The organism is secondary endosymbiont of Ctenarytaina eucalypti (assembly GCF_000287335.1).
Lineage (GTDB): Bacteria > Pseudomonadota > Gammaproteobacteria > Enterobacterales > Enterobacteriaceae.
In genome coordinates this window covers 1-461373 of sequence record NC_018419.1, presented here as the reverse complement: position 1 = coordinate 461373, position 461373 = coordinate 1, and the positions used below count along the sequence as shown (strand labels likewise).

General features: G+C 43.3%; 220 protein-coding genes, 11 tRNA genes, 1 other RNA gene and 3 pseudogenes (1 of these 235 only partly in view). 127 read left to right on the top strand and 108 right to left on the bottom strand.

All coding sequences use genetic code 11. The annotated features are described in order from the left end of the window. Window positions 1–542, bottom strand: partial view of a phosphoribosylformylglycinamidine cyclo-ligase gene (gene purM / locus A359_RS01200; RefSeq protein ID WP_014887990.1) — the 5' portion only. 496 nt of this gene lie to the left of the window's left edge; only the first 542 of its 1038 coding nucleotides appear in the window; it begins with the start codon at window positions 540–542; its stop codon lies off the left edge, out of view. Window positions 543–1349: 807 nt separating this feature from the next. Between purM and A359_RS04380 the strand changes: the two genes are divergently transcribed. The 7 genes from A359_RS04380 to A359_RS01170 all read left to right on the top strand — a co-directional run bounded on the left by A359_RS04380 (window position 1350) and on the right by A359_RS01170 (window position 11379). Beyond that, window positions 1350–1505: a hypothetical protein gene (locus tag A359_RS04380; RefSeq protein ID WP_014887989.1), complete on the top strand. Its 156-nt coding sequence runs from the start codon at window positions 1350–1352 to the stop codon at window positions 1503–1505. 2986 nt (window positions 1506–4491) lie between these two features. Further along, window positions 4492–4947, top strand: a complete 456-nt coding sequence (gene dksA / locus A359_RS01195; protein WP_014887986.1) for an RNA polymerase-binding protein DksA — start codon at window positions 4492–4494, stop codon at window positions 4945–4947. Window positions 4948–5544: 597 nt separating this feature from the next. Continuing rightward, window positions 5545–6879, top strand: coding sequence for a polynucleotide adenylyltransferase PcnB (gene pcnB / locus A359_RS01190; protein WP_160142738.1), 1335 nt, complete (start codon window positions 5545–5547; stop codon window positions 6877–6879). 58 nt (window positions 6880–6937) lie between these two features. Further along, a complete protein-coding gene (gene folK / locus A359_RS01185; protein WP_044104695.1) occupies window positions 6938–7423 on the top strand; it encodes a 2-amino-4-hydroxy-6-hydroxymethyldihydropteridine diphosphokinase in 486 nt (161 codons plus the stop codon). Between the two features lie 253 nt (window positions 7424–7676). Then, entirely contained in the window at window positions 7677–8468 is a 792-nt protein-coding gene (panB, locus tag A359_RS01180) for a 3-methyl-2-oxobutanoate hydroxymethyltransferase (RefSeq protein WP_014887983.1), read from the top strand. An 11-nt stretch (window positions 8469–8479) separates the two neighbouring features. After that, a complete protein-coding gene (panC, locus tag A359_RS01175) occupies window positions 8480–9343 on the top strand; it encodes a pantoate--beta-alanine ligase (RefSeq protein ID WP_014887982.1) in 864 nt (287 codons plus the stop codon). A 1951-nt stretch (window positions 9344–11294) separates the two neighbouring features. Beyond that, window positions 11295–11379, top strand: a tRNA-Ser gene (locus A359_RS01170). Between the two features lie 529 nt (window positions 11380–11908). Here A359_RS01170 and lipA read toward each other — a convergent pair. The 17 genes from lipA to A359_RS01080 form a co-directional block, all read right to left on the bottom strand. Then, window positions 11909–12874 (bottom strand): lipoyl synthase, encoded by a 966-nt coding sequence (gene lipA, locus A359_RS01165; protein ID WP_014887981.1) that lies wholly within the window; start codon window positions 12872–12874, stop codon window positions 11909–11911. 177 nt (window positions 12875–13051) lie between these two features. Continuing rightward, window positions 13052–13711 carry a lipoyl(octanoyl) transferase LipB gene (gene lipB / locus A359_RS01160; protein ID WP_014887980.1) on the bottom strand — a complete coding sequence of 220 codons (660 nt, stop codon included), beginning with the start codon at window positions 13709–13711 and terminating at the stop codon, window positions 13052–13054. A 14-nt stretch (window positions 13712–13725) separates the two neighbouring features. Beyond that, window positions 13726–13989 (bottom strand): DUF493 family protein YbeD, encoded by a 264-nt coding sequence (gene ybeD, locus A359_RS01155; protein ID WP_014887979.1) that lies wholly within the window; start codon window positions 13987–13989, stop codon window positions 13726–13728. 1437 nt (window positions 13990–15426) lie between these two features. After that, the gene (mrdB, locus tag A359_RS01150; RefSeq protein ID WP_014887978.1) at window positions 15427–16536 is read right to left on the bottom strand and encodes a peptidoglycan glycosyltransferase MrdB; all 1110 of its coding nucleotides are present in this window, start codon (window positions 16534–16536) and stop codon (window positions 15427–15429) included. Between the two features lie 6 nt (window positions 16537–16542). Beyond that, the gene (gene mrdA, locus A359_RS01145) at window positions 16543–18450 is read right to left on the bottom strand and encodes a peptidoglycan DD-transpeptidase MrdA (RefSeq protein WP_044104692.1); all 1908 of its coding nucleotides are present in this window, start codon (window positions 18448–18450) and stop codon (window positions 16543–16545) included. Between the two features lie 2181 nt (window positions 18451–20631). Then, the gene (gene rpoC / locus A359_RS01140) at window positions 20632–24855 is read right to left on the bottom strand and encodes a DNA-directed RNA polymerase subunit beta' (RefSeq protein ID WP_014887975.1); all 4224 of its coding nucleotides are present in this window, start codon (window positions 24853–24855) and stop codon (window positions 20632–20634) included. A gap of 89 nt (window positions 24856–24944) precedes the next feature. Beyond that, window positions 24945–28973: a DNA-directed RNA polymerase subunit beta gene (rpoB, locus tag A359_RS01135; RefSeq protein WP_014887974.1), complete on the bottom strand. Its 4029-nt coding sequence runs from the start codon at window positions 28971–28973 to the stop codon at window positions 24945–24947. Window positions 28974–29163: 190 nt separating this feature from the next. Further along, window positions 29164–29532: a 50S ribosomal protein L7/L12 gene (rplL, locus tag A359_RS01130; protein ID WP_014887973.1), complete on the bottom strand. Its 369-nt coding sequence runs from the start codon at window positions 29530–29532 to the stop codon at window positions 29164–29166. 66 nt (window positions 29533–29598) lie between these two features. Next, window positions 29599–30096 carry a 50S ribosomal protein L10 gene (gene rplJ / locus A359_RS01125; RefSeq protein WP_014887972.1) on the bottom strand — a complete coding sequence of 166 codons (498 nt, stop codon included), beginning with the start codon at window positions 30094–30096 and terminating at the stop codon, window positions 29599–29601. A gap of 306 nt (window positions 30097–30402) precedes the next feature. Then, window positions 30403–31107: a 50S ribosomal protein L1 gene (gene rplA / locus A359_RS01120; RefSeq protein ID WP_014887971.1), complete on the bottom strand. Its 705-nt coding sequence runs from the start codon at window positions 31105–31107 to the stop codon at window positions 30403–30405. Window positions 31108–31110: 3 nt separating this feature from the next. After that, on the bottom strand, window positions 31111–31539 hold the full coding sequence (gene rplK / locus A359_RS01115) for a 50S ribosomal protein L11 (RefSeq protein ID WP_014887970.1): 429 nt from the start codon (window positions 31537–31539) through the stop codon (window positions 31111–31113). Between the two features lie 140 nt (window positions 31540–31679). Continuing rightward, window positions 31680–32225, bottom strand: coding sequence for a transcription termination/antitermination protein NusG (gene nusG, locus A359_RS01110; RefSeq protein ID WP_014887969.1), 546 nt, complete (start codon window positions 32223–32225; stop codon window positions 31680–31682). After that, window positions 32218–32613 carry a preprotein translocase subunit SecE gene (gene secE / locus A359_RS01105; protein ID WP_014887968.1) on the bottom strand — a complete coding sequence of 132 codons (396 nt, stop codon included), beginning with the start codon at window positions 32611–32613 and terminating at the stop codon, window positions 32218–32220. Before secE ends, nusG begins: the two co-directional genes overlap by 8 nt. Before the next feature lie 1579 nt (window positions 32614–34192). Further along, window positions 34193–34265, bottom strand: a tRNA-Thr gene (locus tag A359_RS01100). A gap of 6 nt (window positions 34266–34271) precedes the next feature. Next, window positions 34272–34346, bottom strand: a tRNA-Gly gene (locus A359_RS01095). A gap of 183 nt (window positions 34347–34529) precedes the next feature. Then, window positions 34530–34614 (bottom strand) — tRNA-Tyr (locus A359_RS01085). Between the two features lie 9 nt (window positions 34615–34623). Next, a tRNA-Thr gene (locus tag A359_RS01080) sits at window positions 34624–34696 on the bottom strand. An 805-nt stretch (window positions 34697–35501) separates the two neighbouring features. Here A359_RS01080 and A359_RS04375 point away from each other — a divergent pair. From A359_RS04375 to ydgT, 4 genes are all read left to right on the top strand, one after another. After that, window positions 35502–35663 (top strand): hypothetical protein, encoded by a 162-nt coding sequence (locus A359_RS04375; RefSeq protein ID WP_014887966.1) that lies wholly within the window; start codon window positions 35502–35504, stop codon window positions 35661–35663. A gap of 184 nt (window positions 35664–35847) precedes the next feature. Then, the gene (coaA, locus tag A359_RS01075) at window positions 35848–36798 is read left to right on the top strand and encodes a type I pantothenate kinase (RefSeq protein WP_014887965.1); all 951 of its coding nucleotides are present in this window, start codon (window positions 35848–35850) and stop codon (window positions 36796–36798) included. A 3557-nt stretch (window positions 36799–40355) separates the two neighbouring features. Then, entirely contained in the window at window positions 40356–42167 is a 1812-nt protein-coding gene (gene typA, locus A359_RS01070) for a translational GTPase TypA (protein ID WP_014887964.1), read from the top strand. Window positions 42168–44284: 2117 nt separating this feature from the next. Continuing rightward, window positions 44285–44500 (top strand): transcription modulator YdgT, encoded by a 216-nt coding sequence (gene ydgT, locus A359_RS01065; protein WP_014887962.1) that lies wholly within the window; start codon window positions 44285–44287, stop codon window positions 44498–44500. A 1115-nt stretch (window positions 44501–45615) separates the two neighbouring features. On the opposite strand, the gene A359_RS01060 is transcribed toward ydgT, so the two are convergent. Further along, window positions 45616–46911: a multifunctional CCA addition/repair protein gene (locus A359_RS01060; protein ID WP_014887961.1), complete on the bottom strand. Its 1296-nt coding sequence runs from the start codon at window positions 46909–46911 to the stop codon at window positions 45616–45618. Between the two features lie 1356 nt (window positions 46912–48267). Here A359_RS01060 and hldE point away from each other — a divergent pair. Further along, window positions 48268–49722, top strand: coding sequence for a bifunctional D-glycero-beta-D-manno-heptose-7-phosphate kinase/D-glycero-beta-D-manno-heptose 1-phosphate adenylyltransferase HldE (gene hldE / locus A359_RS01050; protein ID WP_014887959.1), 1455 nt, complete (start codon window positions 48268–48270; stop codon window positions 49720–49722). A 197-nt stretch (window positions 49723–49919) separates the two neighbouring features. Here the strand turns inward: hldE and ubiK are convergent, their stop codons facing one another. Further along, window positions 49920–50240, bottom strand: a complete 321-nt coding sequence (gene ubiK, locus A359_RS01045) for a ubiquinone biosynthesis accessory factor UbiK (RefSeq protein ID WP_014887958.1) — start codon at window positions 50238–50240, stop codon at window positions 49920–49922. Between the two features lie 396 nt (window positions 50241–50636). Here ubiK and ribB point away from each other — a divergent pair, with 396 nt between their 5' ends. The 3 genes from ribB (at window position 50637) to A359_RS01030 (ending at window position 54419) form a co-directional block, all read left to right on the top strand. Beyond that, window positions 50637–51290: a 3,4-dihydroxy-2-butanone-4-phosphate synthase gene (ribB, locus tag A359_RS01040; protein WP_014887957.1), complete on the top strand. Its 654-nt coding sequence runs from the start codon at window positions 50637–50639 to the stop codon at window positions 51288–51290. A gap of 963 nt (window positions 51291–52253) precedes the next feature. After that, window positions 52254–52871, top strand: coding sequence for a riboflavin synthase (locus A359_RS01035; RefSeq protein ID WP_014887956.1), 618 nt, complete (start codon window positions 52254–52256; stop codon window positions 52869–52871). Between the two features lie 1389 nt (window positions 52872–54260). Then, window positions 54261–54419 carry a hypothetical protein gene (locus tag A359_RS01030; RefSeq protein WP_160142713.1) on the top strand — a complete coding sequence of 53 codons (159 nt, stop codon included), beginning with the start codon at window positions 54261–54263 and terminating at the stop codon, window positions 54417–54419. Between the two features lie 586 nt (window positions 54420–55005). Here A359_RS01030 and A359_RS04370 read toward each other — a convergent pair. Next, window positions 55006–55149 (bottom strand): hypothetical protein, encoded by a 144-nt coding sequence (locus tag A359_RS04370; protein ID WP_160142712.1) that lies wholly within the window; start codon window positions 55147–55149, stop codon window positions 55006–55008. A gap of 114 nt (window positions 55150–55263) precedes the next feature. Here A359_RS04370 and prfA point away from each other — a divergent pair, with 114 nt between their 5' ends. From prfA to kdsA, 3 genes are all read left to right on the top strand, one after another. After that, window positions 55264–56352 carry a peptide chain release factor 1 gene (gene prfA / locus A359_RS01025; RefSeq protein ID WP_014887955.1) on the top strand — a complete coding sequence of 363 codons (1089 nt, stop codon included), beginning with the start codon at window positions 55264–55266 and terminating at the stop codon, window positions 56350–56352. Next, window positions 56352–57218 (top strand): peptide chain release factor N(5)-glutamine methyltransferase, encoded by an 867-nt coding sequence (prmC, locus tag A359_RS01020; RefSeq protein WP_014887954.1) that lies wholly within the window; start codon window positions 56352–56354, stop codon window positions 57216–57218. Before prfA ends, prmC begins: the two co-directional genes overlap by 1 nt. Before the next feature lie 1874 nt (window positions 57219–59092). Then, on the top strand, window positions 59093–59947 hold the full coding sequence (kdsA, locus tag A359_RS01015) for a 3-deoxy-8-phosphooctulonate synthase (protein WP_014887952.1): 855 nt from the start codon (window positions 59093–59095) through the stop codon (window positions 59945–59947). Window positions 59948–61896: 1949 nt separating this feature from the next. On the opposite strand, the gene ddlA is transcribed toward kdsA, so the two are convergent. Then, window positions 61897–62994, bottom strand: a complete 1098-nt coding sequence (gene ddlA, locus A359_RS01010; RefSeq protein WP_044104691.1) for a D-alanine--D-alanine ligase — start codon at window positions 62992–62994, stop codon at window positions 61897–61899. A gap of 1873 nt (window positions 62995–64867) precedes the next feature. Between ddlA and rplY the strand changes: the two genes are divergently transcribed. Continuing rightward, entirely contained in the window at window positions 64868–65152 is a 285-nt protein-coding gene (rplY, locus tag A359_RS01005; RefSeq protein WP_014887949.1) for a 50S ribosomal protein L25, read from the top strand. Between the two features lie 1730 nt (window positions 65153–66882). Then, complete coding sequence (gene gpmA / locus A359_RS01000) at window positions 66883–67599, top strand: 2,3-diphosphoglycerate-dependent phosphoglycerate mutase (RefSeq protein WP_014887947.1); 717 nt, start codon at window positions 66883–66885, stop codon at window positions 67597–67599. 1522 nt (window positions 67600–69121) lie between these two features. Here the strand turns inward: gpmA and A359_RS00995 are convergent. Beyond that, window positions 69122–69940, bottom strand: coding sequence for an endonuclease/exonuclease/phosphatase family protein (locus A359_RS00995; protein ID WP_014887945.1), 819 nt, complete (start codon window positions 69938–69940; stop codon window positions 69122–69124). A gap of 2408 nt (window positions 69941–72348) precedes the next feature. Here A359_RS00995 and glyQ point away from each other — a divergent pair. After that, window positions 72349–73257 (top strand): glycine--tRNA ligase subunit alpha, encoded by a 909-nt coding sequence (gene glyQ / locus A359_RS00990; protein WP_044104465.1) that lies wholly within the window; start codon window positions 72349–72351, stop codon window positions 73255–73257. A 16-nt stretch (window positions 73258–73273) separates the two neighbouring features. After that, complete coding sequence (glyS, locus tag A359_RS00985; protein ID WP_014887943.1) at window positions 73274–75343, top strand: glycine--tRNA ligase subunit beta; 2070 nt, start codon at window positions 73274–73276, stop codon at window positions 75341–75343. A gap of 879 nt (window positions 75344–76222) precedes the next feature. On the opposite strand, the gene purT is transcribed toward glyS, so the two are convergent. The 4 genes from purT to A359_RS04545 form a co-directional block, all read right to left on the bottom strand. Further along, complete coding sequence (gene purT / locus A359_RS00980) at window positions 76223–77401, bottom strand: formate-dependent phosphoribosylglycinamide formyltransferase (protein ID WP_014887940.1); 1179 nt, start codon at window positions 77399–77401, stop codon at window positions 76223–76225. A gap of 1678 nt (window positions 77402–79079) precedes the next feature. Continuing rightward, window positions 79080–79586 carry a MutS-related protein gene (locus A359_RS04365; RefSeq protein WP_230197411.1) on the bottom strand — a complete coding sequence of 169 codons (507 nt, stop codon included), beginning with the start codon at window positions 79584–79586 and terminating at the stop codon, window positions 79080–79082. 58 nt (window positions 79587–79644) lie between these two features. After that, window positions 79645–79812 (bottom strand): hypothetical protein, encoded by a 168-nt coding sequence (locus tag A359_RS04360; RefSeq protein WP_160142711.1) that lies wholly within the window; start codon window positions 79810–79812, stop codon window positions 79645–79647. A gap of 188 nt (window positions 79813–80000) precedes the next feature. Then, window positions 80001–80105 carry a hypothetical protein gene (locus A359_RS04545; protein ID WP_083838617.1) on the bottom strand — a complete coding sequence of 35 codons (105 nt, stop codon included), beginning with the start codon at window positions 80103–80105 and terminating at the stop codon, window positions 80001–80003. 2105 nt (window positions 80106–82210) lie between these two features. On the opposite strand from A359_RS04545, the gene sppA reads away from it, so the two are divergent. Continuing rightward, on the top strand, window positions 82211–84100 hold the full coding sequence (sppA, locus tag A359_RS00970; RefSeq protein WP_014887935.1) for a signal peptide peptidase SppA: 1890 nt from the start codon (window positions 82211–82213) through the stop codon (window positions 84098–84100). Between the two features lie 706 nt (window positions 84101–84806). Here sppA and A359_RS00965 read toward each other — a convergent pair. The 3 genes from A359_RS00965 to ribA form a co-directional block, all read right to left on the bottom strand. Beyond that, entirely contained in the window at window positions 84807–85643 is an 837-nt protein-coding gene (locus tag A359_RS00965; protein ID WP_044104688.1) for an SDR family oxidoreductase, read from the bottom strand. Window positions 85644–87091: 1448 nt separating this feature from the next. Beyond that, entirely contained in the window at window positions 87092–88504 is a 1413-nt protein-coding gene (gndA, locus tag A359_RS00960; protein ID WP_014887932.1) for an NADP-dependent phosphogluconate dehydrogenase, read from the bottom strand. Between the two features lie 2918 nt (window positions 88505–91422). After that, window positions 91423–92022 carry a GTP cyclohydrolase II gene (ribA, locus tag A359_RS00955; RefSeq protein WP_014887929.1) on the bottom strand — a complete coding sequence of 200 codons (600 nt, stop codon included), beginning with the start codon at window positions 92020–92022 and terminating at the stop codon, window positions 91423–91425. A 7642-nt stretch (window positions 92023–99664) separates the two neighbouring features. Between ribA and A359_RS04350 the strand changes: the two genes are divergently transcribed. The 6 genes from A359_RS04350 to cysE all read left to right on the top strand — a co-directional run bounded on the left by A359_RS04350 (window position 99665) and on the right by cysE (window position 109191). Continuing rightward, window positions 99665–99838: a hypothetical protein gene (locus A359_RS04350; RefSeq protein ID WP_014887928.1), complete on the top strand. Its 174-nt coding sequence runs from the start codon at window positions 99665–99667 to the stop codon at window positions 99836–99838. A gap of 523 nt (window positions 99839–100361) precedes the next feature. Further along, window positions 100362–101759 carry a sugar porter family MFS transporter gene (locus A359_RS00950; RefSeq protein ID WP_014887927.1) on the top strand — a complete coding sequence of 466 codons (1398 nt, stop codon included), beginning with the start codon at window positions 100362–100364 and terminating at the stop codon, window positions 101757–101759. Between the two features lie 2893 nt (window positions 101760–104652). Beyond that, on the top strand, window positions 104653–105084 hold the full coding sequence (locus A359_RS00945) for a rhodanese-like domain-containing protein (RefSeq protein ID WP_014887925.1): 432 nt from the start codon (window positions 104653–104655) through the stop codon (window positions 105082–105084). 1765 nt (window positions 105085–106849) lie between these two features. Beyond that, entirely contained in the window at window positions 106850–107320 is a 471-nt protein-coding gene (gene secB, locus A359_RS00940; protein ID WP_014887922.1) for a protein-export chaperone SecB, read from the top strand. Continuing rightward, window positions 107320–108339: an NAD(P)H-dependent glycerol-3-phosphate dehydrogenase gene (gene gpsA, locus A359_RS00935; RefSeq protein WP_014887921.1), complete on the top strand. Its 1020-nt coding sequence runs from the start codon at window positions 107320–107322 to the stop codon at window positions 108337–108339. The genes secB and gpsA overlap by 1 nt, the downstream gene beginning before the upstream one ends. 36 nt (window positions 108340–108375) lie before the next feature. After that, on the top strand, window positions 108376–109191 hold the full coding sequence (gene cysE, locus A359_RS00930; protein ID WP_014887920.1) for a serine O-acetyltransferase: 816 nt from the start codon (window positions 108376–108378) through the stop codon (window positions 109189–109191). 1829 nt (window positions 109192–111020) lie between these two features. Here cysE and cpxR read toward each other — a convergent pair. Further along, a complete protein-coding gene (cpxR, locus tag A359_RS00925; protein WP_014887918.1) occupies window positions 111021–111719 on the bottom strand; it encodes an envelope stress response regulator transcription factor CpxR in 699 nt (232 codons plus the stop codon). A gap of 1139 nt (window positions 111720–112858) precedes the next feature. Between cpxR and ispD the strand changes: the two genes are divergently transcribed. The 5 genes from ispD (at window position 112859) to A359_RS00895 (ending at window position 121979) form a co-directional block, all read left to right on the top strand. Next, complete coding sequence (ispD, locus tag A359_RS00920) at window positions 112859–113581, top strand: 2-C-methyl-D-erythritol 4-phosphate cytidylyltransferase (RefSeq protein WP_014887917.1); 723 nt, start codon at window positions 112859–112861, stop codon at window positions 113579–113581. Then, window positions 113582–114049: a 2-C-methyl-D-erythritol 2,4-cyclodiphosphate synthase gene (ispF, locus tag A359_RS00915; RefSeq protein ID WP_014887916.1), complete on the top strand. Its 468-nt coding sequence runs from the start codon at window positions 113582–113584 to the stop codon at window positions 114047–114049. Window positions 114050–115687: 1638 nt separating this feature from the next. Then, on the top strand, window positions 115688–117025 hold the full coding sequence (locus A359_RS00910) for an anaerobic C4-dicarboxylate transporter (protein ID WP_014887915.1): 1338 nt from the start codon (window positions 115688–115690) through the stop codon (window positions 117023–117025). A 1384-nt stretch (window positions 117026–118409) separates the two neighbouring features. After that, window positions 118410–119075 carry a GTP cyclohydrolase I FolE gene (folE, locus tag A359_RS00900; protein WP_014887914.1) on the top strand — a complete coding sequence of 222 codons (666 nt, stop codon included), beginning with the start codon at window positions 118410–118412 and terminating at the stop codon, window positions 119073–119075. A 2262-nt stretch (window positions 119076–121337) separates the two neighbouring features. After that, on the top strand, window positions 121338–121979 hold the full coding sequence (locus A359_RS00895) for an MBL fold metallo-hydrolase (protein ID WP_014887913.1): 642 nt from the start codon (window positions 121338–121340) through the stop codon (window positions 121977–121979). 638 nt (window positions 121980–122617) lie between these two features. On the opposite strand, the gene A359_RS00890 is transcribed toward A359_RS00895, so the two are convergent. Together A359_RS00890 and asnS are read right to left on the bottom strand one after the other, a co-directional pair. Beyond that, complete coding sequence (locus A359_RS00890) at window positions 122618–122812, bottom strand: hypothetical protein (protein ID WP_014887912.1); 195 nt, start codon at window positions 122810–122812, stop codon at window positions 122618–122620. Between the two features lie 1698 nt (window positions 122813–124510). After that, window positions 124511–125911: an asparagine--tRNA ligase gene (asnS, locus tag A359_RS00885; RefSeq protein ID WP_014887911.1), complete on the bottom strand. Its 1401-nt coding sequence runs from the start codon at window positions 125909–125911 to the stop codon at window positions 124511–124513. 1465 nt (window positions 125912–127376) lie between these two features. On the opposite strand from asnS, the gene A359_RS04215 reads away from it, so the two are divergent. After that, a complete protein-coding gene (locus tag A359_RS04215) occupies window positions 127377–127544 on the top strand; it encodes a YoaH family protein (protein WP_014887910.1) in 168 nt (55 codons plus the stop codon). A gap of 968 nt (window positions 127545–128512) precedes the next feature. On the opposite strand, the gene hxpB is transcribed toward A359_RS04215, so the two are convergent. Next, complete coding sequence (gene hxpB, locus A359_RS00880) at window positions 128513–129178, bottom strand: hexitol phosphatase HxpB (protein ID WP_014887907.1); 666 nt, start codon at window positions 129176–129178, stop codon at window positions 128513–128515. A gap of 990 nt (window positions 129179–130168) precedes the next feature. Here hxpB and nth point away from each other — a divergent pair. The 6 genes from nth (at window position 130169) to pyrF (ending at window position 142262) form a co-directional block, all read left to right on the top strand. Continuing rightward, window positions 130169–130807 carry an endonuclease III gene (gene nth, locus A359_RS00870; protein ID WP_044104459.1) on the top strand — a complete coding sequence of 213 codons (639 nt, stop codon included), beginning with the start codon at window positions 130169–130171 and terminating at the stop codon, window positions 130805–130807. 3010 nt (window positions 130808–133817) lie between these two features. After that, complete coding sequence (pdxH, locus tag A359_RS00855; protein ID WP_044104685.1) at window positions 133818–134468, top strand: pyridoxamine 5'-phosphate oxidase; 651 nt, start codon at window positions 133818–133820, stop codon at window positions 134466–134468. Between the two features lie 164 nt (window positions 134469–134632). Beyond that, window positions 134633–135907 (top strand): tyrosine--tRNA ligase, encoded by a 1275-nt coding sequence (gene tyrS / locus A359_RS00850; protein ID WP_014887902.1) that lies wholly within the window; start codon window positions 134633–134635, stop codon window positions 135905–135907. Between the two features lie 1539 nt (window positions 135908–137446). Then, window positions 137447–138022, top strand: a complete 576-nt coding sequence (gene nfuA, locus A359_RS00840; protein WP_014887899.1) for a Fe-S biogenesis protein NfuA — start codon at window positions 137447–137449, stop codon at window positions 138020–138022. A 2541-nt stretch (window positions 138023–140563) separates the two neighbouring features. After that, a complete protein-coding gene (locus A359_RS04520; protein WP_014887898.1) occupies window positions 140564–140686 on the top strand; it encodes a hypothetical protein in 123 nt (40 codons plus the stop codon). 808 nt (window positions 140687–141494) lie between these two features. Beyond that, on the top strand, window positions 141495–142262 hold the full coding sequence (pyrF, locus tag A359_RS00835; RefSeq protein WP_014887896.1) for an orotidine-5'-phosphate decarboxylase: 768 nt from the start codon (window positions 141495–141497) through the stop codon (window positions 142260–142262). 2096 nt (window positions 142263–144358) lie between these two features. On the opposite strand, the gene lgt is transcribed toward pyrF, so the two are convergent. From lgt to fabI, 3 genes are all read right to left on the bottom strand, one after another. Further along, window positions 144359–145213, bottom strand: coding sequence for a prolipoprotein diacylglyceryl transferase (gene lgt, locus A359_RS00830; RefSeq protein WP_014887895.1), 855 nt, complete (start codon window positions 145211–145213; stop codon window positions 144359–144361). A 1973-nt stretch (window positions 145214–147186) separates the two neighbouring features. Then, on the bottom strand, window positions 147187–147711 hold the full coding sequence (rppH, locus tag A359_RS00825) for an RNA pyrophosphohydrolase (protein WP_044104682.1): 525 nt from the start codon (window positions 147709–147711) through the stop codon (window positions 147187–147189). Window positions 147712–149227: 1516 nt separating this feature from the next. Next, complete coding sequence (gene fabI, locus A359_RS00820) at window positions 149228–150016, bottom strand: enoyl-ACP reductase FabI (protein WP_014887892.1); 789 nt, start codon at window positions 150014–150016, stop codon at window positions 149228–149230. Between the two features lie 229 nt (window positions 150017–150245). Here fabI and A359_RS04345 point away from each other — a divergent pair, with 229 nt between their 5' ends. Further along, window positions 150246–150467 (top strand): hypothetical protein, encoded by a 222-nt coding sequence (locus tag A359_RS04345; protein ID WP_014887891.1) that lies wholly within the window; start codon window positions 150246–150248, stop codon window positions 150465–150467. Window positions 150468–155752: 5285 nt separating this feature from the next. On the opposite strand, the gene A359_RS00810 is transcribed toward A359_RS04345, so the two are convergent. Continuing rightward, on the bottom strand, window positions 155753–157843 hold the full coding sequence (locus A359_RS00810) for a S9 family peptidase (protein WP_014887887.1): 2091 nt from the start codon (window positions 157841–157843) through the stop codon (window positions 155753–155755). A gap of 2562 nt (window positions 157844–160405) precedes the next feature. Here A359_RS00810 and murJ point away from each other — a divergent pair. After that, entirely contained in the window at window positions 160406–161944 is a 1539-nt protein-coding gene (murJ, locus tag A359_RS00805; RefSeq protein WP_044104449.1) for a murein biosynthesis integral membrane protein MurJ, read from the top strand. A 905-nt stretch (window positions 161945–162849) separates the two neighbouring features. On the opposite strand, the gene A359_RS00800 is transcribed toward murJ, so the two are convergent. Then, window positions 162850–162926, bottom strand: a tRNA-Val gene (locus A359_RS00800). Between the two features lie 127 nt (window positions 162927–163053). Here A359_RS00800 and A359_RS04490 point away from each other — a divergent pair. Further along, the gene (locus A359_RS04490; RefSeq protein WP_044104448.1) at window positions 163054–163251 is read left to right on the top strand and encodes a hypothetical protein; all 198 of its coding nucleotides are present in this window, start codon (window positions 163054–163056) and stop codon (window positions 163249–163251) included. A 3885-nt stretch (window positions 163252–167136) separates the two neighbouring features. On the opposite strand, the gene slyA is transcribed toward A359_RS04490, so the two are convergent. Continuing rightward, entirely contained in the window at window positions 167137–167571 is a 435-nt protein-coding gene (slyA, locus tag A359_RS00790) for a transcriptional regulator SlyA (RefSeq protein ID WP_014887885.1), read from the bottom strand. Window positions 167572–170403: 2832 nt separating this feature from the next. Between slyA and A359_RS00785 the strand changes: the two genes are divergently transcribed. Next, a complete protein-coding gene (locus A359_RS00785) occupies window positions 170404–170748 on the top strand; it encodes a Grx4 family monothiol glutaredoxin (protein WP_014887884.1) in 345 nt (114 codons plus the stop codon). A gap of 179 nt (window positions 170749–170927) precedes the next feature. Here A359_RS00785 and rnt read toward each other — a convergent pair whose 3' ends face one another. The 8 genes from rnt to gloB form a co-directional block, all read right to left on the bottom strand. Further along, window positions 170928–171632 (bottom strand): ribonuclease T, encoded by a 705-nt coding sequence (rnt, locus tag A359_RS00780; RefSeq protein WP_014887883.1) that lies wholly within the window; start codon window positions 171630–171632, stop codon window positions 170928–170930. A gap of 3996 nt (window positions 171633–175628) precedes the next feature. Further along, complete coding sequence (locus A359_RS00770) at window positions 175629–176630, bottom strand: NAD-dependent epimerase (RefSeq protein ID WP_014887879.1); 1002 nt, start codon at window positions 176628–176630, stop codon at window positions 175629–175631. A 1-nt stretch (window position 176631) separates the two neighbouring features. Beyond that, window positions 176632–177987, bottom strand: coding sequence for a UDP-glucose dehydrogenase family protein (locus tag A359_RS00765; protein WP_014887878.1), 1356 nt, complete (start codon window positions 177985–177987; stop codon window positions 176632–176634). A gap of 49 nt (window positions 177988–178036) precedes the next feature. Continuing rightward, entirely contained in the window at window positions 178037–178927 is an 891-nt protein-coding gene (gene galU / locus A359_RS00760) for a UTP--glucose-1-phosphate uridylyltransferase GalU (RefSeq protein ID WP_407635080.1), read from the bottom strand. A 1180-nt stretch (window positions 178928–180107) separates the two neighbouring features. Continuing rightward, window positions 180108–181838 (bottom strand): arginine--tRNA ligase, encoded by a 1731-nt coding sequence (gene argS / locus A359_RS00755; RefSeq protein ID WP_044104678.1) that lies wholly within the window; start codon window positions 181836–181838, stop codon window positions 180108–180110. Between the two features lie 1585 nt (window positions 181839–183423). Then, on the bottom strand, window positions 183424–184461 hold the full coding sequence (gene pgl / locus A359_RS00750) for a 6-phosphogluconolactonase (protein WP_014887874.1): 1038 nt from the start codon (window positions 184459–184461) through the stop codon (window positions 183424–183426). Between the two features lie 1774 nt (window positions 184462–186235). Next, window positions 186236–187309, bottom strand: coding sequence for a catabolic alanine racemase DadX (gene dadX, locus A359_RS00745; protein ID WP_014887873.1), 1074 nt, complete (start codon window positions 187307–187309; stop codon window positions 186236–186238). Window positions 187310–188238: 929 nt separating this feature from the next. Beyond that, a complete protein-coding gene (gene gloB / locus A359_RS00740) occupies window positions 188239–188991 on the bottom strand; it encodes a hydroxyacylglutathione hydrolase (protein ID WP_014887872.1) in 753 nt (250 codons plus the stop codon). A 48-nt stretch (window positions 188992–189039) separates the two neighbouring features. Here gloB and A359_RS00735 point away from each other — a divergent pair, with 48 nt between their 5' ends. Then, window positions 189040–189753 carry a class I SAM-dependent methyltransferase gene (locus tag A359_RS00735; RefSeq protein ID WP_014887871.1) on the top strand — a complete coding sequence of 238 codons (714 nt, stop codon included), beginning with the start codon at window positions 189040–189042 and terminating at the stop codon, window positions 189751–189753. A 27-nt stretch (window positions 189754–189780) separates the two neighbouring features. Here A359_RS00735 and rnhA read toward each other — a convergent pair whose 3' ends face one another. Beyond that, the gene (gene rnhA / locus A359_RS00730) at window positions 189781–190275 is read right to left on the bottom strand and encodes a ribonuclease HI (protein WP_014887870.1); all 495 of its coding nucleotides are present in this window, start codon (window positions 190273–190275) and stop codon (window positions 189781–189783) included. Window positions 190276–190328: 53 nt separating this feature from the next. On the opposite strand from rnhA, the gene dnaQ reads away from it, so the two are divergent. Beyond that, the gene (gene dnaQ / locus A359_RS00725) at window positions 190329–191087 is read left to right on the top strand and encodes a DNA polymerase III subunit epsilon (protein WP_044104676.1); all 759 of its coding nucleotides are present in this window, start codon (window positions 190329–190331) and stop codon (window positions 191085–191087) included. A gap of 1137 nt (window positions 191088–192224) precedes the next feature. Here the strand turns inward: dnaQ and lpcA are convergent. Next, window positions 192225–192809: a D-sedoheptulose 7-phosphate isomerase gene (gene lpcA, locus A359_RS00720; protein ID WP_014887868.1), complete on the bottom strand. Its 585-nt coding sequence runs from the start codon at window positions 192807–192809 to the stop codon at window positions 192225–192227. 2253 nt (window positions 192810–195062) lie between these two features. On the opposite strand from lpcA, the gene thrS reads away from it, so the two are divergent. The 7 genes from thrS to ihfA all read left to right on the top strand — a co-directional run bounded on the left by thrS (window position 195063) and on the right by ihfA (window position 202555). After that, the gene (gene thrS / locus A359_RS00710; RefSeq protein ID WP_014887866.1) at window positions 195063–196979 is read left to right on the top strand and encodes a threonine--tRNA ligase; all 1917 of its coding nucleotides are present in this window, start codon (window positions 195063–195065) and stop codon (window positions 196977–196979) included. Between the two features lie 15 nt (window positions 196980–196994). Further along, the gene (gene infC / locus A359_RS00705) at window positions 196995–197534 is read left to right on the top strand and encodes a translation initiation factor IF-3 (RefSeq protein ID WP_044104443.1); all 540 of its coding nucleotides are present in this window, start codon (window positions 196995–196997) and stop codon (window positions 197532–197534) included. 85 nt (window positions 197535–197619) lie between these two features. Then, window positions 197620–197817 carry a 50S ribosomal protein L35 gene (gene rpmI / locus A359_RS00700; RefSeq protein WP_014887865.1) on the top strand — a complete coding sequence of 66 codons (198 nt, stop codon included), beginning with the start codon at window positions 197620–197622 and terminating at the stop codon, window positions 197815–197817. Window positions 197818–197860: 43 nt separating this feature from the next. Next, window positions 197861–198217 (top strand): 50S ribosomal protein L20, encoded by a 357-nt coding sequence (gene rplT / locus A359_RS00695; RefSeq protein ID WP_014887864.1) that lies wholly within the window; start codon window positions 197861–197863, stop codon window positions 198215–198217. A 647-nt stretch (window positions 198218–198864) separates the two neighbouring features. Further along, window positions 198865–199848, top strand: coding sequence for a phenylalanine--tRNA ligase subunit alpha (gene pheS, locus A359_RS00690; RefSeq protein ID WP_044104673.1), 984 nt, complete (start codon window positions 198865–198867; stop codon window positions 199846–199848). Between the two features lie 15 nt (window positions 199849–199863). Continuing rightward, on the top strand, window positions 199864–202254 hold the full coding sequence (gene pheT, locus A359_RS00685) for a phenylalanine--tRNA ligase subunit beta (RefSeq protein WP_014887862.1): 2391 nt from the start codon (window positions 199864–199866) through the stop codon (window positions 202252–202254). 4 nt (window positions 202255–202258) lie between these two features. Then, on the top strand, window positions 202259–202555 hold the full coding sequence (gene ihfA / locus A359_RS00680) for an integration host factor subunit alpha (protein WP_014887861.1): 297 nt from the start codon (window positions 202259–202261) through the stop codon (window positions 202553–202555). Between the two features lie 1551 nt (window positions 202556–204106). Here ihfA and cls read toward each other — a convergent pair. Then, a complete protein-coding gene (gene cls, locus A359_RS00675) occupies window positions 204107–205567 on the bottom strand; it encodes a cardiolipin synthase (RefSeq protein WP_014887860.1) in 1461 nt (486 codons plus the stop codon). Between the two features lie 5055 nt (window positions 205568–210622). On the opposite strand from cls, the pseudogene A359_RS00670 reads away from it, so the two are divergent. From A359_RS00670 to queE, 5 genes and pseudogenes are all read left to right on the top strand, one after another. Continuing rightward, a pseudogene (locus A359_RS00670) lies at window positions 210623–211875 on the top strand (HD domain-containing protein); the annotation flags it as partial. A 715-nt stretch (window positions 211876–212590) separates the two neighbouring features. Then, entirely contained in the window at window positions 212591–212785 is a 195-nt protein-coding gene (locus tag A359_RS00660; RefSeq protein WP_044104442.1) for a hypothetical protein, read from the top strand. Window positions 212786–213397: 612 nt separating this feature from the next. Continuing rightward, a complete protein-coding gene (pyrG, locus tag A359_RS00655) occupies window positions 213398–215032 on the top strand; it encodes a glutamine hydrolyzing CTP synthase (protein WP_044104441.1) in 1635 nt (544 codons plus the stop codon). A gap of 79 nt (window positions 215033–215111) precedes the next feature. Beyond that, window positions 215112–216413, top strand: a complete 1302-nt coding sequence (gene eno / locus A359_RS00650) for a phosphopyruvate hydratase (RefSeq protein WP_014887855.1) — start codon at window positions 215112–215114, stop codon at window positions 216411–216413. Window positions 216414–216571: 158 nt separating this feature from the next. Further along, window positions 216572–217243 (top strand): 7-carboxy-7-deazaguanine synthase QueE, encoded by a 672-nt coding sequence (gene queE, locus A359_RS00645; RefSeq protein ID WP_014887854.1) that lies wholly within the window; start codon window positions 216572–216574, stop codon window positions 217241–217243. Window positions 217244–218121: 878 nt separating this feature from the next. Here queE and queD read toward each other — a convergent pair. Beyond that, entirely contained in the window at window positions 218122–218484 is a 363-nt protein-coding gene (gene queD, locus A359_RS00640) for a 6-carboxytetrahydropterin synthase QueD (protein WP_014887853.1), read from the bottom strand. 1518 nt (window positions 218485–220002) lie between these two features. On the opposite strand from queD, the gene cysJ reads away from it, so the two are divergent. The 7 genes from cysJ (at window position 220003) to cysC (ending at window position 229701) form a co-directional block, all read left to right on the top strand. Beyond that, the gene (gene cysJ / locus A359_RS00635; RefSeq protein WP_014887852.1) at window positions 220003–221811 is read left to right on the top strand and encodes an NADPH-dependent assimilatory sulfite reductase flavoprotein subunit; all 1809 of its coding nucleotides are present in this window, start codon (window positions 220003–220005) and stop codon (window positions 221809–221811) included. Continuing rightward, complete coding sequence (cysI, locus tag A359_RS00630) at window positions 221811–223511, top strand: assimilatory sulfite reductase (NADPH) hemoprotein subunit (protein WP_014887851.1); 1701 nt, start codon at window positions 221811–221813, stop codon at window positions 223509–223511. The genes cysJ and cysI overlap by 1 nt, the downstream gene beginning before the upstream one ends. A gap of 11 nt (window positions 223512–223522) precedes the next feature. Continuing rightward, the gene (locus A359_RS00625) at window positions 223523–224257 is read left to right on the top strand and encodes a phosphoadenylyl-sulfate reductase (protein WP_014887850.1); all 735 of its coding nucleotides are present in this window, start codon (window positions 223523–223525) and stop codon (window positions 224255–224257) included. A gap of 1048 nt (window positions 224258–225305) precedes the next feature. Beyond that, on the top strand, window positions 225306–226721 hold the full coding sequence (cysG, locus tag A359_RS00620; protein ID WP_044104440.1) for a siroheme synthase CysG: 1416 nt from the start codon (window positions 225306–225308) through the stop codon (window positions 226719–226721). 11 nt (window positions 226722–226732) lie between these two features. Further along, window positions 226733–227641, top strand: coding sequence for a sulfate adenylyltransferase subunit CysD (gene cysD / locus A359_RS00615; RefSeq protein ID WP_014887848.1), 909 nt, complete (start codon window positions 226733–226735; stop codon window positions 227639–227641). Window positions 227642–227653: 12 nt separating this feature from the next. Further along, the gene (gene cysN, locus A359_RS00610) at window positions 227654–229081 is read left to right on the top strand and encodes a sulfate adenylyltransferase subunit CysN (protein ID WP_014887847.1); all 1428 of its coding nucleotides are present in this window, start codon (window positions 227654–227656) and stop codon (window positions 229079–229081) included. Continuing rightward, window positions 229081–229701 carry an adenylyl-sulfate kinase gene (cysC, locus tag A359_RS00605; RefSeq protein WP_014887846.1) on the top strand — a complete coding sequence of 207 codons (621 nt, stop codon included), beginning with the start codon at window positions 229081–229083 and terminating at the stop codon, window positions 229699–229701. Before cysN ends, cysC begins: the two co-directional genes overlap by 1 nt. Window positions 229702–229935: 234 nt before the next feature. On the opposite strand, the gene corA is transcribed toward cysC, so the two are convergent. From corA to A359_RS04485, 5 genes are all read right to left on the bottom strand, one after another. Beyond that, window positions 229936–230886, bottom strand: coding sequence for a magnesium/cobalt transporter CorA (gene corA, locus A359_RS00600; RefSeq protein WP_014887845.1), 951 nt, complete (start codon window positions 230884–230886; stop codon window positions 229936–229938). A gap of 337 nt (window positions 230887–231223) precedes the next feature. After that, window positions 231224–233377 (bottom strand): DNA helicase II, encoded by a 2154-nt coding sequence (gene uvrD, locus A359_RS00595; protein WP_014887844.1) that lies wholly within the window; start codon window positions 233375–233377, stop codon window positions 231224–231226. Window positions 233378–233635: 258 nt separating this feature from the next. Next, window positions 233636–234352 carry a 5-amino-6-(5-phospho-D-ribitylamino)uracil phosphatase YigB gene (gene yigB, locus A359_RS00590; protein WP_014887843.1) on the bottom strand — a complete coding sequence of 239 codons (717 nt, stop codon included), beginning with the start codon at window positions 234350–234352 and terminating at the stop codon, window positions 233636–233638. Window positions 234353–235864: 1512 nt separating this feature from the next. Continuing rightward, window positions 235865–236689, bottom strand: a complete 825-nt coding sequence (dapF, locus tag A359_RS00585) for a diaminopimelate epimerase (RefSeq protein WP_014887842.1) — start codon at window positions 236687–236689, stop codon at window positions 235865–235867. Between the two features lie 118 nt (window positions 236690–236807). Continuing rightward, window positions 236808–236987 (bottom strand): hypothetical protein, encoded by a 180-nt coding sequence (locus tag A359_RS04485; RefSeq protein WP_014887841.1) that lies wholly within the window; start codon window positions 236985–236987, stop codon window positions 236808–236810. 2003 nt (window positions 236988–238990) lie between these two features. On the opposite strand from A359_RS04485, the gene A359_RS00570 reads away from it, so the two are divergent. The 5 genes from A359_RS00570 to ihfB all read left to right on the top strand — a co-directional run bounded on the left by A359_RS00570 (window position 238991) and on the right by ihfB (window position 249601). Beyond that, on the top strand, window positions 238991–240091 hold the full coding sequence (locus A359_RS00570; RefSeq protein ID WP_014887840.1) for a glycerol dehydrogenase: 1101 nt from the start codon (window positions 238991–238993) through the stop codon (window positions 240089–240091). A gap of 2439 nt (window positions 240092–242530) precedes the next feature. Continuing rightward, a complete protein-coding gene (serC, locus tag A359_RS00565) occupies window positions 242531–243616 on the top strand; it encodes a 3-phosphoserine/phosphohydroxythreonine transaminase (RefSeq protein WP_014887839.1) in 1086 nt (361 codons plus the stop codon). Between the two features lie 3122 nt (window positions 243617–246738). Further along, the gene (gene cmk, locus A359_RS00560) at window positions 246739–247422 is read left to right on the top strand and encodes a (d)CMP kinase (RefSeq protein WP_014887837.1); all 684 of its coding nucleotides are present in this window, start codon (window positions 246739–246741) and stop codon (window positions 247420–247422) included. Window positions 247423–247534: 112 nt separating this feature from the next. Beyond that, on the top strand, window positions 247535–249211 hold the full coding sequence (gene rpsA / locus A359_RS00555) for a 30S ribosomal protein S1 (RefSeq protein WP_014887836.1): 1677 nt from the start codon (window positions 247535–247537) through the stop codon (window positions 249209–249211). Window positions 249212–249298: 87 nt separating this feature from the next. Then, complete coding sequence (gene ihfB / locus A359_RS00550) at window positions 249299–249601, top strand: integration host factor subunit beta (RefSeq protein WP_014887835.1); 303 nt, start codon at window positions 249299–249301, stop codon at window positions 249599–249601. Between the two features lie 1511 nt (window positions 249602–251112). Here ihfB and bamD read toward each other — a convergent pair. Beyond that, window positions 251113–251841 (bottom strand): outer membrane protein assembly factor BamD, encoded by a 729-nt coding sequence (gene bamD / locus A359_RS00545; protein WP_083838623.1) that lies wholly within the window; start codon window positions 251839–251841, stop codon window positions 251113–251115. A gap of 299 nt (window positions 251842–252140) precedes the next feature. Here bamD and rluD point away from each other — a divergent pair, with 299 nt between their 5' ends. Continuing rightward, window positions 252141–253115 (top strand): 23S rRNA pseudouridine(1911/1915/1917) synthase RluD, encoded by a 975-nt coding sequence (gene rluD, locus A359_RS00540; protein ID WP_044104437.1) that lies wholly within the window; start codon window positions 252141–252143, stop codon window positions 253113–253115. Between the two features lie 2316 nt (window positions 253116–255431). On the opposite strand, the gene tilS is transcribed toward rluD, so the two are convergent. From tilS to topA, 3 genes are all read right to left on the bottom strand, one after another. Further along, window positions 255432–256994, bottom strand: coding sequence for a tRNA lysidine(34) synthetase TilS (tilS, locus tag A359_RS00530; RefSeq protein WP_014887832.1), 1563 nt, complete (start codon window positions 256992–256994; stop codon window positions 255432–255434). Between the two features lie 1991 nt (window positions 256995–258985). Further along, the gene (gene cysB, locus A359_RS00525; RefSeq protein WP_014887831.1) at window positions 258986–259960 is read right to left on the bottom strand and encodes an HTH-type transcriptional regulator CysB; all 975 of its coding nucleotides are present in this window, start codon (window positions 259958–259960) and stop codon (window positions 258986–258988) included. Window positions 259961–260155: 195 nt separating this feature from the next. Next, the gene (gene topA, locus A359_RS00520; protein WP_014887830.1) at window positions 260156–262744 is read right to left on the bottom strand and encodes a type I DNA topoisomerase; all 2589 of its coding nucleotides are present in this window, start codon (window positions 262742–262744) and stop codon (window positions 260156–260158) included. A 669-nt stretch (window positions 262745–263413) separates the two neighbouring features. On the opposite strand from topA, the gene A359_RS00515 reads away from it, so the two are divergent. Next, window positions 263414–263674, top strand: a complete 261-nt coding sequence (locus A359_RS00515) for a hypothetical protein (protein ID WP_014887829.1) — start codon at window positions 263414–263416, stop codon at window positions 263672–263674. A 1293-nt stretch (window positions 263675–264967) separates the two neighbouring features. Here A359_RS00515 and gyrA read toward each other — a convergent pair. Continuing rightward, on the bottom strand, window positions 264968–267544 hold the full coding sequence (gene gyrA / locus A359_RS00510; RefSeq protein ID WP_014887828.1) for a DNA topoisomerase (ATP-hydrolyzing) subunit A: 2577 nt from the start codon (window positions 267542–267544) through the stop codon (window positions 264968–264970). A gap of 217 nt (window positions 267545–267761) precedes the next feature. On the opposite strand from gyrA, the gene ubiG reads away from it, so the two are divergent. The 3 genes from ubiG (at window position 267762) to nrdB (ending at window position 272316) form a co-directional block, all read left to right on the top strand. Beyond that, a complete protein-coding gene (gene ubiG, locus A359_RS00505) occupies window positions 267762–268535 on the top strand; it encodes a bifunctional 2-polyprenyl-6-hydroxyphenol methylase/3-demethylubiquinol 3-O-methyltransferase UbiG (protein ID WP_014887827.1) in 774 nt (257 codons plus the stop codon). Window positions 268536–268853: 318 nt separating this feature from the next. Then, window positions 268854–271136 (top strand): class 1a ribonucleoside-diphosphate reductase subunit alpha, encoded by a 2283-nt coding sequence (gene nrdA, locus A359_RS00500; RefSeq protein WP_014887826.1) that lies wholly within the window; start codon window positions 268854–268856, stop codon window positions 271134–271136. Between the two features lie 49 nt (window positions 271137–271185). Beyond that, window positions 271186–272316, top strand: coding sequence for a class Ia ribonucleoside-diphosphate reductase subunit beta (gene nrdB / locus A359_RS00495; RefSeq protein ID WP_014887825.1), 1131 nt, complete (start codon window positions 271186–271188; stop codon window positions 272314–272316). A gap of 1710 nt (window positions 272317–274026) precedes the next feature. On the opposite strand, the gene A359_RS00490 is transcribed toward nrdB, so the two are convergent. The 9 genes and pseudogenes from A359_RS00490 to mnmA form a co-directional block, all read right to left on the bottom strand. Continuing rightward, on the bottom strand, window positions 274027–274353 hold the full coding sequence (locus A359_RS00490; RefSeq protein ID WP_014887824.1) for a TusE/DsrC/DsvC family sulfur relay protein: 327 nt from the start codon (window positions 274351–274353) through the stop codon (window positions 274027–274029). An 848-nt stretch (window positions 274354–275201) separates the two neighbouring features. Then, on the bottom strand, window positions 275202–275519 hold the full coding sequence (locus tag A359_RS04140) for an ATP-binding protein (protein ID WP_014887822.1): 318 nt from the start codon (window positions 275517–275519) through the stop codon (window positions 275202–275204). A 51-nt stretch (window positions 275520–275570) separates the two neighbouring features. Next, window positions 275571–275735, bottom strand: a complete 165-nt coding sequence (locus A359_RS04340; protein WP_160142710.1) for a hypothetical protein — start codon at window positions 275733–275735, stop codon at window positions 275571–275573. Between the two features lie 307 nt (window positions 275736–276042). After that, the gene (locus A359_RS04135; RefSeq protein ID WP_014887821.1) at window positions 276043–276303 is read right to left on the bottom strand and encodes a hypothetical protein; all 261 of its coding nucleotides are present in this window, start codon (window positions 276301–276303) and stop codon (window positions 276043–276045) included. 135 nt (window positions 276304–276438) lie between these two features. Then, window positions 276439–276534, bottom strand: a complete 96-nt coding sequence (locus A359_RS04540; RefSeq protein WP_160142709.1) for a hypothetical protein — start codon at window positions 276532–276534, stop codon at window positions 276439–276441. 105 nt (window positions 276535–276639) lie between these two features. After that, window positions 276640–277268 (bottom strand): annotated as a pseudogene (locus tag A359_RS00480) (response regulator). Between the two features lie 362 nt (window positions 277269–277630). Next, a complete protein-coding gene (gene purB, locus A359_RS00475) occupies window positions 277631–279001 on the bottom strand; it encodes an adenylosuccinate lyase (protein WP_014887818.1) in 1371 nt (456 codons plus the stop codon). Window positions 279002–279022: 21 nt separating this feature from the next. Then, window positions 279023–279652: a high frequency lysogenization protein HflD gene (gene hflD, locus A359_RS00470; protein ID WP_014887817.1), complete on the bottom strand. Its 630-nt coding sequence runs from the start codon at window positions 279650–279652 to the stop codon at window positions 279023–279025. Window positions 279653–279913: 261 nt separating this feature from the next. Next, the gene (gene mnmA, locus A359_RS00465; RefSeq protein ID WP_014887816.1) at window positions 279914–281002 is read right to left on the bottom strand and encodes a tRNA 2-thiouridine(34) synthase MnmA; all 1089 of its coding nucleotides are present in this window, start codon (window positions 281000–281002) and stop codon (window positions 279914–279916) included. A gap of 906 nt (window positions 281003–281908) precedes the next feature. Here mnmA and nfo point away from each other — a divergent pair. Next, window positions 281909–282796 carry a deoxyribonuclease IV gene (nfo, locus tag A359_RS00460; RefSeq protein WP_014887815.1) on the top strand — a complete coding sequence of 296 codons (888 nt, stop codon included), beginning with the start codon at window positions 281909–281911 and terminating at the stop codon, window positions 282794–282796. Between the two features lie 299 nt (window positions 282797–283095). Here nfo and A359_RS00455 read toward each other — a convergent pair. The 3 genes from A359_RS00455 to sufD all read right to left on the bottom strand — a co-directional run bounded on the left by A359_RS00455 (window position 283096) and on the right by sufD (window position 285984). Further along, window positions 283096–283170, bottom strand: a tRNA-Gly gene (locus A359_RS00455). 146 nt (window positions 283171–283316) lie between these two features. Continuing rightward, a complete protein-coding gene (gene orn / locus A359_RS00450) occupies window positions 283317–283862 on the bottom strand; it encodes an oligoribonuclease (protein WP_014887814.1) in 546 nt (181 codons plus the stop codon). 850 nt (window positions 283863–284712) lie between these two features. Then, complete coding sequence (gene sufD / locus A359_RS00445) at window positions 284713–285984, bottom strand: Fe-S cluster assembly protein SufD (RefSeq protein WP_014887813.1); 1272 nt, start codon at window positions 285982–285984, stop codon at window positions 284713–284715. Between the two features lie 2527 nt (window positions 285985–288511). Here sufD and A359_RS04330 point away from each other — a divergent pair. The 3 genes from A359_RS04330 to A359_RS00430 all read left to right on the top strand — a co-directional run bounded on the left by A359_RS04330 (window position 288512) and on the right by A359_RS00430 (window position 291957). After that, on the top strand, window positions 288512–288673 hold the full coding sequence (locus A359_RS04330; protein WP_014887811.1) for a hypothetical protein: 162 nt from the start codon (window positions 288512–288514) through the stop codon (window positions 288671–288673). Window positions 288674–289725: 1052 nt separating this feature from the next. After that, window positions 289726–290538, top strand: coding sequence for a mannosyl-3-phosphoglycerate phosphatase-related protein (locus tag A359_RS00435; RefSeq protein ID WP_014887809.1), 813 nt, complete (start codon window positions 289726–289728; stop codon window positions 290536–290538). A 195-nt stretch (window positions 290539–290733) separates the two neighbouring features. Further along, window positions 290734–291957 carry a glycosyltransferase family protein gene (locus tag A359_RS00430; RefSeq protein WP_014887808.1) on the top strand — a complete coding sequence of 408 codons (1224 nt, stop codon included), beginning with the start codon at window positions 290734–290736 and terminating at the stop codon, window positions 291955–291957. 995 nt (window positions 291958–292952) lie between these two features. On the opposite strand, the gene rplI is transcribed toward A359_RS00430, so the two are convergent. Genes rplI through rpsF form a run of 4 tightly spaced genes read right to left on the bottom strand, consistent with a single transcriptional unit; the run spans window position 292953 to window position 294400 of the window. Next, window positions 292953–293408, bottom strand: coding sequence for a 50S ribosomal protein L9 (gene rplI / locus A359_RS00425; protein WP_014887805.1), 456 nt, complete (start codon window positions 293406–293408; stop codon window positions 292953–292955). Window positions 293409–293446: 38 nt separating this feature from the next. Further along, window positions 293447–293674, bottom strand: coding sequence for a 30S ribosomal protein S18 (gene rpsR / locus A359_RS00420; protein WP_014887804.1), 228 nt, complete (start codon window positions 293672–293674; stop codon window positions 293447–293449). Between the two features lie 6 nt (window positions 293675–293680). Further along, window positions 293681–294001 carry a primosomal replication protein N gene (priB, locus tag A359_RS00415; RefSeq protein ID WP_014887803.1) on the bottom strand — a complete coding sequence of 107 codons (321 nt, stop codon included), beginning with the start codon at window positions 293999–294001 and terminating at the stop codon, window positions 293681–293683. Between the two features lie 3 nt (window positions 294002–294004). Then, on the bottom strand, window positions 294005–294400 hold the full coding sequence (rpsF, locus tag A359_RS00410; RefSeq protein ID WP_014887802.1) for a 30S ribosomal protein S6: 396 nt from the start codon (window positions 294398–294400) through the stop codon (window positions 294005–294007). 1035 nt (window positions 294401–295435) lie between these two features. Between rpsF and hda the strand changes: the two genes are divergently transcribed. Next, window positions 295436–296152, top strand: coding sequence for a DnaA inactivator Hda (gene hda, locus A359_RS00405; protein ID WP_014887800.1), 717 nt, complete (start codon window positions 295436–295438; stop codon window positions 296150–296152). A 1498-nt stretch (window positions 296153–297650) separates the two neighbouring features. After that, window positions 297651–299660, top strand: a complete 2010-nt coding sequence (uvrB, locus tag A359_RS00395) for an excinuclease ABC subunit UvrB (protein WP_014887799.1) — start codon at window positions 297651–297653, stop codon at window positions 299658–299660. A 1468-nt stretch (window positions 299661–301128) separates the two neighbouring features. Here uvrB and tadA read toward each other — a convergent pair. Then, window positions 301129–301653 (bottom strand): tRNA adenosine(34) deaminase TadA, encoded by a 525-nt coding sequence (gene tadA / locus A359_RS00385; RefSeq protein WP_014887797.1) that lies wholly within the window; start codon window positions 301651–301653, stop codon window positions 301129–301131. 2561 nt (window positions 301654–304214) lie between these two features. Between tadA and recJ the strand changes: the two genes are divergently transcribed. Then, window positions 304215–305951: a single-stranded-DNA-specific exonuclease RecJ gene (gene recJ, locus A359_RS00375; protein ID WP_014887794.1), complete on the top strand. Its 1737-nt coding sequence runs from the start codon at window positions 304215–304217 to the stop codon at window positions 305949–305951. Between the two features lie 1188 nt (window positions 305952–307139). Next, window positions 307140–307964: a 2,3,4,5-tetrahydropyridine-2,6-dicarboxylate N-succinyltransferase gene (gene dapD / locus A359_RS00370; protein ID WP_014887793.1), complete on the top strand. Its 825-nt coding sequence runs from the start codon at window positions 307140–307142 to the stop codon at window positions 307962–307964. Window positions 307965–310500: 2536 nt separating this feature from the next. Here the strand turns inward: dapD and A359_RS00365 are convergent. Together A359_RS00365 and A359_RS00360 are read right to left on the bottom strand one after the other, a co-directional pair. Next, a complete protein-coding gene (locus A359_RS00365) occupies window positions 310501–311823 on the bottom strand; it encodes a DEAD/DEAH box helicase (protein WP_014887792.1) in 1323 nt (440 codons plus the stop codon). 1802 nt (window positions 311824–313625) lie between these two features. Next, complete coding sequence (locus A359_RS00360) at window positions 313626–314342, bottom strand: Bax inhibitor-1/YccA family protein (protein WP_014887790.1); 717 nt, start codon at window positions 314340–314342, stop codon at window positions 313626–313628. Window positions 314343–315827: 1485 nt separating this feature from the next. Here A359_RS00360 and purL point away from each other — a divergent pair. Next, window positions 315828–319718, top strand: a complete 3891-nt coding sequence (gene purL / locus A359_RS00355; RefSeq protein WP_014887789.1) for a phosphoribosylformylglycinamidine synthase — start codon at window positions 315828–315830, stop codon at window positions 319716–319718. Window positions 319719–321683: 1965 nt separating this feature from the next. Then, on the top strand, window positions 321684–322688 hold the full coding sequence (locus A359_RS00350; RefSeq protein WP_014887788.1) for an AI-2E family transporter: 1005 nt from the start codon (window positions 321684–321686) through the stop codon (window positions 322686–322688). Between the two features lie 1496 nt (window positions 322689–324184). Here the strand turns inward: A359_RS00350 and bioA are convergent. Beyond that, window positions 324185–325474 (bottom strand): adenosylmethionine--8-amino-7-oxononanoate transaminase, encoded by a 1290-nt coding sequence (bioA, locus tag A359_RS00345; protein ID WP_014887786.1) that lies wholly within the window; start codon window positions 325472–325474, stop codon window positions 324185–324187. A gap of 104 nt (window positions 325475–325578) precedes the next feature. Here bioA and bioB point away from each other — a divergent pair, with 104 nt between their 5' ends. From bioB to birA, 4 genes are all read left to right on the top strand, one after another. Next, window positions 325579–326616: a biotin synthase BioB gene (bioB, locus tag A359_RS00340; protein WP_014887785.1), complete on the top strand. Its 1038-nt coding sequence runs from the start codon at window positions 325579–325581 to the stop codon at window positions 326614–326616. A 642-nt stretch (window positions 326617–327258) separates the two neighbouring features. Continuing rightward, window positions 327259–327954, top strand: a complete 696-nt coding sequence (gene bioD / locus A359_RS00335) for a dethiobiotin synthase (RefSeq protein WP_014887784.1) — start codon at window positions 327259–327261, stop codon at window positions 327952–327954. A gap of 2340 nt (window positions 327955–330294) precedes the next feature. After that, window positions 330295–331332: a UDP-N-acetylmuramate dehydrogenase gene (gene murB, locus A359_RS00330; RefSeq protein WP_014887783.1), complete on the top strand. Its 1038-nt coding sequence runs from the start codon at window positions 330295–330297 to the stop codon at window positions 331330–331332. Then, window positions 331329–332294, top strand: coding sequence for a bifunctional biotin--[acetyl-CoA-carboxylase] ligase/biotin operon repressor BirA (birA, locus tag A359_RS00325; protein ID WP_014887782.1), 966 nt, complete (start codon window positions 331329–331331; stop codon window positions 332292–332294). The genes murB and birA overlap by 4 nt, the downstream gene beginning before the upstream one ends. A 1969-nt stretch (window positions 332295–334263) precedes the next feature. On the opposite strand, the gene A359_RS00320 is transcribed toward birA, so the two are convergent. Together A359_RS00320 and clpB are read right to left on the bottom strand one after the other, a co-directional pair. Then, entirely contained in the window at window positions 334264–335196 is a 933-nt protein-coding gene (locus A359_RS00320) for a cation diffusion facilitator family transporter (protein WP_014887780.1), read from the bottom strand. Window positions 335197–336278: 1082 nt separating this feature from the next. Beyond that, entirely contained in the window at window positions 336279–338852 is a 2574-nt protein-coding gene (clpB, locus tag A359_RS00315; protein WP_014887779.1) for an ATP-dependent chaperone ClpB, read from the bottom strand. Between the two features lie 946 nt (window positions 338853–339798). Between clpB and A359_RS00310 the strand changes: the two genes are divergently transcribed. From A359_RS00310 to trhO, 4 genes are all read left to right on the top strand, one after another. Beyond that, window positions 339799–341004 carry an acetate kinase gene (locus A359_RS00310; protein WP_014887778.1) on the top strand — a complete coding sequence of 402 codons (1206 nt, stop codon included), beginning with the start codon at window positions 339799–339801 and terminating at the stop codon, window positions 341002–341004. Window positions 341005–341069: 65 nt separating this feature from the next. Next, complete coding sequence (gene pta, locus A359_RS00305; protein ID WP_044104666.1) at window positions 341070–343226, top strand: phosphate acetyltransferase; 2157 nt, start codon at window positions 341070–341072, stop codon at window positions 343224–343226. A 1635-nt stretch (window positions 343227–344861) separates the two neighbouring features. Continuing rightward, window positions 344862–344958: signal recognition particle sRNA small type (ffs, locus tag A359_RS04210), an RNA gene on the top strand. A 481-nt stretch (window positions 344959–345439) separates the two neighbouring features. After that, window positions 345440–346432, top strand: coding sequence for an oxygen-dependent tRNA uridine(34) hydroxylase TrhO (gene trhO / locus A359_RS00295; protein WP_014887776.1), 993 nt, complete (start codon window positions 345440–345442; stop codon window positions 346430–346432). A 1767-nt stretch (window positions 346433–348199) separates the two neighbouring features. On the opposite strand, the pseudogene A359_RS04325 reads toward trhO, so the two are convergent. The 5 genes and pseudogenes from A359_RS04325 to trxA form a co-directional block, all read right to left on the bottom strand. Continuing rightward, window positions 348200–349051: pseudogene (locus A359_RS04325) on the bottom strand (succinate--CoA ligase subunit alpha). 1111 nt (window positions 349052–350162) lie between these two features. After that, window positions 350163–351347 carry a dihydrolipoyllysine-residue succinyltransferase gene (sucB, locus tag A359_RS00285; RefSeq protein ID WP_014887771.1) on the bottom strand — a complete coding sequence of 395 codons (1185 nt, stop codon included), beginning with the start codon at window positions 351345–351347 and terminating at the stop codon, window positions 350163–350165. A gap of 16 nt (window positions 351348–351363) precedes the next feature. Next, window positions 351364–354177: a 2-oxoglutarate dehydrogenase E1 component gene (sucA, locus tag A359_RS00280; protein ID WP_014887770.1), complete on the bottom strand. Its 2814-nt coding sequence runs from the start codon at window positions 354175–354177 to the stop codon at window positions 351364–351366. Window positions 354178–355706: 1529 nt separating this feature from the next. Continuing rightward, on the bottom strand, window positions 355707–356966 hold the full coding sequence (gene rho, locus A359_RS00275; RefSeq protein ID WP_014887769.1) for a transcription termination factor Rho: 1260 nt from the start codon (window positions 356964–356966) through the stop codon (window positions 355707–355709). 400 nt (window positions 356967–357366) lie between these two features. Beyond that, on the bottom strand, window positions 357367–357693 hold the full coding sequence (gene trxA, locus A359_RS00265; RefSeq protein ID WP_014887768.1) for a thioredoxin TrxA: 327 nt from the start codon (window positions 357691–357693) through the stop codon (window positions 357367–357369). 2164 nt (window positions 357694–359857) lie between these two features. Here trxA and yqaB point away from each other — a divergent pair. The 3 genes from yqaB to cspE all read left to right on the top strand — a co-directional run bounded on the left by yqaB (window position 359858) and on the right by cspE (window position 364444). Then, complete coding sequence (gene yqaB / locus A359_RS00260; RefSeq protein WP_044104664.1) at window positions 359858–360433, top strand: fructose-1-phosphate/6-phosphogluconate phosphatase; 576 nt, start codon at window positions 359858–359860, stop codon at window positions 360431–360433. 251 nt (window positions 360434–360684) lie between these two features. Then, entirely contained in the window at window positions 360685–362247 is a 1563-nt protein-coding gene (gene gshA, locus A359_RS00255; protein ID WP_014887765.1) for a glutamate--cysteine ligase, read from the top strand. Window positions 362248–364231: 1984 nt separating this feature from the next. Beyond that, a complete protein-coding gene (cspE, locus tag A359_RS00250; protein WP_011410009.1) occupies window positions 364232–364444 on the top strand; it encodes a transcription antiterminator/RNA stability regulator CspE in 213 nt (70 codons plus the stop codon). 446 nt (window positions 364445–364890) lie between these two features. On the opposite strand, the gene argH is transcribed toward cspE, so the two are convergent. Further along, the gene (argH, locus tag A359_RS00245; protein WP_014887764.1) at window positions 364891–366264 is read right to left on the bottom strand and encodes an argininosuccinate lyase; all 1374 of its coding nucleotides are present in this window, start codon (window positions 366262–366264) and stop codon (window positions 364891–364893) included. Between the two features lie 2218 nt (window positions 366265–368482). Between argH and argE the strand changes: the two genes are divergently transcribed. Next, window positions 368483–369631 (top strand): acetylornithine deacetylase, encoded by a 1149-nt coding sequence (argE, locus tag A359_RS00240; RefSeq protein WP_014887763.1) that lies wholly within the window; start codon window positions 368483–368485, stop codon window positions 369629–369631. A gap of 690 nt (window positions 369632–370321) precedes the next feature. Here argE and A359_RS04320 read toward each other — a convergent pair. Continuing rightward, window positions 370322–370477, bottom strand: a complete 156-nt coding sequence (locus A359_RS04320; RefSeq protein ID WP_160142708.1) for a hypothetical protein — start codon at window positions 370475–370477, stop codon at window positions 370322–370324. 89 nt (window positions 370478–370566) lie between these two features. On the opposite strand from A359_RS04320, the gene A359_RS04535 reads away from it, so the two are divergent. From A359_RS04535 to A359_RS00230, 4 genes are all read left to right on the top strand, one after another. Continuing rightward, a complete protein-coding gene (locus A359_RS04535; protein ID WP_071818265.1) occupies window positions 370567–370821 on the top strand; it encodes a phosphoenolpyruvate carboxylase in 255 nt (84 codons plus the stop codon). A gap of 189 nt (window positions 370822–371010) precedes the next feature. Next, the gene (locus A359_RS04530; protein ID WP_407635079.1) at window positions 371011–371214 is read left to right on the top strand and encodes a phosphoenolpyruvate carboxylase; all 204 of its coding nucleotides are present in this window, start codon (window positions 371011–371013) and stop codon (window positions 371212–371214) included. Between the two features lie 740 nt (window positions 371215–371954). Further along, window positions 371955–372089, top strand: coding sequence for a hypothetical protein (locus A359_RS04515; protein WP_268257759.1), 135 nt, complete (start codon window positions 371955–371957; stop codon window positions 372087–372089). Window positions 372090–375037: 2948 nt separating this feature from the next. Further along, window positions 375038–375916: an N-acetylmuramoyl-L-alanine amidase gene (locus A359_RS00230; protein ID WP_044104662.1), complete on the top strand. Its 879-nt coding sequence runs from the start codon at window positions 375038–375040 to the stop codon at window positions 375914–375916. Window positions 375917–376821: 905 nt separating this feature from the next. Here A359_RS00230 and accC read toward each other — a convergent pair. From accC to A359_RS00215, 3 genes are all read right to left on the bottom strand, one after another. Further along, window positions 376822–378162 carry an acetyl-CoA carboxylase biotin carboxylase subunit gene (gene accC, locus A359_RS00225; protein ID WP_014887759.1) on the bottom strand — a complete coding sequence of 447 codons (1341 nt, stop codon included), beginning with the start codon at window positions 378160–378162 and terminating at the stop codon, window positions 376822–376824. Between the two features lie 11 nt (window positions 378163–378173). Continuing rightward, entirely contained in the window at window positions 378174–378626 is a 453-nt protein-coding gene (accB, locus tag A359_RS00220; RefSeq protein WP_014887758.1) for an acetyl-CoA carboxylase biotin carboxyl carrier protein, read from the bottom strand. A 1189-nt stretch (window positions 378627–379815) separates the two neighbouring features. Then, window positions 379816–379905: transfer RNA gene (locus A359_RS00215), tRNA-Ser, on the bottom strand. 524 nt (window positions 379906–380429) lie between these two features. Between A359_RS00215 and A359_RS00210 the strand changes: the two genes are divergently transcribed. Further along, window positions 380430–380505: transfer RNA gene (locus tag A359_RS00210), tRNA-Asn, on the top strand. A 1354-nt stretch (window positions 380506–381859) separates the two neighbouring features. Here A359_RS00210 and hdfR read toward each other — a convergent pair. The 3 genes from hdfR to lptF form a co-directional block, all read right to left on the bottom strand. Beyond that, window positions 381860–382684, bottom strand: coding sequence for an HTH-type transcriptional regulator HdfR (gene hdfR, locus A359_RS00205; RefSeq protein WP_014887754.1), 825 nt, complete (start codon window positions 382682–382684; stop codon window positions 381860–381862). 4486 nt (window positions 382685–387170) lie between these two features. After that, on the bottom strand, window positions 387171–388241 hold the full coding sequence (lptG, locus tag A359_RS00195; RefSeq protein ID WP_014887752.1) for an LPS export ABC transporter permease LptG: 1071 nt from the start codon (window positions 388239–388241) through the stop codon (window positions 387171–387173). Beyond that, entirely contained in the window at window positions 388241–389341 is a 1101-nt protein-coding gene (gene lptF, locus A359_RS00190) for an LPS export ABC transporter permease LptF (RefSeq protein ID WP_014887751.1), read from the bottom strand. The genes lptG and lptF overlap by 1 nt, the downstream gene beginning before the upstream one ends. 278 nt (window positions 389342–389619) lie before the next feature. Here lptF and pepA point away from each other — a divergent pair, with 278 nt between their 5' ends. Continuing rightward, window positions 389620–391194, top strand: coding sequence for a leucyl aminopeptidase (gene pepA, locus A359_RS00185; protein WP_014887750.1), 1575 nt, complete (start codon window positions 389620–389622; stop codon window positions 391192–391194). Window positions 391195–391502: 308 nt separating this feature from the next. Here pepA and trkA read toward each other — a convergent pair whose 3' ends face one another. Continuing rightward, entirely contained in the window at window positions 391503–392879 is a 1377-nt protein-coding gene (trkA, locus tag A359_RS00180) for a Trk system potassium transporter TrkA (protein WP_014887749.1), read from the bottom strand. A 3640-nt stretch (window positions 392880–396519) separates the two neighbouring features. On the opposite strand from trkA, the gene A359_RS00175 reads away from it, so the two are divergent. The 3 genes from A359_RS00175 (at window position 396520) to A359_RS00165 (ending at window position 399353) form a co-directional block, all read left to right on the top strand. Then, window positions 396520–397281 (top strand): YciK family oxidoreductase, encoded by a 762-nt coding sequence (locus tag A359_RS00175; RefSeq protein ID WP_014887747.1) that lies wholly within the window; start codon window positions 396520–396522, stop codon window positions 397279–397281. Window positions 397282–397754: 473 nt separating this feature from the next. Further along, window positions 397755–398645, top strand: a complete 891-nt coding sequence (gene rluB, locus A359_RS00170; RefSeq protein WP_014887746.1) for a 23S rRNA pseudouridine(2605) synthase RluB — start codon at window positions 397755–397757, stop codon at window positions 398643–398645. Between the two features lie 378 nt (window positions 398646–399023). Beyond that, window positions 399024–399353: a DMT family transporter gene (locus tag A359_RS00165; RefSeq protein WP_014887745.1), complete on the top strand. Its 330-nt coding sequence runs from the start codon at window positions 399024–399026 to the stop codon at window positions 399351–399353. A gap of 1390 nt (window positions 399354–400743) precedes the next feature. Here A359_RS00165 and speG read toward each other — a convergent pair. From speG to A359_RS04480, 3 genes are all read right to left on the bottom strand, one after another. Continuing rightward, window positions 400744–401307, bottom strand: a complete 564-nt coding sequence (speG, locus tag A359_RS00160) for a spermidine N1-acetyltransferase (protein WP_014887744.1) — start codon at window positions 401305–401307, stop codon at window positions 400744–400746. A 1077-nt stretch (window positions 401308–402384) separates the two neighbouring features. After that, complete coding sequence (locus A359_RS00155; RefSeq protein WP_014887743.1) at window positions 402385–402714, bottom strand: DMT family transporter; 330 nt, start codon at window positions 402712–402714, stop codon at window positions 402385–402387. Between the two features lie 1596 nt (window positions 402715–404310). Then, window positions 404311–404628, bottom strand: coding sequence for a MutH/Sau3AI family endonuclease (locus tag A359_RS04480; protein WP_014887742.1), 318 nt, complete (start codon window positions 404626–404628; stop codon window positions 404311–404313). 1920 nt (window positions 404629–406548) lie between these two features. Here A359_RS04480 and A359_RS00145 point away from each other — a divergent pair. The 11 genes from A359_RS00145 to pgpA all read left to right on the top strand — a co-directional run bounded on the left by A359_RS00145 (window position 406549) and on the right by pgpA (window position 419278). Continuing rightward, window positions 406549–407121 (top strand): metal-dependent hydrolase, encoded by a 573-nt coding sequence (locus A359_RS00145; protein ID WP_014887741.1) that lies wholly within the window; start codon window positions 406549–406551, stop codon window positions 407119–407121. 934 nt (window positions 407122–408055) lie between these two features. Further along, complete coding sequence (gene tgt, locus A359_RS00140) at window positions 408056–409174, top strand: tRNA guanosine(34) transglycosylase Tgt (protein WP_014887739.1); 1119 nt, start codon at window positions 408056–408058, stop codon at window positions 409172–409174. Between the two features lie 32 nt (window positions 409175–409206). Beyond that, the gene (gene yajC / locus A359_RS00135) at window positions 409207–409539 is read left to right on the top strand and encodes a preprotein translocase subunit YajC (RefSeq protein WP_014887738.1); all 333 of its coding nucleotides are present in this window, start codon (window positions 409207–409209) and stop codon (window positions 409537–409539) included. Between the two features lie 28 nt (window positions 409540–409567). Continuing rightward, window positions 409568–411418: a protein translocase subunit SecD gene (gene secD, locus A359_RS00130; RefSeq protein WP_071818264.1), complete on the top strand. Its 1851-nt coding sequence runs from the start codon at window positions 409568–409570 to the stop codon at window positions 411416–411418. Between the two features lie 68 nt (window positions 411419–411486). Continuing rightward, window positions 411487–412350, top strand: a complete 864-nt coding sequence (gene secF, locus A359_RS00125) for a protein translocase subunit SecF (RefSeq protein WP_044104657.1) — start codon at window positions 411487–411489, stop codon at window positions 412348–412350. Between the two features lie 2410 nt (window positions 412351–414760). Next, window positions 414761–414952 (top strand): hypothetical protein, encoded by a 192-nt coding sequence (locus A359_RS04305; protein WP_160142706.1) that lies wholly within the window; start codon window positions 414761–414763, stop codon window positions 414950–414952. 438 nt (window positions 414953–415390) lie between these two features. Next, a complete protein-coding gene (gene ribD / locus A359_RS00115) occupies window positions 415391–416518 on the top strand; it encodes a bifunctional diaminohydroxyphosphoribosylaminopyrimidine deaminase/5-amino-6-(5-phosphoribosylamino)uracil reductase RibD (RefSeq protein ID WP_014887734.1) in 1128 nt (375 codons plus the stop codon). A gap of 89 nt (window positions 416519–416607) precedes the next feature. Beyond that, window positions 416608–417078: a 6,7-dimethyl-8-ribityllumazine synthase gene (gene ribH / locus A359_RS00110; protein WP_014887733.1), complete on the top strand. Its 471-nt coding sequence runs from the start codon at window positions 416608–416610 to the stop codon at window positions 417076–417078. Window positions 417079–417264: 186 nt separating this feature from the next. Beyond that, window positions 417265–417684, top strand: coding sequence for a transcription antitermination factor NusB (nusB, locus tag A359_RS00105; RefSeq protein WP_014887732.1), 420 nt, complete (start codon window positions 417265–417267; stop codon window positions 417682–417684). Between the two features lie 80 nt (window positions 417685–417764). Then, the gene (gene thiL / locus A359_RS00100; protein ID WP_014887731.1) at window positions 417765–418757 is read left to right on the top strand and encodes a thiamine-phosphate kinase; all 993 of its coding nucleotides are present in this window, start codon (window positions 417765–417767) and stop codon (window positions 418755–418757) included. Next, the gene (gene pgpA / locus A359_RS00095; RefSeq protein WP_014887730.1) at window positions 418757–419278 is read left to right on the top strand and encodes a phosphatidylglycerophosphatase A; all 522 of its coding nucleotides are present in this window, start codon (window positions 418757–418759) and stop codon (window positions 419276–419278) included. The genes thiL and pgpA overlap by 1 nt, the downstream gene beginning before the upstream one ends. A gap of 2863 nt (window positions 419279–422141) precedes the next feature. On the opposite strand, the gene A359_RS00085 is transcribed toward pgpA, so the two are convergent. Further along, window positions 422142–422744 carry a peroxiredoxin C gene (locus tag A359_RS00085; RefSeq protein WP_014887728.1) on the bottom strand — a complete coding sequence of 201 codons (603 nt, stop codon included), beginning with the start codon at window positions 422742–422744 and terminating at the stop codon, window positions 422142–422144. A 5048-nt stretch (window positions 422745–427792) separates the two neighbouring features. Here A359_RS00085 and A359_RS00075 point away from each other — a divergent pair. From A359_RS00075 to mreD, 5 genes are all read left to right on the top strand, one after another. Next, a tRNA-Cys gene (locus A359_RS00075) sits at window positions 427793–427866 on the top strand. A gap of 16 nt (window positions 427867–427882) precedes the next feature. Continuing rightward, window positions 427883–427965, top strand: a tRNA-Leu gene (locus A359_RS00070). A gap of 2940 nt (window positions 427966–430905) precedes the next feature. Continuing rightward, window positions 430906–431949, top strand: coding sequence for a rod shape-determining protein MreB (mreB, locus tag A359_RS00065; protein ID WP_014887726.1), 1044 nt, complete (start codon window positions 430906–430908; stop codon window positions 431947–431949). Window positions 431950–432044: 95 nt separating this feature from the next. After that, complete coding sequence (gene mreC / locus A359_RS00060; protein ID WP_014887725.1) at window positions 432045–432989, top strand: rod shape-determining protein MreC; 945 nt, start codon at window positions 432045–432047, stop codon at window positions 432987–432989. Between the two features lie 72 nt (window positions 432990–433061). After that, complete coding sequence (gene mreD, locus A359_RS00055; protein ID WP_014887724.1) at window positions 433062–433550, top strand: rod shape-determining protein MreD; 489 nt, start codon at window positions 433062–433064, stop codon at window positions 433548–433550. A 1002-nt stretch (window positions 433551–434552) separates the two neighbouring features. Here mreD and A359_RS00050 read toward each other — a convergent pair. After that, a complete protein-coding gene (locus tag A359_RS00050) occupies window positions 434553–434822 on the bottom strand; it encodes a hypothetical protein (RefSeq protein WP_014887722.1) in 270 nt (89 codons plus the stop codon). A gap of 4197 nt (window positions 434823–439019) precedes the next feature. Between A359_RS00050 and smrB the strand changes: the two genes are divergently transcribed. Then, window positions 439020–439550 (top strand): endonuclease SmrB, encoded by a 531-nt coding sequence (gene smrB, locus A359_RS00045; protein WP_014887718.1) that lies wholly within the window; start codon window positions 439020–439022, stop codon window positions 439548–439550. 1744 nt (window positions 439551–441294) lie between these two features. Here smrB and smpB read toward each other — a convergent pair. Then, a complete protein-coding gene (gene smpB / locus A359_RS00040; RefSeq protein WP_014887717.1) occupies window positions 441295–441780 on the bottom strand; it encodes an SsrA-binding protein SmpB in 486 nt (161 codons plus the stop codon). A 2686-nt stretch (window positions 441781–444466) separates the two neighbouring features. On the opposite strand from smpB, the gene A359_RS00035 reads away from it, so the two are divergent. After that, window positions 444467–445135 carry a phosphatase PAP2 family protein gene (locus A359_RS00035; RefSeq protein ID WP_014887715.1) on the top strand — a complete coding sequence of 223 codons (669 nt, stop codon included), beginning with the start codon at window positions 444467–444469 and terminating at the stop codon, window positions 445133–445135. A gap of 428 nt (window positions 445136–445563) precedes the next feature. After that, a complete protein-coding gene (metG, locus tag A359_RS00030) occupies window positions 445564–447606 on the top strand; it encodes a methionine--tRNA ligase (protein ID WP_014887714.1) in 2043 nt (680 codons plus the stop codon). Window positions 447607–450142: 2536 nt separating this feature from the next. Here metG and A359_RS04300 read toward each other — a convergent pair. Then, window positions 450143–450313, bottom strand: a complete 171-nt coding sequence (locus A359_RS04300; RefSeq protein ID WP_160142705.1) for a hypothetical protein — start codon at window positions 450311–450313, stop codon at window positions 450143–450145. Between the two features lie 3023 nt (window positions 450314–453336). On the opposite strand from A359_RS04300, the gene A359_RS00025 reads away from it, so the two are divergent. Beyond that, the gene (locus tag A359_RS00025; protein WP_014887712.1) at window positions 453337–454200 is read left to right on the top strand and encodes a YicC/YloC family endoribonuclease; all 864 of its coding nucleotides are present in this window, start codon (window positions 453337–453339) and stop codon (window positions 454198–454200) included. Window positions 454201–455337: 1137 nt separating this feature from the next. Here A359_RS00025 and gyrB read toward each other — a convergent pair. From gyrB to dnaA, 3 genes are all read right to left on the bottom strand, one after another. Next, the gene (gyrB, locus tag A359_RS00020; protein WP_014887711.1) at window positions 455338–457752 is read right to left on the bottom strand and encodes a DNA topoisomerase (ATP-hydrolyzing) subunit B; all 2415 of its coding nucleotides are present in this window, start codon (window positions 457750–457752) and stop codon (window positions 455338–455340) included. A 1117-nt stretch (window positions 457753–458869) separates the two neighbouring features. Next, window positions 458870–459970 (bottom strand): DNA polymerase III subunit beta, encoded by a 1101-nt coding sequence (gene dnaN, locus A359_RS00015; RefSeq protein WP_014887710.1) that lies wholly within the window; start codon window positions 459968–459970, stop codon window positions 458870–458872. 2 nt (window positions 459971–459972) lie between these two features. Continuing rightward, on the bottom strand, window positions 459973–461373 hold the full coding sequence (gene dnaA, locus A359_RS00010) for a chromosomal replication initiator protein DnaA (RefSeq protein WP_014887709.1): 1401 nt from the start codon (window positions 461371–461373) through the stop codon (window positions 459973–459975).

The window sequence follows — 461373 nt, the reverse complement described above, 5'->3', positions numbered from 1 at the left end:
AGGGTATCGCCGGCTTGAACGTGTTTTCCGTCGATAATATCTGCTTTTTCTACAACACCGACGCAAAAACCAGCGATGTCATAATTTTCAGCGTGATATATGGCCGGCATTTCAGCTGTTTCTCCACCTACGAGAGCGCAGCCGGACTGCCGGCAGCCCTCAGCAATTCCAGTGATTAACGTAACTGCAGTATTGACATCTAGCTTACCAGTGGCATAATAATCAAGGAAAAACAATGGCTCAGCACCACAAACAACCAGGTCGTTAACGCACATTGCCACTAAATCAATTCCGATGGTATTGTGGCGTTTTAAGTCCATAGCTAGACGTAGTTTAGTCCCGACGCCGTCGGTGCTTGATACTAGAATTGGCTTGCGGTATTTCTTCGGCAGTGCGCACATAGCACTAAAGCCACCTAGTTCACCCATCACTTCCGGGCGTGTAGTCTGTTTTACAACACGTCTAATCTGGTCTATCAAGGCTTTTCCGGCTTTGATATTGACACCCGCATCTTTGTAACTAAGAGAGAGTTTTTCGGTCACTGCAGGATCTCCACGGAGATAACTGATTACTTGGAATGGGGAAGCTGCTTATTTTAACAGAAAAAAAAATTTGTTACGAGAGTTGTTACATGCGAGCTAATGTTATTTTTTGACTGATAGTCAAGATTTTATACGTGCGTAGCCAGAGCTGGGAAGTGTAGGATAGGGTAAGAGCGCAATGTACGTAAAATACGATATAACCTAGTTATTAGATAAAGACATAGATTATTCAATAAGAGCTCGTTAAATATTTTAATTTTTTAATGCTGTCTGATGTATGTATTGCATAAGTGAGCCGATCTAAAAAATTTCCGGCTGAGAGGAACGCTATTAGCGCATGCGACCATATTCGATACTTCTAATAGCTTCAACCTGTTAATCATTTTGACTATTAGCGCTACCGAGCTAACCTGCTCATCAATAGTTACGTAGAGTTAGACGACTGATCAGAAGTATTTTTAGTCGAGACATGACTGTTTTCGTTACTGCAGCACATGTATAACTGATTATCATTTTTTACTAATCATTGCTGCCACTTAGATCCTTACCTTCAACCTGGTGGTGACGACCAAAGTCAATGTGTTGAAGAAAGTTAAAGTGTAATACGCCTTGATTCATTCCGCCACAATTATTTAAAAAGATAGTGTCTATAGCAAAGAATAATTTTAAAAGTATTGATTGGCCTACGTACAACACGACTTATTAGTATACAGTTTTCTGACGAAACAGATGGATATGTGAGCTCCGTACTGCATATAGAACGAGAGATAACCTCTCTTAACGCGATGACGTAACAGAGCGCATCGCATGGCCGTAGAGCTACTCTTTCTGCCAGCGTTAATAACGCACACCAACCAGCAAGCAGAGCAGCTCTGGCTGACGCTGATTAGGATGCCCGTTACTTTCATCGTGCTTGGTGTCGGGTTGCTAAATCAACCTCGTGTATGTGTCGCTCGCATGTGAAGGGGCAGGATGTTCTAGAAAACCTTCATTATAAAACAGCATGATGCGCGGTCATACAATGCCTCCTTAGTGCATCAGCAATCTTTACAATATACATTGCCGGCGACGGACAGATATGCATGTTTCTAAAACTAGCCGGAGTACGTAATGGGTTCATTGATGCTGTAAATAGTTAGAGGTGATATTGGAGCATATGCATGTAATGAGCTATAGTGATCGAAAATATAGCTACCGACACTGAGAAAAGTAGAGCACGACGGACTCAGCATCGGCCTTTTTCTGTTGGAAGAGCGGGTACTAAACTTTAAAAGTTAAGCTACGCTGTAGCTTGTTGGGGTAATTAGCTTGCATCAGTTTTAGACTGCCGATCCGATGTGACAACGGGTGGTGTTGTTCGCTGATCTTAGTGTTACGTTGAGTCGACATAAAAATCCCAGGCTTACGTAATCTTTCCGCTGACCTAAGGCTTTTCTAGAACATCCTTACAAGACCCTCTTGGTGTTGTTGCTAATATTCGCCGACAACATTCACGCTGAACATACTGATGTGTGAGCGGCTAATGCCATCTGTCATTCATAGGAAAAGAAGTAGTGATGTGCACAATGCAGAAGATACCTCGACGTTTCTTTGTGCTGTACAAAGACCATTAAGATATGGGCTGAGCTCACTTGCCAAGAAGAGTCTGTCCCTAGCCCAGGGATATTTTGAGTGCCTGGCGTTTGATGGGTACGCTAGCCCTCCGAAAATATTAAAGCTTATTTCCCAGGTGAAGAGGAACAGCCTGCCCGAAAAGAGATCTAGTTAGCGAAAACGAGATGGCTTAACATATAGTAAAGGTAAGGAAGCATTAATTATTGCTGACACATTAGGAACTTTTGCTTTAGTAGTAAAGGTTCCTAATGATAAGAGTGCATTTTACTTTACCTTGAAGTAAAGTAAAAGCATGAGACATGAATCTAGCTCTAGACTGATTAGAGAATGGGGACTGGATTGCCGTCCCTGGATAAAGAGGCGTGCATAACTAAGATTGAGGTGCATAATATATTTTATTAGCATTGTCATATGGCCTAGTTAGGCAGCTAACATCTTTCGGATAGTGGTCTATACCAGTTACTTCTGTGATAATGGGCTAGTTGGGGGTGTTTTTTGGGTATAAAGACGGAAATGATTTATGGTTGCAGTGGAGCAAGTCGTTTCTCATCGGCTTGATAATGCTAGATTAACTAAAAAGATACAATAATAGCAAGATGCTCAGGAAGAGGATGTACGATTCTCCTCGGAAACTTGACATAAACTTATTACGCCCTGACAATCAGGTTGTCATGCACCTTTTATAAGCTCAAGGAAGCATTCTTACCAATATATAGTACATGTTTATAAATGATAGTATGTATTTTATAAATGACGTTTAATTTGAAACAACAACCAAAGTCAAGTAGGAGAGCTTCTTCCTTCCCCGGATATATCATGACTTGTAAGATGACCAGATGAGGCCAATAAAACATCACACAAGGTCATGCACTAGTCATGTAACAATGATGCTAATAATTTCTGTAGAGCCGATATATTTTCTTACAAACAATATGAGATTAGAATACTGTTTTTATGCGAGAAAAATCGGCTCTAAATAGCGATAGAGGTTTTTGTTCTTTACATTCAGATCCTTTTTCGCGTATTTGAAAACTGATAATACGACCCTAGCATCAAGTGCGATGTTATCTGCAATCTGTTGTGGTGTAATTTTCTAGGTCGATCTGAAAAAAAATATTCAGGATATTGTTCAATATCCCTATATGATGCTTTTTTGAAAGCATCATATAGGGATATGCATGATATGTTGGTGTATGGTGTTTTTGAATAGAGTTATAGCAAAACTCACATTAAAAGAGCGATAGGCTTGGGTGCTTGATATGAAATAGTTTTGACATCGAACAGAAATAGCTGCTTTAGAAAACTGGTAGATAACATCACGTTTTACGAATCTTTATTGAAAAAAAACTTTATGCTGTTCGTTTCGTGAAACGATTAATTTCTATATCGTTCTTTCATAAAGCTAGGCGTGATAAAAGAACGATAGATCCAAGAAGTCAAGCATGCTCTACTGCAAATGTATAATAAAAAAATAATACTCTACGACTTAACTAAGGCCTCTTTCGATAGCTTCTTAACATCAAAACGCATAATTAATAAATTAGAGTCGCGATTATTGACCGATACTATGCTAATTCGGTATTGTGCGTGTTGCAGAACGGGCCTACGAGCCCTTTTTTATCGCTCTTGCTTATTTTCGATAGGGTATCCGAAGCTATCTCACTAAGTGTTTTGATGAAGTACTGAAAATAGCATTAAGTAGACATAAACCATGTCTAGTCCCTAAAGTTTTTTCGCTTTTAATACGTCCATCCCGCGACTCTTTCCGCGGAAATGCCATAAATCATTACGACATGGATAGAGCATCCCGTTGTTTTTGTGTATTTATAGCAGAAAATTCTGGCTGTCGCGGAAGTGTCATTTTCTTTATTAATTCTAATTAAATCACTATATTTTATGTAAATGAATTATTTCCTTGCACTGATAAATATGCAATTTATTAATTTACAAAATACAATTAGCATTCATCATGAGTCATCATGCTGAATGCTGGCTAACAGCAAGACAGTGCTTTTCGGGGGGGGCGGGGTCGCTGGCTGCAATGTTCATTATTTATTTCCCCATACCGTTGGGTGATCCTCTAAGTCTGCGTGACCATGATACATGGTAGGTCAAGCTATAGGCGTAGCTAAAGCATTTAACTAGATTAGGCGTTATTCAGTATTCCAGACAGCACTTCTATTGAGTGCAATCACGCAATTAGTAGATCATTTGTCATAAATTCTCTTTTATTCAACAAGGTTGAATAATTGCCAATCTTAGCGTCATCTGCTATTTATATCGACTTATTCCCCCATATTGGGGATCGCTTGTGCGTGTTAAAAGGAGAAGAAACATGCAATCAAGGTATTACCGTAAGACATCCTCCTTAAGCATTCTCGCCATCGCTGGGGTGGAGCCATACCATCAAAAGCTTGGTGAAAAATACATGAATGAAGCACAGTTGCTGCATTTCAAGCGTATTCTTGAGGCCTGGCGTAATCAACTTAGAGATGAAGTAGGGCGTACTGTCTCACACATGCAGGATGAGGCTGCCAATTTTCCAGATCCAGTAGACCGTGCCGCGCAGGAAGAAGAGTTTAGCCTTGAGCTGCGTAACCGTGACCGAGAACGTAAATTGATTAAAAAAATTGAGAAAACTCTCAAGAAAGTAGAAGACAATAATTTTGGCTTCTGTGAATCCTGCAGGGTAGAAATAGGCATTCGTCGTCTAGAAGCTCGACCAACCGCCGATTTGTGCATTGACTGTAAGACTGTCGCCGAAATTCGCGAAAAGCAGATGGCAGGGTAAGTATCATATCGATGCGCTAGGTTGTTACTGACGAAGCATTATGAGACATTGCGATACCTGCGATGGCAACACTGTTATCAGCCTGATAGAGCTCTCTTTGCGCTAGAAAAACGCTTTGTTTCTTTCTGTCGTTCTACTCGTTTTAATGTCAACTACTTTTAGTAGCGTTCAGCAGGTTGTTGTGAGAAATGCCCTTTTTGTAGGAAGGGCGTCGATGCAGGGGCTGCGCATAGGCTATAACGCCGACCCTCCCTGGGCATCTCCCTCTGTCTAAAACTACGACGGTTCTCTGTATTTCAAGATTGCCCGGAAAGCAGCATCACCGCGTACCTAGCGCTGGTGCTCGTGATGCCGGCTCTTCTGATAGCTTGCTAGGGAAAATGGTACTACTGTTACACTAGTAGCCACCAACGTGGCGCGCTATTATGTCTTGAGTGCATGTTAAATTAATTACTGTACAACTAGCTACTTAACGCTGTTTCAGAATCGATCGGTCCTGAAAGGGCTGGTCACTTCCTCAGCACTTAAGCTTGACGAGGTGAGCTATCGTTTGTTGCTTTGTTGCGTTGTTTTTATTTATTACCATTGAGGTGTAATATTTTTACCCGAGCATCTAACGTTTTTCGCAAGGTACGAAATCCTGAACGCGCCGAACCGGCGCCAAAGGCTCAACGCCTATTGACGATCATTCCGAGAAACCAGCACTCCATCTCTCGTAAAGAGATTAGTGCAAATGCTTTAAAGGTACTATACCGCTTGAATAAAGCGGGATACGAAGCCTATTTAGTCGGCGGTGGCGTACGCGATCTACTGCTGGGTAAAAAGCCTAAAGACTTTGATATTACTACCAATGCCACCCCAGAACAGATGCGTAAACTTTTTCGTAACTGTCGCCTGGTTGGCAGGCGATTTCGCCTCGCGCACGTTATGTTCGGGTCTGAAATTATCGAAGTCGCTACGTTTCGTGGTCATCATCAGGTTCTTGAGGCCAAGGGAGAATCGGTGGTTGCCGCTCTTACCGACCATAACGGTATGTTGCTGCGTGATAATATTTTCGGATCCATTGAAGAAGACGCCGAGCGCCGAGACTTCTCTGTGAATAGCTTGTATTACAGCTTGGCTGATTTTACTTTGCGCGATTATACTGGCGGACTCAAAGATTTAAGGGAAGGCACCCTTCGGCTTATTGGCGATCCGGAGACCCGTTACCGAGAGGATCCGGTCCGAATGTTGCGCGCAGTGCGCTTCGCAGCTAAGCTGAAGATGAGCATCAGTCATGAAACCGCGGAACCGATCCCGCGGCTTGCTGCTTTGTTACGCGATATTCCCCCAGCGCGGCTACTTGAAAAAGCACTCAAGCTGTTACAGGCCGGCTACGGTCAAGCTAGCTATCGTCTGCTGAGAGAATACCAGCTTGTCCAGCCGCTTTTCCCGTTGATCAGCCGTAATTTCACTGAGCACGGTAAAAGTTATATGGAGCATATGGTGACCCGTGTACTAGCTAATACAGATCAATGCTTTCACAATAATATGCAAATCAATCCGGCTTTATTATTTGCCGCCATGCTTTGGTATCCTTTGTTAGAGCATGCACGGAAACTTACTCAGGGTAGCGGCCTATCTTATTTTAATGCTTTCGCGGTAGCGATGAGCGATGTTCTCGACGAACAATGCCGTACTCTAGCGATACCCAAACGATTAACCGTACTAATGCGGGATATTTGGCAACTACAGCTGAGGCTATCACGTCGCCAGGGAAAGCACCCTCATAAGCTAACTGAAGATTCTACATTCCAGGCGGCCTATGATTTGCTTATGCTTCGGGCTGAAGTAGAAAATAACGCTGAATTACAGCGGCTGAGCCAATGGTGGGGAGAGGTTCAATTAAGTGCGAACCGCCGCGGGGAAAAATATGCTGACTACGTTTGCTGATGACCAGTTAGTTCTTACTCGTTCGCGCTGCCGGGCGGCCCAATCAGGACAGTGCCTCATAGAGCGTGTCTGGCTGGGGATAGGAAGCAATCTTTCTAGGCCGGTTCAGCAGGTAAGCGCTGCTCTCGAGGCGCTCGACAGCCTGCCGAAAACACGTCTTGTTGACGTTTCCTCTTACTACCGCAGTCGCCCTCTCGGCCCGAAGGATCAGCCCGATTTCTTGAACGCCGTCGTAGCATTAGACACCACCCTCACACCTGACACACTACTAAGTTACACTCAGGCCATTGAATTATGTCAGGGACGTGCCCGGAAAACGTCTCGTTTCGGACCTCGCACACTGGATCTGGATATTTTGCTCTTTGGCGATCGTATTATCGGTACACCCCGTTTAACTGTACCGCATTACGATATGCATAATCGTGAATTCATGCTGTATCCCCTTTTTGAGAGTGAGCCGGAGCTGCTATTACCCGGCGGTGTTGCGTTAACCGAACGATTGCGTCAGGTGCCGCGTAACGGCCTTCGATATTGGGAGAAGTAGTAGCGGTTTGTAAGGTGGCGGGGTAACTAAAATGACAATACTCTGATGCTTCCCTAAGGCATCTCGTGCTTATAGCCTACAGCCCCGCAGAGCCCATTTTCCAGGGCCACTGTATAAGCAAGCGAAGGTCTTATTCACAGACATAAATTTTATGTTCGATAAATGGCTATCTCCCTGGTAACACTTCTATTAAAATGAGCACTATTCATTCAGCTAATAGCAGGTGCCCCCTGCGGTACAGAGGTTGTATACTATGACCACCATTGCTCATTTACGCAACTGGAAGCAACAACAGCGAAAATTTGCTTCAATGACTGCCTACGATGCCGCATTTTCCCGCCTGTTCGCTGAACAGGGCGTCGAGATCATGCTTGTGGGCGATTCATTGGGCATGACAATGCAGGGTCATGTCTCTACGCTGCCAGTTACTGTAGCAGATATCGTTTATCACACACACTGTGTGCGCCGCGGCGCTCCCTCATGCTTTCTGCTTGCGGATCTACCTTTTATGAGCTATGCGACATCGTTTCAAGCTTATGAGAATGCAGCAGCGTTAATGCGTGCGGGTGCTAACATGGTAAAACTGGAGGGAGGCGCATGGCTGACGGACATTGTTAGCAGTCTAACCGAGCGGGCGGTACCTGTTTGCGGACACCTTGGCTTGACACCGCAATCGGTAAATATTTTTGGCGGCTATAAAGTTCAAGGTCGAGATCCTGCAGGTGCGGAGCAACTACTAGCCGATGCGCTTTCGCTGGAGCAGGCTGGTGCACAGCTACTGGTACTTGAGTGCGTGCTGGTAGGACTGGCGGAGCGAGTCACGCAGGCATTGACCATTCCGGTTATTGGAATAGGCTCTGGCCCTGTGACCGATGGACAGATCTTGGTCATGCAGGATGCTCTTGGGATCACCGGCGATAGCGCACCCTCTTTCTCCAGTAATTTTCTCTCGGCGGGTGGGGATATTGCTACTGCTGTGCGTCGCTATGTGCAAGAGGTTGAATCTGGACATTTTCCCGCCGCAGAACACAGCTTTTACTCATAAAGGACACTCGCATGCTGATGATTAAATGGCCCATGATTCTGCGTCAAACAATTCAACAATGGCGTCAAGACCATAAACGCATTGCTCTCATCCCGACCATGGGCAATTTGCATGAAGGACACATGAGGCTTATTAACGCTGCTCGTGCTAGCAAAAATGACAAGGTAGTGGTTAGCGTTTTCGTCAATCCCATGCAGTTTGATCGAGACGAAGACTTAGCAGCCTATCCACGGACGCTACGGGAAGACTGTGAAAAATTGACTTGTTGCGGTGTAGATATGGTCTTTGTCCCGCCGACCTCTGCGATGTATCCTGAAGGTTTTTCTGGTCATACCTTCTTAGAGGTACCGCGCTTCGCTAATATTCTAGAGGGCGAAAGTCGGCCAGGCCATTTTCGCGGTGTGGCTACTATTGTTAGCAAACTATTTAATGTAGTCCAGCCGGACCTGGCCTGCTTTGGTGAAAAAGACTTTCAACAGTTAGCTCTTATTCGTCAATTCGTAAGAGACATGAACTATGATATTGAAATTATTGGTGTACCAACGGTTCGTGATGCCGATGGACTCGCATGTAGTTCGCGTAATAAATATCTAAATCCTGCAGAGCGTCACCTAGCACCGCTGCTTTACCAGGTGCTCATGCAATTAGTTGAGCAGTTAAGAGCCGGGGAAAGGCATACGGATCATCTATTAGCGACCGCGGCTGCGCAATTGCTGCAGCGCGGTATCAGGCCCGATATGCTGGCAATCCGAGATACAGAAACATTGCAGCCATTAAAAATAGACAGCCGAAAGGCTGTGGTATTATTCAGCGCCTGGCTCGGTAATGTGCGACTAATCGATAATGCGCAAGTCGACCTTATTGCATCAAAGTAATTAGGATTAAGATTATAAAGAGAGGATTGATATTCTTACTATAACAATATACGGCGCTTTATCTATGTGCTGTGACACGGAACGCGCCGTACACATTGGTTTTATGAGGGGCGCTATGACGTCAGCGTTAGCGATTTTCTAATGATTTTTTCCAGAGGGGATACACTTAGAGAATGAATTAAAAGGCTTTCGCAGCCACCCGGAAGTGCTTTGATGTTAAAGAACATTATTAAGCAAAAGCGCATGCGCTAGCAGAATGCTTTTATGTGATACGGGTGGTGGTGTCCAGTATTTCTAATAGGTGGATTAGGTAACGCGCACCTTGACGCTTTCCGCGTTCTCACTTGATTGCGAATTATGGTTATCTAAATTTATAAAATACCCCGAGGTTTTTGACAAAGAAAGATGACCGCTTCTGGGAGCGGTCATCTAATTTTTTTTGAGGTATGATTGAGGGTACTTAGATGATCCTTGATCAATCGCGTGATTCTGCTCAATCATATGGAATGGTGAATAGAATGTTTAAGTGTATCCTAAATATAGGTAGCTAGTATCTCTCCCTGTGTTTCCAGGGAGTCTACGACTCAGATGAGGGGGCGTCTTCGGAATCAGGGGCGCTTTTTTTGTGATCAGGAGCACCAGATGATTTTTACCATCTTGATGTATTGAATAAGATAATATGTTCAGTATTTACTAAATCAGCTTCATCTATTTATTGGGACATCATATGGTTTTGATTAAAAATCAAAAGTTTATATCTATCAAATTGTTCTCAATAAAAACTCTCAAATAGCATTGTTCGCTGCTAGTGCTGAATGAGATAGAGATTTATTTACTCGATTTTTAAATTTCTAGAACAGCTACAAATCTGAAAGAGTATTTTTTTTACAGCGTGCGAGCCAACATAGTATATCTCAAAATTAAAACAGATAGCACATGCTGCCATATGTTTATTGAAGAAAGATCGAAACGCTCTGAGATGAGCCCCTAGTGTAGAGATATATATAGTGTGGCACATATCCTATCCCGTAGTTGATGGCGAGATTTATGAAACTATCTATCTATTAATCGATTTCACTGCTACAATGAAGATGCGCAAACTTTGTCTGATTTTACAAAGAAGATAATACAGCTAGGGGGTAGATAACGTTTTTACAATATATATTACTGTTCCAGACTACTCTTCCTGTTGGAAATGAAGAGGGAAGTGAAGTCTATCTAAGTTTATCTAAGTTTTTGAAAAATCACGCTGGTCAGCGTAACAACGTGGCTATTAATCAGCATTTAAGTTGTTGTAATGATCTTTAGAGAAAAACGGTAGCAGAGCAATCGATGCTACCAGATATCTGAAAGCTTATGAAAAAATTTTAGCGTCATTTCTTGAGTCTACGTGACTATAAGATAGCGCTAGTAATGGTCAAGGTGCACTTTATTCAATGATGGAATGAGTGAAACGTCACCGTACATTAAATGTATTTACTGAGATTCATAAACTTTTCGTTGCGCTGAGTAAAAATCGTCCTGAAATTTGGCAGAAACTTGATAAATTGAACAATGTAGTCACTCTGAGCCCGTTACGCCTTTATTGCCAGGCTAAAAAGTGCCTCTGATAACTCTATCTAACCAGATCCGAGTGCATCATGTTCTTCAAGATCAGTTTTATCTGTGCATGTAGCTAATCGCTGACGCATGTATTTACTCTATTAGAGTGAGTGGCGCCTTTCTTGCGCGCCTCGTCCTAAGTAGCAAGCAAGAATCAGGAGTTTTAACTTTGTTTTTCATAGAGCGTCATGTATTAAAATTAACACTATGCGATGAGACAAGGAGCGTTTTAATGTTTGATGTTTGAAATTATCTGCTCTTTAGTGTAAAGCGAAGTGATGTTTACCGTTCACAATAGCGAAACGTGGGGTTTACAACCGGTATAATTTTGTTTGTCTTTATGTTCTTTGGAGGTGTGGCTGAGTGGTTGAAGGCACCGGTCTTGAAAACCGGCGAAGGGTAACCTTTCGTGAGTTCGAATCTCACCTCCTCCGATATTATGGTCAATAATTTACATTATATTATCAAAGCAGTGAAAGCTTTATGTTGTTATAAAGTCTGTGTATTAACTTCCCTACAAGATCTGAGTCTTATTTATGATTTAGTTATCATCACTTCTGAGCATATTGTGATGATAACTAAGTGGTTAAGCACATATGATGACTGCAGAAACACTGCTTATAGCACCGCATTGGTAAACATCTTTAATTATCTTCCTTAAATAGCATTATGACAACAATGATAGGCCTTCTACGCTTTCTAAATTTTAGTAATCTTATGCTCCTCAGCCTGAAAAAGCTCGAGTATCTGTGCTGCTACTGCTGCCTAAGCAAGTAAACAGAGAAATTAATGAGTAGCACAGCGCCCCTCATCTCCTGATAGTCATTTTCGCTATGCTGGTATTTTTGACATGACATTACCTGACCTTTCAGGCTGTTTCAGAAACAGCTCTTGAAACTGCTGTTATGTACACAAGCTAAATACTGAAAATCATTCCACTTTCTGGGAGCTCATCTCCGCCACTTATTTAACTTCGATACCTTTAACTTGCAACTCTGCATAATATGATGAGCGCACGAAGGGCCCAGATGCAACATGGGTAAATCCAATCGACAGCGCTTCTTGCTTCATCTCGAGAAATTCCCGCGGGCTGACATAGCGTTTAACCGGTAAATGATAGCGACTAGGTTGAAGATATTGGCCTAGCGTTAGCATCGTCACACCATGACGATGTATATCTCGCATTACTTCAATAATTTCAGAGTTGGTTTCACCTAGTCCGACCATCAGACCGGATTTAGTTGGTAGATGCGGGTTGGCGGTCTTGAAATTTTCAAGCAACTTAAGCGAATGGTGATAGTTGGCGCCTGGGCGGACCTGGCGATATAGACGTGGCACATTTTCAAGATTGTGATTAAAAACATCAGGCGGCGCGGTAGTTATTATCTCCAGCGCGCGGGTCATACAGCCACGGAAGTCCGGCGCTAAGGTTTCAATATGAATAAGAGGATTTTTATTCCGAATTGCACTAATGCAATTGGCAAAATGCTGGGCACCTCCGTCACGCAAATCATCGCGATCAACGGACGTCACCACGACATAGCGCAGTCCCATATCGACTATGGTTTGCGCTAGTTTTTCTGGCTCACTGGTATCTGGGGGCAACGGGCGCCCGTGTGCTACATCACAGAACGGGCAACGCCGGGTGCAGATTACTCCCAAGATCATAAAAGTGGCGGTGCCACGGTTAAAGCATTCTGTTAAGTTTGGGCAAGAGGCTTCTTCGCAGACCGAATGAAGATTGTTTTTACGCATGACGGACTTGAGTTGATGAATACGACTCAAGTCCGAGGGTAGTTTAATTTTCATCCAGGTTGGTTTGCGCAAGATTTCCTGATGCTCGAATGCGATGGTTGTGATGGGAATTAAAGCCATTTTTTCAGCATCAAGGTATTTTATACCACGCTTTATCTGTATCGGTTTATTCATAGATGCTAGAGCTCCAAGCCAGAATGCGATAGACTAAAGATTGCGTTATCCGCCTGTTACGTAAACATCACACGATTATCAGGGTTAGTATAACTTTTTCTTTAAAAATAGTGAACGAAGAAGATGTCCTGATGAGTTCAATACTGCGCGAATAGTAGCTTTTATACTTTCATAGGCTCACGTATCGTACTGCGTGGGATCCCAGTCCTGTATTGAGCTGCTACGGGCATTCAAAAGGTGAAGAAATTGTGCGAGCAGCACTGGTGCTACATCATCAATACCGTTACCGGGGGCTAGATCACTCACCTGAGTCATTCGCAAGCCGGGATAGCCACAGGGGTTGATGCGAAGAAAAGGCGATAGATCCATATCCACGTTTAACGCGAGCCCATGGAAGGAATAGTGCTTTCGGATACGTAAAGCGAGCGAACATATTTTATCAGCGCTGACGTAGACACCACGTGCTTGGGCGATGGTGTGGGCGGAAATAGAAAAGTGCGCGAGGGTGGATATAACTGTGCTCTCGAGCTGCGTAATCAGGCCTCGAGCTTCCAACTGGAAGCGCCGTAGGTCCAACAGAATATACATCACCTGTTGTCCCGGGCCATGAAAGGTTACCTGCCCTCCACGATCGCTTTGTATGACCGGAATACTACCTGGCTGCAGTAAATGTTCGGCCTTACCAGCCAGTCCTTGGGTAAAAACCTGCGGATGTTGTACTAGCCATATCTCATCGGTACTGCTAGCCTTGCGATCATCTGTGAAGCGGCGCATGGCTCGCACCACTTTTTCATAAGGCTGTAAACCCAGTTGACGAATCACAAAACTCTCTAACATAATGAGCTCCGATCTTATAATACTATACGTACGATATCTATCTTCCCAAGCGCTGAGTACAGCCTCTCTACCTGTTCGATGTGTGTAGCTGTAATGGTAATAGAAAGGGAATGGTAATGACCTTTTCTGCTAGGTGTAATTTTCGGAGCATAATTGCCTGGGGCGTGCTGCTGTACTACTTGTACTACTTGAGAAACTAATTCTACCTGAGCCATACCTATGACTTTATAGGTAAAAAAACATGGAAATTCTAGCAATTCATGCAGTTTGGTTTTCAATAAAAACTCCTGCTAACTGTCATGGAGATGAATCTGTGACGGCGGGAAAAGTCAACCCTCTATACAGAAATGAACAAATATAATTCTGTAATTATAGAGACTAGGGTCCATCTCTGACAAGATGAGGTGAGGTTAAATTAATGTCCCAATATGCATTATTAAATGCATGATACAAAAAATGCTGTGAAAGTTAGCAGGGGCAGGATGTTAAATAGAGGATTATCGATTTAAGAAATTTGCATATCGATAGTGACGCTAATGTATTTAACAAATTTTCTCTAGTGGGAAAAGAATGTTAATGTTGATAGAATTGAGAGGTTTTTGGGAACGAGAGAAGAGCATTATGGCTTGCTATATGTTTCTTTAGTGCGACGCGTCTACTGTTCGTAGAAGGGCATGCGTCAAGTCGGCATATCAAAACTGCACATTGATCCCTGCATATATTACTGGAAGTTAAAGTGCGACTCTGACGCCGCCATGCAGTTTTTACTAGATAGCTCTAGATATTTACGGTGCATTTATGAACAATTTATTCTAACATTATAAGCAGATTGCTTAAAAATGAATTGAGTCAATTATCTGATAAAAATAAAATATTTTTTAAAACAGTTACTAGATACGATAGCTAACGTAATAAAGTAAATTAATTCCTATTTTTGGCAATATAGGCATCAAATCCTATCTTAAAAAGTAGCGCAACCTAATAAAAGATATGATTTTTTCTCTATCCGCGTGATCACAACGCGACAACCATACGGGACTAGATACACCTGCAGGATGTAGTTTCCTGTCCTAGTCAATCGGCTCTTCATGGCAGAGAAGTCAAAGCAGTATTTATATAATAAGCTTTATTTTTTCAGTAAAGTGCTGCGTTCCGTTTTTATGCTTTTTATCATAGATTTTTCGCATCTGCTATTTTGGCTGGTGAGTATTGTTGCAGGTGAATGTTTTTTCATAAGTACTGTACTCGTCAGTCACTGCGCAACGAGCACCTGATCGATCATTACCATATGTAGTCCAGGGTAGATATCAATTTTTTGGGGGCATGTAGAGCATGTACGGATTGAAAATAAGCATTTAAACCTTCGCGCGCTGACATAAGTATTCATTATCCCTGCGAATCTATCCTGCTTCCGGCTAGGTAATGAGCGACTGCTGCGCAGTTGTCATTAGCTACCTAAAGCACGACACCGCAGTTAGGCTTCGGTATCGGTACCTTCATCACCTGGTTTCAGGGAAAAACAATGATCTTTTCAATATAGCATGAGCGGTAACTCGTCCGAATTAGTTAATCAAACCACATCAGTCGTAGTTTTTTCCGACTGTTTAGCGGGGTCGCGCCGCACGTCACTATTCATTTCTATTAAGATTTGTAGGTTGGTGTGAGTTGTTTCAAATTATAGATTTTCTATAGCATAAGCATGACTGAACTTTACTTTATAAGTGCTTAGATAACATTTTTCGATGAGTATGGATCGACATGACTATACCAAACCCTGCCATTAAGACAATCAGAGCCGAGCCTCCATAGCTTACTAGCGGTAAAGGTATGCCAACTACTGGCAAGAGACCACTAACCATGCCGATATTCACGAACACATAAACGAATAAAATTAGCATTAAACCACCAGCCATGACTCGGCTAAAAGTATTCTGTGCCCGTGCTGCTATCACCAACCCACGGATAATGATGGCCAAGTAAAGGGCAAGAAGAATTAAAACGCCTATTAGCCCTAGCTCTTCCCCCAGCACTGCAAAAATAAAGTCTGTGTGGCGTTCAGGCAGGAAATCTAACTGAGACTGAGTACCATGTAGCCAGCCTTTTCCGGACAGGCCACCGGAGCCAATAGCGATTTTCGACTGAATGATATGGTATCCGGCGCCTAGGGGGTCGCTTTCAGGATTAAAGAGCATTATAATCCGTTCCCGCTGGTAATCATGCATCAAAAAGAACCACAGTATGGGGGTAAACGCCGATAGTAGAAAAGCCGCCACAGCGATCAGTGTCCAGCTCATCCCAGAAAGAAAGAGGACGAAAAAACCGGATGCTGTGATCAGAATAGCGGTACCTAGATCAGGCTGCATTGCCACTAATATCGCGGGAACAAAAATCATCACCAGTGCGATAGCGGTATTTTTCAGCGATGGTGGACAGATTTCGCGATTGATAAAGCGCGAAATCATCAACGGCACGGCTATTTTTGCGATTTCCGAAGGTTGAAAGCGGATAAAGCCCAGATCCAACCAACGCTGGGCGCCTTTACTGATTTGTCCAAAGATGTTTACTAAAACAAGTAGCAACACGCAGAAAATATAGAGATAGGGAGCCGAGGCCTCATAGACGCGTGGTGGTACCTGCGCCATCAATAGCATCACTATTAAACCGATAGCAATCTGGAAAATTTTACGTTTCATCATAACGACATCCTGGCCGCTAGCACCCCACACGACTACCGCGCTATAAATTAGTAGAAGGGTGACGAAACTCAAGAGAATGACGTCAATGTGCAGCTTGTTCCACCTGGAACTATGTTGATTCTCAGTCATGATCGATTAATTACTCTCACTTCCTGGTAGTACGGACGTAGCCTCTTCCAGTAAGTGTGTAGAGTTATCCTCCAGGAAAATATGATCTAATATTTGACGGGTAATGGTACCGACTGCCGGGCCGCTACCGCCGTTTTCTAAAATCACCACGACTCCTACTGTGGGCTTATCATAAGGTGCAAAAGCTGTCATCATCTTATGATCGCGTAGACGTTCGGCAATTTTTTGAGCATTATAGGTTTCATGTGCTTTTAGACTATAAACTTGGGCGGTGCCAGACTTTGCTGCCGCTTTGTAAGGTGCGCTGGCGAAACTCTTACTTGCCGTGCCGTTCGGACGGTTGGCTACTCCATACATACCGTCTTTCGCTATCTTCCAGTGAGAGGAGCGGGGATCACCAATTTGCTCATATGTCTGTTGACGATAGTAAACCTGGCGGCCATTTTCTCGCGTACAGTAGAGAAGATGTGGCACGCGCACCGCGCCGTCGTTAATCAGTGTCATTAATGCTTTTGACATTTGCACTGGCGTTGCAGTCCAGTAGCCTTGGCCGATACCAACGGAAATGGTATCGCCCTGGTACCAGGGTGTTTTGAAGCGCGATATTTTCCAGTCACGGGTTGGCATCACGCCTGTTCGCTCCTCACACAGATCAATGCCAGTATATTGACCGTAGCCAAATCTGGTCATCCATTCCGAAAGCCTGTCGATGCCCATGTTATAGGCAATCTGATAGAAGAAGGTATCTGCCGACTCCTCTAGAGCTCGAGTGACGTTCAACCAGCCGTGCCCCCATCGCTTCCAGTCGCGATAGCGTTTTTCCGAACCGGGCAATTGCCACCAGCCCGGATCAAACAGCGAGAAGTTTTTATTTATTATGCCAATGGCGAGAGCGGAGACAGAGATATAGGGTTTTACAGTGGAGGCAGGAGGGTAGGTGCCTTGAGTGGCTCGATTAATTAGCGGGCGGTTTTCGTCTTCGAGTAGCGCGCGGTAATTCTTTTTGGAAATGCCATCGACAAACAGATTCGGATCGTAGCTAGGGTGTGAGACGAGGGCACGAATTCCGCCGTCCCGGGGATCAGTTACGATCATCGCGGCTCGGCTTCCTGTTAGCAGTTTCTCGACATATTGCTGTAAGCGAAGGTCTAGTGTCAGGGTAATATCTTTTCCCGCCTGCGGCGGCTGCTGGTGAAGTTGTCGAATGACCCGGCCGTGATTATTAACCTCAACCTCTTCGTAACCAGCCTTCCCGTGTAACGTGCTTTCATAGTAGCGTTCGATACCTAATTTGCCAATATCTTGGGTGGCAGCATAGTTCTGTAACGTGCTATCTTTCTGTAGACGTTTCACGTCTCGGTCGTTAATTTTCGATACATAGCCGATAACATGGGTCAGCGCGGATCCGTAGGGATAGTAGCGACGCTCATAGCCCTTTATTGCGACGCCAGGGAAGCGATACTGATTGACGGCGAAACGTGCTTGCTGAACGTCGGTTAAGCCAACTTTTAGCGGAAGCGAGGTAAAGCGTCGGGATTGGTTGCACTTTTTTTTAAAATTGGCAATATCGTCATTTGTCAATTCTACTATTGCATGTAGGTCCTTGATGGTTTGGTCTAAATCCGATACTTTTCCCCGTACTAATTCTAGCTGATAAATAGTACGATTCAGCGCCAGCGGTGTACCATTTCGGTCGTAGATAATGCCTCGGCTGGGTGCAATGGGAAGCAGTTTGATGCGGTTTTCGTTGGACCGGGTGCGGTAAGACTCGCAGCAGACGATTTGTAAATGGTAAAGATTGAAGACTAGTATTTTAGTCAGCAGAAAAATTCCTACAACTGCTACTAGGGCGCGGCGCACGAAAAGTGCCGATTCAGCTGAATAGTCTCGGAAGGGGTTACGTTCTATTTTCATGCAGCGTAATTCTTTCACGTTAACTATCCGTACCGCTTACTTATCGGTGATAAAAGTGTTTTTTATTAAACAATAAAGAATCATGCTAGGCTATTATGACTATTAGTTATAATTCTGGTCATATCGAGGTGAATCATTGTGTTATGAAATCTTCCTGTACAATTAGAAGTTACAGAGACCAGTCGGCGTCGTGCGAGGCCCACACACTTGTGATTGACGTTGATCAACATCAGTTATCTAAATGTCCTTGTACAAATGAACATGCAATCCGTAATAGCCTATAGTGACAAAAGTCACGAATCATGAATATTGTGCTTTTTTAAATCATCTGTTGCGTATGTCAACAAAAATTATTTATGAATATTGCGATCGGCTCCCGCTAGTATGAGTAGGTGCACTACTCAGGGCATTGCGTAGGAAATGTTGCATCACGACTCGAAGACGATCAATTACTCTATACAATTGAATCAACATGAGAAACGATACTGGTAAAATTTTAGATTTGTATAGCATAACATAGCACATGCCATATGCGGATGTTATTAGGCGTTCCTGAAAAGCGTTTGAATTGTTAACTGATGTTTTCTGTATCAAGCTCTGTCAGAGCCCATACATCACTGGAACCGCTCTACGATAAATTAGTAAAGATATTTACATGTGTCGCACGCCCCACGCCCAGATAGCTGTGGATGCCCGAATCGATATTGATATGGACTCGGTAATAGGAAAGAGCATCTATTTCATGATTTGCATCATCTTGATAGGGTTTCTATCCGGTTAGGGCCTCCCACTGTTTGAGCACCTTTTTGTAAGTCATTCAGCTAAGCATTCTATACCTTATAGTTGCCATAAAGACTATATTTTATAATGGATGGAGCTGGGGGCAGGATTAAAAGATGACTCAACGTTTTATTTTTGAATAAGCCCTCTACTACTTCCAGTTAAGTAGCGAGTAAGACAATGCTACAGTTAAGTAATCTTGTGCTCATTTTTCAATGTCTGGATACTAATGATATTGCAGTAGCTAGATTCAGTGTTGTATTCAGTAGCTGCGTAATGAGCTAAAGTGCGCGCTTATACTATGAGTTTCTGCCGTGGCAGCTCCTCTTTGCGTTTAATATACTGCTTCTTCGGTCGTTCAATGCTATTGGCGAGGAGGTACCCCGGTCTTTATCTGTATCGCCAATGGTGACCTCATAACTGAGGCCTATAATAGGAACTATATCGACTATTTACGTTCAATCATATTTTTAATTGCCACTATAATGATCTTTAGTTGTACGGGATGCGTTCATTCCGCCTCTCCGGGATATTGCCGGTGCTATGGTAGCAGCGCTAGTGGGGAGTAATATGCACTTCACGTCCTGCCGCGACCCACATTCTTAACCGGGTTACGTTCACTGCGCGACGCATTAATACGTGATTGTTTATCAATTAGAGCATGAAGGGATTTTAAATCTTTCGTGTCGGCGCTATAAATTATCAAGATGTACACTGAGAATTTACACTTGCCTGGGAATAATGATCCGTAGAGGTATGCTAACCCGAGCCTTTTGGAGAGTCGCTAGGATGTCATCATGTCAAGAGGGAGCCATCCTAGAGAAGAGAGCTAAACACAGGCGTTTAATTTATTTTTATTCGCATCTATTGAGTGTTTTTCCTAGGAAGAAAGGAATGTGCGCTTTAGGACATCTCAGGTTGTTTTGTTATTTCATGCTCATGGTAGCATAGATCCATCGCTTGGAGCATAGCATCCGGTGATGCCAGAGATGCTTCACATACTATCAGTTAGGTTTTCACGGTTTTTCTTCTACTTGCATCATAGGTCTGACTCTAACATTAAGATAGCATGGCACCATTTTATAGTTATGACCTGTTGCTATGCTCGTGAAATCAGCATCCCAATTGCCGGACCTATTCTGCCAGGACCCCCTCGCCTCCTTTGAAAGTATTAATGTACTTAACTGAGGGAAAAGTGGCCTAATGCTGGCCTTGCCATGCAGAATATGTACTATGTATCGTAAAAATTTTTGATATTGTCTCTTGAAGAATCAAATAAAAGCTGTTTATAACAAAAAACATGCTACCCTTTGATTTTCAATGAATTTGTATTGAATTTAACGCTCCGTAAGGAGCGTTTTTGGCCTAAATAGAGTAGTGCGAAGATAATGCTAATAACTATCAGTCTTCTACCCTACTGCTCATCCCTGCGTTCAGCAGTTCAGCTAGGTTGGCAGACGCTTCATCGGCGGTAATCTGAGGTGCGATAGGCGCTTCGTTTTTCTGATGATTTCGGGCGCGTTTTTTATGGTACGCGTAACCGGTACCGGCCGGAATTAACCGTCCTACAATGACGTTTTCCTTCAGGCCACGAAGCTCATCGCGTTTCCCGGCTACAGCTGCTTCTGTTAGCACGCGCGTAGTTTCTTGAAATGATGCTGCTGAGATAAACGACTCTGTAGCTAGTGAGGCTTTTGTGATGCCGAGCAGATCGCGCATATAGGTTATTGCTACCTGATCGTTATTTTCTAACTGACGATTAGCTATTTTGATGCGTGAGTATTCCGCTTGTTCACCTTCCAAAAACTCTGAGTTACCGCTGCTAACGATCGTTGCTTTACGCAACATCTGACGCACGATAACTTCGATATGCTTATCGTTGATCTTAACGCCTTGTAGACGATAGACCTCCTGAACCTCATTGACTATATAGCGGGTTACTGCATGCACGCCGCGTAGCCGAAGAATGTCGTGCGGCGATTCCGGTCCGTCAGAAATTACATCGCCGCGCTCTACGCGCTCACCTTCAAATACGTTGAGCTGACGCCATTTCGGGATCATTTCTTCATAAGCGTCGCTGCCATCTACCGGCGAGAGAACCAGCCGCCGCTTCCCTTTAGTGTCTTTACCGAAGGAAACAATGCCGCTGATCTCGGCCAGAATAGCTGGCTCTTTCGGTCGGCGGGCTTCAAACAGATCCGCAACGCGCGGTAGGCCACCGGTAATATCCTTGGTTCCGCTCGTTTCCTGCGGTAAACGGGCAAGTGTATCGCCTCCGGTAATTTTAGCGCCGTCTTCCAGCTGTACGATCGTTTTTCCTGGCAGGAAGTACTGTGCGGGCATATCGCTTCCCGGAAGCAGTACATCATTACCATTAGCATCAACAATCCGCTGAGCTGGACGTAGATCTTTACCGCCTCCTGTACGCTCAGCAGTATCTAATACTACAATAGAGGACAAGCCGGTTAATTCATCTGTCTGGCGTGTAATACTCTGCCCGTCGATCATGTCAGTGAAGCGTACGAAACCGTCGACTTCAGTGATAACCGGCATAGTATGCGGATCCCAATTAGCAACAGTTTCGCCCCCCATGATTTCTGCACCATCACCTTTGGCCATGACTGCGCCATAAGGCACTTTATAGCTTTCTTTGGTACGGCCAAATTCATCAATCAACTTCATTTCAGTATTGCGTGAAGTGATTACCAGCTTTCCACTACAGTTCACTACAAACTTGGCATTGCTGAGACGAATGGTTCCTTTGCTCTTGACCTGAATGCTGGATTCAGCCGCAGCACGGGATGCCGCTCCTCCGATATGGAATGTACGCATAGTCAATTGAGTTCCGGGTTCGCCTATCGACTGTGCAGCGATAACGCCGATGGCTTCTCCTTTATTTACCCTATGACCACGCGCTAAATCGCGGCCATAGCAGTTAGCGCACACACCGAAATCAGTGTCGCAGGTCACGACCGAACGCACCTTGATGCTATCTACGGAGTTTTTTTCTAGAACGTCACACCACTGCTCATTCAATAGGGTATTGCGCTCAACGAGAATATCTTCGCTGCCTGGTTTCAGGATAGCTTCCGCAGTGACGCGGCCGAGCACGCGGTCGCGCAGAGGCTCTTTCACGTCTCCGCCTTCGATAACCGGGGCCATCACAATGCCGGAAAAAGTTAGGCAGTCATCTTCAGTAACCACCAGATCCTGCGCTACGTCGACCAAGCGACGGGTTAGGTAACCGGAGTTAGCTGTTTTCAGTGCGGTGTCCGCCAAACCTTTACGCGCTCCGTGCGTAGAAATAAAATACTGGAGTACGTTTAAACCCTCACGAAAATTTGCAGTAATAGGCGTCTCGATGATGGAACCGTCTGGTTTTGCCATCAAACCACGCATACCGGCTAGTTGGCGAATTTGCGCTGCCGAACCACGGGCGCCAGAGTCAGCCATCATAAAGATGCTGTTAAACGATGCCTGACGTTCTTCTTCGCCATTGCGGTTCATTACCGCTTCGATAGATAGATTATCCATCATGGCCTTAGCGACACGCTCGTTAGCCGCAGCCCAGATATCAATAACCTTATTATAGCGTTCGCCGGCAGTCACTAGACCCGACTGAAATTGCTCTTGTATTTCAGCGACTTCGGCTTCGGCTTCATCAATCACTTCGGCTTTCTTCTCTGGTATCACCATATCGTCGATCCCGACCGAGGATCCGGAACGGGCGGCGTAGGCGAAACCGGTGTACATGATCTGGTCGGCAAAAATTACGGTCGGTTTTAGACCTAGCACCCGATAACAGGTATTAAGCATCTTAGAGATGGCTTTTTTACCTAGTGACTGATTCACCAGTAAGAACGGCAATCCCTTTGGCACGATCATCCATAGGATGGCACGGCCAACCGTGGTATCTACTAAACTGGTATTCTCCGCCCACTCGCCGTTGGCAAGTTGTTCATGCTCCGTAATACGAACTTTAACACGCGCATGTAGCTCGGCTACGCCAGCGCGGTAGATACGCTCGGCTTCTTTCGGACCGGTCAGTACCATACCTTCGCCTTTGCCGTTGACCCGATCTCGGGTCATATAGTAAAGACCTAGCACTACGTCCTGTGACGGTACGATGATGGGCTCGCCATTGGCGGGAGACAGGATGTTGTTGGTGGACATCATCAGCGTGCGCGCTTCTAGCTGAGCCTCTAGTGTTAGTGGAACATGTACCGCCATCTGGTCGCCGTCGAAGTCAGCGTTATATGCTGCACACACTAGAGGGTGCAGTTGAATAGCCTTACCTTCAATTAGTACCGGCTCAAACGCTTGGATGCCCAGACGGTGCAGTGTCGGCGCGCGGTTTAACATTACTGGGTGTTCTCGGATAACCTCATCTAGAATATCCCAGACTACAGCTTCTTCGCGTTCAACCATTTTCTTGGCGGCTTTGATTGTTGTTGCGAGACCCCGCAGTTCTAGCTTGCCGTAAATAAATGGCTTGAACAGCTCCAGCGCCATTTTCTTGGGGAGGCCGCACTGATGAAGGCGCAGGCATGCACCGACGGTAATAACTGAACGTCCAGAGTAATCGACTCGCTTGCCAAGCAAATTCTGTCGGAAACGACCTTGCTTACCTTTAATCATATCCGCTAGCGATTTAAGAGGACGTTTGTTAGAGCCAGTAATGGCTCGACCGCGGCGGCCGTTATCGAGAAGGGCATCAACGGATTCTTGCAGCATGCGTTTTTCGTTTCGCACTATGATATCCGGCGCCGCTAGATCTAGGAGGCGCTTCAATCGGTTATTGCGGTTGATCACTCTTCGATATAGATCGTTCAGATCCGACGTTGCGAAGCGGCCGCCGTCCAGCGGCACCAGTGGTCGCAGATCCGGCGGGAGTACTGGAAGCACGGTTAGAATCATCCACTCTGGCTTATTGCCACTGTGCAGAAAGGCTTCTAGTAGCTTGATGCGCTTAGTCAGCTTTTTTCGCTTGGTTTCGGAATTAGTTGCTGCTAACTCTTCACGCAGTTTCTCGCATTCGTTTTCAAGATCCATCTGTTGTAACAAGACCTGGATCGCCTCTGCGCCCATTTTAGCATCAAATTCATCACCGAACTCTTCAAGAGCGTCTAGATACTGCTCTTCAGTCAGAATCTGAAGGCGCTCAAGGTTGGTCATGCCACTTTCAACGACGACATAGGACTCAAAATATAGCACGCGTTCGATATCGCGTAGCGGCATATCCAGCAGCAATCCAATGCGGGATGGTAGCGATTTCAAAAACCAGATGTGGGCGGTGGGCGATGCTAACTCGATATGCCCCATACGCTCACGACGCACCTTGGTCTGGGTTACTTCAACCCCGCACTTCTCACAAATGACGCCGCGGTGTTTCAATCGCTTATACTTACCGCACAGGCATTCGTAGTCTTTTACCGGTCCGAAAATACGCGCGCAGAAGAGGCCGTCGCGCTCGGGTTTAAAGGTTCGGTAGTTAATGGTTTCCGGCTTTTTTACTTCACCGAAAGACCAGGAACGGATCATGTCTGGCGAGGCCAGCGCAATTTTGATCGCATCAAACTCTTCGTTTTTAGTTTGCGCTTTCAGAAATTTAAGTAAATCTTTCACGGATTGGCTCCTGTCGGAGTTGGACCTATTAGGCGCCTGAAACGCTGCAGTGCCTTATTACCAGTGCGCATTGTGGCTTTGGCGGAAAATCAGTCTTCTTCCAGATCGATATTAATGCCTAGTGAGCGGATTTCTTTCAACAGAACATTGAAAGATTCCGGCATACCGGGTTCCATCATGTGATTACCGTCCACGATGTTTTTATACATCTTGGTGCGACCATTAACGTCATCTGACTTGACGGTAAGCATTTCTTGTAGGGTGTAGGAGGCGCCGTAGGCTTCGAGGGCCCACACCTCCATCTCCCCAAAGCGCTGCCCGCCGAACTGCGCCTTTCCTCCCAGCGGCTGCTGGGTGACTAGGCTGTACGAGCCAGTAGAACGCGCATGCATCTTATCGTCAACTAGATGGTTGAGTTTTAGCATGTACATATAACCTACGGTAACAGGGCGCTCAAACTTTTCACCGGTCCGGCCATCGAACAAAGTGATCTGACCTGAGCTTGGCAGGTCCCCGAGCTGTAGCAATTCCTTGATCTCTTTCTCTTTTGCGCCGTCGAACACTGGAGTGGCAATAGGCATTCCCTTTTTCAGGTTCTCCGCTAGACGTAGCACTTCCTCATCGGAGAAAGTCTTGAGATCAACTTTTTGGCGCACGTCATCACCCAAATTGTAGACTTTTTGCAGGAACTCCCGCAGTGGGGCGACTTCTCCTTCCTGCGTGAGCATAGCATTGATCTTGACGCCAATGCCTTTTGCAGCCATACCTAAATGGGTTTCCAGAATCTGGCCAATGTTCATACGTGAAGGTACTCCCAGTGGGTTCAGCACTATGTCCACCGGGACACCGTTTTCATCGTAAGGCATATCTTCAATTGGGTTGATCTTGGAGATAACCCCTTTATTTCCGTGGCGACCCGCCATTTTGTCGCCTGGCTGAATTTGGCGTTTTACCGCGAGGTACACCTTGACGATTTTTAAAACGCCAGGCGCTAGATCATCTCCCTGAGTGATTTTTCGGCGTTTGGCGTCCAGCTTTTTCTCGAACTCTTGCTTCAGTTCGGCATACTGATCAGATAGCTGTTCAAGTTGATTCTGCTTTTCTTTATCATTCAAGGATAGTTTCAGCCAGAGCGCTTTTTGCAACTGGTCCAGCTTACCTATTTCGATGCCGCCCGAAATCAGTAGATTGCGGATACGGGAAAAGAGACCGGCTTCAAAGATTTTTAGCTCTTCGGTCAGGTCTTTTTTGGCCTGCTTGAGCTGCATTTCCTCGATTTCCAGCGCTCGCTTGTCTTTTTCTACGCCGTCTCGGGTAAATACCTGAACATCAATCACAGTACCTGAAACGCCATTTGGTACACGTAGTGACGAGTCTTTGACGTCTGAAGCTTTTTCACCGAAGATAGCACGCAGGAGTTTCTCTTCCGGCGTCAGCTGAGTTTCGCCTTTCGGTGTCACCTTGCCTACCAAAATATCGCCGTCGGTCACTTCTGCGCCTATATACACGATACCGGACTCATCTAGTTTAGAGAGCGCAGCCTCACCTACGTTTGGGATGTCGGCTGTAATCTCCTCGGCGCCAAGTTTTGTGTCTCGGGACACGCATGCTAGTTCCTGAATATGAATTGTAGTTAAACGATCTTCCTGCACCACGCGTTCGGAGACCAACATGGAATCTTCAAAGTTGTAGCCGTTCCACGGCATGAAAGCAATACGCATGTTCTGACCTAGCGCCAGCTCACCTAGATCAGTAGACGGCCCGTCGGCTAGTACGTCACCGCGCTCAATTGGTTCTCCTAGTGAAACGCAGGGAGTCTGGCTGATGCATGTGTTCTGATTGGATCGGAGATATTTTGTCAGGTTGTAAATATCGATGCCTGCTTCGCCAGGATGCATTTCAGATGTATTAACATTAATGACAATTCGGGAAGCATCCACATACTGTACTGTTCCGCCGCGTTTTGCAACAGCGGTCACGCCTGAGTCAACGGCTACTGCTCGCTCCATGCCGGTGCCGACCAGCGGCTTATCGGTACGCAGTGTGGGGACTGCCTGACGCTGCATGTTCGCTCCCATCAAGGCGCGGTTGGCGTCGTCGTGTTCTAGGAAGGGAATCAGCGAGGCGCCAACCGATACGATTTGTTGGGTGGAGACATCCATATAGTCAACCTGGTCGCGACTATACAGACTGGATTCACCTTTGCTTCGGCAGGTTACCAGATCATCAACGAAACGACCATCTTCACTGAGGTTAGTGTTGGCTTGCGCAATCACGAAGTTTCCTTCCTCAATAGCTGATAGATAATGAATTTCGTCGGTGACGATACTATCTAGAACACGGCGATACGGTGTTTCTAGGAACCCATACTCGTTGGTCCGGGCATACACGGATAATGAGTTGATCAGGCCGATGTTCGGTCCTTCTGGGGTTTCGATAGGGCAGACGCGCCCATAATGAGTCGGATGGACGTCGCGCACTTCAAAGCCGGCGCGCTCGCGTGTCAGACCACCAGGGCCTAGCGCGGAGATACGACGCTTATGAGTAATCTCGGATAGCGGGTTGTTTTGATCCATGAACTGCGACAGCTGGCTTGAACCGAAGAACTCTTTTACTGCTGCTGAAATCGGTTTGGCATTGATCATGTCCTGCGGCATTAGGGTATCCAGATCACCTAAAGAGAGGCGCTCTTTCACTGCCCGTTCTACACGCACCAGGCCAACACGGAACTGGTTTTCCGCCATTTCGCCGACCGAGCGTATGCGGCGGTTTCCTAAGTGGTCAATATCGTCGACTTCCCCTTTACCATTACGGATATCAATTAACTTCTTCATCACGTCAATGATGTCGTTTTTGCTTAGAATACCAGAGCCGCCGATTTCCTCCCGAAGCAGCGAACGGTTAAATTTCATCCGGCCTACCGCGGAAAGATCGTAACGATCGTCCGAGAAGAAGAGCTGCTCAAATAGAGTCTCAGCGGATTCGCGGGTTGGTGGTTCACCGGGACGCATCATACGGTAAATTTCTACCAGTGCGCTCAGGCGATCGTTGGTAGGATCAACGCGAAGCGTCTCAGAGATATAGGCGCCGTGATCTAGGTCGTTAGTGAAGAGCGTTTCAATACGCTTGTAGCCAGCCTCGCTTAACTTAGCTAGTAGGTCTAGCGTCAGCGCCATATTGGCGTGCAAGATGATTTCACCACTTTTTTCATCGATGTAATCGTTTACTACTACCTTACCGATAATGTATTCGATAGGCACTTCGATCTGCGAAACGCCGTCTTGTTCCAGCTGTCGAATATGGCGGGCGGTGATTCGGCGGCCTTTTTCGACATACAAGGTGTTCTGAGCCTTGATATCACACGAGGCTGTTTCACCACGTAGTCGCTCAGGGATCAGTTCCATTGTCAGTTTTTTATGCTGAATTTCGTAAATTACTTTTTCGAAGAACGTATCGAGGATCTGACCGGTGCTGTAATTTAGAGCACGGAGAATAATGGTCGCTGGCAATTTTCGACGTCGGTCGATACGGACGAATAAGTTGTCTTTCGGGTCGAATTCAAAATCTAACCAGGAGCCCCGGTAGGGAATAATACGCGCGTTATACAGCACTTTACCGGAGGAGTGCGTCTTACCTTTGTCGCTGTCAAAAAATACACCGGGGCTGCGGTGCAGTTGGGAAACGATAACACGTTCAGTGCCGTTGATGACAAAGGTACCGTTGTCGGTCATGAGTGGAATTTCACCCATGTAAACTTCCTGTTCTTTAATGTTTTTTACCGTACCTTCCGGTGCTTCGCGCTCATAAACAATCAGGCGTAGCTTCGCACGTAGCGGTGCGGAAAACGTCACCCCACGTATCTGGCACTCTTTGACATCAAAAACAGGTTCACCCAGCCGGTAACTGACATATTGAAGTTCAGAGTTCCCGCTGTAGCTCTGGATGGGGAATATGGAACGGAAAGCTGCTTCCAGCCCGTGCTGACCTTCCGGATCTTGCTCGATAAACTTTTGAAAGGAATCGAGCTGGATGGAGAGGAGATAGGGAACGTCTAAAACCTTCGGACGTTTTCCGAAGTCCTTACGAATGCGTTTTTTTTCGGTATAGGAGTAAACCATAGGGTTCCTTAGTTCACTGACAAGTCGACCTACTCTGTCCGTCCTACTAGGACAGTACATGCAACGCCATCTTTGTGTTTGAATCTGTGCTATACTTACGTGTCTCTATCACGCTTTTAATACCCTAAAGTGCAAAACGGCTGGTGACCCAAAAGTCACCAGCCATCAGCTTTTAACCTGGAAGGTTAACTTATTTAACCTCAACAGAAGCCCCCGCCTCTTCTAGGGATTTCTTCAGCGCGTCAGCATCATCTTTACTTAAACCCTCTTTCAGGGTGGCTGGCGCGGATTCAACCAGGTCTTTCGCTTCTTTTAATCCTAGACCGGTAGCGCCACGCACAACCTTGATGACGGACACTTTGTTCATGCCGATTGCGCTCAACACAACATCAAACTCGGTTTTTTCTTCTACGGCTTCAGCTGGGCCACCAGCGACAACGGTTACGGCGGCAGCGGCTGAAACACCGAATTTTTTTTCCATCATAGATATGAGTTCAACCACGTCTATTATAGACATTTTGGCAACCGCATCCAGAATGTGTTCTTTAGTGATAGACATAACAGGCGTTCCTAGAATTCAGAAAGTATGCATGCATTTACAATCGCTTCAGAATAAAGCTGGCGATTATGCCGCTTCTTTCTGATCGCGCACTGAGACCAGCGTTCGAACCAGTTTTCCCGCAGAAGCTTCTTGCATAACCAACATCAGGCGAGCTATTGCTTCCTTGTAGGTGGGCAGAGTAGCTAGGCGGTCGATCTGTGCCGCTGGGATGATTTCATTTTCAAAGGCTGCTGCTTTAACTTCAAAATTGGCATTGTCTTTGGCAAACGCCTTGAACAAACGAGCAGCGGTCCCAGGATGTTCGTTAGAAAATGCAATTAGGGTCGGACCGACAAAAGTTTTTTGAAGACACTGAAAGGGGGTGTTTTCAACTACGCGACGTATCAGAGTGTTACGAACAACGCACATGTGCACCCCCGCTTCACGAGCTGCTTTACGAAGTTCAGTCATTTTGTCTACCGTTACGCCGCGGGAATCTGCAACAACGGCAGATAGCGCGCCTTTGGCTACTTCGCTGACTGCAGCAATAATCGCTTTTTTGTCTTGAAGATTTAATGCCATTAGCATGTGCTCCTGAATTTAGCCGGGGTACCCCCGGCGCTTACTTTAAATACCTTCACAGTGAAGATATGTCTTGACATTCTGTGAAAAGCATCTAACAAACGGATGTATGTTATCTAGGCTTTTCACGGCCTACACAGGAAAATTCAGCGCTTTGACCAAACTTGCGGTCTTAGACGAAGTTTTGGATAGATCAAGATCTAAATTGAAAAAACTTAACTTTTGCACGAGGTGAAAAGTAAGACGCTCTGTGGAAAACAAGTAAGGCAATTATAGACACATCCAAAGCCCCGCGTAAAGCAATAATTAAGAGGGTGCTATGGACAAACAGCTTTGATCGATTTTTATACCCGCCCCCATAGTGGTGGATAAGCTCACTTGCTTTATGTAAAGCCCCTTGCACTGTGTCGGCTTAGCTTTTTTCAGTGCAACCAGTAGAGCCTCTAGGTTTTCCTTCAATTGGTGAGATTTAAAGTCTACCTTGCCGATAGTTGTATGGATAATGCCGTGTTTATCATTGCGATAGCGAACCTGACCGGCTTTGGCGTTTTTAACAGCTTCTGCGACTCTCTCAGTAACGGTGCCGACTTTTGGGTTTGGCATTAGGCCGCGCGGACCCAGGATCTGGCCAAGTTGCCCTACGATGCGCATCGCGTCTGGAGACGCGATCACAACATCGAAGTTAAAGTTACCTTTTTTGATCTGGTCAGCTAAATCGTCCATGCCCACCAGATCGGCTCCGGCTATTTTCGCAGCGTCAGCGTTATCACCTTGAGTAAACACGGCAACGCGAACACTACGACCTGTCCCATGAGGTAGCACGACAGCACCGCGGACGTTATGATCGGATTTACGCGCATCGATACCCAAATTAACAGCAACATCGATGCTTTCAATGAAATTAGCCCCAGGAAGCTCTTTCAGAAGTGACAAGGCTTCATGAATGTCGTATTGCTTCACAGAATTAACTTTTTCGTGGATGATACGCATCCGCTTAGTCAGTGTAGCCATAGCTTAATCCTCAACTACCAAGCCCATAGAACGGGCAGTGCCTACAATAGAGCGCGACATGGCTGCTACATTCGCGCCACTCATGTCATCCACTTTAGTTACTGCGATTTCAAAGACTTGAGCGTTGGTCACTTTACCGACTTTGACTGTGTTTGGCGTACTAGAGCCGGATGTAATGCCAGCAGCTTTCTTAAGCAGCACGGATGCCGGTGGTGTTTTGGTCACGAAAGTGAAAGAACGATCGGAATAGATGGTAATCACGACTGGAATCGGTAATCCAGCTTCCATGCCTTCGGTTTTGACATTGAAAGCTTTGCAGAATGCCATAATATTAACACCTTGCTGTCCTAGGGCAGGACCTACCGGTGGACTCGGGTTTGCCATGCCTGCAGCAACCTGAAGCTTGACATAGGCTTGTACTTTTTTGGCCATGTTTATTTCCTCTAATTGGGTGCTTTTGCCGGCTAGGCCCCGTAAATTAGGATTTAGGTGTTGCGGGGCAAATGAAAAGAAGAAAAGTCCTGAATTTTAGATTAATTTTCTTTCTCAAGCAAGAAAAAAAAGAAGCTGACTCAACCTTTCTCGACCTGACTGAAATCTAGTTCGACCGGTGTGGCGCGCCCAAAGATCGATACCGATACCTTGAGGCGGCTTTTTTCATAGTCCACATCTTCGACTACGCCATTGAAGTCCGCGAAGGGGCCATCGTTGACGCGCACCAGCTCACCCGGCTCGAAAAGAGTTTTTGGCCTTGGCTTGTCGCCGACCTGCTGCAGGCGGTTCATGATGGCATCTACTTCTTTATCACTAATAGGCGCGGGACGATCTGATGTGCCGCCGATGAAACCCATGACGCGGGGTACACTACGCACTAAATGCCAGCTGGCGTCATTCATTACCATCTGTACCAGAACGTAACCCGGGAAGAATTTTCGTTCGCTTTTGCGCCGCTGTCCGCCGCGAATTTCAACTACTTCTTCTGTTGGCACCATTAATTCACCAAATAGCTCTTCCATATTATGAAGTTTGATGTGTTCGCTGAGGGACTGAGCTACGCGCCCCTCAAAGCTGGAAAACGCCTGCACGACGTACCAGCGTTTTTTTTGAGCTTCAGACATCTGAGAACCTCAGGCCAGTAATAAAGGATACTACCCGGACCAGAATGCCGTCTAGTCCCCACAGTATCAATGACATCACGGCAGTCACCGCGGCGACTATCAAGGTCGTATGTAATGTTTCGGGATGGGTCGGCCAAATGACTTTACGTACTTCAAGACGGGCTTCACGCGCAAATGCAAGCGTGGATTTTCCTTTAGTAGTCATGACGGCCACACTCATCGCCATAGCGATCATCAGTATGACAGCCAGTGATCGTAGGAGTAAACTGTGATCGCGGTAAAAATAGTTACCGACGGTGGCCATGACTAATAGAGTTACGACGACCACCCACTTAACCACTTCCCCTAAGCCGCTCCCGCTGCTTTGGGTTTCGGTATTCGAACTCATAAAAAACCTGTCAAATTAGGATTCAGAAAAAACTTATTAGCCGCGTTAAAGATTGCGGCTACTCATAGCATGATGCTGTGCGTGAAACGCATGACCTCGGCGTTTTAGTCTAAGGAAAAAGAATTTATAATGACCAATAGCAATGATTTAAAATCGCTACTGACATGAATTCTATGTGCATGCATGTTAATACGGCGTCAAATGATGCTCTTTAACCGTAGGTGACGTCAAATAATTATTTGAAAAATGCTGGCATTTTTAGGCTGAATCCCTAACTATCAGGAAGAATGCCGGCGTCAAAAGTATGCCCGCCTTGGTTTTTGATTAAAACATGACCCTCTAATTATACATTGTGTCTTGAGTTTGATTAAACCTGGCTTCCTTGCAGCAATGCCTCCATGCGATCACTAGACAGACCTCCCTCTGGCACTCTACGGAACATTAGAAAACTAGTAATAGGTAATTAATAAGTAGTGTGTTTTTTATTTTTGCTTTCTAAAGTCTTAACTGCCTGAGTCTGCCTAAGAGACGTCGACCGCTACATAGCCAGTCACCGTAGTGCCTTGAGTGAAGCTTGCAAAAATAATTATTAATCGCTAGCAGGAACAGCTTATCGATGGCGCTTGTGTGTTTAGAGCCTAGTGTCTCACTGCTTGAGCCAGTTTCAGGCTTATCTATGTCTAAAGTTTGTCTTCTGCTAAATCTTGCAGACTCCGCCGCGGCTAACTGGTGTTTTATCCGGAGGGCTGTTCTACGGTGAACGCAGTTCATGTCCTAGCGCTGCCACCAGCGCTAGGACCTTTTCCTCATCACCTATCTCATATTTATTGATGAACACGATGATACGCACTATGTCAATTTAAGTACTCTAGCATGGAATGTGTTCCGTGGTTCTTTTGGAACATGAGGGGCTATCTATATAAGGCAACCGGAAGGATTTTTACAGTCCATTTTGAGCTATAAATGGTCATTATGTTTTTCATACAGCTGGGGTGAAGGGGCTTTGCAAGCGCACTTGTCCCGCGCTTGGGTATCGTATTTAAAACATGCGAAGTGTTGATCATGATACCATGGGTCAGGCACTGCCTGTGCGTTGTCTATCTGATGAAAAGCAGCGTTACCGCTATGTGCCCGAGCAAGAATTGTCAGCTGGCAGATGAGGTTACAGGCAAGCTTTAATAACACAATACAACACGAAAGTGAACGTGTTGTATTGTGTTATTAAAGCTTGCCTGTAAACCGTTATTGCTTCCCCAAGACTCGAGTGTCAGAGGGGTATTGTTAGAAAATTAGCCACTTAAAATACTTGTTTAATATTTCCTTAATATAATCTGAGTCAAAAGCGATGCCGGTGTGTCAACAAGAAAACTGAAGAATGGTTGCATTGCTTAACATGTTTAACTCCAGAGCAGATTTGTGGAATTAAAAAGATTTAATGCTGTCGGTGCACTAAAGTGAGCGATTGCTAAAATTGACGATACACAAGTTAGACCAACAGCTGATGGTTAATAACTTGGGCCAGCAGCGCATCAAAATCATCTCTTTTTCAAGAGATTAATCTTGAGATAGTAAGAAGTGTTGCTGACAGGCAGACTCGAACTGCCGACCTCACCCTTACCAAGGGTGTGCTCTGCCAACTGAGCTATATCAGCGCAATTTGGAGCGGGCAGTGGGGATTGAACCCACATCATCAGCTTGGAAGGCTGAGGTAATAGCCATTATACCATGCCCGCATTTTAGAAACCCGTTCTTTAGATTGTATATATAATATGGCTTCCGGGGGGGGGGGTCAGGAAGCATACTGTATATCGCAGTCTTACCGCGGCGAGCTTGGGTGGTTCGAAGCCGAAAGAGAACTCCCTGCTGCTAAATGCGCCTCTGGAGCAGCGCGTATATCGCGTTTTGTATGAGTCTGTTGGTGGTGGGGGAAGGATTCGAACCTTCGAAGTCTTTGACGACAGATTTACAGTCTGCTCCCTTTGGCCGCTCGGGAACCCCACCAGATTATTTTGCCGGCAGAAGGAGTCGAACCCTCGACCTACTGATTACAAGTCAGTTGCTCTACCAACTGAGCTATACCGGCATCATTTGCTGCTCATTTTAGGTATAGCGGGCGAGCGATGCAATAGAAAATTAAATAAATTGAACTTTTGCTTAGACACTATGCAATTTTAAACATAGCTGGAAAATTATTTATTATAGATCCTTAAAGGATCGAAATGTTTTCCTCAGCCAGTGAGCGCTGGTGATGATCTATAGCTATTGTGTTGGGTGTAATTACCCCAACTCAGATACTAATTGTAAGCTACATGGTTCCCCCACAGCATAATTCTAGCCAATATTTTCCCGCTCGCCGCTACGGGATAAGTAACGGTACGTTTCTTTCTGAAAAAAATACCAGAACAGTAAATATATCGCAAACAAAGTCAGCCATTGCTTTTTAAATTATTGTGTTAGAAGTGCTTTGTGAAATTTATCAGAGCCGGTACATAAGGAGTCTGCATGCAATCAAGTAGGATAGAGAAGTGTATGCGACGGGCTATCCGCTGCTAGATGGCTTTTATGCATTACTCGATATTTATCGAGACCCCGATGTTAGATGCCATCTCTCCTATTTTCAACTATCAGCTTCAACATTAAACCTTGCAGTCCCGTGATAGCAGGAGAACGAAAAAACTAAACATTTATTAAATCACCCGCACCCCGTTGGGGGGCGGGGGTGGGGTTTTTGCCTGCAAAGATAATCGGTCGACCGCTTACGATCAAGAGGCGTAGGTGCTGTTCGTCCAGAACAACTGCTCATTTGTTGATGATGTCAGAGCGCTGTGATATTTACGGGTGTTTTTATACCGTGGGTGATTAAATAATTCTACACTAGAGCTGTATCTATGATGCGCAGGTTAGGCGAAGCGATGGCTATGGTCAAAGCACTGATAGCCGGACGACGCTGTTCAAAATTGCTAATAGCATCCCCACGTCGCCTCATAACCGAGGCTATCAGGGCGCGCATATCAGAAGCTATAGCGCACCTTAAGGATACCACGCCATGATCGCATCCCCGGCATGAGAACTCGCGGTTTGTTTAGGATACCTAGTCTGGGTGCGATATCCGACCTTGCGGTAGAAAAAACACTCTACGACAGATATGAAGCTGTTTATAATATAAAGAGTGTTTTCTTTTCGGGCCCGCGCCCGGCGCCCTAAATAGACTGTGGAACGGCTGGTCTCAACGTTATGATGAAAGCTGTGCAATCTTCTTCCACGCCATATCTACAATTTAGCCGCAAACAGTGGGCTGCGTTGCGTAATACTGTTCCACTGACGCTGACTGAATCGGAAATCGTCAAGCTGAAGGGAATAAATGAAGATCTCTCGCTGAAAGAAGTAGCGGAGATTTATCTACCTTTGTCACGTCTTCTCAACTTTTACATTAGTGCTAATATTCGTCGCCAGGCGGCACTCGAGCAGTTTCTCGGGACGGACGGCCAGCGGATTCCTTATATCATTGGCATTGGTGGGAGTGTGGCAGTGGGTAAGAGCACCACGGCTCGCGTTCTTCAAGAATTGCTGAGCCGCTGGCCCGAACACCGTACAGCGGAGCTAGTAACTACCGATGGGTTCTTGCATCCTAACCAGGTGCTAAAGGAATGGGATTTGATGAAAAAAAAAGGTTTTCCGGAGTCTTATGATATCCGAAGCCTAATCAATTTTCTCTCGAAAGTAAAATCGGGCATGCCGCGCGTAACCGCTCCAGTATATTCCCATTTAATCTACGACGTCGTACCCAGTGAAAAAAAAGTTATTTCCCAGCCAGACATTTTAATATTAGAGGGGTTAAATGTTTTGCAAATCGGTAGCGATTATAACCGTGGTCCACACCACGTTTTTGTCTCCGACTTTGTCGATTTTTCTATATATGTCGATGCCCCCGAAGCGTTGCTGAAACGGTGGTATGTCAATCGTTTCCTGAGGTTTCGTCAGGGCGCTTTTTCTAATCCTGACTCGTATTTTCACCACTATGCTAAACTATCTGAAGAAGAAGCGGTGGCTATTGCTAGCCAGCTATGGAGCGAAATTAACGGACGCAATTTGCAGCAAAATATTCTTCCCACGAGAGAACGTGCTAGTTTGATTTTAGGGAAAAGCGCGAATCATGCAGTGGAAGGGGTTCAGCTGCGTAAATAGCGTCGTTAGGTGGGAGAGTTATTTCTAATGACGCGTCTTAAAATGAAGGTGTTAGCGGCAGCTATTTCTGGGTTCAGTATGAATGTTTCCACTGCTATTCAGCACCCGAGGTATGACCTTTCTTCCCTATTCTCCCCATTTTATTAGCCTAATATACCTCTTGGTACTCCAGAGTCTGATGTTCTTTTTTGTCATATTTTTAACCTGCCCCCTGTTACCTCGTCGTCCTACTCAGAAGCATGAAAAGAGATAAAAATATTAATTACTCTAATCTTGGTCGGAGTCAACGGTAAAGCGTAATGCAGTAATTTTTATTCTGAAACGCTCCATAACTCTATGTTATTTATATAATATAGAAATTGACGGTCATGATTATTTCAGCGCACTACATGTATTTCAAAACATACTCTCTATCGAAAATCTAAAGTTTAAAAGTACTTTCAGGTCTACATAAAAAAAGTGGCCTCAAATAGCTCGGTACTCTGACAACATCGATAGATTCTTTAGAGTTATTGCTGCAAGCATGGAAAAGAAAACTTTTTTGGCAGTCGGTGCTGAGAAATTGTCTAGTCAGATAGCGCCATGAATTGAGGTGATAATACTTCAACGGGCGTGCACCCTTTCGCTAAAAGATCGACGAATCTTTATTAGCTCGATGTTGACACTTATCCTTCAGACGGAAAGATGTCGGGAGGTTTCTTTGTTTACTACATGAGTCAAATATTAGGTAAGATTATCCCAAAAAAACCTCAACACGCGTTGACATTACCTATTGAGTCGTGGTGTTCCGTATCGGCCTGTAGATTTGTAGTGTAAGGAGAAAAAAGTACAGCAGCATGATATCGATAAGCATAGCGTATAGGCTAGAGCGCCTATCTAAAAATAGATAGCATGAGAGTACATGACAGTGCTTGTCGATTGATCAAATAGCAGCACTCCTGATGCACTTGGTCTGGGGATTAAATCAAGCAACACGCACCGCTAAATCATGAAAAGATCTACTGACGGCTCTCACAACACATGTTACTGGCATGATGTTGTCTTGAGGAAAAAATCAGGCCGTTTATTTGGCTAAGATGGGGAACTAAAGAATAATATTACCTAGTCTTTAGATATTATGAGCGTAATCCTACCGCTACAATAGCTTGCTGCTCAGCAGCGCATGCTTTCGTGGGGTAAGTAATGATGTCATCACTGATACTTTTTAGCTGTCATTACATAAGGTTAAAAAGACTGTTGGATGGCTATCTCAGTCTTCGAGCATATGATACTCAGGTCGGTGAAGTAAACACCATAGGTACAGCACTAAACAAGGGGGTCAATTCTGAGGCATGAAGAAGACCCTCTACATCAAGTCACAATACTCCTAACTGGCTGCTATAACGTGTTATAGATGCTAATGAGTTCAGCCCATGCTATAAAGTTTTTGCAATAACCAGATTCTAATGGCGATGCTGCAGCCCACCTCTCCCAACATCAGCAGCGAGTTGAGGGTAGCATTTTTCAATACTGTCTGGATCTGAATCTGGTGTGAGGCTCACCGTTGCTAGGCTCAAACTCTAATCCTGTGCCAGCGTGACATTCTCTTATGGTTTTAGCAACATCATCCGATACCACTGTTCGTGAACTTAATAAACATCTTATGCGCAGTGTATCCAAACTCTTGGGAGATGAAGAAGGGATCAGCTAGATTAAAAAATGTTTGTCTGACTTGGGAAGTATTGTAGCAGCTGACTGTAATGTCGCGACACCTAATCTCCTGCAAGCGCGAGATAGCGCTTTTGATCTCAGTAACAAGATGCTCTAGACACGAGACCCCAGGTCGCGACCTGGGGGCATACTGACCCCCTTTGCTATGGCTAAGAGAAGTAGTGATGATCGATATCGGCGCTAGTAATGCCCAGAATGGTCTTGGCCTTCAGCTTCTGCACGGCTCAGTGCCCCGCCATCCACCACGACAGCGTTAGTGCGTGATCGGAAAACCCACCTCCTGGAATTTTTCAGGGTTGCGCTCATCAGTTGGATATGATAAATTAGGATTGCGAAGGTTGTGGGGTTAGGAAAAATGTAGCTGAGTGTTGTACTCGTAGTAAAAAACTATCCTGTCAATTTAGCCTCGTATACTGCTAGATCATTAATCTAATAGGAAAATATTCCTGATTAACGAATTTAAAGATCATCTGAGATTTTAGGCAGGACGCCAGATGTTATTTGGCATTCTCTCTTAGTTATTGAAAAGTTAGTGAAAAGCGATCACTGATATGTAGTTGAAGAATGGTAAATTGTTCGAGTGATTGGGAGAAGCCAAGCCCATCTGAGGCTAAGAAGCCTAAAGGATCTTAGGTCTGGATGAGTCAACTAGGGCGCCAGAAAATACACCTCGATACGGCACGCTCTGAGGTTAAAAACTATTAAAATATAGATAGGAATAGCGCCGTAGACGTTGGTGAGAGGAACAAGCTAACATCGACGGCGGAGTGTTCATAACCCGATAGAAAATGATTCCAGGGGTTAGTAATCTAGTTAAGCAGGAGTGTTTTGATGCTGTAAGCATCCTTAATAACATGGCGGATGTATAGAAATAGGACACGATTTTTTTAGGCAACAGGTTATTAACGTATTGTTTTTTCTTAGCATCATACGGTAGTGCATAGCGGAAGCATGATCGCCAAAAATCCGCTTGTGTGTACCGCCTGAAGATGTTTGACCGCCGTTCCAAGAAGCCGCGATATCGTCGATGGCCACATGCTAACCTAACATCACGGCAACGAATGCACGTCGTTAAATAAAAAACACTTATGCTTGGGTCTACAGTACATCGTGTTGGTGATTCCGGAACATCTCAGAGCGTGTTTTACACGCTGCACGATGAAGCGAAGATCACGATTCTAGCGCTGCATGATTGAAGACTTCAGGAGATAGCATAGGGGATAATGAGCCTCGATTCTCCATGCTCCACAGCAGGCATTGATCATAACTGAAGATGCAGCGGCATCAACACTGCGTCAGATGCTTGGTTGTTTTTCAACTGCTGAACATTTTCCCGTCTTTAACGCGGTCATGCGGATTTTCATCTTCCGAGTCGTGTTGAAGGGGTCATGTGCTGTTCTTTAGCTGTGATATAATTACAACAGCGGTCGGTAGATTGTACGGCATGTGCTTTAAGCATCGTTATGACATGCTGAACGGAGGTTACTATTTCTTCTGCATATGACTTGTTGTCTTCGTGGGACGAAAGCCCATAGATAGTAGGCCCGGCTTGTAAATTTCAATACAGCTATAACTTTGATAATGCAACAACAGAGAGATAAGCTGCCGTTTTTTACTGCACAGGGACTTTGCAAGATTAGGTGGGTTAAGGAATATGAGTGCCCTTTGATAAACAAAGTAGCTGCTATTGATGCATGGAGTGACCCAGAGCAGAAATGGTGGTATAGGAGTAGCATGCGGTAGCATAAAAAATGACCGAATCGCTACGTAAAGACGGATCTTATTTAGTCGTTAATCTAATATGTGTAGAATGACACGCTATTCCAAATGTTTGAGGCATTGTAGTTGTGATCGAAAATCTCCGTAACATCGCCATCATTGCACACGTAGACCATGGTAAAACAACCTTGGTTGACAAATTATTGCAACAATCCGGGACGCTCGGTGACCGACAAGATACAACCGAACGCATCATGGACTGCAACGATTTGGAGAAAGAGCGCGGGATTACTATCCTTGCTAAAAATACTGCTATCAAGTGGCATGAGTACCGTATCAACATAGTCGACACCCCGGGACACGCTGATTTCGGCGGTGAAGTTGAGCGAGTGATGTCGATGGTTGACTCGGTCTTGCTTCTTGTCGATGCCATGGACGGCCCCATGCCCCAAACACGCTTCGTGACGCAAAAAGCATTCGCTTATTGTATGAAGCCTATTGTGGTCATTAATAAAGTTGACCGCCCAGGCGCGCGGCCTGACTGGGCGGTAGATCAGGTTTTCGATCTGTTTGTCAACCTTGGCGCTACCGACGAGCAGCTAGATTTTCCGATCGTCTACGCATCTGCACTTAAGGGTATCGCCGGTCTGGAACATGAACGTATGGCCAGTGATATGAGCCCACTTTTTGAATCTATCGTGAAAAACGTCGAGGCCCCGAAAGTCGACGTCGATGGACCATTCCAGATGCAGATTTCTCAGCTTGATTACAATAGCTATGTTGGGGTTATTGGCGTCGGACGCATCAAGCGCGGCGCTATAAAACCCCACCAAAACGTGACTGTGGTGAGCTGTGAAGGTAAACGCCGCAACGGTAAAGTGGGGAACGTGCTGAGGCACATGGGTCTTCAGCGTATCGACTCTACACTAGCCGAAGCCGGCGATATCATTGCGATCACGGGTCTGGGCGAGCTGAATATTTCTGATACCATTTGTGATCCTAGTCAGGTAGAAGCCCAGCCAGCGTTGACTGTTGAGGAACCAACTGTATCTATGTCATTTGGCGTTAACACGTCGCCGTTCTGTGGCAAAGAAGGAAAGTACGTTACTTCCCGACAGATCTTGGAACGTTTAAAGAAAGAACTGATGTATAACGTAGCGCTGCGCGTAGAAGAAACCGACGATCCGGATACCTTCCGAGTTTCCGGCCGAGGCGAGCTGCACTTGTCGGTTTTGATTGAGCATATGCGTCGGGAAGGGTTCGAGATCGCAGTTTCCCGGCCGAAAGTCATTTTCCGTACCGTTAATGGCAGTAAGCAGGAACCATTTGAGTCGCTAATTCTAGATATTGAAGAACAACATCAGGGTCCGGTCATGGCCGCCATGGGTGCCCGGAAAGGTGAGATACATAACATGCTACCGGACAGTAAAGGCCGCATCCGTTTGGATTACGTGATCCCAAGCCGTGGGCTGATGGGTTTTCGCACTGAGTTCCTAACCATGACCTCGGGAATGGGTCTTTTGTATTCCGCCGTTAGCCACTACCAGGCGGTGCGTCCCGGAGAGATTGGCCGACGCCAGAACGGCGTGCTGATTTCTAACAGCCAGGGCAAGGCAGTGGCTTACGCCCTGTACGGTCTTCAGGATCGCGGACGTTTGTTTTTAGGCCACGGAGCAGAAGTCTATGAAGGTCAAATTATTGGCGTTCACACCCGCCCCAACGATTTGACAGTAAACTGCCTGACTGGTAAGAAGCTGACGAACATGCGTGCATCTGGTAATGATGAAGCTACTACCCTCGTACCAGCGATTCAAATGTCTCTCGAGCAAGCGTTGGAATTCATTGATGATGATGAATTAGTAGAAGTAACGCCGCAATCAATCCGGCTGCGTAAGCGTTATTTAACAGAAAATGCGCGTAAGCGCGCTAATCGCTTATAACAGCGTCGCCTGCAGCTACGATCAAGATCGTTATACTACCTGAACGCCGGTCAACCGGGTTTTGTTAATCCCGTTGCTGTTTTGGGCGCTTCATCAGACCTCTTCTATTGCCTCGGTTTGCTTTTCCACCGCCTGTCTGAATCTGTGCAACAGCGCTTCATGCACAGTAGCGTCTAGAAGTTGCTGGTCTATCTCTCCGTCCCTCTGATCATGCGATCAGAGGGACGCCACCCTCTGTTGGAGGTCATGGCCTGTACCGCGTCGTGTACAGCAGATATGCTAATATCTACGTAAGCACTGAAGATGCTGTTGTAATTAAAAATGATTGAGTTAGTTGATATAGTCATTTATTTGATTTTATAGAAGACAAGGATACTCTACGATCCTTTCCGGGCAAGTAAAATTATTATATATACAATTCAATACAGTGTAAGCTCTTCTCAGCCGATAGCGCGATACTGGAAATGATTACATAGACGTCATGTGTTTATTAAACCAGAGTACGCCTTCACCTGAATACTTCCTCAATGACGAACAGCGGAAATATAAAAATGTTAACCCTGTGATAGTATCGTTTGCTTAGTACAGCGCAAACCTTCTCACTTGTCACATATTGAACAAGGTTGTTTTGAACAGATTGACGTTTTAGGTGATAGGCAGCCCTAACTAAATGCCGTTCAACACATAGTTGATATGGTAATGAAAAAGTTTAAAGTTACTAACCGCCATATTATATAATAAGGCTGCAAGCAAGCTTATTGCCTGACTGTAAAATGCATGAGTCAGCTATTGCTGTATGTTCATAGAGCAGTGATATTAGATGGCATGGTTGATTAGTGTCTCCTCAGAGACAGCCCATTACTATCTCGCTACTGATAGCAGCACCTCTTTAGTTTTGCCTTAACGGCTCAGAAAGCGTTTTTGACTCGATTGTGAAACTTAGTCTGCATCAGTTAAGATGGTCTGATTATTTTTTGCTAAGCAAAAAAGCAAGGACAAACTGTATCAACATACGAAGGTCATTAGGCAATGATACTGCATCAATTTCAGTTGTTGATGGCTCCAGTATAACATGTTGGGGTGAAGGAGCATAAATTATTCAGCATCAGGATCTCGATACATGAAGAGAGAGGAGGAAGCGCTGGCTCATCATACTTACGTAGAATTAGATGACTCTCTAAAGTTTTTTAAACCTAAACATTGTTCTTACAGCCATGTAAGAATCAGTAATAACTACTATTTTTAGGATATCATTACTATAGCTAAGATGCTGATTTTTAGACGTGTCTTTAGACCTATAGTCTAAGATTAATTAGCATGGCGCTTTGCCATGATGGGCACAAGGATCTGTATTGAGCGCTTCAAGAATACATGAAGGTAGTATGAGTAATAATGCATAATTAGTAAGGTCAGTCGATGCATTTATGATATTTGAGTGGGCTTGCTTTATAAAATCCAGAAGAGATGGGATATGCTTGTCTCTGCTTTAGAATCAATCAGTATAGGCAATAGGATAGATTGCCCCCTTTACTAACATCCGGCGTATATTCTTTCATAGTAAGGTTTTCGATCCCTTGCGTCACAGACTGTTTCTGTTCTTTCAGTGCGGTGCTTAGTCAATGGCCTAACCGATTTGTTCACCTCCTATTGTCATTTATATAAGGAATAGCTGGCTCATCTTCTTTATACCGCTAGAGGGCGTGACAGCTTGAAAACGTCTTTATCAGCTGGAAATTGATGGTTTTAAATTTTCTCTTTTACATAGACGCAATATGTTACAGAAGATATATTGCGCCACGATAGGGATTGTTGTAATTTTTATTTATTCAACAATCTCGTATTGTAAATTCATGAACGTGATTATAAATGCATAGCACATTAATTTATTTGATATTGATGCTGTGAGTCGTGATCGTTCTAAATTGTGATGATGGTGTCTGTTATTTCGTTGAGGGTGGGTGAGGAACAGGCGTTGCGCTATTGCACAGCAATATGTTGCTGCATTTATATGCACACATATCTGCTCACGTTTTTTAAATTTTTGGAAGGAAAGTCTGGACAGCCGCGCTACGCGGCATATAGTATTATGCCTTTACCCCCTTCTTTGAAAGCGAAATATGACTCCCCACGATTACTTGCTGAAGTTTCGTAAGGTGAACACATCAGAAAGTCTGGAAAAACTATTTGATCATTTAAATTATTCCCTGACCGATGATACTGAAATCATCAACATGTATCGGGCAGCGGATCATCGCCGCGCTGAATTAGCCGCAGGAGGACGCTTATTTGATCTTGGAAAAGTACCGAAAGCCGTTTGGAGATATGTGGTTTGACGGCGCTTTCCTCTAACCCCCTGCGTTTTATAGACCTCTAGCTTTAGAGATGTCGGTGCCTTGTCTTTGGGGGAGGCTACTAAATAGCATAACCATGCTTATCTTGCTATTTCTTGTCTATGCTGATTGAGACGATCTGTTCTGCGACTAGACGCCGGTCGGTCTCGTCAGTCGCATCACTAGTCGAAAAATATTAGAGTCTAATGTTTCTGAAACCTTCTTTTTTCTTCTCCGGTCCTAGCGATATGCCGGCCTGCTAATTTTGTAAAAACAGGTAGAGGGAGCATTGCTCTGAATGAACAATCGATTCTTCATACCGGTTAGGGATCCAAAAAATGCTCCTGTTCTTATCATATAACAGCGTTGGTAAGACAGCTTACTATCTGTTCCCGATGTGATTACTAGCGCTCAGAGGTTCATATTTCAAACGCTGCCTTGTGCCCCATCGTATAAGGTTCGATAATATCGATATCTCCTGTCGAGGATAAATCAGATATTTAATTGCATTCTCCAAAAAAAGCGTTAGGATAGTAACGTATATCGTTAGCACGGCAGTCAACGTTTCTTAATATAGGACTGCGTCGCACAAAAATGTAAAAAAATCAGTACAAATAATTTAATGCGTTCCGCTGTCGACTACTAGATAGCGTCGAATGTCCGACTCTACGTATTGTCAATACTCCTTTTGCTTTTCTTGAAACGCTGCTGTACTTGAACATTGCAGGTTAGCGCTATCCGTGATGTGTTGGATAATGTCACATTCCATCGATATTTTTATTCTGATAGACAGGGTTTTCGCCTGTTCTGCATTCAAGACTAGCCCGTTCATCGTGGTAGTAGCTATAGAAGTTGAATGGTTGGTTGAGTCGATCAATTCGTGTAATGCATCTCACCGCAAGATGCAAATGCTTCGTTTATTTATTATTAGCATCATGCTGCTAGTGTCCTCTGAGAGGGTAAGCGCCAGGTGAGTTCATCTAAAAAATATTCTTTATTCTTTATTCCGCAAGGCTTGAGGTATCTACGCATGCTGTGAGAGAGATAGCATCTTATATGGTCGCGTGAGAAGCGCAAGAGGTAATAAATGTACACTTTTATTCATTGATAATCCTTGCTTATTTTTCATCAGGCACGCTCTCCAACTTAGCCTCCGGAATACGGGTGTAGTCCGGTATAGTCTTAGTATTACTGCTTTCCCGCTGTCGCTTCCAAGTAATTAAGGCTTTCTCGCGTCGTAGAATGAGCTCCTCCCCGATTTGAGCGTCCCTGAAGCCTGCGCTGATAATACAGCAAGGAGTAACTGAGGCCGTTACATGAAATGCCTCTCGCAGAAACTTCCCTTGTGGATAAGGGTTGTTTTCAAAACCAGCACGTCCTCGAGCGTCTGCTTCGCTGGAAATGATCATTTTCTCTAAACGCTCCGGACGGCGCCAGGCATCAATGGCTCTGAATAATTGGATCAGCATCCTCGGCGTTAGTGTCTCAGCACCGTGCAATACATCATGATATGTAGCTACAATCTTTGCTAGATTATATAGCGCAGTAGGTACTTTCAGGCGTCGGCAGAGTCCTTCCAGTACTTTTACTCCAGCCGGGCCATGGCCCTGATGGCTTGGCCACAATGCTCTCGGAGTCATGGCCTTGCCCATGTCGTGACAAAGCGCAGCGAAGCGTACGGCGATATCTTGCGATAGCCGGGCCGCCATCGATACCGTCATCAAGGTGTGAATTCCGGTATCAATTTCCGGATGCCATTTAGCTGATGCCGGCACGTTAAACAGCGCATTTACTTCAGGGAAGAACATTTTTAATGCGTCGCAATCACGCAATACTTGAAAATAGACTTGGGGATTACGGGTTTCTAGGGCGCGCTCGGTCTCTTTCCAGACCCGCTCACGGGCCAGAAGTAATACTTCATCTTTCATTTGACGCATGAGCGCCATCGTTTCCGGCGCAATACGAAAATGTAGATGGGCAAAGCGTGCAGCAAAACGGGCGACCCGCAGTATTCGTAACGGATCTTCGCTGAAAGCATCGGAGACATGACGCAAGCAGCGTTGATGGATATCGTGCTGCCCCTGATAGGGATCGATCAGATTTCCTAGTTCATCTCGGGCTATGGCGTTGATCGTGAGATCGCGTCGGCGTAAATCCTCTTCCAGCGTGACTTCTGGCGATGAATGACAAATAAATCCGGTATATCCTTGACCAGATTTATGCTCGGTCCGTGCGAGCGCATATTCTTCGCGGCTCTCTGGGTGTAAAAAAACTGGAAAATCTTTTCCAACCTGCTGATAACCTTTCGCTAGCATTTCTTCCTGCGTTGCCCCGATCACCACCCAGTCTTTTTCTTTGATGGGGAGGTTCATAATACCGTCACGAACGGCGCCTCCTACCAGATATTTTTTCACAATGTACTCCTAGTATATCTGGAGTTGCTTTATATTGGCACTATATACATTAAGTGCATCCGTATCGTTCATAAGATTCACTCGTCCCGTTGCAGGTGCAACTCCTTGTGTCCAGTGGTCATCTTTTTTCTACAAAGCGAAGTATAGTACGCAGAAGTAATCGGACAAGACCATCATGAAAAATGAAATACTGTATGATAATGATGAGTAATTTATCGTCAAGCTCCGCTCTTCCTCTCTGTGCCCATTCATTTTCCGCTATTGTACATGACTTCTTAAGAGCCTGATGCTGTTCCATAAGAGCATTGATAACGCTCTCGGCGGTTGCCATTTTTTTCTGCATCTCAGTTTGGCGATGATTTTAAAAAGTATCCGGCGTATTGAGCTATTAGTAAGGACCAGGGCCGTCTGCACCGGCCTGCTGTTGCATCCAACAGATTGGGTGCGATAAACGTAGCTAATGATGTCCACACAGTGCGACTTTTTTGTTGCCCACCTATGCGAAGCGAGCGAGGTAGTTCTACCTGTGAAGAGAAATAGTAGCTTCGAGATCCCAGTTTTTAGAAGAACGATATGATATTGCTTGTCCTGGTCCCTACGGATATAGATAAGTAATTTTTTAGAAAAACAACGACGCTTTTCGGGCACGGGAAAGGTGTATGCCGATCAATAAAGTGCTTTATTTGAAGTAGATGCTATGCGTAGCACCCCTGAAGTCCGAAAACCGGTTAGTATGTTTTCTGCGTTTTATGAATGATGAGCTTCAGGCAGCTTGAACCTAGCAAATAGAGCCTGGTGCGTAGGCGGATCTGGTATAGTTTATATCTGTTCCTGACGCAAGGGGCGGTCTTGACTTATCCCAATGGTCGATGCGGCAGGTTCACAATCCCACTACTCTTTTTAGAGATGTGTAGTGAAATGTATGCGCTATGATGCAGCAATAGTCGCCTGGTTAGCAATCTAGCTTTTCTAATTACTACACGAACGAGCAGATTGTTGCCGATATGAGGTTTTTAGCCGTATTTTAGGGTGGTGTCCACAACACCGACAAGCTTTTACTGATTGCTTCTCGGTATAGAGTGTATGCGGAGGAGTGTGGCATGATGGGGCTATCTAAGGTGATGAGTGTCGCCGTAGTGAGACGACACCGAGTGATACAATGTATCGCTCGGTGCTTCCAATAGCGTAGGTTGCCTGTGAGTGCGTCTTCAGCCGCCACTAATGGTGTTAATAGATGACGTGACGAGTCAGCAGCGTTGCTATAGTAGGGACTGAGAACGTTGGTATGAGGAGTTGAGTTTTTCCCGCATGTGATATTCTCGTATGTTGTAAACTAAATCTCTTTGGAGCAAGTGAATGAAAGAGACCTTGCCTGATTTTCGCCAGGCGGGCGCGCTGGTTGTTGGTGATGTGATGGTAGATCGATATTGGTACGGGCCTAGCAGCCGGATTTCACCAGAAGCACCAGTACCTATTGTGACAGTAGATGCCATGGAGGAGCGTCCCGGAGGCGCTGCTAACGTCGCGATGAATATTGCCGCCCTTGGCTGCCAGTCCCGTTTAATCGGCCTGACTGGCATTGATGACGCTGCACGCACCCTTGGAGAACGTCTTAGTGCAGTCTCTGTAACCTGTGATTTTATCGCTGTTGCCACTCATCCTACGATCATTAAACTGCGGGTGTTATCACGTAATCAGCAGCTGATTCGCCTGGATTTTGAGAAGGGCTTTGAGGATGTTGACGCCACGCCCATCTTGGAGCGCATTCAGGTGGCTTTGCCGCACAGCGGGGTGGTGGTGCTTTCAGATTATGCGAAAGGTGCGTTAGCGCAAGTACGTGAGATTATTGCCCTGGCAAACGCCGTCGGTGTTACTGTTCTAGTTGATCCGAAAGGCACCGACTTCAGTCGCTATCAAGGCGCTACACTGCTGACGCCAAATCTCTCTGAGTTTGAGGCAGTTGCGGGGGAATGCAAAGATGAGTCAACGCTCGTAAGCCGTGGAATGAACATCATCGCCGCGTATCAGCTTACAGCGCTACTAATTACCCGCTCTGAGCAGGGGATGACCTTACTACAACCGGGAAAGGCGCCGTTGCATTTACCGACGCAGGCAAAAGAAGTCTATGATGTGACTGGTGCAGGGGACACGGTTATTGGTGTACTCGCCGCCGCACTCGCAGCTGGTCATGGTCTAGAGGAATCGTGTTTTCTAGCTAATGCTGCTGCAGGTGTGGTTGTTGGAAAATTAGGCACATCTACCGTTAGCCCTACCGAGCTGGAAAACGCCACCCGTGGTGGCGCCGAAATAAACTTTGGTGTCATGACCGAAAGTAAGTTGAAGCAGGCTGTGGCCATGGCTCGTCAGCGCGGTGAAAAGCTTGTGATGACCAATGGTATTTTTGATATTTTGCATGCTGGCCATGTTAGTTACCTTGCTACGGCTCGTAGGTTAGGTGACCGACTCATTGTAGTGGTGAACAGTGATGAGTCAACTAAGCGCCTCAAGGGGGACGCGCGTCCGGTCAATCCTCTAGCGCAGCGTATGACTGTTTTAGCAGCGCTCAAGGCGGTAGACTGGGTCGTACCTTTCAGCGAGGATACTCCGCTACGTCTGATTTCTGACGTACTACCGGATGTGTTAGTCAAAGGGGGCGACTATCTGCCGCATCAGATAGCAGGAAGCAAGGAGGTCTGGGACAATGGGGGTGATGTTCTGGTGCTGAATTTTGAAGAAAACTGCTCAAGCACTACAATAATCAAAGCTATTAAGCGCGGGGGGGGGGTTAAGATGCACGAGCCTAAGCCATAATAAATAATACCATCGAGCTGGGATTTTTACACCATATATTAGCCTCTCTTCCGATGACATCGGCAGGGAGGCGATGCTGTTTATAGTTTGCTAAAGGTGTCTTTAACTGGCGTGGTATTTACGACTATAAATTTTAAGAATATATCTTACTCGAAGCAAATGCTAGTAGTCTTGTCTACATAAATCACTCCCATAAACTAATCCTCCTTTACCGGAGCCTTATTGGCTGATGTCGTGCTGCAAGAAGGCGCTACTAACCTGACTGACTGATTACTATTTGGTGCTGTTTCTAACGCTTTAAGACGACGCTCTAATTCATTAAGTTTCTCACGGGTACACAAGAGCACTTGTGTTTGCAGGTCAAATTCTTCACGGCTTACCAAATGCATTCGATTGCACTGGTGTTGTAGTATCTGACGAATCTTTTTTTCTACGTCGTCACCTAAATCACGGATGCTGTTCGGCAGAGATTTTTTCACCTGCCGAACAATCTGTTCAAGTTTTTTTGGATCAATCATTGTAGAGTTCCTAACTTTTCAGAATCTATTGAGTGTAATGCCTTTTAGCTCTCAGTGGAAATAAAAAAATGTATTGAAATTATTCGGTTGCTAATTGCCTTGGCGGTCGGTTAGCGCTATAATTCCTCTGCCTTTCAGGGCAGAGGGTATATCCCCATCGCCGGTAACTCTAATATAAGTATTGTAAAGGATGCCCACGAGCGCTGAGATTGCGGGCGATCTTAGGTGAGTAGAGCCGGTATAATTCCGGTACCGATGGTAATAGTTCAGGCGAAAGAAAGTAACGCAGCTTAATCGGGCTATGACACGCTATTTTTATTTTTTAGCCCTTTCGAGGTCACTCTTAAGTCTGCCCTGATTCTGGTAATTTATATCAATGATGAGGTTTTGTTTACCATGAATCAGACGCTTCTTTCCGAATTCGGTTCTCCACTTCAACGCTTGAAAAAAGCGCTAGAGGCGTTGCGAAAAGGCCAGGGAGTGCTGGTGTTAGACGATGAAGATCGTGAAAATGAAGGCGATATGATATTCGCTGCGGAAAATATGACTGTTGAGCAGATGGCATTAGCCATCCGATACGGCAGCGGTATCGTTTGCCTGTGCTTGACTGACGAACACCGACAGAGGTTAGCACTGCCTATGATGGTTGAACATAACAGCAGTCATTATCGGACAGCGTTTACCGTCACGATAGAAGCCGCGGTAGGCGTCAGCACCGGGGTATCTGCCGCCGATCGTTTGACAACGATTCTAGCTGCTATTAAAGATAACGCTAAACCAACTGATCTTAATCGTCCCGGGCATGTTTTTCCACTGTGTGCGCAGCGGGGAGGTGTACTAGTCCGCGCTGGGCATACTGAAGCGGCTGTGGATTTAACTGCTCTCGCTGGCATGAAGCCGGCTGGCGTGCTATGCGAAGTGACTAATGACGATGGTACGATGGCACGGGCGCCAGAAATCGTAGCCTTTGCAAGGCACTACGGAATGCCGCCTCTTACTATTGAAGATCTCGTGCACTATCGTCGCGCACTGGCGTGCGAAGTCAGCTGAAGATTCTGGGGCATAACGAGAAGCTGCTCTGGTACTGGAATATCAGCATGAGTATTTGCCACAGTATATAAAACGATCTTGCCTATTGGCAAAAAAATAACTGTATAGCCTAGACGCCGGGTTTGTAGATCCCAGCATATCAATAGCCGGTCCGTAGATTTTATTAAAGCAATACACTTTATGCTTGGAGTGTATTGAATCGATAAGTCTCTATTTTTCGATAACAGTTCCTTCAGCTTTACAGAGTTTTGTCAAGAAGCATCCCAGGTCAAGTAGCATAATATTAAAAAATAGATTATCGCATTTTTTGCCATGCGGTACTACAAAACGTGAAACATGAAATTATTTTCCTAATTTACCATATTAGTATCACGTTTATATCGATTCTACGAGATGCAATATAGCAAACTCACCGAAAATTACGGTAGCGTCGGCTGACGGTCCTAAAGATATACGTTACTGAGCTGATGCTCTACAGCAGAAAAGCATACAACCCTTTATCATGCTCTAGCTAAAGATACTTTCAGCTTTCTTTATATTATGAATCTTACCCTATGGTTAGAAATGAGCATCTAAGTATTCGGGCAGACAGGAAAGTCTAGTCGGTAAGGACTAGTGCTTACTAGGCCAACAAATTCAATAATGGTTTAAAATATTTCCGTGAAGCGCTTCAGAGTCAAGATAGCTCTGATGAGCATGTACGTACAGCTACAGTACTAGTCATGAAGGTTAACATTATGACTCTATAAGAGATGTTAAATATTGTGCGCATCAAGTAAAAATAACGCTGTTAGCGCTCAACTTATTATCAATGCTAGTGTATTTCAGAAAGATTTTGCATAGTGGCATCGGTTAACAAAATTTATATAATAAGATATCAATCTCTAACAACGCGCATCTTATGTAAGAAAATGACAGCCGAGTTATTTAGGTGTCTAGATGTAGCTAGATGAGGAAAAGCCCATGTTTACGGGGATCGTTCAGGGCACCGCGCCTATTATTGCAATTGAAGCAAAAAAAAACCTTTGCACGCATTACGTCCGCTTACCAACGTCGCTGCTGCTAAATTTAGATATCGGCGCTTCGATAGCTCATAATGGCTGTTGTCTGACAGTTACGAACATCGCTGATGATGTGGTGAGCTTTGATCTGATGCAAGTGACGCTCCAACTGACCAATTTGGGTGCGATAAAGGTCGGAGATGAGGTCAACCTAGAGCGGCCAGCCAGTCTAAAAACGGAAATTGGCGGTCATATGATGTCCGGGCATATTATTGGCACTGCAGAATTGAGCAAAATTGTTACCTCAGAGAACAACCGCCAGATTTGGTTTTCCCTACCGAATAGGGCACTAATGAAATATATCTTGCATAAAGGCTATATCGGCGTTGATGGCATTAGCCTGACAGTAAGCGAAGTTGCAGATGACCGTTTTTGCGTACATTTAATACCTGAAACATTGCGGAGAACGACACTCGGCAAGAAACGACTTGGCGCCAGTGTTAATATCGAAATTGACTCGCAGACACAGGCAATTATCGATACAGTAGAGCGGGTTTTGTCAGCTCGCCATCGCGCGTGATGGCACTTACCATACATATCATTTCGCATTATTTAATACAGAGTAGCTTGAAGTAAGTATTTTTAATCTGATTATCTGTTGTCAATAAATAGCTGTTATAAAGAAAATTTCTTATCAGTCAGTGACCCATTAATAACAATATCCTCAGGGAGATCGGATCTCTGAAAGCGCTGACGGAATAGATGGGGTAAGCAGCTATTACCGCGGAACCTTGATAGAGAAAGTTCTTCTTGGCCGTCGTGCTAGCCGTCTACCTTTGCTACTTGGATAGGGCTAGGAATAACCATCCTGATAACGACGTGGGTGTGTGCTTGAGAAAAAAATTTTATAAGACTTTGTTGAGCTACTCTTGACCTTGATGGTGTAGCTACTAAAATTCTTAGGCTATATTTTGCGCAAAAATAGCGATCAGAGAGTATATAAAAGCAGAAAAGACAGTGTCTGTTAGCACGACAGTGCTCAACTAAGCACATGCATAATTGATAGCAGGAGACTGCACGTTTTTTTGAAATAACATGCAAAATCCAAATGTATGCTATTAAAAAATAAAAAAATAATTAACTCAACATTTGGTTCTAGAGAGCAAGAAATATGAAATTTTCCATCTTGATTGATCGAAAAATAGTACTACTGCTGCAGCAAAGCTATCGGATGTAATCAAGCGGATAGTCTAGAAAATTAGGAACTGCTTCTCTTATAATGCTGAGTATACACATGACGATTATTATCCTCTCTTAATAATGATAAGAAATTCGATAACCCAGTCTTTGGAAGACGCAAAATTTCCTCGTCCGTCACATTAGCATAACTCTGCGGTTACAAGTCGCTTCTGTGTAGTAGTGATGATACCTAAAAGCCAGAAGTGGTCAGAAGCTCTTGCTATCTGAAGCAATCATGTTTCATTTTACAAGACTTTTTCGTTCCTCATCTAAATCTAAGTGCTTATAATGTGTAGTCAGTAAGGGGATGCTAAAAAAATTTAACCCCCTAATAAGATTACGCTTTGAGGAATGCTTTAAGCGTCTCTATTGCGTTGCAATAGCTTTTCTAGGGGCTAACGCATCACCAAATACTTATATATTTTACAAATTTTAGATTAAATTAAATGTTGCCATGTTCTCAATAGGGTATCTTCTCTTCTTTTTACGTTACGTAGAACATTTCTAGCGACTGAGAATCTGAATGTATGACCTAGCTCATGCTCTATATAGATAAGAAACATCCGAGGTGGCTTTGCGCGACATAGACAGAATTGACCTCTAAGAGCTTTAACTACATTCTGCGTAGCTTGCTTACACAAGCCGGTTGTAATGGGTGGTTCTATTTTCTAAACTGCAACTGTACTAAGAAAATGTGCTTAAATTTTACACAAAAGAGCTTTTTTGTGAAGTGTTGCTACGTTCGTGGTGTGACTACCAGAAGGCTAAGCTTGACGCAGTCTATCAGAGTCTTTTCTTCGATTGCAGCGATGCAGAAGTCAAACGTGTAATACCTGTTGACATCGGTCCGGATTCGCTACCACTCGGCGCGCTGAAAATCCTCGGATAGGTTGTTAAAAAGACTTTCTCTGCGTCCCGTTACAGACAGAGCCTGTCGACGGCTATAGCTCTATTTTTTTCAGAAACATCTCTCTGTTACCGAGAGAGAGCACGCCAAAACCAAAATTGTTTCATACGCGGTGTTAGGGGTCTCTGTAGCCTGCACTAAAGTGCACGACAGTCGCGGAAGATCTTTGAATTTCTTCCTGAGAAAGATAATCATGCGTTCGATGGGCGCCGACGTCATAAGACTAGTAGGATATGAGCCCCTCCCTTAATACAACCGATATTATTGTCACCTCAACTGCCATTTCACTGCTGATGATCCGATAGGGAATGGAAAAACCAGCACTAAACAACCTTGTTATCAACCCATTTTCTAGTATATATTCCTATAATATGTCATTTTGAACTAAAGGTTTTGAAGCTACCCAAGGGCTTGTCCGTATACAACAAACAATCTATGGGCTATGATTACATGGACATCCCTTATTTTAAAGATATTGCGAGACTGTCCGAAACTATTCCCTAGCAGAATGTTTTAGATGTCATTAGTTGGTTTCGTATCTAGGCTCAGGAGTGGAAGCGGTCTCTGCTTACCGCACCCGGCCGCTGGAGAGGATATATAGCTTCGGTCGGGGATTGTGAAAACCTCCGTATGCTCGGCTTTGCGGCGCAGCTCTGATCCAGAACAGACAGTAAATTACATAGCGCACAAGCTGACCAATCATCTGCTGCATGTGTCTACAGCATCATTAAATCATACTTCCCGCAAAGACGCTACCGAGCAATGAGATATTGAGCGAGTAAGTCTTTGACTACTTCTACTGAAAAATAAGGTAACTACATCACACATGAATGCCTCTATAGTCGCGAAATTAGAGGCGCTAAAAGAGCGCCATGAAGAAGTAGAAATGCTGCTCGGCGATCCCAAAATCATTGCTGATCAGGGACGGTTTCGCTCCCTATCGAAGGAGCACACACAGCTATTTGCTTTGACAAACTGTTTTCAGCGTTGGCGCCAGGTGCAAGAAGATATTAACGCTCTGGGGAAGCTGTTAGAGGATCCGGAAATATGCGATATGGCGGAAGAAGAGCTTCAAGCTGCACGTGCCAGCAGTATCTTCCTGGCGCAGCAGCTTCAGGTGTTGCTACTGCCGCAAGATACTGACGATGCACACGGTTGCTTCCTAGAAGTGCGAGCCGGAACGGGAGGAAATGAAGCAGCTCTATTCGCGGGCGATCTTCTACGTATGTACAGCCGTTTTGCCGAGACCCGCCATTGGAAGGTAGAAATCATCAGCTCCAGCGGATGCGAGCACGGAGGGTTCAAAGAGGTCATAGCCAAGCTATCTCATCAAGGCGCGTACGGCATGTTAAAATTTGAATCCGGCGGCCATCGTGTGCAACGGGTACCAGAAACTGAATCCCAGGGCCGAATTCATACCTCTGCTTGTACTGTAGCGGTGATGCCGGAGATCCCGCCGGCGGAACTGCCGGAAATCAACGCTGTCGATCTGCGCATTGATACTTTTCGCTCTTCCGGAGCCGGCGGTCAGCACGTCAACACAACTGATTCTGCTGTCCGCATTACCCATCTACCCTCTGGCCTGGTAGTAGAATGCCAGGATGAACGCTCTCAACATAAGAACAAAGCTAAAGCTTTAGAGGTGCTAGGTGCTCGTTTGCGTGCTGCTGAAGTCCAGCGCCGGCAGAAAGATCAGTGTTTTACGCGTCGTAATCTTCTAGGTAGCGGCGATCGATCCGATCGCATCCGCACCTACCATTTCCCGCAGGGGCGGGTAACCGATCATCGTATCGGCTTGACCCTTTACCGCCTCGAGGAAGTGATTGATGGTAGACTCAATCTGCTTATTAAACCTATCATGCAGGAGCATTATGCCTCTCATCTCACTGCGTTGTCCCAGACGATGCGCCCCTAATGACCTGGCAGAAATGGATGACACAGGCTGTAGCCCGACTTCGCTTGGCGTTAAGTCCCTGCCCCACGCGCGATGCCGAAATCTTGCTGCTGCAGGTGACCGGGGAGACGCGCACTCGGCTGCTGGCCTTCAGTGAAACCCCTCTACCGGACACACAGCATGATGCACTTGAGATCCTTCTCACCCGCCGAGAGCGAGGTGAGCCCATCGCCTACCTTATTGGTGAATGGGACTTTTGGTCTCTTCGGTTGCGTATATCCACCGATACCTTGATTCCACGAGCGGACACGGAATGTTTGATTCAGTGTGCGCTAGACCTGTCGCTTCCCCCTTGCACCGAGGTACTAGATTTGGGAACCGGCAGCGGTGCAATCTCCCTTGCGCTAGCCTCGGAGCGGCCATCGTGGAGGATCACTGGAGTCGATTGTTCACGAGGCGCCGTGGCACTCGCTCGTGATAACGCCGTTAGCCTGGGACTAGATCATGTGCAGTTTCATGAAAGTGATTGGTTTAAAGCATTAACAATGAAACGTTTTAATCTCATTATCAGTAATCCACCCTACATTCAGGCAGACGATCCTCACCTCTTGCAGGGCGATGCTCGATTTGAGCCACGCAGTGCTTTGGTGGGGGGGGAGGATGGCCTGAAGGATTTAGCAGAGATTTGCTGTGGAGCAGGGCAGCATTTATTGCCTGGTGGTTGGTTGCTACTAGAGCATGGGTGGAGTCAGGGAGTGGCAGTGCGTGGCCTTCTGGGCGCTTCTGGCTTTGGTCGGACTATAACCCTACGTGATTACGGTGGCAATGAGCGTGTGAGCTTCGGACAGCTATTACCAGAGTCAACGCGAGATCTTAAAAGAGCATAGCGAGGCGTACTACACAAGCTAAAAAGAAATAATCGATGATTGAGGTCTCGAGGTTGCTCCGATAGTAGTTTAACCAGCGTTGCGCTATCCCGGGTTGGCCCCTATTTCCCCAGGATTGTTTGCTTTTCTATGCATGTGTTCTGTTTTTCTTGGCAGTTTTTACACGGTGGATCTTATTCAGAAGACCCCGATAAATTACGATTACCGATTTTTAATATAACTAGGATTTCTCTAAATGGCTGCATTTGCTGCATGCTTGCATCTATGCAGCTTGATTGCACTATTTGATGGAATCATGCCTTCAACTAAACAGTATGACGAAAAACATACAGCCTCATATTCCGGCCGAACCTAGCTCAGGATGCCTCACGAGCCTCTCTGAGCGAAAGGATTTGACGGTATTTAGAAAATCGCAGTACTAGCAGCTGCTGTGTTGACATATTGTACAGATAACGCAGTCTTGTGCTTTTGGTTAAGGAAACTGAGTACTGCGGAAGACATTAAAAAGAAGAGCATAGGATTAGAGAAAGAAAAGTACCCGATACCGGCTTGTTATAAAAAATAGAGCGTATAAGGAGTTAACGTCTACTCGGGCTCTTGAGGTAGGCTGAAGAGAGTGTTATTCATTTGACGAATTATAGCTAGACAGGCTCAGATGATTACTCCTAATGTATTAACCACCGGAAAAGGGCATGTCAGCTAGTGAGCGTTTGTGAAAACCTACATTATTTTCAGGTATAATGCTAGCATTCAGACGCTAATGTGTAGCTGGGGGTTATGCGAATAACATAATAAGGCAGTTAATATTTCGCATTCGCCCTCAGTCGAATGCGCATCTTTCTGTTCTCCTTGACAAGAGCAGAACGAAAGAAAGATGTATCGTCAGGGAGGTTAACGACCACTTGCTAGATTTTTCTGTTAGGTTTCATGGTCAGAGCCGTAAAAATTTATGGATAATGGCAGTGCTAATGTGTGATACGTTGGAAAAATAATGATTTCATCGTATCGCACCGCTTAGTCCTCAATGAGACTTATAGTCTCTTTTGGATTTATCGACTCCCCTCTCGCAAACAGAAGGTGCTTATATACCAAAAATCTTACGAGTCGTGCTACATTCATGACCAAGGGTAAAATTTCACCAGGTTTTGAGGTTTTGATAATAATCTTCATTACCTTTTCTTACTTGCTAGGGTAAAGTCGTCTAGAGTGCTTAGTGGAAGCTTAATAAGTGTCAATATCAAGCCAAAGATGCCATCTGAAGATTTTCAAGACAAGACTGCATATCCATTGTATTATAATAGGTGTATTCGATGACCCTAGCTAAGTAGAAAAATGATCGGCTAAATCGCAGGAGAAAAATTCTCTATGAGGAGAGCAAAAAATCGCTGACTAACCCAATGATACTGTAAGCGAGCCAGCCAAAATTTACTGCTCTTTGCAAGAGGAGCAGTGCGTAGCTTTAAGCTTTTTTCTACTATAAAGAGAGTGTATAGAAAGGGAATTTCAACGCACACCTCACACATAAATATTTTATTTATTGAACAACTGACGTGTTGTATTGAAAAGCAATCTAATGAAAGAAGCATATATTGATTTGGTCTTACCTGTCCGACCAGCTCTGCTTACGCATTCGCTAGCAAAGCGTTAAAAACGTTTCTACTATTTTTGCTTGAATCATGTCAAGCAAGCGTTTTTTCACCCTTGCGAGCTCCGTGATCAAAATGACGAAGAACAGAAGCACTAGATAACATATTTAGCTAGATATTTCAGGTTTTAATCCACTACATTTATAAAAACCTTTAGCCGGAATTTACCGTTGATGCCGGCTTCCTTGCTTTTAGGTTGCGTGTGAATTGCAATGAAGAAGGTAAGATATGAAACAATTAATGGTGAAGATTGGTGATATTCAGGTAAGGAATGATCTCCCTTTTGTGCTTTTTGGCGGCATGAACGTACTAGAATCACGGGATCTAGCGATGCGCATTTGCGAGCACTACGTCATGGTGACAGAAAAACTGGGCATCCCCTACGTGTTTAAGGCCTCCTTTGATAAAGCTAATCGATCGTCTCTTCATTCCTATCGGGGGCCGGGCCTAGAGAAAGGTATGAAGATTTTCGCAGAGCTTAAGGCGAGCTTTGGCGTGCATCTGATAACCGATGTGCACGAAGCCGGGCAGGCGAAAAGCGTGGCAGAAGTAGTAGATGTTCTTCAGCTACCAGCTTTTTTGGCGCGCCAGACTGATCTGGTAAAGGCCATGGCCTTTACTGATGCGGTAGTGAACATTAAAAAACCGCAGTTTATTAGCCCTGAGCAGGTCGGTAATATCGTAGAGAAGTTTCGTGATGCAGGTAACCACAAGTTAATTGTATGCGATCGTGGTAGTAATTTTGGCTATGATAACCTAGTTGTGGACATGTTAGGTTTTAACGTGATGAAGCAGGTCTCGGGTGGTTGTCCAGTCATTTTTGACGTTACGCATGCGCTTCAGACCCGCAATCCGTTTAGCGCAGTTTCGGGCGGACGTCGCGCGCAAGTAACCGAACTCGCACGCGCTGGTATGGCAGTCGGCATCGCAGGGTTGTTTATTGAGGCGCACCCGGACTCGGCGCACGCTAAATGTGATGGCCCCTCGGCCTTGCCGCTGGCTAAGCTAGAGCCTTTCTTGCGTCAGATGCAGGCTATTGATGAATTAGTAAAATCACTGCCTGCTCTCGACACTGGCTACTAATACTTTTTAGAACAGATCATTTTTTCCTAGAGCCTTTTCTTTGGAATTTGACTGCCTTGTGCTTGATCGAGGCAGCTATTAGCAGATTGCCGCTTCGCGAACTGCTTTTCAATATGATGCGAGCAGAGGGGCTGATTATGCGACCTTCATTATCTTTGCCCGAGTAATTCGTGTACTAAGGTTAGTAAAAACGTTGATGAAAGAAAAGCGGGCAGACTAAACGGGCTAGCCTGACGTCTGGATAGAAAGCATTACTGCACGATACTGCAGGCATTGCCTCGTATTAAAAAAATGAAAAACAACTAACAATATGTAGTTATTGGCCCATGCTCTAGTTTAGAAGGCATCACGCAAAGCGCACTGTGTACGGTGACATGATTTAAACCAAAAGCAGTGTTAAAGAGGATGTCTGAAAGAAAGTAAAATTTCGTTTATCACAGGATAAACTCCCTGTATTTTTACAATAGCCTATTATGCGAAAGAAGAATTTTAAAATCACCCAGTAGATTACTGAAACATCCTCAATTTAATCTAATCTTTGAAGATATACATAGGATTAATCATAAATTATTTCCGTAGATAAAACAATATTATCTTAAATGGCGTGGCTTCCTGATTGTTTACTGACATCAGACCTTCACTGAAGTACTGCGAATAATGATACGAGGATTTCGCTGCCCTTGGAGGGTGGAAGAGAACCTTGATGACTGGATTTATAAACTTACAGGATCTATAGCGAAGATGCTTGAATGAGCTTTCTCTCAATATAACGACCAAAGACAACGAAACATCGGTTGACAACACTGACGATATACGCTGCTATCATTTTTCTATTACATAAAAATAAGCTTGCTTATCTCGTTACGACAAAGATAAAAAATTTTTTAATATTAAACTCATGACAATCACTTAAAGATTGCACATAACGATCTAAGTAACATCCCTTTGTTCTCTTAAAGATGCAGTAGGTTAGAGTGCATCACTTGCTGGCTGATCGGCCCTCTTCTCTTTGAAGATACTTATTACTGATTCGTTCGTTAAAACTCTAATGCATTCACAATATTCGATTTTTCTTGTTATAAAGGTTATACGGCTCACGGAGACAACATGAAAATTTCTATTTATTCAACAAATATATGAATAAGACAATCATGAAATGATATACGACTCATTATTGATAGTATTAACTTTCAGCTACAACCGTCAGACAATGACTCATTCAAAAATAGTATATACTATTTCGGCATCTTTTATTACGTGGCGCTAGGCGATTAACAATAGTATGTAGGGCATAGTTGCCACCTGTTATTATCAGGGCATCCTCCCTGTGATTGATCTATCACAGGGAGGAGAGCTATACGTACAATGTACCCCGACAAAACGTCATATATTAGTATGATCTGATAGGGATTACCCACAGCGGCTGTTATATCTACCATCAACCTGAGAGATCCTGCCTTACATTTTCCTTCCGGTGAAAAAATGTTTATTCGTCGTTACAAGTGTCAGGCCTGGTTCGACGCTCAGGTAGAGTACCGGACTGCTCCGAGAAAGGGATAGCTTTTGGGATTTCACTACCTCAAGCCATGCACTGTAAAACTACATAGCGCCATGGCATAATAGCACCATGTGATCTAGACATCATCAATCCCAGCCTTTTCTAGGTCGGTATTGCTTGAAGCTGACACTAGCCTGCCGTCACAGCCCTCATACAGGAGGGCGTGAGCATTGATTAGACTTCACTATCTTCCGACGATCATGGCCGGCTATCTAAGTAGCTGCTAAAGCGCGGATTGCAGGCTCGCGATGAGGAAAAGCTAGAATGATGCTATTAGAGCCTTCGCTTTCGTGAAGCATGAGATATAACGTAGGCACCTTCTAGTACTGATTAAATCTGTAAGGTTTATAATTTTGAGGGTGGTTTTAAAAAAAATAATACTTAGGATTTTTTATCCTAACCTCGCCTCATGAGCACGCGATAGAGCTAGTGTGAGTAGACGGTCTACTAGTGCGCAATAATCTAAACCACTAGCTGCCCATAGTTTTGGGTACATGCTTAATGAGGTAAAGCCCGGGAGAGTATTTACTTCATTAAGCAGGATCTCGCCCTGATCAGTCAAAAAGAAATCTACCCGCGCCATAATACTGCAGCTTAAGGCTAGATAGGCCTGACGAGCTGTCTTCCGGATAGCAGCATCGACCGATGCTGTCAGCGGCGCCGGAATAATCAGTCCTGGTTGATCGCTCTTGAAATATTTGATGTTATAGGTATAAAACGCGTCATTAGAACAGATCTCGCCGCAGACGCTCACCTCGGGCGAATCATTACCTAAAACAGCAGTTTCGATTTCCCGTCCGATTATCGCCTGTTCAACGAGAATTTTGGCATCATAATAGAAAGCGAGCGCTATGGCTTCGTCGAAGGCGGTGCGATTATTGACTCTGCTAACCCCTACAGAGGATCCCTGGTTGGCGGGCTTAATAAAGATTGGCAGGCCCAATTGGCTAACGATCGCGTCAAAATTTCGTATCGCACCTCCCTGGCGGAACAGTGTTACGGAAGGGGTAACCGGCACCCCGGCGTCGCGCAAGACGCGTTTAGTCATATCCTTGTCCATACATACAGCCGATCCGAGAACGTCCGCCCCAACATAAGGAATACTTAGCACTCTTAGAAGCCCCTGCACTGATCCGTCTTCACCGTAGGTGCCGTGTAGGACTGAGAAAGCAACATCAATGAACGGCAATGCCTGACCGTTAGCGGCATTAATCAGTTGCGGGTGCTGCTGACCGGGCACTACGCCCAGATAACTCTGGGCCGGAGATAGACAGATGGTTGCAGGATTCTCGGGGTTGATCAAGTAGTCTTTCTCCCTGCATAACGTCCAGCGCCCGTATTTATCTACCCCGATAAGGGTCAGATCGTATTTTTTCCGGTTGATAGCGCGAATGACATTAATCGACGAGCGCAACGACACTTCATGTTCGGCGGATTGGCCGCCGAATAGCACTGCGACCCGTAGTTTACGGCGTTCCTTTTGTTGCATGACAGTCTCGTTAATTAAAGGAATACTAATAGCGTATGCGCCAGTTCTCGGTATGTACATTCTCAGAATTTTATCACTCCCTAAAACAGTTAGGGTATATTTAAAACTGACAAAAATATGGTAAGCATTCATCTGCCCTGTGCTTAGGTGTATACGGTGGAAGAGGATTCAGGCGTCATATAAAAAAGTCTGACGTGAATATCCAGTTTTAAGAATTGTTACGTGGTCCTGCCAGATGCACTTAGTATCGCAGTATGCAATGCTCCTTAAATTACTTAATTTTTGAGATAGAACTGAAGAATGCTCTTAGTAACTCAACTAGATTTAAGGTCATTATTATGACTAAGGACGTTATGCCAATAACATGCCGGGCTTTCTAGTTAAAAGACCGTGATGCATATCTTATGATATCAGTGAATCATAGAGTATTTGATGCTCTTTTTTATGCTTTTCATCTCATGGAGAAAAAATAGCTTCCCAAAAATGTTTCATATACTTATGCATCAAAAGCGTTTTTCTGCTTTAGCTGCTAGCTAAGTTGTACGTATTACGACGCTATTGTATTATATAGAGTATTTTATTGCGCTATGACGTTTTAGTAGAATAAATTTATTAACTCTATAATAACGCTTTTCATAAGTTATAATCTAATTATTTTATGTTTCATAGCGCAATGAGCTTACTCGTTTAGTAGCATCAAATCTGTTGATACAAAATCAACCTCAGATATTAATTTATATCTGCGTTATTACGCCCAGTAGTCTTGGGCTTGTTAATATACCCGCCGTAGTCAGGGGGTAATCGGCCACTGTTCTTCCTAAATAGAGTATCATGACAGCAAGAGGCGTATCGTCAGCCCCGTCAGCTGTCCCCGGACTAATTTTCCGTTGGGTTGTTGTATAAAAGCTGGCAGGACTGATACGCACATGCGTATTTCTCTGCAATTAATAAGCATATATGATTGTACGTGCCGCGATCTTGTTTACTGCTAGCTATTAAGTGATGTCCTACTGGCTGTTTTAGACCGGATGCTGCCGGTCTGTTGTGTGATCACACGGCAAAATTTTAAGTTTAGATAGTCAAGGGTTATATGAATTATATCACCGAGAATTAATGTTTTGGTGCTGATAGGAGCGGTATTTTTTTATTTCCTAAACAAAGCCGCCAGCCTAGGTATCTTAGCAGGAGCTCCATCTGTTTCACGCATTAAGTTCACTCAAATCCCTATGCTGTCAGGGCCGCGTTCTACTTGTGTGTCTTGTTGTGTTTAAGGTAGGTAACAACTAGAAATTATTTTCCAAAGAGAGTTATTTCTTAAATACATGTCATGTATTGACATAGTGATGACTTAAATGTCAATGTATTAAAAAATAAATTATAATCATTTCATTATCATTCACTCTAAAATAGTATCCCCGATACATAGTATAATGCTTTGTTATTCAACATATTCATGCAAATGATATCGATCATACTATGGCGTATGTTAAAACAGATTAGAGTATCATCAAGCGTAAATGAAGCAATATCATTGGCACGGCTCTTTTAACAGCGAGCGGCTATTTCTTGCTTTCCGTAGCAAGGCGATGTACCTCTTCTACGCATAGGGGAATGCTGAAGATATCTAGATAATAGGTAAATAATGCGCGTTAAATGTTGGTATTACTGTCCTGCGTAGTTAATGTTTTCAAGTGCATGGCATAAAATTCGCTGATCAAGGGGAGCGTCACGGCTCTTATCATCTAGACGCTGCAGAAAACTTTACCTTGCATCGGCCATGCAAGTAATATAGCATTCGGTTATTCGCCGATATGTCTACTTAGACTGTAGCTAAGTAACTTATACCAGGATTTATTCTGGTTTTGAGAAAATCATGTTAACTATCAATGCTAAAATCCGAAAAGACCAGGGCAAAGGCGCAAGCCGCCGTCTACGTCTCAAAAATAAATTTCCGGCTATCGTTTACGGTGGCGCTGAGGCACCGATTGCTATTGAACTGGATCATGATATTATTTTGCACACCCAGACCAAAAAAGATTTTTATAGAGACGTGTTGGCCTTAGTAATCGACGGAAAAGCAAGAAAGGTAGAAGTACAGGCTGTGCAGCGCCATCCATTTAAACCGAAACTGACCCATATCGACTTCGTTCGCGTTTAAGGCGAAAAAGGTATTAAGAATATACATATTTACATTGTAATAATATTTTTACATTTTCATTGAATCCATTAGGAATGGGATCCTATAACAGGGATCGACCAATATATTAGTTAGGTGACGCATGAATTCTTTTAGGCATTTGCATAAAGGGTGCTTCGGTGTAAGTTACGGAAAACATTGTTATTGCTTGTCGCCCACATGTGCATTATGCTCAAGTAGATCTAGCGACTAACATAAAAGGGGTGTGATTTAGAAAGAGCTATTTTCAGTTAGTGATCATCCAAGAGCATTGCCTTTCGTAAACAAGTATCAGTTATTGAGGCTAGCGCTTAGGTACTAGTTTTGACGACCTGGTAGTGAAGATTATATATACGTCATGCGCACCGTTAGCCGCGGTTTTCTCAATTGTCAGTGTGTTACTTTGTGCTCAAAAAAATATCATAGCCTTTGCGTCAATGTGGTAGTATTTTAGTGCATCAATAGCTCTTTTGGTGACTCCAATGAGAGGATATCATTTCACTTAGACTATAATTTGCCTTCATTTAAAAACTTTCAGGTAAGCATTATATTCATAACTTATCGGGTGTTGTCACTGATTGTGAGGTAGTCTATATGCTGAGATGCAAAGTCTTTACTAACGTCTCTCAGCGAGAAGCTCCTGTATCTTATTTGCGTCTGCAATATTCCCCGTTTTAACATTACGTCCACACATCTCGGTAACGCACTAAGAGAAATATGCTACAGACTCATGGCATCATTAGCACTGTAGTTATGGCCGCTCTATCAGGCGAGCAGAAAAGAAAAGAACATTGCATCTTCTGATGCAGAAAAAGAAGAAACTTGTTGACTCAGGTCGGTTAGAGAATCGCGTTTTTTCAAGATCCTGTCGTAGGATGAGAAGGTGGTAATTGTAACCTTTTCTTTATTATCCAGTCCATTTTTTAAATAAACTACGTGGAATGCGGCAGTAATGATCAGAAGCTCTATATTTTCAAAAAAAGAAGAATACTTATACATCTGCTAGCACGGCGTCGAAAAATGGAGGGTAATAAGACCTTAGTCGGATTACGCCATAAACTGCATGCATGGCATATGCAATCATCTTGACTGATTGACCCAAGAAGAGTGTCAATGCAATACAAACATTTCCGGATGCGCTAAAAATAGCCTACTGTGAAATTAGGAAGGTGTCAGCTGACGGATTTTAGGATGCACATGATGAATATAATGCGCTATTGAGGCAAAAAATAGAGTTGTTTATTCCGACGTGATAAGATGTAATATTTTGCACCGCTGCTGAATATACCCGTAATCATGAGGGTAAAATTAGCATCCGGGCGTCACCTTGAATGCCTGGTTAATGGCAAGAAAGCTAATCATAATCAAAGTTCACTTTCTGAAACAGTTCTTCGTAGACTTGACACATTACTTGATAATTATCTAAGTCTAAATGACTATTAGGATTCGATAAGAAAATTGGTAAATACATAGTCAAAGTGCTTATTTAAATATTTTTTATAGGGAGATGATTAAATAAAGAAATGACGAACGCTGCCTTCATCGCATGACAGTAGGTCTCATCGCATTCAATTTGCACGAATATATAGTGTATGTTAAATAAGTCCTAAGTGATTCCTGCTGCTATTTCCTGTCAGTTTTCGCTGAATATTCTCAGGCTATGTAATACGCAGTGTTATCATAACAATCTGAAGACTTTGAGGGGTAGCATAATGGCTGTAACAAAATTAGTTCTGATTCGTCACGGGGAAAGCCAGTGGAATAACGAAAACCGTTTCACCGGGTGGACCGATATTGACCTGTCTGAAAAGGGTCGAATAGAAGCAAAGCAGGCCGGACAATTACTGAAAAAAGAAGGCTATATGTTTGATTTTGCATATACTTCAGTACTAAAGCGGGCCATTCACACCTTATGGATTATCCTAGATGAGCTGGATCAGGTCTGGTTACCGGTGGAAAAGTCTTGGCGTCTAAATGAGCGCCACTACGGCGCACTACAGGGCCTCAACAAAACTGAAATCGCGGAAATATACGGTGATGAACAGGTCAAACAGTGGCGTCGCGGTTTTTCGACCATGCCACCAGCACTGACCAGAGATGACCCGCGTTTCCCGGGATGCGATGCGCGCTATGCTAACTTGACCTTTGCCGAGCTGCCTACCACCGAAAGTTTGGCGTTAACTATTGATCGCGTCATGCCTGACTGGCAAGAAAAGATTCTTCCTCGCATGCAGAACGGTGAAAGAGTTATAATAAGCACTCATGGCAACTCCATGCGTGCTATGGGCGGATTCCTAAACAATTTTAGCGAAGAGGAGATTCTAGAACTGAATATACCGACTGGTGTACCGCTAGTCTATGAATTTGATGAAAACATGAAACCTATTACGCACTACTACCTCGGTAATGCTGAGGAGAATTTTCTCTAAAAGCGCTTTAGGTTCTAATAAGATGCCGCTTTGATACATTCCTTCATGAAACCAGAAGGAGCGCTTGTTTATTTTTCAGGTGGCTGGGTGAGTATCTGTCTTTTTAGATAAGTAAACATGCTTTCAGTCTCTACTGACAATGCATGTAATCGGTTGGAAGGCTCTAAGCATACACTAGGTATTTAGCTGAGGCGAGCCGGTTCCCTACCACTCTCTAATATTGGACCATGACCCCGAGAATAAAAATGTGACCAACAGGTAGGTGATGCTAGAGAGCTATGGCTATCGTCAGTTTTTAAAACTGTTTTTGCTCCTACTATAGGTAGCCATCTATCCTCTTGCGTCCCGGGAGAATCTTGCTTTCAAGGAAAGCAGGTGCTCATCACTAGCAGGTAGGGTGAGGCCGCTACGCAAGATACGATGATCGGCAGGATTGAGGTTTAGACGATGCAGATATTCTTCGCCATGCCTAATGTCATTTGGTTAAGCGCTTTCACTACTCCCATGATCGCACCTTTTGCCTACGTAAGGCTAGTTATCAGGACCAAGATGACTAGCCAAAGTATTGTAGAGTAGAATAGATCCGTATCTCAGATCAGCAATTGACCCATGATCACGTGCGTTTAGTTTTTTAGGTTATGCGACTTTACTGATAATATTGATTATCTATTATTTAGTGACGTTTATAGCGTGGATTGGCTAATATTATGCACGTTGGCCGCGGCTAGATCATCGGCCTTATTGTTGTTTTGATAGAGAGCTACGTTAGTCATGTGTAGCGTAATAGCCGAAAGCCACTGCGAGCCTGATGGTGCGAGGGGCTTTTCTTATCATATTCGTCATAGATTATACCGCAGCAAGTACTATTATGTAGTTCATTAGAAAAGAGAATTGCATCTAAGCAGACTATCTACGGCTAGATAGTCTTGTCACCATACATTATTCTCCCCCTTTTTAGGGGCGGAATTCTCTTTTATTAAAAAATTTTAGGCTACTGCTATTTATGCATTAAAGATAATGCACCATGTGTTAACGTTTTTATGATAATAGATGCCTTCTGTGATTGCTATACTGCGTATAGAATCATTTAATGGATTTAGGATGAAATATGTTCACTTTAATGCTCAGCGCAATAAAGGCACTGCAACTCACACGTAGATTTTTAGGGCGCATGAAAACGATATGCCATCAAATAACAGTCACTGCCTATGTCAACCGCATGGCAAAATAGAATCATGCTTTATAATGCAACAAACCTCATCACGCAGATCATTAGTTAAATAATGCCTTAGATGAGAGCACGTGTGCCGCTAGGGAGTCAGCTAAGCACTTTTCATCGCAAAACACAGTTCTCGAAACTTTCAGATTTGTATAGATCACTGCATTTTAGTCGCGTCTCATAGGCAACGTCGTATTCCTTATGAGCAGGAATAACGGCAAGTTCGGTGGGGAAAGTAGATGTTATGCATTGTTCATAACGCTCTATTAAGAGCCTAGACTACCTCCTGAGACCGAGAAGTTTTCACCGCCAGCGTTCGTTCGCGCTGCTGATCTGAGTGGGCTCGAATTCGACCATCAAGGGATTATGGTCTGAAGCCTTAGTTGCCAGCACCGATGCCTCGCGGACACTGATGTTTCGGTAAAATACAAAATCAAGTGGTCGTCTAAATGCCCTAGTGCGCTGGTCGTTGACAAACCTTACCTCGACCAACCCCATCTTGTCAGCGAATCGGTAGAGCGTTAGCATACGCTGCCTGCTCCAAGTATTGAAATCCCCCGCCATGATTACCGCACCGCTGTGGTGACGAATCTGTGTACCAATAGCGTCTAGCTGTTTACTGTATACATCCAGGCCTAGGGTGAAATTCACCGCGTGGATATTGACCACCATCAGAAGTTGCCTATTATAAAACGGATATACGGTGACCAGGGCCGATTTAGCTAATCTCAAAAGAGGCTCGCGTTCACGCAGTGGACAGCAATAGACCGAATGAGCCGCGGATAAGGTCATGACCCCTGACGGATGTTGTGGGAACAGAAATGCAGGAACCTGGTCTGCCGCTAGATAATGTGAGGTGGCGAATCGGACAAGCTCAGGCGTGGTTTGTGCTTCCTGTAGCAGGAGTAACTGAACATTCTTGCTTAATCCTTGCAACACCGATAGCCAATTAGCACACTGCTGTTTACATATATTCCATACCATCACTCGTAAAAAGCGCGATTCTAGTAAAAGTTTTCCCTCCGGCAGCAGTTGACCTAATGGGTTCGAAGAGAGAGGTGGAAAGATACGCTTGACAGGCTGACCTGCGACATACCTGAGAGCATATGTTTGTTTTTTCAAGGTTTACCGCCTATTGAAGTAATAATTATGCGTGTGGCGGTGTGCGAGCTGCTTTTTTATATTGTAGTCCATAGACGCCTGACTATTATAGGCTTTATCTCTCTTAAGCTGGCAGACACTATGTGGCGCATGACAGCTTCAGGGATTTGTCGAATAAAATAGATTTTGTCACGAGCTTGCGACGATTAGGACTTTGTATTGCGCGATGCGGACCGTATTCGACACCCCTAACCATATGAGGTGATTTAGCGCTTGATTTATTGTCATCGTCTTGCTGCTGATTGGTGCATCTACGTCACGTAGCTTCAGATAGAGCTATATAGCAGTATTTTAAACCGCAACTTGTCGCGCTTCAGTTCATAAGTCGTTGCTGATAGCTTAATGCATTTTCTAGGTATTATGAGTGCTTTTCAGATCTAAACGTTTCACCCGCCAGTGATTATGCTAATCATTAGGGGCTAGATGATAATATTTCGTGGTTCGCAGCGGAAGAAGTAGCAGCCGTGTTGCCTGCCTCAATAGCAGATTATGGCAGCAACCTGCATCGTCAGTGCCGTCATTTAAAACTTACCTGATGCTAGAATGTAGTTGCTTTAGAAGCTTCGGCAGAGTCTGTGCCTCAAGGTGATTTTATGTGATCACTCTTCAAAGATTATTTCCGGTGTCGCGCGATCGACTACTAGATGGGTAATGGATTGGCTTTGTATTTTTTGATGGCTATATATTAAAGTGTCTATTTTTCTTCACCAAATATTTTCAATCTCAGGAGATCAATGATTTGATAGGTGCTTTTCACAGGGTATTAACTTTTGTATGCTGATGGTAACTGTTTTTTGTGCGTGATGAGAGAAGAATATTCTATATATATTAAGCCGGAAACATCATAGTTTACACATCAACTTAATGCAGTCAGATAATATTACTAGCGCAACGCTCAGAACCTGTTAAATTATTAGGACCGTGTTTTCAGGTTCATTTTAACTAGAACAGTGCTCGGTTAGACTATGAAGAGACGTTTGGGTTGTTATGCGGTAATAGCTGATTTATCTATACTTTTAGATCATCGCGCTACTTAAATCGTTTTTCCCTCTAAAAGGGAGTAAGTGTGAATATTTTTTCAGAGAACCATTGCTTGAAATGCATATCGTGATCTGAGCATAATGAGCACTATAAAGTTTAATATGTTTACTATAGTTAACATAAGAGGTTAATATCAATTAATCCACATACTTTGATCGGTTGATTCAATAATAGAGGCCGTGCCACTGAGCATAAGTAGTATTAGCAGGTGCTAACACGGAACCGGTCAGTGCGCCCAGAAGCGGGTTTACATTAGTAGTATGCTGTACTCGGTACGGCGCCTGCACATATAATTATCGCAATACATAACAAGCGTTGAGGTGATTTCGATTGCCGGTATGTGATGAAGTAGCACAACATCTATTTCACTATGTTCGCGCGCAAGCGGTTGTATGTATTGCTGCATACTAGTGCATCGTAGGGCGCAAAAACTCTAGGGCATGCAGTTCTCTTGAAGTCCTCATCAAGACGCCGCATAATCAATCATGTAGATTACATTTTTGCAACATTACAACACGTTCTATTGCCGTCCCTATCAAGAGTTAAGTATCAACTTCATTAGAAATCTAAATACTACTTTTCACCGTAGGGATCAGACGTCTTGGGTAATATCGCTAATGTGACAATAGCAGTATCATTTTCGGTTAATGACTGCCATGAGAGAGAATGCTATATGTATTTACTTCGATCGCATGAATTCATAGGGGAAGGATGAGATGACAGGCTTAACAGTTAAGATTCTGCAAAATTAAGATGAAAAGGGGGTGATGATACAATCGAGAAGTGCGACATTTCAGTTATCATGCTTTTAATGACCCCCCGTGCCTTCAGAATACTACGCACGTACTGTAGGAGACCTTCAGGCTGTTGTTATGCAACACCTGTTAAAATGTAAATAAAGAGCGCAATCCCTATCTAACCAATCAGGGGTATGATTATGGGTGGGAAGAACGATCTATCACATACCAAAAGCAGACTCGATTTCCAATATTCTTGAAGAATAAAAAAGATGTGTGCTGCTATTGCTTGCACGTTATAGCCTTTAGCCTCTCCCGAGGTGATTGATATCATATAGGTGATACGAAAGATTACTTTGCTTACGAATTATTGGCTGATCAGCGGTTGATTCGGGTAATGTTCGGGTCGTATGTAAGATTGCATGCGACTATCTTGTCCTTCAGTAAAGAGATAAGCTGAAAACTCTTTTTTCATTCAATCTTCGGTACGCATGCAAAATTATTGCTGTGATGCCGTCTATATATCTAAACATCAGAGGGTATAATAACGCCCTCTTAATTACATTCACTTTAAAGACCTGCGAATTCTACATGCCAAAGTTTGATCCCAAGAGCTTTCAGAGCCTAATACTAACGCTCCAGCATTACTGGGCGCGTCAGGGCTGTACTATTGTTCAGCCAATGGACATGGAAGTTGGCGCTGGCACTTCACATCCTATGACCTACCTTCGGGCGCTTGGTCCGGAGCCCGTAGCGGCCGCCTATGTACAGCCTACACGCCGCCCTACCGATGGCCGGTACGGGCAAAACCCCAATCGATTGCAACATTATTACCAATTTCAGGTCATACTTAAACCTTCTCCAGAGAATATCCAGGACTTATATCTCGACTCACTAAGAGAAGTTAGTCTAGATCTAACCATTCATGATATCCGTTTCGTGGAAGATAACTGGGAAAACCCCACATTAGGAGCCTGGGGGCTCGGTTGGGAAGTCTGGCTTAATGGTATGGAGGTGACCCAGTTCACCTATTTTCAGCAAGTAGGTGGGTTAAAGTGCCGTCCGATTATGGGGGAAATTACCTACGGACTTGAGCGTTTAGGTATGTATCTTCAGGGAGTAGACAGCGTATATCATCTGGCTTGGAGCGATGGTCCACTAGGCCTAACAACCTATGGAGACGTGTTTCACCAAAATGAGGTTGAGCAATCTAAATATAATTTTGAATATGCTAACGTGGCTTTTCTTTTCACCTGTTTTGAGGAGTACGAAAAAGAGGCGAAAAACCTGCTTTCTCTGGACAATCCACTACCGATACCTGCATATGAGCGTATCCTTAAGGCAACACACACCTTTAATTTGCTAAACGCCCGTAAGGCGATTTCGGTCACCGAGCGCCAGCACTATATTCTTCGGATTCGCACCTTGACAAAAGCCGTCGCGGAAGCCTACTACGCTTCACGCGAAGCGATTGGATTCCCGCTGTGTAAGGCGCATTAGATAATAAGAGGTAGCCATGACGCAACACACGTTTCTGGTGGAAATCGGCACTGAAGAGCTTCCTCCAAAGTCGTTACGCGCTTTGGCAGAGGGATTCGCTGCCAACATAAGCCTTGCGCTTCATGCTGCTAGTATTCTTCATGGCAAAGTGAGCTGGTTTGCTTCTCCACGTCGGCTCGCAGTCAAAGTCGCTGAACTCGCCGGCAATCAGGAAGATGATTGCTTTGAGAGGCGTGGGCCTGCCATTTCCAAAGCGTTCGATTCTAATCTTAAGCCTACTAAGGAGGCCGAGGGATGGGCGCGCAGCTGCGGCATTAAGGTGAGTCAAGCGGAATATCTTACTACCGCAAAAGGAGAGTGGCTGCTTTACCGGAGACAAGTAAATGGGCAGCCCGTTCAGGGCCTACTATGCGATATGGTCATTAGCGCGCTGGGTAAACTGACCAGTTCACAAATGATGAGCTGGGGCGACAATAATACCCAGTTCATTCGGCCTGTACACACTGTAACCATGTTGCTGGATGATGCCCTTATACCGGGCATCGTGCTTGGCATTAAGGCCGATCGCATGCTACGTGGCCACCCCTTTATGGGAGAGCGGGAAATCATCCTAGAGCACGCAGACCAGTACCCACAGCTTCTACTAAAACATGGTCGGGTCATGGCTAGCTATTTTCAGCGTAAAGAAATTATTCGTCGAGATGTAGATGCGGCAGCTAAACGATTGGGTGGCTGGGCCGATCTAAGCGATAGTCTTCTGGAAGAGGTCACGTCCCTAGTAGAATGGCCGGTGGTGCTTACCGGTTGTTTTGAAGAAAAATTCCTAGCTGTGTCAACAGAGGCGCTGGTCTGCACCATGAAAGGTGACCAAAAATACTTCCCCGTGTATGATGCTAAGGGCAATCTACTGCCACACTTTATCTTCGTAGCCAATATCGATTCGAAAGATCCACAGCAGATTATCTCAGGCAATGAAAAAGTCATGCGCCCGCGTTTGGCGGATGCCGAGTTCTTCTTTAATACCGATCGCAAACAGAGGCTAGAAGATCGGCTGCCAGCCCTGGAGACAATGCTGTTCCAAAAGCAGCTGGGGACACTGCGTGAGAAGAGCGATCGAATCGCAGCCTTGGCAGCCTGGATAGCTGTACGAATTGGAGCTAATGCGCCACAGGCGGCGCGTGCAGGGCTATTATCCAAATGTGACTTAATGACTAATATGGTATTTGAATTTACCGACATCCAGGGTGTAATGGGTATGCATTACGCCATCCATGATGGCGAGCCGGAAGCGGTGGCCTTAGCGCAAAAAGAGCAATATCAACCGCGTTTTTCGGGCGATAGCCTCCCTACGACGTTGGTGTCCTGCGCGGTGGCCAGTGCCGACAAGATGGATACGCTCGCCGGTATTTTCGGTATTAATCAGCATCCTAGAGGGGCTCAAGATCCTTTCGCCCTACGCCGCGCAGCGCTAGGCGTCCTACGTATTTTCGTGGAAAAACAATTACCCATTGACCTGAAGACTTTGACGGAAGAGGCAGTACGACTGTATGGCGACAAGATTCTCAATCACTGCGTGGTAGAGAATGTAATTGACTTCATGCTTGGTCGGTGCTGCGCCTGGTATGAGGAGAAGGGATACAGAGGCGATGCCATTCAGGCTGTCTTAGTGCGTCGTCCTACCTGCCCGGTAGATTTTGATGCACGGATACGCGCAGTAAGCTATTTCCTCACACTTAGCAATGCTGCGGGCCTAGCAGCGGCTAACAAGCGGGTATCAAATATTTTAGCTAAATCGAATAATTCGCCCCAGGATAACTTTCAGGAATCATTGCTTAAAGACCCGGCGGAGATTCGGCTAGCAAGCTATGTTGTGGCCCTAGGCAAAAAACTAAAGCCGATGCTAGAGGCCGGTCACTATCAGGAAGCTTTGGTGGCGCTCTCAGAGTTGCGGGGGCCGGTTGATGCTTTTTTTGATAGTGTCATGGTGATGACAGATGATCATCGGCTTCGAGTAAACCGTTTGAACTTGCTGTCACAGTTGCAAGCACTATTCTTGCAGGTGGCAGATATCTCTCTGCTGAGATAGGTTTTTTATTTCCGGAGATACTGCACGTTTGGTAGCACCGTACTTATATTTTTGGTTATTGCAACACTGTGCCGTGATTAGATGTCCCTGAAGGCTAGTCTCTCATGCACTTCTAGTATGAACGCTTAAGCATAAAATGCTTTTCTTCTGAGGAGTGCTGTTTTGATGAGATCTGACGCGATGGGTTATTTCACTCCGTATTAATGTTGTTATTTGAATGTGCAGCGTCTGTTATTGCTAGATGCAAAAGGCATAGTCCGCGGATGGATAGACATTATATACGTTTAAAAATTAAGAGCACAATGCTATGAAGGCAATATCTAACTAAAAAAATCGGACGGGAAACTCAGTCGATAGAGAAGTATTCTCTATCTATTTAGCACAATCCCTAAAGCATTTATCTTTTCTGTCATGGAGTCGATCTGCTTGAGGGGGTCTTTTCTTAAGAGACTGATTAGTAATTGTAAACTATGGCGCTGTTATAGAGGTAGTTGTGTAAGTAACTATTTCATCGACGCTGCTGCTTAAAGGCTGTCATGTTATTTAATAAAGTCTCTTTTTGACGATGATCTGGAAGCAGGAGAGGTGATGGCGATAAATAAAGCAACCGAAAACCACAATGAGGACCAATCTAACGCTATGAGAGGGATGTATTATTGCGGTTCACAGCACCTACATAGCGCCACAATAGCTCTATTAACGCTCTATAATGTCAAAATTTTTATTTGTTCTCTTCGAAAAAAACAAGTGTGAGGGAGAGATATGTTATTTTTTCAGTATTCAACCGTAACAGTAGCGCTATCTGAGCCCTCAGGCTTATTTTTCGAGCATTTCAACCCCCCCTCTCCTCCTTTTTCGCGCCCCCCTCTTTTTTTGGCATCAACCGATCACTTTTACGGCGCTGGCGGCAGCTTTTGCTACTTGTGTGGCCTTTTCTACCGTAGAGGCCATTGCAAGGGCTACACCCAGCCGGCGCTTTCCTTTGAGACTGGGTTTGGAAAATAAACGAATTTGCTGGCCATCCTCTAGGGCGTTCTCCAGGCCACTAAATCGGATGTTGTCACTTTCCAGTGAGGGCAAGATCACCGCTGATGCCGCTGGGCCATATTGGCGTATTTTGCCTATCGGGAGCTCCAGAAAGGCGCGAACATGCAGCGCAAATTCTGATAAGTCCTGTGAAATAGAGGTGACCATGCCGGTGTCATGAGGGCGGGGCGACACTTCGCTAAAAATAACCTCATCGCCGATAATAAAGAGCTCCACACCGAACAAACCATATCCTCCAAGTGCCGTTACAACCTCGGCGGCGATCCCCTGCGCGCGCGATAGCGCTAGTTTGCTCATTTTCTGTGGTTGCCACGATTCCCGGTAGTCACCATCATCTTGCCGATGACCGATAGGTGCGCAGAAATGAATACCATCCACGGCCCTGATGGTTAGCAGGGTGATTTCAAAATCAAATGATACCAGCTCTTCTATGATCACCTTACCGCCACCGGCGCGACCGCTGAGCTGCGCATGGTGCCAACTAGCATCTATTTGGGCCGGTGCGCGTACAAGGCTTTGTCCTTTACCCGAGGAGCTCATAATGTTCTTGATGATGCAGGGGTAGCCAATCTCTGATATCGCCCTATCTAATGCCGACCGATCGGCGGCAAAGCGATAGCGCGAGGTGGAGAAGGCGAGCTGTTCTGCTGCAAGCCGGCGTATACCTTCACGGTTCATGGTTAGCAACGTTGCTTTGGCGCAGGGTACGACACGATATCCCTCTTGCTCAAGAGTGAATAGCGTGTCAGTGGCGATAGCCTCGATTTCCGGCACAATGAAATGCGGTCGTTCTTGTTCGATCACGGCGCGTAGCGCCGTGCTATCTAGCATGTTAATCACGTGATTTCGATGCGCGACGTGCATCGCCGGGGCACTAGCATAGCGATCAACGGCGATCACTTCTACTCCTAAACGCTGGCATTCGATGGCGACTTCTTTACCTAATTCACCTGACCCGAGTAACATGACACGTGTTGCTCCCGGGCTCAGTGCGGTGCCGATGGTGATCATTTTTTTTACTCGAAATCATAAAAATTGCGCAGAGTATAAACGAAAACGTTTTTCTGTGCATCCACGAGAGACCTCTGGTCTGCGGGGTAAGCGCTTTCCTAACGGCATTTTAATTAAAAATATTTGCTTTGTCGGCTTAATAAACGAAGTAATTTTTACAGCATATCCTAAACTTTATTGAGGAAATCGAGATGCGCAGAAAGCATGAGCTTAGCTCACCATGTACATTGCACAAGATAGCCTCTATGATAAAGCTATAGTTTAGCATTACTCACTACCTTGTTGACAACAAGCCACTTAAGTAGTGAGTTTCGTTAAAAGTTTGACTGTATTAGTCAGTGCTTGTTAGTGCGAAGTAAAAAGCTTTTTAGACATCTTAGGCGGGCCATGTTTCTATGCGGACAGTCAAATGAACAGGGCGGTGATAATAATCATCAAATGATAGAGAATTGTGCTGCTTTATTATGAAGTTATAGTAGAAACCTGTATTTTCTCGGCTAACTATTTTGTTTGAAGTCTAACTTCATGAGTTTACGTTTTAGAGAGCAAGCAGTTTACTGACACGACAGAAAGACATGTGTCAGTTGAATAGATCAGCATTCATGATATAATCTGTTTTTCCGGTAAAAGCCTTCAAAGGCTGGTTAACTCGATCCTTAAACTTATAGAGCGCTTGCTAAGATATTCGGAGTAATATTTAAACAGTAATCGAGAAAAGACATTTGATATCAGCATCAAATTTTTAGCCCGTGATGATATCCCGCATTGAGTCCTTGACACCGCCCTCCTGAAAGCGTTTGTGTAGGATGATAGACAGCGTGACGACAGAATCCTTTCGAACAGCCTCGAGTAGGGTGAATGGTAATGGAGTGGTGCACAGCGCTACAGATGAGGGTGTTGTTCTGACTTGTTAATAGTACACAGCAGAATCGCTGCTGCTAAACGTTATAAAGTACACGCATCCAAACATCTATCACGTATCAAATGACAGCAGTAACGAAACACGTTGGTAGCATGCCGCTCTCTTTTGAAAGAGATAATCAAGCAACCTATCTCCGCAGCATCGAATAGCCCAATATTAAGCTATACAGCCCAGTATGAGCGCAGCTATGCGATTGAAAATCAGCGTTATGGTGGCAGACATGATAGATAGAAAAAAGAAAGCAGTTTATTACTATCGCCTCAGTAGTTGATAGGGGATTTTCTATTTCTTACAGACGAAACTTGTAGCATTTTATCTGAGTCTATGCATATCATTATTCGTAGTGAGTGAGTTGATGATCATGTGTACATTCCCTCATCGGATGACATTATTCAGCATGCCACGCATCTTTCTTTCGGGGTCATGCAATACTCGGACTTGCTGAGAGTGCAATCGTCATGAATGCTTTATACATTGAAAACATTCGGCTATCAGTATCTCCTAGGGTTATTCAGGATCAGTCATCACTAGTCAAAACCAAGACATCACAGCACTCTCCCAGAGAAACATATTGCGAAATACTCTGTTTGTTCTTGGAAGCGTTGCTTCTCTAGACCAGCATAAGGGTCATTCATGACTGCCTTGAGGGTGAGTGAGTTGTTTTATGGAGCTGCTATCCGATCATTTTCTTCATCTGGTATACCCATCATTCCAGGCGCCTGGCGAGGTAAAAGATTATCAGGGCCTAGAGATTTTTTAACGTGTCGATTGTATGCGAAACAATCTGTTTTCCGGCTCCGACATCAAGAGCTTTGCGTATGTCGCGTTGCCCGTAGTAGCTGCGTCTGGTGATAAGGTTTCTGAGTCTCCAAGATTCTCCTCCGCACGCTTAATAACCGATCGTGGCGGCGAGAAAGCGTGGTTACCGATAGGCCATAAAATTCTTTTCGGCAGACCCTGTTGCACGCTATGCATAAAGTAGATAGTGTCATTATACTCGACTGCATCTAGATGCACATTGACTATGCCCTTGAGTTTCGCCGGAAGGGTGTAAATCACGAAAGGGTGTCTAGCGAACAATGTCACAGATTTGATGCGGTAAGCTAGATTTTCTGCGCAAGTCCAGGCTAACGATAGCTTACCGTAGGTTGAGGTGCTGAGTCCGATCTGATCTATCAAGACTAGACTCTGATGTGTAGCATTATGCAAAATGTTAGGGGTCTCGGTCATCTCGGGCATAAAAGTAGACTGGCCAGACGCCAGATCATCGGTAGCGCTGATGCGGGTAAATATGCGATCTACTGGTCCTATAACAGCCTACTCAGCCGGTAAAAAACTGCCGATACACGACAGAAGCACAATGAGGGTGGTTTGGCACATTATAGGTGCTCTTGGCACCCACATCAAAACCGGTGATGATTAGCATACGATGTGCATCTGATAATAGGAGTGGATTAGCGATAAATGGTTCACTGAAAATCTGCTCCACGACAGGGCGTCTGCCTCCGGTGATATAGATTTTAGGTTCGTTATCTATTGTAGGGTAAATATAGTTCAGTGTTGCAGTGCGCTCCGAGAGATTGCAGAGCACATCTATCTCTGCTAGAACCTCTGCACTTTCTTGCAGTGCTGCTGAATGGGATGGCGGGAGATTAAGTAATTCATCGTATAGTCCTTTTACAAAGCTAATGCTTTCCCCTTTGAGACTAAAACCTTATCTTCATATTTCTTTAGATCGGGCATGAAGTAGCGCTCTTCGTTTTTCAGCGTTTGCCGCCGCATGTAATGAATGGGGAAAGATGTCTCCGAACCTGGCTGATTTGAATAAAATAACCCTGGATGTTGTTAAAGCGAACTCTAAGTGCATCTATTTTCGTTTTGTCTCGCTCGCATCGTTACAGACAGTCTAAATAACGAGTCGCGCCTTGTTGCTAGATTTCGTTATTCGTCCAGCGAGGCATAGTCTCCCTTAGCTATGACGTCGTCATTGCGCACTAGAGCCGGTGGCGAATCAAGAATAGCCCGTACTAGTTGCATAGATTCTCAATTTGCTAATACGCTCTAGTAATAGAGGTAAGGAGCAAAATCTGACTGACGGTGTAGGAGTTTGTGAATAGCTGGTAGCTGTGCAAAGGCATGTCGCATGCGCTCTAGATCCCTCCTACCTGAGGCAGTAGTAACTGTGTTAGAAATTGTCACCACCTGACTTTTTAGTCTACGAACACTTTGCTGAAGGTGTCTGAGGGTAATAATGTACCCCCCTCCAGGTAGGTATGTGAAGCCAGCATTTTATTATAAACTCTAGATTACGCCGTGTCGTAGCATTCATTACGATAGGTTCTTGCTGATTCTCGAGAGTAATAGAGCGAATATGAGGCAACGCGCCTAGCCAGATGTACCCGTGCAACACCACAGCCACTTAAGTCTTGTGTGCTGAATTGTAATAAGAGCTGCTATCGGGGCCGTATCACAATCGACCTCCCACAGCGGACGGCGCGTCGGAAGAAACGTTGGTATTCGACAGGCTCTATCTTCATTCAGTGTTTTGGGATACGGCCGCTATACCGGATTAGTGCGCTATCATTCCGCAGCAATAGCCTCGCAGTCTTTCTCCTCCGAGACCAGAAAGCGGCCTTAGATGATATCAAGTAGGGGTAGCATAACCAAAACCCCTCGTCACCCTCCAGAGAGCGGCTGACAGATTATCCCCTGTCGGGTTTGTTCAGCAGCGCTTCTTCGCTCAGGGTAAAGGGGGTATAACGGTACGTACTACACGCAGCATCAGTAGCCCTTTTGTAGCCATTAGAATCGCCTATTATTTGTTCACGGAGCGCGAGAGATTGTTTAATGTTACAAGCGTGGCTAGATAATTATCTACTGCATGACAGGACGCAGTAGACGCGGGTGTCTTTTCGCCTGTGCTGGCTCTTTCAGGCGCTGCGGGTTGATAATCGCCTACTGAATTTTTCAGATATCATTAACGAGTGCTTGGCTGCTGGTTTAAAATCTCTTGCTTACGTTCATCATATTAGAATGTGCTTTCATAAATATATTGCATGCTTTTGGGTCATTGACCGGCTTAATTTCTATACTTGTACGTTATGAAATTAGATCCTGTAAGTACACTATATTCTGAATATAATCAGAATTATATGCTAAAGATTTACAGAAGAACAGCATATTTATACATTATTCATTACAGTCTTGTATGTGGTCCAGAAGACGACTAAAGCATAAGGGTAGCGTTGTCTGAGAGCGTTGATGATACACGATGTTGTCTTCATGCTGTAATGAAGGAAGATAAAGAAGTTTGATTATCCGCTCTATTGCAAGGACTGTAATGTCGGGCAGATCCATGCTTAATCGTAACTATTCACTTGAAAATAATTGGGGAAACAGGTAATAATGCCTAGGCAACGACAGCACAATATTCAAAAATTTATTTTGGGCGACACGACTAGCTCCCGTTTTAAAAGACTTCCTGTGAGGTCACGCCGTAATCTCTCTGATGAGCATGTGGAGTGAGGTGAGACAATAATCATGGCTCAGAGCTGTACTGAATGACACTGCATGCATATTTAAAATTAGCGGCATCATTTTATAATAAACCCGTTTACAAGAGCAAGAATCATAAATTATTATTTATTCAACAAAAATAACTTCGTTCGTAACGTAGAGCATGCATTTTCTGCCACTAAAGCCCCCTGATCTTTAGTAACCCGGTATCGTTTTTGAGTCTAACGATAAAAGAAAACGTCCTCTGTTTTGCGTTCTTGATGTAAGGGCTGGAACACGTTACGAGAAAGTTTATTAAAAGGATTGGTTAGAGCACAACCAAACAAGTTTTATATTATAATGTTGTGCATCGCTGTTTTACTGGAGATCTCATGCACACACTGTGGGGAATTATTTCCAGCCCGATCAAATATGGTTGGCGCTTGATGACTTTTATCCGCGAGTTTATGCTGAACACATTGGTCATACTAGTCATCATTTTCGTGGTCGGACTCTCTTTGCAAGCGCGAAACACTACTCCGGGCAAGGGCGCATTGGTGGTAGATTTGACAGGTACCGTAGTGGATAAGCCTGCAATGAATAATAAATTTCGCCAGCTTAGCCGAAAATTTCTCAATACTTCCAGCAATCCTCTGCAGGAACAGTCGCTATTTGACGTAGTAAATATTCTGCGTCAGGCGAAAAACGATACCGCTATTACCGGCCTGATACTCTCCCTGAAAGATTTCAACTGGGCCGATCAGGCATCACTGCACTACATCGGTAAGGTGCTGCACGAATTTCGTGAAAGTGGCAAACCTATCTATGCCGTTGGCGACACTTACACCCAAGAGCAATATTTTCTTGCTAGCTATGCCGATAAGATCTACCTCACGCCCCAGGGCTTGGTAGATATACGCGGTATCGCTACGAACACAATCTATTACAAAACCTTCCTCGAAAAGTTAAAAATCCATAGCCATATTTTCCGCGTTGGTACTTATAAGTCTGCAGTAGAGCCGTTTCTACGCGACAATATGTCAGAGGACGCTCGCGAAGCCGATAGTCGCTGGATAGGTCAGCTTTGGCAAAATTATCTAGCAACAGCGGCATCCAATCGGAAAATTACCCCGAAAAAATTTTTCCCGTGTACCCAGCAGTTACTAGACGGCCGCCGCGCTGCGCAGGGCAATCATGCGCAGTTCGCACTGAATAATAAATGGGTCGATGAGCTAGCCTCCCGTTCAGTCATTGAGGACACGCTAGCTAAGGTGTTTGGCGTGAATAAGTACGACAAACTCTTTAACGGAATTAGTATGTATGATTATCAGCCTGTGATGCCGCTACAACAGGGCGGGAAAATTGCCGTCATTTTTGCTAATGGCGTGATTATCGACGGCGCAGAAAAAACGGGGGCGGTAGGAGGAGACACCATCGCCGATCAGATCCGGGATGCAAGGTTAAATCCTGACATCAAAGCGATTGTCTTCCGGGTTAATAGCCCCGGCGGTAGCGTCACCGCATCCGAAGTGATCCGCTCCGAGCTTTCCGCCACGCGTGCAGCAGGAAAACCCGTGGTTGTTTCCATGGGCGGAGTGGCGGCCTCGGGTGGTTATTGGGTATCTACCCCCGCGAATTACATTATAGCTAGCGAAAGTACTTTAACAGGATCGATTGGTATCTTTGGTCTCATTCATACTGTAGAGAGCTCTCTAGACAGCATTGGGCTTCACACCGATGGCGTGTCCACGTCGCCGCTTGCTGATGTGTCAATAACTAAAACACTGCCGTCTGAATTCTCGCAAATTATGCAGATGAACGTTGAAAATGGGTACAGCAGCTTTATTAATTTGGTTGCCGAATCTCGCAATAAGACACCTGAAGAGGTCGATAAGATCGGGCAAGGTCATGTTTGGATTGGTAGCGATGCTGCAAAAAATGGACTGGTAGATCAGTTAGGGGACTTCGACGATGCGGTACGTAAAGCTGCCGAACTAGCGCAGCTTCAGGAGTATCAGATACACTGGTATCGGGCCGAGCCTGGTCTGCTGGACTTGCTCCTTACTCAGGCCAGCGCATCGGTATATGCTGTAATGCCAATCTTGATGCAGTCCTGGCTTCCCGCCCCAGTTAGTCAAGTTGTAGACCGGCTGAAGATAGATTCCGGGCTGGGGGTGAACTGGAATGATCCTCAAAACCGCTACGCTTTCTGTGTATCTTGCGCACAAATGATGAACTCACGAGGCTGTGTCGGCGGTTACTCTGGATACATCGCTGCTTAGTGGTATCTACACAATAACCTCTTGTTTTTAAATTCGGCCCGCTCTTCTTTTATGAGCTCTATTAGTAAAAAGTGTTATACGAAAACATTTCAGATCTCATCTCATAGAGCTGAGATCTTTCTATAACGCGCAATCAAGAAATGAGACCTCATGAGAACATTATACATGTGAGTATGGGCATGTTATCTGCAAAAACTTAGACGTGTTAAAGAAATACGGAATCAGTTTATGCTAAGATCATATCTTTTTTTACTTGCTTTCTAAGAAAAAACCTAGAACTTTTCGCGGAAAGAAAAGCAAAAATATAACAAGAATTTAAAAAATTGCCAGTGAAGGCAGCGGTTTTTTGATGTTTTTAGCGCACAGAGGGAATGTGGTGCTGGGCCATATCTACTAAGTAATAAAATAGGCAAGACCTGCACGTCGTTAGGGTTTTTTTCTAGCTCTGCAGCCAAAAAAGATCTGAATGATTAATTTTTAATCTGTCAGAAAAACAAGTAATATGAGAGCTGCTTTTTTAAGAGCAGCCCTAGGTATTGATTGTAAATTTTTTCCATGACCGGTGAGATAGTGAAGTTAAGATCAATATGGTAAACTAAGTAAATTATAGCCGATAATTTTTTCATTGCTTTGATCAAGCTATGCGTTGAAAATGATACCCAACCATAGATGAAAATTTTTTGAATATCATTGAACGTATTTTAGATTAAGCTATTGGCATAATGACGGGGTCGGGATAGCGATATTTGAACCCTAGCTCTTTACAAATCCGGCTGCCGTCTATAATTTTCCCCCCTCTTGCTCCGTCGTTTTCCGTCAGATAGACGGGGGGGGACGACATACCTAATACGCGCGCCATGGCGGGGTAATAATCACGTTTGACTGGATGTCTAGGCGCGCATAAATTGTAGCGATAGCCGCCTTGAGGCAGTTGGAGCAAAAGTGTAATCGCGTTAATCACATCGGTGACATGTACTAGATTCACACCATGCCCCCCGTCTGAAAGGCTTTTCTGTCCAGCGAGGAAACGCCCTGGATGGCGGCCAGGCCCCACGAGCCCCGATAGTCTCAGAATATCTACCGACGTATTCGGTAATTGATATAGCCAGTTTTCGAGCTCGACTAGGCAGATTCCAGCCGGCGAGCAGGGCGAGGTCGGAGTGCCTTCATGCTTTACGCCGTGATTCTCGCCATAAACGGCGGTCGAGCTAGTAAAAATAATGCGAGGGATCGCGGCAGATAGTGCTCTTTTTACGACATGCTGGACCGCTAGGAAATAATTTTCTGCCCCTGCCAACGTACGGGATGCGGGTAAGGTGATGACCAGGGCATCGACCTGAAAAAGCGAAGCTAGTTCGTCTGCATCTCCCTCCGGGAATGGGGTTAAATTCAGTTTATAACATGTAATTCCGCTGATACGCGCCGCTTTAATACCCTCTGGTCGCGTTTTGCTGCCCACTACCTTATAACAACCTTGGGCCAGTAGAGATGCCGCTAATGGCATGCCTAGCCAGCCCAATCCAATAATTGCTACTCTCTTCATCATGCATCCCCTCCTTTTCTTCGCCTACTTTTGATATGCTGAATACGTTTCGGCCGTGCAAGAGGCGGATGTGAATATAAATAATCTTGCACTCTGCATCTGAAGAATGCCTGTTTTATTAGGACTTTACTGTGATCATAATGCACAATAGTTTCTATCGAATCTAGAATAAGGGATTAAACCCAGCCCTGTTAAAGCAACTTTATATTATTTTGGTAATATACCGCTTCGAGCGTCTCACCAACACGACTTCGGTATGGATTTTCCAGATCTCGTGACCGTATAAACGCTATTTTGCACAATCCTTAAGATTCTACTCTCTCCCGTTAGCGCCTTTCAGATGCCTTAAATATACCACTGTAAGATATGACGAACATCGGCTAGAGCTTATCCTATTTTGCCTCGGTACGTCGGTGTCGTAAAGTGGGGAAGATGCTGTCATGTATTGCGATTGCCTATACTAGGCGCTACCAGGCAATGCTTGATTTTTTTCAACATCCTTCTGCTAAGCTCTCTCCCTTCTCCTTTAAGGATGCTACGATTAGCGATAGTAATTATTACTTTTACGACGTGTTATTCTATGCATGCTAATGTTTATTTCTTCTGCTCATGCGCTGAGCGAAGTATAGTGCCTGGAGATTACCTACTACTCGTTCAGTATTAAAATGAGGCCAGGGCACCCTTACTGCGCTCTTAACATAGGGAAGATACACGAGTTATATCATCAGTGTTATTATGGCCTAAGTCTTTGAGTGGTGAAGGAGCTGGCCACTTCTCTTAATAAAAGAATAGTCATCCACGGATTATTAGCTGACTCATGGATTTATCTAATATGAGAACAGCCTTGGATGAGTGTCTTGTGGTAGCTCAGCCAATGAGAGAAATAAAATTTTTACTTTCCATAGCGGTTGTAGATGCCAATGCATGTAATACGTGATCCAATAGGTTGACTGAATTTTTAATTTTTTAATACATTTAAAATCATCAAGGAATCACGTAAGAAGATTTTTATTAGATACGCTGAACACTATCTGCATCAAGTAACATGTACCCCTCTATAAAGATACTAGTTACGCATTCTAAATGTATGTCCAAAAAGATTATTCGGAAAAGAGCAGAATATGTAAGCATGTTGGCGACAACATTTATTTTGGCGAAGGCTGGAACGCGGTTACCGTTGATAATCATTCGACATCCATCGCATGCATGACGCATACTAATAAAATAAAGTCATCAGTCCTTTCCAGGACTGAATGCACAAAAGGTTGAGTATTTTAAAAATTATATATAGTTACAACAAAATCGACCCTTGATGTATTTAATGATATTAACCTTCACGGCCGTTGCTGAAGCAACGTTTAGTGTGGCTCTGGGACAAAATCCCTACTGCGAAAGGTGTTATCTTTATATCTCTTTCAGGCTTGATCCCTTTGTAGCGCTGGGCGCTCTTATTCCACTAGCCATTCCGTGTGGAATAGACCTTCTTGATCTATACGCTTATAGGTATGAGCGCCAAAATAGTCACGCTGTGCTTGAATCAGGTTGGCAGGCAAGACCGCGGAACGATAGCTATCATAGTAAGCGATGGCGGCGGAGAAGGTCGGCATGGGTATGCCATGCTGAATCGCATAGGTTACGACATCGCGAAGCGCTTGTTGATACTCATTGGCGATTTTTTTAAAGTACGGATCTAGCAATAAATTAACGAGTGCCGGATCCCTGGCATAGGCATCGGTAATGTTTTGCAAGAACTGTGCCCGTATAATGCAGCCGGCACGAAAAATTTTCGCAATTTCACCACACCTCAGATCCCACTGGTTTTCATCCGAAGCGGCTTTCAGCTGGGAGAAACCTTGCGCATAAGAAACTATTTTCCCCAAATAAAGCGCACGACGCACTTTTTCAATAAAATCTGCTTTAGCGCCAGCATTGAATGCTGTAGTTTTCGGACCAGTAAGCATCTTTGACGCTGCTAGGCGTTGCTGTTTTAGGGATGATAGGTAACGAGCAAACACTGATTCAGTGATAAGACTCAGCGGCTCTCCTAAATCCAGCGAACTTTGGCTGGTCCATTTTCCGGTCCCTTTGTTCTCTGCCTCATCAAGAATAAAGTCTAGAAGAAACTGCCCTCTTGTGTCTTTTTTAGAAAAAATATTTTTTGTTATACTGATTAAATAACTGCTCAGCTCGCCTTGATTCCATTCACTAAAAGTGCTCGCTAGTTTCTCATTACTCAGACCGAGAGCATTCTTCAGCAATGAATACACTTCAGCAATCAGCTGCATATCGCCGTATTCGATACCGTTATGCACCATTTTTACATAGTGGCCAGCACCATCAGGACCGATATATGCTACACAGGCTTCGCCATCAGCGCGCGCAGCAATGTTTTCTAGGATAGGGGCTACGAGATCATAGGCGTGTTTCTTGCCACCTGGCATAATTGAAGGCCCTTTCAGCGCCCCCTCTTCACCTCCGGATACGCCGGCTCCGATAAAGTTAACTCCCTCTGACAATAGCTGACGGCTGCGGCGAATAGTGTCTTTATAAAAAGCATTGCCGCCATCGATAAGGATATCGCCTTGCTCTAAAAACGGCTTCAAAAGTGAAATGGTTGTATCGGTGCCTGCGCCGGCCTTGACCATCAAAAGAATACGCCGAGGCTTCTCAATAGAATTAATAAATTTTTCGACGTTGTAATAAGGGAACAGATTTTTCCCCGGATTTTCAGCGATCACTTCATCGGTTTTGTAGCGAGAACGGTTAAACAGCGATACGCTGTAACCGCGGCTTTCAATATTAAGAGCCAGGTTGCGCCCCATCACCGCCATACCGACGACGCCTATTTGTTGTGTGGACATTAAAAAAAGTAGCTCCTATAGTGAAAATCATCCCCTGCCGCCGCTAGGCGGCAGTATCTCTATATCTGTATTATATGTTAACCCAAGAAGAGGACTTTCTGGTAGTATTTGGTGCGATAAGCAGGATAACTTTTACCATAGCCCGCTAGCTCATGAGAGATGTTAACATATCTACTGCTTTTTTCGTTGGACTCAGTAAGATCTTCAAAGATTTTCGCCCTGCTTACCATAAGCGCCGTCTATGCTTAACACGTAGGATTCCTTCCAGGACCATATTTTTTATAAAACAGGCATTTCCGACGGCGGCGGTCTTGGGCGGCCTGCTGAAATGCAGATTGATTGATAAAGGTTATACCCGTATCGACTTAATAGATCATCAGGGACCGTTACCATCTCCACCTCCCAGAGGGGTGTCTTAAGCGTCTTAGATCATTGATGAGATGGAAATAATACCTACTTCATACTTTTGTTGAAAAATGATCTCGTTTGTGATGAGTTGGTTTTTAGAAGATGTGTGTCACGTTACGTAGAGGATTGCCTGAAATTTTTTCAACTGAAACGTGCTCGTTGTATGCAGTGGTGGCCAGTGATGCCCTTCTTTTTTCTAGTATTCATCGTTGCTGCTCAAATAATGATGTACAACCGCCTCACCACAGGCATATTATAGATCTGAGCAATATTGCACACCTTTGTGCGCCGGGATGATAGGTTGTTGTGATTATCTTCTAGAAGAGATCATCATACCAGCAGTCTGTATAGTAAGGCTTTTCAGCGGTCTCTGACTAGTCTGTCCACGTCAGTATGCGTCATCACATCTGGCAGCACCTATATGCTAGCGCTAGCTATATGCGAGAGGCCAGCATAGAGATGCTAGCATGGCATGCATCACGCTATACACTGCTAGATGGCTCTGACAGTTTACTTCTTCTCTTGGCTTTAATTATTCCCGCTCTTCCTACGGACCATTTATGCCTTCTGTACCAATACCTGGTGCCCGGTCTTGTTCAATGGTTAGATAGAGCAGTTCACTCAGTATTATCTTGAAAATGACACCATGAACTGAGACTGTACAAAGATGGCAGAATGCACCGAGATAAAAAAATTATTTTAGCATGTTAGCGACAGTTCTATAAGTATAACACAGAGTCAACACAGCTCTCTGTAATGCTCTTTTCAAAGCAGGAAAAAAGTTACATCATCAGAACCGTAGTTCTATCTTGTCTTAATATAGCACAAAGTGGTCTGGCAGATTTATCCATAAAGCATTGTTTCTGGTCGTTATAGCGACATATTACGTATCTGTGTCTTATGTCAAAGACGATCTATGCTTGAGCGTCTTTTAAGTAAGAGTAGTTAGTGCCCGGAAAGATTTTTCTATAGAGATGATGTTTTCACATGCATGTAGAGAGCGTAGACAACATGTGGGGCTGAATATATTGCCATTAGTTGCATTTCCTGGTATTTTTGAGTTAATCATGAATTAGTCATCTACTTCTATCTACAGGAAAGCCGAGTGTCTTCCGGTACATTTTTCTATTCTCGTTATTCTTCCATATCTAGACGCCAGATGGCCCTGAAAACGTTGACTATAGGAGGGCGCTGAATTGCATGATACACAATCATATCATTCAGCTATGCAACGTTATTAGAAAGCGTACCGTCTACTCATGCTCGCTTTTATCATACGCTTCCATTAAATTATTATATACTGAAGAGATCGATAGTTTCGTTGAACTGAGTGCTCAGCGCTTCGTAATTGAAAAAATTAAATGATAGATACGTAAGAGTAATTTTTTTCTTATGCTACATTTTGCCTTACAGTCGATGCAATAAACTTATTAATAATTCTTAATTAAATGTAATTATACCGTGAGATGACTTACGGTATCGTCTTTTTAGAATGTCTATTTTGGCCTCATGGATGTGTATAATAAGTAACAGCCTATAGCCTATAAAGTATCATCAGTCGAATGTACATACCCAAAGAAAATATTTTGCTCGTAAAAAATCATTTTTTCAAAATTAGACATCATGAGTCACAGCAGTCTTGAAAGTCACATGAAGCCACACTAGGATCACCAAGACTGTATCCAGGTTAATGTCTTTTTGAAAAAAAGAATCTGAGACTTTTTACCCTGAACACATCTTATTTTTTGAACGATTTAGAATGGTTATGACTCCATACCTTATGGAATCAATAGGTAGCTTTGCCTGGATTTTGTTGAATAAAAATATTATATACTATGAAACATTATTGATTTGCGTTGAATGCTTCAAAAGACACACATCCGCTTTGACCTGTTTCAGGGAGCGGTATAACGGAGATGAAAAGTGTTTTCTATGGAATCTTCATTAAAAAAAGCACGATTCTTGATTATTTTAAAAAGCGTTCTAAGCTCTAAAGAATGGCGTCTTTGAGAAGCACGTAGATTATTATCAGCGCTACCTTTGGGCAGAATGCGCAAATTCCCAGGTTAAAAGACCTCTGAGCGCTTATCTGAGTGTACTTGACTATGGTGTAAAGGTATATTATGTGAGTCCATGATCATGGTGCAAGGGCTGAAGCAGATGAAGCTGTTAGGAATGCTGGACACGGGCTGTATCGTGCTATATCAGCGTAGATAATGGCTCGTGCTTCTTCAACACCAACAGATGAATAAGATAAAAATCTTATATGGATTACAATGTAGCAAGGTTTTCATCAAAAAGACTACTGTTCTTTTAGATTATAGTGACGCACCAAAATCAAATTAACTCTACAACATCATGCAAAAAAGACATTTCAATGCTCTATTCATATACGAGAGTAGCCGGAAAATCAGATTGCCCGCTAACGCGAACTTGCTGGAGATGTGTCACTTTTTCTGCCGTGTGCACCTTATATTGAGCCCTGCTCCAGAAGCGTAGGTAGCGCCTACTTACTCAGCAGGAGCGTTGAGTAAATGACCCATTTTAGTGGCCTTTGTATCCAGATAGCGGGCATTTTTTGGGTTTCTCCCAACAATAAGCGGCACTCTTTCGCTGATATTAATCCCCGCCTCAGTTAGAATTTCCACCTTTTTTGGGTTATTAGTCAACAAACGTACTTGCTGCACGTGCAGTAATTTAAACATGTCAGCGCAAAGGGTGAAATCCCTTTCATCGGCGGCAAAACCTAGCTGATGGTTGGCTTCTACCGTATCGGCGCCTAAATCCTGAAGAGCATAGGCGCGAATTTTATTTAATAATCCAATGTTGCGTCCTTCTTGTCGGTGGTAGAGTAAGATGCCGCATCCCTCCTCGGCGATATGGCTCATTGCCGCCTCTAGCTGAAACCCGCAATCACAGCGCAGGCTGAAAAGAGCATCACCGGTAAGGCATTCGGAATGAATTCGTGATAATACCGCCGCCGGACCGATAATATTGCCATAGACCAGCGCTAGATGATCATGCCCGGTAGCGATTTCCTCGAAGCCCACCATCAGAAAATCCCCCCAAGGTGTCGGCAGTTTGGCTCCTGTCACACGTTTAAGCTGCATGTTACTCTCCAAAACCCAATGATGACGCGCATCCTACTGCTTGCCGCGTTGTTTGACCAGCTTCTGCAAAAGGATGTACGATGTTCAAAATTTTCTGGCGTTATTTTGCCATACATTTACCCCATGACGGGATTTGTTGCGGTTAATTGGCGACACAGTACTCAAACAGTACTCTGTTATCCATTATTTGCTGCATGTTGTATTAAGATTATCTGTTGAATTTCAATCCCGCTGGTCGAAGAAGAGGAAAAAGAAGTTCAATAGTTAAAAGCAAAAAAATATCTACTCTTATCTTCTTCTCCTAATAATCTGACGGTTTCTACTCTAGCCTTTCACTTTTCAATGGCGTATGAAGAGGGGTGATTAGCTCCTGCAGGGGTAATATTGGCTGAGGTAAATTATCAGGTTGCTTGATTTGATATTTTCTGATGATTGCGTATCCTTTTTAAACTCAGAGCTAGACATGTTAGTGATTGTATCCCATACACCGCGTATCAGTTAGAGTGTGCATTTTTTCATAAAAGAGTAGACACAGGAGAAGAGACTATGGTTGGTTTGGTTGGATAAGCATTTTCTTCTTGAGAATCTAGTCTTTGAGTTTAGGGTTAATTAAGGCGTGCGTTGCGAGATTCGCGAAGATACTGAAACAAGAGAAAAGAATTTGGCCCTTTTTGCAATGAGATGAGCGTGCTGAAGGGGCTTTACATATACTTGATACTTCTCTAGCCATATAGTGCTTACTGCGACTTTCGCATTTATTAGGATTATTGAAAAAATGAGGATCTATCACCAGGAAGTCGTTAGCAAGGTTCTTGTTATATGACGCGAAGAGTGTTTGTAATACCTAGCAAGAGGTAATCTATTTTTCCGACTTAACCATTGACAGCATTTCGCCTATCTGTAGTGTCATAGACATGTAAAATCATATAAGCATATAGAAGTGTTTGAAACAGAAATAGGAGATTGTCAGTTAGTATGAGCTTATGATGTACTTTCTCTCGGTATAATGTGTGCAGACTTAAGGAATTTATTGAATTATAGAGGTTCATGCTATGTTCATATAAAATTATAGTAGTAGATACTGATCATATCAAGCGTGCCGTTTCGCATGAAGTTTAAATTCATGACTGTACTTTTCAGAGATGAATCGCTTGACGGATCTGAAAGTAGAAAATATTTTTTTTCAAAAACTCTTGAGAAGGTCCTATTTGCTAAATTTAGCAAGGCGAAATTCCATAAAAGACAGGAGTTGCAGTAAACAATATAAGCCAGAAAGTACTTTTCTATTCAGAAGAGCTCTCATGCCTGATCAGCCATAAGACCAAGGTATGTATTTTTTGGTGACCTTAAAAACGAGACTCATGTATATGCTCTACGGAGCAGCGGGCCTTGCCCGCTTCTTAGCTACTGCATCTCCATTTAACCACGATTCGTCAAGAGAGCTAACACTACCTGAATCTCTATCTAAACAGAGGAGACAGTGCATCATGCGGGATCATAAATAACCAGCGTGCATTATGCATCGGTTATTTCCTTGCTTATTGCCTCTAAGAGCGATTCTAATAGATACATCAGTATTTTAAGTTCCCTCAATGCTGTGTGCATGGGCCCCTGATGCAGAACATCAGGGTGATTGAAGTAAATCAATAGCTCAACGATCCTCGTAGAAATTGAGGATTGAGGCTGTTCAGCTCAGTAGGAATTTTAACCAAACAAGGTTTTTCTACTGTGCTGAGTCATATCACAGGTCTGAAATTATTGGTAGAAAATATACCTAAAAGCCTCCCGAACGTCAGTGGAAGTCTTGAGGCTAACAGCGCGATCATTCAGATAGGAATGTATAGCATTAAAGACACTTTCGGTCCGACTAATACTTAAAGACTGCATCATTTGGTTATGCTAAAGCATCTTGCTATTTTTTTCTAACGTGTGAGTCAGGGTATCAGGGAGATATTATATTGCTTAATCGTAAGACTTATCGGGCGCGCGATTGCTCGGTACCAGATAGTACAGACAGAAGGAGTTTCGCGTGTGCAATCCGATCGCCGGGTACTCAATCTAATACGTATCGAGGTAATCTATAGCTTTAGACATCATAATCCCGCTGGTAACAGCATAAAGATGTAAGAAAGTGTCGGTGAAGCACCTTCCCATATTATTCCAGGCCTGTCATCGGCATTATCTCCGCAATGTATTACTTTCTGTTGAAAGCTGGGCAAGATAGCGTTATGTATGGGGGCGGTTTGATGCAGTATACGGCACGAGAGTATCCTGGTACGCAAGAAAAAAGATAGTCAAAATAAAAGATCATATGGATGCAACCTTCTACCTTGCATTAACTACAGAGCGAGTCGGTAACAAGTTAGTGCCGTGCGAAAGAGAAGAGGTTAGTTGGATTAGTCGGCGCCTCAAGGTTTAGGACGAAAGATCGTAGATACCCTACTGTATGACCGAGTTCGTCGGGGCATAAAGGCGATAGTACGCCTTTTGACGTTGTGTTGATTTTAGCGCTAAGCAAACGCAGACTCTACGGTTGCTTAGGAAGGTTGTGCAGCTTACCTCTGATAGAAGACGATACTAGCTTTTGTACCAGTAATGTTTTCAATCTTGAGGTCAACATCCAAGTTAATATCGATAACTGGATAATGCGGCGAATAATAATCACGGAGATGCTTGGCGGTCAGCTCTTGCTCATAGTAAACTCTTTCTTTTAAGTCTAAACTGCTTTCACGAGGTCTATGTTTGTTTGCAAAAGGTTGCTAGAAAAAATTCTAGAACAAGCACGACAAGATGTACAAAGAAAAGCACTTTTGATTGAACTAATATGCAAGATAGTCGGGTGACTAGTCCCTGGTGCGGAATTTTTTTCTAAGGTGATTGATTGATTTTTCCTCTACTGTAATTACCCTGAAAGATAAGTGAATTTTTTAAGGCCAGTAGCCCTTTCCATGAATATGGGATCTCGTAAAAATATGCTTGTATCCACTATAAAGTTTTCTAGAAATACGATTAAACTATCTATACTCAAAACTAATACCCATCATACATTCAAGATAAAATAGGTTATGTTTTACCCGAATTATAATGCGGCAGTAAGGTTGAAGATCTGTGTATATGCAGAGGTATACTAAAAAATATGGCGCCAAAATTACACTCTAGATAGAGAAGACACGCAGTCTATAATGAAACGATAAGACATGAAACGACTAGAGCGCATGACTTTTTAAAAGCGACTATGGTAATAAACTGTACTATTTCTGATGTAGTCCGAGTTAGCTCAGCGGAATGCATGAGCATGACATCTTCAATTTTCGCATCTCCGACGCCGGCGTGCTGTTATGTTATGGGTATTGCTGGTAGATGTAATTTACAGGGGATGCGATACTTCAACTATCGCCATAAATCGTGCCGGCTGACGCCGCAGAGCAGTGTTGCTAGAAGGAAGACCACTGTTTAAAAAACAAGATATATATGCGTCTCTATTCCGCATGATTTATGTTTGAATAAGTCGATGCTGCCTATTCTAGGTCTAGTTTCGTGCAGTCTTCGCATTCTAGCGATCTTTTTTTACTGACTTTATTGGCACTAGCAACTACCAGTCAACATGGGCGTGCGGCCAACCTCTATTCGTGTATAGGTGCAAATTTTTTGAAGATCATGGGGTGTATAGTTAGCTCCTATCTAGGGGTATTGTAGCGCGACGATGAATGTATTCGATATTCTTAACAGCTTCATCGGGTAGCGCATGTTAATTATTACGCTGTTGTTGCCTGATGGCTCATCAAACGTCATATAGGCTTTGGGGATAACCTGAAAGTGTTTTTAACTGCAACATGAATATTGCGTACTCCGAAGCGGAGTGATCAGCGGTTTTATTTACTTCCTAAATATTAGTTAAGTACATTAACGATAATAGTTATTGTCTTCAGACAAGGGTTACTAAATTTTGCAATGTAATGGCTGTCGCGTATTCGCTAAAGCCTGTGCATTAGGAAGCGATGCTACCCGATCTGTCGGTTGAGATTATACGACTCAGCACACTTGAGAATATCAGTAGGCGCTTACGCAATATCCTTTATTTTTTCGACATTATGCTGCTAGATGTGTTTTTTTGATAAAAAAGTAATGCTAATGATAGAAATCATTCCGCCACTCATATCATATTTTTGAGTTTTTATACTGATATTCACTATCGTCCTTCGTTTTTTTTGCGAAAAGCATAGCCCGCATCTATGAGCAACAGTTAGTTTTTGTGCATCATGAGGAATACTGCTGGTAATTTATGATGGTTTAGTACAATGTCCTCATCATATCAGGTTACTGTTGTATCAAGAGGTTTGACTTCATCATTGTTAATGAAAAAAATTACGCAGTTCATTAAAATGAAAGCAAAAATATTTTTTTAATAAAACTGCGCATGCAGAAATAACGGATTCATCTATGGGCGTATGCGCGCTGGCATAACATCATTATATTTAAGGGCTTGATTGAAATTAAATTATCGATGAATAAAGATTTCATTTTAATTATTTCTTTTTCAGAGACGAATCATTGCAGATTATTTGATGGGTTAGGCTGTTCTCATTACTAGATGAAGTGTTAGGCACGCTCTATGTTTATCGGCTGATACTGTGGAACTTTGGACCCGCCTTAGCGAAAGACTTTACAACCATTTTTATAAACCAGGTTAGAAATCCGCCCCATGCATGCATGGTTTAGTAATAATGATTACTATATTTTCCGCTTCTTTGCTCGAAGAAAGTATTTGAAAAGTTCAGATTCCAGACAAATCGGTTTAAAATACAGTGAACTCAACCTGCTAAGCAAGTGCTGCAACACATTTTATATGATAAGCATGATAGAAGCAGTCACATTGGTACAGTATGCTGTACGCACGAAATATGCAGAAAGAAGACCCTGTGCTTATGAACTTATGATAGGCGCTTAGAGTAAAACAGTCATGGCACCATCCTGAAAATTTTTAGTGTAGAAGAATGAACGAACGAGTCGACAAAGAAAGGGCATGGTGTAACCAGTCATGCTATTAGTAACTAATACAAAAGATAAAAGATCTTCATTCATTTCTTGCGCAGTAGTGCCGCTGCTCTACGGATTCTTTCCGGATCTGGTACAGACAACCGCACGGGAAAATCAGGGGGAGTAGAGTTCTTGGAGGTTTCTGATGATTCTTATTAGTGTCATCTTGCTCTATTTAAAAAAATAAGCCTGATTTTTCGATTGCAACTGAGTAAAAATATTCGCTTTCCTATATTATCCTCCTGTAACTACGCGGTTGAAAAACAGCATCTGATCTGGAGGATGCATCACTGCGAGTAAAGTGACATTGCTTAACCGGAGTACGGTGTTAGGAAATGCCTAATACCACCACATGCCGCATAAGGATTAGTTAGCAGTTAACTCGTCAAGGACTTGTATATATTTAACAAATTTTTCTACAACGTACACGAATGCAGTCATGCCTGAGTATGAAATGGCATGCTGCAGATGACACGGATGTTGCGCTCATGCTGTATAGTAAAACAGTAAAAATTGCTATCATTTAGCAAACCTATATTACTGGCACTAGCGAAGTGCTAAAGCTATCCCTGATATTTCTCTGATATTGCTTACCTCATTGCGGAGGTAGTGTGGCTGTTTAGGGGGTTAATGGTTAATGGTATTTATACATGATGCCAGAGCATCATGATGCCGTACCTCTTCTTAACGCGGGCGGATTACATGCGCCTGGCTTTCCTCTTCCTCACTTGAGATTGACTGCTGTAAATTCGGGCTCAACTTTCGCGGTGTCATCTCCTCTGTTAATGCCGGCGTACATTGTCTCTTGGTACTCTTAGGCGTGACGAACTTATCTTAATGCTATGTTAGATAAGAACTTATAAGGGACTTGAAACTCGTCTCAATCCCAGGAAAGACGATGGAAGGGTAGCATACATACTATTCTGGTTATCGGCAGTTGAGTTACGAGGGCTGTAAACTAACGTGAGCGTCATCCTTTCTCATTCTAGGCAATTGATTCCAGCAATTCGAAACAGTTTGTTTCATAATAGACAGATACACTAAGATTCTACTAGCCACCTGTGTCAGTAGGGGTACCTGCGGTGAGCATTTATTAAAAACTATATAGCCCACGATGCGCATACGTTGTATCAACGAGTGATGCGAGCATAAGGCCTGACTGAACATCACTCTACCCGTCGGGTTTATCACAAAAACTATTGTTGAATTATATATCGTGGTGTGTAGGCCCATGCTTATAGCATTTCTGGGGGGGGGTCTCTGGAATACTCTGGTAATCGACGCCAGCTCCGCGGTGCCGAGGCTTTTTCTATCCGATATAATGTAAGACGTTTATTTAGCAGATCGAGGAAAAACATTGCAGTGTTAGGCTAAACGCAGACTAAAACTATCTGATTGGCATAAACATATTGCAGCATCATGGTGATGAAAGAGAAGACTGGGCCTCAAAGAGGCCATATGAGACCATTATCTTTGGAGGAAACTGAGGTTGGTACTTCCTGATGCCCTGATGGTGTTTCTAGAACAAGACAGAATGATAACGCTATCAATCTCTAAAAAACCGTAGTTTTTAATATGAACATGATATCAAGACGGGATAGCTTCGGACACGGAAAGGAGAGGGTTCGCGATGTTCCTTAGGCGCAAGGTAACCCAGTTTCACGCCCCGATATTAACCTTGCTCTAGGTATGTATTTAATAGCGGATGAACGCGTTTTTTCTTGACGTTATGGCAGTGTAATCATGATCTCATAAATGTAATGAGATACATCTTTTACTAATACCGAAGCATTACAAGAGCATATAAGACATAATGCCTGGTCTCTGTATTTTTCAGAGACCAGGCTTGCTGAAATTGAAAAAAATTCGCTATAGTCAGGCTGCAGAGCATGCCATTGGGTATTTTCTGCTGTGAGCATACAGCTAGTGTGATGTACCAAAACCCCATTTAGAACACTCAAAAGTCGCGTTAGTACCGGTCACTACGCCCTCAACTAGCGTAATCATGCTGTTAAGAGCTCCGAGAGTGCACTAAAGCTGCATCAGAATCGCATTCCTGGTGGTGATGAGAAGGGGTATGTACAGGGAATAATAGACTCTAATCTCAAAAAACTCTTTTCAAGATAATTTATAAAAGCATTTAGAAAATTTTTATTTCGTCCAGTAGATAACGTTGCATGTTGCATAGCACTTCCCTCTAAACCTAAAACAATGTAAACGCCAAAACTCTTATTGGGTGAAGAGATACGACATTACTTAACCTTATGATTTCAAAAAAAGATTAGATATTGCAGGCGGGATGAGTATATTTAAAAAATGTATTTATTATTATGAATAATGAAATAAATGAATTTTTTAATGCACGATGATGGTCTGGAATCTCATAAAGCAACTATAGGATCGAGGCAAGAAGAATTTTTCCTACTCTTTTTCACGAGTCCAGCCGATCTTGGTGCCCGTTCACCGGTAAATAGTTTATACCGGCAACGACTCAGCGGGGTACGACAGTCTGATTACAATTCAGTACAATCATCATAACTTAATTACCTGATGCCGAGAACAACAGAAAGCACTCCACGTTCACAAGTAGGTTAAGGAAGGTAAAATGATGAGCATTACTATTGATCATGCAAATGATACCATGCTCTATCTTAATATTCATTACCAAAGCCGATTCCTAAATCTATTAAAGTTCTCTGCTGTGGTGTTAAAAAAAGCGGAATGTCATGCACAATTCTCCTATGAGAAGATTTCTTCGCCAGGATACGCTGAAAGTTGATATTTAAGATTAACAAGTGGCATGCGATACAAATAGAGCTAAAAGACTGGAGGAAAAAGTGTTAGTTTTTTTAAATATCAAAGATGACCCTATGTAGGGTATAGAATAAAACGATGAAGGCCGAGAAATATTAAAGTAAGCACGCTAGATTTAGCTTTAGGTAATAATTAATCAAAATATGACTCAGTGTCAAAGATTCAGGCAATGAAAGTCACGTCAATGTTTTTGTATCCAAATCCTCAGTCAGTATTATATGTTGAAGAATATAGATACATTGCCACTCACCGCTATTACATATATGCCTTGAGCCCTAAAATTAGCACGGTATCCAGCTGCTCTCTGATGACAACAGAGCCCGCATAGGCGGATGTTAACGGGATAACCCTACTTACTGTGACGTATGTTTTCAAAAAAAGAAACATTGGGAGTTAACTAATTATATAGTCATGAACTGTATCATAATTTTCAGTATATATTTACACAAGATTTGTAATTTTTGATTTATGTAGTACATGGGGGGATTATGACTACTGCTATACATGGCTCTGGTAGATGCCATGTTCGTTTTACTTTTTTCGTTTGTTTTATAGTAGCATTAGCCGGGCTGCTATTTGGACTAGATATTGGTGTTATTGCTGGCGCGTTGCCTTTTTTATCCCAGGATTTGCATATCAACAACCAACAACAGGAATGGGTCGTTAGTTCCATGATGCTTGGCGCGGCGGCAGGTGCGCTCGCCGCTGGCTGGATGTCTGCTAGGTTAGGACGGAAATTTAGTTTACTAACCGCTGCTGTGCTGTTTATTGCAGGCTCACTTTTTTCGGCGTGCTCGCCGAACGTAGCATCATTGATTGTTGCTCGTATTCTACTGGGGTTAGCAGTAGGGATGTCGTCTTATACCGCCCCCATTTATTTGTCAGAAATCGCACCCGAAAAGATCCGCGGCTCCATGATTTCCATGTATCAGTTGATGATCGCTCTTGGAATCCTAACGGCTTATCTCTCTGACACTGCTTTTAGCTATAGTGGCTCCTGGCGCTGGATGTTGGGTATCATTACGATTCCCGCGGTTGTGTTATTTATCGGCGTACTGTTTCTGCCAGGCAGTCCACGCTGGCTAGCGGCGAGGGGCCGCTACCAGGAAGCGCAAAAAGTTTTAAATATGCTGCGTAGTTCTAGCGTGCTAGCATCCAAAGAACTAGAAGAAATTTGCAAAAGTCTAAAAACTAAACAAAGTGGTTGGTCACTGTTCAAAGAAAACAGTAATTTCCGCCGAGTAGTTTTTCTTGGGGGCCTGCTTCAGGTTATGCAGCAGTTCACCGGAATGAATGTCATAATGTACTATGCGCCCAAAATTTTTGGGATTGCCGGCTTTACCAGTACTAGTAATCAGATGTGGGGAACGGTGATTGTTGGATTAGTGAACGTTTTAGCAACGTTTATCGCTATTGGTTTAGTGGATCGATGGGGGCGTAAACCGACCCTAATACTCGGCTTCCTTGTTATGGCATTAGGAATGTTTGCACTGGGCACTTTTCTACATCTAGGTGCGCTGACAGAATTTCAAAGATATTTTGTCATTGTCATGCTGATGCTATTTATTGTCGGATTCGCGATGAGTGCTGGCCCGCTTATTTGGGTGCTATGTGCTGAAATTCAGCCTCTGAAAGGTCGAGACTTCGGTATGACCGTCTCCACTTCTACTAATTGGATCGCCAATATTATAGTCGGCGCGAGCTTCCTAACTATGTTAGAGAAGCTAGGAAGCGCTAACACCTTTTTGATGTATGGTGCGATGAATATCATCTTTATCGTATTGACAATTATGTTGATTCCGGAAACTAAAAATGTTTCTCTTGAGCATATCGAGCGTAATTTAATGACCGGAAAGCCGCTACGTGAACTTGGAAAACGGGACTAGCCATCCGCCGGTTTTTAGCATGCGCTGAGGTTGCGTCCCGCGACGTCAGCTTTTTTATTCGCTTGGAGGGCCTGCAACTACGCATACTGTTTTATTAACTACGCCTTAATGACTTATACGTGACATGCTTTTATTCCCAGAGAGCGATTGTTGCATACGTTAAGAATTTTTAATGCCTTTTCGAGCAATTATGCCGTAAGGTACGTGTATACGTCATTTCTTTAAGAACGTTAGCGGATTAAGAACTTTAACTATTGTATAGGCTGATCTAAGCTAACGTTGCATAACGCTTATCTAGCCTGAAATACCAGCACTGAGATGAGTTTTTAAGAGTGAAGATAACCGGTTTTAGTCAGTGATCGCTTCTGGAGAAGTGATTGCATGTTTTATATATCATGAGTTTTGTTCAGGGGGTAAATTTTGAGCTATTGGGTGAAACTGACAGTATGAGGCATAATGCAATCTTAAGCACTCTGCCACCGTCGGCGGTATAGGCAGTTTAATGTTCTTTGAAAATAGCGTATTATTAAGCGAATCTTTATTTGAAGCTCTTTTAGTAACTGCCGATCACTGCTGTCTCTAGTGGAGGGGCTTTATAATATCCTGTAGATCATTCATATTCGTGGTTCTAGGTCTAGTATAACACTATAAAAAATAACTTAATCTATCCCGCTGTCCGCCGCTAGATGATGTTTAATCCTGAGGCTAGATTTTCTCGAAAAGATACTGTAGTATCTTTGATACTGATTTAAAAAGATCGTACGTCAAATGCTATCAAGAACTTCCGAGATCATTACTCTGCGTTTTGGCGTGTTGATGCTAAAATCAACCATCTTCTCTCCCCTACTGAACCAAGTAGGATCTATCAGTTTTACTGACGTTTCTATAATTTTAAGATCCTCCTAGTCAAAGCAATCTCTCACTGTAAAGCCCTCAACGACATGAAAACCATGTGTTATATTCAGAACCTCGGTGATCTTCTGATCTTCTTATATCAGCAGTCATTAGCGCTGTTTAAGAGAGGCGTTCTCTATCCATGAATCAAATAGCAAAATAATTTATTCATACTAATCAGAGAACGATAGTTCCTGAGGTGCTTTTTATAAGCAAGCTAGCTTTGGGTTGTACAATTTTTCTTATCTATATGGAAGATTAAGTCAAACGCGTTTCATAAGTTAATATAATCATATTCTTCAGTTTTAATATATTTAGTAAACTTCCTTCAAGGCTCAAAATGACATCACCGGATACGTGATCAAGCGGGATCGCTTACTGAAACGATTATCATTTTTTATATAATATAGCCGAATGGTTCTCTAAGTTTTCGTAAGGCAGGCATCTTGCGTGCGCAAGATGCCTGACGTCAGTAGCCTAGGGAAGGAAACTGGTGACAGCGCTTCATAAGATTAAACTTTTAGAAACCTTAAAGAGCGTCCGTATCGCCTCATGCCTACGGCGTCTCGGATCCGTAGCTCTCATGCATTTTGATTGATTAAATAATTTTTGTTGATTACTTATATCAATCTTCGACAAGCTCTTGCTCTAACTAGCGCAATGGGATGGATAGATTTTCTTGCTTGGCAGCTTGCAACATAAAGCAACGTTGTATCCTGATTTACCACCGTTACCTACTAGACGATAGTTTTTTCTGCTTGGTCCTAAGTCGTTAATGTTGACTAAAGTGTTGTATTTATAAACATACAGGCTGATATAGTCACAGACGTGGTTAACCACGAGTCTCAATTACCGCCCCTACAAACCCGTAGGCTATATCAGATAGTGCCCCCTGGCCCGCTGAGAGGCTGCATTGCGCCTTGTTTTCTTCTGAGACCCCTGAAGGCGCGTAGGGCACGGCCTCGGTCTGGTCAAAATCTCATCCTGCTGTCTGGGTTCTCTGGACCAACAGCGGATAAGTGACTAGCGTTTTTTCATACGCGCTCGGGTTTATAGGTAATAGCTCGGTATAAATCTTGGCTTCACCCTATTTACGGCAGATAGTATCACGCAGGCATGCCTCGTATCCGCGTGCCTTCGCCAAGCGCTTCTTATCTTCGGCAATAGACGAATGCAGGAAAAGCAGCGTTGTTTTGATGTGCTACCCAGGCGTTTTTTAATATTTTCCTGTGCTGTTATTGCTTCAGGACCTACTCGTGCTGTTGTTTTTTATGCTACTGTGAGTTTTTTTCTGATAAATCGATCGGGTTGTATTAGATAACGCATAGTGTGCGAACGAGCTTCGTTAAGATATTGATAATAAATTAGGGTGTGTTTACAGCGCATACTGGCCTCTTTCTTGAAGAGAAAGTGCAGGGCCGACATGTCGCTTCTGGCGAACAGTTTTGATCAACTGCTGCGACAGCAACTTCTATTCCATGTCATGACGGCCCTACAACTGACGGATGGCATTTGTTAAACAATTGATATGGCGTTTTACCGTGTTTATCGCGACATATATTTAGTAGAGCGCGCGACGAATAGGTGACAAATTGCTCTTGATGCTTGAGTGAGTCACGCAAAGAGGAATGCTGTTTTTATGGTCTTAAACGCGTTTTACTTTAGAACACGTAGCCGCTTGCACCTCTTTAAAATGCTGTTTATTATCCCTAGTATGATCAATCACTGGTAAGAAAAAAAGCGAAGGTGAGCATGGAATGTGAATATCTTAACTGGGGGTTCCCTCATGGTAGGAATGATTGCATGTTGAAAAAGCCTCCTGGCAGTTTTTAACTGTTTTCGCTTTAGCATCCGCTACGTCGAAGAAGTTTGCAAAAAGATACCTATTGTTATTAGTGACTGATCGATGCTTCAGTATATTCACTGAATTTACCCAGCAGGATAGGTATAATAAGGGGTTATAACATATGGGATGCTTTAATCGGAGTTTCGGTACTGTATGCAAGACATTATGCAATTCGTTGGAAACCATTCCATCCTCAGTTTAATTTGGGTTATACTTTTTGGTGCCGTAATTTTTACGACTATCCAACATTGGTTCTCTAAGGTAGACGATATCACCTGTGCTTCCGCTGTCCGTTTAATCAACGCAGAAGATGCGGTGATGATTGATGTGAGAAATCGAGATGATTATTGTAAGGGGCATATTACTAATAGTCTAAATATCAGTGCAGATGATATCAAGTTCGGCAATCTAGGAGCGTTAGAAAAAGCAAAAGGAAGACCCGTTATTGTCGTTTCTTCCAGCGGTTTCACCGTGCGTGATCCAGCGAAGAATCTTATTAAAGCCGGCTTTGAACGGGTGTATGTGCTAAAAGGAGGTATATCCGGCTGGAATAGGGAACACTTACCCCTGATCCGGGGCAGATAACTCTTTTTCTCTTCAAGAGTCAGCGCATCGAATCTATCGCCTTGATGCTTTTAGGTTGGCGAAGTAATTAATTCTTTAATATAAAATTAGCACTTTTGAATGATATCGCATCATCTCGTGCTACGAGAAATGTTAGAGCCTTATTAAAAGCATCGAAACATTAGGTAATAATCGATGTAGATTATTATGTTGCTTTCAATGCATGTTTTTTATGCATAAGACAAATTTTAATATTAGCAACTAGATTCCTGATAACAAGACCCTGACGCAGTACGGGCTCTCTAATGGCATAAGCAGCATAGTTACTTATTGCTGCGTGTAAAGATAATACTGCTTTTTGATGGAATCATTGCTTCATTTTTACTACGATGAGGTGCATCACTTGGTGGTCATGATGCAATAAGTGTTTGGCCATGCTCTTAGGAATTAAGAGGGGGTCATTGATACAATATATAAATTTATTAGAGCTACTGCTAAGAGCCCCTAGGCTATTCCTTGCTCATTGAATGCGAAAAGATAGTGAATATTGGCCTAAAAAATTCACACCTAGTGACACCATGTACTGCATGGTGGGGCGGTTACCCGGAACGTGCTTGGTGAAAAAGAATAGAAAGTCCGATAGCATGGTGTCGGAAACAATAGGGTATGGTTTAAGTTGCTGCCTAACAGCAGCGAACGTGATAAAGCAAATTTTCTATATCAATTTTTCACACATTAGCACCACAGATGTCTCGGCTCTGCCGGATTTAATAAAGCAACCCAGGAGTAGAGTAGTAGATGTATCTACTAACGGAGATTACCCCCGACACGTTAATCTTAAGCAGCGCTACTGAGGAAGACAATCAAGCCGCTTATCTCACGTTGGGGCACAAGATTGTCCGGCTTCATGCCATGCGCTTAATGATGTCGTTGAAAATAAATTCATGAGAGGCAGCAATGATACCCGGGACAAAAACGGGGCATCACCGTCGACTTACTAGATCTAAGAGTTATGTTTTTATTGTAAACACTTCTCAATGGTACGCTAATCCTGCGTGGCTATACTGCGCAGGTAGGGCGAGACAATGGTTACAGTACTAAATTAGCTTAAGCCGGTTAGGAAAACCATATACCGTCTGCATTGCTTAATAATAGTCTTGCTCACTCCTAACTTGTCAATCAACTCTATATGTATTCAATAACGCTAAAGTTTTAGTATCACATCCTTAGTATCTCGGGTCTGCTGTGTCTTATCAGAGCTAAATGCATGATGTTACGTTGCAGAGATTAAACGGTATGCTGAATTGACATCACAAAATCTGTTTATGCAGTCAATCTAATAAAATAACAAAATCACTTCTCATGATACATGCTACATCTGAGATGGTAGGGATGTTCTACTAAACCTTTAGCGCAAGACGGCATGACTTTGTATGATACAACCTAGTATTTAAGAAGGTAAGACTATGACGAATATTGACACTTATACTACAGCAGCTAGCCCGCCTTTATTGTTATCGCGTTTCAGTGCTCTGCGCCCGTTAACACGTGCTTTGTCAGGGCGCGAGGATCGATGGCGGCTTGCATCGTTGGGGAGAAAAGTTTGCGTGAAATAGTAGCACTAGGGGTGAAGATTTTCATTAATAGCACGCCTTTCCGCATGCTGAGATCATCTATATTGTGCGCTGAACGCGATACGAGCGACAAGTCTGGAACTAATGTTTAAGTAAATAAAACCGAACGGGGCTGGCACTCTTACTCGGTACTTCCACCACAGGGTTTTTCAATGTCGGAACAAAATAATACCGAGATGGCTTTTCAGATTCAGCGTATTTACATCAAAGATGTTTCGTTTGAAACACTGAATACGCCAAAAATTTTTCAGCAGGAGTGGCAGCCTAAAATCAACATGGATCTAGATATTTCGTCTAGTAGGTTGACAGACGAGACTTATGAAGTCGTGCTTCGGATGACCGTGACGGCAACTCTGGGAGACGATAACGCGTTTTTATGCGAAGTGCAGCAGGCAGGTATATTTACCATCTCCGGAATTGACAGCCGGCAGATGGCGCACTGCCTTGGAGCATACTGTCCACATCTTTTATTTCCCTACGCCAGCGAATGTATCACTAACCAGGTGTCGCGAGGTACCTTTCCGCAACTGAATTTGATGCCAGTCAACTTTGATGCGCTCTTCATGAGCCATATGCGGCAGAAGCAAGATAGCGAAGGTAGCCAGCTAGCTCAGGACGCCTGATGATGTGCAGCGATGCTTCAATGATTGTTATCGGTGCCGGCTCTTACGGTACGGCCCTGGCTATCACTTTAGCTCGCAACGGTCATGAGGTTGTTCTCTGGGGGCATGAGCCTGCCCATATCCATACCTTGAAGGTGGCGCGCTTCAATCAGGCGTTTTTGCCCGACGTGCCTTTCCCTCCGACACTACGTCTGGAAGCATCACTTTTGACCGCTATGTCCGCCAGCCGTAATGTGATGATTGTTGTCCCGAGTCACGTTTTCGGTAGCGTGCTTAGACAACTAAAACCACATTTACGAAAAGATGCTCGTATTGCCTGGGCCACCAAAGGACTGGAGGTTGAAACCGGACGGCTTTTGCATGAAGTGGCTCGGGAGGTGTTGGGTGACGAGACGCCTCTAGCTGTTGTGTCAGGACCAACATTTGCGCGTGAATTAGCGGCAGGTTTACCCACTGCTATCGCCTTGGCCGCCACTGACGCCGCGTTCAGCGCTGATTTACAGCGGCTGTTACACTGCGGTAAACGTTTTCGGGTGTATAATAATCCAGATCTCATCGGCGTTCAGCTCGGTGGTGCTGTGAAGAATGTTATTGCTATCGGTGCCGGTATTTCCGACGGCATTGGTTTTGGAGCCAACGCGCGTACGGCATTGATCACCCGCGGTCTAGCAGAAATGTCACGCCTCGGTGTGGCGATGGGGGCTGAGTCCAGCACCTTTATGGGTATGGCCGGATTGGGGGATTTGGTCCTTACTTGCACAGACAGTCAGTCTCGTAATCGACGTTTTGGCATGTTGCTTGGGCAGGGAACCAATGTCAAGGACGCACAAAAAAAGATGAAACAAGTAGTAGAGGGCTACCGAAATACTAAGGAAGTAGTCGTGCTTTCCGGTCGTTATGAGGTCGAGATGCCCATTACCGAGCAGATTTATCAGGTGCTGTATCAAAACAAAAATGCGCATCGGGCCGCGCTGTCACTGCTTGGTCGTGCACAGAACGATGAAAAGGCCGGAGGCTAAGTCCAGTCACTCAGAGCTAAAGAAAAGGCGGGCGATATGTCGACAGAAGAATTAGAACTTGTATGGAATAGCATTAAAGCTGAAGCGCGATTGCTGGCCAATTATGAACCCATGCTAGCCAGTTTTTTCCACGCAACCCTGCTAAAACACGAAAATTTGGGTAATGCACTAAGCTATATTCTGGCTCATAAACTTAGTGATACTATCATGCCTGCCATCGCTATCCGTGAAGTAGTAGAAGAGGCCTATAGAAGCGATCCTGGCATGATTTTCTCCGCAGCGCGTGATATTCACGCAGTCCGCTTTCATGACCCCGTGGTGGACAAATATTCTACCCCGCTGCTGTACCTTAAGGGAGTCCACGCCTTGCAGGCTTATCGGATTAGCCATTGGCTATGGTATCAAAACCGGCAAGAGCTCGCTATTTATTTTCAGAATCAGATTTCCGTTTCTTTTGGTGTCGATATACATCCTGCGGCGCGGATTGGTTGCGGCATCATGCTAGACCATGCCACCGGCATCGTTATTGGCGAAACTGCAGTAGTGGAGGATGATGTTTCTATTCTGCAATCTGTGACACTCGGCGCTACAGGAAAGATCAGCGGCGATCGGCATCCTAAGATCCGCGAAGGGGTGATGATCGGCGCTGGAGCCACTATTATCGGTAATATTGAGGTAGGGCGGAGGGCTAAAATCGGCGCTGGCTCGGTCGTCTTGCGCTCAGTGCCTGCCTATAGCACGGCGGCGGGTGTGCCGGCACGGGTAGTGGATAGGCCGCGCAACGCCCGGTCATCGGAGGAGCTAGACCAGTCTTTTATTACTCCGGGTTTTGAATGTGGCGCCGGCATCTGACTAAATTAATTGCCGCAGGCTGGTGTCAAAGTATAGTCAAACCTAGCAGTTTAGTGCAACTGGCATCTTGACTTTTACACCATAACTACAATCGCCTGAGACAAGTAGATTTTATGTCCATTAGACTGCATTACAAAGCAGATGTTTAATGTCATAGGCGTTAATAAACGGTTCCAATGACTCCTTCCAGCCAAAATTAAAAAGAGTATTAAGCTCTGTAGGCTGACCCCTCTTGAGCTTTCTGGAAAATAAAATAAATTCATAAAAATCAGTTTACATTATTTCATAAAACTCGAAGATGGTGTTTATGAGTTAGTAAGGTAGTGTAATCTCGCTATGAAAAATCTCGTCCAATAGATGATAACACACCCCCTTTGCTGCATCGGCGCTGATTTATCAAGGTTTAAGTATCAAGGGTTCAATCAGATTAACATAGCAAGGGGTTGACAAACACAGAGATAGTGTTTCTAGTATTTGACAGCATGTCTCGATGCGTATAGCGTAATCTTTATTACGACATGCTCTGTAGCAGTGTTTAAGAATACCACTTAGAGAATTCGCTTTTTCTATTATTGCATGTGACAAGCTTGGCACGTGTTTTAGCATCAGGGGTAGGGATGCAGTGCTTCTGTATGTAACAAGGCATGGTAGAGCATTAGTCGCTGCCCTCCTAACGGACTTTTCACTACCTGAAGCTATCCGCGGCGCTGATGCCTGGGCTATCATCCTCTAGAATAATAGTCATGCCTTGCTGAGTTGGTGCTAAAACTGAGCGATATCCGCTGGTACGAATATCGTAGGGCTTTGCGAACGGAATGCTCTAACGCACTGTTCAGTGCAGCAGGATTCTCCATTCATGTTTAATTACCCGGTCGGGATGTGATATTTAAGCTTTTCCATTTACTCTGCTTCAAGCTGCGGATCACGAAACACATTCGACCATAAATCATTACCCTTTAAAAATTCTAGCGAGAGTTCCTTTTTATACTAATTTTAAGACAGAACCAGGAGAGAATGAATCATTGAATCGAGCCAATGCACCTTGGCCTCAAGACGTACGCACTTATATACTCCGATATGCCGCTGTCGCATGAGTGCCGTAGCCAGCTGTAGTCGGGTTAAGGCGTACGGAGAGCGCATGAGAAACCTTCCATGTTACTCGTTGCTGCACTGTATCCATAGACCCTAGTATACAGACCGTCTGATTGAAACTGAAGCAAATCGCTAACCATGTCTTGCCCCCAGATTAATTCCAGGGGTGCTGCCGTAGACTTCCACGCTGCCTCATCAGCCGCATTCTTCAATTTACGCGCTAGTTTGTTAGGGTTAAAGCCAACTAGAATAGAGGAGCGCTACTGATAAGCATGGCCACGGTTAGTCATAATAGTAAGGCGAGATCGAAGAACAGAGTCATACAGCAGGATGCAGCGCTACTGGAAGGTCGACTTTGATATAATAGATAATTATTTTTTTCTTAGAATGTTCTGACTGTCCTGATTGACAGATGAAATGGGGGTGATTGGCGTCTTATTGCGCCGGATGCCCGATAGCTGCTCTTCGTTAGTGAGCGGAAAGAAACGCTGGCAGGGACGTACTACCATGTATCGATGGTAGTAGGAAAGAACCTATTATAGCACATCCACTCGTTAGATAGATTTGGTCATCATCCCTATCTCAAGATGCTGTGGCAGTAGCATTGCCTGCTGCTCGATATCTAGTAATGACGTTATTTGAAGCAGGTCAAGGCTTGTTACTATAAGGACAAGGATGAGCGCGAAGGCGAGGGGAAAATCATGATATACCAAAGATAATTGAGGTCAATCTATTGATTATATATCAGATACCATTAAATAGCCTCGTCCACGCACTGTTTTAAACCAGTCATGCCCGTCTTTTCTTGCCGGTAGCTTACGTCGTAAATTAGAAACGTGCATATCAATAGCGCGGTCAAATGGTGTTAAACGCCTTCCTAGCGCCTCCTGGCTTAAATACTCACGTGATACTACCTGACCCACCTGCCGTGCTAGTAAATATAGCAAAGTAAATTCGGTGCCAGTCAATTCTAGCGACGTACAGTCGAAGCAGGCTTCCTGCCGGCCTGGGCTCAGGCGAAGACTATCCACCGAAAGGTGCGGTGTGCGGGTCGCGCTAGCCTCCCGATGTCCCGTCAAGTGCGGCCGGTGTCGTATTGCCCGAATTTTCGCGATTAGTTCGCGTTCGTTGAGCGGTTTTAGCAAATAATCATCGGCTCCTAGCTCCACGCCCAGAATGTGATTCAGTTGGTTGCCGTAGGTAGTCAGCATAATCACCGGAGTCTGGTGCTTTTGGCGTAGCTCTTGTAGGGCGTCCATGCCATTCTTCTGTGGTGGCATTATATCAAGAAGCAGTAAGTCAACGGAATTGTTAAACTGGCTTAAAGCTATTTCTCTGTTACGGGATATATAAACGTTAAAACCTTTGATTTCTAACATTTTCTGCAAAAATACCGTTAGTTCGCGGTCATCGTCAACTACAAGAATTGTATGCATTGTATTCACCTTCTGATGCAAAAGCGATCATTAATCGCTTTAAATCTATGACATGACGTAGAGATATGCCGTCTTATGGATATCTTCAGCAGCGTGCGTACACGACTTACCATGATATTAGATAACAAGATATATGCCGATGGTAAAATATATCAACATATCTTCTTGTTCATCTCAGATTCTTTGTAATTTGTTAATCATATAGCTGCTAAAAAAATGACTTATGAGTAAATTTCTCATCAGGCTGATATAGTTCAGGGCGCAACCAAATGTATAACTTGCTTCCTTTGAAACAGCAATAGATTGCAGAGTAATAACATCTTTATCGGATCAAGGATTGAAATCTGCAGATGGCAGATAGGATTTAAACGCCTAATCAGCGTCAAGAGTGAGTAGGCTGTTTTGAATATATAGAGATTGATGCCCTTTTAATATACATGTTAACAGAGAATGTAGTTATATCTAAAATTTCTATTTTATCAGGAAGTCTGACGTTATAATGCTATTCATTAGCCATCTATTAATTTACTGCATGCGACAGAAAAAATATGTTTTTTCAAAAAAGTGCTGCTTAGAGGTAAAGTATATTCGGTCGTTCTATTCATCTGGCTTTCGAGTCTTGTGGATGTGCAGACGGTCTTCCCTTATCTTTTTTATAGCACAATCCGCTATGCGGCCTGTCTGTTTAACAAGCTTCAAGCTTATGAGGCTTCCCTAAACCGTCGCGTATGTAGTAATTACCCTTGGTGTGTCCCGCCTCGCCTGTAGTCACGTTAAAAGTTATAGAATGATTATCTCTTTATGCACAGGAGGGGGAGGATAAGACAGGTGGGGATGATATTATTAGCATTGCTTGGTTGCGTAAAGCGTTTATGATAGTTGTGTAAAAAATGGTGCACAGATTTGCGCTGTGTCGCAAGCTATAGAGCACTATTATAAGGTAATAACGCGGAATCCAAAATGTGCAATGATCAGCTTTGCGGCGCAACTCATGCTTTATGCAGCAGTAGTCAGAGAGCTATTGCAGAACGAACATGCAACGAGTTTAGCATAATAAAAGAGGGTGAGACTTTCTTTTGCCTGGTCCAAAAGCAGGCCAAACACTAGCCTGAAGCGCTCGTGCCGCAAGATAAGCAATCATGACTTTATCAGGAGGAGGGGCTATCCTTGATGTTATCGCTATACTCCCAGCAGCCGGAATCGGTAGCCGCATGAAGACCACCTTACCTAAACAATATCTAACCATAGGCGAAAAGACCCTGCTTGAGCATTCTATAGACATTCTGTTAAGCCAGCCCCGCATTCATGAGGTAATTGTGGCGATAAGCCCTGTAGATTGCTGGTATCACCAATTACCGGTAGCTGCCGATCCGCGGGTGCACGTAGTTACTGGCGGCGGGTCGCGCGCTGACTCAGTCATGGCCGCACTGCGTTGTGTGCGTTCAGAGTCCTGGGTGTTAGTGCATGACGCCGTACGTCCCTGCCTACATAAAGATGACTTGTGTCGCCTATTAGCGATTACGGCACACACCGACGTAGGCGGGATATTAGCATCTCCAGTGCATGACACAATGAAACGCGCCCGCCCTGGCACAGACCTTATCTCGAGCACCGTCGAACGTGATAATTTATGGCATGCGCTAACACCGCAATTATTCGCGCGCCAACTGCTGCAAAACTGCTTGGAGCGTGCTCTCGCGGAAGGCGTGCCAGTGACCGATGATGCTTCGGCGCTGGAGTATTGCGGACACTCACCGCTATTCGTACCTGGGCGTGCAGACAACATCAAAGTGACAAGACCAGAAGATTTGACGCTAGTCCGCTTCTTGTATTCCCGACGGGCTAATATGGAGAGATTATAAATGCGTATCGGACACGGTTTCGATGTACACAAGTTTGGGGGCGTAGGCCCGATTATCCTCGGTGGTGTTCCTATTCCTTATCGACAAGGTCTTCTAGCGCATTCGGATGGTGACGTAGCACTGCACGCGGCGACCGACGCCCTTCTTGGGGCTGCTGGACTCGGTGATATCGGAAAACTATTTTCTGATGTTGATCCTGTATATCAAGGGGCAGACAGCCGTGCGCTATTACGTATTGCCTGGAAAAGAATTGTGGCTAAGGGATATCGTGTGGGCAACTTAGATATCACCCTTATAGCACAAGCGCCGAAGATGGCACCACATATTCCGAAAATGCGCTTGCATATCGCCTACGATCTGGGCTGCCAGATGGATGCAATCAACGTTAAAGCGACGACTACTGAATGGCTCGGTTTTACTGGCCGCGGAGAAGGTATCGCCTGCGAGGCGCTGGTGCTGCTCTGCTAGTCAGACCAGAATGACATTCTGCACTAGACTAGTATCGATTTCAGTGGTAATTCACACAATCCTACTGTCATGAGCATCATTCAATCCTAGCCTTCGGCTGTTGATCCGGGATAGCAAGTTATTTTTTAGCGGTATTCTGAAGGGGCAATGTGCTGATGCATGTTCGTAAAACTGGCTGAAACCAGCTTATCAGTAATGTTCGCTCAATGTCATGAAGGATTTAGATACTATGCGATGCTCTGACTATTTTTCGCTACCGCATGTAAGAGTTTTAGTTCAATATAGCAGCATGTTTGACGCTTGTACTGCTTGCAGGGAACAGGTTATCTAATGCGAATAATATTCGGAATTTCTAAAATCATAACTCCTTTTCAATCAATGGTTTTTATCGTGAGCTACATGTTTTAAATTTACTTCATGACCACTAAAAAAGGCTTTCAAGTAACTATTTTCTCTGAAAGAAGAGATCAATCATAGCGATATTGTTACATAGAAAAACTATTTTAAACGGCGGTTCTTACTACGTTTCTGCCCAGAAATGGCTATAACCATGCTGCCGATGGTGTCATGGGTGAGGGGCTATACCCCCTCAGAGATCTACGGGTATACGTTGACGGAATTTTTAAACTTACAAACCGCTGATAAGATGCTTTAACTATTCTAGACTATAGCACCAGGTAAAGAAAGTAACGATCAGGATAAAAATCCTAACATATAGTGAGCTCATGCATGAGGCAATGCATAGCATTGACCCAAAAGTTTTTGGTCGTCCAGAAAAGAACGTTAGGCTATAGGGTATCAACAAACATCAAGTGTGTCGGAAGCAGCAGGTTAATAGTGGTAGAGTAGCATATACAATTATCTTTACCAATGTATCGCATAGCATGACTACTGCGGCACGGTCTCTGTTAGACTTGAGAACGAAAAGTCATGAAAAAATTGGCAAGCGTAGTTTGACGCCAAATGATAGACGTTCGTATCATAATAGCCTAGTGAGATCAATAGACATCGCCCCTCCCACGGGGAAAACTGTACAGTGTACTGCCTGGATGTAATGCGCTTCATTATTCACTTAGAAATTACCACATCCTTAGTAGTCATGCAATCTATAAAAAGATGCTAGGCTATTATTTTTCCTTATGGGTGAGCATGATTGCTGTCCGGTGTAAAGCGGTTATCGGGGTTGATATGAGTGTTTGTATCTACTCACTGTACACCTTGGTGATTGCAACTCTGTTAGGAGTTATGCTAAATGTCGTGCACAAGACCTAACAATATCTTGCCAGCGGACAATCTTCATAAAAGCTATTTTTTTAACAAAGTGTTATCAATAAATGAGTTCACTTGATCGACAGCATACTCTCTTGGCATGTAACAAGGGCGGTTTAGTGATTCTTAATAGTATCATGTTAACTATCACAGTATCGATATAGACCAACATTTTGCCGAGTGTGAGGCCATTCACTACAATCGCCTGTAGCGCTTCAGGATTGAGGCCATGTACCTACTTTATAAAAAAATCAACACCCCTGTCCGTACGCCTAACATCGATCCTGGGTAGCGAGTGAGTTACTTTAAGCTACCATGATAGCGATAGACGCCTGCGTGATGGATGCGTAAAAATAAAACGAGGGAACTATGGAATTTATTATTCAGTTTACTATTGTTGTCAGTTGCCTGTTATTTGGTGCCCAAAAAGGCGGCATCGGTTTAGGACTCGCCGGCGGTTGCGGTATGCTAGTGCTTGTCGGGGCATTCAACTTACAGCCCGGTCAACCGCCGGTAGATGTGATATTAGTTATCATCTCGGTCGTAGCAGCTTCAGCGACTCTACAGGCTTCCGGTGGATTAAATGTCTTGCTGCAACTTGCGGAAAAACTGCTTCGCCAACATCCCAAATATATCTCACTTCTCGCGCCGTTGGTTACCTGCCTGCTAACCATGCTCTGCGGCACTGGGCACATGGTCTATACTCTTCTCCCTATCATTTACGATGTAGCAATAAAAAACAATATTCGCCCGGAGCGCCCTCTAGCAGCTAGCTCTGTTGGCTCGCAAATGGGTATCATTGCGAGCCCTGTCTCTGTTGCTACTGTCTCACTATCAGCAATGCTAGCATCCTCCGGTGGAGTGTCGGTGGATTTTATCACGCTACTTTCGATAACAATACCCGCTACATTGTGCGGAATTTTGGCCATCGCGCTATTTAGCTGCTTTCGCGGTAAGAATTTATCGGATGATGACGTCTTTCTTGCTTTTATAGATAAGAAAGTTAATCAAGATTACGTTTACGGCACGGCAGCAACACTCTTAAGTGTTAAGCTGCCGCGTAGTAGCCGGCTGGCTATGGGGATTTTTATAACTTTCATCTTGGTGATAGCCCTGCTGGGGGTTTTCCCTGATCTGCGCTCGAACGCCGAAGGCACGCCGCTATCGATGGCGATGATCATACAGATGTGCATGCTATGCGGTGGTGCGTTCATTTTGCTTTTTACCGACACCACCCCCTCAGATATAGCCAAAAGTGACGTATTCCGCTCTGGTATGGTAGCCATCGTCGCCGTCTATGGCGTGGCCTGGATGGCCGATACATTCTTCAGCCATCACTTGACGAAGATCGAGGACGCTTTGGCTGGAGTGGTCTCCGACCACCATCCGTGGGCCTATGTCTTTGTACTATTGCTGTTATCACAATTCGTTAACTCCCAGGCGGCGGCCCTAGCGGCCTTAGTGCCCATCGCCCTGGCGGTTGGCGTTCCGCCATCGCTGATTGCTGCAACGGCCCCGGCTTGTTATGGTTATTACATCTTACCTACTTACCCTAGTGATTTGGCGGCCGTCGAGTTAGACCGCACCGGAACGACGCGTATCGGACGCTGGGTGATTAATCATAGCTTTCTACCTGTTGGACTGACTGGTGTTGGGGTGTCCTGCAGTGTGGGCTGGCTGCTTGCTCACCTGTACGATCTAATGTAGCGGCAGTCGTAAGCGATTGAAAAAAGACATCGTAAGGCTTCTGGTGATTTGATATAGGTAAGCGCTGAAGGAGAGCTTACATTTAACTATCCCTTCAGAGAAATGCATAAGACTATAATAGTGTTTAGAAAAGAAATTAAACCTTGCAATATAATGTTGGTCTCATTGACTCAATTATAGGGCATGAGTCGTTGACTGTTAGTGGATCTTTTTTCAGGCGATGCCAATAATTATTGCTGTTGCTAGCGGGTCATAGCTAGTGCGGCGTGTTGAAACCACTGTATCGCTTTATCTATAATCTTATCTATGGAGCGTAGATTGAGATGAGTATCTAGATGTTTTTTGAACCGCAAGAAAACCATTTAGTTAGCCAAAGCCTATGATAGCTTTCTGCACTTCTGAGGATAATACTAATCCTGCAATGCTGATGCATCACTTTTCAGTAACTCTCATGAGTTGCTGAAAAGCAGATAATATTGCGCACCACGGCTGAGGTGCGGGGACAAGTTTTTTAAAAAAAGATTTTGTAGTCAAGAGCACATCAAAAGCAAGATGTGCTAATGCCACTCGTTTCTTATTTGGTAGGTCTACTTTACCAAAGCCGCTAAGCATCGAAGTATTCATTTTAGGATTATGCAATAAATCGCAATAGATGCTCTTACCAAGATTAACTACTATACGTCAGCTTACGACATCCTCTACGTTTTATATCGCTATCAAAAATTTTGACCCGACATTCTTGTTCGCCAAAAAATTTAAGGCCGATTCCGCCAATGACTCAATGGGCAATTTTAGGATATTTTAACATTCTTATGTTTAGGTGAACTGTCTTGTCTCAACTGCTGAATAAAGCTGAATTCAAACATATTAACAATAGCTCGAGAAGTGTAAAACATAAATCCATGGATCACTCATAGACCCTCCTGAGGACGCTTTGAACATTTCTTGTATCATGATTTACTGTGGTAATAGTTATTAGCATTGGAGAGGAGCATGTGTCGTCTTGTATGTCTAAGAGAAGTGTTTTGCTATTCAGTAACGTCTTGCTTATACATTAACACCGTTAGAGAGCAGCTTTTTTTAAAAGCCTGCTTGTAAGTCACTGAGTGAGTAAATAAAAACTTTTTTCTTAAAGGCCATGTATTGTAAGCTATGTATTGACCTAAGCTAATAATCGGCAGAATCGTCCCGGTGTGCAATAAAGCTGATCTATTCTGGCCTTTGCCAGAATATTAGCGTAGCTTCAGCTATTGCAGAAGTGATTTTTCTTCATACAAGCATCATGAAAGACGTTCACTGGATTATCCCTCTCTACTCCACTAGAGAGTTGTTCATTCTACGGTTAAACCCGTGGTAATGAATTATTTTTTGGAGAAGAATAACTATGGTAATACTGACAAAAGAGGCCTTGCAAGTCCGCGAGGCTCTGATGATTTGTGGACTCGAAACTCCACTTCGGGGAGAAGTACAAGACAAGGCGGTGCGTAAACGTCTAATTGCAGAGCATATGCAAGCGATCATGACGCTACTCAACCTTGACTGGACCGATGATAGTCTGGCAAAAACCCCTAATCGCATCGCCAAGATGTACGTAGAAGAACTTTTCGCCGGCCTGGATTATGTTAATTTTCCTAAAATTACATTTATCAAAAACAAGATGAATGTAGATGAAATGGTTACGGTGCATGACATTACTTTAACGAGCACCTGCGAGCATCACTTTTTGATGATCGATGGCAAAGCAACAGTATCTTATATTCCTAAAAACTTTGTGATCGGGCTGTCGAAGATCAATCGTATCGTACAATTTTTTTCCCAACGACCGCAATTGCAGGAGCGGTTGACGCAGCAGATTTTGCTCACGCTACAGACGCTTCTTGGCATCAATAGCGTGGCAGTTTCCATTGATGCCGTGCACTATTGCGTCAAAGCGCAAGGGATCCGCCATGGCGACAGCACAACCACTACCACATCGCTGGGCGGACTCTTTAAATCTAGTAACAATATTCGCCAGGAATTTTTGCGTGCGGCCACTCGTCACAAGGGCTAATCAGTTGTTATCTACATTAGATTGTGTAAATTACATGGCATATTCGAAAGGTGGAGATCTCCTGCGAGAACAACATGACCACTGGGTAGTGCTAACCCCAAGAGCAGTAAACGTCAGTCGCTCTTAGAAGCTAGAAAGCGGGCAGTCGCAAGCCGCTCTTCTATAATGATATTTATGGAGAATCGTGAGCGTATTTTATCGAGAGAGATCAAAATTTACTAAAAGCAGCAACGTCGTGAACGATTGCAATGCTGGCGAGCTCGGGGGGGGGGGTTAAGATAGCATGTCAGGAGCGGCAGGTTTTTTAGCAAGAAGATTTACTTATTAACATACCATATTCTATCGATTTATTAAACCGATTGCCTCTTGTAAGAGCGCAAGATATCAAAAGACGTTATAAACAAATCACCATTTAGGGAATGATAAACATATTGCATGAATCGTGCATACCAAAAATACCTAATTTTTTATTCCGCATCAACGCTATATAGTCTAATGATGTATATTAATTACTGTCACTAAACTGATCCACAATTTTGATTGTAATAAAATAAACTCAGATTAATACCTAATGCAGGCTTTAAACTAAGAAGATGCTTGCGCACGAGTCAATGCATGTCTAGAATTACCTACTAGCCTGCTGGAGAACATGACTACTATTCAGAGATCTTGAGTTGTATCTGTGTTCTTATGCGCATAGTATGTAGTACTCGGCTACATAATATTATGAATTCTCATTGATACGATCATGCACTTAATAATCTTCTTTAACAACGCTTAATGCCTATAGAATGTATAGCATAACTGCTTTTTACGATTCCGCTAAACCGGTTGTTTTTAGACTTACGTTATCAAATCTTGTAGAGGCTGCGCATGAGTGTTTCTACGATACAATACATTGGCAAAGATTCGTGCACTCTTCTTTCCTCCCCCTGACGGAGAGCAACAGGTTATGGGTACTGTTAATCTATCGACAGCAGATGCGTTACTTTTTTCTTCTCATGCAAGACTTTAAGTACGGTTCTCTCAATGACTCAATGCATAATTTGACTAAATCTTAAGGGCGTGATTCTGATAGCAATCGGTTGTACCTCGTACCAAGAAAAGAATAGTTTAAGGATGCTGATGGTGAATCTTGAAATTTCAACACATGACTTTAGGTTACGCTACAAAGCTCTTGAAGGAAAGGTTCAATAGGAATTGCATTATCATCAGCGTAGTGCTCTCTCTACTCTCTAAGTAGCAGAGTATTGCCATTATGCTCTAACCAAAAACAGGTTGCTCTTGCAATGTAGACAAGATTAGCTTTTTTATTATATACTCTGAGAATCAATAAATATGATTTAAAATTTTTCCCGACGTCAGTGAGGGAACGCTTTTAATCACTCCTTCTGCTATAGATGCTATTTTTTAAATGAAGATAGTTATCTGAGATTATCATGATAAAAAGTGCTTTAGTTTACAAAATGTTCATTTTACCTTATAGGGACTAATTACTGCACTGCAATAACAGAAATGAATATTTAGTGAACAAGCCAAACGCAGTCACACATTGGTATCTTACCAACGGTACATCATACCTAGGAATGGATATGATATTCTCACCGGCGCTTTACTAGCTGAAATTACGGTATTCCATTCAGTTAAAAATCTTTTAGTTGGTGCTTCAAGTGGTTATGACTATTACGGGCAGGGAGGTGAGAAAATAGTGTAAAATTGAAAGAGTGTCAGCGGACTACAGGGATGTGTAATACTGTGCGCTTCGCATCATAATCAGCTCTACTCGCATCTTGACTAGTCAGAAATACTGCGTTTTCAAATTAGAATTTGAGAACGACTGTCAAATGTAACTCAATTGATAAAATTATTTTTCCGTGATTTTTTGTTAATTACAGCTCTGACAATCAAACCTCAGCTTATTAGAGTCACATAGTCTCTAAAGAGTAGCCTTGAAATGCAGAAATTTAGGATGGTTAATGTTCGCTTACCAGGGTACATAGAACTATCATGCACTTTTAAATAAAAAGCAATCCTATGGACGTAAAGCGCTGATATCATGGATTGTGAAAAGCCCATATTGTGCTATTAAGGGAAGGTCCGCTAAAAATCGCTCATAACGTGACGTATAGGAAGTACTGTAGATGACAATTTTTCTATTCTTAACATTTCTCGACCCTAAAACCTAGTTATACGATAAAATTCTCATCAATAGGAAAGCTTTTTCAGTGTACAATGGGGGTAAAATATTATATAGGATACAACGTGAAATATCACATTATTCCAGTAACAGCTTTCAGCCAGAATTGTTCTTTGATTTGGTGCAAGCAGACCGGTGAAGCTGCCTTAGTCGATCCTGGCGGTGAAGCGGAACGAGTGCGTCAAGAAGTGGCGGCGCAGGGCGTGATGGTAAAGAAAATATGGCTAACTCACGCTCATCTAGATCATGTTGGTGCCGCCAGGGAGCTGGCGCTTTTTTATCACGTTCCGATCCTCGGTCCGCATCGAGCAGATGCACCGCTTCTGACGAGCTTACCAGCACAGTGTCAAATGTTTGGCGTAAAATGCATTCCGTCCTTCATGCCTGATTATTGGCTAAAAAGGGGTGTCACACTTACCCTCGGACAGTTATCGTTCAGCGTACTACATTGCCCAGGCCATTCTCCAGGACATGTAGTGTTCTGGAATAAAGCAGCGAAGTTTATTCTCATGGGGGATGTGTTATTTCATGGCATGATTGGCCGTACTGACCTGCCGGGCGGTGATAAAGCGACACTAATTCATTCTATTCAGAATAAGTTGATGCCGTTGTCGGATGAGATTGCTTTTCTGCCGGGCCACGGACCCATGTCATTTTTGGGTCACGAGCGCCGCAATAATCCTTGTTTGCAGGCGTTATCGACTTAGTTCTTGATGCTTCTCACGCTGTAACATGCAGAGGCATCAGATTATTTCTTTCATAATATTGCTAGAGGAATTCCTGTTCTGAGATAAATTAGCTAGCAGTTACAGCATTGCTAAAAGAGCTTCGCGCAACGGCGCCCTGTTATTTAGCCTTATCCAAGGCACTTGGATTTAGCACGCATTAATTACATCAATCCTTGATTAGCAAAATAGGTTTAGTACCCGTTCCTGATTGAATTAGCTAAAGCAGACCATTCCCTGGTGTCATCTAAAAAAGCTGCAGTGCTGCAGAACGTGGCGCTCTATTAGAAGCCTATAGACAAACAATTTTCGCATACGCTAGATTTATTATCTCATATAACTCAACTCTTTCTCCCAACCAGAAGCATAGGATTTTGTCCTTGCTATTGTGTCAACGATGGCATCGTCTTCCTGGATCGCTTGGAGTGCATTATGGCTTTTAAGTAGCAGACGGCATAATCAGTAATTACCCTATGGGGTATTGCGTATAATGAAGGAGCTGACAATTGTATTATACGCAATACCTTGATACGGCAATGTTAAACCAAGAGCGTCTGATTCTTTTCAAAAAAATGTGTAATCCTGCCACACCCTCCTCTAGGCCAAGCTCAAAACCCTAATCAATGCAGTCGAAGAGAAGTAGCGAGCACCTGGCGGTTAGAGCAGCGGGAGCGCCCTACTTGAAGCAACCGCTGCTCGGACGTACGTACGCCCCTAGTATGCGAAAAAAAATCTGCGGATATATGCTGCACATTTTTTCCGGCCGGGGTTAGGGCGTGTACGTACTGACTAGTATAAAAAATCGTAATCTGCATACCTCATAAACCTCTACTATAGTTAATATGCTAATAGTTTTTATCAGATTCATTCTCCAGAAATAGCGCGTTTTCTGATTTACACTGCTTAGCAGTAGCGTATTGCCGGTGTTATCCCTATCAATGCGAATACTAAAATTGATTATACTTAAGCTCTGATCATAGAGAAAGAGACCCCTCTGCCTGTGAATTAGATCTGTTGCAGTGACCAGAATATCTTTCAAACAGAAGAAAAAAGTCAAAAGGGCATGGTCTGCAAAAAGCCTACTAAACTAGTAATAGCATTGCTTATTTTTCAATAGTACGTTGCATGTTATTCAAGGGAATGCAAGTAGGGTTTTATCTTTACTTTCTTAGATTGTTCAGAAAGGGTAAAAATGGCACTGCTGTGTCGATATATTAAAAATGACGAACATAGAAAGGTATGAACCGATGAAAGAGCTTAGAAGTAATGTCATTGCGTACACGAATCGTTTATTTTAAATAGCATTAACTAACCGAGATTTTGGTTTGAGTCAAGGGCTCTAAAGTGTTGGAAATCATTCTCTCGCCTCAATGTATTCGTGTGCATAATCTCGCCTTTATAGGACAGCTCTAGTGTTAGCTACCAGCTCGTATACTGAGAACATAGTCTGCAAGCAGCGGGGCAATCTGAACATTAAGCAGGATAAGTGCGGTTTATATGTGCCATCCGGAAAGACAGAGATAACTACGATGGTATCACATGCGCTGTAGTGCTTGTCTATCGGGTCTAGTGACTGCTGGTAAACACGATAAAAAGGTTATTGATATCTGGGTTTCGGCTAACTCGTGTATCGTTCAGGCAATGATAAATAGTCTATCCTTCGAAGCGGCTCAGAATAGGCTATCAGACGATCTGCAAGATGCATATAGATATTTAACTTTTTCTTTAGGGTTGGATCAGGATCCACTAACTCTATTTTTAAACTCATGCAGCCACCGATCGTTAAGATCAGCGCACTATTTTCTCTCATCACGCGAGAAAAGAGATTAGCTGTTAGTGCAAAAACATCAAGACAGGGTGCCGGTATTTCTGAAGTCCTTTATAGTACTAGCCTGAACATCGTTTCTGAAAGAGAAAGTTAAAACTAGAAAATGGTCTCAAGAACATTAACATGGGGTTAGGTAAAATACAGTAATGGATAGAACAATAAATGAAATGTGCTTCATGGCAGTTTATTATACAGCATTTTCTCTTAAATAGAGCCTCTTCTGTATTTGATAAAGCTGATTCATTTAAAAAGCGGTCCATCAGTGTCGGCTTATGGTAATTATAATAAAAGATAGCATGATGATGCTTGGTTGGTAAAAACTATAAAGTATATGACCCCCTTAGAGGCAGCCTTTGGTATTCGTGCACTGCATATTTTTATCGTAAAAAATTTACGAAAATCAGGTTCTTAGAAAGAACAAGAATGCCTATAAAAAAGAAAGTAAATTACTACCGATTTTATTGGCTGAGACTGCTATAGTTGTGGTTAAAAATCTTACCGGTAATCTCACAGCCTGCATGACGCTGATGTTTCGGTGGGGCGTCATGGCTGTTAATTTTAAAGAGCATCATCGGATCATCATATTATGAATTTTGCAAACTGTGCGAAGCGCAGCAGAATATCACTTCTATAAAAGACTTAGAGAAATCCTTCTTGATACAATCAAACCTATCAAGCCAAAAAATTAAAAAGCGGCATTACCTGGACTGCGCGGGAAGGGTATCACATCACGAACATTTTGTATGCCTGTAACATAAACTATTAATCTCTCCAAGCCTAATCCAAACCCTGCATGTGGAACGGTTCCATAGCGACGCAAATCACGATACCACCAGTAATCTTCTTTTTCTAAACGCATTTCTTCCAAGCGCTTATCCAGTTTGCCCAACCGCTCTTCACGCTGCGATCCGCCAATGATTTCACCGATACCAGGTGCTAGGATATCCATAGCCGCGACCGTTTTACCATCCTCATTCATACGCATGTAAAAAGGCTTTATATCCTTAGGATAATTTTTTACTACTACGGGTGATTTGAAGTGTATGTCTGATAAATAGCGTTCATGTTCCGAAGATAAATCAAGGCCCCAGGAAGCTGGATGTTGAAAATTTTTTCCACATGTTCTCAGAACGTTTACCGCTTCAGTATAGTCAACTTTCGCGAAATCTGCAATAATAAAGTCGTTTAAACGATGTATTGCGTTTTTGTCAATCTTTTCAGCGAAAAACCGCATATCGTCATCCCGCTCGTTTAATACCGCTTGAAATAGATATTTCAACATAGCTTCTGCTAGGCTAGCCGCATCATCTAAGGTGGCAAGCGCAACTTCCGGCTCAACCATCCAAAATTCGGCGAGATGACGGCTGGTATTAGAATTTTCCGCTCGGAATGTCGGGCCAAATGTGTAGATTTTTGACAAAGCACAAGCGTAACTTTCAGCGTTCAACTGGCCAGAAACGGTTAAGAAAGTTTCTTGACCAAAAAAGTCTTCATGATAATTGATTTTGCCATCCGCCGTGCGTGGCAGATGCTCTAAATCTAGGGTAGAAACGCGAAACATTTCGCCTACGCCTTCGGTATCAAAGGCGGTAATTAACGGCGTTGACACCCAGAAAAAGCCCTGCTCATTCATAAAACGATGAATAGCTTGCGCGAGGGTGTGACGGACTCTAGTTACGGCACCAATCAAGTTGCTACGGGGTCGAAGATGGGCAACTTCTCGAAGATATTCCAGGCTATGTCGCTTGGCGGCCATAGGATAGGTATCTGGATCCTCGACCCAGCCGAGGACTTTAGCAATTTGAGCCTGTATTTCGTAACGTTGACCACTTCCTAAAGATTCTACGACCCGGCCAGTTATCCATACAGAACAGCCTGTAGTCAGGCGTAGAATCTCTTGATTATAATTAGGCAGCGTATCGTTAATAACAACCTGTAAGGGATCGAAGCAAGAGCCGTCATAGACCGCAAGAAAAGAGATGCCAGCTTTGGAGTCTCGACGAGTACGCACCCAACCTTGTACAGTGACTTCACTATTAGCCGGCATCCGCCCTTTTAGTACATCTACCACAGGCACTACGCTCATACCACGCTCTCTGACTTATTTAAAAAAAAGAAAAACCGCTCTTGCGGCAATGGAAGGAAAGCATATTACTTTGATCCCGCAACACACCATAAGGGAAAATACATATTTTTGGAAGAGATAATGCTTGCAGTGCTTAAGGGTCGATGGGTGAAGCGTTAAAGGAATGCAAGGCGTTCCTCTTAGATTTTCTTGATAAAAGAAGGAGGTAAAAAACTTTAGTTTGATATGGGACTATACTCAGTATTTTTGAGCAGAATCTGGTATGGCACGACCTAGTTTTATGCAAATACATTTGCATTTATAATGCTGGAATTGCTATAATATTTTTTCAATAGAAAAAAGGTTTTACTTTTCTGGCAATCGTCAAGAAGGAAAAATATAACTATCCAGCAGCACTTTAAAAACAGTTATTTCAGCTACTAATTTTCCGCTGATCACTTTTTATTGTTCTAGCCAAGGAAGTTTTAAAAACATTACCATTTTAGTAATCATTGACTTACCTCACTGCATGCAGCGAAATAAAAAATCATTGAGTCTCTGCAGCAGCCGAGTTATCTGGCGGGTTGACTGAATCAACTTTTGCCAACCCCTAAGAAAAAAAAGGGGGTAAAACTTGTTTGATTACTATCGAGTAGGGTAATGTCCTGCACTGTGAATGAGTTAGCTATTCCTGCATGAATAACACTAGTTGCAAAATATAGATTTTATAACATCATCCCCGTAGATCGATTGATGCTTACAGGTACACTCATGCAACTAGATTTTATGAGAAAGTAATTTCAATCCAGAGTATTAGATATTGCTAATAGAATCTATATTGAGCGCACTAAATGCCTTTATTGTTCAACATGCCCCTGTGTGACTGTAATGAAAAGGACAGCTAATCGCATAGCAAGCGCTACAGTATCTATTGGGTTTTATACACTGCGAGGATTTTTTCATAGTCGTCGCATGTTAGGGTAAATAGATCTTTCATCGCATGATCCTGATCAATGTTTATTCAATCGATACATGCTGCTATTAGGGTATTCAGATGTATTCTAGGGTATACACTGTGTGTAGTATCTATGGAAGCTGATCAATCAGCTCATTAGCCAAGTTCTGTTGCGCTGTTAATATTTCTCTATGTTATCAAGAAACAGATGACTAGAATAGCGCATGTCGTTCAGGAGGATCAGGGCTACTACCGTAGGATAAAAGGCATGACTAAAAGATAAACGCAATAGATAGAAATGTTCATCTATCGGAACTATTCTGCTACTGCAGTAAGATGGCCGTGGTAAGACGTTTTATTTTTATTGAATCAACATTGCATCTTTTACTGTCCGCTTCCTATAAAACAACTTATGCGCGTTTTTTATGACAAAAAGAAATCATTTTAGTACGCATCCTGATGATTATGGAGGGAATGACGTCTTGATGATATAATTGAAATATTCGTTTTCATGAAAGGAAAATTATTCGTATGTATTCATTAACCCATAAACAACAGCAAGAGGCCGTTGAGCGCATTCAAGCCTTAATAGGGAACGGTATTAGCAGCCGCGAGGCCATTGATTTAGTCTCGAGTGAATTACGCGCTAACTACACACCAGCGCAAGAGTCTCCTCATTCTGGAAGAGCGAGGAGATAACCTAGAGTCATGAATCCGTGCTCTTCTCTCAAGAGTCGATTGCCTAGAATACCTACCTCATGATACCTTATCAAAAACTACACCCTCCTCTTTGAACAAGCAATTTTCATTACTAAAAAATTTCACCGTCCTTTTTATTTTCGGTTCACTGAAACGATGGATCTCTACAATGTGCAAAAAGTTTTTTAATAAAGATTTTTTATATATTGCAGTATACATTCAGTCTTGCACTCTACGCGCTAATAATAAATTTTAGCACATTACCTTTAGGCTAGCGCAAAATGCTCAGCGTAACAACTCACCGTGTCATTCATAACATAATTCTTAAAGTGTTTTTGCGTCAAAAAATTGAGAGTCCGCTAACTGGCCTTGAATAAGTATCGTACGACGCAAGCGTTAGCTGGCAATGAGAAAACGCGACAGCTGAAAATTAGCTTTACTGATGTATTTGATAGGCGTATTTCTGAGATGATGAATCATTTTGCTTCGATAAAGCACATGCATTGGGAAATTCTTCAATGGAATGTTGATATGCTTTACAATACATTCTAATCCTCAAAAAATTATTAGATTATCCGCAATTGTTTATGTTCTACAATGAGGTATTTTCTCTTTACCGAACTTCCAAATCATTATCGGGGTCTATATGCCTGTGATACATTAGTAGGTCAGGAGATACAGTTGCCTTGTGAGGAATGCTGAATATTCTAAGTATCGCACAATAATAGCTTTTTGAACAAGGAGCTGCTCTCAAATTCTCGTATATTTAGACACGATCGTAAAATTATTGCGTTAGAGATCATCAGAACAACGCAATAAAGAAATATAGAGAATGTTTTTAGAAAATTACATAGCAAAATAACATTACTCTCTGTTGTTTACCAACTTCATCTGAGATACTCTTTATAAGAGTAGAAAAGAGTACCAAATTAGCGTTGTCTATTGAAAAAATATTAGCAGCGGCGCAATTAGAGAAGGTGCGCGGCTTCTAAGGCTAGCAGTGAAGGTAATCTAACTTGCGCAAGACTCCAGCTAGGGCTGTGGCGCAGTCTGGCATCCGGAACGACTATCGAGCGCATACGCGCTGCTAGCGCAGCTATCATGCCATTGATAGAATCCTCCAGGGTCGAGCAGCGCATTGGATCGACGTCGAGACCGGCGGCAGCGCGTAGATAGACTTCTGGGTGCGGCTTGCTGTACAGCAACTTTTCCGCCGAAGCGATGAACTGAAAAGAGTCGTTCAAAGAAAAAATTTCTAACACTCGTTCCAGTATAAACATTGGCGATGCTGACGCCAGCCCGATTTTCAACCCGCACTCTCTGGTTAGAGACAGAGCTTGTTTTACGCCCGGTAGCAGTGGTCTCTGCTGCTCGATCATGCCCAATGCGCGTTCAGTGATGCGTTTTTTTACCCAAGAGAGCGAGAAACCTTCCCAGGGCGAAGCTTCATACCATAGATTAATGACCTCATCGATTCTTAATCCGAGCGTATCGGGTAGGGTGGTAAATAGGGAGAAAGGTTTTCCTAATTCAGCGAATACCGCTAGCTTTGCTTGGTGCCATAGTGGCTCGGAGTCGATAATGAGGCCATCCATATCAAAGATAACCGCTTGTTGTTTAAGAGGCATTGCCATAACGAAACAGTTCCTGTAGTTAACGGGCAGCAAACGAGCCAGAATCACGGCTCGATCAATAGCGACAGCATAAAAGATGCGTTAAGAAAACCGCAAAGTAAACAAAAATAAAGTTTTAATCACCTGTTACTAACTTAGCATGAATAATAGTCGAAGATCTCAATATAGCATTACATTCTCTTGTCATGTATGATTTCTTTTTTTAAAATAGTTTGTGAGGAAGCGGTTTGATATAAATGATGAAGCTATATGATTGGTAATCAAGCGAAAGATTCAGAAGAAAAAGATATCAGATCTTTACTTTCTTCAGTAATAAATCTAGGTCTATTTTTCAGAAGAATCTAGCATACATAAATTGCCTGTACCTTATGGTAATGCCTATAACAATGAACCCAGGGCTTCTGCATGTCAATATCTTGCATATTATCGCTACAGTGAATCAATGACTCCTTGGAACCTACAATCATGCATCTACACCTCACGGCCAAACCGTAAACCGCATAAAGCCAGTATCTTCTACGAACACTGCATAGAGCAGAACACCTTTTATTCTCTATTTTTTAATAGAGACATGTTGTCGTTAAAATATCTATAAGTTGATATTACAGATAACGTAACTATAATTCAGCAGTAAATGAGGGGCATGTCTACTGAGCACAGTGCTGCATCATGTTATTCTCTTAAAAATCTTGAGCAGCTTTTTGAGCATCTCAGATCGATCTTGATAGTATCTCAGTATTTGAAAATTCTTGCTAATAAAAAATCGCTATTTAAGTATGCATTTCAATGTTTTAGAGGCTGATACGCCCGTGCTGCATCATGGAGGTATGCTGCACCGAAATGCGATTTCTCTCGCACTCTCACCGCCCGTCACCTTGATCAACTATGCCGTATATTCTCGAGATAATACTTTTTCCGATCAACGCATTGCAATCAATGATGCGAAGGCAGTTAGACTGGTATCACCACAACAATGATAGTCTTTATTCGATGAATCAAACTAAGCGTCATGATATTCTTTCTCGCTTTCAAACGAAAGATTCGACTCCCACTACCGAGTTGGAGTACCGCTCGTCTTTCGAGCTCTTAATTGCAGTACTTCTATCGGCACAGGCTAAGGATGATAGCGTTAATAAAGCTACTCGCTTATTATTTCTAGAAGCTAATACACCTCAGGCTATGCTCTCTCTGAAGGCGGAAGGTGTCAAAAAGTACATTAAATCGATAGGACTATTTAACAGAAAAGCGGAAAATATCATAAAAATCTGTCGACTGCTGCTCGAGCAACATCAGGGAGAAGTGCCGGAGAGTCGGGAAGCTCTGGAGGCGTTGCCCGGTGTTGGGAGGAAAACCGCAAATGTCGTGCTAAATACAGTTTTTGGCCGGCCGACAATCGCCGTGGATACACATGTTTTTCGTGTTGCCAACCGTACCCGTTTTGCAGTCGGCAAAAACGTAGCGGCCGTAGAGAAAATGCTTTTGGAAGTTGTACCGAAACCGTTTAAAGTTGCATGTCACCACTGGTTGGTTCTCCATGGGCGCTATACCTGCATCGCTCGAAAACCACGCTGCAGCTCTTGCCTGATTGAAGAGCTATGTGAGTACGACCAAAAATATTATTCAAAATAACGTATCATTTCGGCGCTGGAGGGTTTAGTGCGTAACCAACGACAGTTTCAGCTGGTGATGGGGGCATTGCAGGATGCATGATGAGGCCGTCGCGTTAAGAAAAGCTGTTGAGGCTACTGCTCTCGGTCGTACTTCATTCTAAAGTTAAGGATAATGTTTAAACGGTTGTTTAGTTCTCCTTATAAAGTGCAGACTGCCGTTGTCTGTTTAAAATAGCTGACATCCTATCACTGCATGGTCATATGCGTTTTATCATGCATGTTGAGTTAAGGTAGATCGATTTACTATCATTATAAATATATTGAATAAAAACGCATCATTGTTTCCTCAGTGAAGAAGGTGAACGTTAGATCATCAAATCATGAAATCAGAACTGAGGTGATAAGCATTCTCTACTTACGTCAAGTAATGTAATAATATTATTTTCTAGTATTCAATAGAAACGAATAATGTCGCCATGATGATTACCCACGATAATGTTTGTACAGCAACAGCTGAAAAAACGAGGTTCTCGTGTCAACGAGACACCCCTTAGACAGCTTCGGGTAGCTCATTATCAACGAGCTAAACAATCTAGATCATTGTGTTTTTTCTATCATGCTATTATGGGAGTGCTTCTGCTATTATAGCCCGGCAAGTCTGCTTAGGGCTTACCTCGCAGATAGCTAAGCCTGTCTGCATCGGTTGTTATTATGTTTATCTCTCAATCGTCTAGATAAGTTAAACCCTGATAGGAAGAAAATTAATCACATCATAGAAAATCACGGTCTTCTATGATGTGAGTTGAGTAAAACATGCTTTTCATCTCAGGGCGCTGAGTGTTTTTCATCGGGTCTAACTTTGTTCCGTTACTTTCGGGAGCATTATCGATTAACTATACTGATTGTATAAAATCTTTTTTTATTGACACAACCTTTTTTAACAAACGCATTATTGTTCTTGGCAGATTAGTGCGAAACTCTGTTTAGAGGCGCATGAGAACCGAGTTGTGTCATGATTGCCTCTTCTATCGCAGAGGCAGCAAGATTGCTACAAAAAGCTGCTTATTTCAACCTGAACTAGTCTTCCTTATTTACCATCTGCTATGTAAGGCAGCGATCTCTATTTAGGCAACCCCCGTACTAAGCACGACGTGCTTATTAGTATCTTCTTCTGCCTCTCCAAGCTGGGAGAGCCCTTGTGTATTAGCGTATTACCACTGAAGAATGGCGTTTTATTAATCTGAGTCGCGCTGTTTATCCCACATTGGCTGCGTGTTGCTGATAATGCGCGGTTAAACATTATGGATAAGAGCCGGAGCATTCAAAAAGTCTTAAAATAAGCCCCCTTACTAGCAATGATTTCAGGCACCCTAATAACAGCCCGGATACAATCAAAATTCTGCTGATCTTAGCCGATGACCGTTGATGCTTACTTAGGGAGATCCCCGTCTATCGATGTTGTAGAAGCCCGCTATCATTCATGGTTGCTTGCTTTTCCGGTATCTTTGATGCCATTTCTGAAAACGCGTTCCGATAACACAGACTGTATGATATTGATTTACTTATTATGGTTGTCTATACGACGCAAGCTATGGAAAGCTACTCATATCCAGAAGAGGTTTGGCAACGGTAGCGAAGGTAGTCACGCAGAATTGTATAACTTTGATCATAGCCTCTATGCGCCTGAGCGGTGTCCTGCAAGCAATGATCAATGGGTTCGCTGTACACTGATTGGCAGTATAGTTTAAAATGAAAAACCATATTATTCCGTACAGGGCTCTAAGCATGTGTTGATGTAGAGAGAGGTACCTGCACAACCTGGGGTGAGCGTAGTAGTGACACCATGCGTCTATGCCAAAGCTGGATAGACGTTCGAATCATATGAAATGCTCGACCAAAGGTCGAGTCATCACCAAAGTCTATACAAGGCACATGTTCACTTTATTTCACATCCTCATCGTTCTCTGAGCACGCAGCTGGAGCATCATGAAAATTGAATGATGCTTGCTCACAGTAGATTTGGTAAACCATGCTAGATTTTAGGCTCTGCGTTGAAGAGAGAGTAGTATGTTCATTGATAAAATGCTTTCTCATGCTCTCTATGGAAACGAAAGTTTAAAGTTACTGAGCGGCTCAATTAGCAGTCGACCCCGCAAGCAGTGTTGTGTCTTAAAACTATACATGGACGAGTCAGTGATGCTGTATGGTTAAAAGCATACTTCTCTGTAGACGCCTTAGATCACTACTTTTTACACATATAAAGCTAATCATCTAACCCTATCTGGGTAAATAATATTAAAAAGTTTTAGCCTATGAGTGTAAAAATTGATTAAAAAGCAGAATTTTTACAGTAGTGATAATAACTCGAAAAATACAATATGTGATTACTTACTACAATGGCGTATTCTCCTTTTTAAAAGACTTCTAAATGGTGATCTACAGCCGTATGACTATGATGCGCAGGCAAAGGAAGCGATAGTATTTTCACAGCACGTAACCGGATGACGCTCTGAAGAATTTCAAATATTTTCGTGCCATATCGCAATTTTTCTTCTATTAGCTAACTCTCATGCTTCGTGATTTTTTAATCCAGCTTCCTCCGTATATGGTCGAGGCGCTCGTATGGATATCTTCGCGATTCTATGTAACTCATCACAATAGAACTAGATGATATGACACTTGATAGTGAGGTTGTCTCTTTCGCGCCCCTTTCACTCTCTAGTGATCCGGATTTTCGATATGAGAGAATGTGCATTCTGACATTATTAATCTGGCACTATGCCGCAGACTATGGCGTTAACTCACGTTTGTGAGTGTGAATGAATTTTCTTTTCTCCGGTGCTAACAGTTAATTTTCCTGTCAGTAGTCTCCGCCTCCCCTCTAGCCAGAGGGGAGGCAGCCTTTGATCGCGTGAAGAACCATCAATCCTTGATACTTTTGTCATCTAGAATAATGCTATTCTGAAATGATTGAGATTTTCATCGTCACGATGCAGAATAATGCTTTTAAGTATTGGTTTCGGCAAACCATGACTGAACATTCAATCAATATTACCGCCATGCGTAGAGAATATACCCAATCTGGACTGCGGAGAGCCGATTTAACGGAGGAACCCATGGATTTGTTCGAGCGGTGGCTTAATCAAGCCTGCGCTGCTCTTCTTCCTGACGCAACCGCCATGAGCGCAAGTACTGTAGACACGAGAGGGCAGCCGTTTCAGCGGCTAGTATTGCTTAAAAATTTTGATCGCCAGAGTATGCTATTTTACACTAATCTTCACAGCAGAAAAGCTACTCATTTATCTAATAACCCTCGCATTAGCCTACACTTCCCTTGGAACGCGCTAGAGCGTCAGGTGTTAGTTCTTGGACGAGCCGAGCAACTCTCGGTCGTCAATGTTCTGAAGTACTTTAACAGCCGACCCCGAGATAGCCAGATATGTGCCTGGGTCTCTAGACAATCCAGCCTAATCTCATCTCGCAGCGCATTAGAAAGTCAATTCTTAGAGCTGAAACAAAAATTTATCCAGAATGATGTTCCGCTCCCGAGTTTCTGGGGCGGGTATCGAGTCACTATCGATGCCATGGAATTCTGGCAGGGCCGTGAACACCGCTTACACGACCGGTTTATATATCGACGTGAAGGCAGCGGTTGGAAAACCGATCGATTAGCGCCATAGCTGCATCAGTCAGCACTCACACCTAAATCTCCGGCCTTTAACTAGATCGTATTGACGATCATTACGATATCATTTTTAATGATATGGGTAGGATGATAGATAGCTAAAACCGGCGTCAGCCACGGGATCTTTTGTTTGCGGTATTCTTGATCATGGAGCGTTTCATGGAAAGCACTAACCTCATAAAAAACTTGCAGGAGCGAGGCTTGATTGCCCAGGTTACTGAAGAAAAGGTGCTAGCTGAGCGGTTGTCGTCAGGGACAATCGTATTGTATTGCGGTTTTGATCCTACCGCCGACAGCTTGCACTTAGGACATCTCGTCCCCTTGCTGTGCTTGAAACGCTTTCAACTGGCCGGGCACCGTCCGGTGTTGCTGGTTGGAGGTGCTACCGGGCTGATAGGTGATCCTAGCTTTAAAGCAAACGAGCGAAAGCTCAATACTATGGAAATCGTCCAGGACTGGGCAGGAAAAATTAGATCTCAACTATCGCTGTTTCTCGATTTTAACTGCGGAGCGAATAGCGCTATCGTCACTAACAACTATGACTGGTTTGGGTCGATGAACGTATTGACCTGTCTTCGCGATATAGGTAAGCATTTTTCCGTTAATCAGATGATCAATAAAGAAGCGGTAAAGCAGCGATTGCATCGTGATGATAGCGGTATTTCCTTTACTGAGTTTTCCTATAATTTGCTACAGGCCTATGATTTTGCGCACCTACACAAACAGTATGGCGTGGAACTGCAGATTGGCGGCTCTGACCAGTGGGGGAATATCACTTCTGGTATCGATTTGACGCGTAGACTGCATCAGAATAGAGTGTATGGTCTGACGTTACCGCTGATAACTAAATCTGATGGAACTAAATTTAGCAAGACTGAGGGAGGTGCAGTGTCGTTAGATCCGCACAAGACCAGCCCTTATCAGTTCTATCAGTTTTGGATCAATACCGCCGACAGTGATGTTTACCACTTCTTAAAATTATTTACCTTCTTGTTGCTGTCTGATATTGAGCTGCTAGCACAAGAAGATCGCGTCAGTGAGAAGACCCCCCGTGCCCAGCATGTGCTGGCCTCAGAGGTAACTCGCATGGTCCATGGCGAAAAAGGATTAGCAGCGGCTAAGCGTATTACCGCTAGCCTATTTACTGGCACAGTATCGGGCCTTAGCGAAAAGGATTTTGCTCAATTATCCCAAGATGGCATTCCGACGGTCTCCCTTGAGCGTGGTGCAGATTTACAGCAGGCCCTGGTAATGGCTAACCTGGCACCGTCGCGCAGTCAGGCCCGTACCATGATCGCTTCCAGCTCAGTGGAGGTGAACAGCAAAAAACAGACAGCGCCCGAGTATGTATTTAACGATACTGATAAACTGTATAAACAGTACACCCTGTTACGGCGTGGTAAAAAACACTTCTGTATGATCGCTTGGAAATAGTAAAATTTCTGGAAGAGCGATTGAATTTCTTGCCTCTCTTGAGGCTTCTAAGATCGCAGGTATTTAGGAAATTTTTTAATGAAGCGTCTTCTTTTTATCTCAGGCCATGCCTCATCAATAGAGTTGATGCTGTTGAGCGGTGATCCTCTTGTCCGTTTTAACGTAAAATCATAAAATAAACAATCATCAGTAAATAGTATTACTCTAGATAATACATGTTATCTACTATAACTTTATATTCGTAAAAACTTATGACCGGCTATGAAATCCTTGTTGAGAAACAGAAGAGTAAGGTATTCGCTGACTCAGCATACAGCCTGTTTTTAATCAATAGTCTCCGTGACAAAAAAGATTTACAAACACCAAGCGCTCGAATTATAAACCGCCCATGTAGCGCCAAGGTTTTCTGAAAGCACAAACAGAGAAGTCAGGTATTGATGACAAGGGATCGGAAAAATTTAGCTTAGAGCGTTAAGCCAACCGCTTAACTACTCAGATACTTCCCTCGGCATTGTTCTAAAGATGCAGCAGGTGTTCTATTCCTCGCTGAGGGTGTTTCACGCCTATGTTGAATCGATTTTGTAACTCATACCCCGCATCAAAAATATCTTTACTCCGCCTATCTTGTCTCACACAGTGAATACAGACAGAACACATGATCACATAGGCGTCAACACGTTCTGTAATTGATTCAATTACTTATTGATAGAATTGGCACTGAAGTTTTTTCTGCAGTCGAATAGAAAGTCAGTTGATATGTCATTAAAGATCTGAGTATGATTAGATTTGCATCTAAAGTCGAGAGTAGAATCTATAAAATTATGTCTGATGCTTTATCGCATGGTAGCACTACTGAACTACCGGCTCTGCCGGTGGCATACTTTTTCTCTTGCGCAAGTGAATTATACTGCTTTCTGCTTATCCTATCTGTGCTAGAGGCGCAATTTTTCCTAGATTTAGAGTATAAAAGCTATTATGCGGTAGAAAAGAGCTTCAAGCGGTACTGATGGTACTTGATAATCAACAAAAAGATTATCAGTTATGCAATCGAGTTTACATGACTGCAAACATTCATGCTCTAGTTTCAGACACGTTAGGGTGGGCGTTTCGCTTGCTTGACCATAAAAATATAGTCACACACGGCGTTGACAATTAGTCAAGCGCTGCACCGCATAAATTCTGTTAGACAGCCTTCACAGCACCCCATCTCATAACTGCTCTATTAGTGAGGGGTCTAATTTTTCAAACTGCTGATTTTTTTAAAATATCTAAATAGCGAAACGCTAGCATTACTTTAGGGACTGATTTACTCTCGCATTAACGCTTACTTCCTTGCGCATAGAGCATGGAAGTGATCTGGAAATATTTTATGTTACTCCGGTGAATTACCATAAGAGCAATAACCACCTGTGACATAAGTTGTTTTCTTTTTCGTGATCATGTGCCTGCGTGTGGGCTATCTAATGTTTGTCGAGCCTTGTAGTCTTGAGCTGTGGATGTATAATGTAAAACTAAGTTAATCGAATTCTGGTAAAAATTATGATCTCTATTACTGATGCTGCTCAAAAGCATTTTGCAAAATTGCTATTTCATCAGGCATCTGTGACTTATATACGCGTGTTTGTTATCAATCCCGGCACGCCTACTGCAGAATGCGGCGTTTCGTACTGTGCGCCCAGCACGGTAGATGCTACTGATACTGAGCTAAGATTCGATAAAATCTTGGTCTATGTCGATGCGCTCTCCTCGCCTTACTTACAAGATGCTGAAATTGATTTCGTGACGGATAAGATCGGATCTCAGTTAACACTAAAAGCCCCTCACGCTAAAATGCGAAAAGTGAGCGAAAACGCACCGCTTATCGAGCGTGTTCAGTATCTTCTTCAATCCCAGATCAATCCGCCGCTAGCGCGGCATGGTGGACAAGTAACGCTAATAGAAATCACGGATAATATGCTAGCTATCCTCCAGTTCAGCGGCGGCTGTAACGGCTGTTCAATGGTGGATTACACGCTTAAAGAGGGGATCGAAAAAGCGCTTCTGAAGCACTTTCCTGAGCTAGAGGGCGTACGTGATTTGACGGACCATCAGCGCGGGCATCACTCCTACTATTAATGAGAGTAAAACCTAATATGTGGACGGTTTTCTTGAATGAAAACAAGCTTCCAACCCCCCTAGCTGCTAAAAAATCTTTTTTGTACGATGAAAAGCCTTAAGAGTGTTATTTATTAGTAGCGTAATCCAGGTGAGATTTTTCACTCTGAAATTGTTTTTACGCTCCCTATTTATATCATTTTTATGCAGTCTCGGGCGATAGCTAAGGTGTATTTTAAAATAAAGCCTGCTTTATTTCTATTTGCAAGCCACTATTGCTGATTAGCTGTAGATTCGTAGGAATCAATTTATCAGTTTACACATTCAGTCAAGGGATCCCTGTAATGCCCTGCGCGAAATGTAATAAACGTACCCATAACGTACAGAGATTAATTGAACATTAAAGCCTCATGATATGCAGTTATAAATTTTTTAGTAAATATGCCAGCTTGTTTAAGCGTGGCATGTACTATGCAGTCAAATGTTATGATTATATGTTTCAGAGATCAGGTATTGCATATAATCTACATTATAATATTAGTTTACGAAAAAAATAGTTTTTGATTGAAATACATATCCTGTACTGATCTAATAGATCCCAGACATTGCTGTTTTCAATAAATCTTTAGAAACTTTAAGTTACGCCTGCATTTAAAATCAGCAATATATTTGCTGAGCGTCTTCATTTCGCGAAGAAAACTATAATATTTTCGTACATAGTTGACATTGGTAGTGCTGGGTTTTTGATTTCGATCGAAAAACGACAATATCATCCCCCCTATTGAATTCACTGTTATGTCAGTATATAACATTGATCTCACACGTAGCTATTCAACCTTGCTGACAAAAAAGTTTTGGGAAATCATGGGATTTATTCACGACATGCATGTCAAAAAATAATTTTCATGGAAAAGAAAATGCTTAAGGTTACCACCTAGGCTACCTATAATGAGCCTTTCAACAAGCAAAGCACTTTAAGAGTTTAAATAAATGGCTCGGTCAGCTATTACTACATCAGCGGATAATACCGCGCTTCGGTGAGATAGCCAAAGATGCTTCGATTCTTAAAAAGAGCCTCTCAACCACGGTGCTGTAATGAAAAGAGAATATATGGTTTTTCATTGAAAGCTGTATCGCTATTCGTAAACTCGATTTATAAAATTATGATAGCCTTGCCTGCAAATGCAGCAAGTAATCAGAGTTTTTCAAAAAATGCAGCGTATGCTGTTAGCTCGATGCTAGCGCTGGATATACCGAGAAAATATGTTAGCACCTTCGTTATATAGAAACCAAGAAAAGACATTTTCTATCAGTTGTAAAACGTTAACATGAAGTCAAATTACTGTTTCGATCATTGATCGCAATACCTTTGAAATGTTTAGTAAAAGAGTAAAAAGTTATCTTTTTTGCCTGTTCGGAAAGCGGCGTTATTTATCGAGAGCATGTATTATATTTAATAACGCAAAATTACTTGACAATCATGGTGGATTAGGATAAAATAATTAAGAATAAAATGCGTACAATGAATCTCGCTTTCAGCGTCTCAGAGGGTAGTTATGGTACTTAGAAGAAAACACGTATGGTATTTCACTCATTCTATTTTTAGATAAGATCATCTAAGAATTTAAAATATCTCTAGATGACTATCTACTACGTTTTAATGATTGCGATATAGAAGTAAATAGGGCAAGATCAATTTAATTAAAAACACATTAATGGGATAACATTTTTAGGAATGTCAACGACATTCTATATCGCATAGCGGTATTTTTACCAGCAGCTAACTTTTCATGCGTCCTAGTTTATTTCAAAAATCTTAGTTTTTTCTTAACATAGCAGAGCATCATTAATAAATCTGATGCACGACCTGTAGGGCGTCAGATGTATTTTCTTTTATGATTGGAGATCATCACTTGATCGTGTTAGATCGGTAAAGAATTATAAGATAAAACTTATATGATTTACAGGACGGTATGTGAATTACCGCTCCGATAATGACCCGCAACTATTTTGTGGCTTATCATCAATATTCCTTAGCGGCCTCGCGCACCTCACTGGTTTCTGACAGCTTTTTCATTTTCTACGTCATTTTCAATTTGTTTTGGCTATACATGCAAGTAGCGATAATGCATGCCTAAGTGTCACGTGTGATGTATTGAAGAGAGGACTGTTTCACAGTGCAGTTCATATTTTTTGTTTATACCCGCCCCAGCCTTTTGGCCTAAGAAATAACATATTATGTTAGAACCGACTGCGCCTATATACCACCCGTAGCTGCGGCTTTCGGGTGGTATATAGGCGCAGAAGCTTACAGCAAGATCCTCAGCATTCAGCAAGTCATTTGTTGAAGAAGTATCTGGATTATATTAGTGCTTTTCAAATCATAAGGATGAGCTATTATAACTATTTCTTGATGCGTTGTAAGAAGATGGGAGCCTAGCTAAAAGGCACCTAATGCTAGAGAGTGTATTCCGCTCCCGCGGATCAGTCGATTCTGCTATCCGCATTCATTAGTCTCTTCTAGAGAACACCACATAAACCATTGAGAAGAGTTTGTTAGCAATGCAGCAGCGTGTTCGTGACTACGTGAATGAAGAGATGTTTAATCAGTTAGCGAGCGAGAACAAGTTTCGGATTGTCGCCTTACGCCTGATATTGCAGATTTATCAAATGACTATCGAATAATCGAAAACGATAAACGTCTCGGAAATGTTAGTAACTCCCTGTCAAAGGGAACCGGTAAAAACTGACCTATTTTACTATGGGTGAGCCGTCAGTCTATGTCTAGTGCAGTCGGGAAATTGACACGGATCTTGGATTAGGATAGGGCCATGGTCATCGAAAGGTTCCTCATTCTATAAAACTGTTATCGGTGCTAGAGTAGCCTGGCGCTTAGGCTGATTTCATTAAACGCTGGGTAGAAAAGCATACCCGCTCGATCACGGAGTTACTGTTGACGGATATTCTGGAGAGTGAGCAGGGACAGGAAGCGGCGCGGGGTTACATTAATGAGAAATTTTTCGCGAACATTCGACGATACTCATACTTCACCTCCGTATACCTTTCCATTTAAGAGATACTGAAGATAGTCTTTCCAAGGACAGTTGGCAGACGCCGTGCGATATGGTCAAGGCAAAGATCCATACCAAACCCGTTATCGATGTCAAAAATGCGGTTTCACCTGGCATAACTTTTACTGACGATGCCCATCGTATACATGCTGGGGTTTGGTCAAAATGATACGCGGTCTAAGTAGGCAGTAATCTTGTCTCTTCTGTGCGCATATAGATTTTTTTTACCGCACCAGGCGTGATATGGAGATGCTGGCATGCGATTAGAAATACTGATCCTTTCCCTCTCTTCGCGTTAGATAATCACCTAACGCGAAGAGAGGGCGCTTTATGGTGCTCATGCTATGTTTTATCGACGCGGGAAGGTACAATAAAGAAAACGTTAACAGATCTGATGCCTATGGCCGCCATCGAGAGATTTTATGACGAGTACGATTTTATCTTCCTCTGACGCTATTTTATTATCTCCGAAAGGGGCAGGTTCGCCTGTGATTGTGGCGTTAGATTATGCCGATGTATCGCAGACGCTAGCGTTTGTCGATAAAGTGGAGCCGAAGCAATGCCGGTTAAAAGTTGGCAAAGCACTATTTACCCAGGCAGGGCCGAGGCTAGTAGACGACTTGCAGCAGCGCGGATTTGAAGTTTTTCTGGACCTAAAATTTTACGATATTCCCAATACGGTGGGCAAAGCGGTTAACGCAGCAGCAGCCCTAGGGGTATGGATGATCAATGTACACGCTAGCGGCGGCAAGCGCATGATGCTAGCAGCACGGGAAGCGCTGGTACCATTTGGAGCTAACGCCTCCGCTCTTATTGCCGTGACAGTGCTCACTAGCATGAATGATGAGGATCTAAGATCAATAGGAATTACCGATAGCGCTTCGGATTACGCTGTGCGACTCGCTATACTGGCTAAAGAATGCGGCTTAGATGGGGTAGTCTGTTCTGCAAGAGACGCAGCACGATTGCACATCGCCTGCGGTGATGCGTTTCAGCTTGTGACGCCGGGAATACGCTCCGCAGGTAGTGACTCAGACGATCAGCGAAGGGTGATGACGCCACTTCAGGCACAGCTGGCGGGGGTAGATTATATGGTAATTGGTCGGCCTATTACCCAATCAGCTGACCCCTCTTCCGCTCTGGAGGCTATCCTAAAGGAGTTACATATCGGGACGGCACATGGCGCATAAACACTGTCTCCTTTATTTTCTCGATTTCAGGCTACATAAAACCTTCCACATCGCTGACTACAATATCGTCAATGGGCGATATTGTAGTACTTTTTCATGATCAGGCTAGTGGTACCGTAGGGCCATTGGTGTGCCAAATAAACGTAATTGCTTCTTGTGTTGGGGCGAGAAACCACGCGCTGCACGGTGTGTGGTAGCGAGCTACAAAGAGATTTGGTTCTGTAATGGGCACAGTGGAAGGGGGTTAAGGACAATCTAAGGCGATACATGAGACCTTTTAAAAATTATCAGTGGAAGCGAGAGGTTTAAACAGTCAATCTTCAGTCTTCATTGCTTAATCGAGAGTCTTGTTCGCTCGATTAAGTGTAGGTCCTACCGATTCAGTTGCGATAAACTCATTGGCGGAGTTGATTTGTAATCAACTTCATAGCCGTCTTTGCCATCACCTATGTCGGTGATAATAGTGCTCCGCTGAACTCTAATTAGAACTCAATCTATCGGTCGTGTAGCGATAAGGATAGAGTTGTTAGCTTCATTTTTCCTCATCTCGAATACATTTAAAATATTTTACATTATTATTACTTCCCGTATTTTACTAAATTTTTTGAAAAATATCGTTTCTGATGTGTACAGAGTAGAGCATGTTTAATGACATCATCTGGTTGAGGGATTGGATTATGAGACCCAGTTTAGCTTTGCATCATAGTTATAAAGAGTGATGAGAAGTGCTAAAAAGTGTTTTGACTGTAATGCCTTTTCAGCAATACAGCGATAATGATCATTTATTTCCTTTTGTTAACTATCAATAAAGTGAATCAGTAACTGGTTTCAACTCTTTGGTTAAGCTTATGCGATAGCTTTTTACTTTTCTTCAACAGAGCATTATGAGAGTAATGCATATCGTAAGCGCCGTAAGACGTTGTTTCTGTGCTGTTCTGATGAGTATAATGAGAGTTAAAAGCCGGAAGGTGCCTGTGCGTTAGTGATGCCGCTGCTTACTGATCAATCAGTATAGATCATGTGATGTGTCGTGCTCTTTAGTTCCGGATTACGCTTACATACTACTCTGCTTTTTAATACCTATTTGATGACGCGTTGATCGTGCTTTATTAAAACTTTAAGGCTAGTTGCATTCATACTTTAATGAACGCTTTCATCGCATGCAAATGTTGTGATTTTGAGAAAAATTGTTTTTGTTTGTCGCATGCGTGCAGAAGTATTTAGGCTACTTAGCAGTAGCTATATCATTTCAACATCGCATCTCTCTGTACACGCCATCATCGAAAGGTTAAGTGCTTGACTCAGTATTAGCGCTATATTTGATAGTTTTAGCTGCATAGGATGATACTCACCTTAGTCATTAAGGAGAAGTGTTTTTCTTGGATGCAAGAATAACCGATAGGTCATCTATGTTGTTACAACATAGCTCCACTTGGGTGTTTTTATAAGAAAGTTACTTTTTAGTTAAAAACTTTTTTACCATATAGACTATTAGTTGCAATAACTTTACTGACTCGTGCTCATTTTTAACTAAATAGTGCGTTTGTCAAATCAAGCCCGTATTTTATTAGCGATAACACCATGCGCTATCGTTAGTGACATAATTTTGTGAAATAGTGAATAGCAAAAAAACCAGGAAAACTTTTAGTCAGAGTGATCGTGCTTTAATCGAAAATGATGAGATGGTAGGTATCGGGATCTTTCCTGAACCGAGGCATCACTTTTGCCAAACCTGCATAGCTCAAAGATAGACCTGCAAGGCAGTTTTCCCAAGAGCGTTACTTTCCGGCTGGACGCTTACCCTCAAGCGCTACTTTTATTTTCCGGCTCTATTTTAGCAGAGTGCGCGCTGCCAAACATCAAGAAGCTTGGAATCACCGTAACGTGATTTATAGCAGTGCATCTATATTCAACTAAAATAAGCAGAATTTGGTTCTTTGCAAAGGAAACCCTCATACACCTTATACAGGCATGTGATGACCTAATCACTACAGAGTCTTTTACGATATCGTAGCCATCTGTTTGCGAAGCACTATTTGAACATACCAGAGATATGGCATTTAAATACTGTTTTTTATCAATTAAAAAATCTGTTTCTATAGACGGTGGTTATAGGACCAAGTGATTATCATAGCCCCGGCTAGAATCATCGGTAGTGATAACATCTGCCCCATGCTAATGATACCTCCAAACAGGCCTAAGTGAGCATCAGGCTGGCGGAAAAATTCTACTAGAATACGAAAAAAGCCATAGCAAAGAAGAAACAACCCGGAGACGCTGCCGCTAGGCCGTGGTTTACGGACAAAAAGATTGAGAATAATAAAAAGCACTATGCCTTCAAGGAGCATTTCGTAGATCTGAGATGGATGACGGGGCAGCATACCGTAGTGCTCGAATAACGTTCGCCACTCTGGGTTGCCTGGCAGCTGAGCTAAATCTTCTTTTCGTGAGCCTGGGAAAAGCATTGCCCAAGGAGCGTCGGTGGTGACTCTACCCCAGAGCTCACCGTTGATAAAATTTCCTACACGTCCAGCGCCCAGACCAAACGGCGCTAACGGTGAGATAAAATCAGCGATTTGGAAAAAGGGGCGTTGGGTGCTATGGGCGAACGATAGCATCACCACGATAACGCCTATCAATCCGCCGTGAAATGACATACCACCGTCCCATAACTTAAATAAGTATAGCGGATTATCAAGAAAAAACGATAAGTTGTAAAATACAACATAACCGATACGACCACCGAACAAAACCCCTAAAAAACTTGCATATAGTAGATTTTCAACCTCTCTTCGACCGCCAATTTTTTGGCTATACGCGCACCGCACGGCGCGCTTCATGGCAAAGATGAAGCCAACTAGATACATCAGCCCGTACCAGTGCACAGAAAAAGGACCCAGGGAAAAGATCCGAGGGTCAATTACAGGTAAAGCCAGATAATGACTCGTCATGCATCACCACAATTTTGGTGTTTTTATTACGCAGATGCTAGATGCATCAACGCTCGCCTTAGTTGTTGAATAAAAAAAATTATTTTATTCTACTATGAAGCTTTAGTAACAATGCTTTTACATCTCATTTATACCATTGTTATAGAGTCTAACTACAAGATTGTACGTTGTAGAGATCTGCAGATTCACTGAACCGACTGCATTAAAGATTTTATTCAACATATGCGCGTTTCTATAGACACCATGCTGACCATTGCAAAAGCGAAAATAATTTATTTTAGCATACTTCTACCTTAATAAAGAGGAGAATAGTTTTAATAATCGCTTTTTGGTGTAACAGGGCCCTATTGTAAGTTAGCCTTCAATCAAGCTAGCTAGTTTGCACAAAATAACTAGAAATACTATCATGATACTAATGAGTAAATTGAATAGCGCATATTCTACCAGACAACACTCTTTTACTGCGTGGCTACCGCGCTAGATGAAGCCCGCGCACTTTTTAAGCCAACCCACGCTAGTGATTAGCCATAATAAAATGCTAAATAGGTCGGTAACGACACGATACTGGATGGAGAAACCCTAGAAATCGGGAGCCAGTTAAGGGTAATATGAAGGTGTCACCAGTCCAGTTCTGTGGGTATTTTCTTTCATAGAGGTATATGTGATAGCTGTTGATTACTGACGATTACTAGGGTATGTAGCGTTACCAATTGATCTTGTTACAGTTGCAATATTTTTCAATCTTGCCCGATTCGAATTTTTTTCTATGGAAATCTGCATTACACAACCAAAACCAATTTAGTGAGGTAAAGAATAATGTTTTTTATACGCCTCTGCAAGGCGCCCGGCATGTTCTATGCTCGTTCTGTTTTTGAGAATTAACTGAAGAGGTGCGCCGCTTATCAGCGTTGGGGCGTTTTCTGCATCCGCTGCTTCGAGTAGCGGCATGTTACGCACCTCTCTCTGACTAGGTTCGAGTGCTACTATCGCACAATCCGCTCTCTAATACTGAGCAGTAGAGCATGCACTACGTTATTTTTTATTGCTCAGTAAGCGGTGCTGGAACAAGCTCATCTGGATTTGGTTGTCTATGACCGCGGCTCATCTTTGCCTGTCGCAGGAACCGTTGGTGGAAGTTAAGAAAAGCTTCGGGTATCATATCTAAGTCTTATAGTGTATTCTCCTGAAGCATTGCATTCAGGCGCGCCTATTCTAGCGCAAAGATGAAAACAGTCCGTTAGAAGCGCAGGGGGTTATTTAATAAAATTGTACACACCATAATCAATTCGGAACAGCCGTCGCTGGCCGAACGCGTGTCAATCGCGTGTGCGCAGGGTCGCGATCTAAGTTGAAATCTGACAAACCCCGGTCAAGGCAAGATGAATTGATCCCCTCCCCATCTGGTCCTGGAGCGCGCTTATGCACCGCGTAGCGGCCAGTACGCAGGTGCGTTCTAGCGGCACTGTCTTGGCGGTTTACTGCACCAAGCTTAGAATAGAACGTTAGCCATTTTCATGTTTATCATGACCATAAATAATACGTCGGTTTTTTTAAAATTTCTAATACTCATGCCAATAAAGGAGTAATGCGTGGCGTAGTTGACGGAAATGCATAATTCGCACTAAGAAAATTAATAAAACGTAATTTTTACCACTAGAATGTATTTGATACTAGGAGGGGCGATAGGTATCTAGAAGATTAATTGGCCTCGTTATGACTACGACTAACCTGTGAACTTTTTAATTAAATAGAAGCATGATTTTTCTATTAGGTTTAGCTCACTCCTGTATCGCCATTGGGTTATATCAGTGACGATCGTTATCGGCCACATAGATCGCATAGACTGCGGCGTTCATGTTTTGAGATGTTTTATAAGGCAGCATGTCAAGTGACAGTAGCACAGTCAGTTCGGATGTGGCCTATTGAAAGATTTTCCGAACAGAGGAAAGAATAAGATGTCTAGATAACTGTCTTTACCATCTGTTTGCGGTTGCGGAATATTGCGAAGTGGTTTTTTCTGGCCCCATTATAACGCCAGAAAATTCTTTCATAACGCGTTGGTACACGTCTCGTTTAAAGGCAATGACTTGACGTACTGGGTACCAAAAGCTAACCCAACGCCAATTGTCAAATTCTGGGGTCCCCTCGCGTTGCGGATGCATATTGATATCCGTATCTGGAGCTATAAGCTGTAGTAGAAACCATTTTTGCTTCTGACCAATACACAGAGGCTTGCTGTTCCATCGCACGAGCCGTACAGGAAGTTTATAATAGAGCCAGCTACGGGTCGCCGCCAGGATACGCACATCTTTTATCCTCAAACCGACTTCCTCAAAGAGCTCACGGTACATTGCCTGTTCCGTGGTTTCACCAGTGTTGATCCCCCCTTGGGGGAACTGCCAGGAATGCTGTTTGTATCTCCTCGCCCATAGCACTTTTCCCTCGAGATTACAGATTACAATACCAACGTTCAGACGGTAGCCATTATCATCGATCACGAAACGACCTCGATTAAATAGAATGTAAGATGATGGAATTGTTTCATACTTACTCTGAACGGTAAACCACTGCAGGGAACTAATCGTTTTCTTATTGCAATAATCTAGGATGTGAATCATCAGTGCTGTAGTTGATAGCCGCCCTTTAACACATAGCTTCTACAGAAAAGAAGATTTTAAATCTTCAACACAACTACTAACATTTTTTAAAAAACAAGATTCTTTTGATGAGACAGTTACTATCAGGCTGCTTCTTCTGTTATGCGACTGCTAGTAGCTATACATCATGACGTCATTCAGCTATGCAATGTATGAGAATTTCTATCGCTTCGGTTATTTATACATGAGAGTAATGTAGACACAGAAGACTACCTAAAAGCGTTTCAGCTGAGCGGGGGTAACACCTATGTGAGTGCCGTTAATGATCTTCTGTCTTTATACAGTATGATGACTATTGAGTAGACGTAACTGTTAGACACTGCTACTCGGGTTTGACAGTAAGTATGTTTTATTCACCCCATGTAGAGTATGTAGGTTATTGGTACTTTTGTGTGATCAATCACAATAGCGAATGGTATGTGTTTCCCTTCCCGCTTCCAGATGAATTGTATACCTCGCGCTGCGTTTATCGACACCTTGCTGAAGGTATTTTTATGCCTTTGACACAACAAACTTTCAAGAGAGAGTCATTAATGACTAAATGAAGCTATTTAGTCGCGTGTTTATTTTTTATGCGGATATTCACTTTCTTGGATACTGTCTTAGAAAAGCAGAGTCAGGACATCATAGATGCAGTAATATCGGTTAAAAAAATTACATATCTCTGTAATGCTTTGAGTGCGAGACCAAACATATATCGCATAATCTGTACTATATCGTAATAATATTACTCATGAGTGGTACATGAGTCCGTTACTCTCTGCAAGAAAGTGGCGGCTTTTTATCTAGCAACCCTGGAACGATGCATCAATACTGATGACTAAAACCCTCTCTTTTTAAAAGACTCATTTAACCCCCTCATAATAGAACAGCATCATCTCTAATTATTCAACAATTTCAAGCTGTCTAAAAACAGTATTTTTATTTCATGCATATTTTCAAATCAAGAAAAATCTCGGCCATGATTCACTTGGCTTGCTTCATTCCTGGGATGTGCTAGGTCCGATTTTATCGGAGAGCAACCAAGACAACGCATGTCCGATCGTAAACCAAGTTGCTTGGATAGCAATAGCAAAAAAACAGTGCTCACTATAAAATTAGTGCTTGGTTGTTTGCAACAGCTGTTATGTAGACTCGCTGATTCTGTTATAAAAATGATGAAGCTTTTCTAAGATGCTCAGAATTTTTACATAACACGCGATAACGGGGATTTAATATTAGCGTCTGAGCCGAAGTAATTATGCCTAAAAAGAAAGCAAGCTTCTTCTCAAACTGAGAAGAAGCAAGCGATTAACATGCGGCGAAGACGTATACATAGCCGGAAGCGAGGAGCTAAACGCCTAGTTTTCTGAGGAGATTATTCAAGGTTGAGCTCATGCATTGCAGAAATATTAAAGCCCCCGTCCACGTGTATAACTTCACCGGTAATACCCGCTGACAGATCGGAGCACAGGAAAGCAGCGGCATTGCCGATGTCTTCAATAGTTACTACTCGTCGAATTGGCGAGATCGATTCGCAGTAAGATAACATCTTTTTGAAATTTTTAATGCCAGCAGCGGCCAGCGTTTTGATAGGGCCTGCAGAAATCGCGTTTACCCGGACGCCCTGTGGTCCCATAGAGTTAGCCATATAGCGGGCATTGGCTTCTAAGGAGGCTTTGGCCAAACCCATGACATTATAATTGGGAATGACACGTTCAGCTCCTAGATAGGTTAGTGTCAGTAGGGCTGAGTTAAGATTAAGCATTGGCTGGCAAGCCTTTGCCAGAGCTGCGAAGCTATAAGCACTAATATCATGAGCGACGGCGAAACCTTCTCGGGTTATGGCGTTCAGGTAGTTTCCATTTAATTGCCCACTAGGAGCATAAGCAATGGCATGCACGAAACCGTCAAACATTGGCCAAAACGTGGATAAATTGGCGAACAGGGTTGCGATGCTGCTATCTTCCGCAACGTTGCACGGCAGAACGATGCTGGATTGAAAATCCAAGGCAATCCTTTCAACCCGTGATTTCAATTTTTCATGCTGATAAGTGAATGAAATCTCTGCACTTTCTCGATGCAGAGCCTGAGCGATACCGTATGCAATTGAACGCTTGCTGGCAACGCCAGTTACCAGAATGCGCTTACCCGAAAGAAAGCCCATCTCATTAATCCTTTTGATCATTATTACATGTGATTAAGCGCTTTTTGGTTAATCTGACAAAAGGGCGCCTGATTTTAAAAATCCATGGTACATTCTAGCATGAACTTTTTCCCTAGTGTAGCTGCTCTCATCGTTTTCTAGGCGCATACTTAAGGATATTTACCAGCGTCTTATAAAGACTAGGTGATTAAAGCGTAGTGCTGTTGCTCCGAGAGCGTTATTTTCTGTCATGGCCGCCCCGCAGTTTAGGCGTATTTATCCCAGACCTAGTAAGTCGTGTATCGGTAACGCACGGTTATTGTTATCGGCGTCTATCTCCGATCAGCGCGCTGTTTTGCATTACAACGATCCAATCCTACACGACGTGCGTCATTATCCTGAAATCATGCGTTACATCAATACACGAGCTACTTTTCGCCTATCGTTCGAGCATAAGATGTATGATTTTTGAATACAGCGATATAGTCAGCGACACTAGTCCCGCGATTGGCACACTAACCCTTAGCGGAAAATTAGCGTGTGCAAGAAGTCCATGCCTTATTTCTGCTCAAGAGTGAGGCAATTGTGAGAGTTATTAGGATGATCCTGCTGCAGGCCCCCGGACAGGAGCTGTATTTTATCGAGGGTTGGTTGCTTTTTCCTCCCACCCAGAGGTAGTGTGTAGGCTTAAGCGGTAAGTCCAGTGGTTAGTTGATACACTGTCGCGGTTGATGCTTTTACAGGCATCCTAGAAAATGGTATAGACGTGCCTACTACGGTAGTAGGCATAGCCAAAATACAGAGGGCGATCATTAATCAAGATTTCTCTAGTCGGAGCTCAACTCTGCCAACTGGCATTATAAATAACGTTGATTTATTAGAGGTGTTTTAGAAAACATTGCTAGCCCCTGATCTTCAAGAACAGCACATCGGATATTATTTACTGCCGTTACTTAACAGTGCCAGATAAAGCCTATAGAGTAGAGGCGTGCTTTACTCAGCATAAAAGCCGAAATTTTTATCCTTCGTTCTCCTAGAGCTTCAGAGGATAATGCCAATCGAAAAATTACGCTCAACTTTTGACAGCGGTAGGACTCATCTAAAAGCTTGTAGAAGAGCATCTGGTTGTTAGCCGGTATCAAGCGAATGACGTCAAAAAAGTCCGAAAAAATTGACGCCTCCCCACATGGGGAAGGAGGGAATTGGTAATACGCGGATTACACCGGCTTACCTTCGACCGCGTGATCTTAATACAAGACGTTAATACGAGCATGCTATTGTCTGATAATGTTCGGGTTATGGTCTATCAGCATGATTCTTCCAGTACACGATATAGATTATTTTGCATTGATCTCCTATCAGTAAGTTCCATTCCTGGAGCAGCATGTGGTCCCCTAGATTTAGGCACTAGCTCGTTCACGCATATCCAACATAGCTATCAAAGAAGGCGCAGAAAAATACTCATATCAGCTAACGGCTGATATGAGGGTGCTAGATGGCACGGAATGTTCGGCATCAACCCTAATCTGTCCTCGCCAAAAAACATAGTTTTCCTAGTGACATGTAATAAGAATTACAGGTTGGTTGCTCTATGCGTAGCAATAAAGACCATTAAATCTTCAGTAGAATATGTTTCAATTAGGGGTTGAGAAATGACAAGACTAACATGCCTGCCAGAGGTGTTAGTAATATAAACTGTAAGGTATGCAGCCCGTCATGCATCGCCTCTGAGTGCAGCCTATTGGATTACTTTTGCCCGGCGTGGAAACGCGCCGGTGATCGTCCTTACCATGAACCGAACCGCGGCTTTGATTAACGGTGCGAGGTATTAAAGATATGTGCTCGCAGGGCTACACGCAGGGATAGTATTTCATAGACAAAAACTGCTACTGCTACAGGTAGGAGAAAACAGCATACTCAAAAGGTACTAAAGGATCAGTAGCACAAACTCCTAGAGGCCAAGTATCGACATAACTTCATAGCAATAGGTACACGACATCTAGGCCAAATAGGGTTTATAGAAATAATGTGACTAATAAAAAACCATAGCCTGTGCAAGCTAAAAGCTATCACGGCATTTACTCCTTTAGATTATCTAGTACGATCCATCGCAGAAAGTGTAGGTGCAACGTAGCAACTGAGAATTAGACTACGAGCACCGAAGCGATAGGGGTGTGGCATCATAACGATGAGAGAAGTTGCATCAGCAACTAGTGCGGCAATGAGTTTCACTTCGGATTGCTCTGAATGCGTGTAGTTTTTTACGATAAAACTATGGCGTTAAATCACGATACAGGAAGGGGAACCGTCTGAATTGTTACTTTTCATGCAGCAGTCAGAGAGGGTCATATCTTCACCTGTCGCCTCTTAGATTCGCCTTCTAAAACAGCTTCTACCGAGAGCAGAATGCATCATACACCGACTTGTTTTAGAGTAGCATCTATTAGTGTAAGTGTATTCACCGGAATAGTATTATAAAATTGCAAAGCCGTCTGTATAAGTGGACGTAGCCATAATAACTGTTTTTATAACTCTCACTGAAACTCATAAGCGTTTCGGCATTATATGCCTTTACCCATGCATGCTTATGAAAGCCCTAAAAGGTACGCAATGCTAGGCACTACTGATGTTTCAGCGCGATTCTTGCAGATAGAGTGTATTAGCGATAGACTATTAATTTCTAGTGCTTCAACACTCCTCTGCAGCATATGATCCAGGAAATGCGTGTGTTCTATTAAAGATCTATTTAAGTCCGATACTGATCTCGAGGTTTAGTGTTGTCATCCTTCAGGCGGGGTCGTTATAAAGAATAACCTACTGACTGGGAGAGGATAGAGCAAAAATCGCATCTAGCAGATAAATATCGAGATCGCCGTTTGATTTCATCGGAACTGAAATGAAGACCCTATTCTTTATAGGCCTTATTTCGTACTAAAGATCATCATGCTCGGTATGATATATACATTTCCGGAAGGGTAGCCATGCCATGCGCTCAGCATAAACGAGCTGTGAGGCTATGGCCCTGGTAGTAGGCGCGTCACTTCTTTCGATGGCAGCGCTCGCTGAGCGCCGGCGTTCACTGACTGTCTTTTGTAGCTTTTTCTACCTGCTGCGAAGCCGCTAACATTCGACTGCATACTTATGCTTGATAGCATAAGGCTTTAGAAAATTAAAAGAACTTCTACGCCGATATGTCTGGCATGTTTTTCTACATCAACAAAACATTGTAAACATTATATGCAACGCACGCACCATTACTTGACCCTACTAGAATTTTTAGTAGGGTCAAGGCTGGTCAACTCTAGCAGAGCCTGTGTATCAGTGGTACCGAGATACGATCACGCGACTGAAATAAGTGTATGTATTGCACTATCTCCTGCTAAATCAAGATAAGGAAGTACTTTGCGCTTTGATACTCTAATGCCGGAATTGTTATGCTCCTACAGCAAAAATGCAAGGCTGCCGTCATTCATGACCAAAGTAATAACTACATTGCGTATTACGGTGTTGATGTGTTTATGTTGACATCCACTGTTTTTTCTCAAGTGCTTAGAAAAGATGATACTAAGCATATTTTTCCTTCGCTTTATGAGTTTAAAAATCAAAGTCAACACATTTTTTAAAGACGCAGAGACAGCCACAGGCTAAAGACTGGTTTACTTCTCAGCTCGGAGTAAATAACTCTTTCTGATCAGAAAAATAGGTATCCCTCTACACCCAAAAGACCTTTGATTAATCGAGGAAGCAATCGCTCAGTTATTTATCTATCTTTGTTAAAGACCTGAGCTGCCTCAAGACCGTGTTCTGCGTGGCCCGTGAGTAAAGGAAAACTTTTGTTTTCTTATAAAAATGCTCTACTAGAATTTATTTCGTGAGATGAAAACAGACGATGAAAAATGTTTTTTCAAGGCAGTCGTTCACTGACCTATTGCGCTGTTGATAGTACGGGGCTTAAAGTTTATGATAAAAAATCATCAGGAATATCCTCCGGTGTCATGTCATAAAATTCAGAGTAAGCGTAAACTACATCAGGTAGTAGATAGCGATTAGTATATATGTCAATGGTATTATGCTTTATGGAGAAAGAAAACATCATTTAATCCCCGAACTATTGCAGGCCAGCGAAATCTTGTACAATGAAAAAACAATATTCATATGCCTAAAAGTTCTTTAGCTAAGCGGTTGCATCAGAGTCAATAACGTAGCATTAGCATATTTACTAGATTCATCAACTTATATAGCGCCATGAGTTGATGCTGTTGAAATTTTATTACTGAAATGCTTTTCATCTCAGGTGTATTTTTTCTTATGTAATTTACCGTCATGCTGTTATCTTCTAGAGATCAATAAACTTGTTTTGCTCTATGATAGAATGGCGCTTGCTATCTCTATTACATGCAAGACAGCAACGTGAAAAGCATGCCGTATGTGTTTCTTTCCCGCGAATTTTGCATCTCTGCTCGCGTTTAGTCTGCTATTTCCTCAATGCGGCCCGCTAAGTTACCCGATTGATAGTCTAGAACCGGCGCCTTATTGATTAACAGCGCCGGGTTTTACAAGCTCTATTATTTTCTTTTCCCTGTAAAAACAGTACGATTTGTATTGCTAACGAGTAATAATTATAAATTACTAAATTTAGTCTTCCTTGTCTTACACCAAGAGGTCCTTATGAGTAAGGGTATGAATCGTAAAAAAGATAGTAAAAAGAAACCGTTAAAAACACCAGAAGAAAAGCGAGCGGAAAAGCGCAATAAAAAGGCGATAGCCGATATTGTATGATGCGTGTTTGCTTTCTCCGCCACTAAAACCCGCCTATGCCGCGGGTTTTTTATTTTTCTGTAAGATAGCGCAATCATGAACAGTTTTTAGAAAAACCCATAATGACCTTAAACATGCTTGAGCATGGGCCCTGTTGCCCGGACTCAACCTCTATAGACACTACTTGGTTAGACTGCCGCAACGCGATCATCCGCAATATCATCAATGATCTTGTTAATCCAAAATTGCCATTTTCCTAGATGCATTGCCTATCCCGAGAGGCAATGACAAAGATCTTTTCGTATTCATCTTGCAATGCAAGCGGCATGAGTAGCTTTTGGCAATAATAAAGTAAATACTCTTCTGCTATGAATTTTTATTGGATCATGCTGATGTTTGTAAGTAACACTATGTTTTTATAATCTCTATGTGCAACATGAAACGTTGAAGCGCTCACTGTATTTATTCAGCCGATAGGGTATCATGTTTTTTTAACAAAATTATATCGGTTGATAGGAGGGTAACGACTATTCTCGCATCTATCATACCTCTAGAGAAAGCTTGCAATGTGATAGGACTTAACCGTGCGAAGAAAATCTGTGCAGTTAAAGTAACAAGTAAAGTGTATCTCAGTATCAAGTAGAGCAATCAATCTACCTGGTATGTGCTATGTCTTTCACTTCGGCTACAGGTAGAATCTGTAGCTGCACGAGGTTTGCTACTATGCCTGCATCAGTACTGTGCTATTTATGAAAACCTCTTAGGATGTCGAGACCCTTAAAAAATGTTAGCGATGATGAGTGAGGCTGAGTGAGGCTGAGTGATGTTTTATCCCGAAATTCGGTGATTTCTGGTGCCAGATAAAGTACTAGATCTGAGGGTCAAGACTCTATGTGTCTACACTAGCTTTAGCATTAACTTGGACGATGTGTCTGCTAAACTACATTAAGTTATCTTAGCCTAGGATCATCAACAAGGGGGAAAGAGACTCGCCGTTGACTAGGCAGCGGCTTGATTATCCCTCCCCCCCGTTGGGAAGGGGGAGGTACTGCCTTGCACTAGCGCCAGAATAAAGGCATATATCAGCGATACTTCCTCGTAGCCTTTGAAGCGACCTGATTTTCCGCCGTGGCCGGAATGCATGTCAGTATATAATAATAACATATGATCGTCGGTTTTGAATTCACGTAATTTGGCGACCCACTTTGCTGGCTCCCAATATTGCACCTGTGAATCATGCAGGCCCGTAGTGACCAATAGATGGGGGTAATTCTGCGCCCGAACTTGGTCATAAGGGCTATATTGCAACATATAACGATAGGAGATTTCATCTTTCGGGTTTCCCCATTCCTCGTATTCGCTAGTAGTCAGAGGTATAGATTCATCGAGCATGGTGGTGATTACATCCACAAAAGGTACCTGTGCCACCACACCCTTAAAAAGATCCGGAGCGAGGTTTATAACTGCGCCCATCAACAGTCCACCAGCGCTGCCGCCCATCGCAAATACTTTGTCGGGCGCTCCATAGCCTTGACGTAAGAGTTCTCGGCTGCTGTCAATAAAATCATTGAATGTATTCATTTTATTGAGTAATTTTCCATCTTCGTGCCACGCTGGACCTAGCTCTCCACCTCCGCGTATGTGTATCAACGCAAAGACGAATCCACGGTCCAGTAAACTCAGCCGGCTAGAGCTGAAATCCGGATCCATGCTGCTGCCGTAGGAACCGTAGCCGTAAACTAGCAGAGGATTACTCCCAGGCTTGAATAAATCCTTTCGGTACACCAGCGATACGGGAACCTGTACGCCATCTCGGGAGGCGACCCAGAGACGTTCGTTGCTGTACAATTCTTCTTGAAAGTTTTTTATCTTCTGTTGCTTTAGCAGTTTACGTTCTCCGGTGTCCAGATTAATCTCAAATAATGTTGTTGGTTTGGTCATGGAGGAGTAACCGTAACGCATCTTCACACTTTTTGGATCTGGGTTATAGGCTAACCAAGTCATATATGCGGGATCATCAAATGTGATGTTCTTTTCTTCGCCAGTTAACCAACTAATTTGCCGGAGTGTGGTTAGTCCTAAATGGCGTTCCTCTATTACCAGCCACTTGTGAAACAGCAAGAAGCTCTCTAGCACCACTTCTTTTAGTGCTGGGACTAATACCTGCCACATGCTTTCCTCACCGGACTGTCCTCGATACAGCGCGAAGTTTTTACCTTCGCGATTAGATCGAATATAGAAGCAGCCTTGATAATGATCTAGTGAATATTCATGATCGCGCCTCCTCAGTAAAAATCTCTTCGGTTTTGATTTTGGATCGTCAGCATCTATCAGCAGGGTTTCACCAGATGTGGCGCTGCTGAGGACGATTAGAATATAGCGCTGCGAGGTGGTCTTATGTACGTTAACATAAAAAGTATCATCTTTTTCTTCATAAATAAGCTCATCTTCTGTATTCGTCGTGCCCACTATATGGCGCCATACTTGATATGGAAGTAACGTTTTTGGATGCTTGTGGACGTAATACAGCACCCGGGAGTCGTTAGCCCATTCGAAACTAGAAGACGTGTATTCAATGACTTCCGGAAACCATGCATCACGCACTACATCCTTAAATCGTAACTCATAGAGGCACCTGGATAAAAAATCTTCAGCGACAGCCATGATACGATTATCAGGACTGATATCTAGTCGGCTCATCGTATAAAATTCGCCTTTTGTAGCGCGCTGATTGCCATCTAGCAAAACCTCCCAGGACTCTTTTGGATTTGCCGATGCCGGCTGACGCATGTAGATAGCGTGTTCGTTACCTTCTTCATAACGACTTTGATAGCGATAATTACGCCAGACGTAGTAAGCAGAATGATCCTGTTGAGGAATGCGCTCCACCATTTCTGTGAATAGTTGCTTCCGCAACGTTTCATTTTTAGCCATCATCATGGTACCGTAAGCATTTTCCTTCTGAAGATAACTGAGCACTTCCTGGTCTTGACGCTGATCATCGCGTAGCCAGTAATAATTATCTGTGCGGGCATCGCCGTGTACTGTTAACGTAACAAGTCGTTTTTCAGCTTTGGGTGGCAAGGTCATACGACAATTCCTTTTCTCTTATAAAAATAGAGCAGCATGAATGCGGTGCGATTGTGTATATTAAATTTATGATAATGTTTGACGTTTGTAACTCAAATGGGCCGTTTTAGGCGATACTAATACTATTATTAGTAATGCAATATACAGTCTGAAGGACCTCATAATACGCATTGCTTATTAGTCATTCGTCAGAAGCTCTAATTTATCGACGATACCTGTTCAGGTTGCAAGAGCTGACTCATCTATATACCGTTCGCTCATCGCGATGATGAATAGAAAAGTCTACAGTGCGCATGGTAATAAATTTCTTCACGCTATGCAAAAAATAAATCTGCACCTAAATTGTGGTAACCGAGTGAACTCTGGTTGCTTATGGCGGAGTAGAGGAATTATCTTAGGGAGGGGTAGCTTTTTTATAATCCACATTCTTGCGGAGTGCGTGTATTTAGATTTTATGACCCATGTTAGCCATTACAACTTTGATTGAGATGAAAGGAATAAAAAACCCTATATTTTTTATTAGAAAATTCATATTAGCCATACGATTCTGCTTTCCCTGCAACTTATTCGCGAAGCATAATCGCTTATTTAGACTTAGGCCATAGGGAGAGCTACAGCTAACCAAAGAGCTGTCTATGATCAGACTATATTTACCAGTCTAGATGAAGAAGGTATACTACGGGCTGATGTTTCCAACTCCGGAAAAGGTTAACCGTGGTTTTGTATCACGCCCCGCAAAAGTTATTATCGTATAATCTTAGAGGAAGCGGGGGCGCTGCTAGTCAGAAAAATTGCAGTGTGCTTTAAGTTATTTCAATACGCCAAACAATATATTGTCGCCTTAGCCTGAGTGAGGTGTCATGCCGGCTCTACGGCGCCGAGCTAAAAAATATCGCAAATACATCTCATATAACAGTCACATAGATGCATCTCTGCATCATAGCTTTATTAAATCTAATAGGATTACATGACTCGTCAAATCCTATCACAACCATTATTCTCCGCTCTGGACGGCATTAGTTACCTGCTGAATAGGCCCCGATGATAGTGAAGAGTTTTTAGAATTACGATTATTCCACTTAGCGTCCATTGATGTATGATAAATACGTGAACTCAGATGATCGTCTAGCAGTGCTTTGAACTAGCACGTTCTGATTATCTCCGGCGATCGATGGAGATAACTTACTTAAGTTTAGATATTATTCACTGCTATTCAAAAATTGACTATCAAACAAGGTGAATGTAAACAGATCAAGCTGTTCCAGACTGAAGAGCCGCGTCGTCAGAATCAGAGGCTGCGCTGTCTTCACTAACAGCCTGCTCTGTTTTATAAACTGCTTGCCAAATCTCTCTTGTTATGCCTTTTTTAAAGGAGGGTAAAATCTGTTGTTATCTCGTTGTTAAAAACGGCGAGGAGGAATTGTCTCCGGGCAACATAGAGCACTATGCAACCCTTAACGTCTCAAGTTTTTCTCGGCCATACGCAACGGTCTGAAAACATTCCACTAACGAGTATAGAAAAGATACATAAGGACGCAAGCGTAGAAAAAACTTTTTTAAACCTGGGGTTTGTTGAAAAAATTAAAATTTTAGGGAATCTTTTGGTTACCTGACTAGGGTTCTTTCGATTAATTTTTTCTGTGGATAAGCTAAATTTTAAAAGCACTGACCGCTCACTTATCACGACTCCCTCAAGAAGCGAGAGGTTATTATAGCATGCGTAGATTCCTCAGTTATTACTATATAAACAGACAAGAGATTTTGCCAGCGGTGTAGACAATCAGATTGCGACTCAGGTTAGAGCGTCAGAGCAATGCTTGTGATGCAAGGGGTTTTTAAATTTTTGTTAAGCATTTGACATGAATATGTTGACTAGAGTTTTACTCTAATAGAGTTGTTCCTAAGCGCTTACACTATCCTGTGCTCCGTAAGTAAGTGAAGAGAGTTCAGATCAGTATAAAAGGTCAAGATGTGATGATATTACTTATTAGGTGACTGATACACTGCTGCTTAAAAGTTTTAGGTAAAGGATAAATAGAAAATCCTTGAGCATGCATCTAGAGACGAAGATGATGGTGCACGTTATCTTGCACGAGTCTATAAGCGTGTAATATGTGCCATAATCTCTTCTGATACGCTACATGGCCGCACCACTGATTCACATGCCCTACCAGACTTAATAAAGCATAACTTCACCAAAAAAATCCAAAATATGTCGTCTTATAAGCGCTTATGATGACACGTTACTCCCATGATTCTGTATCGGTTAAGGAAGAGAATAAAGCCACTGATCCTACTGCGGGGCGTACAAGCGTTACCAGCTGAAGGTACGTGCATAAATACACGGCGTATTTTTTCATAAAAAGACTGCATATCTTACTTAGTTCAGTGAAGAGATGTCTCTCTAACATGGATTATGATGAGGTTGTATCTGATAAAAAATACACCTGAGATTGCAAGAATAAGAGAATAAAACGTAACAGAAGAATAGGATTCTGCATTGTTATTAACAAAACGCACTTATCTGGTAGAAGACCAGGGATATAATAGATAAATAAAACCATGAATTTATTAAAAGTTTTGGGAAAAGTCAGCTCCATGACACTTTTGTCCCGTGTATTGGGATTTATGCGCGACGTTATCCTTGCGCAGGTATTTGGCGTAGGCATAGCGAGCGATGCCTTTTTTGTAGCCTTTAAAATTCCCAACCTACTTCGGCGTATCTTCGCCGAAGGCGCATTTTCGCAGGCGTTTGTGCCTATTTTAGCGGAATATAAGAACCAGCATAACGATAAGGAAACTCGAGCGTTTATCTCTCATATCGCCGGATTTCTCACGCTGATGCTCTCAATGGTTACCGTTTTTGGTATCGTCATGGCGCCTTGGATCATTATGATTACCGCTCCGGGGTTTGCAGATGCACCGGAGAAATTCGCTCTAACGACTTCGCTGTTACATCTTATTTTCCCATATGTTTTATTCATTTCACTCACGTCTCTAGTGAGCGCGATACTTAACACCTGGAACCAGTTCTTAGTGCCAGCGTTTTCGCCAACATTACTTAACATCAGCATGATCGGGTTCGCACTTCTGGCTTCACCGTTTTTTCATCCACCAGTCATCGCGATAGCCTGGGCCGTGCTCGCCGGCGGCATTCTCCAATTAGTATGTCAACTACCGAATTTGAAAAAAATTGGTATGCTGGTGCTACCTAGAGTACAACTTTGCAACGCTGGCGTATGGTCCGTACTAAATAAAATGGGACCAGCTATCCTCGGTGTATCTGTAGGTCAGGTTTCACTGATTATCAACACCATCTTTGCCTCCTTTCTCTCAGCCGGGTCCGTCTCATGGATGTATTACGCCGACCGCCTAATGGAGTTACCCGCAGGGGTCCTAGGCGGTGCGTTAGGAACCATTTTATTACCTTCGCTATCGCGTAATGTTACCTGCGGAAAGCGCGATGAATACTGCCTCCTGCTAGATTGGGGCTTACGCTTAGGACTGATGCTGGCGCTGCCTAGCTCGGTAGCGCTTTGCATCATGGCGCACCCTCTGACAATTGCATTGTTTCAGTACGGCCAGTTTTCTCATTTTGATGCCTTGATGACAGCGCGTGCGCTGATAGCCTACTCCGTGGGTTTAGTGGGTCTGATCTTGGTCAAGGTCCTCGCTACCGGTTTTTACTCACGCCAAGACATCACAACGCCGGCACGTATAGCAATGATTACCCTAGTGATGACACAACTCATGAACTTGACCTTTATCGGCGCTCTGCAACACGCCGGGCTCTCGCTTTCGATTGGCCTGGCTGCCTTACTCAATGCTGGCATGTTATACTGGCAACTTCGCCGACAAAAAATATTTCAGCCGCAACCGGACTGGCTCGGCTTTTTCTGCCGTTTGATTCTAGCGGTGATAACTATGGCCGCAGCATTAGTGGGGATCTTATCGTTAATGCCGAACTGGGAAGAGGGCCACATGCCTTGCCGGCTGCTGCGCCTGATAAGCGTAGTAGGGGGAGGAGCTATCGTCTATTTCTCAATGCTGTGGGTACTAGGATGCCGGCTACATCACTTTTCTCGCTCGCCGAAGTCTTAGAAATCCTGCTTGCAAGAAAAAATACAGCTTATAGTAGGCGAGATGTTTTAACTACTGCGAACCTTTGTTGAAAAAAGTATATTTACGCTTTAACTATTCTCTCATCATCCCTGAAATTCTAATAATAAAAGGTGGTTTGTATCCTGTCGCACAGGGGTGATGTAGGGATGCGTTAACGCATGTTATAAACTTATGGCGCCGCTACTATATTTCTAAGACTATGCTCTTCTCGTCCAGAGAACACTCTAAGTGAACGGGGGGGAATAAAAAAGGAACATGCAGTGAAAATGTCGATGGGGTCCGCTGAGAACACAGCCTAGCAAGGCTTTGTTAAACGAGTATGGAAATTTAAGCTAGAGTATAGCGTAAGTACTCGCATCACTGGATAAATCACTCCGACATAGAAAAATATTTATGCTTATTGATGACATAGTAGTACTGCGTATACGTGTCTCTGGTGGTTCAATAACGAGAAGTGGCTTTGTAATCAGGGAGGGGTCGGTTGATTACTATTACGATATACATGGCGATTATGATCTGCTGTTGATACCATTAATACAGCCGATGATACCTTCAGGGCATGGAGACATAATATTGGCGAGAATTACACTACGGATGAAACCCTGCAATTAAAAATTAGTACTTGAGAAGAAGTTATGATAACTATAACTGATACTTAGGAGTTATTAGCATCTACTTCATCTACCTAATTAAGATGCTTAGGTGGGGTGAGACGATGGTTATAGCTATAGGGTTGAAAGGGTATTCAGATTCTGAGAACCTCCAGAACCTCCGGGTTTCCTGGGTGTTAGTTTATACGCAGGAACTGTTATAATATTGATTTCTTCAATTAAAACAGTAAGGTGATGAAAATAAGAGAGACATTTAAATGGGGAGAAAAGATTTGGTGCACCCGGGTGGATTCGAACCACCGACCCCCACCATGTCAAGGTGGTGCTCTAACCAACTGAGCTACGGACGCAAACATAACATTTACTAATGCATCAAACTCTCGATAATTATTATGCTTATAGCGTACTCTTTCGCTAATTTTTTCTAGCGGATATTTGTCTTGCTTTGCTTAACGATAAATCGTTAGCGATGATATCGTGCTTGATCACGTTTTTCAAGAGGGAAGCTCGCTTTGCTTTCCTTCCCCAGCGCTGTTTAAGCATCAAGGAATACTAGGAAATGCTCATGAGTCTCGACTGTGGGTGTTGGTGAGGAATGCTGCCGCTGAGTCCGCCGCCTTCCGAAAAACCGGAGAAGGCATTGTGCGTATACAGCTTGTGCCATGCATTGCATGATCAAAACAGCGACAGGCATCAGGCTGATAATAAACTTAATCTAGAAACTGCTAGGTTTCATATCTGAGTAGTGCTAATCTGCTAGAGATCGAATGCAATCATTCCATAAGGGGAACCAAGAAGTCAATACGCGTAAAACATGAGAAACCAGCTTTATCTGGTATCGCGATATTACGCAGTAAGACACCATCTAATCACTTGGCGGGCATCAGAAGTATATCTCTATATCACAGTGCAATGACTTGACGCCGAAGGGTGATCAATAAGGCAGAAAGTCCTAGGCTGAAATTATTTTCATGATCAGCTTCGACTGCTCTATTCTGCCCGTCTGCTAAATATTTCCAGCCTTAGAGCAACGTCGATATCGTTTGTTGTTACGATGCTAATAGACAGCGGTAGAAAACACATGCAAGACGAAAGTCAGCGTGACTAAAGATCTATCTACTACCATAATACAGAAATAATTGATTTATAAGCATTACTAATGTAAGGAGATAAGCTCGCCGCATGCAAGACGGCGTCCACTGCAGATTCTGTGTGTAAAGTCACTTTAGCGACAGCGAAGTGGATTTTTACTCCACCTATCGAGCAAAAAAAACACAAAAACATGGGCATCTGGCACTTGTAGGCGATAAACAGGATAGATGTGATCTTATTTAACTCTCTGGTCGAGAGGGCTGTTCTCTGCCGACCATAGGGTTGAGCTATGTGACGCTCATCGTCAACATTAGTCGCAAGTTTTGACAAAGAATATGACCGGCCTTTAGATGGCGGTTCCCGCCGATGTAGATGCAAATAACTGGGATGGCGAAAGCTAGCGCAATATACGGTTCTGTAGCATAATATTCAGAAAAGTACTTTTTTAAGTAAGGTATCCAGTGTATTAACGAAAAAGCTAACGGATCCAAACGACTCAATGCCTTTAATACTAAAGTATAATATATAATGAAATTTATATCTTAAGCATATGACGCGATATCCGTGGTTTTGTGATTAAAGTTGTATTGTATCAGCGTTTTACATTCCGTACATGAGGGGAAAGCAGAGTGATATGCTGTCATACGACACTTGCATTATAGTAGAGTAGAAAACTTTTTGCATCGTGGATATACTGTTTATTATGATTTTGCAATCATTGATTACAAGTGTTGTCTTTAAAATCTAAAGTTTTAGCGAGCGTGTCGTCAATAAAAAACTTGTGCGGTGATTTATATTGTCTTTGGCATTATTAACCGCGTCATCGATGAGCGCGCGTGAATCATTGCTCCGCCTCCTCGACCTGCCTGCCGGTAATAGTTGTGGGGACCCACATTGTTATTCTGAAGTCTTTTAAAGCGAAACATCATTGGTTTCTTCTGGCGTGGGTAGGCTGATAGCCTAGTTGTTTTTTTTAGTTGGGGTTACCTGCTAATTAGATTCTCATGTTCAATTAAACAGCTGCGTTCATAATATGTTGCTGCTTAATATTGCACAGGCGAATTGCATAAAAGTACACATGATCTTTTTTAACAACACATCATGAAATTACATGATATTATAATCGTCTTCAGCAACCGCGGCACTAATGATAGGGAATAGGGTCTCTATTATATCAGACCCGACAGAGCCCCTATATCACCGTTATTTCTGTATCGTCAATTACCAAAGATCATTTCATGTATCGCATGACTTTTTTAAGTAATTGCAATATTCGGCAATTATTACCCTGGATAAATCTTATTATTTCAACAACTTACTTCTATTAAAAACTATATATTACAATCTTTTTTCGTTTTCTGATAGCAACGCTCTCAAACAGAAAAGAAGAGTGACGGTATTGTGGGTTCAGTAGTCATCTATTTCTGCATGAACAAAAAACAGTTCTCTTAGAGAGCGTGACCTACCCTTATATCTACTCAGATAAGGTCATGACTAGGGTTTGAATAATGCACTGAGTTGTTTCCTCTCTGAGAGGCCGCAGAGGGATGAGTTGACTTAATTCAACATCTCATGGATCCGCTACCAAGATGCCTGGGCGTATTCTGTACGCAGTCAGTGAGCAAAACTCCAGGATTAGCAGATCAATCTCAAGATGCACTAAAAGTACTTATGTAGTCATTGATAGCACTAACCTAAAGGGTTTTGTGGTGAAAGCGAATGAATAGTCTAGATGCAGCGTGCCGAACATACAGAGTAAAGCATATGCGCTACGTGCAGTAGATAAAAGCCAGACAGGAATAATATTTAGAAGTTGATTACAGACTACTGCCTGTGATGCAGTAGTTCTAACGGGTATGATATAATAGAGACCTTAGTCGCTCAGAAATGCCAAAGTTGTTAATAGCGATTGTAATATAGGTTACTTTCATGGTGCGCGATTTTCCAAATCATAAGGTGTCATATTGCACCCCGATAGCCAGGCGTAAAATATTGATTTACTTATACTATAATCGTATCTCCTCGGTGAAAACGAGCTTCTGAGAAGAAGTGAATGATCATTAAAAAGGGGAAATAAGTTATTGATAGCTTTCACTGGTTGAAATGAGCTATATCCTGATTCCAAAAATTTTAGGTAGTTATTTTAGTCTCTCTGACCATGGTCCGCACTTGGGTTGAGGTGAAAGTCGTAGTCAAGGTTTTTTACCGGATGACGCCTTATGAGAATAATGCTAGAGACCGTTCATTCTGCTAAACAATAGGGCCTCGAGCAGCTAAGTCGCTACACACTCCCGTGGAATGAAAAAGGATGTAAAAATATTACAATTAGTACGATCTATTAGTAAGTCAGTAATCTCAGGATATCTTGAGGTTGTTATGCCGACATTTATTCTCTTTTCTTTCGGAAAAATCAAGAACTATTCACGCCTTCCAGAAAGCATTTTTTCTCCTCCCATATAGTAAAAACCCACTGACAGATCTATACTGTCAGCTCAGGAGCACTGGTTAAGGGTTTGTTGTCTATACAGCAACTACACTGAGCCCGTCATTAGCAAAATATTTATTTTTCAATCAAGTTTTTGTAGTGTAAGAACGCAGTTACCTAAAATAGGCAAGTGTTGTTACGTTTAGTAATATTTAGTTTTTATATTACTTAATATTATATTTGTGTATTACAGGGTGCTCGGATGTTCTAAAAGCTCATTTAGCTTTAACTCTGTATTCTTTTTTATCCTTGGGGCTTCCCCGCAGAATGTTAGAGTTACTAAGTTTTTGATGATGAAACGTTTAATCATGATATTTCTTCCGGCATGACGCTGTCAGTTTGCGCTCATAACAGCAAGCTGATAGGCGATTTTTACTATATTTCTGAGGTGGTTTTAAAAAAATAAATACCTTTCTTAAACCTCAGCTAAGCACATAATGTTTTTTCAAAACCGCTCATTTGACCTTTTAGCAATGCATTGATTTACCGGGATGCAAGACTACAGTCGGTTGTTGTTAAAAAAATAAAAAAATCGTAGCAGTGCATCATGATGCTGTATGTATGATAGCGTACTGGTTTAGAGTCAAACAGGCTTAAAAATTGACGCACAGTATACCCCATACTAAGATGAAACACTGCAGGTTGCAAGAGGCTATAAATCTAATATCATTAGAGCTCCAAGTAACGCCTACTTGGCGGATTATTAGTGCATAATAGGCAGAGTATGGCTGGGAAAAGTATTGAGGTATGATAAATTAACTACAGGCGCTGGAGCTGCGAGTACGGGAAAATGGTGATCATACTTTAATCGTAGTGCAGCGAAGAGGCCGATCTGCACTTAGCAACGAGATGTCGTGAAGATAAGCAAAAAGCCAAATGATGACCTTGTCAACGCGCCATTGCTTTTCTACGTACGCTGAGGAAAAAACTGGCTATGAAGCTGTTTTTCGCGCACCACAATAAGCGACCGCTAGGTAACCCCATCAACACTTGTTATATAGTGCCAGAATGTTTTTTTCCAGCTTGGCAATCATGTCGCTCAACACCTGAAGCTCGGGTTCGCTAATACCCTTAAGGATTGCATCTCGAGTGCTGTCGATAACATCGTTAACTTCTTTAATAATAGGCGCAGCAGATGCAGTTAGTTTAATCCGTTTCGCTCGACGATCATTAGTACAGGTATGCCGAGTAATGAGTTTTTTTTCTTCGAGCTGATCTAACGTCCGTACCAAGGATGGTTGTTCGATACCGATAGCTTTGGCCAGTTGAATCTGAGACTGCTCAGGAGGTAACTGGTAGATATTATGTAAAGTGATCCAATGCGTCTGTGTAAGTTCCAAAGGTTTTAAGCGATGGTCAATTAAGGCACGCCATACTCGAACAAGGCGCGCTAAATCAGCTCCTAATGGCGATTCCAAGTCTCTCTCCTTATAATCAAGAGCTAATTCATGTTGCTCTCAGATGCCTCGTATATCCTAATATGCAGATAAAAAAATTACAAATATATGTAACGATAACCTAAAAATGATGTAGAGTTCGATGTAATCAGCATCTTATGCCTTAATAAACATTAAACGTCCTATTTAGACTAATTCCTATTGTGATGTAAATACTGACGTAGGCTTTTTATACCTTTCAAAGGAATCCGGGAAACCTGCATTCGTTTTGAAGAAAAAAACTAGTTTGTTGATCACTGTAATATAATGGTTCTTAGTGATGTGTTTTAGGCTTGATCTAACTTAGATGAAGTTATGCAACACTAACATTCGATGTATGAAATTAATATACTGCAAGTGATGTATATGAATAAATAATTAATTTTTAATAATGTTAAAATACTATATGTTTATAATTTTAGCTAAATGTGTTAGTTAAATCTGATATTGTTTCCACACCCGTTATATTGTGACTTTTTAAGTAAGCGCTCTTCCAGATCGGCTCATTTCGTTCGACTATAAAAATGCTTGATACCATCACGAGCCGAAAGTAATTTATACATTGTTTTCTGCAGATGAAAAACATCACTGTGTGCGTTAACACATGAGAGATTATTAAATAATCTTTTATTCACGTTCTAATTTTGAAAGACACTTCTACAAAAAGTTTTTGATGTAAGTGCGTAAGTATCAGCGATACTAGCTTGTTAATTAAATATATTATCGCATATGATATGATTGATTAAGTATAAGAAAACCTCATAAACAAGTCACGTTTTAAGCATGAAAATGACTATATGTCATTAACGTACATTGACATTTTTGATCGTCTAGAATTTGTGATAAAATTTAGGAAAAACCTAATCTATTTCTAATAAGAAATCATGGAAGTAGTGACGTATGTTTCTTGGATCCGTTGAAGGTACTAACGAATATCATTGAGTTTTTTTGCTAGCAAAATCGCTTTTTTCTATGATTCAATTAATTTTAATATCCCAAAAGCGTAATGCGGTTAAGTATCTTGACTCTTTCTATTGCTCTACCTACCTGAATATTATAATCAGACCGAATGAGATGACCGCTCAGGAGTGCTGTAAACCGGACAGCCTCACCCTTGCGGTCAGTGACCGAGGGTGAGGCCTAAAGATTTTTTTTGGGTCTTATGATTCCGGATCAAATACTGATTTAATTGCAGGGTTAGCCTCGTCTTATGAGCTGATCTAATATTATCCCTACCGAGAAAGTATAAACTAATTCACAATAATATTTAACAGAGCATTATTATGCTAATGTTCTTCGTAAGAAACGTTATTAAACGACACTTACATTTTTCTGTGGGATGACTGTATCATATTCAAACGATTTTCTTTATTAGACATTGCTATATGCGATCATTTGGCAGAGATTTTTTTATGAGCCACCCTGTCTGCTAAGAGGTGATACTAAGACCATGATGTTCACTTATCTACACCATTCTGGTAAACCGTTTATTTTTCTTCAGCAAAACCTTTCAGTCCAATATTATTAATGAATAAACACATAATTTCATTATGCCTTAACGTGTTTATTCTTGTTCCGACTCTCATTGCTTAGCACGGCAAGCAATGAGAGTCGGGGTCTGGTCACATCTATATAAGCTTAAATATTAAGCGACTGAATTCCTTTAAAGCGATCAGAGCTAGTCAAATTAACCGCCTCATGATCAGCATCATGGTACTCTCGCGAGATCTGAGTTAACAGATATCGGCTAGACCGTATAAGAGCATTCATTGCTTTTTATGTAAAAATGGTTAACTCATCTATCCATGCTCTCAGAGCACTCAACTACTTAACAGGCTAGTTGTGTATTGCTTAGTTCATAATCAAAACCTGTTAGGTTGCTATGGAGATCATTTCTTAAAAGAAGTTAACTAAACTTGCGAAATGATTATTTGCACTTTAGATTTGTTCAAAAAAATGGAAACGTTAACATTTAATAAAATCATGCAGCTAGTTCTTAAAAGCACTAGCTTAAAAGAGTTCAAAGTAAACGAAAATAAAAAGTCTGCCAGCAGCAGTGTAGAGCAACGTACAGTAGGGAGTCAGAGCTACTGAGCAGAAAACAAGACGCGGTATAAAATGATTTCTTTAGATTTATCACAAAAGCGCACTATGTAGATAGCGGTTCTTCCGAATTTGATACCATAAATCTATAAGACAATAAGGAAAGTCTTAGATTTCGGAACTCACGATACACCTTACTAGCATGCCGTTTTGTTGAGGCAGCAATAAAGCCAATTATCACGCCGCAGCAGAGTGTCAAATATTAGTTGATCGTATTAGCGGAGGTTAACTATTCGCCTCAAAATCAGCATCTGGGCACAGTCATGAGAGGAATGGCAAGTCCCCGGGTTTCTTTCTGACTCTCATGTTTACCGCCTGAAACAGCCTTATACGGACTCAACACACTGACGTGTGTTCATCGAAATCGACGTTAATTAGATTATCCTACCTCTAGGTAGGGCTATAAAAATGCTCAAAATACTTTTTTAGTAAATCTCTTAGGTGTGCTAAGGATCGTTTACATTTCGGGAGAATAGTGCTGTTGGTAGTTAAGGACTCGTCAAAAATGCTTTTCAACAAACTCTATTAAGATCTTACAGGATAACGATGCAATCGGTTTAAGCCAAGATCATTCAATGATACTATATCTTGCACGCTGTAGTGAAAGGGAAAGTATTTAAATGCTTTTTCTATAATCGTTACAATGAAAAATAATGTTAGACTCGATGAATAATAACGAAACGCCTTCTAGTGACTTAAGGAACCGATAAAATGCTAAAGACTATCGAAAAAATTCAGCAACAGATCACCGAGAATCCGATTTTACTGTACATGAAAGGCTCCCCAAAATTACCGGGATGTGGTTTTTCCGCGCAGGCTGTACAGGTGCTTTCTGCGTGCGGTGAGCGTTTTGCTTATGTGGATGTACTAACTAATCCTAACATTCGTGCCGAATTGCCAACATTCGCTCACTGGCCAACCTTCCCGCAGTTATGGGTGCGTGGCGAGCTGATCGGCGGATGTGATATTATCGTTGATATGTACCATCGCGGGGAATTACTGACTCTGATTAAAGAAGCGATAGTAAAATACAATTCTCAAGAGAATCATTCATAGTATGAGCAATTTTTTATTCTATGCAGGGAGAATAAGACATTATACACCAACTAAGGTGTATGCTAGCTTAGCTTTTTTCAGAGGAAATTACCGCGTGGTTTGACATAAAAGCGTTATCGTTGCCGCGCATGTCTATCGATGACGGGATCCACACAGCTCGCTTATCAGCATGAGTAGGGTTACATTTTGAGAGCTGCGTTAGAGTGATCCTGATCAGCGATAGAATCATTTTTTATGTCACGCGTTAGGGGTGTAGATACCGGCCAGCCTCCCAGGCGTTTCCAGCTGTTGACTAATTCACAAAATAAACTAGCCGTACGTGCGGTATCGTATAGTGCTGAATGTGCTTGATTCCTGTCAAAGGGGATGCCGGTCGCAGCACAGGCTTTAGCTAACACGGTCTGTCCCAGTACGAGGCCACTTAGTGCCGCAGTATCAAAGGTAGTGAAGGGATGAAAAGGGTTGCATTTTAGACTAGCACGCTCGGTTGCGGCCATCAGAAAGACGTGATCAAAAGCAGCATTGTGAGCGACGATAATGGCGCGGTTGCAGTCCTGATCTTTAATTCCTTTACGTACGAGTTTAAATATTTCATGCAAAGCTTTATGTTCAGTCACTGCACTGCGTAGTGGGTTGTACGGATCAATACCGTTAAAGGCCAGCGATTCGGGATTAAGCAGGGCGCCGGGAAAGGGCGCTACATGGAAATGTAGCGTGTTGTCAGCATTCAACCAGCCATCGTTATCCATTTTCAGGGTTACAGCGGCGATTTCTAACAACGCATCGGTTCTTGGATTGAAACCCGAGGTTTCTATATCAATCACAACGGGATAAAATCCCCGGAAGCGCGCCCGAAGAGTGTTAAGATCCTTTATTACAGCCATGCTTATTCTTATTTTTAGCTAAGTTAGCCGCTATTATGGCAAATTTTAGTGGGTCTTGCATGGTGAGTTATACCTGTGAAGCGGGATAAAAGAGCTATAATCCTGCGAGTCTCTTCTGTGGTCTCTCCTCCCTAATGACCTATACTTTGACCGTGCTGCTATAATATTAACTTTCTATTCGCCAGCGCATTAATGCAGGCGATGATTATGCTTAATAGTTTTTTTACTCCCAACAGTCTTTATTAAATTAATAACCGTTTTGAAGAAGCGGTTCCGCACGAAATGGGATTGCATTGTTTTTGAACGTCTCGTTTTCTCATTTCTTGCATACTATAGTCATCCAGATAAAAATAATCACCCAGAAAGTGTTTTTCGCCGGACAATAAGTCCGCGACTTACTGCAGATCCATAATAGCTTACTTTCTCTTTTCAGGTATAGTTACTTCTGCAAAAATGGGTTTAGGCTTCAATAAAGCCACTATATACACAAAGACCTATAAGGGGGGTACAGCGCGGCCGAATGCTGCTGCAATTTGCGAATGATCCCTATCTTAACTGCCATGGCGTGCGTCCTATAGTGCATTTCCAGTGCTGTTCCCCGACACGGAAAGCAGATCTTGAGAAATGCAGGTATGATGCAGGATCATCAAACAATGCTATTAATACTCCCATGAAAACTGTTAGGGTGCTGTTTTTTCAGAACTCGCTATTTATAAACAATCTGAAGCATAACAAGACCTTCTGCTCCTATCAGTTCTAAGAAGAGCAGCAGGATGGGATAATGTAGGTCAGCTAGCTTGAAGCAAACATGACACTGAGATGATGCAATGATTAGGGAGCGGTATAGTGTTGTTCGAAAAAAATACACCAGGTAACTCCTGCCACCGCAATTAGCGCAGCGCCGTCATAGAAAAAATGCGCAGTTATCATCGGTACATATAGTGGATCAGCACAACAATACTGTGCGCCCGGGAGCCAGACTTTATCTAGAAAGTAAAAGGAAAACTTCAAAATGATCATCACCAGTCGTGTGCTTTTTCGTAAGCTAGAGGCGTTGTGTCATAAATGATTGATAGAAAACCACGAGGTTATTACGGACGTCATGGAAAGATATTTTCAGACCGATGCTACTGACAACAACTACGTTATCTAGTACGCCATATCCGCAGCATGTAGAAGAATAAGTAAGGATCTAAGACTATGTTCTTACTTTGATATTAATATATAATCAGGTGCTTTAGTCGGATAAGCGCCAAAACATTCGCTTCATCGCAGTCGCCGGGCGAGACAAGATGTCTTCAGTAGGGAAATTGAACATAATCCTACCGTCGAGTTTTTCTCCCTCTGTATTAAAAAACCTTATGCGTTCTATATATGCTCAATGATACAAAATCATGCTGTTATTTTAATACATTGTTAGTAGATTATGCTGATCATCTTTCTTGTTCCCTTTTATTATGGGGTCTTGCTTCATAATGGTATGTTCAGGCTATGCAGAAATTTACTCAGTCAAGAGTATAAATATACATATTTAACAAATATATGCCTTTTCTCAAGCATGTGATTACACTCATACGCAGGAGTAGGTTATATTCTGAACCTTGGTGCAGTAAGAAAAGCGTCTGAGTTTCTTCTGTTGTAAGGTTATATTACTACTAACATATATTAACAGTGCCGTCAGCCTAAATTGCCAATATATTTGGGTGGTTTTCGTTATTGCCTTTAGTAGATTTTTTTACAGCAGTTGCCCTTCTGTGCGGTAAGTCAGCCTAAATAATTTTAGGTAATGTATTGTCTATTGCTGGATAGCGTTTACGCTGTTCTTTGCATCTTTCGACATATGCAACCGGACTACCCCCCAGTCTCCTGAACGAAAAATTTTCAGAGCGATGCAATCCATGACCTCACGGGCCCTTTCATGAACATGCTGATCATTTAATACTGATGTCAGTTGTCTTTTTTCGAATGCCCAAGAAAAGAAAAGAATAGTGTTGACATTTAAAAAGCAGCGTTATAAATAGAGCGATGCAGTCAACAAAAACCTCTCAAATCCTTAGTAAACAGCCCAAGACTATACGATTATTAGCGGGTTACTGGAATACCACTGACGGACTGGTAAAGTAGGTGGTGACGCTATCGCAAAGAAGTATTATCTATGTCATGAATAAAAGACTGAGTCATTCATTTATAATCTGAGAGAATTAGATTGCTTGATAGCGGTATTGGAGGTGGGCGAGATAGCACTTTTAATCCTTTTTCCATATGAAATATCTTTTAAATACATCGTTTTGAGATGAGATAATAGTAACCTTAATTTAAATTTTTTAAAAACTCTTTAATGCTGCTGAAATTTCATATTTGAATGACAGTAATTACACCTAGAAAAAGAAGTAGTATTTTACAAGCGCTCGATAGCTTTAATCACCCTTCGGTGCAGCAGACGTCTAGGTAGTCTAGTCATCTTCTCCTAAGTGACTGTGGCGCGAAGTTAATTGAGGAAGATAATAATCTGCTAAAGCGTCTAACCTTATTGCTTTTGAAGCAGTTCCGAATATATCGTTCGCGCAATGTAACAACAGCTCTCCTCGTGGCCAACCCCTTGTACAGTCTTTGTTTTTCAAAACACTCTTCAATAATAAGAAACATTTTATTTATCAACCTCATGCATACTTAATGCGTATGCTTGATTCTGGCGAGGTTATGAAATAGAACCACGACGGCGATGGAGCGGGTTGTCTTAGGGCCCCGGAGGCTAATTATTGATTTCCGCCGAAGTATAGGTTGCTTAGACAATCTGTTGGAGTGATATGTAGCTAACCTCTAGAAGGCTTTTTGTGCTATTCAAGCAGTCCTCTGTATTCATTATATCAAGTTGCTTTAATTGGTTCTTGCTTTACGTGCTGACCTGTATTCCATCGTATTATGAACGATTGAGCAATTGTGTCATAAGACTTACTTTACTGCCCGGCGAACATCAGGTAACATCATCGGGATCCCACGTAAGACAGGAAAGGCTGCTCTCAGCCGCACGTATCAGCGCTTCAATTAGAGAAGAAGAATGCTTACTTAGACCAGCCTTGAGTACCGTTGCACATAAATATCAGCTCATGCGCCATACTATGCTTAGTAGAAAAAATAAATTCTGGCGTCTACTGGTTGTTGTTTGCTGCAATTTCCATCCCTTTATTATACATAACCCTGGTGCTTACAGTGATATATTTTGCAACAGTAACCGAACGGTCTCTGGAGGTCCAGATTGTCGGAAGCCGTTCGGCGTTATCTTATTGTTGTGTCATCAGGAGAAAAGGCGCTAGCAGTTTTGCTGCCGCATCCTTACCGAAAATAAAAACAAGCGTTGACTGAAGCGTTCAGGATGAAGGCTACTAGCATCATTCTCTATCGAGAAATAAAATAATGCCGCCTATTCCGGTTTAGAATAACTCTGAGTCACCCTATGTGTCCGCAAGTGCATGATGCGCAGGTGGCGCAATGATGTTAATTATGACAGTCATTCAGAGAATGATGGCATGAGGCATATTGCTTCGCAGTTGCATTGTGTTAGCATAGCCCTTTTCGCAATATGCACGTTATACACTTTATGATATTTATCAATAGCCAAGTCAGCGCCCTAATAACAGACCCATAAGCTATACTGAATAAAGAGTTGATCATGAACTCATAAAATCACTGTCTAGTTGGAAACGTTCCATGCACTAGAGTAGGGCTTACATTAAAATGACTGCAGTCATGTATAAATCACTCAAAAGTTAAACGTATATAACACAGCTAAGGCATAGTTGAGTTTTCCGAAGACTAAACTGCACCTTGGGTATTTAATAAAGAATGACCGATTGAACATGGGGAGAAGGTTTATTAAATACACCTCACACATAAAATTCTATATCAGCTTCATATAGGGCTAATGATTTTAACAATAGGTCTTTTGAAATAACCATACCTGCCTTGTAGATAGGCGTTAGAGAAATACGATAAGCGTTAGTAATACTCACGATACCATGCAACGAACTGTTTTACTCCCTCCGAAAGCGGAGTCTGTGGTTTGAAACCGATAGCGCGATAGAGCGCTAGTGCATCCGCGCTAGTTTCTAGTATATCTCCTGGCTGCAGTGGCAGTAGATTTTTCTCTGCTTGGATACCAAGGGCATCTTCAAGTGCCTGAATATAGTCTATCAGCTTGACCGGTTGACTATTGCCAATATTGTAGACACGATATGGTGAAGAACTCGATGCCGGTGAGCCAGTTTCCGCTGTCCAGGAGGCATCCTGGACCGGAATCAGGTCCTGTAGACGTATGACAGCTTCGACAATGTCGTCAATATAGGTAAAGTCACGTAACATGACCCCGTTGTTATAAACGTCTATACGCTCGCCGCGAAGCATCGCATGAGTGAATTTGAACAACGCCATATCCGGGCGACCCCACGGGCCGTAGACAGTAAAAAATCGCATACCTGTTGTTGGCAACTGATACAGGTGCGCATAGGTGTGCGCCATAAGCTCATTGGCTTTTTTAGTGGCTGCATATAGCGATATTGGATGGTCTACCGCGTCAGATGTTGAAAATGGCAGCTTGCGGTTAAGACCATAGACCGAACTGGAGGACGCGTACAACAGATGCCCTACCTGCGTATGTCGGCAACCCTCAAGAATATTAAGATGTCCGATCAGGTTGGCATCGCCGTAGGCCAGGGGATTGTCCAGAGAATATCGCACGCCGACTTGACCAGCAAGGTGGATTACCCTTTCGAATCCTTCATCGGTAAATAGGCTGGCTATGGCACGGCGGTCTACCAAATCAATCTTATGAAAAATAAAGGCTTCATAGGCTTGCAGCCTTGCGAGACGCGCTTGCTTTAATGATACATCATAATACGCGCTCAGGTTGTCAAGACCACTCACCTGATGACCATCAGCGAGAAGACGCTTGCTGACATGATAACCAATAAAACCGGCGGCCCCGGTGACTAAAAATTTCATTCTAATTTCTTAGGCATGCATGAGGCGCAATCGCCGCGCCGCGGCCAATGCCATAATAGACAAAGCCACGACTGGCCAGGCGTTCCGGATCATATAAGTTACGACCATCAAAGATAACCGGTTGTTTTAGTGCCGCCTTAATGACATCAAAATCCGGTGCACGGAAGTTTTGCCATTCAGTACAAATGATCAGCGCATCAGCACCACATAGCACAGCTTCTTTAGTGGCCATCAACTGCAGATCGTCTCGGTGGCCGTAGATGCGATGCGTTTCATTCATCGCTTCTGGATCGAAAGCCTGAATAGTCGCGCAAGCCTGCCATAACGATTCCATCAACACGCGGCTTGATGCTTCGCGCATATCGTCGGTATTGGGTTTGAACGACAGCCCCCATAATGCAAAGGTTTTATCGCTCAGATTGTCGCCAAAATGGCGTCGAATAAAAGCCGGTAGTTTATCTTTCTGGCAATCATTCACGTCCTCTACAGCCTGAAGTAGCTTAGGCTGGTAACCAATGTTTTTGGCTGTCCGAATAAGTGCTTGTACGTCTTTTGGGAAGCAAGATCCACCGTAGCCGCAGCCGGGGTAAATAAAACTATAACCGATGCGTGAGTCCGATCCGATGCCCTGGCGTACTTTCTCCACATCTGCACCTAGTAATTCTGCTAGATTAGCGATTTCATTCATAAAGCTAATTTTAGTTGCCAGCATACAGTTGGCGGCGTATTTTGTCAGCTCGGCGCTACGGATATCCATCAGGATCATCCGGTCATGGTTGCGATTGAAGGGCGCGTACAGCTCATGCAATAATGCCACAACTTCTGCATTGTCTGTCCCGACCACAATGCGTTCAGGACGCATACAATCGTTCACCGCAGCCCCTTCTTTTAAAAACTCAGGGTTTGATACGATATCGAACGTCAGCGTACTGTTTCGATTTCTCAGCGTTTTCTGTATCACCGAACGTACAATATCTGCAGTACCCACCGGTACAGTAGATTTATTTAGAATCACTTTATGATGGTTCATGTACTTGGCGATATGGCGAACTACCTCGGTCACGTATTTTAAATCTGCAGAACCATCTGCCTCAGGTGGCGTGCCTACTGCGATACACTGGAGAACGCTATAATTGACACCCGCTTTCGCATCTGTAGTGAATTGCAGCCGACCGGCTTTATAATTCTGCTGTACTAGCGGCGTCAGCCCTGGCTCGAAAATAGGCATCACGCCTTTTTTTAGATTTTTAACTTTATGTGCATCTACGTCGACGCATAACACGACGTGCCCCGCTTCAGCTAAAACCGCCGCCTGCACCAAGCCGACATAGCCGATACCAAAAACAGTTACTTTCATGTTGGCAGATCCTGTCAGTGTTAATGTGTAGCGAAAAAACCGCAGCGCGTTATTCTTTGATAGAAACTTTTAACCAAGTTTTAAATTCTTTACCAAATATTTTATGACGAAGACCATACTCAACGAACGTTTTCATATAGCCCAACTTATTGCCGCAATCATGGCTGAGACCTATCAGGCGGTACGCTTCAACGGCTTCTGTTTCTATTAGCATCGCAATAGCATCCGTCAGTTGAATTTCATTTCCGGAACCAGGCTGTGTTTTTTTCAGTAGCGCCCAAATATCGACAGACAGCACATAACGACCAACTACCGATAAATTAGATGGCGCTTGTCCAGCTGCTGGCTTTTCGACGACGCCAATCATCTTTACGCTCTCACCCGGCTTGAGGTTCTTCCCGTGGCAATCCACTACGCCATAGCTGCTGACATCATTCACTGCCTCAACTAAAATTTGACTGCGACCGGTATCTTCAAATCGTTTTAGCATCCCCGCTAAATTTTCAGTCTGCAAGTTGGACTCATATTCATCGATAATCACGTCGGGCAAGATCACCGCAACCGGCTCATTTCGCACTAGCGGGTGTGCGCATAAGACCGCATGCCCTAGACCCTGGGAGAGGCCCTGACGCACTTGCATAATGGTTACATGAGGCGGACAAATTGCTTGAATCTCCTCTAATAGTTGACGTTTAACGCGCTTTTCCAGCATCGCTTCTAGTTCGAAACTAGTATCAAAATGATTTTCAATAGAATTTTTAGACGAGTGAGTTACCAGTATGATCTCATTGAGACCAGCTGCGATACATTCATTAACCACGTACTGAATCAGAGGCTTATCTACCAGAGGCAGCATTTCCTTCGGGATTGCTTTTGTTGCCGGCAACATGCGTGTACCCAATCCTGCCACCGGGATAACTGCTTTTTTCACTTTTTTCATAATAGCAGATATGACACCCCTCTCTTGTTAAGAAAAATCTTCTCTATATAATATCTTCAAATGTTGATGATATCAGTTATATCAGTATAAGCCTGTAGAAGAATGGGAGGTGAAATATAAAATACGACCATAATTTAATAGTGAGGAAATAATTGTTGCAGAAAATAGATTTTTTACTATTAGCGTAGTGCGCTGGTGCATTTTCTTAATGTAACACCAGCTGTGTAAAAATTCTATTTTTAAGTAATGACCATCTCACCTTACGCGCTATATTTCGCAACCAGTCTCTGTAGTAAAGAAAACCTTTACACTCATCAACGATTTAATAAACAGTGCCTCAAACGGCGAAATTATTTTTCAGTATAGATGTATGAGTCAGTTATTCATGCGTCTATAGAGTAGACCTCTCTTAGACGACGCGCTTAATCAGTACAGTTATCCAGATGTGCCATCTCATTGGTTTTGAAGGTCGCGAGGAAAGACATGCTATATCAGCATAACAATATCCAAATAAAATGACATGACCCCCTTGAGTTATTGATGGTCATGGTCTTAATATGTGCCGTGAAATAGATATAAAAGAGAAGTCTCGTAAGACATGCTCTTGAACAATCCATAGTAACTCGTAAGAGTTATCTAGAAGATCTCTATGCAACACATGACGGGATCTGTGTGAATTAATCGCACAACAGTACGCTCAATGCTCAATCTCTGCTAGATTTGATAAAGCACGATAACAAAACCCCCGGAAGGGACTTGATTGGCGGGGTGTGTGATACAGCACATAACGGGCATAATTTGCGCTATTAAGGAAGAAAATAGAGCAGCTAATGCCTCTGTGGAGGAGTGGTAATATTCATTAATTTTTGATATTATCTTCCTCATCTTCAGCCGAAGATGAGTATCTGAGAAGCAGTCATGGTATCTGGAAAAAGATATGAGTTATCACGAGAGCAGATTAGTGCTAGAATAGCGCTATGATGCTTCAGAATAGCGCTGAATGATCATTTAATTCTATAGGCATAATAAGCTGGTAGATGAGACAATGGCAATGATTAAAGAGCTTAACCAGATTACCGAATGAGCCATAAGTCAGGTATCCCTTACAACACGTAGAAAGGGCGTCTCTAACGCTAGAATCTCTGTCGATGGTTCTATGAACACGGCATCACGCCCCCGCTTACATCTGGGTAACCGTCTCAATACCTAAAAGATCTAGTCCTTTCTTCAAAGTGCGGGCTGTGAGCAGGGATAGTTTAAGACGGCTTTCACGTGTCTCCTCGTTCTGTACATGAAGAATTGGACAGTGTTCATAGAAAGTAGAAAACAGTACCGCTAGATCATAAAGATAGGCGCATAGCACATGGGGAGTGCCGTCACGCCCCACTGCCCCAACAGCTTCTTCAAACTGCAAGAGACGCACAGCAAGCTGGGTTTCTTTTTCGGAAAATAACCGTATATCACCGGTAAGCTGCTGTTCGTCCTGACCGCTACGCTTGAATATTGAGGTAACGCGGGTATAAGCGTACTGAATGTAGGGCGCAGTATTACCCTCAAAACTTAAGATACTATCCCAGTCGAACACGTAATCGGTGGTGCGATTTTTCGATAAATCAGCGTACTTCACAGCCCCAATGCTGACTACTTGTGCTAGTCTATCCAACTCAGCGTCAGTCATGGAGGGATTTTTAGTAGATATCAGGCGCCGCGCACGTTCCAGAGCTTCATCTAGAAGTGCCGTGAGCTTGATTGCGCCACCAGATCGGGTTTTAAAAGGCCTTCCATCCTTGCCTAACATCATGCCTAACATATGATGCTCAAGCGGTACCGATGCAGGTACGTAGCCAGCTTTGTACACGATGGTCCAGGCCTGCATCAAATGTTGATGCTGGCGTGAATCAATATAGTAGATGATGCGATCGGCTTTCAGCGTTTCATAGCGATATTTGGCACAGGCGATATCGGTAGTAGTGTAGAGGTAAGCGCCATCTTTTTTTTGAATAATGACCCCCATGGGTTCTCCATGTTTATTCTTAAATTCTTCCAGGAAGACTACGCTAGCGCCTTCACTTTCGACTGCCAGTCCTTTTGCCTTCAGATCCGCAACGATATCAGGTAGCATATCGTTATACAGGCTCTCTCCCATTACGTCTTCGTTCTTAAGTTGCACTTTGAGCCGGTCATAAATTTTCTGATTCTGCGCTATGGTAACATCTACTAGCTTTCGCCATATTCGACGGCAATAGGCATCGCCTCTCTGGAGCTTTACCACATAGCTGCGAGCTCGCTCAGCAAAATCGGGGTCCGCATCATAGTGCTGTTTGGCCGAGCGATAAAAGCTTTCAAGACTAGGGAGTGGCATTGCTGCTTCTCCGTGATCCTGTACTTGTTCGAGATAAGCAATCAGCATCCCGAATTGTGTCCCCCAATCCCCCACGTGATTAATCTTTATCACGTTATGACCTAAAAACATCAGCGTGCGTACTGTGGCATCGCCTATGATGGTCGAACGCAGATGGCCAACATGCATTTCTTTAGCAATATTTGGCGCCGAATAATCTACGGCAATAGTTTGCCTCTTGACACTTTCAATGCCTAAACGCGGCGAGGATAGAGCCTTAGCGAGACGGTAGGCTAGCCAGTTCGGCTCAAGAAAGATATTGATAAATCCGGGACCGGCAATGACAAATTTACGTGCGATGCCTTTTAAATGAACTAATTCTATGACCTTTTTGGCTAACGTGCGGGCAGGTAAGTCTAGACGCTTGGCGATCGCCATAATACCATTCACCTGATAATGACCAAACTCTGGCTTTACCGCATGCCGCACTTGTGCTTTGCAGTTAGCACTTGCTCCCGCAGTCACCAGCGCCAGTTGAATTTTTTTAGAAAGAAATGTATGGATGTTCACCGGAATACCTTTATTCCATAAAAGAGAGGATGTTATTGAGGCGATAGTCCCTAGACAACATTCAAGGACGAGCATAACTAAGGCGTCCCGGTAATTTAGCTTAAATAGTTCTCTAAACTATACCATATATCAGCGCCGGAAGTTATTTGATTTGAATGGTATAGATGAAAGCGCAGAGCATGCAAGGTAATAGATATTCAGCATAGCGGGGCGGGATGATGAAAACGTTAAAAAAAGTAACTGCGTTCTTTTCACAAGATATTGTATTGATTGCAATTTTTTTAATTTTGACTTAGATTAATTGATAACACTGAAGGGTTTTAAGAAACAACTATGCTAAAGCTTGATGTCATCCTAGCGCGGTTTAGTGAAATCTACGGCGTTCTATGTAAGAGTCATGTCATGTCATGCTTCAGCTGTTATCGATATCAGCGGTGCTTGGAAAATATTCCAGATTTTTTTCTTACTATAGCGATAACTAACGTAGTTTATGCTATAATCTCTTAAGATTGCAATCTAGAATTTGAGATTCGGGGCGGATGTTTCGCTAGTATTCGTTAAGGATTTAAATACTATTTCGATCCATGAAACATTTAAACATATTACAGATTTTGACGTGTTAGTCAACAGTAAAGCTATTATCATGCGATAAAAATAGAACGTAGAATTCCTTAGCGTGTAATTCGGTTAAGCCCCCTTAAAGATTGCAATTGCCCAACCTTACCTGTACATGATCGTCACCTAGACTGATATCAATGAGGATGCGGCAGTGTTGTAAACCGGGAATTGGCCTTTTTAAACAATCAGCACCAGTCATAACGCACTGTCCCCAGGTAGGTGAATTATGCACTTCTTCTCGCATGCTGATTCTCAATTGTGTGCTTTCTTTTTTAGGATAAAAAGGAATTAATGTAGCGTTACTGCAGCGCTTACAGGGCAGTTTACAATCCTGATGGAACTATAACCAAGAGGCTTCGCGTATGCTGTCCTAGTCAGTAAAAAATACTTCCTAATCAGGATAAACATGTCAACACGCAGTAAAAAAATAATTTACTGATTTAATATCAGAGTTCTATCTTGCGAAATTGCTTTCGTATTAATTAGATGACCCTTTCCGAAAGGAAAGATATTAATCTTAGCTAGAGTTATGCATCTTTGCGATTTATATCTCAACTTGAGCACTGATGCATATTCTGAGTCAGGTTTTATAAAGCAACCTTAGCTAGTAGTCATTGAAGTCTCCAGAGCCTATCGCTCGGTTAGGCGGGCTCTGGAGACAATGATCAAGATGCTCTATGAGAATAGACTGTTAGGAATGCTGAAGAACGCCTTTCATAGTATAAAATAGTTTCACCAGCCTACACCGCTTTAAAAATCTATTTTTAAAAAAAATAGTTATTTACGAGTTGAAAAGGATAGATCACGTTCATGAAATTCGCTATATTCTTAGCATATCATGTTTAATTAACTACTTCCGGTAATAACTAGACTAGTTTCTGGCGATTATCGCTTATTATAGCGTATTGCATTCTGCATCACTTGGAGGTCGAGTGAAACCAGCGCTTTCTGAGACAGAAGATCCCCGCTAGTCTCGAGAGGAAGAATCCGGATAAAAGGCGAGTTCTTGTTGTTTCGCCAAAATAGAAACCCACATCGGCCCTTTCCCTACCATATAGCGCGCCAGCGGCGTGAGCCCTCCATGTCTTCTATCGATAGCGTACACTGCGATATGGTGCGACTTCTGGCCTGCAGCCACCAAAAATCTCCCCTGGCTATCGATATTAAAACCGCGCGGCTGAGTTTCCGTTTCCTGAGCGCCTAACAAAGTTAGTGCGCTGCCGTTCTCTGAAATTTCAAATCGGCTGATGACGCTAGAAATGCGATCACAACAGTACAGCCAGCGGCCGTCGGGAGTAATGTGAATATCCGCCGCCCAGCGTGTGTCGCTGATGCTGCGAGCCAGCATGTCCGCCGTCTGCACAATACGTGGATTTGAATTGATGGCGTTAATAGCAATGACATTAACGGTTCCGCTGAGTTCGTTGATTACATAGGCGTAATTACCGCTGGGGTGGAACGTCATATGACGCGGCCCTGTACCCGGGGTGCTTTCTAGCGCAGCGGGATTGAAAGGGGATAAATAGCCGGACTCGCTAATCATATAAAGCCTAATGCGATCTTCATGCAAGCAAGGCACCCACAGCCACTGATTAGTGGTATCAACATTAGCGGAATGACAACTAGTTAATCCTTGTATCGTTTGCTGTGGAGCGTTGACGACGCCTTGTGTATTGATGGGGCTAACGCTGAGACAGTTGCCGGTATAGGAAACACAATAAAGCATTGTGCCCTGAAAATTGGTCGTTAGTTGCGTCGGACTGCCTGGTAACGGCGCCATGCCGGCTTTGGTCAGTAATGCTTGCTCATCGATGCGGTAGCTGATCACGCCGAAATCCGGTCGTACACCAATATATAGATGCGTGTTCGCTGGATGTATCGCCATCGGCTGTCCCTGCCCGGGGGTATCCATCACTTGCAACAAAGTTAGTGCCCCATGGCAGTCCATATGCCAAACGTGTATCTGCTGACTTTCTGGGCTAGCAACGTAAACAATGTGCTGCATGTTTTCTCCTTGTTTCGATGACTTCGATCATTGCTCTCATTTGTCTTTTATCATTACCATGTGGTTTTTAATCTAATTAAGGTTAATTCACTGATGAGTAAATTAAAAATAAGTATCTACATTTTTAGCGCGCCTTTTATCTACCGATAATATCACTCTACTGACGTCTGGCGAGCTTACAGAAAAGTTGTTGAGTAAATAGATTGTATGATATCGATTCAGTGAATAAATTGATCTCTGCAACGTAAACGCATGAGGTCAATCTGTAGAAGAAAATGATACCGCTATGATGGCAAGTGTTTTCTGCACAGCCTTCATAAAAGAATTTTACTCTTCTATGTGGTGCAATACAGGAAGAATGTGATCGCAATGCTGATCTAAGTTAATTTTTCAGAACCTCTTGTTTATTGAAAAAAGCAACTGTTCAGTTATGACTCTCACACCCCATGATAGTGTATTTCAACTATACAATCTCTATGGAGAAGAAAAAAGTTTAAAGATACCAACGAGCCAATTTATAGCTCGCGCCCTAAGCAATGCGATACTCTAACAGAGTAGATCAATGCCTCCCTTGTCTCCATCCGATAGCGGAGGGTCTTTTCTTAAACAGCCAGGCCGATGCCTGATGATGTTTTGAGAACGCGAGAACAGATAGGCAATATCAGGATACACCGCCTCATACGCGGTAAAATTTTTTATTAAATCCTGAATAGGATTGCATTTGCATCTTGTGGTGAAGGAAGATAACAAGTCGGGTCGTATGGTGTCGGGAAGCGAAAATTATATCATAGACATGATCTTATCGTAGTGTGTCGCTAGGGAAAAAGTTATTTTTACCCAATATATTATATAGTAATTTTGGTAATATATTAGTTATGTGAGATTTGATAAAAAATCTGCTAAAATCTTGGAAGCATCGATTAATAACGCTACCGATAAACCTTTACTGCGACTAGGGCTGATTTCTTCAATGAAAAGTAAAATCAAGTTACTTACTCCACTGCTATAGCAGAAAAATATTAACTAACCTTCCCCACGGTTAAAAGTCATCAGCTGCGTGCTATAAGTAAGAATGATACCTAGGAACAAAACAGTAAGTGACGACCGAAGCTTAGTAACTGATATAGCAAAATTCCGAGTCTTGAGTAAATTACTAAGCATTACCTTCTTCTGCTTTTAGCGCAGAAGAAGGTAATGCTGCTCATAGCAGGAATGCTATTTACATAGGAGATTTTGGTACATGATAGTAAAACAGTGCAGAGGTAAATCGGTGCACTGAGAATACAGCATCAGTCCTGTTGATGAACAGAGTCAGCATCCTGTGCAGTTCTTTTTGAAAGACTGTATATCTATTTTATCATTAGCACTCTTCTTCTTTTTCTATCTGATTAGCGAATTAATAATCTCTTTTTGGAAGAAAAGAGTTTTTTATTAATGCAGAAGACATAGCTAACGGATTGATGCTGCTGTCACGGCTTCGTTCTATTTGAGAGTTGTGTTATACGTAGGCTAATGAAAAAAAATGAAACCGTAGACTGCTTGAAAGAAACGATGTTATGAAATGAACATAGCAACATGAGCCAAGGATCATCTGCTTTTATATGTTCAACCACGGTGTGTTTTTTTATTAAGTTATTTTAAAAATGAGCAATAATGCATGAAGAGACTATTGCATAGTATATTTCCATATTGCTACCGTAACTTACGCGTCATTTACAACCACCACAGGTGTATCCCGAACAGCTCGTCTTCTCAACTATTTCATCTCTATGGGTTAGTAGCGGAGCCGCACTGCTACCCGCGGTGCAATCGCGCTCATAAGTTCATAGCTGAGAGTTCCGGCAGCGCTAGCTACCTCATCGATCTTGATGTTATGTCCCCACAGTTCGACCTTAGACCCAATGCGCGCCAGCGGACAAGGCTGCAAATCTACCATGAGCATATCCATAGAGACTGTGCCTAAAGTGCGTGTTCTAAAGCCGTCAACGAAAATCGGTGTTCCCGTAGGCGCATGTCGCGGATACCCATCCGCGTAACCGCAGGCGACGCCACCGATGCGCTGAGATTTGCTTATCTGGTGCCGGCCGCCGTAACCGATGCGCCCTCCTGACGGCACAGCCTGCACAGCAATAAGTTCGCTTTGCAATGTCATAACTGGCTTCAGACCGCTGGTAGAGATGTCTTGCCAGTCACCGCTGGGGGAGGCTCCATAGAGCATAATGCCCGGTCGAATCCATTGCCCATGGGTTTCTGGATACCACAACGTGGCGGCAGAGTTGGCTAAGCAGCGCGGACCCACCAGCCCCGCGCCTGCGCGTGTTACCACGGCCATTTGTGCCTCGACCCCTTCTGGCATATCGGCATAAGCAAAATGAGTCATTAAGGTTAGCGTCGCCACCTGTTTGAGCTTACTCAGAGCTTGCCAGGCATCAGGTAACGCTCGATCGCTGAAACCCAATCGATTCATGCCGCTGTTTAGTTTGAGGTAAATGTTTAGCGGTGCATGCGGGGTTATGCTCCGTAGAGCGTCGATCTGCCAGTCGTTATGCACGACGGTGGTCAAACGATAACGATCGATGTCTTTTAAATCAGCTGGCTTAAAAAAGCCTTCTAGAAGAAGAATAGGACCGAGCCAGCCGATATTCCGTAGCAGGATTGCCTCATTAAGATCTAGTAGCGCAAAACCGTCCGTCTTTTGCAATCCTCGCCAAACAGCATGCAGGCCATGGCCATAGCCATTAGCTTTCACCACTGACCATACGCGCGCACACCGCGCATGACGTCGAACAATACTTAAATTTGATGCCAGCGCAGCTAAATCCACCGTAGCAATAATTGGACGTGGCATAACAACTACTCTTGAGCTTCGATTTTTGTTGAAGAAATAAAACTGTGTGAAAAGTTCGCTAACGGCAAAGCTCTTGTGCTGCTATGAGAATGTTATTTTGCATTCTTAATATTCCAATCCCGTGCAGTACTGAGGGCGCTGCCGTATTCCTGCCCTTCACGGCATTCTCATACGTATTCAAACTCAAATAATCACCAAGAAGTATTTTAAACGGAATCTAGCGCTTTTATTCATGTCAGTACCACCGTGAGATGCCTGCCGGATTTTTTCAGGAGATTGACATGCTTTGATTTGGCAAAAACTCTTCATTAGTCACACTGTTGTGCTATAAACTGAGACACATAATATCATTTTTCACGCTTAGTTACAAATGGCACTGATGCCTTGCTCTGCGCTTATTGGTACTCTCGTACGGGACAGATCCCCGTCTTCTTCATATTATACTTGACCCCGGCGCTATCAATGCTGCAAGAAATATTTGTAATCCCTATTAACGTTACTTTGCTAATGCGTACCATACCTAACCGCGTGCTGAACAGCATGTAGTCTACATCTCGCAGCATCATTACGTGTAAGTTTTAAAATCGAGCCAACAATACTATTGCAGCCCTCTGCGAAAAGCTACATGCATTTCATTATAAAAACCGTAGTGATAGCTTTATCTGAGCAGAAAAGTAGTTGGTTTTCCTCAAAAACCTTTCTCTATCCACACAGCAATAGCTGACGTATACATTTATCATGCGTATAGAGTCGCGGGACTCTGGGACCTAACTGCGAGTACATTAATCGTTGCTTTTAAAAGACAGATTGCTTATAGATGTAATTTTTTGAATTCATGTCATGCATTTAACGAGCGATCATCAAAAATTTCGATATTTTCAATAAAAGATTCTTTTACCACACGTAGACTACAGTGTGCATGTCTTAGGTTAAAAATGATCCTTCTTATTGCGTAATAAGGAAAAAACACTCCATTCAGCGCCGAAAATGGGATAAATATTGAGTGCCTTCTGTAAGCGAAGGTCATGACAACGTAAGAAAAGATTTATTCTACGCTCTACATACAGCGTTGTAGGCAGACTTGGCTGTTTTTTTAGACGTAATTTTTTAATATGCTGTTTATAACCTCTAATAACCCCATCTTGGGGTAAGATGCTGGCCGCAAAATCTAAATTACTTAAAGTATACTCATGAGCAGCGCAAATGAATGTGTCGGGAGGGAGCTGATTAATCTTCTGAAGAGACTCGTACATCTGCTTAGGATGTCCCTCGAGCAACCGCCCGCAACCTGCTGAAAAAACCGTATCACCACAAAAAAACCAGGGTGCGCTGTAAAATCCAATATGTCCGAGTGTATGACCGGGCAAGCGCATTACCCTAAAAGTATGATCCAATAATATTACGACATCGCCTTCATCAACAATATGTGTAGCACCTTTGTCATAAGTTTCCTTCGGGCCATAGATTGGCAATGTGAAATGCCGAAGTATCTCGACGACCCCTGCCACATGGTCGGGGTGATGATGGGTTAATAAAATAGCAACTGGAGTCAGGTGGCGATTATCCAGCGCTTGTAATACAGGATCTGCTTCACCTGGGTCGATAACCAGGCATTGGCTATCGTGATTATGTAACAGCCAAATGTAATTATCCGACAAGGCTGGAATGCTGACAAGATTCATTTTTAACCTCGTTATTTATCTAAAAGATTTTAACTAAGACTCACAAACATGAAAGCAGCGCAAAGTAAAAAGAGTATTGTAAGGCTTACCTCATGGGACGATATGCCCTACGGGGCTTACTATCGCCAGGCACTGGGGCAGGAGTTAAAAGCGTGGTGGCCTAAGCTTTTCGGATTGTATTTACTCAAGATCGGCGCTTTAAGCGCCGATCTTGATACTAGAGATTGCGCTATTTTTCATCAGATTAATGTGGGTCTTGAAGGTAAGTGTTTGCACGTTATTGCCGAGCCTCACCGATTGCCATTCTCCAACAAGTCGACAGATGCTTGTTTGCTGGCCCATACCTTATCCTATACCGGGCACCCCCGTCAGATCTTACGAGAAGTCGATCGAGTTCTGCTTGATGATGGCTGGCTTGTGATAACGACATTCAACCCCGTGAGCTTGCTAGGGCTAGGTAAAATATGTCCGATTCTTTTTCGTCGCCATCCCTACAGGAGTCGTATGTATACGCAAATACGGCTGCTGGATTGGCTGGGGGTGCTAAATTTTGAGATATTACACTGCATGCGTCTACAGGTTTTGCCATGGCGACAGCATGGGGGGCACCTACTCAGCATGTGTTTTCCCGTTATTGGTTGCCTGAGTCTGATCATCGCGCGTAAACGGACATTTCCCCTCAGTTTGATGCCGATGCAAAAACAATCTACACACGGATTGCAACAGCCGATAAATGCAAGCACCTGCAGTTACCCGCAGTGATATGTCCGGAAGCAGAGTGATGCTGATTCATCTTGAGGGATCGCAGAACATACTCGCGTTAAGCGAATACCCTCCATCTTCTAAAGCTAGCCGACGACTAATAGCGGTTCGCGCCAACACGTCGCAGCGTTCGTTTTCCGGATGCCCCGCATGGCCCTTGACCCAGGTCCATTTCAGATTATGAGGGTGAGTGGCTGCGTCTAGACGCTTCCATAAATCAACATTTTTTACTGGCTTTTTATCAACGGTTGTCCATCTCCTCTGTCTCCATTGATGAATCCATTTTGTAATGCCTTGGCGGAGATACTGGCTATCGGTGCTAATCACGACCTCACAGGAGTCATGCAGTGCCTCTAGTGCCACAATAGCCGCCATCAACTCCATTCGGTTGTTAGTCGTCAGGCGATAACCAGCACTGAAGGTTTGTTCATGCTGCTTATAACGCAATATAGCGCCATATCCGCCGGGGCCGGGATTGCCTAGGCAGGAACCGTCAGTAAAAATTTTAACTTTTTTGAACATCTTTGCTATAATTAGTTTATGTTAAAATCCCAAGTCTGACATAAAAAATCATGATGAGCACTGAAATTACGCGACAGATTATCCTGGATACTGAAACTACCGGCATGAGCAAGGTGGGGCCCCACTACGCAGGACACCGGATTATAGAAATTGGTGCGGTCGAGGTTATGAATCGTCGCCTGACTGGTCGGAACTTTCACGTCTACCTGAAGCCGGATCGGCTGGTAGCCCCTGAAGCATTTCATGTACATGGCATCAGTAATGCATTCCTTTCGGATAAGCCGACATTTTCTGACATAGCAGATGAATTTTTGCAGTTTATTTGTGGAGCCGAACTTGTCATTCATAACGCCCCCTTTGATATCGGATTTATAGACTATGAGTTTTCGATGCTGCATCGCGGCATCTCTAAAACTTGCACCTTTTGTAAGGTGACGGATAGCCTGCTGCTAGCACGCAAACTGTTCCCTGGTAAGCGTAATAGTCTGGACGCGCTATGCGTCCGCTATCTCGTAGATAATAGCAAGCGTACCCGCCACGGTGCTTTATATGATGCTGAAATACTGGCGAACGTTTTTTTGCTTATGACCGGTGGCCAGACCGCAATGCATTTTTCGATGGCAGATGAAGATGAGCAAAGCAAAGGGGGCGGGGGCGTGCAAATCCATCGGGTACCACGAGGTCAGAAATTTTTGAAGATTATTTATGCTAGCGATGAAGAAATTTTTTCCCATGAACAGCAATTAGATCTACTAAAGGAAAAAAGTGGCAGCTGTTTGTGGCGGGAACAAAAAACTGCTCAAAGCGAGTAAAATACTTTGTTATAGGTGACAAAGAACTCAGGAATCTGCCTGTATCATAAAATAATTTTTCAGCACATGCAGGTTATTGATGACGCTCTGCTTTGACTGTATTCTGAAATATTTTTTTCGATGCAATATGCAAGTGCAGTACGCTGATTCATTCGTGCATCATGTTTGATTTTTAGGGAGAAGCCTTGATTGCCAGTGCTTGAAGATAGATAATTTATTAAAGCCCTGCGATTTCAAAGGGCAGGGTTAGGTTTTTATTATTCAAAATAACTAATGCCATTTTTTAGCAGTAGTGCTGATTACATAGTTAGTTATTTATAGCACGCTTAATTTATAGCTTGTGCTATAGGTTGAAGACGTGGTGCTAGAAAAATCAACGTATAGTGCAATCGCTCTCTCGCAGCGAATAAAGCGACACATGAAACTATCTAGTTCTGATTTATCGAACCACAGTGCTATTTATGTATTAACTCTTCTCAATGTGATGAAATGGGCCTGACCTAAAAATCAGATCAGTGTCGGCTAATGGTGCTGTCGATAAAAATTACTATTCAATACTCTCTTTCAGACGACCATAAAATTCTCTGATACCACCGCAGCTGGTGTCCTAAGATTAGCCATCTCTGAGACTATACTTCCAACGAAACTGGGGCGCATCAAGGTGCAAGCAGCGGTAACAAGATACCTAGCAATAGACCGTAGTGGTAACTGTGGGTATCCGACATTGAACTAGCGGAGAGAAGCAGTTATATGCTTATTTAGAATGCTGCTGGTCCTTATTTGAGTCTGCCTGAGTATCTTTTCTAAGTGCCAGGGTAAAAAAGACTTCATTAGATTACGCTGCTACAAACGTCTTACGGTCTCTGCATCACCTAAAAAGCAACACGTATGGTTGTGTAGATGTATAAATTTTTATTTATTCAATAGCATTATTCTGGTGATTAAATGATTGCGCGGGAGATGGAGGCTGATAGCATTCCCTTCTAAGCAAGATTAAGCATCAAAGACATGTATCGCTAAATACATGCATGGATTACTTTTGTTACATTAAAACGTAAAAATATTTTTTACAGTAGCGTTTATACTGAGTGCTGTTATGTATATGTCCTCCTACCTGTACCCCTTCTGATATGAGGTTTACCGAAGCGTCGTCATTTCCTTCTCGATGAGCAGGACTAGAATATGAATGGCCTTGATATGCATTTCCTGAATTCGATCGGCATACCCGACATGGGGCACGCAGATTTCTACATCCGCGCTACCAGCTATTTTTCCCCCACCTCTTCCCGTAAGGCAGATAACCCGCATCTTTTTTCCGCGCGCCGATTGAATAGCCCGGATAATATTTTCTGAGTTACCAGAAGTGGAAATGCCAACCAAAAGATCGCATGAATTTCCCACTGCTTCAATATAACGCGAGAAGACCTGCTCATAACCAAAATCGTTGCTCGCGCAAGATAGATAGCCGGGGTCAGAAATAGCGATCGCGGGATAGCCTGGACGATTTTCTCGATAACGTCCGGTTAATTCTTCTGCAAAGTGCATCGCATCGCAGTGTGAACCACCGTTGCCGCACGAAAACACTTTTCCACCGGCTTTAAAAATATCGGCAATCAGTTTAGCTGCCGCTTCAATAGATTGAATATGATGCTCATCACTAAGAAAATTTTGTAAAGTTTGCAGGGCTTCGTTAAGTTCGCTGCGGATTAGATCCTTATACATGTGTCGTCCCTCAATCAATACTGGCGATATTGATGAAATATTCCACCTAAAGTCTATCAGCATCCTGTCAAAGTGACTGAGGTTTATTGATTGGTGATACTCAAAGACACAATTACAGTACACCACTACTACTCTTGATGCTATCTTTTATTAGTTGTACGCAAAATGATGAAGTGTGAGTTCTGTGTATACTAGATCAGAAAGAGAGTGGTTTAATCAATAAACTTTATGCCGGTAGCACTGAGTGCGCTGAGTTGTCTCTGTAAAATAGAAGCATAGAATGAGACCTCATAATATGAGGGCGTCCTCGAGATTAAAAAAATTTTACTCGATGTTAGATGGCAGAGCAGCATCTACCGCCAGATGTTAAAAAACAGCAAGTATCGGCAAGCATCTAACAATATTTAGCACAACACCTTTTCCCATGACTCATACATACAATCTTTTTTAATAGTCTTTTTGCACTCAGCGAGTGATAGAGACTCGCACTCATTGACCACACTTCATTTTTTATGAAAGCCGCTTGTTTTATAAAAATAAACATTTTCCTGCTGAATAGCAAAACATCTCTAAATATTCGACTGATCTATGCGTGAGCGATGATGTGCATGATCAGATGTGGTCTATTTTTTTATGACTGAGATTATTATAGAATCTCAATCTAATTCAGAAAATTATCGTAATCGATTATTTCAACGACTAATGAGAGAATAAGAAAATTCGCCTAAAAATAGCGGATTTAATAAATGGGTATAGTTTTGAATAGAAAATTTATGACTTTCAGATAATATTAAAGAATGACTTTTTCGCACCATGCGGCTATTATTGAGTACACTGTTTAAGTGTCGGGCGTATCCTCGTAATTCCATTTTTGATATCATGAAATAAATGTATTATAAAGGTTTTACTGACAAACAGCCTGTAGGTATCTCTCATGTGTTTAGGAGTTCAGTTCAGAAACCCAGAAAGCGTTTATAGAAACGCATAACAAACTTTAAACAGTTGATGAAAATTAGCCAAGCCTATTTGGCCGATGTCTGTTATTTAAAACAGGGCATAGCATTAGCAAATTACTGAATACCTAACTTTTATTTAAAAATCCCAAATTCATAAACATTACTCGCAGCCGTGTTTGTTGAACAGGCTGGGCGCTGAACCAAAACAAGCTAAAAGATATTTCGATTTAGTAGAATCATAGTGTCAAGAGTCTTATTACTCGATTTTTTCTCACCATTGAGGATAGTGATATCGAATCAGGCAAAAAGTAAAATCCTGCTTGTAGAGGGAAGGTATCAATGAGAGGTTAGTAAAAGAGTGAGCGTATATAATAAATATCGAGGTTGATTATCTTTTGATATATATAGCCGGAATATGCACTTATGAAAAAATTGTGGAACGTAATAATTGTATTCTCGAGTGCGGAAATTTTTACTTCTTCGCATGCAAGAATTTTCCAAGAGGAAAACAACACTGATCCTGAGATACTATTACTAGAGCTAACCTGCTCTTTTTTTGATTTAGTAGAGGCTGGTTGTACGCTGTGGAGATTCAGACGGTTGACTAAACTAATGGTTTAGATTTTATTATGTTTAATAAATGTTGTTAAAATTAGAAAAGATGCATTAAAGTATCATGCCCTCGAATAAGGGCCGTATCAATTTCAGAAAATATAGATCGAAACTTATGCTATTTACCTCAATAAAAATTAAATAATATCAAGTTTAGATGGTTTATTTTTAACATCCTATAACATCATCTTGTAATTTTAAGAAAAAAATTGACGTTCATTGCATATCCTAAGACCTTGAAGTCTATTAGAATTGCGAGGATGAATATTCAGCTAAAAGGAATGGTAGTATGTTAGATTGAATTTTTCCTCTTTTTTTATCTATGCAAAGCATGTATTGGCGATTTCTTGCATTTTGCAACAAAAAATTAACGCCTCTAGATGATGGGCTCACTGTGATTCTGTGCCTGTATGTTTTTGATGATTTAAAGCGTGCAATTATGTTTATTAAAGAAGAACGATATTTTATGCACGGAATCTATAGAATAAAAAAGATTTTTTTTTTAGGGGTGTTAAGATATTATAAATTATATTTTATGTAGTAAAACAGGGTACTGATGTACAGCTGCTAGTGCACATATTGTGCAATGTTCAGCAACATAGCATTTTGTCTTTTGAAGTTTCATATTTTTCTATTTGTTAGTGATCTTGTCTACCGATCAAGGCTGCAAATTAAGGAAAAACGCATGCCCGTTATAACTCTCCCTGACGGCAGTCAGCGTCAGTTTTTACATCCTGTCACTTCTCTTGATGTTGCACGCGCCATTGGTCCTCGATTAGCCAAAGCGTGCATCGCAGCCCGCGTTAACGAGAAACTGGTGGATGCTGTCGATCTCATCGAGCACGATGCTAAGCTTTTCATAATTACAGCTAAAGATCAGGTGGGGCTAGAAATTATCCGCCACTCGTGCGCGCATTTGCTGGGGCACGCCATCAAACAATTATGGCCGAATGCAAAAATGGCAATCGGTCCTGTTATTGACCAAGGCTTTTATTATGACGTCGAGCTCGATCATGTCCTGACCCAGTCTGATCTCGACCAGCTAAACAAGCGGATGCAGGAACTGGCTCAAAAAGATTATCCCATAATTAAAGAAAACGTTAGCTGGCAACAGGCTCGTGATGAATTTTTCGCGCGGGGCGAGGATTATAAAGTAGCTATTCTCGATGAAAATATTAGCAGATATGAACGCCCCGGGTTGTATCATCATGAAGAATACGTGGATATGTGCCGCGGACCGCATGTGCCAAATATACGCTTCTGTCATCACTTCACTTTGCAAAAAACGTCTGGGGCCTACTGGCGTGGCGACAGCAAAAATAAAATGCTACAGCGTATTTACGGCACAGCTTGGGGTGATCAGAAACAGCTAAATATTTATTTGCGGTATTTAGCAGAGTCCGTGAAGCGAGATCACCGTAAGATCGGGAAACAGCTTGATCTCTATCATATGCAAGCAGAAGCGCCGGGCATGGTGTTTTGGCATCATGATGGCTGGACTCTGTTCCGCGAGCTAGAAGCTTTTATAAGAATGAAGCTGCGAGATTATCAGTACCAGGAAGTGAAGGGAGCGTTTATGATGGACCGCATGCTTTGGGACAAGACCGGGCACTGGGAGAATTACGCCGAGCATATGTTTACCACATCGTCCGAAAGTCGGGAATATTGCATTAAACCCATGAACTGCCCGGGGCACGTGCAGATTTTTAATCAGGGGCTAAAATCTTACCGTGATCTGCCGCTGCGTATGGCGGAATTCGGGAGCTGCCATCGCAATGAGCCATCCGGTTCGTTGCATGGGCTGATGCGTGTGCGAAGTTTTACTCAGGACGATGCCCATATCTTCTGTACCGAAGAGCAGGTGCGCGATGAAGTAAACAATTGCATCAAAATGGTGTACGATGTATATGCTACGTTTGGCTTTGAAAGAATCTTGATCAAATTGTCTACCCGTCCTGCAAAGCGCATCGGTAGCGATCAAGTTTGGGACCGGGCAGAGCAGGATTTGGCCTCCGTACTAACGGAAAATGGTATTGCCTTTGAATACCATTCAGGAGAAGGGGTTTTTTATGGTCCGAAAATTGAGTTTACGCTTTTAGATTGCCTAAATCGCGCTTGGCAATGCGGCACGGTGCAGCTAGACTTTTCACTCCCTGCACGCTTAAACGCCTTCTATGTGGGAAGAAATAACGAACGGCTAGTCCCAGTCATAATTCATCGAGCTATTTTAGGATCAATGGAACGATTTATTGGGATAATAACAGAAGAGTATGCGGGTTTCTATCCTACCTGGCTAGCGCCGACGCAGGTGGTAATAATGAACATCACCGATAAGCAGTCTGAATATGTTGCAAAAATAACGGAAAAGCTGTCAGCGGTAGGTATCCGAGTAAAGGCAGACTTGAGAAATGAAAAAATAGGCTTTAAAATCCGCCAACACACTTTACTTCGTGTGCCTTATATCTTGGTCTGCGGAGATAAGGAGATGACACAAGGTAGGGTTGCCGTGCGCACGCGTCGCGGTAAAAATTTAGGTAGCATCTATGTTAACGAGCTTATTGAAAAGCTGCAGCACGAAATCCGCTGCCGTAGTATTAATTAACTGGAGGGATAAAGTATTAAAGGCGGAAAACGAGTGCAGACAGCACGTCCCAATCGTATTAACCGAGAAATTCGCGCTGCAGAGGTTCGTCTAACGGATATCGACGGCGAGCAGCTTGGTATTTTCAGCCTAAGTGAAGCGCTTGAAAAAGCTGAGGAAGAGCGCGTTGATTTAGTCGAAATCAGCCCCAATGCTGAACCGCCGGTTTGCCGAATCATGGATTACGGCAAGTTCCTCTATGAGAGGAGTAAATTAACTAAAGAACAGAAGAAGAAGCAGAAAGTTATTCAAGTTAAAGAAATCAAATTTCGTCCTGGCACCGATGAAAGCGACTATCAAGTAAAACTACGCAATCTAGTGCGATTTCTGGGAGATGGTGATAAAGCCAAAATCACCCTACGGTTTCGTGGTCGTGAAATGGCGCACCAGCAGATCGGAATCGAAGTGCTGAACCGTGTTTGTCAAGATCTCAGTGAAGTGGCGGTAGTAGAATCTGCCCCTTCAAAAATTGAAGGTCGTCAGATGACCATTGTTCTCGCACCTAAGAAGAAATAGTAAAGTTTTAAAATTAAGGCGCTCTCTAGCGGCGCCTTCTCTTATGTGTTGCATATTATTAATAATAAGTGGTAGAGATAGACTCATGCCAAAACTAAAGACAATACGTGGTGCTGCAAAGCGCTTTAAGAAAACGGCTTCAGGCGGTTTCAAGCGAAAGCATGCTAATATCCGTCATATTCTGACTAAAAAATCTACTAAGCGTAAGCGTCACCTCCGCCTAAAATCTATGGTTTCTAAAGGGGATCTAAGGTTTGTCGTGCGTTCCCTACCGTATGCGTAAGCGTTATTTTAATAGATTTCAATAAGACTTTAGGAGAAAGAATGTGGCTCGTATAAAACGAGGTTTGGTTGCACGTGCACGTCACAAAAAAATCTTAAAACAAGCAAAAGGTTACTACGGTGCACGTTCACGCGTTTACCGGGTAGCCTGTCAGGCGGTTATTAAAGCAGGTCAATATGCTTATCGTGACCGTCGTCAAAAGAAACGTCAGTTTCGTCAGCTCTGGATCGCGCGTATCAATGCTGCTGCCCGGCAGAACGGTATTTCTTATAGTAATTTTATCAATGGCCTCAAAAAAGCCTCTATTGAGATAGACCGTAAAATACTTTCGGATATCAGCGTGTTAGAAAAATCCGCTTTCTCCGCTCTAGCAGATAAAGCGAAACATGCCCTATCGTAAGTTAGGTGCAGTAATAAAAACCGTGCCATTTCCTTTTAGGCCGAAAGAAAACGATTTAAAAACATATCAAACGCTAACAAAGTTCTGCAAGCATGAATGCTTGCTGGTTTCGTTTGTTTTTTTAATTTAGCAAGGCTTGTTTAAAGAAGAACATTGTCTACTATAGGTGCAGTGAACAAATCAAGTACTGATTAACGTAAGCTGAGCACTCTTAAAAAACAGAGTTTCATGCTGTTCTGCGACTTATTTGGGGTTAGATAATCCTTGCTGTCTCACGTCTATCATTTTTTCATGAGGTCTAATTGCTATACCTTAAAATTCTGAACGTTAGTTGATTCACGTAACCTTCAGCACAAAAAGCTACTTATTCAACCATTTATAAAAAAAAACAATAGACACGAGACAGCAAGGATTATCTACTTAAATATATTTAAAAGCAGCATGATTTTTAATCATTCAATAATGCTTACCCCGCTTGGACAGGCGGGGTAGGCCACGACACGAAAATAGCGCTAGTAACCCTCTTGAGGGGAAAAATGCTGTATTGTTTTCTAGCGGCAGCGCTACGCGCTGTGGGTGAGCCAGGCGACCTCGCTCCTTTTTTGATGCTGAAGCTCATCTATTATAGCAGGATGAAGAGGAAAGCAATGCCACATCTCGCAGCGTTGGTTGTGCGGATAAAAGCAGCCATCGAAAATTCCCAAGATATAAACGCTTTAGAGGCCGTGCGTGTCGAATATTTAGGCAAAAAAGGGTATTTTTGCCGGCACATGACAGCGCTTCGGGCTCTATCGCCAGATTCTAGGCCGGCAGCAGGCGCTATACTTAACCAAGCCAAGGCAGAGGTACAGCAGGCGCTGGCTAAACGCAAGTCTGTGCTAGAACACTCTTCCCTAGGAGCACGACTAGCGACCCAGACATTGGACGTCTCGCTACCTGGGCGACGCCTTGAAAATGGAGGACTTCACCCGGTATCGCAGACTATTACGCGCATTGCGCGGTATTTCAGAAAACTAGGGTTTTCAGTGGTTACCGGCCCCGAGATCGAAGATGATTATCACAATTTTGACGCCTTGAATATTCCGGCTCACCATCCTGCACGCGACGATCACGATACCTTCTGGTTCGACGCAACCCGATTATTACGTACGCAGACTTCTTGCGTACAGATTCGTACCATGAAGACTCAGCAGCCACCGATACGTATTCTTTCTCCGGGACGGGTGTACCGCAATGATTACGACCAAACTCATACGCCGATGTTTCATCAGATAGAGGGGCTAATTATCGATACCGATATTAGTTTCAGTAACCTGAAGGGCACCTTGCATGATTTTCTACGTGATTTCTTTGAAGAAAATCTACATGTGCGTTTTCGCCCATCTTATTTCCCATTTACAGAGCCCTCCGCTGAAGTAGACTGCAGGAGAAACAACGGTCGCTGGATGGAAGTGCTGGGATGCGGCATGATCCATCCGAATGTGCTAAGCAATATCGGTATTGATCCGGAAATCTACTCTGGCTTCGCCTTCGGTATGGGCATGGAGAGGTTGACGATGCTAAGTTACGATATCAGGGATATACGCGCATTCTTTGAAAACGATCTGCGTTTTCTTAAACAATTTAAATAAAGGCAAGATAAAGATATGAAATTCAGTGAGCTATGGCTCCGTGAATGGGTCAATCCACCCATAGATAGCGACGCGCTGGTAGCACAAATGACAATGAACGGCTTAACAGTAGATAGCGTGGCGCCGGTCGCGGGTCGTTTTACCGGCGTTGTCATTGGTCATGTAATTGAATGCCAGGCACATCCTAATGCCTACACATCGTGGGTGACGAAGGTGGATATTGGCCTTGAGCGATGCTTGGATATCGTTTGCAATGCGCACAATTGTCGTCCCGAGATGCGGGTTGCAGTAGCTACAATCAGCTCCCTTCTGCCAGGCACTTACAACAGCAAGACAGCAAGATTGTGCAGCGAGTTGTCTGACGGCATTTTGTGCTCTTTTTCTGACCTAGGAATTTCTGGCGACGACCATTCGGGTATCATCGAGCTGCCTACTGATGCTCCTATCGGCCAAGATATCCGCTCTTATCTTCAGCTTGACGATCATACGATCAACATCAGCGTTACGCCTAACCGGGCCGATTGCCTAGGATTGCTAGGTATTGCCCGCGATGTAGCGGTTCGTAACCGCATGACGCTAGTGCAGCCAGTGATCGAGACGGTTATGCCGGTTATCGGCGATTCACTTCCAATTCGCATTGAGGCAGGTGATGCCTGTCCACACTATATGTGCCGGGTAATAAATAGTATCAACGTTAGTGCAAAAACGCCGCTGTGGATGAAGGAAAAACTACGACGCTGCGGTCTACGATCGGTAGGCTCGGTGGTGGATATCACCAAATACGTGCTTTTGGAGCTAGGACAGCCAATGCACGCCTTCGACCGGCATCGTATCGAGGCCGGGATCGTGGTACGTTATGCTACGCCGGATGAGCCTCTAACCTTGCTAGACGGCAGTAAGGTCAAGCTCTCGTCTGATACGCTAGTGATTGCTGACCGTGGGAAAGCATTGGCTATAGCAGGAATCTTTGGCGGGGCGGCTTCCGGTATTAGCCCGACTACCCGAGACGTTGTACTAGAATGCGCCTTTTTCCAGCCATGGGCCATTACTGGCCGTGCCCGCCGTTACGGATTGAACACTGATGCGGCGCACCGCTATGAGCGCGGAGTGGATCCAGAGCTGCAGTCGCGCGCTATGGAGCGGGCAACGACGCTGTTGCTATCAATTTGCGGCGGTCAGCCGGGACCGATTACTAATGCGGTCTCCAAAATTGACTCAGGACACCCCACTACCATCCAACTTAGACGAAAAAAATTGAAACGTCTGATGGGTCATATTATCCCAGACGAGGACGTAAGCGATATCCTTACCCGTCTTGGCTTCCAGATCAGCGGTACCGAGGACGGATGGCAAGCCCTAGCACCGAGCTGGCGTTTTGATATGGCTATTGAAGAAGATTTGATTGGGGAAGTCGCTCGAGTATACGGTTACGATGCAATTCCAAATGTACCTGTGCGCGCTGATCTTATAATTCCGCTTTATCGCGAATCGGCGCTTCCGCTGTCACGAGTTAAAACGTTGCTGGTCGATCGCGGTTATCAGGAAGCCATTACTTATAGCTTTGTCGACCCTACAAAACAAGCACTACTACATCCTCAACAAGAGCCTCTAGTGCTCATTAGTCCGATTTCACGGGATATGTCCGCTATGCGTTTGTCATTATGGACCGGCCTGCTTAATGCAGTAGTCTATAATCAGAAGCGTCAGCAGCATCACATTCGCTTATTTGAAAGTGGATTGCGTTTTATGTCTGATAGTATGGCTGATCTAAAAATTAGTCAGGATCTAATGCTAGCCGGGGTTATTGCTGGCCCTCGGTTCAATGAACACTGGGATCAAGTGCGCGACTCAGTAGATTTTTATGATGTTAAGGGAGATCTTGAGGCAATACTTGAGCTTACCGGAAAATTAGACGATATTGAATTTAGAGCACATAAGCATCCCGCTCTACATCCTGGCCAGAGTGCCGCGATTTATCTTGAACATGAAATAATTGGATTTGTTGGTATGATTCATCCCGATATTGAGGAAAAACTAAGTGTCAATGGCCGTGCGCTAGTGTTTGAGCTTCTCTGGGAGAAGATTTCGAAGCGAAATATACCTAAAGCGAATGCAATTTCTAGGTTCCCCGCTAACCGCCGCGACATTTCTGTAATTGTAGCTGATGACTGCCCCGCAGCAGATATTATCGCGGAGTGTAAGAAGATTTCTTCAAATCATTTGGTTGGCGTAAACTTATTTGACGTGTACTGGGGGAGAGGCGTATCGAAAGGCTTTAAGAGCCTAGCCATCAGTCTCATTTTGCAGGATACCACTCGTACACTGGAAGAAGAAGAGATTGCTGCAACCGTTGCAAGCTGCATAACGGCACTAAAGCAGCGATTCCACGCATCCTTGAGGGATTGAACGTATGGCGCTTACTAAAGCTGAAATATCCGCATACCTATTTGCAAAGCTCGGGCTTAGCAAACGGGATGCTCGAGAAATAGTAGAACTTTTTTTTGAAGAGATGCGAAAGGCGTTAGAAAATGGCGAGCGGGTAAAATTATCATGCTTCGGTAATTTTGATTTGCGTGATAAGAATCAGCGGCCCGGTCGTAATCCAAAAACGGGAGAAGAGATTCCGATCACTGCTCGTCGGGTGGTTACTTTCCGCCCCGGTCAGAAATTGAAAAACCGTGTCGAATATGCTTCTCTGAAAGACTAAACCGGGTGTAACGAGAGGGTTCTTGCCAGTAATCTGCTCACTACACCGCTGTGTTTTACAATGCCTGCGAACATGCCGCCGTCTCGAGGGTATGAACTTTAATTTTTTATAGATAAATAGGGTGCTAAGGGCTACAAATTGACAGATCCTGATATGTTTTCAGCGAGCCGGTCAGGCATAGTACCCACTATCTTTTTTTGTTGAATAAATAAAAATTTAAGGGAAGCTCTCTGATAAGGTCACTATAATTATTATCCGGTTATGCGCTTTGGTGATAGCTAAGTACTGCTTGTATGTGCCTGTCTACGTATGATTTTCGCGCAGACTCTAAGAACCGCTTTAAAATATTCGAATGCTGATTTTTAAACGCAAGGCCATGCGAAATAGTATAACTAATACTGCTCACGCCGACGGTATTAGGTTAAAATTCTTTATTTCTTGATTACGACAAGCATCGTAATCGTAATGTCTATCGTGATGTTTTAACAGATCTTCAAATTAGCCAAGATACTTGCATCTTCTGCGGAGAACCAGACGATAAAAAAGCGTAAGTTATGCCTGTATTTGTCGATATGTGCTTGCAGAATAGTCTTTCCATGACTCTTCATCAGAGTCTTTAGTACCAGTTTTCTTAATCATACAATCCTTCATTTTACGGCGTGTTGACATTTTAATTTTAATATTAGATTTCTTTTTTCTTGGCGAGAAAGCATAGCTCTTGCATGTTACTGTGAGTGCTAGAAGTTTAAAAATTGTGTCAACAACTCGCTGTTAATCGCTCAGGGTAATTCTGAATACCTATTTTATTATTTTCATTTTTTTGATCCTAAGATTTAAGTAGATAAGTAGTCGCCTCCGAGAGCTGAGGGAGGCGTACTCAAAACATGCATGACTAGGTAACGCATTCGTCTCATCTATACTGTCAGAAAACTGTATTGCTTGACGATCTTTTTTCAGTGATATTAAGTTGTGATGTGTAAACTTGTGTGTTGCTATAGGGCGAATGCATTGCATGAATAATGTGCGCTAAACCGATGATAAAGAAAAATTTTGATTGATACAACCAAGTTCCGATTGACTTCATGCACAGCTTTACTGCTGCATAAACATTCTCTACTGGAGCGAATAAGGCAGAACTACCAAAAACTAGAAGCAATCTAAGCTACTTTCACTAAAAGCATATAGTCTTTGTATTTCACTAATTCCCTTAAAGGGTGTAATATAAAATCAATAGAACTAATGTAAAATAGATGCATATATGAATGCGACACGACCGTTATTTTTTATTACCAAAGATACATAGAGAGCAACAGAGTGCTGATTGTACTATATTCTAGGTAATCGCTTATCTTCAGTAAAAATATACCAGCGTATTAAAAATATAATCTCACTCAAATAAGCTGACTGATAGCAAACGGCTTAGTCATCAAAGCATTTTTAAAAACATACAAGAACACCTGAAAAATAGAATGACATAGGCTATCTATAATGATCAGCCACTCTGCATCAGAGGGCTAAATAATTATTTAAAACGCCAGGAAGGATTTAGCATTAAAGCAGGGGGCTGAGAAAGTAGAATAGCCGTTCAACAATGCGCTGCCAGTAAGGACGCTTCGACCAGACCCCGCTCTCAAGCAGCTGCGATCGAGCAACATAATCCCTCTGAACGCGTGCTAAATCCCTACTGAAATTGTAATCATCTATAACTAGCGTTATCTCAAAATTCAGCCACAGGCTGCGCATATCCAAATTTACGGTTCCCACTAAACTTAATTGACTATCAACCAAAACACTCTTGGTATGCAGTAATCCACCCTCAAACTGATGAATTAACACGCCAGCTTCTAGAAGTTCAGCGAAGAAGGCCCTGCTGGCCCAGCCCACAAGCATAGAATCGTTATTGCGAGGAATGATAATATGCACATCAACGCCGCGCTGTGCCGCGGTACAAATAGCGTGTAGTAAATCATCGCTAGGAACTAGATAAGGCGTGGTCATCACTAATTGCTCGCGTGCTGCGTATATGGAAATGAGTAAAGCTTGATGGATAACCCCTTCGGGAAAACCGGGTCCCGAAGCAATCACTTGAATGGTATGTCCGGAGGATTGCTCAAACGGCATAATATTGACGTCGGGTGGAGGTGGCAGAATGCGTTCACCGGTTTCTATTTCCCAATCGCAGGAGAAGATGATGCCCATGACCGTGGCCACTGGCCCTTCCATGCGCGCCATGATATCGATCCATTGGCCAACGCCGGCGTTTTGTTTAAAAAAGCGCGGATCTACCATGTTCATGCTGCCGCTGTAGGCGATATAATTATCAATTAGAACCATTTTTCGATGCTGGCGCAAATCCATGCGGCGTAGAAATATACGCAGAACACTGACGTGCAGCGCTTCTACAATATGCACTCCGGCAGCGCGCATCACTGCAGGGTAGGTGCTGCGAAAAAACGCTACACTACCGGCTGAATCAAGCATTAAACGGCAGCGTACGCTGCGTTGTGCTGCGGCCATTAAAGCTTGGGCTACCTGGTCCACCTGACCCCCGACTTGCCAAATGTAGAATACCATCTCAATATTATTTTCTGCTAGACTGATATCGTGAATTATCGCCCGTAGCGCAGCATCGGTGCTGGTTAAGAGTTGTATTTGATTTGCTTTTAAGCCACTTATGTGCTGACGATGCTTACAAAGTTGGAATAAAGAGCGCGCTACATCACTGTTTTCACTAGAAAACATGCGGCGATAACCTTTTAAATCTTCAATCCATCGGGTAGTAGAAGGCCAAAGCGCTTTCCTACATTCAGCTCGGCGTTTACCTAAATTGAGTTCACCGCATAAAAGATAAGTAATAATCCCCACTAGCGGAAGAATATAAATTACCAGAAGCCAAGCCATAGCTGAAGGCACGGTGCGACGTTTCATCATAACCCGAAGGGTAACGGCGGCAATTAACAGCCAATAGCCAAAAAGCAATAGCCAGTTGATGACGGTATAAAAAGTTGTCATGGGGCTGAAAATCCTGTTCACAAAACGTTACTTTCAGTGTACGCATAAGGTGACAAAAGAGGCAATGCTTTTACTGAACGCCCGATCCGCCGAAAAACCTGAGTCAGCTGGCCGGGTCTCCGCGCCGCGACGGACACTTTGAACAATAAAATCGGCCGTATACCCCGTGAAGATGTGAGAAATAAAATTCTTATTTTCTTTCCCTAAGACATGATTTTCGGTGTTAATACCTAATATTGCGGATGAGATCGACGTAGAGGCGTCCGTATTTTTTGGTATGCGGCTTGTCGCAACCGCGTCGACGCACCTAGAGACAAAGTTAGCATGACTTTAAGAGCACGTCGTTTCCTCATCATCTCTTACTTTATGATGCGATCTTGCAGCGAACTATTAATGCACGAAAAGAATAAAAGAAAATCTATTTATTCAATCACTGCCTCAATAGCACATCATAACAGTAACGTGTCTCGTAAGTAATTTTAGATATTGCGTACCGCATGATTTTGTCAGGGTCTTGATTAAATACAGATAAAATTATATATAAATTTTGCCTTGCTCAGTAAATCGGCATAAAGCATTGCATGTGTCGCATTGTTTACTACAAGACATCCCGTATCCCCTGCTCGTACTTTTTACAGCCTTCTGCAAGACTGCATAGGCGCTTTAACAAAATATTCACCACCTAAGAGTCAAGGACTGCATAGATTATTGCACCGGTCGTTAATTTATGCATTACACAAGTAACTATTTTGATTTACGTTTGAAAAACGAAGCATTTGAAGATACTGACGAAGAGTGCTATCAGTGTAAAAAGCAAGTCAATGAAGGACTTTCAAGCTCGTAGTAAGAAGAAAAATACCTGTTCATCATTAGCGCTGTAGTGATGATTTCATTTCAGGAGAAAAGTAATCAGTTCGCTATTTAATAACAGTTATCGCTGACCACGCAGCACAATCTTTCACGCATCTATTCTTACAAGAGGGGCGGTAAGCTGATTAGGGATCGCTGTGTCACTAAGTCACTTGATCATTGAACGTTTTTACTTTATTAAAAAGATCATATGTTTAAATCAATCTAATGAGTTGCTATCATAATGAGCGATCGATGAATATGGTATTCATTCAATATTGCATGTTATCCCCCTGCCAGTTCTACAGTTACTTTGTAAGAGATATCATGTTTCTCATGATGTAGATGATGAAGCACTGTGTGGTCAGGCTAGTATACAATGCGCGTCATATGACTATAAAATGTATTATTGGCAGCAAAAGCGAGAGTAAAGACCAGAGCGACAGGGCATTAAGTAGATAAAGTGGCCGATCGTGATCGTAAGGTAGTACCGGATTCGGTGTTGCTGGATAGATCTGTTTAGAAAAACAACCGATTAGACTGGTAGTCGGTAATCGCGATCCTTCATTGCTAATTCTCAGGTCGGTAAACGCCGCGCTGTGCATACGGCACGTAGCGGTGCTTAACCCATTAAGTCTGAGACGCGTAGGATATAAATATCTGGCATCTAGAGATACATAAAGATAACGTCTACGGAGCTTTTGAGCTGCCTAGCAAAATAGCTTTGGTCGCTATTGAAAATATAAGCGTGAGTGATCTATTCTTGAGGAAACATTATCATCTTAAACAAGGAGGCCGACCTTAGACTTGTCATCCGACCGGTCAGTTAGTGGCGATTCAGACAGTGGCGGCAGACGCTAAATAGCCATTTGGTTAATTAAATAGATATCCACATGCTTTTCTAACAATCCTCGTATACACGATCCATGCATCCCCCAGATGATAAAGTGGGCATGGCCCGATAGCCTGCAGAAATGCACAGAGTATATCAGACGGTAGGGGCATCTTGGTCAATGTTTTGCCGATACGCAGAAGGTCTATCGTAGATAGTACTCTTAGGTATAGCGATGAACCGGAGGCGAAAAATAAAAAAAATAGATTCCTGCACCGTATAGCGCCGAACATTAATCACCTAGGCCATGACATCTGCAAATCTGTGCATAGTTACAAGCAAAAAATCTCTACCGCCGTGTCGGCGGTTCATGCCGGGGTCCCAGGCCCTTGCTGAAAAACTACGAGAAGATACGATTGCTAGCGCGTCTTCGATACCGATTCTAAATTGCACGTCTGCATATTGATGCCTGATTGCCCCTCGTGTCTCTGGTGTCGGACGCGACTTATGATATATCTATCTAGGATAGATATATCATAATGCTCCAGATTTCGCTATTAAGCGCAGTGTGCGGCACGCAGGAGATGTAACTTAGAACTTCTAATTTGATACACACCATGTTCCATGTCTGTTGTTTCTAAAGATTCCTTCGGGTAAAATAGCGCACCATAAGCTAAAGAAGACCACGTAGACCTGAGATTGCGTGATTGATATTTTTCTGCAAACCTGATCAGGCATAACTAGATATAACCATAACGCAATCATGCCTCTACTAACTCTCGTTCGTTCGGCGAACATGTGCGCTTATTACCCGGCACTCTCACTAGCACGGACTGGATGTGATCGAGAGTACTAATTATATTGCGAATATGATCAATGCGATCGCGCATAAGTTGGTAGTCAAAAAAACCGACCGTGGTGCTAAAAAAGCAACAGTAGGATCAAACGAAAGCCTTTATTACTGCCAATCTATTACGTCGATATCTAATGTGGTGAAGGGTATATGCAAGTAATTTAATCGAGCCGCCGGCTGCATCTTAAACCTACTTCGCGTCTAGCAGATCGCACGTTCCATCACAAGGCGCTGCACATAAGAAGCAGCTCTTCATTAGCGCAACAACATTGTCCCATTCACCGAATGGGTGCAGCGTATTTTTATTTTAAAACCTGATGCTGATGCTTCATACGCTAGAAAAAACCAGCTGCTTGCTAATGTTAGTAGCGACATCTGCTTATTGATTCTGAAACTTATTATGGCGATGGGAAATACAAATGTCCTAAGTCTAAGTATTAAGGCAATAAAAATCCTCGGTGCCAGGAAGACCATTAACATCATCAGCATACGTTAACTATATTTGGTCAGCTCAGTTTAATATAGTAGAAGAGCGTCATTCTAATTTTGCAAAGGATTTTTTGGTACTCTAGGCTACAATCCTGCTCTGTAAACGGCAGAGCAACAACCCGATTTAGGGTCTCGGTGCTCTTTGATCAGCTGAGTACGTTCAGCTAAAGGCTATCACTTTACCGAGAAGCAGTCCTCTTTATTCCTGGGCTTGCTGGTGAGAAATCCGGACAAATTCTGCTGATTGACGATCAAGCTTTAAACGCAGCTATTCCGAATCACGCTACCGCGTGAATAGACGTACCTAATAGGGTCTTTTCTTTTCCACTACTATGATGGCAAGTGTGGTGGCTTACAGCCGCCGATTAGGTTGCTGCGTTAGCTTACTAAAGTGGAGATTAATCGGCTAGTTGTCCTCTTTTTTGTCTCAAAAATCACGTAGCCTTTTAAGGGAAAACGTCGGATCCATAACCCATGGTTAAAGGTAACATAGGTTCCGCGCTCAATCTATTTTATTTAGCACTCGACAGCCTACTGATGTAGTATAATTTATTAGTAGGTATCAGCGAATGATGTAGTCGATTGTTATCCCCAACAGATGTTGAGTTCAATACTTGATCGGCCTATCGAGCCCCGTTTTGATATATGCATTCAATGCAGGCTGCAGCTTATCTGAAGGAACGCCGAACTAGGATCAGCTAATAACATTCATTGGCTGACGGCACGGTACCATCTGCAAGAGAGGACGTCGATGGGCCCCTCGACGTTAGAGCTACGAGGTTGTACTACCACATCAGGCCAGAATATGATTTGACCTATAAAGCGACATATGGAATATAGATTTGTTGAATAATAAAAAACTCTGCTTTTATACTATAAAGTATAGCAGTAAAATGCTGGTAAATACGAGTGAATTACTTTTCATGAGGCCGAACGTTATGATGTCAAGTTACAGAGATCAATGTATACAATAAACCGATAATATATATTATACAGTCTTCAATAATGCCATGCTATCATTAGCATCGATTGGACAAATCGATATTTTAGGTAACTATTATTCTCGCTTACTACATTTCTTTCAATACATAGTTTCTATGACATAGCAATACTTGAAAATCACAGATGAAACCAGGGTATAACAAGGCCTGCAGTAGTGTCGTTCTCTGAAATAATGCATAAAGTCATAAGCTACTTTCTGCATAACGGAGAGACCTGCACTTAGATGACGACCTGATACTGTTCTATTCAGATAAGGTGAATCGCCAAGGTTCTGATGATTAACTGGGCGTTTCTTTTTTTCGAAAGTTTAGCTGCATGTTATCGAAAAACGTAGACATGGTAAGGATATGCTCCATCTATCAGTAAATAACGCAATATATAAGATTATATTTTCTGATTTATCGCACAGCAGCACCACTAATACACCGGCTCTTTCGTCTTTAATAAAGAAAACACGCCTGTATATCAAGGAAGCATCGCTTAATAGCACTGCCGATATACGTTACTGAAATAACGCTCTGTTTAGGAAAACAATACAGCTGCCGATCCCAGCGTGGTGTAGGGATAGTTAATAATGCGCCTGTTTATGCTATGAAAATAACTATGCGATTAATTATTAGCGTCTAAGTGGTCTTGGGATACCTAAACAAGCAAGCAGTACGTCACTAACCCATAGTGCCTAAAACAGGTTTCTTTTAGTTTAAAAGAGCTGCGTGTGGTCATCTAAGTTTGAGTGACCATAATTCTGCCAGTCGGCAAGGCGATAGTAATGGTTAAAGAGCTTAACTAGATATGACTATTAGGAATACCGCACACTGCTGCATGACGTTACAATAGTCCTGCTGTCGGCCAAAAAATTAGAAGCTCTATTTTCTTCAACAAAGACGAAAGAAATAGCCCGATATTATCGGCGAGAGGCTATACCCAAACACGCCTAACGATACTGGACGTGTTTGGGTATAGAGGCCATCTTGAGTAACTGGCCTTATTGATCAAGCGTTCCGGGATCTCTGCAAGATAGGGAGTGGGTATGGTTGCGGTAAGAAGTGCACATTTAAATCCGTCTGGTGACTTTGCCGTGGACGAGTGGGTAGCCGGGCTGGGATTAGCCAACCCACACTTCAGTGAACAGCTAGCCGCTACTTGGCGCTACTGTGAGCAGCGGTGCCTGGGCCATGTAAATGCCCCCCTTCTATTATGGCGCAGCATTGAAATGGTAGAAATTCTATCTATGCTCAGTATGGACAACGACAGCCTATGTGCGGCACTATTATTCCCGATGGCGGATGCTGGGGTGGTAGAAGAGGCAATATTGAGGGGAACATTCGGGAAAAGCATTACCAACTTGGTACACGGAGTGCGTAATATAGAAGCTATTCGGAAGTTGAAGGCGAACCATAATGATCTCATTGCGCCGGAGCAGGGGAGTGAGATGCACCGCATGCTGCTAGCGATCGTTGAGGATTTCCGCTGCGTAGTGATCAAGCTTGCGGAACGTATCGCCCACTTACGCGAGTTGAGAAATGCTCCGAAAGATGAACAAGTGCTAGCAGCAAAAGAAGGCGCCAGTATTTATGCGCCTCTTGCCAACCGGCTCGGTATCGGCCAGTTGAAGTGGGAGCTAGAAGATTTCTGCTTTCGCTATCTGCATCCCTATGAATACAAGAGTATAGCCGAATTGTTACACGAGCGGCGTATCGACCGTGAACAGTATATTGAAGAGTTCGTTGATGCTTTACGTCAATCCATGCAGGAAGAAGGTCTGAAAGCAGATATCTATGGCCGCCCGAAACATATCTATAGCATCTGGAGGAAAATGCAGAACAAGACGCTGGCATTCAGCGAGCTGTTCGACGTGCGCGCGGTGAGGGTGGTGGTAGAGCGCCTACAGGACTGCTATGTCGCCCTCAGAATTATACATGCACTTTATGATCACTTGCCGGACGAGTTCGATGACTATGTGGCCAACCCCAAACCCAATGGCTATCAATCGATTCATACAGTAATATTTGCCTCACGCGAAAAACCGCTAGAAATCCAGATTCGCGCGCACCAGATGCATGCGGATGCCGAACGGGGGATAGCTGCACATTGGAAGTATAAAGAGGGCCGCACTGCCCTGACCGGCGGCCGATCCAGTCATGAGGAGCATATCTCCTGGTTGCGTCAGATACTGACCTAGCAGGCAGCAATAAAAGACTCCAGAAAATACTTTCATCGGTTCGTAGGGCAGGGTTTTAAAACCGGGTCTATATATTTACAACGATAGTTAACATTGTAGAGTGGCTGTCTAAAGGCATAGTTTGAAAAGACCCGTCGCGATATGGATTACCCCGCGTCAGCACTAAAATTAATAGCCGTCTCGTTCTCTGAGAGCATCGGCTTTCGCATAGTCGATCAGGTTGAAACACTTTCCACCCGAGGCGCGACTAGCTTAAGCACAGGTTAGTTCATATCAACTCCAGACGAAGTCACTTTAAAAAACATCATAGATTTTTCAATCAGGTACGGAATAAACATTACCTCCAGGCTTCCAACTTTTGAAAAGGTCTTAAAGCGTCTGAGCATTAGCGTCTGCGAAATAAAAAAATTTTTTGTGAGCAAACTAAAAATATCAATACGATCAATGCACTTCTGGCATTTATAGATGACGCTGTCGTACGTATTAACCAAATCATCGCTGACCCATAGCGTAAGCCGAATTTCCTGGTGATCAAGAAAAAAGCTGTCGCGGAGCCTTCTACGTGATTTGACTGGCATTTAAACTGACGGGCATACTAAGATCACAGGGGATTGCCGGCACCAGCAAGATGACAACATAGTGAGGCACTATTTTCATGAATGAAGAGCGAGATCTGTCGTGTATAGGCTCTCAGCATGTCATTGTTGCATAATAAGGAATCATATTCTTCACTTATGAGGTGTTCCTAGCACGGGCTGCTTATCTCTGTCGTGTCATCTTTTCATGACGTCTCGCCTCATAACGCTTTGGCGAAAAATGCAATCGATTCACTCAACCGATAGCGTAAAATTCATTAATGCAATACAGCTATTCAGCCTTGCGCTGGTTAATCTTAGTGTGAAGTTTGAAGCATCTACAGGCGCCGGATCGGCGCGCAACACCCACCGATCACCTCTGTCTGATATCCCCCTCACACAACTAGTTATGATGAAAACCTCAAAAATTGAGTAGCTCTGTATATCGCTCTAGACCGCTATTGCATCAACAACTAGGTTCTACTAAAAGTAGCTAAGGAGATCGATCTATGTACGTATTAGTACATGCATAGTCGGAGATGCATTTAGTCAAGCGTGCATGGAAAGTGCACGCTTGACTATTCGCCCAAGTATGTTACCCGGGCCTTTTGATCAGGCGGCGTCAAGGCTCTGCAATAGATGAATCTAAATTAGTCGCACCGCTTAAAGCAGGTGGAAGCAATTCGCAGCGGCCAAAGACTTGCTTCACTTAGATGAGAGAGCCTAGAGATACTAAAAGACTCCTGGTAGAAGGTAAGGAAAAGTGAAAAAATGCATGAATATGCGTAGCTGTGATCCGGACAGTGATGGTGCCATAAAAATAGGGGTTCTGTAGCAATCCATGCATTATAGTGGTTGAGTCACTAGGTGCAAGGCTGTAGTGGTTTTTTTTATTAACTTATTACTGAATACCTTGCCCAGCGCTTACCTAGAGGGTAGCGATATGCGGACTGTAAGAAAACTAATATTTTTGCTGACATGTGGATTTCGAGTATACTACTCACCCGTCTTGGTTATTCAGTCTTTACACCTATTTCTCAGGTCTAGCATGACAACAAACTATATTTTTATAACCGGCGGGGTCGTCTCTTCTTTAGGTAAAGGCATCGCTGCAGCCTCCCTAGCAGCGATTCTTGAAGCCCGGACCCTTAATGTTACCATCATGAAGCTTGATCCCTATATCAATGTGGATCCAGGCACCATAAGCCCTATACAGCATGGCGAGGTTTTTGTGACAGAAGACGGTGCCGAAACAGATCTGGATTTAGGGCACTATGAGCGTTTTATCCGAACTAAAATGTCACGCCGTAATAATTTCACCACTGGCCTTATCTATTCCGAGGTGCTGCGAAAAGAGCGTCGCGGCGATTATCTGGGCGCCACAATTCAAGTGATACCACACATCACGAACGCCATTAAAGAGCGTATTATGGAATGTAGCGCAGGCTATGATGTGGTTCTTGTAGAAATCGGCGGTACAGTGGGGGATATCGAATCGTTACCGTTTCTGGAAGCCATTCGCCAAATGGCGGTGGAAGTCGGACGCGCACAGACCCTCTACATACATTTAACCCTAGTGCCTTATATAGCGGCAGCAGGAGAAATGAAAACCAAGCCGACCCAGCGTTCGGTGAAAGAGTTGCTCTCTATCGGTATACAGCCTGATATTTTAATATGCCGTTCCGATCGGTTAGTGCCTAATAATGAGAGGGGCAAAATCGCTTTGTTCTGTAACGTGCCAAAAAAAGCAGTGATTTCTCTTCAAGACGTTGATTCAATTTATAAAATTCCATCGCTATTAAAATCGCAAGGACTAGACGATTATATTTATCAACGGTTTGGCTTGAACTCCCCAGAGGCAGATCTGTCAGAGTGGGAGAAAGTTATTTACCAGCAGGCTAATCCGATCGGTGAAGTACGCATCGGTATGGTCGGTAAATATATCAAGTCACCGGATGCCTATAAGTCAGTGATAGAGGCCCTGAAACACGCAGGACTGAAAAATCGCCTGAAAGTTAATATCCGTTTAATCGATTCTCAAGATGTCGAAACCCGCGGCATCGAAATGTTGAAAGATTTAGAGGCTATTCTTATCCCCGGTGGCTTCGGCTATCGTGGAGTCGAAGGTACAATCCAAACCGTAAAATACGCTCGAGAGAAAAAAATCCCGTACTTAGGAATCTGTTTGGGCATGCAGGTAGCATTAATCGAATTCGCGCGTTATGTAGCGGGGATGCAGGATGCCAACTCCACCGAATTTGTTCCAGACTGTAAATATCCTGTGGTGGCAATGATCGCTGAATGGCGCGATCAGGTTAAAAATTTGGGAAAGCCCGTCGCGAAAGACGCGATGGGGGGTACAATGCGTTTGGGTAACCAAGCCTGCTATCTAGTAGCCGGTAGCCGAGCGCAGGAATTGTACGGCGCAACAACTATAATAGAACGACACCGACATCGCTATGAAGTGAATAACGTGTTATTGAAATACATTGAGGCCGCTGGGCTACGCGTCGCTGGTTGGTCGGAAGACTATAAGCTAGTAGAAATGATCGAATATCCGGATCATCCGTGGTTTATTGCTAGCCAGTTTCACCCAGAGTTCACCTCGACTCCCCGTGATTGTCATCCGTTATTTTCGGGCTTCGTTAAAGCTGCAGGCGACTATCAAAAAAGCCAGAAATAACAACAGAGGGGCTCGAGTAGAATCGGCGCTGCACCATTCCTAACGGAATGATGCTGTAAATTTTATCGAGGAAATGCGAATGTCCAAAATTGTAAAAGTCATTGGCCGTGAAATTATTGATTCTCGCGGACACCCGACCGTAGAAGCAGAGGTACATCTGGCGGGCGGTTTCGTTGGTCTGGCTGCGTCACCGTCTGGCGCGTCCACCGGCTCTCGCGAGGCGCTGGAGCTGCGTGATGGTGACACATTCCGCTTTCTTGGCAAGGGTGTAACCAAAGCGGTAGACGCAGTCAACGGTACTATCGCTCAGGCTCTAACCTGTAAAGAGGCAACAGATCAGTCCGCTCTAGATGCAACTATGATCGACTTGGACGGCACTGAAAATAAATCTAAGCTTGGCGCTAACGCCATTCTAGCAGTCTCACTCGCAGCTGCAAAGGCAGCGGCGGCATCCAAAGGCATGCCTTTATATGAGCATATTGCTGAGCTGAACGGCACTCCAGGGCAATTCTCCATGCCCCTGCCAATGATGAACATAATCAACGGAGGTGCACACGCAGATAATAACGTCGACATCCAAGAATTTATGATCCAACCAGTCGGCGCAAAAACCTTTAAAGAAGCAGTGCGTATGGGTTCTGAAGTCTTTCATCATCTGGCCAGAGTTCTGAAAAAAAAGGGAATGAACACTGCTGTTGGTGACGAGGGAGGCTATGCGCCGAACCTAGAATCCAACGCTGCGGCGCTGGAAGTAATCAAGGAAGCAGTTGAGAAAGCGGGGTATGTTCTGGGCAAGGACATCACCCTGGCGCTGGACTGTGCAGCGTCTACATTCTTTGAAGAATCTACGGGCACTTATAAGCTACAGAGAGAAGGAAAGATTTTTACTGCGGAGGAGTTTACCCATTATCTAGAAGATCTCACTAAAAAGTATCCAATCATTTCAATTGAAGATGGCCTGAACGAATCTGACTGGGCCGGTTTTTCTTATCAGACTAAAGTGTTGGGGAAAAATATACAACTGGTAGGAGACGATCTATTTGTTACAAATACTAAGATTCTAAAAAGAGGCATCGAGCAAGGAATTACTAACTCTATCCTAATCAAACTCAACCAGATTGGCTCGCTCACCGAAACACTGGCGGCGATCAAAATGGCCAAGGATGCTGCTTATACCTCCATCATATCCCACCGTTCCGGCGAAACCGAAGATGTGAGCATCGCCGACCTCGCGGTCGGGACATCCGCTGGACAGATTAAAACTGGTTCGATGAGCCGTTCTGACCGAGTAGCGAAATATAACCAGTTAATGCGTATCGAAGCAGCCCTGGGTGAGCGTGCACCATTCAATGGTTTGCGTGAAGTGCAAGGACAAATGTAATTACAGTATCACCCCGCGGCCATAACGCTGTAGGGGTGAAAGTCTTGTTTCTTGTTTCGAGGTGCTTTTGTTACTAACAGAAAGGAAAGTGTCATTGTTTCTATTAGAGATTTGCCAACAACAGAAATCTTCTCATCATCATTTTTCAAGGGAAATCTATGCAATACCCTCTTAATGAAATTTTTCAGACCCTTCAGGGGGAGGGATACTTTACTGGAGTGCCAGCAATTTTTATTCGATTGCAAGGGTGTCCTGTGCAGTGTAGTTGGTGCGACACAAAACATACCTGGCAGCAGGATGTGACTGATCAAGTCACACTGAGGGAAGCGCCCCTGAAAAAAAAAGACAACAGCACCTGGGCTAACCTAACAGCTGAAGAAATGATCACGATAATCTTTCAGCAAGGTTGGACAGCTCAGCACGTTGTAATAACTGGTGGTGAGCCCTGCTTGCATGATCTGATGCCCCTGACTTACGCCCTAGAACAGCAGGGTTTCAGCTGCCAGATTGAAACTAGCGGTACCCAATACATTCACTGTACGCCAAAAACCTGGGTAACGGTATCGCCAAAAATAGATATGCGCAAAGGCCTGCCAGTGCTGCTTCAAGCGATAAACCGCAGCGATGAAATTAAGCATCTTGTAGCGCGTCAGCGTGATATTGAAGAGCTAGATGAGCTTTTAAAGACCCTAAACGATGCAAAACAGCCAGTGATTTCACTACAGCCTATTAGTCAAAAAGAGGCGGCTAACCGATTGTGTATCGAGACCTGTATTTCACGCAATTGGCGATTATCTATACAAACACACAAGTATCTTAACATCAAATAGTAGATTAAGATGCTACAATGACTTTAATATAAAAACTGTACACTGATCATAGAATAAGTAAACACTCACCTAATATACTACAATCCCCTTTAACTCGAAGTTAATCAGCGAGCTTCTCTAGACTCAACAACACTAAAAAATGATACCAATGGTACTTTTCTTGATCCAGAAAACGACACTATATTAGATATCAAATGACAGCTCAAGGGATGTAATCTTAATAAAATTATCCAGGCGCTCAATGAGCGCACTCACCACATGACTCTTGGTATAGTAAAAAATCATTCTAGATACAGAAACATCTCACATACATTCGGACATAGGATCAATGTCTTGCTTGAAGACAGTAGCGTGCATGCTGCCGAAGCAGCGCAATGATTAATATTTCAACCAGACAATGGTTGCGTGAGACGGCCTGAGAAAACAGGAGTTATTGACTGAATACGCGATCATACGCTTTTGTTGTGACGTCAAGTAGTCACTTTGGGTAATCAAAAGTCTATTCTTAGAATACTTATGTAAGTGATTTGAATATATGCTTTATAAAGCGCAATGTATATAGGTCATGATTAACGTAAGTGCAGCCCTCAAGCAGCGCAATTTTCTAACCGTATAAATGCAGCAGATATCTCTTCCTGTACTAATAGGGGGAGGTTGCTTTTGAACGCCAGGTTCACTACTAAGCTAGTAGTCAGACCAAACTATCATTACCATGCTGGTGGTGAATCAGAGATAGACCATGTCACGAAAAACCTGTCATGAGTTGATTCTTAATCTTATAAAGCTCGTGCTTAGATAGCTACGCCATGCTTTACACAGCACAGTCAGCAAAGACACTTGAAGATCACTATAAAAATGAGCTTGCGACACGAGTCTTTTTACTGGCCACGGTAAATACAGCCTGCAGTACAAGTTTCTTTAATCGTCACGGCGCTTAATATTGGTAGATTTGGTTTAAGCTGCCCCCAAACCCATTGCGCCAATACTTCGCTGGTAGGATTTTTTAGGCCAGGGATATCATTAAGATAATGATGGTCGAGTTGATTGAGGACTGGGTTGAAGGCAGCTTTCAAGTCGGCAAAATCCATAATCCAGCCGGTATTGGGGTCTACCTCGCCAGTCACCTCAAGGCGTATTAAAAAGGAATGTCCGTGCAGCTGGCTACACTTATGTCCTGGGGGGGCATGAGGCAACCGGTGGGCAGATTCAAAAATGAAATCTTTATATAACGTGGCTATCACTATCTTTTCTCATTGTACTACATTCACGGCAGAGACACTATGAGTGCATGATAATTTTATGTATCTCCTCCTCGGAATTTCTCGAGGTAATATACTTTTCCCTTGGTTGCCCGATTACCCACTACTAGGTGGCGGATGTCTAAGGTTAAGTAAATGTTACTTCTATATTTTATCAGATCATCTCGGTAATTGTAAGTATTATTTAATCTTTATTAAGCAATTAAGTTATCTGATGAATAGGGTCTTATAAGGATAATTGCGCAGCAATGAGGGGAGTGTCTCTCAGCATATTATGCATTAGAGTCCGGTGAGCGCTATTATTTTTCTGCATGGTCTCCCCATTCTTTTGGTATGGTTAGAAAGGCTCTAATGACCTGCATAAGCCTGCCGCGACCCGTGAGTATGAGTGATAGACTAATCTAGTCCTTTAAGTTTCATTAATAATAACCTGATCCTTGTGCTCAATTATCTCTTTACTCTGAGCCTATTAATGAGTTAAGACGGTGCTTCCGCTGCAGCAGGGGCGGCTATCATTAATGTTGTCGGCCGAAGCCCGTTTGTAGTCTAGTTCGTGTGCTTTATCTAATTTGGTAGAGCCGGTTAATAAGTGATGCTAGTATTACTATACATCAGAAAAAATAATGCATTTGATGTATCTTTTTGGTCCTTGCCAGATAGCGCGAAAGCCTTTCTTTACATTTTTTTAACACCTTTATTTCCGAGCTTGTTATGGTTCTTTACTACAAGCTTCAGGTTTAGTCTAGGACCCATAACGCAATTAGTTATTTTTGCCCCGTGTTCACGTTTTTCATGGTATTCTGTACCCGTCTTTACTCTGTATGACTGAGTAAAGCAGAGTCTATTAATCTAAAGTAGCAGCTTTATAAAGTTAAAATCGAGTCAATGTCGCCCGGTAAAGTCTGGGGTGAAAGAGCCAAATATCCCATGCACGAGTACTATCTTAATGATAGGTTTATTTGAATAGCACAGCAGTCGTCCATGTTATTCAGGCAAGATATGTTCTATCCGCGCAACAATAGTTAAGTCATATATACTCTATTTGACTAGATTCTGGCGTGGCCTAACGGCTTGCTAGGAACTAGATTAGTGAATAATTGCAAACTCTCTCTTGTCCCTAGAGACTATCGATATGAAATAAATACATTTTGCTGAACCAATAGTTGCCTATATTCCGATCTGTTTAATAGAATTATTCTGTGTAACTGTTGTGTGTAGGAAGGCGATGCAATAAGCCTGGTAAAAGCACTTACCCGGATCATGCTGTGAAAAGAACATACAGAAAACCATTTGCATCGCATCACAATAGGTTTTGCTGCAGGCCTGCTTTTCAAAAAGTCTTATTAAGCACCGGGTCTCTTATTTATGCCTTATGATGTTTAGTTATTTATTATTCACATCACATCCTTTATTGTCGACCGTCAACTAGTTAACCTTAAAACTCCCGCTAATCTTTAATTGCCCGGCCTCATATGCCTGCACAAGGAAATTCTTATCTCCATGACGAAACAGGTCCCCTCTACAGCACTGCCGCTAAGCGCGAAGCAGCTTGATCAGTTTCAGAAAGCGGCCGGTGATCTTTCGCCCCTACAGTTAGCCTGGATTTCTGGTTATTTTTGGGGGCAGGTAGCCGATAGTCATCCCCCCCGTGCCGGAGTGCTACCTCCAGAGATCATCTCTGCCGTGAGGCCCATTACGTTGCTTAGTGCCTCACAAACCGGTAACGCGCGGCAGCTTGCTGAGGAACTCCGTGATGATTTGATCGCCGCACAGCTTGCTGTGGTCCTGATTAAGGCAGGCGACTATAAGTTCAAGCACATGTCACAGGAAAAAGTACTACTAGTAGTAACTTCTACGCAAGGAGATGGGGATCCTCCGGAAGAAGCGATCGCGCTCTATAAATATCTATTTTCTAAAAAAGCACCGGCGATGACAGATACGCACTTTGCGGTGTTCGGCCTCGGCGACCGCTCCTATCAACACTTTGCTAAAACCGGCAAAGATTTCGACAGCAGGCTCGCTGAGTTAGGGGCACAGCGTCTACACGATAGGGTAGACGCTGATGTAAACTACCAGTTGCAGGCTGAGGCCTGGCGTACTGCAATCGTAGAACGGCTAAAGGCGTGGGTAGAGCTCTCTAGGCCAGTTCAACAAAAAGTGTCTGTCGGTTCTAATAGCAATAATATTGATGTTAGCTCTTACACCAAAAACGCGCCTCTTAGCGCGCATTTATTGCTGAATCAAAAAATCACCAGCCGGGAATCTCTGAAAGATGTGCGCCATCTAGAAATTGATCTGGCTGATTCAGGGCTGCATTATCAGCCTGGTGATGCGCTGGGGGTATGGTATGAAAACGATCCCGCGTTAATCAATGAATTGTTAGAGCTGCTGTTGCTGAAGGGCGACGAACCAGTTGACATAGCGGGGAAGACCCTATGCCTTAGCGAAGCTCTGAAAAAACATTACGAGCTGACGCACAACACCCCAGCTCTAGTAGAGGGCTATACTAACCTAGTAGGAGGGGGCTTGCTTTCGTCGGTTGTGCAAGACCAGGCGAAATTACAACATTTTGCCTTAGCCACTCCAATTGTCGATATGGTGCGATACGCGTCTATTGCGCTGCGCGCTGAGCAGCTTCTAAAACTTCTTCGCCCTCTTACACCGCGCCTGTATTCGATATCTTCGTCGCAGGCTGACGTTGGGGAAGAAGTGCATATTACGGTTGGTGTCGTGCGGTATGAAATTAATGGTCGTGGTCGCAGCGGCGGCGCCAGCAGCTTTCTGGCTGATAGATTAAGGGAGGAAGATGAGTTGCGTGTATTTATTGAGCACAATGATAACTTTCGTCTTCCGAGCGATCCCGATACGCCAATTATTATGATAGGACCAGGTACGGGGGTCGCTCCGTTCCGGGCATTTTTGCAACAACGCGCAGCCGACGGCGCCCCTGGAAAAAATTGGCTTTTTTTCGGTAATCCGCATTTCATTGATGATTTTCTCTATCAGGTAGAATGGCAGCGCTATGTGAAAGAAGGACTATTAAGTAACATCGATCTTGCCTGGTCGCGTGATCAAGCCCAAAAAATTTATGTACAAGATAGAATTCGAGAGAAGGGTGCCGAAGTGTGGCACTGGATCCAGCAGAACGCGCATATTTATGTCTGTGGTGATGCTCGTCACATGGCCCGTGATGTAGAGCAGGCACTTTTGGCCGTGGTGGCTAAGCACGGCAACATGCATGTTGAGCAGGCGGATGAATTCTTAAGTGAGCTGCGCATTGAGCGCCGTTATCAGCGGGATGTATATTGATGAGCGAACAACAAAAAAAAGTCACACTATCCGACAACGAACGGTTAAAAAGCGAAAGCAATTTTCTACGAGGTACCATCACACAAGATCTACAAGACGGGCTGACCGGAGGCTTCACTGGAGATAATTTTCAGCTAATCCGCTTTCATGGTATGTACCAACAAGACGATCGCGACCGACGCGCTGAGCGTGCTGAGGCAAAAATGGAGCCCCTGATTAATATCATGCTGCGTTGTCGCCTACCGGGCGGTGTAATCACCCCAAAGCAGTGGTTGGGAATTGATGCATTTGCCGCCGAAAACACTATCTACGGTAGTATCCGTCTGACAACCCGGCAAACATTTCAGTTTCACGGAGTGCTTAAGCAACAGTTAAAAGGAATGCATCAACTGCTGCACCGCCTGGGACTAGACTCTATCGCGACCGCCGGAGACGTCAACCGTAACGTACTCTGCACCTCTAATCCCATTGAGTCCGTTCTACATCGGCAAGCCTGGGAATGGGCGAAAAAAATCTCCGAACATCTTTTGCCCAGAACACGTGCATATGCAGAGATCTGGCTAGAGGGTAAACAAAGCGAAACCACCGAAAATGAACCCATCCTAGGGCCGACGTATCTGCCACGTAAATTTAAAACTACAGTGGTCGTTCCCCCACTGAACGATGTAGATCTTCACGCCAACGATCTTAACTTTGTAGCTATCAGCCATAAAGGGCAACTGGTGGGGTTCAACGTGTTAGTCGGTGGCGGTTTGGCAATGACTTTCGGTGACAAGAGCACGTATCCACGCAAGGCTAGCGAATTTGGTTTTATCACTCTAAAAGATACATTGAAAATCACCGAAGCGGTCGTAACCACCCAGCGTGACTGGGGTAACCGCGCTAATCGTAAGAACGCTAAGACCAAATACACACTAGAGCATGTAGGTGTCAGCGCGTTTCGGAAGGAAGTAGAAAGCCGCTCGGGTATTCAATTCACCCCCACCCGCTCTTATGCCTTTACCGAACGCGGCGATCGATTCGGTTGGACTAAGGGGATCGATAATCAATGGCACCTGACGCTCTTTATAGAAAATGGCCGTATCCTTGATTACTCGGATCGCACACTTAAAACTGGCTTGGCGGAAATCGCTGGCATCCATAAAGGAGATTTCCGCCTAACCTCTAACCAAAACTTGATTATTGCTGGCGTTCATAGAACGGATAAAGCGGTGATTGAAACGCTAGCTCGGCGCCACGGATTAATTAACGATACTATCACTTTGCAGCGAAAAGCCTCTATGGCCTGCGTAGCGTTTCCTACCTGTCCCCTAGCGATGGCCGAAGCTGAGCGCTTCCTTCCTGCATTCGTTAGTAGGGTAGAAGATATCATGTCAGCTCACGGGCTGGAAGATGACGCAATCATACTCCGCGTAACTGGCTGTCCAAACGGCTGCGGACGTGCCATGTTAGCGGAAATCGGGCTGGTAGGTAAAGCTATCGGCCGCTATAACATATATTTAGGTGGTGATCGTATCGGCACTCGAATACCGCGCATGTATCGTGAAAATATTACCGAAAACGAAATATTAAGCATCATCGATGACACTGCAGGCCGTTGGGCGCGTGAGCGCCGGCCGAAGGAATCTTACGGAGATTATGTTGTGCGGGCTGGGATAGTCAGCGCGGTGGTAGATTCAGCTCGCGATTTTTACGATTAACTGGAGGGGGTATGAGAGATTGGGAGCTGAGCGAGTTAAATTCGCTAGACAAAGACAAACGAGCGTCAGTGCTGTCGGCTGTAAATAAGAAGCTGGAAAGCCAAACTGCAGAACAACGAGTCACTTGGGCGCTGGAGCATCTTCCGGATCAAGCGATAATGTCATCGAGCTTTGGTATTCAGGCAGCAGTGAGTTTGCATTTGATGACTCGCTATCTTCCAGACATTCCGGTGATTCTGATCGACACGGGCTATCTGTTTCCAGAAACCTACCGCTTTATTGATGAGCTAACCGAGATGCTGGGGTTGAATTTGCAAATATTTCGTGCCTTCACCTCCCCTGCCTGGCAGGAGGCGCGTTACGGAAAACTTTGGGAACAGGGTCTCGAGGGTATTACTCGATATAACCACATCAACAAGGTAGAGCCGATGCGCCGTGCGCTCGCAACCCTTCGTGCGGGCACCTGGTTTGCAGGGTTGCGTCGTGGACAGGCTGGTAGTCGTGCCCGGTTACCAGTGCTCGTAATCCAGCATGGGCTGTTCAAGCTGCTGCCCCTGATTGATTGGAATGACCGAGATGTGCATCACTATCTAACCCGCCACGCCCTACGCTATCATCCGCTATGGGAGCAGGGCTATTTGTCAGTGGGCGATACTCACACGACGCGCAAGTGGCAGCCGGGGATGAGCGAGGAGGAGACGCGCTTTTTCGGGCTGAAACGCGAATGCGGCCTACATGAAGAATGAAAGTACACTGCGCACCACTGGGTTACTTTGCTAGAGTTGCTTGAAGACGCGGTGAGTTTTTCCGAGGCTTGAATTTACAGTGATACCCCGCTGGGATCGAAAGCAGGACCTAGAAATTCATACTTAACCCTCGGCAAGGCTCAGTGTTCAGCTGAACAGCGGGAGCATATCCTCGACAACAGGTGCTTTTGACAAAAATGGTGATGCTGAAACTAAGGTTGAGTGATCCAAATAGATCTTACATTCGATCACTAGCGTCCTTAAATTCACTACTGGCCCCGTTTTCTTGTTGCTCCTTTTAGATCTTAGACGCCGCTGCCCTGCCGCAGCAATGCGTAACCCCGACGGTTAGCAGACACTGAATTATTGTACAAAGAAAGCTTAAAATCACTTATAACTCGCAGTATTAATAAATCATCAGACGGCCAACACAAACTTGAGGCTCCGAACGACATACCACGCGCTTTCATATCAAGGTCAAGAGAAGCAATGACCAGGACGCGTCCTGTGCGGCGATTCTTAATAAAACGCTCATTCAGCGTATGGCGTACGCGTGTGTCCGTTGCGAAATAGCTATTATTAAGGTCTTAATAATCTGCGTGGGTTATTTTGAACACCTGAGAGATAATATTACCCCCTATTTTATGTATTTCTTGTAGGATTCTTAATCCTTAGCTGGGCCTATAGAGTCGGCGAAGATATGACAATAGCTTATATAATTGACGCTTTTTCGTATTGCATGTGAGGGTAGAATGTAGGTAGACAGGATGCAGCAACGGGGAATGGTTCTAACTAAAAGTTACCCCTCCTGATTAGGGGCAACGGATGATGAAAAGTCTTATTTTACGAGAACGCTCTCAATATGCAACCGTGTAAGTTTCAATTATACTATATGTAAAGTCAGCAAAAGAACATCCCCTCTGTCTCTGACAGGCTGACGAGTGCTGTTATTCCATAAAGATAAATGAAATTCCAATTAAGAATTTCATATGATATCAATTTTTATCGTAATATAATAATATTTCTAAACAAGAATATACAGGTTGCTGTGGACTATTTACCGCTATTTGCCGATCTCAAGCGACGTCCAGTACTAGTGGTTGGCGGTGGGGATGTTGCCACACGAAAAATTCAGCTGTTAATGCGCGCTGGTGCGCAGATTAGAGTTGCGGCCAGAGTGCTATGTCCAGCGCTGACAGAAATTCATCATGCCGGCAGCCTTGCCTGGTTAGGCGAATCGTTTGAACCAGCTATGTTAGACGACGTCTTCCTGGTAATCGCCGCAACTGATGACGTTATACTAAACGCTCAAGTCTCACGGTGTGCCGAACGGCGCCATTTACTAGCCAACGTAGTAGACGACCAGACGTATTGCTCATTCATCTTTCCTTCGATTGTCGATCGTAACCCTATTATAGTGGCTATTTCTTCCGGGGGCACGGCCCCGGTGCTCTCGCGCATGCTGCGCGAGAAACTGGAATCGATACTCCCGAGCTTTCTCGGTCCCATGGCGGCCATAGCTGGGATCTGGCGCGGCAGGGTAAAAGAACGGATCTGCAGCATGGCTGGCCGCCGACGATTTTGGGAAAAAACACTGCATGGCCGCTTTGCTAGTCTAGTGGCACAAAGACGCTTAGACCAGGCTGAAACAGCGCTGAAACACGCCCTCTACACCAATCAGAAGGATGTAGGCGAGGTGGCGTTAGTCGGTGCTGGACCCGGAGATAGCGGGCTATTAACGCTGCGCGGCCTGCAGCTAATGCAGCAGGCCGATGTAGTACTTTATGACTACTTGGTCAGCCAGGAAGTGCTTGAGCTAGTACGGCGCGATGCAGATAGGATCTGCGTCGGCAAACGTGCCGGTCAACAATCAATGCCGCAGCAGGAAATAAATCGCCTCCTAGTAAGGCTTGCGCAGCAGGGTAAAAAAGTAGTGCGGCTCAAAGCGGGCGATCCTTTTATTTTCGGTCGCGGTGGCGAAGAGCTCCAAGCAATAGTGGCGGCGAGCATACCTTTTCAGGTGGTGCCCGGTATCACTGCGGCCGTGGGTGCTACCGCCTATGCCGGCATTCCGCTGACCCACCGAGAACACGCTCAAAGTATTACTTTTATCACCGGGCATCTTCGAGCCGGTGCCGATTCCCTGGATTGGCAGGCGCTAGCACGTGGGCGTCAAACGCTTGCAATCTATATGGGAGTGGTGAAGGCCGCAGAAATCAGCAATCAGCTCATTCGCCACGGACGATCAGAAAAAACCCCCGTAGCAGTGATAAGTCGCGGAACCCGAAGCGACCAGTACGTTCAAACGGGGACCTTAGCTGCACTAGAGGAACTGGCGCAAAAGGCCCCGCTCCCGACAGTGCTAGTCATAGGCGAAGTCGTTGCCCTTCATCATGAAATCAATTGGTTTGGTCAGCAACAGCTGACAGCGCAAAAGCGCGCGCCCGTTGTCAATCTGGCGTAAGGATGTCATTTATGGATCAACAACGTTTTACACATCTACGACAGCTAGAAGCTGAGAGTATTCTGATTATCCGGGAGGTGGCTGCTGAATTTAGTAATCCCGTGATGATGTACTCCATCGGTAAAGATTCATCCGTGATGCTGCATTTAGCCAGAAAAGCCTTTTATCCAGGAAAACTACCGTTTCCGCTGCTGCATGTAGATACAGGCTGGAAATTTCGTGAAATGTATGCATTTCGAGATCACACTGCTAAAAGCTACGGGTTCGAGCTGCTTGTTCATAAAAACCCAGCAGGACTAGCAATGGGCATCAACCCCTTCCTGCATGGAAGTGCCAAGCATACCGACATCATGAAGACCGAGGGCCTGAAGCAGGCGCTATATCAGTATAAATTCGATGCTGCCTTTGGGGGCGCCAGGCGCGATGAGGAGCGATCTCGCGCTAAAGAGCGCGTTTACTCTTTCCGTGACCGCTCTAGCCGCTGGGATCCAAAAAACCAGCGGCCAGAGCTATGGCACATTTATAACGGTCAAATCAACAAGGGCGAGAGTATTCGTGTTTTCCCGCTTTCTAACTGGACTGAGCTCGACGTCTGGCAATATATTTTTCTAGAAAAAATAGAAATCGTACCCCTATATCTTGCCAAGAAGCGGCCGGTGCTTGAGCGAGACGACATGCTGATTACAGTAGACGATGACCGAATTGACCTACAGCCGGGTGAAGTGATCGAACAACGCATGGTACGGTTTCGCACGCTCGGTTGCTGGCCGCTAACCAGCGCTATAGCGTCGAGTGCTCAGACTTTGCTTGAGGTTATCGAGGAAATGCTAGTGTCAACTAGCAGTGAGCGCCACGGCCGACTGATCGATCGCGATCAATCCGGATCGATGGAAATGAAAAAGCGTCAGGGTTATTTTTAAGGAGCCATCGACATGAACAAGGCTATAGCTCAGCAGATTACCCTACAGGGTGGAGTAGAAGCTTATCTACACGCCCAACAGCAAAAAAGCCTGCTACGTTTTTTGACCTGCGGCAGTGTTGATGACGGCAAAAGCACCTTGATTGGCCGCTTGCTACATGATACTCGACAAATCTACGAGGATCAGCTATTGACTCTGTATACCGATAGCAAGCGTCTTGGCACCCAAGGTGACAAACTAGATCTAGCGCTATTAGTAGACGGTCTACAGGCTGAACGCGAGCAGGGCATTACTATCGATGTCGCTTATAGGTATTTTTCAACTGAAAAGCGTAAATTTATCATTGCCGACACGCCAGGCCATGAACAATACACCCGCAATATGGCTACTGGCGCCTCGACATGTGACTTAGCCATCTTGCTGATCGATGCGCGCAAAGGGATGCTGAACCAAACACGACGCCACAGCTTCATCAGCACCCTGCTGGGCATCCGTCATTTAGTGGTAGCAGTGAACAAGATGGATCTCGTGAAGTTTAACCAACAGGTATTTGAGAACATACGTCAGGATTATCTGCGCTTCGCAGAACAGTTACCGGGTGATTTAAACATCCAGTTTCTTCCTCTTTCCGCGTTAGAAGGTGATAATGTCGCCTCAAAAACTACGCGAATGCCTTGGTATTTAGGCCCCACTCTCTTGAATATCTTAGAAACCGTAGAGGTGGTTGACCTTAACGAGCTGCAACCTATGCGCTTCCCTGTGCAGTACGTAAATCGTCCAAATCTAGATTTTCGCGGATACGCCGGAACCTTAGCGGCTGGTGTATTGCGAGTGGGTCAGGCGCTTAAAGTTCTACCGTCCGGCGCGACCTCCACCATTAACCGCATTGTTACGTTTGATCGCGATTTGCCTGAGGCTTGGGCTGGTGAAGCGATTACGCTAGTCTTGTCAGATGAGCTAGACATTAGCCGTGGTGATCTGTTGGTAGATGCGAGCGAGACGCTACTGCCCGTGCAAAACGCGAAGGTAGATGTAGTATGGATGACTGAACAACCGCTCTTGTCGGGACAGAGATTCAATATAAAAATTGCCGGTAAAAAAACTTGCGCGCAGGTATTGAATATTGAGTATCAGTTTGATGTTAATACATTAACCGAACACATAACGGATACGTTGCCGTTGAATGGCATTGGACTGGTGGAGTTAGCGTTTGATGAACCGATGATCCTTGAGAAGTACAACGATAATCCAATTATCGGTGGTATGATTTTCATTGACAGGTTAAGCAATGTCACTGTTGGCGCTGGCATGGTCCGGAAGACGCTGAAAGACGCCTGCCTTAAACATGGAAATTACAGTGCATTTGAACGTGACCTGAATGCTCTAGTGCGTCGTTATTTCCCCCACTGGGGGGCAACCGGTCTATTAGGAGATAAATGATGGCCGATAATGCTGTGCTTCCGCATAATGACAATGTGGTCTGGCACACTCACCCAGTGACTCGCCAGGATCGCGAGTTATTGCATAAGCATCAAGGCGCAGTGGTCTGGTTTACTGGTCTCTCTGGTTCAGGAAAATCTACGCTCGCAGGCTTGCTAGAGAAAGAGCTGTATCAGCGAGGCGTAAGCACGTATCTGTTAGACGGTGACAACGTTCGACAGGGCTTTTGCCGAGATCTTGGCTTCAGCGATGAGGACCGACGCGAAAATATTCGCCGGGTCGGCGAGGTGGCGCGCTTGATGGTAGACGCAGGTCTTATGGTACTGACAGCGTTTATTTCCCCACACCGAAACGAACGGCAGCTAGTACGTGACATGCTGCCTGTGAACCGATTTATAGAAGTCTTTCTTGATACGCCTTTAAAAATTTGCCAGGAACGCGATCCCAAAGGGCTGTATCAAAAAGCACATAGCAGCGAGCTGCTTAACTTTACCGGAATCGACGCCGTTTATGAGACGCCTCAGCGTCCGGATTTGCATCTTGATGGCAAAGAGTTACTGTCAAATTTAACCGGTTGTTTATTAGGTTTCTTGAATGAGCGCTTTATGCTCGATCCCTGAATTCTATTTCAGCGTAAAGACAATTTTTACTGAAAATTATTAGCAAGATATAGTTGTCATTATGCCAATCCTAGCATCTTATGCATGCTATAAATAATCCTCCTCACATCAGAGAGAAAAGATCTCTCTCTTGATACATTCGCCCTCTTGCCATATATCTACGCTCTAGAATTGAAGTAAAAGTGGGTCTCAAAGAAAAACTTTCGGCTTTGGTTTTTTATTGCAGATCACAATCTATAACCAGTTTTTACGTTTAAAATACAAATACGGCGCCACCCCAGCTAAAATCATAAACATAATGGCACTAGGGTAGCCTAAAGACCATTTCAGCTCCGGCATAAACTCGAAATTCATTCCATAGCTTGAGGCAACTAGAGTTGGGGGCAAAAAGACGACCGACACCACTGAAAATATTTTAATAATTCGGTTTTGTTCGATATTGATAAATCCCATCGCCGCTTGCATCAGAAAATTTACCTTCTGGAAAAGTGATTCATTATGGGGCAGCAGTGACTCAATATCACGTAGAATCTCGCGGGCCTGCTCTAACTGTCCTGAAGGGAGTCGTGCTTTACGCACCAGAAAATTTAACGCACGCTGGGTATCCATCAGGCATAAGCGAACCTTCCATCCTACATCCTCCAGCTCAGACAAGGTAGAGAGTGCGTTGTCATACTCATCACCCTGGTGGCCATCCATAATGACTAGGCTCAGAGCTTCAAGATCACTATAGATGTTCTCGATTTCATCTGCTAGCTGTTCAATTTTAGTCTCGAACAAATCTAGCAAAAGCTCATAGGCGTTACCATCAAGGAGCGTTTGGCTGCGAGTTCGCATCCGGTACAGTCGAAACGCAGGCAATTCTCGCTCGCGCAGGGTATACAGCCGGCCTGCGCGGATCGTAAACGCTACAGTGGCGTTGCCAGCGTGATCTTCCGTGTCAGCATAAAAGAAAAAAGAATGTATATGTAGCCCGTCCTGGTCCTCAAAAAAACGGGCAGACGCTTCGATGTCTTCCAACTCTAGGCGTGTCGCGAGACTCTGGCCCAGCTCCTGGTGTACCCGTTCACGCTCATCTTTTCCGGGTTCAATTAAATCAACCCATACCGCTGCGGTTAGAGTACCGATCTCATCGGTATCAAGACGCGATAAACGATGATGTTCCAGTTTAAATGCATTCAGCATACGCCCTCGTTTCTTTTATAGCCACAAACGGGAAACGCATTAGATCACAGAAATAGGCGGTGAGGAGTCACTGTCGAGTTTCAGACCGTTAAAGATCTAAATCTTGCATGACGCTAGTTGCAGGTAGCTAACCACCACTGAGACAGCCGGCGCTGGAGGCAGCCTGAGTAGATGTACCTGATACACAGATTATCGAGCCAGTATTTACTGGGGGTATCCAAGGCGTTATTTACTCTTTGAAAGAGTACAGACATGTTACGCTGAGAAGAAAAAGACTGTCAATACGTGAGAAAAGCCCTTTTTCTATTTTATATAAAAAAGCGTGGGGTAGGCTATGTTAAAAAGTTTCTAAGCGAGCGTAAGCGAGCACCAGCCATTTAATCCCATAACTTGAAAAGGCTATCTGAAGCCGTCTATGCGCGCCTCTACCTTCTGCATTTAAAATAGTACCTTCACCGAATTTTGGATGACGCACTCGCTGACCAAGAGGGAAACCGCCATCATTCCCCCTCAGATGCACAGCTAGAGGCTGTTGGCTAACCGGCCCGGTTACTCTTGCGCGAAGACACACTTCTTCCACGCAGGCTTTCGGTAGTTCACTGACAAAACGCGACGGCCTATGGTGGGCTTCTTTTCCGTACAACCTTCGTCTCTCTGCATAAGTAATAGTCAGCTTTTTCATTGCTCGGGTAATGCCAACGTACGCCAAGCGGCGTTCTTCTTCTAGGCGTCCGTCTTCAGATAACGATCTTTGGCTAGGAAAAATGCCTTCTTCCATCCCGATAATGAATACGTAGGAAAACTCTAGCCCTTTGGAAGCATGTAGCGTCATTAATTGAACTGCGTCCTGATAGGCAATGTGATGGTCCTCGCCAGACTCCAGAGCTGTGTGAGCAAGGAACCTCTGCAATGGTGATATATCCTGATCTGCATCATGGTCGTTAAATTGACGGGCGGCGTTGACAAGCTCTTCCAGATTTTCAATGCGCCCCTGACCTTTTTCGCCCTCTTCATGTGCGTACATATTCCAAAGACCGGACTTTTTTATCACCTGATCAGTTTGCAGGCATAGCGGAAGGTCCGCGGTCTCTTCCTCCAGCACATCTACAAGCTCTAAAAACCGCCGTAGTGCGGCGGCAGATCTTCCAGACAACAGCCGTTCGGCAAGCAGCGCCCGGCTGGACTGCCAAAGCGTCAGCTGCCTGGTAGAAGCGATCTGACGCACCACCGCGAGGGCCCGATCACCAAGGTGACGTGAAGGCGTATTAACCACCCGTTCATATGCTGCGTCGTCATTTCGGTTAGTCATGAGTCGTAAATAAGCGAGCGCATCCTTGATTTCCTGCCGCTCAAAAAAGCGCATGCCGCCATAAATACGATAAGGCACTCCCGCTTGCAAGAGAGCATCTTCCACTACACGTGACTGGGCGTTGCTACGATAGAGAATAGCGCAGTCATTGAGGCTCCTGCCATACTCTTTTTCTACTTTAATACGGTTTACGACAAAACGGGCCTCCTCCACTTCATTAAAGGCGCAGTAAAGAGTAATTGGCTCCCCTTCTACGCTTTTGGTCCATAGCTTTTTGCCTAACCGGATGCCGTTGTGCGCGATTAGGGCATTAGCGGCCTGCAGGATATTGTTAGTGGAACGGTAATTTTGCTCTAGACGAATGATCTTCGACTCGGGAAAATCATCTAGAAAACGCTGGATATTTTCCACCTGAGCACCGCGCCAGCCGTAAATCGATTGGTCATCATCACCCACGATCATAACATTACTAGATAGCATGCGTATCCAGGCATATTGCATTGGGTTCGTATCCTGAAATTCATCCACCAGAATATTGGTAAACCGCTCGTGGTAATGGCGTAGAATATGCGGCTTGTTCATCCAAAGTTCACAAGCGCGGAGAAGAAGCTCAGAAAAATCAACCAACCCAGAGCGGTCACAAGCGTCCTGATAGGTTTGATAAATACGTTGCCAGGTCGCCTCCGCTGGATAGCGATAACTTTCCACATGCTGTGGGCGCACGCCATTATTTTTTTTCCCACCGATATACCGCATCGCTTGACGCGGAGTCCACTGCTTCTCACTAAGCTGCATCGTACGGATGAGACGCTTTAACAAACGCAGCTGGTCCTCGCTGTCAAGGATTTGAAAATCTGAAGGCAGGTTAACCTCTTGATAATGTGCACGCAGTAGACGGTGGGCTAACCCATGGAAGGTGCCTATCCACATTCCGTTTTGGTTGGTTCCAAGGAGATGTTCGATACGGTAGCGCATTTCCGTCGCTGCTTTATTGGTGAAGGTCACTCCCATTACCGAATGGGGAGAGTGGTGTTTAACTAATAGCAACCAGGCAATGCGGTGCACTAGGACCCGGGTTTTACCACTACCCGCCCCTGCTAGCACGAGTAAATTACCTCGCGGCGCCGTTACGGCTTCCCGTTGTTTTTCGTTTAAGATGTTGAGAAAATCACAAACGTCCATAGGTGGCCTTGAATATAAAATTGGGTATTACTGTCCTAGGTCGACAAACACACTGGACATTGACACACCCCGATTCATGTGTTGAATAAATATATTAATTACTGTTTTTCACAAACAGTGATTAATAACTTTAACTTAACATCATTAAGTAATGCCGAATGAGGTAATGACAATTCTCAAAGAGCAGTATTCTTTACTAAACCTCATCGTAAAAGAGCACTATCCTCCATGATTCAAAAATTAAAAATTTAGTGTTAATTAAAACAAAGCTGTTAGGGATGCTAGTCGTGAAATTTCTAGATGCGGTAACAGCCGCGCATCAGCAGCAGAAGCAAAATTACAGCTGCGATCATTGATCCAGCATGCCTGCATTCCGCAACGAATGGCTCCGGTGACGTCCGCCTCCAAATCATCGCCCACATGCAGAATATTGCAGGGAGGTACATTTAATTTTATTGCCGCTAGCTGATACATGTCTTGATAGGGCTTGGCTCGGCCATCCGGGCCAGCACGAAAAATATAGCGAAAATAGCCCATTAGTCCGCAAGCCTCAGGGGAAGCGTTTCCATTAGTTATAACTACTAGCGGCCATCGGGTGCTTAATTTCTCTAGAGTGCTGTGGGTTTCCACTGGCACGTTTATTTGGCTACGCCAGTGCATAATGACCTCCATAGCAGAATTGGCTCCGATGCGCGCCTCTGACTCGCTAAGCCCCGCCTTACGCATTGCCAGTTCGATAGAGCGCCATCGCCAATAACTGACGTCGTGGTAAATCTCTGGCTCACGCTGGCGAAGTTCACAGCGCAATCGCTCATAATCGTACTGCCCTAGCCCGCTTAGAGCGGGATGGTAATGCTGCAGAAACCGCACGCACTCGAATTCAGTGCGCGAAATAACAGGCCGATTATCGTAAAGCGTATCATCAAGATCAAAGCTTAACGCGCGCAACTCTCGCAAAGAACGATAGAAATGCATGAGGTTTTCCCCGGTTAGCTAGTGGGTTCGCGACCTCGTCAGACGATACCCAAGACTAAAAAATAAGGTGAGTATAGGTCTGGGTCATTCTGTATCTAGTATGCCCAAGTAGCGCTGACAGTGAACGCTAGTTAGCACTTTATTCCAGCATATGGACAGTGAAAAAGTGACTTAGCATACCCGAATTAGCATAATTATTGATTTTTTCTGCATGCCCTATGTACAAAGATGTTTCTGTACGTTACCTACAATCATCGGCACTCTGTTTTGGCGGATCAACGCCACATCATGCTAAATGCGCATAATGATTACATAGTCCCAGTTAGGTTACGGCGGTAGAATCTGGGGTCGTTGACGTTTTTTATTGGCCATTTTGCCGTTCACACATTGCAATCACGGAGAGAAACGTGACTGAATTTAGACCCATTTATTTTTCTCGACGCCGTGGGAAATGATATATGATGATTCCACACCTCATGAGCCCGCGTAGCTTAGTGCTCGTATATGATCGATATCTAGAAGTAGGTTAACTTTATCGATGCATGTCTTCTTGAGAAGATGCAGGTCGTAGCGTGGCGAGGGGAAAGCGTACGCCATGTTTTTTTCTCAGCGGGAAGATGCTCATTGATCATCCTAGAAAAAATCTAACACGAGACTCTCGACCACCACTCTTTCGGCTCAACCTTGGCTAACTAAAAAGAGAGACTTACTGCGCTCGAGTTTCTGGGATCTACTTCGTCCAAGTTCTCCCCTTATTCTCATAAAGCAGACCCACTGCTGCGCCACCCGAACAGATTGCAGCAAGGGATCTATTTTCAGCCATAGCGGAGATCGCATGTCGGTCTAGTTTATTTTGACCAAGCGTCCTATTAGAACAGAACAAGCTTTTGTAAATACTATAATAACACGGTATTCTTTCCATACTGAGTAGTTAACATTAGCACAGCCTAGTCATGCATCATGCCGGCGTGGTGAGACGGTGAAAGAAGCCTCCACTATAAACTGAAGGGGCAGAAATGCTAAGCTGTTTACAGATTTTTGATAGCATGATCATTGTGATCCATTTTCTCTATTAGCACCAGTACACGCCCTGACAGATCACTTTGCTACTTTTAGTCACTAAAGTAGCATGTAGATATGCTTTTATTTGCAGTCGTCAACTGATGTGCCTAGCGCTTGATCTGATTTATAGGCTCCCGTACGTACACCGCCTTGCAATGCCTATAGATTGGCATTGCAGTTATAAGTAGCTGAGCGGTGTACGGATACAGTATACTCGTTTTTCATCAATCAGCACGAGATCATCTTCTAACTGCGGGATATCGGTACTCTGGTGCCAATTTGTTAGTGCAATAAAGCAGCGTATCGGAAAGCAGGATCTAGCAAGGCTACCTGCTTTCTAGAGTTTATGATCCTAGCAGCGTGGAGAGCATCATCCCGGTATGCCAATAGATATTAGATCACCTCTTGATGATCAAGTCTTTTTGCTATCCTCCTGTGTGAAACCGTGCGTCATAAATAAATTAATCCCTCATAGATATGAGTTGCGGGGCCAGTCATATATAAAAAATGACCGGGCCCTCGCCAGTTAACATCAAGCTGGCCGCCAGGTAGCTCTACGCGCACCTGCTCTTCTAATTTACCCTGCATGATGCCTACCGCGACTGCAGCGCAAGCACCGCTTCCGCATGCTTGGGTTTCACCTGCACCACGCTCATAAACTCTTAGGCGGATATGCTCACGGTTTAACACTTGCATGAATCCAATATTAACCCTGTTCAGAAAGCGCTCGTGACGCTCTATCTTCGGTCCTAGCCTTAGAACTGGCGCGCTCTCCACTCTGTTTACGGTAATCACGCAGTGGGGGTTCCCTATGGACACCACACCACACGGCACTCTCTGTCCCGCCACGCGTATGATATAAGTGCTCTCAGCTTTAGCCGCGCGAAATGGCACTTGCTTTGGGTTGAAATTTGGCTCTCCCATATTGACTTGTACCAGATTGTTTTCCGTGATAGTCAAGACCATTCTCCCCGCCTGGGTGCTCACGAGGATGTTGCGCTTATTAGTCAGATGCTTCAGGCGCACGAAATAGGCAAAACAACACGCGCCATTACCACATTGGGTCACTTCGCTACCGTCAGCGTTGAAAATTCGATAATGGAAATCCAGTTCCGGATTATAGGGCGGTTCCACCATTAATAATTGATCAAAACCGACACCGTAATGCCGGTGCGAGAGACGGCGGATCATGTCAGGTGAAAAAGAAACATTTTTCGTTAAGGAATCCACGACCATGAAGTCGTTACCCAGGCTATGCATTTTTGAGAACCGCATATCCCACCCCTTTTTGAGTAACTAATAGCCTAACATAGCCCGTCTTTTGGTAGAAAGCGACCGAGTCTTGATTGCATTCATTGACGCTCGCAAGTAGTGCTACTGAAATCATTCCTGGTCAAAGTCGATACTTTTGGATTACTAAGTCAACGACTTCGTGAGCGTTGGCTTCTACTGTTACTGTTTGCTTTTGATCAGTATTGTCCCACTTTTGGACAATAAAAGGGGGTTTTAAACCACATCCATACAGCCCCATCAGGATTAATCCCAGTGCGGCATGATGAAATACGTTTTTCATTTGACTCATCACCTACGTGTCGTCTGTTCTAAGCATCTTATAATCGCAGGTGACATATAAAAGGCAAGGGCAATTGTAACTAACAAAAAATTTATACATCTGAGTTTGACCAAAATGGACATATGTGAATAAATAGATTATATGCTATCGGTGTTGTGTACTAATGGCTGTCTTCACCTTATAAGTATTAAGATTAGATCGCATGAGCAAAAGGGACATCCCGGATTACAATTATCTCCTATGAACACCTCATAGTAAAATACCATTGTTCTCTTTTATGTTAGAGAGGCCGAAATCATCTTATTTATTGATATTTTACTTGTTATTCCCTTGGTTTAGGATAATTCGGATGCTGTTTTTGCAATAAAGCTGTACTGGCTTTAGTGAAAATTGTCTTGTGAACTGGTTTATTGAGTACATTAAAATTTGTAATAATTTCGCCAAGGATCAGCTGGTTTTTAGACGATGCAGCTACTGTTATGTTTTTTAAAAGTGTCATTCAGTAAGCGCTTTGACGGATCGCGAGCATACCTATGACATCTGCACAATAGAGCAATATAGATTTTAATTAAATAAAGCCTGATTCGGGGGTGATAACTAGATCGATGATATATAGGTTATGTAAGCGAATGCTCTCTATCACACGGCAAAGTTTGAAAGCACTTAGTGATGTACGTAACAAGCCGTCAAGTAGCATGATTATCTGATAGTGATGCATGGCTGAATCAGCCAGCTCTGTATAGATAGACAAAGCTCTCTTGACAAAAGAAGCATTTGCCACTCTACTTACAGTAGTAACATCACGACGTTCCTGATCATGTAAGGTTGCTGCACGCGCTAGCTAAGAGGCCAATAGGATGCGTTAACGTAATGTATTAACGCATTTTGCTACCGATAAGGTACCTAAAAATTTATTGCTCAGCAAGCAAGCAATAGCGGTAAAGATCAGCATAAAAACGTCAACACGCGGTTAAATTATTAATCTCGTTCTTGATAGTACCGGCCTAAAATTTTTTAGTGAAGGCGCATAGCCTTTCCAGGAAGGCGAAAGCTGATAAATACAGAGTGTGGGTACATTACATCTCACCTCGGATAGCACGCTATATAAAATGATCTGCGCCGATTTATGGCGCAGCATTCCCCATCACCTAAGGGCTCTACTAAAAGTTGATAAAGAAGAGCCTATCTACAAAATAGGGTAAGTGTTGGCTAAGAGCTATTAGGCTACTTGCGCATGCTTAATCAATTAATTGATCCTTTTAACATATAATGAGGCAATGAGCCCTGATGAGAAACCGGTACACCCGAGCGCCTCAGCATGTTCTGCTACAACTTTATATCAGAACAGCATGATTCTCTGTTAATAAAAGCATGACGCATGTTGCTCGCACGATTCTCTGCCAAGAAAGAAACTAAAACCCGGCCTACCCCCATAGAAGGTAGAAAATAATATTGGCAACACTGATATTGTAAGCATAACTTCGCTAATATCAAAAAAGCATCTCAGTAACAGTAACCAGAACTAGACAATATGTTTACAATCGATTCCTCTAACCAAAACAGTTATGTAGCGGGAAATAACCTTATGGCGAGTCATCCGAAAACCATGCGATTCAAATAAGCTGAGGTGATGTCGATAGTCCAAGTACCTCGCTCGATTATAGTGCCAGGTATGCCTAAGAGTATCAGCATCACCTAAAAAAGGATTACTCTTGAGGTGCAAGCGTCATGCATGATATAGCCGAGTGTATAGTCTCCAACTCCGAACTGCCAGAGCAATGCAGTGTGGCCTGAATAATATCAACAGCTCATTATGCTTTTAGCCTCATCGTCAGTCGATAGTAAGCATCCTCGTGGATCGCACTCCTTTTATTTAAAATAGTTTTAGGTGTGGCTCAGCCACGCACTATCCAGCCGCCTGAACTACAATCGTAGAAGCGGTCCACTCTGGAGACCGTCGGTAGAAGCCGGCATAGTGCATGTTTAATGATCGAGGTACATCTATGAGAAACTTTATTTTTTCGTCACCAGGAAAATATGTCCAAGGCAGCGGCGCCTTGGATGAATTGGGCCATTACCTGTCTGCCTTGGGCACCAATGCTTTTCTTGTCGCAGATGATGTAGTATGGGGCATTATCGGCGATCGGGTGAAAGTTGCATTAAAAAAATCTAGTCTTGCTTATCATTATCAGCGTTTTAACGGTGAAGCATCAGGTAAAGAAATTCTCCGGCTAGCGGTACTGGCTCGTGAATTGCAGACCTCTGTGGTAGTCGGGCTCGGCGGCGGTAAAACTCTGGATACCGCCAAAGCAGTAGCAGATGAATTAAAACACTCCGTAGCTATTGTACCTACGGTTGCTTCGACCGATGCTCCGTGTAGCGCGCTATCTGTCATCTATAGCGACTACGGCGTTTTCGATAGCTATCGCTTTTACAACAAGAGCCCGGAATTAGTTCTGGTTGATACTGCTGTTTGCGCCCAGGCACCAGTACGACTATTCGCTTCGGGAATCGCCGATGGCCTTGCCACCTACGTAGAGGCACAGGCAGTAAAGCGTACGAATGCCCTTTCGATGGTGGGCGGAAAACCGACTATTGCCGGTATAGCAATAGCAGCTGCCTGCGAAGAGACTTTGCTCACCTATGGATATAGCGCTTATCAGGCGGTCGCCAAGCGAAAGGTCACTCCAGCTGTCGAGGCAGTAGTAGAAGCCAATACCCTCCTGTCTGGATTAGGATTTGAAAACGGCGGGCTGGCTGGCGCCCACGCGATCCATAACGGTTTTGCTGCTATTCATGGGGGTATTCATGATTTGACCCATGGTGAAAAAGTCGCCTATGGCACCCTGAGCCACATGGTGCTAGAGCAACGATCAGATGAAGAAATTGCCCGATACATCCGCTTTTACCGCCAAATTGTCATGCCAACCACTCTTAAAGATCTCCACTTAGAAAATGAACCCTATGAAAACCTAGTGAAAGTAGGTGCCCTGGCTTGTAGAAAAGCGGACACTCTTGGTAATCTAAATGCTTACATCAGCGCTGAAGAGGTGGCACAGGCGATCATTGCTGTTGATGCATTCAGCCGAACCCTTGCCGATTGAGAGGTGCCAATAACCGTCAAAGAAGCCGAATTAGGTAAAATAAAACGTCTTGTGTTAACTTTACTGGTCAGTGCCGTTGCGGTCTTTATTCTCAATTTTTCTCTTCTGGTGAATTTCTAGGGAGAGAGTCTAAAGTTTTTTCTGAGATTGCTATATTAAGCATGCCGGTACAGTGCTTTTTAGTAAATGGCTCATCTTTTTAAATCACAAGTATTTTGGACGAATTAGTAACTGGCTAGGATATATTGACACCATGGGGATGTTCCTGCTATTTTTTAATAGCTGAAGCGAGTTAAGCGCTGCAAGCGTTATCATTTCTTCATAGCTGTAGAGATAAAAAGCGCGTAGCCTCACATAACTGCTTGAAAGGTTTTTGAACTACAATAGGGTAATTGCAGGCAGTAAACGCGCTGGTCATAAACTATAACATATTCTCTTTATATGGCTAAAAGCTGAAAATCACCAACTCATGCACTTGCCAGCCTGCATGCATGCATGCATGCAGGCTGGCTGGCTGGCTGGTAAGCGTAGGTACTGACAATCTTAATAGAGGAGTTAGTTATTGTTGTGTATGGGAGAGATAAAGTAGCTATCTCTAGACGACGTGATAGCCCTCTCTTTTACTCAGAGAGAGCCAAACACCGCTGTCGTTGCTGATGAGAAGACTCTTTAGCCTAACGCCGAAAACGTTAGGCTAAAGAGTAGACTGGATTTTGAAAATCACAGTACGCTTACTAAGATACCCGAGTAATTTTTTAGCAGAACTCGCATTAAAAAAGTTTTCAGTAAAATAGAACGCTTCATAGATACTAACATTATCGATGTAATTATGGAACGCGTCAGTCTGCTAGTAGCAGGGTGTAGAAAAATGTAACGTATACCGTAAGCTGTTGTATCTAGTCTTATGGAAAACGCGAAAAATAAACATATCTGCGCTGATCTTAGTATAGTAGAACTATTGATGCACAGGCTCTTCTAAATTTTCGAAAAACTCATTACAACCAGCATGTCCGGGTAGATAGCCGCCCACCGCCAGTGATTACGCAAAAGATCACTTGCATAATGATCTGTTGAGGCAGAACATAAGCCTCCTTCACGTCGCAGCGTAATAGGCGGTATATTGGCAAAACCGTACTCTTCTCATCAAGGAGGAGGTGAGTTATATAAAGTATCGGGCAGTAAATTATCATCTCTTCTCACTGAAGAGCAACAGTTCCCTGCCCCTTTAAAACACTCCTAGGTATTCCTATAGCTTTATTTATCTATGATGCTAAGCAGAAGGTAAGGTGATGCACATATCAACAGAGTTAAACTGGATTGCTATGCTTTTAGAAAAAACCGAACGCTGTGCGCCGTACAGAACTACAACCCCGCCAGCAACAAAATCCTAAAAGACTCTAGTTTGTTGAAAAAGCTAAATCTCTGCACCCACTTTCCCATAACGCTTACTCCATACACCGTATTTCTCAATATACAGCATCGGGACGCGCTATAATTTCTTTACCAAAAATATTCAGACCGCTGTTATCAACTGTTACATAAACCCTGTTAGCATGTATTGACGTTTTTATGTTGTCATTAGCTGCTGTCGTTACTTGACTAAGCACAAACTATTCAAAGTGTCTTGGAGACAGGGCGATAAATTTGACAATCAATCTTACGCATTCCTGTCATGCTCTAAGTCCAAGACTAAAAACTTTTTCATTATGATCACCGATAATCCATAGCCCTGTCTAATCAGACATAGTGTGTATTCAGGCTGTCAAATCGAAGCTTTCTCTCTCCATGCAAAAAGAGTTAACTGCTCTATATGATGCTGCTAGAAAAGTGTGGTGCTAGTGCACTTTATTTTATCAGTCGGGTGGATGGGTGAGTGTTAACTGTTCAAGCGCCCTAATAGCAGCTAGGGCCTATATCGAAAGGAATGTAAGGTTTTATACGAAAGATGATCTTACAGTATCGATTGGTTTAACAAAGTTAACTTGCGCAGTTTTATTACTTTATGCGATTTTCATCATCGATTACACTGCACCATAAGGCAAGTGCTGGTGATTATTGTTCAATCCTAGAGAGTTATGCTATTCGACGATGAATTTTCAGAAGAAGGCACCAAAAAGGTTAGAAGTACTCCGGCTAATAAGCATCTCTATCAAAAACTTTTCTATATCCTTTTTCAGCTCATACCCGTCTGGTTACATTGCATGCAAAATTTGATGCTTTCTGTTTATTTTACTAATTGATTGCTAAAGCGTATAATCATGAAGTGAAATCTCATGAAAAAACAGACCTTAGATTCAGAGTCTTGTCTACTACCATTGTATTACAGAAGATGCATAAGACGCTCTTGTGCAACAGAGCTCGCTTTTTATTTATGTCATTTTAACATTGAGCGATAATAGGTTATCTAGCGGTAGTTCTAGAGCATTGGAGTGAGGGGACATGAATCAGGTATTTAATTTTAGTGCTGGCCCGGCTATGCTGCCGATAGAAGTCTTGAAAACAGCACAGCAAGAGTTATGTAATTGGAATGGCCTGGGTACGTCGGTGATGGAGGTCAGTCATCGCAGTAAAGAATTTCTCAAAGTAGCGCAATCTTCCGAACAAGACCTACGCGAGCTACTCGCCATCCCTGAAAATTATAAAGTTCTTTTTTGCCAGGGCGGCGCCCGTATGCAATTCGCCGCAGTTCCTATGAATCTTCTAGGGGGTGCCTCCCACGCCGATTATATCGATGGTGGCTATTGGGCTCACCGCGCACTACAAGAAGCACGAAAATATTGTGCTTTAAAAATCATCGACGTTAGCATTAAAATCCATGGAAGGCAAGGTATTAAACCGATGAAAGACTGGGAGTTGTCACCTGACAGCGCATATGTGCACTATTGCCCAAATGAAACTATTGACGGACTTGCCATTAATGAAACGCCGGATTTCGGCGACCGGGTAGTAGTTGCGGACTGTTCCTCCACGCTTCTATCACGTCCGTTAGAGGTGAGCCGCTTTGGAGTAATCTATGCTAGCGCGCAGAAAAATATTGGGCCGGCCGGGCTGACACTGGTCATCGTGCGTGAGGATTTACTCGGGCGCGCAGCTACAATGCTACCTTCCGCTCTCAATTATAGCGTGCTGGCCCAAAATCATTCTATGTTCAACACACCACCGACATTCGCCTGGTATCTTTCGGGTCTAGTTTTTAAATGGCTAAAAGCGCAGGGCGGGCTAGCAGAAATACATAAACGTAATCAGCTCAAGGCATCACTGTTATATCGCACTATTGACGAGAGCGCGTTCTATCACAATACTGTCGCATCGGAGAATCGCTCGTGCATGAACGTGCCATTTCGATTGCTGGACAGCAATCTTGATGAGCTCTTTTTGCAAGAATCCCAGGCCGCGGGGCTGCATGCTTTGAATGGGCACCGAGTCGCAGGAGGGATGCGCGCATCACTGTATAATGCCATGCCTCTGTCAGGCTTGCAGGCGCTGGTCAACTTTATGTTGGGGTTTATACGCCGACACGCGTAGCCGTCGCTGACTGCAGTCGGACCCGGGGTCTAGCTCGTAATGTTATCTTCGTCTAGAGTTTTTCTTACATATAGAATCTTAGCCTTAATTTCACTTCGCCCTTCTAGAATAGCATTCTTCTACCGAGACTGCTGTTCAAGAATGACCTTCTTGTTTCTTTGGTCACGTATTACTTATTTACTACAACCTGCGTCGTGACGCACTTAAAATTTTTTTATTGAAGAAGCATATATAAATTGACTGCACTTTGATTATATTTATCAGTTTACTATAAAAAATTTTTATGTTCTCTTCAATTGTGGTAACATGCCAAATGAAGCTGTGAATGATAGTTATTTGATAACAACCGTCTAATCCTAGATTTATAAGCCATACTTCCAAACGTTCTATCCCCACGTGCCTTGTCAGTTCGCTCAATCAGATATACACTAAAATATAATTAATATTGTAAAGAAATTATGATGTAGGAATAGTGCGGGAGTCTTACTAAAGTAAGCCTAAATGCTGTTCTGGTACATTTCAAACAGTTTACTACATCAGGCTACAGACAGTGGTACGGACAAAATGTCATTTGTTATACGTTGTGTAACATATGAAATATGCTCTTAGGTGCACGTATTTTTGAAAACACTAAAATTTAGCTGTGTGCACTCTCAGCGGAGGTATCGTGACATGATTTAGGCAATGTGAGGCATGGTTAACAACATAGTCATCCGGCTATGGTCTATGACGCGATAGTGTTCTGCATCTTTCTCATTATCAGCGTAACTTTAAATCAACAACCATTAGTCCGTTGCGTTGGAAAAGACGGTTTTCGCCCACTCAGTTTCTTCGAGAACCTGTCTTTTAGGGATCATTCCTTCAGCTTAAATGACTATGATGTCAATACATTAAAACCTGAGTTAACTATTAGCACAGTGCACAAGAGTTATTATAAAAACGTCCCCCCTATCTAGAGATAGCAAATATTTAATATTACGAAGTAACCAGTAACACTCACGCTCTAAAATAGCCTGATGTTCAGAACGCATAAATCGATGCACTAGCTATTGGTGAACGACCAAAAATTTTTGCATTATAACAAAGCGTACTGTTTTATTAAAAGATTTTAATAGAAAATGCCTATCTTCTCAGAAGTGCCGTTTTCTGATGAGATTGAAGGTCATGCTGGTACTTGAGGAGACTAACGGGGTTATTGCACTGACAGTATAAGATTCTTGATTTTAATACATCAGGATGGGTAGAAAAACTCCGTCTTAAACCTCCTACCTCTCGGGTAACTGCTTAGATTAAGATATCACTACGCTATAAGTGATCAGCTAAAAATACAGCGTGTTGCGAGGGGAAAAGCAGATACAGCATTTAGTTGACTTGCTGTTTAACGTATAATAGAACGTGCTAATTAGCTCGAAAAAGTCCTCGATGAGCAAGCAAGCTTGTATACTCAATATTAGAATAACAATAGAAACAGAAAATGATATTATACATCAGTGATGGATAGCAAGAACCTAAAATTTTTTAGCGCAGGAGAATCTGCAAGCCAGAAGCATGGAGAAGGCAGAATATTGTAGGTATTAATCAATATCTGGCAGTGCATAGTAAGATAGAAAATTATTTATGCTGCTTTATCGCACAGTAATACAGCCGATAGCCCCGTCCTTCCAGATTTAATAGAGAAAATCTGTGAAAGCAGCCGGCAGGCGGCGGGTTCCAGCTATGTGATATACGTTAATGACATGCCTCACATGCCACTATTTTACAGAAGAAAAAAGCACTTATTCCGCTAGAGGGAAAGCAAAACATTTTCTCACTTCATGAAATAAAAGTCATTATATGAATTAAGATCAATACCTTAAAATCAACAATGATCACTAGAAATAACATGAATACCATCAGCGGGCTTTCGCTGGCGAGACCCGGTGAGGCGGTTCAAAAGATTTCTGAGTCGTCATTTGATTATGTATAACTATAATGAGAAGCAGGGTCATCGATCGCAATGGTAAAAGCAGTTGAGCACATTGCGCTGCTAGGAATGCTTAGAAACGCACAACGGCATTCCTTGGTAGCAGACCAAGGTTTAGCTAATACCCTCATTATTGTAACATTGTGTGTATTAAAAACAGCTTATTAGCACCGCGGTGATCGGCTGATCTGAGTGGGGCAATAGTTGATTATAGTATCAAAGAGCGGTTATCTATTTCTATCGCGGGATGGCTTAGCTATTTTTTATATCCACAACTGTAAAAAATATCGCAGTGCTTGAGAGTCACATGCATAGTAAGGGACCATGTGATAATGATAAACTTTTCTTCTCCTTAAATGCATGTAATAAAAAACAGAAATATTGATAGCAACACCACGAAACACCCTAATCTACAATTACGGTAAGATGTCTCTACTTGATAGTACCATCAGTCTAACGTTAATTAGACCTTGATTGCAGACTTGAGTATCGAGGTGAGGCATAATGCTTTTTAGGTGTTTAACCGACCCGATAACAGAGCATGCCGTGCGTCTAGAAATTATCTAAGGTTTAGGCGCCTTCAGGGAGGTTATATTTTTATCAGTGGCAAGAAAATCCTCGGCTCTCGGGTGCACCATCAGCATGAGAGTTATTGGTTACTACAGTGTACCCATGGTACTATGCGCCTCGCCATATCCCTCGAGCGGAGGATGAGCGCGACTGTTCACCAGGGCAACAATGACGTTGCACGCAGACATAAATCTTATCCTTGACACACTGCTTAGCATCCCTAATACCGCACTCGTCGCCAGCGGAAACACTACTGTGCTGAGTGCGATTACCAGACCGAAATGTCAAAGAGACGTGTCGGTTGACGCTCAAAAGCAACCAAGCAGCATATAGTGGGCACAACCTCTCTTAAGTAGGGATAAAATGATCTCCCTGAATATAGAGGTAAGCAGTCTTAGGCCCTAATGTATCAAGAAATTTGTCTAATTTTTCCCGACAGATAGTTTCAAGAGCACGATCATAGTCGCACGAAGCGTTAAAATAGTAAGTAAGAGCAAGGTTTAGATGTCATTAACGGTATAGTAATTCACTTTCAAGCCTCATATGTTCCTGAGGATTTTACACTCATTGGCTTATAAAGGAGAAGGCAATGATGCTTATAGCCCCGGTCATCAGTATTGACGGGCCAAGTGGCGCAGGAAAGGGAACGCTCTGTAAAGCATTGGTACAAGCGTTAAAATGGCATTTACTAGATTCTGGCATGATCTACAGAAGCATGGCACTGACAGCCCTGTATAAGCAGGTCGCTATTGACAGCGAAGAGGCATTAGTGCCACTTGCTGATCAGATCGATGTTCGCTTCAATGTAACACACGGTCAGATGACAGTGCTGCTCGAGGGGGAAGAAGTCAGCGAGGCTATCCGTCACGAGGCTGTCGGAAGTGCCGCATCGCATATTGCCACATTTCCTCGTGTACGTGAAGCCCTACTGCAGCGTCAGCGTGCGTTTCGCGCTTCGCCCGGGCTCATCGCCGATGGCCGTGACATGGGAACTGTGGTGTTTCCCGATGCACTGGTAAAGATCTTTCTTGACGCGTCGTCGGAAGAAAGAGCGCGTAGACGCATGTGGCAGTTGCACAAACAAGGCGTTAGCGTTAACATTTTACACCTTTTGTCCGAAATCAAGGAACGTGACGATCGTGATCGCAATCGGACCGTAGCACCACTGCTACCGGCAGATGACGCGCTAATGCTCGACTCCACCCGAATGACGATCGATGAAGTGATAGTTAACGCGTTGGCTCACATCCGGAAGATTCTGGCGCTATCTTAACGATCTTGATTTTAAATTACGCCGCAATGAGAAAAGCTGCGAGGCGCGCACAACAACCCCATCAAGCAGGTTGCTGGATGGCCGTTCATCAAAAATCTGAAGATTATCAAATATGACAGAATCTTTTGCTCAACTCTTTGAAGAGTCTTTGAAAGAAATCGAAACCCGTCCGGGCTCCATCGTTCACGGTACTGTTGTTTCCATCGCGAAAGACGTAGTGCTGGTTGACGCCGGCCTAAAATCTGAATCCGCCATTCCTGTCGAGCAGTTCCGTAATGCCCAGGGCGAGCTGGAAATCGAAGTGGGTGATCAGGTTGATGTCGCCCTAGATGCAGTCGAGGATGGTTTCGGTGAAACACTGCTGTCCCGTGAAAAAGCCAAGCGTTACGAAGCATGGCTAATACTCGAAAAATCGTATGAAGAATCTGCCACGGTGATCGGCATTATAAATGGAAAAGTCAAAGGCGGCTTTACCATAGAACTAAAAGGTATTCGTGCGTTCCTGCCGGGCTCTCTGGTTGACGTTCGTCCTGTTCGGGATACCCTACATCTAGAAGGCAAAGAGCTTGAGTTTAAAGTCATCAAGCTAGATCAGAAACGCAATAACGTTGTTGTTTCCCGTCGTGCCGTCATAGAATCTGAAAACAGCGCCGAACGCGATCAGCTCCTGGAAAACCTACAGGAAGGCATGAAAGTCCAGGGGATCGTGAAAAATCTGACAGACTACGGGGCCTTTGTTGATTTAGGAGGCGTTGATGGCTTATTACACATTACTGACATGGCCTGGAAGCGAGTGAAGCATCCGAGCGAAATCGTAACCGTTGGCGACGAAATCACCGTTAAAGTACTTAAATTCGATCGTGAGCGTACCCGCGTTTCACTTGGCTTGAAGCAGTTAGGAGAAGATCCGTGGATAGCTATCGCGAAACGTTACCCAGAAGGTGCTCACCTGACCGGTCGCGTGACCAATCTGACCGACTACGGCTGCTTCGTTGAAATCGAAGAGGGTGTGGAGGGATTAGTGCACGTTTCAGAAATGGACTGGACTAACAAAAACATCCATCCGTCCAAAGTGGTTAACGTGAGTGATGTGGTGGAAGTGATGGTGCTGGACATCGACGAAGAGCGTCGTCGTATCTCCCTCGGACTGAAGCAATGCAAAGCAAATCCGTGGCAGCAGTTTGCTAACACTCATCACAAAGGTGATCGTGTTGAGGGGAAAATCAAATCGATTACCGACTTTGGTATCTTTATCGGCCTGGATGGTGGTATCGACGGCCTCGTGCATCTTTCTGACATTTCTTGGCATCTAGTCGGCGAAGAAGCTGTACGTGCATACAAGAAGGGTGATGAAATTGAGGCGGTAGTTCTACAGGTTGATGCTGATCGCGAGCGTATCTCTCTGGGTGTGAAGCAGATGGCTGAAGATCCATTCAACACCTATCTTGCTTTAAACAAGAAAGGATCCATGGTTACTGGTAAGGTCACAGCAGTAGATCCAAAAGGCGTTACAGTTGAATTAGCAGGCGGCGTAGAAGGTTATCTTCGAGCCTCTGAAACTTCTCGTGACCGGATGGAAGATGCTACGATGATCCTGAACGTCGGTGATGATGTAGAGGCCAAATTCACCGGGGTCGATCGAAAAAACCGTGTTGTAAGTCTATCCGTTCGTGCAAAAAACGACGCAGACGAGAAAGAAACCATTAGTACCGTTAACAATAAGCAGGAAGAAAGTAATTTTGTCAATGCAATGGCTGAAGCATTTAAAGCAGCAACCAAAAGCGAGTAATAATGGGAGAAGTAAGTCTACTCCTAGACGTTATTATAGGTTGTAACGCGGCTCTTGAAGAGCGCCGCGTAAACTGGGAGGATTTTTATGACCAAGTCCGAACTTATAGAAAGGCTAGCGGGCCATCAGGCTCATATCCAGGCAAAAGTAGTTGAGGATGCAGTAAAGGAGATACTAGAGCATATGGCGATGACGCTTGCAGCTGGTGAGCGCATCGAAATCCGCGGTTTTGGTAGTTTTTCTCTTCACTACCGAGCCCCGCGCTTTGGCCGAAATCCAAAAACTGGTGATAAGGTAACGCTTGAAGGTAAATATGTTCCTCACTTTAAGCCCGGTAAAGAGTTGCGCGATCGCGCCAACGTCTACAACTCACTTTTGCAAACTGAGTAGCGAAGACTATTGCAAATTTGCAATAGTATCTTGAGGGGTTTTTTAATAAGGCCTTTAGCGATCATCCATACTGTTAATAGATGGAAGAAAAGTGAGCCGAGCCGATATTTTTTAAATATTAATCACCTTTAATATATTAAAGACTATGCTTTAAAAGTCACCAGCGCTCATAAAACAACTGCTCTGGAAACTTCACATCGTCCTAATTTAAGAGATTTTTAAAATCAGAACTTTTGACGTCTGTAGGCTAAGCGGGTTTATTGTAAAGTCATGAGGGTGCTGTTAGGAATGCTGAGGATGTTTGTGCTCTTGTGCGCGGTGCCACAACTATCGTCATCGTCTCTTCTTCCATCTATGCATCATAGGGACACAGTCACTCATATAGTCACCGAGAGGTGTGTTAATACGGCATATAGTTTGTCTTGGTGAATAAGATTTTTTTTGTAATATTTTATACTTTTTTGCTGATAGGGATAAAAGATTACTGTTACAGCTATGTGTATCGGTAAACACCATCAGCTACCGCTCTCCAGCTTTTTCTCGGAGGGTTTTCCTATAAACCACATCTGGAGGGCCTCGATATCTTACTAGCACTCATGTTCAACGCCCCGGAGGGAGAGTTTCATGCACTAACAACTTGCAAGGATCGTGCCATTCAAATGACTCAAGAAGTAATTTCATGAAATGTTGAGGTCTTTATACTAAACTTCAACAGCTGTTCTAGCTTGCAGAGAAAAGAGCAGTTGGCGTATCTTAGCATGAGCTTCATTAGTGTTATGATCGAGCTTATGTATCAAGAGTTGTGCTCGAAAGGTCAAATACTGATGCGATATCACTCTGTTTGAGGAAATCCTCATGAAGTAAAATAGCCTTACTAGCTGCTAACTCGTTATGTGCTTGTATAGTACAATACAGCAGAAATATAGATAAGTAACCGTCATCATTTAATCCCAGTGATGTCTTATGATATCTCGTTTTGAACCAAACTTTTATCTATTACCTTAAAATGCACTGCATACCTGAAATGCGGCACCTTTAAATTTATCAGCATTCATAGAATGACTTGTGTGTAAAAGACCCTCGCTGATTATGCACACCCATACCTGCAGGAGCTAAATTGCTACGTTCGCTAAGAAAAATATATTTTCAGGAGCACCGCCCGAGAAAATCTAGGCGCACACCATAGGTCATGACCCTATTTAAAACGCCTGAAAAATGCTGCAAGCCTAGCGTTAGTTGACACGACTGACTTACTTATTGAAATTATGTGATCATGTTAAATCTCAATGCATTATAGGAAAAAGAGGAGAGGCGCTGCCGGGAATAGAAAACCCAACAGAAACGCTACTATTGCAGAGTAATATTTCACCGGATCCGCTGACTAACATCCCTGTTTCTGAAGAAAAAATTGACTCTTACGCTGTTTCAGTTAATACAAAAGAAGCAGCTTAGTTGTATTAACCATACAGACATTATAGCTGAATACAACATAGTCTTAATCATGCTTTGGGTTACCGTGGTAACGGGTTTAACGCGATGATTTTCATTACCTTTTCCGCTTCGTTGTTTAACTGCAAGTAATGATAAGCTCTTTCCAGATAGGGCAGCGCCTGACGCGTCGCTCGCGTATCCGGAAAGTCATGCAGCATCCGCTCAACCCGGTTGGCCACCGCAACATAGGCGCCGCGTTTGTTGTAGTATTGAACTATTGCCAGTTCATGTTTTGCCAGGCGGTTTTTGATATAAACCAAACGTTTATTGGCGTCCATAAGATACTGACTATTCGGATAAGACCGCATCAGTTGTGTGAAGTCACGAAATCCAACGTACACATTCTCTGGGCTACGATCGGCAAGATCTCCACCGAATATTATCTGTGATGCACTATCATTCCGCGTCATATTAGTCAAGCCACGCATGTAGAAGACGTAGTCAGCATTTGGATGCATCGGATTCAGCTGAAGAAACCGATTGATAAAAATATGTGCGCGTGGAAAGTTAGCAGATTTATAGTAAGCATAAATCAAATCAAGCTGGACCTGCTGTGTGTAAGGACTGAAGGGATAGTGGTTATCTAATAATTCTAACTCCTTAATGGCATCGGTATAGTTACCCTCCTGCAGCCTTCGATTTGCGGAGGCATAGAGCTGGGAGGAGCGGTAATCTGAAACAAAATCTTTTTTGCTAGAACAACCGCTTAGTACTAGAGTCAGTGTGATTGCTGCTACGAGATATCGCATACGCATGAAAACTTTTTTTCTTACCCCCATGATTTTTAAATAAAGAAATTTTATGCTTTTCGTTCACTGAGATCATTAATCGATACAATATAAAACCATGCAATTATACCTCATTAGAAATGAGGAAAACTCTAGACGAGGATTCTATCCCACTAGTAGGATTCTAAAGTAGAAAATAAAGGTATCCTAAGAGAGTTACTCAGGATAAATATCTTCTTATTCGTTGTATGAAATACGCTATAATAAAATATTTAAACAGCATAGCTGTGAAAAAAACAATCTTAATGAAGAAATCTTATATGCTGCAGCATCAAAGGCTCACCGGAGTGGTACATAAATCACACATCGGTCAACGTTTAGATTTTACTTTAGCTAAAATGTTTCCTGATTATTCAAGAACGTGCATCAAAACCTGGATTCGTTCCGGTCTAGTAATAATAAATGGGAGGGTTAGTGTAATACCAAAAGAAAAAATACTTGGTGGCGAAACAGTGGAGATGCAGGTCACTCTTAAAGAAGAGCCCTGTTGGAAAGCGCAAAATATTCCATTAGCTATTATTTATGAAGATGAGGATATCCTTGTCATAAATAAACCGTGTAATTTAGTCGTTCACACTGGCTGCGGCAATCCTGATGGCACTATATTAAATGCGCTCTTACACTATTTCCCTCCTATTGCAGATGTACCACGAGCTGGTATAGTCCATCGCCTAGACAAAGGCACCACAGGTTTAATGGTGGTAGCCAAAACCTTGCAGGCACAAATGCACCTCGTGGAATCACTACAAGCGCGGGCTATTACTCGCGAATATGAAGCTATCGCTATCGGCACCATGACCGCAGGCGGTAGTGTAAGGCAGTCGATTGCACGTCATGCCACCAAGCGGACACATATGGCCATACGCCCGATGGGTAAACCAGCAGTGACTCATTACCGCATCGTAGAGCACTTTCGATCCCATACCCACCTACGCCTGCGTCTGGAAACTGGCCGTACCCATCAAATCCGCGTACATATGGCGCATATCAATCATCCACTAGTGGGCGACCCCCTTTACGGAGGCAGGCCGAAACCGCCGAAAGGCGCGAGTGCAGCTTTTAAAGATCAACTGCATCTTTTTTATCATCAGGCCCTACATGCCATTTTTCTGTCTCTCTTCCATCCAATTACTTCGATTGAAATGAGATGGCATGCTCCGTTGCCGAAGGATATGGCGGCGCTGATAGCCGCCTTAAAAGAGGATGCTGCACTTTTTAAAGTACCCGTGAGCTGACTGAAACTACGGATCCGTCCGGCTCAATCAGGCCCAATTCACCTTACCCTCTTTCACGGAATAAAGAAGGCGGAGTGAGAAAATCGTGCTACCGGTCGCTTCACCTTCAGTCTCATTTTGGGGATGAAACCCTAGCCTGCGCCAGAACATCTGCCTTACTTGTGCGGGCACGCTCGCACATTTTTGCCTCTGGTTGGCGACCTCGGGCAGTATGCAGTTAATCCGCTGTACTAGATAGAACACATTCTAGTAATATTTCAGCCGCGACATGCGGCCTGCTAGCATCGAAGGCGTCAGTGATTGGCCCGAAAAATTTAAAGTCAGCAAGAAGGTGGTCTGAGACGCCGCGGTCATTCGTTACATGTACCGTAGGTGCTTGCAGTGTTTGATTTGCAAGATATACAAGATTCAGCTAATCTCTGTGAACTGATGTCCTGGAATCATTTTCTTATATAACATATTGAGGTGAGGGATAGTGTAATATGATCTCTTGCCAAAATATCACATCTTACCTCCTATATAGTCATTGTTAACTACATGGTGCCGCCATAATAGAGAAGAGAGTCAATATCAGGCGAAGCGTTATGACGAAAGAAGCAGATTAATTCTTTTATCAAGATACGCACATGATAGTTATATATAGCATAATTTTCACACACTGGTCATCTAATTTTCCGGTGGTTTTTATCAAATCCGAAAACGCGCGCACCAAGGCTACTGCTGTGCGCTTAATAGACAAAGATGATAAAATTTATCGGTTTATCCGCTGTTAGATAAAGCTAACCCGATACTCCGCATGTTGCTACATCATACGTCTGACCTGACATGCTTCGTTATCAAAAAAGAAAAAGCTTATCGGGCATGTATGACTGAATAGCTAAGGCATCTCGTATTGACATTTTTATGCTAATACAAAACATCTTATCTTTATTTCTAAGAAACGTCCATCTCGGTATTTTATCTAAAGACTATAAGTGTATTTGTGAGTTCACAAAGCTCTATCAAGCGCTTAGTAAGATGCTAAATGCTAATTTCATCATCACCGTGGTGCTGATCTTCTCTCACCAGAGAGCTTAACTGGTTACGTTGTTCACAAGACGTGCCCTTTTCTGATAAAGGGTACTCTGTCTATACAGAACAGTTGATTTATTTAGCTATTCTATATAGACAGAACACCTCGCTGCTTGCAGGATTTTTTACAAGCACGAGACTGAGGTAACTATACACTTTTTCTTTTCCATAGAGACTATGTATTGCAATGCGGATGGTCGTCTAAGGACATGCTGATCAAAACTTTTGATAGACTCAAAAAAGACGTTGTGTAAAACTCGTGATAGTTATCATAGGTTTTAGCTGGCTGAAGGCGAGATCAGAAAAAGCTTTGCTGCTACAATATAATATCGTAAGCATCTGATGATTCATGAGCGCATAAAGTTATATATAACCTCTCATGTACTTTAGATGATTAGTTATCACATAAGCTTGTCCCAAAAAGAATCAGGAGAGCATACCGGATGCAATCCACGGTCATTCGCACGTTGACAAGATAGTTTAGGGCGAAACTTACTCTTCAGTTTGATCAAAAAATGATTACCTGCATGTGCATGCTATTAACAGAAAACGATTTATCTATAAAAAAGTTTTGAGTATATTTGTCAAGATCACATCCAAAAAAAGACCATACTCACAGCGCTCTAGCGTAAAAAGCATGGCATGATTTGTTCAGATATGAGGGTATTGTTAGTATATATTAAATATGTGTATATATTTTACTACTTTTCTAAAACGGCTTTCTATAACTTTATCGCATTGTCTTTCAGGAAAGATAGATCTCTGTAGTTATAACGCCTGAAGGAGTACTCGTTATTTAACGTACGAATATTATCTTTTTATACTGTAGCGTGTCCATGTCAAAGGATAAAATGCAATGTTTTTCATATCATAAAATGGAGTTTTGCGATTATCGCGATGCATGACGAATATCATCCAATGAACTCTTATGATTGCGATAATCTCAATCTCACTCGTGCTGGTTATTAGATATTAACCCTTACCTGCAGTAAGGATATCAGTGATTAGCACAGCGCATGCAAGATACGATCGATCAAGCACTTTCATGCCTGGTGATACAAGAGGTGAAAGCTACACAGGCTCTTTTTTCTGGACTTAATTGAACGCTTTAGTGGTCCGGAGTTAGATACGCTAATCATCGAAGACGAGAATCTATCCCTCATGCTTATTGAGGTTGCTCAACTAGTCCATTGCTCTCCAAATTTTTTGTTATACTCAGTGATAAACATTTACATCCCGAGATGATTACCCTGATGCGCGGCATGGTTGTTCATTTCTCTCCCGCTGTTGCTCACACCAAAAAATATGCCATTGCGCCTCGGATGCCCGCGCAGCACCTGAACGAGTAACGAATACCCCAAGTGCTGCGATGAGCTGATTATTATAAAACAGCAGTGGTGTGCGGGCCCGCTTCCAAGGAGGAATATCCAGTTCTTGCCATATTTTTTTCAATTCTCTTCCCCGCTGCCGTCCGATGATATAGAGCAAACCGCGTACGGGGCCAAAGCGCACCTCTACCCGTTCGTCTGGTAGAGGTGCGCGAACAATCACTACCTTGCATGCCGCTATCATGCCGTCAGTGGCTATCGTACTGCTTATGGCAACGTTGTCGTTTATAGGAGGAATTGCCTCATGGCTGTTCAGACGCACTCCCAATGAGTCATCGCACTTTGGTAACAAAATAATAGGTTTGCATATCGAAACTTTATTGGTATGCATTAAGCGCCTAAGAAGCATTCCCAGCCCTCCCGGCAATTTCAGCTCCTCGTTTTCGGTCAACCAGTGCAATATAGTTACTCCATCAGAAATCTGAGGTAAGATGGGGATTACATAAAGACGATCGCGAAAGCGTCGCACCTGCTGGTAGTCGAGCTGCATTTTCGCAACCGAATCGCGGCGGCTGAGCGCAACCTCTTCCCAAAGACATGTTAATTTATGCCTTGAGGGCATTCTAACGTCGCGGCTAGCCAACCAGCGGCGTAAAATAGCTGCACGACGGAGATCACTCATTGTTATTAGCGCTCTCAAGCGCAGCGACCCGTCCGGGTGGATAAGCTCTTTGAGCGTCTTCGCTAGCACTTCGTCCAACAGCCGTTCCTGTTCTGCGCAAAGACGTGCACTTCGCGCCGCTGCTGAAGAGAATTTCGGCCAGCGGTGCCGTAGGTTTGGAAGGATTTGATGGCGAAGAAAATTTCGGTCAAATCGTAGATTTGTGTTGCTATCGTCCTCAATCCATCGCAATCCGCGCGCTCTAGCATACCGCTCTAGATCCACTCGAGCGCACTCCAGAAGGGGCCGAACTAGGCGTTGACCGCAAAATGACGCATCCTCCGCAATCCCCGCTAGTCCGGCAGGGCCACTGCCTCGTTTCAGCGCAAGCAATAGCGTTTCTGCCTGATCGTCTTGATGCTGGGCCGTAAGCAACGCCTCATTATCCGCTAGCGTTAATGCTAGCGCCCGATACCGGGCGCCGCGTGCGGCAGCCTCGATACCATCAGGCTTCATGTCAACAGTTGTCACACGCGCTATAGTAAATTTTACGTCACGCCGCCGGCATTCATGTGCGCAGTGAGCGGCCCAATAATCAGCGTAGCGATTTAGTCCATGATGGATATGAACTGCCCGAATCGACAATGCGTCTTTTCTATTCAGGGTTTTTTCATTTTCACGTAGGGCAGAAAGGATATCTAACAATACTGTGGAATCCAGTCCACCACTAAATGCTAGCAGTAATGCGCGATAAGGTGCTAAACGGGCTGCGACACGGTCGCTTAGCACTTGGAACTGCCAACCGATATTAAGCTTCATGCAGTCTCCAGAGACAATCGATGGGGGGTTCTAGACGCAAAAAAGCGCCTGCTGCCTGTGGTCAACGCATAAATACGCACCGTTGCTCACGCCACTTCTTGATCCCTAATACCTGACCATCAACGCATCGATATCGACTTTTAAAAATCTAGATAACACAATCCCTAGATTTCTAACCACTTGCTCTTAATTCGGCTCGCGCTTGTGCTGGAAAAAGGAATTATATTCAGTCGGTTCAGTACAACACTGTCGCTCTACAACGTACAGTTATACAATTAGACCGAATAATGGCATCGTATAATATAGTGGTGCTTTTAATGCATGCTCCATGAGTAAGCCTATTATTACGTTATACGGACCCTATTAAAAATTACTCGAAGCATAATTTAGTTAAGTGTTTTTAACTAATGCCATCAACTAACCTTCTTCCGCATCATGGTCATGTAGAATCAGGTAACTATACAGAACTATTGTCAGTCGAAGATAAAGATGTTTACTAGTGCATTACCGATAAATAATTTACTTTCTTCTTAAAGCTAGTATCGTTGCTACGAAGATTCTCATTTCCAGCCAGGTGGTCACGCTTATAGCGTGGGGATAATGAAGTATTTCACACGTTTTTTGGTGGTTAATCTGCTCTTTCATTGCCCCTTAAATAGCACATCATAGACTAACACGTCTATCAGAAGTGCCATCAGGTGATACTGCCCTAATTATCAATGAGTGTGCTATATGCACTCCGGTATAGCGAGTACATTAGTACAGATAGTTTCATGCACCATACTATCTTTTAGTAAAGGGCACATTTTTTATAATTTCTGTGCGCCAGTATAAAACTGACTAGCGTTATTAAATGCATCTAATTGTGAAGTTATGATGACTGTAGCTCACCTCATGCATGATAATCAATAGCTTCTTATGTGAAGAATGTTTTTAATAATCAACTTCCGTACGTAAAACAAGTCCCTTAAGCACATTAATTATCTGACAGCATGGAGACATTATTTATTCGCGCTTCAATAGACGCAGTATTCCCTCTGAGAGGACGTTACCGAGTGCCCATCTTTTCAGCTGCAGTCATGAAATAGTGTAATTATAAAATATGTACTTGTTTTTCCTCTTAATAACGTTCAAGAGCTTTATTGACGCAATATGTACACTGATCAAGTAAGCCCTACGAGGCCTGGCCTGGTCTTTGCAAAACAAGAGAAAAAAGGCATTGAAGAAATTCATAAAACATCAGCAAGCGCTGAAAGCACCTGTTACGTCATTGAGCAATAGCACGGCTACGTCAATGTTTAGTGAAGAAAATTAGGAATCATATTTTTATAGTGTTGTCAAGTGAAGAGTAAGATTTAAATGCTATCTTTCAGTGACCGAACGATAGATAAAATGATTGATACTGACGTGCAGAGCAGCATTGCTACTTCACAACCTCGACTAGGGTTGCAATAGTGAGCATCAAAGAAGCACCAGGTATAATGTTCGATCAAAGGTGATAATGCGCTTTACTATACTATTCTTCTGTGCTGATAAAGAACAAAAATTTGCTAATCCTGTAATGATAGGAGATGCATAATTAAGCTATCTTTACATATTATCAACCTCATCATTCGGTTGGAAACCAACATCTCAGCAGTGGTTATGATAGCTAGAAAAACGAATGAGGTTATTCAGCCTCACGAACTGGTCACAACAGTAATCTGCTTCTGATTTACAACCGCATCCAAGATAGTTATAGCAGTTTCCGTGAAGATAATAAAAAATAAATATATTGATCTTTATGATTAAAAAAATTCACTTAATTACGTTGTGCGGCATACTGAAAAGCGTTTATGTAGCGTAATGGGGGCTGTTTTTCTCTCTAACACGTTAAAACTTAGATTTATTTAACAAATACGTATCCTCGTAAAGTTGAGGTGATAAGAATGTTTACTAATACCGCATAGCAGACCGCATGTGATTATGTGATTTAATAAGAGGAGTCACGGTTACTTGACAGGTAACCTGATGTCCTTAAACATCGCTTCGATGTCTCTATTGGAGCGCAGAGAGATCGCCATATCTACAACATCGCGGGTTAAGTGTGGAGCAAAACGATAAATAAAATAATACATATAACTGCGGAGGAAGGTGCTACGGCGAAATCCAATCTTCGTAGTACTTTGCGCAAAGAGATCGGCCGCGTTTATTTTAACCAGATCCGAATCCACCTGGATATTCACCGCCATGTTGGCAATAACACCAACGCCTAGCCCCATGCGCACGTAAGTTTTAATAACATCGGCATCGGTGGCGGTGAATATTATGCGTGGCACCAGGCCAGCACGATGAAAAGCAGTATCTAACTCGGAACGTCCGGTAAAACCAAAGGTATAGGTCACCAAAGGGTATGCCGCAAGCTCATCAATAGTGAGCAATTTATTACCTGCAAGAGGATGCTCGGGCAGAACCAGGATAGCTCGATTCCAATGATAGCAAGGTAGCATCACCAGATCGTCATAAAGATGCAGCGCCTCAGTAGCAATAGCAAAATCCGCCCCCCCTTTAGAGAGGGCTTCAGAAATTTGAGTCGGTGAGCCCTGATGCATATGTAGTGAAACTCGCGGGTAGCGCTCTATAAATCCCTTGATCACATCTGGCAGAGCATAACGTGCCTGTGTATGGGTGGTCGCCACATACAGAGATCCTTGATCGGGATAAGTATGCTCCCCCGCTACCGCCTTGATAGCCTCGACCTTAGAAAGGACATCGCGCGCAATGCGAATGATCTCTTTTCCTGCCGGGGTGACCTGGGACAAATGCTTGCCGCTTCGGGTGAAGATTTGTACGCCGAGCTCCTCTTCTAGCATCCTTACCTGCTTGCTGATACCGGGCTGAGATGTGTATAGCCCCTCGGCAGTAGAAGAGATATTCAGGTTGTGGTTTACCACTTCCACAATATAACGAAGTTGCTGCAATTTCATTTTGCTGTCCTGATGAATCCCTTGAACCTGACGCAAGGCGAAAAGTCACCGTGTAGGCGACTCACCAGGTCCCGCGAAAGCGTTTAAAAGCACTGGTTATGCTGACTATTATCTAATCATCAAGCAAGACTGAATATTGCTTAATGATGTGTTAAAAATGTTACCTGCGACTGTGCCTTGGTGCAAGCAACCATATTACTTTTTAGTTACCTGCCATTGGCCATCAACATAGAACGCTGTCCAGCAGGTGACCTTTCCTTTCTTTTGCGAAGAGATATATTGTTGCTTGGTTTTACGGCTAAAACGCACCAGGGTACTATTTCCTTCGGCATCTGCGATCGGTGCATCAGCTAAATAATATAATTTTTCCGGTAAGCGGGCGCGAAACCGTGCTAACTCCGCCACCAGAGGCGCTCGAGTCTCTCTAGATTCCGGGAACGTATTGGCGGCTAAAAAAACTCCCGCCGAGCCGTCACGCAGCACAAAATAGGCGTCCGACTTCTCACAATGTAGCTCAGGTAGAGGCACTGGCGCCACCTTTGGTGGCGCCACATCACCGTTGCGCAGGATTTTTCGGGTGTTCTTGCAGTGATCGTTGGTACAGGCCATGTATTTTCCAAAACGCCCTAGTTTCAGCTGCATATCAGCGCTACATTGTTCACATGTTATGACTAGGCCATCATATCCCTTGATCCGAAACTTTCCCTGTTCGATGCAGTAGCCATCGCACAGTGGATTGTTGCCGCAAACATGGAGTTTTCGCTCACCGTCGATAACATACCTATCCATTGCGGCACTGCATTTTCTGCAGTGATGTCTTGTGCGCAATGCATCGCGTGCCGCATCATCGCGCTCAAACACGTTCAAGTTTGCTACTTCGGGGATCAGATTAATGGTGTTTTTACAGCGGTCTCTCGAGGACAGGGCGTAGCCTGAACAACCCAGGAATACACCGGTACTTGCGGTACGGATCCCCATTTTTCGACTGCATAATAAGCAGTCAATGCTCGTCATCACCATGTGATTTGGTCGCATGCCTCCGTCTTCTGGATCTTTTTCAGCATTTTCCAGCTGTTGGCTAAATTTGCTGAAAAAGATGTCAAGTACGCTTTTCCACTCCTGCTGATTGGCTGCCACCCGATCTAGGGTATCCTCCATTTTAGCAGTGAAATCGTAATTCATTAGATCGCGGAAGTTCTCTTCTAAACGATCAGTCACGATTTCTCCCATTTTTTCTGCGTACAAATAGTGATTCTCCGCATGGACATAGCCGCGCTCCTGAATGGTAGAAATGATTGAAGCATAGGTTGACGGCCGACCGATGCCGCGTTTTTCCATCTCTTTCACCAACGAGGCTTCACTATAGCGGGCGGGCGGCTGAGTGAAATGCTGGCTGGGTAGCAGTTTGCTAAGTGTAAGCATCTCTCCTACCTCTACTGTTGGTAGGGTCGGGTCTTCGGAACTTTTTCGCAACGTTGACATCACTTTACTCCAACCATCAAAACGCAACGTACGTCCGCGAGCGCGCAATTGAAACTCACCAGCCCTCACGACTAGCATTCTGGCATCGTATTTCGCCGGTGTCATTTGACAGGCAACAAATTGAAGCCATATTAGCTGATACAATTTCCGTGCATCAGCTTTCATGTCTTTTAATTCTTCCGCTAAGGCATAAACATTGGAAGGGCGAATCGCCTCATGTGCTTCTTTCGCATTGTTTTTAATAAAGTATTTATTGGGTTGCTTGGGCAAATAAAGCTTTCCGAATGACGATTTGATATAAGCACGCACCATATTAAGCGCTTCTTGACTCAAATTAGTAGAATCAGTTCGCATATAAGTAATATGCCCGGCTTCATAAAGCCGTTGCGCCAAGATCATAGTTTTCTTGACCCCACAGCCCATGCGGGTGCTAGAAGCCTGCTGCAGCGTTGAGGTGGTAAAAGGGGGAGGTGGGTTGCTGATGCTCAGTTTATTGTCACAATGGCTGATCACATAAGATGCATTTTTAAGCCTGTCTAGGGCTGACTGAATTTGCTGCTTATTGACTGGTTTGAAGAGCTTTTCCTCCTGATGAGTGACTTTTAGTGCTAAGGGTTGCCTCTGCTTTGTCTGCAGAGAAGCATGTAATTCCCAATACTCTTCCGGCATAAACATTTTAATTTCCCGTTCACGCTCTACGACCAGTCTGACCACGACCGATTGAACTCTACCAGCCGATAAGCCGCGAGCGATTTTTTTCCAGAGCAATGGGGAGACCATATATCCTACAACGCGGTCCATAAACCGCCGTGCTTGTTGAGCGTTGACACGGTCAATGTTCAGCTCTCTAGGCCGTTCAAAGGCCTGGGCTATCGCGTTGCGGGTAATTTCATTAAATACCACACGGCTAAAACGTTTATTATCTCCACCGATAACTTCACGTAAATGCCAGGCAATTGCTTCTCCTTCTCGGTCAAGGTCCGTTGCAAGGTAGATATGATCAGCTGTTTCCGCCAGTGCTTTTATTTCAGTCATCACTTTCTCTTTTCCTGGTAAGATCTCGTACTTAGCTTTCCACCCGTGGTAAGGATCGATCCCCATTCGGTTCACTAACGCCTGATTAGAGTCTGGTGTGTTTTTCCCCTTTTTACTGGCATCCACAATTTTTTGACTTGCTGAACCGCTGGTTGGTAAATCCCGAACGTGCCCGACGCTTGACTTGACCACGTAGTTTTTGCCTAAATATTTATTAATTGTTTTGGCTTTCGCCGGCGATTCAACGATAACGAGAGCTTTACCCATTTTGACCTTTATTTGAGTGACGTCTTCTGAAATTAAAAAATTTACGCGATACTGCGGCTGATTATACTTTTATACTCTGTCAGCGCCCGCTAAAAATCAACCTGTTTTTGGCGGGCGCTTCTAATAGAAGCGCAGTTGCTTAATGTTTTCCTTTAAATCTACTTATATTTCTCATACACATCCGCCATCGTTGCTTATTGTTGTCGTGCAGTCGATACAATGATCATTGTAAATAGTCATATACCCTTAAATGCTTTTGTTATACATTGTTTTTATTTTAAATTTTTTACTAGCTAGACTTTTCGTGAGAGTAGAGCAATGCAGGTTATTCTAGAATTTTTCTGCTAATTCTTTTTTAATTACCCATAACTACGTCAGAGAAAGAGAACCTTATAAATCGGATATAGATTAGGGGTATAAAAATCTATATTCAATTTTTATAACAATCTTAATGATCTATGGTGTTTATATATCTTCAGCCAAAATAATGCCCTATCTTTTTTTATCAAGCCTAACAAGCATCAATGTTTATCTATAATGTTTCGCATAAAACTTTTATTGATATTACGCACATAAAGAAAATAACTTTAGAGTGCAGAAATAGATTATTTGCATTTTTCTTTGACGTAATTTTTTAATTCATTAAAACAATATTCAGGTGAAGGCCTAATGCTCGTGCGACATATCGCTGCAGCAGGAGCTATTCATGATCGCATGAACTATAGTGTCATGCGTTTCCAGTGGGGGCGCGTTGATCTCAAAATCGAGATAAAACGTATTCAAGGAAAGTTTATATATGCTATTAAGCACCTGATATTAAATGATGCTTGCATCTTACTGCATCGAATACACTATAACGGCGAAGATAGCATCAACTACGCTTTTTTAATGTATCATGATAGTAATATCACCGATCAACAGGCGCTATAGCATGACTAGTGCCCTATGCTATCTTTGACGATTCTAAATACTATTAGAACCTTTTATGTTATTTCACTAAAAATATTCAGTCCAGTGCCATTAATCACTACATAAATAATGTCACACGTATTGACGTTTTATGCGACTATTAAAAATCTTTTCTCGAGTGTTGCGCACACACTAGCCTGAACATCTTACCGACTGACGTATAATTTAAAAAATCGCCTGAACGTATTCCTTCTGCTAATACCCCAATCTGAGTTATATAATCTTCTTCTTCGACAGCTACAGCGAGTGCTTTTCCTGTAGATGTAGACAGTATCTACATCATTTCTCTATTCTCTTAGAGAAAAGTAGTGGTGTGAGGGCTATCTTGTGATTAGCCTAGTCGTTTACGGTACGTTTTTGCTTAAGTAAAGCGATTATTTTTTGAATAAAGGGAATAGTCTTTTCTACTTATTAGTGAAATTTTCAATTTATTTAAAATATTTCTTAAACGACACTCATGATATTTAAACTGCAGAAATTAGTTTCTTATCTTCCCTAACTTTCAGAAATAGCACGCTACTGGTTAACGAAACGACTTAGTGGTTACCTAAGTTTATGAGACCATTATTCACGATAAGATTAGGTTGTTAGGTCTTTTGCACACCGAAAATATGGGAGAGAGAACGCGCTGTCAAGGCGGCCATACCGCATTTTTCATTGATGCAAAAAAACCTCCCTCATGACCGGATGACCTAGCATTGCATGACGCAAAGCGCCCTAAGGGGCGCCTTCTATTATGTTCTGAGTAGTGTTTTGCCGAGAAGTCTTTTGGCTCAGCGGCGCTGGTGTTCTTCAATCGTTTATGAGATCAGCAGATAAGTAATAGACCTATCTTGCTGATATAAAATGATCGCTTAAATTTCCTAGGAAATCGCTAGAAAAAAACAAGCAAACCGTAGCATGGCTCCGTTAGTGTGCTGAAGGTATATTCCCGGAATGTCGTTTCCAGAAAATTTAGCTATTAGACTTGCGGTTTAAGTCTATTTCCTGCCCGCTTTCTCAGCTGAGAAAGGAATTTGACATTTCTGAAGGCTCTAATTCTTTACCTACTCGTCTTTATTGTCGTATGTTGCTCAAAGAAGCACTGCATTGCTGCTATTGCTTTAGAACAAAAAAGAAGCATGTCTAGAAGACCGCGCTGCCTCTATAGAATGAGAGATGACTACCCACATTCTTGTTAGAACGATTCTGATAGTGATACGACATAAAATCAAAGATTGCAAAATCGCATCAGTCATATAAAGACAATCAACTTCAAACACCGCATACGGGATGGACTACGGAATCTAGATCCTCATCATCTAAAGGTTCGACAACACGCTGCAGCCCTACCACGCTCTCATCTTTTGGGGCGCGGATCAATGTCACTCCTTGGGTATTACGACCGACGATACTCACCTCAGAGACCCGCATGCGCACCAGCGTACCCGCATCAGTTATCATCATAATCTGATCACAATCATTTACCTGCACTGCACCCACTACTCCTCCATTACGCTTGCTCACCTTGATTGATATAACACCCTGTGTCGCGCGAGATCTTGTCGGATACTCTACCTCTGCAGTGCGCTTTCCATAGCCGTGCTGCGTGACCGTTAGCAGCGAACCGTTGCCATGCGGCACGATGAGAGAGACTACCCGATCGCCTTTTGCTAGGCTTATCCCCCGAACGCCGGTCGCAGTCCTGCCCATGCTACGCACTTGATTTTCTGGAAACCGCACTACTTTACCGTAAGCGGAAAATAGCATGACTTCGTTGCTGCCGTTGGTCAGATCAACCCCTATCAGCTCATCTCCATCGTTAAGCTTAACAGCGATAATCCCAGCGCTACGCCGTCGGCTGAACTCAATCAGAGAGGTTTTCTTCACAGTACCACTAGCGGTCGCCATAAAGACGTGGCATCCGTCTTCATATTCACTCACTGGCAAAATAGCAGTGATGCGTTCGTTCGACTCCAGTGGCAATAGGTTAACGATTGGACGGCCGCGAGAGCCACGGCTTGCTTCCGGTAACTGATAGACCTTCATCCAATACATCCGTCCTCGGCTGGAGAATAGTAAAATGGTCTGGTGGCTGTTTGCTACTAGTAGGCGAGAGATGAAGTCCTCTTCCTTGATACTGGCTGCTGATTTTCCTTTACCTCCACGACGTTGCGCTTCATATTCCGTAAGGGGCTGGTACTTGACGTATCCCTGGTGAGACAACGTCACAACCACATCTTCCTGGTTAATGAGATCCTCGATATTAATCTCTGAAGTATTGGCCGTGATCTCAGTACGTCGAGCATCATGATACTCCTCTTTAATGGTCTGTAGCTCTGCGCGAATCACTGCCATCAGTCGGTCTGGACTATGTAGGATGCGGACAAGTTCAGTTATCTCAGTTAAAAGCACTTGATATTCATCAAGCAGCTTTTTCTGTTCTAGGGAGGTTAGTTTTTGCAGCCGAAGGTCCAAAATTGCCAGTACCTGCTGCTCAGTCAGATAATATTGACCATCGCGTACGCCATACTGCGGTCCCAACCACTCTGGACGCGCCGCCGTGTTACCATCAGGCTCCAGTATGGCAGAGACGCTGCCCAGCACCCATGAACTCGACATAAGTTCGGCCTTCGCGTCTAAGGGCCTTGGTGCCTTGCGAATTAAATAAATAATCTGGTCGATATTTACGAGTGCGACCGCCAATGCTTCTAGCATATGAGCCCGATCACGAGCCTGTCGCAACTCAAAAACAGTACGGCGAGTCACCACTTCTCGTCGGTGATGCACAAAAGCGGATAAAATCTTCTTCAGTGGCAAAACCTTTGGCTGCCCATGATGCAAAGCTACCATATTAATACCGAATGATACCTGCAACTGTGTTAAAGAGTACAAATTATTCAGTACCACTGCCCCTATGGCATCACGTTTGATCTCAATGACAATCCGCATGCCATCCTTATCGGACTCATCGCGTAGCCCATTGATGCCCTCAACGCGTCTTTCTTTTACTAGTTCAGCAATTTTCTCAACTAGGCGCGCTTTATTCACTTGATAAGGGATTTCACGCACGATAATCGTTTCGCGGGCGCTCTTATCGCTTACTTCCACATCTGCACGCGCACGGATGTAAAGTTTTCCACGTCCAGTCCTGTAAGCATCTTCGATGCCATGCCGACCATGAATGATAGCCGCGGTGGGAAAATCCGGCCCGGGGATGTGCTTCATGAGGTCTTCGATGCTAATATTCTCATCATCGATATAGGCTAAGCAGCCGTCGATCACTTCCGCAAGATTGTGCGGCGGAATGTTAGTGGCCATCCCGACAGCGATACCGGAAGAGCCATTAACTAGTAAGTTGGGGATCCTGGTGGGCATGACATCAGGAATTTTCTCGGTACCATCATAGTTCAATACGCAATCAACGGTCTCTTTTTCCAGATCCATTAGTAATTCATGGGCAATCTTTGCCATGCGGACTTCAGTATAACGCATAGCCGCAGCAGCGTCGCCGTCAACTGAACCGAAGTTGCCTTGGCCATCCACCAACATATAACGCAACGAGAATGGTTGCGCCATACGGACAATGGTGTCATAGACAGCGACATCCCCATGGGGGTGATATTTACCGATAACGTCGCCAACTAGACGCGCTGATTTTTTATAAGGTTTATTCCAGTCATTACCGAGCACGCTCATCGCGAACAGAACGCGACGGTGTACGGGTTTGAGTCCGTCCCGCACATCCGGCAATGCACGTCCAACGATGACGGACATGGCATAATCCAGATAAGAACGCTTTAGCTCTTCTTCGATATTGACCGGTGTAATTTCTCTGCGAAGGTCGCTCATGGAGCCGCCATCCCTTAAATAAAGCTTCTACCCGGATTTAAAGGTATTAAAGTATACCATTTTTTCTATAAAAGGGCCTGCTCACTATTGCAGGTGTATAAGAATTATTTCATATCAACCGCAGTGACGTCGATAACACCGGCCTCGCGAGAATTCCAGCGCCCAGAAAGTCCGTGTTCACATATATTTAAACGATAACATGTATCAGGAGTATTATATGGTCCCTGAAGTAAGTAAGACAGTGCAACATAATGCCCCTCCCACTCAGGAAAACGTCGATCCGGACGAAATCGCTACATTCGACGCCATAGCCTCCCATTGGTGGGATTGTGACGGCGCATTTAAATCGCTACACCGCATCAATCCGCTACGCTTAAATTATATTCTTGAACGCGCTGGAGGGCTGTTTGGGAAAAGCGTGTTAGACCTCGGATGTGGGGGGGGGATTTTAGCGGAAAGTATGGCCCGAGAAGGGGCGGAAGTGACCGCACTGGATATTAGCGCAGCACCGCTTGCAGTTGCCCGCCTACACGCACTGACGGGTTGTTTGGCCATAGATTATCGCGAGGAGACGGTAGAAACGCACGCTGATTCACATGCCTGTGCATATGATGTAGTGACCTGCATGGAAATGCTAGAGCATGTGCCAGATCCGGAGTCGGTCGTCCGCTCTTGCGCAGGACTAGTGAAGCCGGGCGGAGAGGTGTTTTTTTCAACCATCAACCGAACCCCGAAGGCTTGGCTCATAGCTATTGTTAGTGCCGAATATGTACTGCGTATGGTTCCGAAGGGCACGCATAATATCAATAGATTCATTAAACCTGCCGAGCTGCTAAGTTGGGTGGATGAAACGCTTCTGAGCGAGAGGCATATTATTGGTGTGCATTACAATTTACTGTGGGATCATTTTTATTTGGGCAGCAATGTAGATGTGAATTATATGTTGCATACGCACCGAAAAGAGTCATACGTTTCAGCGCTTCGCCAATAAATGACTGTTTTCCGGTATTCCGCATCGCGAAAAAAATTAATCAAACAGGAAAATATAGCATATTGAGACCATTTTATGGTGCGAACTTGACAACGATACGGTGCAAGTAAAATCATAGCTTACCTACTTTCTGAGAGTTTCTCCTCAACGTTATCCAAAAAAGTTGAGAAGTTACTTACTTGCATTGCAATAGCTTTGTCACTACCTTGTTACAAAATAATGACAAGACTCCATACTATTGAGTTTCCTCCTAGAAAAGCGTTATTGCCCGCCCGCCAGCAAGGCGTTTCTGGGTTATAAAGACAGGTATAAAGCCGAATGAATCAGATTATCCTAGTCACCAAGCGCGACGGACGTAAAGAAGAGATTAACCTCGATAAAATCCACCGAGTCATCGACTGGGCAGCAGAAGGGCTAGAAAATGTTTCCGTTTCCCAGGTAGAATTGCGTTCCCATATCCAATTCTACGAGGGCATCAAAACCTCTGATATTCAGGAAACCATCATCAAAGCCGCGGCGGACCTGATTTCGCACGAGGCGCCTGACTACCAGTATCTCGCAGCTCGGTTGGCAGTATTCCATTTACGAAAAAAAGCCTACGGCTGTTTTGAACCTCCGAGACTCTATGATCACGTATCACGGCTGGTCAGCATGGGGAAATATGATAAACATTTGCTCACAGATTATAGTGCTGATGACTTTGATCAGATGGACGCGGTGATTGATCACTGGCGTGACATGAAGTTCTCCTATGCCGCTGTCAAACAGCTTGAAGGAAAGTATCTGGCGCAAAACCGTGTAACTGGTAAGATATATGAGAGTGCTCAATTTCTCTATATGTTAGTAGCCGCCTGCCTGTTTTCTAGCTACCCGCGCACAACGCGCCTTGACTACGTCAAAAGGTTTTATGAAGCGGTTTCGACATTTAAAATTTCCCTACCGACGCCGATTATGTCGGGCGTACGTACGCCGACCCGTCAATTCAGTTCTTGCGTTCTCATCGAATGCGGCGATAACCTAGATTCTATTAACGCCACCTCCAACGCGATCGTAAAATACGTTTCCCAGCGCGCGGGAATTGGTATTAACGCTGGCCGTATTCGTGCGATGGGTAGCTCGATCCGCGGCGGAGAGGCTTTCCATACCGGATGTATTCCATTTTATAAACATTTTCAGACCGCCGTCAAATCCTGCTCGCAAGGCGGAGTGCGTGGCGGCGCAGCCACCCTGTTCTTCCCCCTCTGGCATCTGGAGGTGCGAAGCTTATTGGTGCTAAAAAACAACCGTGGCGTGGAAGCCAATCGGGTTCGCCATATCGATTACGGGGTACAAATTAATAAACTGATGTACCAGCGACTAGTCAAGAGTCAAGACATCACTTTATTTAGCCCTTCCGACGTACCGGGACTGTATAACGCATTCTTCTCCGATCAGGAGAAATTTGAGCGGCTGTATACTCAGTATGAACAAGACACAAACATACGCCAGCACCGCATCAAGGCAGTAGAATTATTCTCACTGATGATGCAAGAACGCGCTTCCACTGGACGCATCTATGTACAGAATGTAGATCATTGCAATACCCATAGCCCATTTGACGCAGCGGTAGCACCGATTCGACAATCTAACCTATGCCTGGAAATAACTCTTCCCACCAACCCCCTAAAACATCTTACCGACGACAACGGTGAAGTCGCCCTGTGCACTCTTTCAGCCTTCAACCTAGGAGAGATTAATCACTTAGATGACTTAAAAGAGTTAGCGACGCTTGTTGTTCGCGCCTTAGATGCGCTGCTAGACTATCAAGACTATCCGATCCCAGCAGCCAAGCGCAGCGCCAGAGGACGTCGTACCCTCGGTGTGGGGGTGATCAACTTTGCTTATTATCTTGCTAAGCATGGCGTACGCTATTCAGACGGTAGCGCTAACAGCCTTACCCATCGCACTTTTGAGGCCATTCAGTACTATTTGCTGAAAGCTTCCAATGACTTAGCCCACGAGCGCGGTGCTTGCCCATGGTTTCATCAAACCACTTATGCACAGGGTATTTTACCTATCGGAACCTACAAAAAAGCTGTCGATAGCATTGTTAATGAACCGCTGCACTACGACTGGGAAGCGCTGAGAGCAAACATATTGCAGCACGGCTTGCGTAACTCTACCCTATCGGCAGTGATGCCGTCGGAAACCTCATCGCAGATTGCCAACGCTACTAATGGCATCGAGCCACCACGCGGCTTGGTAAGTATTAAAGCCTCTAAAGACGGCATTCTTCGCCAGGTCGTACCTGATTCCATCCGTTTACAAGAGGCCTATGAGCTGCTCTGGGAGATGCCTAGCAACGACGGGTATCTTCACTTAGTGGGAGTAATGCAGAAATTCGTCGATCAGGCTATATCTGCTAACACTAATTACGATCCGTCCCGTTTTCCGGCCGGAAAAGTGCCAATGAAGCAACTATTAAAGGATTTGCTAACGGCGTACAAATTCGGGATAAAAACGCTATATTACCAAAATACCCGCGACGGTGCGGAAGACGCCCAGGAAGACATGCAGTCGGCGCATCCGAATAATTGCGAAAGCGGCGCCTGCAAGATTTGAATATGAACGCGGGTGGTAACGATACTGCCTGTATGTAACGGGAGCTTTTATGGTCTATACTTCGTTTTCACAAGTGCAAAATAACCAGCTGCTGGAGCCAATGTTTTTCGGTCAATCAGTTAACGTTGTCCGCTTCGACCAGCAGAAATACGATATTTTTGAGAAGCTGATTGAGAAACAACTCTCGTTCTTTTGGCGCCCAGAAGAAGTAGATGTGTCGCGCGATCGCATCGACTATCAAGCGCTACCAGAGCACGAAAAACATATTTTTATTAGCAATCTTAAGTACCAGACGCTACTAGATTCGATCCAAGGCCGCAGTCCTAATGTAGCGCTTCTTCCGCTGATTTCAATACCGGAACTGGAAACTTGGGTGGAAACTTGGGCATTTTCAGAAACCATCCATTCACGCTCTTATACCCACATTATACGCAACATTGTTAACGATCCATCGCTCGTGTTCGACGATATCGTCTCCAATGAAGAGATCCTAAAACGCGCGAAGGATATTTCTGGTTACTACGATGGTCTTATAGAGATGACCAGCTATTATCACCTGCTAGGAGAGGGCACTCATCAAGTCAACGGTAAAGCTCTAGTAGTAAATCTTCATGAGCTGAAGAAAAAGCTCTATCTTTGTCTTATGAGCGTCAATGCGCTGGAGGCAATCCGGTTCTATGTTAGTTTCGCCTGCTCGTTCGCCTTTGCCGAACGTGAACTGATGGAGGGAAACGCCAAAATTATTCGTCTGATCGCCCGAGATGAAGCACTGCATCTGACCGGTACTCAGCATATGCTAAACCTAATGCGTTCAGGTGAGGACGATCCTGAAATGACTGAGATTGCGCGCGAATGCCAGCAGGACAGTGATGCTCTTTTCCTGTTAGCGGCGCAACAGGAAAAAGATTGGGCAAACTATCTATTCCGAGATGGGTCGATGATCGGCCTGAACAGAGAAATCCTGTGTCAATATGTGGAATATATTACCAATACCCGCATGAAGGCAGTAGGTTTGTCTCTTCCCTTTAACACCCGCTCCAATCCAATTCCCTGGATTAACTCCTGGCTGGTCTCGGATAACGTCCAGGTAGCGCCGCAGGAGGTAGAGGTAAGCTCTTATCTAGTAGGGCAGATTGACGCCGAAATTAACAGCGACGATCTGATTGACTGCCAGCTATGACTAAAACATCTATCACCTGCCTTCAGCAAAACTACTCATCGTATGTTCCTTGCATAAAAACATAGCTCCGTCGCTTACTGCTAGAGTTGACGAAGCTAAAAAAAAGGGGGTTATATTGAACTTCAGTTCACTCGAGATACTTCGGAGCCTGAGTGCTGTTCCCTACTGATTGGAAAAATGAAATGTCATAAAAAGATGAATAGCATTTGTCAGTATAGGGGTCACTCTTCTCTACTCTAGTCCAGCACGCGACGATTTGAGGCTAAAGTTATAGTCGTCTATCTGAGAGACAAGCGAGCATCCTTTTTCCAACCCATTCTCGATAAACCTTTGCCGAGCGGAAAAAATGTATGCGTTATGAAATGAGATTTTCTTCATACTGAGATGACATAAGATGAAAATACCGTATCAGGGCATGAAGAACATAGATGACCCAAGATGAAAAGTAGATAGCGTTGAAAAATAGCCTTAACGTAAAAACGATTTTTTTCGCAGGAGTTATATGCTTAACGTTGCCAGGCATTAGCGTATTGTGCAGCCAAACTGTTCTCCTCTGCCGCTACTAAAAACACTAGCGTCGTTAACGGTACAACTGATCGAGCATAATAGGTTCGAGTCTGTATATTAGACGTTAGAAGTGCGTTTAGATTCGAATTATTTAGCAGAGAAAGTGGCATAAGAACCGCGGATCGAGGTGATAAATAGTGTCATAGTAAATCTTTAGATAATATTGACCAAGAAAGAAAAAATTACTTAGTTTGAAGAAAAACACGCCTGATTAATTTTTGGCGATCATTGATTAAAAGCGGACATTATGATCAGATGCGTGATACGCATAAACATTAGCCTACTCGGCAGTAACTGATCGCGGTAAAAGTACTAGATATGCAAAGAGATAAAAAATCCGCTACATCAGATCACTTACGAATGAGTAGTTTACGGTAGGTGGCTGCACTACCTACTCTGAGTAGACGTTACCTACTTAGTACCACATAACCCGTCGTTTATGTATCTCATATCGTCGATGTTTTTTCCGGTGCTAGTGTCATCTGGCGTCTCTTAACCTTAATAGAAACGTCTTTGTGTCTGGATACGCATCAGCCGTTTCTTTAAGTATAACCTGGAAAATGCATGCCCATTACTTACACGGAGACTGACAGCTTGTTTCGGTATAGTACTAAAAGTACCAAAAAGATGCTGATATTCTTTTAGGAGTTATTAAAAGCACTGACGCACACAAGAATGCATTCGAAAAAGCACTAACCGGTTCTAAAACTCGGCTCAGTTACTACCGGTCTTTGGATAACATCGCGGATAGAAGTAGATCACTTTCTTTCGCGCTACACTGCGCAGTGTAGTTAAATAATAGATGGTTATTAGTCAACTAAGGAAGGTCTATTTCTCCAACTAAATCCAGAATGAAACATTCCTATGCATAATGAACGTGAGAGAAATCGATTTACCATGGCACTAATCCATCTCTAATGAGATTAATTTTTTCAAAATATTGCTTTTCAAAAAAACACACCGTTCTTGTAGAACAAGCGGGTGAGGATGTTAAGATTGTGACCATATACACGGAATATATCAAGGACAAAAGGTGCTAGAAATAGCGAATGAACGGCATCTCTTTTTTTCAGATTGTGTAGGCAGAATCGCCCCTTACGCAAGATAAGCAGTTATTCTTTGCTATGTGATACCAAGGAAACTCTAAAGGCATTTTATGGGTTTTGGCAAGCCAGCGATTTTTGTTACTTGGCTTGCCGCTCCATTTGAAAACAAATAAAAAAGATAACGGCTATTTCCTTTTTCTGCACCATAAGTCTGCGACAAGGCCTTTATCAGCAACCGGACGGCTGGGGACGTGTTATATTGTAAATAGAACGCGCGCACGAAATGAATAACCTCCCAGTGGTCTTCGCTAAGAGTTATCCCTTCGATACGGGCAATTTCCACTGCCAACGCCTCAGTCCAATCCTGAAGGCAGATTAGATATCCCTGTGCATCGGTTTTAATTTCTATGCCATTAAACTCCATCGATAGCCTCCTAGATTAAAAATAATTTAATGTTGAGAGAGAGTAGCAAATCTAACACTCAGCAACACTTCCATAACCAAGTAATTTATTGAATAAAAAAGCACTTTTAACAATAGCCCTGCTAGCAAGGCTATTGTTACGCGATGCAGGTAATGTACAGGATTCCTAACAGAATGTTCTACATATGACACGAATGCCCTAATTTTCATTTTTCAAAACCCACAAAACGAACTGATTCGGCTCCCATACCAACAACTTTAAGGCTACTGCTAGCTTGAGTGAACATATGGATATTCTGCGAGCAGTTTAGTAAACCCACGGAGATCTGCAAGGTGACATAATGTCATGCGCCCTGACAAGCAACGGTCATGCGCTAGATGCGGATACATCTTCCACTAACATGAATAATACAACAGCTATTGCACTGCATGTTGACATGTTTATGGTTATATTAACCGTCGCTATTAACCTTTTGAGGGAAGAACGGTTTGTGCATTCTTAGCAGTCATCTCATGCGATGCATAACAGAGCGTTGATACCCTTGTATCGCCCTTAGCAATAGATTGTAAATCTATTGCGTTATCTAAGACCAAAATAGTGTCTATTCCATGTAGCACCGGCTGATTTTTCTCTTCATGCTATCTAGCATGTGACACTTCTTACAAGTGGTGTTATAAATAATCCGGTCATTAATTTTAAACTTCTGCTATAGAAATGATTTATTGCTACGCATTCCAGCAAGCTAAGCGCTAGATGACTGCAACTGTCTTGTTATTCAATCAATCCATCGCTATATGTACCCCTTAATCATCTTATTAACATTCACTAAGGTTATGAGTAAAACGTTATTATGTTGGATCATAATAGCAGTGATAGAAAAAGAGCTGAGCTAGATGGCATGTGCCCTTATTCAGAAAATCACTTTCGTACTGCTCAATAATTTCTGTCGCTAGAGAAAGTCCGAGTCCTTGTCCTGGACAAAACGTATCGGCGCGCTGTTTGCGCTGGAAAATGAGGGTCCGTTTGGAGGCCGGAATGCATGGGCCATCATCTTCAATCATAATATGTAGTGCGATTTTTTTTCTGCAGGCGCTAACTTCGATATATTTCAGACAATATTTGTAGGCATTATCTAAAATGTTACCCATGACTTCGTATAAGGTCATTTTTCTCGCCGATAAATTTTAATTTAGGAGCAATATGCCACGAAAGAGCACCTATTTTACGTTGATAAACTTCGCTAAGCACAAAGCACAGTCTATTGAGCAGTAGCGCGGAACGAAATGTAGCTCGCGGCTTAACACGCCATGCTCTGAGCGTACGGTAGCGCGGTGTAGGTAATAGTTTAGTTGCCGGAAAATACAGCTGATTTGTTTCAACATAGTCAATTCTGCTATTTCGATATTTTTCACAATCAGCGCGGAGGGAGCGCAAAGTAGCCGTCAGTACCGCCAAAGGCGTTTTGAGACTATGGGTTCAATCAGGAAAGACTAGAGCTGTACTTGTGGGGGCGCTGGCGTTCGTTATGACGTAGAAGATTTAGACGACGCACCAGAATATTCAACTCACGTGGCAGGTTTTCATCCAGCAGTGCCCTTTCTGCGACCTCCAGCTGGTGTACCTGCCCTGATCAGGGCTTCAACGGGGCACGCAGGCTCCAGTGCGCTCCCGGCCATAATAGCGGCAGCATCAGCGATAGATTAACCAGCAGTACATGCCTGAGCCATACCACACATTACGTTCATCGCATATGGTATCGACGAAGACACGAGTCATCGTCAGCATGTGGTCGATAGGAAGACAGCAGGTGATTGCCGCAGCATTTATTGAAATGTTGTCGTCATTGTTATCAAATGCTTTCGAACTAACCGGTGCACTGGGTTTTTCATTTACTACCGTGCTGCTGGGAACTGTAGCAGCACTACGCTTCAAGTAGTCGGTTTTGTTCATCTCGTCCTTCCGTAGACGAAACTCTAGCACGGTTATGTAAGTCTAATACCAGACGATATTCTTATTTTCATCATTACGCAGATTCGGCATGGAAAAGCTCAGGCTCGGTTATACAGCCCTACAGCCGCACGCCCGTCAACTTGATGAGATTGAAAAAAGATTGTTTTCGTCCGGAAGAAGACGCAATGACACGCTATCAAGCCTGATGCTGTAACGAATAATGACCCCCATGCCATAGCATAGTGAGAGTGCAAGAAAATATACAGGCTGTAAGCTATCACAACTCTAAACCGTAGAGATATCGGTTTTTTCGAAACAAAAATACGGTCATAAAACCTAGTGAACATCAAAACGGTAGCCCCGACCGCGAACTGTGCTGATCGCCGCATGTAGGTAATTGGCCCATATTTTTTCGTAGACAAACTATTAATACATCAATGGCATGACTCTCTCGCAATTCAGCATCAAGATAAAGTTGCAGCATCAACAAACACTTGCTGACAACTTTTCCGGTATTGCGTATCAATGTTTTAATAATCATTACCGCTCGGCGTGAAAGGTCAGTAAGTACTGGCGGTAGCTTTATGATCTTTGACGCCAGACCGGTATTGCGCCGCATTAATGCCTGCATGCGTGCTAGTAGCTATTCTAAATGAAATGGCTTTTGTAATATAATCGTCCGCACCAGATTCAAGTAACGTTACTTTATCCCACTAGCCTTCATGGGCGGTGAGCAGCAGCAGAGGAGTATTCACCTGATGGCTACGCCATCGGCGTATGAGATCGAGTCCGTCTTCATCTGGTGGCCCTAGATCGACAATAGCAATACCAGGCGTATGCTCATTTAGAAAGTAGTCCGCCTCTTGTGCGGTTTCAGCAGCATCTACCTGGTGGTTAATCTCACGCATCTGTACCGTTAGATGATGACGAAGAAAAGGATTGTCTTCTATTACCAGAAGTGGCATTACAGCTCCTACATAAGCTCACCTTTAACTGATCTGGTGCCGCAATCAGGGCGTGTTAAGCAATTCGCTCCTCCAGGCGGGTGTGGGAATATCTTCCCTTGGCTTTGTTAAATCAAGAAAAATCATATGATTTTTCTTATGTAGTGTGAGATAAAATCCTTTTTATCTTGGGTGCGCTATTTTCGAATAAAATATAATCACATGATTCTAAGCTGTAAACATTAACTTATCACGCTGCACTAGGGGCATAAAATGCCTTCACTAAAAGATATCTTTTTTTGGGAAAAGAATCCTAGATAACTATTATACTCCTCACATAAAGAAAGACGCTCACTTTTGAATTCAAATTTCTATTTCATAATCTATTGCAATTTATCAACCATATCCACTGCAAGACCGATATAGTTATCTGGCGTCAGACTTTTCAGTCGTACTTTTGCCTCATCCGGCAGGGTTAAGCTATCGATAAAGGCTTTTATAACTTCTGCATTAACCCGTTTACTGCGCGTGAGCTCTTTTAGCTGCTCATAAGGTTTCTCAATGCCGTAGCGGCGCATGACAGTCTGTATTGGTTCAGCCAAGATTTCCCAATTGTTTTCGAGCTCCAGCAGTAAGTGGGCCTGATTAACCTCGAGCTTGCTCATCCCTTTAAGCGTAGACTGATAAGCGATCAAAGCATAAGCAATACCGACGCCTAAATTACGTAGTACAGTGGAGTCGCTCAAATCTCTCTGCCATCGGGAGACCGGCAATTTTTCCGCCAAGTGACTCATTACTGCATTCGCTAGACCTAAATTCCCTTCCGAATTCTCAAATTCGATAGGGTTTATCTTGTGTGGCATCGTCGAAGAGCCAATTTCTCCCATCATCGTACGCTGTGTAAAATAATTAAGGGCGATATAGCCCCAGATATCACGATTAAAATCAATCACGATAGTATTAAACCGCACTATGCAGTTAAACATTTCAGCAATATAATCATGTGGTTCAATTTGGGTAGTATAAGGGTTCCAGCGGATACCTAGCCCTGTGACAAATTCCTCGCTAAGGCGATGCCAATCCACCTCTGGATAGGCAACCATGTGAGCATTGTAATTGCCAACCGCGCCGTTAATTTTCCCTAGAATCTCTACCCGCTCAAGCTGACGATACTGGCGAGTCATACGATAGACGAAATTTGCCATCTCTTTGCCAAGCGTTGAGGGCGTTGCTGGCTGGCCGTGGGTGCGTGAAAGCAAGGGAATATGGCGATATAGTTTCGCAAGCGTGGAGAGACTGTCAATGATTTGGCGCCAGGCAGGCAGCAGGATAGCATCGCGAGCTGCGGAGAGCATTAGTGCATGAGCAAGATTATTTATATCTTCGGAAGTACAGGCAAAATGAATAAATTCTCTCACCGCGAACAGTGCTGGCTCCTTAGAGATGTTTTCCTTCAGAAAATACTCCAGTGCTTTTACGTCATGATTGGTGGTACGCTCAATGGTTTTGATTCTCTCAGCGTCTGTTACACTGAAATTTGAAACAATTGCGTTGAGGTAACCTTTTGCGTTGTTGTCAAAAGGCGGCACCTCTTTGATCTCATCACAGCTAGCTAGCGTTTGTAGCCAGCTTACTTCTACCTGTGTTCGGAATTTCAGTAAACCGAATTCACTGAAAATAGCACGTAGAACGCTGACTGTATCGCTATAACGGCCGTCGATGGGTGAAACAGCGGTTAAAGAAGATAGTTCCATCGGATTGCGTCTCCTAAAAAATTAAGCATAGGAAAGTATCTGTTTAGCTTCTGTAAATAATCGGTTTCTGCCGAACATTAACTGTAGCCGGCGGCCTCCAACCTGCTGCCATAAGACAGCGGACCGGAGGCCGGCCAACAGCACGGCACGCAACTTGGCTTGCATCTGGGTATTTTGCAATACTGCGGGGACTCCGGTGATCTGGATGCGTGGCCCCAAAGGACTGATAATATCCACATAGATGCTAGCCATGGCGCTGATCAGCGTATCTGACAGTAAATCAAAATGGCTGAGCTGGCGACGCAGTCCGTCTATCCGGTCACTTAACCTCTCCTGAGCATCATGATTGCTCTTCAGCTTGCGCTCAAGCATCATAATGCCTAAAGTATACCGCGTTAGCTCAGCACCGAGTCCTTCTAGGGCTGATGCATTGAGTAGGGCTTGCAGCGTTTCTAAACCCACGTGTAGATGAACGGGGTTATCGCCGTAGACCGCGCGTACCGACGTTGGATTAAGATCCAACAAGCTTTGAAGTGACACGCGTAAAGTTTGCTCATCGTGTTGACTTTGTTGGGCGAGCTGCTGAACAATTCGCGCGCTTTGGCAAATCCCAGCCAGCGCCAGAGTAATATCAACATAATTCTTGGCCAAGATGACTCCTGTATCCATTTTTAAAATTGAACAGCACCATCTCTGGTTCTGGCTCAATGGCACAGTAGATGCACTAAGACATCTATGATGTGGGGCTATACAAACATCTTCCAACAGGGCTGTAAAGGCGCGTAGGAGACGTTTACCTACATTTATCGACGTTTTTTGACGAAGGACTCCCCAAGAAATAGCAACTCGGGGGCCTAAGCGACTCCCACGAGAGGGCCAGCTTCAGAAAGACAAATCGGTGTGGCGATATGCCTATTGAATGATCCCGCCGCCCAAGCAGCGTTCTGCTAAATAAAAGACCGCCGACTGGCCAGGCGTCACCGCAGCCACCGGCGATTCGAACACCACCTGACAACGACCGGACGGTAGAGGCGTTACTAGACAGTTAATGTCTGACTGACGGTAGCGAGTTTTCACCTTACAGTCACGCTTTTCTGTAAGCGGTTCCCGATCGATCCAGTGCAACTGATCCGCGATAAAGCTAGCAGACATCAGTCGCGAATGGTTGTGACCCTGGGCGACAATTAACCGGTTATTTACAGTGTCTTTTTCAACCACATACCAGGGGTCTCCGCTGCTATTTCGGATCCCGCCAATGCCCAAACCTTTTCGCTGACCTAAAGTATAGTACATCAAGCCCTGATGACAGCCTACTTTCCGTCCGTCAACCGAAATCATCTCGCCAGGCTGTCTTGGCAGGTAGCGGCCAAGAAAATCGCGGAATTTCCTCTTCCCGATAAAACAGATACCTGTAGAGTCTTTTTTCTCCGCCGTCGAGAGCCCAAGCTCGGCGGCGAAACGCCGTACTTTGGGTTTTACCAACCCCCCCAGCGGGAACAGGCAGCGGGAAAGTTGGGCATGGCCTAACGTATAGAGAAAATAGCTCTGGTCTTTGTTATCATCTAGACCGCGCAATAGCCGGCTTTTACCAGCTACGTCAGCACGGCGAACGTAATGACCGGTAGCGATAAAATCGCCACCGAGATTCTCAATAGCAAATTCCAAAAAAGCTTTAAACTTAATTTCCTTATTGCATAAAATATCTGGATTAGGCGTCCGGCCAGACTGGTATTCAACGAGAAAGTGCGTAAACACGTTATCCCAATATTCAGCAGAAAAATTAATAGTATGCAGTGTGATATCGAGAGCGCCACACACCTCCCTGGCAGTCACTAGATCGCGTTCCGCTGCACAATATTCTTCATGGTCATCTTCTTCCCAGTTTTTCATGAAGAGGCCTTCCACTTGATAGCCTTGCTTCTGAAGTAGCCAGGCCGAGACGGAGGAGTCAACTCCTCCAGAGATGGCGACAATTACTTTTTTTTTACTGTTTTCTGACATAGAGCTCTCATGATCGGAATGACTACCACGTTGCGCAGTAAAGCAAAAAATATTTTTCACGCTGCGATGCCGTCATGCTACTATCACCTACAGGCATCAATATAGTCGCAATCTTAGCTTCTTGCTGTTGTTAGTTTCAAGCAGCACATTGAAACTATTATTGACTTATTTCACGACATGTATGACAAAAAATAGTCTCTTTAGAACAGCTAAAGGTGAACATTACCAACTGGTTCAGTGAAAAAGCCGTCACGTAGCGAGGTGCTTTCACAATATAGACTTCATTAGTCAGTGATAACTGCAAGGGGCTAGGGAACGCGATTCTTAGGCTAGTTAATGCGCCACATTACAATGCAGATCTTGCAATCATCACCAGGTTTTCCCCCTTATTATGCAAAACGGGTGTCTTATTTTGCTTTGAGAGCTTTTCCAGGATTTTAAAACGCATAAACCTGTAGATAAGATGTTCGGAGATGCTATTCGAGAGATACGTGCTCTATGCGTCCGGCCAATATCACACTTCTATGCTTTATACTTGTCAGAGTATCTCACGGATCAAAGGCCTTCTGCTAAGTAAAATACTTACTAAATTCAATTTTTTACTATCAAGATAATGTGTCGACATGACGCTCATGAGATAAGCTAACAACTGCCTAGGATTTTGATGTATTTAATTAAACGGGCGATAAGATAAATCTGATGGCGCGCCTGCAAAAAGTGATTCATGAAGAGATAAGAAATAACCTTTACTTCTTTAAGATAAAAATCTTCCAAAAGGAAATGCGCTATTTTATCACACTCTTGTAGAGTGCATGAACAAGGCTAGACGCTAGGATAGCTAACTACCAGAGTGAATTGTATATTCCACTATTTCCTTCTTAAATCAATGTTATCTTGAGTGCAGCCATGATGAGCGAGAATAAGTTTATCGGCGCCCACGTTAGTATAGCTGGAGGCGTCAATCATGCGGTGAAGCGGGCCTACGATCTTAAAGCGACAGCATTTGCGCTTTTCACCAAGAACCCGAGGCAATGGCAAGCAGCGGCGCTCACAATTGAGACGATCGATAATTTCCGCGCCGCCTGCGATCAGTATGGTTACTCTTCCCGCCAGATCCTTCCTCATGATAGCTACCTGATTAACCTAGGTCACCCCACACGCGCGGGTATTGAAAAGTCAAGAAAGGCCTTCATTGAAGAAATGCATCGCTGTGAGCAGCTAGGCCTCAGTCTACTTAATTTTCATCCAGGCAGCCATTTACAATTGATCAAGGAAGAAAAATGTCTATCCCGCATTGCCGATTCAATCAATATAGCATTGGAGCAAACCCAATCCGTCACGGCAATTATCGAAAATACTGCTGGTCAAGGCAGCAATCTAGGATTTCGTTTTGAACAGCTCGCCGCGATCATTGATCGCGTGCACGATAAAACCCGTATCGGTGTCTGCATCGATACCTGCCACGCATTTGCGTCCGGCTATGATCTACGCATCGAATCAACCTGTGCTGACACCTTTAAAGCATTTGCTGATATTGTCGGGTTCCAGTATTTGCGAGGGATGCATCTTAATGATGCTAAATCCGACTGCGGTAGCCGAGTCGATCGCCATCATAGCCTTGCTGAGGGGAAGATAGGCACAACACTTTTTTCCTGGCTGATGGCTGATGAACGCTTTAATGGTATTCCGATGATTCTAGAAACCATTAATCCTAATATATGGTCTAAGGAAATCGTCTGGCTGAAGACATTAGCTTTCAGCACAAAAACTGCCTCCAAGCCGAGTTTTTGTTGAATTATTAAACTAATCCACTATACAGTTTTCATGAAAATACTTTTCTTTTCTGGTGCAGTACTCGGTGAGTTTACTAAACTGAAATAATACACGCTACTTATTCAAGATCAAGACTCATAGTAGGTAAGGATGTCGACGAGACGCTTTGGATGACGACTAACTTACTAGCCATGGTGAAAGATAGAATGTATGTAGTCCTTCATACAACATTTGCCAATAATTATCGCGGTACTAAAATGTAGATAACTAAGTTAAAAAAACTTATGTAGAGATGAAAAGTAATAGAATGAAAAAAACATTGGAGCGGGAAACGAGGCTCGAACTCGCGACCCCAACCTTGGCAAGGTTGTGCTCTACCACTGAGCTATTCCCGCTTCGCGCAACATCAAACGTTTTAAGACTAAAGAGATGATATTATACAGGAACGACACACCGCTGCAACCCCTTTAGCGACAAGATTTATGGTTACCCTCCCGCTTCAGCGAGAATAAGTACACTTGTGCTTTTTACCACACAGCACCTACAAACGGATAAAATATTCACGATAGTAGGTTAATTCCGCTACCGACTCTCGAATATCGTTTAACGCCTGATGGGTATTTTTTTTCTTTATTCCGGATAAGATATCTGGCTTCCAGCGACGAGCCAGTTCTTTAAGAGTACTGACATCCAAATAACGGTAATAAAAATAGGCTTCTAGCGCAGGCATATAACGAAATAAAAAGCGGCGATCCTGGCCAATGCTATTACCGCAAATTGGCGACTTACCGAGAGGAACCCATTTACTCAAAAAGGCAAGTGTCTGCTCCACGGCCGCATCTTCATCGAGCGAACTTTTCCGGACTCGGTCTATCAACCCAGTGGTGGTGTGGGTATGCACATTCCAGGCATCCATCAGTGCCAGATGGGCGTCCGATTGATGTATTGCTAGCACTGGACCTTCCGCAAGAATAGTCAAATGGACGTCGGTCACAAGAGTCGCAATTTCGATAATACGATCGCGCTCAGGATCCAGGCCAGTCATTTCTAAATCAATCCAAATTAAGTTGTTATCATTTACTGGCATGTTATTCTCATCAAAAGAGATTTGAGGGGTAATCTAGTAGATCTTACCGTATATAATAGTAAGCGTTTTCGTCGCCAAAGGTTATTGATCTTTTCCTCAGCAATGAACCGTGGAGAAACGTGAGCTGTTGAAAGATTAAAAGAACCTATAAGTATTGTTGAATAACATCGCGTATGCATTTTTATTCGACAACTATGGTCAGCCCGAGTCTACCACATCTCATGAATCTAACTGAATGACTGTATCTTATTGAAGATCAAGTGCTGACATAAAACAATAGAATAAAATATGTTTGTGCAACATTAAGACAGACTATGGCTCTATATACTATAACTATCTATTCTGAAAAAGAAAATATAGCCCCCCTCTTCCACGTGACCTGTATAGAAGTATCATTTTTACGCTCCCTTAAAGAATCGCTACATACTTGAACATCCGCATCTAAGTCAGCGGTGATGATGCTTGAAAAAAAGACACTAGCTTAGAAATAGCGTTTATTATCCAATATGGACATGTGCTTTCGTTCAAAAAAACTACCTGGTTTTCATCTGAGTCTGCGTTATAAACGATGCGCACACACGTGGATATGATAACACTAATCACAGTCCCGCATTCGCTATTTTATGCAGATAAGCATGTTTATTGCTATCGATTCCGTACATCTTTTGATCTCTATAACTTTAAATCATGCATTTAAATCTCACAAGTCAACCTGCACATTTGAGACAAAAGCATGTTCTAATAAAATAGAAAAAAATGTTACATTATTCAACACAGTACTAACATGCTAAAATAGAAAACGCAGACATGACCGGATCTATGCAATCGCTCATATAGCCAAAACAGTATTTTATAAAATATGAGATATACGCTCCAGCACCGTGTCGCGAATAACATCCTGGTCAATCGCCTCCGTCACTTCCGAAGCGAAAGCATAAATGATCATCTTCTGGGCGGCATCGCGAGTGATACCGCGGGAACGCAGATAAAACATTTGCTCCTGCTGGATCTGGCCGACGGTAGCAGCATGGCTGCATTTGACATCATCAGCATAAATTTCTAGCTGGGGTTTGCTATTAACTTCTGCTTGATGGTCAAGGAGAAGATTGTTATTAGTCATTCGACTGTCAGTCTTTACGGCATGCTTGGCCACCTTAATTAATCCATTAAATACGCCCTTTCCATGGTCACGAGCGATTACCTTGTGTAATTGACGACTAATGCAATAACCTTTGTTATGCTCGAGATAGGTTCGGATATCACTAATATCCCGCTCGGAAGGCAGCAGAAGACTGTTGATCGCCAGATCAGACCCTTCGCCGTTTAGCTGCGCGCTAGTTTGATGTCGGGTCAATCCTGCACCGAGAATAAAGGCACTACTATGTACAACTGCGTCGCGACCTAAGGTGATATCGTTATGGCTGAAGTGGTAACTAGCGCGACTTTCAAAAGCCAGCTTGACATGACTTAATTTCGCACTATCACCAACCGTTATTGACGTGCGAGCCCCGCTAAAATGGCCTTGGTTATTAATACTGACAAAATGTTCAATCACTTTACCCTGCGCACCAATACCGATATCGAGATGGTGACGATAGTGCAACATATGTAACGCTTTTTTATCCTTGCTACCCTGACTAATTTGTAGCAAATACAACGGGCGTTTTGACACTTTTCTAGCCGGCAGTCGAATGCGGGTAGTTTGTTTACTAAGACTTTCAGTTAAATGTAAAAACACCTCTGGCTGAATCGGGGGGGGCAATAACAACCTAGCGGCACCCTCCTCCACCTTCACGTCCCACGCGCCCGTATTGCTGTCGCTCAGCGCCTCCGAGAAACAACCATCGACAAATACCAGACGACAGGCGTCTAGCTTTAGGCTTAAAGCGTCACGGTCAGCGGGGGCTAACGCACAAGTGGTGGCGGGGGTAAAATAATGACCCAATAGCCCCTCAAGAGGGGTATATTTCCAGTGCTCATGTTGTCGGGTAGGGAGCCCTAAACGCCTTACTGCCTTCCAATGGATAGAGGCTTCGGTAGAGAGATCAGCATTTTGATCGTAAAATAATTTTTGCCACTGCGCTAACACATGGGCATTGCTGTTCTTTGTTAAGCCCGTCATACTCTTATTCCTCAAGCGTTTGAACTAGGAAAAATCACTGGCTTGCACAATACTGCTTTGATGCGGCACATGAAGGTAATTCATTTGAATGTAACCCAGCAGAACGCAGTGCTGGGACGTAACGACAATACAACAACCTTTACCATCGCGCAGGGAATGCCCGCCGTGGGAGAGTATGCTTAGCATGTCATGCCTCACACTCAGTCTGTTTCGTCCAGCATAAAACATTCGGTCCGGCGCCAATAACTATATAATATTATTATGTTGTTTTTCTCACTTGAAATGAGCCATGTTAACTATTCGCGTCAGAAGGTCGGCTGGTGTTTGCGTCTATTTAATCTTGCAGTTGATGCCAGGATTATCATTCACTCGTCTTAGCTATAACTTGTCACTATACTAACATACCGCATTGAAGTCTGATTGCAGGCAGCAATCGTTGCTGATGTCCGGACTCTGTAAAAAATACTGCTAGGCTATGAATACTCCTTTTCTTTCGTATCCTTTCAGTGATAGCGCCAAAACATGAAAGTTTTTTAAAAGACCCTGCGGGATATAATGTTATAGTTTTCAACCCCGGGAAACATTACTCACAGAGAACCTCCGTTTCCCAGCATCGTTCGACCCATGGATGACATGCGCCTCTTCGGACTTAGCTTTTAGCTCTTCAGAATAGCGTTATCTTCAATCCTGATTTTCAGGGCATGAAGCGATAATATTTTTATCTTTCTTTGATCCAGGCTGTTATAGCATTTGAAGAGAAAATGCAGTAGTGTGTTTTTTAAAACATGATGCCATGCCACTATGAAGTGTTAGTAACAAATAGCTGTCATCTCAGGTGTATAATTATCATAAGAGGGTCTCTAATATCATGATTATAGATCATAGAAATCACAGTCTTTAGTGTGCTGGATACATAAAATATTTTACTCAACAACACTTATAGCCTGATTGCAGCCGACGTTGTCTGCAAGGTTTATAAATACTGATGTTTGCACCTCACCCACATGTCACAAAGAAGCTGGTTAGCACACTTTTTTAAAACATCATTAACGCGATTGTTAGAAAGCACATTATCACCGCTCTGCTTTATGGAAAATAACTAACATGTACATGTATGATAAGTAAGCTACTAGAAAAGCTATTGCGACACAATGTGAGCAATGTAAGGCGTGCCTAATGCTATCTTCCGATGAATAACCTTGAATATTGTTATCCCGAGAGCCACTCATGGTACATTATACACATGCAATCTCATCATCAGCGAAAAGTTTTCGCACTAGCCTAGCTCGCCTTATCCAATGACAGAAAGCAATTATCTACAGTATTTCTCAGGTGGGATACGTGCTCCTCAGAGACTGATTGTCACTCTTGACATGATGTGAGTAGTATGAAATTAGCTAATATTACGCAGTGCTTACTTAGGCTTAATCTCTTTGATGCTCTTGCTCAATCGAGCATCATCACAACAACATATACCCTAAACGCCTCCAGTCGATTTTTGCTTCATTTTTTAGTTATAGTATGTCTTATTCAATCTAGTCCAGCCTCGTTATTAGCGATAGTTTGGTACAGTAAATTACCAAATATCATCTCATCCTCTCCTCGCTTCCTACTGCTACATGCTGCTTGAAACTGTGCTCTGTGTTTTTTGACATTATTTTGACATGACTATCTAGGTCTTTTTTCACTAAAATATTTAAGATTAATGCGTTATCAATGTATATTATATAGGTTATGTCAGGGCCTGTTGACGTGAATATGACAATATATAGTGTCTCTTGCCTCGTTTTTAGGAAAATAGTGGAGAAACCTTGACACCGGATTCATAAAAAGTATCAAGCAAGTACGCACACCCCCGTAACCTCCTCAGCAAGGCTACGAATATTTATTGCATAATTAGTATCGTGATTATGGGGCCTCATTCTGATATAAAAAGATTTTCAGGCTAAGTAGTATAAAAGACTCCATACTCTGTCTATATAGCACATTTAGCAATCGCTGCCTTATCCTTCTACGCTATAAGCGTATTGTTTTTCTAAAGACTTTACTGTCAGTCGGAACGTGAATGAGCGTAATTGTTACTGTGCCATAAAGATGCTGTATTAAAATACAAGACAGAAATCTCAGGCATTGACAAAAATAACTTTTTATTTATTCAAGCACTTCTGCTGTAACAGCGTTGGCCGCAGTAAAAAACCGATTTTCGCTTATGCGTTTACTGAAACTACATCCTCTGCATGGGTTATCGTACTATTTTTTCAACACCTATCAGAAAAGTGAGAAGGTCATGCGCGCTACCTTTGCACATCAAGTAACGCACTTATTACATAACGTTCCGCACATTGGTAGCGGTTAGTATAGGATTCAGCAGCCTGTGATAGTTGTATTTTTCGATGCCCGAGTGATAGTTTCTGCGAACAAATTGTAAATCGGGATATTCTTTCTGATCTTACTTACTTTAGTTGTTGACCAGCATACTCGCACTGATCCCTTTGGTTCATTTGAGTGCAGGGAATGCCCAGCTATAATGTTGGGAGGGAAGAAAAAACCCTGGGCATCTGGTGATAACGTTAAGCACACCACCCTCGCTCTCGCTCTCGCTGCTCAATTAGTGGTGCGCGTTATCATGTATCACAGCGCTGATCTTGCGGAAAAACAACTACCCGAAGTATTTCTACACAACAGCTAGCTAGCGGATGGTGTAGCTATCCTGCACTGGCAACGGCTAGACCTCATAACTGACATAGCCATTTAGATCGCCGACAAGAATAATACGTTAAAATGCATTTTTTGCTGCATTTAATGTAAAAAAATCAACCACTCTATCATAAAGAAAACAAACTAAAGTACATCACATCACTCAACCCGTCGGAGTTGGCGGGTTGAGTGATAAAAAGAAGCTATCGTTAACCGAGACAACGCGCATCTAGATGTTGCTTCCTCTACGATTGTTATGCAGCAATTTTCTAAAAAAATATAATTATTTCAAGATATTACATCTTATGACTTGCTTTTACTTAGGTAAAATAGAGCTATTATCATAGCTGATAATGTTTATTACATAAATAAACCTTTTGATGAATAATCTTGTTATATCAATTTTGCAACAATTTGGCTCGCTTTTTTAACAATAGAAGATCATGCCGTTTGATTTTGACTTTTTCGTAGTAAATCTTTTCCATCTTGGATTCATCGTGTTCTTATGAGGTCTTACAGCATCATGTTTAATTAGAGTGATAAATCACTTTGCGCAGCCAGTCACTGCCAAACATTTAGATCTTTTAAACAAGGTGTCTGAAATATAGGTATTGCACCTAAAAAAAGAAAGATGATTATTATCATGACTCACGGGTTCAGCCAGATTTGTGCGGGTTAAGCATAGCTCTGGATCGCAATATGAGTCTACCCGCTATCTCTTCGTACTCAGGCGCAGAAATAGCAACGGTCAAAGCCCTTAATCTAAAAGCGCTATTGTTAGATGCTACTCACCTCCAGGATCAGACAACTGTAGCCTTACCATCAGTCAACTCGTCAAAGACGCTATTTTATTCAACAAATATAGCGCTTTACGATGCATTAGATGAGGTCTGATAAATTAGAAACATTCTTTTAATGTCAGGATGAGCTGTATCTGTGTAATAACCATTAAAATGACCATCATTCAATAAACCATCGTATATACTTAATGGGGTTGAGAAACATTCCGGTGGTTGCCACGATTGATACTAAACGGAGAATAGCATGCCAAGATTCACGGATCCCTTATTAGTGATTACTGATCTAGATGGTTCTTTGCTAGACCACTATACATATCAATGGCAGACCGCCGCGCCCTGGCTGGCGAAATTAAAAGAAAACGACATACCGGTTGTTCTCTGTTCAAGTAAAACTACGGCTGAAATCGTTACTTTGCAAACACAATTGGGTTTGGTAGGAGCGCCTTTTATTGCTGAAAACGGTGCTGCTCTAAAGCTTGATTCGCGGTGGAAAAACGCACAATTATCGACCACTAGATATACCGGTAAGGATTACATTAGTCTCCGTACGATCATGACGCATTTACGCAAAGTAAACGGCTACAAATTTTTTGGCTTTGGCGACATGACGAACTATGAGGTTGCAAAATGGACCGGGCTTAGCGTGGAAGAAGCACAGTTGGCAAAAAATCGCGAAGCATCGGAGGCTTTTATTTGGCAGGATACCAGATCTAGACTCACCGAGTTTATTTCCGCACTGAAAAAAGAGGATTTGGCCCTCACCGAGGGCGGCAGATGCTACCATGTTATGTCGCGAGGCTACGATAAAGGTGTTGCAGTCCGCTGGATTCTTAAACAATACCGCCAGAAGGGAGACCGGAACTGGAAAACCCTTGGGCTAGGAGACGGTCCTAATGACCAACCTATGCTTGCTGCTGTGAATTATGCCGTGATTATCCGAGGCTACGGTAAAATGCCTCTGATGCTATCGAAATCACCGTCATCAGTTTATTATACTCAAGACTACGGACCGAAAGGTTGGGTAGAAGGTTTAAACTATTTTATTACTGAAACATGATAAAAATCATATCCATAATAAGAATTATACCTATAACGATGATTAGTTGAATAAATAGATCATATCCTGTCTTTACAAATCACTACCTTCTCTCTGCAAGGTACAATGTTCAAGTGAATCTGAGTCATCAAAATCCATTCTTGAAGAACGACGCATAAAAGAAAAAGAGAACACACAACTATTAGGAGTTATCTAATGAGTGATTTTTACCAAAATGGAATTATTGCAAATTTTCATAATCTCTCTGACCGAACAGTAGAGGCATTGGAGACTGAACTTATAGGATTTTCCCGTAAGCGAAAGATGGGGCTTATCCTACCTTCTCTTTTTTCCGAACTAGAGGGAACGGCGCTAACTTCTATCATAGACGCATTAGCGCGCGTTCCTTATCTGGAAGAGATTGTTATAGGTCTCGATCGTGCCGACCGAGATCAGTTCCTGCACGCGAGGGAGTTTTTTTCCCGACTACCGCAGCACCATCGTATTTTATGGCATGATGGGCCTCGGTTAAAAGCCATCGATGTTGAATTAGGCAAGAAAGGATTGTCTCCCACCAAAGCAGGCAAGGGCCGCAACGTCTGGTTTTGTGCTGGCTATACACTAGCCTCGGATCGCACGTTGGCAGTTGCCCTGCACGATTGCGATATCGTTACCTATGAGCGCGGGATGCTAGCGCGTTTACTCTATCCGGTCGTGCATCCCCGCTTCAGCTATGAATTTTGTAAAGGTTTTTATGCTCGGGTTGCCAATGGCAAGATGAACGGACGTGTGGTCCGACTATTGGTCGGACCACTTTTGCGCTCCCTGGAACATGTATTTGGGCAATCAGACTATCTGGATTACCTGAACAGCTTTCGCTATCTGTTATCTGGCGAGTTTGCAATGCGTACTCGGGTCATGCATGATATGAAGATTCCAGGTGATTGGGGTTTAGAAATCGGTCTTCTTTCGGAAATCTACCGAAATTATTCACCAAATCATATTTGTCAAGTTGAAATTGCTGATCATTACGATCATAAACATCAGCCACTAGCGGAAGAAGATGGTTCTGGCGGGCTGAACCGGATGAGTAACGATATAATACAATCTCTTTATCGTAAACTGGCTACGATGGGCGTGAATCTCACCAGCGATTCTTTTCGGGTGCTGAAAGCAACGTATTATCGTAACGCTTTAGATATTCTAGATTTTTATCATCATGATGCTATAATGAATGGATTGACTTTCGATCAACATAGCGAAGAAGCAGCGGTGGAATTATTTATGCAGTGCATCTTAGACGCCGGCCAGGCATTTATAGAGCGGCCTAATGATAAACCTTTTATCCCAAGCTGGAGCCGCGTACAATCCGCCTTTCCAGATATTATGCAACATATTTATGATGCGGTTGAAGAGGACAATAAAGGACATGATGTCTAATAATAAAAACCACTACACCAACTGAGAGCTCTTCTCGTTTATTCATTTTGGATACCCGAAGGCAATTCAGGCTACCCGGATCAAGATCTCGTCGTGAAATCTACCTGCAATCCCATTAAGCCGTAAATCTTTTTCCTATACAGACAGATTGCTTAAATGAATAACTTTCATGCCATCAGCGTACTGCATCATGTGTGCCCCTGCAATAAAACTATTTTGCAGGATACCATCAGCACTCGCTGTTTCGAGATAACAAGCTTACATAGAAAAACTTTTTATTTGTTAACGTGTCCGGATAGGTTTTCAACAATCTATTACGCTTCTGTAGTTAATTTCTGTTCTGAATAAACAGCTTACATCATCTTTGTGCAATAACGTGAGTGCTCTTTATAACCTCACATCATTAGGCTAACTGTTAATAAGATATTGGTCACATTTAAATTATAATCATTGTATACGAAAATTTCAAAAATTTTAGTAAAATGTTGGATCATACAAAACATGTAATTCAGGAGAAATATAAAACCGGTGATCCTTACCGCGGTAACATGCCATATTAACCTAATATATGAAATATACATGATCCTAGGCCTGCTAATCAGCCTATGAGAGACAATCGTGCTAAATAAAATTTAGGTATAATAAATAGAATAAAAGCAGTAGCGGATCAGGGGGTCTTGCTCACTGAGTAAAGGAATCAATAATATGCCTGCTCTAAAAATTTCTAGATACTCACCTGAGTCTGTATAACGATGATAAAGCAGCAGGAAAGACGATAAAATCGTCTGATTGTTTTTCGAATTGACTGAGCATAGTCTACCTATTAGGGCATGTCGCACCGATAGCGTACCTGACGTTACGCTTATCAGCGTAAGATCAGGGATCGGCGAAATCTGCGGATTTTTGAGAGCAGACATCTACCGAGCAATAAATGTCTTTTCTAAAACGAAAATGCTACAGACTTCGAGGGGTTTACCCGAAGCATTATTTAGCGATTATACTTCGGGTAGGATGAGAACATTCAAAGTAGCAAAAACATCGCTGTGTACTTGGATGCTAACATCGTGGTTACCCGTCGTACGCAGAACACCGTTCTGCAACCGCACTTCGCTTTTAGCGACATTCATCCCAGTAGCAATGCTTAGGGCTTCAGCGATATCGCGAGCACCAATAGAGCCAAATAGCTTGCCTTTTTCACCTGATTTAGACGTGATAGTGATGCTGCCTAGTGTATTTATCTTTTCAGCGCGTGCTTTGGCTTTAGCCTGAACGTCCGCCATTTTAGCTTTAAGCTCAGCATGTCGTGCTTGAAAATATGCTACATTTTTCTTCGTGGCTGGAACGGCTTTTCCTTTCGGCACAAGGTAGTTACGAGCATAGCCCGCCTTAACGTTAACTTGATCACCAAAACCGCCTAGGTTAGTCACCTTATCTAGCAAAATAACTTGCATTACCTGATCCTATCAAAGACTGAGAAAACAATGACTTATCACTGATGACTATCAGTGTACGGCAAGAGGGAAATGTAGCGTGCTAGCTTAATCGCTTGAGACAGCTGACGTTGGTATTTGGCACGAGTGCCGGTAATCCGACTCGGGACAATTTTACCACTTTCGGTAATATAGTTTTTCAGCGTAGGAATGTCTTTGTAGTCGATCTTAACAACGCTTTCTGCGGTGAAGCGGCAGAACTTGCGACGACGGAAATAACGTGCCATAATGGACTAGTCTCCAGAATCTATAAAATCAATCTTCTCGGCATGCAGAACTATTTTGCTGAGGCCATTACGCCCTTTTTCGCAACTGATAAAGCCTTTTACGGTGATCTGCGCGCCGATTATTATACTGCTACTTATACTGAGATTATGCGCCCCACTGATCACCACAGACAGTCGGCACCATGCCTGGCGTGAAAAACATACTTCCTGCTGAATAGAACGGTGTTCAAGCAAAAAAAAACAATGTGGTATTCCTGATGGGCTGACTTTACGAATCGGCACCTTATACACTTTACCCGAAAGAATCAAACGGTTTTCCGTGCTCATGAATTACTCTTCAGTATCCCCAGGTTCAGAATCTTCGTTGTTTTCATTACTAAAATCCTCACGCCGTTCGCGGCGTTCGTCCTTAGCTCTGACCATGGGGGAGGCCTCGGTCACAGCATGCTTAAGACGCATGATCATGCTGCGAATCACTGCGTCATTGAATCGAAAAACTGTTACCAGCTCCTCTATTGCCGCTTGGGTTACTTCAACATTAAGCAAAACATAGTGCGCCTTGTGTAGTTTATTAATTGGATAAGCAAGTTGCCGGCGACCCCAATCCTCTAGACGATGGATCTGACCTGCAGCGCTTCTAATAATAGCGCTGTAGCGTTCAATCATGCCGGGAACTTGTTCGCTTTGGTCGGGATGAACCATAAAAACAATTTCGTAATGACGCATAAAAAAGCTCCTTATGGATTATGCAGCCTCTTTTTAGGATCAAGTGAAGCCCATAGAAGCAAGGAACATGATGAGTTTTGCTCTAAATTTATACTTTCATTATACCCATTTATCTTGATAAACACAAGAATTATGGCGGACTATTGCTAGATTACGCGACTGTTAGTTAGCATGTGCATATGGTGTCTGGCCTATGATCCTCGGGATGCAGCATCAATATAATTTGCTGAATAATTTAGAGTTATCCTGTTCTTCTATAAACCTTTACTAGACACTCTTTGGAATATTGCGTCTATCATTTTCTCATTACCTCTAATACCATCATATTACGTTTTAGAGATGACTTAACTGAGTGAGCAAGAAATATCATACGACCGATTTATGCAACAAAAATACAATAACAGCAGAAAAACGCCATCCTTGATGGGGTATCGTTATCACCAATCAGATCTAATGCGATACTTGGCGTATGTGATGAGTATCGACCTCCATTATCTTCCTGCTTACAGTGTATTCATGCATCCAAACGAAGGAAGATGAGCAATGGTAAATGAAATAGTGAAACAACCAGCATTATACTTCATGCAAGCAATCTTAAGAGACCATACACCAGTGCTGCCATGATATATTATCGCAACTGGCCTGCAGAATTTTTTTCACACGATTCATGACAACTACCGCGCGCCGCAAGATGCAACTTAAAGTTCATTGCGTATTACAGAATGGTATGGTGCGTTATGATTCAATTAATCTAGTTGACCGCAGAAAACACGAAAATACACAACCTAATTCCAATACTCATGATGCCGATTATCAGCGTTAGTGGAGATAAAATACACCTAAGCACGACCGAGTGAAAAGAGTGCACTTTCCAACAGTTATTGGTCTTGAGCTTAGCCCCTTCTATTATGCTGTCTAGAAAGGTTGCTACCAAGAAGCGGTTTTTGAGGCACATCAAGGTAGTCACTCCTTAGTGATAGCACCGTTTTCACGATACAACAAATTTATGATAAACTAGAAAGCATATTTGCTCTCATGCGAGAGGTACCTCTGAACACGTCGTCGCAGCTTTCTTTGCCGCTTTATTTACCAGATGACGAGACCTTCGCTAGCTTTTATCCCGGTCAAAATGGCGCACTGCTGGCGGCCTTGCAGGATATGCTATCCCGAGAACGCGTCAGTTACCTTTATTTTTGGTCACGGAAGGGAGGAGGGCGTAGCCATTTATTACATGCTGCCTGTGCGAAGCTATCAGCGCATGCCCAGGCGGTAGGCTACGTGCCTTTGGATAAACGCACCTGGTTTGTCCCAGAGGTGTTAGATGGCATGGAGCAATTAGCACTAGTAACCATCGATAATATCCAGTGCATCGTCGGTGATCCGCCCTGGGAAATGGCAATTTTTAATCTCTATAATCGCATTCAGGAAACCCGTCGAACTCGGCTGATCATTAGCGGCAATTGCCCGCCTCGTCAACTAAAGCTCAGCCTACCTGATTTAGCCTCTCGCTTAGATTGGGGACAGATTTATCGGCTTCAGCCGCTCTCCGATGAAGAGAAGAGTGCCGCCCTGCAGCTGAGAGCAAAGCTCCGTGGCTTTGAATTGCCGGAAGACGTCAGACGCTTCTTGCTGAAACGAATTGAAAGAGACATGCGCACGCTCTCGGCAACGTTAAATCAACTGGATAATGCCTCCATCCAAGCACAACGCAAACTGACTATCCCGTTCGTTAAAGTGATTTTAAACCTCTAAAACACCACCGCTCTTGCATGTTGGAGACGTAGTCTCCCTCGACCTGACGACCTAGGCCAGCAGACTATTACTACGCTGCTAATGACGCACTGGGCGTGTTACTTTGCGCTCAGGATTTTATTAAAGAGCTTCTCATTGAATTAACTGTGACACTGACAGAGTGGATGCTAAGATGCCCAGACTTAGTCTGCTCTCAGTAAGCGAGAGCGGATAGGTAATCTCAGTATAAAATGTCAATATACGAAAAATTAACTATTTGGTTCTTGAGATTAACGGGCCAAATTTTTTTGGTGAAGAAAACAGACGGTCCGTCGGAAGTAGTCGTGAAAACAGCATCAATCGTAATTATCATCTTGTAGTACATGACGATATGTATCAAATACATCCGTGCCAATGTATAGCATTGCGCTACTATAGTGATGAAATATCCTGATAGGTGTTTGATATAAAGAAACCTTAACCTAAAGTTAAGGAGGAGTCGCCTAAGGCGCTTAAGATGCATGTATCAATCATGATACTCTCTTGAGCTAAGCAATAACAGCAATCTATTTCGCCGCAAGCAGGGTGTCAATATAAAGCTATATTCGAACTATGAAAGTCACTACTCGCTGGAAATTATCCTCTAAAAGACACGCCCCGCTTGGAGCAAGAAAGCACCTGGCACTCTACGCACCCAATGACCGGAAACAGGCATATTCCGGTTCACGAGATTGCTTGTTACTCTTATACAAACTAACCTATTCCGCAGGGATAGGTATAAGCTAAGTCTTAAGCATGGGGGATTCTCTTTCCTAGTAGGCCAGCTATCCTTAGATCTCTCTATAATTAACGCTGAAGATATTGCAACGCTGACTAGCAGCACGAGAACCTATTAAGCCAGTAGTGGCCGTCAAAACATCATCGGGATAGGAGAGGCACTCTGACAGAGTCGTTAGAGATTTATAGGCATAACATGCCTAATAAATGTTTATTATCTTTCTTACACGCGCTGTAACACACTGGCATGCAACTTCTCACCGAGACAATAGCAATAAGCCTCTATTATTGTTAATAACTGCATGTATTAGTGTTAGAGAAAATATAGATACGAGAGGTGCGGCGTCAAGGTGTTTCAATGTGCTGTTAATGTATCTTCCATGCTTTTTATTGGTATAATTATAGAACATGAGAAAATAAAAAATAAGCATAATTTTTCTTATAAAAAATTCTAGCTACCACTATGTATGTAAAATAAGGCAAGAGTCTTAGCGTGATTGACGGCACTTCCATTGCACTACTGGATATCTTTTTGACTTTCCCGCGCCCGCGGTTTAATCACGTTCTCTCGAACGTCTTGATAACTTTGAGCTCATTAGGCAATACAGTTCTATTATACGATTCTTTCTTATGACTCATGCTTTAGGTAGTTATTAGCCACTGGCTAAAGTAGCACAATTTTCCCGTACTTTTTCGGATATTCTATTCTACCACTCACGCTTTCATCAGGTAAGTATAGCAGATGAGTAAAGCATTTAAACTAGTTACATCGTTTAAACCGTCAGGTGATCAGCCAGAAGCGATTTTCCGCCTGAAAACCGGCGTAAAGAATGGTTTAGCCAATCAGATTCTGCTAGGCGTGACAGGATCAGGGAAAACCTTCACCGTGGCGAACGTGATCGCCGATCTGAATCGTCCTTCTATGGTTTTGGCGCCCAACAAAACGTTAGCGGCACAGCTATACGGCGAACTTAAATCCCTTTTCCCCGATAACGCGGTAGAGTATTTCGTTTCCTATTATGACTATTATCAGCCAGAAGCCTACGTTCCAAGCTCTGATACTTTTATCGAGAAAGATACATCGATTAATGAACATATTGAGCAAATGCGGCTATCCGCGACGAAAGCGCTCCTGGAGCGCCGCGATGTTATCGTAGTGGCATCAGTATCCGCAATCTATGGTCTTGGGGACCCTGATGCTTATCTAAGAATGGTGCTACACTTAACACACGGTATGCTTATCTCTCAGCGTAGTCTCGTTAAGCGGCTATCTGATCTACAGTATACGCGCAACGATCAAGCGTTTCATCGCGGCAGCTTCCGGGTACGTGGCGAAGTTATTGATATTTTTCCTGCTGAGTCTGACGGCCTTGCAGTACGCGTTGAGCTTTTTGATGATGAAGTAGAGCGCTTGTCGCTTTTTGATCAGTGTACAGGTTGCGTCGATCAGGAAGTGCGGCGTTACACTATCTACCCGAAAACCCACTACGTCACTCCGCGCAAGCGGTTAGCACAAGCGATAGAAGATATTAAATTAGAAATGGCTGAACAGTGCCGGATGTTGCTGGCCCACGGCCAGCAACTAGAAGAGCAGCGCTTGTCCCAACGTACCGCCTTTGATATCGAAATGCTAAGCGAGCTAGGATATTGCTCAGGGATCGAGAACTACTCGCGCCACCTATCCGGACGTAGACCAGGTGAACCCCCGCCGACTCTATTCGACTATCTCTCAGCTGATGGCTTGCTTGTGATAGACGAATCGCATGTAACTATTCCTCAAATCGGTGGAATGTACCGAGGTGACCGTGCACGTAAAGAAACTCTGGTAGAGCACGGTTTCCGTCTTCCTTCATCACTAGATAATCGACCGATGACGTTTGAAGAATTCACTGCACGAGCGCCGCAAACCATTTACGTATCTGCTACACCCGGCCCCTATGAACTAAAAATATGCGGCAACGCAGTGATTGACCAACTCATTCGACCGACCGGTCTCTTAGAGCCACGCATTGAAGTTCGCCAGGTCACCACCCAGTTAGAGGATCTCTTGTCAGAAATCCGTCAAAGGGTAAAAAATAATGAACGAGTACTTGTGACTACACTGACCAAGGGCATGGCCGAGGATCTAACCGAATATCTTGCAGAAAACGGCGAACGGGTGCGCTATCTGCATTCAGATATTGAAACTATAGAGAGAGTAGAAATCATCCGTGATTTACGTCTCGGCACATTTGACGTATTAGTAGGCATCAACCTATTACGCGAAGGGCTGGATATACCCGAGGTCTCGCTAGTAGCAATTCTAGACGCCGACAAGGAGGGTTTTTTGCGCTCCGAGCGTGCTCTCATCCAAACAATCGGCCGAGCGGCACGTAATCTTAACGGGAAGGCTATACTCTATGCCGATAAAATAACGCGGTCTATGGCGCGAGCGATTGAAGAAACCGAGCGACGGCGGGAGAAGCAACATGCTTATAATCTGGTGCATGGGATTGAGCCTCGGGGGATGAGTAGAACAATCGTTGACATCATAGAGCTTAGACGAGCGCCAGCGCACTCTAAAAAGAAAAAAAACAAAGCGATTGCAGTAGTACCTCAATATTACAATACAACAACGAAAGCGCTGTCAAAGGAAATTCGTTCACTAGAAGTCCGCATGCAGCAACATGCAAAGAATCTAGAATTTGAAGAGGCTGCCACCCTACGCGATCAAATTCAAATCCTGCGTGAGCAAGATATCGAAATCTTTTAACAGAGTTATCAGAATGGGTGGAAATTTCTTTTAACCTGGGAGCCTTGTGCGACAAGAGTGATGTGCAATCTATTTTACCCCCCCAGCAGAGCTATTATTGTGTAATCTGAACGGCCAGACGCAGATCTCATACCACTCAACGTTTGTTGACCACCTTCGACCAGACTGTCGATTCTGATTCGAAATCATAACTTATAACCGGCATCATTAATAAGATGACTTATTAATTCATTGATAAAAATGAATTAATAAGTCATCTTATTATGTGTTGACGTTTTTCTGATGCTTCTGAGCTTTCTTTACTTGCTTGCTGAGAAAACACAGGGGGCTAGGCTTGTCTGCGTCAAACAGCGCTCGACCACGCTCTCAAAGAGAAGTCTTTTTTAGGTGCAGAAAAAGCTGACTCATTCAATGAGAATCTGAGAACGAAATAGTTCTTGAAGCCATGTTAATAAGCAATGCGCTTATGCGGAGCCAGTGATTACTAAAGAATTTCTATTTACTTTAACATATTCAGGCTTAAGATGTAGTTTACGATCATGACGTTCTGTCAAGAAAGAAAAAATAGAACCGCTAACTCTACCGCTCCTGACTGCACAAGATCGGCTCAGTCCATCCGATGCGCGTCACCCTACGATTTCAAGTTAGTATCTGGAAAGCAGTTTTAATTCCTAAAAACAGAAGGTTATAATCATCCGGTGACTAACTGAGAGGAAAATAGACATATGCGGTTTAACAGACTATTGGGTAGTGATCTGAGCCTACCTGACGCCAATGCGCAGGCAAGAGAGGAGATCAAAATGGTGAAAGCACGTAACTATATACGCTATAAGGGACCCTCAATCCAGCTCGTATCTCTAAACAATAGTCCTCCTCATAGAGCTCATCTCATCCTCACCTCCCCTACACTACAATATTCTAGAAGAACGACAAGATTTGGCTCCTCCGAAGAACCCATAAAATGGGCTACTCAAGGCATTAGATACAGTTACCCTGAGAGGTGGACCAAGGATAACACTAGGATAGATTTCATGGTCTGACCGTGAAGCTGAAGAGGCTGACAGTAGTGTAAAGACCTCAATATTAAAAACAATTTGATACGGTTACTCCCGCGGAAAATCTGACGAATAACGACGTGAAACCATCTATTTTTATAGGCTTAGATTGGTCATCTCTTTTCAAGATTACGATGAAAATCAAAAGCATGTATGGCTCATACCCCGTTTTTTATAATTCTTGTGAGGTAATTACGCTAGCATACTTGCAGCCTCCCGAGCATAGGACAACATCATTGTCACCGATCCTTAACGCAGCGATGTATTGTGTGTGGGGCATATTCTTATGCTATCAGCACAGAACCCCTATAGAATAGGGCTTTCCCCTCATAGTAAATGTGCTTTACTAGGGACTAAAGATTATACCAGACCGTAAAAACGAGATGTGTAGCTAGTTAAAATATTCTGTTACTCTATTTACGTATAGTAGTACGTTGAACGGAAGCATTTTTACCCCCGGGTAGTGCCGTGCTCTTTTGCGCTCGGCGATGGCGAAAGAACACGCGGAGCTGAGCTGAGCACGCTTGAGACAGTAGGCCGCTAGTGAGCATCATGTGATGGTTCATTCCCGGATGGCCAAGCACATCCAGCAGCGAGCCCGCTGCACCGGTTTTTGCGTCATAGGCACCAAAAACTAAACGGCGGATACGAGAGTGAATCATTGCGCCAGCGCACATTACGCAGGGTTCTAGCGTCACGTACATCACCGTATTCAGCAAGCGATAATTTCCTATCTTGCGCCCCGCATGGCGCAACGCAATGATTTCCGCATGAGCAGTAGGATCATGATGGCCAATAGAACGATTCCAGCCTTCGCCGAGAATATTCTCGTTTAAAACTAATACCGCCCCGACCGGGACTTCGCCTTCAGCCTCCGCGTAAGATGACAGCGTCAGAGCATGACGCATCCAAAATTCATCTCTGCAATGCTCTCTCATGAGCCTCTCCCATGCTGCTGATAACTGCGGTGGATTATACTTGGCATGCTGTAGGTAAGAAAGGACGACTCACTCTAGTTAGAATGTAAGCTTTTATTTTACATAAACTAAAAAATTTTTTCTTATTAATTAAAGAAATCAATTTTTTGGTAATGATTACTTTCTTGGCTCAGTATATGTATTGCGAGATAGGATTTCTGTTAAGAAAAAAGTTGAAAGTTACTCAATAGCTGTCTGAAAATAAGGCCTTTAAGTAGCAAGCTTTTCTATCAGCATGAATATATAAATAGATGAATAAATTTTTTACCAAAAAAGAAGACGACTTTTTAAAAAAGTAGGTTATTTTCTACCTAAATTTACCTTAAGAGCGTGGTGGTGATGATGAAAGTACTTGTTAGCTTTTCGCTCAGGGTGTGATGGAATGTCATCATCTCGAGCATTAAACTTATGGAGTGACCGTTCAATATACTCCCGAACTATTCTCTTCTTAGTAAGGATCTTAACGGTGAATAAGCGGCACATACATCTCAACATGCGGCAAAAATATTTTATTCAGTGGATCCCAAAAGCAGTAAAGTATTTAATGAAGATAAATGAAACGCTCATCTGGGTTGATATTGAAAAATGCAACAATAGAGGGTTAGAAATCCCTAAGAGTTGCCGTGCTTTATATGCCATGATTTTCTTCAGCTTGATCGCATAGGTGTAATACTACTGACACGGCAGGTTATATTGGATTAGATAAAGAAAAACCTAAGAGAACATCCTAGCAAGATCAATTGATGGCACTGATGAAAAAATTTTTTATCATAATGCTGATGGTAAAGAAAAAAATTACACATCTGATGCCGTCGTGCCAGAGAGGCAGTGTTATCCTGCTGAAAAATACGCGCATAAGCTCGCAATCGAGATTAAGAATTTAAAAAACAGGATGACCCCCTGCGAAAAAGCATCGGTGTTCATTAATACTCCGTAGCTACCATGGCCGTATCCCGGTTCAAAATAGTTCTAGATAATCATCTTAGTCTGCACGACTCCGATGTAAAGTTAGGCAATGCGATGGCAAGAGTTTAATAGTTTCACCAGATTATATTATCAGAAAAAAACGAACACCGTTATTATACCTTCACAATAGCGCCGCTGGCGGTTAACTGGTCATTCACTATAGTTTGTTCAAGAACACTGAAAAAATATAACAATAATATTTATATTATTAAATATAAAAAAATAACAAGCTATAGCATCTCTCAACAGAGTTGATTAATTTAATATAATACTTTTAATTATCAAACACGCCATGTATGCTCACTAGATACGTTTCTGTACTGTAAATTAAGATGATTTTACCAAATCATAAAAGTACGAGAATCTGTGATTAACTAGCCGCTCTGTTTCTCCGCATCTCTCTACAGTCCCCAATGGGAATACTCGGAATAAAACTATTTAACCACTGCAGTATAAGGCAGGGAGATTTTTTAAATCATGTAAGTCTCCCGCTGTCAATCTGAAGATATTTTGGATGCTCTTGATGCTCTCTCGGTGTAACAGGTGCTTTCATCATGAAACGCAGGAACCGTCGTCCTTCATCTGCATATTGTAAAAACCTCATGGCATCAAGTGAACTAAATTTAAACGTCTATCGGGGATCATGTCGTTTACCCATACAATGTAAGAGTCAGTTAGGTATTAACCCGATCCACGATCACATCATTTGAGTCATTTCTTGATATTCTTTAACTAAAAACCTATCCGGAACAACATGCGACTGTCTAATATTATCCTGACTTTCAGGGGTCGAGTACTATCTATAGCATGAGCTACTCAACTGTCTAAACACGAGTAGCCGGGAGAGACGGGTCCTCACTCTAGAACTCCTAGATACTAGTTATTGCGTCAGTAGTGCCACTAGGCTTCTTAATGCTCCTTGCTGTTTTGCAGTATCTGTACCGGAAAAGCCTTGATGCAATCATCCTATCCCTAGCATATCGTCAACAAAAGACTGCCTCAGCATCTACTTTACTATCTCGAGACAGAGAAAGTCGGGGCTTAACTGGTGACGCTAACCATTACAAATGGCATCAACTTACACGATATGGACATACTCTAGATACCCTTATGCCAGAGGTTTTCAGCGATACGGAATCGTGTGTCTTATCACCACCGAGACATGCATCTATGCGGGGTATGGTGCAAGCGCTGAATGAAGAGGGTAGACATCAGCAGCTATAGTTACATTAAATGAAGCAGAATTTGACCAGAAAGAGTACCATGTCCAAGACGTACGTATAACTTTGACCTACAGTTAGAGTACAGACATTCTATTCCCTAGAGATTTTTTTTAAAAACACGCCTTATTATATATTTTGCTATAATGTTAAAAAGTATACATCTTTTCAGGCATTATTAGAGAGCAATCTGCCCCCCACTTTTTCTCTCAAGCGTAACTTTATGGCGTTAGATCTCATAAAAACGGTACACTTAAAATAAAACCCCTCTTCTACTAAACCTGTATAGAAGAAATATATGAATTTTGATTATTTAACAAATCTACTATTGTTCTCATGACGACACCTGTGCTCCGCCGACGCCCGCTCGGCAAAATTGATGTTCTGAGGGAATCGGAGATCCCTCCCCTGCTGAAACGCTTGTATCTGCAACGTGGCGTTTGCGCACTTGGTGAGCTGGAGCGTGGCGTGCGTGGCTTACTACCTTACCATCAATTAACAGGTATCGAGCAGGCGACAGATCTTCTGGTCGGTGCCCTAGTAAACCAATGCAGGATAATGGTGATCGGGGATTTCGACGCGGACGGTGCAACTAGTACGGCGCTGACGGTACTGGCGCTACGAAAAATGGGCGCGAGAAAAGTCGATTTCTTGGTACCGAATCGTTTTAAAGACGGCTACGGCCTGAGCCCCGAAATTGTAGAGCAGGCCGCTGCACGCGGCGCACAGTTTATCGTAACTGTAGATAATGGGATTTCTTCCCATGAAGGCGTAGTTCGAGCCCATCATAAAGGGATCCGAGTGCTGATCACCGATCACCACCTACCTAGTGATACGCTGCCAACTGCCGATGCTATCCTGAATCCTAATTTACACGGATGCACCTTCGCCTCCAAATCTCTATCAGGCGTAGGCGTAGCATTTTATCTAATGCTGTCGCTTCGAGCGCGTCTTAACGACGGCATCTGGTTTACGCAACGAGGCATTGCAGCCCCCAAACTAGCGGAGTTGCTAGATTTAGTCGCGCTAGGTACAGTAGTAGATGTAGTACCAATGGACGCCAACAACCGTATTCTGGTACATCAGGGGTTAAATCGCATCCGCGCAGGCCAGTGTCGTCCTGGGATCCAAGCACTAGCCGAATTAACTAACGGTGATCTCACGCAGCTTCGTGCCAGCGATCTGGCCTTTAGAATTGGGCCGCGTTTAAACGCCGCCGGTCGGCTGACGGATATGTCGGTCGGAGTTTTGCTGTTGTTAACAGATGAGATCTCACAGGCTCGCATTCTGGCAACCAAGCTAAATGCCCTTAATAAAGCTCGGCGCCAAATCGAACAGGGCATGGAAGCTGAAGCTTTGGCGCTCTGTCAGGCGATGTCGTGCGACGAGAATACGATGCCCTGTGGTTTAGCTATCTACCATGCACAGTGGCATCAGGGTGTGGTGGGTATATTAGCGTCGCGGATTAAAGAACGTTTTCAGAGGCCGGTTATCGCCTTTGCGCCTGCCGGGGATGGCATATTAAAGGGATCTGGACGATCAATTCCCGGATTGCATATGCGTGACTTGCTGGAACGACTCAACACATTACATCCCAATTTAATGCTGCAATTCGGCGGCCATGGGATGGCCGCCGGCTTAATGCTGAAACAGACACAATTTGACCGATTCCAAGAGGACTTCTCTACTCTTGTAGAGGAGTGGATAGATCCAGCCATGCTCGAAGGAGTGATTTGGTCAGATGGCGAGCTGTCTGGTCCGGAACTTTCGGTGCGCACGGCGGAACTTCTGCGAGAAGGCGGCCCATGGGGACAAACCTTTCCTGAGCCTCTATTTGATGGGCGGTTTCGCGTGATACATCAGAAGCTGATGGGGGATAAACATCTTAAGCTGCTTCTGGAACCGTTGGCCGGCGGCCCTATACTCGATGGCGTCGCTTTCAACATCGACTCGCATCTTTGGCCAAACCCTAAGGTAAATACCCTAGAGTTGGCCTATCGTCTCGAAGTAAATAATTTTTTCGGTAATCGCCGCTTACAACTATTCATAGAGCATATCTGGCCGTTATCATAGACTGCATCAACGAAAATAAATTAGATCATATCTACTTTCAAAGTAGATATGATCTAATTGTTTACTGCTTAGTTGAATTCAATAGAGCCTGTTACTAATAAAGTGTTTTGAACTAAAAGTACTTTTATTTTTGTTAATCAGCGCGACAGTAATAGTCGTATTTTTTATAAGCCCATGTTGTCATTTATACACTGCTGATTTTAAAACGTATAGTTATTATTATAGTGATGTTTATCTAATACCTTCCATTGGAGTCCGCATCAACCCCACCCCTTGCTCTCTTCCTTAAAAGAGCACTATGAAAGAAATGTGTCTCTAAAACTTTATCAGCCAATCCTGCTCGGCGTTTCCAGTAACTACCCCTTATGCAATCAGGCACGGTCAGTAAATCAGTGGCGCTCCTACCAAATCTGCCGCCTGCCAGATTGTGGTTATGCCTTACTATGCGCGTTTTAACATCATCCTGAGCACTTTTCTATATTGCATGTACTTAAAAAATTAAGACCCAGCACCCTCCAGTACAACACGTCAGAAGGCATTTCACCTCATCTTAATGTTTTATGTTGACATCAACTGCGTTCTTTTTATTTTCACTCAGTTAAGATTAACGTAAACATGCTAGAATCTGCTTGATTAGTTTAAAGCTTAAGTATTCTGGAAGACCATGCTCCACACTCAGAGAAAGCCTAAACACTCATTTCGCCATCAGCACCGTGTGGTAATGACTCTGATCTGAGCAGTTCATAGATCGGCAACGCCCATCAAGAGACTCGATTCTATTTATGCCACACGGGGCGTCATACATCGATGCTGTGAGAACATAGCCCCAATTGGGCACTGTTTTTCAGTAAGCCAAGGAGTACTTTTAAAATTTTTCGTACACATACACGTCATATGTTATAATGAAGCCAGTGATCCATTCCAATGCACACTTAAAATTTCGATTGGTTCACTCAAGACCGTTCGGCACTATGATACTCAAATAGGTAAGACATTTCCCTGCTGAGACCTCGGGACAGAATATACGTTTAAAACGCCCAACAATATTCGCATTGCTTACCGACCGATGCGGCTAGGATGGCATGCATTAAAATTTAAATTTTTTTCAATAACAACTTTAAGTATTAAACCTTTAATAAAAGTTAGGACATGCATATCCTGTCAGGATAACGAAAAGGATACAGCAGGATGGAGTCATTACAAAAAATTATTGAAACCGCTTTTGAAAAACGCACCGAAATCACGCCCGTAAACGTTGATTGCACTAGCCGAGACGCCATTCATCAAGTGATCGCTTCACTTGACAGTGGCGCGCTGCGCGTAGCGGAAAAAATCAATGGCGAATGGATTACACATCAATGGCTAAAAAAAGCCGTGCTACTTTCGTTTCGTATCGCTGAGAATCAGCTCATCGATGGCGGCGAAACACGTTTTTTCGATAAAGTGCCTATGAAGTTCTCAGGCTGGGATAGCGAGCGCTTCCAGCAGGCAGGATTCCGCATCGTACCGCCAGCTAGCGTTCGCCTGGGTGCCTATATCTCCCGAAATACAGTACTAATGCCCTCCTATGTTAATATTGGAGCTTATGTGGATGCAGGCACTATGATAGATACGTGGGCCACCGTCGGGTCTTGCGCGCAAATCGGCAAAAATGTTCATCTCTCCGGAGGCGTCGGTATTGGCGGCGTGTTAGAACCGCTGCAGGTCAACCCAACCATCATTGAAGATAACTGTTTTATCGGCGCCCGCTCAGAAATCGTCGAAGGGGTAATAGTACAAAAAGGCGCGGTCATTTCCATGGGCGTATTTATCGGCCAGAGCACAAAAATTCTAGATCGTGAAACCGGCGAAGTGCATTACGGCGCGGTACCAGCTGGTTCAGTAGTTGTTTCTGGTAACATACCTTCCAAAGACAGACGCTACAGCCTTTATTGCGCAGTCATTGTAAAAAAAGTTGATGCAATTACCCGCAATAAAGTAGGTATCAATGAGTTATTACGCACTATCGACTAATATTATTCAATACTGCAGTATTCTCGCTATGTTATTACAGTACACAAGACGGCGCGAAACCGCTATAAGCTTATTTTTTATTGTTGAGCAATTTAAAATTTATTAAGAGTCAGGCGCTAGCAAGGTTATTTTTATAGTATGCAAACGGTATTCTTGGGCATTCCTTACAGCGTTATTTGCTTAAGTGCTTTTTCCTTTCCATAAGCTCCTATTCTATAGCATAGGCATAGATGCTTACGTGATGGTGATTTTAAATAAATGTAACCGTTTCAGCTGGTTATAAAATATCAGCTACTGTCATTATTTGAGGTATCATTGTTGCAGCTTAAAGACTCATTTTTAAAGCTGGTTAATAGTCATGATTATTAAGCTAGCTACGGTCCGGTACCCGGATCGGATACGAATAAGCTGTTGCTTTTCTTCTGCAAGATTGCATCATGAAAGTAAATTGCATTTTAATAGTAGTTAGCTATCATATTACTAATTTTACGATGAATGTGCTTTATTAAAAAGACCAGAATTTTTACATTAGTGGTACTTTCTGGTGATAAATCAGCATATATCATTTAATCTGTATTGCTATGCATTTCTAAATAAAGCAACAGGCTCTACTGTGCCTTATTTAATATCACGCTACTGAAAATGTTATGCTCTTTCAGTATACTGTGCAGACTGGCATCATTCATCACTAAATGCGTCTTTTATCCCATCTTGAGGTTTTATGCTAATTTTAATTATTGTGCCTTATTCTTGATCTAAGATCAGTACAGGGTGTATTAGTAGATACTTCACTAATTAAAAAATTAAGTAACCATGGTCTCTGAACCTTTCTGAACCTCTCCAAAAGAACCGATATATCTTTTATATCATCAAAATGATAGTGAAGACGTGATGTCTACATAAAATAGCGATCTCTTACCCCATCTAAGAGACACTTTGTCCGGCTATGCCATAATAGTGTAACTATTTATGCATGTTATCACAGAATCTTATTTTCTGATAGCCTGGTTATAAATAGTCTAGTGAACACTTTTAAAAATAGCACTATGTGCTGAAATTTACAATTGCGCTCATCTGATAATAACCAAAATGTTTTATTCTAAAAAGTTTATTACTAAGAAAATGATGATGAGATGGGCCTTTGGTTTTTTGAGAGGCACTGAAAGATCCCAGTTAACTCAATATTTAAATTGATCAAGCTTCTTCTGATATTCCTAAATATTTTTAGGGTCTAATGCAGGCTGAGAAAATACACATTGCAGATTCCACGTTGGATCGTATCATTTAGCGTCTAAAAGCAACCATTCATTCTAAATAAACATAAAAAAGCAGCCCAAGTACAGCATGAAAGAAGCAGTCATATCTTTATGCTCATAGAACACTGGCCGCAGAGTGTAGTAATAGCAGTTATTGCGCACCTGTTCATGCATAACTTTTCACCATCATAAAGATCAGGTTCATATTCGAACGGCTAACATGATAAAGAGTAGAAATGGGCATTAATCCCATCAATCAAACCTTCATTAACCGATCAGTGCTACATCACTGGCTCCCTCGAAAATAATCAACATGATCTACCTCATAAGATAATTATTGTGGATAGTGATCCAGAAGAAAGAAGTCTTGATGCTGTTGATGCTGTTATACCCCAGAAAATCCTACCGTCAATCTTGTACGGATTTAGGACCTAAGAGTTGTTAATCACTTCACATGCTACTATTATTGATTGCTTGAGCTTTTTCTCAGAAGCCATATAGCTGCATAACAATAGTCCCTATATTAAATTAAGGTTATCGAGGAAAACTGAGCTAAAAGAGTTCACGTGATATCACGTTAGTCAGTAAAGTGCTTTCTAACAATTACATTATAAGTTAGATATCAAAAGGTTATATTCTCCTTGAGACAAGAAACACACGTTACTAAAATTTGATAGTGGGGTAGTATGATGCTCTGCGAGAAGATAAACATCTTTTTAATAAACGCTTCTAAAGCGGTAAGAAAGCGCTTTATAAAATATGTTATAAGTGAATTTAAGAGTGCACTATTCATTAATAGAAAAATTAGAGTCGTTATTGTTGAGAAAAAGTGTCTTATCATTTAGCAAGTCATGCGAAGGAAGGTAGCGGCTGGCTTTTTGAATACCTTATGTTTGTAAAATTAGTTACGATATCTAACCAGAGGCGCATAAACACACAGCATCTTTGAGCGTCGATATCATGGGCACGAACGGTGCTCTGAAATCTTCTAGGCGGTTCGTTGCTGACCTGCAGTAAAATCTATCTCAAACCAATAATTCGGTCATGATTCTTGACAATTAGTCATCTTAAGCAATGTTCTTTATAAATAGAAAAAAAGAAGAAATGAGGTTATCACCACATGCACTAGCTGCAACACGCAAAGGTCGGAAAGAGGTACACGTAATAATCACCGTACTTAACTACATAACGCTTTGAGAAGTTTCGCATTCCAGATTGGCATTTATCTTACCTCGGTATTAAATTCTAAGAATAGTGATAGACGGTGAACAAGCGTTAGTTTATCGACTTGATTGCTTACCGCGGCGTCTTCCGACATTGCCAGAAGAGCTACCGGTTCGTCGAGGTTGAGTGCTATGCCTACTACGAGGAGCAAGTCTCGCTATAGTTCGTGGAATCTCTAATGGGCTCGACGAAGGAGAGCCCACTTTTCTCTTCTGGCTGGGCGCAGATAGACTGATATTTTCTGGATCGTAACCCGGTAATGCGATACGTGGAATTGACTTTTTCAGAAAACATTCAATCTCACGCAGCAAACTTAGCTCCTCCACACACACTAAAGATAAAGCTTTTCCGGTAGCCGATGCCCGACCAGTACGTCCAATACGATGAACATAATCTTCTGCTACCTGCGGTAATTCATAGTTAACTACATATGGCAAAAGATCGATATCGAGACCACGGGCTGCAATGTCGGTGGCCACTAAGACGCGAATGCCGCCCTGTTTAAAAGCTGCAAGAGCTCTCGTACGCGCTCCCTGGCTCTTATTTCCGTGAATGGCGGCGGCGTCGATACCGTTCTTGTTTAGCTGTACAGCGAGATGATTGGCACCGTGCTTGGTACGAGTAAAGACTAGTACCTGCTGCCAGTTGTTACGACCAATGATATAGGATAGCAGCTCACACTTTCGCTTTTTATCTACCATATGCACAAACTGGGTTATTTGTTTGGATGTAGTATTATGGTGCGCTACCTTAACTGATGCCGGATCATCTAGTAAGCTTTTAGCTAACGTTTTGATCTCGTCAGAGAAAGTCGCGGAAAACATAAGACTCTGCCGCTTTATTGGCAGCAGCTGCATCACCCGCCGAATATCATGAATAAAGCCCATATCTAGCATACGGTCGGCCTCATCTAGGACTAGGATTTTTACATGGGAAAGAGCAACGGCACGCTGATTTGCCAAATCTAAAAGACGCCCCGGGGTCGCTACTAGCACGTCCACGCCGTCACGCAACTTCATTATCTGTGGATTAATACTAACCCCGCCAAACACCACTAAAGAGCGCAGCGCAAGATGAGTACTGTACTCGGTAATATTTTCTCCGATCTGTGCCGCAAGCTCCCGGGTCGGTGTCAGAATAAGAGCCCGTACACCTAAGCATTGTTTACCTACAGGCGGCGGGCGCTGATCAAGCAATTGTAAGATCGGCAAGGTAAAGGCAGCGGTTTTTCCAGTGCCAGTTTGAGCACTGGCCATAATGTCTCGGCCTTGTAGTGCATAAGGGATAGCTTGCTGCTGAATTGGCGTCGGTTCGAGATAGCCTTTGTCCGCTAATGCGCGTAAAATCTTGGTACTTAGGCCAAGTGAATCAAATAGCATAAACTAAAAAACTCCAAATCGGCCCCGACGACGCTAGCGGAAACTGCGCGCATGGGGATAATGCACATGGAAGGCACTGCCATACCATTTGCAAAATAAAAATAATGAAAGTATATTAGCACAATCCCTAAGCGTTAAGAACGAGTATCTGGCACAAATAACTGGCTTTCTTGCCCCGTGCACCTGTTAAAGCTACACGGGGCAAGAAAGCTTAGTATCTCTACATATCAAAAAATAACGTGAATAAAAACGGCCGAACCTAATGAGGCGGGAAAGCATGAAATTCAAGATATCGCATGACCCCTTGAGGTGCTCATATAATCAAGCAACGCTATACCATGAAAACAAACATGATGGTATTTTTTATTAAGAACCTTGCAGGATACTAGTAAAGTTATTAAGGAATGATTATATACACGATCCGTATCTTGGATTATCAATGCCGTTAACTAGAACACGTTCGAACGTTGCCTCTTGGGTTATTTTAAAAATTTTTTTCTGATCCGGAAATCTCACGGCTCTTCTCCAAAATTTTACCGACTAAATTATCTATGTCGGTGCCGGTGTAATAAGTCTCTCACACATTCTCACTCTAGGGCAGCTTCCGGTTTCTGGTGGAGTAACTTGCTTCAGCATCCCCTGGATGCGGGAGAGCGTTGTTGAAAAAAAGTTCTTCTTGACAGGCTAACCTTGAGATAAGCGCATAATGCTCGTTCAGTGCGTTCTTCCTTTACCACTATCCAATTCGCGATGATCTTATCGAATTCTTTGCAATCCAGGAAAATATTGCTTTTTAAGATGAGACGCATTCTGCCCTCACGTAGGCAGAGAGGCGTAGTGCTGTCTTTTCTAGGCCACTGAGGGCGCGGTTAGCGTTAATACTTACTTTCTCCTCTTACCCGCGCGAATACTACTGCTTGACTACCGTATCCAGCAGGTCGCCGCTGACAGTAATAAGTTTTACTCAGAATCAGTTAGAAGAAACAGTTGCAATCACTGTAATAACATTATCCACAAAATCGATAGCGTCGTAGAGCACTTTATACTTTAAATCTATTCCTAGATCATTGAAACGATCATTAGAAGATAGCAGCAAGTTAGCATGCACGAACAGCAGCGCCTCTGGGGATACCTGATCTTAAACGGCCCATAAACCCGTGATATCTAGTATATCAATATAAATTACTTGAACACACCAATAGATGAAGACGTCCTAATCAGGCCAAGCGGTCCTCTGGCTGATTTTTTCCTTGGATACAACAGGATAACTTACATTGGCGCTAGTGCAAACGCGGAATCTGCGAACTTTATTAGTGCCAGTAAGAATGATCGCCTCACCTGCCCTTTTTCAAAGGGTGCCTATGCTTAAAAGACAAAGCTATGGTTTTAGGTTGCTTACATGACCATCTCCGTAACTTATCAGGGATGTTGTCAGTGCATACCCTACACAGACGTGCGCATGGAATGAGACTGAATTCCCCGCTAATTGCTAATAAAATAAGCCACATCTCTCTGCATTTCTAGATGCAAGGCCCCTCGGTAACAACTGTCAAGGGATGGGTTGAGCGTTGCTAAAAACACCACTCACTATAGCAATCAAATAGATGGTGTGCCGTTTATCGGCTAGTTACGTTTTATTCGTGCACAACTAGGCTCAAAAAGTTAGCGTACTCAATGAGAACCTCCACGAAAAAATCCAAACAGCTGAGAAAAATCTCAGAGCAGCTACTAGTTTATGTATATAACTCCCCGGAGTATAAAATCGACCTTGTATATGGAGAATAATAAATAACATTAATGAATTAAGATGAGCGTCGGTGCCCAAAAATACGCAGAAGCACTAAGAAAAGATTGATAAAATCTAAATAAAGACTCAGCGCACCGACGATAGAGCATTTTCGGAACTGCTCTTTGTTTTCCAAAGAGAGTTCTGCGCCCATGTTTTTCAGTTTCTTAGTATCATAGGCGGTCAATCCCACAAATACTAATACACCGACATACGTCACCGCCCACATCAACGCAGAGCTTTTAATCCAAACATTCACGAGCGATGCGAGCAAAATACCGATGAGAGCCATCAACAGCAGGTTGCCAACAGTGCTTAGATCCCGCTGAGTAGTATAACCGTAAAGTGTCATGGCGCCAAACATACCGGCGGTGACCAAAAATGTGCTTGCGATCGAAGACGCCGTGTAGACGATGAAAACGCTAGCAAGCACCAGCCCAGTGAGAGAGGAGTAAAGCATAAAAAGCGATGTCGCCACCGATCCACTAATGTGGCCAATCATGCTAGAAATAACAAATACCAGCACCAACTGAGCAATCATCAAACTAAAAAAAATTAACTGGCTTGAGCAAATAAATTGCATCAGCTCCGGTGTACGCGAAGCGTACCAAGCAACGAAGGCGGTTAACAGTAGTCCACAAGTCATCCAGCCATAGACTTGAGCCATAAACGGCTGCACCGTGCTATTAACACGTTCTACGATGGAACCTTGGGGGCGAGAAAATCGGTCCATAACTATCACCTGTGAGTCAGTAAACATTTTAAGTGGTACGCGAACAGCAAAAGTCTAGGCTGAGCGGACAACTAGATTTGAATAACCATATCATAAAAGCGCGGGAACCGAGAGTATTGCCTGCAATTACGGTATACTGCGCTAAAAACACCAGTCTCATGTCGTCTGTCCCACTAGACTAGTAGGCTCCCTACCAACATGCAGCTCTGTCAATGAAGCGATAAACTGCTAACGGCGAGCGGGCTCTCGTGTTAAGAACGGCACTCGAGTTTTGGCAGCTCTCTCATATTTAAACTTGCAGAAGAGCTTCTATCTTATCGCCGAGGATGAGCTCTAAAAAATCTTTTCAACAAAAACATGGGGTCTGAGTGAGTAGGTTCTGGTGATACCCTCCTATCTTTTTTAGAAATCACTGCCTATTACGAATAAGCTGATCTTACACTGCTTGGCACAGTTCATAGTATCACACTGAAAATATTGTGCACCCCTGATAGATAAGTGCCTTCACTTTGATGCATAAGTCTTAATTGCTCAACATGAGGTTGAAACATATTTAGTCTATTGCAAAAGCCGGCAGCCGACTTTTTTTGGCTGTTCTGGCGGAGACGACATTAACTTCGGTACAACCGAAGAACACATTCCATAATCAGCATCTAGGCGCTGAAATAATTTACATAAATCGAGTGATTAACCGCATTCTCTAAGAGAATGTTTCTCTATCTTTGCAGGAAATAGCTGACAGTTTGTATTTCTACGTACACTCTCAGAAATACAGCACGGCTGCAAAGCCTTACTATCTATAAGAGAATTAGTGATTGTAAGCTTTTCTTTGCTTTATGTAGAGATTATTTTTTTTCATGTGCATGTAGTGAGTTACATGCAGGGATGACTCTCAATGTCTATGTATTCGCAACCACCTCTCAGAAATTATAATAATACCATATATAAAAAAATTAGTTATCATTTACACTTACTAGATAACACTCATACGCCTCAGTGCGCAATACTTCTGAGGAGTCATCCGAAAGTATGCGACTATGAGGAAAGGTAGGCTCATGGATGGCAATCATAAAAGTGCACAACCAAGTTATGCGTTTAGGAATACCGAACTACTATTGAATCGAATAACAGTAAATGTTACTAGCAATCAACCCGTCACACACTCTAGTGTGTTGCAGTGCACCTATTCACGTTATTCAGTTTTAATAAAAAATGGCTATCATTTCCTCTGTTCGGTTTACTGATGATATCTCACTGCATGATGTTACCTTGTAGCGAATAATTAAGTCACAGACCCGAACCATACAATGCTATTGATTCAATCAATCGGTTCATCAGGGGATCGGGATAAACGCGTAACTGCAAAAAAGACTTCGTCCGTAGCTGACAGGCTTTATAATACACTTTTCCTATTATTGTTGCAGCCCATGAATGACTACGGCACGCACTATGCTCAGTGGCTTAAAGACAAGAGACCTATCTAATATGGAAATATTCCGCGGTTTGCCCGCTCTGTCAGAATTTCGCATTAATCAACTCCTGGTCTACTGTCAGGACTGCGCCCATCTTCTGCTTGAGAATATTTATGCCGAATACATCTATTTTGTCGATCTTAGATCGGTGCTCAAAGAAGTCGAGGCAAGCAAGCTACAGCAGCTGTTAAAGTATGATTCTTCTATTGCCGAACAGAAGCCGCGGGGGCGTCTATTACTGGTGACGCCAAGACCCGGCACGCGGTCTCCCTGGTCATCGAAAGCGACGGATATTGTTCATAACTGCGGGCTGCCTCAGGTTGCGCGTCTAGAGCGGGGATTAGCCTATTATATTCAGGCACCTAAGTTGAGTGAGACGCAGTGGCAGCAGCTCACTTCTCTGTTACACGATCGTATGATCGAAACAGTATTTTCCTCTCTAGATGAAGCGCAGACCTTATTTTCTCAGCATCCACCGGCTCCGCTGGCGCTAGTAGATGTGATCGGAGAAGGACGCGGTGCGATAGAGGTGGCTAATGTCTCTCTAGGTCTAGCACTCGCTCAGAACGAGATCGATTACCTCTTCGAAATCTTCACCCACTTAGGGCGCAACCCCAGCGATGTCGAGCTGTATATGTTTGCGCAGACCAACTCTGAGCATTGCCGGCACAAAATTTTCAATGCTCATTGGACTATTGACGGCCACTATCAAGCCAAATCGCTGTTTAATATGATTAAAAATACCTTCGAGCGGACTCCTGAGTTTGTGTTGTCTGCCTATGAAGATAATGCCGCGGTGATGGAGGGATCTTCAGTGGGTCGTTTCTTTCCCAATGTATTAACAGGTCGGTATGATTTCCATCAAGATGTAGCACATATTTTAATGAAAGTCGAGACCCACAACCATCCAACCGCTATCTCTCCCTGGCCTGGTGCATCTACTGGAGTTGGCGGCGAAATCCGCGATGAAGGCGCTACCGGCCGCGGTGCTAAGCCGAAAGCTGGTCTGGTCGGTTTTTCAGTCTCGAATTTACGAATCCCTGGCTTCGAGCAACCGTGGGAAGAAGACTTCGGGCGTTCAGTGCGCATCGCTAGCGCACTAGATATCATAACCGAAGGAGCGCTTGGGGGTGCCGCGTTTAATAATGAATTAGGCCGCCCGGTACTAGCCGGCTATTTTCGCACCTATGAGGAGCGGGTCGATAGTCATAATGGAGTGGAGTTGCGAGGTTATCATAAGCCCATCATGCTAACCGGTGGCATCGGAAATATAAGCCCATCACATGTAAAAAAAGAGACAATTAGAGTAGGCACCAAGCTAATTGTTCTGGGAGGTCCGGGCCTGAAAATAGGCCTAGGAGGCAGTGCCGCTTCTTCGATGACCTGTGGGAAGTCAGACGCTGAATTTGATTTTGCTTCCGTACAACGTGCAAACCCAGAAATGGAACGCCGCTGCCAGGAAGTAATCGACTGCTGTTGGCAGCGGGCTGGGAGCAATCCAATTCTCTTTATCCATGATGTGGGTGCAGGTGGCTTGTCTAACGCGATTCCGGAGCTACTAAGCGCCGCAAATCGCGGTGGCTTTTTTCAATTACGCGACATTCTCAATGACGACGCGAGCATGAGCCCGCTGGAGGTGTGGTGCAATGAGTCCCAGGAGCGTTACGTTCTAGCAGTGGCTCCAGAGCAGCTAGCCGACTTTGATACCATCTGCCGACGTGAACGCGCACCCTATACGGTCATCGGGGAAGCGACCAAAGCGTTGCATCTGACCCTAGAAGATGACTACTTTGGTGACCGACCGATTAATCTGCCGTTACATATCATGCTCGGAAAGATGCCAAACATGCCGCGTGAAGCTACCACTCTGCAGGCTTGTGGGAGGCCCCTGAACCGCGATGGCATGACAATTTCTACAGCTATCCGCCGCGTTCTGCATTTACCGGTGGTGGCTGACAAAACGTTTCTGATTACCATTGGGGATCGCAGCGTAACTGGCATGGTGGCGCGCGATCAAATGGTTGGTCCATGGCAAGTACCAGTGGCGGACTGTGCTCTTACTACAGCCAGCCTTGACAGCTATTATGGCGAGGTCATGTCCATTGGCGAACGGGCGCCGGTCGCCCTATTGAATTTTTCTGCTTCCGCCCGTTTAGCAGTAGGAGAGGCCCTGACCAACCTAGCGGCGACGTACATAGGCGATATCAGAAGGGTAAAGCTCTCCGCCAACTGGATGGCCGCCTCGGGTCATCCTGGTGAAGATGCCGGCCTGTATCAGGCCGTGAAAGCGTTAGGAGAGCAGCTTTGCCCAGCCCTAGGGCTGACAATCGTTGTGGGTAAAGATTCGATGTCCATGAAAACATGCTGGCAGGAGGGAGTGGAAAGGAAGGAAATGACCTCCCCGCTGTCGCTAGTTATCAGCGCATTTGCCCGCGTAGAAGATGTTCGTGCAACCGTGACACCGCAATTAGAGACCGCTCGTGACAATGCCCTGATGCTCATTGATCTAGGCGCCGGGCATCAGGCGCTAGGCGGCACTGCCCTTGCGCAGGTGTATCGTCAGCTGGGGGACGAAACTGCTGACGTGCGCGCTGTGGGGCAACTAGCCAACTTTTTTAGCGTCATGCAAGAACTAATAAAAAAAGGGACTCTGTTAGCCTACCACGACCGCTCCGACGGAGGTTTACTAGTTACTCTAGCGGAAATGGCATTTGCTGGCCACTGTGGCATTGATGTCGATATTAGTATGTTGGGCGATGATTCATTAGCCGCTTTGTTTAATGAGGAGCTGGGGGGGGTAATCCAGGTTGCCGCGGCCGACCAGGACATAGTGACGGCCCTATTTCGCGAGCAAGGCCTAGAAGATTGTGTGTATTATCTTGGTACAGCACAGCCCGGTGATCGGTTTATTCTAAGCTCCGGGAAGCGCATTCTCTACAGAGAAAGCCGGACTACCCTCAGAACCTGGTGGGCGGAAACCAGCTGGCAGATTCAACGGAGGCGCGATAATCCTGAAAGTGCTGATCAGGAACATGCTGCCCGCCAGGACGATAACGATCCGGGAATAACAGTAGTCCTTAGTTTTGATCCTATCGATGATATTGCCGCGCCTTTGATCGCTAAGGGTGTGCGCCCAAAAGTCGCAGTGCTTCGGGAACAAGGCGTGAACTCCCAGGTAGAGATGGCAGCGGCTTTCCACCGTGCGGGATTTGAGGCTATCGATATCCATATGAGCGATCTACTCACCGGAGAAGCAAGGTTAGACAAGGTACATGCGCTCGTGGCCTGCGGTGGCTTCTCCTATGGCGATGTCTTGGGTGCGGGTGAAGGTTGGGCGAAATCAATTTTGTTCAATTCGCGAGTGCGTGATGAATTCCAGGCGTTCTTTCATAGATCCCAAACCTTAGCACTAGGGGTATGTAACGGGTGTCAAATGATGTACAATCTCCGCGAGTTGATTCCAGGTTCAGAGTTGTGGCTCCGCTTTGTCCGCAATAAATCCGAGCGTTTTGAAGGAAGGTTCACCCTGGTAGAGATTACTCAAAGCCCGTCCCTACTATTGCAGGGCATGGTCGGCTCCCGTCTGCCTATTGCCGTCTCCCACGGTGAAGGTCGCATTGAGGTAATGGACTTACTGCATTTGGCTGCGCTTGAGCATGCAAGGCTGGTGCCGCTACGCTATGTAGATAACTACGGTCAGATAACGGAAAACTATCCTGCAAATCCTAATGGCTCCCTGCATGGCATCACCGCGCTAACCAACACTAGTGGGCGGGTTACATTAATCATGCCGCACCCTGAACGGCTATTCCGTAGCGTCAGTCACTCCTGGCACCCTTCGGGGTGGGGTGAGGACGGACCTTGGATGCGCCTGTTTCGAAATGCACGAAAGCAGCTTGGCTAGGTTTATTGAGGTCATTCGTGCCGGCACGGTCCTCCGGCCGTACTATTTACCTGTCAAGTAACGCCTCTTTCGCTATCTTGCCCAGCAAGCGACTATTTACTTTTCATTTTACCGCTTTCCTCTCTATAGGTCACCTCTTGGTATCATCAACAAGCGATATAAACAATCACCTCAGTAGAAATTGAAAAAAATATTAAGAGAGCACCGCTACATGTACACCTAATCATAGTGTGCTATTACCATGATGACTCACTAAATGATAAGAAATTTTTTCTGAAAATAGTTACTAGATAGTTTTATCAGTCACGCGCATAACACCGATCTAGTAATAAATCTGATTAAGCAACCTTTTCCAGGCCCAAGATATGATTGAAGAGATTTCTCTGACAGATATCACCAGATCAGGGACTTATTAGCTGAATTTTAATTCAACGCATTCATTGCCTCGGGTCACTGGATGCATTTTCAACATAGAATCTATCGCAAAGAAAAAATTAAAATCAAAAAGTAGCAGACCGACAACCACTAAATCAACACAGTTCTTTGACAGTATGTATATATACATGCTCTTTACCGATATGTAGAGCAAAAGCTTTGCTTATAATGAGGGAGGCCATCGCCTGTCTACTCAGTTAGGGGCACTAATAGGGCTAATGATCTAGTTGGTTTTTGGTCTTTTCTGCGAGATGTTACGGGGATTTTGACGTGATTGTTAAACTTATTAGGCACTGCCGTTGCGAAGCAGCGAAGACTGTTCTTTGTACAATACAGGATCTAAGGCAGTTTGTGTCAGCATAAAAACGTCAACTTGCCGTGTGTAATTGCTCATGTAATTATTACATCACATGCCTTCAAGTGTGTGCAAAAGGGAACGCAATAGTTCAGCAGAATCGTATCGACAAGCCACGAGCATTCCGTTAGTGACTATCTGGAGTTAGACAGAAAAGCGGATGCAATGGTTTATAGCACGGACGTACGATAAATACCCATACTCTCTCGCTTATTTATATATAAAATCAGCCTCCAGGACAATCAGGGAGTCGTCAGCTATCATCGATGATGATATCCGTTACTTTAATAAAGCTCTGTTGAATAAAAAATACCATCTGCTGTTCTCGCCACTAAGGCGGCAATGCTAGCTAGCCTTAGATTATATAGAGAACCCCGAGGTTGAAAACCGCATCTTAGCGGTAGTAAGGATGACCGGGACAAAAAAAGACGATCACTGTCAGTTTACTCGTTAAAACTCCCTCTTTTGCTACATAATCCCTTTGGGTGAGCATGCGGATCTATGTCAACATGATGCGCAGAAGGTAAGACGATCTCGATGCTTCATGATCTTAACTAGATTACAATGTAAGAAATGTAACGATCCGCTCGAATTACATAATAAAAGCTTTGCTAACGACACACTAAGAACACGCTATATCTTTTTCAACAAAGCCATATAGATGTCCTAATAAGACAATTAGGCATTTTCTCATACCTATTTTAGACGAAAAAGCGCATGATTAAAACAGAAAAAACATTATCGTTGACCAAGCTAGGCGCAATACGTATTCATATCAATGCTATTATTGGTTGCATATTCGATGAGGCGCTCCTGGAAGACACAGTATGATCATCTCTGCTCTCGATATATTCAAGCAAGTACCTTGGCGTCCCGGATGCATGTCTTGTTTACTTTTTTGCATTAGCGCGCCACCCATAAGAATAGCTACTATCTTCCTCAGATGTGACTAATAATCTCATTACCGGGCCTGCCCCCGCACAGGGGTAACATTTTGTGACCAGGGATGTCATGTGAAGACGAGTTAAGACGGGGTAATATATTTTCCCCACCAACCGGCGCAAGAGGCTGACAATGCGATGTGGGCTGTCAGTGCTATGATAAACATCTATGCCATGTGCTGTTCGCAAAAAAAAAGAACTGACCCGTAAAGCCAGTAATAAAAGGAAAGAAGAATGAGCGTAAGTGAGAAAAAGCTGATAGCGACCTCTTACCTGTTAATGTTTCTTTTTATCACTCTAATCATCCCCCTACATTTGTTTCCCTGCTTTATTGCTGGTTTTCTGGCATATGAGGTAATCATTTCTCTCACCCCGTGGTTTGAAGGCTTGGTCGGCAGTAGTCGTGCTCGCTGGGTAGTAGTGACGCTCATTGCCGGTTTTGTCGTACTGTTTATGACCCTAGGGATTGTCAGTTTAATCAGCTTTCTCACCTCAGACATGCAACCCGGCATCGACATTACTGCCGAAACCAACCGAATCTTTTCCGATATACAGAACCGCATTCCCGATTATTTTCCCTCATTATTACTTCCTGAAAGTGCGGAAGAACTGAAAGATCATCTATTCTCTCTGGTTGAATCTAATTTGAGCATGATCCGAAATATAAGCCACTCTTTCTTGCATGGGATGATGACTATTTTTATCGGATTAATTATCGGTGCGGTGATTTCGCTCAATAAGCCCTCCGGCCATAACACCTACTTTACGCAGCAGCTACTAGAGCGCCTACATTGTCTTTCTCAAGCCTTCCATTATATAGTCTTTGCCCAGATTAAAGTATCACTAGTCAATACTCTCCTGACGTCTATCATGATTCTAGTACTGTTCCCTCTCTTTAACGTACATCTACCTTTAGGTAAAACGCTGATTATAGCTACTTTTATCTTCGGTCTCATACCGATCATCGGCAATCTTATTTCCAACTTTATGATTATCATATCGGCGCTCTCTATATCCTTAAGCGTGAGTGGCCTAATGTTGCTGTACCTAATTTTAATTCACAAGCTGGAATACTTCCTCAATGCCGAGATCGTTGGCAACCGTATTAATGCAAAATCCTGGGAGTTAATGCTAGCAATGCTTATTTTCGAAGCGGCGTTTGGTCTGGAAGGGCTAGTGGTGGCTCCGATTTATTACGCTTATCTAAAAACTGAGCTACGTGCAAAGTCACTGATCTGACCACTCATGTCTTGAGTGATGTCTTGCCCGGGTCTTACTCGTTCAGCCTCTTTTCCATTAGGATAATGCTCAAGCAAGAGCATCGACTATGGGCCTAAAAGAGGGAGAGTGTAGTGTAATGAAAGTACAGTGCCAGTTGAACGACCCGAGGTCCGCTGACCCACTGTGTTGAATGATAAGAGTTTATGGCTGGATGAACGCTAGATGATGCTTGTTAAACGATACAGATCATGTTGATTATGCCTAAAGGAATATCCTTCTCTTTAGCGCGTTGATGCACGGCCATCGTCTTACTTAATCCGGCGAGTCATAATCCCTGAAGCCCAAATACCTAACGAGCGGAATGTTGAACCGGAAACAGGTTAGTGCAGCTATGCGTGCGTACAAAGGATAACCTTCTTGACTCTTTTCAGTTATTATGAGCCCCACTTAGATGCTGATTGACAACTGTATCGGTAAGCTGGCCTGCATCGAGCTCAACAATGTTATTTTGTTCTTTAATAAAAATATATAAAATCTAGGGCTATCATAAGCGCCGGTAGCCTCGCGTTCCCTTACTTTCCCTGGCAGGGCCGCGTTATGACATTTAAAATAAACTATTTATTCACGGTACTTCTATACCGTCAATCAAGCGCTGGATCATTGCGTGTGTTTCGTTGTTCACTAGGAGATCGCGCTTACGCTTTACTCTCACGTGTGTTGATATGATCCTAATGAGGAATCTATGTTTCTGAAATAAAAACTTTCGGGATGTGCAGTTCATGACCACATAGAGTATTGCTCTATGCATTGATGTTTGCATTCACTGTATTGCAGCATCAGAGAATTATTCTGTGCTATTATTAAGCCGTAAGAAGAGAAGACATATTATTTTTACTTACTATGCTCTCGGAAATTTTAACTATATGATATTACTTTTTAATATGCAATGAGGTCACTGACCCAGACAGCATAGACTGGTACTCAACACGTTTTTTTGATAGTTATATGCCGTGCTTTTCGCGCTGGATCCGAAAAAATAGCCCGAGTATTTTATCAGCAGTCACATAAGTGCAAGATTAATCCCAAGTACCTCACTTCAGGCCTGAAGTGAATAACCAGCAACCTAATGTAAGTCTGCCTCTAAATAAAAAAATAGTAAAAACCAGCCTCTAAAAAGTGCTTTTTACCTATTGAGCATTAGGCGACTTATTATTTATACTATTAATAACCCTGGCACTCAAGAGTTTTTTAATTTATCTATTAGATAATTTTTTAGCATCAGAAAATTATATTGTTCACCCGGCGGCGTGAATGTCGGACACTATCAGTCTTGCTTTTTGATCGCTATTCCTGCTCATGCCGAGCCAGTGCTGGCGGATGCCTCTTACCGCATCATGCGTTTCTGTAATAGAGATAGACGACAATATCAAAGATATTGGATACTACCTGACAGTAATTTAAAAAATAACATTTATATATTTTCTAATCGCCCCCTTGGGCATCGCCATGCCGTATTAGGAGAGAAAATGCGCGGGCTGTGTCAACGCGTCAACTATAGCATCAATCAGCTGCGCAAGCGCTGGCGGTGAAATGATGTAAGGTGGCATTAAGTAAATTAGCTTACCGAAAGGACGGATCCACACGCCTCGCTCGACAAACCACCTCTGAAGGGGTGCTAGATTGACCGGCTGTTTCGTTTCTACTACGCCAATAGCACCAAGCACCCGGACATCGTATACTCGGGGGTGGTCGGCGAGCGGCATGAGTCCAGCGCTAAGCTGGGCGGCGATCGCCGCTACGCGCTGGCGCCAGCTTTCATCCTGCAGCAGCGAAAGGCTAGCATTAGCCGCGGCGCAGGCTAGAGGGTTGCCCATAAACGTTGGGCCATGCATAAAGCAGCCAGCATCGCCGTCGCTTATTGTTTCCGCGACGTGACGGCGCGTCAATGTAGCGGAGAGACTCAGGGCGCCGCTGGTCAAGGCTTTACCTAAACAAAGAATATCCGGCGTGATACCAGCATGATTGCAGGCAAACCATTCCCCGGTGCGGCCGAAACCAGTTGCTATTTCATCGGCAATCAGCAATACGCCATAGTAATCGCATAGCGCGCGCGTTCGGCGAAGATATTCAGGGTGATAAAAGCGCATGCCGCCAGCACCCTGAACAATAGGCTCTAAAATTATTGCCGCTAACGTGCTGTTATGAGCAGCTAACAACGTAGTTAGTGACCTATCGTCACCTTCGTTCCATATCTCGCCAAAGCGGCGCTGAGGAGCATCAACAAACCGGTGAGGCGGCAGGTATCCTTGGTACAGGCTGTGCATAGAGTTATCGGGATCGCAGGCCGACATCGCGCCAAAGGTATCCCCGTGATAGCCTCGACGCAGGGCGAGCAACTCTCTTCGTTTTTCCCCACGTGCCTGCCAGTATTGTAAAGCCATTTTTATCGCTACTTCTACGGCCACCGAACCGGAATCTGCTAGGAAGACGCATTCCAAGCCCTCCGGGGTGAGCGCTACTAACCGCCGACACAATTCCACGGCGGGGGGGTGAGTGATGCCGCCAAACATCACATGAGACATGCGGCTGATTTGGTCGTTCATCGCCTGATTTATCACCGGATGATTGTAGCCGTGGATCGCTGCCCACCAGGAGGACATGCCATCTACTAGTCGGCGTCCATCGCTTAAGGTTAACTCGCAACCAGAGGCAGAAACGACAGGATAGGTGGGTAGTGGATGCCTCATAGAAGTATAGGGATGCCAGATATGGCGGCTATCGAAGGCAAGGTCATCGGCCTGCATCTGAATATCCTGTAAACTAAAATTAAAATATCTAGTTGACAGTGTATCGACAAACGCTACACTAATCTCATCTATTTTACTTCAAGATTTTCTGGATAACCATTATGTCAACCTTTAAACGCTGGACACTCTCTCAGGCTAGGGCACTGTTTGATAGACCGTTTATGGATTTACTGTTTGAGGCCCAGCAGGTACATCGCCACCACTTCACTCCCGGTGAAGTACAAGTCAGCACGCTTCTCTCTATTAAAACCGGCGCTTGTCCCGAAGATTGTAAATATTGTCCACAAAGTGCGCGCTACACCACAGGACTTGGAAGCGAACGCCTGATACAACTACAGCAAGTTCTTGACGCCGCCCGAAAAGCACGGGACGCTGGTTCTACTCGCTTTTGTATGGGGGCAGCCTGGAAAAATCCACATGACCGAGATATTCCCCTTCTTGAAAAGATGGTGCAGGGCGTGAAGGCGCTAGGGCTTGAAACCTGCATGACGCTTGGCATGCTCAATGATCAGCAGGCACAGCGCCTAGCGTCTGCAGGATTAGATTTTTATAACCATAATCTGGATACCTCTCCAGAATTTTACGATAACATTGTAACAACACGTAGCTATCAAGACAGACTTGATACCTTGAGCAAAGTCCGGCAGGCTGGCATCAAGGTCTGCTCTGGAGGGATTGTGGGACTCGGTGAAGAAGTATCAGATCGCGCGGCATTGCTAGTGCAGTTAGCTAATTTGCCAACGCCGCCGGAAAGCGTTCCTATCAATATGCTCGTGAAAGTACAAGGCACTCCTTTTGCTCACAACAAGGATGTAGATCCCTTTGATTTCATAAGCACAATCGCTGTCGCGAGAATCATGATGCCGCGTTCACACGTACGCCTATCAGCGGGGCGGGAGAAAATGAATGAACAAACTCAGGCGCTTTGCTTCATGGCTGGCGCCAACTCAATCTTTTACGGTTGTAAATTGCTAACGACGCCTAATCCTAACGAGGATCTGGATATGGCGCTGTTTCGAAAGTTAGGCATTAACATCGAGCATCGTCCTACTTTTGAAAGCGACTTAAAGCAGGAGGGTCAGCTAACCGAACAACTTCTGGAAATAAATTCGCCAAAATACTACAACGCGGCAAGCTGATATCTCTCTATGCATGAATGAGAGGCATCAACCATGCGCCGATATCTTGAGAGACAACCTGCTATAACTTGCATAGGTAAAGTGTATTAGCAGCGTTTATGAGCCCCCATAATGACGCATGAAGCCTGATCCCGAACAAGCCATGCTACCTTTCTCAAGACAGCCATGCATCATAGACCAGCATAGTATGTTTTTTGAACATAACGTCCGGGCGCTCTACGACCTCTCTCAAAGATCTCGATCGTCGCTTTTGTCAGTATAAATATGTTAGTTAATCCCCATCTAAAAGAGAACCTAGAATTTTACTAGACGTCATCTGCTAGATGATTTCGCATACTGTATCTCTCTTTTAGTTCGCAAACCATTGAACACATACATCATAGAATCTATTAGAGAATAGTATGTTCCTGGCACCCTCTTTACGTCAAGGAAGAGAGCACCTGTAATATTTCGTTGAGTGTTAGATTACCCAACGCACACGAAAGCCTGCTAAATCGATACGCCGCCGTTTTAGCCTACGCCTGCTCCCCGGAGCATATAGCCCTTACCCCACCCCACTACTGGCTAACTAATCTACTCAGGAGAACCAAAAAAAGGGGCTGACGCTCAGCGGTTATTGCGTAGTATATGGAGTGCCTGACCATGACTAGAAGTTTTTTTATTACAGGAACCGACACTGCTGTTGGTAAAACCCTGGCTGCCTGCGCGCTACTGCAGGCAGCAGCGAGGGCAGGATACCGCGCTGCCGGGTACAAACCAGTAGCTTCCGGGTGTGAAATTACTCCAGAAGGACCCCGTAACTGCGATGCGCTAGCGCTGATGGCGAACGGAAACATGCTGCTAGCATATAATCAGGTAAACCCTCTCGCTTTTATTGAGGCAACCTCGCCCCATCTCGCCAGCCAAGACGAGGGCCGGAGTATCACTATAGCCGATCTATCAGCGGGACTGCGCGTGCTAGAAACTGCTGCAGATTGGCTGGTTATAGAAGGAGCGGGGGGGTGGTTCACCCCGCTAGGAAAAAATCTGTCTTACGCCGACTGGGTCATCTCTGAGAAACTTCCGGTTATTCTGGTCGTTGGCATCAAGATTGGCTGCATCAATCATGCGCTACTTAACGCACGAGCAGTTCACCAGGCAGGGCTTCCTCTGGTAGGATGGATTGCCAGCCACTTATCAGCGGCTACCCATCGTTCAGAGGATTATCTAACAGCGCTACGAGACCGGCTGCAGGAGCCGCTACTAGGAGAAATCCCATGGCTTAGCGCCAGGGGCAATAAACCGCTTCTGGCGCACTATCTCGATTTTTCACTACTAGAGGCCTACCATAAAGATTGAATAGACCGGTGTTAGGAGCAGAAAAGAAGTTCAGGCGATTGCTCCATGACCCTCCATGACCCTCCATGAAGCTCATCGGTAGTTCTCGCTTGCGAGCAACAGGTAGTGTTAGGATATTATAAATATTTTCAACGTAGAAAATTAGCTCTCCAGATGGTTTTTAAGAAGCGCGTTATCCTTATTTATTCAGAGAAATCCGGGCTCGAATGCAAGCTGCATCTTTCCAGAATATATCATCAATCCTATACTTCCGGCAGTACATGTAAAAAAACCGCTCTCGCATAGCCTAAGAGAAAGGAAAAAAATCGCAGATTATATCTAGATTAGGAAGTGTACCTCTCAACGTAACTCAGAAAGAGGTCCGTCCCCTTCAAGGCAACATGCATCATGTCACGCCGCTACGCGACGTACGCGCAGCGGCGTGACAATCTATCATGCAGATATCCCAGTATCTTTATCTCACTCAGTGCAGATTTAGCTACTTACTTTAGAGAACTAACAATACAGTTGATCATTAATAATTTTTTACCTCCGCCTACCCCCAAAGAGGGAATTGTACAGATTTTTTGAATACATGAGAATTTTCGCGAGGAAATACCGAAAGTAAACAGATTTCGAGACGATACGTATACTGTTAGCTACGTCCTAGCAGTTTAATTCGGTTTCGCGATTGTGAAAACCATTATAAACCTCCCTATTTTGAGTAGGCTTCATAAGCACACAGACTCACATAAGCACCTAAACATGCTCTAAACAGGAGCATGTCGGGGAAGAGGGCCACAAAGATAGTAGATCCATCAGCGCCAAGTTTCTTTTAGTTATCGTTACTACCATGCCCTGTGCCTGAAGAAGCAGGGAAAGGGTATGGTCCATCCTATCAATCTGATTATTAAATAATACTGTACCCTACTGCACGACTTCTCTTATCGGTCGTCGTCTGCTTTTACTCCAGAAAGTATTATGAAAGTAAGGTGTATCGTAACCGCTAGCAGGCATCCGATTTGCTGAGCGTTCAGTAACGCTCTGTTTTATCAAAACCGGGAGAGTTTATAGAGTCGTGCTACTGCGATATGATGATACATCTGGTACAGATCTCATGTTATGCGTTGCGCCATTCACCTCAGATGCCACTCTTACACGCCCAGTTCTGTTTTTCAACACCATAACTACCGTTTTTTTATTCTCTTTGAGACAATACTTTAAAGTAGTCCTGTTCATGAGTAGATTCGCTTATGAACTGTCTTAGCTCATGCCTCTCATCTTAGGTATATTATTTTCGTATCAAATATAACTGCATAATTTGACTGCTCACAGCTCAAAGCATGCACAAAAGCAATAGTAGACGACAATCGTTTTCTTTAGATAAGCTGCGTTGAGCATCTGATATTACGGAAGCATGTGCATAGCACTTCATAGGAGTCCATAGCGCAAGGGAAGATAAAATTAACCTTCCTCATGATCTATTCTTAAAATCATAAATGTTCAGAATAGATCTAATTTACAAATGAAAAGTAAGAGCATTTTTTGTCAAAATTAGACTTAACTACGCATGAACTCTGCTGAACTAAAAGAATGTGTATGGAAACAGGAAAGCTCTATACTTAAAATATCCTATAATGAAAAGCACATTACAAAATTGTATTTAGATTCATCTCTGACTAAGACTCCGGGATCTTTAATAGAAGCAAATGGCATTCGCAGTATTAGATAAACTTGAAGCACAAGTCTAGCAGGAAATTGATACTATCAGGCTTCTAAAAATTGAAATCGAGGCACTAAAAGAAAAGAACACTAACCTAAGCCAGGCACTTGAACGGGCTTAGAACAATAGTGAGTCACGGCTGCACTAAAACGAGAAGCTTCAGCAGGAACAGCATGTATGGCAAGAGAGTTTTCGCGCTCATGTTTTGATCTCACATCAACCTTTTATTAAAAAATCGAGAGTATCCCAAAGCACATGATCTCGAGATAACATAAGACGTCCGATCATCCATAAAAGAGATCCCTACAGCCGTTAATGTTCTTCCAGAGCTAGCGCTCTTTAGAAATGATGATTGGGTCTTTTTAGGACTTTATGTAATGCAGGAAGCACATGCTATCGGTGCCGGCACCGATGCCCTAAACGGATTTCTCTCTTCAAGATATAATTCTTGAGGTGGAAACAATAAAAACACGGTATCGCCGAGACGAAAAGCATTTCGTAATAACAATGTATAAAAGAGCGGCGTGATTCTCTATCATCCAGTAAACCTTCCCGACGGGATTGTGTAATGTCATTCGCAGCCTTACTGCTAGATCGAGTAGAATAACGGCCACTAAACGATGACAACAGGTCAAGTGATGATAACTTACAGTGTAGCGTTAAAATCTCTGCACAGCTTTGCAATTGATGCGTTGGCGCGCCGCGTAATCGTAGCCCGTACGGAAACCGAGTTGTTCACGTTTTGGCGGCAGGCCTCGGAGGAGGCTACATGCGTCCTCCTGCTTGGCAGCGGTAGCAATGTGCTCTTTCTAGAGAACTATTCTGGCACCGTGCTCCTCAACCGGATTACGGGGGTCAAAATCAAAGAAGACTCTGAAGCCTGGCATCTACATGTGGGCGCAGGAGAGGTATGGCATGATCTAGTCAATACTTGCCTCGAAAAGCGCATGCCAGGTCTAGAGAATCTAGCGTTGATCCCGGGCTGTGTTGGCTCTGCGCCCATACAAAACATTGGAGCCTATGGCGTTGAGCTAAAAAAATTCTGTGAATATGTCGATGTGTTGCAGTTAGAAACCGGCGCCAGATGCCGTTTGAGCGGGGCTGAATGTGAATTCGGCTACCGCGATAGTATTTTTAAACATAATCTACGCGAACGGCATGCTATTGTTGCGGTGGGCCTCAAGCTCATTAAAGCCTGGCGGCCAGTTTTACACTATGGCGAGCTAAGCCGCCTAAATGCTGGACAGGCTATCCCCCGGCAGATTTATGATGCAGTGTGCGCAATGCGCCGCACTAAATTACCTGATCCATCGCAACAAGGTAATGCTGGTAGTTTCTTCAAAAATCCGGTTATTACTGCCTCGGCAGCAGAAAACTTTCTCCGCCGCCACCCAGACGCCCCGCATTATCCCCAAGTTGGTGGAAGAGTAAAGCTAGCAGCCGGTTGGCTAATCGATCGGTGTGGGTTTAAGGGCTATCGCCTCGGCGGCGCCGCCTTGCATGATAAACAAGCGCTCGTGTTAATAAATGCGGGTCAGGCTACCGGTGAGGATATCGCCGCGCTAGCACGGCATATTCGACTACAAGTTGCAGACCGGTTTTCCGTCTGGCTAGAGCCCGAAGTGCGCTTCATTGGCGCTAATGGCGAAGTGGATGCTCTGGGCGTGATCGCATGAAAGACGTACGCATCCCACTTAAGCTGATCGGTTTACTAGCTGATGGAGAGCTGCATTCTGGCCAACAATTTGGCGCGGCGTTGGGCATGAGCCGTGCTGCCATCAATAAACACATTCAAACAGTACGCGACTGGGGCGTGGATATCTTTACGGTACCTGGTAAAGGGTACCGGTTACATGCGCCTCTGCAGTTATTAGATGGCGCCGCCATCCGCGCGCGCTTACGGTCAGGTCGGTTGGCGGTCCTACCAATTATTGACTCTATCAATCAGTATTTAATCGAGCATATCGGCACCTTAGAGCCCGGAGATGCTTGCGTGGCAGAATATCAAGCACGGGGACGCGGTAGAAGGGGTAGGCAGTGGATATCTCCGTTCGGCAATAATCTTTCTTTGTCCCTCTATTGGCGTCTTGAGCAAGGGCCGGCAGCTGCTGGCGGACTCAGTCTGATGGTTGGTATCGTCATGGCAGAAGCCCTTCAACGTCTGGGTGCTGCAGGGGTAAGAGTGAAATGGCCAAACGATCTTTATCTTAAAGATCGCAAACTAGCGGGGATCCTCGTCGAGATTACCGGTAATGCCGGCGATGCTGCCCATATTGTGATCGGTGCAGGTATTAATTTAGCAATGCGCAAGCCTGCTGCAGGGATTATCGATCAGGATTGGATAAATCTTCAAGAAGCGGGTATCGCCATCGATCGAAATGCGCTAGTCGCTGAACTGACTGATACGTTGCGTCAAGCACTGCAGCAGTTTGAGGGTGATGGGTTCGCGCCCTTTGTAGGTCGCTGGAAAGCGTTGGATAACTTCTTTGACCGGCCAGTGAAATTGCTTATTGGTAATCGTGAAATTAGAGGCATTTCGCGTGGAATCGACTCACAAGGCGCTCTGTTATTGGAGCAAAACGGAGAACGCCATGCGTATTTAGGAGGCGAAATATCACTACGCGGTCTATCATCATAGCATCGCAATAGAGGAAATAGTAGATTCCCTATGCAATAACGGAGTCCGCATCATGTCCGCAGCAATGCCACGCCTATTTTGTTTCTATGCCGACGAGCCCAGAGCTAGATTAATTCGATCTCATCATACTGCCGAGCATCATCATGCCTAACGCAGTCAAATCATCGCTATAAAGAATTGTGTCATAAAGAAAAGTAGGATTACTGCTATTTCTAATTATTGTTCATCAACCCCCTATCGAGCAGACCCACTTTCTCATTTTCAAACGTGCCTCCAAAAATACACCTATCCGCCATGAAGATGTTTTGCTTTGATATGGTAGGCGTTCATTTACTGAAGATGAAGACGAAGACGAAGACGATCATAAACTCGATATTATTAGCGATAGCCCCGTGTCCCTGTAGGCCGTAAAATACGCATCGATGAGGCCTACCGCAAGCGTTGACAACGTCTTTCTCAGTGCATGGGAATCAAGAGCATAGAGAGATGTATTGAAATCGCATACATTAGGGTTTATATGACAAATTACTAGCAGGGTAGGTTCTTGCTATGGGGATAATAAAATGACTATTCGCTGCATTCCTTCGCATCATGCAGTCCAGTGCTGGAATCTATAACCTATCTCTTCCCGCTATCATTTATACAGAGTTACCAATAACCTCTCAGAAATATTTTGGAACTGGAATAGGGTGCTTTCAGATAATTTAAGACAATGAAGAATCCCTTTTATCTGTTTCCAGGCGTAATCGCTGTCGCTCAGAGGCTGATTGCAACTGAATAGTTACTGCGTTAATAGTGTTTATGCGCGGATCGTCTAATTCGCTGATGTTTTCATTCTATATTTTATCATAATGACAACCTGTATGGAAGGTATCAGAAGCGACTACTGACTGGTTTTTAGTGGATCTGCAGCATCAAATGCAGGTAGTGGTTGAAAAATCGAAATATTCGGCAAGTGTTGTGTGAAATGATCATACTCGTTGCAAACAATTATTTTTATTGAAAAAATCCAGTCTCAAAGAACCAACTCTCCAGCGTACTAACAGCCTCTCTGAAATCGCTGATTGCGTGCAGTAATAGATGAATATATCAGAAATTTCTACACCAAGAAAACAGCAGAATTTTTCACTGCGTCATAGATCACATGACTGCTCATGCGAGGCTAATAACCCAGGTGTCAATACGTTTAAAACTGATGTTAATACTTTTTGCTAATTGCTTAGAAGGGCTTTGTTAAATTACTGTTGACAATCAGGTCATGGCTGATCATATGCAAAGACAGTTCTGTGCATATCAGTCAGAATAGATTATGCATATTAGCATGTAAACATCAATATACGATAGAATGAACCTTCTAGTCATTAATACTAATAGCTTTAAAGTTTTGGTGAAAGACTATTGACTCTCTGGCTGCTGGGAGTCGAAAAACAATAAAGCGTAAGCATCACCTACTATTAGAGAGCTCGATGTGTGATGGCTGCTTTTCAGATTAATCATACACTCGCTCTGGGGATGCACTGACTCTGAAGGATTTAATAAAAAATTCACTAGAAAATTAGCCCAGCCTTAGCTGACGGCACATATATTCAGGATGAATATCCTGACGCACTTTTGAAGAAAAAGATTACGTATGTTATCATCATTCAATTAGTTTTCTCATGCTTTGTCTAGTCCTCCGCTCTATACTCCTAATCTTGAACTTGCACACTCATTTCCGAGTCACCCCTTAGTCTGAATGACTATAATAAGCTCATAGGGGAGGCGGGGGTAGCAATAAACATTATAATTAATCGGATGAGACTTTTAAAAAGCGCTGAACCATATCCGTATCACTTAATCACCGGTCTGGTCTGAGATAGACGTCACATATTCTTCTTAATTCAATAAGCGAAATAGGCAGCCGGGGTTTTTTAGTTAGTATTTTTCTACTGGTGAAGGAACATCGGCCTTGGAATAGCTTTCTCCTGTGCTATTTTATGAGATCGTCAAGACGATCATCCGTAATCCCGGCCGGCTCAAGATGAGCTGAAACCTCTGCTGCAGTAAACAAGGTCTTAACCACTATTTCCGCATGGTTACAAATAGCGTGCCCTCTGTCCACAGTTAACTGCCCATGTACTTCCACATGAAGCTCGACAAATATACGATCTCCGCCGTTGCGGGTGCGCAAGTCATGAACTGCTTCAACACCCGGACAGCTCAGCACGGCAGAAGTGATGCGCTTACGATCGGCGCTATCAAGTTCACGGTCGAGCAATTGGAAAAGCGTTGAGCCAATCATGCTACATGCATACCATACCATATAGAAGGAAATTGCTAGTGCAACGCTGGCGTCTGCCCTTACCCAACCAACCTGGTACTCAAGCATCAGGGCAAAAAGTACCGCGATATTTACTGCAACATCAGTGATGTAGTGCATACGATCAGCAGCAATCGCCGTTGATTTGGTATGTTTCACCACCAGTGTTTGCATTGTCACTAGAAAACTAGCGCAGAGCGTACTGACGACGATCACCATGATGCCGAGCTTTTTTATAGGAAGCCCTTGTGGGGTGATGAGACGGCCACCAGACTCTATTCCAAGCGCAACTCCCGCCGCCACTAACAGCATTGCCTGCACAAATGCAGCTATAGCTTCTGCTTTACCATGGCCAAAACGATGTCCTCTATCCGCAGGCCGCTGAGCGTAACATACGCCCGTCAGGGTCACCAGTGCAGCGAATACATCGACTAAACCATCCGCCGATGAGGCCAGTAATGCAATGGAACCCGTTTCCCGCCATGCCCAAATTTTTAGGCACACTAACGTTAGCGCGATGCCAAGTGAAATAAGGGATGCAAGACGCGTCAGGTTTTTTTTAGGAACCTTAGCAAAAGCATAATGCTTTATCCAAGTAATCATTTTTGCCCTATGCGCAGCTTTGAATACATTTCAAGCGAAAACATTATTAGCTGTGCTGAGTACATGCATTCTAACAAGTGGTTACTATCAGCAAAGCCGTAGTGTACGATGGCTTTTTAGCCTATTTATACAAGCCGATTAAGCAGCAAGATTCTCTAACAATCTTCATGACGGAGTCAGCCTACCTCTCTTATATGGAGATAGAAAACACTGCTCTTAGACGGTGAGTCGGCCCGCTTGCTGACTCAGATCAAACCATCTAAGTGGAGCGTTAATAATGAAACAGCCATTTATCCGTTCGCTAGGGGGCTGATAGGGCTACGTTGAGGCAATTTTTAAACTTATGACAGAAAAAATGCTAGGATAAATATCCTATCTTTTTCTCTTCAGTCTAGACTGATAGACTATCTCAGCAATACAACCTCAAAACGCGATGCATATATCTATAAAGTCATTGATAGAAAAGGCGTTAAATTTTTTTGATGAAGGAGGATAGATAGTCCAGAAGATAGGCGTCAAAAAATGCAGAAGGATTCATTAGAACCATCTGGCTATGAACAACGCGATATATAAATTATTTGGTCAATTTGTTGTAAAGCAGTACCACCAATGCAGCAACTATACCGGATTTGATAAATCACATTCACCAGAAAATTACAACCGCCTATCTCGCTGCTTGAGCATGCTGCATCTTCGATATTCTTATAACTATTAGCGTAAAAGCGCGATTAAAAAAACAGCAGGTTAACAGCCATTACTGCTTGGATAAAACATCCCTATACTGGTTTAGAATAATTCTAACCGATTATCTGACGCTGTGTAGTTATAATGCGAACATAGAGAAGACTTTTTAAGTAATCAAATCACTTAACAGTCTAACGCTATTAGAGGTAAAATCCTGCCTAGATCATGTAGGAATAACTTTATAATCAGCTCGTTGATAACACACACTTTTACTTATTCAACAAAGGCTTGCATAAGGCATCGTCAAGATGATTCCGAACAGTTGATGCAAAATGCAAGTCTCACGGCAGCGTCACGCCGTGACATCTAACCGGAGCATCAACTCTGCAGACTATACATTATTGTCTAGCTACGATATGTTCATCTAGCACCTGCAGATGCACTGGCTTACCCGGTAACAACTGACCCGACAGGATCTGCTGGGATAATGGGTTTTCAATTGCTTGCTGAATAGTCCGTTTTAGCGGCCGCGCACCATAGACGGGATCGAAGCCGGATTGTTCAAGCAGTGCTAACACTTCTTCACTGATAGTAGTTTTATATCCACGCTCTTCTAGACGCTGGTAAAGACGCTGCAACTGAATTTGCACAATATCGCTGATATCCTCTCGACTCAGAGGATGAAAGACAACGATCTCATCTACACGATTAAGAAACTCCGGCCGGAAATGATGGCTGACAACATCTAGCACGATCCGCTTCATTTCCTGATAGCTCATCTGCCCGAAGCGCTCTTGAATGAGCTCCGAGCCCAGATTGGAGGTCATAATAACGACGGTATTTCGAAAATCCACTGTACGTCCTTGACTATCCGTTAAACGTCCGTCATCTAATACCTGCAGTAAAATATTAAATACATCCGGATGCGCTTTTTCAATCTCATCCAGCAGAATAACTGAATAAGGACGACGTCGGACAGTTTCAGTCAGATAGCCTCCTTCCTCATAGCCGACGTAGCCTGGAGGGGCACCAACCAATCTCGATACCGAATGTTTTTCCATAAACTCAGACATATCAATACGCAGCATAGCGTCATAGCTATCGAACAAGAAGGTAGTAAGTGCTTTGCATAGCTCTGTTTTACCGACTCCGGTCGGCCCCAGAAACATAAAAGAACCGATCGGCCGGTTAGGATCCGCAAGGCCCGCACGACTGCGGCGAATGGCGTTAGACACAGCCTCCACGGCTTCATGCTGACCAATAACCCACTGATGTAAGTCTTGCTCCATGCGCAGCAGCTTTTCCCGCTCACTTTCTAGCATCCGCGATACGGGAATACCCGTCCAACGTGCCACTACTTCGGCTATCTCGATATCGGTTACCCGGTTACGCAGTAAGCAGAACCCTTCCTCCTTAAATGTTGCCGCTGCTTCCAGTTTTTTTTCTAGCTCGGGGATTGTGCCGTACTGCAATTCAGACATCCGCGCCAGGTCGCAGGCTCGTCGCGCCTGCTCAATCGAAATCTTTGCCTGTTCCAGTGTAGCCTTCAAATACTGCGTTCCCGATAAAGACGCTTTTTCGGCCTTCCATTTTTCTTCAAGAGCAGAATAATCACTCTCTTTTTTCGCTAACTCATCATGCAAAAGCGCGAGCCGTTTAATGCTAGCCTCATCCGATTCTTTCTTTAGCGCCTGTTGCTCTAGCTTCAGTTGCATGATGCGACGCTCGAGACGATCTAGCTCTTCCGGCTTAGAATCTATTTGTATACGAATACTAGACGCAGCCTCATCGATAAGGTCAATTGCCTTATCTGGCAGCTGTCTATCTGCGATATAACGATGGGACAGCGTCGCAGCCGCAACAATGGCTGGGTCGGTTATCTGCACATTGTGATGCAGCTCATAACGTTCTTTCAATCCGCGCAGGATAGCGATGGTGTTTTCTACGTTAGGCTCAACAACAAAGACCTTCTGGAAACGTCGTTCCAGCGCAGCGTCTTTCTCGATAAATTTTCGGTATTCATCAAGTGTTGTAGCCCCTATGCAATGCAGCTCACCGCGCGCTAATGCTGGTTTGAGCATGTTGCAGGCGTCTATAGTACCCTCGGCGTTGCCAGCGCCAATCATAGTATGCAATTCATCGATAAACAATGTGACATTGCCTTCCTCCTTTAACAAATCATTCAATACACTTTTAAGTCGCTCTTCAAATTCACCGCGGTATTTAGCGCCCGCCACGAGTGATCCCATGTCCAAGGATAACACTCGGTTTTTTTTCAAGCCTTCTGGAACCTCCCCATTGACAATACGCTGCGCCAAACCCTCCACGATCGCGGTTTTACCCACCCCTGGTTCGCCGATGAGAACAGGATTATTCTTGGTGCGCCGCTGAAGCACCTGAATAGTACGACGAATTTCTTCGTCGCGACCAATGACAGGGTCAAGTTTGCCTTGCGCAGCACGTGCAGTCAGGTCAACAGTGAACTTTTTAAGAGCTAGACGTCGATCTTCCAAACCCTGCTCATTTCCTTGCTCACCAGCGAGCACGTTTTCAATAGCCCGATCGATCACCGCACTAGTGGTTCCGGCCGACTTTAAAAGCTCAGCTAGCGTGCCTCTTGATTTCAACAAGGCTAGAAGAAAAAGCTCAGATGAGATGAAAGGCTCGGCACGTTTTTTCGCCAGCTTGTCGCACTGGTTTAGCAGGTGCAGGAGGGCTTGCGAAGGCTGTATGTCGACTCCGGTTACCTTGCATTGAGGCAGACGATCGCAGGCATGCTCCACCGCACTAATAAACGCCAGAACATTGACGCCAGCCGCTTCTAGAAGCGGCTGCCAGATGTAGGATTCTTTCTTCAGTAATGCTGCGATCACGTGTAAAGGTTCTATGACTTGATTACCGCGCCTACGTGCTATAGACTGCGACTCAGCGAGAGCAAGCTGGAATTTATTGGTAAGACGCTCCAGAGGCATACATTCTCCTACGATTAATAAAATTTGTAACTCTAAAGCTTAGATAAGGTTGTATATTTAAAATTCAATAGACATTTCGCCCATAATAATCAGCAGACTACTAAACCAGATCGTTTAGAGAATTTTAGTAAAAAGATCATATACGCGATAAATTATATTGTTGACGAATATCCCGTCTTTAATTCTTGCCGGCTAAAAAGCCCACTGCAAGATGCAGACATTGCGTGGTGTTTGTCATACCGTACAGAAATGAGATCATTTTAATAACCTCGTTTTTTAAGAGAATCTTAATTACCTAAACTTAGGTGATTACAAGCAATGTCTTGAATCAGACACAGGCATTGAAGCCAATTGTGGTGGGTTGAGCATAGCATACTATCTGGCTCTAATTATTATTATCCCCCTAAAAATGATGATTTGTCACCGCGCAGCTACGCTAATACTAGTGCAGGCCCAGACTATATGCGAACTCGGCCGAAAAAAAAATCAACAACTTGCTTCTCTGCCTCAAAAGAGAACCATAATCCTCACATATCCTACTCATCACACACTCGATTATATTCGACACCATAAATTTTATATAGAAAGCTATCCGAAAAGACGAGGTCTGTCGCCATTTCAGATCTCAAACATAAGAGGAATGATTTAATTTTCAAAATACACGCACCTATTTATAGTTGATAATATTGTAATATATTTGTTTTTATCATCATCTCTTGTTATCCTATAGTAGATTCAGGTGCTTAGCATATCCTCCCGAAGATTTTCAGGTCGACCGCGACAGCAGAGAAGTTCATGCACTCGAACCGGATAAACACATTACCGACATCATAACGGTGCAACCACCGTAAATATGATATTTATCATTAATGTCAGTGACAAAATAGGCTACGATCAAGCCTTTTTTATGAATTATTAACTAGGCATAATTAGATAGGCACTTCCTATGTCAAGTAAGCTAGTACTTGTTCTGAATTGTGGCAGTTCATCTTTGAAATTTGCCATTATTGATGCCAACAACGGCGATGAACATCTCTTTGGTCTCGCCGAGTGCTTCAACCTTCCAGAAGCCCGCATCAAATGGAAGATGGATGGCACAACTCAAGAACGAGCGTTGGGTGCAGGTCACGCACACACTGAAGCCCTGCACTGTATAGTTGATACGATTTTAGCAAAAAAACCAGAACTTGAAGCGCAGTTAACGGCCATCGGTCATCGCATTGTACATGGCGGTGAACAGTTTACTCAATCAGTTATTATTAATGATAGCGTATTAAAAGGTATAGAGGATTCCATTCCGTTTGCGCCCCTGCATAATCCAGCGCATCTTCTCGGCATCCGAGAAGCTATGAAAAAATTTCCAGCGCTGAAAAAAAAGAACGTAGCAGTTTTTGATACCGCATTTCATCAGACCATGCCAGAAGAATCATATCTTTATGCTCTACCATACTATTTATATCAAACACACGCTATCCGCCGCTATGGTGCCCACGGCACTAGCCACTTTTATGTTAGCCGTGCAGCGGCGAACTTCCTTAACAAGCCCGTTGACCAACTGAATGTGATTACCTGCCATTTAGGTAACGGGGGATCTATTGCCGCTATCCGCAACGGCGAATGCGTGGATACGTCCATGGGGCTAACGCCCCTAGAGGGTCTAGTAATGGGCACCCGAAGCGGCGATATAGACCCGGCTATTGTCTTTCATTTACACGATGCGTTAGGTCTATCCATCTCCAGAATTAACACCTTATTGAGTCATGAGTCGGGACTACTAGGGTTAACCGGCGGCGTGACTAGTGACTGCCGCTATCTTGAAGAAAACTACTACAAGAAAGTAGATGCCCGACGTGCCATGGATGTCTATTGCCACCGGCTGGCTAAATACATCGGGTCCTATAGTGCGCTGATGGAGGGACGGCTGGATGCGGTTATCTTTTCTGGCGGTATCGGGGAAAATTCAGCAATGGTACGTGATCTATCGCTGAAAAAACTGGCGCTACTTAGCTTTGAAGTAGATCATGAACGTAACCTAGCAGCGCGTAGTGGCCAAGCAGGCCTGATCACGACCGAGGCTAGCCGCCCGGCCTTCGTCATACCAACGCACGAGGAGTTGGTCATCGCCCAAAGCGCAGCGCGTCTAACTGAGTAATGATGTTCTCACTGCAGGTGACGTGGTTTTTAAGTGAACCGGTAACTGTTAAAAGAGGTTTAGTTGTGTTGCGTACAATCATGTTGATCCCTGCCGGCACCAACGTCGGTCTGACTAGTGTCAGCCTTGGCGTAATCCGCGCCATGGAGCAAAAAGGCATACGTCTACACGTATTCAAACCCATCACACAGGAGGAGGAGACTGCTCTATGCAGTGAGGGCGTCCGAAACACTACCACCTGTGTTATTCGCACAATTCCCACTATTCCATCCATCACATCACCGGACATGACTCATGTAGAATCTCTTCTCGCCTCCAATCAGCAACACGTGCTCATGGAAGACATCATTGCACGATACCATGACAACATCCAAGCAGCGGACGTGGTGCTGGTGGAGGGTCTAGTGCCTACTAGAACACAGCATTTTATCACATCGCTGAACTATGAAATCGCTTGCACCTTGAACGCGGAAATAGTTTTCGTACTATCGCTTGATAACGATGCGCCAGACCAATTAAAAGAACGCATCGAACTAATGCGATCAAGCTTCGGAGGCAGCCACAACAAAAACATCACTGGTGTCATCCTCAATAAATTAAACGCCCCAATAGGAGAGTACGCTCGTACCTGGCCATACCTATCGGATATTTCCGAGAATTCTAGTCAGCCCATCTTCAGTGACGTTAAACCTAGTTTGATATTTAAAAAAAGCCCGCTTCCGGTATTGGGGTGCATCCCATGGAATGTTGAGCTCACCTCCCCCCGCGCCATCGACATAGCACGCCATCTAGGCGCTACTATCATTTATGCAGGCAATATGCAGAATAGACGCGTAACATCGGTCACCTTTTGCGCACAAAGCCTACCGAATATGTTAGGGTATTTCCACCCCAGTGCACTGCTAGTGACCTCAGCTGACCGCCCAGACGTTATAGTCGCCGCCTGCCTCGCGGTCATGAACGGTTTAGAAATCGGTGCGATTTTACTAACCGGCGGCTACGACCTCGATCCGCGCATTCAGAAGTTATGCGCATGCGTCTTCGAGACCGGCCTGCCACTTTTCAGTGTACAGAAAAATACTTGGCAGACATCGCTAAGCCTACAGAACCTCAGACTGGGGATAGCGGCCGATGACCAGAGCCTAGTGGAAAAACTAAAAAATTATGTCGCGGGATATATCGATAATACATGGACATCATCCATGTTAGCCAGATCCAAGCATCCTCACCGACTTTCGCCGGCAGCGTTCCGATATCGGTTGATTGCACTGGCCCGCCAGGCTCGTAAACGCATAGTGCTCCCCGAAGGCTCCGAACCGCGCACCGTAAAGGCCGCCTCCATTTGCGCTGAGCGTGGCATCGCTCACTGTGTGCTGTTGGGAAGCCCAGATGATATTCATCGCATGGCAGTGTTACAAAATGTTAAACTTGGCAACGGTATAGAAATTATCAATCCAGACATGGAGCGAGAGAAATATGTCGCCCGACTTCTTGAGCTACGAAAAAGCAAAGGCATGACTGCAGTGATAGCCAGAGCACAGCTGAGAGATAACGTAGTGCTAGGCACTCTGATGCTGGAACGGGGTGAAGTAGACGGCCTGCTGTCAGGAGCGGTGCATACCACCGCTAATACCATCCGACCAGCCTTGCAGTTCATCAAGACCGCACCCGGAAATTTGATAGTATCGTCGGTATTCTTTATGCTCCTACCGGAGCAAGTACTGGTGTATGGCGACTGCGCTATCAATCCAAATCCAACCTCAGAGCAATTAGCAGAAATTGCTATTCAGTCAGCAGACTCCGCTGCAGCCTTCGGTATTGAGCCGCGAGTAGCGATGATCTCTTACGCGACGGGGAATTCCGGCACCGGAACCGACGTCGAGAAAGTACGTGAAGCAACGTGCCGGGCACAGAAAAGACGCCCAGACCTACTGATTGACGGTCCTCTACAGTATGATACTGCTATTATACCCGAAGTGGCGCTATTGAAAGCACCTAACTCAGCCGTAGCGGGTCAAGCGACGGTATTTATCTTCCCGGATCTGAATACAGGCAATACCACCTATAAAGCAGTACAGCGTTCTGCGGGCCTGATATCTATCGGGCCGATGTTGCAGGGGATGCGCAAACCAGTCAACGATCTCTCGCGCGGCGCTCTAGTAGAGGATATCGTGTACACAATCGCGCTGACCGCCATTCAGTCAAAACAGGCGGAAAGCTAACACCTAGCTTTTATATGACATTACACTGGCCTACACCGCTCGGTCTAGGCTTGTTATCACCTGCGCTAATTAGACAACGCAGGGCTACGACGCTCCCAGAAGCATGTATACTGTGCGTGTATACGCCATCCATAACATGACATGCTGCTGTAATCGTTGTCCGCCTATCGCTTGAGGTCCTGATAAGATACCAAGTGGTTCCTCTTTACACTCTTCTTCTACGCAAGAGAATTTCACCAAAGTTCTATGTGTTTATTTCGGCTCATCCATAACAACAACGCTATAGGGTTAGTTAAAGCAGATTGTTGCAGCGCATGGTAAATTACCCTGGGGTGTTATATAGGTAATGCAGCCTCTTCATCGCGCCATGCGTTCCTGCAGATCGTATAAACCATAATAGGTAAGAGAGATAACAAAAGACTATATCCTGAAAAAAATAATGCTTCCTATAACATTACTCTTGTTAGTGAAATCACAGATCCGCAATGTTTTAATTCTCCTCCAGCCCCTAAAGAAGCCCGGCATCTAGATCGATCCGGATAACAGTGATTGTAGGCAGCAGACCCCTGAGCTAACCTATCGTACAGAGCATAATGCATAAGATTATATCTGGTCTCAGGATGCTTGAGAAAATATACATTCACGGTAATCATTGCCTCATATTAGTGCATTGATTGAAAACAATCGCCTCTATGAAAAAAAATCTAAGATCATATCAGTAGCGATTAACTATAACCGTCTTAAACAGACCCGTGCTGTGACGTAATCAATAGAGAAATCATCTCTAGCGATCGTTGCCATACACACAGCGCAGCTTCGCTCTACATGGCCCTGTAAAATGTTTTACTACTCTTTACTGAGGGCTTTACAGGTATGCCTTCATGCGATTTTTAAACTCATCGAGCGACTCCTAAGGTGTCCTGACTATTCTTTTCTCAGTCAGCAAGCAATCTACAATCTATATCAGCACATCATTTCAGGAAAATTACCAAATGACCTGGGCAGTCCTCGATAACAAACTCAAAGTATTTTTATGAAGAAGTAGCGAATGTTTACCAAGAAGATGTCCGAATACATGAAGTTATGCGGCTGGCATCTTAGCCTGGAGAGGCTCTTCTACAGACCGTGTCGGATATGATCAAGCGTATGTGCCAAAAAATTAAACACCCCCCAGCTACAACACGCACAATACACTGCGGTTTTCTGATACTCTTTTTTGAAAGAAGATCAAGCCGATGCGTAACACTGCGGTAAGGTAAGCGGTATTTTAGCGAGCTTACGCTCTCAGTGTAATAGACGGTTATAAACCAAGCTCTGAGAGACAGGTATGATCGCTAGGGAAAACGGGTTGTCTGCCATGCCAGCCTTTGGGGACTGCAACAGCGAATCCAGGTCGGGTAATATCTGTAGTGAAAAAGAAATAAGGGCTGCATTTACGCTGTAAAGCGTACCTCAGAGTCTCTACATCAACTAAAAATAACTGTTAGGGCAAAGCCAGTCATCAAAAATGACAAAACATTCAAAAAAGAAATTACTAGAAATAATATAACAATGAAATCATACTTACTTGCTATTACCCAAATATTAAGTAATAATTAAAATCTCAAGTTTAAAACATACCCTCAATGGAGGCAACGTAAGCGCTCTCGCGATACTATCTTGTGAACTCGGTCAGGTCCGGAAGGAAGCAGCCGCAGCAAGCGACGTGTGCGCCGGGATGTCGCGTGCGGGGCCTCCACCCAACATAGGCCTGCCTGCGCTTGCTTGCTCTCCTAGAACTACTAGCGCCTTGCTGGAAAGAAAGCTCTTTAGGGGGAGAAAAAATCTGATGATCAGCCCAGGATTAGGTGCGTAATATTCGCCCATATTATAAGCATAACTGAACTCCATATCTGCAGATGATTGCCTGAGAAACCAGAGATGATACTATAGAAAATAGAACGTTTTCATCATCTCTCGCTCGCTGAAACAACCTGGTTTTGATTTAAACAACAATTCTCAGTTCTCATCTCATGCTTTCTGACTACAATGTTTTCATAATCGAAGCAATGCAATTAGTACAGCGCTGAATCGGGTTCAAATGCCTGGGCGGGGGGGGATTTCCTCAACTACATAGGTTCGTGCCGCGACTAGCAGTCATCTGCACAGTAAGGTGAAAGATATTGCTGACTTGGCCACAACTAATTATTCTACCACCGAGAGTCAGTTAGAACATGCCAGTATTACATAATCAGGTCTCTAATCGAGAATTGCGGGCACGTATGCTATCTGAAACAGAGCCACGCACGACTGTCTCTTTTTACCGATATTTTGTCCTACATGACCCACATGGCTTCCGTGATAATCTTTATCGTGCTTTCACAGAGCTAAACGTGTTCTGCCGCGTTTATATCGCTGCAGAAGGTATTAACGCTCAAATTAGCGTACCTCAGGGCCTCTTTAGCGATTTTTGCGAGGTATTGCGCACCGCGCATCCGCAGCTAGATAACGTGCGATTAAATGTCGCCTTAGACAACAAAAGAAAATCTTTCTGGATGCTACGCATGAAAGTGCGAGAACGTATCGTTGCCGATGGTATTGAGGATCCCACATTTAACCCAGAGAACGTTGGAGTTTACTTGAAAGCGGAAGACGTTAATGCGATGGCAGATGATCCGGATGCTATATTTGTGGATATGCGAAACCATTATGAGTATGAGGTGGGACATTTCGATAATGCCATTCAGGTTCCATCCAATACCTTCCGTGAACAACTGCCGATGGTCCTAGATATGCTACGCAATGAGAAAGATAAAAAAATTGTTATGTACTGCACCGGCGGGATCCGCTGTGAAAAAGCTAGCGCGTGGATGTTACATAACGGCTTCAAAAAAGTGTATCACGTAGAAGGCGGGATTATTGAATACGCTCGCCGCTCGCGAGCTAAGGGCCTTCCAATGAGATTTTCTGGTAAGAATTTTGTATTTGACGAACGTCTGGGGGAGCGTATTACGTCAGAGATTATTGCTCATTGCCACCAATGCGGCGTACCCTGCGACAGACATACTAATTGCCGCAATCAGTATTGCCATTTGTTATTTATACAGTGCTTCGTTTGTATTGAGAAATATACGGGCTGCTGTAGCCTAACCTGCCGGGACAAGCTATCGCTGCCGCTTCCAGAACAGCGTTCTCGCCGTGCTGCGCGGGGAGACAGACGGGGATAGAGAAAGCTATTCAATAAACCTCTCGGATTCCGGAAAAGCGCTAACTGACGGATGATGAGGCCTTGCAGACAAGATCCTAGAGCGTTTATGAGGGGTCCGCAATGCTTCGGTAGATGCTGTTGCTCGCAGTATGAATTCTACAGAAAAGCATGAATTTCTTCGAATGCACGAGATGGTATACTCTCATAATCGAAGTCTTTTATGACGACCACTGAACATTACTTCCCCGGTACTCTCTTAGCCTACAATACAACGCAAGACGCTCTCATGGAACTTTCTACTACTCTAAGCTTGCAATCATAGATTTGCATCAATCAATGTTGCATCACACCTAGCCAAAGAAATACTCAGTCTTAGAAAGACCCGTCATCGGGGCGATAGCTACGAACAAAAACGCTAACCGTCTTCTGCAAAGGCGTAGAAGGTAATACTCAAAAACTACACGGCACCGCGTATCTTCAGGGTAGCGAAAATATTTTTCGAAAAAAAAGCGTACCAATAGGGAGTCATTCTATGCTAACCTGAGGAGGTGATTACAGATCAAGGAAGAGTAGCCTAGTAACACGCCTATGCGTGCGATTATCACCTATTTTAGATAAAACATACGCAGTAACACATTTTTTTTATGAAACGTTAGAACGTATTCAAGAATAGTACAGTAGAGAAAGTATTTTCCTGACGATTAAGATATATATTAACGAATGCTACCACTGATGAGATGTCGTGGGGTATACAAGCGTGTTCCTGACGGGAACTTATTGCCAAGGCAGGGCCCTTCAAGCTGAAAGGGAGGGAAGATGAAAAACTATAAGACGTCTTGCGCAAGAGAAAACCATTCTGACCCAAGGCCAAAGTATGATTCTATTAACAGATACGCGACATGCCATATGCGCAACAAGCATCTTCAGTTATGTATCTAGACCTACTCACTCTGTTAGAGGGAGCTTATACTCGGTCTTCAGGCATACCAAGAACCGCTGAGGCAAGGATCTAGTTTCTTTTTTTCAAAGGTATGATCATTACACTCTCTAGTGACGAGAGTAATGTGTATCGTTAGCGGCCTCAACTGAAGCTGCCCAAATTTTCAGCACAGTAGTTAAGTGAGATTCAGCATAGCACTCTTCATGCAGAGTGCTACTATGTAAGTAATTTGAGACAGAGCCTTTCATGCGTCACGCTCTCTAATGTCATATAGCACCTGACATCATACTCTGTTTTTTTAAAATCATGGCATAAAACTGGCTATATTCCTTTATCAAAAAAAAATTTAAAAGCGGTGAGATTAATGACTAAATATCGCGTATTGACCTGGTTATAAAATTTGTTAAATGATGAAGTATCATGCCGTTCTATGATAAACGGTACCTAACTCGCTTCCTACCAGAATAATCATTCAACACCTGTCGGAGATACGCCCAGTAGTAATTTAAACATCAATTTAACTAATTACCCTCATGTCTGTATGTCACGCTCACATACCATGTTAATCATTAACACCGAAGTAAACGCACCCTGATTAGAAGAATGGCGAGAGCTACGCCGGCAAACAAACCTATCGCCTCTCCATGTATGTAGAAATCGTTGATGCATCCATCTATATTCTCAGAAAATTGAGCTGCTGAGGAGTGTTTGTGTAAATAATTATCTTATTGATTTGCAGTCATTTATTTTCTATAGCACCTATTTACTGAAATAAATTTAGTCGGCTAAGATATTGATGAACAATCACTTCGATTTTTCAATCTATCCTGGGGTAAGGCCTCTTTTTTACAAAAGGCACTTTATCAATTGATGAAGCGTGGCAAGGCCACGTAAAGTTTTTTCGCCTGCTGTTTCTAGCAAGGCGAATTTGTGCTCGCTGTTCCTTTTCTGAACAGCAATAATCAAATCGGCATGGGCCATACGGTTCCCCTTGAAGACCGTTACGACGGCAATATAGCCGACCACAGGTTTAGTAACTTAATGAAGTATATAATTAAAAGCCTTTTCTTCCGTACTGCCACCGCTTTTACCTATCCGGATAATGGCTTCCGTCTGTATATCATCTTCAAAAAAACTGCAGAATGTCAATGCAGCTTGAGTCCATCATTAGATCGCTGATTCTAATCAAGAAGATAGGCTGACCGAGACCGGTTTCGGTAGTTTTCTTAACGGCTTCATAGGTCAGCGTGCCGAAATAGGCAACTATCCCCACCCGATTAGATGGATGAATATACCCCGGCATAATTCCGATGATATATTCTCCCAAGGTGGTCATGCCCGAGCAGTTGAGCCGTATCATGCATTCCCTGCATTGTGCAAGCTGAATCTGTAATTTTATCATATCTAGCGCTAAGATTCCTTAGCCTGATGCCTGGATCATCCGCCTCAAAAATTTAATCGTTGTAAAACAGCGATGATACGCAAATAATAGATGCGATGGTGGCAGTTTTGTCAACGGACTCACGCATGGTATTAAAAACCGGCAAACTCAGAGGTTCGGTCAAAAGTTTCCCCAAGCGTAATACCGCCAAGTATTTTGGTACCATAGGCCAGCGCTTGTTTAAAATGAAACACGCTGTATCTTTGGATAAACAACTGGACAATAACTGTGATATTTTTATTAATTAATATAGACATTACTGCCCCTCCGTCTCTGGAACAACTTGCTGAACTGTGCTAATCAGACCTGCAGGGGCGATAATCTTACGACCGATCTCTACTTAAACATTTAACCCTCAGTATTGTATTCTTGCGTACTAGACTTCCTCCTAGGGGGGGGAGACTAATGTTTACCTTAGATGCGGCGGCAATGAAGCCCGATGCAATCAGATCGCAGCAAACGATAGCATCAAAAAATTGAGTAGCAGCGCCTTCACTTGCCTCTTTGACAGGATGAACTTGCGCGCGCCTCGGTCATGCATGCTTGGGTGACACCGCCACCAATATCAAGAAAGTTATGAACTCCCTACCGTGCAGTTTGACAACGTCCGTCGGCCCTGTCCGCTAGGATAGGGCCGACGCAGTATACAACCGATGTTGCGCCACATCCCTACATAGCCCCCTATCTCCCCCTAAGTAGCATGTACTATTGAGGTTTATCTTCCTGACTGTGATTGCGCATCTAGAGCAGTTCCGGATCGCGGAATTAGGTATGTCTATCGGCACTCAACTGAACGTCAAGGCAAACAAGATCGCCTTCTAAAGAAGTATCGCTATCCCCATAGATTGTTTATTTAACTGACTGTTCTGCTGCACTATTCAAATCTAATTTAAACACTATCATCTAGCGGCCCTGATGAAGATTGTGGACCAATTAACGGGCTCAGTACCACGCTGTATTCATCAATTTCGGCATTTCTTCAGACACCTTTTTCAAGGATCATACCTCCTTCGGCTGATGTCATAAACACCGCGCACCATTGTAACGCGATCAACAACACCCTCCCATATATGGCTCTTTAGCACTGTTGATAAGTGCCTCAACTAACTCTTCTAAACCGGAGGCGATTTTTAAAGCGGACTCTTCTGCTTCGCGCGGCGTATTGCAGAGCTATCCGAGAGGGATCCGTAATCCGTAGCGCGCGCAGAGCGGTTTTCCTGCCATTGATGTACACGTATAATCCTTTCTTCTCCTACATCTAAGAAGTGTCGGCGTGCCGGCATTGCAGCGTCGTCTTTCTACACTTAAGCCACGGGCCTCGGCGGTGAGAAGAGGCTTTATATATCCAGCGAACAATCATATGATTTGCTACACGTCAAGCAATAGTCGAATCGGGTCTTCCAGCACATCCTTCACCGTCACTAAAAAGCTTATGGATTCTTTACCGTCGATCAGCCTGTGGTCATAAGAGAGCGCTAGATACATCATAGGCAAAATAACGACCTTACCTCCTACGGCCATTGGCCGATCCTTGATGACATGCATGCCCAGAATTGCGCTTTGAGGCGGATTGATGATGGGTGTCGATATCAATGAGCCGAACGTCCCGCCATTAGTAACTGTAAAGCTACCACCGGTCAATTCCTCGACTGTTAGTGTGCCGTTGCGACCCTTAAGAGCGAATTGTTTAATTTTTTTCTCAATACCCGCCATCCCTAGCATGTCGATATCTTTTAGCACTGGCGTGACCAAACCTCGCGGGGTGGACACCGCGATACTGATATCAAAATAATGTCGGTAAACCACATCTTCGCCATCAATGGAAGCATTGACTTCCGGAAAGCGTTTTAATGCCTCTAATACCGCCTTAATATAAAATGACATGTATCCAAGACGGATGCCGTGGCGTTTTTCAAATGCTTCACCGTACTGCTGACGTAGAGCCATCACCGGCTGCATATTCACCTCATTGAAGGTAGTCAGCATGGCGGTGCTATTTTTCGCTTCAACTAAACGTTGGGATACGCGATGACGCAGGCGGGTCATCGGAACGCGTTTTTCGCGACGATTGCCGATTGGCGCCGGGGCGCTCTGCTCCCTGACGACCTCTTTTTCAACGTCTTCGTGGGTGAGATCGTCATTTATGCCGCTGTTTTTTATGACCTCGGCATTCAAATCATGATCGGCGATGAGCTGGGAAATGGTCAGGCATGACGTGTCATGGCTCGCTGCTTCCAGAATTTTCTGGTGGCCCTGAACCATAGCGGTTTTTTGGGTATAGAGCTGTTCGGTCTGAGCCTGGCCTGTACTATCTCTCCTGCGAAGACGCCCCAGCACTTGCCTGGAGGTAACAGTCGAACCTGCATCTTCTAACACTTCTTCCAGAATACCAGCTTCCGGTGACAGCACTTCTAGCACCACCTTATCGGTTTCAAGCTCGACCAGCACCTCATCACGCTGGACGGGTTCACCGGGGGTTTTATTCCAATTAACAACGGTAGCATCCGAAATCGATTCAAGCAGGTCAGGCACCAGAATATCTACGTTACTCATGCTCTATCCTTAGCTGTTAATTAACATTCAGAGCGTCGTTCACCAGATTTTTCTGCTGAATCTGGTGAACGGAAATATACCCCGCCGCCGGCGTCGCTGAAGCAGGGCGACCAGCATAGGTTAGGGTAGCCCCTTTGGATATTACTTGGCGGAAATGGTGCTGGCTGCAATACCAGGCGCCCTGATTCTTATGCTCTTCCTGGCACCATACGAAGTCCTGAATATGCGCGTAGGGTATTAGCGCCTCCCGAACAGCCTGCACCGGGAACGGATAGAGTTGCTCAACTCGCAAGATTGCTACATCTTTCTGCCTATTTTTTCTTCTTTTATTTAATAAATCATAATAGACTTTTCCGGAGCACATCACGACACGCTTGACGCCCGGTAAGTTAAGGTCGTCGACCTCACTAATGATTAAATGAAAACTACCATTAGCCAGTTCATCTAATGAGGAGACTGCCAGAGGATGACGAAGAAGCGACTTGGGTGACATAACAATCAGCGGGCGACGCATATTTTTCAATGCCTGACGCCGCAACATATGATAAAATTGCGCAGGCGTCGACGGAATGCATACCTGCATATTTCTCCCCGAGCATAGCTGTAGATAGCGCTCCAATCGAGCAGAGGAATGCTCCGGTCCGTGCCCTTCATAGCCGTGTGGCAGCAACATCACCAAACCACACATCTGTCCCCATTTCGCCTCACCAGAACTAATAAATTGATCGATCACTACCTGCGCGCTGTTGGCAAAATCACCGAACTGCGCTTCCCAAATTACTAGGGCGCGCGGAGACGCAGTAGCGTAACCATATTCAAACGCCAAAACTGCCTCTTCCGATAGCACTGAGTTCCAGATGTGGAAACTGCCCTGGCCCTTTCGGACATGATCCAGAGGGGTATAACTCGAGCCGTTTTTCTGATGATATACTACGGCATGCCGGTGGAAAAACGTACCACGAATGGTATCCTGCCCTGATAAGCGCACCGGAATCCCCTCATCCAGCAGCGTGGCATAGGCTAGTGTTTCGGCCCCGCCCCAATCGAAAGGCTTTGTACCCATCGCCATAGAAGCCCGGTTCTGGTATAACTTTTTAACTTTCGGATGCAGGTGAACGCTGTGTGGCACCTTGCTAATACGCTGGGAGAGCGCCTGCAAATGTTTGCTATCTATCTGGATAGGGCACCCTTCATCCCGAGCGTGGTTGTGATTGTAGCGCGACCAGGCGGTGAGGGAACGCTTCTTCATCTGGCGCCACTCTTGCACTACACAGTCGCCGCAATCTAATGCGGAACGGAACACATGAATCATTTCACTAGCGTCCGCAAGAGTAATGATCCCCTCGCGCTCCAGGCGCGCAGCGTAAATTGTTCGAGGTGTAGGATGTTTGTTTATCTTCTGGTACATCAGCGGCTGAGTAGCACTTGGTTTATCGGCTTCATGATGGCCGTGGCGGCGATAGCACACTAAATCAATCATCACATCACGCTTAAAAGTATTACGGAAATGTAGCGCTACCCGGGTGACAAACACTACTGCTTCTGGATCATCAGCGTTCACGTGGAAAATCGGTGCTTCTACCATTTTACCGATATCGGTACAATATTGGGTAGAACGCGCGTCGTACCGATTAGAAGTGGTAAAACCAATCTGGTTATTGATAATGATGCGCACTGTCCCACCTACATCGTAGCCGCGTGCCTTGGACATATTTAAAGTTTCCTGCACGACCCCCTGGCCGCTGATAGCCACGTCGCCATGCAGTGTGATTGGCAGCACCATGTTACTCCTCCCCTCCCTTAGCCGGTCGATGCGCGCCCGTACCGATCCCATTATTACAGGGCTTACTATTTCCAAATGCGAAGGGTTAAATGCCATCACCACGTTCACCATCCCGCCTTCAGTTAACAGATCGGAGGAAAATCCCTGGTGATATTTAACATCACCGGCCCTTAAGTGTCCGGTGTACTTAGCAGAGAACTCGTCGACAAGATCCTGTGGCTTTTTTCCTAATACATTCACCAACACGTTCAGGCGGCCGCGATGCGCCATACCTAGTACAATTTCTCGCGTTCCGTTACTGCCGGCATAACGCACGATCTCTTTGAGCAAGGGAATCAGCGCATCGCCGCCCTCTAAAGAGAAACGCTTAGCGGCAGGGAACTTGGCACCTAAATAACGTTCAATCTCTTCTGCTGCGGTCAGCTCGGAAAGAAAACGCCTTTTCTCTTCGCCACTGAAGCTTGGCTGGCCTACTACTGATTCCATGTGCCGCTGAATCAAGCGTTGCTCGTCGAGATTGGTAAGGTGCATATATTCTGTGCCGATGACGCCGCAATAGGTCTTTTTCAGCGCCCCATACAACTCCCCTAATTGCATAGTTGTGCGGCCAATGGCAAATGAACCAACGTTAAATCTTTTCTGAAAGTCTGCTTCGGTGAGATCATGGAAAGCGGGATGCAAATCAGGAACGATAGCTTTTTGCCATAATTTTAAAGGATCTAGAGTAGCGTTCTGATGCCCGCGCAAGCGGAAAGCGGTGATAAGCTGTAGAACTTGCATCTGCTTTGAGTTGATATCTGAATAATTGACCAAGGAGGTGTGGCGTGCTGAGTTCTGGGCAAAGCAGCGGCAATATTCCCGTATTTTGGAATGGAGCTGATCGGGATTGACGCCCGTGCCCGATAGCTCTTTAAAAATTTCATGCCAGCTCGCATCAACAGCGGCGGGGTGAAGCAAAAAATTTTCATATAGCTGCTCTAGGTAGGACTGGTTTGCACCCGATAGATAGGAGGAGTCCAACCAGGCCTTTATTACGCTATTCTGCATTATGCTTCCTTACGCTTATGAAGCTTCAGTGTGCGCCTTAATTCATCTTTGATCGGATAACATAAATCCGCCACTTAGTCGGCACATGAACCTTTCGAAACTCTTTCGTATCAAAAAAATTTTGTAGAACAGTTAATTAGAATCTGCTAGCTTTTTTTCAAAAGACCGTCTGATACTAATGCCTTGCCTATAACTCACAAAAACATCCCGCATCCCTTTTAGAGATGATACTCCAACAACATGCTCGTGATGTGACCTTTTACCTTAGTAGAGTTTCAATTTTCTTTTAGCATACGCTGACATTACTCATCACTCTGAAATCGAAAACATCAACAATCGCATCATACGAGAGACTACAGTTTGTAAGAGTATTTGCTATCCCTCTGATTAAAATTTATTGAAACACATTATGCTATTCATACATGAACCTTTATTACAAAAGGTTTCTCCGAATTCAGTAAAGTTTTAGACAATGATTTTCTCAGCCCAAGCTATCTATTTCGATACATGATCTCCATGGACAGGAGAAAGTTGAAAGTTATCTTCTGCACTCACTTCCCACAAGGAGCTCAAGAAGCGCCCCGCTCTAGAAGTATGAATAGATAAGTCAGTCATTATGCTAAATCAGCAGAGAGCGATAATGTTTAACCGAAATCCCAGCAACTTATGACTCTGCTCAAGCTATTATCACGGCCATTATGATCAAATCGGAATTTTCTTTTTGCTCCGGGCAGTGCATAGAGGCGTTGACTCGCTCTTGATGACGTCTAGAGCTGCCGCTACTAGGAATCTTAGATTCGCCTGAGCGAAGTACAGTAAGCGAGAAAAACAATCTCTCTCAGCATAAGAACCTCAACACGTCGTGTGAATAATTCATATGGGCTTGTATAGCGCTTGCCTGAAGGATTTTAATGACGGAATATAAACTCACACCACCATGTGTACGGTGTTAACAAACACGAAGTTTATCATCATCATAATGTAGCAGCAGATAGCGCAATACATGCAATTATCTATGCTGCGCTCTCACATAGCATCACTAAAAAGATTCAAGATCTACCGAATTTAATAAAACTAACGTACTGAAATAAGCCATTATTGTCTGATATACCGACGCAGAAAAGTCTGGGCATATGAACCGCGTTATAATATGCGTCATAGTACGCTGCTAAAAGCAGAATCTGACCGGCATGAGTGACATCTAGAAAAACAGTAGATTATCTCTAGAACCAACTAGATTTAACAAAAATCGCTCTATTCACAATACTCTTTTGAGTGTTCATCTGATGAACAGCCAAGCGAAATAGACAATGCTGCCAATTAATCATGAGAGGAGGGTGCTTTTCATCACCATACTAGACTATCATGCATGCCGTACACGGCCCGCAGGGCGTAAAAATAGTCCTGCAGTGTAGGCAAACTCACCCCCTCCTTCATAAAATGATCGTCTATGCATTTTGATTACGAGAAGGCTTCAAAAGAAAGAGGAGGCGTAGCTCATGTAACGCTACTCGACGAACGTTTATGACTCATGAACGCTTCATCATCTCAAAAAAATCATCATTAGTTTTGGTCATAGCTAACTTATTCATCAGGAACTCCATCGCATCAATTTCACCCATTGGGTGAATAATTTTACGTAGAATCCACATTTTTTGCAGCTCTTCTTGGTTGGTAAGCAGCTCTTCTTTACGGGTACCGGAACGGTTGTAATCGATGGCCGGGAAAACGCGTTTTTCGGCGATTTTACGAGATAGGTGAAGTTCCATATTTCCCGTGCCCTTAAACTCTTCGTAAATTACTTCATCCATTTTCGAACCGGTATCAATAAGTGCAGTGGCAATGATGGTCAGGCTACCGCCTTCTTCCATATTACGTGCGGCGCCAAAGAAACGTTTCGGACGATGTAGAGCGTTAGCGTCGACACCACCGGTCAATACCTTGCCGGAAGCGGGTACGACGGTGTTATAGGCGCGGGCTAGGCGCGTGATAGAATCCAACAAAACAATAACATCTTTCTTATGTTCAACTAGGCGTTTAGCTTTTTCTATTACCATCTCAGCGACCTGCACGTGGCGAGACGCCGGCTCATCGAAAGTTGAGGCAATGACTTCACCTTTTACCAAACGCTGCATCTCCGTCACTTCTTCCGGACGTTCATCGATCAGCAATACCATCAGTACGCAGTCGGGATGATTATAGGCGATGCTTTGGGCAATATTTTGCAGCAGCATCGTTTTACCGGCTTTTGGCGGTGCCACGATCAGCCCGCGCTGACCGCGCCCAATAGGCGAGGCCAGATCCAGAACGCGCGCGGTCAAGTCTTCGGTTGATCCGTTTCCGCGCTCCATCCGCAAGCGTGAATTAGCGTGCAGAGGCGTGAGGTTTTCAAATAGAATCTTGTTGCGAGCGTTTTCCGGTTTATCGTAGTTAACTTCATTGACTTTCAGTAGAGCAAAATAGCGTTCACCCTCTTTCGGTGGACGGATCTTGCCGGAAATCGTATCGCCGGTACGCAGATTAAAGCGGCGGATCTGGCTAGGAGAGACATAAATATCATCAGGACCGGCAAGGTAGGAACTATCGCTTGAGCGGAGAAAGCCGAATCCATCTTGTAAAATTTCCAGAACACCATCGCCGAAGATATCCTCGCCACTCTTTGCATGCTGCTTAAGGATGGCGAAGATGATATCTTGTTTTCGCATGCGAGCCAGGTTTTCCTGTCCCATACTCTCGCCGAGGGTTACTAGCTCTGAAACCGGCGTGTTTTTTAATTCAGTAAGATTCATAATAATGGGTTCTTAAGCTCGGGGGTGTATCTCTTGAACTGATATTGTGGATGGTATGGCAGCGTAAAAACGTGCCTGTCTATGGCATTGAATCCCGGTAACACCCGGTTGGGTGTTATGCAAATAAATTGATAAAAATATGAATAATAAGAAGATTGAGACTAAGAGTACCTAACAACGAATTGATGTAATCCCTATGGCCTGTGACCTACATTAGTCATATTTAATGCTTTCTTACAACAGGTTTCGGGTCAAGAGTAAAGCTGAGATTAAACAAACAGGTAAGATCAAAAATTGCAGTGGAGATGAACCAATCATAGTTCTTGATGGGCGTTTGGCAGTCAATATAAGAAATGCTTATAAACGGCAAGCGCCCATAGAGGAAGAGGTGCAATACCGCTTATAGATTTGCGTTAAGGAACTCTTTCAACTGTCCCTTGGACAGGGCCCCGACCTTAGTCGCTATTACTTTACCATCACGGAACAATAATAGAGTTGGAATACTTCGGACACCATATTGCGGTGCAGTGACCGGATTCTCCTCGATGTTCAATGTAGCGATAGTTAGTTTACCAGCGAACTCATCAGCAACTTCTGCCAAAATAGGTGACATCATTTTACAAGGACCACACCATTCGGCCCAAAAATCGACTAAAAAAACACTTTTAGCCTGTAGCACGTCTTTTTCAAAGCTTTTATCACTAAGATGAATCATGTTATCGCTCATACTTGTACTCCACCGAATCATAGTTACCTGCCGTTACAGGCATGACCAACAAGAGATGAACTTTATGCACTGACCTAATATAATAGTTAAGTTCTATATATCTTTAATTATTAAATAACAAGGTCTCACCGCAGGCGATCTCATTTCATTATGAGATATAATTATAGCATAATATACTGGAAAGAGTAATATTTTCACTGAACTGATAGCATAACATGTATCGCCTGAATTAATTTTCAATCAATCGAGAAGTGTTCCTAGTGCGCCGTGCATTAATCCGTACATTAAGAGATAAATGTTAAAATATTTGAAATTTTATGTCTATGTAATAACTAACGTGTTTTATAGGTAGACGTACAAAGAGATTGCGGGTTAGGCATAAAGCCTATAGCGGAACAACACTTGGCTTTTTAATAGTTACACCTCAATATATCTTGAACAAGTCCGACGGCAGGGCGTCAACAAATGCATTAACCTTTCACTCTGATTATAACACCTGCGTATGCGCTAACAGCAAGCTGCTGATACTGTCAAGTCATTAGCTGGGTCAAACTATAGTCTAAAAAAATGAGACGCGCCGCTAGGAGCGCTGTGATTAGGATAAACAGATAAAAGTATTAGAAGTATAGGGTTGTGCGTTCCTGAATCCTATGAAGCAAGCCGATTTTTGATCCTAAACAGCACTGCGCTAAATTGCGCACCACAAGAAAGGAGAAAGTAACACAGCATAATTTAGCATACGTTATGCTTGCTTCTATTAAAAATAAGGGTAAGTAATCAATCAGCTTATCTATAATACTATGTACATTTCAACTAATAACCTCTGTGATAAAACATAATTTTAAAATCACCACTTGTTATTTATAAAAAACTTTTGTAAGCGGCATGATGCTCTTAAGGACCGTTAGTCAGATCATTGCTGTACATCGATATGGCCACCCTTCTTTTCCTGGTCTTTGTTGCATCACTTGACTTTATGAAAAGTGAGTGGCTCGTAAGTTTGTTGTAAAGCTATGTGACTTGATGTGACATCTTTCTAATGGCGTCTTCCGGCGCAGCCCCTGCCTGACCATTATACGAAAAAACCTCGTTCCCGTGCCTAAATCATTACGCAGGCTCAGATTAGCATCTAGAAGTGTTGCGAAAAGAACATAACTTTTGTTCAGCAGTGAGGACCAGTAAGGTACCAGACTTCTTTCTGTTTCTACGGCTGACTAGTTTTCTGCGCTAATCGTAGTTTATTATTAGATCGATATTATCGACATCAGATGATGTTGACCTAGATTCTCCGCTATGGTACGGGATCAAATCCGGTAAGGACATGTCTCTCAGTAGTGCTTCTATCAAAAAATCATGAAAAATCACTTCAGGTGTCTTGCGCTGCACCACTAGATCACTCGGACTATAAAACTTTACGTTTCCGATACCATACATACTACTAATCGACCTATACTTCTTCGCCAACAACTACAAGCCTAGTTTGATTAACCGGTAGATAAATTTTGTCACAACATATTGATATTTTTATACTAATATTTACTCTGCACCCTCTTTCTAAACAAAAGAGGCCCCACTAACGGAATGGCCTCATAAGTTTAAGTCAAGCCTGCGCCTACGCTGTACAGCCTTCAAAAAAAGATTAAATAGCCGCTTTATTATCAGCAGCCTAGTGATGGTGCCATCTACCTCGCGCGGCACTCATCTACGCCTTCTATCAGTAGCTTGCCCTTTTCATACAGCAACAACTTATTGGTCTATACATTCTCTCGGAGCACCGCGCCGCTTGCGGGACTTATTCTCAGTAGACGTAGTCCGCTATTATAAAATTTTTTTATTATAGAGACTTGAAACTGAAACAATATGTAGTAAACCGAGGTGATTATTTCCTGATTTTTTCAACAATAGCACTGAGCGCGGTAAGGATATGTGAGAAACCGATAGATCTAAGATCACAGAGATTTTCTACTAAAATATTCATACACAAGAAAAGTATGATTATCTATTATGTAATGAAGCCGCCCTGAATTTGCTGTGCCTAGGTAATCGGCTGTTATGATACGCCATATCAAACTGCAAGACACATGCCGGGCTAAATAGAATTAGCGACAATCTTAGGAAAGTGCGATACAGTAAAAAAATACTTCACATCTGAAGGTAAGTAATGATATACGATCAGTATCAGGGGTTGATTTTTGATATGGATGGGACGCTAGTTAATACGGCACCTACACACCGTAAAGCCTGGAAACAAGCTCTGGCTCCTTACGGAATGCAGTTCGACGAGGCAGCTGTGGTCTTATTAAGCGGAGCGCCAACCTGGTATATTGCAAAAATGATCATTGAAAGTCATCAAATAGACATGGATCCCTATCAGTTATCTCGTGAAAAAAATACCGCGCTGTATAATATTTTCTTTGACGATATAACTACGCTACCCTTGATCGAGGTTGTCAAACACTACCATGGTCATCGTTTAATGGCGGTCGGCACCGGAAGTGAGCATGCCGTGGCAAAGGCTCTATTGCATTATCTCGGGCTCCTAAAATATTTCAATGCCATTGTCGGCGCAGATAATGTTACTTATCATAAACCCGATCCGCAAACCTTCCTGCGATGCGCAGAGCTAATCGGTGTCCAACCCGAAACCTGTGTGGTTTTTGAGGACGCTGACCTTGGTATCATGGCAGCAAAAGCTGCAAACATGGCGGTTGTTGATGTTCGGAAGATGCTCGTTGCATAACGAGTTTCATTGTTATCTTTTGAGTCAACTTATTTCTCTCTGTAAGACATGCTTGTGTAATTAGGCCTTATGAGAAATAACATACCTGAGTTAAAAATATGTTTTACTAAATATTTATAGAAAAAACATGGTGTTCTATTACTCAATAAAGCCGTTCAAGACTTAAGAGTCTATCTAAAACCGCTAATAGCCTTGAATGAGCAGGAACCCGATATTTAAACCTAAAAAACTATCCGCTGCGGGAGGTCAATTTGATCCCGGATGTATCAATCGCTCTTTCCTGGCTCACAGCCAATCCTCAAGTACTTACGGGTATTCGTCGTGGCATTGAGCGTGAAGCGTTGCGTGTCAATGTTAATGGCAGCTTAGCGAAGACACCGCACCCCGAATCGCTCGGATCGGCGTTGACTCATCAGTGGATCACTACCGATTTTGCCGAAGCACTACTAGAGTGTATTACGCCGGTCGACGACGATATCCTACATATGCTTATAGTGTTGCGTGATATCCATCGCCATGTCATTCTCCATCTAGGAGAGGAACGCCTATGGCCTATGAGCATGCCGTGTTTCATTGACAGCGCTCAACCAATCGAATTAGCGCAATACGGCAGTTCTAATATCGGACGCATGAAAACACTTTACCGCGAGGGATTAAAGAATCGCTATAGCGCTCTGATGCAGATGATATCTGGCGTGCATTATAATTTCTCTTTACCGATGGTTTTTTGGCAGGCCTATGCCAATATTAGCAACGAGGCGAATGGAAAAGAGGTTATTTCGGCTGGCTACCTAAAACTTATCCGTAACTATTATCGATTCGGCTGGATTATTCCATATATTTTTGGCGCCTCACCGGGTATCTGTCCATCTTTCCTCACAAACCGCCTAACCGATCTACCGTTTGAACATTCACCTTCTGGGCTGCTGTATCTTCCCTATGCCACCTCATTACGCTTGAGCGATTTAGGCTACACCAATCAATCGCCAAGTCAGCTAGGTATTACCTTCAACCATTTGACCGAGTATGTCCGAAGTCTAAAACAAGCGATTAATAAGCCTTCCGACCACTATCAAGACCTAGGATTGCAACGGAATGGCCGTTATCTCCAGCTAAATACAAATGTGTTACAAATAGAAAATGAGTTATATGCACCAATACGGCCCAAGCGAGTGACGCGTGAGGAAGAGTCCCCGTCTGACGCACTGATGCGCGGCGGCATTGAGTATGTGGAAGTGCGTTCTTTAGATATAAACCCTTTTTCGCCAGTGGGCATTGATGAGGAGCAGGCGCGATTTCTAGATCTTTTCCTAATTTGGTGTACGCTAGCTGAATCGAGGGATATGAGCGAGGAGGAGTTACTCTGTACTCGAAACAACTGGAATCGGGTTATCCTCGAAGGGAGAAAACCTGGCCTAATGCTCGATCTTTACTGCAATGGTACAGAGCAGTCACTAACTAATCTAGGAAAATGGCTATTTAGCGATCTGCGGCGTGTAGCCGAAGCCCTCGACAGAAATCAGGGCGATACGCACTACCAAAAGGTATGCGATAACCTAGTAACGGTTTTTGATTATCCCGAGCGTACGCTATCCGCCCGTTTTCTTGATAAATTGATCGAGCATGGCATTAGTAGATTAGGCACCCTGTTGGCCAACGAGTATCGCCAAACACTGAGGTATGAACGACTAGAGGTGCTGAGGGAAAGCAATCTTGATAATGAACGGAGGCGCTCCTGGCAGCAGCAGCATATCTTAGAGGCGGCGGATAAACTAATGTTCGATGAGTTTTTAGCAAAAAAAAACAGAAGATGAAAAAAGAAAAGGAGATAGCATCCCTATAATTCCGAAAAAAATTCCAATCCCTACTTTACAGTAGGGGGCATTTTTTTGTCGCAATAGTCAACTCTGCCTCTCCGTAAGTTTATGCATTGGAAATGCATCTAGTGTTTTTCAGGATGACCGAATGTTTTTTAAAAAATAAAGTTTATGAGTTATTAGATGTTAGATAGGCTCTTCTCAAGTGCTGTAGAAGTTTGACCAGGATCATCCTCTCAGCTAACGACGAATCTTAGTCACACAAACGGAAGATAATCTATTATAATCTTTATAACCTGGAAGATGATATCTTGTCAGTACAGTGCTGTCTGTAATAATCTCTTCTCTTTGTGCAGGGTCTTAATCTTTTTCTCATCTGGTGATTGCAACTGTGTTTTAACACTGACTGCGTGGGGCCCATCTTGAAACACCTCTTAACAGGAAAGAAAATAGGTATAGCATTGCTGCTTTGATGCGATCAATAAAAACATTGATAGTTTAATATATCCCGATAACCACTATAAAACGGCATTTTTTGATACAAAACTAGAAGTTTTTACATGCTGCTTGAGAAAACACCTGAAAGTGTAGTACGTATTCAGGAATAACTACATCAATCACTAAAGCGCATGTTCACGTTTTTATGCTATGATTAACTATCTTGACTGACTATGCTGAGAAAGGATCGTGTCCTCGTGATCGTCTAAAAACGTTTTTTATATACAGCTCAATAGCTGACTTATTGAGCTGTATATAAGAGAATTGCACGAAGTGAAAACCTTGTTATCAGTGTGACAGTTAATGATGTTCATCATGTTAAAATATTTCTGTGGTATGGCGCTATGTGTTGACATAAGTATAGTGCCCTGATAAGGGAATTACCTAAAATTTCGATTTTTCAATAAAGCTGATCGGACATCGCAATGCCTTGCAGAAAGTTATCTGCGCTATTCTGTCGAGAATAAGATTCTCGTTATAAAAACATTCGCGCACGATAACCCCCTCTCTTTTTACCTCGTTCCGGATCTCACTACCGGGATAGTGATCTTATAGCGGCTAGCGAGCACTTTTTAGAAGCACTCTTCAGAATCATGCCTGCATTACACAAAGCCATGGCTCATAAGTCCAGGCGCCCACAATTCTAATAACCTAATGCCTCTATCTCCGAGCTCATTGATGATAATGAGCAACGTGAACAAAATGAATACAGCCTGTTGGTGATATGCCGTCAAAGCACTCATCTTTGAAAGATAATTATTCATTGTATTCTTTTTATGATCTTTCGGGCATAGCGCGTGCAATGATTTTGATTCATTTCTGACCACGCAACGGCTACAATGCTTCCACGCTTCGCTATCGACTACGAGAAAAATTTTTGTCTTCTTATGTTATGGTGATTTTACCTGATCAAGAACTACGTTATGCATGAATATGCCATGATCTCATGCTGCGGGAAGTAGTTAGAGAAAATCATTATTATATCGATAATAAAGCTTTTCATGAGATCTAACTGGATCACACGCATGGATTGGTTAAATAAACTATTTTAATGTAGTTAGTCTAGTCCGGAGCTTGATTTTATAATCTAGAATAATGCAGTTAGACTTCATAAAACATTATATCCTCAAGGTAAGAAGCTGCTACTACTCAAATCTCATACCAGAAAGAGGCTTTTCTATTGCTCAATGATTCGATGGTGCAATACGGTGCACATAATTAAACTGTTTATTTTCACTCGTTATATTATGTTTCTTTATAATAACGCTTGCGTCTCTGACGAGAGTATGAGTTAATTGTCAAATGAGTTTGTGGTACAGACTTATTTATGTAAGCAATTTTAGTAAAGTGGTTCAGTAAAAAGCGATAGTTCACCATCACTTCTTCAACGAATTTCCTTCTTAAATACATGCCCATAAGTACATGCTGGCAAACAGACCCTCTATCGCCAAAGGCGGTTTTTATCTTAATGAAGGAAATACAAATGTCTAATAAAGTAACTGGTTTGGTAAAATGGTTTGACGCAGGAAAAGGGTTTGGATTTATCACTCCAGCTGATGGCAGCAAAGATGTCTTTGTTCATTTTTCTGCCATTCAGAGCAATGATTTCAAAACCTTAGACGAAGGTCAGCGTGTAGAATTCACCATTGAGCAAGGCCAGAAAGGCCCATCTGCTGCTAATGTGGTTGCCCTGTAAACTCTCTACTGAGTTCAAAATAATGTTTTCAGCGGAGTGTGAAAGCCCCATTTTTTACAAAAAATAAGCTATTTTTAAAAAAAGATGAGAGCCCCCGAGCTGAATTGGGGGCTTTTTATCACCGATGGATTGGCAAAACGGATAGGTGAATTTATGGTCATTAACCATGAAGACGATTTAAAGCTTTTTCTGTAATAGTTACAAGAACCTGATAGTGTATTGAAGTAGTATGACTCATAAATAATTATTTAGCGTCATTTGACTTGATTTTTAAACTTATATAACTGATATGCCTATACTATAGCTACGCTATTCTTATTGCAGAGACAGAGAAAGAAGAATAGCGCATTTTAGAAAAGTTCCCATGAGGAAAATTCACGCGCCACCCTTTCAGCACTTGATAATGGAGAAAAAACAGACTAGTCGCCCAGCGCCCCAGCAATCATTCACAGAAGACGCTGTTTCGCCTCGGCAAGAGCTACTGCGATTTGTTCTGGTGAAGTTCCTCCCTTTGCATTTCGCTTCGCTAAGCAAGAGGAAAGTCTTAGGATCGGATAAACATCATCGCCTATAACCGAGCTAAAAGCTTGTAGTTGCAAAAGGGAAAGCGCCTCGAGAGCCTTTCCCTCTCGAATAGCGTAAACTACAACTTCACCGATAATGTGGTGCGCTTCCCGAAAGGGAATGCCCTTCCTCACCAAATAATCCGCCAGTTCAGTCGCATTAGAATAACCCTGCCTCGCTGCCTCACGGCAGCGAGGCGATTTTAGTTGGATGCCGTCGAGTACCAGACAAGCCATCTGTAGGCAGGCCATCCACGTATCCAGTGCATCGAACAAACCTGCCTTATCTTCTTGCATGTCCTTGTTATAGGCCAGTGGCAGCCCCTTTAGCGTCATCATCATGCTGGTCAGCGCGCCTTGCACACGACCACATTTTCCGCGAATCAGCTCTAGAGCATCGGGGTTTTTCTTTTGCGGCATGAGAGACGACCCAGAGGTTACGCAATCGGACAACTCAATAAAGCCTGCCTCGCCGGTGTTAAAGAAGATAAGATCTTCAGAAAAACGGGAAAGATGCACCATACCAATCGCTGCATTCGACAGCAATTCCAGCACATGATCACGATCAGAAACACTATCCAGGCTATTGCGGGTGGCACACGAGAAGCCCATCCATCCAGCCAATCGATCCCGATCGATTGCGTAGGCTGTACCGGCTAACGCACCGGAGCCGAGCGGGCTAACATCTAGCCGTGTTAATGCATCCCGTAAACGGCTGTCATCTCGGGAGAGCATTTCACTATAGGCCAGACACCAATGAGCAAAGGTGACTGGTTGCGCGCGCTGTAAGTGGGTATATCCTGGCATCACTACGTCCTGATTGGCTTCAGCAGTGAGGACCAGCGCCTGCTGCAATTGCCGTATAGCGGCCAGTAGCTCGACGACTGTCGCTTTGCACCATAGCTTAATATCGGTTGCGACCTGATCATTGCGACTGCGCCCCGTATGCAGTTTCTTCGCTACTTCGCCCACCTTTTCAATTAAGCGCTGCTCCACCCAACTGTGAATATCTTCCGCATCACTGTTGAGAATAGCCTCTGGGGTAGCCCGTACTTCTTCTAGCGTGACGTTTAGGGCCTCTTCTAGCTGCTTTTGCTCTTTTTCAGTTAATATTCCGACAGTAACGAGGGCACGGGACCAGGCCAATGATCCTACAATATCCTGCTCAGCCAAACGATAATCAAACCGTACTGAGTTGTTGAAAGATTTAAAGCGTTGATCCGACGCCTGAGTAAAACGTCCACCCCAAAGTGCCATAACCTATATCTCTCCTTTAAAACTGTTGCTGACGAGCACCGCTGCGTGCGCTGAATAATGTGCACATACGACCTCATACATCGCTAGATGGGACACTTTAAACTAGACGAGCTCTTAAGATCCCGACAGCACTAATCCCCTCCGATAAATTATGGAGGTCCTGTTGGAGGCGTTGTTAAATAATACTGGGGGCTGAGAAAATCGTGATACGCGCTATCTTTAGAATCTCTAAGAGGCAGCCTTGCCCTAACAGTTAACGTGTTTTCTTGCCCGGGTTAACAATCCACTATCCGTAGTATATAGTGAGCATATTCGTAATCATCAAAATTCCATTTTGTGCAGTCACCTAAAATCTCTTTTACTAATGGGCCGATTGATGCGTTAAAGCGGATCTGTTGCGTTTTAAAAAAATAATGTTTTTCTACTATACGGTATTTATTAGGAAATACTTTTCATTTTTGAAGCTGTATCTCATGATTCCTAAATACATCTCTTTCAGTCAAAGAGATCAATTGTTTTAGTTAAATTACACCATAAATTGATCAATTTACAGAGAGCCGATTAAATCATTTATTCGGTGTATAGATGTCGCAGACTATAATATTGCGCAGACTAATGCGGAACTTGGTAACTGCTACAACAAGGCAATACATTTTACTGTCTGTTACTTTCTAATAATACATCTTACAGGCTAAGAATCAATAGATTTATTATATTAGCCTTTCTTATTGATTACATCATATGGGTATAACATCCAAACAAAATATATGTGCACCAAAAATACCCTGCACGATTGAGAGAAGAATGCTCGGTGGTGCTTCCTAAGGAGATCAGAGCCTCGCCATAGATTTCATGCTCAATATCGTGTAACGGGTCACTACGAAACAGCAAATAGTAAAGCATGGCAATTAGAGATTGCCATGCTTTACTATTTGCTGTTTCGTCTGGTCTGCTAAAAACTTGATCCGGCTATCGCGGTACGCATCACGCTAAACCAGAGACTAAAATATATAGCAGCTAAAATACCTTCTAGCTATACCGCCCCTACTGGCTCCGTGAAAATCACACGCATACCTAGAAGACCAGCTTGAGCTGGATGAACAGTGATAAGTTAACATAAAGTTGTGCTCACTTTCTCCGTGTCATGCGTTTTTTAAAGAACTCTACCTAACACTCTTGGTTAAGCTTGTTAATTATATCTAATAAGAGAATCTTCATAAAGTTAGGCCTTAAACAAGAACCTTCTCAAGAAGGAAGCAATTTCTAGATAAATTTTTTATGTAAAATACAATCTAAATTTTTAATTCTTAAATACATCTATATGACTTAGAAAAGACTATTTATTGGTTTTGACTTTTAATTTTCACTAAAACTGTATTGATGAGCGCTAAACATCCTACCTTATTTTTTAGTGATTCGAACTCCAAATATGACACGATAGGAATAAAGCAAAGCACTATTGCTCTCATCCTTTCACTGGCGCGTCAGAGCTTCAGCGGCCGGTACAGCTAATCAGAATATAGATAATCATAGATATAAAAATTCAGTTTAAGATCTTTTTGATGCAACAAGAGGCCGAAAACTACATCAAATGACACCGGCTTAGAGTAACTATAGATTATAGTATGCTAAGATATAACCGTCTTTATTTGCGATTAGGAAAGATAACACATCTTTGTGTTTTCTCCTCCCCATGAGTTTATGTCTAATATCGTCTTTAGCAGCAGATCAAGCATATTATTATAACTATAGCTGAGGCTGAGATAAACAGATTCCCTAGACTTTTGCTGCGCAGCAATACTCATCAGCACTAGATTGATTGCGGATTATCTGCTAGGAAAAGCACATACCCTGTGTTCATGTAATTGCGAGTGAGGAAAATACTTATAATTCAGCATAAATTTTATTTGCCTCTTTAACCTTATAACGGCAATGTTATTGAGTAATAAAGCATTATAGAAAACGTATCATTTTTTAAAAAAACTTACAATGCTCAATCAATTCATTGAGATAACAGCATAAAATGTGTTTATTACACACGATTAAACATAATATAGCCAAAAAATTAGTAGGTTAGGTAGCAATCCGCCGCTCACAGGCAAGGTCAAGCGTAGTAGTCTAACGGGAGTTTGTTTACATCACGTTCAACATGAGTGAAATTTTATTAAAAAGCACTCACAGTCACTATAGTGACTATCTTCAAAAAAAGGCCAACACCATGATAATAAAAATTCCCCCTTTTATTGATATTTATCGGTCACTTATTGCCACGCCGTCCATCAGCGCTACTGATGCGGCTCTAGACCAGAGTAATGAAGCATTAATTACTTTGCTATCGGGCTGGTTCTGTGATCTGGGGTTTCGAGTTGAAGTGCAGGCAGTGCCAGGGACGCGTAACAAGTATAACATGCTAGCAAGTATAGGCAGCGGGCCAGGGGGGTTATTATTAACGGGCCACAGCGATACGGTACCGTTCGATGATGGCCGCTGGACGCGTGATCCTTTTTTACTAACCGAGCACGACACGAAACTTTATGGCCTAGGTACCGCGGATATGAAAGGGTTCTTAGCATTCGTGCTCGACAGCATTCGGGATATCGAGAGTTTTACCCTTCAAAAACCGCTTTACGTATTGGCGACGGCAGATGAAGAAACCTCAATGGCTGGGGCTCGTTATTTCGCTTGCCATAGTCAATTAAGACCTGATTGCGCTATTGTCGGTGAACCTACCTCGCTAAGGCCGGTACGCGCGCACAAAGGCCATTTATCCAGCGCGGTTACCGTCATGGGACAATCCGGGCACTCAAGTGATCCTAGCCGGGGCGTAAACGCTATCGAAGTAATGCATGAGGCCATCGCTCACCTCAAGCTTTTGCGCAATACGCTACAGACTCGCTATCACCATAACGCCTTCGTTATTCCTTACCCCACCATAAATTTTGGTCATATTCACGGTGGGGATGCTGTAAACCGCATCTGCGGCTGCTGTGAATTGCATATAGATGTTCGTCCACTCCCAGGCCTAGAGCTAGTAGATCTGGAAGAGCTCATAATTGAGGCGTTAGCTCCTGTCAGTAAACGCTGGCCAGGCCGTATTGCGGTGTCATCGCTGCATCCACCAATCCCTAGCTACGAATGCCCAGTGGATTCTGCTCTGGTAACAATCGTGGAAAAACTAGTCGGGGTAAAAACCGAAGCGGTCAACTATTGCACCGAGGCTCCATTTATTCAGGAGTCATGTCCTACCCTGATTCTCGGTCCTGGCTCCATCATGCAGGCACATCAACCTGATGAATTTATCGATACAGCGTTCATTAAACCCACCCGTGCATTAATAAGAAAAATTGTTCAGTATTTTTGTCATTGACACATTAATAATACACTTTCCAGATCTGCATACTTATACGTGAAACACCTTCCGCCAAGAAGACGCCGCCTGACGATGATGTAGCTAGTATTTTGATATGCAAAAAGGATTCGTTTTCTGTCGTGGCATTTTTGAAATGATCAGCGTCTCGGTCATTAATTTCATCTAAAATGATAGAGTAATATGCATTATTCAATTTTTACTACGTTTACATCGCTTCGCGTCTTATTTATTTACATCACTTTCAACCTGCCAAGACACTAAATCATGGTAAGACATTCACGCCATCGCCGAAATGGTTTTATCGAGTCAAATGAAGTTCCATATAAAAGCAGCATCTTCGAAAATGACACGCAAAGTCAGCATGCTTGGAATGCTTTTCGGCGAAATGATTACAGATGCTATGGGAGAAAAATCCTGGAAAAGTCGCAGATCTTCGCAAACTATCTACATTCTCCCTGGTCGGTAATTACAAGCATTGACAGCAGTTACTTTACGCTCCACAAAATCTTTCCAATGATGCGCTACTGTTAGTCGCGAGCGCCTTTAGCTAATTTGTTAGTTTAGCCAATACCGCTGAGGCAGCCTCCTTTCGATTCAATTGGTACGTACGGCATGCCCCAGCATATTCTAATGCACATTCTGGTCCAAGGTACACGCTTGCTGAGATCACGTGTCGTATGCTGTTACTTAACCGCTGGAGAACGATTGATCTTTTTTCGCTATATACAGTGGGCGCTGGCGGCGGGTAGAAACAAGATCCTGATGACCAACTACTCTAGCGGCTGCACAAATAGCTACTAAGCGTCCAGGACTCGCTGCGGATCCGCCTGCATGATACAACATTTCCCGCCAATAGCAGCTTTACTGAAAACTAACAATCAACTTTAGAAACCACTTTTGCTCGTTATCGGTCTCTACGGGCTTGCAGTATAATGATCATTACCAGCGGTCAGCTTGAAAATACATTTCAACGAATAAAATGCTGCGGTATTCAACTAGTATGCATAGATGTTTGTCAGGAAATCAACGGTCATACTGCAACCTTGAGGGAACCGACCCATCATGTAGGGTTTGTAGATTATTTAAGTTGCCTGAAATACCGACAAACAAGAATTCTTCATACGAAAGCGTCACTCTTACCGATCGCTTCTAACAGGAAGCTAGCGGCTAGGTTCAGAGGCTGCTAAAGTTCTCAATGCTTCTCGAGTGATTACTCAAGCGCAAAAGAGTTTGTGACTTCCTAATTTGATTTTAATGATTAGGCGTCCATAAGCAGTTTTGGCAGTTGATTTTTTTTCTGCAAAAAACAGGAGCAGGAGTAGGCCGTGCGTATGCATTGTCATTAGCCGCTCTATTTTCAACTCTAAATACCGTAAATGATTTTGATTAGATCCATGACTGAGCTGCGCAATATCGATTATTATCGCGGTATAATTAAACATAGGAAGATAATGATTAGCTTTTCTGATTGCACTAACGATGCCTGCATGATAGCCCCATCCTGGAAACAATACGGCTTGCGGGGTGGATTAATGAAAACCTACGATACGATAGGCATTAAGTCTGACGGTATTTCATAGACACGGTGAGGCGTGCCAGAAGCCTTTTTTTGCTCTTAACAGAGCAAAATGCGATGATGCCCTTGAAATATGGATTTCCTCCAGTAGCTATCAGTAATCTAGCGCTTTACACCGGCACCATGATAGGGGCTGATTTACTACCGACACTGGGGCCGCTGTAAGTGTAGCGCGTGTGCTGATAAAGGATTGGTCAAGGGGTCTCCCTGCGATATGTATTTGCCGCTATGTGTGCGAAAGCACGGATTTCGTCCCGTATTTTCGCTTGACGATGCTTGGGCTAGGGCTCAGGCGCAATTACTACTCGGCTCTCGACCGCTCAACTGCCGGCCATTCACAAACGTCTAAAACCTTAACGCCATTGCCTGGATCTGCGATTGCAGACAACACCACTTGATTCTGCTGGCCTGGTTAGGCGACGAGGTTGTGCTGCAAAAAAAGTGGAGCCCGACAAACAAAAGAAATGAACACTTATGTGCTGTGACTATTTATTTTTCTCCAAAGAGTTCATTATGTTGGGAATAATCTTCGCGACAAGTGATTTATGATTAGGCATATTACGATCAGCGACTAAGCGAGGAATGATTTTAGCCGATAGGTAAAAAGCTACGTCAACAGTTAGAGAGCGACCTTAACATAGTGCTAAAATTTCTAATGACTCTTATCTTATGATTTCTTTTCCGTGACCTCCGAATCGATCGCATTCAGGAATATTTATACCGATCCGCTAAATGTACTATAAGATGAGTTTCCGTATCTTTCGCGAAAGTAGAAACCATAAGCAGCATAGTGTAGAACTGGTGCTTATAGTCACCATTTCCGGGATGCCTGAGGGAATGGGTAACGCTAATGTACGCAATGACCACGCACAATTTTAGACGGCGAGAGCCGCTGACAACCTTAGTGGAAGGTTGTTGGGTGATTGAATTTGATGCAATCAGCTCATTTAGGTGCTTGTTTTTAAATATCAAAAATCTTGCTCTCAACTGTCATAATAATATAGCGTTCCGGAGATCGAAAGCAGCGTCTACTAAACATGCATAGAAAAGCAGAGGATTTTCTCCTTGTATTAAAAAATAACATACCCAAGAAGACGGTGTTGTATTGGTTGCACACAACAAGTATAAAAAGCAATTATTACAAGATATCGCCTGCATCTTCATCCCCAAAAAACGTGTAGAACACATCTCAACAAGCGGGTATTAGTGATGATTACTCAGCTCGATGAGCGCCAAAAAGTTACCTGCTCCTTGGCTGAACGCATTAGAATATGCCAGATAGCATCAATGCATTTCATCGGATGCATGCAATGCATGTACTATATTACAACATATAGAACTCTTACAAACAAAAATATCTCTCTTAGAGAGTGCGTGAAAAGACGGTTAATTCCATACTGGCAGGGTAGTACAAGCATAATGCGAAAGGATTTATTGAAAGTAGATAAAGTTTTTGACGAATGCACGCCGATAGCAACGCTATTATTACTTGATTCAAAGCGCGGTGGCATTGCCTAATGGGGAAATGTATTAAAATGCTTGAGCTATTTCCATGAACTCGTTTATCTGAACAAGATAGCTACTTAGATCCATATGACTATTTCTAACAATATTAGGAACTAGGAATATAGAAAATGCAGTTAGTGAGTGTTCTGATCTGCCTCTATGGTCATCTTTTTTGTTCTATAATTTTTACCGCCCGTTTAGTTGCTGCTTTTTAACTGCACCGAAATAATTTTATGCATTGAGATCATCTCTTAGAGATCTCTCTTGCTCCATGCTCTGATTTTTGCATAACAGTCACCGAAGTTTTTATACATTTTTGCTACAAACCTATCAGGTAAGGACTCTTCATAAGATAACTATGATATTATCATATATAAATTTTACTGACATCTACTATTTTTTGCTCGCTGCTTAAGAAGCGAATATTCTATTCTTCTTGAGCCAACACATTCTCACAAACCTCTTTCTAAAAAAATTTAGACTCCTAATGCTTTATTAGAAGGGATTGTAAACAAAAAATATTTTCTGCTTTCAGTGCACTGCACCCACTTAATCTTTATAAAGTGACATCATGAATCTAGATTGCATGATAAAGTTAAATACTCGAAAATCTAGGTTTCGCATTTATCGCGAGAAGACTGCGTGAAGAATCAAGAGGTCATGCTGTGCTGCTATCGAGCGTTCATAGGGCCCTCTGATCGTCTAGGGCGTAATGTTTTATAATAAGGTTTAGCACTTAGATGCAATCTATTGAAAAAAGAGAATTTATCACTAATCATTCACTCATCTCGCTACATTTAATGCAATCTTTAATCTCTATAAAAAAAATGGTTTAACATTACGCAGGCACTCACTGATGCCAAAACTCTAAATCAGAATGGTTTTCTGAAAAAATAAAGAGATTATTCGGACATGTGCGCATAGGAAGAGAAGAATGATATTGAATAGCATTCTCGAATACCGGCTCTTTAGATAAAGCTATCTATCACCTATCATCCTTATGACACAAAGAGTGTGTGACCTTCTTCTGAAGGCATTAAAGAACCCCCCTTCATTTAATTTTTAAATTTTTAGAACATATGCACATATACCCGGACTATTTTTCACTTAAAAAGTCAGTAAGGAGAATCAATGCCGGCATCAAAGAGCAACAGGCAGTGAAATAACTTATTATTATCTTTGATAACATAGGATTGAAATTTTTTTTTGAAAAAGAATTGCATCGCCCCCCAAGAAGGTATCGATATACGTACAGGAGAGGCCTCAGCACTAGCTGGTAGTAGATAACGCCATACACATGAAAGTATCAGTGATATTTTTTACAGCATGATTAATACTACATCGGTCTTCGCGGATTTGATAAAACTCACTAAAAATCTGCGCAGCCTCAGCTGACAGCGCTAAAAATATGCGTTGCTATCTTTAGCGTGTCATGAGAGAAAAAATTTTATGATTTCCTATCGCTGCCTCATCCTATGAGGATGAAAAAGCAGTTGAAGATCAGAGTCTGAGCAACAGCCAGTATGCCTGAAAACGCTAGAAGGTTATTAACAGAAAACTCAAGCTTACACTGATCATGTAAACTTCAAAAAATCTCTGGGTGACTATCTCAATTAACGCAACCATGAGGCCGGAAGGAGATGAGGCGAGGATGGGAAAGAGTTATAGCGCTTCATCGTATGATATATTGAGACACACCTATCAGCATTCACATCGCGGATAAGTGGCGAGTTTTGCGACTCACCAATCAACAATACTAATATTCTAATAAAGTTCTACCCCATTAACATAACCTATAAAAAGGATTGGTAACATCCATTACATTCAATATCTATTGTATATAGATCGATGCACAAACCGTTCATCGGCTCTTATTGGACTCGACTAATCATGTAAGTCAGTGAAACTGATATAGCCAAGAAATAAGAGAGACAAGAATTCATTGAATGTGCATTCGCACATTCAAAATATTACTCATAAAGCTACTTTGTAAAAATGAGGATCATCTGTCGCTGTTAAAAATTATGTTATCGGTTTAGATAACTTATTTCTCTCTATAATCGATTATTATGAAGTTAGATCTCATGAAAAACTGCGCACGCCAAAGACGATCAGCATGTTCTAATAAAACTTGATAAAAATATAATTCTTATGAAGAATGCAACAGAGCCATAATTCCTGACAAGAACATTCGAAGGCATCGGATGCACTGCCGATATCAACACAGTTTAGTCGGAAGTCAAATCTGCCAATCATTAGTGAAGATTTTTTGATTGATGCTGTTACTAGAATGTTTTTTGTTGACACCATATAAAATATATATGAAAAAAACAATATTGCTTTTTGGAATGCTGGGCTTAACCGGGTGTGCCGGACCTCGATACGCGGAACAATCGGCGACGACCTTAATTGATCACGGTGATTATACAGTAGATACATCTTATCCCTCCCAATCACAAAATGAACGCGTCCGATTTCTTATATTTCATTATACCGCTGTTGATGATAATGAATCCCTTCGGCTACTTACGCAGGGCAGCGTAAGCGCGCATTATCTTGTTCCTACCAATCACACCGAAATTCGCGGTAAGCCTGTGATTTTACAGTTAGTCCCGGAAAACAAGCGGGCCTGGCACGCAGGCGTCAGCAGCTGGGCTGGGCGCAATAATATTAACGATACGTCTATTGGCATTGAAATTGTTAATGACGGTTTTCATGAGGGACCCACTGGAAAACAGTGGATTACCTATCATAAAAAACAAACAGCGTTAGCAGCCGCACTGGCAAGAGATATTATTGCCCGTTACCACATTAAGCCACAGAACGTGCTGGCGCATAGCGATATTGCACCCTTGAGGAAAAGTGATCCTGGCCCCAGGTTTCCATGGTACGAATTGGCAAAGCGTGGCGTAGGGGCGTGGCCAGATGACGCCACTCTGAAAAAGCATTTACAAAGAAAACATCGCTGCTCTTCCGGCAGTGTTGCCCTGATCCAACAGGCGCTGGGCACCTACGGTTACACGATCCCACAAACGGGCACGTTGGATCAAGAGACACTACGCGTCATCAGCGCCTTTCAGATGCATTTTCGCCCCAGCAACTGTACGGGAGCTGCGGATAAGGAAACCGAGGCGATTGCTAAGGCGCTAGTAGAAAAATACTGCCATTCAACAGGTTTATTAAATGATATAAGCACTTAATTTATTTAAACGTAAATTATCATCAATCAAGGGCATGCTATATTGAATGAAGAAAGTTTATTACGCCTCTTTGGTAACCGATTAATCTATACAATTAAGAATATAGCATGAGGTATCATGAACTCAAACTTTTCACTTATGGAGTAGACCTCTAAGATATAAAGAATATATCTCGCTTCGGCAAATGCCGAAAAATCATCAATAACAGCATAACACTATTAACACGTGCTGACATCGTCTATCTAATTATTGATAGCAGATCATTATTAAAAGCTTTTTAGAGCCCAATAGAAAGTCCTGTTATATCGTATCAAAAAAATACAGAGAAAAATTTTTTATCTCGCACTGCGTTGCACTACATCTGTAATTATCTTTATCGATTTATTCCATAACAGTAGAAATCATGCATACACTGATCTGAATTTGATACAACACAAACTCAGGGACAATCCGGAGAGCGTCGGTTCATAGCATTTACGAGCGATTTTAGATATCTTTTACTTAGACGCTCCTCCTTTAAAAAAGACAAGACAATCTGTCCTAACAAAAACGCGCATCCTGTCGTACTATATATACACGTCTCCGATCGGTTGATGCGATCGTCTGAAGGACGGGAGTTGTCCCTAAATCAAGGGAGAGGTTGATGACCAAAGGATACTGCCTGAACTTGCTACAGCACTGAATATAAAATACTTCTAGGCAATCATCCTAGCCTGCCTGATTAGTGATACGCAGGAAGTGGCGCAGGAATCTTCAAAACACTTAATTGGATGAGGCTGTTAAAATACCTCATACTATTCGCACGGCATGGCAATAACGCCACTGGAAGTTAATGATTGAGAGACTCTAGTTTTTTCAAAAATGCGCGCGGTCTAGAAAGACTTTTATGGAGTGCCATAAGTCTCTTATAAGTCGAATTTTTTTTCCAGATAATGAATGCTGGTTCCGCCTTGCTGGAAACGATCATCATGCATGATCTTTAATTGCAAATCGATATTAGTTTTAATACCGTCGATAATGAGCTCCACAAGTGCATTTTTCATTCGGGCGATTGCCACCTCTCGGTTTTCCCCAAAACATATCAGCTTCCCGACCATAGAATCGTAGAATGGAGGCACCGAATACCCGGCGTAAAGATGCGATTCCCAGCGTACGCCCAAGCCACCCGGCGCGTGGAGTCGGGTGATTTTCCCTGAGCTTGGCAAGAAACTGATCGGATCTTCGGCATTGATACGGCATTCTACTGCATGCCCAAACACCTTTACATCTTCCTGTTGAAAAGATAGGGGTTCTCCAGAGGCAATACGTAGCTGTTCTTTGATTAGATCTACGCCGGTTATCATTTCAGTAACCGGGTGTTCGACTTGAATACGAGTATTCATCTCTATAAAAAAGAATTCGCCGTTTTCATACAGAAACTCAAAGGTGCCCGCGCCTCGATAGCCGATTTCAATACAAGCTTTGACGCAGCGCTCACCGATCAAGCGACGCAATGCTTCGGTAATTCCTACAGCCGGCGCCTCTTCTACCACTTTCTGATGACGTCGCTGCATGGAACAGTCGCGCTCCGCTAGGTAAAGTACGTTACCTTGACCATCAGCCAGAAGTTGAATTTCAATATGGCGTGGATTCTCAAGGTACTTTTCCATATAGACCGTATCATTGTTGAACGCGGCTTTCGCTTCCGTGCGAGTGACGAAAATAGAAGAACTTAGCTCTTTATCGCCACGCACCACACGCATCCCTCGCCCGCCGCCACCGCCGGTAGCCTTAATAATCACCGCATAACCGATACGGTTGGCGATAGCCCGATTTTCATTCATATCGGCCCCTAGGGGGCCGTCAGAACCGGGAATGCAGGGGATGCCAGCTTTTTTCATCGTGTTAATAGCCGCAACTTTATCGCCCATCAACCTAATGGTGTCCGCGCACGGCCCGATAAAGATGAAACCTGAACGCTCAACCTGCTCGGCAAAATCTGCGTTCTCCGACAGAAATCCATAGCCAGGGTGAATAGCCCTCGCGCCAGTAATCTCCGCTGCGGATATTATGGCGGGAATATTCAGGTAACTTTTTACTGATGCCGGCGGGCCGATACATATCGTCTCATCGGCTAATAGCACATGTTTCAGGTCACGGTCCGCAGTAGAATACACCGCTACGGTTTTTATGCCAAGTTCTTTGCACGCACGCAGAATCCGCAATGCAATTTCACCGCGGTTTGCAATGACTATTTTATCTAACATGTGGCGCCTCGTTATTCGATGACGACTAACGCCTCGTCGAATTCAACCGGTTGACCGTTGTACAGCAAGATAGCTTTTACTACACCTTCTTTATCTGATTCAATCTGGTTCATCATTTTCATCGCTTCCACGATACACAAGGTGTCACCAACATTAACCTTTTGACCGACCTCAACGAAAGGTTTTGCATCCGGGCTAGGAGTCCGATAGAAGATGCCCACCATCGGCGAGCGCACAAGGTGACCTCTCATAGTCTCCGGCACGGCGTTATCTACCTCTGCGACGGGAAGAGCTGGAGACTGCTGCTGTACGGCAGGGATATAAGCCTTTTGCATCATCGGGCAGGCCGCGCTCGCCGTAACACGACTGATACGCACTGATTCTGCACCTTCAGAAATTTCTAGCTCAGAAAGATCCGATTTTTCAACTAGCTCAATCAGTTTCTTGATCTTACGAATATCCATGAAAGGCTTCCATACTCTAATGCATTGGATGTAAATAGTCGTTTTTATTACCACTTGTCAAGCACGGTGCCGCTCATCTTCATCGAGACCGCATATCACGCTAACCGTAATATCGAAGAGAGCATAATCATACCCACAACTTCCCTCATGCGCATGTTAGAGCACTGCACCTTTGCGCACGAGATGTATAGTGATAACGGCACATTGCGGAGTGCTGCGCCGGCATGAGTCAATGTTACAGCTTAAATAACGATACGATCAATGAATGCATGTGTGACTTTAGACTGAATATGGCAGGGGGTACCCCTTATCTGTCGGCTCTCTTGCTCAGGTCCGCTATAATATCAGCGAGCATAATCTGCCTATATTTTCTTGATTCGGAGGTGCCGAGAAAATTCAAGCACTTTTTATTTCGCAGTGCACTGTAAAACTTAATGAGCATGCATGTAATGATGTATTTTCAACTTACGTTGCTCGGTAGAAAATAATTAACGGTAAACGATTGATCATCTTTTTGCTGATGTTGCGATTATACAATCGTGAGCTTCCATGGAATTAGGTCACGACGCATATTTGCGAAGAGTTTTCTGAGAATTATTCTAATAAAAAGAGGTTATAACCTTAATTCAATTAACCCTTTCTTTTCTCAAAAAGAAGAAGATATAGTTCATTCTTAAAGCTCATAATATGAGGGCATAATTTCTTTTCAAGAAAATTTGGTTGATTTTAATCAAAACTTTATTTAAAGAATAACATCATGAAAAAAAATCACTGAATAGCATATCGCTATTCATCACTATTCTCGAATCTAAATCATAACTTCAAGTTAGCGTGTTTTTTTTAACGCATTGTGTGCTTAATAATACATTATGTGCTCAATATAGTAAAAATCGCTCTACACAACTCTTCATAGCATAATAAATGAAAATAAACAAGATAAGACGTTCGGAACGGATAGGATCTTTTCCTGCTATGATGTGCAGGCGAGAAGTATAGTCTGATTATCAGTAGTTTATGAAGAAATAAACAATTTTTAATGGCGAAAAGATCAAGGCGCAAGTTTCAGTGTATAAAACAGTCAAAGTCCAGACAATCGATAAACGGTTTACTCTCAAAAAACATTCAACTGCATGAGAAGTATTATGTAAGCACCGGTTGCTGTTCTGCTTCTGTGTAAATTATTAAAATATGGCGGAGAGACAGGGATTTGAACCCTGGAAGGGATTTCTCCCTTAACGGTTTTCGAGACCGCCCCGTTCAGCCTCTCCGGCATCTCTCCTTTATTTTAATATTGACATCATGCCTTTTTTAAAGAATTTTAATAGTACTCAATCCCTCATGTGATGCAACTAATTGACTACTTAAGCAACATGCTATTCTCATAAGAATAGCAAAAAAAGCACGCATGCCATATAGCTTTCTTGCTACGTAGGGCTAGCAAGCGGTGTCGATTCCTCTGCTTCACCTTCCTTGAGAACGCTTGAACAATAAAATACTGTTCTTTGAACAATTAGCTAATCTTTAAGGCTTCTTTATCCGCTTTTACCATTAGCATCTCCCTCTTGGAATTCATGACTATAGCGTATAGCACAAAAAATGTGTGCATTTTGACCTTTTCCCTGGATACAGGTCGAGCCAGATCGTAACATGAGCGACAGCGTAAAGTCATCTAGCATCGCTTCCTTTTATCTGGAGATGACAATCATTCATTCAGCTACAGCTTTGCATAATTCCGCTACTGCATACCATTATTCGTTGACATACCCCACACATCAGACTATAATTTTTTCTCATTATAGCCATTCCTCTGTAGTTCAGTCGGTAGAACGGCGGACTGTTAATCCGTATGTCACTGGTTCGAGTCCAGTCAGAGGAGCCAAAAATTATAAAAAGCACCGCTCAGCACATCTAAAATAGAACTTTGCTCTAGCTGATTTCTAACAGTTGCTTCAGATCAAAATATAGTCCTCTACATCGACTTTCTAAACCATCAAGCGTTATACTTATATACCTGCTCTTATGAATCTCAGAAAAGACAAACTGCTTTATCTCACCCATGCCGCTGTCGCATGAGATCTCATCTTGACAATCCTGCTCTGTCTAGATCTGAATCTACGCACTACATTGATAGCATGCAGCTCTTGTATTCAAAAAATGCATTTACACGTTAGTCATGAGACTACTTTCAGCGTTGAAGCTGTATCTTTACTAGTTTATGCTTCTCAAGCTAGACGTATTTGTTGATCTCAGGTTTCTTCTCGAGAAAGAAAATGCTCTTCTCTCTGCTAATAAATACTCCAGGTATAGAAATAGTAACGCTATCATCTAGCGTAAGGCTATTCTTCTTTTTTTGTTGAATAAATAAATTTGCTAGAGGGTACGATAGCTAGCAGAGCTATTTTTCACGATTAAAGAAGGTGTTCGAAATATCTAATTGCATCATCTGATTTCTCTCTACTGACCATTATACTCAGCTCTTTTGATTATGCACATCATAGTCATGCGAAATGCTATAACCATGCATATTTGCTTTAAATTAGAATATAAACGTGTTAAGAACATAAATTTTTTATAAAAACCTTCTTTCCCTGGTAATCACGACTGTTTCTTCGGTACTTATTTTTAAACGTTTTGATGCGCTCACAGTGCATAGTCACGCGTATCATTAATCGTTGTCAGTCATCGCCTTCCTGATTGCTGGTGCGTTATAGTTTATTAAAAACATAACGCCTAGGCAGACATCTATCTGCTGTACAATCAATCGACACAGATAACTGTATATGTCGCCCCATTTACTGCCAAAGCTAACTAAGATTATTTTCTGCATTTTTCGATACTCGCTGCCAAATTTTAACGTTTTAAAGTTAAAGCTGCATGGATTTTCTCGCTTACGAAAGTAACGATTAGAGATATTTCTTATGCAACGCCTCTGCACCGCGTTTTACGCTCGCCATCAACGTGAGTCATCAACGGCCATTATAGACTCTAAGTTTTAGCATTGTTCTAGATGAGAGGTATTTTTTATTGTTTCAAAGCGCAATCCAAACGTATATTACTTTTAACGAAATATGTAGCTCCTGAAAAAGCATCATAAACAGGTAGTAATTTATCGCGATCTGTCTGCAAAAAAAGTTACATGCATGTCTCGCAGGCACGCCCTAGTAAGACGGACGCAATGGCCCACTAGACAGTAGTACCGAGCAGCATTTTCCGGCTACATAAGCAGAAAGTTATCATAGCACAACAGTTTTGAGCAATTCTCGAATCATCGGACGCTGATCGCTGCTTTGCAACCATACCGCATACAACGGGCGCATGATTGTTAGCACATCGCTTACGGGCCTTAAATCGGGAAACCTAGAGGCCCAATGACTGGGTAAAAACGCGCAGGCGGTCGTAACTTGCAATAGCTGTCGAGTTAATTGAGCTGAGGTAGTAGTGACGAGCGGCGCATGCTGATTAAGTTGTAGACGATTTTCGTGGGTATGAAAATCAGCCCCCCATTCAAGCTGTATATAAGGCCGCCTGTTTTTTACCGGTTCGTTGCTATTCATATTGGCGAATAACGTCAGGGAAAAACAACCTAGCTGCTGGCTAGTTAACTCCTCCATTTTCGGCGCTTCGGTAGTGATCAATAAATCTAGCTGACGTTCGTGTAGCTCTTTTATTAGCCCCTGTCGCAGAGCAACGCGCGCCTCCAGCTGAAGATCTGGCCACTGTTTATAAAGATTTCTCAGCCAATCTACTAACCACGCTTCCCATAGAGATGCGCTAGCACCAATTGAAAGCGTATTATGCTGCAGAGAACGGATCACTTCCTGCTTGGCGACATGCCAGGTCATCATTAGATTTTCGGCATAAGGCAATAAACGTTCGCCTGCTGCGGTTAGGCGAATGTTATTTCTATGACGAGTAAACACGCTCACTCCTAGTTGGTTTTCTAGCTGGCGTATACGAAAGCTGACCGCTGATTGTGTTAGATAGAGAGCTTCCGCTGCTCGCCCGAAATGTCGGGTGCGGCTGACCTCTAAGAATGTTTTCAGTAATTCAGTATCCACGTCACTCTCCAAAATAATTACTTCGTAATGATTAAAGTATTTCGTTCTATAGCAAGTCAACCCTAACTAACGCTCCGCGCCATTACACATCATGGCTTTTTTTAGAGAAGGAATGAGCAACATGCCAGGCAGTTTTACTTCTAATCGTTATTTTTATAACAACATCATCCTCGCGGCTTCTTCTGATATCGTCATTTCACTATGCGGAAAGCAAAATTATTAGAGCGTCGCAGTCATGTGTACAATAAGCTAAACAGCGGAAAATGGGAGCCCGTAACTGATGACGCAGAGCAGATTTTTGCAGTGTGCTACCGCACACTTTAACCCTACCATGTACATGAGAAAGTTTAGTTCAAATACATACAGCATATTTTCTGACCAAAATGTTTTAATATTCTTCCCGGAAGGAAAGCACAGAAAAGTGCAGTAGAAGAGAATACTGACACCTAAAAGCAATACATGTAGAAACTACGACCCCCTTTGCTCTAACTACGATGCCTACCGAACCTACAACTCATTCATCATGCAGTCGAGGATCCCTCTCATTACTTAGCTGTAGAACATCTCCACTTCAAGAGAGACCATTTTCAGGCAAGGCTGATACTTTTGGAGAAAGATAAAAGGGAGCGTATTCTTCAGAGAAGGGAGCAATCTTAGCACCTCACCTCCGGTTAATAATTTTACGCAGCCTTATATAAGTAGCCGGCTGTCCTTTGACCCAAGAAACCGCCAGTTATTAGCCCGTAAGTAATCTCAACGCTCTCTTTCTCTTTTCTAATACTCAGATTTTCTACTCTGCGAATCACTTGAAATTGCGTGCTAATAATTATTTTATAGAGGAAAAATAATTCCTCATCTCACTGCTGAGAAAAGAAATCATTTATTTTTATTTAACGGGGCTTTGTAATGTGCGGGTATCTTGTCATTGCTATGACAAAACGCAACCCAGACATGCTTAAAAGATGGCTTGATCAAAGCCATCGCCAATAGCATTAGGGGTGCTACTATGCGATCAATCTGCAGAAATCAGTGTATGTAAGAATATACAACCCCAGACAGTCTTTTGCTGATAGTCTAGATTTCTCGATCACCGACACAGCTAGGATATACATCCCTCTTTACTAGCAAGAGTCAAACAAGTCCTATCCTAAGGCGCACGTACGTAATGTCGCTGCCTGTTGAGGTTTTGATACTTACATGCGCTGCCCGCTTACCCTAGGTGCATGAAGAGTAGTTCAGTAAACGCATCCGTAGCTCCAGAAGTTTAACAATCGAGTCCGTGCAGACACCTACACAATCTCAGCGAACAACTGAGAAATCTGTTTATCACTCATGGGTTTTTATGATAACGATATTTGAAACTGATTATTCAGTAAATAACTAATGCATTTTGAAATTTTATTCACTATATAAAACATATAGTTACATCACTCAAGTTATTATTATTCAATTATCACTAAAATTTTTGATTTATTTAATAACGACTCGTTTTTGCCATGCAAAGGCAATAGCGAAAGTGACGACGTTTAACCGGTGTGGGTTCTTATAAATATCTTTATATCGCCCACATCATGTCGCAATATCCTTACTCCGCATGACGACGTCATGGACTTTTATTGATTTAAGAAATTTTTTGAGTAAATATAGTTTTTTATTCCTCTTAATACGATAGATATATTTTTCTTATACATCACTACATGAGTACAAGGGGGTTTATAAAACACCTTAGCATGAAACATATAAATACTATCCGTGCCATGAACTAAAGCTGATTTTCTTATGAGATCATCAGTATAAAGCAGCCATGTTCAGTTATCTTTTACCTCAAAGAAGGCTATAGTGTTTCTACTATAAAACTATACAATAGGACATGAGTCTGACTTTAAGCAGGAGTCTCTTTATAGCCTGCTCTAAGCAGCCATGATGCAGTGCATCAGAACAGCATGCAAGCTGCTCTCACATGCCTGCGCAGTATCGCGTCCATCTAAATCATGCATTTTTATATCAATGATTCATCATTGTTTTGCTAATTACTTTCCTCGATAGCGATAAATAGGCTAGAGCTCTTCACGCACAGATTACCCTTCTAGCATTGACGGCTTAATATTGAATAAACATTATATAACTCCATCTACAGGGATTAGGAGACGACGCAAGGTAATCCCACTGCTTCAGGATTAATAAAAAAACTTGATGTGAAGATGACTGCAGGAAAAGTCCTGGGTCATGGGGTTGTCTATGACCCCTTAAAGAGGAGCATCCAGCACAATTAATTATTCACAACTTAGCTTTGCTAAGTACAATATGGCTATCCTCGCAAAGGGGCAGCGGAAAACACCTGTCAAATCAACTCTTCTTCGCCTATAGAAGGCGTTGCGTTTGGCCTGAGTAGTTGCACGTTTACGAAAAAGTTTAAAGGGGTTATAAAATTTCAAAAAAAATACTAGCTTTGCAGCATTATTTTTCAATCAGCATAACATAATTTTGGCTTATAAGCGATTTAAGAATTGCTAAGGGATATTAAACGCATCATACAGTCCCACAGATCGCGCTTAAACGGGTTGCTAATTTTCTAAACCTTGATATCAGGGCATTGTTTGTTCTGCCCTAGATACGCAATATAACTCAATATATTACGTCACCAGAATTCCATAGCGCAATTCTTCGTATACTATACCGTATGCTCATGCTATGCTTCTACTTCAGTCCGGAACAGCAGGGTGATTAGCTCCTACTTTAGGCTGTTATTCTGGGTAGAAATGAGTAGAAAGACACCCTGTTCACTAATTGTTTCGCTAAAGTTTATTGAGAGGGCTCTTGCGTAAAGCTACTTATAAATATCTGCATTTTTTCAACAATAATTTAGGGATCTGACCGTCATAAGCCAGATCTCAGCACGCAAAAAGCGATAGTTAAACGCTTCCCTGATATTGAGAAAGAACAACGCAGTATGCCTAGGGAATATAAAATGTGCTTATTAGCCTCATAGCGGACATTGTTGTCTCTAACGCACGAGAAAGCACATCTGATGAATGTTGTCTATGCCGTAACACTACCTTTGCGAGTAATCCCAGTATTAATTGATAGTCAAAGTGCTCATGAAAGTACTAGCGCAAGACTCTTGAGTATGAAAACTCAAGCTATATGCGATAGATGAGGCCCTAACAATCTAAGATTGCAAAGATTTTAACTCGGTTCATCTCTCATGGAACCACCTATGGTAGGTGCGTTATAAAATGACTACTAAATTATAGAGTACTTGTAGTATCAGCAGCTCGTGCCGTAAGCTACTAAGAACATCCTCTTCTCTAGGCGCCGTCATCAACCTGGTAACAGCTTTAATAAATTCACTGCGCGAAGAAGACATTAGTGTGTGCTACATGAGCTAAATTGAGAACACTTTTCATGGCCTTTACTTAAGCATATGGCGTACATATGGGCCACTATAAACGGCATTTACATACCCTGTACATATAAAGTTTTTCTATCAAACCGGCATAGTTCCCGGACCTCTTCAGGGGCTGTGGTACTTTCCCCGCATAGCGCCATATAGTCACCACAGGGGTATACGTAAAAACAGTTTTGTTATATCTTCCTGCTGAGCTCTATTGTGAGCGATAGTATACTTTTCGTTCCGTAGGCAAGGTACAGATTATTCCTGAAATTAGAAAGGACAACACGTGTATCACCGCACCTCTGGAAAAACTACATGTGAAACGGATTACATCCAGCAGCGAAAGTAAACGAACGATTAGATGGCGCTATTTTAGACACTGCATTCGCATATAGCAAGGTATCTGTATCATCAGCTATGGGCATACAGAAATCCTGGCTACTACTCGCCACTCCGCCTACAGCTCCTGAGCATCCTTTTTTGCGAGGCGCATGATTGATCTTCATCAGCATCTCTTGTGTTAAGGATGCCATAAGCGGATTTGAAGTTGCGCGAAACTTGAAGGTATCAACTATTAGAACACCCGGCAATAGATGCCGACTTAAAGCTTGCATAAGGTCGCGGGAACGACTGGAACGCTTTACGTTGACCCTCTCTACTTTGTTTCAGCTGCGATAAAAATAATAAAAACAAAAATGTCCTTAAACGACGAGAGCGGAAGACTGATTATAGTGCGAAATACGCTTTCAAGCTCTTAATTGTCAAGCGTTACGGTGTTCTATTGCTCCTGGCGCACCAGAGAGGTCGGTTGAGCTACGCTAAATTTGTTGAATAAAATAGAAGTATCTGATTCCATGATAGAATAAAGGAGTAAATGCTGATCATTTTTAGCGTGCTCTGTTTTTCGCCAAAGAAAGGAATCAGCTAATTGAACCGAAGATATAACATCTTTTTATTGAAAAAAGCTTTTCTGAGCAGCGTCACGATACCTAAAAAAGGGGGATATCTTCCCAGAAGATTTTTTCTTCAGCGAAGATGTTAACGACTCAAATTACATATAGCTCTTCAAAAAACCCCGGATTAATTACTAAATCAATGATGTTTTAACAGTATAAGAATGCTTATGATAAGAAACGTTATACTGGGTAGTAATGCCCCGAATACTGGCGGTATGTTGTAGACCAAACTTAACGACCCAAATAGTTGATCTAGAATATAAAAACAGAAACCGAAACCGATCCCCCTGAGAACCCTCACACCCATAGATACACAGCGTAGCGGGCCAAAAATAAAAGACAGTGCCATAAACATCATCACCGCCACTGAGAATGGTGAAAAAATCTTGCTCCACATCTTTAGCTGGTAACGGTTAACTTCCTGGCCACTCTTCTTAAGATAATTGACATAATCATAGAGCCCTGAAATGGATAACGCATTCGGGTCAAGCGCGACAACCGCTAGTTTCTCAGGTGTCAAGTTCGTTTTCCATTCGCCGCTCAGGCTTTTCCGACCGATGATCTGTTTTTGATTGGTTAAATCAGACTCCTCTACCTGAGACAACGCCCAGCGGCCGTTACTGAACGTAGCTCTTGCAGCATAGCGCAATGACTTTAGCCGCTGGGTATTATCAAAGCGATAAATATTAATGCCGGCTAGCTCATGACTTTTAACTACCCTCTCAATAAAAACAAAATCATGACCGTCTTTCGCCCAAAGCCCGTTTTGAATTGAGAACATAGACCCACCGTAAATCGTCTGGGTACGGTAGCTATAGGCTATTTTCTCTCCTGCAGGTGCTACCCATTCACTTATGGCCATAGTAAAAAGCACCAGTGGAATAGCGGTTTTCATCACTGAGCATCCCAGCTGGACTCGGCTGAAACCAGATGCCTGCATCACTACCAATTCACTACCGTTAGCCAGAGAACCCAGCCCTAGCAAACTGCCGAGCAAAGTCGCCATCGGAAAAAAGTTCTCGATATCCTTTGGTGCACTCAAGAGAGTAAACATGGCCGCACCTAGCACCGAGTAGCCCCCCCGACCTACTTTTCGCAGTTGCTCGACAAATTTAATGATGCCTGAAAGCGAAACCAGTATGAACAGGGTCATCATGATTGTATTGAAAATCGTTTTACCAATATAGCGATCTAATACGCCAAGCATTAGGCTACACCTCTTGCATGTAATAGCCCACGAAGACTTCGTGCCGGTACGCTGTCCCATATATTGAGCATAAATGCCAGCACCAGGTAGGCCCCATTAATTACCCACATCCACAACATCGGGTCAAGCTTACCCATGGCTCCGTTAGTACGTAGTGAGGTTTGCAGTAGGAAAAAAATAAGATGCAGGAACATTGCGGGCAGCATACGGATAAACCGGTCCTGCCGTGGGTTGACAACCGACATCGGCACCACTGTCATCGACATAATTAACACCGACACTACCAGCGTGAGACGCCAGTGCAACTCGGCACGCAACGAGGGCTCTGTCGAGTGCCAAAGCTGCCTCAACGTCATTTGCTCTGCACAAATATTGTGCACTGCCACAACCCGATGACCAAGCACTGCCTGATATTGCCTAAATTCAGTAATACGAAAATTACGAAGCAGGGCGGTCCCCTCATAGCGCGTCCCCTGATATAGCATCATGACTTGAGATCCGTCCGCCCTCTGGATTATATGGCCGCGGGCCGCGATGAAGACGGAAGCGTGTGCATGACTGTTCGGCTTAAGTTGGGCTAGAAACACATTTTCAACTCCTGCATCTTTAACAGTACCGACGAACAGAACTGCATTACCATTCTCCGCTGGTTGGAATTTTCCCTCAACGAGGGCGGCCATGCTAGGGTTGGCCTTGGCTTGTGACATAACCCGCTCCTGATAGCGCGACGACCAGGGTGACAGCCATATTACATTCACTGCTGCGACTATCGAGGTCATCAAACTCAGCCACAATGCAGCACGGATCAAGATGCTTTTACCCAGACCACAGGCATGCATAACTGTAATTTCGCTTGCAGTGTACATACGGCTCAGCGTCATTAATAACCCCAAGAAAAGACTCAGGGGAAGGATCAATTGTGCCATTTCCGGGACGCCTGAGCTGAGCAAAGATAAAATCAATTTTATCGGAATACGCCCATCCACCGCCGCACCTAAAATTTTTACCAGCTTTTGACAGAAAAAAATCAACAACAGGATGCATAGTATAGCAAGCTGACTTTTAAATGTCTCACGAACCAGATATCTAGTGATGATCACGCTTATTTCGCCTGTGAAAACTTGTCTTTTAGCAGGAATATCGATATTTTAATCGCTCACACATCATAGATGTATATCAGATCGCCACCGTTTATCTGTTAGATCGCATATAAAAACGTGCAGCATTCAGGGGACTGATAAAACGCACTACTTTTCAAAAAAAGAGCATCTTGTCGTCATTCAGAATAACACATCGCATGCATACAAAAGCAGGATATGATTGGAAGCTCTATTTTATCCCGCAAAATCGTCTTTGTCTTTAAGAATCAGGAGAATACATGGAGTTTAGTATAAAAATCGGTAGCCCGGAAAAACAATGCAGTGCCTGCATGGTTGTCGGGGTTTTTGAACCACGCCGTCTATCCCCGAGCGCCGAACAGCTCGATATAATCAGCGATGGCTATATCAGTTCCCTGCTACTCCGTGGTGAACTGGAAGGTAGATTCGGGCAAACGCTACTGCTGCATCATGTCCCGAATGTCTTTTCCGAACGTATATTGCTTATCGGCTGCGGTAAAGAACCCCAGCTAGATGAACGCCAGTATAAGAAGGTGATCAAAAAAACAATCAATGTGCTCAATGATACCGGCTCCATAGAGGCCCTCTATTTTTTGACTGAGCTCCACGTCAATGGGCGTAATACCTACTGGAAAGTACGTCAGGCAGTGGAAACAACGCAAGAAACGCTGTATACCTTCAATCAGCTAAAAAGTAATAACACCGAGTCGCTTCGACCCCTGAAAAAAATAGTGTTCAATGTACCTACACGCCGGGCATTGACTAGCGGCGCATGTGCAATTGTGCATAGTCTAGCGATCGCCGACGGCATTAAAACTGCTAAAGATTTAGGCAATATGCCGCCAAATATTTGCAATGCTGCTTATCTCGCCTCACTGGCCCGTCAGTTAGCTGACGGCCAGAGTAAAAATACTACAACGCGAGTCATAGGCGAACAGCAGATGAAAGAGCTGGGTATGAACGCCTATCTAGCAGTAGGGCAGGGATCTATCAATGAATCGCTCATGTCCGTTATTGAGTATAGAAACAGCCCTAACCCTGAAGCGAGGCCAATTGTGCTAGTGGGTAAAGGACTAACCTTCGACGCCGGTGGTATTTCCATCAAGCCCGCGGATAGGATGGATGAAATGAAATACGACATGTGCGGCGCCGCGACGGTATACGCTGTAATGTCTATCGTAGCGGCGCTTAAACTGCCGTTGAATCTCGTCGGAGTGTTAGCCGGGTGCGAAAATATGATCAGCAGTCGTGCATTGCGGCCAGGCGATGTGTTAACCACACTTTCCGGCCAAACAGTGGAAGTATTAAACACTGACGCTGAGGGCCGATTGGTTCTTTGTGACGTTCTTACCTATATCGAGCGTTTTAATCCGGAGATAGTCATCGATATCGCAACGTTGACTGGCGCCTGCGTTATTGCACTCGGAGATCATGTAACGGGGCTGATGTCGAATCATACGCCACTAGTTCATGAGCTTATCGATGCCGGTGAAAAAGCGAGCGACCGAGCTTGGCGTTTACCATTGGGGGATGAGTTTCAAGAACAGCTGGAGTCTAATGTCGCTGATATGGCGAACATTGGCGGGCGATCTGGCGGTGCAATTACTGCGGGATGCTTCCTGTCACGTTTCACGAAAAAATATCATTGGGCGCACCTGGACATCGCCGGCACTGCCTGGAGTTCCGGTAAAGCTAAGGGTTCTACAGGACGTCCGGTGGCGATGCTTGCTCAATTTTTAATTAACCGTACTGCACCTCAACAACATGCTTTAGTCGAATTTGCAGAAAAAAATGTTCCTTTTCCTGAAGGAAATACGCCACCCTCCTTGCGGTAGTCTACTTACTTTACCGCGGATGCCGTCTTTTTTAAAAATTATTAAAACAGCATTTTCTAATAATTAAATCAACGCACTTTCATGTAGATTAGCATATTCCCTTTAGGGAAAAGAAAACGCGATGAGTTAGCTCTTTCTGTATGTAAAGGAAGCCTTCCCTGTTGACGACGTCCTTGTCTACATGCTTGCTGAAAAAGCATTTTATTCAAAAAATTTGATGATTGTTGTATTATATAATTCTTTATGAGTATCAGCGGCTCTTCATCACGGCCCTGTTTTAGGAAAATGGGTCGCCTAAATATGGCCGATTAAAGAGAAAGATTAATAGGTTGAAATAATTTTTCTACATCGACGATACATTTTTTATCAGTCAGGATCATAATCACATGATCGCCTGGTTCAATACGGTGATGACGATTCGCAATGATGACCTCATTGTTACGTACAATCGCTCCTATAATAGTGCCAGGAGGTAGATTTATAGCACCGATGTCGCGGCTCACCACCCCCGAGTTCCTCTGATCTCCGTGAGCGATCGCTTCAATGGCTTCGGCATCTCCTCGCCTCAGCGAGGAAACTGTAACAATGTCAGCATTGCGTACATACCTTAACAGCGCTGAGATCGTTGCCTGCTGCGGAGAAATAGCTATATCGATTACGCTTCCTTGAACGAGATCCAAATAGGCACGTCGTTGGATAAGCGCCACTACCTTTTTCGCACCCATGCGCTTTGCTAGCATAGCAGACATGATATTAGCTTCGTCGTCGTTCGTAATGGCGATAAAGACGTCGATCTGTTCAATATGCTCCTGTGAGAGCAGCTCTTGATCTGAGGCATCACCATAAAATACAATAGTATATTTTAGCTGTGCCGCTAACTCTGAGGCTCGTTCTCGATCGCGCTCTATCAGCTTTACGCTATAATCTTTTTCTAACCGATAAGCCAGTCTAGCACCGATATGGCCTCCGCCAACAATCATGATGCGTTTATAGGGCTTTTCTAGCATCTGCATTTCACTGATCACCATGTGAATATGTTGCGAGGCAACCATAAAGAACACTTCATCGCCTGCCTCTATAATCGTTTCTCCTTTCGGATCAATGGGCTGATCCTGGCGAAAAATTGCTACGACGCGTGTTTCGATATGCGGTATATGCTCACGCAGAGACGAAAGAGCATTACCAACCAGTGGCCCGTTATAATAAACCTTAACGGCAACTAAGCTGACTTTACCTTCAGCAAAATGCACCACCTGTAGCGCCCCCGGATACTCAATTAGTTGATATATACTGTCAGTGACTAAAGTCTCCGGGGAAATTAAATGATTGACAGGTACTGCTTCCGGCGAAAACAGCTGCTCTGACTCGCAGTCATAATCATGGGAGCGGATTCGTGCAATGCGATTTGGCGTTTTGAAAATCGTATAGGCTATCTGGCAAGCAATCATATTGGTTTCATCGGAGTTAGTAACTGCTACTAGCATATCAGCATTCTCTGCACCAGCTGCACGTAGGACCCTTGGATAAGAACCGTATCCTTGAATAACGCGCAGATCGAACTTGTCCTGCAAGTGGCGTAGCGGATCTAGATTAGTATCCACGATAGTAATATCATTCTTCTCATCGACTAGGTTTTCCGCTAACGTGCCGCCGACCTGCCCTGCACCAAGGATTATAATTTTCATAAATGACCTCTTGTTTTCATCCGAGCACTTAGTTAGTGGGCGTATGTGCTCTTTAGTGTATATAAAGGCACATTTTTTGAATAAAGCAGCATATGTGACACGTCAGAAGTTAGTGGATTGATTGTGATACAATGCCAATCATTGTTAATATTATCTAAAACAATGCGTCTGGTGTGGCGGTGTTACAATCAGTCATCAGCTTCGCTCTGATCAGCTCATTATGACCACCTATGCGATGATGACCATCTACTAGTGTTGTAAACCAGCACATACAAGTTGCATCCAATCTCTGCTAGTGCTATAATTTTTTTCTTGGCAGGCATAATTCTACTACCATCTAAAGTCTGATTTTCAATCCCATGGTTATGGTTAACGGACGACTCTCGCTAATACTATTTATCAGCGCGGTAGCAGGCTGGGCGGTGTGATTTTTGCTATCATTTAGAATCTGTGGGCGGTAACGTGTATCTTACGCTCTGTCACTCGACGCCTCCGGACTTTTCTAGTCAGTTTTCTGCATATCCAATCCAAAAGAGGCATGCATTACTAGGAGCGCTACTGTAAAATACATCGGCCAGATCTTTTGATATATTGTGCAATCAGATCTCAGATAAAGCTAACGCTGTACGATGCGTTTATCGGTAGCCACCTGCCGACATTAATTCCAACGTCCTTCTCCGAAAAAATTTAATAGATTCTGTCTTCAATGATTAATTATTCGGCTCACCGCTCTTAACATGCTGATTGGTTATCAGGACTATCTTCTCTCGCTTAGTGTATATAAAGAACAGTCTTATCATCTTAACAGCATGTTTAAAACTTCATGCATCGAGTCACTACAGCCACCCTACAATGCGCGCAGCGAAAAGACCGTATACTGCTCTCATGATCTGCACTATAGTGCCGACCTTATATGAGTTGCACCATAGTATGATTGCCGTTCAAAAAGGTTTTTATCTATTTTATCAAAAGCTTATGCATCTTCACGTCGTTCTATAAAAATGAGCCGTTTGAGAGTCTGTGTCTAATGAAGCGAGTTGGTCATATTTAAATTTCGCTTTGCTATATAGGCTTGTTTGAATAGATCAATGTTACGCTTTCGGATCAGTACACCGATTTGCTCTTTTCAGGGTTACATCATGCAGTGACACCCCATCAGAAAACGCTACGACAGAGCTGACACTGATTGTTTACTAACATAACATATTAGAATAGGACGCTACCTAATATAGCCAGAAATGCTGCTGTGGAGCGCCTGTGCTAAAGTGAATTTAGTAAGCTGATAATATGATCGCCTCAAGTGTCGATTTTTCAATTAATCCAAGGAAAAGCTCAACCGGAAGTAACATGACACATGGATGCATGAATAAAATGTACCGTAAAACGCTTGTTGAGGAAGATAGAATTCTGGTTAATATTTTTGCAAAACATGGTGTTTAGTATAGGCACTAACTAAAAAAAGAGTCAGTATGACATATGAAGTAATTTTTACTGCCTTGATTCACCTACTCAACTAGCTTTTTTTAAAACTAATAATCCGAAGCGGATCAGATTCTGGCACTTACGATGCACATTACTGTCGCAGGCTTCTGTTAGGAAAGGGCATTAATCTCTTGATCTTTTCCGAGGAAACACGCTACATAATTGATGTAGTCTACGCTATAAGCGCAACAACGGGATTGCAAATCATCCACTGATCCGTAGTAATGAATACTTAAAAAAATTACTTCCGTTTTTCACTAGAACTGACGGACTGAAATTGCTATATTCTAGTGCACAAGATTTCTGGATGGTTATTTTAAGCCTACTTGACGATAATAAGAAAGTAGAAAAAAGTAGTCATGCTCAGGGGATGTAACTAGATGAGGTAATTAGGAGTACCGAAAATGCTTGGTATCACGTAAAATAGCCCTGCCGGGAACACATTCGTTACAAACTATAGTTGATTCCATAAAGCCGGTTTTATATTGTAGACATCGATCTATTAACTAAAGTGATAAAATAAAGTATTATTATTCTCAACACCTAACGTGTGTGAGCTTCGCTGGCCATAACTTCCTGCTCATTTATCGCATCTTACGCATGTCATTTGCATGACTCGATATTAATCGAGAAAATGATATTTTTTGATCGAAAACCATAAGTTTCGCATCAAGTATAACCTCTACTAGCTGCCTAAAGCTACGCCTTCTTTGAGCGTCGCGAATAGCGCAGAAAGCAGTGCTCTAAAGATAAAAATAACGCTATCGATAAAACTCGGATTATGAAGTTTTAAAAATCCGGCTACAACGCATTCTGATTACCTTATAACACGAAAGTGACTCAAGCAGTAAATCCTCGCTGGCACCGATAGCAGGGTATTCACCCCTCCAAAATGCTGTTCCCAAACACAATGCCAATATTCAAAACAGAGCAGAAATGATGCCCCTCTAACGCGAGGAGGCTGTGTTAAAAAATCTCTTAAATAACTAACAGATATTATTTCACTACCGCTAGAACTGCTCTCGTCTAAAAACACTTTTTCTATAAACAACGTTAGTTTGTCGCTTGTAGTCGCCCGAGGTATTCAGCTCCATAGTCATATTGTTACGCCGCAATCAGCAACTAAAATGGAGCCTGGCGACTTTATCAAGAGCGCCTAGAATGGTAAGATCTTGATAACGCAGCCTTTTACACATGATATCATGAAATTTTCATTTTTTTTCTGGCACTGAATTAACAGATAAAGCATATACGGAACACCTTATTCCAACAGCTTCTGCAGCTGAAATACTCTGATGCTGCGATGGCGTAAAAGAGTATATAATATAACTACTAACCCAGGTAGCACTAATCCAGCTAGTGCTGCTGACCTCAGAATCAGTTCTTCACCAGATTGAATTATAGATGAAAAACAGTAATTTCGCCTTCCGACGAGCTTACTTCCCAAACATCCGGCCCTCTGGTAAAGTTCAGCATGCACAGATACGCGTGTGATTCCGCATCATTCCGATTTTTCACCAAAAGTCTGCTCTATTTAGTGAACGCCTTATCCTATTTTTGTGCAGTCTATGCAACATGCTTTTGTGACTCTCCCCAAGAGAACTCGCTGAATATCACACCGTCTTACACAATACTTTTCTTCAATACTCGACTGGCATTTGCCTTTTACACCAATGCATCCGCACACAACAGTCGAATGTCAACGGCAACGCCGCGCTGATGATTAATGATACGATGAGGCTTTTTGGCGAAACATGGTCCTTATAAAAATAGATTCCAGAACACTCTTTACTCATTAAAAGCAATTAATAACTTTAGCTAGCTAAAGCCCCGTGCTACGTCTTCTAAAAATTAACATCTTACCAATCAGCCCGACAATGCTTCAGTTCCAGGCTGACGCGGTAAGACTAGCCGTCAGCCACTAGACCGGCGTAGGGCACCAAGGCACATGCCTCCCCATCGCAGGGGCGCAAACTTTAGGCAACAAGCAGCAAGCTTGGGACCAGATCCACCATGCATCAACCTACGTGGGCCTATGCTGAGGCCTCGTGTTAATTGCAATACTCTGCTGGCTCAGGCATAAAAAGAGATACAGTATCTCTATAAAAATTATAAGCATCACAATCAATGGGCATCTTGCCTACCTAAGAGGTGGAATATGTATTATCAACCCAAAAATAATTTACTGGATCACAAACGCATTCTCATTACCGGCGCCAGTGAAGGCATTGGTCGCCAGGCAGCCCTCACCTATGCTCACCATGGTGCATCGGTACTTTTGCTTGGCCGAACCGAGCATAAACTTAATATCGTGCAAAACCTCATCGCTGAGGCTGGCGGACGTAAGGCTCGAGTGCTAGTATTCGATTTAGCCAACACCCAGCTAGCCCCCTATCAGGGGTTAGCTCAGATCCTTGCCGATGAATGTTTATATCTAGATGGTTTATTGAACAATGCAGGAATTTTGGGTGAAATTGCGCCAATGGCTAAGCAAGATGCCACCCTCTGGTCCGAAGTAATAGCGGTTAATATCAACGGTACCTTTATGTTAACACAAGCATTGCTACCTCTTCTGCTTAACGCCAGCAGCCCATCACTTATTTTTAGCACTTCTAGCGTAGGCCGGAAAGGACGAGCAACCTGGGGAGCGTATGCAGTATCTAAATTCGCTACCGAAGGTATGATGCAAATTTTCGCAGAAGAGTATACCGCCGCTACTCTTCGGGTGAACGCAATCAATCCTGGTAGAACCCGTACTAATATGCGCGCTAAGGCGTTTCCGATGGAAGCGCCAGATCAGCTAAAAAATCCGGCTGATATCATGGCTATCTATCTTTACCTAATGGGTGACGACAGCCGGCATAAAACGGGCGTGAGCTTTAATGCACAGAGTGATGTGAAACAGAGAGGTATGACCTGACATTTATTTACTGCGTAGAGATAGTCTTTTATAATAGAATATTCCCATATGGCGCTTTAATAAAAATAGCATGCTTTCGTGACAAGTAAAAATGGCCTCCTACAATCTAACGAAATAATTTTAATGTATGTGTTTAAAAAACACTAGTCATCTAAATCTCTTTTACTAAAAAACGCTGATAGTTGCATTAATTGCAATAATCACAGCACTTACCCGGATTAGACTACGAGACATGCCAAAGACAATTCGCAGCGCATCAAGTAGCGCTGATAGTCGCTAGATCATCACAGACTCTAATATATGCAACATGTATAATTTTTTTTCGTTTTAGAGATTAACGGGTTCACTAAGCCGACTACTTATGATCTATATATCAAAAAAATAATACGATGATGCAATCTTCATCATTGCAGTTCTTATTTTTAAAATAAGACATCTAGCGGATGTCTGTAAACGCGTCATTTGAGGTTTTTATGAGCGAAAAGCTGCAAAAAGTCCTAGCTCGTGCTGGAAAAGGTTCTAGACGAGCAATCGAAACCCTTATTGCAGAGGGCCGCGTAAGCGTAGACGGTAACGTTTCTATCCTAGGGGATCGAGTAAAGGTTATAGGCACTACTCAGATTGGGGTAGATGGTCGTATTATTAGCATACCATTGGCGTCAGACGACTCATGTCGCGTGTTGGCCTATTATAAGCCGGAAGGCGAACTCTGCTGTGCGCTCCGAGATTCCAAGAGAAGACCAACGGTCTTTGAGCGCTTGCCGCGTCTTAAAAGTGCTCGTTGGGTGGCTGTCGGCCGCCTTGATATTAACACATCGGGGCTATTGTTATTTACAACAGATGGAGAACTAGCATATCGCTTGATGCGTCCAAGCTTTGCCATTGAACGGGAATATGCTGTACGTGTTTTCGGCCTAGTTGATGAGGAAAAACTGCGCCAACTGATCCGAGGCATACCCCTTAAAGACGGTCAGGCAGCCTTTCGTAGTCTGAAGTTCAAAGGGGGCGAAGGCCGTAACCAGTGGTACCATGTAACACTGACGGAAGGGAGAAATCGAGAGGTGAGACGCTTATGGGCGGCAGCCGGCGCCCAGGTCAGTAGGCTGATCCGTGTGCGTTACGGTTCAGTCATCCTACCAAGGGGCATGTCCCGCGGTTGCTGGACCGAACTTTCATTAGAAAATACAAATGCTCTACGCGAAAAAGTACAGTTACCGCTTACATCGTTCAGCAAGCGTCTGGTACAGCAGGATAATCTACGAACGAAGACCGTGAAAGCCCAACGAACGGTTAATAGCATCCAAAAAAGAACGCAATCCCGACGAGGTCAGCGTATCCATAAAATCAATCATGACCTCAGATAAGAGCGCTAAGAATAGCGCGTGTTGAGAAGCAACAGTTCCTAATGTGGACTCTAAAACAGCCTGATGAAGTCAATAAATTTTCAACTGTTGCTTTAGGGAGGAAATGAATTTATGTGGTCTGCAATTACTCAGGCAGTTCTTATGAAAATAATACACCCGAGAGGATACGCATGTTCACTAAAACGACACAGAAAACAACTTAACGCTTAAGCATTCAAGTAATCTTAATCAAAAAACACTCGTATTTACAAAAAATTAATATAGCATGAATCTTTAGCATTATTCCTATTACTTGCGCAATAGACACCTATTAAGGTGTTTCGTCCAAGAGAGAAAAGTGTTAGTCTTAAATTTCAATTACTCTAGTTAGAGTCATCCATGACTTATCTCTATTTGTTTCTTGCTATAATAACGGAAGTGATTGCAACTTCCTTTATCAAAGCTTCCGCAGGGTTTAGCAAACTAACCCCGTCTCTCTTAGTAATCATCAGTTATGTCATCTCGTTTACGCTATTATCCATTGTTCTTAAAACCTTACCTATTGGTATTGCTTATGCCAGTTGGTCCGGTTTAGGGACTTTTTTTGTCACCATCCTAAGCTATTTCTTGTATGGGCAAGCATTGGATCCCGTAGCAATGTTTGGTATTGCAATGATAATCTCCGGTGTTTTAATCATTCATTTATTTTCCAAAACCGCCGGGCATTGATTATTATAATCATGACTGAATTAGATAACAAAAAGTGCATGATGAGTGGGCAGCTGCTAGGGCTTGCATTCTGTAATCTGAACAGTTTTCAGCACTTCTAATAGCATTAGCCTAATATGGTTCAACGCTTAAGTTCCTCCCCACTCACCTCTACCTCTACCTCTACCTAAGCATCATAGTAAGAAAAGATCAGATCACTACCCAGACATGTTTTGAACCTCCAGGACAAAACGTACCACTCAACCAACACCGGTCATCTCATGCTGCTTGTTCTGAGATATGATTGCTTCCCCGCCAAGATGTTGATTATTAATAACCAAGATCCACTGATCAGTATTGCTGGTGAAAGATGAGACATCCCCTGCATCCGCGGCATTACAATTTGATAAATCAGCATAGAGCATTGCATGTATTCTTTCATGTTTTTGAACACCGCTATATTTTAGGCAATCACTAGCTGATCTCACTATTATATCTGTTCATAATATAGTCTCTATACAAAAATATCTTCATGTCACTCACTCACTGCTTACAAATAGGCTCTCAAGCAGAGGGGGGTTATCTAGAAAGATGAGTGAATGATGAAGCATAAGAGCTTATAAGAGAAAAATCTTCCGTCGGTCGACTATAACCGATCGCTCTACCTTTCAAATCCAATGATCACGGCGCTGCTGATCATGAAACAGCAAGCATTGGCTAGCTCCCCGCCACAATGTGACCGAAATTTTTTACGCGTTTTCTAAAATCCTATCGAGCGCGTCGTAAGATAAGTGGGATAAGCCATTCGCGGCAAAAGGCCATAGACATATAGTCGCACATCAAGACGCGGTGACGTTACTTCTTAAATCAAAGAAGAGCGGGCACTACCCTGAGATTTTTTAGTCTCCTTGCGTAGCGCTGCTACACACAACACGCTATCTTAAAATGTAGTGTTAGGCGTCAGCACCCTCCAGAAATTGCTGACGCGAAAAATAAAGCAGCTTACCCTACCGTAAAGAAGTGTATAATCTTGGGAAAGCCACATACTATGAATGTAGATAAACCTTTAACGCTCAGCAGCTACATGGCAGTAATGATGCCCAAGAAAAGCAAATAAGCGCTTGCTACCGGGATTGATAACTCACATTGCTAGGTTTTGCTTCTCAATATATCTGAGTGCTTATTTGACCCTACATCAATATGCTGCGCAGAAGCGGGGAAGTGAAGTGACAAGAGTTATGACATATAACCAGATCAGGGCGCTCGGCAAGCACCCAAAGTATTAGTAGCTGCTCCAAAACAGCTCTTCCAGGACCGTTTCCAGATATGTTGCTTAACTCAAAACCACCGAATAGAAAATCTGGCTCTAAAAATAGAGCTCATCCCTACGTATAAGGTACCTAGGCGCCGTTCAAAGCTTTTTTTCAATTTTCGTTGCACGGGCATTCTGATATTCATGTTGAAATAAGCACATCCTCAGCGCATTGTGATAATGTCCGTTAATGAAAAATTCTTGCAGCAACACCCCTTCCTGCTTGAAGCCCAATTTTTTATAGATATGAATAGCTTTGGTATTTTCTTCATCAACGATTAAATACAATTTATACAGATTGAGCACCATAAATCCGAAATTTAGCGCTAAATAAGTAGCTACGCTAGCATAACCTTTTCCCTGGTGCTCAGGTGCCACCAGAATAGAAAACTCAGCTCTCCGATGAATATAATCGATATTGACCAACTCGACTAGCCCCACACTAATGCTCTGCTTGTCAATAATAAACCGTCGCTCGCTGATGTTATGGATGTTTTTTTGATAAAGATCCTTTAACTCCACATAAGCTTCGTGTGGCTCTTCAAACCAGTAGCGCATCATCATCTCATTATTATTAAGCTGATGAATAAAATGCAGATCCTCTCGTTCTAATGGGCGTAGCTTGATATAATTATTTTCTGAAACTTGACGCAGTTTGTTCATAAACGCACTCTCCAATACTTAACTTAAGACATCATCAGGCGTTCCTGATGAGAATTTCTTGATACTGTTAAAGATGGCATATATAATGTAATTGTTTCCTTATTTATTTTTTCTAATATTGAAAATAGTTTCACGCACCAGGTGTTTGATGTGTACGCATCCGTTCACACTACACCAAGCTATTTTCTTGATGTGTGTTTATTTACAACATAAATAGATCTGTATTGAAAACAGCAATCATGACTTTCTATAATAAAGTCCGAATGGCACTATTTTACTTTTCAGAGCATTATGTGTCGAGCCAGCCAATAGCATAAAATGTATTTATCAAAAAACTTTTGTATGAGCTATATCATAGACGACTTGATAAAAGCACTGAATAAGCTGTATATAATATATTCACTATTACTTAATCAGATTTTAGGTTCGATCTTTTCCTGGAAATGCAAATGAGATGCCTCTCTTTTTTATGCAAGCATCAGTGTTGTATTATTGTCGTGAATTATATTTTGCCTTGTATTGAAGCAAGGTTGATCTTGTTTGCAATAGATACAGGGCGCAGCACTAGCTAATCTTAGTTGAAGCATGTTTCCTATCAGCGTAGTGCGTTGCTTTATCTTTCTAATCTAGACGTAGAAAATGAACCCTAACAAGAAAGCGATAAGAATGAGATGTAGACTACAGTGCTGCTAATATTTTTATAGAAGAAGAGTGATTTTTTCTAGAATTTCGGAAATACTACTAATAGCGATGTGTTAATATATTCAAATAATACTGAGCCTGTTGTTACATAAGCGCGCAACCTGCTTGAGTCAGGTTTCTTTTATTTTCATATCCAGTCCCGTTGGTTTATATTTGGCTATTTGCCCTTCTCCCCAGGGGAAAAGAGATAGTACGTTTTCAAAAAAACTTTACAGATTCAACGCTTAACCCTTCTATAAGCAAGAAGATGATCTTAGACTGTATAAAAATTAACTTGAGCAAGGTCTTATGGAATTTACTTTTTATCCAGAGTAAATTTTTATAAATTTAAATTATATTTAATCAATATCTCTTAGGAAAAATATGATCAGGAAATCAATGACCGGCTGTTTTAGAGAATACATTAATCATCAAAACGCCGGCGATAATCATCGTCATACCACACATTGCCACGGTATCGAGCTTTTGTTTATACAGGAAATAACTCAGAATAGCGACAAAAAACGTTCCCAAACCGGACCAACTTGCATAAGAAATGCCGACAGGTAAGGTGTTAAGAACAAGCGCTAATAACGTAAAAGAGATAGTGTAACCAATAATCACCAACAGAGAAGGCACTAGCTTCCTAAAGCCTTCTGACGCCTTGATGGAGGAAGTAGCAATAACTTCGGCGATGATAGCAATCAACAAATAGAGATAAACCATAGATCACTCTGAAAACAGTAATAAAAGTTAAAAAATAACACGTTTGACGCTTTGACGAAAGGCCCGTACAATCTATTTTTTTAGAGGACAAGAAGCTTTCATAGCCAATAACTCTATTGTTTTAAAGAAGGATTTTAGGATGCCTACACTTATTCTTGATAATAAAGATTATATACCGCTCATCCTACGTCTATTGACGCTTCTCTAAAACAAAAAAATATCTATAGTAAAAAAATACAATCATCATTCTCTCCTTTTTATCCAAAAAAATAACGTTTTTGATGAATTTTCCGCTAGCAAGCGTATGGCTATACCGTCTAAAAGCTGATGGGCATCCCCACAGCACCATACCGTTAAAACCTGTGACTCTTATCGTTGCCTCGGCTATCTAAGGATCATAATCACGCACCCTTACATTACAACTTGAAAGTTTTTTAAATAGCGACCTGGCTTGTTTTATCTAGGCAGCTATGATGGAGCCTACGTTCTTTTCTAGAGCTTTATTACCACTACTCATGTGCCCATTCTGATCTGCGTTATCACACTTACAAGATGTGGATAAAAATATAAATACTCATTCTGTGGAGCAGTAAACATATGCATGTTCTGCCTTTATGAGAATTTATTAAGTGATAAAAATCATGTTATTTTAGTATAAGTCTTACGTATGACATGCTACTCGTCTCCGGTATACCATTTTCTTATTAGCTCTAGATGAATGACCTTTATTACTATATTTCATGCATCTACATTTCTACTAATGATTCGCTCATCTCACTGCATGAATATTAATACATGGTTTTTATAACAATAAAAAATTTTAATTTACTCACGATCTGCCGAAACAATAAGGCGCTCAAGTGCCGCATACTGTAAAAATAGAAATCCATATGGCAGCTCTTTCTGCATGCGAAGAGAAAGGTTCACTAGCACAGCAGCACCGCTAATGTAGACTTGAAGCAGCAACACAGACGGGCAAGGTAGGCAGCGTTGCTTGACAGCACTTTCGATATACGTGAGTGACGTGTTCTTCTTTTAAAGAACAAATACATCTGCTTTTCGGCAAGGCCGGCTTCGAAAGATTGACTAGCAGATAACTATAGGCATCGTCAACATGGTTGAACATTAACATCTGAGCAAGAGCAATAATACTTGGCTAAACGCAATACGTACTCAAGCGAGTACCTACTGGCTAAAATATCCCCTTTCTGATTTAGAGGATTTAGATTTCTATTCCATTATCTGCGGCTGCATGACCTATGAAATAAAAATTTATTTATTTAGACAGTGACACTAAACATCAACAGTCATCAGACCTAGTTAAGTGGTAAGGAGACCAAAAGAAAAAGTAATTATCATAAGAAATGGAGTGATAAAAGATCAGCGGTAAATTTTTAGGTAAAAACCTCGGTGAAGAGTTAAAGTCGGCTGACCAAATTGACCTATAGCAGGGGTCAAGACCCTACTTTTATTAGGCCCCCTTGCCCGAAGCCATAGCGCCTCGCTCGATATAGCAGATGGTCATGAGTTCCACTTGACCGAAAATGATAAGGTTTATCAGTTCTTTCTAGTCGAGTCGTAGCTATCGTTCCTCCTCTACGTCTGGGGTCCGGTAAGAGCACTCGCCCTCAGATTATAACTCACGTAGCTAATTTTCCAGATAACGCCATGATTCTTAATCAGCGGCGTGACACAGACGAAAGTATTGTCTAATGGCTGTGCATCGCTATCCACAGGAATGGTTTTCATTTTTACACTAATTTCGGTATAATCCTGCTTAGGTTTAGAGACCGCCTTAGCGCCCAGGTAGCGTTCAAGAGGACTCCTCTCTACCCTTTTCGCGCTGAAGATTAGAAAGAATAGGCAGATAAAAACAAGCAGATAGCTCTCTGAGAGTATAAACTCGCTAGGCATGGGCTCTCGGCAAAGCAGTTCCGTTTCATCTTACGATGGTCTAACCGGAAGAAGCGACAGTATTATGCTATTCATGTCGTAGTACTAAAATGCGCCTGGGTGCATCAACATATTTGATACTATGGGCGCAGTAGGCCGCTTAATCCCGTGGCCTAAAGACCATGCAGTCAGAACTTAGAAGTGTATGGTGCCCCTTACATAGATTTATTGAATAAATAAAAAAATTCTAATGACAAAGCCAGGACTCATCAATTTTGGCTGCTGCGGAGACTTATAGACGTTCCCATAATGTGTAATCTAGTGAATAGTTTAAGTCATGATCACCATCATAACCGCTTGTGCATCAAGAGTTACACAGACTCTCTGTTATAACCCGGTAGCTTTTTAATCCTCAACAAGACCGTTCAGCTAGTCAGTACTAATGATAGCCTGCTTGCGTTTTTTAGATCTCCTAATGGCGCATAACTGCCGATCATCAGGTCTGTTAAAAACCCAGATTGTACAATGTCGGGGCAATCAGCACACTGATTGATCACAACAATCCAACGTTATTGCGCTAGACCTCAGAAGAATAGTGAACAACCGAGACTATAATCATTTTCTACGAAAACTTCATAGAAAAACAGACTTTTACTGTGTCTTATTAAAAAGATTATATCAATGACCGCATCGGTCGTAACAAGGGGTATTAGTTTTTTTAATGCTAATCTTTAATGTCTATACTCATCTGATCAGAAAAAATAGGTTACGCATCTTGGCAGCGCCTCCATAAGTTTAAAAATCGCGGCTATCGGGTCCTCCGTTAAAAGTCTAAACCAGTAAATTAATGAGGTCCTGGTCGTGATCGTTGCATAATAGTAAAAAGTCGCTTACACAGACCAGAGGTATTTCCCTGTAAATGAGACACACTGCTACCTTACCCATGCGACACTTTCAGAGTCGTATGCTTCTTCAAAATATGATAGTCAATAAACTCCTGGATGATTGTAAACTTTGTCTTTGTTATTAAAAAAATATAATGCACACTCGTAGTGTCTATCGTAGCCAATTAGCGACTGATACTTTAAATTTATTACATGCAAGACGCTTCCGTATATCTAGTACACGAAGACAAATCAAGAAATCAAGGTAACTCCAGGATCATTTAAGTCTTCTAGTGCTGAAAATAATAGGCATCTCACCTAAAAAGCAGCTTATCCAGGGTGAAGCGTCACGATTGCTGATTTATTCTAATATTTCAAGATACTCTATAATGTCATAAGAGGTGTTATAATGAGCAGATTTCTGAATGAAAATAAAACGTTTAATTAAAAAAATTTTCTACAAGAAAAGGCAATACAGAAGCCATGGGTGCATGAGCGAAGAAAAATAGTCTTAAACAACGGGCAAGTTACTGTTCTTCTCAGCCAAGATCATCACCATAATTTTCATGACAATCAGACTATTTGACTTTTGCTGAAGGCTTTACAGGGGTTCGGTGGCCTAACTTTTTAACTTACTGGGCCGCCCCTACGGTAGTAGGGCTGCTGTTATCTTAGCAAGCAAAGAAAAACCTGGAATATCAAAAACAATACATTGACGCTCACTCAAAACCCTTTTTCTAATTAATCACACCGGCCTTAGGATTGTTGGTGAAAAAATAGGTAGTCCAGATAGAATAGACTTGAAAACGCAGAGCATAGCATCAGCCCGCACTTAAGAGATGCTCAAGCACACACAGCCCGAGCGTTAGATTTTCGGGTGATTGCATGAAACTAACGCTTTTTCTGGCAAGCATCATTGGCCTGTGTTAATGGAAGTTCCTGGCAGGCAACCTCAGGCCAGATTACGTCATCAGGATATGTTCTGGCGAACTATTTCCGACTTGCAAGGATGCTTTTATGCTAAAATCATGACTATCTATATAGCGACCTGCCCAAAATGACTGCAGAAGGACATTTAATTTTTGCTTTAGCTAGCACTATTTTAGCCAAAAAACTCGCACTGACGTCTGAGCTGTCTCAAGGCGATTGGTGGCATGTTATTGCTGGTGGATTGCTGACCTGTCTATTGCCGGATATCGACCACCCTAAGTCGATGCTGGGGCGGCGATTAACCTGGCTCTCTACACCTATCGCCCGCCTGTTCGGGCATCGCGGCTTCACGCATAGCCTACTGGCGATCATCGCTAGCATCATTTTTTGCACCAACCTACCGCCCCCCGCACACGCTGTGATTCCTCTAGATGCGTTTCATGCCATGATTATTGGTTACTTAAGCCATATCGCGGCGGATATGCTGACCCCGGCCGGTGTGCCTCTACTCTGGCCCTGCAAGTGGCGGTTTCGCGTACCGCTCTTCAGCCCAAAAAAAGGGAAAAAGTATGAACGTCTTCTGTGTATTGCTGCTCTGATTTTCGCCCTACAGCACCCGGCAGTGCGGGGACTCGAACAGTGTCTCGCGGTTCTCGAGCCCATTCAGATGCTCTGGCAGCGCCTACGCACAAACCGATAACTACGTATAAGTCTATCTCATGAGTATCATCAAAAGGTTGTGTGAAGAGAGCCTATATCATCGGAACAGCTAATCGTCACGTCAGAGAAACCAGTAATAACTAGACATACGTATTGCTTTTAACATAGACACCTCTTCTCTGAAGAGGTAGCATAAAGACTATTTATGCAACGCAGTTTTTAGGCATGTGAAACATCAGGTAATATAACCAGGGATAAACGGATACAGGTGTAACAAAAATTTCATTAAGCGTATTATGTTACGGGCTGTATTAAACGAACAGACTATATTTTTCGATGTGCTGAAGTGAACGATCTTTGCTACGCAAAAACATTTATCTAACTCTTGTTAGCAATTAGCGCACCAAACAGGGATCGTCTGCGAACGTTTATAGAACAGCATCATTTTTTATGATTCACACAAGACATGGACTTGCATAAGGTTTTTTATCCGGGATTAAGTCATTGTAGCTAGTAAGCACCGGGCGATGCCTGACTGTATTTATAAGTCTATTTAACTGCTCAAGTGCGACTGATCAACTATATGTTTATGTTTATAGCATAAAAGAATGAGTAATATTCTCAACCCGCGCCGTAGCTAGATAAGGGGCCTTGTCCTATTTCTCCACAGAGGATGATAACAGTCACTTTTACATAAGCTCCATCAGCCAACACCATGATATCTCTCCGTCGGGTTTGCTTGCTCAAAGATCAGTGTAAACTTTTCAGCACTAGTGTTGCTGTAAACACAGGCGGTATAGGTTATTTTTAATATTCATGCCCGCACCATGCTTTACGTTACTAGAACATGGTGCGGGCATGAATAAGCATGATAGAAGGAAACGGTCGCTGCCTAGCTTGTTTAACGGCTTTTAAAATTGCTATAATATTCACCTTTTCAAAACATCGCACTATTTTTTGCTCTTGGAGAATGTGTGAAGTATCAGTTGTTAAAAACCGATTGCCAGGCGCGCCGCGGGCGGCTGGTCTTTCAACGGGGCGTCGTGGAAACACCAGCATTTATGCCGGTGGGCACTTATGGCACAGTAAAAAGCATGACGCCTGAAGAATTGAAAGACACCGGCACGCAGATTCTGCTCGGCAATTCTTTTCACCTTTGGTTACGTCCGGGCCAAGAGGTAATCAAACTGCACGGTGATTTGCACGACTTTATGCAGTGGCACGGCCCCATACTAACGGATTCTGGTGGATTCCAGGTCTTTAGTCTTGGAGAAACTCGAACAATTAACGAATCAGGAGTAAATTTCTGCAATTATATTAACGGCGCTGAAATTTTCCTAAGCCCGGAAAAATCGATGGAGATCCAGTACCATCTGGGTGCGGATATCGTCATGATTTTTGACGAATGCATGCCTTATCCTTCCAGCTGGGAAGACGTCAAGCGCTCTATGGAAATGTCTTTACGCTGGGCAACCCGTAGTCGCCAGCATTTTAATGCGCTTGAAAATCCCAACGCGCTTTTCGGTATTATTCAGGGTGGTATTTACGAAGACTTACGAGATATATCAATCAAAAGACTAGTAGACATTGGTTTTGATGGTTACGCTATTGGGGGCCTTTCGGTGGGTGAACCTAAAGCCGATATGCACCGTATTTTATCGTATCTATGCCCGAAAATGCCTACGGATAAGCCACGCTATTTGATGGGCGTAGGTAACCCTGAAGATGTAGTAAGAGGCGTTCAGTGCGGCGTTGATATGTTCGACTGTGTCCTGCCAACCCGAAATGCTCGCAACGGTTATCTTTTTGTCGCTAATGGCGTGGTGAAAATCCGTAACGCTCAGTATAAAAATGATATCCAACCGATAGATACAACATGTGATTGCTACACCTGCCGTCATTATAGCCGTGCGTACTTGCATCATCTTGACCATTGCAAAGAAATATTAGGCGCTCGTTTAAATACTATTCACAACCTACGTTATTATCAGATTTTGATGGCGGGTTTACGTCAGGCCATCAATGCCGGAACCTTAGAAGGATTTGTAGATGAGTTCTATTGCCGAACAAGTAATCCCCGGCTCAATTTGTAGTCTTCGAGTTAGATAAAAACAAGGAAATTTCAATGAGTGTGTTCTTTTCTGACGCTGTTGCTGCCTCCTATGCTCACTCCCAGTCAAGCCCTTACTCTCTGGTAGGTATGCTCGTTATTTTTGGTCTCATCTTTTATTTAATTATCCTTCGTCCACAGCAAAAACGCGCTAAGATGCATCAAGCACTGATCCGTGCCATTTCAAAAGGCGATGAAGTACTGACGACCGGCGGGCTGTTGGGGCGTGTGGTAAAAGTCACGGATAATAGCTATATTTCGATCGCGCTCAACGATAACAATGAAGTGGTTATCAAACGCGATTTTATAGCTGCAGTTTTGCCAAAAGGCACGATGAAAGCGCTGTAATAAAAGACGGTCCTAAAGGGGTGCTGCTGTGTTAAACTGTTATCCTCTGTGGAAGTATATGATGCTATCGCTCGCGCTCGTTCTCAGCCTTGTTTATGCCCTGCCTAACTTGTATGGTGAGGATCCTGCCGTACAGATCTCAGGCGCCCGAGATGTCCCGTCCCTAAGTGAAACAACGCTGAAAGAAATCCGCGCAATATTAGAACAAGAACATATCTTTAGTAAAGCCACTGTCCTCGACCGTGGTTCTATTCTTTGCCGTTTTTCTAACGTGAGTGCGCAACTACACGCCAGAGACGCTTTGATAAAAGCCCTTGGTGAAAATTATCTCGTAGCGCTGCATCTAGCACCGGCTACACCCCTATGGTTATCTAGAATAGGGGCGAGACCGATAAAGCTGGGGTTAGATTTACGTGGTGGTGTTTACTTCTTGATCGAAGTTGATATGGACACCGTGCTCCATAAGCTCCAGAAGAAGACTATAGATACTTTACTGTTCGATTTACACGGCAAGGGTATTCCCTATCTAGCAGTGCATCAAATCGAGAATTACGGCAGTACAATCCGCTTCTGTGATGCCGATACTCGTGATAAGGCAATAGACTGGTTAACACAGCAGCACCATAATATCGTTATTAGAAGCATCAAAGACAACGCATTAGGTGTTAAGCCGGCGAACAATCTCCTGCAACAAGCCCGTGAGTCCGCGGTGAAACATAACATTACCATACTGCGTAATCGTATCAATCAACTTGGCATCGACGAGCCTTTGGTCCACCGCCAGGGCTCCGGGCGCATTGTAGTCGAAATGCCTGGTCTGCAGGATATGGCACTCGCCAAGAGAGTTTTAGGGGCGACGGGCACGCTCGAATTCCGACTAGTCAACACCTTCGCACATCAGTCCCCCGTTTCCAGCCTTGTACCGGGGGATTCGGAGCTTAAAAGTACCCAAGACGGCCAGCCCGTAATATTGTATAAACAGGTTATTTTAACTGGTGAGCACATCACTGATGCTACCTCCAACACGGATGAATACAACCTTCCGCAAGTAAATATTTCCCTGGACCGCAGCGGAGGCAGGATCATGTCCAACTTTACCAAGGAGAATATTGGTAATCTGATAGCTACCTTGTTTGTAGAGTATAAAGATTGCGGACAGAAAGACGATGACGGTCGTACAATTCTAGAGCAGCAGGAAAAAGTTATTAATATCGCTACCATCCAATCCCGGATCAGTAATAGCTTCCGCATTACCGGCATAAAAAATCCTAACGAGGCGCGCCAGCTATCCCTTTTACTACGTGCAGGCGCATTGAGTGCGCCGATTCAGATTATCGAAGAACGCACTATCGGCCCGACCGTAGGTCGTCAGAATATTAGCCAGGGATTAGCTGCCTGTTTTTGGGGGCTACTGGCCTCAATTCTCTTTATGATCATCTGGTATCGAAAATTTGGTCTTATAGCCACCACAGCGATTATCGCCAATCTTGTACTGATCATCGGGATCATGTCTATTATTCCAGGTACAACACTGACAATGCCGGGTATAGCTAGTATTGTATTGACGCTAGCAGTAGCTGTAGACGCTAATGTACTGATCAATGAAAGAATTAAAGAAGAACTTCGCAACGGTCGTACAGTACAGAAGGCGATTCATGAGGGCTATCGGGGCGCTTTTTCAAGCATAGTGGATGCTAATATTACAACCCTGATTACTGCCATCATACTGTACGCTGTAGTAGCCTCGGGACCGATCAAGGCCTTCGCTATTACCAGCAGCATCGGGGTTGCTACTTCAATGCTTACAGCAATCATTGGTACTCGTGCCATGGCTAACCTACTTTACGGCGCTAAACGTATTGATAATCTGTCTATCTAGGAGCGGCCGTGTCTCAGAAAAAAAGCAATCTCGCAATATTGCGTAACGACTATAAAGTCTATGACTTTATGCGTTGGGATTACCTGGCTTTCTCTCTATCTACCATCTTACTTATCCTTTCTATCACCATAATGGCCGCAAAAGGCTTTAACTGGGGTCTGGATTTCACGGGTGGCACGTTAATTGAACTGAACATGGGAACAGCAACTGAGGTTGAGCAGATACGTGATGCCCTTAAAGATGCGGGGCTACAGGATTCGTTGGTACAGCATGGCGGTAGCAATCGCGATGTTATAGTTCGTATGTCCACGGTGCAAGATAGCGTGAGACAGGATCGAACTGAAAAAGCTCTTAAGGCGATTAATCAGGCAACCGGCCAGAATGCTTCCATAAAGCGGATTGAGTTTATCGGACCGAGCGTCGGAGAGGAGATGGTTCAGGATGGCGGAATAGCATTACTAGTGGCGTCGCTTTCTATTCTCCTTTATGTTGGCTTCCGTTTTGAATGGCGCCTAGCAACCGGAGCGGTCTTGGCGCTGATTCATGACGTGGTAATTACGCTTGGGATTCTTTCTCTGCTCTATATCGAGATTGATCTAACAATTATTGTTTCGCTGATGTCGGTAATTGGCTACTCGCTAAATGACAGTTTAGTAGTCTCAGACCGTATTCGTGAGAATTTCCTTAAAAACCAAAACGGCAACGCCTACGAAATTTTTAACATCTCGCTGACACAAGTATTAAATCGGACCATAATAACCTCGGCCACAACGCTGATGGTGGTATTGATGCTATGGATTTTTGGCGGTAAAATGTTGCGCGGCTTCTCAACAACGCTATTGATTGGCATATTTATCGGCACTGTTAGTTCTATATATGTGGCGTCAGCATTAGCGCTTAAGCTTGGCATGAAGCGTGAGCATTTATTTTAGCAGAGCATGGAATAAAAAAAGGGGGGATCAGGTATCATCAAAATTTTAAGAAACACTTAACGATGACTGATGCCTTTTATTTGTGTGCCTCATAATTTTTGTGTGGTATCCCCATTACCTACCGATTTTCAGCCTGTCCGGCTGCAGAACATGAAGTATGATACGGCCTCCGCCTGTGAACGCTCGGCGAACATCTGAAAAGTAAATGCAGCGCCTGCGGTACTTACCTCCGTGAAGTAGAGATGGATAATGAATAAAATAATTACTTATTTATATACGCATGTTCTTTTTATCAACCATTTTTTGGTTTTCTCGTTATGCCCCGCGCGTCATTAAACATGCTGACATCGCTTGCAATAATAGTCACTCTTCAATTTTAGTTCGTCTTGCCATTATCGTTTTTAAAAAAGCATTTTTAATGAGTATGCCGCTGGTATAAATATTACTACAAAATAGAAACTATCTAGGACACGTATAATAGAACAATCTAGTTCAAGATTTGAATTATTGACATCGCCTACCACACCGGTGCAGCATACTCATGCAGACTGAGATAACTACCTGTCACTGTTTTAAAGCAAAACGCAGCCCCCTTCCATTCTTTTCGCGCCAGCCATCACGCACTTATCTCAAACATCATCACTACAGTGGAGCGGATAATTTTTAACCGGCTTTCTTACACTCATGCTATAAACCTAAAAAATATCTTTACTTACCCTAGAAAAACAAGAGACTTTATTTTCTTCCCTCAGCCTAGGTGATGCAGTAAAGTCTTTTTTTAGCGCCGTCAGTCGACAGTCTCCGGGTTTTACTATCCTCTTGCTTTTTTTAAATTCAGAAGAGCAAGTGAAGTGGTGACGCTACCACATGAGCAATCAATGCAGATAAGTGAATGTGTTGCACTCTCTGCTTTTAGATATAACTAATACGACGCTATATATTTTTGACATAACGCTATTGGGAATAGTATATTCTTTCACCAAAAATTTACGGTCGCTACTATATCAATCATTCAATAAGCAATTTTAGCAAGTATCAGCATGCTATGCTGACGTTTATTTTTTTGCGGCTTGTAAAACAAAAAAGTGTAGCGTTTTAGCGGTTATTCCGTAAGTTTTAACATCAACTTAACAAATTACTATTACGTCATAAGCGCAAAGGAAAAAAGCCATTGCCTCATAAAGACTCTTGTTATTGTACTCTCTAATAAGATATATGATGCGCCCAGGCTATGAAGCGCCTTGTCGCTATTTATTCAGCCGGGAATGATGCATGTCTCTTTATGATTCGTAGAGAACCGGGCTGCTAGTCTGTCTTCTTCTTCATATATGCATCCCCTTATATCATGACCATTCCTGAAATTTTAGAGCATAGTTGCTTGTGCTAGCTCCTTTCTTCAAAGGCCGTTATGAAGAGAGAGGCGCTCTGCAGTCGTGTGCTAATGCTAGAGCAGCATCAAGTCACGCTTAATGACGTTATAATGATTATTGTTTAGAACATCAAATACCAGCCATGCGCTGCCGACGAGAGGACATAATTGAGTCAATAATAATCAAGACTCTTGGAATGGCCCGGATAAAACACGTCTCAGGTGGCTAATCTTCACTTTGCTACGTTTATCGCAGCTATAAAAATACTCTTCCTCAAGTTCAGTGAGGCGATTAAACAACTACAAGACTAGCATCTCTGTATGAATATATAATGTTGCGTATAATTCCCTATCTTCTTATATCATATCGCATAGCATCTAAATTTGGAACTCTTCTCTGTCACAGAAAAACCTAATATGTTCGATAGAATTTTTAACGCCTTATGGATTGACGCCTTCATTCTAAAATCACGTTATTTTGCATATATTGAGAGGCTTTTTAAAAAAATAGATTTTTTATTTACTACTTCAGCTAATGATATTAATTTTAATTAAATAGCTTTTATGGAAAAAAAATTACCGTTATGAACGAATGCACTTAAAAGAGCGCTCTCACGCAGAATAATGCTCTGATGGTATAAAGAGAGCAATCAGTCATTTTTCTATATGGATGTAAAAACTGCGCTGACAGCGACTACTCAAGTAGTGCTCGAATTAGAGCAATCCTGCAGTCCTAATGATCAAATAGATTTTTGACCTTTCTCTAGCACAATAACCAGGGCCACTTTAACCCCATTTTTAAACTTACATGGATGCTGCTAAGCTACCTGAATTATTCTTTTCTTACGATGGATGCACAACTTCGTGAATCGAAGCATGACAACGTCAACACCAGGTCAAATATTCTATTGCCTCATTGGATAGCATAAGGTCATAATATTTTTATCTCGCAGAGCATAAAGAGCACAGAAGTATGCGTTCAAAACCACAGAGTGTGGCATAGATTTATCTAACAGAAGGCATCGCAAGATCAAGATATGAATGCATTTATCTGTACCAATTAATTGCAGAGCAGTAGCGTTAGTGACTAGGCTTATGCTGGATTTTAGAAATCACACCCCAGAACATCCGACAGCGCCCTGCCGTGGCGGGGCGCTGTTTGGTCAACACCATCACTACGAGTATAATGACGCGGGAAAGCATCGGCCTCCGAGCGATGATAATAGTATCTAAAATAAGACAGCGGGTTATTAGTATCGCTCATGGATTAACAAAACCATCCGCACAGCTCAAAGAACGGTTAAATGATCATCCGCATCTACGTGACTATGATCAGCAAGAAGGCAAGGCGATACTACTGGTGACATCTCTTAACTAGATGAGGCAGATAAGCAGTCTTTGTTGAAAAATGCATGTTATACTACCAATACAGTACATTGCCCAATCTCCTTAACATGCACTCATACAGAGAGATACCTTAGCGGAAAACACTACCGCCAAAGACGATAGGAATGCTTTACAAAAACCTCATAACCACACTAGTTATTTTCTGTAATTCAATACATCCCGTTAAAAATACCGAAAACTGTCTGCATATTGTCATGGCTTGATTTTTTAACAAAGCCATGTCAGGACACTGTTCGACACCCTTAACACCCTAAGGACTATTTTATGAAGAATGATGAGGTTTTTCTCTCGCGAACCTTTGATCTAGCGCGCCGTGGGCGCTTTAATACTGCACCCAACCCTAATGTAGGCTGCGTTATCGTCCTCGATGGACGCATTGTCGGCGAAGGTTACCATCAGCGCGCTGGGGAGGCGCATGCCGAAGTGTATGCACTACACATGGCAGGAGAAACAGCGCGTGGTGCTACCGTCTATGTTTCCCTTGAGCCTTGTAGCCATCACGGGCGTACGCGGCCTTGCGTCGACGCACTGATAGATGCTGGCGTAGTCAGAGTCGTAGCCGCGATGCTAGATCCCAACCCAAAAGTAGCAGGCCGTGGCTTCTGCAGGCTCAAAAATGCGGGCATTGAAGTGCGACATAGCTTAATGCTTTCAGAAGCAGAAGCGGTAAATCCAGGGTTTCTCAAACGCATGCGCACCGGCCTTCCTTGGATCAGGCTCAAGCTTGCAGCGTCTCTTGACGGCCGAACTGCGATGGCATCCGGTGAGAGCAAATGGATTACATCTCCTGAAGCACGGCAAGATGTACAACGCTGGCGCGCCGAAAGCGACGCGATTCTTTCCACAGCTGCCACCGTCATCGCAGACGATCCGGCCCTGACAGTGCGGTGGCAGTCACTGCCGAAGACTGTACAGGACCTCTGCCCCAAAACACAGCTGCATCAGCCAGTGCGGGTCATCATTGATAGCGCAAATCGTATAACCCCCTCTCACCGCATCGCTCAAGAGCAAGGGCGAACATGGCTTGCGCGCCTTTCTCCCGATGATCGACTTTGGCCGGCGTCTGTCGAACAGCTTCAACTTCAGTCGTGTAAAAAGACGGGTCGTTCGCGTCTTGATTTGCTATCGCTAATGATGCAGCTAGGCCGCCGTCAGATTAACAACGCCTGGGTAGAAGCGGGCGCTGATTTATCCGGCGCGCTCCTGAGTGCCGGATTAGTTGATGAATTGATCTTATACCAGTCCCCGCAACTTCTTGGCTCCGATGCCCGTCCGCTGTTTCTTCTTCCGGGGATGAAAAAACTTTTCGAAACGCCAAGGTTTACTCTACTTGATGTTCGACGAATAGGGCCAGATATCCGCATGCGTTTGAAACCCCTCAAGAGATCTTAATTATCCCGCGTAACACACAAAGTATTATGTTACCATTGCACTAAATCAGAGCATCAGTGAGCTATTGTTTATTTTATATAAGGATAATTATGAATGTTATTGAAGGTGCTCTTGCAGCTCCAAATGCAAGCATCGCTATTGCTATTGCGCGGTTCAACCACTTCATCAATGACAGCCTACTTGATGGCGCCATCGATGCCCTGCAACGCATTGGGCAGGTTAAAGACGAAAACATTACTGTCATCTGGGTCCCGGGTGCTTACGAATTACCATTAGCGGTCAGCGCGCTGGCCGATAGCAAGCAATATGACGCTGCTGTAGCTCTTGGCACAGTTATCCGTGGTGGCACCGCACATTTTGAATTTATCGCCGGTGAATGTAGCGCAGGACTGTCTTTAGTCGCGGCGCGTACCACTATGCCAGTAGCCTTTGGAGTGCTGACCACCGAAAGTCTTGAACAAGCTATCGAACGTGCTGGCGCCAAGGCTGGCAACAAGGGATCGGAGGCTGCACTAGCAGCATTAGAAATGTTCAACGTATTACAAGCAATCAAAGCATAATGGTTTGGTTAAATAAACACATTTTACGCTACCGGCGTAATAAGGGGCCTGATCAATTTAAATACAAGCATGTAGTGAGATCACACTAGAGAACGGCACATCCCCAGAAGAAAGACATTTTCTACTACACGTTGATAGTTATTTTATTCAACAAATATAAGCGTAATTCACAGCAAGGAGAATGTAGTGAAACTAACTGCTCGGCGCCGTGCTCGTGAATGTTCCCTGCAGGCGCTGTACTCATGGCAATTATCAGATAATAACATCACTGATATCGGCGTCCGGTTTCTGGAAGAGCAGGATACATCGGATGTAGATGTCGCTTATTTTCGCGAGCTATATGCGGGGGCTGCGATGCATGCCAAAGAACTGGATAAAATAATGGCTCCCTATCTTTCCCGTCAGTTAGAACAGCTAGGCTACGTAGAGCTCGCCGTCTTACGAATTGCACTATTTGAGCTAAGCCAGCGGCACGATGTGCCGTACAAGGTGGCTATAAACGAAGCTATCGAGCTAGCCAAAACATTTGGAGCAGAAGCTAGTCATAAATTTATTAATGGCGTTCTGGACAAAGTGGCCCCAGAGGTTCGTCCTAGTAGAAAATAGCGCTATCTACTAGCTAATCGAGCTCTTCCTATCCCTCGTTATGCTGCGCGCGCCGACACTAACAAAACTTTGGAAAGAGTATGGCATGTAGTGAGTTTAGTCTCATCGACCGCTATTTCAATCGCATACAAAACACACGCCGAGATGTCGTGGCAGGCATTGGCGATGACTGTGCGCTTTTATCGATAGCTGAGAAAAAATGGCTTGCAGTCAGTACAGATACTTTGGTGGAAGGTACGCATTTTCTAACAGACATCAGCCCTTCTAATTTAGGCTATAAGTCACTGGCCGTTAACCTAAGCGACTTAGCTTCCATGGGAGCAGATCCAGCCTGGATGTCGCTAGCTTTGACCTTACCCGCGATAGATGAAGGTTGGGTATCCGCTTTTAGCGAAAGTCTATTCCAGCAGTTAGATTACTACAATATGCAGCTAATTGGCGGCGACACTACCCGCGGGCCTTTGAGCCTGACGGTGACCCTCCAAGGATTCATCCCCGAAGGACGTGCATTAACCCGCGCAGGGGCCTGTATCGGCGACTGGATCTATGTAACCGGCACCCTAGGAGATAGCGCCGCTGGCCTTGCTATACTTCAAAATCGCCTACACGTGAAAGATACTCAGGATAGTCAATATTTTTTGTCCCGCCATTTTCGCCCGCAGCCTCGCATTTTACAAGGATTGGCATTGCGTGGTATTGCTAGTGCCGCCATTGATGTCTCAGATGGTATGATCATGGATTTGTGCCACATTCTTGCGCGCAGCAACTGCGGCGCCCGTATTAACCTAGAGGATATTCCTACTTCTGCAGCGCTTCGGCGCAACACCACGCCCGATCAGGCGCGGGACTTAGCGCTCCATGGCGGAGAAGATTACGAGCTCTGTTTTACAGTGCCAAACATCAAGTGCGGTACCCTAGATGTCGCGCTTAGCCATATCAATGCACCCTTTACCCGCATCGGCCAGATCTGCCCTAGAAGTATGGGGGTTCAATTTATTCACCATCAGAAGATAATCGAGTATAACTGGCATGGATATGACCATTTTATACAAACTTATCATAGTGAATCATAATGAATGTTATTAATGTTAAAAAAAGGATTAATCTTTATAACCCCTGTCATTTTCTGGCAACAGGCTTCGGCAGTGGCATGTTCCCCTGGATGCCAGGAACTATAGGCTCGCTTGTGGCCATTCCGTCGTGGTATCTTCTAGTGCTGCTGCCGTGGCACTTATATTTTCTTGCTGTTCTGTTCAGCTTTTTTCTAGGCGTGTACTTTTGTCACCAGACAGCACAAGATATGCGTATCCACGACCATTGCTGTATTGTTTGGGATGAATTTGTCGGTCTCTGGATCACCCTTATAGCCTTACCGGTAAACGACTGGCGTTGGGTGCTATCAGGATTTTTTCTGTTCCGTCTACTAGACACCTGGAAACCTTGGCCGATTTGCTGGTTCGATCGAAAGGTATATGGCGGCATAGGCATTATGCTCGACGATGTGATAGCAGGCGGCATAGCTGCCATCCTCCTCTACTCGATCGGCTATTTATTAAATAACAGGGGAGCATTTTTTACTAGCGTCATCTTTTAAAAAAATACTTATCGTTTTGAGTTGATGATGTGTTATCACATATCACTGTATGAGTATACATTTTTCAAATGCAGTCTCTCTTTGTGCGATCGGCGGACGATGCAGCTATATTAGCTATCGCGCCGCTCAAGGGTGCGATAAAAGTATTTTTTTAGATCGGCGATTTTTTCTCTCTAGCCTGACTACATCTCTTCCTGTTTTAGACGCTAGTGCAAACTTAGTATTAGAGAAGAGCTAGATTCCCATGAAAACTGCAATACGCCGGATGATGATCTAAACTATGGACATGATCGATGATAAAAAAACAAAAATGCAATCATTCGTCCTGCTGACCTAAGGGCAGTCCACCTCACCCAAGGCCTTATGGGGCGAATCCGAGACGAGCCTCTGGTGCGGGTTCACTAGATTACTTTAGTGTAGCTGCCCCTATATCACATCACGTTTTCTGCGCGGGGATATCAACCACAAGTTAATTCATTACATTAGGCGCTTCACAGCATATTATTCGACTGTAATGCATGCTTTCGGAATCTCTACTCTATATAGTTTTTCAGTGCTATACAGCCACTTCTTTACCTAGTAGGCTTTCGCCGTGCAATCTTACGGATTACTGGGGCTCTGCATCCAAGATTCTTGAGTCGCTACCCAGCACTAGATTTACTAATGGCTTTCACTTTTGGTAATGCGTTTCCTAGAAAATCTGTATCTGTTCAGATTGCCAGCTCGACCTCAATGAAGCGTCATCAGTCAAAATGTGAATAGGGTTTTGTTGAATACATGAATATTTTACAGTCGGTTCAGTAAGCAAAATTCTCTCTACAACGAATTTTTTGAAACATGGTTATATTCAGTTATTATTAGCTCAGCTTACTACATGCATGTTATTAAAGAGTCTTCATCAAACAGACAACGTTGAAGGTTACCAGTTGGTTTGGCTATAACAAAATCCTAAAGCAGAATGCTCCTATGCAATATAGAGGAATAATGTACTCATTACTATATCATCAGAGCATATGACTCTTAGATAACGCCTATCCCTTTTCTAGTCAGAAAAGGGGATTACCACAGCGCTCATAATAGAGGAGGATTTGAGGGATTAACTGAAAGCTTTACAAAAATGCCTTGTTTCGCTTTATAAGCATATGACCTAAAGCTAGATAAGGTTACTGCACTAAAATGCGCTTAGCAACTGATAGAAATAATGCATTTCAACTTAAAATGTCAACATGACAGTGAAGCACTCATGGAGTCATTGACAATAGCGCTAACTTTAACTTTTATGGTGAAAGAAGATAGAATATCTCGGCAGAAAATATCAAAAATGCAGCACATGCTACTGGCTCCTTCTAGCACTAAATTGTGCGACCAGTTAGATTATGTTTTCTACTTTACGGCACAGAGCAACGCCACTGATGCATAGGCTCTGACGGATATGATAAGAGAAAAACGCACCGCACAATCAGGAAAGTAGTGCCTTGTGAGGCTTTAATATGGCTGACTCTTATGTTCCCCCCCCTCTTTAAGGATAGAGATAATAAAGCAGCTGAAGCCTCTGTAGACAGATACAAGATTATCTAGCGCTCAACATACGATGAGTATAATTGTACGGTTGAATAGGAATATCGGGGGCAATGTTTCTTGAGCGAATCAGGGTGTGTGATGCATGTTTTGTGCACTAGTTGAGCTATTCTTGTGCAAAGTCGAAGCTTTTCTTCTGCATTCTTCATGACATTATTGATTAATCCCTCTTAGCATGCTTATCCCGTCACCTATTTGCACATAACCTAGCTGCATATGATAGTTATATCAACTTAGAATCAGCCTTTAAAAGCATTTGAAAATGGGATACAAGACATTGAATCCAGGAAACACCGGTTAACCATAAAGCACTTTCTGTTCCCGAGCATTATTACCGTTTCTCAGATACCGTTTGCAAATACGTAATGACTCTTATAGCATGTTTTGATTAATATTTTACCCGCAGAACGTGGATCGTTAGCTTTATTGTCTACTTTATAACAGAATCATAGACGTCACCTCTATCGGCAGGATAATCATGCACCATGAGTCGTCTATATTAGTAAGTTACCTTATGGAACCCGTCAAAGCCTATGTAAAAGTAGTACTGCTTTTGGGTACATTAATATACCTAATGCGCTGTGTCGGCACATTGAGTGCCAGATCGAGCTAGCAGCATACTTTACGTTTTACAGAAATATATTACCATGGCAGACACATATATTAGCACTAGTTTGAAGTATTGAGACTTATATAAACTATCTTTAGTTTCTTACTGTACTAAGCATCCTGCATGCTTCTTATCCGAAGACCTATAGGATTACACATCACATCCCTGTATTCCTTATATCGCTCCTCTCAGCGAGAGACTGAACTACTCTTGCGTTATCAGCACCAGGTTCATGGTTTGATATAAGCAGATCAGTAGGTAGTGAGCATGCAATGCAAAAAAGATTTTTTCTATCATGAAGTCATCGCTTACTCACGCATCTGTTATACTTACAAGGTGCTGTGGTACTGAGGTCTATCCGTTAAGAGATGAGATAGTCACTGTAAAATTTACTTTTCTATAGAACTTATTATCGCAAAAAAGTAGCGAGCTGAGCTAATCATTAATAAAAATGTTGATTTAATCAATAAAATCATTGGGGCGATTAATCGACTCAATGAGCTAATCCCAAAACCGCTGGTTATTTAAAAACCTTGGCGTAGGTGATAGCAGAAGATGCTTGATTCGGATGGTTACCCGACCATCCGAAGAGGTGAAAAAGCACCGGTCACGCATGCTTACCGGTGCTAAGATAAGCGCTTAAGTTTACTAGTGCCGCACTTTAGCGCAAGCTTCTTAAAGTCTAGTTAGATGCTCCGATAGATATTTCGCTACACCTTCGGGTGAGGCACGCATGCCTTCCTGCCCCTTTTCCCACTGTGCTGGGCAGACCTCCCCATGCGTTTCATGGAATTGCAGGGCGTCGACCATACGTATCATTTCATCGATATTGCGACCCAGCATGAGATCATTAACTACCTCATGACGGATAAACCCATCTTTATCGATCAGAAAGGAACCGCGTAGGGCCAAACCAACATCAGGATGTTCTATACCATAAGCTTTCATGATTTCACGTTTAGTATCCGCTACTATCGGATACTTCACCGGTCCGATACCACCTTTTTCAGTAGGCATGTTCCGCCAGGCGTTGTGTACAAACTCGGAGTCACAAGATACCCCGATAATTTTTACTCCCCGCTTCTGAAATTCTGCGTAGCGTTTATCAAAAGCAATTAATTCAGAGGGGCAGACGAAGGTAAAATCCATGGGCCAGAAAAAAATGACCGCTGTTTTACCCTGGATATGAGATTTAAGATTAAAATTATTAATGATTTTACCCGTACCGAGCACCGCTGAGGCAGTAAAATCGGGGGCTTGACGAGTGACAAGAATCATATCTACTCCTGTAGTATAGCAATTTACATTGATAAAATTTGAACAGATATAGTATAAGGTCATCCCTGAGGGAAAAAAGTCAAACAGACCGCTTGTTTCCTTTCTCCTGATTAAAAGGTATTGTTTATTATCCTCTATGAAGTCTAAAAAAGACTATGGAAAATATTGATCTGATCTAGCATCTTTTTAGAAACGCTGGTAGCAGTCAATATAAGTATTGTACAATACATCAGCTCTCAGTGCTGCATCTGTAGCCTGTTCCTAAAAACGCCTTTATTTTACTTTCGTTATCAAGACGTTTCACAAAATTATTTCATTAAACATTCACCCTTAAGATAATCATTAGGATGTTGACTTTAATAGATTTAAAAAAGTATCTTGACAATAACGCAAAAGTTTAAAATGATTCTTTAACTATCTGACTGTCTGAAGCAAGATATTCGGCAGTGTAGTTCTATGAAAGCCGGAATAGAGTAATTCAGTGATCTGCTATATCCGGTGCAATTATTTCTTGCTACGATTAATAGAAGAGGCCTGCGGGTATTCGATAAACTATACCAGTGCGCTAGAAAAACGTTCTGTAAAACGCAGAGTATGGCTTCAGTGCTACCTGGAAGTATGTAGCGCAATGCCGATCTTTTCCGACCGCTATAACTGCATAAGCTGGTTCTTAGTGCATAAACGCAGATACTAATACACCCCCAACTCACTAAAGGTGATAGCATAAAAACACCTTTTATTTACGAAAGCGTGCAACAACGCCCCTGATGAATGAGCCTTTAAATCGGATCAATTACTCTTCACTAAAAATCAATCTAGCACCGAATGAGAGCGCTTCCTATATACATCACACGATTACTATCGTAATGAGATGCTAGAGAGGCACAGATACAAAGACGTACCGCCGCCTTTTAAGGCGCTTTATTGGCTAACGCGATACAATAAGGGAAAGCACGCTTCGATTGATTAGCACCGCTTCGGTAGCGATCACACCTAAAATACAGAAAAGATTATCAACTGCACTAACTATCAGAAACAGGTCTTCTCTAGTTAAAACTTCTCTTCATAGTCGTCTAAGTCTACCTCATGAGACTCCACAGATAGGCGATGAGGTGCTTTCTCTGATTCAAGCGGTGAACGCACACGATGAGGCTATGCAAAATGCCTAAAGATTATCTTTAGTACTGAAGCATAACATGCCTAGGGAAAAACACATCACACATTCGGGTATATTTAATCAAGTCACGTTTTGTTCAAATTCATGGGTTCCTAGCGTGTAGCGCCTCAACGATTACAATAGTTGAAAATCTGTGCAAACATATGCGCATCTTCTGCCCTAGTGTGTGTCTCTGTAAAAGTCTTTATCCAACTCTGAGGATTGTCTAGCTCTTTAATGTAACACTGGCATTATTTTAGTCTGAAAAATAGCTCCGCTTCAGGTATTATTTATTCCATGATTTTTTCGTAGGGTACCATACGAGTAACGTGCGCCGAAGCAACATCAGATAGCACCTTTTGATGTTTCGGTGGGTGTTCTGTTAAAAATCTTGTAGAACCGGGCATCAGCGATACTGATATGCGAGAATTTAAATATATAATATCATATATCGCGCTATCTGAAAGCCACTTGTTTCTTTTCATGCAAAAATAGATAACTTATACATTTATACTTTCAAGATACTTTTCCTTTCAGGACCTTCTTATAAGTAAGAAGATTAGTAATTTTAATCTGTAACTGTTTCATAAAAACTCTATATTGAAAAGAACGCAGTGAGTTATGCCCATGATTACTTAAATATTATATTTATTCAACATATCTATCTTTTATGCTGAAGTTAATAGAAAACATTTTTATGCTCTATATTATGCAACACAGTCTCCTACCAAAAAAATGTCGGTACTGACTCAGGCTACTTATACTAGGCTGCAGCATTTTCCTTAAAGCAAACAGCAGACATCTGACGCAAGCTATCAAGTAGCATCAAAGTACGGCAAAGAAGATGCATTATAGATCTGTCGTTAGCCTACTCCTCAATAGGAGGTTCCGATGCGAAATGACTCAGCGGAAATGAAATCCTTGATGGTATAAAAGCATACCGCAAGGAAGCTTTTTATATTGCTCATCCTCCTTCAGTGGTCTCTCGTGAGAATGCGATCTTGCGCTGAATTATGGGGTATATTAGCATCACCTAGAGGCATCAAGCAGCAACATCTACCCCCCCCGGGGGCCCTGATGTTATCATGAGACCTCGCGTGATTCTGAGGATCTTTAGGTTCATGTATTAACGTATAATCGGTCACGGACTTATCAAACCAATTGAAAAGTTTAGTCAGCATTGCCGCGGCTCGCTCCTGACATGTTAATACATAATTCCGATAGTACAGCAAGTGCTCTGAAAGCATAAAGAAATGCATCAGATATCTTCTGAATTCACAGAGAGTCCTTATCCAGAAACATGCGAGGACTACTACTTACTACTGCAGTAATAACATCACCTAGCCGCTCATAATGCGGCGGGTCTTTTTACCTTTTGTCAAGAGCTTTCCTCGGCAAAATATATTCACTCGATTTTTAAACTAATACTGCCGAAGCTAAGCGAGCTGAATAAAGCTTTTCTTGCAAAAAAAGAAAGGCCCTAGTCTTCGCATCAAAACATCGACATCCGATGTAATAATGTGTGTAACCCAGCAATAGAACCGGTCTTTAGGTTTTTGGTCAATAAAATAGAGCGTTCGACAGTACGGCGCCAAAAATACAGCGTATGGCATCACCCCCCAGCAGGGAGCAGAAGCCCCGCGCCTTACATAAACAACATACTCTCTACCGATTTTCCATACAAGAGTATTACATATGCATCGACTCAAACGCATGTTATCAATCATAGCACCCGAAAAGCATGGAAAGGTCGAATGATAGCCACTTTGATATGCCTAGTGTCGTTATGGTTGATTAAGAAAGGCCATCAAGCTCTGCTTTTATCTTATTGCTGAATAAGGGTGGTATTTTCCAGCCTTATATTATGAGCATAGCTACGTGGTTAAATGAGCATCTGATCGGAAGTGAAAGATACCTCTAAGGATAGCTAGTGTATCATGAGCATCTTAGTAACTTAAACCCTTTTCGTATTGGGATTTAAAAATTTCGGGGTAATCATCCGAAGGCGTATGACGATGTTCCCCCCATCCAGGTGAGAAATTTCCCCGCTCATAGCACTGCAGAAGATTAGACTATTCATGATGCCAAACACCGGTTGACTAGCGCCATAATAACTCTACTAATAGCAAACATGTCACAAACTCTACTATTTCAACACCGCTATAAATCGCAACAACTCTATACTTCACCTCATATGCTAGCGAGCAAAATAGGCATGCTTAATTATATAGAACCTCAGGTAAAAAACGGAGAATGGAAGCGGGTTACTGCAAACTACTGAGGTAGTAGCACTGCAACTTAGTCTGCTTAATGAAACCGCGCATGCATCTTGGTTATCTTTTTCTAAAGAGACAGAGTGTTAGTAGTGCTTTATTTCAAACCGAAATCATGAGCTTATATATAAAAAATCATAAAGATCTTCAGATAATATCAATGACCTCACAGAGACCCGGGATTGAAGTGCGCTGCATGAGTGCTAAAACATCTGAGAAGCTGCTCTGCGTTATTAAAAAAGAATGACTGACTCTCACCTGACACTCAGATATCAGTTATCAGGTAGACGTTTCGTTCCCCTCTATGGCATAAAGATCTTTACATATAAACTTTATAATAGCATGTAGTTCCTCGATTTTTTAGTAAAAACAGCATCATCAAGCAAGTATTTGAGGTTTTAAAAAACAGCAATCACGATTAGAGCGTTCTTGCCCATCTAAAAATCATTTGCATGAAATATTTCAGTGCGTAGCATGATACCATCTCACCTCTGTGTAAGAAAATTGCTGGAAGGGTGCTCAGCACCCGGACGAAGAAAATCAGTCATCTGCTATCACATCGTATATTAAGTCACAGGTAAAGAAGGTTAAGCTTGATAAAAGTGTTATCACTAGGGCATGAGTTGCTGAAATGACAGAAAAGGGTTTAATCACCATACAGTAGTAGATGGAAAGAGCCATCAAAAGATCCATCCTGATCATGTGATCTATAAAATAGCAGTACGTCTGCTAAATAGTCGCTACTGTATTTGATAAAGAGGCTGCACTGGCAACAAGACAAGTAGCATCTTAAGAATACTTACAACACGCATGACTCTTAAATATGTCTTACTGCAGAAGACGCCCAAACCGCCTATATCCCGTCATGACCGGATGCCTCACATTAGGAAGCTCCTACTATGAGCGTAAACATATAGCTTCAAATCAAAACCTCAACAAAGTTTTTTTTGAATACTAAAAGTGCTATAATGACAATTAGATTTAGTGAAGCATGTTGATGCTCTTCAGTGTTTTTACGCATGAGTTCTAACGTTATGATGAATCTTTTGTGTCTAAATGAAAACCATGAAAAATAGTATAGCATTTATTTTGTTCAACAACATCTCTCTCCGACAGCAATAAGACCCGGAAACAATTGAGCTCTTCTAGACACGCACTAACAAGATGTGGCCTGGTTTCGATTTAAGACACCTACGCCTGGTTATCAGGGGTCTGCATCAACATGACACACAGGTAAGTAATACGATAGAAAGAGTCAAAAGCGTTTAAAAAATTACTCTGTTAGGTAAATGCCACAACATCATCTGCATCCCGCAATCATAACCCTGGGTGGCGTATAAGTCGGCACACCCTCATGATGCATTCAATAAAACTTTTTTCTAATATTTATCTGAGAGACGGAAAAGACAGCATATGATTGCCATGCTAGGCTTACTGTGATGTAATCACGACATGTCATGTAAAAAGCGTGTTATCGCTGCTCAGCCAATCGACATTGATTATTACTATAAAATGTGATGAAAATTTTCTATATAATGCTTTAGTTGAATGGCGAGCATGCGGTCAATGGTCGAGACATATCTCATCTATACGGCGATACGCGGCAATCGAAAAAACTGGGCGCGTTGGCAGAGTGGTTATGCAGCGGACTGCAAATCCGTCTACCTCGGTTCAACTCCGGGACGCGCCTCCATTTTTACTTTCTCAACGCCCGGGTGGTGAAATCGGTAGACACAAGGGACTTAAAATCCCTCGGCCCTTGGCCGTACGAGTTCAAGTCTCGTCCCGGGCATTACCCAGATTTAATATATAATTTATGTAATTTTTTATATTAGCAACCTCCGTGAGAACAGTTTTACCCTTGAAATCGACCACTCACAATAAAATCACGATAACCCGCTAATCAGTAAGCAATAGCAAAATCACTATTTTTCGCATTCGTGTATGCTTCTTGTTATTTGTTTCTCTCAAATGTAACTATTCTCTCCGACTGGAAGTACAAGCTCTCGCGAAAGAATGGGTTAGGCATTCCATGCTTGTTCTATACATCACCCTCACTCTGTCAGAAATGACTTTCGAGCTATTCACCTCCTACACAGGAGATAAGGATTGCAGCAATAGGGATGTTTAGATAAATATCAGCTGCACTCATCCCCTAAAAGGGCTATAGCTATTTTAATAACGACGCTCTAGGAAAATAAAGAATTTACTGCTACTGAGAGAAGGCCACTTAAAAAAATTTAAGCAATACGCTCCTCTTCAAGAATAAAGCAATCTGTGAGTTATTAACGATGCAGACGCTATGAGCTATTCTTAATAGATTGATCGGTTTTAGGGCTTTGACTATTACCATCCCCTTAATCACCTAGGCACTATAGCTATATAGATGAAAATGACTACCGAGAAATTTTTTGAATAGAAAAAAGCCGTTTCGGCCAGCGAGTACCACTGGATGCCCTAGTATTTTTTCTAGCGATTATAGCTTCCGCTCACAAGGCTGATTCTTCACGTGCGTGGTTACGCTGATAGCATTTTTCTAACCAATATTCAACCTGATGACAGAAGTCGGATGATTTGTTGTCTCTGAGTTCTCTGGAGGGAGCACATCTATCACCTGTGCGGGAATTAGGATCAAGCCTCCATATCAGATATGGCAATCTCTGGAGGAACCACTATGTGCAAGTACAGTCTACCGGTTAACATTTAAAAAGCAGACTTCCCCGTAATTGATAAATTGGGATTAGCGTACCCGAATGTCGGGTGAAAGGCGCCAAAGATAGCAAACAACAAGATGATCGATAGATAATCACGCGCTTCTCTTAGCGGGCGGTGTAAAAACACTACATGGTGTAGACCACTTCACAATAACAGCCCTCGAAGAGACTATATCTGATAACCGCGAGCAGCTTTAAGCCTTATCATTCCGTACAAGCATTGTGTTCTTTTTGATATTATGCGGGATGGTATTTATACCTTGAGCCTCTTCCAGATTTTTACCGGTAAGAAGTCATCGTGTGTTGAATGCTGCTTTATGAGTGCTATACATAAACTGTAGTGTTTCTTATCTCTCTTCTTTGCCACTTAAAAACTATTAGTTTTTTCATATAAGGGAGCATAGGCTTGCTCTTAATTACACCATTTTCATTACTCGTCCTGCGATGCCCACAATGTACAAGGGGGTCAAGCAATCTGACATAAAAAGTATTGTTGACCTTCTTGTTTGAGCACGCTGTTAAGAATGAGCCTATATTTTCCGCATACCGTCTTTGAGTGGGCTTCAGTACCAAAATGTTGATATTCGGATGACGCGAGTTTATTATATCAACAGATTATATACTATCCGCGTAGTCAGTGGAGAGGATCTTGCAGCGCTTTATTGACTAACGTGAAATATAGAATCATCACTGATAAAATTCACTATAATCATTTTAAAAAGAACCTCTATGGCACAGAAACAGCCTAAAATCGCATACTACATTACCTACAACACGCCCTTCAATTGACGAAGATCTCTAAAAAAATAACTAAATGAGTTGGATATTTAGTAAATAAAAAAACATAGGGCTTTCTCAGTGCAATTGAGCGCTTTTCTGCTCAGAAACCGCCATCATTAGATGCCGCATAGCGCGGCATGTACAATTTTATCTGTACCGATTTCTTATACAGAAGTATAACTAGTGTACTGGCTTTAACGAGTATCATCAAATACAACCACCGAAGAAACCGAGACACATTATCGGGCGATGCCGAAAAATACAGCACTGTCATCATAATCTCTTAAGGAAGAAAATCACTCTCATTATCCCTCAGCATTGGGATCATAGTTATTGGCCAAGTCCCCGCACCTTAACCTATATACCACTATAAGCGCGTAAAGGCACGGTTAAACGCGACCCCCTGAACGCCCGTAAAGACACCTGAAAAGCAGATGATAACTCTTATAGCGCCCCTCTAACTAAAGAGAGCTTATGGTCAGTTAACGCACTTCTAGATGCCCATTAATGTCTATATGGCAATAATGTGCTGGTAAGCAAGGTGAGGGATCTCAAGAATCAAAGATCTGAATTGTTTTACACTTTGATACATTTCATACAACATGTATCATATCACCACGGAACTAGTGGTGGCTGGGTAGTCATAGACTCTATATTTTTCAGCAATATCTCTCGAAGACGTACGGTCATGGAGTTAGATCTCATAAAAAATAGCGCGCTCGAAATGATAACCATCATCTACTAAAGATTCATAGTACAACTCATGAGTCTTTATTCATCAACAATACCCCCGGCTTGTGCAGGCAGTAACATAATAATTTTTTTCGTATCATGTCTTCGCGATCGGCGAAAAGGGGTTGGCTTTCCATTACGGTACGGTATGGTGCTGCTGAAAATATTCACGGTTTCATTTAAGGAAAGTAAAAATGTCCCTGTGCAATTCACGTACAATATATCTTAACAACCGTAAAATTTAGTATGCCCTAAAAATACATGAGTGGGTTACTTTACCAGATACTCAACTGGCTGTTTGTCATCTTAAGCCTCAAGAAATATTAATAATCTTTCATTTAACCCGACTACAATCCACAGATAAATGTTCTTTAATTGCTCAGGATGTTAAGAGCACTGCATTCTTCATGGCAGTCAAGCGTTTTTACGCCTTGTCGCTACCACTCGTGGTTGATAGAGTAGGTGAATGTCATTTCACCCCCAACTTGTAGGATGATTCTTCATTTATGTTTAAAAAATTTCGCGGGATGTTTTCCAATGACTTATCTATCGACCTGGGTACCGCGAATACCCTTATTTATGTAAAAGGACAAGGCATTGTCCTGAACGAACCTTCCGTTGTAGCCATTCGTCACGACCGTGCAGGTTCGCCGAAAAGCGTTGCAGCCGTCGGCCATGAAGCAAAACAGATGCTAGGCCGTACTCCCGGAAATATCGCAGCTATCCGGCCGATGAAAGATGGCGTCATCGCTGATTTCTTCATCACTGAGAAAATGCTGCAGCACTTCATTAAACAAGTGCACAGCAACAGCTTTATGCGCCCTAGCCCACGCGTGCTGGTATGCGTGCCCGTGGGGGCGACTCAGGTCGAGCGCCGAGCAATTCGTGAGTCCACGCAAGGCGCTGGCGCACGTGAAGTCTTTCTGATCGAAGAACCAATGTCTGCCGCGATCGGTGCTGGCTTGCCGGTCTCCGAGGCTACTGGCTCGATGGTAGTAGATATCGGCGGCGGCACCACCGAAGTTGCGGTGATTTCCCTGAATGGCGTTGTGTACTCTTCTTCCGTGCGCATTGGGGGCGATCGCTTTGATGAAGCGATTATTAACTATGTACGCCGAAATTACGGCTCGCTGATTGGCGATGCCACGGCTGAACGGATCAAGCACGGGATCGGTTCCGCTTACCCGGACGATGAGGTGCATGAAATTGAAGTACGCGGCCGTAATCTCGCCGAAGGCGTTCCCCGGGGTTTCACCCTGAACTCGAACGAGATCCTAGAAGCACTGCAGGAACCGTTAACTGGTATCGTCAGTGCGGTGATGGTAGCGCTAGAACAATGCCCTCCAGAACTGGCGTCGGATATCTCCGAACGTGGCATGGTGCTAACCGGCGGCGGTGCGCTATTGCGTAATCTCGATCGCCTGCTAATGGAGGAAACCGGGATTCCCGTGGTGGCGGCGGAAGATCCGCTAACCTGCGTCGCCCGAGGAGGAGGAAAAGCGTTGGAAATGATAGATATGCACGGAGGTGATTTATTTAGCGAGGAATAGCCTATCGCAAAAAAGAGCCCCGTCTGGGTAAATACTACTAGGCATCATCCCTCCAAAACGTTTCCACCTTTTTTGTTGAGGAAATCCAATAGTTTATGAAGCCCATATTCAGCAAAGACCCCTCTCTTCAACTGCGACTTTTTCTAGCCATGATGGCTGCTATCGCTGCCATCATGGCTGATAGTTGGCTGGAGAGGTTTGTTAAAATTCGAACTTACATGGATACAGCTGTCAGTCCTTTCTATTTTCTGGCAAATGGATCGCGCCAAATGTTGGATAATCTATCGCAGATACTGGCAAACCGAGCCCAGCTAGCACTCGAAAACCGAGCGCTGCGCCAGAAGTTGCTATTAAAGAACAGCGAGCAGCAACTATTAGGCCAGTACAGGGAAGAAAATGCCCGACTACGGGAGCTGCTTGGTTCACCCCTGCGTCAGGATGAACAAAAAATGATCACTCAGGTGATCTTTACTAGCAGCAATCCCTATAGCGATCAAGTCGTGATCGATAAAGGCCTTAATCATGGTGTGTATGTTGGGCAGCCAATTATCAGCGACAAAGGGCTAGTCGGTCAAGTGATCGCTACTAGTCAGCTCACGAGCCGGGTAATGCTGATATGCGATGCGTCTCACGCTCTGCCGACACAAGTGCTGCGCAACGATATACGTGTGATCGTCGCCGGTCATGGCTGCAACGAGGATTTACAGCTGGAACATTTGCCACGTCATACTGATATCCGCATCGGCGATATGCTGGTAACCTCTGGCCTGGGGGGGCGCTTCCCAGAAGGATATCCGGTGGCGGTGGTCTCATCGGTAACAATCGATACTCATCGCGCCTATACCGTCATCCGCGCACGGCCCACGGCCAGCCTCCAACGTCTGCGCTATTTGCTCTTGTTGTGGGGTGGCGGTGAGGCAGCCCTTCGGCGAGACGAGATTACTGGCTTGTACACCACGAGCGGCTTATCGCCAGAAAGCCAGCAAGATACCGTAAATCCCAGCGTATCTTTTTTACAGCGATACCCAGGAAACCGCTGATGGCGCTAGTCAGATCGCTCATGGGAAAGACCAAAAAAAGACAATTCCTTGTTTAGTGGCTTGGGGGAGAGAATGAACCGGCATCAGCGCTACGGCATCTGGATTATTTGGCTCTCCTTCCTAATCTCGATCGTTCTTCAAATCATGCCTTGGCCTTTTCAGCTCCACCTTTTTCATCCCTCTTGGCTGAATTTAGTGCTCATTTACTGGGCAATGGCGCTGCCGCATCGGGTTAATATAGGCACTAGTTTTATTCTAGGGTTGATTATGGATCTGATGCTCGGATCAACCTTCGGGGTCCGTGCTCTAGCGCTCAGTATTCTTACTTATTTAGTGGTGTTCAGGTTTCAGTTATTACGTAACCTGCCGATTTGGCAACAGGCGTTAATTGTGATATTGCTATCATTAACAAACCAGGTAATCGTATTCTGGGCGCAGTTTTTTTTTACTAATATTTCATTCCAGCCAAAGATATTCTGGAGCAGCGTAGTAGATGGCCTATTATGGCCCTGGATGTGCCTTATGATGCGGAAAATGCGCCGTCGCTTTAACGTTCAGTAACGAGAACAAACTGCAATGCATATGATTTATAAGTTGTTCCGGCCTCACGCTATAGGAGTAACATGACTAGAAAGGCGCTTTATTAACTAAAGTAATTGTTATGCCATCAGTCAATGAAACCGATTTGGTCATCGCTAAAGCCTACATTTAGCTTTATAGACTCAATGAGCATGTTGCAAAAAGTAGTCGCTATCAGCACTATTTTATACGATTTGAGCGCTCTTCAGCATACTGCATGCAAGTAATACGATCACGTGCTTTTATAGCCTCTTTTTATCTCCTTACATTCTTTCACATCATAGACACTCGAATTTACATGATCACTCAAAGGTATTCAGGACCGGCACAAGATTATTTTATATTGCCTGCCCCGTTCGTGATTGCTTGTTATCTTTTTAGGTATCATTTCTGCTTCTCAGAAAGTGCTTTTAACTACATCCTGCCGTGCATATTATTATCATAGCCATGATATTGCTGATAACCGTATCTGTCTCACTACCCACTGCCATATGGTCCCAATGCCATACCCTACATTAGTCGATATCCCTTAATCCCAGATTGTCTCTTCTACTACATTAGGCACGTTAAAGCCAATGACGTCAATAATTGAATAAATGCTTTACCACGTTTTGCTATTTTTATGCTACTTTTACTATCTTTTCTGAGTAAGTAAGAGAATACTCACTCGAGCTTATGAGCTATAGCATCATCAGTTTAAAGCTCGCGTCATCGTAATTCCGCGCAGACCCATGGAAAGCCTAAATAGAGCCATTGCATCATCATAATGAGATTCTCGTTAATAACGGTATTTTTTATTATAGAAGCCATCTTGGAATTTTTGAATGAATAGATTTATGCCTATCCCTAAAGTTCGCCCACTTGCTCCACAGCGTGAAATAATAAAGTGAAATTTCTTTCGAGAGTAGCAGGCGGGAAATAAAAAGGATTCTCTAGATGCTTCTCTAGAAGAAGCATTGTTGCTCTATAATGAAAAACATAATCTTAAGGCATAAATTTCTTAAATCTCTTTTCTAATGACTTTAACTTATCATACTCTGTGGTAATCATTTTAAGATTATTGTCAATCTTGTATTTGCAAGACATACATACACCAAAGACTAACATACTTACTATTAACGCCAACAATGCTAGTGTCAACAAAAAAAAATTTACACGTTTTATGGCGCATTTTATTTCTTTTTGCTCGTCTTGTATTGCTTCAGTATTCTTTTGAATGTTCATTAACATGATGTCTTTTTTATGTTCAACCATTTACATATCCTAATAAGTGCATGATCTAATAAATAAGTTAACTATTAATCGTTCAGAGTAAGGTGTAGATCAGTTTTTTGCCGCTTTCCCGTTTTTTAGTAAACGCTTGAGTCGCTCTTTAGTTACTGCATTCTTTATCGGGTTAAGCCAGTAATCTCGTTGAATAAAATTTTCATGCTCCCCGCTCAATGACACTATTGATCCTCACCCAGCATCAGCGTATGTAAGATACTGAATAGTATGACCAGTTAGCTTCTATCAAGAATATTTCAACATAATTGAGTTTCTGTTCAACAGTCTTAATGGGGGTGATTTAGGTTAAGAAGTACGCTCATTAACCTCGCCTTACCTAGGTCTTTGCATCATAGTCACTCAGCGTTTAATCAACATTAGAGGTGTTTTGAACCACTACATACCATATGATCAGTCCAAGCGCATCCATGGATGCACTCATGCTTATGTCTTAGTTGTTTTTCTTCTATTCAGAAAATGATTTTCAACAGGATAGTATTGCTAACATCATGCATTGGGTCAATGTTACGAGCCCCTAGTGCGGAAAAATGGCAGCTGGACTGTTGTCCTAAAAAAAGAATCAGGGCAGTAACCTGTCTCATCAGTAGCGTTATCTGACGATGAATAAATTTCATTATAGATGAATTTTCACATCCATTAAACCTCTTCATGAAGGATGATTTTATGCGATCGATCAGCATCGATAATTTCATCTTTCGCGCTTTCTACTGCTAAATTATAAGAAAAACGATACTCGAAACTTTTCGTCCTCCTAACGGGAGAGATTTCAATTCTCCTAAACCGATAAATTCAATCTCTTGAGTACAAATTAATAAATCGATAATGTTATTGACTGTTGTTTTTTATGCGAGCCTGCATCCTCCTCGGGTACTTGTTGAAAAGAAGAGTCTATCTGTTATAGCAAGAGCGTCATCTTTTTAAAAATTGAGACTAATCATACCTAACCATTTTGCTGTAGAATGCAAATACCCACCTCATTATCAGAACTTTAGCAATAATTTTCTCTACGTAGTCAAGTAGCCGGGCACTATTATACAAAAGAAATTTTCTCTGGCTATGCAGCGCATAGCTAACTCGCCCCCTCTAATTGCCAGAGCAGCTAGCTGATTAATTTTTTGTGAGTAAGCTGTGATTAGTCATGTTAAAACTTTCGTTTTTCATAGAGATCGTGTGTTGCAATACAGCTTACGGCTAATCCTTTTTTCACTGACAATTCTGAAATATGCAACCACTAGGGTAAATTATAAAATTAAACCTCAGCAAGAAAACAGCACTGCCAAGATGATAAGCATCTTCTACTAAAACTGCATCAGAGCGCAACATAGCTCCACTGTGTTGAATAAAGTAGCACAAGAACTTTTAAGAACCTCATCTTTGATCATGACTGCTAATTATGATCCAAGATAGGGCTCTCAGGCAACAGAGTATTCCGTCCATATAATACCGATCAGATCAATGATTTCGGATATTCACATCACAGGCATGAACATTCTTAGTCAGAAACAGGTCAGTGACTCCAGCACTCAAGGCTATTACATCATAAATAATATTAACAATCTCCTTCGTACTATCGTGATGAGATGGGTTAGTTATAAACATCGTGCCTAACACTCCAGACCCGCGTCGCCCTTGCTTTAATCTGCAATGCATGCACTAGATATGCCACCACCTCGCTTTGAAGTATTGGAATACGACAAAGAACTCGTGTAGCGCGATGTGGTCATGTGTACACTTCTTCGGCTGTGAAAACGCCAAATCATGAGGCATGCACAACTTGCTGAGCAATATTTATTTTCTGATGTCTGCATTACCCTCAAATGAATAATATGCTGTTTTAAATTTTTCACCTATTACTACAGAGGCTGCATTGCCACGGCCCTGCAGTAGGATGACCTTCACCATACCAGGAAGCCGCCTTGCGCTGTTGCTGATTCTAGTTCTGTTTTCTACGCCGATTGGCTTTGCACATCTCACAGCTCTGCTCTATTTTCTGACTGTTGTAGCCGTTATAAGGCAGACTTACTATGCTCTTCTATTCAGAACAGCATAAATTCTTTTTCTTATTCTAAGTACTGCAATGGCCATGCTGACTCTTAGAAAACAAGAGAGTTACAGACCTCTGAAGCGCTAAGCTACAGGAAGAATCTCAATCCGCTAAACCTTAATCGTTAAAGCATAATAAAAAGGATTACGAGATCATTCAACGCTCTCTTCATGAGATCTGCGTCTCCAGAAGCGCGCCTCTTTTAAAATAATCGAGAGAGGTTTTACCGAGTATTATCTATAACCCTGGATGTGAATGAACGTATGCTACCTACATCAGGTATTTCTTCGAAGACAGGGCGCATGCCACAAAGAGAGATGATCGCTCAGTAGTTAAACAGGATACTGACAGAAGCGTCTTCCTTGCTGACGGTGATCATGATAGCAAGATCATCTTTAACAAAATTTTGCTCATAATTACTCATCACCGCAATAACTTTTCATTTTAGTGAACAGTCCGACCATCTGATGCCAAGTTCGACTTATCAATCATTATTGCACTACAACTTTAGCACGTACTCAAGAAATGACATACACACCTATTTCTAGTTCATGAGTGTCAATTGTTATCTATACTTAATCAACTCAAACAAAATCATTTTAAAACACTAGAAAAAACAATATTCAGTAGTGCATTCCTCTCTTTAGGAGTTTTCTAGATAAATAATATAGAAATCATTAATGTAACATTTTAAGTCATATCAGGCACACTCAGCCTAGGAATGTGGTAAGTGTTGATGATGCACTGAACATCTTATCATTCGTCGTAAATGATGAGATAGAATAAGACTCTATCATGAGATTTCTTGTCTAGTTTTTAAAATACATGCTGTTATACGCGAGACACTTAGATGTGCATGCGCACATCTAATGCATGAAGAGATTAGCGTAAACAATATTGCATCATTCTGTGATGTTCTTAGAACATTTTTTCTTATTGAGTGCGCTTTCTTATTATGCTTCAATTCATAATTGAACGGGATTTGTTAAATACAAACAAGTTTAAAATAGCCATTAAGTTATCTAGGTGTCTTTTTTTTAAAACACTTCTCGCTCTGGGTAACATCAACGTTTATAATCACCAAGTAATCTCCTGAAAAACCCTCAGACAGCAAAGCTCTCCGACAGTATAAGTAGATGCATCAGCTATTATTGTGCTGCCTAGACAGGGTTATTACTGCTACGGGCGCCAATGATAGCATTCCCTCTTTAGTCCTTCGCTGAGATCATCACAAGAGTACATGATTTTCAGTTTTAAATGCATAGAGTGTCTAGGAAGATTTCCTAAGCACTCTTTTCTTAGCAAGTGAGAAAACTAGCGAGTATAGGTCTATAGCTCTCAACATCCAGCGATAGCACTCATACGGTGACTAACAAAAATTTCCTTAAATTTTTTGTTACAGAGCATTGAAAAGTTCCGAGGTAGAGACTTGAGACACATGAAGTAAAGCATAACCCACGATTCATCTAACAGTAAACAGAATAAACAGAATAAACAATGAAAATAACGATGCTGGTTCCTTAAAAAGCAGCACTGATCTTGCGCGAGATCTATTGAATTAAAAAGAGCCTTTCCTTTGGAAAGGAGGCGCAGAAAGCCTGTATAACGTACGGTATATTTATTACTTTTCTCATGCGTTATGAAGGAAGAGTATTAAACTGACTTGACCTTTCAGTCATCAATTAGCGCTCTGAATAGCATTCATGACATCTATTTATTCAAAATTATTATCAGAATGATGCTCTTTACCTATCTCGTTTATAAGTAAGCAATGGTGTTATAGCTATATATAACTATGCTCTCTATCAATGCAGCAATATCTTTTTCATGCATTCATGCTGTCAGAGCGTTAAAGTGCTTTAAAGAAGAGATGTAAGTAGATCACTTATTACTTTAAAGCGCTTACTTATTTATAGAAGTTATTTATTGCAATTAATGTAATTAACAAAAATAATAATACCCTAAAAATTCTATTAATTCAATACATCCTCGCCTACTATGAGGCGAGAGACAGAACAGCACTCGCTCCGTTTCAGTAAGAAATCAACGGTTCTAGATTGTTCAATATCAACCTTAAAAAAAGAGTAAACTGATATCAAAAAATCAGGCGAAGAGAAAAAATGAAAAAAAAATTCATACTGTCGGAGGATGACCGACTGCTATTTAGGCAGGCGGTGAGTGGTGCTCAGCCTTTGATGAAGAATCGGGTGAGACTCTCCAAACGGCAGCATGCCAGCAGCGCTAGTCTATCTCGACCATTGATCCAGGATCAGGTAACCACTACCTTCTACTTTTCTGATGAATTCCAACCTTTGCTGCAAGAGGAGAGCCCCCCGAGTTATATCCGACCGGATGTAAACCCCTATGAAGTCAAAAAACTACGTCGCGGTGACTATACGCCGGAGCTTTTTTTAGACTTACATGGACTGCGACAAACCGCGGCAAAACAGGCATTAGGCGCTCTGATAGTCGCCTGCCAACGTGCACGTGTATATTGTGCCGGCGTTATGCACGGACACGGAAAACATATTTTGAAGCAGAAGACACCCCTTTGGTTAGCGCAACATCCTGATGTTAAGGGCTTTCATCAGGCACCAAAAGAATTTGGCGGCTGTGCTGCGCTTTTGATTCTAGTGGAGTTAGTGTCTTGATTAACCTCGCATCTTTGATAAAAGCATAAATGTTAATGCGGTCGCATCTTCTTTACTCCGTTATTCTGTAAGAATTTAAAAACAAAATTTTTTAGTCTATCTGAAATAATTTTGTGAGCTAGACATGAGGTGTGTAATAGATACCGCAATCAACAAGTACTTATGACAACGGCACCCAGCGCGGGCCTTGTTAGGCAATCTATCTATTTTTAAGAATCAACAAAACTACAATGCCATTAAATACTTTCACCATTGCTACAGTCTCAGCTATCTGTATAGCATATACAAAACAGACTCAAATGATTCAATAGAAGTGATTAAGTTCACAAAATAGCCTTTTTATATCCCTTCAACCTCCACATGAGCGCACTCGGTCCCCACGGGGATGAGTGCGCTCATGCTCTTGCTCTGCCTAATATTAGGCTACGCTTCGCAGCGAAATCAGATCACTACACCTACAGCATCAAAGTAGTTTATCTAAAGTATTGCATCTGCGCTGTACTTCTGGATAGGGTCTCAGTAGAACAACGATGGGACAGGCCGTCCAAGAACCGTTTTCTCTATTCATTCAGAAATAGCTCAACGGTCATCTGTTTAACTTGCCAGAGAACCTCGCTTCTTAATGGATTGTTGTCAGTAAAGTAGATAGTAATTTTTAATTTCAACTCTTAAAATAGAGACTATTTTCTTCAATAGTTTTTGAAGAAGAGAGATTAATGTAATATAATTCTGGTATTTAAACACTATACATTTTTGAATGTAATCAATTTTTTATAGTACTATCGATATAGTAGTGTACCATGATCATGTGACATACCACTTGCAGTACTGCATCTGTAATCTTTTTTTAAAAAAAATGCAATCATTAGTCAAAATCTCTACATTCATATAGATCAAGAATCTCTATGAAAAGCGAATATTTAACATAATCAATTAGTCTACCGAATAAACGGCGCAACCGTCGTTTGAACAGCTTGGCCGAATCAGTTCTCTCATTAAAGCAGTCCGTTATAACAGTGCTGATCATAAAAAAGTGTTGCGCGTTTCTCTGACGTCGGCAAAGAGTCTCCTTAACTCAAGTTTTGACGTATAGAACGTGCAACTACGATGACCAGCTATTCCGTTCTTAAGCAGCGAGAAAAGGGCGGTATCTATTATAGTACATAAACCTCAAAATGCGGTGACATTACCCACATGCAGTATTTTTGATTATACAGAGCGGAAATGGTGATGTGAGGGGCGCAAACATTTCTAAAGCATCATGACACACGAACAATAAAGAGTATGTAGCGTAAGCGGCACTGATCTATGTCACGATCGTGCTGATGATGAACTTCTACTATCAGAAGAGAGCCTTGTTGAAAACACGAACATTTCCGATGATTGAGCTGACAGCATCGCTTATTGTTACTCTGTTCAGACAGCGATTGTTCTGCGAGAATCATCCGCCTAAGTGCTGTTTCTATCTCGCTCTCACCTTACCCACCTATTTATCACTGCTCACGCAGTGCCTCTAATAGTCATGTTTTATAGTTCACAAGAATTTCAAATAATCGTTTGATTCTAGATCATTCTCCCACCTTGGGGTAAGTCAGGCGAGAGCGACAGGAACAGAACTTAGGCGGATGATACCTGCTAGCATCCATATCATGGAACAGCTCAATTATATCGGTTCTGCACGAATATAACGTTCTGCATGATAGAATAAAAATGATTGTTGCAAAATATAGAGATAATGCTAAAATTATCGGCTAGCGCGCTTAAGAATCCGCGCCTTGTCGAGCTCCCATATACGCTTCTTAATATATTTACGCTTATCATGCTGTTTCTTACCCTTTGCTACGCCGATTTTTAATTTTATCCAAGCGTTTTTCCAATAGAGCGAAAGAGCGATAATCGTATAACCTTCACGATGCACGAATCTGGTCAATGACTCAATTTCGCGCTTATTTAACAACAGCTTACGAGCTCGCATAGGAGCACAGACTATATAGGAAGACCCCACTGTCACTGGCTGAAAAGTAGCACCGAAAAGATAGGCCTCGCCATCCTTAAGCAGTACATAGCTATCGCCAATGCTGGCCTTGCCAGCACGTAATGCTTTCACTTCCCACCCCTGGAGAGAAAGGCCTGCCTGGAACTCCTCTGTAATAAAGTATTCATTTCGGGCACGTTTATTGTGCACAATAATAGCTGAAATGGATATCTTGTCTTTTTTCTTTTTATTCATGCTGAGTATGATACACGGTAGGCCGGGCAAGGCAAGCTTTCGTATAGACCAGACTAAAGCAAAGTTCTATAGTGCCTCACTGTTAACTAAAAGAAAGTTCTTTGCTGAATAAGGTGCTTATGCCGCTCTCTTTAGCACCCTTCTGATACTCTCTTGTTATGAGATAAAGCTTTCTCTAAAGTAATACATTCCCGCCTTACTCAATACGATTGAGTCCAAGCCATTGCTAGCAATCATATTGCTTGTTAAATAAACTAAAATTTATGACGAGCAAGACAATGAGCGGACTATTGTTAAGCGATGCAGATGCTTTAAGACATTCCGAGAAACTCTATCCGGCCTAGAATCTTTTCTACCCAAAAAATCGCTCCGGATGCCTGCGGATCACATTGTATGCACCTAAACTTAGAAAGCCTTTAGACCGTATTTCACCCGGAGACTTGACGTCTTACTGCGATAGACATGCCCATTTTTCTCCAAGAATCTTTACTGTCGCTCAGATTCTGCGTTATAAAAGTGTATTTACCTACATTATTTAAGAGTATTTTTACGCTTAGACACCCTTCCAAAGAAGGAGCGGCGTCTTTATATGCCTCCTGAAAAACATTGGCTTGAGTAAAAAATTTTCATTCTATCGGGGTGGTGATCGGATTGATCTCTTCACCGTACACGTCTGACTTAAGAACTCATAAGAAAACCGCGCTTCGAGATAAAAAATTACCTATTAACTTTTTATAGCAAAAGAGCATGAGATGTCATCATGTAACGTATTGATCCGTGAAAACTAGAGAACAATATTGCATGCTGACTGATGTATGCGAATATTCAATTTCTTTTCTAACATGCCAAGAAATCAACATTCTAACTGCTCTTAGAGGCAGCATTATAGGTTCATCAATTGATTCAACATGAATCCTGTCAAGCTCTTATAGACCGACAAAAAACTCTTTTCATTATCAGGACCATGGTAGTAGCTATGTCAATGTAGTCTAAAAGTCGTCTGCTGCACACTAAAAGTGTTCTCTGTTACTTTGAGTCTGTTATAGCATGGAACAGATATGTTGTGCTTCTATGAAGTTTTAATAAAACAGGCTGTTAATCTCAGGGTTTTTTTGCTTATAACATCTCTCGTCAGACGTGTACGGTGAAGAGATCAGTCTGTTCACGATCCCGGCAGCATCATCTCTCTTGATTCTAGTTAACGCTCCTGGAGAAGAAAATAAAGACACCACCCCCACGGGGACGAGGAGATTAGATAATGAACCAGCCCCCTCAGATAATTAAGGCAATCTATTATTTATAAATTATTTTCTGAGACATCAGAAGAATAATGGAAGAAACGTGAACCATGACTACTGCCCAAAACGTATAGGGTCCGGTTAAAACACGTCTAGAGGCCCTCTGCGTCTATGTCACCATAAAATAATGTACAGGTAGTTGAAATAACCTCAATAATAAAAAAAGATATCCACTCTGATAAGATCATCTTAAGGATGTTCCGTATCAATTTTCGCATTAAACAAAAAGTCTTGTCAAAGGACTGACTGATGAAAATGCTAATGTATTCAAAAAATCTAGCTAAAATCAACAAACCGTCTGATTATCATACGCTTGATTGTTTGCAAGATGAATTTAAAAAACTTACTTTCAATGTACTCTTTTTATAAGCATTATTTATAATGACATGATACGAACATTCTGTAATGCATGTATCATTACACATGCTATATTTTACGCCAAAAAACTGGTAAAATTGAAAATATTGCATAGAAGTTATTTAGAAACCCTAACCGAACTTCAATTTTAAAATTGCCATGACAATCTAGTTCTTGCTTCTGAGCGCGCCAAGGCTATTCATATATCTTTTCGAAAAAATGATAAATTGTAAAAATATCGAGAAAATTCTGCTAATACCACTCCATCATGAAGTCTCTCTCACATCCCGGTTGATTGACATTGCTTATCCATAAGATATATTGGACAAAAATTTAAGAAGATGTCCATAAAAATGGTACGGGCAACGCCTAGCATCACAGTGCATCGGAAAAGAAGAGCATTGCTTCTAAAATAAAAAATTTACTGAGCTGAATCTGAAGGATTCAAGGATAAAGGGTAGCTCTTACATAAGGCTAAACGGTCTCTTACTCCCTACAACCTGCCTTAAGCACCTCGATCCTATGATCGTTTTGAATAACTCCATTTTCTTTATTCGACTGAGAAACCCTCTTGAGCGCGAAAAATGACAAGCATGTAGTTAGATCTCATCAGACAACAGTCATAGATGTCTTCGAGAACCATACTAGATGTGATGATCACTGATGTGCGTGTATAAATCTTCTCGATAAAGAGTACTGCTTCTCAGCCTGTTTTCTGAGGTAGCATTCTAAAAAAGCTACGAATAGCGCGCCCGTAAGATGTCTCATTCATATAAACTGAGAACATGATAGAATCAGAATTCCTCGGCCGTGACGCTGTGATGTACCTACCAATCAATATAGTACACGTAGCAACGACACATAGCATTATTAAGCGGTCGCGGGAACTCGAGTGATGTTTTTACCATTTGGCCTGCATTGGCAGCGTTCAGTTTAATACTATATTACACAGTAGGGCTGCTATTTTTATATGGACACAGTTGACCATAATGGCTTTGGCGGTTAGCCGGCCTTACCTTCTGAGGGAACGCATGAGTTGGCACTGGGTTACTTTTTTTGGCGATAGCATGCTGTTACTACCTTGCGCGGGCGTAATCATGGTCATGCTACTTCTGAAAGCGGATACCCGCCAGTCCTGTTGGCAATGGCTGATGCTGTTTAGCCTCACTGGCGCTACTGTTGTCGTCTCTAAGTTAGCTTTTATGGGCTGGGGGATCGGTAGCAGTACTTATGATTTTACAGGATTCAGCGGGCATTCAGCTCTATCGGCTAGTATCTGGCCAATTATACTCTGGATCCTCTTTAGGCGTGCACGTCCCATTCCCCGCATCTCAATGGTGGTAATCGGTTATCTTCTAGCGATGATTATTGGTCTTTCAAGGGTGATTATTCAGGCGCACTCCGCGTCTGAAATCCTATCCGGATTGGCATTGGGTTACGTGATGAGCACTCGGTTCTTACTGATGCAGCATGCCCAGAATGCTTCTCTCTGTTCTCTAACTAACAGCCAGATCGCGGTAATTCTTATTTTATCACTGCTTCTGGTAGTGCAGGGTAAAAAAGCGCCGACCCAGAATCTGCTGGAGAAGATAGCCCTCAACGTAGCACCTGTAAAAAAAGTCTATACCCGAAATGATTTGCATTTCAGAGCCATAAGATTAGAGCGAGGTATAATTCCAGACGTAAGATCAGGAGCGTAATATTCTAGAAAACAATCAGCTCCTGCCTGCGAAAAAAATTTATCATACAGACTTGATGCTACCCCTTCAGATGTTCCCTGATAATCCAGTAGACGAAGAGAGGCTGCCTACCCTATACTTCTTTATTTAACTCGAGAATGATTTTGACTAATACGCTTTTGACGCCTTACTATCGTAGATCCGATACCTTCCGGATCCTTACGTAGGCTAATCATATAGCAGAAATTGGCTAAAAGGTTTTATCCTGACTCTTTTCGGTGCCGTTTAGAGAATGCAGTATATATTAACCGAAGAATAAAAAAGCTCCGTATCAGAAGTAGAACGAGGTCGATAGTGGCTGGAGTAGATAACGCTTGTTTACGTGAAGGATAACTATCGGTTACTATGAAGTATCCTATCATCACATTTAAAGAAAGCCAACTCCTAAAATGACTGAAGTAACCAAAAAAATATTAGTAACTTGCGCATTACCTTATGCTAACGGTTCCATTCATCTTGGCCATATGCTTGAGCATATACAGGCGGATATCTGGGTCCGGTATCAGAGAATGCGTGGACAGCAGGTTTATTTTATCTGTGCGGATGACACACACGGCACACCAATTATGCTTAAAGCGCAACAATTGGGTATTGAACCGGAAGAGATGATTAATAATATGCATCTGAAGCATCGGATAGATTTTGCAGGCTTTGGCATCAGTTATGACAACTACTATTCTACTCACAGCGAGGAACATCGGCAATTATCGACGCTAGTTTATCAGCGCCTAAAGGAAAATGGTTACATCAAGTCACGGACCATTTCCCAACTTTTTGATCCTGAAAAGGCCATGTTTCTTCCCGACCGTTTAGTGAAAGGAAGCTGTCCAAAATGTCATTCACCCGATCAGTACGGCGATAACTGCGAGGTATGCGGCGCCACCTACGACTCACTGGATCTCATTAATCCAAAATCGGCAGTGTCCTGCGCTACGCCAGTCATGCGGGAATCAGAACACCTGTTCTTCGATTTACCCGTTTTTAGTAAAATGCTGCTCACATGGATACACTCTGGCGCGCTGCAAGAGCAGGTAGCCAATAAGATACAGGAATGGTTCGAATCAGGGCTACAGCAGTGGAATATTTCCCGAGACGCGCCATATTTTGGTTTTGAGATCCCGGATGTTCCGGGAAAATATTTTTATGTCTGGCTGGATGCGCCTATCGGCTATATTAGCGCTTTTAAAAATCTCTGCCAAAAGCGTAGCAACCTTTGCTTTGACGATTTCTGGAGCATTAATTCCGAAGCTGATCTTTACCATTTTATAGGTAAGGACATTGTCTACTTTCATGGCCTTTTCTGGCCGGCAATACTGGAGGGCAGTCAGTTACGAAAACCGACTAATTTGTTTGTTCACGGTCATCTCACTATCAACGGCGCCAAGATGTCCAAATCTCGCGGCACTCTGATCAAGGCCAGCACCTATCTGAAGCACCTGGATCCGGAGTGCCTCCGTTATTACTATGCTTCTAAAATGTCGTCTCGCATTGATGATATAGACCTAAATCTAAAAGATTTTTTTCAACGAGTAAACGCCGATATTGTAAATAAAGTAGTTAACCTGGCCGCACGTAACGCCAGCTTTATTAATAAACGTTTTGACAGCCAGCTAGCTGCTACTGTGGCCAATCCTGCACTGCTTGCAACCTTCGTTAATGCCTCGACATCAATCGGCGCAGCATTCAGCAGGCGCGACATGAGCTGCGCTATTCGCGAAATCATGTCCCTGGCAGATTTAGCTAATTGCTACATCCATGAACAAGCACCCTGGGCGGTGGCTAAACAGAGGCACCGTGAGGAAGATCTGCAAGCCATCTGTTCGATGGGATTGCAGCTTTTCCGAGTCCTGATGACCTATTTAAAACCGGTTCTACCATCGCTCGCGGCCCGGGCAGAAGCTTTTCTTGACTTACCCCTCACTTGGTCGGCCCTTTCAACACCGCTAGTATCGCATCGCATCAGCCCCTTTAAAACGCTATTCAGCCGGATCGAACTGGCTCAGGTAGAAGCGGTTATGGAGGCATCGCGCCGAAAAGTGACGGGGATGGTGGCGCCAGCAACCGCACCGAAAGAGTCGTCTCAACCTGTGCCCCCAATTGCCGACATCATTGAGCTTAATGATTTTGCCAAAATAGACATCCGCGTAGCGCTTATTAAGTCCGCTGAGCACGTGCAAGGTTCAGATAAGCTGCTGAAGCTCATGCTAAACTTAGGCCATTCAGATTGCCAGGTCTTCTCCGGAATCCGGGACGCCTATCCAGACCCTAAGGTGCTGGAAGGTCGTCTGACGATAATAGTAGCTAATCTAGCTCCGCGTAAGATGCGCTTTGGCATATCAGAGGGCATGATAATGGCTGCTGGCCTCGGAGGAAAAGACATTTTTCTACTTAACCCAGATTCTGGTGCGCTCCCAGGCATGCCGGTTAAGTAATTCCTTCTTACATTTTCGGCTCGGGAGTCATGTTTACTCTCTCTCGGGATTCTTCTTTTTCTAAATCACAGATTGGTTAGACGACGAATCCTCTTGCGTTTTTGTTCGAAACTTTTACTCCTTCCCAGCTGCTTTTCCGTTTATCGAAAAATCGTCATGGTATGTAATAGTTGTTTCTATACAATTTTTACTCAAAAACAGATCTGCGTATGACATGAATTTCAATAATTTTTTTGACAGCAAAGAAGAGATTTATAGTCACTAACTAACGCATGTATCATGGACCCATTAAGCAATATAATTCGCTAACAATCCAACTAAAAAAGAGAACCCTTAATGCATAAACAGAATAACAATCCCTTGAGCCTCCTAACCAATCACCTGTCTTCTGAGACATATATAACTACGGTGCTGAAGAGGGTGTACATGTTTAGATTTTAGTTGAAAAATTAGGGATTCGCTCATCTGAGCGTTAGCCTTATAAGGCTAACGCTCAGATGAGCGAAATATGATGTGATTATCATAGATAGAAAAACAGTGAATGTCAGCATCAACACTTCAACATGGTCTGAAAAAACTATTAGTCGTATATAAGAATTTTCCGAAAACTGATTAGTCGAAAAAATGAAGCAAGATCCGGAAAAATGAAAAATATCGAATAATCTCTCCCGAACTAACCTAATAAACAACACGATACATGCATGCTTTATGTGATTTATTGAATAACACAACACCACTTCTGCATTGATCCTTCTGGAGGGATATGGTAAAAAGATTATCGAATCATTAGAGATACCGAAGCTACCCACGCTTACGGTATATATTTTAACCATAATGCTATTTTGAAGAAGAAAAAACCGCCGATTATGCCCCCCAGCGTCGCATGAAAAATTCAACAATATTATACGGCTCACCTAGCTACGCAATTAAAAAAGAGCATCTTAGCGGATGTAATGATATGTGAAAACACCCACCAATAACTCCATCGGTTCTCACTGACCGCAACACGTCTGTATTCAGGGATTAAAATTGCACTAGTAAATTATCTAAACCTGGGTGACTGTACATGAGAGATAGATGAAACAATAGCGATCATGAAAACGATTAGCCTCGTCCGATACTAGGAACATTCCGAACATTATTTTCAGAAAGGAAAAGTACCTCTACTGGCATATGACGTATTAAGAACTCTAATGTTTAAAATATTAAACACAACATACAATGCCTAAAATAGTAAAGAAATTCAACACTGTGTTATTAGAGGCGCCATGAACAAAATTTTATTTCTTACAATAGCAGTAGCATCACCATCTAGGTAGAATGCTGACGCTGATCCAAAAATATCTTGCTGCAGTTAAATGTGAAGCTCTCATTCTACATCGTGCTTGAAGATCTTTAAATGCATTGGCGTTGACAGTGCGTTTACCTACGACCTCTCTGCATGTTGCATGATCAAAAAACTCAGGCTCTCGAAGAGGCGGTCAATTTCGATGTCATACACGTGAGGGAGCTTTACTTTTCATTATGCTCATGGATGCTTTCAAAACAAGATTCACAGCCCATGCAAAAAATGCAGGCAATGCGCAGAGCGTCGTATTTTTAGCCTATGTCTTCTAATGTATAAAAATGTATGAAGCATTGACGGTAACCCATAGCATGGCGAGCGCATTTTTAATCACATACGAAACCAGAAGCAACTCTCTCCTTCAAGCTTGAGAACGCCGAGCCTTCGCTAGAGATAAAGCTTACACTGTGAGCAACAGCACGTACCAGATCCCTACTCTTTAGTGCTGAGAAAAGCATCCTCGTATAGTGGCATCTCCCTGGTCCGCATGAACACTGCCAAACCCCGCCTCTCAATGCCTTAGATAACAGGATGTCCAGCGTCATCATCACAGTGCGCCATCAAATAGGCGCTACTGCCGGGATCAACGGAGCAATGAAACTCCATATCTATCCTTCATGTGACAACTATTTTTCGAGGCAAAACAGCGTTTACAGGGGATGATGGCGACAAATGCACCGTGAACTTGCCAGTCCAAAAACAATCCTGCTAGAACATAGTCAGTGGCTATTATAGCCCTAGGACAGGACCGCGCCGTCATCGCCAATATGCTTTACAAAGCAGAAAATAGGCCATGATCAGACTAGTAGCAACTAACATGACGTGATAATTCTGGTCAGAGCGATGAGATCGCATGATGCCTGCCGTAAATCACCCGGTTTCTGCAATCGCTACAACCAACATTCTACATCATGCAATGCAAGGCTATACATCATATCCTTATCACCCCCACTCAGCATTACGATCACGTGTATGTTAAAACCTAAAAGCGGGCTGCATTTATTTTCAATTTCTACCTTATCAATCAGGTAATTACTAATTTTCCGGGATGCATGATCCCACCTCTCACTACTGTAAGAGGGGGGAATCGCTTCAGCATCAGAACCAGAAGGTTAGATAGCTGACTACTCTTAGTAATAGCAAATAGCAAAAAGATTGAATACATGAATCATGACCTAGTCCACCATAGCATTAGAGACTGTCGAACCTAAATGAACCCAGTTCGTTAAGCGTCACGGCTCGCGCTAACAGTAGTTTATTTAGAAAATTCGCTGCTGAAATCGATTTTCTTACTATAAATGCTTGGTTGAATACCGAAGCCAATAGTGCACGTTCAATCTCCTCTGTTAATTTAAGGTACACCAAAATCTACCTCAATCCTTTCGCTGCTCATACAGGCGAAGAAGATAGATAGCTACGCACACTTTCTGGATGTAACGAACAGTCTTGAAGCGGTGTCATTGTGCATGCCACTACTTGCTAATGCTTTTGCTGTACACCACAAGATCAACCCCTCATGCTGATGCTGCAGAAGCAATCATTTAGCAGAGTCTAGGGCGAGTTCCTTGAACTTAAGATTATTTCACATTCTATTGCTTATTCGTGCTGGGTTGCTACCTATAGTGCCGGTGTGAACGAACGCAGGCTGTTTAATAGATCGGTCTCTCTGATCAAGAGAGCGTGTGCCGATCTATATTTGATTCCACTTTTAAAAAAGTCTCAAGATGAGTGAGAAACCTCATATAAGATTGATGTTTTATACGGACTCATGACTCTTCAGCAGATGATTGAGGCAGCGGGACTGCTGTGCACTTCTCAGCCTATCGTGAACTCGTTTATCTGGAACTGCTAACACTGTTTCATATCATGAAAGATCGCCTAAATTTTGATTAAGAAAGGGCTCAAGCCATTCGAGGCAGTAGCATGCTTTTACTACGGCAAGGATCACAAATCCTTAGTACCAGCGTATGTCATCCTATAATACCATAAGGGATTGATATCTTTGCGGTACCTACTGGTATTTTGCAAGAAGCCGTTTTGTAAGTGCACTACCTTCCTTCGCTTTGTATCTGAAAATGAGCCTGAAAATCATATTATAGGATGCTCTCTGAATAAAAAATTCTATCCTTCCTATGATTTATTTTTCAGTATTATTACAATAAAAGAGGAGTTGAAAGTAATTTATTCTTTATACTTTTTCTCCTTGCATCATTTAGAAAAAAATCTTTTAAGATTACTATTATTATAATAATACATAAATATACATTAGAGTAACAGCGTTCTTCTCTTAGTTCAAAGTTGACTGTATCGCCAAAAAAACTTATCAGATTACCCATACTGACGATCTATAAGAGTTTTTATAGGCATTTACGTGCCGCTCTTCGTTGTTGTTACGGCGGGGATTGTCTCCTGAGATGAATATCAAAGCATATGCGGTGACCAAAGTACATAAAAGACTATTGAGGCTCCCTCATGACAGAAAAGAATCACTACTGCAGGGGCTGTAGTGGAACACACTACAGTTTATTACGCGGTAGGGGCTACTAAGCGCTATTCTTATACAATACGAAGAATCTTAGGGGTTCCTAACAGCGTATTCTAGTTCAGTGCTAGGACTGTTATTGGAGTTTTACCCCACCTATGTATTATACTCATGCAGAATTAGATGACTACCTAGGAGCGTTTCATCGGAACATAATAAATCAGACAGTAGGTTCTGCCGCTGACCATCATATCTGTTAGCAGATATGATTACTTGAGCCTAGGGAATTTGTTGAACATAGGGAATCATCCTAGCATGCAGTCTGAGTAGGAAATACTGGTTATCACGAGTAAAATATTTCATGATGTTTCGCTGCATGATCTTGGCTATCGAAGATCTATTATCTTGCTGTAATGGTAGGATAAAAACAATGCGTGCTAAAATGCATTACTTTATGAAGAGGATGCTAGAGCCTAATACTCCCTAATTACCAGGATCATCAATATTATTTAGACTTTACTATGAACGGCATTACCCGATTGACAGGCTTGATACGCTTCCGATGAGAAGGTGTTATGATACCCGGCATAGCATGTTGATTATCTAACTATACTCATTATCTTCACCGTTTATCATTCTGCTTAAAATACTGATAAATACTTTTTTGAGTCTACTTCATCATCATGTGTTGGTCAGAAGGATGGTGATAGCAAGATGCGGAGAATACTTAACGAGGTGATACACTTTTAGTAAAATCATAAGCCGTCATTTATCTCGTTAAAATCGCTTTGCGAACAGTCAAATCATTACAGGCTTTATCTGATTCTGCAACCTCCTACATCCAGAACTACTATCTATGTATTGTCAAACCAACGCTAGTTTGGTGTCGATCTACTAATGCTCTGTACTAGTAAAATAGGGCTCACGTATTTTCAAGTAAAGCGTACAAATATAGATTAAAATGTTTGATATTGAATAAAGATTACATCAATCTCTTTCGGTGTCCGGACAAGGAAAAAAATAATATTAATTTTTTTCATACTGTGTTATTAATATCGTCGAGAATAACCCAGCGATCAATGCATTACGCGACTGATCTCAATAATGGCGATGCATTCCTCTTGTTGTAAAACATATCCAAACAGCTTCCTTGCTAAATACATATCGCGTAGCTATTAGTACTACAAACAACCTCATGCATGAGTGCCCTACCATGGCTACTTTTGAGACCCAAATGAAGCCATAAATAGCCCCAAGGGATCAGTCGAGTAATATAATACGCTTCTGGATGACTAAAAACTTATTTTTTCAGGGCCCCCTGCATTGCAGGCACATAACTGTCTCACATTATTGTCACATCTATATCAGATTCCCTGTCCCAGCCTTCTACATGACCCACATCACACACTGCCTCGGTTGGCTAGACTGCCGCTTGGTGTCATGGCTATGCATTCTTTTAGCCCGTTGCTCTTTTTTAATACCATTTTTCTTCTAGATGCACGATAGGGCGTTAATTAGCGCTACTAAATCGCCAATGATTAATGTTGTATGGGCGGGGCTAGCAACTTATATGCTTTTCGAAAGAAGGTCTTCGGGGTTTTCGAGCCTACGTCACGCTAGGTAGAACCCGCATGCAGGGGAGGGAATGCGATTTCCTAATGTCTCATTGATGAAACCCGTAGGTTATCCGAAGCAAGCTTGCTGTGCTTGCGTAAAAGAGCAAGTCATCAGTAATAAGATTGCTTTCTCTACTTTTCTCTCTTCTTGGGAGGGACAGAGAGGGATAGATCAGGATAAAAAATAATTAATTATTAGTATAATATACGATATTCCATATCTAATGTCTATCTTACCTGCAGCTATGGGCTATAATTACAAAAATTTTTCATAAACGGGTAAACTTATGATACGCAGTATGACCGCTTTCGCCCAGCGTAAAATTCAGGGCACTTGGGGCATGGCTGTCTGGGAGCTGCGCTCCATTAATCAACGTTACCTAGAAACCTACATACGTCTTCCAGAACAATTACACGGTCTTGAGTCTGCGATTCGCGAACGCATCCGTAAGCGCCTGAGCCGAGGAAAAATAGAATGCACTCTCCGTTTCGACTTAACTCCTGTCTCGGGCAAGGCGCTAATCCTCAATGAAAAACTAGCCAAACAATTGGTGGGCGCTGCGCAGTGGGTGAAAACGCATAGCCAAGAAGGCGTGATCGATCCACTAGCTATTCTGCGCTGGCCTGGTGTCATGTCCCCTACTGATCAGGACTTAGATACTATAAGCACTGAATTGCTCGTCGGCCTAGAGGTTACCCTCAACGACTTTATTATTGCCCGAGAAACCGAAGGCAGCGTGCTTAAATTATTGATAGAAAAACGGCTAACAGGCGTCAGCGCCGAGGTAGCTAAAGTACGTCAGCAAATGCCGGCAGTATTGATATGGCAGAGGGATAGGCTGATTCGTAAACTGGAAGAGGCGAAAATGCAGCTAGATAGTAACCGTCTTGAGCAGGAACTTGTGATGCTAGCACAGAGGATAGACGTTGCAGAAGAGCTGGATCGCCTTGACGCTCATGTTCAAGAAACCTATCAGCTTTTAACGAAAAAAGAGGCAGTAGGCCGCCGGCTAGATTTTATGATGCAAGAATTCAACCGCGAGTCGAACACGCTTGCATCGAAAAGTATCAACACTAACGTGACGGCATCCGCTATTGAACTAAAAGTACTTATTGAGCAAATGCGTGAGCAGATACAGAATATCGAATAATCTCCATATCAACATATGTATTCAAGCAGCATGTAGTTTTATTGAAAATATAATACTCACGAACAACACGATCAGAATTTTATCTAGCCTTCAATCTGACCATTTAGCCAAACGCACCTCCAGAGCGGTCAGAAAAAATGGCCATTCGCATGACCTAATGCACACAAACTAATAACCCTCTAGAATCCATAACATTAAAGTACCCTCTCTTCTTATAGGAAAAACAAATATATTGAATAAATAAAAAATTTTTAGGTGATGATTCAATTAGATCACTGCAGTGATTCTACCCTACAGTCTCTATAGGAATAGATTCAATCAAATTAAGATTTTGAGGCGTTTGCCGCTAGGCGGATAGCGCTATTAGTCAGTGATGTGAATAACGTATGCTACTTTGCAGATAATCTCATACGATGCAGTGCTTAGAGCAGCGTTTCATTTCCGCTTACCGAAAGTTGCAAAGCACGTAAAAATTAAAAAACATTTTTTCAGCTAGTTAGAGCGTGACGCTGTGCTCTCTTTTCCTCACTATCATGACAATAGCGTAGTCAGGCCCATAGTATTATGGGTTTGAATAATGTCACTTACCGCTCATTTAGGTGGGATAAAAAGCTATTTTCTGACTCAACAAGGCTTAGCCAAAAAATCTTTTTCTTCTGATTCAGTAAGGGTGGGCCGAGATGACAATCTTTACCTACTAAAATTTTATATTAGCACAGTATAATTTTCTAAGTTATTCAATAAATGAATATTACTACCTGACCTTCACCGCTCGTGACCACCTGATGAGACGAGTAATGACTACATATATAAGCATATAAAGTGCTTACGAAAGAACTGCAGGCTAAATAAAGCAAGGTAGACGCATTCTTAGTAACTAAGAAAAAACTCGAAAATGCTATATGCTAAAACTAATGGCTACTACTGTTAATGTAGTGATTAAAAATCTCTAGATTTTCCTAGTTAAAAACTGATATGTAAAATCATCTAATTATGATGTATAGCATACGTAAAAAGAAGTAAGAACGCAATAAATTTCATCATCGCAATTACTACGTTTAAGCTCAGACTTTATGAGTGCAAAGGCAATAAAAATTAGCAAAATAAGGCGAAGGCTTTATGGATCTTTAGACACTATCAAATATCAATATTCGCTGCCTTTAAGGCATTTTCTTCAATAAACGCGCGGCGTGGCTCAACCGCATCGCCCATCAGCGTGGTAAAAAGCTGATCGGCAGCGATGGCGTCTTTTACCGTGACCTGTAGCATGTGACGGCTCTTCGGGTTCATAGTTGTTTCCCAGAGTTGTTCGGGATTCATCTCCCCCAAGCCTTTATAACGCTGCACCGACAGGCCGCGGCGAGATTCTTTCATGAGCCATGCTAATGCCTGTGAAAAGCTAGTGACTAGCTGACTACGTTCACCACGCTTAATATAAGCACCTTCCGTAACAAGATCACGGATTTTTTCGCCAAGTGTCACTAATTTTCGATATTCACTACCGCGAATAAAAGCGTAGTCCAGAAGATAATCGGTGTCGATACCATGAATTCGCCCCCGGAGCAGAGGCTCGAACAGCTGACGCTCGTGATTTTTATACATATTAAAGGTATATTTGCTACCATCTCTCTCGTTATCGTTCAGAGCTTTCACTAGCGCTGTGATCCAAATTGTCATCTGATCCTGCTGCTTCAAATGTGCCTCTGTCAACATAGGCTGGTAAATTAAGTGGTTAAGAAGTGGCTGTGGGAAGCGGCGCTCCATACGTAGAATCATTTTTTGCACAGCGTAATATTCAGTGACTAACTTCTCTAGTTTCTCACCAACCAGCAGTGGGGCATGAGCATTGGCGTAGAGCGCTGAACCATCTATCGCAAGCGCTATTTGATACTGATCCATAGCCTCATCATCTTTGATATATTGCTCCCGCTTTCCCTTTTTGACTTTATAAAGAGGCGGTTGGGCGATAAATACATGACCGCGCTCAATAATATCCGGCATCTGACGATAAAAAAAGGTTAATAATAAAGTACGAATATGTGAACCATCGACGTCAGCATCAGTCATGATAATAATATTATGATAACGTAGTTTATCCAAATTGTATTCTTCTCGGCCGATGCCGCAGCCGAGGGCAGTTATCAGTGTGGCGACTTCCTGAGAAGATAACATCTTATCAAAACGGGCTTTTTCAACATTAAGAATCTTGCCTTTTAAAGGTAATATTGCCTGATTTTTTCGGTTACGGCCCTGCTTAGCTGAACCACCAGCAGAATCTCCTTCAACTAAGTAAATTTCGGACAGCGCCGGATCGCGCTCCTGGCAGTCTGCTAACTTCCCAGGCAACCCCGACAAATCCATTACCCCCTTTCGGCGGGTCATCTCTCGCGCTTTACGGGCAGCCTCACGTGCACGAGCGGCGTCGATAATTTTACCTACCACAATTTTAGCATCGCTAGGATGTTCCAGAAGATATTCCACTAGGCGTTCGCTCATTAGCGATTCCACAACAGACTTAACCTCGGAGGAAACAAGCTTCTCCTTGGTTTGAGAAGAAAACTTTGGATCCGGAACCTTGACCGAAACGACCGCGATAAGCCCCTCTCGGGCATCGTCGCCAGTAGCGTTGACTTTTGCCTTCTTTTTGTAGCCTTCTTTGTCCATGTAGGAATTGAGCGTACGGGTCATAGCAGCACGAAAACCGGCTAGATGGGCCCCGCCGTCGCGCTGGGGGATATTATTAGTAAAGCAATAGATATTTTCCTGAAACCCATCGTTCCACTGCAGCGCGACTTCAACACTGATACTGTCTTTTTCAGTGGAAAAATAGAACACGTTTGAGTGAATAGGGGTTTTGTTCTTATTTAGATATGCTACAAAAGCTTTAATACCACCTGCGTAATGAAAGTAATCGTCTTTATCATTACGTTTATCCTGTAAACGGATAGATACCCCGTTGTTGAGGAAGGACAGTTCACGTAATCGCTTGGCTAAAATTTCGTATTGGAATGCGGTATTATTGGTGAACGTGGTAAAGCTCGGCCAAAACCGTACGGTGGTTCCAGTCTGATCCGTTTCACCCACTACTGCTAGCGGAGATTGGGGTACACCGCCATGATAGGTCTGTTGATATACTTTACCTTCGCGTTTTATCATCAGCTCGAGTTTTTCTGAAAGGGCGTTCACGACCGACACGCCGACACCATGCAGGCCTCCCGATACCTTATAAGAACTGTCGTCAAATTTTCCTCCCGCGTGCAACAATGTCATGATGACTTCAGCAGCGGACACACCCTCTTCTTCGTGAATGCCAGTCGGAATGCCGCGTCCATCATCCTGCACGGAAACTGAATTATCCGCGTGTATCATGACTACGATTTCTCTACAGTTACCGGCAAGAGCTTCGTCGATAGCGTTGTCTACAACCTCGAATACCATATGATGCAGACCGGTACCATCATCAGTATCACCGATATACATACCAGGGCGCTTACGCACTGCATCTAATCCTTTGAGCACTTTGATACTTGAGGAATTATAAGAATTCGACATCAACGTTTCTCGCTTATTTTAAACTTTAGATGAGCAGCTCATTCTACCCTCTTCTATCTTTAATACCTTACTCTTTTCATTGAACATATCACAGCATATATCTGTAAGCGTGCTATATCTAACCTAGAAGTAGCTGGGTTTTAGCTCTTACGCTTATTAGCGATAGCATTTTCTGTTGAGTTCGGTAGCACGGCGATCATATACAATCAATAGGCCTACAACCCTTTCGATTCTAAAAAACGTGTAACCCGCACTAGGCCAAGACTGTACATTAGTAACTGTAGATGAGCGAAAGGACAACAATCTGAAGTAAAATATTTTGAATAATCACCAATCATGCTTTCTGCTATAAAGTTTACTTAGAACGCATATTGTCTCTTGTGTTCACAACTTTTTCATAAAGCCTAACTTCATGTCATTGCCTGTACGGGTTCAGTTAGTGAACTAAGATGATGGTATAAAATATAGTTATTCAAGGTCGCTCATTTATCAGTACCCGATTACAAATCGGATACCAAAAGCTGCTATATCAGCATCCGATGTGATAAAAAGTTAGACCTGTTCATACTCGAACTAGTTTTCTACCCACTAAATAATATTACTCTCTTCTTCTTATCGCCATATCGCCCGAAGCTGAGGAGAGACTCCTTCAACATTGCATCACGAAGACGTTAAGATATCTCGCAATAGCCTCGTTTTAGTCGGGTACGCATTTGCTCATAGAGGTTTTTAACGGAAGGGTATTGGCACCTCATTCTAAGAGCGCACCTACTAATACTGCTTGGACCTCATGTAAGGTAGGATTGCACTGGTTCAGCAATCCTCCTAGGTTGCTTAAATTGGCAAAGCACCCCGTTCTAATAGATGCAGTCTCAGCCTATTAATGTGCCTAGTGTGTAGGGCCCATGCTAAGCAGTGTAAACACCTGAATACTGTAATAATCATCGTAAGTCGTACTAGGTTTATCCAGTTCTAGTGCTTTCAAGCTATCGCTGCCGTTAGCCCGACACTCTTTTTGCGTAGATTTCGCTGCCCTATTGTTACAATGCTATTGTAATCATTAGGTAGCAACAGGCACATGAAACAGATATGCACTAATAGTACCTGTGAGGATTAGTTACAGACGCATAGGCATAACAACATAGACTGCGGCATGGCAGTTACTATCTGCAATTTGCACGCTAGACATTCCATCGGTCAGTAGAAGCTGAACTTTTTCACATTTTAGAGTGTTTAGGACATCTAGTACATAGCTGACATTAAACCCGATTTCTATCTCACTTCCCTGATAATCGACGTCTAAAATTTCTTCTGCTTCTTCTTCTTCTGGATTATTAGCGTTAATTTTCAGCTGATTGGTACTTAGGTAAAGACGAACGCCCCGAAACTTTTCATTTGATAGAATCGCAGCTCGAGCAAAGGCTTGTTTTAGCACATCACATTCCGCCTCAAGAATTTTATCCGGATTACTAGGCAATACACGGCGATAATCAGGAAAGCATCCGTCGACCAGCTTAGAGGTAAAAATATAATCCCCGACACTCGCGCGAATATTGTTCCGCCCGATCTGCAGCGTAACAGGATTTACGCAGCTATCTAGCATGCGCACTAGCTCCATCACGCCTTTTCTTGGCACAATAACCGAATGAGATGGCATCGCCTCACCGACGGACATTGCGCATAGCGCCAAACGGTGCCCATCAGTAGCGACTGTACATAGCTCCTCTCCTTTCGTCTCAAATAACATACCATTAAGGTAATAACGTACGTCCTGATGTGCCATCGAGAACTGCGTTGATTCAATTAAGCGTTTTAAAATTGACTGCGATAGTGTAAATTCAACCTCGCTATCCCAATCATCTAGATTAGGAAAATCGGAGGCGGCTAGCGTAGATAGAGAATAGCGACTTCGCCCCGAGCGGATTAGCATCCGCTCACCTTCTAACGTCACAGTGATTGCCGCGCCTTCGGGTAAACCGCGGCAAATGTCAAAAAACTTGCGCGCTGGAACCGTGGTTGTTCCACATGCATGAGCGGAATGCAGCGCGACTCGTGAGACCATTTCCATTTCTAAATCGGTACTCGTCAGCAGCAAGCAGCCCTTATCTACCTGCAACAGGAGGTTAGCTAGAATCGGTAACATGGGACGTCCTCCTAACAGGCTGGTCACCTGTTGAAGGGGTTTAAGAAGACGCTCACGTTCAAGAATAAATTTCATAGTTAGGAAGACAATATTCTGATTAATTTAGAGAAATCTTCTTTCATATCGTGACTCTCTTCACGCAGTTGCTCGATTTTTCGGCAGGCATGAAGCACAGTAGTATGATCCCGCCCCCCAAAAGCATCGCCAATTTCAGGTAGGCTATTATTAGTTAATTCTTTTGATAACGCCATTGCCATCTGCCGGGGGCGAGCGACCGAGCGTGAACGTCGCTTAGAAAGCAAATCAGTCACCTTAATGTTGTAGTATTCCGCTACAGTTTTCTGAATGTTATCAATGGTCACTAGTTTTTCTTGTAGTGCCAGAAGATCTCGTAGCGCTTCGCGCACAAAATCAATAGTAATCGCCTGTCCGGTGAAATTGACGTTGGCAATAACACGATTCAACGCTCCTTCAAGCTCGCGCACATTAGAACGTAAACGCTTGGCAATAAAAAAAGCGACTTCACCCGGTAAGAAGATTGCGCTTTCATCGGCTTTTTTTATTAATATCGCTACGCGAGTCTCAAGCTCCGGCGGTTCAATCGCCACTGTTAGCCCCCAGCCGAAACGTGATTTCAGCCGGTCTTCCACCCCATAGATCTCCTTTGGATAGCGATCGGAGGTCAGAATAATCTGCTGATTGCCTTCTAGTAACGCATTAAAATTATGGAAGAACTCTTCCTGAGAGCGTTCCTTGTTGGCAAAAAACTGAATGTCATCGATTAGCAGCGCATCCACCGATCGGTAATAGCGCTTGAATTCTTCAATAGTATTATTTTGCAATGCCTTAACCATGTCCTGGACAAAACGCTCCGAATGCATATACACCACTTTGGCATTAACCTTGCGTGCCCTAAGGTTATTACCCGCTGCATGCAGCAGATGAGTCTTACCCAACCCAGTACCACCATAAAGAAACAAAGGATTATAGGCGCCCCCTGGATTATCGGCGACCTGCCGAGCTGCAGCGCGCGCCAGCTGATTCGACTTACCTTCAACGAAATTTTCAAAGTTATGTTTAGAGTTCAGATTGGAGCGATAAGAGAGCTCAGGCTGCACTAGGTCGTGCTCCCAGCTAGGTCGGATCGATCGACGACGAGCAATAGCTGCTGCTTCTTTTGTTGTTGTTTCACTGATGTAATGACTCGGGGGCTGCAGTAAAGCTATTTTCGGCGCCTTGCTACCCACCTCAAAGCGTAATGACGGAGCATCGGTTCCGCAAAAGTCATTCAACAACCCGTTGATATTTTGCAAATACTTATCTCGAACCCAATTCAGCACGAAGCGATTAGGGGCGTACAGTGCCAGAGTGTTGTCACTTAGTTCCGCCTGTAAGGGGCGTATCCACATACTAAATTCTGTGGCAGGTAACTCATCTTGTAAACGGGTAACACATTGCTTCCAAAGCGAAAGTGGCAC

Bases quoted from the DNA above. Each gene is read 5' to 3' on its own strand.
- A359_RS04545 (WP_083838617.1), bottom strand. From the start codon at position 80,105: ATGCGGCGGCAAACGCTGAAAAACGAAGAGCGCTACTTCATGCCCGAT.
- A359_RS04330 (WP_014887811.1), top strand. From the start codon at position 288,512: ATGTTGGGAGGGAAGAAAAAACCCTGGGCATCTGGTGATAACGTTAAG.
- topA (WP_014887830.1), bottom strand. From the start codon at position 262,744: ATGGGTAAAGCTCTCGTTATCGTTGAATCGCCGGCGAAAGCCAAAACA.
- gyrA (WP_014887828.1), bottom strand. From the start codon at position 267,544: ATGAGCGACCTTCGCAGAGAAATTACACCGGTCAATATCGAAGAAGAG.
- pheS (WP_044104673.1), top strand. From the start codon at position 198,865: ATGCCACATCTCGCAGCGTTGGTTGTGCGGATAAAAGCAGCCATCGAA.
- A359_RS00770 (WP_014887879.1), bottom strand. From the start codon at position 176,630: ATGAAATTTTTAGTCACCGGGGCCGCCGGTTTTATTGGTTATCATGTC.
- sucB (WP_014887771.1), bottom strand. From the start codon at position 351,347: ATGAGTAACGTAGATATTCTGGTGCCTGACCTGCTTGAATCGATTTCG.
- rho (WP_014887769.1), bottom strand. From the start codon at position 356,966: ATGAATCTTACTGAATTAAAAAACACGCCGGTTTCAGAGCTAGTAACC.
- A359_RS00165 (WP_014887745.1), top strand. From the start codon at position 399,024: ATGACTTATCTCTATTTGTTTCTTGCTATAATAACGGAAGTGATTGCA.
- mreB (WP_014887726.1), top strand. From the start codon at position 430,906: ATGTTTAAAAAATTTCGCGGGATGTTTTCCAATGACTTATCTATCGAC.
- pepA (WP_014887750.1), top strand. From the start codon at position 389,620: ATGGAGTTTAGTATAAAAATCGGTAGCCCGGAAAAACAATGCAGTGCC.
- A359_RS00490 (WP_014887824.1), bottom strand. From the start codon at position 274,353: ATGGAGTTTAATGGCATAGAAATTAAAACCGATGCACAGGGATATCTA.
- rluB (WP_014887746.1), top strand. From the start codon at position 397,755: ATGAGCGAAAAGCTGCAAAAAGTCCTAGCTCGTGCTGGAAAAGGTTCT.
- pheT (WP_014887862.1), top strand. From the start codon at position 199,864: ATGAAATTCAGTGAGCTATGGCTCCGTGAATGGGTCAATCCACCCATA.
- cysE (WP_014887920.1), top strand. From the start codon at position 108,376: ATGTCGACAGAAGAATTAGAACTTGTATGGAATAGCATTAAAGCTGAA.
- panC (WP_014887982.1), top strand. From the start codon at position 8,480: ATGCTGATGATTAAATGGCCCATGATTCTGCGTCAAACAATTCAACAA.
- A359_RS00085 (WP_014887728.1), bottom strand. From the start codon at position 422,744: ATGATTCTTGTCACTCGTCAAGCCCCCGATTTTACTGCCTCAGCGGTG.
- pyrF (WP_014887896.1), top strand. From the start codon at position 141,495: ATGACGAGTACGATTTTATCTTCCTCTGACGCTATTTTATTATCTCCG.
- A359_RS04350 (WP_014887928.1), top strand. From the start codon at position 99,665: ATGATGAGCATTACTATTGATCATGCAAATGATACCATGCTCTATCTT.
- A359_RS04135 (WP_014887821.1), bottom strand. From the start codon at position 276,303: ATGAACAAAACCGACTACTTGAAGCGTAGTGCTGCTACAGTTCCCAGC.
- mreC (WP_014887725.1), top strand. From the start codon at position 432,045: ATGAAGCCCATATTCAGCAAAGACCCCTCTCTTCAACTGCGACTTTTT.
- nrdB (WP_014887825.1), top strand. From the start codon at position 271,186: ATGGTCTATACTTCGTTTTCACAAGTGCAAAATAACCAGCTGCTGGAG.
- ihfB (WP_014887835.1), top strand. From the start codon at position 249,299: ATGACCAAGTCCGAACTTATAGAAAGGCTAGCGGGCCATCAGGCTCAT.
- A359_RS00890 (WP_014887912.1), bottom strand. From the start codon at position 122,812: ATGCAGATTACGATTTTTTATACTAGTCAGTACGTACACGCCCTAACC.
- A359_RS04515 (WP_268257759.1), top strand. From the start codon at position 371,955: ATGAGTTTCCGTATCTTTCGCGAAAGTAGAAACCATAAGCAGCATAGT.
- rpsF (WP_014887802.1), bottom strand. From the start codon at position 294,400: ATGCGTCATTACGAAATTGTTTTTATGGTTCATCCCGACCAAAGCGAA.
- ribD (WP_014887734.1), top strand. From the start codon at position 415,391: ATGAAGAATGATGAGGTTTTTCTCTCGCGAACCTTTGATCTAGCGCGC.
- nrdA (WP_014887826.1), top strand. From the start codon at position 268,854: ATGAATCAGATTATCCTAGTCACCAAGCGCGACGGACGTAAAGAAGAG.
- bioD (WP_014887784.1), top strand. From the start codon at position 327,259: ATGACTAGAAGTTTTTTTATTACAGGAACCGACACTGCTGTTGGTAAA.
- kdsA (WP_014887952.1), top strand. From the start codon at position 59,093: ATGAAACAATTAATGGTGAAGATTGGTGATATTCAGGTAAGGAATGAT.
- pdxH (WP_044104685.1), top strand. From the start codon at position 133,818: ATGACTGAACATTCAATCAATATTACCGCCATGCGTAGAGAATATACC.
- rplL (WP_014887973.1), bottom strand. From the start codon at position 29,532: ATGTCTATCACTAAAGAACACATTCTGGATGCGGTTGCCAAAATGTCT.
- A359_RS00025 (WP_014887712.1), top strand. From the start codon at position 453,337: ATGATACGCAGTATGACCGCTTTCGCCCAGCGTAAAATTCAGGGCACT.
- secF (WP_044104657.1), top strand. From the start codon at position 411,487: ATGCGTTGGGATTACCTGGCTTTCTCTCTATCTACCATCTTACTTATC.
- A359_RS04520 (WP_014887898.1), top strand. From the start codon at position 140,564: ATGCAGCAGCGTGTTCGTGACTACGTGAATGAAGAGATGTTTAATCAG.
- pgl (WP_014887874.1), bottom strand. From the start codon at position 184,461: ATGCAGCACATTGTTTACGTTGCTAGCCCAGAAAGTCAGCAGATACAC.
- A359_RS04480 (WP_014887742.1), bottom strand. From the start codon at position 404,628: ATGCCTAGCGAGTTTATACTCTCAGAGAGCTATCTGCTTGTTTTTATC.
- ribB (WP_014887957.1), top strand. From the start codon at position 50,637: ATGAATCAGACGCTTCTTTCCGAATTCGGTTCTCCACTTCAACGCTTG.
- cysJ (WP_014887852.1), top strand. From the start codon at position 220,003: ATGACGAAACAGGTCCCCTCTACAGCACTGCCGCTAAGCGCGAAGCAG.
- cspE (WP_011410009.1), top strand. From the start codon at position 364,232: ATGTCTAATAAAGTAACTGGTTTGGTAAAATGGTTTGACGCAGGAAAA.
- thiL (WP_014887731.1), top strand. From the start codon at position 417,765: ATGGCATGTAGTGAGTTTAGTCTCATCGACCGCTATTTCAATCGCATA.
- A359_RS00050 (WP_014887722.1), bottom strand. From the start codon at position 434,822: ATGGTTGAACATAAAAAAGACATCATGTTAATGAACATTCAAAAGAAT.
- cysC (WP_014887846.1), top strand. From the start codon at position 229,081: ATGGCCGATAATGCTGTGCTTCCGCATAATGACAATGTGGTCTGGCAC.
- ihfA (WP_014887861.1), top strand. From the start codon at position 202,259: ATGGCGCTTACTAAAGCTGAAATATCCGCATACCTATTTGCAAAGCTC.
- rplA (WP_014887971.1), bottom strand. From the start codon at position 31,107: ATGGCTACACTGACTAAGCGGATGCGTATCATCCACGAAAAAGTTAAT.
- panB (WP_014887983.1), top strand. From the start codon at position 7,677: ATGACCACCATTGCTCATTTACGCAACTGGAAGCAACAACAGCGAAAA.
- A359_RS00320 (WP_014887780.1), bottom strand. From the start codon at position 335,196: ATGATTACTTGGATAAAGCATTATGCTTTTGCTAAGGTTCCTAAAAAA.
- A359_RS04140 (WP_014887822.1), bottom strand. From the start codon at position 275,519: ATGACCTTATACGAAGTCATGGGTAACATTTTAGATAATGCCTACAAA.
- A359_RS00145 (WP_014887741.1), top strand. From the start codon at position 406,549: ATGACTGCAGAAGGACATTTAATTTTTGCTTTAGCTAGCACTATTTTA.
- A359_RS04535 (WP_071818265.1), top strand. From the start codon at position 370,567: ATGATCATTACCAGCGGTCAGCTTGAAAATACATTTCAACGAATAAAA.
- A359_RS04485 (WP_014887841.1), bottom strand. From the start codon at position 236,987: ATGAAAAACGTATTTCATCATGCCGCACTGGGATTAATCCTGATGGGG.
- A359_RS00310 (WP_014887778.1), top strand. From the start codon at position 339,799: ATGTCAAGTAAGCTAGTACTTGTTCTGAATTGTGGCAGTTCATCTTTG.
- tyrS (WP_014887902.1), top strand. From the start codon at position 134,633: ATGGAAAGCACTAACCTCATAAAAAACTTGCAGGAGCGAGGCTTGATT.
- pgpA (WP_014887730.1), top strand. From the start codon at position 418,757: ATGAATGTTATTAATGTTAAAAAAAGGATTAATCTTTATAACCCCTGT.
- rplY (WP_014887949.1), top strand. From the start codon at position 64,868: ATGTTAACTATCAATGCTAAAATCCGAAAAGACCAGGGCAAAGGCGCA.
- A359_RS00660 (WP_044104442.1), top strand. From the start codon at position 212,591: ATGCAATCGATTCACTCAACCGATAGCGTAAAATTCATTAATGCAATA.
- A359_RS00365 (WP_014887792.1), bottom strand. From the start codon at position 311,823: ATGCTATTTGATTCACTTGGCCTAAGTACCAAGATTTTACGCGCATTA.
- clpB (WP_014887779.1), bottom strand. From the start codon at position 338,852: ATGCCTCTGGAGCGTCTTACCAATAAATTCCAGCTTGCTCTCGCTGAG.
- purT (WP_014887940.1), bottom strand. From the start codon at position 77,401: ATGATCACCATCGGCACCGCACTGAGCCCGGGAGCAACACGTGTCATG.
- A359_RS04540 (WP_160142709.1), bottom strand. From the start codon at position 276,534: ATGGGGGTCATTATTCGTTACAGCATCAGGCTTGATAGCGTGTCATTG.
- A359_RS04215 (WP_014887910.1), top strand. From the start codon at position 127,377: ATGTATTCATTAACCCATAAACAACAGCAAGAGGCCGTTGAGCGCATT.
- mnmA (WP_014887816.1), bottom strand. From the start codon at position 281,002: ATGTCAGAAAACAGTAAAAAAAAAGTAATTGTCGCCATCTCTGGAGGA.
- birA (WP_014887782.1), top strand. From the start codon at position 331,329: ATGAAAGACGTACGCATCCCACTTAAGCTGATCGGTTTACTAGCTGAT.
- speG (WP_014887744.1), bottom strand. From the start codon at position 401,307: ATGAACAAACTGCGTCAAGTTTCAGAAAATAATTATATCAAGCTACGC.
- bioB (WP_014887785.1), top strand. From the start codon at position 325,579: ATGTCAACCTTTAAACGCTGGACACTCTCTCAGGCTAGGGCACTGTTT.
- lipA (WP_014887981.1), bottom strand. From the start codon at position 12,874: ATGAATAAACCGATACAGATAAAGCGTGGTATAAAATACCTTGATGCT.
- sppA (WP_014887935.1), top strand. From the start codon at position 82,211: ATGCACACACTGTGGGGAATTATTTCCAGCCCGATCAAATATGGTTGG.
- trhO (WP_014887776.1), top strand. From the start codon at position 345,440: ATGCCAGTATTACATAATCAGGTCTCTAATCGAGAATTGCGGGCACGT.
- trxA (WP_014887768.1), bottom strand. From the start codon at position 357,693: ATGAGCGATAACATGATTCATCTTAGTGATAAAAGCTTTGAAAAAGAC.
- accC (WP_014887759.1), bottom strand. From the start codon at position 378,162: ATGTTAGATAAAATAGTCATTGCAAACCGCGGTGAAATTGCATTGCGG.
- ddlA (WP_044104691.1), bottom strand. From the start codon at position 62,994: ATGCAACAAAAGGAACGCCGTAAACTACGGGTCGCAGTGCTATTCGGC.
- corA (WP_014887845.1), bottom strand. From the start codon at position 230,886: ATGCTGAATGCATTTAAACTGGAACATCATCGTTTATCGCGTCTTGAT.
- gpsA (WP_014887921.1), top strand. From the start codon at position 107,320: ATGATGTGCAGCGATGCTTCAATGATTGTTATCGGTGCCGGCTCTTAC.
- rluD (WP_044104437.1), top strand. From the start codon at position 252,141: ATGCTGCAGCATCAAAGGCTCACCGGAGTGGTACATAAATCACACATC.
- priB (WP_014887803.1), bottom strand. From the start codon at position 294,001: ATGAGCACGGAAAACCGTTTGATTCTTTCGGGTAAAGTGTATAAGGTG.
- A359_RS00360 (WP_014887790.1), bottom strand. From the start codon at position 314,342: ATGGACCGATTTTCTCGCCCCCAAGGTTCCATCGTAGAACGTGTTAAT.
- trkA (WP_014887749.1), bottom strand. From the start codon at position 392,879: ATGAAAATTATAATCCTTGGTGCAGGGCAGGTCGGCGGCACGTTAGCG.
- nfuA (WP_014887899.1), top strand. From the start codon at position 137,447: ATGATCTCTATTACTGATGCTGCTCAAAAGCATTTTGCAAAATTGCTA.
- A359_RS04530 (WP_407635079.1), top strand. From the start codon at position 371,011: ATGATTTTGATTAGATCCATGACTGAGCTGCGCAATATCGATTATTAT.
- ydgT (WP_014887962.1), top strand. From the start codon at position 44,285: ATGACTCCCCACGATTACTTGCTGAAGTTTCGTAAGGTGAACACATCA.
- lptG (WP_014887752.1), bottom strand. From the start codon at position 388,241: ATGCTTGGCGTATTAGATCGCTATATTGGTAAAACGATTTTCAATACA.
- lipB (WP_014887980.1), bottom strand. From the start codon at position 13,711: ATGTTAGAGAGTTTTGTGATTCGTCAACTGGGTTTACAGCCTTATGAA.
- hda (WP_014887800.1), top strand. From the start codon at position 295,436: ATGCGAGAGGTACCTCTGAACACGTCGTCGCAGCTTTCTTTGCCGCTT.
- accB (WP_014887758.1), bottom strand. From the start codon at position 378,626: ATGGATATTCGTAAGATCAAGAAACTGATTGAGCTAGTTGAAAAATCG.
- ispD (WP_014887917.1), top strand. From the start codon at position 112,859: ATGACTTTATCAGGAGGAGGGGCTATCCTTGATGTTATCGCTATACTC.
- galU (WP_407635080.1), bottom strand. From the start codon at position 178,927: ATGAAAAAAGTGAAAAAAGCAGTTATCCCGGTGGCAGGATTGGGTACA.
- A359_RS00765 (WP_014887878.1), bottom strand. From the start codon at position 177,987: ATGAAAGTAACTGTTTTTGGTATCGGCTATGTCGGCTTGGTGCAGGCG.
- A359_RS01035 (WP_014887956.1), top strand. From the start codon at position 52,254: ATGTTTACGGGGATCGTTCAGGGCACCGCGCCTATTATTGCAATTGAA.
- A359_RS00350 (WP_014887788.1), top strand. From the start codon at position 321,684: ATGAGCGTAAGTGAGAAAAAGCTGATAGCGACCTCTTACCTGTTAATG.
- dksA (WP_014887986.1), top strand. From the start codon at position 4,492: ATGCAATCAAGGTATTACCGTAAGACATCCTCCTTAAGCATTCTCGCC.
- rpsA (WP_014887836.1), top strand. From the start codon at position 247,535: ATGACAGAATCTTTTGCTCAACTCTTTGAAGAGTCTTTGAAAGAAATC.
- A359_RS04305 (WP_160142706.1), top strand. From the start codon at position 414,761: ATGCATTTATCTGTACCAATTAATTGCAGAGCAGTAGCGTTAGTGACT.
- dapD (WP_014887793.1), top strand. From the start codon at position 307,140: ATGGAGTCATTACAAAAAATTATTGAAACCGCTTTTGAAAAACGCACC.
- sucA (WP_014887770.1), bottom strand. From the start codon at position 354,177: ATGCAGAATAGCGTAATAAAGGCCTGGTTGGACTCCTCCTATCTATCG.
- ribA (WP_014887929.1), bottom strand. From the start codon at position 92,022: ATGCAGCTTAAACGTGTGACAGGAGCCAAACTGCCGACACCTTGGGGG.
- A359_RS04375 (WP_014887966.1), top strand. From the start codon at position 35,502: ATGATGCGCAGGTTAGGCGAAGCGATGGCTATGGTCAAAGCACTGATA.
- eno (WP_014887855.1), top strand. From the start codon at position 215,112: ATGTCCAAAATTGTAAAAGTCATTGGCCGTGAAATTATTGATTCTCGC.
- rpsR (WP_014887804.1), bottom strand. From the start codon at position 293,674: ATGGCACGTTATTTCCGTCGTCGCAAGTTCTGCCGCTTCACCGCAGAA.
- folE (WP_014887914.1), top strand. From the start codon at position 118,410: ATGGTAATACTGACAAAAGAGGCCTTGCAAGTCCGCGAGGCTCTGATG.
- murJ (WP_044104449.1), top strand. From the start codon at position 160,406: ATGAATTTATTAAAAGTTTTGGGAAAAGTCAGCTCCATGACACTTTTG.
- mrdB (WP_014887978.1), bottom strand. From the start codon at position 16,536: ATGACTGAGAATCAACATAGTTCCAGGTGGAACAAGCTGCACATTGAC.
- A359_RS00430 (WP_014887808.1), top strand. From the start codon at position 290,734: ATGAGTGATTTTTACCAAAATGGAATTATTGCAAATTTTCATAATCTC.
- A359_RS04345 (WP_014887891.1), top strand. From the start codon at position 150,246: ATGGCCGCCCCGCAGTTTAGGCGTATTTATCCCAGACCTAGTAAGTCG.
- dadX (WP_014887873.1), bottom strand. From the start codon at position 187,309: ATGCCACGTCCAATTATTGCTACGGTGGATTTAGCTGCGCTGGCATCA.
- rplI (WP_014887805.1), bottom strand. From the start codon at position 293,408: ATGCAAGTTATTTTGCTAGATAAGGTGACTAACCTAGGCGGTTTTGGT.
- cysD (WP_014887848.1), top strand. From the start codon at position 226,733: ATGGATCAACAACGTTTTACACATCTACGACAGCTAGAAGCTGAGAGT.
- queE (WP_014887854.1), top strand. From the start codon at position 216,572: ATGCAATACCCTCTTAATGAAATTTTTCAGACCCTTCAGGGGGAGGGA.
- nth (WP_044104459.1), top strand. From the start codon at position 130,169: ATGAATCAAACTAAGCGTCATGATATTCTTTCTCGCTTTCAAACGAAA.
- A359_RS00950 (WP_014887927.1), top strand. From the start codon at position 100,362: ATGACTACTGCTATACATGGCTCTGGTAGATGCCATGTTCGTTTTACT.
- argH (WP_014887764.1), bottom strand. From the start codon at position 366,264: ATGGCACTTTGGGGTGGACGTTTTACTCAGGCGTCGGATCAACGCTTT.
- asnS (WP_014887911.1), bottom strand. From the start codon at position 125,911: ATGAGCGTAGTGCCTGTGGTAGATGTACTAAAAGGGCGGATGCCGGCT.
- yigB (WP_014887843.1), bottom strand. From the start codon at position 234,352: ATGCATTTCTATCGTTCTTTGCGAGAGTTGCGCGCGTTAAGCTTTGAT.
- tadA (WP_014887797.1), bottom strand. From the start codon at position 301,653: ATGAGAGAGCATTGCAGAGATGAATTTTGGATGCGTCATGCTCTGACG.
- cmk (WP_014887837.1), top strand. From the start codon at position 246,739: ATGATGCTTATAGCCCCGGTCATCAGTATTGACGGGCCAAGTGGCGCA.
- metG (WP_014887714.1), top strand. From the start codon at position 445,564: ATGACTGAAGTAACCAAAAAAATATTAGTAACTTGCGCATTACCTTAT.
- gyrB (WP_014887711.1), bottom strand. From the start codon at position 457,752: ATGTCGAATTCTTATAATTCCTCAAGTATCAAAGTGCTCAAAGGATTA.
- rplK (WP_014887970.1), bottom strand. From the start codon at position 31,539: ATGGCCAAAAAAGTACAAGCCTATGTCAAGCTTCAGGTTGCTGCAGGC.
- A359_RS00230 (WP_044104662.1), top strand. From the start codon at position 375,038: ATGAAAAAAACAATATTGCTTTTTGGAATGCTGGGCTTAACCGGGTGT.
- rnhA (WP_014887870.1), bottom strand. From the start codon at position 190,275: ATGTTCAAAAAAGTTAAAATTTTTACTGACGGTTCCTGCCTAGGCAAT.
- glyS (WP_014887943.1), top strand. From the start codon at position 73,274: ATGACGCAACACACGTTTCTGGTGGAAATCGGCACTGAAGAGCTTCCT.
- pyrG (WP_044104441.1), top strand. From the start codon at position 213,398: ATGACAACAAACTATATTTTTATAACCGGCGGGGTCGTCTCTTCTTTA.
- A359_RS00175 (WP_014887747.1), top strand. From the start codon at position 396,520: ATGTATTATCAACCCAAAAATAATTTACTGGATCACAAACGCATTCTC.
- cls (WP_014887860.1), bottom strand. From the start codon at position 205,567: ATGACAACTTTTTATACCGTCATCAACTGGCTATTGCTTTTTGGCTAT.
- mrdA (WP_044104692.1), bottom strand. From the start codon at position 18,450: ATGAAAATAGAACGTAACCCCTTCCGAGACTATTCAGCTGAATCGGCA.
- A359_RS00785 (WP_014887884.1), top strand. From the start codon at position 170,404: ATGCTAAAGACTATCGAAAAAATTCAGCAACAGATCACCGAGAATCCG.
- purB (WP_014887818.1), bottom strand. From the start codon at position 279,001: ATGGAACTATCTTCTTTAACCGCTGTTTCACCCATCGACGGCCGTTAT.
- rnt (WP_014887883.1), bottom strand. From the start codon at position 171,632: ATGGCTGTAATAAAGGATCTTAACACTCTTCGGGCGCGCTTCCGGGGA.
- ubiK (WP_014887958.1), bottom strand. From the start codon at position 50,240: ATGATTGATCCAAAAAAACTTGAACAGATTGTTCGGCAGGTGAAAAAA.
- A359_RS04380 (WP_014887989.1), top strand. From the start codon at position 1,350: ATGGCCGTAGAGCTACTCTTTCTGCCAGCGTTAATAACGCACACCAAC.
- dapF (WP_014887842.1), bottom strand. From the start codon at position 236,689: ATGCGGTTCTCAAAAATGCATAGCCTGGGTAACGACTTCATGGTCGTG.
- A359_RS04340 (WP_160142710.1), bottom strand. From the start codon at position 275,735: ATGTTGAAACAAATCAGCTGTATTTTCCGGCAACTAAACTATTACCTA.
- sufD (WP_014887813.1), bottom strand. From the start codon at position 285,984: ATGACGGGCTTAACAAAGAACAGCAATGCCCATGTGTTAGCGCAGTGG.
- uvrD (WP_014887844.1), bottom strand. From the start codon at position 233,377: ATGGACGTTTGTGATTTTCTCAACATCTTAAACGAAAAACAACGGGAA.
- cysN (WP_014887847.1), top strand. From the start codon at position 227,654: ATGAACAAGGCTATAGCTCAGCAGATTACCCTACAGGGTGGAGTAGAA.
- ribH (WP_014887733.1), top strand. From the start codon at position 416,608: ATGAATGTTATTGAAGGTGCTCTTGCAGCTCCAAATGCAAGCATCGCT.
- yajC (WP_014887738.1), top strand. From the start codon at position 409,207: ATGAGTGTGTTCTTTTCTGACGCTGTTGCTGCCTCCTATGCTCACTCC.
- ubiG (WP_014887827.1), top strand. From the start codon at position 267,762: ATGGTCCCTGAAGTAAGTAAGACAGTGCAACATAATGCCCCTCCCACT.
- gpmA (WP_014887947.1), top strand. From the start codon at position 66,883: ATGGCTGTAACAAAATTAGTTCTGATTCGTCACGGGGAAAGCCAGTGG.
- hldE (WP_014887959.1), top strand. From the start codon at position 48,268: ATGAAAGAGACCTTGCCTGATTTTCGCCAGGCGGGCGCGCTGGTTGTT.
- recJ (WP_014887794.1), top strand. From the start codon at position 304,215: ATGACGACACCTGTGCTCCGCCGACGCCCGCTCGGCAAAATTGATGTT.
- secE (WP_014887968.1), bottom strand. From the start codon at position 32,613: ATGAGTTCGAATACCGAAACCCAAAGCAGCGGGAGCGGCTTAGGGGAA.
- lgt (WP_014887895.1), bottom strand. From the start codon at position 145,213: ATGACGAGTCATTATCTGGCTTTACCTGTAATTGACCCTCGGATCTTT.
- nusG (WP_014887969.1), bottom strand. From the start codon at position 32,225: ATGTCTGAAGCTCAAAAAAAACGCTGGTACGTCGTGCAGGCGTTTTCC.
- rpmI (WP_014887865.1), top strand. From the start codon at position 197,620: ATGCCAAAACTAAAGACAATACGTGGTGCTGCAAAGCGCTTTAAGAAA.
- rpoB (WP_014887974.1), bottom strand. From the start codon at position 28,973: ATGGTTTACTCCTATACCGAAAAAAAACGCATTCGTAAGGACTTCGGA.
- smpB (WP_014887717.1), bottom strand. From the start codon at position 441,780: ATGAATAAAAAGAAAAAAGACAAGATATCCATTTCAGCTATTATTGTG.
- A359_RS00515 (WP_014887829.1), top strand. From the start codon at position 263,414: ATGCTCGTGCGACATATCGCTGCAGCAGGAGCTATTCATGATCGCATG.
- A359_RS04320 (WP_160142708.1), bottom strand. From the start codon at position 370,477: ATGTTGTATCATGCAGGCGGATCCGCAGCGAGTCCTGGACGCTTAGTA.
- bioA (WP_014887786.1), bottom strand. From the start codon at position 325,474: ATGCAGGCCGATGACCTTGCCTTCGATAGCCGCCATATCTGGCATCCC.
- prfA (WP_014887955.1), top strand. From the start codon at position 55,264: ATGAATGCCTCTATAGTCGCGAAATTAGAGGCGCTAAAAGAGCGCCAT.
- gndA (WP_014887932.1), bottom strand. From the start codon at position 88,504: ATGTCCACACAACAAATAGGCGTCGTCGGTATGGCGGTGATGGGGCGC.
- A359_RS04370 (WP_160142712.1), bottom strand. From the start codon at position 55,149: ATGCAGCAGATGATTGGTCAGCTTGTGCGCTATGTAATTTACTGTCTG.
- rplJ (WP_014887972.1), bottom strand. From the start codon at position 30,096: ATGGCATTAAATCTTCAAGACAAAAAAGCGATTATTGCTGCAGTCAGC.
- glyQ (WP_044104465.1), top strand. From the start codon at position 72,349: ATGCCAAAGTTTGATCCCAAGAGCTTTCAGAGCCTAATACTAACGCTC.
- tilS (WP_014887832.1), bottom strand. From the start codon at position 256,994: ATGAAGCTTAATATCGGTTGGCAGTTCCAAGTGCTAAGCGACCGTGTC.
- lpcA (WP_014887868.1), bottom strand. From the start codon at position 192,809: ATGTATAAGGATCTAATCCGCAGCGAACTTAACGAAGCCCTGCAAACT.
- dnaN (WP_014887710.1), bottom strand. From the start codon at position 459,970: ATGAAATTTATTCTTGAACGTGAGCGTCTTCTTAAACCCCTTCAACAG.
- A359_RS00810 (WP_014887887.1), bottom strand. From the start codon at position 157,843: ATGACCTTGCCACCCAAAGCTGAAAAACGACTTGTTACGTTAACAGTA.
- nfo (WP_014887815.1), top strand. From the start codon at position 281,909: ATGATGAGCGAGAATAAGTTTATCGGCGCCCACGTTAGTATAGCTGGA.
- ispF (WP_014887916.1), top strand. From the start codon at position 113,582: ATGCGTATCGGACACGGTTTCGATGTACACAAGTTTGGGGGCGTAGGC.
- bamD (WP_083838623.1), bottom strand. From the start codon at position 251,841: ATGCGATATCTCGTAGCAGCAATCACACTGACTCTAGTACTAAGCGGT.
- A359_RS00435 (WP_014887809.1), top strand. From the start codon at position 289,726: ATGCCAAGATTCACGGATCCCTTATTAGTGATTACTGATCTAGATGGT.
- orn (WP_014887814.1), bottom strand. From the start codon at position 283,862: ATGCCAGTAAATGATAACAACTTAATTTGGATTGATTTAGAAATGACT.
- hxpB (WP_014887907.1), bottom strand. From the start codon at position 129,178: ATGGCAATGCCTCTTAAACAACAAGCGGTTATCTTTGATATGGATGGC.
- A359_RS00735 (WP_014887871.1), top strand. From the start codon at position 189,040: ATGAAAGCAGCGCAAAGTAAAAAGAGTATTGTAAGGCTTACCTCATGG.
- A359_RS00035 (WP_014887715.1), top strand. From the start codon at position 444,467: ATGAGTTGGCACTGGGTTACTTTTTTTGGCGATAGCATGCTGTTACTA.
- A359_RS00910 (WP_014887915.1), top strand. From the start codon at position 115,688: ATGGAATTTATTATTCAGTTTACTATTGTTGTCAGTTGCCTGTTATTT.
- mreD (WP_014887724.1), top strand. From the start codon at position 433,062: ATGAACCGGCATCAGCGCTACGGCATCTGGATTATTTGGCTCTCCTTC.
- fabI (WP_014887892.1), bottom strand. From the start codon at position 150,016: ATGGGCTTTCTTTCGGGTAAGCGCATTCTGGTAACTGGCGTTGCCAGC.
- A359_RS00570 (WP_014887840.1), top strand. From the start codon at position 238,991: ATGAGAAACTTTATTTTTTCGTCACCAGGAAAATATGTCCAAGGCAGC.
- thrS (WP_014887866.1), top strand. From the start codon at position 195,063: ATGCCCGTTATAACTCTCCCTGACGGCAGTCAGCGTCAGTTTTTACAT.
- secB (WP_014887922.1), top strand. From the start codon at position 106,850: ATGTCGGAACAAAATAATACCGAGATGGCTTTTCAGATTCAGCGTATT.
- smrB (WP_014887718.1), top strand. From the start codon at position 439,020: ATGAAAAAAAAATTCATACTGTCGGAGGATGACCGACTGCTATTTAGG.
- A359_RS00625 (WP_014887850.1), top strand. From the start codon at position 223,523: ATGAGAGATTGGGAGCTGAGCGAGTTAAATTCGCTAGACAAAGACAAA.
- cysI (WP_014887851.1), top strand. From the start codon at position 221,811: ATGAGCGAACAACAAAAAAAAGTCACACTATCCGACAACGAACGGTTA.
- A359_RS00155 (WP_014887743.1), bottom strand. From the start codon at position 402,714: ATGGTTTATCTCTATTTGTTGATTGCTATCATCGCCGAAGTTATTGCT.
- cpxR (WP_014887918.1), bottom strand. From the start codon at position 111,719: ATGCATACAATTCTTGTAGTTGACGATGACCGCGAACTAACGGTATTT.
- prmC (WP_014887954.1), top strand. From the start codon at position 56,352: ATGACCTGGCAGAAATGGATGACACAGGCTGTAGCCCGACTTCGCTTG.
- serC (WP_014887839.1), top strand. From the start codon at position 242,531: ATGAATCAGGTATTTAATTTTAGTGCTGGCCCGGCTATGCTGCCGATA.
- A359_RS00965 (WP_044104688.1), bottom strand. From the start codon at position 85,643: ATGAAGAGAGTAGCAATTATTGGATTGGGCTGGCTAGGCATGCCATTA.
- gloB (WP_014887872.1), bottom strand. From the start codon at position 188,991: ATGAATCTTGTCAGCATTCCAGCCTTGTCGGATAATTACATTTGGCTG.
- purL (WP_014887789.1), top strand. From the start codon at position 315,828: ATGGAAATATTCCGCGGTTTGCCCGCTCTGTCAGAATTTCGCATTAAT.
- coaA (WP_014887965.1), top strand. From the start codon at position 35,848: ATGATGAAAGCTGTGCAATCTTCTTCCACGCCATATCTACAATTTAGC.
- dnaQ (WP_044104676.1), top strand. From the start codon at position 190,329: ATGAGCACTGAAATTACGCGACAGATTATCCTGGATACTGAAACTACC.
- argE (WP_014887763.1), top strand. From the start codon at position 368,483: ATGATAATAAAAATTCCCCCTTTTATTGATATTTATCGGTCACTTATT.
- cysB (WP_014887831.1), bottom strand. From the start codon at position 259,960: ATGAAATTGCAGCAACTTCGTTATATTGTGGAAGTGGTAAACCACAAC.
- murB (WP_014887783.1), top strand. From the start codon at position 330,295: ATGATAACTTACAGTGTAGCGTTAAAATCTCTGCACAGCTTTGCAATT.
- A359_RS00945 (WP_014887925.1), top strand. From the start codon at position 104,653: ATGCAAGACATTATGCAATTCGTTGGAAACCATTCCATCCTCAGTTTA.
- uvrB (WP_014887799.1), top strand. From the start codon at position 297,651: ATGAGTAAAGCATTTAAACTAGTTACATCGTTTAAACCGTCAGGTGAT.